Consider the following 456512-nt stretch of genomic DNA (forward strand, 5'->3'; position numbering starts at 1 on the left):
AATCACGCGCATGACCCTTGTGGATGTAACGCCTCCGCCGGTGCCCGCCGACATCTCCGTGCCGGCGGAAGCGCTGGCGGCCGATATTTCCGAAAGCGACGCAGCGGCAGCACTTGCGGCGGGTCGGGCCGATGTGATCTTCCATCTCGCCGCGATCGTTTCCGGCGAAGCCGAGCGCAATTTCGACCTCGGCTATCGGGTCAATCTCGACGGCACCCGAGCCTTGCTGGAAGCGATCCGCCGGGAAGGCAGTCGCCAAGCCTATGTCCCCCGTTTCGTCTTCTCCTCGTCGATCGCGGTCTATGGCGCGCCGTTTCCCGATCCCATTCCCGACGATTACGTGCTGGCGCCCCTCACCAGCTACGGAGTCCAGAAAGCGATATCGGAGCTTCTGCTTGCCGACTATTCGCGCCGCGGCTTCGTGGACGGCATCGGAATTCGGTTGCCGACCATCGTCATCCGCCCCGGCGCGCCGAACGCCGCCGCATCGGGCTTCTTTTCCGGAATCCTGCGGGAACCGCTCGCAGGCCAGCGTGCCGTTCTGCCGGTCGAAGAAACGGTCAAGCACTGGCTGGCGAGCCCGCGTTCGGCCGTCAGCTTCCTGATCCATGCCGCCACGCTCGATACAGCGTCGCTCGGTGTCCGGCGCACGCTCACCATGCCAGGGGTTGCCGCCACCGTTGCCGACCAGATTGATGCGCTGCGCCGTGCCGCCGGCCCCGAAGCGGCGGATTTGATCGATCGGCGCCGCGACGAGGTCATTGAGGAGATCGTCGCCGGGTGGCCGAAATCCTTTACGCCGCAACGCGCGGCGCAACTCGGATTTACCGCCGAAAGCAGCGTCGACGAGCTGATCGAGGTCTACCTCGCCGAAGATGCTCCGGGTGCATCCCGATGAGGTTGGGGACACGGCGCGAGCCGGATCATGAGGCAGGGGCCTGACCAGGCACCCCCACAGATGCGGGATTGCCGTGCTTGAAGAACTTGAGAGAGAAGATTGCGGCCGCCGGCAAGACATAACGACAATACGAATACATAGCACGTAGCGCTCGATATCTGGGAGGAGAGAGTATGGCAGGCGTTCAATTCGCGGATGTGCGGAAATCATTCGGTGCATTTCCGGTCATCAAAGGCGTGGATATCGATATCGCCGACGGTGAGTTCGTGATCCTGGTCGGCCCGTCGGGTTGCGGCAAATCCACCCTGCTGCGGATGCTGGCCGGACTTGAGAACATTTCCGGCGGCGAGATCAAGATCGGCGGGCGCGTGGTCAATACGCTGCCGCCCAAGGATCGCGACATCGCCATGGTGTTCCAGAACTATGCGCTCTATCCGCATATGACGGTGCAGCAAAACATGGGCTTCTCGCTGATGCTGAACAAGGCGCCGAAGGCGGAAGCCGAGAAGCGGGTGAAATATGCCGCCGGCATCCTCGGCCTCGACAAATTGCTCGACCGTTATCCGCGCCAGCTTTCCGGCGGCCAGCGCCAGCGTGTCGCCATGGGGCGGGCGATCGTGCGCGATCCGGAAGTCTTCCTGTTCGACGAACCGCTCTCCAATCTCGACGCCAAGCTGCGCGTCGCCATGCGCGCCGAGATCAAGGAGCTGCACCAGCGGCTGAAAACGACGACAGTCTACGTCACCCACGACCAGATCGAAGCGATGACCATGGCCGACAAGATCGTCGTCATGCATGACGGCGTCGTAGAGCAGGTCGGCACGCCGCTCGAGCTCTATGACAAACCGGCCAATCTCTTCGTTGGCGGCTTCATCGGCTCGCCGGCGATGAACATGATCAAGGGCCGGCTCGATCCGGAGAACCCGACACGATTCAGGGCACCCGACGGCACCGCGCTGCCGGTCGCCAATCCGCCCGCCGACGCCATCGGCCGCGATCTCGTCTATGGGCTTCGCCCGGAATACATCCTGCTCGATGCCAATGGCCTGCCCGGTGAAATCGTGGTGATCGAGCCGACCGGCTACGAGACGCATCTTATCCTCAAGCTCGGCGGCAGCGACCTCAGCTGCGTCTTCCGCGAACGCGTCAACGCGCGACCGGGCGAAACCCTGCGCGTTGCGATCGACGCCGCGCATGTTCATCTCTTCGATGCCGAGAGCGGCCGGAGATTGACCGGCTGAGGCCGGCCGGCGGCGGCGCGGGGCGGAGGAGCCCTCTCGTTGCCTGCAGGCAGGCACACATCCCCTCTCAGGGATGCAATGAGCGGCGTTCACCAAGCGGGGAGGTGAGTGCCGGCAAGTTCGTACCCGCTTTTTTTGATGAGGAGGAATCTCATGAGGATCAGAAGACGTGACTTTCTTGCCGCCTCGGCTGCCGTCGCCGGCGCCGCCGGCCTCGGCATCCGGCCATCCCTGGCGCAGGCCGAGCCGACTTACACGCCGGAAAGCGGCGCCAGCCTTCGCCTGCTGCGCTGGACACCGTTCGTCAAGGGCGACGAGGAGGCATGGCTTGCCAACACCAAGAAATTCACCGAAGCGACCGGCGTCGAGGTGCGCATCGACAAGGAAAGCTGGGAGGACATCCGCCCGAAGGCCGCCGTCGCCGCCAATGTCGGCTCCGGCCCCGATCTCATCATGTGCTGGTTCGATGACGCCCACCAATATCCCGACAAGCTGGTCGATCTGACCGAACTCGGCAATTATCTCGGCAACAAGTATGAGGGTTGGTACGACGGCGTGAAGGGTTATGCCACACGCGGCGACACCTTCATCGCCATGCCGCTGACGGCCATCGGCAATGCCGTCGTCTATCGCGACAGCCACGTGAAGGCTGCCGGTTTCAACGAATTCCCCAATGATACCGCAGGCTTCCTCGAGCTTTGCAAGGCGATGAAGGCAAAGGGCACGCCGGCCGGCTTCCCGCACGGCAAGGCAGTCGGCGACGGCAACAACTATGCCCATTGGCTGCTGTGGAGCCATAACGGCATGATGGTCGACGAAAGCGGCAAGGTAACGATCAACAGCCCGGAAACGCTGGCGTCGATCAACTATGCCAAGGAGCTCTATGCGACCTTCATCCCCGGCACCGAAAGCTGGCAGGACGTCAACAACAACCGCGCCTTCCTCGCCGGCCAGGTTTCGCTGATCGCCAACGGCGTCTCGGTCTATTACACCGCCAAGAACGACCCGAAGCTCGCCGAGATCGCCAAGGACATCCGCACGACGAACTTCCCGATTGGTCCTGTCGGCAAGAGCGTGGAACTTTGCCAGACGAGTTCGCTGCTTCTCTTCAAGCACAGCAAATATCCGGAAGCGGCCAAGGCCTACATCAAGTTCATGATGGAAGCCGACCAGATGAATGCGTGGATCCAGGGCTCCAGCGCCTATTGCTGCCAGCCGCTCAAGGCTTTCGCCAAGAACCCGATCTGGACAGCCGATCCGGTCCACGCGCCCTATGCGCGCGCCTCGGAAAAGCTGCGTCCGAACGGCTATGCCGGCCCGCTCGGTTATGCCTCGGCGGCAACCATGGCCGACTACGTTCTGGTCGACATGTATGCGGCGGCCGTTACCGGCCAGATGTCGCCGGAAGATGCGATGAAGGAAGCCGAACGCCGGGCAAACCGCTACTATCGCGTCTGAGCCACACCTCGAACAAGCGGCATGCCGGCCTTCGGCATGCCGCAAGATCTGGGGGTTCAAAAGGCGATCTGGGAGATAAGCAATGTCGATGGCAAATTCGGGGGATAGACGTGGGCCGGTCTCTTCGCTCCTGCAGAACAACAATGTGCTCGGCTTCCTGTTCATGCTGCCGGCGGCAGTATTCCTCGTCTGCTTTCTGACCTATCCGCTGGGGCTCGGCGTCTGGCTCGGCTTCACCGATACGAGGATCGGTCGCGACGGCATCTTCATCGGACTGGAGAACTACCAGTTCCTGATGGACGACAGCGTCTTCTGGCTGTCGGTCTTCAACACCGTTCTCTATACCTTCGTCGCCTCCGTGCTGAAATTCGCGCTCGGCCTCTGGCTGGCGATGCTGCTCAACCAGCACCTGCCGTTCAAATCCTTCTTCCGGGCAATCGTATTGCTTCCCTGGGTGGTGCCGACGGTGCTTTCGGCGCTCGCCTTCTGGTGGATCTACGATTCCCAGTTTTCGATCATCTCCTGGTCGCTGATGCAGCTCGGGCTGATCAGCGGACCGATCAACTTCCTCGGCGACCCGATCAATGCGCGCATCTCCGTTATCGTCGCGAATGTCTGGCGCGGCATTCCCTTCGTGGCGATCTCGCTGCTTGCCGGCCTGCAGACCATTCCAGCATCGCTGCAGGAGGCTGCCTCGCTCGACGGCGCCACCAGCTGGCAGCGTTTCCGCTATGTGACGCTGCCCATGCTGACGCCGATCATCGCCGTCGTCATGACCTTCTCGGTGCTTTTCACCTTTACCGATTTCCAGCTCATCTACGTGCTGACCAAGGGCGGGCCGGTCAACGCTACGCATCTGATGGCGACGCTGTCGTTCCAACGCGGCATTCCCGGCGGCCAACTCGGCGAGGGGGCGGCCATCGCGGTCGCCATGGTGCCCTTCCTGCTCGGCGCGATCATGTTCAGCTTCTTCGGCCTGCAACGGCGCAAATGGCAGCAGGGCGGCCAGGATTAGGAGCCAAGATTAGGAGAATATCGATGTCGACACATTCCAACACCGCCGATCAGGCCCTGACCGATAATGCCGAAGGCATGAGCTATCTGAACCGCCTGCCACGGCGGATCGTGATGCTCTACTTGCCGATGGCCATCTTCGTCTTCGTGCTGCTCTTCCCGTTCTACTGGATGGCGATCACTGCGGTGAAGCCGAACGAGCAGCTGACCGACTATACCAATTACAGCCCGTTCTGGGTGGTGGGAGCAACGCTCGCGCATATCAAATATCTGTTCCTCGAAACCTCCTATCCGGGCTGGCTGTGGAACACGATGCTGGTGGCGGTCTGCTCCACCTTCCTCTCGCTGGTGGCCTCAGTCTTGGGCGCCTATGCCATCGAGCGCGTCCGCTTCACCGGCTCCCGATCGGTCGGCCTGGTGATCTTCCTCGCCTATCTCGTGCCGCCGTCGATCCTCTTCATCCCGCTTGCCTTCATCGTCTTCAAGCTCGGGATCTACGACTCGCGGCTGGCGCTGATCTTTACCTATCCGACCTTCCTCATTCCCTTCTGCACCTGGCTGCTGATGGGCTATTTCCGCTCGATCCCCTTCGAGCTGGAGGAAAGCGCACTGGTGGATGGCGCCAACAGGTGGCAGATCCTCACCAAGATCATCCTGCCGCTGGCCGTCCCCGGGCTGATTTCGGCCGGCATCTTCGCCTTCACGCTGTCCTGGAACGAATTCATCTATGCGCTCACCTTCATCCAGTCATCGGAAAACAAAACCATTCCGGTCGGCGTCCTGACCGAACTGGTGCGCGGCGACGTGTTCGAATGGGGAGCGCTGATGGCCGGTGCACTGTTCGGCTCGCTGCCGGTGGTCATCCTCTATTCGTTCTTCGTGGACTACTATGTCTCCTCGATGACCGGTGCAGTGAAGGAATAGCAATCCGCTGGATTTCGCTGCGTGGCAACGATGCGCAAACTGCGCGCTCGCAGTGAAACCAGCGTCCCGGGGTGGTTGTTCGATAATACTTGCTACGCCGCTAATTCGTGTAGGGGCTATTTAGAGATGCGACAGTCTCGTCTCTCGACGTTCTGATCAAGGTCAACGTTGAGCGCAAGGATGACGACCTCCAGCCCGGTCGAGACCATAAGGGGTCGGAATCTTGATGCCCTGTTTGACCACCATGTCGCATAAAGAATTGCATCGCCTCGAAGTTTATTCAGACGATCCGTGATCAGCGCCTGAGCGTCGTCCAGGCCGCTGAGCTGCTTGGGCTCAACCGAAGTCAGGTGCACAGGCTGTTGCAGGCCTGTACATCGATCCTCTGTGTCGCCTCGCCGTAGAAGAACGTTCGCAGTGTCTTCTGCGAGAGCGGCGGAAGCAGCTTGTCGCGGAGGAGCTTCAGGTTGGCGCGGCCAACTCCCGCTCCGCCCTTGCGACGACCGGGCTTTTTCGGCAAGACCGCCAGGACGCAAAGGGAGCATCCGCTTGAAGCATATCCAAATCATCGGCATCGGCACGGGCAACCCGGAGCACCTCACCATACAGGCGATCAACGCCATGAACGCGGCCGACGTGGTCTTCCTGCCGGTCAAGGGCGCCGGCAAGGAAGAACTTGCCGATATCCGCCGCGAGATCTGCCAACGCTATATCACGCGGCCAGCTGCCCGAATTTCGGAGTTCGCTGTGCCGCAACGGCAGACGGCAGAGAGGAGCTATGCGCAAAGCGTCGATGCCTGGCATGGCGAAATCGCCGGTATCTATGGAGAGCTGATCGCTAGTCTGCCGGATGAGGGCAGCGGCGCCTTTCTCGTCTGGGGCGATCCCAGTCTCTACGACAGCACGATCCGCATCATCGAACGCGTGCGACGGGAAAGCGGCCTGGATTTCGATTACACCGTCATTCCCGGCATCACCAGCATCCAGGCCCTGGCTGCCAGCCACAGGATCCCGATCAACCTCGTCGGCAAGCCGATCGAGATCACCACGGGGCGCCGGCTGGCGCAGGACGGGCTTCGGAGCGACAGCACCATCGTGATGCTCGACGGCGAACAGGCTTTTGCCAAGATCGACGATCCCGATGCCGAGATCTTCTGGGGCGCCTATCTCGGCACCCAGGATGAAATCGTCAGATCGGGCCGGCTTGGCGATATCGCCGCCGACATCGTGACGCTGAGGGCCGAGGCCAGGCAGCGGCACGGCTGGATCATGGACATCTATCTCCTGCGCAAGGGATGCGATTTCGAGGAATAGCCGTTCCGACCCGTTTCTCTCATGCTTTGCCGGCCCGGCCGCGATCATGTAAGAAATGCTCAGAGGATTGAGAATGAGTGTTGAGGCCGCAAGGGCAAACAACAGGACAGGCGAGTCGGATCTGCACGATCACCTGGCAGCAAAAATGCGCGCACGCGGCGCCTGCCCCGCCCTGTCAGCGCCGATGCCGACCGGCGACGGCCTGCTGGTGCGGCTGCGGCCAGCCGGCGGCGCGTTGACGCTGCCGCAATTTGCAAGCCTTGCCCGCTTAGCCGCAGTTCATGGAAACGGCATTCTGGAAATCACCGCACGCGGCAATCTGCAGATCCGCGGGCTCAGCGCCGAGACGGTCGGACCGCTCGCTGCCGATATCGATGCCGCCGGCATTGTTGTGCCGGAGGGGCCGGCGATCGAGATCTCGCCGCTGCACGGCATCGATCCGGAAGAAATAAACGATCCGGCCGCAATGGAAACGGCATTGCGCCGCACGCTCCGCGATCAGCTTCGCTCGCCACGGCTCGCGCCAAAACTATCGCTCGTCGTCGACGGCGGGGGAGCCTTCGGCTTGGCGGCGCTTTCCGCTGATATCCGTATTGTCGCGCAATCCCCCGCAGATTGGCTTGTGGCGATCAATGGCGACGGTGAAAGCGCAACGCCGGTCGCGATCGGTTCTGCGCAGGCGGCGATATCGGCCGTCGGCGACATTCTGAGCCTGTTGGCAGATCTCGGGCAGGGCAAGCGGGCACGCGATATCGATCCGGCGCTGCTGCGGGTTCGTTTTCCCACTATGGATGGTATTCAGTTCTTTCCGTCCCGCGCGGCAGGGGTGCCGCTTTCCGGCCCGCACAGGCTTGCCGACGGCAAAACCCTGCTCGGCGTCAGGCCGGAATTCGGACAGATGCGGACGTCCGATCTCTCCGCCCTGCTCGATCTCGCAGAGACCCAGGGCGCGACAGCCATCCGGCTTGCGCCCGGTCGCGGTTTCTTCTTGATCGGACTTCCGGCTGATACAGTGCCGGCTATGCAGATTGCCGCGGCCAGACTTGGCTTCAGCGCCCAACCCGGCGACAACAGCGAGCATATCGCCGCCTGCGCCGGCGCCGGCGCCTGCGGCTCCGCCTTCTACGAGACGAGAACTCTGGCGCGCCGCATCATCGCTGCGGCACCTGCCCTCTTCGACGGTTCGCTGACGCTGCATCTGTCCGGCTGCGCCAAGGGCTGCGCCCATGCGCGGCCGGCGCTGACCCTGACGGGCTCGCCGGAGGGTTATGACCTCATCCTCAATGGGCTTGCTGCGGATCGGCCGGACGAACGGATCGCTGGCGGTCGGATCGATTTCGCTATAGAGAGGCTCGCCCGCTCCATCGAAGACAACCGAGGCGCTGGCGAATCGGCCGCGGCCTGCCTTAAACGGCTTGGCACAACCGGCGTTTCAAAGGCGCTGCGACAGGAATAGGAATGCCAGACTACGATTATATCCGCAGCGGCGACGCGATTTACGAGCGTTCCTTTGCGATCATCCGCGCCGAGGCCGATCTTTCGCGCTTTACCGAAGATCAAGCCGAAATCGCCGTGCGCATGATCCATGCCTGCGGGCTCGTCGAGGCGGCGGAGCATTTCCTGTTCTCCGCCGATGTCGTCGGCGCGGCGCGCGATGCGCTGAAAGGCGGGGCGCCGATCTTCTGCGACGCGGAAATGGTATCCCATGGTGTCACCCGGGCGCGGCTGCCCGCGCTGAACGAGGTGATCTGTACGCTGCGTGATCCCGCGACACCGGAGCTTGCACGCGAGACCGGCAATACCCGCTCGGCCGCCGCCATGCATCTCTGGCTCGATCGGCTCGGCGGAAGCGTTGTCGCCATCGGCAATGCGCCGACCGCCCTCTTCCATCTGCTCGAACTCCTACGCGACGGCGCCCCGAAACCCGCGGCGATCCTCGGCATGCCTGTGGGCTTCGTCGGTGCCGCCGAATCCAAGGATGCGCTGGCGGAGAATTCCTACGGCGTCCCCTTCGCCATCGTCCGCGGCCGGCTCGGCGGCAGCGCCATGACGGCAGCCGCCATCAATGCACTGGCGAGGCCCGGCCTATGACCACAAGCGGCCGTCTCATCGGCGTCGGGACGGGTCCCGGCGACCCGGAGCTCCTCACCCTCAAAGCCGTGCGTGCCATCGAAGCCGCTGACGTCATCGCCTATTTCGCCAAACAGGGCAGGGGCGGCAACGGCAAGGCGATCGTCGAACCGCTGCTGAAATCCGGGGTGACGCTGCTGCCGCTCTATTATCCGGTGACCACCGAGATCGACAAGAACGACGAACGCTACCAGAGGCTGATCACTGAATTCTACGATCAGTCCGCCAAGTCGGTGGCCGACCATCTCGATGCCGGGCTGACAGTCGCCGTTCTCAGTGAAGGCGATCCGCTCTTCTATGGCTCCTATATGCATCTGCATGTCAGACTTTCCCAGCGCTACCCGACGGAAGTGATCCCGGGCATCAGCGCCATGTCGGGCTGCTGGTCGCTGGCCGGCATGCCGATCGTCCAGGGTGACGATGTGCTTTCCGTACTGCCGGGTACGATGGCGGAAACCGAGCTGACACGTCGTCTTGCCGACACGCAAGCCGCCGTCATCATGAAGGTCGGCCGCAATCTGCCGAAGATCCGCCGGGCCTTGGCGGCAGCCGGCCGGCTTGCGGAAGCCGTCTATGTCGAGCGCGGCACCATGGCCAATGCCGCGATGGAAAAGCTTGCCGACAGGAGCGATGGCGATGCGCCGTATTTTTCGCTCGTGCTGGTGCCTGGCTGGGAGGCGAGCCGATGAGCGGCAGGCTTTTCGTGATCGGCACCGGCCCCGGCAATCCCGAGCAGATGACGCCGGAGGCTTTGGCCGTCGTCGACCAGGCAACGGATTTCTTCGGCTACGGACCCTATCTCGACAGGCTGCAACTCCGCGACGATCAGCTGCGCCATGCCTCGGACAATCGCGAGGAACTCGACCGGGCGGGGGCAGCCCTGGCCATGGCGGCTGACGGCGCGAAAGTCTGCGTCGTCTCCGGCGGCGACCCCGGCGTCTTTGCCATGGCCGCCGCCGTCTGCGAGGCGATTGAGAACGGGCCGGCCGCCTGGCGCTCGGTTGATCTCACCATTCTGCCCGGCATCACTGCAATGCTGGCCGTGGCGGCAAGAGCCGGCGCCCCGCTTGGCCACGATTTCTGCGCCATATCGCTGTCTGATAATCTAAAGCCTTGGAATATAATAGAAACCCGCCTTGAGCTGGCGGCGAAAGCGGGTTTCGTCATCGCGCTCTACAATCCGATCAGCCGGGCGCGGCCGTGGCAACTCGGCGATGCCTTCAAGCTGTTGCGCAACCATCTGCCGGCAACAACGCCGGTTATTTTCGGGCGCGCCGCCGGGCGCCCGGACGAACGCATCGCATTACAGCAGCTGTCGCAAGCGGACGCGTCGATTGCCGATATGGCGACCTGCATCATCATCGGCTCCGCCGAGACACGCGTCGTCGCGCGGCCGGGCAGGCTGGACCTCGTCTATACCCCGCGTTTCATGGCGGGAGGAAATAGGTGATCGATCGCTGCCAGCGCCGCTTCGACAGTGTCGACCGCCGTGACCGCGGATGCCGGGGCACGCGCGACCATCAACACCTCGATGCCGAGCAGGCGGGCTGCCTCGATCTTCGCATAGGTGGCGGCACCGCCGCTGTTTTTGGCGACGATGACGTCGATTTGGTGCTGCCTCAGGAGATCGCATTCGCCTTCCAGCGTGAACGGACCGCGATCAAGCAGATAATCGACATGATCAAGCGCAAGCGGCGGCTCGACAGGATCGACGCTGCGGACGAGATAGTGATGTTGCGGCGCGGCTTCCGCATGATGCGCGCCCTGCCGGCCCGTCGCCAGGAAGACATGGCGGGGGGAAGGGCCGAGCGCTTCGATAGCCGCCGGAATGCTCTGAACCTCCCGCCAGCGATCGCCGGCTTCGCGTTGCCATTCGGGACGGCGCAGAGCGATCGCTGCGATATCGGTGACCTCAGCGGCAAAAGCGGCATTGGCCGAAATCCGTTCGGCAAAAGGATGCGTGGCGTCGATCAGCAGATGATATCCGCCGGCCGTCAGGAAATCGGCGAGTGCGGCAGCGCCGCCGAAACCGCCGATGCGGACCGGAACAGGCTGTACGGCCGGTTTCTCGGTGCGTCCGGCAAGCGACAGCATAACATCGCAATCGTCGCGCGACGCGAGCGCCGCGGCCAACAAGCGCGCCTCGCTGGTGCCGCCCAGGATCAGGATGCGGGGTCTTCCCATGTCTGATGTCTCTCCTGCGTCCGGCCAGCGCTGGCTGACTATTATCGGCATCGGCGAAGATGGTCCAGAAGGGTTGGGTGAGGAGGCGAAGAGGCTGATCGCGGCAGCACGTGCGGTCTTCGGCGGTGCGCGCCATCATGCACTCGCGGCCTCCTTGATATCAGGCCAAAAGCTTTCCTGGCAGAGCCCATTCGAACGCTCGGTCGACGCCATTCTTGAAAGGCGCGGCACGCCTGTTGTCGTGCTCGCCTCCGGCGACCCCTTCCTCTACGGCGTCGGCGCGACGCTCTCCCGCCACGCGGCGGCGGACGAGATGCGCATCATTCCGGCGCCCTCGGCATTCAGCCTTGCTGCCTCCCGCCTTGGCTGGCCGCTGCAGGCGGTCGCGACGGTCTCGCTGCATGGCCGGCCGATCGACCTGATCCGGCCGCATCTGCATCCCGGGCGGCGCATCCTCGCGCTCACCTCGGACGAAAAGGGGCCAGGCGATCTGGCTGCCCTGCTTGCCGCGACCGGCTTCGGTCAGTCGCAGCTTACCGTGCTCGAGGCGCTTGGCGGCGCGCGGGAGCGGCAAAGACGTGCTGTGGCGGCGGATTTCGATCTCGTGGACATCGATCCTCTGAATGTCTGCGCCGTCGATGTTGCGGCAGGCGAGGGGGCTCGCATCCTGCCTTATGCTGCAGGGATCGAGGACGAGCTGTTCGAGCATGACGGACAAATCACCAAGCGTGAAATCCGGGCGATGACGCTTTCGGCGCTCGCGCCGCGTCACGGCGAACTGCTCTGGGATATCGGCGCCGGCGCGGGCTCGATCGGCATCGAATGGATGCTCGCCGATCCCAGTCTGAAGGCAATCGCTGTCGAGCAATCGCCGGAGCGGGCCGCACGGGTCGCCCGCAATGCAACCGCCTTCGGCGTGCCGCATCTTGCCGTTGTCGAAGGGACAGCGCCCCTCGCGCTGAAGGGCCTGCCGGAACCGGATGTGATTTTCCTCGGGGGCGGCGGCAGCGAACCGGGTGTTATCGAGACTGCGATCGCCGCGCTGAAGCGGGGAGGGCGGCTCGTTGCCAATGCCGTGACGCTGGAGATGGAAGCCGCGCTGCTCGGCGAACATGCCAAACGCGGCGGCTCCCTCACGCGGATCGAAATATCGCGCGCCCAGCCCGTCGGCGGCATGAGCGGCTGGCGGCCGGCGATGCCGGTGACGCAGTGGCGCTGGACGAAAGGATGACGAGATGACGGTGCATTTCATCGGCGCTGGCCCAGGTGCTGCGGATCTGATCACGGTGCGCGGCCGCGATCTCATCACCCAATGCCCGGTCTGTCTCTATGCCGGCTCGATCGTCTCGCCCGAACTGCTGCAATATTGTCCGCCGGGCGCACGCATCGTCGATACGGCGCCGATGTCGCTTGACGAGATCGAGGCGGAATATCTTCGCGCTGCCGCGGCCGGCCAGGATGTCGCCCGGCTGCATTCTGGCGATCTCTCCGTCTGGAGTGCGGTGGCCGAACAGGTGCGCCGGCTGCAAAAACACGGCATCGACTATACGATGACGCCAGGTGTTCCAGCCTTTGCCGCCGCCGCCTCGACGCTTGGGCGCGAGCTGACGATCCCGGCAGTGGCGCAGAGCCTGGTGCTGACCCGCGTTTCCGGCCGCGCATCACCGATGCCGAACGACGAGACGCTGGCAAAATTCGGCGCGACGGGCGCCACGCTGGCGATCCATCTGGCCATCCATGCGCTGAGCCAAGTGGTGGAGGAATTGACCCCGCTTTACGGCGTCGACTGCCCGGTCGCCATTGTCGTCAAGGCCTCCTGGCCGGACGAGCGCATCCTGCGCGGCACGCTTGCCGATATCGAAGCAAAGGTTGCGGTCGAACCGATCGAACGCACGGCGATCATCTTCGTCGGCCCTTCGCTCGCGGCCGAGGATTTCCGCGAGAGTTCACTTTATGATCCGGCCTATCAACGCCGGTTCAGAGGCAGGGAATAACTTCAAGCGATTGGCCGCGCCAGCGTATCGTGACAATCGTTCCCCCGCCGTCCTGACACCAAAAACAGTATCAGGCGACGTTTCACTCAGGTCTCAAACCCGCGCGCTGAGATAGTCCATGCTGGTGCGAAGCGCCCCGGCCGGGTCCTTGACCGCATGAACTTCCGCTGCAAAGGGCTCAAAAGAGAACGGACCCTTATAGCCAGCCTGCAGCAGCGCTCTGATCTGCCCGGCATTATCGAGCCGGTCGTCGCCGTCCACGAGCACGCGATGGGAATCGCGCATCTCGGCAACGGAAACTGTGGGATCACTGACGCTGGAGATGTGCACGAGGCCGGCCAGCTCAGGGAAGGTCGCCGCTTCGCCGGCAAGGTGATGGTGGAAGGTGTCGTGGACAAGCCTGAAGGTCGATTCCGCGCCGAGCTCCCTGATTGCCTCGGCCGCCTCGGTCTTCGAGCGAAGCGAGCAGATCTCGAAACCGAGCGGCTCGACGAGACCGATGATGCCGGCCTTCTCGAGCATCGGCTTCAGCGCCGCCAGAGACCGGCGCAGATTGGCCTGCCGTTCGCCATCGGCGCAGCCGGTGCCGTCGTTCTTCGGAACGAGGACGAGCGCCTTGGCGCCCGACGCGCTGGCATAGTCGATCAGTTCCTGCGCTTCGGCAGCCCTGGTCGCGTTCCACTCGTTGAAGCGCTGCAGGGCGTTGATCGAGATGATCGTCAGCCCATGGCGGGCAGCCGCGTCCTTGATCGTTTCGGGTTTGGTGCCGTCAAGGATGGCATTGCCGGAAAGGTCGTTGCGGATCTCGACGGCATCGATGCCGAGCGATTGGGCCAGCGCGAAAAAATCGTCGATGGCAAGCGACGGGGCGGCCATGTGGTTGAGCGCAAAACGGATCGTAGTCATGACTGGTTCTCCTCCTGATCTCCGCGTCACGGCGGAGCGGTCCTCGTGAATGGGTCAGCGAATCTCTATCGGAATTCGCGTCGCAATCCATCCGTCATTGCCGGCGGCCGCTTTCATTGCTGAGAGAATTTCCAACGAAATGATGGAATTCCATCATTGTTTAGATGTTCTCCGAGATGTGAATGTCGAAAGGCAGGAAGAGTTGTCCGGGAACCGCCGTTTCGCCGTTTTCGATGGCGCTCGTCATCAGCACCATCAGCTCCTTGCAGAGGGCAGGCAGGGGCGTGCCGATCGCCATGGCGACGATATCGTCGGCAAGACCGGCTTTGCTGTCGGGGGTCAGCTCGTTGACCACGAGAACGACCTTGCCGCCGACGCTTTCTTCGCGAAACGCCGAGATTGCCCCCTCCATGCCGCCGCCGCAGACATAGAGGCCGACGAGATCGGGATGTTTCTGCAGCAACGTCAAGGTTGCCTCATGGGTGATTTCGGCGGTCTCGAGATTGATCAGCGTGTCGACGACATCGAACTCCGGTGCATTCTCGCGAAAATAGGAGCGGAAGCCGATTTCCCGCAACTCATGGCCGTGAAAACGGTGGCTGCCGACGAAACAGGCGACCTTGCCGGGCTGGCGCGCCGTGCGCGCGATCGTCCAGGCGGCGGTGCGCCCGACCTTGCGGTTATTGACCCCGACATAGGCGTCGCGCACGCCCGTGGCGAGATCGGAGAGCAGCGAGAAGACAGGAATGCCGCGCTCCTTCAGTTCTTCCACCGCCGTCGTCACCGCCGGATAGTCCGGGCCGACGAGGGCAACGGCCTGGTTGCGGGCGCCGAGCGTCTTGATCTTTTCGACGATCGCAGCCGGTGTCGCGGCGGAGGGAAATTCGATCTGCGTCTGGATGCGCGCCGTCGTCAGCGCCCGCGCTGCCGTTTCGATCTCGCGCGCGAAGCTCTGATAGAAGGACTGCGTTGGTTTCTGCAGCAGGAAGGCGAGCTTGTATTGCGGCAGATCCTCGAAGACGCGCTGCTTGATCAGGCCGACGGCGTGATAGCCGATCGACTGCGCCGCATCATAGACCCGCCGCGCTGTTTCCTCGCGCACCCGGTGGCGCGCGTTGAGAACACGGTCGACGGTGGCGACGCTGACGCCGGAGGCGCGGGCAAGGTCGGATATGGTTGGACGGCGCATGAGCGTTCCTGATGGATTCAATCATGAATGCAAGCCATTCATGATGGCTTTTGATAGAATATATCAAGCCTGCATTGAGCGCCTGCCAAAGTCAACCTATTCTCCCAGGCGAAGGGCATAACGGGAGGCGGATAATGGCGACCCAGACAAAGAAACGTGACTACGACCTGCTCGGCGAAAGCGGCCGCACGGCCGTCGAGACGGGGCTGGCGGCAGCCGAATGGTATCACACCGACATTCCGCGCAAGGAGATGAAGGCGCTGATGCAGCGCTCCGATGCGCCGGCAATCCGCGACACGGTCATCTGGCTCGGCAGCATGGCGGTCTTGGCCGGGCTCGTCATCTATTTCTGGGGCTCGTGGATCGCGCTGCCCATCTTCCTTGCCTATGGCGTGCTCTACGGTTCGGCCTCCGACAGCCGCTGGCATGAATGCGGTCATGGCACCGCCTTCAAGACGCGCTGGATGAACGATGCCGTCTATCAGATTGCCTGCTTCATGATCATGCGCAATCCGGTGACCTGGCGCTGGAGTCATGCGCGCCATCACACCGATACGGTGATCGTCGGCCGCGATCCAGAGATCGCCGTCATGCGGCCGCCGGATCTCTTGCGGCTGGTGCTCAATTTCTTCGGCATCCTCGACGCCTGGCATGCGGTCGTCGACATGCTGCGCAATGCCTTCGGCGGCGTCAGCGCGGCGGAAAAAACCTTCATTCCCGAGATGGAGCAGCCGAAGGCGATCCGTTTCGCCCGCATCTGGCTGGCGATCTATGTCGCGACGATCGCCGCGGCGATCGCCACGGGCTCGATCCTGCCGCTGATGCTGATCGGCCTGCCGCGCCTTTACGGCGCCTGGCACCATGTGCTGACCGGACTGCTGCAGCATGGCGGCCTTGCCGACAATGTGATCGACCACAGGCTGAACAGCCGTACGGTCTACATGAACCCGATCAGCCGCTTCATCTACTGGAACATGAACTACCACGTCGAACATCACATGTTTCCGATGGTGCCCTACCACGCGCTGCCGCAGCTGCATGCGATGATCAAGCACGACCTGCCGGCGCCGAACCCGTCGATCTTGTCGGGTTATCGCGAGATGATCCCGGCCTTCCTGCGCCAGCTGCGCAACGAGGACTATTTCCTGAAGCGCGAATTGCCGGCCACCGCGCGGCCCTATCGCGAGGAATTCCACAACGAGCTGGCTCCGGCCGCGCAATAACGACAATCGAGGGAGGATAAGATGAGCGGAAACTGGATTGAGGTTTGCGGTAAGGACGAGATCGACGAGGAGGATGTCATCCGCTTCGATCACGACGGGCGCACCTTCGCGGTCTATCGCAGCCCGGATGACGAATTCTTCGCCACCGACGGGCTCTGCACCCATGAACATATCCATCTCGCCGACGGGCTTGTCATGGATGAAATCATTGAATGTCCGAAACATAACGGCCGCTTTAACTACAAGACGGGCGAAGCCAAGGGTGCGCCGGTCTGCGTCAATCTCAAGACCTATCCGGTCAAGATCGAAGACGGCGCCGTCTTCATCTCGCTCTGAGGGAGGCCGGCATGGCTCATTACGTCATCCTGGGCGCGGGCGAATGCGGTGCGCGCGCTGCCTTCGCCTTGCGGGAAAAGGGCTTTGCCGGCGAGATAACGCTAGTCGGCGCCGAGCCGCTTCCGCCCTATGAACGGCCGCCGCTCTCGAAGGCCGGCTCCACCGATGCGAGCGAGCCGAAATTCATCGCAGCGGCGGAAAAATATGTCGAAAACGGCATCCGGCTGCTGACCGGCCTCGCGGCAAGCGATCTCGACACCGCGTCCAGGACCGTCACGCTTTCGGACGCTACCGTGCTTTCCTACGACAAGCTTCTGCTTGCCACGGGTGCCGCTGCACGCTCCTTCCCCGGCGCGCCGCAGGGCAGCCCGCATATTCGCGCGCTGAGGACGCATCACGATGCAGCGGCGCTGCGTGATGTCATGAAGCCGGGACGGCATGTCGCCATCATCGGTGGCGGGTTCATCGGACTGGAACTTGCGGCAACGGCGCGGCTGCTCGGCGCCGAGGTCACGGTTATCGAAGGGCTGGAACGCGTGCTGAAGCGCGGCGTGCCGGAGGAGATCGCCCATCTCATCACCGAGCGCCACCGCGCCGAGGGCGTCGATATCCGCTGCGGTGTCTCCATCGAGGCGCTGACTGCGGAAAACGGCAAAGCCCAGATAAGATTGTCGAGCGGTGAGGCGATCGAAGCCGATCTCGCCCTTGTCGGCATCGGTGCCCGGCCGAATGTCGAGATCGCCGAAAGAGCGGGGCTTACTATCGAAAACGGCATTGCCGTCGATATTCATCTGCAGACCTCGGCGCCGGATGTCTTTGCCGCCGGCGACTGCTGCTCCTTTCCGCTTTCGATCTATGGCGGCCGGCGGGTGCGGCTCGAATCCTGGCGCAACGCCCAGGAGCAGGGCACATTGGCTGCGGCCAACATGCTCGGCCTCGACGAGGCCGTATCGGCCGTGCCGTGGTTCTGGTCGGATCAATACGACATGACGCTGCAGATTGCGGGCCTTGCCGAAGGAGCCGCCACGCATCAGCGCCGCGATCTCGGCGCAGGCGCCTTCATTCTTTTCCATCTCGACGCCACCGGCCGATTGATCGCCGCAAGCGGCATCGGACCGGGCAATGCCGTGGCGCGTGACATCAGGCTCGCCGAAATGTTGATCGCAGCGCGCGCCCATCCGGACCCGGCAGCGCTCGCAGCCAGCGACATCAAGCTGAAATCCCTGCTGGCCGCGTGAGCTGGCGGATATTTTCACCCGCTTTTTTTAAAGGAATTTGACGATGAAGAAACATAGACGCGCAACCGTCGCCGATCTGCTTGCGGAAAAAGGCAAGCGCCAGCTCACCATGCTGCGCGTCACCACGCTGGAGGAGGCGGAAGCCGCCGAAAAAGCGGGCATCGATATCGTCTCGGTGCCGCCCTCGCTGCTCGGGCCGGTCTTTCGCGAGGCCGCGCCCACTCCCTTTGCCATTCCGGGGCTCGAATATGGCGACCATGTCTCGGCGGAGGATTATCTGCGCGCGGCTTTCGCGGCGCTGAAGGCCGGTGGCGATGCGGTCTATTGCGCCGCAAGCCTGCAGACGATCCGGCGCCTGCGGGACGAGGGCATCCCCGTCTGCGGCCATCTCGGGCTGATCCCTTCGAAGGCGACCTGGACCGGCGGCTTTCGCGCCGTCGGCAAGACCGCGGCGAGTGCGGCCGAGATCTGGCGGCAGACCAAGGCGCTGGAAGAGGCCGGCGCCTTCGCCGCCGAAATCGAAGTCGTGCCGGGGGATGTCGCTGCCGCCATCAGCAGCAACACCTCGATGCTGATGATCTCCATGGGGGCCGGCAGCGGCTGCGACGCCCAATATCTCTTCGCCGACGACGTGCTTGGCGCCAATCGCGATCACTATCCGCGCCATGCCAAGGTCTATCGCAACTTCGCCGCCGAACATGACCGGCTACAGCGCGAACGCATCGCCGCCTTCACCGAGTTCGCCGAGGATGTCAGGACCGGCGCCTATCCGGAAAAGCGCCATCTCGTCAGCGTCGACGACGCGGAGCTGAAGGTTTTCCTGGACCGGCTGCGGAGTGAGACGGGCAATAGCTAGGGGCAAACCCGCTCTCTTATCTCGATGATGTGGGAAGCGCCGCAAAGGCGCTTCCTTTCCATTGGCTTCCGTCCCGGCCTGTGTCAGGAATGATCCGTTCGACCCATTCGGAACGGAGTATTCGGTCCCCTGTGACGATCGGCTTTGCGCATGCGGAATTGATTGCGGTGCTCGTCGCGGTGACGGGGGACGAGCCGCGCGTGATGACCATCCGCTCCGGCAATGCGCTGCCGTCAGGCCCCTTCGAAATGGGGCATCGCACGCTGCAATCGGGGCTGCGCGAGTGGGTGCAGGAGCAGACGGAACATCCCGTCGGCTATCTCGAACAGCTCTATACCTTCGCCGACCGCGACCGGAACAACGACATCCCAGGCGGACGGACGATCTCGATCAGCTATCTCGGCCTCGTCAACGAGCAGTCGGGCGCCGGCCGGCCGGGATGGCACGGCTGGTACGAATATTTCCCCTGGGAAGACCATCGCCAGGGGCGCCCAGCAGTGCTCAATGAAATCATGACGCGTCTGAAGATCTGGGCCGATGCCGATCCGGCAAGGCGCGACCATCGCCATCGCCGGGCGGATTTCACCTTCGGCCTCGACGGCGGCGGCTGGAACGAAGATCTGGCGCTGCAGCGCTACGAATTACTCTACGAGGCGGGGCTCGTCTCGGAGGCCGGATGCGGGGTGGAGGCCAATCTCGGCCGGGCGATGTTTGCCGATCACCGCCGCATTCTTGCGACCGGGATCGCCCGGCTGCGAGCCAAGATCAAATACCGTCCCGTCGTCTTCGAGCTGATGCCGGAGAGCTTTACCCTGCTGAGACTGCAGCGCACCATCGAGGCCTTGGCCGGGCTGACGCTGCACAAGCAGAACTTCCGCCGGCTCATCGAACAGCAGGAATTGGTCGAGGAAACCGGCGGAACCGAAAGCGAAACCGGCGGCCGGCCGGCGAAGCTCTTCCGCTTCCGCCACACGGTGCTCGAAGAACGGGCGCTTGCCGGAACGAAATTACCGCTCTCCCGCAATTGACATATGCTCACTGTGAGAATATCTCTTTGCCTATGATATGCTCAAAGAGAGCATAATTAGGAGCCGGTCATGAATTATCCTGTTTCCGCATCCTCGCTCTATGAGCGCGTCAGCCGCGTCATTCCCAAAGCCGAATGGATGACGTTCGAAAATGACGTCGACGCGATCCTCGAGCTCAAGCGCCGCCGCAACGCCGTCATTCTCGCGCACAATTACCAGACGCCGGAGATCTTCCACGGCGTGGCCGATATCGTCGGCGACAGTCTGGCGCTCGCCCGCAAGGCGATCGAGGTTGATGCCGATGTCATCGTGCTGGCCGGCGTACATTTTATGGCCGAGACCGCCAAGCTGCTGAACCCCGAAAAAACCGTGCTGATCCCCGATCTCGGCGCCGGCTGTTCGCTGGCGGACTCGATCACGCCCGAGGATATTGCGCTGCTGCGCCAGGCCCATCCCGGCGTGCCCATCATCACCTATGTCAACACATCGGCCGCGGTGAAGGCCGCCTCCGACATCTGCTGCACATCCGGCAACGCCAAACAGGTCGTGGAATCGCTCGGCGTGCCGAAGGTGCTGATGATCCCGGACGAATATCTGGCGCGCAACGTCGCCCGCGAGACGGATGTCGAGATCATCGCCTGGCATGGCCATTGCGAGGTGCATGAACTCTTCACCGCCGAGGACGTGCGCCAGCTGCGTGAAAACCATCCCGGCGTAACGGTGCTCGCCCATCCGGAATGCCCGCCCGACGTCGTGGCCGAAGCCGATTTCGCCGGCTCCACCGCCGTCATGTCGGACTATGTCGGCAGGCAGAAGCCGGCGCGTGTCGTGCTGCTCACCGAATGCTCGATGAGCGACAATGTCGCTGTGCACCATCCCGATGTCGAGTTCATTCGCCCCTGCAATCTCTGCCCGCATATGAAGCGGATCACGCTTGCCAATATCCGCGCCGCCCTTGAGGAAAACCGCCACGAGGTGACGGTCGATCCGGCAATTGCCGTGGCTGCGCGCCGCGCCGTCGAGAGAATGCTGGCTATATGACCGAGGTCCTCGAGCATCTGGCCGGACGCACGGTGATCGTCGGCAGCGGCCTTGCGGGGCTGATGACCGCACTGACGTTGGCGCCCGAACCCTCGGTGATCGTCACCCGCGCCGCCCTTGGCGCGGAGACGTCGAGCGCCTGGGCGCAGGGCGGCATCGCCGCCAGCATGGGCGCCGACGACAGCGCGGCGCTGCACCTTGCCGATACGCTTGCCGCCGGTGACGGGCTCTGCGATCCCGTGACCACCGCCGGCATCATTGCCGAAGCACCAGCTGCAATTGCCGCGCTGGAGCGAGCCGGTGTGCGTTTCGACCGGAATGCCGCCGGCCAACTGTCGCTCGGGCTGGAGGCGGCCCATAACCGCCGCCGCATCGTCCATGCCGAAGGCGACGGGTCGGGTGCTGCGATCATCGCCGCGCTGATCGAGGCGGTGATGAAAACACCTGTGATAACAGTCCTCGAAGGCTTCGAGGCGCGGCGGATTCTGATGGAAGGCGAAAAGGTCGCCGGCCTGCTCTGCGCGACCGCGAACGGGGCTGCCATTCTGCCGACATCGAAGGTGGTGCTCGCCACCGGCGGCATTGGCGGGCTCTACGACGCCACCACCAATCCGATGGGCAATTTCGGCCAGGGGATCGCGCTTGCGGCAAGGGCGGGCGCTGATCTCGCCGATATGGAATTCGTCCAGTTCCATCCGACAGCACTCGATTCCCGCCGCAGGCCGCTGGCGCTCATCAGCGAGGCGGTGCGCGGCGAGGGGGCCTTGCTCGTCAACGAACGAGGCGACCGTTTCATGGCCCGCACTCCAGGCGCCGAGCTTGCGCCGCGCGACGTGGTGGCGCGGGCGATCAGCGCCGAAATTGCCCGCGGCGGCAAAGTCTTCCTCGATGCCCGCATTGCTCTCGGCCACCGCTTTGCCACGCGCTTTCCCGTCATCGCCGCCCTTTGCGGCGAGGCCGGCATCGATCCGGCAAAAGACCTCATCCCGGTACGCCCGGCAGTTCACTATCACATGGGCGGCGTGGCCACGGTTGCAAATGGCCGCAGCTCGGTGCCCGGTCTCTGGGTCGCAGGCGAAGCGGCTTCGACCGGCCTGCACGGCGCCAACCGGCTTGCCAGCAATTCGCTGCTGGAGGCGGCTGTGATGGGCATGCGGGCGGCACGCGACATATCGGGCATGCCCGCAAGTGCTGCCGGAAGCGCCTTCACCGAGAGCCTGCCGGTGCCTGCCGATGCATCGCTCGTCCGGTCGATCGTCTCGCGCCATCTCGGCGTGCTGCGCAATGCCGGCGCCATTCATGGCGCCATCGCCGCCCTGCTGCCGCTTGCCGAAGGGAACAGCCCTGCCGCCGATCCGGCCATCGTCGCGCTCTCGATCGCGGTTTTCGCCAGCTTGCGGACGGAATCACGCGGCGCCCATGCCCGCACCGATTTTCCGCTGAAGCTCGGCGATGCAAACCGCCGCCGGATGCGCCTTTCCCAAGTGCTGGAGATCGCCCGCGCGACCCCGCCCTATTCCCTTGCAAGGAGTGCCTGATGAGCCTCGTTCCCCTTCCGCGCCTGATCGTCGAACCCTTGGTCAGGCAAGCGCTGCTCGAAGATCTCGGTCTTGCCGGCGACATCACCTCGGCCTCGGTCATCCCTGCAGATCACCGCTCGACGGTGGTGATGGCCGCCCGGCAGCCGGGCGTGATCGCCGGCCTCGATGCCGCGGAACTGGCCTTTTCCCTCGTCGATCCGGAGATCGTCATGCGCCGCCATCTCCAGGACGGCGATGCGGCCAAGCCGGGTGACGTGATCGCCACCATCGAAGGCCCGTCGCGCGGTCTGCTGAGCGCCGAGCGCACCGCGCTGAATTTTCTCGGCCATCTCTCGGGCATTGCGACGGTGACGGCCGGGATTGCCACCGCCATCAGGGGCACCAAGGCTTCCGTCGCCTGCACGCGCAAGACGACGCCGGGGTTGAGGGCGCTGGAGAAATATGCGGTGCGGGCCGGCGGCGGCATGAACCACCGTTTCGCCCTTTACGACGCGGTGCTGATCAAGGACAATCACGTCGCCATCGCCGGCGGCGTCGCCGAGGCGATCCGCCGGGCGCGGGCCGGCGTCGGCCATATGGTGAAGATCGAGGTCGAAGTGGACACCCTCGATCAGCTGCGTGAAGCGATGGAGACCGGCGTCGACGCCGTCCTGCTCGACAATATGACGCCGGATCAGCTGCGTGAGGCGGTCGCCATCGTCGCCGGCCGGGCCATCACCGAGGCATCCGGCCGCGTCACGCCGGCAACGGCCGCCGCGATCGCGGCCTCCGGCGTCGATCTCATTTCCGTTGGATGGCTGACGCACAGCGCGCCGGTACTGGATATCGGGCTCGATTTCGTCGCGGCCGCGTCCACAGCGGTAGCAGGCCCGAAACGGATTGCACAGGTCCTGTGACCCGTCAGGCGTGTTTCGGCTGGGCTTCCTTGTCGCTGTCGAATTCCAGCAACTCGATCATCACGCCGAGATCGGGCACCGTGTCATAATAGGCATACCGCCCGTGGCCGCCATCGAATTCACCACTCTGGAGCAGGCGGCGCGGGCTTCGTGAACGAACGATCGCAAGGCAATTCTAGACTGGCCGCGCCTCGACGGTTCATGGCGGAGCATATTTACGCCTGCCCTTGAAGCAGCTCAATCGTAAACGTTACGGCCTCGAAGCCCTTCTCGACTACGGCTGAAACGCCAATTCATGGTCGTCTGGGCGATCGCCTGCATACGAAGGAGGCAATGGAAACTGTCCAGATGCGGGTCGCTCACAAGAAAAATGCGCCGGAAAACGCAGATGCCAGCTGAAGGTGCGGCAAGAAAATTACGAGCTAAGCGCTCTAAATATTAGAACGCTTATTTTTCAGCCGCCGGACCGCTCGATTACAGAGAAATTGTTTCTGTTATTTCAATCACATAATTGACGATCCTGCCCACTTCGATCTCAATGCCGTGGACTTCGCCTGTTTTTTCAGCACAAGAATTGAAGCGTTTAAAATCTTGCAGAACGCCGGATATTCATGAGATAAACGACCTGCGAGTAGAAGCGGTCTGAGCCTCGGTTCTGGACATTGCTCGACGGGTAAACCTGTCGAGAGGATGTCCTAATGCAGGGAAAAACCAGTGATCTCGCCCCGAAATCCGCAGAGATCGACGCTGGACCTGATCATCTTCGCGCGCAGCGTTGTTTTGTATGCCTGGCCAGCAAGCGCCCTGAAAAACGCGATTGCGCAATTGCCGGGCTCGTCGCAGATGGCTTCGATCCGGAGCGCGTCGCCGATCACTATCCGTCCTTAAAAATCGAACACCAATTGCGAAAGGTCGACCCATGTCCCGCACCAAGCTTGCCTTTTATGCACTTGCCGCAATCCTTTCTGCCGGCGCCGCCTCCGCCGCCGACAAGGTGATCTTTCAGCTCGATTGGCTGCCGGGTGGCGACAAGGCGCCGATCTACGTCTGTATCCAGGAAGGTTTCTGTTCGGACGCCGGCCTTGAGGTGGAGATCGCCTCCGGTCGCGGCTCGACCGACGCCATATCGCGCCTTGCCTCGGCGTCCTCCGACATCGGTATTTCCGATATCGGCGCCCTGATGGCCGCGCGCGCCAATGAGGGCGTCAAGGTAACCGCCGTCATGTCGCTGTTCAACAAGGGGCCGCATGCCTTCTACGTCGCCAAGGGCGGTTCGATCGCAAGCGTCGCTGACGTCAAGGGCAAGACGATCGCGACGTCGCCCTTCACATCGTCGAATGTCTACCTGCCGCTGGTGCTCAAGGATGCCGGCATCGACATGGCGGATATCAAGCTCATCAAAGCCGATCCCGGCGCACTTGGCCCGATGCTGATGACCGGCAATGCCGATGGCATCATCGCCTGGATGACCGACCTGACGCGCTACAGCAACCAAGGCAAGGAAGCTGGCAAGGAGATCGTTGCCCTGCCATGGTCGGCAGCCGGGCTCGAGCTCTATTCCGCATCCCTCATCGCCAGCGACGATTTCCTCGCCAAGCGTCCGCAGGTCGCCGCCCGCTTTATCGCCGCCTACAAGAAATCGGTCGAATTCGCCAAGGACAATCCGGAGAAGGCTGCCGCCGCTGTCACCACCATGGTACCGGAACTCGGCTCGGAGGACGTCCAGGGTTCGCTCAAGGACACGCTGCCGTTGATCTTCAACGAGGTGACGGAGAAGGACGGCCTCGGCGGCTTCGAAGCCGCCCGTCTCGCCGAAACCTGGCGCCGTGTCTCTGAAGCGCAGGATATCGATCCGGCCAAGCTCGATCCGGAAACCATGGTCAACCGCACCTTCGCCGTAACGGAGTAACCTCGATGGCGATGCCCGCTATCCGCTTCGACAGGCTGGGACAAGTTTTCGAAACTCGGTCCGGGCGCACGGAAGCCCTGCGAGACGTCAGTTTCGATGTGGCCCGGCATGAATTTGTCTCGATCCTCGGCCCTTCGGGCTGCGGGAAATCGACCCTGCTGCGCATGATCGCCGGCCTGTTGAAGCCGACATCCGGCTCGGTAGACGTCTTCGGTCTGCCGGTGACGGCCCCGCGTGACGACATCGGGATCGTCTTCCAGAAGCCGACGCTGCTTCCCTGGGCGACTGTCGAAGACAATGTCGTATTTCCCGCCCGCCACAAGACCGGCCGGGTAACGGCAGACGAGCGCGGGCGGGCGGGTGAATTGCTGAGCATGGTCGGGCTTGCCGGCTTCGAGAAACGCCTGCCGGACGAACTGTCCGGCGGCATGCAGCAGCGTGTCGGCATCGCCCGCGCGCTGCTCATGGATCCGGATATCCTGCTGATGGACGAACCCTTTTCGGCGCTGGATGCCCTGACACGCGAGGTGATGGGCTTCGATCTGCTGCGCATCTTTTCCCAACGCCCGAAGACCGTGGTCTTCATCACCCACTCCGTCAGTGAGGCGGCGCTTCTGTCCGACCGCGTTTTGGTGATGACCGGACGTCCGGGCTCGATCCTGACCGAAGTCACCGTCCCCGTCGGCCGGCCACGCGGCCCTGAAACTGCAAAGGACAAGGCGATCCATGACCTCTCCAATTACCTCCGCGATCTCCTCCTCACCCGTCAGGCGGCGTGAGGCCATGCGGAGCCGCACACCGGTTGCTCTCCTCAAGCAGGTGCTGGCGTTGCCGGGCATTGCGACCGCCGCGGCCCTGATCGGCACGGTGCTGCTGTGGGAAGCGGTCGCGCGGCTCCTGTCGATCCCGACCTATCTGCTGCCGCCGCCAAGCGCGATCCTCGGCTCGTTCTCCTCCATCGGCTTCGAGCGCTGGATCGGGCACATCGCCGCGACGTTGCGGGTGGCGCTGATCGGTTATGCGATGTCCATCTTTATCGCCATTCCGCTCGCGGTGGTCATGATGCGCTCGCCATTCCTGTCGCTAACGCTCTATCCGCTGCTCGTCGTAGTGCAGTCGACGCCGGTGGTGGCGATTGCGCCGATCATGATCGTCGTGCTCGGAGCCGGCGATGCGCCACGTATCGTTATCACCTGTCTCATCACCTTTTTTCCGCTCGTCGTCTCGACCGCAACGGGCCTTGCGGCAACCCCGCCGGATCTGATCGAGCTGTCGCGAAGCCTGCGCGCCTCGGGCTTCCGCGAGATCACCCAGATACGCTTGCCGTTTGCGGTGCCCTACATCTTCTCGGCGCTGAAAATCTCGATCACGCTTGCCGTCATCGGCGCCGTGGTTGCGGAGTTCTGCGCATCCGAAGCCGGCGTCGGCTATTTCATCCAACTGTCGACCTCCCTGTTCAAGCTGCCACAGGCCTGGGCCGGCTTGCTGCTGCTCGCCGCCATGTCGCTCTTGCTATTTCAGGCCGTGGTCCTGACGCAGAAGCTCCTCTTTCCCTGGAGCCTGCCGAAAAACGGCTGAAATCCATCCGGAGTAGAAGCAGTCGGGCCCTGCCCGGACATTGCTCCTCAACCGCCGGTTCGCCGGCACTCACGTAAGGAGAATAATATGAATATCCAGACAGACACCCTCGCGGAACTCGCCAAGGAAGCGACCATCGGCGGCATGGGCACGACCGTTGACCGGGAAATCCCCGTCATCGACCTTTCTGACTTCGACCACCGCAAGCACGAGATCGCCGATGAACTCTGGCAGGCCTCGGTCGATATCGGTTTCTTCCAGGTCTACAATCACGGCATCGCTCAGGACGATATTGACGCGGCCTTCGACACGGCCTGGACATTCTTCGAACTGCCGGTGGAGGTTAAGGCGAAAACCCCGATGCCGAAGGGCATCAATGCCGGCTGGGAGTTCAGGGCGCAGGTCCGTCCCTCCACCGGTACGCCGGATAACAAGGAGAGCTTCCAGCTCACCCTGCCGGACATGATCCGCCTCAATCTGTGGCCGAGCGAAGACGATCTTCCGGGCTTCCGCGAAAAGATGCTCCGCTTCGAGCGACAGAACTGGGAACTCGGCATGCGCATCCTCTCCTGCTTCGCGCTGAAGATGGGCTTTGCCGAGGATTTCTTCACCAAGGCGCATGACCCGTCTTCGGACCAATATCAATCGACGCTGCGCCTCATCCACTACATGTCGATGGAAGGCGCCAAGCCGGAAGACTTCACGTCGTGGCGTGCCGGCGCGCATTCGGACTTCGATTGCTTGACCATTCTTCACCAGAAGGAGGGCGAAGGCGGGCTCCAGGTGTGCCCGGGCAAGGATGCAGCCCTGAAGGAATGGACGGACGTTCCGCCGCGCAAGGGCTATATCACCTGCAACATCGGCGACATGCTGATGCGCTGGTCGGACGACCAGTTGCAGTCGACGCTGCACCGGGTGCGTATGCCGCGCGAGAATGAATACATGGGCCGCCGACTGTCCCTGCCCTTCTTCTGCCAGGCAAACCGCGATGCCGTCATTGAGGGTCCGCTCGGCAAATACGAGGCGATCACCGCCGGCGAATACCTGACCCGGCGCATCAACGCCAATTTCGCCAAGAAGTGACGTTGAAGATGGGCCGTTGCGGTGACATCGTGGAACGGTCAATCCGACTCCCGTCAGGCAACGGACCCATCATGCTTCATGGACGCGCGCTGCGTTATATAGACGAGGTGGCCCGACAGGGCTCCATCCGCAAGGCGGCAAGGACATTGCATGTCGCCGCCTCCGCGGTGAACCGCTATATCCTGGAGCTTGAGGAAGAGCTGCAGGCACCCATTTTCGAGCGCCTGCCGCGCGGCCTGAAGCTCACGAGTTCCGGCGAAATCCTCATCCAGCACATTCGCGAGACACTGCAGGCGCATCAGCGGATGCGGTCGCAGATCCAGTCCCTCAAGGGGCTCAATCGCGGCGAGGTGGCGCTGGCGACCATGGCAACGCTCGCTGCGGGTCGGATTGCCGAAATCGTTGCCGCTTACCGAGAAGAACATCCGCAGGTCAGCCTGCGCATCATGGTCGGCGACCGGACGACTGTTGCGGAGATGGTTGCACTCGGCCAGGCCGATATCGCCATTGCCTACAACCTGCCGGACGATACTCGGCTGCAACGCGCCGCCGAATTCCACCATGCGCTGGGAGCCGTCGTGGCGCCCGCCCATCCCCTCGCAAACCGCAGGACCGTGCGCATGTCCGATTGCCTGCTCTATCCGCTGGTTCTGGCGGATCGATCGCTGTCGCTGCGCGAGGTCGTCGAGGCGACTGCCCCGGCGCGTGCCACCCTTGTTCCCGTCGTCGAGACCAATTCGATGGAACTGATGAAGCGCCTTGCCCGGACAACGCCTCACATCACCTTCCTCAACCGGCTCGATGTCGACCGCGAAATGGCGACCGGCGACCTGGTCTTCATTCCGCTGACGGGAACCGGCTCGCTGCAACGGCTGAATATCCTCCACCGCGCCCGCGGCTCGCTTTCGCCCGCAGGCAGCCATTTCATGCAATTCGCGCAGGAGCGTCTGCTCGCCTCGTTTGACGAGAACTGACCGCTCGGTAACCCATCCAATCGAGACTCACCATGAACGATCTTTCGCTGTTTCCCAGCTTTGCCGCCCGTCTGGCGAGACCGGAGCGCATTCGTCTTGCGAAGGCGCGCGTTCCGGTCGCGCTGCTTGCAAATGACGTGCCTGGTGCTGCGGAGGTGGATCGGGACGGCTCCGCCCTCGTCGATATTCTGGTCGAGAACGGCAAGATCGCCGCGATAACGCCGGCCCTTGCCGATGGTGGCGAAGATGCAGTCGCGCTCGACGGCCGCCACGTCTGGCCGCTTCTGATCGACGCGCACGCCCATCTCGACAAGGGTCACACCATGGGACGTGCGCCCGATTCCGGCGGCACGCATCCCGGCGCGCGCGCCGCGACGACGGCGGACCGGCTTGCCCACTGGAATGCCGACGATCTCCTGCGACGGATGGAATTCGGTCTTGCAACGGCCGACGCCCATGGCGTGGCCGCTATCCGCACCCATCTCGACAGCCACGAGGGGCAGGCGGAAATCACCTGGAGCGCATTTGCCGAAATGCGCGAACGTTGGAAAGGCCGCATCACCTTGCAGGCTGCCGGCCTCGTGCCGCTCGATGCCTATCGCGGCGACTATGGCGCCCGCCTTGCCGATATCGTTGCCGCCCACGGCGGCTTGCTCGGCGGCGTCACCCGCGCCTCCGGGGGCACCCATGGGGCAGGCCTCGACGATATCGATCTGCTGCTCGACCGGTTGTTTGCGCTGGCCAAGGAACGGGGACTGGATGTCGATCTCCATGTCGACGAGGCGGCACAGGCGGATTCCCTGCCGCATGTGGCACGTGCCGCCATCCGCCACGGTTACGAGGGGCGCGTGACATGCGGCCACTGCTGTTCGCTTGCGCTTCTGGGCGAGCAAGAATTGCGGGACACGATCGCGCTGATCGCCGATGCCGGCCTCTCGATCATCACGCTGCCAACCGTCAACATGTATCTCCAGGATCGCGAAGACGGCCGCACGCCGCGCTGGCGCGGGGTCACGCCCGTGCAGGAATTGCAGGCGGCTGGCATTCCGGTCGCCGCGGCCGGCGACAATTGCCGCGATCCGTTCTTTGCCTATGGCGATCACGACATGCTGGACACCTGGCGGCAAGCGGTGCGCATCCTTCATCTCGACCACCCTTACGCGGATGCGCCCGCTCTTGCCGGCCCGGCACCTGCTGGCGTCATGGGCATCGACGTCGGTACGATCGGCGCCGGTCGGCCGGCAGACCTGATGATCCTCGAAGCCTGGAGCCTCGACCAGGTTATCGCCCGTCCGCACTCCGACCGCGTCCTCCTCCGCAAGGGGATCTTCGCCAACAGGACATTGCCCTCCTACAGCATGCTCACAGATTTCCCGACCCCTTGAGCCGCTCCCTGGGAGACAAAAAACGGACCGGCGAAGCCCACATCAAGACGCTTGGCCTGTAGCGCGGCGCCGATTTTGTCGGGGACAGCCCGTAATACGGGCCGTCGTTTGCTCAATAACCTGCCGCCAGGGAACGCAAGCCGCATCCTCACGGAAGTGTTGGCAAAGCATCTTCTCGGCGAGCGACATGCGAAAATGCAAATAATCGATGAAATTTCTTCTTTTTTATAGCAAAGCCGCTATGCGCGGCGGCTTTATAGCTTTAACATGATGTCTTGACCGCCGGTGCGTTTGCGCGCCTTGGCTTTCGGGGGTGAGAACCGAGATGCAACGGACATCCGGGCAAATGTCGACGAACAGGCTGTGCCTGCTCGGAAGACCGCGATTGCTGGCGGCGGGGAAGGAACTCCCCTTGCCGGAGAAGTCTTATTTTCTTCTCGCCATGCTCGCTGCCGAAGCCGATCTCGAACTCGACCGCGAAACCGTCAGGCGGCAACTCTGGCAATCGGAGCTGCCGGAAAAGCGGGCAGGTAGTCTGCGCCAGCTCCTGGCGCGCATCGAACAGAGCATTCCCGCCGACCTTCCGCCGCTGCTGGCCGCGACCCGAACCCATATCGGCCTTGCCGCCGGCTGGGAGGTCGATGTTCATATCCTGAAACAGAAAGGGCCGCTCGCACCCGAAGACGGCGGCCTCCTGAACGGCGAATTGCTCGAAGGCGTCAAATCGCCGACGCAGGGCGCCGAGGACTGGCTGACCTTCGAGCGCCAGCGCATCGACGAATTGCGCTCCACCCATCTCGCCCGGCTGGTCGAAACATCAGACGATAGATCTGATGAAGAGCAGGTCACGCTTGCCAGGCGCCTGCTGGAACTCGATCCTGCCAGTGAGACTGCTTATCGTGCCCTGATGCGCACCTATGTCAGGATGAACGATCCGGCAGCGGCGCGTCAGGCCTATCTGAAGTGCAAAAGCCAGCTGAAGGACGACTTCGACACCGAGCCGGAGGAAAGCACCACCGCTCTTGCCCGCGAACTGAACCTGGTGCCGGCGGCACAAGCGGCTTCAGGTCATTCTCAGCCGGGGCCGAACCTCGCGATCACTCTGCTCGGTCAGCCGCGCATCATCATCCTGCCGCCGGAAAGCATTTTTACCGATCCGCTGATGGAGCGCGTCGGCAGGGCGCTTCTCGAAGACGTCACCATCGGCCTCAGTCAGCAGCGCGGCTTCAAGGTGATCGCGGCGCATACGAGTCTGGAAATCCTCAGCCGTTCGATCGATCCGTCGCGCGCCGTGTCCGGTCCGCTCGACCTCAGCTTCGACTATGCGGTCTACGTCACCATCCAGGGTCGCGACGAGGATGTCTTTGCGACCTGCCGCCTGACACGGACGACGACATCGGAGGTGATCTGGGCCATCGAGTTGCCGCTGGTCATGCAGAAGATCAGCGAATCCTTCGCGCATCTGACGCGGCGCATCGTTTCCTCGCTCGCCGACACGATCGAGCGCCACGAACTGGCGATGCCGATCGGCGAGGCGCCGCCGTCCGCCTATCGTCTCTATCTGGAAGGCAAGCGGCTGATCGCCCAGACCGATCTGCAGCATCTGCGCCAGGCGCGCAAATGGTTCAAATCCTCGCTCAATCGTTATGAGCATTTCTCGGCTGCGCATGCCGGCGTGTCGCGCGCGCTCGGTATGGAATGGCTGATTCGCGGCATGCGCGACAAGGAACTGCTCGATGAGGCGAACGGCGCTGCCCGGCAGGCGCAGCAGTCCGACCCGAACAGCGGCCGGGCCTACCGCGAGCTCGGATTCGTGGCGCTCTATCGCCGCCGCTTCGACGAAAGCCTGGAATATTTCCAGCAGGCCCAGGATCTCAATCCCAATGATGCCGACATCCTCGCCGATTTCGCCGACGCGCTTTCCCATGATGGCGATTTCGATCGGGCGCTGGAGCTCAGCCGCGCGGCCTTCAAACTCAATCCGCTGCCGCCGGACTATTATTACTGGAACCTCGGCGGCATCCATTTCATGCGCGAAGAGTATGAAATGGCGATCGAGGCGCTGGAACCGGTGAAGGCCAAGCAGGCAACCGCCCGCCTGCTCGCCGCCTCGCATGCTATGGCGGGCGATACGGCCAAGGCCAGGAATTATGCCAGGGTGGTGCTGGAAAACTTCCCCGATTTCCGCAGCGAGGATATCCGCCATTTCGTCCCCGATCGCGATCCCGCCTATACCGAACCGCTGATACAGGGCCTGCATCTTGCCGGTCTTCCCTGATTGCGCGGCCTTTTAACGAAGCCTGTAACGCTTAAATGACGCAGGTAATGTTTCCCTCTGATGGTTAACGGCAGCAAGGCGCTGCCCAACCAATCGGAGATGGAACATGAAGACGAATGCTGAAAGCACTGCAGTTCAGACACCGTCGCTGCGCTTCTCTGCAGCTGCCAGAGCAGCCATGAAGCAGGATGAACTCAACGTTTCCGCCAATGCGCTCGAGAGCCTGACGCATGCGCTGAGGTTCCGCTAAGGAACAAATCGGTATGTCCGCTTTCACCGACCTTGAAACGCTTGCCGGTGACCTCAAACGATCATCGGCAGGCGTCAGCGATTATCATGACCGCGCCGTCACGCCGGCGCAGACCTTCGCGGCCATCAGGCCGCATCTGCGCGATTTCGGCATCACCCGCGTCGGTCTGTTGACCGCGCTCGACGTCCTGAACATCCCCGTCGCCTTCGCAACGAGGCCGAACAGTCATACGCTCTCGGTCTTTCAGGGCAAGGGCATCGACAACGAGGCCGCCATGACCTCGGCGGCGATGGAGGCGGTCGAGACGCGGATCGCCGAAATTGCCCCCGCCGACCTGACGCAGGCGACCGTCGAAAGCATGCGGGCGGAGCGTGCCGCCATGATCGACCTCGACAATGTCGCACGCTGCGCGCCCGACGAGATCGGCAGCCGTCCCATTCCCTGGTGCTCCGGGCTCGACATCCTGTCCGGCAGCAGCGTCTTCGTACCCTGGTGGCTTGTCGGTCTCGACCATCGCGGCGAGAGGCCGCCGGGCTTCGAGCAGTCGAGCGATGGGCTGGCCTCCGGCAACACGCCGTCCGAGGCGGTCCTGCATGGGCTTTGCGAGCTGGTGGAGCGCGACGCCTGGGCCCTGACCCAGCTGAAATCGCCGGAGCGCCTGAAGGAAAGCCGCATCGACCCGGCCTCCTTCGGCGATGCGGTGATCGACGTCATGACCGACCGGATCACCCGCGCCGGCATGAAACTGCTGTTGCTCGACATGACAACGGATATCGGTATTCCCGCCTTTCTGGCCGTCATCATGCCTGGCAATCTTTCCGACCGTGTCGACGCACGCTGGTCGCATGTCTGCGGCGGTTGCGGCTGCCACCCCGATCCCGTGCGCGCCGCGCTGCGCGCCATCACCGAAGCGGCGCAGAGCCGGCTGACTGCGATTGCCGGCAGCCGCGACGATTTCTCGCCGCGCATCTATCAGCGGCTCGACAGGAGTGCGGCGATGCAGCAGGTGGTCGAACTGTGCGAGGGCGACGGCCGGATGCGCCCGTTCCAGCCCCGTCATCATCGCAAGGCGACGATCCAGGAGACCATCGGCCATATTGCCGACCGGCTGGTGGCCACCGGCATCGAGCAGATCGTGGTCGTGCCGTTTCCGCACCCGGCCCTGCCGGTCTCCGTCGTCAGAGTGATCGTGCCCGGCCTGGAGGTCGATATCTCAGGCCAGTACATCCAGCTCGGCATGCGCGCTGTCAACACCATAAGGGGAGCCGAATCATGAAGGTGCTGTTCGTCGGCCCGAGCCTGGGCAGCGATCTTGCCGCGGCAAGGGCGATGTCTTCCTGCATCGACTTCCGGCCGCCGGCCGCTGCCGGCGACATTCTGAAAGCGGTTGAGGACGGCGCCACCGCGATCGGCCTCGTCGACGGCTATTTCGGCGATCTGCCTTCGGTCTGGCACAAGGAAATTCTGTACGCGCTCGAACACGACGTCGCCGTTGCCGGCGGCGCCAGCATGGGCGCGTTGCGGGCAGCCGAATGCGCCCCCTTCGGCATGGTCGGGCTCGGCTCGATCTTCGAGGATTATGAGTCCGGGCGGCTGCTCGACGACGAGGCCGTCGCGCTGGTGCATGCGCCGCAGGAACTTGGCTGGCTGCCGCTTTCCGTGCCCTGGGTCGATTTCGAGCCGACGATCGATGCGCTTTACGCCAGCGGCGAGATTTCACCCGGCGAGCGCAAGAAGCTTCTGCTTGCCGGCCGTTTCCTGCATTTTTCCGAGCGCACCTATGCGAAGGTGGCCGACGAGTGCCATTTCCGTAAACCGCGCCGCGACCTTATCCTCGCCGCCATTCGCGGCAACCGCGTCGAGCGCAAGCGCAACGACGCGCGGCTGGTATTGGAATGGCTGCGCAGGGACAAATTCCTTCCCGTCAACCGTGACTGGCACTTTGCCGCAACCTCGCACTGGGAGCTCCTGCACGCCGAAGTCACGCGCAATGCGGTTGCTGTAACGCTTGAATAACGGTCGCGGCACAAAGATGCAGTAGTGGATGGAATCGTAGGGTTTCACGGCCAACGAAGGCGGGAACGATGTTTGAACAACACAACGAAGGTACAGGCAGCGAATACGCAAGGATCTTCCGGCTGCTGTCGGCAGCCAAGGAGGAGGCTGAAAAGCTTCAGCTGCGTAATCTGATGCACCTGACGAACATGGCGCTGCTGCAGGTCGTTATCGATTGGGACGGCATAGATCCCGACAGGGAGCTTGACGTCAATCTCGAGAAGCTGCTCGGCAGCAAAGCCAAGATCGCAATGAAGGATGCCAGCGAGAATCTAATTCTGATCGATCGCCATTGACCCTCATGCGGCCCGTTGGATTGCGTGAAGGACCGGTTTATTCGGCCGCGTCAGCGTCCAACTGTTCGGTGTTGGCGATCGCCTGGACGAGCTTCAGAATCTTCTTGCGAAGAGCTTCGTTCTTGATCGAAAAGAACGCCGCATTGAGAAGGACGCCTTCGCGCGAAATAACGAATTCCTCGCTTGGAGCAGGGTTGTCGTTGGCCGTAGCAGGGGTCGACAGGTCGTCGAAAAACGTCCTGACATCGACCTTCAGCGCGCCGGCGATTTCGACCAGCATGCTGGCGGAAACGCGGTTGGAACCCTTTTCGTATTTCTGGATCTGCTGGAACGTTACGCCGACACGATCTCCCAGTTCCGTCTGAGAAACTTTCCTCAACAGACGCTGGATGCGGATCGTCTTTCCGACGTGAACATCTACTGAGTGCGGTTCTTCTTTCATTTATTTCCCTCCTGATACAGCGGAGATCTGGCCATTTGCCATATCTCCGCCTGACAACTTTTACCCGAGATGAATAAAGCTAGCAATTGCTCGGTTGTAAGTCGTCCCAAACCGATACAACGCGTCTGCGTCATTATCTCACCACACATCACCAGCAAAAAACATGCCAAAGTAGCACTTTTGCCGGGCACGTCATTATTTTCGTGATGTTGACGCCTGTCGGCGGGGCGTGTGCAGCGAATCCGGGGGTGATATGCATAAAAACAATGAGCGAAGAGCGTTGCTTCACCCGGTCCATGCAAATGCGCTTTAAGTCTTTGATAACCACTGCGCTCTTTTGGGGCGGTGCTTTTTAGAACGCCCAGAGACGCTGCGCATTGGCGAAAAGCAGCTTCGAGCGCTCGGCCTCACCAACGCCGGAAAGCATCGCATGGGTCGCCGCGACCCAGGTGGAGAGGCCGCCGCCGAGCGTGCAGACCGGCCAGTCGCTGCCCCAGACGACACGATCCCAGCCGAAACTTGCGATCACATGTTCGATATAGGGCCGCAGCGTTTGCGCGGTCCAGGTCTCGGCATCCGCATAGGCAACGACGCCCGAGACCTTGCAGACGACGTTCGGCCGCCGGGCAATCTCGGATATGCCGGCCTTCCAGGGCTCAAAGGCATTCGAGCGGATATCGGGCACGCCGCAATGGTCGAGCACGAACTGCACATCGGGCGCGAGATCGACGAGGGCCGCCACTCGGCCCGCCTGATGCGGCAAGGTGCAGAGGTCGAAGGTCAGGCCGCTGCCGCCGATGCGCCGGATGTTTTCGCGGAACAGGGCGCCTTCGGAGACATCGTCAGGCACGACATGCAGCACGCGGCGGAACCCCTTGACGAAAGGATCGGCCTTCTGTCGCTCGAGATAGGCGGCAAAACCTTGCTCCTCCGGTCGGCAGGAGGCGATGGCGCCGGCAAGCAGACTGCCTTCCTTTTTGGCGATGTCGGCAACGTGATCGGTCTCGGCCTGCATGGCGGCGGGATCGACGTCGACCTCCATATGCAGCGCCGTGGTGATGCCGCAGCGCCGGGCCTCAGTCGCATAGGTCTCGTAGAGGAAATCACGATCGAGAGCGGGCGCCTGGGAAAGCCAGGGATAGGGCAGCGCCGACCGATCGATGATGTGCAGATGGGTGTCGATGAACACGCTCTCTCCTCCAAGAGTGGTTTTGCGGCAACCTATCCCTGGTGAATGGATTGTTCAAATAGAAATTCCCGGCGGTTAAAAATTCCAACTTTTGTTGGATTTCCGCGACAGCTTATAGGCTGGCCGTGTCTTCCCGAACCGATAGAATACGGTCGACCCCATTCCAATGCTTCTTCCGCCGTCATGAAGCGGTCGCGATCCATCCCGCGCTCGAAGTCTTCATAGGAGCGTCCGCAATGCTCCGCATAGAGCCGCGTCATGCGCTGCTTGGTCTTGAGGATTTCTTCGGCGTGAATCGGCATGTCCGAAGCCTGCCCTTGGAAGCCACCGGAGGGCTGGTGAATGAGGATACTGGCGTTGGGCAATGCAGCTCTTTCGCCGGCCTCGCCTGCCATCAGCAGGAACGATCCCATTGACCGGGCTGTCCCCATGCAAAGCGTATGAACCGGCGCGCGGATAAAGCGCATGGTGTCATACATGGCGAGGCCGCTGGTCACGGCACCGCCCGGCGAATTGATGTAAAGATTGATCGGCTTCTTTGGATTCTCGGCCTCAAGAAACAGCAATTGCGCGCAGACCAGAGCGGAAACGGTGTCGTTAACCTCGCCGTTGAGGAAAATGATGCGTTCGCGCAGAAGACGGGAGTAAATGTCAAAAGATCTCTCTCCTCTGCTGGATTGTTCTATGACCATAGGGACGAGTTGCATCGCTTCGCGCATCGGCGAACTCCAATCTTCCAGAATTTAACGGGGCTTGCCGCGTCAGGCGGCGAGCATGACGGGCGGACTGTTGCTGTTCGCGGCCGCTTTCGCCATCCGGTCGAGCCTCGCGTCGGTCAGTTCGTGGATAATGCGCAGGCGGGTGCCGCCGGTCGCGTTCGGGACGATCGTGAACGTCACCGAGCTTTCAAGGAAAGGTGGAGCGTTGTCGCGCAGGCTATAACGGACTTCCTCGCCAGGTGTGACAGTGGCCGGTTCGGGATCGGCCAAAGCGTCTTTTGGCAACCAGTTTTCCCGAAATTCGGGGATGCTGATTGCACGCCAGACTTTGTGCGGCGGTTCATCCAGATCGAATTCCAGTTCGATGCCGTCTTTATGCTCGGTGGCCTTTCCGTCGTTCATTGGTCCATATCCTTCAGCAAGACCTTGAGAGCTTCGATGCGGGCAGGCCAGTAGGCACGATATTTCGCTAACCATTGCGCGATGAGAGCCAGTCCCTCCGGATCGACTTCGTAATTCACGAAACGCCCCTGCCGTTCTTCCCTCACGAGCTTTGCGTTCCGCAAAACCGAGAGATGTTGCGACATTGCCGGTTGACTGATCTCCATGCCCGCGCGCAAGGCGCTGGCGTTCATGCCGCCCGCCGCCAGCTTCTCGAAGATCGCGCGGCGGGTTGGGTCGGCCAAGGCTCGGAAAATGTCGTTCTCGATCATGTCGACACATAAGCACGAACTTATGCGATTCGCAAGTCTGCTTCGCGACGGGCTTTTCCGAGGGGACCCGTCAGCCGGAATGGCCGACATCGGCGCCGGCGAGCAGCGAAAGCTGCGCGGCGGTCTTCTGCACCAGCATGATCGTCTGGGTGATATCGGGCGCGGACGGCGCATTAACGAGCGCGATGAAGGGGCAGGTGAGGGCGGCGATGCAGCGTCGGTCCGGCCCGAGCACCGGGGCGGAAAGGTTGTAGACGCCCGCCGTCTGGGCGCTTGCCATCATCTCGTAGCCGCGCTCGCGGATCTGCTCGAGGCGGTCGTAGAAATCGGGCCCGAGTTCGATGTCGGCGCGGCTGCGCACATGTTCCGAGATCATCATCTCCCGCTCCTCCTCGCTGCGGAAGGCGAGCAGCACATGCCCCGAACCGGTGTCGAAGAGGCTGATATGGGCGCCGATGCGGATCGAGAACCCCCAATAGTCAGGCGCCTCCTGTTGAGCGATGACAACCGCCGCACCGCGATCGAAGACGGCAAGGTGATTGGCCTGGCGCGTCCGCTGGGCGAGATCGCGCATCAGCGGCGTGGCATAGGAGGCGAGCCGGCGCACCGGCGCGTGCAACTGGGCAAGACCGAAGAGCTTCAATGTCAGCGAATAGCGATCGCCGTCCAGCCGGGTGACGTAACCGCGGCGCACCAGGCGATCGAGCATGCGGTAGAATTCATTGGGGCTGCGGTCGAGCCGCTTGGCGATATCGGCCTGGGTGAGGCCGGTATCGACACCGGCGAGCAGTTCCAGGATATCGAGGCCCTTGTCGAGGGCAGGAGCGCGGTAGCGGTCTGACTCGTCGGTCTCCATTCCTTCCTCCTGTGAATACCATTCTGCATATACGCAGAACTGCAGCCGGAAAAGGAAAACTTCACGCTTGACCCTTGGCCAATCGTCTGTTTGTCTATAAACAGACAAATCATGACTGAAGACGTCGCCCGATATCAGGTGAAACCGCGTGGCCTTCCCGGCACCAGGACTGGGCGGCAAGCCGCCAACAATATCTTGCCGGACGACCGTCGAAGCGCGCAAAATGAGAAAAGGCCCGAGCCTCGCCCCCGAGCCTCATCAAGACAAACCGCATTCCGTCGTCCAGCATAGACAATTCCAGAAAAGGCCCGTGATATGACAAACAGACTTTCCGGCAAGACCGTTCTCATCACCGCCGCCGGCCAGGGCATCGGCCGGGCGACGGCGACAGCCTTTGCCGCGGTCGGCGCCAAGGTCCACGCGACCGACATCAACACCGAGGCGCTGGCGACGCTGGCCGCCGAAACCGGCGTTTCCACCCACAGACTGAACGTGCTCGAAGACGATGCGGTCACGGCCCTCGTCGCCGAGATCGGCGCTGTCGACGTGCTGTTCAACTGCGCCGGCTTCGTTCATGCCGGCTCTATCCTCGAGATGAAGGATTCCGATCTCGAATTCGCCTTCGACCTCAACGTCAAGGCGATGATCCGCACCATCCGGGCCGTGCTGCCGGGCATGATCGAACGCAAGGACGGGTCCATCGTCAACATGGCCTCTGTCGCCTCCAGCATCAAGGGCGTGCCGAACCGCTTCGCTTATGGCGTCACGAAGGCGGCGGTAATCGGGCTCACCAAATCCGTCGCCGCCGATTACGTCGGCCAGGGCATTCGCTGCAACGCCATCTGCCCCGGCACGGTTGAAAGCCCGTCGCTGCAGGACCGCATGCGCGCCCAGGGCGATTACGATGCGGCGCGCGCCGCCTTCATCGCCCGCCAGCCGATGGGCCGGCTGGGCTCGCCGGAAGAGATCGCCGATCTCGCCGTCTATCTCGCCGGCGCGACCTATACGTCGGGCCAGGCGATCGCCATCGACGGCGGCTGGACGATCTGATTGAGAGCAGTTCCAGGGGAAATGCGCAGCGGTTTTCCCAGGCAAAGCGCGAAGCGGTTTTGCCGGGAATTGCGTAAAACAAAGACCTAAAGCGTGAGAAGCGAATCTGAAAGATCGCAACGCGCTTTAGCCGATCACGCGGCCGGCGGCACCGCCGGCCGATCCGGCCGCCGCCATCGGCCCCATACAATTATAATCGGGAGGAACAATCATGACCCGCATCACCGATCTTCGCGTCTTCGATCTTCGCTTTCCCACGTCGCAAAGCCTGGACGGATCCGATGCGATGAACCCCGATCCGGACTATTCGGCCGCCTATGTCATTCTCGATACGGACGCGCCTGATCTTGCCGGCCATGGCCTGACCTTCACCATCGGCCGTGGCAACGACATCTGCTGCATGGCGATCAAGGCGATGCGCCACCTCGTCGTCGGCGCCGATCTTGCCGAGATTCTTGCCCATCCCGGCCGGTTCTGGCGGCATCTGACCAGCGATAGCCAGCTGCGCTGGATCGGCCCGGACAAGGGCGCCATTCATCTGGCGACCGGCGCGGTCGTCAATGCCGTCTGGGATCTGCTGGCCAAACAGGCCGGCAAGCCGGTCTGGCGGCTCGTCGCCGAAATGTCGCCGGAAGAGATCGCCGATATCGTCGATTACCGCTATCTCACCGATGTGCTGACCCGCGACGAAGCGGTCGAGATCCTGAAGCGCGCCGAGGCGGACAAGGCCGAACGCATCGCCATCCTCGAAAAAGACGGCTATGCCTGCTACACGACTTCGGCCGGCTGGCTCGGCTATGGCGACGAAAAGCTCCGCCGCCTCTGCCAGGAGGCGATCGACGCCGGCTTCGACCATATCAAGATGAAGGTCGGCCGCGACCTGGAAGACGATATCCGCCGCCTCAGGATCGCTCGCGAGGTGATCGGTCCCGATCGTTACCTGATGATCGACGCCAACCAGGTCTGGGATGTCGGCCAGGCGATCGACTGGGTCAAGGCGCTCTCCTTCGCCAAGCCTTTCTTCATCGAGGAACCCACGAGCCCCGATGATGTCGCGGGCCACCGCAAGATCCGCCAGGCGATCAGCCCGGTGAAGGTCGCGACCGGCGAGATGTGCCAGAACCGCATCATGTTCAAGCAGTTCATCGCCGAGGGCGCGATCGACATCGTGCAAATCGATTCCTGCCGCATGGGCGGGCTGAACGAGGTCCTCTCGGTGCTGCTGATCGCCGCCAAATTCGGTCTGCCGGTCTGGCCGCATGCCGGCGGCGTCGGCCTCTGCGAATATGTGCAGCATCTGTCGATGATCGACTATGTCGCCGTGTCCGGCACCAAGGACGGCCGGGTCATCGAATATGTCGACCATCTGCACGAACACTTCCTCGAACCCTGCCGGATCGAGAACGCCGCCTATATGCCGCCCACCTTGCCGGGCTTCTCTATCGAGATGAAACCGGCCTCGATCAGCAACTATACGTTTCGAGGTTAAGGAAACTTCGCCGCCGCATGTTAAATTCCTGATTTCGACAGTCTTTCTTGTGGATGACGGGCTTCCAATCTGACGGGACTGCTCCAATTCACTTGGAGGCGGCGAAGCTTGCTTTTTGAAGCGCCGAGGAATATTTTCAAACTGTGAATGCGGAGGGGGCCCAGCACCAGCAGGCCAGCAAATTTTATTGAACTCTGGACAATAGATGTTTGCGATCGAGCCATGCCCAAGTTTCACCACGTCAGGAGACTGTGCACTTATTTGCTGATCGTCGCGGCAATGCTGCTGTCGATCGGCACCGTACATGCCGCCATCACGGAAGAGAGCGGGCGCCGCGTCGCCCTGGTCATCGGCAACTCGGTCTACAAGACGCTGCCTTCGCTTCCCAATCCCGCCAATGATGTCGAAGAGGTCGCCAGCACGTTGCGCGCGGCCGGTTTCGACGTGACGATCGGCGTCAATGTCGACCGCATCGGGCTTGAGGATACGGTGCGCCGTTTCCTGCGTTCGACCAGCAATGCCGAGGCCGGCCTGATCTATTATTCGGGCCACGGCATCCAGGTCGGCGGGCAGAATTTCATCGTGCCGGTCGATGCGACACTGGAGACGCCCTATGACGTCGAGACGCAGACCATGCCGCTCGACCTGATCCTCAACCATCTCAAGCAGAATTCGCGGGTGCAGCTGATCTTCCTCGACGCCTGCCGCAACAATCCCTTCAACGCCCAGAAATTCTGGATGGCCGAAAAGCTGGAACCGGTCGGCGCCACGCGCGGACTGGCGCGCATCGACAGCGATCTCGGCAGCCTGATCGCCTTCTCCACCGAACCGGGCCAGGTGGCGCTCGACGGCACAGGTGCTCTCAGCCCCTATTCCGAATCCTTCATCAAGCGCGCCAGCGAACCCAACAAGGAAATCCGCCAGGTCCTCACCGATGTGCGCCGCGATGTGATCGCCATGACCGGCGGCAAGCAGGTTCCCTGGGAAAACTCCTCGCTGACCGACAGCTTCTATTTCATTCCTGCGCCACCGCCGCCGAGCGTCGAACCGATGCAGCAGGTGAGCGTGCCGGAGGGAGCCGCTGCCACCAAACTGCCGATCGCCCCGCCGCATGACGAGACCGGCTCGGCGTTGCTCGTCACCCTCAACCAGCTTCCGAAGACCGGCAAACTCAGCTTCGACGGCAAGCCCGTGGAGCAGGGCGCGAAGATACCGGCCGCAGCCCTGACGGCGCTGACCTATGATTCATCCGGCGTTGCCGCCGGCACCGTCGGCCTGATCGGCTATACCGTCAGCGACCCCTATGGCCAGGCGACGCAGGGCGTGGTGGCGATCACCGTCTCGGCGGATGCCGGCGCCAAGCTCGCCCAGCTGGAACAGCAAAAACAGGTGCGGCTTGCCGATGTCGATGCCTATTTGAAGACCTTGCCGCGCGACGTCAGCGCAACGATCGGCGTCGGCCCCGTCGAAGCCGGCCTGCCTGCCGTCCCGGCATCGGCCACCGAAATGACCTTCAAGGTCGCGGCCCTGCCCGACAAGGGCACACTGCGCGCCGGTGACCGGGTGATCGGGCTTGGCCACGTGCTGGAGGCCGCCGATATTCCGACCCTTTCCTACGAGCCGCAGATCGGCACCGAAAACCAGCCTTTCGCCCTGACGGTGCAGGCCGCCAATGACGACCTAGCGCCGGCCACCATCACCTTCAAACCGGCGCTCGACGCCTGCGACACCGCGGCCGCGGCACCCCTCGACCTGCAGGGCGTGACCGCCGGAAAACTGCCGAACGAGATCGACCCCGCCTCCGCACTGCCGGCCTGCGCGGAGGCGGTCAAGGCCTATCCCAAGGTGGCGCGCTTCGTCTATCAACTCGGTCGCGCCCAGCTTGCCAACCGCGATACGAAGACGGCTTTTGCCACGATCACGAAGGCGATGGATGCCGGGCATGTCCGGGCGATCTATGAACTGTCGAGCCTTTACGAATTCGGTGCTTCCGTCCCGCGTGACGCAGCCAAGGCAAGCGAGATCGCCAAGGGTGGTGCGGCCAAGGGCGATCCCTTCGCCCTGCACAGCTACGGCAAAGCCCTCTACTACGGCCGTGGCACCAAGGCCGATCAGCAACTGGGGTTACGCCTGATGCTCCAGGCCGCAGATCTCGGCCATACCTACGCGATGAACGAGCTCGGCTATATCTTCCTCAACGGCGTCAACGTTCCAGCCGATCCGGAGCGGGCTATCCGCTTCTACGAGGCTGGCGTCCAGCGCAACGACATCTATTCGTTGAACAATCTTGCGCTCGTCTACCGCTTCGGAAAGGGCGCACCGGAGGATCTTCCCAAAGCGATCGAGCTATTCACGCGGGCGGCAGAGGGCGGTCAGCCCTATGCCCCGACAAACCTCGGACGCATGTACCGCGACGGTGTCGGCGTTGCCGCCGACAAGGCGGAAGCGGTGAAGTGGCTCGAGATGGGCGCAGAACGCGGCGACTATTGGGGTGCACTCGACCGCGCCATTCTGGCGAAAGAAGCAGGCACGGACGCTGACAGCCTTGCAACGGCGGCACGTTATTTCGCGCTGGCCACCGCCATCAACATGCCGGGCAGCGGCGACCCGAAGAACCAGGCAAAGGCGGAACTCAAGACCTTGCCCAATGCTGCAAAGAAGAAAGCGGAAAAAACCTTCGTCGCTGAGTTGACCACTCAGGAGCAAAAGGCGCTTCCGAAGACCAAGTCGCTCGACGACAGGCTCGTTCAGCTCGCTAAGGCGACATGGGTAAAGCGAAATCCGAGGTACGATCTCTTCTAAACCGGCGATCTGGGGGCGCCCTTCATGACAAGAAAGCTCATCATCCGTGTTCTGCTTTGCTCGACATTCATCGCAGGCTCAGGCGCGATCTTGCAGAGCTGCATCTTCGACCCTGGCGCCAGGACACTGTTCGCCAGTGAAGAGCCGGCTAGGAACGCCACGCCGGCCAGGAATCCCACTTCCACCGTCAGAAAAGTGCCCACAACGATCAATCAACCGGCTTTCGCCCGCTCTGAGAACCGTTCCGGTGGGAATGCCGGCTCTGGCTCCAGCGGCTCCTCTAGCTCTAGCGGTTCCTCTGGTTCCAGCGGTTCCTCTGGCTCTAGCGGTTCCTCTGGCTCTAGCGGTTCTTCTGGTTCAAGCAGTTCTTCTGGTTCGAGCAGTTCATCGAGCTCCAGCGGTTCATCGAGCTCCAGCGGAGGCTGGTCCGATCGCCGCTTGAAGACTGATATCCGTAGGCTCGGCACCTCGGCTGAGGGCATACCGGTCTATGCTTTCCGGTACATCTGGGGCGGCCCGATGTTCGTCGGCACGATGGCCCAGGATCTTCTGGCAATCAGGCCTGAGGCCGTCATCGCCACCGGATCGGGTTACTATATGGTCGACTATGACAAGCTCGACATTGCGATGATCTCGCTGCCGGAGGATGCGCCTCGGCTAACGGATGAAGCAACCATGATGCTTGCGGCGCAGGCGTCGCGGATACGCTCTCCGGTCTCCGTTCGACAACCTTCCATGCAGCCGGCAATGTAGTCGAGAAAGCCAAGCGCGTGCCGATCCCCCAGGACAGGGATACCGTTACCGGGAGCCCTCTCGTCAGCCAGGCTGGGACCCTTGTCGGCGTTCTCATCGGCATTGCGCTCTCGGCCTATCTGCAGCTTGAGCCCGGCAAGGCGATGGCGCTTGTCGTGTTCTGCCTTCTCCTGGCATGGATTCTCGTCGAAGGTACGCCAGCCGCTCGTCGGGCTTGGGCGTCGCGAGAAAGACGGAACGAGGCTTCCGCCATCTTCTGGCGCCGCATCGGAACCAAGCTTGTCGGCCTCGCAGCACTTTTGGGTGTGGTTGTCATCGCCTGTTCGGTCTTTCCGTTTTTCACAGAGTCGGCGGCGGTCCGATGGTTCATCGAGGCCGGCCATACGACCATCCCCATTTCCGTCGCGCTGGCTGCTGCTACCATCCTCTACATCGTAGCCACCGATCAGATCGCCGAAGAGCCCGACGATTACCTCCATCAGGTCGGGCGCGCGGTGCTGATCCAGGATTTTCGTGAGGAGGACGTGCTGTTCGCATTGCGCCTGCTCGCAATCAAATGCTTCTTTCTCGTGCTGATGTTCTCGGGCGGCATGACCGCTCTTGCCGATCTCGCCGACAAGCCGGCTTGGGCTTATTCGCCGCTCTCGGCGGCATGGTTCGAAGGTCTCATGCGGCTTGTCTTTCTCCTCGACGTCGTGCTTGCCGCCGGTGGTTATATTGCCACCTTCAAGCTTTTCGGCTGGCATGTCAGGGCGACGGAGACGACGGCGCTCGGCTGGCTGGTCTGCCTCATCTGTTATGAGCCGTTCTTCCCGGCGATTTCGCATGCTTTCGTGCCCTATGGCGACGGGCCGGGCTGGGAGACGGTGATCCAGGAGGGGTCGGCCATCTTCATCCTCTGGAGCGTCGCGACGCTGGCCTGCACCGTGATCTACGTTTGGGCGACTGTCGCTTTCGGGCCGCGATTTTCCAACCTCACTCATCGCGGCATCATCACCTCAGGTCCCTATCGTTTCATCAAACACCCAGCCTACGTCTCGAAGAACATCTCCTGGTGGCTGTTTGCATTTCCCAGCTTCATTACCAGCGGCCTTGCGGAAGGACTTGCCCGGGCCGGCATGCTGGCGATCGTCAGCCTTATCTACGTCATGCGCGCCCGCGCCGAAGAGCGCATGCTGAGCCGGGATCCCGCCTATCGGGACTATGCCGAGAGCGTTGCCGCGCATGGCCTTCTGGCGATGGCGAAGCGCCGATTGGCGTCAAAGCCGGCAGCCTGACGCTGCCTTTCATTCAACCATCCAGCCCCCTGAAGCGCACCGGCTGGTAGCCGCGCATCAACAGGCTGCCGAGCGAATAGGTGTTGCGGCAGACGCGGCCCTTGCAGGCATTCGGCGAGGCCTCCATCACCTCCACCTTGCGGTCGTCGGTGAACCGCATGAACAGCAGCACATGCGACCCCGGCTTGTTCAGCGCGTCGCCCGGCCGCATCGACCAGGGGTCGGAAAGGCGCTTGGTGATGCCGGGGATGGCGCGCGTCGTCACATGCATCTTCAGGCCCCAGGCGTCGCTGACGAAGCCGGAGCAGTCGACACCGAGGATGTTGGATTGCGGCGCGCTCTTGGTGCAGACATTGCCGGCAGTCTGGCCCTTTTCCACCCCGCCGATGAAATTCTCGAGCGGCGTCTTGCAGCCCCAGCAATAGGGAACACCCTTGACCGTCTGGCCGCGCTTGCCGATCAGGTAGGTCGGGCGGCGCAGCCGGTTCATGTTGATGCAGCCCGGACCCGGATCCTTGCCATAGGCCGTCGGCGTCACCAGCCAGTTCAGCGTCTCGAAGCCGATGGCCCGCTCGATGACGTCGCTGCGCGATTTCGGCACGATCGCCACCTTCGGCGTCTTGCCGGGTTTGCCGGCATTCGGCTGCTTGGCGGGGCTGGCGACGGCAAGCTTGCGGCCGGGCTCCCGGCCATCGAGCCGCAGCACCTGCGCCCGGCTCTCCAGCGATCTTAAATAGAGCACGTCGCCACGCGGGCCGATCGCCACGAAACGCCTGGAGAATACCGTACCCGGTTCGATCGGCAGGTCGTAGACCCGGTCGATTGCCCCGTTCGGCGTGAATCGCACCACCAGCATGCCGGTGCGTTCGGGCCGGTCGGCCGGCACCAGCTCGACCAGCGCATAGGGCCTGCCTGTTGTGTCGATGTCGAGCAGTTCGACGGTGCCGATCCGCCCTTCGGAGGTCAGCTGCAGCGACAGGAAATTCTCCTCCGAGCTGCTGCGCCGCAGCAGGATCTCCGCCTTGTCGTTGGCAGCCGAGACTTCGGCGACGATATCGCCGAGCCCGCGGCTCGGCACATATTGCTTGACCGGCGGGCGGACCTCGGGCCGGCTCACGCTGCGGCCGATCTCGTCGATGATGCTGTTCAGCGGCCCGGGCGATACCGAGCCCATCGAGGCGAAGACCGAGCGGGTGTAGTCGTCGGCATCGCCGCCGCCGTCGACGGCGCGCAGCGTCTGCGACCGACCGTCGGCATCGGTGGCGCGCTCGAGCGGCACGACGCCATCGGACCAGAGGTAGAGTTCGTTGTGGACGACGGCGAGATCCTCCGGCGTGGCATTCTCCGGCAGCGGCAGGATCTCCGGATCGGCCTGCGAACGTTCGGCGTCGACGGCGAGCACGCGGCCGTTGTTCTGGTCGAGAATGTAGATGGTGCCGTCGTCACCGACGGTGATCGCCGCAGGCCCGGAGGCCTCCACTTCCTCGTTGGACGAGATGATGCCGACCGAACGCGCGCCGCCGCCGCTGCGAAGCTCTATGATTGTCGTGTCTTTGGCAAAACCTGGCGAGGCGACTGCAAGTGCCGCGGCAAACAGAATATGCGACCCCAAACCACGCATTGCCTCGACCCTCGAAAAGACTGCCAAGCCATTCAAAATGGTAAGATAGATGCGCCCCATCAGCAAGCTGTTGCTTTCCAAACGATTTGGAGATCTGCGCCTGGAATAGTACAAGATCATCGTCTCGAAGATTTGCTGGCAGGAAATGCTTATGCTGGAATGGAACGGTGACGAACTGGCGCTCGACATCAGCCTGCTGGAGCAGGTGCGCGCCGCACGGATAGGTTTTTCTGATCGCGTCTGCGCGGCATCTGCCAGCAAGGACGACAAGCATCTGGCGCAGCTGCGCTCCGAGCCGACTTATCTGATGGCCGAGTTCCTCTATTCGATGAAGGTCTTCGGCATCAACACGGCCGAGGATATCGAACGCTTCGCCGATCTGCACAATGACTACGTGGTTTCACTGACCCGCGATCCGGCCAAGCTGCAGCGCCTGGGGCTGTCGCAGGATCGGGCGCTCGCCTCGATGTTCACCGCCGACACCAAGCCGCGGCTGATCCAGAACTGGGCGGAAAAATCAGGCGCGATCGACCAGTCCAATCTCGCCCGTTTCCTGGTCGCGGTGATGTCGAGCGAGACCTGCCGCAAGACGCTGATCGATTTCGAGACGGCGGGCTTCATGCAGCGCAAGCGCTCGCCCTACGGCACCATGGTCGTCTGGTCGACGGGGATGATCGAGGAGATCTTCGGCGAGATGCTGCGCGACCTGCGCCTCAGTCTGCAGCAATTGAAGATCCTCTAATGCATGTCGCCCGGAAGTGTGCAGCGGTTCCGGGGCAACGACATGCATAAAACAAAGAGCGAAAGCGCCTCTGCCAGTCGATTTCAACCCTCCCAATCGATTGGCGCCAAGCGCCGTTGCCATCCTCCCAGCCTCTCCCTATTGTCGGGGCGCTTGTCGCGTAATGGCGCCCATAAGACGGATGTGACGACGATGACGAAATCCTGGCTCATAACCCTGTCGATCGGCCTGCTGCTGGCGCTGCAAATGCCTGAGCTTAGTCAGGCCGGCCCGGTCGAGGATGCGCTGGCGGCGCGCAACCCCGCGCTGGCAGCGTTGCGCCAGCAGGACGAAAAGGCCTTTGCTGCGGCGACCGCCATCATCGCCGAACATGAGCGCGCCGAGGGGCTGGCGCCCGGCGAAGGCAAGCTGCCCGATGCGACCTCGCCCGGCCGCGACATGGGCTCCGGCCCCGGCAAGGAATTCGCGATCGACAATCCGGATATTCTCTGGCTCTACAATTCCTCGCCCGAGGGAATGAGCGACCTGATCTCGATTTTGAAATCAGCCGGGCAGAAACCCAAGAACTAACCGCATCCCAGCCATCCGAACGGACTATAATAGCCGCCGGATATTGCCGAGCATGAGTCTTGCTTACCTCTTTGCCTTGATGGATTCTTTCGGGCTCCAAATAATTTGTAACCCTCCCTCAAGCAAGACGGGTGAAACCATCCCAATTTCGCCGGTCAGTGCTATTCTCATCTTCAACACAGTGTGAGATTGTTCGAAGAGGAGGTTTTCCAATGCTGAACCGTAAAGCCATCCTAGCAGCAGCCACCTTTCTTTCATTCTTTTCGGTGGTTCCCGCCGTCGAGGCGCAGAACGAACGCACACTGACCGAAGCGCCGGCCCAGACCGGCCCCGTCAGCATCACCTTCGATCGCGCCGAGGCCAAATACGCCATCGGCGAAGTGGTCGGCCTCTTCATCCAGTCGAGCGAAAACGCCTATGTCACGGTGCTGAACGTTTCGCCGAACGGCGCGGTGGTGAAGCTTTTCCCAAACAAGTACCAGACCGATGCGCTCATCGGCGCCGGCAAGCGTGTGCAGGTGCCGGATCCGGCAAGCGGCGCCCGGCTGCAGGTTTCAGGTCCGGTCGGCCAGGAGCAGATCAAGGTCTTTTATTCCTCCAAGCCGCTGACCATCTTCGCCGATCTCGGCGGCAGCGGCAGCGGCATGTTCCGCTCAATCGACGGCGGCATGGATGCCGTGTCCCGCAGCCTTGAGGAAGCCCGCAGCCTCGGCACCAAGATCAGCAGCAAGACGCTGATGCTAACGACGGTCGATAGTCTGTCCGCGGCTCCTCCCGTCGCAACTGCCCCTGCCGCAAAACCCGCACCGGTCGAGCAGGCTGCAAAGCCGCCCGTTGCACCGAAACCGGCAGCCGCGCCGAAGCCGGTGACGAAACAGGAAGTTGCCAAGAAGCCGGAAACGGCGGTGGAAAAACCGAAGCCCGCTGCGCCGAAAAAGGTGGCGCCGAAACCCGTCGAGCAGGCCACCACACAGCCGCCGAAGAAATACAAGATCGTCACCAATCTGGCGCCCGGCCAGGAACTTGCCGCCGACGAACTGGAACTGATCGGCCCTGCCGACACCACGTCGTCCACCCGGCCGACCCAATATAAGCAGCCGACGCAGTACAAGCAGCCGGCCCAGTCTTCTCAGACCAAGATGCCGAAACTGCCGATGCCGCAGATCAAGATGCCGCAATTCAAGCTGCCCGGCGGCTTCAGCATCAAGATGCCGCAGCTGAACCTCGGCCGCTCGGCCGAACCGGATCAGGCCGGCGAGGAGATCGAGGTCGCCAACGCCGATACGCCGGTTTGCACCGCGCTTCTCGACAAGCTGAACACGGCCGTTGCCGCCAAGGATATCACCGCTGCCGCTTCCGAGGCCGATGCGATCGCCGTCAGCGCCGATTGCGGCCAGTTCCAGGTGAATGCCCAGCGCCGCGTCGCAGCCCTCAGGCTTTCCGCCGCGCAGGAGATGATGGCCGCCGATAGACCGGTCGCCGATTACGAACCGCTGCTTGTCGCTGCCGACAGTCCGCAGGTGCTGTGGCAGGCTTCCGCCACGCTCGGCGAGATCTATTTCTCCGCTCGCCGCTTCGCCGATGCCGCCGCCGATTACCAGCAGGCGATCGAGATCATCAAGAACGAGACCCGCACGCCGAAGGCGCCGCCGGCCGAAACGATTTCCGATCTCATCCAGCGCGCCGCCCAGGCCCGCATCCTTGCCGCGAATCCTTCGAGCGACAATCCGCAAGGCAGCTTCGTGCCGGCCGAGAAGGATCACCGCAGCGGCGTGCTCGGCGGCATCTATTCCGAGAATGTGCGCGGCATCGTGCCGGTCTCCATTCCGGTGCCGATCACCTTCGATTTCGACAAGTCGAGCTTCACCTCGATCGGCACCGAGGCCGCCGAGGAATTGCTGGAAGCGCTGAAGGAGCAGAAGCCCGGCCGCATCATCCTCGTCGGCCATACCGACCGGCGCGGCGCTGACGATTATAATCAGAAGCTGTCCGAGCGCCGCGCCCAGGCCGTCGCCGATTTCCTGAAGAGCCACGGCATCGACGCGACGATCGATGCCGAGGGCCGCGGCGCCTCCGAGCCGGTCGACGTGACCGCAACCGCAAACCTCACCGAAGACGATGTCGATGCGTTGAACCGGCGCGTCGAATGGCGCCGTGAATAGCGGGGGCGAGGGGAGTTTGGCCATGTCCGCATCCGTTTCCATGGCCGCCGCATTAGCCCTCCTCATCCTGGCGGCCACCGACAGCCTGGCAAGGACGATCGAGGCGCCCGAGCGCGGCGCGGTCCGGGCGGTGCTGGTCGGCATCGATCTCTATCGCAATGTCCCGCCGCTGCATGGCGCCGTCGCCGATGCCGAGGACCTTTCCCTGTCGCTGCGCTCGGTCGGCGTCGAAGACATGACGCTCCTGAAGAATGGCGCAGCCGATCGCGAGGGCATTTTTCAAGCGATCGGGGCCGTGACGGAGCGGGCAGGGCCTGGCGACCTCGTCGTGCTCGGCATTGCCGGTCACGGGTCGAGCGAGCCGGAACGCGTCAAGGGCTCGAAACCGAGCGGCCGCGACGAGGTCTATGTGCTGGCCGGCTTCGACACCCGGCTGCCCGGATCGCGCGAGCGCATCTTCGGCGACGAGTTCAAGGTGCTGATCCGCAACCTCGAGGCCAAGGGCGCCGATGTCGTCTTCATCGCCGATACCTGCCATGCCGGCGGCATGACCCGCGACGTCGATCCGCGCGGCGCCGAGATCACCTGGCGTCAGGCGCCGTCCTATACGATCGAGGAGGATGACCTCGCGCCGATCTCGACGACGGCGGATGCGTTGTCCACCGGCTTCGATTTCGAGCGGCTGACCTTCCTTGCCGCCGTCGACGAGAACACCAAGTCGCCCGAGATCACGATCCCCGGCATTCCGCAGAAGCGCGGCGCGCTGAGTTATGCCACCGCCCGCGCCTTCGAGGGGGCTGCGGACCGCAACGGCGACGGCGCCGTCAGCCGCCGCGAACTCTTCGAATATGTGCGCCAGGCGGTCTATCAGTTCACCGACCAGCGGCAGAACATCTTTACCGAAAGCCCGCCCGGAACCGATCTCGACCGTGTGGTCGTCTATGCCTACGAAGGGGCGGGGGCGCAGGCGGTGGCGGAGAAATCAAACACTCCGCTGCCCACCGAGCCTGCGCCGATCAGCGTCGCCGCCCTGGGGTCCGAACCGGTTCTGCAGGGGATCGACGCAGCCGTCACGCCATTCAAGGTGACCGAGGGTGCCGATGCCGAACTCGTCTTCGATCCGGAAAATCGCGAGGCGATTGCCGGCGGCGATGTCGTCGCCTCCGGCGTCGGCGCCGGCGACATGCCTTTTGTCGTTGACCGGATGGCCGCGCTCGACACGCTGAAGCGGCTGTCGGAGACAAACCCGCAAACCGTGCGCGTGACGCCCTCCGACACCGTCCATGGCGAAGGCGAGCGCGTCGGCGTCACGGTTTCGGATCTATCGGGCCGCAAGCTCGTGCTCTTCGACGTCACCGGCGATGGCACCGTGCAGTTCCTCTATCCCAACGAGAAGGAGGCCGATGCCGAGATGTCTCAGACCTTCGACCTCGATCTTTCGGTCGTCGCGCCGTTTGGCACCGACCTGCTCGTCGCCGTCACCTCTGAAACCCCGATGCCGCAGCTTGTGGAGTTCCTGAAGCAAAACGACAGGCGCCGCACCGCCGGCAATATCGCCAGGCGCCTCGGCGAATTCCTCCCCGAGGGCGCCCGCGTCGGATTTACGGTCCTCTATACCTCCGCCGGAGCCAAGCTATGAGCACGTCGATCAGCAGGGTCCTCACGATTGCCTCCGTCATGCTGCTTCTGACCTCTCCAGCTCTTGCGCAGCAGGATACCGATTTTGCCGGCGAGGATGGCGGGCGCGTCATCGGCGGCCAGGCGGCGAGAAAAGGCGAATGGCCCTGGCAGGTGAAGATCCTGGCGCCCGACCCCGAACAGCGCGGCCGCTTCGGCGGCCATTGCGGCGGCTCGCTGATCGCGCCGCGCTGGATCTTGACGGCCGCCCATTGCGTCACCAGCGGCCGCTCCGGCAAGCAGGATCTCTTCGCCCGGGATCTGCTGATCGTCGAGGGCAAGTCGAAGATCGACAAGGTGATCGCGGTCGACGGGCCCGACAAGCCCGGCCTTGCCGTTGATGACGTTGTTATCCACGAGGATTTCGACCGCAAGGTCTTCGCCAACGACATTGCCCTCATCAAGCTCGCCGAGCCCGCCAAATCGAAGCCGGCGATCCTTGCCTCGGCCTCGGATGAGGCGGTGGAGGCCGCCGGCCACCCCGCCGTCGTCACCGGCTGGGGTTACACTAAGGCCGATCACGGCTGGGATGACAAATATCTGCCGACCGAACTGCAGGAAGTCGAACTGCCGATCGTGCCGCGCGAGGACTGCCGCGCCGCCTATCGTGACAGCTCGATGCGGATGAACCCGATCGACGAGCGCAATGTCTGCGCCGGTTATGCCGAAGGCGGCAAGGATGCCTGCCAGGGCGACAGCGGCGGACCGCTCGTCGCCCAGCGTCCCAACAAAACCTGGATCCAGCTCGGCATCGTCAGCTGGGGCGCCGGCTGCGCCGAGGCCGAACATTACGGCGTCTATACCCGCGTCGCTGCCTTCCGCGGCTGGATCGCCGCAAAGACCGACGGCGACGTGCCTGATGTCGAAGGATCGGCGACAGGCGATCAGGTCGCGTCCACCACCACCGGCGCCGGAACGAAGCAGCAAAAATCCGGGCAGGAAGAGGCCAACCTCACCATCACGTCGCCGCCCGCCGGCGATACCCCGCCCGCCGGCAATAGCGCGCCTGCCGGCACGACTGAAACGCCAAGCCCCGACATGCCCGCGGACAAACCCGTCACCGGGCCTGCAGACGCCGAACCCGACGTCCAATCCCCGACCGTCCAGACGCCAGTGATCCAAGGCTCCCCCGGCGATCGCGCGCTGCTGATAGGCATCGACGATTACGAGATGCGCGAGGCCAAATTGACCGGCTCCGCCAGCGACGTGAAGGCGATGCAGGTCTTCCTCGCCAAGACGCTCGCCTACCGCCCGGAACAGATCCACACATTGACCAACCGCAAGGCGACCCGCGAGGCGATCCTGGCCGAGATCGACGACTGGCTGGTGCGCCAGTCGACGCCGGGAAGCCGTGTCTTCCTCTATTTCAGCGGCCAGGGCTCGGAGGAAATGGGCGCCGAGGAAACGACGAGCCCGACGCTGGTGGCAGCCGATGCGAAACTGGTGCGCGAGGGTGGCAAGGTGACGGTCACCAACCAGATCCGCGAAACCGAGATCGCCGCACGGCTGAACAGCCTCAAGGACCGCCGCGTCACCCTGCTGATCGACGCCTGCCATGTCGGCCCCGGCAGCCGCAGCGCGGTCGCAGCACCCTCCGGCACCGTGCGCTGCCTCGGCCCGGCACTGGCAGCCATCGAACCGCCGAACAAGTCAGGCAAGGAAGCGAAATTCTCCTTCGGTGGCGAAAGCGCCATGGTCTGGTCGGCCGTCAATGCAGGGCAGTGGGCGCTCGTCGATCGCGAGGCCAAGCCGGCGCTCGGTGTTTTCACCCGCCACTTCATCGAAGGCGTGCAGGATGGCGTGGCACGCGCCGCCGACAAGCCGAATGTCAGCAATGCCGCCCTTCTCGATTATGTCCGGCGCAAATCCGACGAATATTGCCGGACGCATGCCGAGGATTGCCGCTTCACGCCGGTCCCGCAATTCTACGGCCTGCCGGATGCGCTAGGCCGCGACGTGATCACCGGCGAGGAGGCGAAGACGCCGGTCGCCGCCGTCGAAAATACGCTGAAGAGCGACAATGAGGCCGGTGTTGCCGTCGACATGCTGCCCGGCACCGCCGTCAGCATCGGCGACAAGGTGGCGATGCGCGTCTCTACCAAGAAGTCCGGTTACCTGATCCTGATCGATATCGACGCCGCCGGCAAGCTGACGCAGCTCTACCCGAACAAGCGCTCGATGGGCCTGAAGCCGACGGCCAAGAGCGGCGACAACCGGCTCGATCCGGCCCGGCCGGTCGTCGTGCCCGATGCGCGCAATCCCTATATCGGCTTCGAATATCAGGTCGAGGGTCCGGCCGGCGTCGGTATGGTCGTCGCCATCCTCAGCGACAAGCCGATCGAAGTGCTCGACCTGCCGGATGTGCCGACACCGCTGGTCGGCCAGCGCGCCGCCTTCAACTATGTCTACGATCTCGCCCGAAGCCTCAGGATCGTCGGCGACGACGAGACCGGCGCCCAGGGCAAATGGTCGTTCGATTCCAAATTCTATCGCATCCGCTGAAGAGGAGCGAACCATGCCGAAATCCACTCTGCTGGCCGGTCTTGCCGCTTCCCTGATGGCGTTTGCCCCAGTCCATGCCGGCGAGACCGGCGACAGCAAGGCGGTGCTTGCCGCCCAGGCGGGGCTTGCCGCCGAGCTCATCGACCGCACCCTGGCAAAGGAAGGGGCGGCCAATATCATGGTGTCGCCGGCAAGCCTTGCGGCCGCCCTCGGTCTCGCAAGCCTCGGCGCCTCCGATGAGGGCAAGGCGGCAATCGCCAAGAGCCTCGGCTTCGCCGGCGAAGTGAAGGGACCGGAAAAGGTGCTTGCCGCCATGACGGGGGAAAAGCCGGCCGCGGCCGATGCGCCTTTGGCGACGGCGGTTGCGATCGTCTTCGACGACAGACTGGTGCTCGTTGCCGATGCGCTTCCCATGCTCGCCGGTCACCGGGTCAAACCTTCGATGGAGGATCTCGACGGGCCGAAATCGGTCGAGAACATCAACGGCTGGGTGAAGAACGCCACGCGGGGCGCCATTCCGTCGATCCTCGACGCACCGCCCGGCGGCGGCTTCGTCAGCCTCGGCGCACTCTCCTTCAAGGCGCGCTGGAAGACCTCCTTCGAGAAGGAGAGCCCGGCAAGCCCATTTCAGCGCCCGGATGGCTCGACGATTTCGGTGCCGATGATGCATCTTGCCAGCGACGGGCAGAGGTTTCGCTCCGATGAAAAATTCACCGCCGTCGATCTTGCCTATGCCGGCGAGAGCTACAGCATGGTCGTGGTGGCGGCGCGCTCCGGCAAGGGTGTCGGCGGCACGGATCTGAAGGCGCTCGCTTCCTGGCTTCAGGGCGAGAAATTCGAGGCCGCCAAGGGCGAAATCTTCCTGCCCCGCTTTTCCCTGAACGACGGGCGTGATTTGATGCCGGTACTGAATGCGATGGGCGTGGCGCCCGAGAAGGCCAAGGATGCGGGTTTTCCGGGTTTCACCAAGGAAAACATCCGCTTGTCCCATGTCCTGCAGAAGACCATGATCAAGGTTGACGAAAACGGCACGGAGGCGGCGGCAGCCACGGCTGTCATCACGGAACGCAGCATCGAGCCGACACTTGTTCGCGTCGTCGCCGATGCCCGTTTTGCCTTCGCGCTTCGCGATACGAAGACCGGCCTGCTGCTCGCCGCAGGCCTGATCGGTGACCCGCTTCTGGCGGGTGAATAGAATTCGGTTTCATGAATGAATGCAGGGGGACACGTGCATGAGAAGTGATCTGATCGCCCGCTACACGATCGGCGAGCCGATCTATGAAAACGAGTTCATCGTCTATCCCGCTGAGGACAAGCGGATGGACCATGCGGTCTTCATCGTCACGCCCGATATAGCGCTAAAATTGGACAAGGCGCGTTTCGAGCGCGTCTGGACCTCGATCAACGAGGCCAAATCGCTGACGGCGCGGCGCTTCGTCGAAATCGAGGACCTTATTCCGCCGTCGCCGGAAGACGACAATTTCTATATCGTCGAGAAGCGGCCGTCGAAGACGCTGCACCAGTATCTCGACGAAACGGAGATGGTGGCCTACGAGCGCGCCGTCGAGATCGGCCGCCACATCCTCGAGGGCCTGGCGACGCTGCACGGCGCCGGTTACGCCCACAATGCCCTGACCGACCAGTGCATCTATGTCTCCGAGGATTATTCCGGCCTGTCGGTGCGGATCGGCAACCTGCACCTGATCTCGAAGATCGGCGAGCATATCATACCGCCCTATGTGCCGGAATTCGGGGCGCCGGAGATCTATGCCAGCGGCACCTTCTCCGCCTCGCCGGCGCTCGATATCTACGCCATGGGCATGATCGCCTACAAGCTCTTCCTGCCGCGGCAGACCTATGCCAGCGTCTTCGACAGCGTCATGGTCTGGGAAGACGAGCACCAGCGCGAGCAGAGCTGGAAGAACATCCATCTCGATCCGTCCAACGTCTTTCCCCGCCTTGATGTGCTGACCCCCGGTTTTCCCGAGGGTCTGGCAAGCCTTGTGGAAAGGATGCTGAGCCGCGACCCGGCCGCGCGACCGCGCACAGGCGCCGATGCGCTGGGCGAATATGCCCGGGTGACCACAGGCATCCAGCCGATGTCATGGGATCCGCGCGGCGGCATGCAGCAGCCGGAACCGCCGAAGCCGAAAAAATGGACGCTGGCCAAGCTCTCCATGATCGGAGCGCTGCTCCTGATCTGCATCGGCGTCGGTGTCGTCACCATCCCCAAACTGCTGCGCCCGGATCCGAAGCTCGTCGCCGATGTCGACACCTGGAAGAAGGAGGCCGAAAGCCGCAAACAGAAGGCGATCGCCGCCAAGGCGCCGGAGCGCCCTTCCGGTGACCAGGCGAAACTCGCCTATGACACCGGTTCTGCGGCGCTGACCTCGGCCGATGCGCTGCTCAAGGACGAAGACTACGACAAGGCCCTTCCGGGCTATCAGACGGCTGCCATCAATCTCGGCAATGCGCTGATAGCCATCTCCAAGGAGAATGCCGAGACGGCAAAAGCTGCCGCCTCTGCCGCAGGCGGCGACAAGGCGCCGGGTTTTGCCGAGGCCGATACCAAGATGAAGACTGCCGCCGAGGCCGCCGCCGCCAAACAGATGCACGCTGCCGTCGGCGCCTATCACGAGTCGAAAACGACGTTTGACGATCTCGCCAAGGCGCTCACCGCGCTCACCGCAGCCGAAAAGGACGCGGCGGCCAAACGCGAAACCGTCAACCGCATCGGCGCCGGCGATAGCCCCGACGTCGCCAAGGCGAGCGGGCTGATGACCGAAGCCAAGGCCAAGGCCGAGCAATGGCAGACGCCGGCGGCGACCTCAGGCTATGGCGACGCCGCCAAACTGTTCGACGCCGTCATCGCCGATGTCATGGCGGCGAAGGACGAGGCCACCGCGCTGAAGCAGAAGGTCACCGATCTCAACGCTTCGATCGCCACTCGCGCCGGTGCGGCCGATCCGACGCTAGCAGCCCTCGCGCCGAAGATCGGCGAGGCCGACGACCGCTACACCGCCGAGGCCTACAAGCTCGCGATCATTGCCTACCAGCCGATCCTCGCCGATCTCGAGGCGCTGTCGGCGCGCGGCTTCTGCCCGGTTTCGCCGACCCTTGCCTTCGAAACCGTGCCGGCCGGAAGTTATTCGCTGGAGAATGTCCGGCTGATGACCTCCTCGATGAAGGAACTCGGCGGCATGCTCGGCGTTGCCAATGGCGCAGTGAAGATCGACAAGTCTTTCTGCATGCAGACGAAGGCCGTCAGCCGCGCCGAAATGGCGGAATATTACACCGCCATCTCAGATCAGACCGCCGCCCAGGCCTATGCCGACAATCCGCAGCAGCCGGCCGACGACGTGCCGCTTGCCGTGGCGCAGAACTATACCGCCTGGCTGTCGAAACAGCTGAACGCCCCCGTCCACCTGCCGTCGGCAACCGAATGGATGGCAAGTGCGGCGAAGATCCCGCCGGAAAAACTGCCCGATAACGGCGACATCATCCTGCAATGGAGCGCCACCCCCTGCGAAGCCGGCGGCAACGTCGCCTTCATGGCGCAGGAGGGCTCCACCTTCGTCGTCTGCTCGGATGCTTCGGCCGGCGGGATTTTCCGGGTTACTGCAGAATTGCGGTGAGGATCGGAAGGGTGGAGATTGAAGGGGGAAAGCTGGGTGCCGCTGACTATCGGCTGCGCGGGATGATGCGCCCGCCCGACCGCGATGGGACAATGTCGATTATCGGCAATGTCCCGTTCGGGCCGCGTCGCGGTCAGCCAGGCTGATGGCGATCAAATCCCGAACGGCGTGCAAGTCCGTCAAGACGCAAGCGCCGAGGCCAAGAAAAAATAGAGAATTCTAGCCCCGGCAAACGCCGCCAGCGTCTCTCCCGCCATCCGATAGCGGATCCATTCCTTCTGCGGCTCCGCGCCGATCGCCTCATAGACGCGGATCGAAGGTTCGTTCCAGTCGAGCACACTCCATTCAAAGCGGCCGCAGTTCTTTTCCAGCGCGATCTGTGCCAGGCGCCGCAACAGCGCCTTGCCGGCTCCCGAGCCGCGCGCCTCCGGTGTTACGTAGAGATCTTCCAGATAAAGGCCGTTCTTCGCCTGCCAAGTCGAATAGCTGAAGAAATAGACCGCCATGCCGATCGCTTGGCCTTCGCGTTCGCAGATCAGCGCATGCGTGACCGAACCGTCGCCGAAGATCGCCGCACGCGTGCTCTCCTCGGTCGCCTCGACCTCGTGGATCGCCTTTTCATAGTCGGCCAATTCGCGGACGAATCGCAGGATCGTTGCCGCATCTGAAGGCGTCGCGGGGCGTATGTTAAGGGTCATGTGAGAGGCTCCTGATCTGGCGCTCCAGATGAAAGAACCGTCCCGACCTGTCAACTGCATGACGTGCGGAGTGCATCTGTTTAGGCTTGCAGTTTTGTTCCCTCACGGCTCCACGGCGGCTCCCGCCATCGAGATGGCGATCAAATCCCGAACGGCGTGAAGATCCGCCAAGATGCAAGCGCAGCGGCCAGGAATATCCGGAGCCGGCTGAACCAGATCAGGCACCATGATGGTCATCGTTCCGGCGCCTGATGCGGAGAGAACTCCATTTCGGGAGTCTTCCAGGGCAACGCATTCCGATATGGGCAGGTTGAGCCGCTCGGCGTCCAGCAGGTATGGAGCGGGATCCGGTTTTCCCACCGTGTAATCGCCATAGGCAATAATGGTTTGGAACCGGCGGCCTTGCAGCCCGGCGGCCGAAAGATGCGCCTCGACGGCCGTCCGATCCGATGAGGTGACGATGGCCGAAGGGATCCGCGCCGCTTCGAGGAAGGATAGGATTTCCGGCAAGCCTGCCTTCGTTCGTAAATCCGTTTGCACCATCTGCGTGAAGAGTTCCGAAGCCTGCCTCCAGAGATCCTCCAGAGGGGCATCCTTGCCGAACCGGGCCAACAGGAGTTCGCGCACACGGGAAGCCGGCAAACCGATGGTTTCAAGATAGGCCGAGAGAGGCAATTCGAAACCCGCATTCCGTGCAGCCGTGATCGTCGCATCCCGATACAGCGCCTCGGTATCGAACATCAAACCGTCCATGTCGAACAGAACGGCTTTGGGGGCACGGGGCAGGCGCTGCATGTATGGCTTTCGACAAAGGGGATTCGCTTGAGTGTATACTGGCTTGCCTTGACTGCACCATGGCCTATGGGTCGTCACCGTCATGACGAATAGAGGGAGGGGTTCCGGCAGATCGACAAATATGCTACTGAGTAGCAAATTCGGCTCAATGGAGATAAACCGATGAGTGTCAAATCGTCGATCTCGCTGACCGACCAGCAGGACGCCTTTGCCCGTTCGCTGGTGGAAAGCGGCCGGTATTCCAGCATGAGTTCCGTTCTTCAGCAGGGCTTGGAACTCCTCCGCCAAAAGACGGAGGCAGAGGCCGTTGAAACGGCAGCGCTTCGCGAATTGGTCCAGCGGCGTCTGAAAGGCCCGATGATTTCCACGACGGAAATGGAAAGCCGCGTCGAGGCGATGATCGAGCGGAAGCGGCGGGCTGTTCGTGTGGAGCCTTGAATATTCCGAGGATGCCGAACGCGATTTTGAGCTGATTTTCGATCATCTCTTCGAGTCCCACGTCGAACTCGGAGACTTGGCCGACGAGGCGTTGGAGCGTACCGCTGAACGAATCCGCAAGTTGCGTGTCGAAATCGATCGTCTCGTCGATACGCCTTATACCGGCACATTACGGGCCGACATTGACCCTGGAATCCGGTTTCTTCGGCGGGATAAGGCGGCTATCTGGTTCGTGCCGGTGGAAAGTCGTCGCACGATCACTATCGCTGCAATTTTCTACGGCGCGCAGGACCATATCAGACATATGCTCGCACGTATGCTGGATGGATAAGGTCCCTACTGGTGGCAGTTGCTACGCTTCGTCGGAAAGCATGGTTCAAAAACGCCTTCCATGATTTCCGATCATGTGGACGGCCTTTCCGCCCCAGGGATGTCACCTGTCGACGCAACGCAGGGCGCTCCGAGATAAAGCCATGGGCGCCATTTTTCCTGATTCCACAGCCTCGCGTTCAAGCGGTGCCTCTCGACAGTTTTCAATTCCAAATTTCAAAATACGCGCGTATATTGATCGCGGGGACTGTAGTACCCGTGCCTTGAGGGGTCGAGGACAATGTGCTGGAATACATCATCAGCATTTACGCCGGTCGGATTCGCTTTGCGAGGACCGGCATCTCGCAAGATCGTATGGACGCTGGGCGACGCGGCGCGTCTCCTGATCAACGACTGGCCTTGCGATGACGGCGAGGAATATGTGGCTGCCGTGAAAGCCTGCGTCGACGCATTGAGCGGGAAGATTGCCCCGGAACAATTCCGGGAAGCGCTTCTGCGTGCGGCCGATGAGGCGGGGATCGCGGCTCTATCGCTCGTCCCGCGGGGACTGGGAGAGCGGCGGCCGGACCTTCCTCCGATGATGCTAACCTAGGCCGTATTTCCAGGGGCTACCTGCCTATCGACGTCAGGCTTGCGCCGGGAGCGGCCGTCGCTGATGCATGTCGCCCGGAAGTGTGCAGCGGTTCCGGAGGTACGACATGCATAAAAACAAAGAGCTAAAGCACGTCGCTTGAACCACGTTTCATGCGACGCGCTTTAGAGCAATTCCAGGAAAAGTGCGAAGCGGGTTTCCCAGGCAAAGCGCGAAGCGCTTTTGCCGGGAATTGCGTAAAAACAAAAGAATAGAGCGGTTCTGCGCTTCCGTTAAAAGCTGAACCGCTCTAGACCGCTCGAACTTCGGCAAGTCGCTGTTTCGCGTATTCGTCATCCCAACAGACGGCGGCTTCCCATGCGGCCGATGCTTGCGCGGCGATGTCATACGCCCCGGCTTCCAGATCGGCAGCATTATGGGGCAAGACGAGGTCAAGGTCGGGGACGTCGATATGCGACTCATCCCAGTCGATCAGTGCGACGCGGTCCGTGGTCATGCGGATGTTGGCAGGGTTGTTGGGATTACCGTGGACGACGCGTGTCTCACGTCCGACAAGCCGTGCCCACGCCGCGCGGCATCGAGCGACGCCATCTGGCGGCATCGCGGCAAGGTCGATCCTCGTCCCCGTCTCGGCATGCAGGAGGTCCGTCGAGGATCGCCACCCTGGGCGCTGCGGCCAGCCTTGCGTCAAACGATGCAGTTCGCGGAGGGTCTCGGCGACACGACGCCAGTCGCCCTCGGTCTCGGGTGGTCCGCCATGCATGTATGTCATAACCATCAGGCCATCCGCGAATAGCCGGCCGTCGTCTGCCGGGATCGGCACCGGCACGCTCAGACCTTCACGGTCAAGGTGCCGGAGGAGTTCAACCTCCCACGCCAGATCAGCATTGCTCCTGGTACCCAGACGACCGACTGCAATTTGCCCGTGGATGTGCACGCTCCAGACGTCATTGGCGACCCCGCCAGCCAGCGGTTTGATGCGAACCGCGTCCTTGCCCCACAGCTCCAGTGCTTCCCATCCCACTCGCAGCACCCTCGATCAACCCGATTGAGACTTGGGTAAACCAAGCGCAGGATCGGGACAACACCCGATAACATTGCGCCCCATATTGGTCATGGAATCACCTGTTTCCTTTTTCCGAAAGCGGACATGGCACAGGTTTGAGAAGCGGTCATTGGGAAAGCCATTGCGTTCGTACTCAGGCTTTGGTCGCCTCCGCTCTGGTCGTTGGCTTCAGCAAGATGATGAGAAGCAAGCCGGCGACGATGAGTGCCGCGCCTTCGAGATGATAGCGTTGCAACTGTTCGCCGAGGAACAGGTAGGCGAGCACGGCGATAAAGATCGTCTGGATGTAAAGCAGCACGCCCGCCCGCGCCGCACCCAGGGCCTCGATGCTGCGATTGAAGAGATAATACATAACCGCGCCACCCGGGATCGCGACATAGCCGAGCGCGATAAGGCCGCTGGCATTCAGCGTCGAGCGCTCGTCGGAGACAAGCTCAAACAGGTAGAAGGGCAGCGCCGTCAGCACCGCTGCACCGAGGAGCAGCACCAGGAGCGCAAGGCGATTCACATCGAATTTCGCCCGGCGGAGCAGGACGGTATAGAGGCTGAAACAGAACGCGCCAGCGACGATCCACAACTCCCCGGGATTGAGGTCGAGACGCAAGAGCGCAGCCGGGCTGCCCTTGACGATGATGACCACGATCCCGAAAAAGGCGAGGATCGATCCGATCACCTGCCAGCGTCCCATCGGCTCAGCCAGAATGAAACGGGCAAGAATCATGGTGATGATCGGGATCAGGGCGATGATGATGCCGGCGGTCGTGGCATCGGCATGTTCTAGGCCGACAAAAATCAGGCCCTGGCAGATCGCAAGCCCCACACCGCCGATGGCGAGCAGCTCGAGGGCGCGAGCCCGCACCAGCGCGACCATGGCGCCGAAATGCCGGTACACGATGGGCATCAGGATCGCCCAGGCGATCAGCACGCGCCAGAAGCAAAGCGCCCAGGGCGGCATCTCCGAAGAGACCCATTTCGCGGCGATATAGACGCCGGCCGACAGCAGCCAGCAGAAAACCCCCACGGAATAGGCGGCTGCAAGCGAACCGCCCGCCGCCTGTTCCGTCCCGACCGTGTCGCGATGGACCGCCAAGACATGTATCGCCATGGCCCAGTTATGCCACAATTCCCGTGCGCTGCACAGATGAAGGCGGCGGTATCCCTGGTTGCGAAGCCGCCGTCTGCTGGCGGGACGAGTATGCAGTCAAGCGGCTTGCCGAAGTTCGCCCGGTCTGAGCAGTTGCGGCGGGAAATCGGCCCTCCTGAAGAGGCGGCACGGCCGTCTGCGTGAATCCCATCCCGATGAAGCAGCGATGATCGCTTCGAAGCGTTGCACACGCATCGCGGCCCCTGCGATTCTGCACCGTTTCATGATCCGGGTGATGCGGATCGAGAGGCTGGCTCTCATTTTCCCCGGCTACCGACCAGGGCGCGTGGCCGGTAAATTTTATCCATTCGATCAAGCATTTCGCTTGACTGCCAAACGGCATACTCGGCGTCGCGGAGACCAGGGCTCGGTGACGCAACGTCAAAAGGGGTGAGCATATGGACAGACTTTTCTATGTTGGCGTGTCGGCCGCTCTCTTTGCGGCCTTTGCCTTTTCGCTCAATTTCGTCGTGCCCTTCATCATCGGTGACTATTCCACCTTTGATTTTGCCCTCATCCGTCACGTCGTCTCGGCACTCGTCGGGCTTTACATTCTGTTTTCCGAGAAGGGTGTCATGCGCCACCTCACGCTTCGAAACTGCCTGCAAGCCATCTGGCTCGCCTTCGTCGGCTATGTCGGCTACTTCCTGACAGTGACCGGAGCGGCCCTCTTTGCCGGCCCAGTCATCGCTCCGGCCTTTCTCGGGCTGGTGCCAATCGTATTGATGGTCATTGGCAATCAGCGTCAGGCATCATTGCCATGGCGATCCCTCATGGTGCCTCTGGCACTGGTGCTGGTCGGTCTTGTTCTCGTCAATGGCACGGCATTCACGGCCGAAGGACTGGACTCTGTGCAATCATTGTGGATTGGCGTGCCGCTGGCGCTTGCTGCCGTGGGCCTTTGGGTCTGGTTCGCGCTTTCCAATCAGGCGGCACTCGCCGCACGGCCGGACATGCCCTCCGGCGTGTGGTCGGCGCTGATACTGGTGGGCGGCGGCGTCTTGATGCTGGCCTTCTATCCCATCGGTGCCGCAATGGACCTCTTCCGGCTTCCTATATTGGGATTCGGCTGGAGCGCTGCCAGCAACCTCTATGTCTGGGGCACAACTCTCGCGCTGCTGGCCACCGTGGGCGGCGTCTGGGCCTGGAATATCGCCTCCCGCAGCCTGCCGGTTGCCTTGGCCGCGCAATTGATCGTCTCAGAGACTGCCTTCGGCGTGATCGGCGGACTTGTCGTGCATGCCCGCTGGCCAACTCCGATCGAAGTCGCTGGGGTTGTCGTGCTGATCGCCGGCGTCGTTCTGTCGGTTCGGATTTTCTATGATCGCCAATTTGCATCTGGAAAGAACGTGCTTGCGAACGAGTGACCCGCTGGACACAGGGCCTAAAACAGGCGCAGGCATCAGAGATGCAACCACGTTCAACGTAAAATCCGCTTTTGACGCAAACATGCCGCCTCGCCACTCCGATGTGTTGTCCGCTTTCAAGTCACCGCTTGGTTCTACGACTGATATGAGGACGCCAAGCAGCCTTCGCCTTCAACACCGAAATGTCCGCTTAGGACCGAACTCCGCCATGGCTCAGATGCACCAAAAGCAAACTCCCCGGTGAGGTCGGCTGTCCAAAGGCTTGCGTGCGGTGGAGTGGCAAAATCACCGGCCGCCCTTCACATTCAGCAGGGAGCCGAGGGCCGGCTCCCCGTCCTATACCATGGCGGCGGCGGGCCCGCAGCTCGAGCCTTCGGCATAGCGGGTCGTCTGTCAGGCCTCGGATTTCAGCTTGCCGCCGACCGCCCAGGAATCCTTGGCGATCTCCGTTATCAGGATTTCCAGCGATTCCGGCGGGCACGCCAGGGTTTCGACGGCGGCCTTGGTTGCTTCGCGCGCGAAGGCGCGTTTCTGATCGTCGGTGCGGCCGGGATGCATCTGCAGGTGAAGAATGGGCATGGTCTCTTCCTTGGTCAGGTTGGTGATGTCCGTCGTCTTGGCGCGGGCATGATGACTATGTTGTAAATTCGTCGGTTGATAAATAAGCTGTTGGTATCGTCATTCGAAACCAACAGGTAGGCAATCGTGGACAAGCTGGCCGGCATGGCGATGTTCGTCAGGGTCATCGACAATGGCAGTTTCGCGGCGGCCGCGGAGATCGCGCAAGTGTCGCCTGCCATGGTTGCCAAGCACATCAAGACGATCGAGACCCGGCTCGGGGCGAAGCTGATCCATCGCACCACGCGGCGCCATCAACTGACAGAGGTCGGCCAGCTCTATTACGAGCGCTGCAAACGCGCGCTTTCCGAAGTGGCGCTGGCCGAGGCTTCGGCGAACGAGCTGCAATCGGCGCCGCGCGGCCGGCTTCGGTTGGTGGCGCCGGTCAGCTTCGGCACGCAAGTCCTGGTGCCGGCGCTAATCGATTACCAGAACGCCTATCCCGACGTCAGCATCGAACTGTCGCTCGACAACAATGTCCATGATCTCGTCGGCGAGGGGTTCGAGCTCGGTATCCACATCGGCCCGCTCGCCGACAGCGGCCTGGTCGCCCGCCCGCTCACGCCCTACCGGCGGATTCTCGCTGCCTCGCCGGACTATCTTGCCCGCCATGGCCGGCCGGCCTCGCCGGAGGCTCTGGCGAACCACCTCTGCCTCGGCCACTCCTATTGGCGCATGCAGGATCGCTGGCACCTGGTCGGGCCGGGCGGCGAACTGCGCGATGTGTTGATCTCCGGAAAATTCTCGACCAACCAGGGAGCGGCGCTGCGCATGGCAGCACTCAGCGGCGCGGGAATTGCGCTTCAGCCGGAACTGCTGCTCGCCGCCGATATCACTGAAGGACGGCTTGAACGGGTACTGCCGGAATGGTCCTACAAGCCCGTCCCGATGCACCTCGTCTATGCGCCGAACCGGCGGCCGACAGCGATGTTGCGGACGGTGATCGATTTCCTGGTGGAACGGTTTGGCTGACGACGCTCGGCCAAGGCCGATGTCGCTCGTAAGGTTTAGCCTTGAACTCTGTCCCCGGCTCCGGACTTACGCCTGGGGATAATCATTGAAGGCGACTATTTGCCGCGCCGCTTTAAAGCCTATGGACGTCGAAGTTTCCGCATCTAGATGATGATCGGTTGTGGATAGCGTTTGATCAACTGCCTGTCTCCCAGCGGAGCAACTCAATGCAAATCACAAAGCTTGTTTTCGGACTTTTGCTCATCGCTATCGTGCAGCCTGACCCTTCGGCTCACGCCGACGAGTTGGTGCGATTCGACAGCGCAGTCGTAAAGCCAAGTCCATTCCTGGAACGCAAGGCAAGGGAACAAGGTGTCAGTCTCCCGCAGGCCCAAGTCACGCACTTGCTGGGATATCTAAGCCGACCACAGGGAGATGGTCCCTTTCCGGCTATCGTCGTCATGCACGGTTGTGGCGGTATCCATGAGAACGTCAAGACTTACTGGCCGCAGCGGTTGACCTCATGGGGATATGTCGTGCTGGTGGTCGACAGCTTCACGACCCGCAACATCGACAACACCTGTGAGAGCTATCTTCCTGACCGGGTATTCGATGCCTACGGGGCTCTCGATTTCCTATCAACATGCACCTTCGTTGATGCCCGACATGTGGGGCTGATGGGCTTTTCCGCTGGTGGCATCGCGACGCTGGAAGCCACGAAAACCGAGGGCAACGAACAGTTCATGGATCGGAAGTTCGAGGCTGCAGTCGGGTACTATCCGGTTTGCGCTCCCCACGAGGGCGATGCGACGGTGCCAACTTTGATCCTCATTGGCGACGTGGACGATTGGAGCTCAGCCGAAAGGTGTCGGCAGAGGGTTTCTCACATCAGTGGCAAAGGTCCGCCGATCGAACTCGATATCTATCCAGGTGCGTACCATGCCTTCGATGCTCCAGACGTCACAGTGGCAAAGACGGCATTCGGTCATCGGGAAGAATATAACGCGCCTGCTGCTGAGCAGTCCTTCATCAGAGTGAAGGCATTCCTGCACGAGTATCTCTCGAACTGAACGAACTGGCGGCAATTTGGCGGCGACGCGGGCTCGATGATGCGTCAGTCAGGTTCGCTTGCCGGCGATCAGCGGTGCTGATCGTTCTCGCCTTCCAGTCAGGCAAGCTTCGGGGCTGAGACCACTCAACTCGGATTCGATGCAATAAAGTTCACCGATCGGCTTCACGTTTGAAGCCCATCAGCAATCTACCCTCATTGAAGCAGGACAAGAGATGGACAGAATATTCATCGTAGGCAATGGCGGAAGTGGCAAGTCCTGGCTGGCCGGGCAACTAGCCCATAAATTGCAAATCCCAGCAGTTCATCTCGACGATCTTCATTGGCTACCGAATTTTGCCGGAGAGCGTCCGCGTGATGAGCGCGACCGACTGGTGACCCAGGCTGCGGGCAACAGCTCTTGGGTGATGGAGGGTATTTACGGTTCGATCCTCAGGCAGGTGATGACGCGTGTGACAACTCTGATTTGGCTCGACGTCTCTGACGATGAGTGTATTTCAAACCTTCTGCAACGAGGCCAAACCGGCGGCGGGACCGTGGAACAGTTCGAGGAATTGCTGGAATACACGCGTGGTTACCGTCTTCGGAAGAACCACATGAATTCCTTCGACGCACATCAATGTTTTTTCGAGGAGCATCCGTTGCAAAAGGTAAGGCTGTCCAGCCGCTCGGATGTTGCAACCTTCCTGTCGGCAATCTGAAGCCGAAGCTACGTGCCGCCTTAGTGATAGGTCACGATGGGATGGTACATCCTTTTCAGGAAGGGGCGGAGAGCTTCCTGCACGTGGCTCCTTGGAATTTGATGCCCACACTCAAACACGTGAAGCGTCACCGGGACGCCTGCATTGGATAGAGCTTTTGAGAACAGTTCAGCATGAGCAACCGACGCACGGTCGTCATGCTTTCCATGCAGCAACAGCGTCTCCGACCGAACTTCGGGCGCGTAATGCAGCGCAGAGCGAGCCAGAAAGGCCTCTCTCGACAGGCCCGCCTCCTTCTCGATAGCCCACCGCAAACCGTCTGAACTCGCGTGATAAGCGACTTCAAGATCGTAGACGCCGCCCGAGAGAATGACTCCCCGCAGATCAGAAATCTGGGTGGCAACCATTGCCGATGCAACGGCGCCACGACTGTTTCCATAGAGGACCATTCGGCTAGGGTCGACGGAAGGCTGTTCCCTCAGGAAGCCGAGAGCCGCAATGATCGCCTGCTGAGTTTTGGGACCGCAGAAATCTGGAGGCCCATCTGACGCCCCAAAACCGGGCTGCGAGACTGCCGCCGCAGTGATATTCAAACCAGAACAGAACCGAAGCAACGCGCCGCTATCGACCGCCTCTATCCCTCCAAGCAGACGGCCACCCTGGTTGCCGTGGACAAACAGGATTGCGCCTGCGGGCGTTTCGCTTGCGGCCTGAGCTTGAAAGAGCTCGACCGTGGCTCCGTCACCCCGGTCAATGAGATGTCGAGTTACTACCGGCATAACCACCATCAGGTTTTCTCGTGCGGGACAGACAGTAGTACAACTTTTGGTATTGGCAACATTCGGTGATCGCCTTCTGCATACGGCGATTGCGGAATATCCAGGCCGCACTGCGTGTGGAGTTCTCGAATCCCCCGTCCGTGGGCTGAAACATGCCCAATTCATCCCGAGGACCGGTCGAGATGCCTGTCCCACGACAGACAGTTACAAGCCCGCCTTGCGAAAGTAGACAGGTTGAAGCTGTTTGGGAAAGCTTGCTTAGCAGTTTTCCGCTAGACATAGCTTTCACAACGAACGCGGATAGGAAGTAAGCGTCCGGTGGTGACGGCTATGCGATTGTGAGGATAAGAACGGCGACCACAACCACCCACGGGATCAGTCCGATCCATCCTGCCATAGGAGCTTGGCAGATCAGTGAGCCATCGGGGACGCGTTTGGAGCCCACCCAGTTAAATCCCGTCTCGGTCGAGGATATGGCTTGCACGCGCACCTTCCCGCCGGTGATCAGCGGCAACACGAGCCTGGCGGTAGTGTAGCCAATCACCTCAAAAATAACGTCGATAATGATCAAATCAGGGCTCCGGTGTGATGTTTCACGGCAACAAGGCGTCAATTCGGTTGATCGGATAATCGGCGAGTAAGCGTCCGGTTAACTGGTTTTCCAAGTGCATGATGGCGTTTCCTGAGGCTGTAATGCTACGATAACAGCTTCCGGCGTGAAGAGGTTGAGCTTGTGGTGCGTGCGATTGTTTTGCTTTTGATCGGGACTCTGGCAACGCCGAGTTACGGCCAGGGTCCGGCGGAGCTTGGACCGAATACAAACGAGCATCCTTTCCAGTGTGGAGCGGCCTTTGCGATCATGGCTAAGGTCTATCAGGAAGCCGGAGATGCCAACAAAGCCGGAGATTACCAAACAAAATTCGATAAGCTAGCTGTCCAGGCTGAAGGCATTTTCGAACAGTCTCGTCGACCTAAAAGCGATGCAGAAGCCTACATGCAGAAGCATGTAGATTCCTTGTCCGCTATTGCTGAGAAAGACGCCGCGCTCGTAATCAATTTTGCCCGACGTTGCGACCAGCGCTTTCCTGGTTAGATTCGATTAGCTGCGGTGTTCCATGGCAATAGCTCACCGATTGTGTAGATGGGATGATCGGCGATGCGGGTAAGGATGTCTCGCAGATAGGCCTCTGGATCGAGACCATTGAGCTTTACGGTTTCGATCAGTGACAGGATGGCGGCGGCCCGTTCTCCGCCTTTTTCTGATCCGGCGAACAGAGAAGGTGCCAAATGCTGCTTGGGATGTTGCCGCTTACGATCCAGACTGAAGAAGTAGCAGGCTGCCGGTGGTGTCGTGTCACAGTGGGGACGACCGTCGCGAACATAGGTCCACAGTCGGCCAGTCTTGGTCTTGTCCCTTCCAGGCTCCAGCACAGGAACACTGTATCATCGCCATGAAGTCGATGACCTGCGAATACATGCTCTTGAAGCTTCACCAGCAGCGGCTCCAGCAATGTACTGGCCTTGCCGATCCAGTCTGGCATAGTTGAACGGCTCAGATCGACGCCTTCCCGAGCATAAATCTCTGACTGGCGATAGAGTGGGAGGTGATCATAGTATTTGGCGATCAGCACATCGAGGGGATGGTTGGGATGACGGCAGTCATCGTGAGCACTTAAAAAAACCGGATTGTGGCCGTTGCCGCTGGCCCAACTGCATGGCCGTCAGGTAGGCCAGCGGATCGATGGCCGGATTGACAGATGTAGGCACCACCATGCGACGGGCAGAACTCTCGTATCCGGCTGCAGTCAAGGGATACACTCTTGGCAGAAGCAATCATATAGGGCATTCTTGATTCATGATGACCTTCGCGAGCAAAGCAGCACGCGTGCGTATTCTCGGCGCACGACTTACCAACCCGGCCTCCTGACTGGAGCCGGGTCAATCCTGCTATTTGCCTTTCATTTCATCTGCCTGGGTCGTCATCATGGACGTTGGAACGTCTTCCTCGCCTCATCATTCAATCACCGTCGAAGCGCGGCTGCGGCTGGCGAACTCGCATGCATGTCGACTTAGCGGCGGCTGCCGGAAATCATCGCAGTACCGGCAGCCGTAGCTGCTCCTGACATCCTTAAAAGCGAGCCACATTCAAAAGACGCCACCAATGAGTTGGTCGGCGCGAGGAGCGGCGCATGCCCTACGATCCACGGGCCATTGAGCCCAAATGGCAGGCCTATTGGGCCGAGCACGATATCTTTCGAGCGGAGTTCGAGCCGACCAAGCCGAAATTCTATGCACTCGATATGTTTCCGTATCCGTCAGGCGCTGGGCTGCATGTCGGCCATCCCCTGGGTTATACGGCGACTGACATCCTGTGCCGCTACAAGCGCATGTGCGGATTCAGTGTGTTGCACCCGATGGGATGGGATAGCTTCGGCCTGCCAGCGGAGCGCCATGCGATGCGCACAGGCGTTCATCCGGCTATCACGACCAAGCGCAATATCGAGACGTTTCGCGGCCAGGTGCAACGACTGGGTTTTTCCTACGACTGGAGCCGCGAATTCGCCACCACCGATCCCAACTATGTCAGGTGGACGCAGTGGATTTTCCTGAAGCTGTTCGAGCGGGGTCTTGCGTGCCAGGCCGAGGTGGCGGTCAATTGGTGTCCGGCTCAGAATGCCGTGCTCGCCGACGAGGAAGTCAAAGACGGGCGCTACGTCGAGACCGGCGATCCGGTGGTCCGCCGTCAGATGCGTCAATGGATGCTGCGCATCACGGCCTATGCTGACCGGCTGCTGCAGGGACTGGACGGCCTCGATTGGCCAGAAAGCCTGAAGGCGATGCAGCGCAATTGGATCGGTCGTTCGGAAGGAGCCGAGATTGCCTTTACTGTCGATCCTGGCGGCACGGAGATCGTGACCTTCACAACACGACCCGAAACCCTGTTTGGTGTGAGCTATATCGTCGTCGCGCCGGAGCATCCGTTGCTGCCTGCTATCGTGACGGGGGAGGCCCGAGCTGCGGTGGAAAGCTATGTTGAGCAGTCTGCAGTCCTAGATGAGACGTCGCGCGCCGATGCAGGACGCGAAAAGACCGGCGTTTTCACGGGTGCTTACGCAGTCAATCCGGCAACAGGGATCCGGCTGCCGATCTGGGTGGCAGATTATGGCACTGGTGCCCTCATGGCGGTTCCAGCCCATGATGCGCGTGATCATGCTTTTGCTGTTGCTCACGGCCTGCCGATCACGCGCGTGATCGAGAGCGACCAGGACGTCGAGCGCGTGGCCTACGAGGGCAATGGGCGGATGGTCGGTTCCGGTTTTCTGGATGGCCTGGACGCGCCCGCAGCCAGGCAGACGATGGTTGCCTGGCTGCAGGCCAACGGGGCAGGTAAAGCGAAGGTCACCTATCGCCTGCGGGACTGGCTTTTCTCACGTCAGCGCTATTGGGGTGAGCCGATTCCGGTGCTGCATCTGGCCGACGGTTCGGTGGTGCCTTTGCCTGAAGAATGCCTGCCGCTGCTGCCGCCGGAATTGGATGACTATGCACCGACGGCTGACGGAGAACCGCCACTCGCCCGGGCGGAGGACTGGGTGCAAACGACGGTGCCTGGCACCGACCTCCCGGCAAGGCGGGAGACCAACACGATGCCGCAATGGGCCGGCTCATGCTGGTACTATTTGCGGTTCCTCGATCCCCACAATAAGCGTGAACTGGTGGGGCATGAGGCCGAACGCTACTGGATGCCCGTCGATATTTACGTCGGCGGGGCGGAGCATGCCGTCTTGCACCTGCTCTACGCTCGCTTCTGGCACAAGGTGCTTTACGATATCGGGGTCGTATCGACCGAAGAACCATTTCAGCGCCTGTTCAATCAGGGCATGATCCTCGCCCACTCCTATCGGGATGTGGCTGGCCGATATTACGAGCCGTCTTCCGTAACCGAAAAGGGCGGACGATGGTTTGCGGGCTCGGTCGAGGTCCATCGCGCCGTCGAGAAGATGTCCAAGTCGCGTTTGAACGTCGTCAACCCTGATGACGTCGTCGACGAATATGGGGCTGATGCGCTGCGGCTTTACGAGATGTTCATGGGGCCAATGGACGGAACCAAACCCTGGCAGACGGAGGGTGTGAAGGGTGTGCGCCGGTTCCTGGATCGAGCATGGCGCATGGTCTGTGATGAGGCTGATGGACTGCATCCCGCCGTGCGGGACGCCATCCCTGGTTCGGAACTGCTGCGCTTGCGCCATCAGACGGTGAAGTTCGTCACCGAAGATATAGAAGCCATGCGCTTCAACACGGCCATCGCCCGTCTGATGGAATTGTCTAACGCCCTTGTGGCAGCGACCGAGCGGCCGCGCGAGGTCGTCGAGACATTGATTTTATTGTTGTCCCCGTTCGCTCCTCACATTGCCGAGGAGTTGTGGAGCAAGCTTGGTCATGAAGGGACACTGGCTTTCGTTCCATGGCCAAGTTTCGATCCTGAATTGGCGGAGGAGGAGATGCGCGAGTACGTGGTGCAGATCAACGGGAAGGTTCGTCACCGTTTCCGAGCGGCGTCCGATCTGGGGGAGGGTTTGCTGGCGGCAGCTCGATCAGAGCCTGAGGTGGTGACTTTGCTTGCCGGCAGGACCGTTGTGAAGGAAATAGCGGTCCCGGGTCGATTGGTGAACTATGTCACAAAAGGGTAAGGTTTTCTTCAAGGAGCAACGATGGCTGTAACCAGCAAAATCTCAATTTATGACAGCCGCTGGCCGTCTATGTTTCCTGCTGAGAAACAACGGATCGCGGGCTGCTTCGAGGGTGATGTCCCATTGTTTCACCAGCGCCCGAACACGACGCTTGGCGTTTAACTCAGGCATCGTAGCCAAAATTAACAACGTCACGCATCGAGCGCACCTCGTTTGGCAATCGAGATCAGCTCTTTGAAGTGAGTCACAATTCTACCTTCACGGCTGGCGTCCTCCGCTTCCCAACCGAACTTCCACGCGTCGTGACGCGCAAGCCAATCCCCCAGAGCAGCGCTATCACCGGTCGGCATCCTATGGGCCGCGAGGTATGGGTTCTCGTGAGCCTTCAGTCCGAGCACCCGCGCCCTCGAGCCTGCTTCCTGTAAATCGATCAGCTCTTCAATTGTCATACGCGATCCCCCACGATGGCGTCGACGGTAGCATCGAAGTCCGCGCATGCAAGCGAATGCTAAATTATGGGTTAATTTGGGACAGTTTCGATTGGAGAGCGCCTCTGGTCGGTCGGGCGTTGCACCGGAGTGTCAATGCTTCCTGTGCTTCATACTTGCCCCGCCGCCAATTGATCGCAGGAGCAGCAAATAAATCAGACGTACTGCCTAATTTCAGCACACCTCCTGACGAATTTATGCGCAACCATAAGTGTTGATTCTAGAATTTTTTACACGTAATAATGCGCCCGCTGAGCGCTACAAGCAGATAGGAGCGGAGTACTTTCAAGGCGGATATTGCAAGTTCGACGAGTTAACGGAGCAAAGGAGCGCATGATGGACCTACAAACAGTTCTGACGTTTAGCTTGGCTTTCTTCGTATTCGCAGCAAGCCCTGGCCCTGACAACCTGACGATCCTGTCGAAGACCGTGTCCAGCGGCCCGGCGCACGGCGTCGCCTATGGGGTCGGCGTCGTTTGCAGCATCTTCCTGTTCGTCATCTTCGCGGCTATCGGTTTCAACGCCATTGCTCAATACATGAACGAAAATCTGCGTTTGATCCAATATGTCGGCGCTATCTACCTGATTTACACAGGGGTCACGATGTGGCGTTCGAAGCCGAACATCAAACCTCGTGTGATGAGGGGCGGCCTGATCCGCCTCTTCATTACGGGTTTTCTTCTCAATATCTCCAATCCCAAAATGCCGATTTTCTATCTGGCGCTACTGCCGGGCGTCTTGGGCATCCGGCCACTGACCATCCCCGACACCGTGGAACTGCTGGCGGTCATAGCCCTGATAGAGGTGGTCGTAGTCGGAGGACATGTTCTCATCGGCTATAAAGCGAAAACGGCACTGGCCGATCCGAAAAAGATCGGCATCCTCAACCGTGGCGCTGGAGCTTTGATGGTCGGGGCAGGGGTGCTTGTCGCCAGCAGATGATGCCGCCTCGAAGGCGTAGCCCCGAATAGTGACGCGATGACGGAAGCCCACGATGCGATAAGAGAACGTGCGGGGATGGCTGACTGGCATCAACGGCTTGTCGGCCCCGAAAGGTCAGAGGACTTCGAACGTCCGCTTCGGGCCGAGAGCGGAAGACCGGCCTCGGCTGGAATGCGCCAATAGCGAACGTTGTGCGCGTTGCGGAACTTCCTATTATGCCGACGGACAGATCCAGCGGATCACTTTGGCGGAGAGGCTCATGATCGAAATTCCAATCCGTTGTTTTGCTGTATCGGTCGTCGTCATCCGCAAAAGAACTGCTCGACATGAGGTGCTGCTTTTACGCAGAAATCACACGTTGATTGGTGAGTGGTGCCAGGTAGCCGGCGGCATCGAGGACGGCGAGAAAGCTTGGGAAACTGCGCTACGAGAGGTCCGTGAAGAGACGGGCCTGATCTGCGACTTTCTCTATTCCGCAGATATCTGCGAGCAATTCTATGAGGCTGATCGCAATGCCATCAGTATGCTGCCCGTCTTCGTCGGCATTGTGGATGCCGAGCAGCCAGTTTTTCTCAACGACGAACACAGCGAATTTCAGTGGGTATCATTCGCGGAGGCGATGGAAATGGTGCCATTCGCAGGGCAGCGCCATGTTCTAAAACATGTAGAGGCAGAATTTGTGAATCGGGAGCCTATTCGGCATCTTCTCATCCATGAGGTGTCGCGGAAAATTTAAATTTCTGCGACGCCCAATGACCGCTTCGGGGCCGGTGGCGGACAGCCAGCAGCTAGAACACCCCGACACGAAAACGGACATGCAAGCGACCTGCCCGACGTCTAGGATCGGCTCGAAGCGGACATAGCAGCACCCCTACCATCATACAGAGGAAAACAAGGGCCCGCCCGGTTCGAAGTCACCCAGTAGATTAGGTCACATTGAGGCCACCACGCAATGGTGAGCGAAGAACCCGCTAGGCTCTTCGCTTCGCCTCCCAACTAGTCGCGAAGCAGTCCAAGCCGGATGAGGCTCTCGGCACACGAAACGATTGCCTCTTCTCTTGATCGGGGAGCCCAACCTAAGAGGTGTTCGGCTTTTTTGCCGGTCGAATTCATATTGTATCCAAGCAGTGGCACGATCCCCTTAAGCTGCTCGTTCGTTTCACCAGCGGTGCGGACTTGGTCGTCGGTCAAAACTTGTGTCGATACTTTCGCGGCGGCTTTCCCCAATCGTCGCCGCAGCAGTTCTGCGACTTCGATCATCCACATGCTTTCGCCAACGGTGGCGAGAAACCGCTCTCCCTTGGCAGCGGGATTGGTCATGGCGCGAAGATGCAAGTCTGCGACATCGCGGACGTCTACGCAGCAGGAGTTGACATTCAGGCATCCCGGCTGTCCACTCATCATGTTGGCGATCAGCCTAATCGAATGGGAATAGTCAGCCCCCAAAACCGGTCCGTAGACAGCGACCGGATTAACCGCTGCAAGTTCCAGCCCATTTCCTTCCCGCGCAACGAAATCCCATGCAGCGCGCTCAGCGAGGGTTTTCGACTTCTGATAGGGCGCAACGTTGCCGTTCAGGTCACTCCAGTCGGTTTCGTCGAATGGTCGCCGATAGCCGGGCTTGTGGCCGACGCCGATCGCGCCAAATGCCGATGTCAGCACAACACGCCTGACCCCAGCATCACGCGACGCTCGCAGCACCCTGAGGTTTCCATTGACAGCGGGCTTGATCCAATCCTCCTCGCGGGTCTGATCGCCGGACGGGGTTGGCGAAGCGCCGTGGATCACGTAGGCGCACCCCGCCACAGCTTCCGGCCATCCATGATCGGCATTGAGATCGGTGAAGACAAACGACAAACGTTCACCTGCATCCACGCCGCCAGACCTCAGATGCTCACGCACCTCCGCTTGCCGTTGGGGCGAACGAATTGTCGTTCGCACACGGTAGCCATTATTCAATAGAGACAGCATGCAATATTGCGCAATGAAGCCGGTGCCTCCGGTCACAAGTACAAGTTCGCCAGTCATATCGTTCCTCACAGGATCCAGATCGCGCCGCATTTGATTGCAGAACGCGTGGTGGGTGGAAGCTATGAGCAGCCGCCTGTACTGTGAATGCTTGAAGATACGGATTACTTGCGCGAGAGTACGAAATGATCACTGACCCATTTTCCGACCTACTAAAGCTCACGAATGCGGAAGCAGTTGTAACGGGTGGCTTCACCGCTGGCGGCCCGTGGGCGATCCGTTTTCCAGGACGTGACAAGATCAAGTTCTTTGCCGTGGTCAAGGGAAGTTGCTGGGTTACACTCGAGGGCGAAGCGGAGCCTAAGCATTTTGAAACGGGCGACGTCGGTCTTCTGGCAAGACGTCGGAGCTTCGTTCTCGCTAGTGACCTGAGTATTGAGCCTGTCGACGCGATGGATCTCTTCTCCGGCAGCGGCAGGACGATGGCGACGCTCGGCGATGGTGGAGACTTTGCGCATATCGGCGGCCATGTGCTGCTCGATCCGATCCGCGGCGGTCTGTTGGCAGACATACTGCCCTTATGGATTCACACGCGGGCGTCATCGCCGCACGCGGCAATATTCCGGTGGCTTCTTGATCGGCTGATTGAAGAAAGGGACATCGGGCAGCCGGGTGCTCAGCTCGCGTCGGCACAGTTGACGCAACTGCTCTTCATCGAGATCCTTCGCTCTCATCTCAACACGTCGAACCTCATACCTGCCGGTTGGTTGCGCGCACTGGCTGATCCACGAATTGCGCCTGCATTGCGCCTGATGCATGGTGACCCAGCTCGTGCCTGGCATCTGGAAGATCTCGCAAAGGCATGCGCGATGTCGCGGACATCATTCGCCTTCCACTTCAGAACAGCAGCGGGTGTCGCACCAATTGGCTATCTTACAGAGTGGCGGATGCGCCTCGCTGAACGCGCCTTGCGCGAGGATAAGACGCCCGTAGCGATCGTGGCCCGCTCCCTTGGATATACGTCCGAGAGCGCCTTCAGCAACGCATTCAAACGCGCGAGCGGCAGCTCTCCGACAGCCTATAGAGGTTCTCTGCATGCTTCGGATGGGAGTGATGGAGAGCCGTTGTCAAACCAGGTCTCGAACGCCGTCTCGGAAAGCTGACCAAACTCGCATAGAGCAAGATCGATTGGTCGGCAGAAGTCTGCTTACGGCGCAAACATGTCGCTTCCCGGATTTGAAAGAAATGGGATCGGCTCGATCCTGCTGGCCGAAGCCTGTGCCTGTCTCAAGTCTGCAGGAATCGGACGCGCTTGGCTCACCACCGATCGAAACACCCGAGCCGAGAGATTTTATCGCGCGGCTGGTTGGGAACACGTCGGCGAAAAGGACAATGAGCTTCTTTTCGAACGATCACTGTGAATTAGATCACAAACGCTCCAAAAGCAGGCCTCCCGCCAAGGCATGAAAGGCCTCGACCGCCTTCGGCTGCACGCTCTGCGGGTTTTCGCTGGCGGCGACCCAGAGGGCAGCGTTGAGAGCCGCGCCGCTCTCCCTGATCTCCATCTTCGACGGTCCCGTCTGATCAACACTTCGTCATCCACGACCATTCCTCAGGAGCCGCTCGCCCGCGTCACGGGCATTTGCCAAGCCCAGGCTCGACGCTCGAACCTCGTGATCGCTGGTGGCCAAGACGTGAGACAATTTGCCCACTTAACTATGACCTAAAAGTAATTCATCCTCCAATTGACTCTTCAGAATCGCGGTTGTAATTGCTGTTTGAGTTTTGAAAATACAAGTTGAGTATATGCATCACCTCGGCGAAGTTGTAATACGACGACAAAAAGAAAAGTTGATTGAAATAGTAAGGAAATTTGTAAGCCGGGGACAGCCTTACGTTTTAATAAACTTTCCATCAAATAAAGATCCTGGCCATCACGCGAGTTGGCTTGGATTGGCGATAGTATTGCGCGAAGTAACGGGGCGCCTCCCGGTGCTGACGGGCAGCGCAACGCAAAGTATAGATGAGATAAAAACAACACCAGGCGACGCCCCAATATTCATTTGCGGTGGGGCCGACCTTGGCGACGCGCAGGCGGGCAGGGATGATGTTCGCTACCGTTTGATGTGGAAATATCCGGATCGAACGATCATCCAGATGCCGCAAACGATCCATTTCGCAAACGAGTCCCTCAAGGAATATGCGAAACGTACGATCGGAAGGCATCGCAATTTTTTTTGCATGACGCGCGATCGTCAGAGTTTCGAGCTGGCGAAAGCCAACTTCGATTGTGATGTCGAGGCCGGCCCGGACACGGCATTCGGCATGGGAGCGCTGAAACCGTTCGAAGCCGATCCTCTCCGGGTATTATATGTCATGCAGCCTCTCGGAGAGGACGAGGTCGATATAGCGAAAGCGCGAGCGATCGTTGACGGACCTCTTACCAATTGGATCAACGGTCCGAACAGTTTGTCGCGCATGCGCAAGTCGAGCGTCGTCAAGTCGGCGTTGCGGCATGGCTTTAGCCGCACAGAGATGATCGCCCAGCATCGTCAGGATGTCGCGGCTCGATATGTCGATTACGGCGTGAAGATCCTCTCCGGCGCACAACGGATCATCACCAACCATCTGCACGGTCATATTCTCTGTCTTTTGCTGAATAAGCCGCATATCGCGGTTGCGAGGGACGGAAGCAATCTGCACGACGTCATCGGTAGCCAGACTGGCGATAGCCCTCTGGTGGAGAAGGCGACAAATGCCGGTGAGCTTTTGGCAGCAATGTCTCGCCTGCCGTATGAGCTGGGAGGAACTTGGTACAAGTCGAGTAAACCCATGCATCCAAGTCCCGCTGTTCCGGCCCCAGATCTAATACCTCAACCCTCCATAGTCTGATTCCCGGTAGGAGTTCACTTTGTCGGTTTTACGAGACGACGATATTCTGTTCAGCCATGTCAGTGAGAACCGATCCGCCGCAGCCGTTACGGGTGCTTTCTGGTCGGCGCTGAGCACGCTTATTCCGACAGTCCTGACCTTCGCAGTCTTTGTGGTGACGTCTCGCGTTCTCCAGCCTCAGGATTTCGGCCTTGTTGCGCTGGCCTTCAGCATCGTGTCGTTTGCCGGCAGCTTTGGACCGACGGCATTTGGCGAAGCGATCATCCAAAAAGCCGAAATCAGGCGCAGCCATCTGGATACGATATTCCTGCTTTCGCTCGCTTTTTCATTTTTGATCTATGGTGCTTTGTGCATTGCCGCTTCGCCAATCGCGGCCTATGTGGGGCATGAGCAAATCACACCCCTGATTTACATCATGGGATTGAAGGTTTTCTTCGACTTCACGGCCGTCGTTCCGAATGCAATTGTCAATCGGAAGATGTCGTTTCATCTGGTAGCCGTCCGCACTGTGATTGCGACGATCACTTCTGCCTGCATTTGCCTTGTTTTGGTTCTCGCGGGTTTCGGCTTGTGGGGGCTCGCGATTGCGCAGATCGCGGCCACAGCGGCATCATGCGGCGCCGCTTTCTGGGGCGCCGGGTGGCGGCCCGGGCTTCACCTGAAAAGAGCAAGCCTCAACGAGCTCCTTCACTATGGGTTTTTTGCATCCGGCACTCGGTTTTTACAGACAATGAGCTTGGACAACCTGCTCATCGGGGTGCTCTTGAGCCCATCAGCGCTCGGGATCTATAATTTTTCCAAGCGTTTGTTCGATATGATCAACAACGTCATCGCCGGGGGCTTAACATCCGTCACGCACGTCTTGCTTTCTTCATTGCGGGCCGATCCGAAGAAAGTGCGAGAAGCATTTCTCATGGCGACGTTTGGCTGCGCTCTGGTTTCCTACCCCGTCTTCATAGGCCTTGCTGCCGTCGCCGATGATGCGATCACGACAATTTTCGGTGCACATTGGATCGCGGCCGTTTGGCCGGTTCGGTTCTACTGCGTCATAGGATTGATGGCCGGGATCGGCTACGTGCAGGCATCCTTGATCAAGAGCCAAGGAGAGATGGATTGGTGGTTTTACTACCAGCTGGCACGAAACCTCCTCACACTCCTGACGATCGCAATTCTCTATCCCTACGGCGTCACGACAATCGTTTTCGCCATCATGATCGAAGTTCTGTTGTTTTGGCCGATCACCAGCTGGAAGGTTTCGCAGCATATAGAGCTGAGTATCCCGGCATATCTGGCGCAATTCCTGCGGCCTACCATGGCCTCTGCAGGAATGGTTGCAGTCATTTTCCTCCTCCATGAATTGCTCATTCATTGGTCCCCGTATCCACGCTTGGCCGTGGAAATCCTGGCAGGCGGCATGGCTTACTGCGGTCTGATATTCGTTCTGTGCAGAGCTCGTTTAAATGTCTTGATCGGCAGTATAAAGCAGGCACGGCAGCGCAAGAGTAACAGGGGTGCGGTTGCCAACCCTGCATGATTTCCAGGCCATACCCGCATAGACCTGTGTCGCGATTTGAGGGATCTGGTGCTCAAGCCGTCATCTGAAATTATCAGAACGTCGCTTTGGTGACGTTCTCATCCACCGCATCCGAACGCCCCTCAGACGCAACGCGCAATAGGATAATCCATAAGATGACTAGCCTCGACCGCGGTTATTCGCCATCGGCGATGGACGACGTAGGAGTCTCGATTGCCGAGCGCAGCCGTTACTACACGCTCGATGCCATGCGCGGATTTGCCGCTATCTGTGTTGTCGCTACACATTTCCGGGAGAGCTATGCGCCTTCGGCCTATCTGGCAGTCGATTTTTTCTTCGTTCTCAGCGGATTTATTATCGCGGATATTTATGGAAAACGGCTCTCGCGCGGTCTGCTGTTCCAGTCGTTTATGGCGGCCCGCATCAAGCGCCTTTATCCGCTCTATTTCATCGGAATTGTGGTCGGCCTCGTCCAGATCATTCTGCTAACAAACTGGGGGCTGAGAAATCAAAGTGTCATCGACCTGCTGGTGTCGACGACTGCGAACACGTTCTTTCTGCCGAGCCCGATGTATTTCCTTCAAGCGAACCCGATGCAAGGAATGTTCCCCATCAACGGCCCGGCATGGTCGATGTTCTGGGAGCTGCTGGTGAATATAGTCTTCGCCCTGTGGCTTTTTCGGCTCTCCGTCCGCGCGCTCTGCGGAGTTGCATTGGTCTCGGCTGCATGTTTGGTTTTTGTCGGCCTTAAATACGGCATGTTGAATATTGGCTGGGAGTGGCCCTCAGCGGTCGGTGGACTGCCAAGGGTGATGTTTTCGTTTACGGCAGGGGTGGTGATAAGCCGCCTCTTCGGCGGCATGCCCGCCTGGAGGAAGGGTTGGGTCGCCATTGTGCCATGCCTTCTTCTGATGATTTGCATTGCGGCGCCGGTTCCTGTCGTGTTGCGGCCTTACTACGACTTGATGTTCGCGATGGCCTTGGCCCCGCTCATCGTGATGCTCGGCCTCTTTCTGGAGATGCCCGCAAAAGCCGAGACATTGGCGACGTGGATTGGCTATATTTCCTATCCTGTCTACATCTTGCACCGCGGTGCGATCGGCGTCTTCAAGCCGGTTGCGGCGTCGATTGGATTGAACGGCCCTCTCGCATTCTTAGTATTTCTCAGCGTGGTCCTGTGTTTCGCTTATCTGACCGCTCGTCTCGTTGACAAAACGATGGCCACACGGACTCGTCGCGCTCGATAAGTTTTGCGTCCGTTATGCCGTGGGCTTTCTGTTTGGCGAGAGAACCTTTCACGACGATCACGAACGCTCCAAAAGCAGACCTGCCGCCAAGGCATGAAAGGCCTCGACCGCCTTCGGCAACACGGTCTTCGGGTTTTCGCTGGCGGCGATCCAGAGAGCGGCATTGAGAGCCGCGCCGCTCAGCAATCGGGCCGCCGCCTCGGCGTCGAGCGGCTTGAGGATGCCTTGGGCGGTCAGGCGCTCCACCGTGCTCTTGGTCACCTGTAGACAGTTGTTCTGGCTGGGCCATTGCGAGGGATCACCCAGCACCGCTGGTCCGTCGAGCAGAACGATGCGCTGGACTTCCGGATTGAGCGCCATCTCGATATAGGCCGCGCCCTCGGCGAGTAGGCCCTGCCAGTCGTCACCCGCCCGAGACCCGATCTGTTGAGCGCGCGCCGCCATCTCCGTGTCGATCTGATCGACGACCGCCGCCAGCAGCCCGCGCTTGTCTCCGAAGTTGTGGTAAAGCGCGCCGCGTGTCAGGCCGGCGTCAGCCGTCAGCTCGTCCATCGACGCTGCAGCGTAGCCCTTTTCGGCGAAAGCCTTTCGCGCCGCCGCGATCAGCTTGGCGCGGTTTTCCTGCATCGTTTCATTGCGTGTTTTCGCCATTCGACCCCTCAATTCACATACGAAGCGTATATTAACTTGACATACGATGCGTATGCCAGTTATTTCACATACGTACCGTATATCAAATCGAGCACGCTTGTGAAGCATTCCCCGCGCTCACCGGTCTTTGCCAACATCAAGAGAGATCAGAATGACCCAACGCGAAGCAATCTTTCCTGCCGAAAGGCACGCTCTTTACGAGGAGCACGGCTATTCCGCCGCCATCCGATCCGGTGATCTGCTGTTTGTATCAGGGCAGGTCGGCAGCCGTTCGGATGGAACAGCCGAACCCGATTTCGAACGTCAGGTGCGGCTGGCCTTTGAAAACCTGAAGGCGACGCTGAGCGCCGCCGGCTGCACGCTGGATGACATCGTTGACGTCACCACCTTCCACACCGACCCGGAGAACCAGTTCGGAACGATCATGGCGGTCAAGCAGGAGATCTTCAGCAAGCTACCCTATCCGAATTGGACGGCGCTCGGGGTGAACTGGCTCGCCGGTTTCGATTTCGAGATCAAGGTCATCGCCCGCATTCCGGCAAGTCCTTGATATCGTCCCCCGGCTTGAACGTCAGCAAACAGCGCTGCGGGACCGCTGTCAGCGGCGGGCGACCGGCTTCGTGGCGGCGCGGCGCTGCAGCGCGAAACGTGCAGCCGAGCAGTTGACGTCGGGCACGAGATCGTAGGTCTGCTGGTAGAGGCTCTGCGCCAGCGTATTGTTGCCGCGGGTTTCCGAGGCAAGGGCTGCGAGCGCCGTGCGCTTGTAGGCCTCGACGATCGGTTCGGCGGCCTTTGCCAGCGCCGCATCGTCGGATGGTTCGGCGCTCAGGGAAAGGGCGGCATAGGTTGCGTCGCCATCCCTGCCGACGCGGCCGCCGACGGCGCCGTTGAAGCTTTGCTCGGAAACCTGGCGCATGCGCCGGGCATTCTTGATGCATGTGGGGATGCGGGCGGCTTCCGCGTTGATGCGTTCCGCCGTCGGGCCGCCGTCCGCGCTGCCGCTGTCGGATAGGATGACGTAGCCGATGATGCCGACGATGGCGAGATAGGCGACCCCCATGCCGGCGAGGAAGGCCGGCTGCTTGAGCAACGGCTTCTTCGGCTTGTCGTCACCGGCCTTGGAGGCCTCCTTCTTCGGCGCCTCCTTGGCGGCGGCTTTGACGACGAACTGGAATTCGACGTCCTTGCCGAGACGGAAGCTGTCACCGGCTTTCAGCGAGGCCGTCTGCAGCAGCGCTTCGCCGCGCAGCATGATCGGGTTCAGACCCATGCGGCGAATGATGAAGCCGCCGTCGCTCTGGCGCTCGATGCGCGCATGGATCGGCGCCAGGAACGGATCGTCGACGACGATATCGGCGTTGGAAGCTCGACCGATCGACATTTCCGGCCGGTCGAGGACATGGCTGCGGCTCTGGCCGCCGGGCCCGGTCTGCAGCAGGCTTGGTTTGTTTCCGCGAAAAAAGGAAAAGGCCATGATCAGAACATCCCACTCGACATCATCTCGACGATTGCCGGCGCCAGCACCAGAAGAAGGATCGACACGACGATCATCATCGCCGGCATGACGATCTTGGCTTTCAGCTTTTCACTGGCCCTGTCGGCCTTTTCCCAGCGGCGGAAGCGCAGGTCGCGCGCATGTTCGCGCAGCAGCTCGACGCGGTTGCTGCCCTCGACTTCGCCCTGAATCACGGCGCGAATGACGCGCACGACCTCCTCGGCGGTCATGCGACGCTCCAGCCGCTGCAGCGCCTCGACCATGCCGGTGCCGAGCGCGACGTCCTTCAGCGTCTGTTCGATCTCCTCGCTCATGACGGTGCCGGGTGCGGCCTCGGCATAAAGCCTCAGGCTTTCCGGCAGTGTCGCCTGCGCCTGCTGCGTCATGACGACGAGATCGAGGAAATAGGGAAATTCGCGCGAGATGCGCTCCTTGCGGTCCTGCATCTTGTCGTCGGCGACGACCCAGAAATAGATCGCGGGAATCAGGCCGAGGATCAGCCCGGCCACCAGCCCGCCGATCACGCTGCCGCTGGCGATGCCGAACAGCACGCCGAGCAGGATGAAGCCGAACAGGCTGAGGACGACGAGAAGGGCGATATATTCCCGCCCCGTCACGCCGCCGAAGGGCCGGCCGCCATAGATCAGCTTCTGCTCGAGCTGGGCGCCGTAATCGGCCAGCAGCGGCTCGAAATGGGTCAGCACGAATTCGACAGGCGTGCGCATGCCGATGCTGTCGACGATATTCGGCGGCGGGCCATCGCCGCCCGCGGACCGGCGCACCACCTGGATGCTGCCGAGCAGATCGCCAATCCACCAGACGAAGAGGGCGGCGGTGATGCCGGCAAAGACGACGGCGATCGGGGCGAGGGGTATTTGAGACATCATACCGACACCTTCATCATCGAGCGCATCCAGAAGAAGCCGGTGGCGTAGAGAATGGCGCCGACGATCGCGATGACGATGCCGATGGCGTTGCCGAACACCTTGTCGATCAGTTCCGGCTGGCCGAAAAAGATCATCAGGATCATGAACAGCGCGCCGCCGTTGACGACGCGGAAATTCATGCGCGCCTGCGACGACGAGGTGGTAATCTTCTGGTCGAGCTTCCAGATCTCCTTGAAGGATTTCGACATTTCCGTCAGCGGCTCGGAAATGTCGCCGCCCTGGCGGGCAAAGAGGCCGAGGGCCGCATCGACCATCTTGAAGTGCAGGCTCGGCACGTTGCGGCCGTGGCGGTCGAGCGCCTCGACCAAGCCGATGCCGAGCTTCTGTTCGCGGGCGATGCGCTCGAACTCGCGTGAGGCCGGCATCTGGCCGGTATCGGCCACCGCATTGACGGCGATGGCAAGCGGCTTGCCGGTGCGCACTGCCGAGACGATCTGGTCGACGGCATAGGGAAGCTGCGATTCGATCTGCAGCCAGCGGCGCTGCAGGAAATAGCGGATGATCGCCTTGGGCAAGAAGAAGGCGACCGGGATGGCGATGACGATGCCGGCGATCGGCCCGAAGATCAGCGAGACCACCACGAAGACGAGGATTGCCGTGATGCCGTAGGCGAGGATCATCGTATAGGGCGGAACGGCATCGCGCCCGAAGACCTGGGCCGCCTCGCTGGCGAGCGCGATGTCGCGTTCGGTGGCGCGCAACAGCGGCGCCGGCCAGCGCACCGGCGCGCCCCAGACGAGCAGTCCCGCCGTCACTGCGCCGAGGGCGACCGTAAAGATCTGCAGAATGCTGATATTCATGGTTTCCCCCTCAAACGAACATGTCCAATTTTTCGATTTCGCCGTCGTCGTTGAACTCGACGAGCTCGGCGACGAAGCTCGGCAGGTAACCGGTGAAGGCATGCACTGCCTGGCCGCCGGCGCGGCCGACGAGATGGAAGATCGGCTCGACGATGACAAGACCGGTATCCGGATCGATGCCGATCACCTCGGATATCTCGGTGACGGCGCGCCGGCCGCTCTCCAGACGGTTGAGCTGCACGACGAGCTCGACGGCGGCGACGATCTGCTGGCGGATCGCCATGACCGGCAGCGAGCTCTGGCCCTGCAGCACCATCACCTCCAGCCGGGTCATCATGTCCTGCGGCGTATTGGCATGCGCCGTCGTCATCGAGCCAGCATGGCCGGTGTTCATCGCCTGCAGCATGTCGATTGCCTCGGCACCGCGGCACTCGCCGACGATGATGCGGTCGGGCCGCATGCGCAGCGCGTTGCGCACCAGGTCGCGGATGGTGACGCTGGTCTCGGATTCCGCCGTCTTCGGCCGCGATTGCAGGTAAACGACATGGATGCCGTCGAGCTGCAGTTCCGACGTGTCCTCGACCGCCACGACGCGCTCGCCGACCGGGATGAACTGCGACAGGCTGTTCAACAGCGTCGTCTTGCCGGAGCCGGTGCCGCCCGAGACGACGATGTTCTTGCGGGCGCGGACGGCCGCCTCGAGGAAGGCGCGCATCGGCTCGCTGAGCGCACCTGCCGTGACCAGCTTGCTAATGTCGAGCCGCGACTTGCCGCCGAATTTGCGGATGGTCAGGCAGGCGCCCTTGACCGCAAGCGGCGGAATGACGGCGTTGACGCGCGAACCGTCCGGCATGCGGAAGTCGGCCATCGCCTCGCTCTCGTTGATCGAGCGGTTGGAATCGACGGCGATGCGCTCGATCACCTTCATCAGCTGCCGCTCATTGGCAAAGGCGAAGGGGTAGCGCTCCAGCAGGCCGAATTTTTCGACATAGATCTCGTCGTAGCGCGTCACCATGATTTCCGAGATGACGTCGAGATCCATCAGCTCCGAGATCGTCCCCCAGCGATACATCAGCTCCTCGATATTGGAGCGCAGGTGCATATGGGCGATCTCGTAGCGGTCGCCGGCATTGAAAAGCGCCTGCCGGGCCTGGAAGGCGGCGCTGAAACGGGTATCGAGCTGGGCGAAGTCCGCGCGGGTGGATTCGAAGTTCAGCTTCAGCTGCAGCGCCGAGATCAGCGCCTTGCCGACGTCGAACAGGCGGCGGTTGTCCTGTTCCTCGCGCGCCAGGCTTGCGGCATTCGACGAGGCGTCGCGCCGGCCGGTCCGGGCGATGCGTTTTGCCAGCCATCGATAGACGGCGTTCTTGATGACGAGGATGACAAGATCCTGCGGCGCGCTGTCGAGCGCCTCCTTGATGAACATGTCGAGACGCTCGCGGATGCGGCCGCGCGTCTCCTCGCGGCCGAAATCGGAAGATTTCACCAGCCGGTCATACTGCGTGTCTTTTAGCAGTCGCTCATGTATCTCCATCTGCAGCGCCAGCACCCGTTCCTGGTCCGGAAACTGCGTGACCGCCTCAGGCGCTGCCACCGGCTCGACGAGTTCGATCGTGACGTTCGGCACCCAGATCGACATGCCGGCCGAGACCGCGACCGGCGTGCCGGCCCGAAGCGGCTGGTCGTCGACGCGCGTCGGGTTGCGCCCATGATGCTGCACCGACCAGCCCTGGCCCGATTTCCGCAGCACGAATTGCGGCGAGGAGACATGGCTGCCGCGCAACCGCACGACGCCCGCACCGGCCGGCAGCGTCAGCGTGCTGCTTTCGCCGACAAAATAGGTCTCATTCGCCGAGAGCGGGATCACCTCCCGACCGCTGCCGTCCTCATAGGAAATTTTCAACAGCATGGCTCATTCCCCCGCGACGGTCACATGCGCGTCCAGTTGATGCTCGGCAGGTCCTCGACGGTATTGTCGGTCGGATTGCGCAGCACGAGATTGAGGCTGCCGTTCGACTGGCCCATGGCGAAGATCAGCATCTCGGCTTCCGACGGCGTCACTTCGACGGTCACATTGTTGTAAGTGCTGTTGGCCTTGGTCACCGCACCCTCCGGGGTCGTCGCCGCACCGACGGCCAGAACCTTGACGTTCTGCAGGAAGGTGCGGGTGACGACGCGGGTGCGTGAGCTGATGCCGAGTTTATAATCCTGCGCCTGCTTCCGGTAGGCGTTGACATCGTTCTCGTCGGCGCCCGGATACTGGGTGAGGTAGTTCTTCAGCATCTGCTCGACCGGCGACGGCGGCTGGGCCGGAGCCGGCGGTTGCCCAGTCGCGGCAGGCTGCTGGCCCGGAACGGCAGGCGTCTGGCCAGGTGTTCCGGGCTGGGTCGCGGCGGCGGGCGCCACCGGCTCGACCGGTTCGTCGACCGTGCCGAGGATATCGACATAGCTGCCCGGCTCGACGAAATGGCCGACGGCCGCGGCAGCGTTGACGGGAAGGGTCAGCGCCCGCTTGCCGGGCGCAATCATCGTCGTCAGGCGCCCGCCATCGGTATCGTCGAAATACTGGAAGAGCAGCACCGAGCCGGCCGGAATGTCGCTCGCAGCCGTCCTGTCCTTCAGCCATTCCTGGTAGGCGCTGGCAGCGGGAACCGCGAGTTTGGCAAGCGCCCCGAAACTTTCCGGCAGCATCACCGGTTCGGCGAGCATATCGGGCGTGATCGCCTGGCCTCGCGTCACCTTCCGGTCTGGCTGGAGCCGCATGAAGGCATAGGCCACCTGCTCGTTCTTGACGCTCTCGGTCCAGAAGTAGAGCAGAACGCCGGTGATGAGCCCGACGATGACGGCCGCAATGAGCTTCCAGTTCATGGTGTTATTCCTTCGACGAAGGGTTGCCGGATTTGAATGACCTCGACGGTCCTGCCGTCGGTTTTGCTGCGCGTGTACAAGACATTGGCCTCGACGCTGCCGCGCCGGCCGTAAAGGGCGGTGACCCCGCCGCGCTCAGCCGGCGGCGTCTCGATGGTGAAGCCGTCGCGGGCAAGAAGATCGGCGCGCTGATCCGACCAGCGCGAGGCCGAAATGGTGCCTTTCGACACGACCGTGCGCGAGGTGTGGCCCTTGTCGCGATCGCCGATATCGCTCAGCACCTCGACGCCGGCCGGCGGACGCAGCGACATCGGCAGCTTGCTGACATCGGCAGGCGCCGCAAAGGCCGGCAGCGTCGAGGCGACATCCTCGAAGCGGCTCATCAGCACCTCGGTCATCGGCGCATCGGCGGGACGGCGGATCATGATCGAGACGCCCGGGATCGGCGCTCTTGCCGAAGGATTGGCCGGATCCTGCCGCCTGAGATAATCGAGGGCGGCCTCGCCGTCGCCGTCGAAGAAGCGCACCACCACGGCGAGGTCATCGCGGATGCGGCTTACCTTCGGGACGATCAGCATGTTGGCGGCGATGACGGCGGTCAGCTCTTGCCTGTCATTGCTCTTCGGCAGGGCAGGTCTTGTATTGACGGCCAGCACCCGCAGCCACTCGTCGGTGATATCGGAAATGCTGCGGTCGCTCTGGTAGGGCGTGAATTCTAGCGGCTGGCCGTTGATGGCGAGATCGCGCGGCGAACGTTCCGGCGCGCCGAGAATGCCGGCCAACATCGAATTCAGCGTCACCCTGAAATCCTTGTAGATCTCGGCACGGCCCGGCGTGGCCACCACGGTGGCGAGGCTGATGACCAGCGCCAAACTCGTGAGATGGCCGGCAAAACGGAAGGAGATGCGCGAGCCCTGTCCCATCTCATTTCGCTCCCGGAAAGACGCCGTCGAAGAGATCGCCGGAATCGTCGGCCACATCGCGGATTTCCCGGCGCAGCGTCGGATCGTAGCCGCGGCGCGTGGTATCGTTGTTGTGCGAGGCAAACAGCGTCGAGTCATCCACCGTGAACGCATCCTTCCAGTGGATGCTCCTGATCGTATCGAGATCGTCGGAATCCCTGAACTTGTAGACCCGGTCGGCGGTCGCGGTGACCAGCTGCGGCTTTTCATTGGCGAGGTCGCCGACCATATCGCCGAAGTCGCGACCGTCGCTCTTCAGGGTATTTTGCACGTCGTCCCAGACAAAGGTGCGTTGCGGTTCGCCGTCGCCTTCATGCGACGGGGTGCGCGAGCAGTTCATGGCGTCGCGGCCGGGCAGGGCCGGCAAGGCCGGGATCGGGAAGACGTTCGAGAAGTCGGAGGTGCAGGTGAGCCCATTCGCCTCGGCGAAGGCGGAGTTGCGCATGGCGAGCATGGTCCCGACCTTCTTGGTGGAAATCCTGTTCGCGTGGATCACGAAAATCACGATCAGCAGGATGACCGGCGCGGCGAGCACGAATTCAATCGAGGCAAGCCCGCGACTGTCGCGGTGCAGCCGCATCAGCAGCCCGCGGCCCGGAGGACCGCCCATTGGCTCAGTGTGTGTTGACGGCAGCCCAGGCATTGGCTCCTCCCTGATCGAAGACGCGCGTCAGGCCGGTGAAACTGTCGGCGGCCGGGCTCTGCTTGATGGTGTTCGAGACCTCGCCCATATCGTCGGCAAGCGTGGCGGGAGCCAGCGATGCGAGCCAGTCCTGGGTATAGAGGTCGAAGGCCGTGTAATTGTGGACCCAGCTCTGCGCCAAGGCATAGGCGGATGGCGTCTTGTCCTTGAAGATGCGGACCTGCAGCCGGGCGCGCGGTGCGCGCGAAACGACCGCCAGCGTCTGGTAGTCGGTGAGCTGGTCGCCCCCGAAGGGCGTGAAGTTGAAGGGTATGCGTCCCTTCAGCCAATAGGGCTTCGGGAAGGAGACGACGGGCAGACTAGCGCCCGCCACGGAGATCGCACCGCCCGCCGGGCCGCAGACCTGGTTCCAGATCATGTCGAACTTGCGGGTGAAGTCGTTCTCGTCCTTTGTCTGCGCATCCGAATAACGCGGCGGCACGTCGATCGGCAGCTGGAAGGGGTTGGTGATGCCGAAGCCGACGCCGAAGACCTTGTCTGCCAGCCAGAAACTGACATCGAGCGCCAATTCTTCCCAAAAGCCGAGGTCGCCGGCATATTGCTCGACAATCGCCTTGAACGGAACCTTGCTCAGGTAAGCCGGGCCGAAGGCTTCATAAAAGATGTAGAATTCCACCAGTTGATCGTCGATGCCGCTCTCGTGGTTGACCCAGTCGCGAATATGGCTGCCGTCGACCCCGCCTGCCGTCAGCGGACCCTTGCCGTTGGGGAAGCCACGATTGGCGAACTCGCCGCGCATGAGGAGCGGATCCTGTCCCTGAGTCCCATAGGACATGGCAAGGCACATTTCGGTATAGGCCGCGGCGGGATTGACGCCATCACGGTCCACCGGCAGGTTGCCGCCGGCACCTTCTCCGGCCTGGCCGCAGGATTCGCACGGGGGATGGAAGACGACGTGATCCGACTTGTTGAGGCGCACGAGGTGCAGGGCTTCGTTGCCGACGCGCTGCGGAAAGCTTTCGACGAGGTAGTCGTTCAGATCGTTCATCGCATCGATGATGTCACTGGACTTGTTGATAAGACCCCAGGGATCGTATTTGACTTGCGCCGCCACCGTATAGGCAATCGCCTTGGTGGCTTCCGTCGCCCGGAATCCCTGGAACGCCAGGCAAGCGCCGTAGATGATGCCGCCGACGATCGGTACCTTTTGCCAGCCGGGGCAATAGGGCATCGGCGGAAGCGGCGGCAGCAGGGATGCCGGCCCAAAGCCTTCCGTGAAGGAATATTCGGCGAGTTTCGCCAGAATGACACCCGAGCGCAGGGCCAGTTCCGCCGTCGTAAGTTGGAAGGCGACCGAGGTCGCCATGACGACGGTTGCTTGCGAAGAAGCGACGTTGTTCATCGCCATGATGTTGAGATAACGCGCTTCCCAATCGGCATGGACGAGCGCGGCGGCGTCGGCCGTATCCTGCGTGCGCTGCTTGTCGTAGATCATCTGTCCGGTGTTCAGGATCCAGACGATCATCAATGCGAGCGCGATCGTCATGTAGAGTATGATCGGCGAGAGGAAGCCGCGTTCGTCGCGGTGCAGACGTTTGATGAAGGTCGGTGTCATAGCAAGTTCACCTCCGCCGTCGAAATCGTGTAGTAGCGGCCGTCCTTCCTTTGGCCGCGGGCAAAGACCCAGCCGGCATATTCGAGCAGCAGGAAACGCGCTTCCACCTTGGCGGTCACAGGCACGTGCGGCGAGCGGTTGATGGCGGCATAAAGCGCCATCGGCGCACGGTCGACAGTCACGGTGACGTTCTGCGGATCGAACATATAACGGGCCTGGTTGCGCATGGCGCGCCAGTTCTTGGAAAGGCCCGAGGCATCGGCAAGGCTTTTCAGTGCGTCTTCCGGCGGCTGGCAGGCACCGACGCATTTCAACTGGTCGTAGGGAGCGGCCGGAATCAGCGCCAGGCGGGCGGCAAGATCGGCCTTGCCGGCGGCGGCATCGTCGTCACAAGTCTTGGCGTCGATCAAGCTCCGGATGGTGATCGGCAGGGCCGGGCAGAAATAGACGCGGGCGCTGCGCGCCGCCGCATAGGCGGCGTAATGGGTGAAGAGGTGGTTTTTAGCCAGGATCGTGAACTGGAAGACCACGAACATGAAGAAGACGAAGACCGGCGTGACGAGCACGAAATCCATCATTGTCGTGCTGCCTGATGTATCGCCGTGCAGCTCGGATATCCGGCGCCGGCGGGCGGAAAGCCGCGGCAGCAGCAGCATCGAGGCAAGCAAGATCATGGCGATCGCGAAGGTGCCGAAGAGCGCGCCGTGATCCTCAGGGATCCAGAAGGTCCGTGAGTGCAGGATCGAACTCCAGAAAGCACCGTCGAAGATGGGGCGTTCGAGTTCCGCGCGCATTGCCGTTACCTCACGAGTGAGAGAGGGGTGAAATCGGGCATGAAAAGGCACCAGAGAAGTCCGAGCGCAGCGGCAACGCCGAAGCGGACGGTTTGATGGGTTTCGCGCGGCTTCAGCACTGAAGCGGCATCGCGGAAACCGGCGGGCAGGAGCAGCGCAAACAGTCCGACAGTTCGGGCCAGCACGCTCCACTGAACACGCCGCGCCATCGAGAAAACGGCGATCACGCCGCCGATCATAAGCGATGCGAGGGTCACGTCGATGGCGGGCCACAGGCCGAGAATGGCGCCGAGCGCCGCCATCAGCTTGACATCGCCGCCGCCGCAGCTTCCGGCTGCGAAGGCGATGAAAAAGATCAGGCCGGCTGCGAGGAGCCCGGCAAAGGCCAGGCCGATCCCGGTCAGACCGCCACTGAGCGCTGCCAGCATGAACCCGCCAAGCAGGCAGGGATAGGTGACGGCGTTCGGGATATGACCGTGGCGATGGTCGAGCACCGCCGCGGTCATGGTGCAGGCGACGGCAAGAGCCGCCGCTGCAGGCATCAGGGTCAGATCGTAGGTCATGTCCATGACACTGATCCGCTTATTGACCCGGCTCGGGAATTCTCTCAGCGTCGGAGAGAGCCGTGTTCTTTTCGTTGAACCATTCGCCGATCTGTTTGCCGAATGCGAGCAAAAGCAGCATCAGCGGAATGACGATCAAAGCGACGGCCAGGACGATCTGGGCCATGTCGCCGCGCTCGTCCTTGTGAAGTGCAATTGCGATAGTCTTGAGTTTTCCAAACATCTGCGTATTCCTCGTTCCTAGGTTTGTTTCGGATCGAAGACCTTGGCGAAGATGAAGCAAGCATACGCTATCGATCCGAACCAGCACGTTGCTCGTTCCAATGATATTTTCTGCTTCAGCTTATCTTCCCCAGCGGCCAACGCTTGTTGAGCAACACCATTAAGACCCAAGAGTGCGCCCAAGGCCAGCCCTCCGTCAAGCAAACGAAACGAAGGGTTCCAATTGACTTGGAGACGTCGCCGGCAAAGCCGCAGTTGACGGCAGAGTTTTTCAACTAACCGTTTGAACCGTCTGCGGTTTTACCTGCCGAGACGAAGTTTTTGGCGCTGTTGCGGCACCTCGTCTACTGCTCCATAATTGGTCAATTCTTTCAAAGCGATAGAAGAAGTGGCGCGCTTCACTCATAATGGCCGTCTTCGTCGAGCCCAACCATGGTGTTATTTGAGGATCTGGATTAAGCTTTCCTCAAATGGTGGACATGGTCCGCCAGTCGATCCGGAGAGAAAACGATGGAAACGATGAGCAGCATCTTGATACTTGGATTGGTCCTCATTCCACTGATGATGTTCTTTCCGACCGCCGTTCAGATGATGGCGACACTCTTCGGCATGAGCACGGTTCTGGTCGGGATGCCGCTCTGATGAAAGCCGTTTCCGACGACGCTGCCGAACAGGCAACCTTCCAGGTTCTGACCCGGGCGCTGGACAAGCTGCTCGGGCCGATCCGTTTTCTCCTCGAGGATCCGAGCGTTTCCGAAATCCTGATCAACGGGACATCCGACATCTTCGTCGAAAGGCGAGGCAAGCTCGAACGCGCCGATACGCGTTTCGCCAGTCGCGAGGACCTGGAATCGGCCGCGCGCAGCATCGCGCAATTCTCCGGCAAGCGGCTGACGCCGGAGGAGCCGAGCGTGGAGGCCCGCCTGCCGGATGGTTCACGCGTCCAGATGATCCAGCCGCCGGCGGCCCGCACCGGGCTCTGCATCTCCATCCGCCGCTTTCTGAAAGAACATCGCAGCATCCGCGATCTCGTCACACAGGGCAGCCTGACCGAGGAGTCGCTGTCGCTGCTGCAGGCCGCCGTCGGGCTGCAGAAGAACGTCATCATCTCCGGCGGCACCGGCACCGGCAAGACGACGATGCTGAACGCGCTGTCGGAAGCCTTTGCCGACCACGAACGCATCATCGTCATCGAGGACACGTCGGAACTGCAGATCCGCAAGGAGCACGTGGTCTATCTCGAAGTGACGAAGCCTGACCGTTTCGGCCGCGGCGGCGCCAGCATCCGCGACCTGTTCCGCTCGTCGCTGCGCATGCGGCCCGACCGCATCATCGTCGGCGAGTGCCGCGGCGGCGAGGCGCTCGATATGATCCAGGCAATGACCTCGGGCCATAGCGGCAGCCTTTCGACGGTGCATGCGAACACGCCCTACGATGCCCTGCACCGGCTGGAAACGCTGGCGCTGATGTCCGACATCGACATGCCGCTGCGGCCACTGCGCGCCCAGATCGCCTCGGCAGTCGACGTCGTCGTGCAGATCGCCCGCTTCAAGCGCACCGGAAGACGGCGGGTGATCGAGATTTCCGAGATCAAGGGCCTGAACAATGACGGCCAGTATATCGTCGAAAGCATCTACAAGCTTGAGGGCGACGGCCACTCCAATTCCGATGGCGCATTGCTATGGACCGGCGTCGTGCCCAGCTTCGCCACCGATGCGATGGAAGAACTGCAAGGCGCAGAGCGCGCGGAGTGGATGACGGCCGAAGCCACCGCGCGGGCAACGGCTTGAAATCTGTTGGCGGACGCTACTTGGGAACTGTCTGCCCGACTTTCGACGCTTGGTAAAAGGCCCGGAGATCGCGCCGAGCGTCGATAGCATGCACCGGCCGCGCAGATTTTTCTGCGGAAATCGAATCGCCATTAATGCCGGGCCGATACTCTTGTTCGCTATCCCCTACAATTTAAAGGGTTCACAAAACTGTCATAATCCGCAATCATGGGTAGATTGATTGTTTTATTTCAATGTGAGCCGATGTTCCGATATAGCACGCCCCCAATGTTCGACTGTGCAACGGCCTTGGCGGCATCTGTTGTGTCGTACTTTGACCCCGAGTCCAAAGCAATCAGCCCTCCTCGTTGGGAGAAAGAACGGGAACTCCATAAGTCGACAGTCGAATTTGTGCGGCGGGGATTGGAAATCGAGGTAGCCGAAGCGTGGTCTATCTCTCCTTCGGTGCCTTCTTTTTTTAGGGGTGTTTTGTCGAGCATCAAAGATGCCCTTGAACGGCCCGGCATGCCGGTCAACCAGGCAACTATTGTAGCGAGTCGTGTCCTTTCTGAAACGAGGCTGCTTTTTGCCATGCAAAATTTTGACGCAAATTCGGCGTCTCCGAGCAAGCGGCGATCAGATCACCCCGGTAAAGTCAGCGTTATAATTCCTTTTCGAGCAACCGTCCCTCATGACGGCCGGCTGCGAAACCTGCTTTCGTGTTTGAGGGTACTTACCCGACAGAGCGCTGGAGCAGTATCCATCGTCGTTGTCGAAGATGATGAGATTCCCCGCAACAGGGGGGCACTGGAGCACTACGACATCCAATATCATCATCGGCTGAACACCGGCAAATTCAACAAATCAGCAGCGATTAATTTCGGCTCATCAATTTGCAGATCGGATGATGGGATTCTCTGCATTCTCGACGGTGATGCCTACCTAGATGAAACATTTGTCGATCAGTCGATAGGTTGCCTCATTGAGTCGGGCTGCAAGGTACTCTTTCCCTACACGGACATGTACTTCATTCAGCCGGAAGATACGGGCCGAATATACGAAAAGGGATTTCGGTCTGCCTGCCCAATCTTCGGGTACGTTTCGAAGAATGCACCAGGAGGCTGTGTCTGGTTATTTCAAGAAACATTCGACGCCGTTGGCGGATTCGACGCAGGCTTTGTCGGCTGGGGAGGAGAAGACCGTGACTTCTTCAGCCGGGTTGAAGCGATTGAGAAAATCGCCCGCCTTCCCGGCATTTTTGCCCATCTCTATCACGAACGAGCCCCAGAAATAAAAATATCGATGAATTCAGGAAAGCCATGGGAAAATGACTATAGAGCCTCTGCCACCTAAAGTATAAGTGAAGGAAATTTATAGTGCAAAATGCGATATCCGAATATATAACGGATTTTAATAGCGCTTTGGCGTCAGTGCATTTAAATTCGATTGCCTCTTTCGTTGATCTGATCGATGACGCTTGGCAGCGGGATAAGCAAATCATAGTTTGCGGCAATGGCGGCAGTGCTTTGACGGCGCTCCATTACGTTACTGACTGGAACAAATCGCTCCCACTCGCGACAGGGAGGCGGTTTCGTGGTCGGTCCGTTCTTGACAATATTGGTTTGCTGACTGCCCACGCGAACGACCAATCCTATCCAGAAAGTTTTGCCGAGCAGATCCGCAATGTAGTCGATCCCGGCGACGTTGTTCTGCTGATTTCCGGTAGTGGCAACTCCGCCAACGTCGTCCAAGGGGCGAAAGTCGCAAAGTCCCTTGGCGCAACGGTCGCCTCGATCGTCGGGTTTGATGGCGGAGCACTGGTATCGTTGTCCGACCGGATTCTTCACGTTTCGCGTTCCGACATGCAAATATGTGAAGACATTCACATGATGGTCGGACACATGATCCTGCGCACACTGATCAAGCGGCACACTCCCCCTATTGCTGCTGCATGAGCCATCTCAAATCGCCTGACGTACCGCCCGACTTAATAGTTTCAAAAACCCCATTGAGGGTGAGCTTCCTGGGTGGAGGAAGTGATGTGCCAAGCTTCTATAAGAAAATGAATGGCGGCGTCGTGAGCACCGCCATCGACAAGTTTGTGTTCGTGACCGCCAAATGGCGACGCGATAGCAAAATCAGGTTGGTTACTCATTCGGAACAGCTATTCTCAACCTGGCATAAGATAAGCGATCCGATCCTACGATCGGTTTTCCAGTCTCTCAACTGGCGAGGGGGAGTTGACGTTTCGATCATGTCGGACGTCACATCAAGCGGAAGCGGCCTTGGAGCATCCAGTGCCGTTGCCGTTGGCCTGTTCAATGCACTTGTGCAACTCGCCGGTCATTTTCTCGAACCGAATGAGCTAGCAGCGCGCGCTGCGCACGCCGAAATGATAATTGCTGGCCGCGAGATCGGGAAGCAGGATGCCTACCCTCCGGCCTTTGGCGGTCTTCGACATTATCGGTTTTTGTCTAACGAAACGGTCGAATGCCGTGGCCTCGACCTTTCGCCTGATGTGCAAGCAGAATTGTCAAGCTGGCTTATGCTGCTCGACAGCGGTTATCGCCGGGACGCGTCGAAAACATTGGCAACACAAAGGGTTCTTGTGTCGCCCGTTGCACGCGACGAGGTTCTGGCAAGGATGGTCCACCTTGCTGAAGACTTGGCATTGGACTTGGAACGTTCGGATCTATCGAACGTCGGAAATTACTTCGACGAGGCGTGGCATCTCAAAGAGCGCCTTGGCGCTTTAGATGGCAAACCTGAGCTGGCGGAGATTTACAATCGAGCCAAGCGTTGCGGGGCTTTAGGTGCGAAAATTCTGGGAGCCGGCGGAGGAGGATATTTCCTGTTTCTAGCGCCCCCTAGCGCACATGCTCAGCTCCAGGATGCCTTTCACAGCAAAGCCTTGCACAAGGTTTCCATCCATAGCGAAGGCTCTCGTGCCGACAAGATTGACTACTCTGGCGTGGGAGCGTCTTAATGGAAGGTGCAGATCACTTTGATGTTTTGGTCGTGGGAGCTGGCTGCGCAGGGCTCACAACTGCCGACGTTCTAAGCGAACTTGGCGCAAAAGTCCTCCTCATCGAGCAAGGAGATAAAATCGCTCCTGGTCCAAGCACTCGGAACGGGGGCTATGTTCACGGTGGCGGTTTTCATGCCGCTGTGATCGATGATCCGATACGGGCGGCCCGCACTGCGCAACGATGCAGGGAAGGGTGCGAATTTTACCGCACGCATCATTGGACGGCGATCCATCACAACGCAGCGCCGGTTCGCCTTCTTGTCCGCGACAAGGTTCTCGCAGACCGAGCCCTGGAAAGATGGGCCTCTTTTCAGATAGAAGCGATCCCTCTTTCTTCTGCCCAATTGGCCAACCCTGAATTTGAATTCCGCGGAAACGCCACGGTTGCTGCATACGTGAAGGACCTGCCGATCAACTACGCAATGGTCTACCAGAAGCTCCTATCCCGGATGCTTCATAGAGGCGTCACCACGTGGGTGGGACATCGCCTGTCTTCATACGTCGATGGCATTGCAACAATCACGGTCGCGGGTGAGACCAAGCGCGTGAGGGTAAAGCAGGTCGTCTATTGCGCAGGTTTCGAAACAAAAGGCTTGTTGGAGCGAAACAGAGACCGGTGGAGTTCACTCGGGGATACGACTGTTAAACTATGGAAAAGTCATGTTGTTTTGACGAAGCGTTTCACGAAATTTGGATACATGATCGTCGATCCCGGTGACGTTTCGGTGATGCCCCAAGGCGACTACTGCGTTGTATGTCAGAGCCAGGAGGATTTGGAAATCGAAGCGCCCAACTATGACCAGGTGCCCTCCACTGTTGCCGGCATCAAAGACCGGCTGAATACAACCTATAACGTCCCGCATTTCGCAGCTTATCAGTCCAATGCCTGCCTGAAGCCGAGCATTCATGTCAGCAGCGCCGGCCCACGATCAGTTGACGTGCATGTCATAGAGCTTTCTGAAAATGAGATCCTCGCCCTTCCAGGCAAAGCAACGGAAGCTCCCCTCATGGCAGCAGAGGTAGCCGCCAAATTACAAGCCATGCTCACGTATTCAATAACGAAACGGCCGGGAGACACATATTCATGGTGAAACACAGATTCCCGGAAGAGACCCATCTTTCAGTGGTAGCTCGAAATGTCCGCTGCAAGCTCGCTGGTAGTTTCGAGTTCGATGACGCAGGTCGATCGGAACAGTTCCGCATTTGGTCAGATTTCACACGGACTCGGCCGAGCGCGTTCGATGGCGCACTTCTCAGGCTCAAATCTTTTGCGAGCGCAAAGGGCATCGCGGCAATCGAGGCAGAGCGGACATCCTTCTCCGCTTACATCACATCACGCCAGCCGTCGTTTTCTGATGAGTTTCCAGCGTCAGGAAGAGCAGACCCCCTGGGCTTGACTGTTCTTCTTGTCAGCCGCGATAACCACCTTGTCCTCACTCAGCGGAGCCTAACAGCCGAGCAAAACCCGGGTGGTCTCTATTTCGTCGGCGGATATGCCGAGCCGACCGCGCGCGATGGAGAGATCAATCTATTCGAAGAAGCCACGCGCGAAGTGAAAGAAGAACTTGGGGTTCTGGATGTTGATCCAGACCGATCATGGCTGATCGGCCTAGCGTATGATCCTGTCTACTGCCATCCGGAGCTGTTCTTCGTTATGAGGGCCGGTCACACTGCGGCGGAGATTGTGAGCCTCAGCCGGGATGCGGATGATCGGAATGAGGCAAACAGCATCTTTACGCATCCATTTGATGCCGTTCTATCAGAGGATGTGAAGCAACTGGCGACTTTTCCGAGGACGTGGAGCTATATCAGAGGCATTAACTTCGCGAGACGCCATGTTGAAACCACTGGCCGGTTATAAGCGGCAGGAATACGAGAAATTCCATTCTCGCATATACTGGCGACGCGAACGACAAAGCCGACCGCGGCAGGAAATTCTATTCTTGGACCGGGATGGCGTCCTCAACGTCGATAGCGGATATGTGGGGAGTATTCGGCAAGTTGAACTCCTGCCCGGGGTGATCAATGCGATCCAATTTTGTCGCCGGTCAGGAATCTTCGTCGCTCTCGTGACAAATCAAAGCGGCATTGGAAGAAAGTATTACTCCTGGGCTGATTTCGAGTTGGTGTGCCATCACATAGAGCAATCGATCTCAAAAGATGCTCCAATGTTCGAAGCTATTGCAGCCTGCGCTCAGGTTCCAAATCCGGACTTAGTGGAGGAGTTCGAATGGAGGAAGCCAGGCCCGGGCATGATACAGGCAATTTGTGACCGGTTGGAGTTACGCGCGGACCGGTGTTGGCTTGTCGGAGATCGGCTCTCTGATGTTGAAGCAGCTGCGCGAGCCGGACTTGCCGGTGCAGTTCAAATATCGGACCCGCGATCGAAGCGAGCGAGCCCTGCTTCCACGGGATTTTCCCATCTTTATGCAGATGAAGCCGCTGACGCCATTGCGCTGGCCGCATCATCAATCCTTCGACAAAGAGATTTAAGGGATCGCAATGTCTATGAGTGACGCCGAGACCACGTCAACTCGGTGGAATAATGTCGCCTATGCTCTGTCCATCGGCCTGCTAACGGCGTCAGTAAATCCCAATCTTTCCTTGTATCTGTATGAGAGATTTCGCGTCGACCCCACCACGCTAAGCTGGCTTTTGGGTCTGAACAGTATTGCCGGCTTGGTTTTCACATTGATTATACCGGCGATCTCCGATCGCGTTTCAGACCTCCGAAGAATGCTTTCCACGGTGAATTGCGTTGCATTTTTCGGGTTGGCTAGCATTCCTTTCGTGTCAGACCCGCACACGCTTGGCCTGCTGTTTGTTCTGTTGCTGGGACCATACAGCGCGTTATCGAGCCTCTTTTTCGCATACATTCGACGGACGCATTCCAACCCATCGCTCGTTGTGAAATTACGGAGCCTGTTTTCTGTCGCATGGGTCGTGGGACCAGCAGCAGCCACCACAGCGATGACCAGTTTCGGTCTATCAAGCATATTTTGGATTGCCGCGACTCTTTGTTTAGCCAACAGCATGTTTATTTGGTGGATGCCGTCATCCAACCCACCGTTTCCCCGAGCTAAGAGGGACAACGGTCAAAACGGAAAAATTACTGTTATCTTGATGTTCGCTGGTTTTGTGCTCCTTCTGGGCACCAACTATATCACGGGCAACGTGGTCTCCTTGTTGCTAAGGGATGAGTTTCACTCAACTCTGTTTCAGATCGGCCTCGTCGCAAGCTTGGCCGCCGCGTTTGAGATACCGCTGTTCTTTTTATTGCCAATTGTCGCAGAAAGACGTGGACGCGCATTCGTGTTTAAAATTGGCTGTCTAGCAGGGCTCCTTTACTGCATCGGCCTTTCAGCCTCACAAAACTACCTGCAAGTTCTGCTCTTACAGGCTCTTAACGCCGTATTCGTTGCATCCGTGATAGGAATGGGGCTTGCCTGGTTCCAGGAAATTCACCCGGCGAAGATTGGATTCATGACGGGACTTTTTTCCAACGCTTCGCGTCTAAGCGCATTGGTCGCGGCACCAGTTATCGGCACGTCAACACTTTATTTTGCAAGCTATCGAGGTCCCATCCTAGTTGCAGCCATCATGGTCCTGGCGGGCGGGCTGATTCTGCTCCCGATCGCCGCCGACAGGAAACAGCACGCTCGGTAGCTTCCATGCGACGTGCAGGAAATCGCACCTGCCATATTTTTCATCCGACCACTCGATCACCGTCGTTAGAGTGTCATTCGCCCCCAGCCGGAACCGCTCTCTCTCAACCAATTCCACCGGCCCTTGGTCGGTGTCCGGATGGGTCTCGTAGAGGATTACATAGGGAGCCTCAACGAGCATGCGCGCCGAGGGACTGATATCCCGTTGGCGTGAGCCGAGACGCGGCTGGTCGATCAAAAGCATCGCCTTCTCTCGGAAACGGCGGAAATATCGCTCCGCCGCCTGAGGCTGTTCCCGGGCGATGTCAGCGTAGATTTTTTTCACGCCGGCGCGGGCGGCGACAGTCCAGACGAGCGGGCATGCTGGGCGGCGAGCTTGGCTTCCTGGCGTGCCTCGTCGAGCAGCCGATCGAAATCTACGGGCTCAATGCCGCCGCTTGCCTTGCCTTCGGCCCAGAATGCGCGCAAGCGCTCAATGTCGCCCTTACGGGATTCCCATTTTGCAGACCAGTCGCGGATAGCTTCACGGATTACTTCGCTGCTGCTGGCGTATGCGCCGCTTTCCACGGCATCGCGCAGCAAATCCGCCTGCTGTGGCGTCATCGAGACACTAATCTTTTCGACGTTGGGCACAAGCAGCTCCATTTCCCCGCGGTGGTAAAGATTACCACCGCCTCGACCTCCTGCCAAGTATCCTGGAAATGGCGCCATTGCCGACACGGATGGCCCCTATGCGTCGTCCTTTTCGGCGCTCGCCGCCATATGGGTGAGTTCGTCCCAGAGGCTTTCGGCAAAGCTGCGCAGGACCGTGAGTTCGAAGCTGTCATCGCCGGTGCGGACGATCTGCACGGAGAGATGACCAACCATGGTCATGGCCGAATGGCCTTCCGGGAAGACGCCGGGATCGAGATTGACGGCGGTGCCCTTTGAGAGAAGCGCCCGCGAAGAGCGGCCGGAAACGCCGATGCGCACACGCCCGTGGCTCTGGTCCATGACGTAGGCCTTTCCGGCAAGTGCTGCTGCGAGAGCATCGAGGCTGGCCGGGGTGAGCGGCTCGTCGCCGGCGACGAACCATTGGCGGAAGCCGGCCTTGCGGATCGAACTTTTGGCCAAGCCCGCCTTTGCCAATTCCGCAGCGAGCGTGGATGGCTCGATCGCACCGAACACATGCAGGAGATGGCCTTCCGGTAAGGCTTGCAGCCGGATGCCTGCTTCCGAGATACCACTATAAGCCGTTCCGGCCAGAACCGGTTTGTGTTGCGGAAGATCAGGCATGGAGCTTCTCGTTTTCGGGATCGATGAAGACGGGATGGCAGAGCACCGCATCGGTGAATTCGTTGCGCAGGCCGTTCCAGACCGTCACCTTTTCACCGACGCGCTCCGGCCCGCGCTTGACGAGCGCCAGGCCGATCGTATGGCCGAGCCCCGGCGAAAAGGCGCTCGATGTGACGTAGCCCTGATCGTTTTCGAGCGTCGCCGCAGCGCCCTCGGCAAGGATATGCGAGCCGGTGCGGAAGCCGCTTGTCGGATTGAGCGGTTTGACGCCGACGAGGCGCGGGCGCTCGGGATCCTGCAGGCCGTCGCGGGCAAGCATGGCCTTGCCGATGAAATCCGGCTTGGTTGATGAAACCATGCGGCCGAAACCGAGATCGCCTGGGGTGACCGTGCCGTTGATCTCGGCATGGGTGACGTGGCCCTTCTCGATGCGCATGACGCCGAGCGCTTCGGCGCCATAGGCTGAGATGCCATGTTTCTCACCGGCTGCCATGATCGCGTCGGCAACGCCTTCGCCGTAGCCGGCCGGTACTGCCAGCTCGTAGGCGAGTTCGCCGGAGAAGGAGATCCGGAAGAGCCGGCCTTCGAGCCCGCCGCCGAAGAGCGAGACCTTGCGGGCGCTCATGAAGGGGAAGGCCGCATCCGACAGATCCTCGTCGACGATCTCGGAGAGGATGTCGCGCGACTTCGGCCCGGCAACGGCCATCTGCGCCCATTGATCGGTGGAGGAGGCGAAGCAGACGTCGAGCTCCGGCCAGAGCGTCTGGGCGCAGAATTCGAGATGGGTGAGCACGCCGGCGGCAAGTGCGGTCGTCGTCGTCATGAAGAAATGATCGTCGCTGAACCGGCTGGTGGTGCCGTCGTCATAGATGAAGCCATCCTCGCGCAGCATGATGCCGTAACGCGCCTTGCCGACGGCAAGCTTGGCGAAGCCGTTGCAATAGATGCGATCGAGGAAGGTCGCGGCATCCCTGCCGAAGATTTCGATCTTGCCGAGGGTCGAGACGTCGCAGAGGCCGGCATTTTTGCGGATGTTCAATACTTCGCGGTCGACGCTTTCGCGCCACGTCGTTTCGCCCACGCGCGGGAACCAGGAAGAACGATACCAGAGGCCGGTTTCGACGAAGACCGCGCCGTTTTTCTCGGCCCAGCCATGCAGCGGCGATTTGCGCGCCGGCTGGAAATGTTTGCCGCGCGATGCCCCGGTCAAAGCGCCGAAGGAGACCGGCGTATAGAAGGGCCGGAAGGTCGTCGTTCCCACCTCGGCGGGCGACACGCCACGCGTCTCGGCGAGAATGCCGATGGCGTTGATGTTGGAAAGCTTGCCCTGGTCGGTCGCCATGCCGCTGGTGGTATAACGCTTGGCGAGCTCGACATGGCCGTAGCCTTCGCGCACGGCCAGCCCAAGGTCCTTGAGATGCACGTCGTTCTGATAGTCGACGAAGGCCTTGCCCTTTGAACCTTTGACCGACCAGAGCGGCTTTGCGTGCTGAGCCGTCTCGGTGGCGGAAGCAAAGGCCGGTTCCGCGGCGAGGCCGATTGCCTGCAATGCGGCGGCGGCCTTTGCGGCGCCATCGCCGAGGCAGGCTGTGGTCTGCGCAAGGCCGTCTGCGGCGCCCGCAACCGCGAGGCCTTCCTGTGCAGTCGGCGCCAGAAACCCCGAAGTCTCCTCCGACCATCGCGGCTTGCCGCCGCGATGGCAGGCAAGATGAATGACCGGGCTCCAGCCACCCGACATCGCGAGCGCATCCGCGTCGATCCGGCGAAGGCCGCCTGCGGTTTCGACGCCGACGCTGTGCAGGCGCTTGCCGCCGAACGCATCGATCACCCGGGCGCCCCGCAGAACCTCGGCACGGCCCTGCCAGCTCTTGCCGCCATCGGCGCGACTGTCGATGATCGCCGCAACTCGAAGGCCGGAGGCTTCAAGGTCGGCGGCGGTGTCATATCCGGCATCATTGGTGGTGAAGATCACCGTGCTTTGGCCCGGCGCCACCGCCTGCCGGTTGAGATAGCTGCGCATGGCGCCTGCAATCATCACACCGGGAATATCGTTGCCGCCAAAGACGAGCGGCCGCTCTTCGGCGCCGGTCGCCAGGATCGCCTGGCGGGCGACGATGCGCCACAACCGTTCGACCGGACGATCCGGATCGGGCATCGCTACATGCTTCTGCACCCGCTCGACGGCGCCGAAGACATTGTCGTCGTACCAGCCGAACACCGTCATGCGCGGCATGCGGCGCACGTTCTCCAGGCCCTCCAGCTCGGCAAGCAGCTCGTTGAGAACAGTGCCCGCCGGCTTGCCGTCGACGGTGCCGGTCTCGGAAAGCAGGCTACCGCCGAGTTCCGGCCCCTCGTCGGCGAGGATGACGCGTGCGCCGGCCCGGCCGGCGGTCAGCGCTGCGGCAAGGCCGGCAGGGCCGGCGCCGATCACCAGCAGATCGCAATGCGCCCAGCATTTCTCGTAGGAATCAGGATCGGCTTCGTAGGAGGCTCTGCCGAGGCCCGCCGCCTTGCGGATCACCGGCTCGTAGAGCTTTTCCCAGAGGGCCGCCGGCCACATGAAGGTCTTGTAATAGAAGCCGGCGCTGAGGAAGGGCGACAGCAGCCCGTTGACCGCGCCGATATCGAAGCCGAGAGAGGGCCAGCGGTTCTGGCTCTTTGCCGTCAACCCCTGATAAAGCTCGATCATCGTCGCGCGTGTATTCGGTTCGGTGCGCCCGCCGCTGCCTGTCGTCACCAGCGCGTTCGGTTCGGCGGCCCCCGCCGTCAGAATGCCGCGCGGGCGGTGATATTTGAAGCTGCGGCCGACGAGCTGGACGCCGTTGGCGAGCAGCGCCGAGGCGAGCGTGTCGCCCGGATGGCCTTCGAGCGGCCTGCCGTCGAAGGTGAAGCCGAGCGTTGTGGCGCGGTCGATCCGGCCGCCGGAGGAGAGACGGAAACTCGTCATGCCGGTTCTCCGCCGAGCTTGGAAAGGGCGGCATCCCTGACGCGGTGGACCGCATGGGTGACGGTGTCGCGCTCGACGATCAGCCAGCGGCGGCATCCGGAGGTGTGATGCCAGTATTCGCTGTGCCGGCCGCGCGGATTGTCACGGAGATAGACATAGTCGAACCAGGCATCCGCGCCGGCATCCGGCGCCGGCCTGGCAAGGCTGGCATCGCCGCGGATCGAAAATTCCTCCTTGGGCCGGGCACCGCAATGGGGACATGAAATCAGGCTTGCCATGGTCGAATGTCCTTAGTGCAGATTGGGCTGGGCGCCGACGCCCTTTTCGTCGATCGGATAACCGCGCGCGAAACGGTCGAGCCGGAAGGCGCGGGCGGTCTGATGCGGCGTGTTGCGGGCGATCAGATGGGCGTAGCAGAAGCCGGAGGCGGGTGTCGCCTTGAAGCCGCCGTAACACCAGCCGGTATTGAGGTAGAGATTGTCGATATGGGTGCGGTCGATGATCGGCGAGCCGTCCATGCTCATATCCATGACGCCGCCCCAGGAGCGCAGATAGCGCACGCGCGAAAGCGACGGGATCATCGCCAGCCCGGCCTCGGCGACATGTTCGACCGAAGCGAGATTGCCGCGCTGGGCATAGGAATTATAGCCGTCGATATCGCCGCCGAAGACGAGGCCGCCCTTATCGGACTGGGAGACATAGAAATGCCCGGCGCCGAAGGTGACGACCGTGTCGATGAAGGGTTTCAGGCCTTCGGAGACGAAGGCCTGCAGCACATGGCTTTCAATCGGCAGCCGCAGGCCGGCCATATCGGCGACGACGGTGGAGTTGCCGGCGGCTGCGAGCGCCAGCTTGCCGCAGCCGATGAAGCCCTTGCTGGTCTCGACGCCGGTCACCTGACCATTTTCGCGGCGGATACCGGTCACCTCGCACTGGGTGATGATGTCGACGCCGCGGCTGTCTGCGCCGCGCGCATAACCCCAGGCGACCGCATCGTGACGCACCGTGCCGCCGCGCGGGTGGAACAGGCCGCCCATAATGGGGAAACGGGCATTGTCGAAATCGAGGAAGGGCAATTTCCGGCGCACTGCCTGCCGGTCGAGAAGCTCGGCGTCGACGCCGTGCAGCCGCATGGCGTTGCCGCGGCGCGTATAGGCGTCACGCTGCGCATCGGAATGGAAGAGGTTGAGCACGCCGCGCTGCGAGACCATGGCGTTGAAGTTGAAGTCCTGCTCCAGCCCTTCCCAAAGCTTCATCGACAGCTCGTAGAAGGGATTGTTGCCTGATAGCAGGTAGTTCGAACGGATGATCGTCGTGTTCCTGCCGATATTGCCGGAGCCGAGATAGCCCTTTTCGAGGACGGCGACATTGGTGACGCCGAACTCCTTGGCGAGATAATAGGCGGTGGCAAGACCATGGCCGCCGCCGCCGACGATGATGACGTCGTAATGCGGCTTCGGCGCCGGATCGCGCCAGGCAGGCGCCCAGCCCTTGTTGCCGCGAAGGCCGTTCAGAAAAATCGAAAGAGCGGAATAGCGCATGGGTCACCCGGAAAGAACAGGAGCATGATGCCAGAAAGAGACGCATGTACTTGCACGATAAGGACATAAATCGCTAAGAAAGAGACATGTCTTCATTTGATAGCAAAAATGTCCAGACAATCGGCTTCATCCTCATCCCGGGATTTGCGCTGATGTCCTATGCCTCGGCCACAGAGCCGCTCAGGGCGGCAAATCTTCTGGCCGGGCGCGAGATCTATCGGCTGCGGATCTTCTCGCCGGATGGTGCAGCGGCGCTTTCCTCCTCGGGCACCAGCGTTCCCGCCGAACCTCTGCCGGTCAGAGGCTCGGGACTTGGAACAGCCTTTGTCTGCGCCGGCGGGTCACCGCGCGACTGGCGATATCCCGGTGTGCTTGCCTGCTTGCGGCAGCTGTCGCGCGAAGGTGTAAGGATCGGCGGCATTTCGGGCGGTCCCTATCTGATGGCCGCCGCCGGACTGCTGGGCGGCCGCGACTTCACCATCCACTGGGAGCATGCCGCCGCCCTTCTCGAAGCCTTCCCGGACCTCACGCCGCGCCAGGCGCGCTTCATGATCGACGGCAACCGGATCACCTGCGGCGGCGGCATCGCGCCCCTCGACATGATGCATGTGCTGATCGCCGAGCGCATGGGACCGGATTTCGCCCGCCGGGTCAGCGACTGGTATCTTCATACCGAGGTCAACGAGCCGGCAGCCCCGCAGCGCGCCTCGCTGGCCGAACGTTACGGGGTCCATCATCCCGGCCTGCTCAGTGTTCTCGAACGGATGGAGGAGACGATCGAGATGCCGCTCGAACGTGCCGCCATGGCGCGCATCGCCGGCGTCACCGCACGCCATCTCGACCGGCTCTTTGCCACCCATCTCGGCACCACCTTCCTCGATCAGTATCGCAGGATCAGGTTGCAGCATGCTCATCGCCTGCTGAAACAGAGCCCGCTTTCGGTCTCGGAAATCGCGGTCGCCACCGGTTTTTCCAGTCTGAGCCATTTTTCCCGGATGTTCCGCGCCGTCTACGGCATCGCTCCGCGCGCGGCGCGGCGGGAATAGGTTTTCTTCACGGTTGAGGAATTTTCACTATGGCGATAGGGTTGCCTTCAGACCAAAGAGAAGGCGGCGGTGGAAAATCCATGAAATCCAAGCGTGAAGCGGCAGAGCAATCGGAACAGGCGCATGGCGGACGCGCGCCCTTTTCCCAGGATCCGCACGCCGTCCGGGAGCCGAAGGAGAACAACCTCGAAATGGCGATCGGCCACGAGGTGCGCGCCTACCGCAAGAAACTCGGCATCACGGTCACCGATCTGGCGGCCGCGACCGGCATTTCGCTCGGCATGCTGTCGAAGATCGAGAACGGCAACATCTCGCCGTCGCTGACGACGCTGCAATCGCTGTCGCGGGCGCTCGGCGTGCCGCTGACCGCCTTTTTCCGCCGCTTCGAGGAACCGCGCAATGCCGTCTTCGTCAAGGCGGGGCAGGGCATCGAGCTCGAGCGGCGCGGCACGCGCGCCGGCCATCAATATAATCTGCTCGGCCATATCGACAACAATACCAGCGGCGTCATCGTCGAGCCCTATCTGATCACGCTGACGGCCGATTCCGATATTTTCCCGACCTTCCAGCACGAGGGCATGGAGTTTCTCTACATGCTCGAAGGCGAGGTGATCTATCGCCACGGCGACCAGCTTTTCCAGATGCAGCCGGGCGACAGCCTGTTCTTCGACGCCGACGCGCCCCATGGGCCGGAGCAGTTGATGAAGCTGCCGAGCAAGTACCTCTCGATCATCAGTTATCCCCAGCAGAACTCCAAGAGCTGACTTGCCTTAGAAGAAAAGTTTATTCCTCCCAGTTGATGTCCTGATGTAGACCTGCTAGTCCTTTCTCAACATGAAAGGAGGCACACCTATGTGCGGCATCGTTGGACTGTTCCTCAAGGACAAGAGCCTTGAGCCTCAGCTGGGAAATCTGCTCTCGGATATGCTGATAACCATGACCGATCGCGGTCCGGACTCGGCCGGCATCGCCATCTATGGCGGCTCCGCCGAAGGCAGGGCAAAAATCACCATCCAGTCGGCCAATCCCGGCGCGGATTTCGACGGCCTCGCCGGCGACCTTGAGAAGGCCGGCATCAAAGCCGACGTCTCGATCAAGAGTACGCATGCGGTCATCGAGCTGGACGCGTCCAAGCTTGGCAATGTGCGCAAGGCGCTTGAAGAGATCCGCCCGGCGGTCCGTCTGATGGGATCGGGCGAAAGCGTCGAAATCTACAAGGAGATCGGCCTTCCGAAAGAGGTCGTGGCGCGCTTCGGCGTCCGGGCGATGAGCGGAACCCACGGCATCGGCCATACCCGTATGGCAACGGAATCCGCGGTCACCACGCTCGGCGCGCATCCGTTCTCGACCGGCGCCGACCAGTGCCTTGTGCACAATGGCTCGCTCTCCAACCACAACAACCTGCGCCGCGAACTGGTGCGCGAAGGCATGACCTTCGAGACGCAGAACGATTCCGAAGTCGCCGCCGCCTATCTCACCGCCGAAATGGCCAAGGGCAAGGATCTCGGCCAGGCGCTGACGGGCGCGCTCGACGATCTCGACGGCTTCTTCACCTTCGTCGTCGGCACCAAGTCCGGCTTCGGCGTGGTGCGCGACCCGATCGCCTGCAAGCCCGCCGTCATGGCCGAGACGGATCAGTATGTCGCCTTCGGCTCGGAATACCGCGCGCTGGTCAACCTTCCCGGCATCGAGAATGCCCGTGTCTGGGAGCCGGAGCCGGCAACCGTTTACTTCTGGGATCACGACAAGGCCGCCTGAAGGACGCCTGAAAAGCAGGAGCCGGCTCAAACCGTCTCGGACCAACGAGGAATAAATGCCCACATTCGATCTTTCCAACACGCCTCTTCGCGAATTGAACAGCGCGCTGCACGCCCTTTCCCAGGGTGCGAACGACACTGAATTCGAAGTCATCAACCCGCGCGGCAGTCATGCCGTCGCCGTTGGCATCGACAGCCCCGTCACGGTCGCTGTCAGAGGATCGGTTGGCTATTACTGCGCCGGCATGAATGACGGCGGCAGGGTGACTGTTCATGGTTCGGCCGGTCCGGGCGTTGCCGAAAACATGATGTCCGGTACCGTCGTCATAGAGGGCGACGCCAGCCAATATGCCGGCGCCACCGGCCGAGGCGGCCTGCTCGTCATCAAGGGCAACGCGGCGTCGCGCTGCGGCATTTCGATGAAGGGCATCGACATCGTCGTTCATGGCAGCATCGGCCACATGTCGGCCTTCATGGGTCAATCCGGCCATCTGGTCGTGCTGGGCGACGCCGGCGATGCGTTGGGGGATTCGCTCTACGAAGCCAAGCTGTTCGTCCGCGGCGAGGTCAAAAGCCTCGGCTCCGACTGCATCGAGAAAGAGATGCGGCCGGAGCATCTGGACAAGCTTGCCGAACTGCTCGATCGCGCCGGGGTCACGGACGTCAGGCCCGAAGAGTTCAAGCGCTACGGCTCCGCCCGCAAGCTTTACAATTTCAACATCGACAACGCCGACGCGTATTAAGGCGAGGGACCCCCATGAGCTATCACAACCCCTATACCCCGCCGCGCAAGTCCGCGACATTCGACGACTATACGCTTGCCGAAATCCGCCGCGCGGCCGCGACCGGTATCTATGACATCCGCGGCGCCGGCACCAAACGCAAGGTTCCGCATTTCGACGACCTGCTGTTTCTCGGCGCCTCCATCTCGCGCTATCCGCTCGAAGGCTACCGCGAGAAATGCGACACGACTGTGGTGCTCGGCTCACGTTTCGCCAAGAAGCCGATCACGCTGAAGACGCCGATCACCATTGCCGGCATGAGCTTCGGCGCGCTGTCCGGCAATGCCAAGGAAGCGCTCGGCCGCGGCGCGACGATCGCCGGGACCTCCACGACGACAGGCGACGGCGGCATGACCGATGAAGAGCGCGGCCATTCGCAAACGCTGGTCTACCAATACCTGCCGTCGCGCTACGGCATGAACCCGAAGGACCTGCGCCGCGCCGACGCGATCGAAGTCGTGGTCGGCCAGGGCGCCAAGCCCGGCGGCGGCGGCATGCTGCTCGGCCAGAAGATCTCCGACCGCGTCGCCAATATGCGCAACCTGCCCAAGGGCATCGACCAGCGCTCGGCCTGCCGCCATCCGGACTGGACCGGCCCCGACGATCTGGAAATCAAGATCATGGAGCTGCGCGAGATCACCGACTGGGAAAAGCCGATCTACGTCAAGGTCGGCGGCGCGCGTCCGTACTACGACACCGCTCTTGCGGTGAAGGCCGGCGCCGACGTCGTCGTGCTCGACGGCATGCAGGGCGGCACGGCGGCGACCCAGGACGTCTTCATCGAGAATGTCGGCATGCCGACGCTCGCCTGCATTCGTCCGGCTGTCCAGGCGCTGCAGGATCTCGGCATGCACCGCAAGGTGCAACTGATCGTTTCGGGCGGTATCCGCTCGGGCGCCGACGTTGCCAAGGCGCTGGCGCTGGGCGCCGACGCGGTCGCGATCGGCACGGCGGCGCTCGTCGCGATCGGCGACAACGATCCGCATTGGGAAGAGGAATATCAAAAGCTCGGCACGACGGCCGGCGCCTATGACGATTGGCATGAAGGCAAGGATCCGGCCGGCATCACCACCCAGGACCCGGAGCTTGCCAAACGCCTCGACCCGGTTGCGGCCGGCCGCCGCCTCGCCAACTACCTCAAGGTCATGACGCTCGAGGCCCAGACGATCGCGCGTGCCTGCGGCAAGAACCACCTGCACAACCTCGAGCCGGAAGACCTCGTCGCACTGACGATCGAGGCATCGGCCATGGCGCAGGTGCCGCTCGCCGGCACCAACTGGATCCCCGGCAAGACCGGTTTCTAAAAACGCCGGCCGGGCGCGTTTGGGAGGATGCGGCCGGCTTCATTATCAAGTGTCTAAGATCATTACATAAGGTCAATACAAGGGGACAAACGTGACACTGGACCTCTCGCAATACGCCTCCGAAAAAGGCATCAAATATTTCATGATCAGCTACACCGACCTGTTCGGCGGCCAACGCGCCAAGCTGGTCCCCGCCGAAGCCATCGCCGACATGCAGAAAGATGGCGCCGGCTTTGCGGGCTTTGCAACCTGGCTCGATCTGACGCCTGCCCATCCCGACCTGTTCGCGGTTCCCGATGCTTCCTCCGTCATCCAGCTGCCCTGGAAGAAGGACGTCGCTTGGGTTGCCGCCGACTGCGTCATGGACGATCAGCCTGTCGAACAGGCCCCGCGCGTTCTGCTGAAAAAGCTGGTCGCCGAGGCTGCGAAAGAGGGGCTGCGGGTAAAAACCGGCGTGGAGCCCGAGTTCTTTCTCATCTCTGCCGATGGCTCGGTGATTTCAGACCAGTTCGATACCGCCGAGAAGCCCTGCTATGATCAGCAGGCCGTGATGCGTCGCTATGATGTCATCGCCGAGATTTGCGACTACATGCTCGAGCTCGGCTGGAAGCCCTATCAGAACGATCACGAGGACGCGAACGGCCAGTTCGAGATGAACTGGGAATATGACGACGCGCTTCAGACGGCGGACAAGCACTCCTTCTTCAAGTTCATGGTCAAGTCGGTCGCCGAAAAGCACGGCCTTCGCGCCACCTTCATGCCGAAGCCCTTCAAGGGCCTGACCGGAAACGGGTGCCATGCCCACATCTCGGTCTGGGACATCGATGGCAAGGTCAACGCCTTCGCGGACAAGGAAATGGCCTTCGGGCTCTCCGCTCAGGGTAAAACCTTCCTCGGCGGCATCATGAAGCACGCCTCGGCGCTCGCCGCGATCACCAATCCGACGGTCAATTCCTACAAGCGCATCAACGCGCCGCGCACGACATCGGGCGCCACTTGGTCGCCGAACACCGTGACCTGGACGGGCAACAACCGCACCCACATGGTGCGTGTGCCGGGACCCGGACGTTTCGAGCTGCGCCTGCCGGACGGGGCAGTCAACCCGTACCTCTTGCAGGCGATCATCATCGCCGCCGGCCTCGACGGCATCCGCAGCCAGGCCGATCCCGGTCGGCATTACGATATCGACATGTATGCCGAGGGGCATCTGGTGAAGGACGCACCGCGCCTGCCGCTCAACCTGCTCGACGCGCTGCGGGCCTATGATGCCGACGAGGGCTTGAAGGCGGCCATCGGGGCTGAGTTTTCCGCCGCCTACCTCAAGCTCAAGCATCGGGAATGGAATGCCTACTGCTCGCATTTCACCCAGTGGGAACGCGACAACACGCTCGACATCTGAGGAGCGGGCAGACCTGCAATAGGCACGCCGGACGGAAAAGCGCCGGCGCGCCCAGGTTCTCTGCGCTTGAAACGGCGAAGGAAAAGACCGCATGAAGAACTTCGTACTCACCGTATCCTGCAAATCGACGCGCGGCATCGTTGCGGCGATTTCGAGCTATCTGGCGGAGAAGGGCTGCAACATCATCGACAGCTCGCAGTTCGACGATCTCGATACCGGCAAGTTCTTCATGCGCGTCAGCTTCATTTCGGAAGAAGGGCTTTCGGGTGTCGAGATCGGCGCCGGTTTTACAGCCGTCGCCGCGCCCTTCGAGATGGATTACGAGTTTCACGACAGCGAGAAGCGCATGAAGGTGCTGCTGATGGTGTCGCGCTTCGGCCATTGTCTCAACGACCTGCTCTACCGCTGGAAGATCGGCGCGCTGCCGATCGACATCGTCGGCGTCGTCTCCAACCATTTCGACTACCAGAAGGTCGTGGTCAACCACGACATCCCCTTCCACCATATTCCGGTCACCAAGGCCAACAAGGTGCAGGCCGAGGCGCGGATCATGGAGGTGGCCGAGCAGACCGGCACCGAACTGATCGTGCTCGCCCGCTACATGCAGATCCTGTCGGACGAGATGTGCCAGAAAATGTCCGGCCGGATCATCAACATCCATCATTCCTTCCTGCCGAGCTTCAAGGGCGCCAATCCCTACAAGCAGGCCTATGGCCGCGGCGTCAAGCTGATCGGGGCGACGGCGCATTACGTCACCGCCGATCTCGACGAAGGCCCGATCATCGAGCAGGACACGGCGCGCATCACCCATGCGCAGTCGCCCGACGATTATGTCTCGATCGGCCGCGACGTCGAAAGTCAGGTGCTGGCGCGCGCCATCCACGCCCATATCCATCACCGCACCTTCATCAACGGCAACCGCACCGTGGTCTTCCCGGCAAGCCCCGGCAGCTACGCCTCCGAACGCATGGGTTGAGAGAGACGGCCATCGACGGCAGCACGCAGTCGCATCGGTCATGCAGGACGTTAAAGCTGCGGCGAGTGCCGCCGAAAGTTTGGGAAATGCATGCCGGGCGGGCTTGCCACGGCGCGAAAGACTTATATAGTCAGGAAATAAATATTCCGTAGAGGAAATAAGAGGGAACGGAAATGGCTTTATCATGGCGTTTCTCCGTCTTGGCGGATCGGCATCGCGCTCTGGGATCGAAGCTCGAGGACTGGAGCGGCATGGGAACCGCCTGGACCTACGACAAGGACATGTCGGAAGAACATGTCGCCGTTCGCACCAAGGCCGGCATCATGGATGTCTCGGGCCTGAAGAAAGTGCACCTGGTCGGCCCGCACGCCATCGCCGTGCTCGACTACATCACCACCCGCGACCTGACGAAGATCTATCCCGGCCGCTCGGTCTATGCGACCATGCTGAACGAGCGCGGCCACTTCACCGACGACTGCATCGTCTATCGCACCGGCCCGAATTCCTGGATGCTGGTGCATGGCTCCGGCTCCGGCCACGAGGAAGTCGTCCGCCAGGCGGCAGGCCGCAATTGCGCCGTGCTCTTCGACGACGACCTGCATGACCTGTCGCTGCAGGGTCCGCTCGCGGTCGACTATCTCGCCAAATACGTGCCCGGCATCCGCGACCTCAAATATTTCCACCACATGCAGACGACGCTATTCGGCGCGCCGGTGATGATCTCCCGCACCGGCTATACCGGCGAGCGCGGCTACGAGATCTTCGTGCGCGGTCAGGACGCCGTGATGGTCTGGGACCGGATTGTCGAGGAAGGCAAGGAGATGGGCATCATCCCCTGCTGCTTCTCGGTTCTCGACATGCTGCGTGTCGAAAGCTACCTGCTCTTCTACCCCTACGACAATTCGCAGATGTATCCCTTCGCCGATCAGCCGCCCGGCGACAGCCTCTGGGAACTCGGCCTCGACTTTACCGTCAGCCCCGGCAAGACGGGCTTTCGCGGCGCCGAGGAACATGCCCGCCTCAAGGGTAGGGAACGCTTCAAGATCTTCGGCATGCTGATCGATGCCGACGGACCGGCCGATCTCGGCGACGAGGTCTTTGCCGACGGCAAGAAGGTCGGCGTCATCACCTGCCCGAGCTATTCGTCGCTGACGAAGAAATCCATGGCGATTGCCCGTCTCGACGTTGACAAGGCGGTGCATGGGACGAAACTCGAAGTCCGCGGCAAGACCCTCAAGGCAGGCGCCACCGCCCATACGCTTCCCTTCGACGATCCGGAGAAGAAGAAGAGGACTGCCGTAGGTTAAGGAGCACGCGAATGCTCGTTGCAGGCATCAAGAGCCGACCAGTCTACACGGGACTGACCATCCAGCCCAACGCCCGGCGGCACATTTTCGCGCTCGAAGGGGAGGGCGCCAAGGCTCTCCTCGATCAGCAGCCGGCGCTTGACGAAACGGCGCTTTCCCGCAGCGAAATCCTCTATGTCGCCCGCGGCTCGCAAGGGTCCGGCCTGGACGAGGCGCTGCGCCGCCTCGGCGCCGACATGTTCTTCACCGCTCCGACCATCGCAACGCTGCTCTTCCGGTTGAAAGGCTCGCTCGCCACCGCCCATATGGGCACGCGGCTTTATATCTCGGGCACCGAAGGCTTCATCGGTCAGGCGATGCTCTTGGCGCTCGAATACGGCATGGACCATGCCTCCGTCATCACCGAGCATCGCGGCTCGCTGGCCCGACGCGTGCAATGCGTCCATTGCAAGGGCATCACCGACGACGTCACCACCAGCCCCTTTGCCTGCAGCCATTGCGGGCTCCCGCTTCTGGTGCGCGACCATTATTCACGTCGGCTCGCGGCCTTCCAGGGCGTCAATATCGATGCCGAAGAGCCCGGCAGCGCGCCTGATCCGGAGGAGTTGTTCCTTTGAGCGGTGGTACTGAAATTCCTGTCCGCGTGGCGCGGATCACGCCGATCGCCGATCGCGTCAAGCGCTTTCGCTTCGAGCGCCTGGACGGCAAGCCGATGCCCTATTTCTCCGGCGGCGCGCATGTCATCGTCTCGATGAACGATGGCGGCCACATGCGCCGCAACGCCTATTCGCTGATGTCGCCGCCGCATGACTGCACGGCCTATGAGATCAGCGTGCTGCATGTCGAGGATTCACGCGGCGGCTCCACCTTCATGCATGAGAAGGTCAGTGAAGGCGACGAGCTGAAGGTCAGCTACCCCGTCAACCTGTTCCAGCCGGACTGGCGCGGGCGCAAGCATCTTCTGATCGCCGGCGGCATCGGCATCACCCCCTTCATCGCGATGATGGAGCAATTTGCCCGCGAAGGCGCCAATTTCGAGCTGCACTACGCCATCCGCTCGCGCGACCGCGGCGCCTATTGGCGGGAACTGCTGGAGCGCTACGGCGGGCATCGCATCAAGATCTATTGCGACGCCGAAGGTGGCGCCATCCCGTTGACGCGCCTGCTCGACAGCCAGCCGCTCGGCACGCATCTCTATGTCTGCGGCCCATCCGGGATGATCGACGGTGTGCTGAAAACAGGCCTCAATGCCGGCTGGCCGGAACAGAACCTGCATTCGGAACGGTTCCTGTCGTCGCTGCCCGGCAAACCCTTCACGATGGAACTGATCCGCTCCGGCAAGACCGTGAAGGTCGGCCATCATGAAAGCATGCTGGAGGCGATCGAGGCGGCGGGCGTCGACGCGCCCTTCCTCTGTCGCGGCGGCGCCTGCGGTCAATGCGAGACGGGTGTCGTCACCTGCGACGGCAAGCTGCTGCACCATGACGTCTATCTGACGAACGAAGAAAAGGCATCCGGCCGCAAGGTGATGATCTGCGTGTCCCGCTTCGAGGGAAACACGCTGCATCTCGATCTCTAGCGGCATCTGATAAAGCGGGACAAGGAGACCGAACATGGCAATCGCCTTCAAGCAGGAAACCTTCCGGAACGACTTCAGCTACCGCAACAGCCCCGAAAACATCCGGCGTTTCCCGTTTCCCTTCGACCGCGACGAATACATGTATTCCGTCAACATGGAGCCGCATGTGCGCGGCCGGGCGGGCACCGTCTACGAAAACCTGATCGACGTCGACGAGCATTACGTCGCCGAAATGCACGACCGGGCGTTGGTTCTGAAGGAAGATCCGCTGCGCTACCAGGCGCTGCCGCACATGATGAGCGCGCAATGGGATACGCTCGAACTTTTGATGGAAGAGCAGGCGGCGGGTTATCCCGAGCATTTCACGCTGATCCGCAACGGCGACCAATGGCGCTGGATCAACCGCCCGCTCGGCATCGACGACAGCTTCACCTTCGGCGATGCCTCGACGCTGCCCTGCGAGCCCTTCGAATATATCACCCGCCAGGCCCAGGGCGACTTCTGCATCGTTGATCAGCGCGACGGCAATCTCTGGATGGACGCCGGCATGGTGACGACGCAGGCCGACTGGTCGCTCGATTTCGATATCGGCATGAATTTCATGGAATGGCACGGGCCGGTGCCGCTCGCCCACCAGATCGGCGTCTTCGACCGGGCGCTGAAATTCCTGTTGAACCTGCAGCAGGGCAAACCGACACGGCGCTTCAACTGGACGATGACGATCAATCCTCGGCTCGACACCAGCCCGGAGAACTACCACAAATGGGGTCCCGATCGCACCACCGTGACGCCTGACAATGTCGGCGAGAAGGTGCATCTGCGCGTCGAGCTGCAGAGCCTCTGGCGCCTGCCGCGCTCGAATGCCATCCTCTTCGTCATCCGCTGCTACCTGATGAACATGGAGGAGCTCGCCACCGTGCCGAAATGGGCGCGCCGCTTTCCGCGCGTGCTGAAGACGCTGCCGCCGGAGCTCATCGACTACAAGGGCCTCACCCGTTTCCGCGAGACGACGATCGACTGGCTTTCCAAATATGACGACGGAGCTCCCACCAGCCCCGGCATCTATCCCGACTGACGCGCAGCGGTGCGCACCAGCGCCGCGTGTGGTTTCAGACGCGCAAAACAGGCAATGACATATAATCAAGAGGGGAATGCTTCATGACAAGAGTAGCCGTCATCGGTGCCGGTCCTTCCGGGCTTGCGCAGCTGCGCGCCTTTCAATCGGCCGCCCAGAAGGGCGCCGAGATCCCGGAGATCGTCTGCTTCGAAAAACAGTCGGATTGGGGCGGGCTCTGGAACTATACCTGGCGCACCGGCCTCGACGAATATGGCGAGCCGGTCCATGGCAGCATGTATCGATACCTCTGGTCGAACGGCCCGAAGGAATGCCTGGAATTCGCCGATTATTCCTTCGAGGAGCATTTCGGCAAGCCGATCGCCTCCTATCCGCCGCGCGCCGTGCTCTGGGATTACATCAAGGGCCGCGTCGAGAAGGCGAATGTCCGCCACTGGGTGCGCTTCAGCACGCCGGTGCGCATGGTCCGCTTCGACGATCAGACGAAGAAATTCACGGTGACGGCGCATAACCGCATCGAGGACCGGATGTATGACGAGGAATTCGATTATGTCGTCGTCGCAAGCGGCCATTTCTCGACGCCGAACGTGCCCTATTTCGAGGGTGTGAAGACCTTCAACGGCCGCGTGCTGCATGCCCATGATTTCCGCGACGCGCTGGAGTTCAAGGGCAAGGATATCCTGATCGTCGGCCGCAGCTATTCGGCCGAAGACATCGGTTCGCAATGCTGGAAATACGGCGCGAAATCGGTGACGACGAGCTACCGTTCAAAACCGATGGGCTTCAAATGGCCGGAGAATTTCGAGGAACGGCCGCTGTTGACCAAGCTCGAAAACCGCACGGCGCATTTCCTCGACGGCTCGAGCAAGGAGGTCGATGCTGTGATCCTCTGCACCGGATACCAGCACCACTTCCCCTTCCTGCCCGACGATCTCCGGCTGAAGACCGCCAACCGCCTCTGGGCCGACAGCCTCTACAAGGGGGTGATCTTCGACAAGAACCCGCAGCTTTTCTATATCGGCATGCAGGACCAGTTCTACACCTTCAACATGTTCGACGTGCAGGCCTGGTGGGCGCGCGACGTAATGATGGGGCGCATCACCCTGCCGTCGGAAGAGGCGCTGAAGGCCAATTTCGACATGTGGCGCGCCCGCGAGGAAACGCTTGAAGATGCCGAGCAGATGATCTGGTATCAGGGCGACTATGTGAAGGAACTGCTTGATGAAACCGACTATCCCTCCTTCGACATCGAGGGCACCAACCGGACCTTCATGGAGTGGGAACATCACAAGGCCCACAATATCATGGGCTTCCGCGATCATGCCTACCGGTCGCTGATGACCGGCAACATGTCGCCGACGCATCACACGCCCTGGGTCGAGGCGCTCGACGATTCCATGGAAGAATATCTGCGCAACTGATGAGGCAGGCCTGCATTGCCGGAGGAGGGTGGTCGTGCATTCTCTTCCGGCGCATGCGCCGTATTAAATGAGACGACATAAATCCATCTGTAACTCTTCTCTTCGGATGTGGCCTTCATGGATTTTCAAACGAGCATTCTCGGGCGCATGAACGGTTTTCTCTACCGCTGCCGCGCCGACGAAAACTACACCATGCTTGAAATGACCGACGGCATCGAGCGCATCTTCGGTTATCCCACCGACGAGATCATCGGCAATCGCACGCGGACCTTCACCTCGATCATGTACGAGGAAGACGTGCCTCTGATGGACGAGATCGTCGGTCGGGCGCTGGAGAAGCGCACGGACTGGACGATGGAATACCGCATCCGTCACGCCATGGGTCATCTCATCTGGGTCACCGAGACCGGCGGCGGCATCTGGGACGAGAGGGGCGAGCTTCTTTATCTCGAAGGCAGCATCATCAACATCGAATCACTCTATCAGCGAATCGATGAGCAGACCGCCGACATGCGCGTCACCGCCTCGAAGACCAATGAAATCCTGCAATCGCTGCGTTACCTGAAGCTGCTTGCCGTCAATGCCGGCATCGAGGCCGCCCGCGCCGGCACGGCCGGATCGGGCTTTGCCGTGCTGGCCGCCGAGATGCGCACGCTCGCCAACTCCTCGGAAGAGGCCGCACGCGCCATTTCCAATGCACAACGCAAGGCGGAAGGCTGAGCGTCACCCGGCGCAGCGGCAGATTTGCGGCTGACGTCGAAAGCCGCATTATTAACCGTGCGGTGCAGCTGGAGAACATAAAGCGTTTCCAATGGCTTGCCGCAATCTCGCCCTCGAAAAACCTCACGTCATTATGGGTAATGTTAAGGTCGCGTTAACTTTTTGTTAACCATAGCAGCGCTAGACATGGTCAACGATTTCTTCACATAGATGACCAAAGTGCTAACAGACGCTCGCTCTATCCGCATCAAGGGCCGCTCTTTCCTCGCGGTCATGCTGTCCCCGGATCTTCCCATCGATGATTGGTTGATCAGGCTGGACGATCTGGCCGCGCGTTCGGCCGGGTTTTTCCTCGGCCGGCCTGTCGTGCTCGATCTGACGGACCTGCAGATCGACCGGCCGCAGCTGAAGGACCTGATTGCCGAACTTGCCAAGCGCAATGTCAGCATCATGGGCATCGAAGGCGCGCGGCCTTCGATCCTCGGCTCCGGGATGCCGCCGGCGCTCAAAGGCGGCCGGTCGGTTTCCGATATCGAGGTTCCGGCCAAAGAGAGCGTCGATACGCCGGTCAAACCGGCAGCGGCGGAGACGCGCCCGGCCATGCAATCGATCGTCATTCGGGAGCCGGTGCGCTCCGGACAATCGGTGATATTCCCGGAAGGTGACGTCACCGTCATCGGATCGGTCGCCTCGGGTGCCGAGGTCATCGCCGGAGGGTCCGTGCATATCTATGGCGCCCTGCGTGGCCGAGCCATGGCGGGGTCCATCGGAAACGCATCGGCGCGGATCTTTTGTCGCAAGCTCGAGGCCGAGCTGGTTGCAATCGACGGCATCTACAAAATGGCGGAAGACATGGCCCCCAATCTTCGCGGACAGGCTGTTCAGCTCTGGCTCGAAGAGGACGCGATCATGGCAGAGAAACTGATCTGACGGCAGCGGTGCGCGTCTCTTCGAGAGCCGCAAAGGACGCTGTAACACTTTGAATTACTGGGGCCACGGCAAAGGAGAGACAATGATGGGGAAAGTGATCGTCGTCACGTCAGGCAAGGGCGGGGTTGGCAAGACCACCTCGACCGCCGCATTGGGAGCGGCGCTGGCGCAACGCAATGAAAAAGTCGTCGTCGTCGATTTCGACGTGGGCTTGCGCAATCTCGACCTCGTGATGGGCGCCGAACGCCGGGTCGTCTACGACCTGATCAACGTGATCCAGGGCGACGCCAAGCTTACCCAGGCGCTGATCCGCGACAAGCGTTTGGAAACGCTGTTCCTGCTGCCGGCCTCGCAGACGCGCGACAAGGACAATCTGACGGCCGAGGGCGTCGAGCGCGTCATCAACGACCTGAAGCGCTATTTCGACTGGATCATCTGCGACAGCCCCGCAGGGATCGAACGCGGCGCGACGCTTGCCATGCGCCACGCCGATGTTGCCGTGGTCGTCACCAATCCGGAAGTCTCGTCGGTGCGCGATTCCGATCGCATCATCGGCCTGCTGGATGCCAAGACCGCCAAGGCCGAACGCGGCGAACGGATGGAAAAGCACCTGCTGCTCACCCGCTACGACGCCAACCGCGCCGAACGCGGCGACATGCTCAAGGTCGACGACGTCCTGGAAATCCTTTCCATCCCGCTGCTCGGCATCATACCCGAAAGCATGGATGTCCTGCGTGCCTCCAACATCGGCGCGCCGGTCACGCTGGCAGACAGCCGCAGCGCGGCTGCTATGGCCTATTTCGATGCCGCTCGCCGGCTCGCCGGCGAGACGGTGCCGATCGCGATCCCAGAGGAAAAGAGGAATATTTTCGGCAAGATCTTCGGACGGAGGGCAGCATGAATATTTTCCGTCTTTTCAACAAGCAGAGAACAGCACCGGCCGCCCGCGAACGGCTGCAGGTCCTTCTCGCCCATGAACGTTCCTCGGCGGGGTCGGACCTGGTCTCGCTGCTGCGTGAGGAAATCCTGGCGGTGATCGCAAAACACGTGCAGCTCGACCATGACAAGGTGCAGGTGACGATCGATCGCAACGAGTACGTCTCGACGCTGGAAATCGACGTCGAAATCCCGCTGAATGCAGCCGTGCAGGCGGCTTGAAAGATAGCGCTGCCTGTCGTGTCGACAGGCGGCGCCGACAGTCAGGACTTTCTGGCTTTGCGATTGGCGTAGCGCAGGTCGCGTTCGGCCTTTCGGGCCGCTTCATCGGCAATCACGCGGGCGATCCGGTCTTTGTCAGCCGCTTCGCGCGCGTCGGCCTCGGCGCGTGCGGCGGCCTCGGCGGCAGCCTGACGCTCGGCTTCTGCGGCCTGAGCCCGCTCCAGTTCCTCGAGCTTGACCCGTTCGCGCGCAGCACGCCGTTCTTCCCTGGCCGCGGCAATGGCCTGGCGCTCCGCCTGCTTGGCGAGCCGGGTGGGTTCAGCCGTATCCTTGGCGGTACGATACGCATTGAGGAGAGCGGCCTTGGCTTCGGCAGCGGCGCTGCGGCGATCGGCAAGCTCGTTGTTTCTGGCGTTTTTCAAATCTGTTTCCTGACTGTTGGATGTCTGGCCCGAAGGTCAGATTTTCTTTTTCTTTGCGGCAAGAGCGGTAACCGCTGTCAAGCGATCCTGCAACTCCTTGGCCTCGCGGGCTTCGCGTAACCGCAAGGTCTTTTCTTCGCGGGCCCGCACCGTCTGATCGACTTCCTCAACCGCACGGCTTCGCGCCAGGAATTGCGATTGCGCGTTTCCAAAGGCAATCTCCGCCTGCTTGCGTGATTTGCTATGTGACTCTGTCATATCCGTCCTGGATTCATGCGCCGCTCAGCGAACGCAACAAAAAGGCCAGGCAAATTGCCTGACCTTGATAGTATCATGCTTTCGGCAGTGCCGGTACATCCGCGGTCAAAGGAAAGCAGATTTCAGCTCAGGCAGCCTGGAGATTGCAAGCGGACATTTTGCCCGACTTGTTATCGCGCTCAAGCTCGTAGCCGATCTTCTGGCCCTCGACGATTTCGCGCATTCCGGCGCGCTCGACGGCAGAGATGTGAACGAAGGCGTCAGCGCCGCCGTCATCAGGCTGAATGAAGCCGAAGCCCTTGGTGGAATTGAACCATTTAACTGTGCCAGTGGTCATAACAAACCCTTTCATAGCAATTGACAGACCGCACGTGCGCAAGCACGGCGGATGATGATCTCGATTTTGAAGAGGGAAGTTCGTCCAGGGCACGTTGCTAGCGTGCGATAACAAAAGTCAAACAAGCAATATCGACAACCGGAATATAGTCATCCAAGCCGAGTTTGTCAACTTTTAGTTTTTTGGAATAGCGAAATCTCCATTAGGTTGTATATCGACCGCCTTGCATGCCGAAAATCCGATCACCGCCTCAGACCTCAAAGAGCACGGGTTATGAGCGCGGCCGCGACTTCTGCGGGTCGTAGTGCGAAAGCGGCACGATCGTCGCCGGCAGGCGCTTCTGGTGGCCGTCGAGCCTGCCGATTTCGACCTCGGTGCCGGGGCTTGCATGCATCACGTCGATGCGGGCGAGCGCGATGGTCTTGCCGAGAACAGGCGAGCGGGTGGCACTGGTGACGACGCCGACTTGGGCCCGGCCGATATGGACGCAATCACCATGGCCGACGGCCTCGTTGGCCTTGATGTCGAGGCCGACGAGCAGGTGGCGCGGATGCTCCTTGCGCCGGATCAGCGCCTCACGGCCGATAAAATCATCCTGCTTGGATTTCAGCGGCACGGTGAAACCGATGCCGGCCTCGAACGGGTCCGTCTGGTCGGTGAATTCGTGATGGGCGAAAATCAGGCCCGCCTCGATGCGGACCATGTCGAGCGCCTCCAGCCCCATCGGCTTCAACCCATGCGGCTGGCCTGCCTCCCAGACGGCGTCGAACACCGTCAGCGCATCCTTCGGATGACAGAAGATCTCATAGCCTAGCTCGCCGGTATAGCCCGTGCGCGAGACGACGACAGGGGCGCCCTCGAAGCCGCCGATGCGACCGACGGTGAAGCGGAACCATTCGAGCTCGCCGATTTCAGGCTGGCGCGGCGCCGTCCAGATGATCTGCTTGAGGATATCGCGGCTCTTCGGCCCCTGGAGGGCGATATTGTGCATCTGGTCGGTCGAGGAGCGGACCCAGGCCTTGAAGCCCTTCTTCTCGGCCTGTTGACGCAGCCATATGCCGCTGAAATCATCGCCGCCGATCCAGCGGAAATTCTTGTCGCCGAGCCTAAACAGCGTGCCGTCATCGATCATGCCGCCGTTTTCGTAGCACATGGCGGAATAGACGACCTGGCCGGTCGACAGTTTGCGCACGTCGCGCGTCAGGCAATATTGCAGCAGTTCCTCGGCATCCGGCCCCGTCACCTCGAACTTCCGCAAGGGCGAGAGATCGATGACGGCGGCGCGCTCGCGGCAGGCCCAATATTCCTCGACCGGCCCTTCGCTGGAAAAGCGGTTCGGCAGCCAGTAGCCGCGATATTCGGCGTAGTCCCGCGTCAAGGCGGAGAGGCGAGGATGAAAGGCGGTTTCGCGCGTCAGTTCGGCGTCGGCATCTGGGGTCATGCGATAGGCTACCGCTCGTGAGAATTTCTCTTTTCCGGAAAAGGTGCGGACGTGGATATCCGTCGGATCCCAGCCGTTCGCCGCGTCGATATCGTCGGGACAGGACGAGGAGACGCAGACGAGATCGGTCAGCGCCCGCATCAGCACGTAATCGCCGGGACGCGACCATGGCTCGTCGAGATAGAGCTGGTTGTTGTGGTCGATATTGGTGTTGTAGAAATAATTCAGCGCTTCCCAGCCCTTGCGGCCGGCAATGCCGTAGGGCGCCAGCGCCGCGTTGAAATTATCCGTGCAGTTGACGTGGCCGGGATAGCCCATGTCGTCGTAATAACGCGCATTGCAGGCGGTCGCGAAAGCGTCGTGACGGCCGACCGTATCCTGGACGATCTCGACCAGCGGCTCGAAGTCGCGGTCGAAGGCCTTGGAGGGCAGGCCAGGCATGGGATAGCTGCGGCCGAGCAGCGTGCGGGTGACGGTGGAATCAAGCGCGAGATCGAGGCCTTTGTCGACCTTGCGGGCGGCAAACGCCTGGAAATCGGTGCACTGGCGTCCATAGACGTCGATGATCTGGATGAATTCGCCGGCACGTACGAAATAGGCAGCGGCGGTCGCCGCCCGGATGCGGATATCCTCGACCGGATCGGCGACCGGTTCCGGCAGGGCCGAGGCGTAATCGCGGATCAACAGGCTGCGCTTGATCCTGATCTCGATCGGCGTCGCCGTATCCTGCGCCTCCGGCGACATGGCCGCGGCGGGTGCCGCGACGATCAGCAGGCCCTTCATGGCAATCGTGAAATCCGCCTGGCTGCCCGGGGTCGATCCTGCCCCGAAAATGCGAAGCGCCCCGGCCGAAGCCAGATCGGCGCCGCGGCGCAGAAGCGCTACGCGCGTGCGGGCGGCGCTCTCATGCTCTGCCTGAAGAATGGCCTTCAAACCCTCGGCTGAATTGCTGAATGCCGCACCAAGACCGGCTGCCCGGAACCGTCCCTTTTCGTCGAGGAAAGAGATCTCGCAGACCTGCCCGCCCTCGCTGTCGATGACGCTGACGCGGTCGCCCGGCGCGACGCGCATGACGACCGATCCGCCGCCCTTTGCCCGGTAGCGCTCGGTTCCCTCCGGCAGGGTGGGAATGCCGGGATAATGCACGAGGCTCGCAGTCGCCGGGCGCAGGCCGTTCATAGCAGGATGAAGTTCTCGCATGCTGCCCTCATGGGGGATCGGCGTACCCTGGGGCACACCCATACAGGTTACAAAATGCCTCGGGAAAGTAAAGTCATGTTGACTAAAAAGAAAATATCTTCACTATGTATAAAGAGTTGAGACTCGGGGAATCCGTCGGGAACACGGATCGCCAAAATCATCCGGGCCGGCTTGAGACTGTCAGGGAGACACGTTCAGGGAGACGTACAAAGATACGTCCGGAACAAATCGAATGGGGAATTTCACCGATGACAGATGTTGTGGAGGCCGGAATTGCATCCGGCACCGAGGGTAAGCTTGTACGCGCGCTCGATTGGAAGGGCGCATTCTGGGTGGCTGCGGGCGTGCCGCCGCTCGTTCTTTTCTCCATCGGCGGTATCGCGGGCACGACGGGCAAGCTCGCCTTCGTCGTCTGGATCATCTCGATGGTGATGGGTTTCCTGCAATCCTTCACCTATGCCGAAATCGCCGGCATGTTCGGCAACAAATCCGGCGGCGCCTCGGTCTATGGCGCCACCGCCTGGCTGCGTTATTCGAAATTCATCGCGCCGCTGTCGGTCTGGTGCAACTGGTTTGCCTGGTCGCCGGTGCTGTCGCTCGGCTGCGCCATCGCCGCCGGCTACATCCTCAATGCCTTCTACCCGATTCCGGCGGCGGATTCGCAAATGGTCCTCGACTGGATAGCCGCCCATGCCGCTTCCATCACGGCCGATAGCCCCCGCGTCGCCGAATATATCGCCGCCCATGCCGGCACCACCCCCGATGACGCCGTCAAGGCATTGCTCAGCACCGACGGTGTCGCGGCGCTCACGCCGGCGATCCGCAACTGGTCGCTCGTCACCTTCAACATCCCCTTCCTTGCCACCGCCAATATCAATGCCACCTTCTTCATCGGCGGCATCCTGATGCTGATCATCTTCGCGATCCAGCATCGCGGCATCTCGGAAACGGCCAGCGTACAGAAGTGGCTGGCCATCATCGTGCTGGTGCCGCTGCTGATCATCGGTCTTTACCCGATCGTCAGCGGCCAGATCCTTGCCACCAACGTCACCGGCCTCGTGCCGCCGACGGCAGCCTATGCCGCCGCCGACGGCACCTGGAGCAACGGCGGCTGGACGCTCTTCCTCGGCGGCCTCTATATCGCCGCCTGGTCGACCTACGGCTTCGAGACGGCGGTCTGCTACACCCGCGAACTGAAGAACCCGAAGACCGACACCTTCAAGGCGATCTTCTATTCCGGCCTTGCCTGCTGCCTGTTCTTCTTCCTCGTCCCCTTCGCCTTCCAGGGCGTTCTCGGCCATACAGGCATGCTCGCCCCCGGCATCGTCGACGGCACCGGCGTTGCCGAAGCGCTCGGCGGCCTGATCGGCGCCGGCCGGGTCGTCACCCAACTGCTCGTCGTGTTGATGATCATGGCGCTCTTCCTCGCCATCATGACGGCGATGGCCGGCTCTTCGCGAACGCTCTACCAGGGCTCGAAGGACGGCTGGCTGCCGAAATACCTCGACCACGTCAATGAGAATGGCGCGCCGACGCGGGCGATGTGGACCGATTTCGCCTTCAATCTCTTCCTGCTGGCAATCGCCTCGGATGTCGGCGGCTATTTCTTCGTGCTCGCCGTCTCGAATGTCGGCTACATCATCTTCAACTTCCTGAACCTCAACTCCGGCTGGATCCACCGGGTGGATTCCGGCCATATCGAACGCCCCTGGAAGGCGCCGACGTGGCTGATCGGCCTCAACACCGTGCTCGCCTTCGTCAACGCCCTCTTCCTCGGCGCCGGCGCCAAGGTCTGGGGTTACTCCAATGCGCTCTGGGTCGGCTTCATCTTCGCCGCCCTGATCCTGCCGGTCTTCGCCTATCGCCACTATGTGCGCGACGGCGGCAAGTTCCCGGCCGGCGCGATGGAGGATCTCGGTCTCGTCGGCCAGGATCTCGGCGTCAAGAAAGCCGGCATCCTGCCCTATCTCGCGCTCGCCGGCGGCTTGGCGATCGTCCTGATCGCTAACGTGATCTTCCAGCTTCCGGCCTAAAATCGCCTCCCAAGCAGCAAGGCCGAAAAGCCGCCATGGAAACATGGCGGCTTTCTTCGTTGGTGTTGCAGACCGGGCGAGACGACTCATCCGGTTATGGGCGGAGACTCAGCGGCCGCCCTCGATCTTGCGGTGGCGCTGGTTGATGCCGCCCTTGCCGTAGGGATAGTCGAACGGCTGAGGGGCGCTCACCTCGTTCAATCTTGCCATGTCATCATCGGAGAGCTTGAGCTTCATGGCGCCGAGATTGTCGGCGAGCTGTTCGGGCGTGCGGGCGCCGAGGATGACCGAGGTGATCGCCGGCTGTGCCGCCGTCCAGGCGAGCGCCACCTGCGCCATGCTGACGCCATGCCCCTTGGCGATCTCTTCGACAACAGCGATGATCGCCCAGGTTCGCTCCAGCGCGTTGCGCGGCGCATAGGATTCGCCGCCGCGATTGGGGTTTTCACCGAGGCGGGTAGCACCCGTCGGCATCTCGTCGCGCTTGTACTTGCCGGTCAGCCAGCCGCCGCCGAGCGGCGACCACGGCAGCAGGCCCATGCCGGCATCCTGGCAGGCCGCGACAATCTCAAGTTCGATGTCGCGCACCAGCAGGTTATATTGCGGCTGCAGCGTCACCGGGCGGGTATAACCGCGTGCCTTGGCGATTTCCGAGGCCTTGGCGATGTGCCAGCCGACATAATTGGAGAAGCCGTAATAGGCGATCTTGCCGGAGGAAACCGCATCGTCGAGAAAGCGCAGCGTCTCTTCGATCGGCGTCAGCGCATCCCAGGCATGCATCTGATAGAGATCGATCTGCTCAAGGCCGAGGCGGCGCAGAGAATCGTCGAGCGCCTGGCCGAGATGCCGGCGCGACAGGCCGATATCGTTGGGTCCGTTGCCCATCGGGAAACGCCCCTTGGTGGCGACGATCGCCTGGCGGGCCTCGGTCGGGCGCGCTTTCAGCCAGCCTCCGATGATCTCTTCCGACTTGCCGGCGCTGTAGACATCGGCGGTATCGATGAAATTGCCGCCCCAGGCGAAATAATCGTCGAGCAGTTTATGCGAGGCGGCCTCGTCAGCCTCCGCGCCGAACGTCATGGTGCCGAGGCAATAGGCGGTGACGACGGTCCCGCTGGGACCGAGCTTGCGATAGTCCATTTCTTCCTCCTCATGCGGATACCCGCAGCCGACGCGCAAACGGTCGGGGTAGAAGCCGGGGCTCCTGCAATCAATGACAATATTGAGCTTGAGGCGGCCGCTTGCCGCCGGATGACGTACCGCGCCCTGAGCTCGCAGCGCAGGGGCGAGGGGGAGCATAGCCAATCCCGCCCTCGCGACAAGTGAGAAAAAAATTTTCCCGCCTGCCGTCGCAGCCGGCGACGGTTACGGATTTTGCGAAAACGAGCCGGCGATCAGATCGGCCGCAGCAACCCCGGTCTCGTAGGCGCCGTGCGCCGTTGAATAGCGCGACGTCGAACAGGCTTCGCCGGCAAAGAAGATCCGCCCGTCATGCGGCGCGGCGAGACGGCCGCGCAAATTGGACGCGCCGGGTTCGGCATAGGAATAGGAGCCGCCGATATGGGGCACAGCGGCCCAGGCCGACAGTGCGGCGACCGACAATTGCTTGCGAATGTCAGCGCCGAAATGCGCTGCCAATTCGTTGCACGCGAAGGAAAAGGCGGCCTCGCTGCCTTGCCCTTCCAGATCATGCGCGAGGTCGCCGGCGAAATAGGCCTCGACGACAGGCGCGCCGAACGGCCGGAGCTGATAGGTGCCGGTCGCGCCACGACTGGTGGAACCGAGCATATGCGTATCCGCCGGCAGCGCCTCCGGATTTGCGAGCCTCAGGAAGAGCTTGTCGGCGAGGCCGAGCGGCAAACGGGCTGCCGCCTCGATCTTGTCCGGCAGAGGCGGGTCGAAGGCGATCCTGCCGGCGGCAAGCACATTCGTCGACACGGTCACCAGCACGGCGCGGGCACGGAGCACACCCTGGTTCGTCTCGATGCCGATACGGCCGGCATGACGGTGGTCGATGCGCGTCACCTCGGTGCCGAGCCTTGCCGGAACCGGCTTGCCGTAACGCGAGACCAGCGTTCCATAACCCTCGCGCACCCGCCAGTCGGGACCGGGGCCGGGATCATATCTGTTGTAATCGACGATTGACGACCGCTCCAGCTCGGCGCCGGTGATATAAGTGCCGATCGCACGGATCTGGCCGTTCCAGGGATTGCCGGGCTCGAGCAATTCGGCCATGGCGGCGTCATTCCCCTCATGGCTCTCGAGACGCTCGAAATAGGCGCCGATCGCCTGCCTTGCGGCACGCGCTTCCGCGCCATCACGCTGAAGCTGGCGTCCGCCGTCGTTCCAGGGCGCCGGCGTGCGGTCGACCGTCAGTCCGACCTCGCCGGCGATCGCAGTCTAGGCATTGGTCCGCGCGCCATGCAGCCAGCCGCAGCCGAGATCGAGCGCAATATCGGCGTCAGGCAGTCCAACCGTCCAGGCGCGCCCGCCGAGACGATCGCCGGCTTCAAGCAGGAGGATGGACAGATCCGGGCGGAGCGCCTGCAGGCGACGGGCGGCGGCAATACCGGCAGCTCCACCGCCGATGATGACTACATCCGCGTCGGCACCCTTGCTATCGTCACCAGGCATCTATTTTCCTTCGGTCGTGCGACGGTTAAGTGGAAAGGGGCAAGGCAGTGCCGCTTCGCTATTGCAACTGTGCCAGCAGCCGCCGGAGCGCTGTCCGCAGATCGTCCATTTGCTGCTGGCTGGTCAAGGCGGCCCAGCTTTCATCGACGCGCCGGCCCGCCGCCATCGCTATCGGCCTGACTCCTTGGCCTTTTTCCGTCAGAAACACCAGCCGGCCGCGCCGATCGTTCGGATCGGGCCGGCGCTCGACATAACCCAAGCGCTCGAGTTCTTCCACGGCCTGGGTCATCGTCTGCTTGCGAACACGGGCGAGCTTGGTCAGCTCGCTGACCTGAATGCCCTCGGGTCGCGCGAAGGTGAAGACGTTGGCGTGCGGCGGGCGGATATCTCCGTAGCCGGCCTCATCGAGTGCCGCTTCGACAGCCTGTGTCCAATGCTGATGGACCAGACGCAACAACAGGCCAAGGGACGAAGACGCCATGAAACCCCCGCGGCAATATAGACAGCTACCTGTCTATATGATAAATGGACAGTTGCCTGCCTATATAGCACGAAAGCGCGGAGCTCCATATGCCGACCATCGATATTCTCACCTCGTTCATCTCCTACGAGGAACTGGGGGAGGGCGACCCGATTGTCTTCCTCCACGGCAATCCCACTTCATCGCATCTCTGGCGGAACATCATGCCAGGCGTCGGGCCAGGCCGTTGCCTGGCGCCCGATCTGATCGGCATGGGACGCTCCGGCAAACCCGATATCGACTATCGCTATGGCGATCACATCGCCTATCTCGACGCCTGGTTCGAGGCGCTTGACCTCGACGACGTCGTGCTCGTCGGCCACGACTGGGGCGGTGCGCTGGCATTCGACTGGGCTTCGCGCCACGCCGAACGTGTGCGCGGCATCGCCTTCATGGAAACCATCCTGCGGCCGATGAGTTGGGAGGATCTGCCAGGCGGCGGAAAGGCGCGTTATGAACTGTTGCGGGGCGCCGGAACAGGCGAGGCCAAGGTCCTCGATGAAAATTTCTTCATTGAGCAGGCCTTGCGTGCAACCACGCTGAAAGGGCTTAGCGATGCCGACTGGGATGTCTACCGCGCTCCCTATCCGGACCGTAACAGCCGGCGCCCGCTGCTGGAATGGCCGCGCGCCATGCCCATCAACGGCGAGCCGGCCGATGTGGTCGCCAGGATCGAGAACTATGACCGCTGGCTTTCCGCCAGTCCTCAGACTCCCAAGCTGCTGCTGACCTTCGACGGGCCTGCCGAAACGCTGTTGATCGGCAGCGAGATGATTTCGTGGTGCCGCGACAACATCGCAGGCCTGGAGACCAGGGGGTGCGGGCCTTCGCGCCACATTGCCCCTGAGGACCAGCCCGAGGCGATTGCCGCCGAAATCAAAAGCTGGATCGACAGCAGGGGTCTCAGGGCAGCGCAGCCGAAGGTCGAGTCTCAGGTATAAAATCTGCGTCTGCGTCACCGTGACTGCGCCATGACAGACTGTTGCAATGTTGAGCCGGTTCATGGGCGGGATCAATCAGCCGCTGTGAAGGTCCAATGCCCCGTTTCGATCGACGACGCTTTCTTCTCGCCTGGCTTCGCGCGCCGCTGCGCATCGCTTCGATCACACCATCAGGCCCCCGCCTTGCGGGCCTGATGACCAAGGAAATTTCTGCGCTCACCGGGCCGGTTCTCGAACTCGGTCCGGGCACCGGCGTTTTCACCGCGGCCCTTTTGCAACGCGGCATTGCCGAGCGGGATCTGACGCTGGTGGAATACGAGCGTGATTTCGCCACGCTGTTGCAGGACCGCTTTCCCGATGCCAGGGTGCTGCAGGTGGACGTGCGGCAGATGTGGAAGACGTCGCTTCCGGAAGTTTCTTCGGCGGCGTCGTCAGCGGGCTTCCGCTTCTTGCCATGCGGCCGGACGACGTGCAGGCGCTGCTCGAGGACTGCTTTGCCAACCTCAGGCCGCACGGCGCCTTCTATCAATTCACCTACGGGCCGAAATGCCCGGTGCCTGCCGAAATCCTCGACGCCCTCGGCCTTGTCTCAAAAAAGATCGGCTGGACGTTGCGCAATATTCCGCCGGCCGCGGTCTATCGCAACAGCCGCCGCTACCAGCCAATGGCCCTGATCGAGCAGCGCCGCGCTTGATGACGGATACGATCCTTTGCGACGAAGCGGCGCTCTTGCATTCGATACGCCACGGGCACCGCAGACTTGCTTGAGGGTGATATGGTTTCCACCTATGGATCGACGGCCCCGACAAGCCCCCATAGGCCCTGCGACAGGAATGTGAGATGCGCATATTACTGATCGAGGATGAACCTCAAATGGCCGCAGCACTCCGAGGGGCGCTCACCAGGCACGACATGGTGATGGACCACGTTTCGAGCTTGGGCGACGCCGAACTGGTGATCGGCGACGGCGCCTATGACGCCGTCCTCCTGGATCGGCAGCTGCCAGACGGCGACGGTCTTGAGCTTATTCCGAAGATCCGCAAAAGGGGATTGACGCTACCGGTCATCGTCATCACCGCCAAGGGAGAGGTTCCAGACAGGATCGCCGGCCTGGAGACCGGCGCCGACGATTACCTCGCCAAGCCCTTCGTCTTCGACGAACTTCTGGCGCGGCTGCGTGCCGTCATGCGCCGCTCCGAAACCTTGCGCCCCGCGCTGATCTCGATCGGCCGGCTTTCATTCGATCCGACCTATTGCGAGATCATCGTCTCCGGCCGGCGTCTGGAAATGCCGCGCCGGGAAGCGCTGGTGCTCGAATGCCTCGTGCGCCGGGCCGGCCGCATGGTGCCGCGACCGGCCTTGATGGAAGCGGTTTTCGGCTTCGACGACGAGATCCAGTCGAACGCGCTCGATTCCCACATATCGCGGCTGCGGCGCAAGCTGGCAGCGTCGCAGGCGGGCGTGGTCATCAACGTTATCCGGGGCGTGGGTTATCTCCTGCGTGAGGCATCATGAGCAAACATTGCTCCTATTCGCTGCACAAGCGGCTGTTCTGGCGGCTTCTTGCCGTCCAGTCGGTCGTGCTCATCCTGGTGATGATCGTGCTGATCTCGGTGGCCAAGATATGGGATTACCGGTCGACGGAAGGTACGATCGAGATTCTGCGCCAGGCCGTCTTCCGCCAGCCCACCGGAGCGTTGGGCCTGAGGGAGACCGAGGATATCAGGCAGTTGCGGAAAGATGCGCCCGATCTCTGGTACACCATTCGCGACATGCAGGGGCATGTTTTGACCGAGGGCCGGATTCCGGAAGAATATGCCAGCATCGGCAATACGCTCGATCATGTCGGCCAGGCGCGCTTCGGCGAGAATCTCGGCGACCACGACCGTCCGGCGGCAAGGATGAAGTGGATTGCGATGGATGGGGGACAGGTGCAGTTCCTGACCGGCACCGACGGCCCCAACCCGCTCGCCCCTTTCCTGTTCGGCGTTTCGCTGATCCTTGCGAAAATGGTGATTCCCATCGTTGCGGTGATGGCGTTGGGAGCGCTGATCGCAACGCCGCTCGTCGTGCGAAGGTCGCTGGTCGGGATCGACCAGGCCGCGTTGCAGGCCGATACGATCGATATCGACCAGCGCGGCGGCCGGCTCTCGGCAGACGATATTCCCGACGAGATCGCGCCGCTGGTGCGTGCCGTCAACCGCGCGCTCGGCCGTCTCGACGAGGGGTATGAGCGGCAGGAGCGGTTCCTGACCGACGCTGCTCATGAACTGCGCACGCCAATCGCCATTCTGAATACGAGAATTGGATCCCTGCCGCACAGTTCGATCAAGACCGACCTTCTGGAAGATGCCGCAAGGCTCGCCGTCCTCACCGAGCAGATGCTCGATCTTCAGCGGCTGAAACAGGGCAAGGTCCAGTTCAGCAAGGTCGATTTGGGGCAGCTGGCGCGCAAGGTCATCATCGAGATGGCGCCGCTGGCCTTTGCCGCCGGTTATACGGTGCAGTTCGAGGTCGACGGCGCCGGAGAGATCGACGGCGATCCTCTGGCGCTGCAGCGCGCCCTGATGAACATCCTGCAGAACGCGATCAACCACGGCGGCAGGAAAGGCATCATCTCGCTGACGTCAGGCTGCAACTGGATCGAGGTCAGCGACGAGGGACCAGGCATTCCCGCCGATGTCCGGGATCGGATATTCGAGCCCTTCTTCAAGCGCCATCATGACGGACGCGGCGCCGGCCTCGGCCTCAATCTGGTTCGCGACATCATCCGTTTGCATGGCGGCGAGGTGACGATCGACAACCGCAATCCCGGCGCGGTCTGCCGGCTGAGCTTCCCGCTGGAGAGGGCCGCAGGTGGGGACACTCCACAGCGGCTGGCGCGAGTGATGGATTCAATCGCCTCTCCGTGACATATAGATTCGATGAGCGTGCATAGAGATTCGCAACTCGACATGTTTGCCAAGGCATCGCCCGCGATCGCCAAGGCGCGCGGTCCATCGCGCCGGCCGCCGTCGCAGCCGGCCGGCTCTTCCCAAGAAGACATGGCGCGGACGCTGGAAGAGAGCGGCAATTATCGCATCCTGAGAAAACTGGCCGCCCGGCCGATTGCGCCCGTCAGACGGCCGGGATTTTCGCGGCTCGGCGTCGTTCTCGACACCGAGACGACAGGTCTCAACCACCGCAACGACGAGATCATCGAAATCGGCGCCGTCGCCTTCACCTTCAACGATGACGGCGCGATCGGCGACATCGTCGGCATTTATGGCGGCCTGCAACAACCGTCCCGGCCGATCCCGCCCGAGATCACCCGGCTGACCGGCATCACCGATGCGATGGTCGAAGGACAGGTCATCGATATCCAGGCGTTGCAGTCCCTGATCGAGCCGGCGGATCTGATCATTGCCCACAATGCCGGTTTCGACCGGCCGTTCTGCGAGGCCTTCTCGACAATTTTCGCCGGCAAGGCCTGGGCATGCTCGGTGTCGGAGATCGACTGGAGCGCCCGCGGTTTCGAGGGCACGAAGCTCGGCTATCTCGTCGGCCAGGCCGGATATTTCCATGACGGCCATCGCGCGGTGGACGATTGCCACGCGCTGCTGGAAATTCTCGATCGAGAGCAGGGCGAGAGTGAAAGCCCGTTCACCGAGCTTTATCGCGCCAGCCAGCGTTCGCGCATCCGTATCTTTGCCGAACACAGCCCGTTCGAGATGAAGGACCACCTGAAGGCGAGGGGCTATCGCTGGTCGGATGGAAGCGATGGCCGGCTGAAGTCGTGGTGGATCGAGGTCGACGAAGACGGCCTCGGCGACGAGCTTTCCTATCTGCGCGCGGAGATTTACCGGTGGAAAGAAGCAGAACCACCGCTCGTGCGGCTGACGGCCTTCGATCGCTTCAAATCCTGATCGCGAAGCGGTTCCGATCGTGACCGCGAAATCGCCAATAGATAGCGACCCATGCAGGCACCGCATAGGTGCAGTGATGCATTGGCGCTGCAACAATCGAAGGTCTCGTACTATATAGAACTCATCGAAGCGAACGAAGCGCCAAGGACTGGCAGCTAGGCTTCGAAAGCCCACGGAAAGGGGATCATCATGAACGTAGCACGCTCTTTTAACAACTGGCGCAAGTACCGTCAGACGGTCGCTGAACTGGGTCGCATGTCCGCACGCGAACTGGACGACCTCGGCATCGGCCGCAGCGAAATCCGCAATGTCGCCCGCGCAGCCATCGCCCGCTAACGGCAACTAAGACTACGCATTTTCGAGACTGTGCCCAGCGCCTGCTTCCTCCCGAGCGGGCGCTTTGCTTTTGTGTTTCCGGTGGACGGATCACGGGCAGTCGAGCCGCCCGCTTTTCGCATAACGCATAGCTGCCTTGCAAAGAAATGCCTATCAACTGGGCAAGAAATAAGTATGATTATTTCTATCGAAGCGATGCACCTCCTCCCGCATCCCTTCGATATACAGGCGCCCCATCCTCCTCCCAGGGTCGTCTGTGGAACGGCAGCACTCCTCCTCCCAGCTGTCGTTCGGTTCTTTTCGAAAGCCTGCCGCACCTCCTCCCGCGGCAGGCTTTTTCGTTTTGGCCGACATAAATTCGAGCGGGGCTGAGAAACGAGCACCTGCGATCCATCGCTCGGAGATGACAGTTTTCCCGCTTGTGCTTGATTTTATTCCGGATTTCCCGAGGCCGCTTGCTGCCGCGAGCGAGCCTGCAGAAACATATTGACTTCGAACTTGTCGTACAACTATGTAACCGTATGGTTCATTGCCGAGCGGAACGGACGGTCGAACCGAGCCGGCTTTCGCGACAGCAACAACGCTTGACGACAACGAAAACTGAGGAAATTCGACATGCAGATCGACGTCAGACATGCCTCCCATCCCGAGGCTGTGCGCAATTTCGACACCGAAACGCTGCGGCGTCACTTTCTGGTCGAGACCATCTTCGAAGGCGGCGAGATCCGGCTCACCTATTCCCATTACGACCGCATGGTCATCGGCGGCGCCACACCGCTCGATACCGGGCTGACACTGACGGCGCCGACGGCGATCGGACAGGAAACCTTCCTCGCCGAGCGTGAACTCGGCGCGCTGAACATCGGCGGCGCCGGCCGTATCGTCGTCGACGGTACCAGCTACGATCTCGCCAAGTATGATTGCCTCTATGCTGGCAAGGGTGCCAAGGATATCCGGTTCGAGAGCGCCGATGCCGCCAATCCGGCAAAGTTCTATCTGGTCTCGACTCCGGCCCATCAAACGCACCCGACCGTGTTGCTCACCCGCGAAAAGGCCCGTCACCTGACGCCCGGTGAAGCCGCGACGGCCAACAAGCGGTCGATCTACCAGTTCATCCATCCGGACGTCTGCCAGTCCTGCCAGCTCACGCTCGGCTTCACCATGATCGAGCCGGGCAGCGTCTGGAACACCATGCCGGCCCATACGCATGACCGCCGCATGGAAGCCTATCTCTATTTCGATCTCGAAGCCGAGCAGCGCGTCTTCCACTTCATGGGCGAGCCGCAACAGACCCGGCATATGCTCGTCGCCAACGAGCAGGCGGTCATCTCGCCGCCCTGGTCGATCCATTCGGGCGCCGGCACCAAGAACTACAGCTTCATCTGGGCGATGGCCGGCGACAATAAGAGCTTCACCGACATGGACCATATCGCCATTGCGGATCTGAGGTGAGCGCCGTGGCCAATCCCTTCGACCTGTCCGGCAGGACTGCCGTCGTTACCGGCGCCAATACCGGCCTCGGCCAGGCGATCGCGGCGGCGCTGGCCGAGGCCGGCGCGTCGATCGTCGCCGTCGGCCGCTCCTCGATGGACGAAACCGAGGCGCTGGTGAAGCAAGCGGGAAGCCGCTTCCATGTCATCAAGGCCGATCTCGCCAGCATCGAACCGGTAAAGGGGATCGTCGCCGAGACCATCCAGACTTTCGGCGGCCTCGACATCCTCGTCAACAATGCCGGCATCATCCGCCGTGCCGATGCGCTCGACTTCACCGAGGAGGACTGGGATGCGGTGATCGACGTCAATCTGAAGACCGCCTTCTTCCTGTCGCAGGCGGCCGGCCGCCATATGGTTGAGAAGGGCAGGGGCAAGATCATCAACATCGCCTCGCTGCTTTCCTTCCAGGGCGGCATCCGGATCCCGTCCTATACCGCCTCGAAAAGCGGGCTTGCCGGACTGACCAAGCTGCTGGCCTGCGAATGGGCCGGCAAGGGCGTCAACGTCAACGCCATCGCCCCCGGCTACTTCGTGACCAACAACACCACGGCGCTGCGCGAGGATGCCGACCGCAATGCCGCCATCCTTGCCCGCATCCCGGCCGGGCGCTGGGGAACGCCGTCCGAACTCGGCGGTGCTGCCGTATTCCTGGCATCGTCGGCGTCCGACTACGTGCATGGAACGGTGCTACCCGTCGATGGCGGTTGGCTGGCGCGGTGATCCGCCCATTGAACGACGACTGCATAGTTCAAAGTGCGACAGCGCCGCGCGTCTGAGAAGATACGCGGCGCTGTCGGCATCAGGCTGCCGTGACCGGCGTCATTTTGCCTTTCCCGCCGGCATGCGCTAGCAAAAGGATATGAGGCCGGCGCAGCCGCATCGACAGGCAGGATTCAATAGGGATGACGGACAGGGACAAGGTGGTCTTCAACACCATGCGGCAGCCGGTCAATAACCTGCGCAGCGGCCTTGCGGATACGTTGACGGCGCAGATCGAGTCCGGCGACCTGAAACCCGGCCAGCGTCTGCCGACCGAACAGGCGATCATGCAGGCGACCGGCGTCAGCCGGACGATCGTTCGCGAAGCGCTCGCCGCGCTGCGCGCGAAAGGCCTGATCACCACGCGGCAAGGCCTTGGGGCTTTCGTCGCGAACGATCCGACGACCCGATCCTTCTCCATCATTCCCAACGACCTGCAATCGATCGACGAGGTTCTGCGCGTGCTGGAGCTGCGCATGGGGATCGAATACGAAGCCGCTGGCCTTGCCGCATTGAGACGCACGCAGGACGATATCGACCGCATGCAGGATCGTCTCGATGCCCTCGACAAGGCGCTCGAGGAGGGCGGTTACGGCGCGCAGGAGGATTACGCCTTCCACAGGTCCATTCTGGTCGCGACGCAGAACTCCTATTACAGCCGCCTCTTCGATACGTTCGGGGACATCATGGTGCCGCGGCAATGGGCGCGCCTGGACAAGATGACGGCAGTCGAGCGCAAGCGCCATGCGGCACGCATGCGCCGGGAACACCACGCGATATTCGCGGCGATCCGTGACCGCGAGGAGGCCGCCGCACGCCGTGCCATCCGGACCCACCTGTCGAAAAGTGCGGCGCGCTTCGAAGTGTTGCGCGACGCTACGGTATAATCCTTTTTACAGCTCAGGCTTCGGCCTCATCAGCCGCCGCCAGGCGGCGTGGTCGGTGTGCAGATCGACGGAAGCGTGGATCGCGGGAAGAAGCGGTTTGCGTTTGCGCCGGCCGAAGCGCCGTTTGAAGCCCAGGATGTTTTCGACGAAGCTCCTGGTGTAGAGGCCGGGGCCGCTCGAATAGATGCGCCATCCGCCGTCGACAGCGATCTCTCCCGCCTTGACGCGCTCCCATTCGGCCGCCGCCTGGTAGCGGTCATGGAAAGCCGCATCGCTGCTGCTGAAATAGGTATTGCGCTGGCGCAGCGACGCATGCGGCAGCGCTGACGTGATCGAAATCGGATTGACGACGGCGATCGCCTTCCAGAGCTTTTCCGCCTCGGCCTCCAGCGCCAGCGTTTCGCAATAGCGCAGATGCGCATGTACATACATCAAGCCGATCTCGCGGCCGAAGAAGGAGGAGGATTCGGCCCGGCGAAACAGCGTCTCGGGTCCGCCGGCATAGGTCGCCGGCTTCTCCATCAGCCGCACGCCGTCGGGGAAGAGCAGATGCTCTTTAATCAGCTTCATATGATCGCGTCTCTGCGCCGGCGTGAACAGGCCGCCGAGCATTGCCTGCGTCATCGAGATCAGCGAGAAGTGCAGGCCGGTGCGCCGGTCGCTCGGGTGCAGCAGCAATTCGACGCCGTCATGGGCGGGATCGAAGATACCGTAGCCGGCAACGACGCCGTCACGCACGAGATGGTGGTTGAAATCCCGGCGCATCGCGGTTGCGATCTTCCGCAGTCCCTTGGCCTTGTTGCCATGGCCGAGGCGGCGCAGGATCGCGGAATAACGGACGATCTGCTCATAGAGCAGGGCGACGGTCCAACTGCTGACCATCCAGTCGCGCAGATGCGGATCGGCCGGCTGCAGCGAATCGTTCCAGTCTCCCTCGCCATAGCGGATCAGATGCGTTCCCGGGATGAACGCTTCACGGACGGTATCGAGCAGCTTCTCGACATGGATCGCGATGGTATCGGCTTCCCTCGCCCTGGCCATCGTCTTCTCATCGCGCCAGGAGACTTTCTCGTCGAGGAAGGCGAGATCGCCGGTCGCCTCGATATAGTCGCAGAGCGCCTTCAGCGGCCAGACGACGATATCGCCGTGGCTATCGCCCGCCCGGATATTGGCATAGGGCTCCAGCATGAACCATTGCGGCCAGTCGCCTTTCTCCAGATATTGTTCGCTGAAGACGGTCTTCAACACCTCTTTGGCTTCGCGGTCATGCTCATAGGCGAGCAGGAATTCGATCGGACCCTGGCAGGCGTCGCGTGTACCCCAGGCAGCGCCGGTATATTGTTCGAGGCCATGCGGCACGCTCAAATGCACGATGGCGTCATGCGCGAGCCAGGGTAGCAGGGCCGTCTGCGCCGCAAGATCGGGCGAGGTGCTGCCGATCGTTACGCCGCGGACGGCGTTGCGCCAGAATTTTGATGCCGGCGCAAGCATGGCCTCGTCGGCGACGCCGGCCTCATAGCGCTGCGCCAGGCGCTCGGCTTCCGCCGCATCGGTCATCGAACCGACGACGGCGAAGGAAATCACCCGCGTCGGTCGGGATCGGAGCGCGACGAAGGCGCCGTTGCGCGCCACCCCATCGCTATAAAGCAGTTCGTCGCCGCCGATCTCCTCGATGGCATCGGGTGTCGAACTCACCAGCCAATAGCCGGCATCGGGATAACGCTCGCCCCAGAGCCAGGCCGGGTCCGGCCGGAAAAGGATGCGTTTGCCCGAGGTGTCGAATTCGATCTGGCCGCCCGCATCATATTCGCGCTCGCCGAGCACGACATGGCCGAACACCAGGAAGCGGCACGGCGTGCCCTCGACGGAAATGGTCCACTGCATCGCCGCATCCTCGCCGGAGGCGACCGCCGAAACGATGATCGTGCGTTCGGGGAGGCGATAGATCCAGCGGCAATCGCTGAGACCCATTTCGAAAGCCGACGGTACCGCCAGCAGCTGCCAGCCGGCGCCAAGATCCGCCATGATGCGCAGCCCGCTGGCGCGCGTCAGATTGTAGGGGTCGCGGGACACGGAAAAGAGTTTGTGAAAGGAGGTATTGCCGATCGTCAGCTGCGCGGCGAAAATGCCCTGCATCCAGCAGGTCGCGGCAAGCGTCCCATCGTCGAGCAGCATATTCTGGCCGCTACGAACGATCGCGCCGTGGCGGCGGGCCACCATGAGTTCCTTGTCGCGCAGCACGACATGGCGGTTCAAAACGCCGTCGGAGACAAAAAACGACAACAGCTTTCCGCCGACCCGCTCTTCGAGGCTGCGCTGGGGGTAAAGCTGGCTGATCGCCTTTTTGTCCAGCGTTTCGGCCTTCAGCAGGGCGGCATCCTGCAGCAGGCTGCGCACCGGCGCCGCCTCTGCGATATCGGCGGCCGTATTGTCCGTCGTCGCCAGCCCATCGAGCCGCGAAAGGTCGGCATCGCTCGACGCCTCGGGATGGTCGGCGGCGAAGACGGCAAAGAAGGTCGCGGTCGCCCCACTTGCCGGCACGGAGAGCGATTTCGACTGGATGGCGGGACATGCCGTCTCCTGCTGGCGCCGCTTGCTCGGCAGGCTGGTGCCGAAGGGGCCGACCAGCAGATCGTCGAGACGGTTCTTCGCCTGCACCAGCTGGATCGCATCCGTGGCATAGGCAGCCGCGCCATCGACGCAGCCCTGCGCGAGCCAGGGATTGCGGGCGCCCGACTGCTTGAGATTTTGCCGGTTCATCACCACAGGGCCGAATGTCTGATGATCGGCAATATGGTGATCGACATATTGCGAGGCATAGGCTTCGCTGTTCATCAGGAAGCCGCGATCGCCGAGACCGACGTCCTGGATCAGCACCAGATCCGCCGGCAGCGTCCCATCCTTCCGATGCCGGATGGAGACGCGCCAGAACCAGGCCGTTTCGGAAGGATGCAGCTCAAGACGGACGGCGTAGCCGATATCGCCTGTTTCGCCGCTCCAGGAAAGGCTCGTCGCATCGTGCCCGAAGCCGCCATTGGCGCGGGGCCCGACAATCTCGACGACCTCAGGCGCCGCGCCGCCGATGCGCAGATAAAGGCGACTGACGCCGCCAAACAGCGGCGATCCCTGGATCTGGTTGATCTGCACCGTTCCCTTGTCGTCGGCATATTCGATGGCAAACAGCGTGCCGTTCGGCAGGGCCGATACCGACAGGCCGGACCCGTTGCTGATCGTGACGAGGCCAAGCTCCTCGCGTCGAGGCATTTGAAAACTGCGCGTGAGGTTCGGGGCCATTGAGATCTCGTCGATTGGCTTCAGAGGGGAACTGGAGGATGACGCAAAATGATTGAGAGAAATCTTACCGGCGATCGGAAGATCGGCAACTTATCACCTTGGTTTTCACGTTGACGCCGGCCGCCTGGCGAAGGGGACTGAGAGCAGGGCGCAGCCGGTCAGGACGGCGATGACCAGCCAGGCTTCGTTGATCGCCTGGACGCTTGCCGCGGTCTGGACCAGCGGATCGAGCACCGCCGTCGTGTCCGCATCGAAGCTGCCGCTATGTCCCGATATGGCCTGGAGAGGTGCGCCGACAAATGTCGCAGCCTCGATATCGCCGGTTTGAAGACGGGTCCAGAGGCTTTGTCCCAGCGGTTCCGAGCGCGTGTAGATGATGGTGTCGATCAGCGCGATGCCGATCGCCCCGCCGAGATTGCGCATCAGATTGAAAAGACCGCTCGCATCGGGGATGCGATCCGGCGGAAGCGTGCCGAGCGCCAGCCGCGTCGGCGGCAGCAGGCAGAACATGATGGCGACGCCGCGCACGACCTGCGGCCAGAACATCGCGTCATAATCGGAGCGGGGATCCTGAAACGCGCTCATTCCGACACCGATCGCAAACAGGGCGAAACCGGCGGCCGACAGCAGCCGCGCATCCATGCGCTTCTCCAGCGCCACCGCGATCGGCGCGGTGATCAGTTGCGCAATGCCGGTGACCAGCATCGTCATGCCGATTGCGAGCGCGTCATGTCCCCTGATGAAAGCGAGAAAGACCGGCATGAGATAAACCGAGCCGAAGAGGCCGATGCCGAGCACGAAGCTCAGCACCGAGCCGACGAGAAAGTTCCGGTCGCCGAAATTGCCGAGATCGACGATCGGCCGGCTTCGGTAGAGCGTTCGCCCTATGAACGCGCCTCCCGACGCAAGACAGAGGGCCAGCAGGCCGAGCACATAGGCCGAGGTCCAGCCGCTGGTCGGCGCCTCTTTCAGGCTGAGTTCCAGGCTCGTCAACGCGGTCGCCATCAAGAGAAGCGACAGAACGTCGAGATGCCCAAGCTCGGACGGATCGGCCGCCTGCCGCGGCAGGAAGCGCGCCGCCAGAATTGCCGAGACGATGCCGGGGATGATGTTGATCAGGAACAGCCAATGCCAGGAATAGGTCTGCGTCAACCATCCGCCGACGATCGGCCCGACGGTCGGCGCCAGCACCGCCAGCACGCCGGCGATGGTCGTCGCCAGCGCCTGTCGCTCGTTCGGAAAGAGGATGAACACGGCTGAAAATACCGAGGGGATCAGGGTTCCACCGGAAAAACCCTGCAGCACCCGCCAGGCGACCAGCTCACCGAAACTGCCGCTGGCCGCGCAGCCGGCGGAGGCGGCGACGAACAGGCTGATGGCGGTGACGAACAGCCACCGCATCGTCAGAAGCCGCGTCAACAGGCCGGTGAGCGGGATCGCCACCACTTCGGCGATGAGATAGGCCGTCTGTATCCAGCTCATCTGATCCGGATCGATGCCGAGCGCCGACTGAATGGTCGGCAGCGATGTCGCCACCACCTGGACGTCGAGGATCGCCATGAACATGCCGACGCACATCGCCAGAAAGCCGAGCCAGACGATGGCGGGCGTTTCACCAGAACGGGCAGATTCAAGTCGTTCCGACATGCGATGATCCCGCGCACTGCATTCTTCGCTCCCGACTGCGAAAGCCAAGGCTGATCGCGTTTACGATCGAGACGACCGACGGCATGGTTCAAGCAAAGAAATGGACCGCGATTCCGCCAATCGCGACACCATAGTTCGGATGAGGACGGAAGCGATAGAGCCTGCCCACACAAATACGTCACCAACGCAATCGAGCCTGACCGGGAAGGCCAGGCTCGATGTTCGATCGGCGAATGCGGTCCGGGCGTTCTATGCGCCCGGCTCCTTTTGCGGCCAGGACGATTAGCCGCGGAAGAGCGACAGGATGTTCTGCGACGACGAATTCGCGATCGACAGCGACTGGATCGCCAGCTGCTGTTGTGTTTGCAAGGCGGAGAGTTTGCTCGACTCCTCCTCCATATCGGCATCGACCAGCCGGCCCACGCCCGAGTCGATCGAATCGGAAAGCGCACCGACGAAGTCTTCCTGCAGGTCGATGCGCGTCGAGATCGAACCCAGTTGCGCACCGGCAGAGGTCATTGCCGATAGCGCGGATTCGATGGTCGACAGGGCCGACTGGATCTGACCGGTGGTGAAGTTCGTGATATCGAGCGAATAGACGGAATTGCCATATGCATCAGCCGTTCCGAGAATCCCCGTGGAGGTTTCGATCGACCCGCCGCTCATGCCGAACAACACATTGCCCACGGAGCTGGTATCCAGGGTGTATTCCGTCATTTTAACGGAAACGGCGCCGGAACCGTCGCGAACGAAGGAGGATACGACACTTTTCGTGCCATCCGCGCCCGCAACCCAGTTCTCGCCCGAGAACGACGCCGACTGGGCAATGCTCGCCAGCTGTTCCTGCAACTGGCTGATTTCTTCCTGGACCTTGGACTTGTCGACACCGTCCTCGGTTGCTGCGACGAGCTTGGATTTGATCTCGTCGACGACGTCAATCGCATTGTCCATGGCCGTATAGGCCGTATCGACCTTTGCTGCGCCGAGGCCGAGCGCGTCGGACACGGCGGAGAGCGCCTTGTTGTCGGACCGCATCGTGGTTGCGATCGACCAGTAAGCGGCGTTGTCGGATGCGGTGTCGACCCGGTAACCGGTGGAAACACTGTTCTGTGTCGTTTCGAGATTGGAGTTGATGCTGCGCAGCGTCTGAAGGGCAGACATCGCTGAATTGTTCGTATTGATGCTCGTCATGGGAAATTCGCCTGCTTCGGAGGTTGAATGTGTTGCATCCCGGGGAACATCCCGGCCGTGGCGAGCAGCCTCATGCTTATCGATCCGTGTTTCCGATCAATTCGCCACCGTTGGGTTAATTATCGTACTTAAAAGTACCTTAATGGTTAACGCGGCGCGCATGGCCCGATATTTTTCTCGAAACGGGACGTGAAACCTCGGAAGACCCTGATCCGCCGGCCATCTCACGGGCGAATCCTGCATTGATTTCTGCCGAAGAGCTGAGCCGAAAGGTCGCTGCAGAAATTTGAGATCGGCAATTGACGGGTCGGCGGGAAACTGACTATCAATATTAAATCAATTTGATTGACTCCAAAAATAAAGCACAAGGGGAACGTTGGAATGAGATCGAGCAAGAGGGCAATCCGCAATATTTCCGTGTGTGCCGGCTGGGCAGTAGCAACCGCCCTGACGGCATTCGTCGTTTTTGGAGCGGGGGGTGCAGCCGCTGAATCGGTGCTGACGATGCACATCGAAGAGCAGACCAGCTGGGTGCAGAACTTCAATCCCTTCGACCTGGCCGGCCGCCGGCAGAGCACGATGGATTTCATCTACGAGCCCCTGGTCATCTTCAATGCCGAGGATGGCGGCAAGCCAGTGTTTCGCCTGGCGACTGATTATAAATTCTCCGAGGATATGAAATCGGTGACCTATACGCTGCGGTCAGGCGTGAAGTGGTCAGACGGCCAACCGCTGACGTCGGCCGACGTGAAATACACGATCGATCTGATGCTGAAGAACGCCGCCCTCGACACTGTCGGCGTCGGCGAGAGCGTTGCCTCCGTCGAAACGCCGTCGCCGACCGAGGTCAGGATCGATCTCAAGGCGGTGAATTCCGATTTCCCGGAATCGCTTGCGGATCTGGCCGTCGTTCCCGAGCATATCTGGAAGGACGTTTCCGATCCGGTCGCCTTCAAAAACGAGAAGCCTGTGGGCTCCGGCCCGATGACGGAGCTGCGCCGCTTCACGCCGCAGGTCTACGAGCAGTGCCGCAACCCGAATTACTGGGATGCTGCCTCGCTGCACGTCGACTGCCTCCGGCTGCCGCAGATCTCCGGCAACGACCAGATGCTTGCCATCCTGCCGGAGGGCAATATGGACTGGATCGGCTCCTTCATTCCGCAGATCGACAAGACCTTCGTCGCGCTCGATGCCGATCACAACGGCTATTGGCAGCCGCCGGCCGAAACCGTCGCCTTCCAGATGAACTTCAAGAGCGGCAATGAAGGCAACCTCGAGGCCTATAAGGACCTGAATTTCCGTCACGCCTTCAGCCTTGCCATGGACCGCACGTCGATGGTCGATATTGCCGGCTTCGGCTATCCCGTCGTCAACGAACATGCGACCGGCCTGCCGCCACGATTCGAGACCTGGCGCAACAAGGGCGCGGAAGGCGACAAGGACGCCTTCATGGGCTTCGATACCGAGAAGGCCAACAAGATCCTCGACGATGCCGGCTACAAGAAGGGCGCCGACGGCTTCCGCACGACGCCAGGCGGCAAGCCGATCGCCTTCCCGATCATCGTTCCGAACGGCTGGACGGACTGGATCGACGCCGTGCAGATCGCGGTCGAAGGACTGCGCGCCGCCGGCATCAACGCGTCGGTTGCCACGCCGGAATACGAACAATGGCGCAAGCAGATCATCGACGGCAGCTTCGAGGTCGTCATGAACTCCCGCGCCGACGGCGCAACCCCGTTCCGCGGCTATTATCAGAGCCTGTCGACCGCCTATGGCGGGCGCATCACCGGCGCGCCCTCGCGCTATTCGAACCCGAAGCTGGACGCCCTTTTCGATCAATATCTGAAGGCAACGTCGGAGGATGATCACAAGAAGATCTTCAACGACATCCAGCTGCTGATTGCCGACGACTTCCCCGTCGTGCCGGTGTTCAACGGGCCGACCTGGTATCAGTTCTCCAGCAAACGCTTCACCGGCTGGGTCACCGACAAGGATCCCGTCATGAATCCGGAGGATCATGACAATAACCGCATGCGCCTGATGCATCTGCTGCGCCTCAAGCCGGTCAGCTGAGCCTCGCGAAGGAGCGGAAATGCGCGTTTCGAGCCGGCGCCTCGGCGTCTATGCGGTCGCCCTGGCGTTCGCTATCGTCATGAACTTCATCCTTCCCCGGCTCATGCCGGGGAGTCCGGTCGATGCCATGGTCGCCCAGCTCGGCCCGCGGGCGACACCCGCGGCCGTTGAGGCGATCAAGGCGCGCTTCGGCGCGGTCGACCAGCCGATGCTCTGGCAGTTCGTCGATTACGTGAAGGGGCTTGCGACCTTCGATCTCGGCGTCTCGGTCAAATATTATCCCCAGACCGTCGTCCAGGTCCTTGGCCGCTCGACGCTCTGGACGGTCTTTCTCGTGACGACCGCGGTCATCTTTTCGCTCTGCGTCGGTGTCGTGCTTGGCGCGATCTCGGCCTGGCGCCGCGGCGGGCGCTTCGACACGATCGTCTCGCCGCTCTCCGTGATCATGATTTCGGTGCCGCCTGTCATCGTGGCGCTGACGACGCTGTTCGTCTTCGCGGTCTCGCTGCGCTGGTTTCCTGTCGGCTATGCCTATGATCCGAACCTCGATCCTGCCTTCGATTTCACCTTCGTCGGCAGCGTCTTCGCCCATGCGATCCTGCCGGTGCTGACGCTGTCACCGTTCCTGATCGGCGAATTCCAGACGACGATGCGCTCGTCGATGATCTCGGTGCTCGGCGAGGATTATGTGACTATGGGGCGTGCCAAGGGCCTCAGCCACCTCACGGTCATGTTCGGTTACGGCGCGCGCAATGCCATGCTTCCGGTGCTGACCAACCTGGCGCTGATGCTCGGCGCCGTCTTCGGCGGCTCGATCGTTACCGAGATCGTCTTCAACTATCCCGGCTTGGGACTGACGCTCTATACTGCGAGCATCGCCCGCGATTACCCGGTCATCCAGGGACAGCTACTGCTGATGACGCTCGCGACGCTCGGCGCCAATTTCCTCGTCGACCTCATTTATGGGCTCGTCGATCCCAGATTGCGGGAGGCCGTATAATGGGCTTCGGACTCCGGCCTATTCTCAGGCAGAAGAAGGCGCTGGCCGGCCTCGTCATCATTGTTGCCCTGTGGCTGATGGCGCTTTTTGCGCCGATCGTCGCGCCCGGCGAGCCGGGAGCGCGTGTCGGGCGCTCGCACCAGCCGCCATCGATCGAACATGTCATGGGCACCACGAAGATGGGGCGGGACGTCTATCGCCAGTTCGTCTGGGGCGCCCGCAGTTCTCTCTCCGTCGGCTTTGCCACGGGGATTGCCATCACCGTTCTCGGCACGGCCATCGGCCTCGTCGCCGGTTATGCCGGCGGCAGGACCGATGCGGTGCTCGACCTTGCGACCAACGCCGTGCTTGTCGTGCCGAACATGCCGCTCTTAATCCTGCTCGCCTCCTTCGCCGGCACGGTGGGGCCGATGACGATCATGGCGATCATCGCGCTGACCTCCTGGCCCTGGGGCGCCCGCATGACGCGCTCGCAGACGATGGCGCTTCGCAACCGTGATTTCGTCACGGCCTCCAAGATGATCGGAGAGCCGGCCTGGCGCATCATCTTCGTGGAAATCCTGCCGAACCTGACGACGCTGATCGGCATCAACCTCGTCGGCAGCATCATCTACGCCATCGTTGCCCAGACGACGCTCGAATATCTCGGCTTTGGCGATCCCTTGAAGGTCTCCTGGGGCACGATGCTCTACAATGCCCAGAATTCCTCGGCGATCATGGTCGGCGCATGGTGGGACATCGGCGTGCCGGCAGCAGGCATCGCACTGACGGGGCTTGGCCTTGCGCTTTTGAATTTCACCTTCGACGAGATCGCCAATCCGCAGCTGCGCTCCGGCCCGGCGCTGACACGTTGGTTCCGCCTCACCCGCGCCCGCAACCGGGAACTGGAGCTTGGCCGATGAGCGACAATCTGCTGGAAATCGACAAGCTCAATGTCGACTACCTCGTCGACAAGGGAGAGTTTCGCGCCGTCAAGGACGTCTCCTTCACTATCGGCCGCGGCGAGATCTTCGGGCTGGCCGGTGAATCCGGCTGCGGCAAGAGCACGATCGCCTATGCCATCACCCGTCTTTCCAAGGCGCCGGCCTGGATTAGCGGCGGCAGCATCCGGCTCACCGGACAGGATCTCCTGAGGTTGCCGGAACGCGAGCTGCAACGTATCCGCTGGAAGCGCATCGGCATGGTCTTTCAGAGCGCGATGAATTCGCTCAATCCACTGATGCGGGTCGAGGCGCAGTTCCACGACGTTCTCTCCCGGCACACCGGTTGTTCGCGCGAGGAATCAAGAGCTCGGGCCGAGGAGATGTTCCGCCTTGTCGGCATTCCCACCCATCGCATCGGCGATTACCCGCACCAGTTCTCCGGCGGCATGCGTCAGCGCATCGTCATTGCGATCTGCCTGGCGCTGAGGCCCGAACTCATCATCATGGACGAGCCGACGACCGCGCTCGACGTCGTCGTGCAGCGGGAGATCCTCGAGCAGGTCGTCGATCTGCAGCGGAGCTATGGTTTCTCGGTGCTCTTCATCACCCATGACCTGCATCTGATGGCGCAGCTCTGCCAGCGCATCGGCGTCATGCTGAAGGGCGAACTCGTTGAAGTGGGCGACGTGCGGCAGGTCGCCCAGGCGCCGCTGCACGCCTATACCCGCAAGCTCTGGAATGCCATTCCACAGCTTCCGGGCAATCCGCATCTCTCGGGGGTCCTGGCATGAAAGCGGAGACTGATGCTGTTGTCACGGATGCCGTGATCCGGCTCGAAGACATCAAGCGCAATTTCGGCCCGGTCCAGGCGCTGAAAAGTGTGTCCTTCTCGCTCTTTCCCGGCCGGGCATTGGCGCTGGTCGGCGAATCCGGCTGCGGCAAGACGACCTGCGCCCGCATCATCGCGCGTCTGGACAAGCCGACCGGCGGCAGGCTGTTTTTCCGCGGACAGGATCTGACCGCCCGCGGCGAGGCCAAGGATGAGCATCGCTACCGCCGAGAGGTGCAGATGGTCTTCCAGGATCCGTTCTCGTCGCTCAACCCGGCCTTCACCGTCAGCCATCATCTGGCGCGGCCGCTGCAATTGCACCGGCAGAACGGCGCGAGGGCGGATCTTGCCGAAGAGATTGCCAGCCTGCTGGCAAGCGTGGGGCTGGAACCCGATTTGACCCGGCAAAAATTCCCGCATGAGCTTTCGGGCGGGCAGCGGCAGCGCGTCAACATCGCCCGCGCGCTGGCGGTCGCGCCGAGCGTGTTGGTCGCCGATGAGCCGACCTCGATGCTCGATGTCTCCATCCGCAAGGACATTCTCGATCTGCTCGCCACAGTGAAGCGTGAAAACGACTTGGCCATGCTCTATATCACCCACGACATCGCGACGGCCGCACATGTGGCCGAGGAGATCGTCGTGATGTTCGCCGGTCAAATGGTCGAATGGGGCGATACCGATGCCGTCCTCTCCGATCCCCGCCATCCCTATACGCGGTTGCTGCTTTCAGCCGTTCCGGATGGCAGCCGGCCGTTCGTGACGGGCGGAAGCGCGCGTTTCCTCGAACAGGCGGAAAAGGTGCGCTCGCTCAGCCGTCCTGAGTCCACCGTCGTCGAGCAGGTCGGCCCCAATCATTTCATGCGCGCGCTTGGCGGCTCGAATGCCGGAATGCTCGAGAGCTGATTTTCAAAAGGCCAATTCTCAAAAGGCCAATCCTCAAAAGGAAAGAGTGACCATGTCCACATCACGACCGAAAGCCCTGCGGCTTGAAACCCTTTGGAACCCGCCTGCCGACGGCAAGGAGTTTTCCTACGTCCTGCGCCTCAAGAACCTCGGCACCGAGCGGCTTTCGAATTTCTCGCTTTGCGTCAGCGGCCCGGGTCGTGTCGATCCGGCAGGTCGTGTCGAAGGCGCCACGGTTTCGCAGCGGCTCTCGAATTTCACCGAATTCCAGCCGCCGGCCAATTTCGTTCTCGGCGCCGGCGAGACGTGGACGATCTCGGTCTATGCGCTGAGCTGGCAGTTCCGCCACTGGACGGACGGCGCGACGAGCGGCTATCTCGCGCTTTCCGACGGCAGCACGATCGTGCTCACCATAGAGCCGACGCGATCTTCGGTCAGCAACGCGCCGCTGAAGCGTGGCGCCGAGATCTATCCGGTTCCCGTCAACGCGCCGGTTCAGGTGTCAATCATCCCCTGGCCGAACCATGTGGCCGTCACTGCCCGCCGGCCGCTGCCGGCCGGTTTTGCGCCGCAGGCGCAAAGCGCTGAAGGGGAGGCGGCAGCACGCAGCTTCGCAGCGCTGGTCGAGCATCTCTTCGCCGTTGAAGGCATCGTGCGGAGCGAGGCGGAAGGCGCGGTTCCGGTTGTCCTGAAGGAGGCCACCGGGTTCGGACCAGAGGCTTACCGGCTGAGTTTCGAAGGTGAGACGATCACCATCGAGGCAAGCCGCCAGAGCGGCTTCTTCTACGGTCTCGTCACGCTCGGCCAGATCTGGCGCGGCGCAAGGCTGCATCCCCAAGTCTTCCAGTTTCCGGCCGCAGGCGAGATCGTCGACGAACCGTCGATGGGCTGGCGCGGGCTGCATCTCGATGTCGCCCGCCAGTTCTACGGTGCTGCCGAGGTCAAGAAGCTCGTGGCGGTGCTGGCCTGGAACAAGCTCAACCGCTTCCACTGGCACCTTTCCGACGACGAGGCCTGGCGCGTCGAGATCGACGCCTATCCCGCCCTGACCGCGGTCGGCGCCTGGCGCGGCCATGGCCTGGCCGTTCCGCCGCTGCTCGGTTCGAGCCCTGCCCGCACCGGCGGTTATTACACCAAGGCTGCGATCCGCGAGATCGTCGCCCAGGCTAAGAGCTTCGGCGTCGAGATCGTGCCGGAGATCGATGTCCCCGGCCATTGCTACGCCATGCTGCAGGCGATACCGGAGCTGCGCGACCCGGCCGAGGTCGGCAGCTACTATTCGGTTCAGGGCTTTCCCGACAATTGCATCAACCCGGCCCGCGAGAAGACCTACGAGATCATCGAGACGATCCTCTCGGAACTCATCGAGCTCTTTCCGTTCAAGACCATCCATCTCGGCGCCGACGAAGTTCCGCTCGGCGCGTGGTCCGGCTCGCCGGAAGCGCTCGAGCGCCTGCGCACCGTGGCGGGCGACGAGGTGGCCGATGCGCATGCCAAGCGGCTGAACGTCGTGACCAATACCCATGGCGCCGACGACATCCACGGCTCGGGCGCCGCCATCCTGCAGGCGGAGTTCCTGAATCGTGTCCAGCGCTTCCTTGCGAGCAAGGGCTGCATCACCGGCGGCTGGGAAGAGGCCGCCCACGGCGATGTCATCGACAAATCGAAGAGCTATCTCTGCAGCTGGCGCAACGTCGAGGTCTCGGCCGAACTTGCTGAACGCGGCTATCAAATGGTGGTCTGCCCCGGGCAGGTCTATTACCTCGACATGGCGCTCAGGCCCGATTGGGACGAGCCCGGCGCCAGCTGGGCGGGGACTTCGGATGCGGAAAAGCTCTACAATTTCGACCCCATCGGCGGCTGGACGACAGCACAGAAACAGAAGCTCCTCGGCATCCAGGCCTGCATCTGGTCCGAGCCGATGACGGATCGCGCCGTTTTCGACCGCCTCGTCTTCCCGCGCCTTTCCGCCCTTGCCGAAACGGGCTGGACGAAGCCTTCATCCAAATCGTGGGAGCGTTTCAGGGCGCTCGCAGGACTGATGCCGCTGCTCTACGGGCTGCAGCAGTCGTAGCGCCCGGATAGGCCACGGGTTTTGATTTGCGGACTACCCTTGCCATCGCCGGAGGCGGTGATGGCGGGGGATACTGACATTGCTTTCAAAGGGAATTGTCCGGTGCCGCTTCATCTGCCGCGGGCGGCTGACATTCGGCTGCGGCGATACGAATCGGACGTGTTCCAATCGGCGCGCCGGTCGCGCGGTCGATGGTGACGGGATCGATCTCGGTTCCGGTCTCGGCGTCGAAGAAGCGGGTGACGTCACCGCCGCCGCGATGCTTGCGGCCCCAGGCACCGATCGCAAACAGCACCGGCAGAAAGTCGCGGCCAGCCTCCGTCAGCACATATTCATCGCGCGGCGGGCGCTCGGAATAGCGGCGTTTTTCCAAGAGTCCTTCCTCGGTCAACGATGACAGCCGCCCCGTCAGCATCGTCGGGACGATGCCGAGGCTTTTGCGAAATTCATCGAAGCGGGTCAGCCCCGCATGGGCGTCGCGCATGATCAGCATGCTCCACGCATCGCCGACGAGCGCCAGGCTACGGGCGATCAGACAGGGTTGATTCGAAAGATTCTTCATGTCGATATCTTTTTAGTAGTGACTTACTATCAATTTGATAGTAACAGGTTGCGCATAGATGTTCCATGACAAAAACGAAGGCAGACATTGATGAGCAAGAGAGAACGCGGCGTTGCCCTGGTCACCGGGGCTTCCTCCGGCATCGGGCTGGTGACGGCGAAAGCGCTGCGGCACGACGGTTACCATGTGTTCGGCACCAGCCGGAAGCCGATGTCTGATACCGCCGATGGCATCACCATGCTGGTCTGCGACGTCATCGACGATCAATCCGTGCAGGGCGTCGTCGACGAGGTTCTGAAACGCGCGGGACGGATCGATCTGCTCGTCAACAATGCCGGGATCGGCCTGCTCGGCGGTGCCGAGGAGTCGACGACGGCGCAGGCCAAAGCCGTCTTCGACGTCAACGTCTTCGGCACGATGCGCATGACCAATGCAGTGCTGCCGGTGATGCGGCGGCAGCGTAGCGGCCGGATCATCAACCTGAGCTCGATCCTCGGGCTGATCCCGGCGCCCTTCAACGCGCTCTACGCAGCAACCAAACACGCGATCGAAGGCTATTCGGAATCCCTCGACCATGAGGTGCGAACGCAGGGCATCCGCGTCGTGCTCGTCGAACCGGGCGTCACTCGCACCTCTTTCGAGGAGAACATCACCCGGCCGGACAAGCCGCTTGCCGTCTATGATGCGGTGCGTGCCGATGCAGAGAAGCTGATGCGCGAGATCGTCTCGAAGGGCGATGCGCCCGAAGTGGTCGCCGCAACCGTCGTCCGGGCTGCCAATGCGCCATCGCCCAAGAGACGTTACACGGCCGGGAAAGCAGCAGGACAGGTGCGTTTCATCCGCCGCTTCCTGCCCGAGTCCTTCGTCGACAAGAGCCTGCGGAAATTCAACAAACTTCCCGATTGATCCTGGCTTGCCGCGCATTGTCGGCTCATCACAAACACGAAAGTTCGCCTTCATGAAAGCATTCCTGATCGATCGCTACAAGAAAGGCGGCGCCCTCAGGCTCGGCCAGAGCCCTGAACCGCAGCTGCGCGAGAATGACGTCATGGTCGAGATCCATGCCGCTAGCGTGAACCCGCTGGATGCCAAGATCCGGGACGGAGAGTTCAAGCTGATCCTGCCTTACCGGCTTCCGTTGGTGCCCGGCAATGATGTCGCTGGTGTCGTGGTCCGGGTGGGCGCCAATGTCCGGCAATTCAAGCCCGGCGACGAGGTCTATGCGCGCCCCGGCAAGGATCGCATCGGCACCTTCGCCGAGTATATCGCCATCGACGCTGCCGATATCGCCCTGAAGCCCGCCAATCTCAGCATGGAAGAGGCCGCATCCATTCCGCTTGTGGCGCTGACCGCATGGCAGGCGCTGGTCGAGCGCGCCAAGCTGCAGAAGGGGCAGCGGGTGCTGATCCATGCGGGCTCGGGCGGCGTCGGCACCATCGCGATCCAGCTTGCCAAACATCTCGGCGCCCATGTGGCGACGACCGTGAGCACGGCAAATGTCGATCTGGTGAAAAGCCTCGGCGCCGATTTCGTGGTCGATTACAAGAAGGACGACTTCGAAAAGGTGCTGAAGGGCTATGACGTGGTGCTGAACAGCCTCGGCAAGGATACGCTGGAGAAATCGCTCGCCGTCCTCAAGCCGGGCGGCAAGCTGATCTCGATATCAGGTCCGCCTGATCCCGACTTCGGCAGGGAAAACGGCTTCGGCTGGCTGCTGCAGCAGGTCATGCGCTTCTTGAGCTTCGGCATCAGGCGGAAATCGAAAGGCCTGGGGATAGGCTATTCCTTCCTCTTCATGACGGCAAACGGCGCGCAACTCGGCAAGATCACCGCGCTGATCGAGGCGGGCGCCATCCGCCCCGTCATCGACCGGGCCTTCCCGTTCGAGAAGACCAACGAGGCGCTGGACTATGTGGAAACGGGACGCGCGAAGGGTAAGGTCGTCATCGCGGTGAAGTGAGGTCTTTAGCCGAGGGGCTTTTGCAGGACATCAAGCGCGGATTGGTTTCGGAAAAGACAAGTGCGGTCGAGCGAAGGACTTCACTGTCGTTGCCGGTAGGCAGAGGGTGTGACGCCTGTGCCCAACTTGAATGCCCGTGTCATATGGCTCTGGCTGCTGAAACCGCAGGCCGAAGCGATCTGCGCGATCGGGTCCATGCCGCACAACATCGATTTGGCGCGCTCGACACGCCGATGGGCCACCCACCCATGCGGGGAAACACCATAGCTTGCCCGGAACATCCGCTGAAAATGAAAGGCGCTGAGCTGCCCGATCGTCGCCAGATCCTGTAGGCGGATCGTCTCACCGAGATGGGCCTCGATATACTCGAGAATACGGCGTCGCACATGAGGAGCGAGCCCGCCGCTGATTGCGCAGGGACGCATCCCGCCAAAACGCGGATCAACGAAAAGATCGTTGATCGCCTGCGTCATTGCTTCTTCAGCCAACAGATGACCGCCCGCCAACATCGCTTTCGTCATCTGCCGCAGCGTGTGCGCCAAGGCGGGTGCCTCTGCGAAGGTCACTTCGGGAAGAGCCATGAGCCGAGCATCGCGGTCAAACGTCTCGGAAAACATCCGGCGCATTTGATCGTCGGGAACATACAGATGCACGAATTCGAAGAAGTCGGTGATTTCCCATTCGGACGAGTGCCCCTGTGGCATGATGCACAGGACCCCTGGACGGCCGCGCACGGGGCTGCCGTCCAGACGACGCGTTCCGGCGCCGCCTCTGAGATAAAGACTGAACGTATGACCGTTCGGCCGCTCATAGCTCATCCTGTCGTGTGCATTGTTCCAGATGGCCGCTGATCGCCCAAAACCCAAATCGATGGATTGTGACATCCGCGCATTGGGAGATGCGGACAAAAACCTGAAAACCGAGAGACGGCTATCTTTCACCAATACTTCCCCATGCCTGGCCACGCCTTGCGAACAATACTGGTCGACGACCCGCATGGCGAGCAGGAAGTCCGGGCAAAGCGATTTCATAGCAAGAATGTGCAAGAGCCCTGCGCGCGGTTCGCCTATTGGTCGCGAAAACGAGGATCACTCCATGGCAAATGCCGCTCTCTTCATCGCGACCGTCCTCATATGGGGGACGACCTGGATCGCCATTGCGATGCAGGTCGGTCCCGTGCCGGTCCTGGTCTCGGTCTTTTACAGATTTGCAGTCGCAGCAGTGATACTCGTCGCCATCCTGGCTGTCATGCGGCGGCTCAAGCTCCCTGCCTTGCGCGATCAACCTTTCATCCTTGCGCAAGCGCTCTGCCTGTTCAGCCTCAATTTCATCTGTTTCTACAGCGCCGCCGCCTCCATCCCGTCCGGGCTGATCTCCGTGATCTTTTCGCTCGCAACGATCTACAACGCCGTCAATGCGCGCCTGTTCTTCGGCGACCGCATTACGGGCCGCACGCTTCTCGCAGCGGCGCTCGGAGCAACCGGGCTCCTCCTGCTTTTCGGCGAGGAGGTTGTCGTCGATTTCGATACGGGCACGTTGAAAGGGATCGGGCTCGCAGCGCTTGGCACGCTCTTCTTCTCGCTGGGCAATATGGCATCGCGTCGAAACAGCGCGGTCGGAATCTCACCGCTGACCGCCAATGCATGGGGCATGGCCTATGGCGCGATCATCCTCCTCTTCCTGATTGCCGTGACGCAAACGCCGATCGTGGCGCCGCCCAACATCACTTATATTGCCGCCCTGTTCTATCTCGCGGCAATCGGATCGGTGATCGGTTTCACCACCTACCTGATGCTGGTGTCCCGCATCGGTTCCTCACGCGCTGCCTATGCCACCGTCCTGTTCCCGATCGTTGCCCTGTCATTGTCGACGGTCTTTGAAGGCTACCACTGGAGCGGTCTGGGCCTGATCGGCCTGGCGCTGACGCTTCTCGGGAACGTGGTCATCTTTGCGCGACCTCTCGCCCGTCGCCCGCTGCAAGCAGATGCGAGGCAGCCGGCCGGCGGATGAGGCCGGCATCGGCAACCTCCCGGGCGCTCTAGCACTTTGAATCTACGCATCGCGCTTTCCGAAAATCGATTCCGATTTTCGGGCCGATGCGCTAGCCGAGCGGTTTTTGCAGGACGTCGAAGCGCGGATTGGTTTCGGAAAAGATCGGCAGCGCGGCGGCGCCGAGGATGGCCGTATCCTTGCCGGTCATGCCGATCATGACGCGAGGCGCGGTGCGCTTCTGGCTGGGGTCGATCGGGGTGTACAGCGGCTCCAGCCGCTCTGCCAGCCGAAGCATCAGCGATGTCGATATGCTGCCGCCGAGCACGATGGTCTGCGGATCGAAGGCCAGTTCCAGAAAATCGACAGTCTGCCGCAGCGGCTGGACGGCCTGATCGAGCCAGGCATCGAGACCCTCACCGCCCCTGGCGATCAGTGCGTCGAGATCGTCAGGCGAAAGCTCCTCGGCATTGGCAATGCCCATGAATTCGTAGGCAACGGTCGGCGAGATGTAGCGATCCAGACAACCGCGCTTGCCGCAGCTGCAGAGCTTGCCATGCGGTTCGACGATGATATGCCCGATCTCGCCGGCATTGTTGCGGCTGCCCTTGTAGAGGTGGCCGTCGAGGAACATTCCCGCACCGATGCCGCCGCCGCCGGCGAGGAAGAGATAGACGAAGCTGCCCAAACCGCGGGCGACGCCGTGAAGACGCTCGCCGATCGCCGCTGCCGTCGCATCGTTCTCGACGAGCACCGGCACCTTCACCCGCTGTTCCAGCTCATGCCCGACAGGAAAGTCCTGCCAGCCGGGCAGGCTCTGCGGGCTGAGAGAGGTTGTGCCGCCATCGGCATAACGGCCGGGCAGGGCCATGCCGACGCCGAGCAGCCGGTTCCGGTCGAATGCGAAGGCCTGCTGAAGATCCTCGACGATTGTCTGGAGAGCCGGCATGGCCCTTTGCGGATCGGGGTGTTCGACATGGCGCTCGATGCGTGCGCAAACGGCGCCGGACAGATCCGTCAGAACGCCGCTTGCGCGCTGGCGGCCGAGTTCGAGGCCAATCGAATAGGCACCGCGTGGATTGATGGTGTAGGGGATGATCGGCTGGCCGCGCGCCAGCTTCTGCGCCTCGGACGGGACGAGAAGGTGCGATCTCTCCAGTTCCTCGACGATATTCGAGACGGTCTGGGCGGTCAGCGCCGTCATCCGGGCGATCGCCGCGCGCGACAAGGGGCCGTGCGTGCGGACAGCCTCGATCACCACACGCCGGTTGTGAGACTTGGCCTGCTCGAGATTCGTGCCAGAGATCGCCTTCATGTCGCCTTCAAAGGAAATGGTGCGTCACCCTTGTCACAAGACGAACAGCGATGAAAGCTCCATTCTTCGCAACGTCTTATTTGCTCAACGGGCTCTGCGTCCTTGCAGGAAGCCGAGGAGCGCTATGCCGGATAATCCGGTGACGGCGCTCAGGATGGCGGTTCCCGAATAGCCTGTCATGAATGTGCCGGCGGCAAAGACCAGCGCGCCGATCCCGGCGCTGGCAAAGATGTTGACGGAGATCAGTGCGCTGCCGAGCCCCGGCCGGTCGGCGATGAGATCCTGCAGATAGGTGATCGGAAAGCTGATGATCGCGGCCGCTCCGATGCCTGCGAGCAAGGTGAGCCCATAGAGGTGCCACGGCTGCGAGGCAAAGCCGAGAAGGCTGAGAAATACGGCATAGATGACGGTGCCGGCGGCAAGCGCCGTCATCTGGCCGGTCTTCCGGGCAATCCGCGACCAGATGATGATGAAGACGACCTCCAGCAATGCGACGATGCCGACAAGAATGCCGACGTCGCTGAGCCTGCCATGCGCAGCACCGGTGGCGATCAACGGCAGAAGGGCGTCATTGAGATGCAGCGTGCTGGTAATCAGCGCCACCCCGCAAATATGCGCGGAGATGCGCGGCGAAACCACCTGGCGCAGCGCGCCGAGATAGCTGAGATGATGGACCGCGGCCATCTCCGTTGCCGACCGCTTGGGCAGGGCGAAGATGATGATTGCCTGGCAGAGCAGACATGAGATGGCGGCAAAGAGATAGGCCGGCAGCATGCTCGATGCGCCGGACAGCATGAGGCCTGTTATCCCCGGGATCAGCACCCAGGACAGCGAGATCATGGCGCGCACACCGGAGTTGGCCGTCACCATGTCGCTTCGGTTCATGCCGTGCATCGCCGCGCGCGCATTGGCAAACAGCAGCGAGTTCAGCGCCCCGTAAATCGGCAGCGGCAGCAAGCCGCTGATGACGAAGACGGCGGCTGTGGGAAAAGCGTAGACCATGCCGTAGCCGGCGATGCCGAACAGGCAGGCGCCGATCATCGTCGACCTGTACTCGCCCAGCCGATCGGCGAGATTGCCGAGCAGGATGCTGATGACGACGTTCACCGCCGCCGAGACAAAACTCAGGAAGGAATAGAGGCCGTCGCTCAAGCCCAATTCGCGGATACCGACGATCGAACGGTAGGGTGCGGTCATCGCCCCCGCCATCCCGAAGGTAAAAATGGCGATCATGCTGGCGCGGATCGCCGGATTGCGGAAGACATCGGGAAAAAGGCGGCTCATGCGGTCATCGATCCGAAGTAAGCCGGCTTCACAACCTGCTCCTCTCGTATTCCTCTAGAGCAATTCCAGGAAAAGTGCGAAGCGGTTTTTCGTCCGGAATTGCGTAAAAACAAAAAGTTAGAGCGGTTCGGCGCTTCCATGAAAAGATGAACCGCTCTGGATTTCAATAATGTTCCGATTGCGAGAAGGTCCGCGCCAGTTCGGCTTGGCCAGCCGTGAGGCCGCAATCGACTGGCAGGCAGACGCCTGTGATCGCTGCGGCAAGAGGACCGGCAAGGAAGGCCACGGCATTGGCGACGTCTTTCGGATCGACGACGCGCTGCAGCGGATACCAGCGGCGAGCTTCCTCGAAAACATTTGGATTGGCGCTTGCGCGTGCTTCCCAGGCCTGCGTCTTCACCGTGCCGGGTGCGACGGCATTGGAGCGGATGCCGAACTTGCCGTATTCCACGGCAACCAACCGGGTAAAATGCAGAAGGCCTGCCTTGGCGGCGCTATAGGCAGGGTGTCCGAAGACATGCAGGCCGTTGACCGAGGCGATGTTGACGACGGAGCCCTTCGAGGCCTTCAGCATGGGCTCGCATGCGCGGAAACATAAGAATGCCGCTTCGAGATTGAGCGCAACGTCCGCCCGCCAGATCTCCGGCGTCGTCTCGTGCAGGTTGGTGGCGCGGGCCGCACCGGCATTGTTGACGAGGGTCCGAACCACACCGATCTCCGCCGCACGCCTTGCCAATTCGGCAATGCTCGTCTCGTTGGTCACGTCGCATCCGACGGCCACGAAACGATTGCCCGGCCCGAGTTTTGACGCCACGGCAGCCGCAGCGGCAGCATCGATGTCGGCGAGCAGCACGACGTCGTGGTCATCGGCGAGCCGTGCGGCGATCGCCGCGCCGATATCGCCTGCAGCGCCGGTCACGATGGCTATCGACTGCGTCATTTCCTGTCGCTCCCGTTCATGAACCTCAATCTCCAAGCAATTGCCGGTCGTCGCCGTCGCGGTGAATGACCAGCTGCTGCTTGATGCGCCGAAGCGTGGTCGTCGCCTTTGGCTGAACGGCGTAGGCGACCAGGCTCGACAGAATATCGACCGTCGCGATGTAGGCGATGCGCGTGGAGGTCGGGCGATAGATATTGCTGCCTTCGGGAAGGTCGATCGGCACGACGATCTCGGCAGCCTTGGCAACCGGGCTTGCCGTCTGGGTCAGAGCGATCGTCTTCACCTTGGCCTGGCGGGCAAGCTCGAAGGCCCGCACCAGCTCCGTATTGCGTCCCGAGAAGGAGGAGCCGATCAACACGTCGCCGGGCCTTGCCGCGGCAGCCATCATCAGCTGCATGCTGTGGTCGGAACTTGCCGTGATGCGCAACCCGAGACGGAAGAGGCGATTCTGGAGTTCGTCCGCGATCATCGACGAATTGCCGCCCGAGCCGAAGGCGTAAATCATATCGGCCTTGGCGATATGCGAAACGGCGGCTTCGATCGCGGCGAGATCAAGCGACCGGTGCAGGAGAAACAACGCGTTCTGGGCCTTGGTGATGATATCCTGGGCCACATCGGCCGGGTCGGTGCTTTTCGATTCCGGTTTCAGATAACGCACGCCGATATGGGCGGTTCGGGCGAGCTGCACCTTGAAGTCGGAGAAACTTTCGCAACCCAGCCGACGGCAAAAACGGGTGACGGTCGGCGGCGATACCTCGGCCCGTTCCGCCAGCTCGATGATCGAGGCGTTCACGGCAAACTCGAAGTCGTTGACGATGATTTCCGCGATGCGGCTCTCGGAGGGGGAGAGCCGGCTCTTGTCTTCCTGCAATGTCGAAAAGATATCCAAACCCGTCCCCCCGATGGCGCGCTATCCATCCTTCTTCTTATAGGCCACGCAGTCGATCTCAACCTTGCAATCGACCATCATCGACGATTGCACACAGGCGCGTGCCGGCGGATGTTCGCCGAAATACTCCTGATAGATTTTATTGAAGGTCCAGAAGTCGCGCGGATCGTCGAGCCAGACGCCGACGCGCACGACGTCCTCGACCCCGTACCCGGCCTCATCGAGGATCGCCAGCACATTGGCGATCGTCTTGTGGGTCTGGGCAATGATGTTACCGTCGATGATTTCGCCATCTTCCATCGCAACCTGCCCGGAAACATACAGCCATCCGTCGGCTTCGACCGCACGTGCGAAAGGCAGCGCCTTGCCGCCGGCGCCGGTTTGAACAGTGCCATAGCGCTTGATGGGCATGCTGAAGTCCTTGCAAATTATTTTCTTGATAAGTTGACAAATGACCATAGAAAGCGGAATTTGACCAGTGAAAAACGCGATTTATGAAAAGAATTTCAATCCGGGGCAAACATGCGCGATCCTTTCCTAAATCCTTTCCCGTCCGACAGTGCCCGGTCTGCGATCTGGGAAATGCTCGTTCCGCGCGATATCGATGCCTTTCTGGCCGCCGACTGGTCGATGGTCGAGCATGACTTCGTCGAAGAGGGCTTCATCGGCATCGACGGTCAGAAGGCCGTCAGCCCCGACAAGTGGCGCCTCGCATTTCCGACGCTGTCGGCCTATCGCGAGGAATGGCTGAGGCAGGCCAGGGATTTCGCCGCACAGAGTTTCGCGGAAGATGCGCGCACGGCGATCTTCACCACGACGACGCTTGAGGATATCGAGATCGAAGGCGACATGGCGCTTGTCCGCAAGAAATTCGACGGCGGCATTTCCAAGCCTGACGGCACCCGCGATATCATGCAATGGCAGACGCTTTATTATTGCAGGCTTCACCAAGGACGCTGGAAAATCTCAGGTTTCACCGGCTACCTGCCGAACCCGATGGGTTGACGCGGGGACGACAACACGAAGGCCACTTTCTTGCGCATTTTCACCGCAGCACTGGCGACCGAGACCAACACCTTTTCCCCGATCTGCGTGGATCGCCGCGCATTCGAAGCCTCGCTTTATGCCCCGCCGGGCCAACATCCGGAAACGCCGACGCTCTGCACCGCGCCGATCACCGTCGGAAGGCGCGTCACCCGAGAAAAAGGTTGGGAGCTGATCGAGGGAACCGCCACCTGGGCCGATCCCGCCGGTCTCGTCAACCGGGCGACCTACGAAGAATTGCGTGACGAAATCCTCGATCAACTCCGCGCGGCAATGCCGGTCGACGCTGTCGTGATGGGCCTGCATGGCGCCATGGTGGCCGCCGGATACGAGGACACGGAAGGCGATCTTCTCGCGCGCATGCGCGAGATGGTCGGGCCCGACGTGCTAATCTGCGCCGAACTCGATCCGCACAGCCATCTCACGGCAAAACGCGTCGCGGCACTCGATTTCGCCGTCTATTTCAAGGAATTTCCGCATACGGATTTCGTCGATCGCGCCGAGGATCTCTGGCGCATCGCCGTGGAAACACTGGAAGGCCGGGTCAAGCCTGATATGTCGGTATTCGACTGCAAGATGATCGACGTCTTCCCGACATCGCGCGAGCCGATGCGCTCCTTCGTCGACAAGATCATGCGGATCGAGAAGGATGATCCGGACATCCTGTCGATCTCGGTGATCCACGGTTTCATGGTGGGCGACGTTCCCGAAATGGGAACGAAGCTGCTTGTCGTCACCGACGACAAGCCGGAAAAGGGCGCGGCTCTGGCGCGCGAACTCGGCCTGGAGCTGTTTTCCAAGCGCGGCACCTTCATGGTCCCGCAGATCGACGAGAAGGAAGCCGTGTCGCGGGCGATGGCCGCCACCGCATGGCCCGTCGTCATTGCCGACGTCTGGGACAATCCGGGCGGCGGCACGGCAGGGGATGCCACTGTCGTCCTGGGCGAACTCCTGGCCCGCGGCGTCACCAGCGCCGCGATCGGCACGATCTGGGATCCGGTGGCCGTGCAGATCTGTTTTGCGGCGGGCGAGGGGGCGGAGATTCCGCTGCGCTTCGGCGCCAAGTCGGCACCCGGCACCGGCAATCCCATCGACGGTACCGTGAAGATCGTCAAGCTCTTGAAGAATGCCGAGATGCAGTTCGGCGAGAGCCTCGCACCTTTCGGCGATGCCGCCCATATCGTGCTTGACGGCATCGACATCATCCTCAATTCCACCCGCGCCCAAAGCTTCGATCCGAGCCTTTTTTCGGTGATGGGCATCGATCCCACCAGGCAGAAGATCCTGGTGATCAAATCCACCAACCACTTCTTCGCCTCCTTCTCGAAGATCGCAGCGGAAATCCTTTACTGCTCCGCCGGAACGCCCTATCCCAATAATCCGGCAACGACGCCATACCAGCGGGCACCGAAGACCATCTGGCCGATCGTCGCCGATCCACATGGGATAGAACGCGGAGCCGCCTAGATGCCTGACACCCCGTTTGCCGTCGTCGCCAAGGCGGGCGACAGGATCGCCGATCTCTCGACGCCGCGTCCCGTGATCGACGAAGACAGGCTGGCGGCAAACATCGCCCGCGTTCAATCCTATATGGATCAGCACGGGCTGAACTTCCGGCCGCATATCAAGACGCACAAGATCCCGGCCCTGGCCGTCGCGCAGACTGCCGCGGGCGCCAAGGGCATCAATTGCCAGAAGGTGACGGAAGCCGAAGTCTTCGCCGCAGCCGGCTTCGAGGACATCCTCATCACCTTCAACATCCTCGGACCGCAGAAAATCGAGCGGCTGGCCAGGCTGAACGACAGGATTTCAGCGCTGAAGGTCGTCGCCGACAGCGAAGTGACGGTAGACGGCCTGGCAGCACATTTCTCCGGCCACAAGCCGCTGAACGTCCTGGTCGAATGCGATACCGGCGGCGGCCGCTGCGGCGTACAGACGCCGGGGGAGGCGGCCTCGCTCGCCAAGCGCATCGCCGCCGCCGACGGACTGACCTTCGGCGGCATCGTGACCTATCCGAAGCCGCAATCGGCGGCCGCCGTGGAAGCCTTCATCGCTGAAACGCTGGCACAGCTGAAAGCCGAAGGCATAACCTGCCAGATCGTCAGCAATGGCGGCACACCCAGCCTCTTCGAGGCCCATCTCGTCAAATCGGCCACCGAACACCGCGCCGGCACCTATATCTACAACGACCGCCAGATGGTGCGCATGGGCCATTGCACCGAGGACGATTGCGCCATGCATGTGCTGGCGACCGTGGTGTCACGGCCAAATGCCGACCGCGCCGTCATCGATGCCGGCTCAAAGGCGCTGACCTCGGATCTCCAGGGCTTCAGCGACTACGGCCTGATCGTCGGTTATCCCCAAGCGCGGATCACCAGCCTCTCGGAAGAACACGGCGTCATCGACCTCGCGAATTGCACCGGCCCCCGCCCGCAGATCGGCGAGAAGCTCTTCATCATCCCGAACCACACCTGCGTGGTCTCCAACCTGTTCGATACGATGGTCTTCCATCGCGGCGGCATCGTCACCCGCGTCGAGGAAGTCGCGGCCCGCGGTCTCGTCTGGTAGGGGTCCGTTCAGGTCAGGGGAGTGACGCAAAGCTCGCGCATGGGACATTTGCGCGCCGACCGACCTTGCTCGGGGCTAGCATGAAGGGCGCGATCAACGCCACTCCTCATCCGTACGGTCACTTTCATAGCGCAGGTGCCTGCGGTCATGGTGCTCCCGAGTGGTTTCAGTCCCGGCCATCTCGATCCTCCGTAGTCTTCGCAAACCACAGAGAATCACAAATTACTGAAATCACTCAACTTAATTTGCGGCTGGCTCTTACATTCGGGCTGGTAGGGGTTGTCCAGCCCGACCGCGAACTCCTGTCGAAAGCTTCTCTTGCTACGGCGACCTCCGGCAGTTTCACCAACGTCCACTTGTGGAGTTCTTGGAGGGGTTCACGTAACGTCTGGCCAAGTGGCGTCAGCTGATATTGTACAGCCACTGGCGACAGTGAAATTACCTCTCTCGCTATGAGACCGTTCCGTTCAAGGCGACGGAGGCACTGAGTGAGAGCCTTCTGAGTCACGCCTTGCAAGCGGCGGCGAATGGCATTGAAGCGCTGCGGTCCGTCATCAAGAACCGCGATCACCATCATCGACCACTTGTCAGCAATCTGATCGAATAGAGCTCGGCTCGGACATTCAGAAGAAAAGCAGAGCGGTTCCAGTTCAAGCATGATGGTTTCCTTCGATATACCTAGGCGACTTCAAGTGCCTGATTGACGCTAGGTTTACTTCATATACCTGTAGCTTCGTTCAACGCAACGGAGTTCTACTGATGCCCAGTCCCAATACAAGCAGCCTGTTTCGACCCTTCACGATCCGGTCGCTTGAACTCAAAAATCGCATCGTCATGGCGCCCATGACCCGCCTTTTTGCGTCTGAAGGCGTGCCGGGGTCGGCGAGCGCTGATTACTATCGGCGCCGGGCAGAAGGTCGCGCCGGACTGATCTTATCTGAAGGCACCGTGGTCAATCGCCCTGCCTCCCGCAACGACAGCGGAATCCCGTTCTTTCATGGCGATGCGGCACTGCAGGGGTGGAAGAATGTGATTGACGCTGTCCATGGTGCTGGAGGTCGTATGGGGCCACAGATCTGGCACACGGGAGCGACGCGCTACATCAATAATTGGGAGCCCGATGCCCCGGTGGAAAGTCCGTCCGGTCTCGACGCACCCGGTGACGCGCGCGGCGTGGCGATGACCGAAGAGGACATCGCAGATACTATCGCAGCCTTCACCAAAGCCGCGGCAGACGCCAAGCGGCTTGGTTTCGACACCATCGAGATCCACGGCGCGCACGGCTATCTGATCGATCAATTCTTCTGGGCGGGCACCAATCTGCGGACGGACCGGTACGGCGGACCAACGATTAAGGAACGCTCGCGCTTTGCGGTCGAGATCGTCAGCGCCATGCGTGAAGCGGTAGGCCCCGACTTCCCGATCATCATGCGCGTCAGTCAATGGAAGCAACAAGATTTCAGCGTGCGCCTCGCAGAAACGCCAGCAGAAATGGAGACCTGGCTATTACCGTTGGTCGAGGCGGGAGTCGATGTCCTTCACATGTCGCAACGCCGCTTCTGGGAACCGGAATTCCCGGAGATTGACGGCGAGAATGGTCTCAATGGCGCAGGCTGGGCAAAGAAAGTGACGGGTGCCGCAACAATCGCGGTCGGATCGGTGGGCCTTGACAACGACGTTACTGCCAGCGCCTTCGTCGGCAAGGGATCAACCACAGCTAGCCTCGATCGCTTAATCGAGCGAATGGATCGGAATGAGTTCGACCTGATTGCGGTGGGTCGCGCGCTGCTCACTGATCCGAATTGGGTCGCCAAAGTTGAAGACGGCGGTTTTTCGGGATTGAAAGGGTTCGACCCAACTTCCTTATCCGAGTTGGTCTGACGCAAAGGGGTGGGCGCATGGGCCATTTGCACGGCCGACCGGCCTTGCTCGGAGCTGACATGAAGGGCGCGATCAACGCCCACTCCTCACATACAATGGCTTGCATAGCGCCGGTGCCTGCGGTCAACAAGCGTGTTGACCGAACGAGAGGGCCCAGCAATCAAGTGACCTTTGGCAGTCTCGCTTTGATCTTTCGTCCTCGCGATGCGTCTGGATCTGTTGGGAACGAGCTGGCCTGCGTAAGTCATCAAGTCCACCAATGCCTTCCTCTGTACAGCATCGATTATGCCCCCAACGCTTGCCGAGATCGCGCTCGCCGACACCGAGCCGGCTCAAGCGGCCGTCGGATTGATCAGGTTCATATCGATTTCGGTCAGTTCCACGCGCCGCTCGAAGGCAATGCCCGCCTCGTCGAAGAGGTGGCAGTCCGCAGCATTGATGCCGGTTGCGACAGGCGCATCCGCGCGGATGCCGACGCTGCCGGGCAGCATGGCGCAGAAATTCTCGGCTTCGCCGTTCAGCGAGGCGTAAGCGACCGTATTTGCCCCGAGGCGCTCGATGACCGTCGGCGTCACGGTAAAGACGATATCGCCGCCGCCGAGCTGGATATGCTCCGGCCGGATGCCGAGCGTCAATGCCTTGCCGGCCATGCCGTCACGCGGCGTCACGGGCAGAACGGCTGTCTGGCCTTGATAATCAACCTCGACGCCATTGGCGCTGACGCCCTTGCAGGTCACGGGAAGAAAATTCATTTTCGGATTGCCGATGAAGCCGGCGACAAACTGGTTTGCCGGCTTGTGATAAAGCTCCAGCGGCGCCCCCGTCTGCGAGATATCGCCGGAATCGAGCACCACGATACGATCGGCCATGGTCATCGCCTCGACCTGATCGTGCGTCACATAGATCATCGTCGCCTTCAACTGCCTGTGCAGCTTGGCAAGCTCGATGCGCATGTCGGCGCGCAGTGCTGCGTCGAGGTTGGAAAGCGGCTCGTCGAACAGGAAGATCTTCGGTTCGCGCACGATGGCGCGGCCGATCGCGACGCGCTGGCGCTGGCCACCGGAGAGCATGCCGGGTTTCTGCTGCAGCCGCTGTTCGAGGTGAAGGATGCGGGCGGCATTTTCCACCTTGGCCTTGAGCTTTTCCTCTTCCATCCTTTCGACGCGAAGCGGGAAGGCAATGTTTTCGAAAACAGTCATGTGCGGATAGAGCGCGTAGGACTGGAACACCATGGCGATGCCGCGCTTGACCGGCGGCAGGTCATTGACCCTGATACCATCGATAACGATATCGCCCGCGCTCGTCGCGTCGAGACCGGCAATCATGCGCAGCAGGGTGGATTTGCCGCAGCCTGACGGGCCGACGAAGACGACGAACTCGCCGTTCCTCACCTCGAGCTGCACGCCCTTCAGAACTTCGTAGTCGCCATAGAACTTCTGAACTTTGTTGAGAAGGAGCTGTCCCAAAAATCTGTCTCCACCGGCGGCCTTGTCGCACATTCGATCGGGGAGGGATCGCGGGCTGTGCACCCGCGATCCCAAAGAGTCCAAAGCGGTTTACTTGAACGCTTCGATTTCGCCGGCAGCCTTCTTCAGCGCAGCTTCCGGTTCGGCCTTGCCCGTCACCACCGACTGAATCATCTCGATGATCGAGTTCTGGAAGCCCTTGTAGTCGGTGAAGAGCGGTTCGGGACCACCATAGTTGATACCCTCGATGAGCGGCTTCCAGTAAGGATCCTTGGCGACGAACTCGTCGACCTTTGCCGACGGGCGCAGCGGGGTCAGGCCGGCACCGCCCTGCAGCTCGTATTCCGACTGGACGTCGGGCGAGGTGATGAACTTGGCGAATTCCGTCGCCTTCTCCTCGACCCCCGAACCCTTGAAGATCGCCAGGCTGTCGGTGATCAGCAGCGTGCCGGGCCCCTTGGCGTCGGGACCCAGCGGCAGCGTCGCAATGCCCCAGGCAATCTTCGTCTCCTTCAGCCTGGAGGCGGCGCCCGATCCTGCCTGGATCATGGCGACCTTGCCGTCGAGGAAGATGGCGCGGACTTCGTTCTGCTCATAGGCCGTCGGGCCTTCCTCGGAGTAGGGGACGATATCCTTGTAGGCCTTCAGTGCGGCGAGAATCTGTGGGCTGTCGAGCGTGACCTTGCCTTCGGCATCCGTCACCGCGCCGTTGTTGGTGTAAACCCAATGCATGAACTGGTGCATCGTGTTGTCGAAGGTCTTGGCGGAGAGACCGAAGCCCGGAATGCCGGTCTTTTCCTTGATGGTCTTGGCCATCTCGATTTCCTCAGCCCAGGTCTTCGGCGGCTTCTCGGGATCGAGGCCGGCCTGCTTGAAGAGGTCCTTGTTCCAGTAAAGCGCCTTGGTGGAGAAAGCGATCGGGACGCCCCACTGGGTATCCTCGAAGGTCACCGTGTCGACGATGTGCGGATAGTAGCTCTTCTTTTCGTCATCGGTCATCGGCACCGGGACGATCAAGTCGTTCTGCGCGAATTCCTTCAGCGTGCGCGAGCCGACATAGGCCATGGCAACGGGCGTGCCGGCGGCGGCGAGCGTCGTTGCCTTGTCCTGGCACTGCGCCCAGCCGACAACTTCGGGCGTGACCTTCCAACCTGCGTTCTTTTCTTCCCACTGCTTGATGTATTTGGTATGGACCGGGTCGATCGTGTCGCCGCAATAGATCCAGCTGATTTCCTTGTCGGCCGCCTGGGCAGTGACTGCGGTCAATGCCGTCGAACCGAGCAAGGCGAGGGCCATCAGGCCTGTCTTGATGGTAATGCTCACGTCGTGACTCCCATTCTTGTGTTAGCTGTTCACTCGTTTTTTGGTCTTATTGTTTCACCGCACCGGCGGTCAGCCCGCCGACAAGGTAGCGCTGAAGGAAGAAGATGACGACCATCGCCGGCGCGATACCGACGAAGGAAGCCGCCATCAGTTCGTTCCAGATGACCTCCTGCTTGCCGAAGTAAGCAAAGAGCCCCACCGGCAAGGGCATGTATTCGCTCTTCGAGTTGAACGTCAGCGCGAAGATGAATTGCTGGGCGTAAGCGCCGATGAAGGTGGTTATGGCGACGACGATAATCCCCGGCATCGCAATGGGCAGGATGACACGGCGCAGCGTGTAGAAATGGCTGGCGCCATCCATGTAGGCCGCTTCGTTGAGCTCCTGTGGAATGCGGATCATATAGGTGCGCAACAGCCAGATCGCCGACGGGATCAGGAAGGCGACGCCCGGCACGATCATGGCGAGATAGGTGTTGAGCACGCCCATGCTGCGCATCAGCCGGAAGAGCGGGATCAACAGCACGGCGCCGGAGAACATGTTCACCGTCAGGAACGCGCCGAGCAGGATCCCCATGCCCTTGAATTCGAACTTCGCGAAGGCGTAAGCCGCCGGAATGACGAGGCAGAGCACGATCAGCGTGACGATGATCGAGATGAAGAACGAGTTGAAGATATAGCGCCCGAAGCCCGGCACGCTGATCCACATTGTCCGGTAGGCTTCGAACGAGCCGTTCTCCGGCCAGAAGCGGTAGGGCGAGGAAAAGAGCTGGGCGAGCGGCTTCAGCGACACCAGGAAGCCCTCGACGAAGGGCGACAGCACGAAGAACAGAAACATTGCGATGCCGCAATAGATCAGGATGATTTCCCACCAGCGGTAACGGTCGATCATGGAGGCACTGCTCATGCGCGCTTCTCCGGATTGAGACGGCGGGTGACGCGGAAATAGGCGAAGCAGAAGAGCGACAGGAAGATGCAGATCAACACAGCGCGCGCTGCACCTTCCCCGTATTTCTTCGAACCGATCGCCGTCTGATAGGTATCGATGATCATCGTCGTCGTCTCGCCGCTCGGTCCGCCCTGCGTCAGGATCCAGATGATGTCGAACGAGTTGAAGGTGGCGATCAGCGACAGCATCGACATGGTGATGATCGCCGGAACCATCAGCGGCAGGGTGATGCGGCGGAAGCGGTACCAGCGGCCGGCGCCGTCGGTCCAGGCAGCCTCGTAGAGATCCTTCGGAATGGATTGGATCGCCGCCAGGAAGTAGATCGTCACCAGCGGCACACCAATCCACACATCGGTGATGATCGTTGCCCAGAAGGCGGTACTGCCATAGGCGAGGAAGGCGACCGGGCCGTCGACGAGACCGAAGCGCTGCAACAGGCCTGATATCATTCCGAACTGGCCGTTATACATCCAGCCCCACATGAAGATGCCAATGGCCATCGGCACGATCCATGGCGGCATGGTCAAAAGCCGGAATAATGAGCGCCCCGGCACCGCCGCATTCAGCATGCATGCGCCGAAGGTGCCGATCACCATTTTCAGGGCGACCGAGAAGAACGTCCAGATGAAGGTCCGGAAGATGACTTCCGCAAACCGCTCATTGAAGATCTTCTCGTAGTTGATCCAGCCCACCCAATTGGTGGTCTTCCTCAGCGATGCATCGGTGAAGGAGAGAATGAACGTATCGACCAGCGGATAGGCGACGATCGCCAGAACATAGAGGACAGCCGGGAGAAGAAGGATCCAGGCGAAGATGACCGTGCTTCTTTGAACACTCATCTTGCCGCTCTCCTCAAGCCGCTCTTGCGTGAAGGGCTTCGTCGAAACGGTCCCAGATCGGTCTGAGATCGACGACCGTTTTCTTCATCCTCGCCTCGTCCATCGCCAGAGCCAGAATGCCGGCTTCGAGCGCATTCAGCGTGGAAACGGGAAGTTCGAGCCCGGTGCGCACGCTTTCAAGCAGGTCGCTCGCCATCTGTTCATCGGCGCCGTAATGCTGGGAGAGCTCGGTGGCGGCATATTTGTTTTCGACCACCTTGTTGCCGGTCAGCTGTTCGTGAACGTCGAGATAGCCGCGCACGAAATCGCCTTCGGCCATGCCGCGCGACCCCATGATGGCGAAACGGCGGAACTGGTCGGGCACGTTCAGATTGGTGTGAAAGTTCATGCCGACGCCATTGGCATATTCGACGATCGCCACCTGATAGTCGATGATATCGGCATCGCTGTCGAAGACCTTGTCCGAGCCCATCCATCCGCTCGGCTTGCGGTGAAAAAGTTCGAGGTCGTTGATGCCCTCGCGCGCCGGATCGTTGGCCGGAGTAAAGCTCTTGCGGCCGCCGAAACTGGCGACGCGTTCCGGCCGTGCGCCGACGACGCCATTGTAAAGATCAAGGTCATGGCAGCATTTCTCCAGCATGAAGCTGCCGGAGTAACGCTCATAGCGGCGCCAGTCGCGCATGAAGAAGGCGCCGTGATAAGGCTCGATATGTTCGGAGGCCTCGATCGACACGATCTGACCGAGCTTGCCCTCGGCCTGGATGGCGCGGAGATCCTTATAAAGAGGGGAATAACGCAGCACGAGACCGACCATCAGCCGCTCGTGGCCGAATTTTGCCATCAGATGGGCAAGCTCGATGCTTTCTGCGATGGTCGTGACGATCGGCTTTTCACAGAAGACCTTGAGACCGGCCTGAAGGCCGAGCCTGATATGGTCGAGATGGAGGTGATTGGGGGAGCCGATCATCAGCAGATCGAGCTTTTCGGAAGCGAGGAGTTCTTCCGGCGAACCATAGGCCTTGCCGACTGAAATGCCCTTTTCCGTCAATCCGGGAAGTCCGGCGGGTTCCGGATCCACATAGCCGACAATGTCGAAGCTGCTATCGATTGCCTTGAAAACATAGCCGAGATAGCCGAGCCGGAATCCTAGCCCAATGATTCCCACTTTCATGCCGATCAAGTTCCCATTTAGTAATTTATTTTCTTTAAGTTGGGACAAAAATCGAGAGGCGTCAATAGAAAACGGGCCTCAAAGCGCGAGTATGAAATTAATTTTCATAGATCGATAGCCGGCGGCCCATTGCTTGCAACAACTGGGCGGACGCGGTTCGCCAGATGGACGTTGGCGCGCATCCTCCCGAAGCCAAGTCAGTCATCCAGCGCCGGTTGCCCCAGCCGACAAGCTCACGCGAAACTCGCGAAATGTTGAAAAGAGTCGCGAGCTTACCTGTGTAGGATGGTGCGAGAACAAGGAGGCAGGAGGAGCCATCATGACGCGTATGACAGCCAAGGATTTCCCTCAGGAACTTCTCGAACTCTACGATTATTACGCCCACGGGAGAATTACCAAGCGTGAGTTTCTCGACCGGGCCGGCAAATTCGCCGTCGGCGGCGTGACGGCCGCCGCCATTCTTGCGTCGCTGAGCCCTGACTATGCGCTGGCGACCCAGGTCGAGTTCACCGATCCCGATATATCAGCCGAATACATCACCTATCCCTCGCCAAAGGGAAATGGAGATGTGCGCGCCTATCTCGTCCGCCCGAAAAACGTGACCGGCAAAGTTGCGGCCGTGGTGGTCGTTCACGAGAACAGGGGCCTGAACCCCTATATCGAGGATGTGGCGCGCCGCGTGGCAAAGGCGGGTTTCGTAGCACTTGCCCCGGATGGCCTGACGTCGGTCGGAGGCTACCCCGGCAATGACGAAAAGGGGCGGGAGCTTCAGCAGAAGGTCGACCCGGAAAAGCTGATGAACGACTTCTTCGCGGCGGTCGAATTTTTGATGCATAACGATCTCACCACCGGCAAGGTCGGCATCACCGGCTTCTGCTATGGCGGCGGCGTCGCCAACGCCGCGGCGGTGGCCTATCCGGAACTTGCCGCAGCCGTGCCCTTTTACGGCAGGCAGCCGCGCGCCGAGGACGTGCCGAAGATCAAGGCGCCCTTGCTTCTCCATTATGCCGGGCTGGACAAGGGGATCAACGAAGGCTGGCCGGCCTATGAAGCTGCGCTGAAGGCATCGGGAAAAACATTCGAGGGCTACATCTATCCCGACGTCAATCACGGCTTTCACAATGATTCCACCCCCCGCTACGACGAAGCGGCAGCCAAGCTCGCCTGGCAGCGAACGGTCGACTGGTTTACGAAATACCTCGCCTAGAAGTCCGCGGCCTGAACGTTGATGTTGGCGGGGAGATTTTCCCCGCCGCCGATCCGCCGCCGTGGCTTGTCAAGGCGACTGATGGTCGGTGATCAGTCTCCAGACGGCATCGTCGCCGGACAGGTTTTCAAAATCGGCAAGCTTGCGAAGCTGCAGGAAAGAGGCCTCGGACACATTCCGATTTCCCCAGCGCAAGCAGTCCATGAACTTGACTTCGCGTTCATGCACACTCATCGGCGCTTCGAGCGATCCCTTTGCATGCAAGCGAGACTTGCTCAAGATGCCCCCATCGCGCGTCGTGACGGTGACGACGTGCGGGAGGCGCTCCACGCCTTTTTCCTCTTCGGCCGAATAGGACTGCATTTCGATGCACGGCATGAGTTCCCGGATTTCCGGCCGCCCAATCTCCTGCCGCGTAAAATCCGAAAGGCTAAGGGAGCCTTTGAGGAAAGCTGTCGCCAGGCAATATTGCATCGAGAAGCGGGCCTGCATCTCATCGATGGGGTCGGGATAAGCGAGGTTGCGGGCAGCGGATATGCCGACTTTTGTCTCGATCCGGGCAATGTCGCCAGCCAGAAGCCCACGCTCCTGCTTCAGATCCAGAAGCGCGTCGATGGCGCGATGGGTCGAGGCGCAACAGGGATGGCGCTTGGTCACCACGCCTCGGCTTTCGATGACATGTTCCTCCTCGAAGGTCAGGCCCTGCCAGCCCTTGGCATCATTGCCCCCGAAGAGATCGAGGAAACCTTGCGGCCGCTCGAGGATATCCGGCCGCCCGCTCATGCCGGCCAGCGCCATGCGCGCCGCGTCCACGGCATGGCGCGCGGCAATGCCGGCGTGAAGCGGTTTGGCGGTCGTGCCGAATTGCCCTTTCGGGCCGCAGGCGAAGCTCGTCGCCAGGCTCATCGCCGCGACGAGTCTCTCTTCGTCGGCGCCGAGAAGCCGTGCCACGCCAGCCGCAGCCCCGATGCTGCCGACCGTCGCTGTCGCGTGCCAGCCCCTGTTGTAGTGAGAGGGATTGACGCCAAAGCCGACCGCCGCCTGCGCTTCCAGCCCGGCGAGGTAGGCCTCGAGAAACCGTCTTCCGCTCGTCACCTTGCCGCTGGTCAGAACCGCCAGCAGCGCCGGCACCAGCACCGCGGAAGCATGCGCCCTCGCCGGATGGAAATTGTCATCGAAATCCAGCGCATGCGCCGCGGTTGCGTTGATGAGTGCGGCGAAAGAGGGCGAGGCGGAGCCGCCGGTGACGAGCCGCGCTTCGCCGCCTCCGGCGATTTCCCCGTCGAAGGCGCGAATGAGTGCCGCAATGCTCTCATCGCCCCGGCCGGCAATCATGCAGCCGATGGTGTCCACCGCAGCATCTCTTGCCCGCTCCATGGCGACGTCTGAGAACGTTGTTCGCGACAGGACCTGTTCCGCGATCTTCCGGAGAATGGTGGCCATTGACGAAAGTCTTTCCGTGAGTTTGGTTCTCGGCGGAAAATGTTCAACTTTCCGCAGCTCCGCAATCTTATGCGGATCGCGGGTAGGGCTATCGACATTGGAGATAGAATGGCGCGAGACACGAGTGCGGCGATCAGCCTGAAGCATATCGAGGCCTATGACGCCATCGCCGCGACGGGCTCGACGATCGCCGCTTCCGTCGAGCTCGGGATCTCGCAATCGAACGCCAGCCGCTTGCTGCAGCAACTCGAAGACTATCTCGGCGTCCGGCTTTTCGAACGGGAAAAGAACCGGCTTCAACCGACCCGCGAGGGGCTGCAGCTCGGCCCGGAAATCCGGGCCATTTCCGACCGGCTGCGCGCCTTGAAAACCGCGGCGATGGAGCTCGAGAGCGGTCGGTCGCGCGAGATCATGCTGCGGCTCGCCTTTCCCTCCAGCCTTTCCTCGACGCGCATTCCGAAGCTGGTGAAGAATTTTCTCGCCGCCAATGGTCCGATGCGCGTCGAAGTCGCGTCCGGCAGCTATCTGGCAATCGAACGGATGGTGGCCGACGGCGAAGCCGATCTCGGTTTCGCGCGGCTGCCACTGATGAGCCCGGGGTTGAAACAGGAGAAGATCCTGTCGTCGCGGATTGTTTGCGTCCTGCATAATGATCATCCCAAGGCCGGCAGCCGCCTATTGTCGGTCGGCGAGCTGAAGGGGCAGGATCTGATCATGCTGAACAGGGAGCGGCCGGTTCGCCATGAGCTGGAGGCGTTGTTCTACAACGCCGGCATCCGCCAACGCCCCCTGCTCGAGGCGCATTCGGTGGCGAGTGCCTGCGCTCTGGCCGCCCAAGGGCTCGGCATTGCGCTGGTCGGTGAGATCATCGCCCGCGAATATGCGACGCTGCCGCTGCAGTTCATCCCGCTCGAACCGGAACTGCCGGTTGCCTACGCGCTGATCAGCGGCGAGAAATTTCCGATGCCCAAGGCCGCCAGCCTCTTCCTTCAAAGCATTTCGGACTGGGCATGATGACGGTGCTTGGACTGTCCCGGGGGATCGCAAACGCATGAATATCAAGCAACTGGAAGTCCTGCGCACGCTTCTGGCGACGGGGTCGACGATTGCCACGGCAAAGACGATGGGTCTCAGCCAGTCCGGTGTCAGCCGCCTCCTCCAGCAGCTCGAGGCGGATCTTTCGATGTCGCTTTTTGTGCGCGACAAAGGCCGTCTCATTCCCACGCCCGAGGCCCTGCTTCTTGCCCGCGATGCCGAGAACATCTTGCTGGCGGTCGATCGGATGTCGGGTCATGCGGAGGACCTAAGAAGCGGCGCCGCCGGTCCGGAGATCGTCCGCATCGGCCTGCCGAGCAGCATGTGGGAGCATTTCGCGCCGGCCATGCTGGTCGATTATATCAGGGATTTCCCCGGTGTGCGGATCGAGACCTTCTTCGAGACGACGACTGCGATCAACAAGCTTGTCGAGCAGAGGGTGATCGATTTCGGCTTTCTGCGCATGGAGGGCGAGAGCGGACCGGGCATCGAGGTCGAGCGCGTCGCCACCGGCGAAAGCGTCTGCGTCGTTCCGAAGGATCATCCTCTTGCGAAACTGGAGGAAATCACGGTCAAGAATTTGCGCGACGTTCCTCTCATTCTGATCGGGCGCCAACGGCCGAATCGCATGGCGCTCGACCAGACCTTCCGGCGAGCCGGCATCAAGCAGATCGTCAAGATCGAGACACATACCAACAGTTCCGCCTGTTCCTATGTCGCGCATGGCCTTGGGGTCACGATCATCAGCAGCTTTTATGCCAATCTCTATCGCCACCTGCCGGTGGTTCACCGTCCTTTCGTGCCACGCGCGACCCAAGAATTCGGATTGGCGAGGGCGGTCGGGACGCCACTCTCGATTGCTGCCCACGCTCTGAGCGACGCCTTGAAGCGACAGATCCGGCTTTCGCAAAAAGACGTTTGAAATTAAGCTATTAGCCTGAAGCCTTGCGCGAACGCAGTCGCTTTGGTTGCGGTCGTATTCCGCATAGACTTATGACGGAATCGCATAATATTGCGGATATTTCTTCATTCGATCATAGTCTGCGGCAACGAAACCGATGGCGCCGGGCACAGTCCGTCGCCCATCGCGGGGAACAAAAATGCTGAAATTCGTTCTAAACCGCCTGCTGATGGCATTGCCGACGATCGTCCTCGTTTCGGTGACTGTCTTCACCCTGATCCGCTTCATACCCGGCGATCCGGCGGCACTGATGCTGGGGGATATGGCTGAGCCGGATCAGATCGCGGCAATGCGCTCGGAACTCGGCCTCGACAAATCGCTGCCTGAGCAGTTCCTGATCTGGACCGCCAATGTCGTGCAGGGTGACTTCGGCCGCTCGATCGTCAATGACGAGGCGGTGCTGCCGCTCGTCGCTTCACGTTTTCTGGTCAGCGCCGAAGTCGTCGTCGTCGCCGTGCTTCTGGCAAGCCTCATCGCCGTGCCGGCCGGCGTCATCGCCGCCTGGCGGCAAAACAGTTTGACGGACCTTGCGCTGGTCGGCACGGCCACGATCCTGCTGTCGATCCCGACATTCTGGCTCGGCCTCCTGCTTCTGCTTTTCTTCGGCTTGAAACTCAGCTGGCTGCCGGTGCTCGGCTATGTCTCGATCGGCAGCAACCTCACCGGCGGCCTGCTCTATCTCGTGCTGCCGATCATGACTCTGGTCATTCACGAGATGGGTGTGTTGATCCGCATGGCACGCGCCTCGACGCTGGAAGTGCTGCGTCTCGACTATATCACCCACGCCCGGGCCAAGGGGCTTTCCGAAAGCGCCGTCCTCTGGCGGCACGCCTTCAAGAATGCCTTCGGCCCGACCTGGACAGTCATCGGTCTGATCCTCGGCAATCTGCTCGGCGGCATTGCCGTCATCGAGACGGTCTTCACCATTCCGGGACTCGGGCGACTGATGGTCGACAGTATTTTTGCCCGCGATTACCCGGTGATCCAGGGGTGTCTGCTGTTCGTCTCGCTTTCCTATGTGCTGGTCAATTTGGTCGTCGACCTGCTCTATCCCTTGTTCGATCCGCGGGTAGTCGCCGAATGAAAAACGTCACGTTCAACGGCTTCATCGGCAGCATTCTGATTGCCGCATTGCTCATCTCCGCTGCGATAGGCCTTTTCTGGACCCCCTATGATCCGATGAAGCTCGGCTTCACCGCGCGGCTGGCGGCGCCAAGCAGCGCCCACTGGCTCGGAACCGACGAATTCGGCCGCGACGTACTCAGCCGCCTGATCGTCGGCGCCCGGGCGAGCGTCTGGATCGGCACCTTGACGGTCACATTCGCGACGGTCTGCGGCACGCTGATCGGTCTCGTCAGCGGTTACGCCCGCGGTTGGATCGATGCAGTCATCATGGCCGTCAACAATGCGCTTCTCGCCTTTCCGGGCATTTTGCTGGCGCTCGGTTTGCTCGCCGTCTTCGGCGCCAACCAATATGGCATCATCTTCGCGCTGGGCATTGCCTATTCGCCCTCGATGGCCCGGGTTGTCCGGGGTGCCGTTCTGTCGCTGCGCGAGCGGGAGTTCATCGAGGCTTCCAAGGTGATGGGCAATGGCGAGCTCTACACCATGTTCCGCCATATCCTCCCCAATTGCATCGCCCCGATCACCGTGCTTGCGACCTCGATGTTCGGCTGGGCGATCCTTTCGGAAAGCGCGCTCAGCTTTCTCGGCCTCGGCGTGCCGCCACCGGCGCCCACCTGGGGCAACATGCTGGCCGCCGGCCGGCCATTCATCGAGCAGGCGGTCTGGCTGGGTCTCTTCCCGGGCCTGGCGATCGCCCTGACGCTCCTCGGCATCAATCTTCTGGGCGACGCTCTTCGAGACAAGCTTGATCCGCGGATGAGGGGACTGAAATGACCAAGGAAACGCTTTTGAATGTCCGCAACCTGTCGCTTCAGGTCGCCGGCACCGGTGTGCAGGTCGTCAAGAACGTGAGCTTCGACATCGCGCCAGGCGAGATCTTCGGCATCGTCGGGGAAAGCGGATCGGGCAAGACGCTGGCAACACGCGCCCTGATCTCGCTGCTGCCGGCGCCGATCAAGGTGATCGGCGGCTCCGTTGCCTATAAGGGACGCGACGTGCTTGCGATGAGCGCTGCGCAATTGCGCCAATTGCGCGGTGCGGAAATCGGTGTCGTCTTCCAGGAACCGATGACCTCGCTCAATCCCTCGATGACCGTCGGCCGCCAACTCGAAGAAGGGTTGCAGCTGCATACGAAATTTTCGCAGGAAGAGCGGCGCAGCCGGATCCTTGACGTGCTGAACCGGGTCGGGATCCGCGATCCCGCCGGGGCGCTCACTTCCTATCCGCATGAATTCTCGGGCGGCATGCGCCAGCGCATCATGCTGGCATCGGTCATGCTGCTGAAACCGGCGCTGTTGATCGCCGACGAGCCGACGACGGCGCTCGATGCCGTGATCCAGCGCGATGTCATGGAATTGATGGTGGAACTGACGCAGGCGGAAGGCACCGCCGTGCTGCTGATCAGTCACGACCTGCCGATGGTTGCCCGCTACACCAACCGCATCGTTGTCATGGAAAAGGGCGTGATCGTCGAAGAAGGACGCACCGCCGATCTGCTCGACGCACCACAGCGTGCCTATACGAAGAAACTGCTTTGCTCCCTGCCGTTCCGCGGAGAGACCCGGACGATCGACAAGACCAAGGCGCCGATGGTCTCGGCACGGGATATCGTCGTCGATTATCCGGGCCGGCGGTCGCTGATGAAGAAGGCAACGCCAAAGCGGGCGCTGCATGGCGTCAGCATCGATATCCACGAGGGCGAAGTCGTGGCACTGGTCGGCGGTTCGGGTTCCGGCAAGACCACGCTCGGCCGCACCATTGCCGGACTGGTCCGGGAGAGCGAAGGCGATATCCGGTTCAGGGGACGCAGCCGCGACGACAACTGGATGGACTATCGGCTGAATTGCCAGATGGTGTTCCAGGATCCTTATTCCTCGCTCGATCCGCGCATGACCATCGTCGCGCTTGTGGAAGAAGCGCTGCGGCTCGTTCCCGATCTCGACGCTGCGGCAAAGCGCAAGCGCGCCCTGGAGACGCTGGAGGAAGTCGGGCTTGGGGCCGACTACGCCGGGCGCTACCCGCATGAGCTTTCGGGCGGCCAGCGTCAGCGCGTGGCGATTGCCCGGGCCATTGCGCGCCGGCCGAAATTCCTGATCGCCGACGAACCGGTATCGGCCCTCGACGTGACGGTCAGGGCGCAGGTGCTCGAACTCCTGTCCGATCTGCAAAAACGCTACGGCTTTTCCTGCCTGTTCATCAGCCACGATCTCGGCGTGGTCGAACAGGTGGCCGATCGTGTCGTCGTCATGCAGGACGGCCGGATCATCGAGCAGGGCGACCGCGATACGGTTTTCGACAGCCCGAAGGAGGCCTACACACAACGGCTTCTCTCGGCCATCCCCGCTCTGGACCACAATGCTCAGGGCGGCGTGATCCTCAAATGGCGCCTGGAGAACTGACATGACGACGATGATTGAATCCGCAAAGCTTGCGGAGCGATTGAATGCGATCTGCGATGCCCAGCCTTTCGTGACACGCTTCATGGTGCGTGCGCTCGGCAGCGGAGAAACGATCGGCAGAGGCGCGGACGAGGAAACGCCCTCCGCCAGCACCCGAAAGACCTCGATCATGATGGCAGCCTTGAAGGCCGCGCATGAAGGCCGCCTGGATCTGGACGAACGGATTACCTACGAAAAGCGTTTCGCCGAGGAAGTGGCAAGCGGGATGTTCCGCTATCTCAGCCCCGGAATCGTCCTATCGCTGCGCGATGCCATCACCGGCATGATGGTGCTGAGCGACAATGTCTGCACCAAGATGGTCTTCGAAAGGCTGACGCTCGAAGAGGTCGACAATTATTGCAAGTCGATCGGCATGACAGGCACCAACCATCGCTTCCTCATCCCTCCCTTGGCGCTGTCGCCCGATCATTCCTTGAAGGCCGTCACCACGACGACGGCGCGGGATCAGGTCTATCTGCTGCAGACCATCCTGGATGCGCAGGATTCGCGGGACGCTGCGGACCGGCTCGGCTGCTCGCAGGCGCTGTGCGCTTACGCGCTTCAAACCCTGAAGAACCAGATCCTGCGCTATGCCATTCCTTCCCGGCTGCCGTTCGGGGTGCTCGTCGCCCACAAGGGCGGCACGGGAAAGCGCGGCCGCATGAATGCCGGCATCGTCTATCGCGACGGGACCCCCTTCTACATCATCGCCGCCTATACCGACGACGTGCCGCAGGAAATGCCGGACGGCACACCTGGCTATACGGTCGCGCTCGAAACCATCGGCAGGCTTTCACGCGCCTGCTGGGATGAACTCCGATCCTAACAATCCATAAAAGAGGGTAGAACAATGCATAAGCTTCTTCTCGCAGGCACCATGTTGATGGCGATGGCCGGCGTGGTCGATGCCCGCGATATCGTCGTGGCGCAAAGTTCCGATTTGCGCAGCGCCAATCCAGGCGTCAATCGCGACGGCAATACCGATGGCGTCATCCTGCATATTGTCGAAGGGCTCGTCGGCTATGCCAACAACGGCGAGGTCAAGCCGCTGCTGGCAAAGAGCTTCGAAGTCTCGGCGGATGGGCTGAGCTACAGCTTCAAACTGCGTGACGACGTCAAATTCCACAACGGCAAGAAATTGACCGCCGATGACGTCGTGTGGAACTGGAACCGCTATCTCAAGCCCGAAACGAAATGGACCTGCCTTCCTGACTTCGACGGCAGCGGCAGCGTGCATGTTACCGGGGTCAAGGCAGTCGATACTTCGACCGTCACCATCACGCTGGAAAAGCCATCCGCGGTCTTTCTTGGCCTGATGTCGCGCCCCGAATGCGGTTACACCGGGATCATCTCCCCGGAATCGGTCGGTGCGGACGGAAGCTTCATCAAGCCGATCGGCACCGGTCCCTTCAAATGGGATGAATGGAAGAAGGGCGAATATATCCATCTCGCCAAGTTCGACGATTATGTCTCGCCCCAGAACGACGGCAAACCCGACGGCATGGTCGGCTCGAAACGCCCTCTCGTCGATGGCATCAAGTTCATGGTCATTCCCGACGCTTCGACCGTAAAGGCCGGCCTTCAGTCCGGCGTGCTCGATACCGCGGAGATTTCACCGGATCTCATTCCCGAATTCAAGACGAGCGACACGATGCAACTGATCGTGGCGCGCAACAACGGCAAAAACCTCTTCTACATCCAGACGCGCGACAAGGTTCTGAGCAATCCCGGCGTGCGCCGCGCGATGGCGATGGCACTCGATCTCGACCAGCTCGTCGAGGCAGCCTCCAATGGCACCGGCACCGCCAACGGTTCGATGGTTTCGCAAGACTCGCTCTATTTCGACGATGTCCAGAAGGAACGCCTGCCCTACGACATCGAGGCGGCAAAGAAGGAGCTTGCGGCCGCCGGCTACAAGAGCGAGCCGATTACCATCATCGCCAACAAGCGCAGCAACGTGCCAAGCTTCCCGGCCGCGGTGATGGCGCAGGCCATGATGCAGCAGGCAGGTCTCAACGTGCAGATCGAGGTGCTCGACTATGCGACGCAGGTCGATCGTCGCCGCTCCGGCAACTACCAGATCATCTCGCAATCGGTCGCGCCGCGGCTCGATCCGGCGCTGATGTACGGCTTCTATGTCGGCAACAAGGACAAGAACGCTTCCTTGATGTGGGATGACCCGAAGGCGGTCGAGTTGATGAAGGCGGCCTATGGGGAGCCCGACCAGACGAAGCGTCAGGCGATCTTCGACGAGTTTCACACGCTGATGCTCAAGGAAATGCCGGGCATCTTCCTCTATGACATGGTCGATGTCTGGGGCGCGACCAAGAAGCTGAAGGGCCAGCCCGTCTGGCAATCGAATGCCCGTCTTTGGGAAGTTTCGCTCGACAATTGAGCCTGAACGGCCGCGCCCGGTGGGTCGGGCGCCGCGATCCCGTTTCGACAGTGAACAGGAGAGCCGGCAGGCAGCCCTGCCGGGTCCGGTGAAACACATCCCTGTGGCGGCAGGACAGACAGCGAGGAAATGCCATGAATCTTGACGCGATCAGCTCCATTGCCGCGACGATCGAAAAGATGAAACCGGATTATATCACCCTCAGCGACGGTATCTGGGATTTCGCGGAGCTGAAGTTCGAGGAGCGGCGCTCGTCGCAATTGCTGGCCAGGGCACTCGAGGAAAACGGCTTTGCCGTGCGCCGCGGCGTCGCAGGCATGGAAACGGCCTTCATCGGCGAATCCGGCAGCGGCAAGCCGGTGATTGCTTTCCTCGGCGAATTCGATGCCCTGGCCGGAATGAGCCAGACCGCCGACGTGGCTGAGCCTCTTCCCCAGGCGGCGGGAGCAACCGGTCACGGCTGCGGGCATAATCTGCTTGGTGTCGGGTCGTTGATGGCGGCGGTTGCGCTTGCCCGTCACCTCAAGGAGAACAATCTGCCCGGGACGGTGCGCTATTACGGCTGCCCGGGAGAGGAGGGCGGTTCCGGCAAGACCTTCATGGTTGGCGCCGGCGCATTCGATGATGTCGATGCCGCCCTGACCTGGCATCCGGCTCCGTTCAACGGTGTTCGTTCGACGAACAATCTTGCCGTTCTCGAATATTACTATCGCTTCAGGGGTGTCGCGGCGCATGCCGCCAACAGCGCCCATCTCGGCCGTTCGGCGCTCGATGCAGTCGAACTCATGAATGTCGGCGTCAATTTCCTGCGGGAACACATGCCGCAGGATTGCCGCGTTCACTACGCGATCACCGACACCGGCGGCAGGGCGGCCAATGTCGTGCAGGCCAGCGCCGAGGTTCTCTATCTGATCAGGGCGCCCGACATGCCGCAGGCGCTTGAGCTTGCCGGGCGCGTCGAGAAAGTTGCACGAGGTGCGGCGACGATGACCGAAACCGAGGTCGAGATCGTGTTCGACACCGCCTCGACGAACCTTCTTCCCAACATCACGCTGGAAACGGCAATGCACGAGAACATGGTCGCGCTCGGGCCGATAGCCTTCGACGAGGCCGACATCGCCTTCGCCAGGAAAATCCAGGATACCTTCACTGAGGAAGCAATCAGGAGCAGCATCCGCCTCTATCAGATCAAGGGTGATGTGTTCTCCAATGCCAAGGTCGATGGCTCGACGCCCTTGCACACCGGTCTGCGCGATTTCGAAGGACAATCGCATTTCCGGGCCGGATCGACCGATGTCGGCGACGTCAGCTGGGTGACGCCGACCGCGCAATGCTGGGCGCCAGCCTGGGCGATCGGCACCAATCCCCATACCTGGCAGGTCGTCGCACAGGGAAAAAGCCCGGCCGCGCACAAGGCCATGGCACATGCGGCCAAGACGCTTGCGACAACGGGGCTCGCATTGATGTCGTCACCCGACCTCCTGGCAGCCGCGACGGACGAGTGGCGAGAAAAGACCAGCGGCAAAGCCTATACATGTCCGATCCCCGACAATGTGATGCCCGCAACGGTTCATGGCCGGTAGTTCCCGTCTCCGTCTGCTGTGACAACGACCTGCATCGCACCCGCTTGCAGGATCCCATGAAAAAGCACTAAGGGTATGGAAGTCGAAAGCGCGGAACTGAGGCATTCACCGCTTTCGAACCTCCAACACGTCGGAAAAGGCAAAGATGACAAGCTCCGAATGGCGGGTGGGAGTGCTGTTTTCCAGAAGCGGAATTAGCGAAATTACGGAAACCGAGCACTTTCTTGGCACCGCACTTGCGATCGAGGAAGTCAATGCGGCGGGGGGCGTGCTTGGCAAGCCCATCGTTCCGATCGCCTATGATCCGGGCGGGGACCAAACCGCCTATCGCAATCTGGCCCGGCGCCTGCTCGCCGATGACGACGTCAATATCATTTTCGGTGCCTCGATGTCGGCCAGCCGAAAGGCGGTGCTGCAGATCGTCGAACGGCACAACGGACTGCTGTTTTATCCGTCGATGTACGAAGGTTTCGAATATTCGGAGAATGTGGTCTATACCGGCGCCACCCTCAATCAGAACACCTTCGCGCTTGCGGAATACCTTCTGCGCCACCATGGACGCCGGATCTACTTCGTCGGCGCGGATTATATTTATCCGCGCGAATCCAATCGGGTCATGCGGGATGTGGTCGAGGCAAAGGGCGGTGAAGTCGTCAGCGAGCGATATCTTCCTCTTCATGCCGACGAACAGACCTTGCGTTCGGTGATTTCCGATATCGTCCGTCTCAAGCCCGATGCCATCTTCTCGACGATCATCGGCCGGCCGGCGCAGCGTTTCTACCGCATGTATGCCGAGGCCGGAATCGATCGGACGCGGGTTCCGATTGCCAGCCTGACCATGGCCGAGAGTGAGATTCGCGAGATCGGAGCCGACGCCTGCACCGGCCATATTCTTTCGGCGACCTATTTCCAGACGGTCGAGAACGAGGCGAACGAGCGCTTCGTGGGGGCATTCAAAGCCCGTTTCGGCCAGGACTTCACCACGAGCGTCTGGTCGCAGCCGGCCTATGCGCAGGTTCACCTTTTCGCCCGCGCACTTGCCCGGGCCGGCTCGCTCGAGACCCATCGTATTTCCGAAGAAATCCTTCTGGAAGATTATCTTGCTCCAGAGGGCCGGATCAACTTCGACGCCGATACCCGCCACCTCTGGTTGCATCCCCGCATCGGCGTGGCGCGCGCCGATGGGCTTTTCGACATTGCCTGGCAGGCGCCTGGCCCGATCCGGCCGGACCCGTATCTGACGGCGTCGAGGTTCGAAGACGTCTGGCTGGAGGCCTGAGATGGCGGGACCGAGCAGGATCGTTCAGGATCTGCGGCGCGCACGCGTTCTGGTTGTCCATCCGCGTGACGAGGACGGCAACGTGCTGATCGCTCACCTCAAGCGCCTTGGCTGCGAGGTCCGGGCCACCTGGCCGCTTCCGCCAGCCTTGCCTCCCGACGTGGACACCGTCTTCCTGCATGTCGAGGATGTGCATGTCGAGCACGCGCTTGAGATCATCGACCTCCAGCAGACGGCGATCATCGCCATCGTGACCTATGAGAGCCCGACAGCCCTCCAGGCGATCATCGATCTCAACGCCCACGGCGTTATCAGCAAACCGTTGCGGCCGCTCGGCATCCTGACGCAATTTGCGCTTGCACGCTATCGGCAGAGCTACGAAAAGCGGCTCGCCGGCAAGGTGCAGAAACTCGAGGAAACCTTGAAAAGTCGCCGGCTGGTCGAAAAAGCCGTTTCAGCGCTGCGGGCCATGAATGGTCTCGACGAGGCCGCGGCCTATAAGCTCTTGCGCGATCAGGCGACGTCAAAGCGCGTTCCGATGGCGACGATCGCCGAATCCATCATTGCCGCGCAAGACACCATGAAAAGCCTCGGACTTTCCATCGGCGCAAAAACTCAACCTTAAGTTGCCAGCACTTGCGTCGCTGAAAATGCCTGCTGACGCGGCTTGACGGTCACATTCTTTCGTGCAAGCCTAAAGACAACGAGCAGGTTTGCTCAGCGGCAGGGCTGCCGCATTCACATCATGGCTATGTAGCCTCTGGTTCACGGATTGAATTCCGTGCCAGAGGTTTTTTGCGTTTGGAGACAAGATTGAGTGTCAAGACCTCAACCGCACGGGCGGTAACCGTCGCAACCGTCCAGTTCGAACCGATCATCGGTGATCGCGCCGGTAATCTCGCGGCTATCGAGCGGCTGGCGAAGGCGGCGAAGACCCAAGGCGCGGAGATCGTCGTTCTGCCGGAACTGGCCGATAGCGGCTACACCTTCCGTGACGGCGAGGAGGTTGCCGCATTGGCCGGCCCGGTACCCGGCGGCCCGAGTGCCGAGACGCTCCGCCGCCTTGCCGAGGAGTTTGGCCTTTACATCGTCAGCGGCATTGCCGAGCAGGATGGCGACCGGTTTTACAACAGTGCTCTTCTTTGCGGCCCCGAGGGATATATCGGCAAATACCGCAAGCTCCATCTGTGGAACAACGAAAACCGTCTTTTCAGAAAAGGCGATCTCGGACTGCCGATATTCGACCTGCCTTTTGGCCGTATCGGCATTGCCATCTGCTACGATGGCTGGTTTCCGGAAACGTTTCGTCAGTTGGCCCTGGCCGGCGCCGAGCTGGTCTGCGTGCCCACCAACTGGGTCCCGATGGCCGGTGCCGAAGGCGTTCCCGAGCCGATGGCCAATATCCTCCATAAGGCGGCCGCCCACACCAATGGCCTTTACATCGCCTGCGCCGACCGGATCGGCATCGAGCGCGGCCAGTCCTTCATCGGCCGCAGCCTGATCGTCGGCCCGCAGGGTTGGCCGATCTCCGGTCCGGCCAGTGCCGATCGCGAGGAAATCCTCCTTGCGCAAATCGATCTGTCGAGCGTGACGGAAACCCGCACGCTCAACAGCTTCAATCATCTGCTCGGCGACCGCCGAGCCGATGTCTACGGGTAATGTCAATCCACTCAAGAAAGGGGAACAAAATGCAAATGAAAACCATAATCCTTACACTGGCATCTGCGGCATTCGCCACCGCAGCTTTCGCCGAGGATCCGATCAAGATCGGCGTGCCGGTCGGGCTTTCAGGCGCAAACAGCGTGGTTGCGCCGTCCGTCGTCCAAGCTGCGGAGCTCGCCGTCGAAGAAATCAATGCCAAAGGCGGCGTGCTCGGGCGGCCATTGGAGCTTGAGATCGCCGACGATGCATCAGGGGCGGCCGGCGCGCAAAAGGCCTTCGATTCCCTGGTTTTCCAGAAGGAGGTGAACGTCATCATCTCCATGGAGACGAGTGCTGCGCGCAATGCCGGCCTGCCGATCGTTTCCAAGGGTGAGGTGCCATACATCTACACGTCCTTCTACGAAGGCAAATCCTGCAACGCCAATCTTTTCGTCGATGCCTGGGTTCCAGAACAGCAGGTGCCGCCTGTCGTCGACAATTTCATCAGCAAACAGGGCGCAAAGAAGTTCTTCCTGATCGGTTCGGACTATGCCTTCGGACGCGGCATGCTGACCTTCGCCAAGGGCTATATCGAAAAAGCCGGTGCTCAGATCGTCGGCGAGGAATATCTGCCGATCGACGGCAGCGATTGGACGGCCATCATCTCCAAGGTCCGCTCCTCCGGCGCCGATGCGATCATCACCTCGACGGCCAGCGGCGCACCGAACGTGACCTTGACCAAGCAGTTGCGTTCGTCTGGCGTCACCCTGCCTTACGGCAATCTCGCGGTCGACGAAGGCACCGCCAAGAGCATGGGCGCGGATGCCAAGGACATCTTCCTTTCGGCCTCCTACGTCACCGGCATCGACAGCCCGGAAAACAAGGCTTTTCTCTCGGCCATGGACAAGAAGTTCGGCAAGGAACTGCGCACGCCGAACGATCTCTCCGTGCCGCAATATGAAGCGATCTACCTTTACAAGGCAGCCGTCGAAAAGGCCGGCAGCACGGATACGGCGGACGTGCTCAAAGCCCTTCCTGACGTCTCCTTCACCGGTCCGCGCGGCAAGATCTCCATGAACAAGCAGCACCACGCGCCGCTGACGATGTATCTTGGCCAGGTCAAGGACGACGGCAGCGTTGCAGTCGTCGATAGCTTCAAGGACGTCGATCCCGGCGATCAGTGCCCGAATCTCTGAAACCAGCGTGGCGGGGCAGGGCGCCCCGCCTCCAGCATCGGAGTTCTAGAAATGACGCTCTTTCTCGATATCGTCAGCACTGCGGCCATTCTCTTCATCGTTGCCGCCGGGCTGCTTGCGATCTTCGGCGTGCTGAAGATCATCAATTTCGCGCATGGCGCATGGCTGACCATCGGGGCTTACTGCGCTGTTGTCGTCAGCGGGTTCGGTCTCAATCCATGGCTTGCCATCCCCTTTGCGTTTCTGATCGGCGCGATCCTCGGCGGTGTTGCCGAACGGTTCATCGTACGGCCTCTCTATCGCCGCCCGCTCGACGCCATTCTTGCAACCTGGGGCCTTGGCATCGTCATCGGCCAGCTGATCACGCTGTGGTTTGGCCGCGACGTGCAGTTCACGCCGGCGCTGCTGCCGGGCACCTTCGATCTCTTTGGCACCGGCTACTCGGCCTACCGTCTTTTCGCCATTGTCGCCGCCATCTGTCTGGGTCTCGGCTTCACCTTGCTGCTCGATGGGACAAGGCTTGGTCTCTCCGCCCGGGCAGTCATCATGAACGAAACCCTGGCGCGCGGGCTCGGTATCGATACCGAAAAGGTGCGGCTCGCGACCTTCATGATCGGCACCGGCCTTGCGGCCCTTGCCGGCGTGCTGCTCGCGCCGCTGACCAGCGTCGATCCCAATATGGGCGTCGCCTGGCTGACAGGCGCCTTCATGCTGGTGATGGTCGCAGGCTCTTCTCTCACTGCGCTTGCTGCCGCCTGCCTCATCTTCGGGGCCGCCCAAGTGCTCGTCAGCACCTATTTCAGCCCAATCCTCGGCGGCATCACCGTGGCCGTCCTCTGCGCGATCACACTGCGCATACGTCCGAAGGGATTTGCCCGTGCCTAATAGACAAAAACTCCGGCTTGTCCTTCTTCTGACGCTGGCGCTCGCGGCTCTCCTGCTGATCGTCTTCGGACCGATGTTTCTCGGCCGCTTCAGCCTCAACGTGCTGACGCGTTCGATGATCTACGCCATGCTGGCGATTACCGTCGACTTGCTCTGGGGCTATACGGGTGTTCTCACCTTCGGGCAGGCGGCATTCTTTGGCGTGGGCGCCTATGCCACCGCCATGGTTCTCACCCATATCGGCGCAAGCCCGGCGCTTTTCGTCGTCGCCCTTGTCGCTGCCGTGCTCGTTCCGCTCGTGCTTGGCCTCGCCGTCGGCTGGCTGTCGTTCTATCACGGATCGACACCGCTCTATGCCACCGTGATCTCGCTCGTGGTGCCGATCGTCGTCACCCAACTCATCTTTTCCGGCGGCACCTGGACCGGTTCGTCGAGCGGCCTTGTTGGTTACGAAACCCTCCCGCTCGGGCTTCCTGGCTATTTTCGCCTGTCGGGCGCGTGCCTGCTGGTCTTGGCCGTTCTTGCCATCATCTTCGTCCGGTCGGACGCCGGCCGTCTGCTCGTTGCAATTCGCGACAACGAAGCCCGCATCGCCTATCTCGGCATGAACCCCGCTCGGCTGAAGATCGTCCTGACGGCCGTTCTGGCTGGCGTATGCGGCCTGGCCGGCTTCCTTTATGCCAACGCATCCGGTGTCGTCGCACCCGAGAATACCGGCTTCGTATTCGGAACCGAACTCGTCGTCTGGACGGCGCTCGGTGGCCGGGGAACGATCATCGGACCCTTGTTCGGCGCAATCGGCATCGATTATCTGAGCGCCAGCCTTTCGGGCGATCTGCCCTTCCTGTGGCAATTGATCATCGGTGCGCTCTTCGTCGCCATGATCATCCTTTTGCCGGGCGGCCTCGCTTCCCTGGTGACGCGATTCCTGCTGTCGACGAACTCCAGCAGCACTCTGACGTCCTTGCCGACGCGCATCGTCGCCGAGGACGGTCCGTTGGCAGGCAAAAGCCTTCTGTCGATCCGCGGTCTCGGCAAGTCCTATGGCAGCCTCTCCGTCCTCAAGGGCATCGACCTTGAAATCGGCGCCGGAGAACTCGTCAGCCTGGTCGGCCCCAATGGCGCCGGCAAGACCACGCTGATGCGTTGCCTGTCGGACGGTACCCAGCAGATCGAAGGTCAAGTGGATATCATCGGCACGAATATCGCCGGTCATGCACCGGAACGGATCGTCGCCCTCGGCGTCGGCCGCAAATTCCAGGTTGCCAGCATCTTCGACAGCATGACCATCGGCGAATGCCTCAAGATGGCGCGTTTCAGCCGCGAGACACCCAGTCCGATGCGATCGCTCGCCAAGATCATGCTGCCGGCCGCCGCAGCTGAGATCCTGACGCTCACCGGCATGGCCGACATGTTGGACAAGCCGGTCTTGCTGCTGTCGCATGGTCAAAGGCAGGCTCTCGAACTGGCGATGGTCGTCGCTCTAGAACCACGCATCATTCTTCTCGACGAACCGACGGCGGGTCTTACCAAGACCGAGCGCATGACCATCGGAGCCATCCTCAAGAAACTGACGGACGAGGTGGGTTTCGCCGCCATCCTGGTCGAACACGATCTGGATTTCGTGCGCGACATATCGAGTCGCATCGTGGTTCTCCACCAGGGCAAGCTCGTTCTCGACGGCACGGTGAATGACGTGGTCAATTCCGAAACGGTTCGCACCATCTACGCAGGAGGCGCCCATGGCTGACGCGTTCAAACTCAAACTCAGCGGCGTATCGAGCGGATATGGCGCGGTGGATGTCGTCAATGGCGTGTCGCTTGCCATCCGGCCCGGCGAAATCTTCGCCCTCATGGGCAAGAACGGCATGGGCAAAACGACGCTGCTGAAGACAATCCTTGGCTTCCTGCGCGTCGGCAAGGGCAAGATCGAGGTCGATGGCGCTGCCATCACCGACAGGAAGCCCGCCGAGTTGATCGCTTCCGGCATCGGCTACGCCCCTCAGGAATTGCCGTTGTTTCAGGACCTCTCCATCCGCGACAATCTGCGCCTCGCGCTCAAAGGCGATCGGGATCTGGCATCTGCCCTGGAGCGGGTCTACGCCTATTTCCCGTTCCTGAGGGATCGGCTGGCACAGAAAGCCGGCACGCTGTCGGGCGGGGAGCAGAAAATGCTGATCCTCGCGCGGGCGCTGATGCTGCGTCCGAAACTGCTGCTGATCGACGAAATCTCCGAAGGTCTGCAGCCCTCCGTTGTTCAGAACATCGCCAAGGCATTGAGGGACGACCGCGAAAAGCGCGGCACGACCATCCTGCTGGTCGAACAGAATCTGGATTTTGCCCTTTCGGTGGCGGACCGCTGGGCCATTCTCAAACTCGGGGCGATCGAAGACGAAAGCCTCAATGGTCCGGAGAGCCGCGCCCGTGTCCTGCAACATCTGAAGATCTAGGGGCCGGCGCAAGTGCGAGACCCATGGAGCGCTTTTATACCCTATCCGGATGCAGATGTCGGGCACGCGGCCATCGGCCCGCTTTCCGGCCTTCGACTGGCGGTCAAAGACCTTTTCGACGTTGCCGGCTATCCCACAGCGGCCGGCAACGCCACGGTACTCGCTGCCTCCGGCATCAAGACATCGACGGCGCCTCTGGTCCGGACGCTGCTCGATGCCGGCGCCTGCTTCGTCGGCAAAACCAATACGGATGAGCTCGCCTATTCCCTGATCGGCGGCAACATCCATTTCGGCATGCCGATCAATCCGCGCGATCCCAATCTCATCCCCGGCGGGTCGTCGTCGGGCTCGGCCGTCGCGGTTGCCGCGGGCCTTGCGGATATCGGGCTTGGAACAGACACGTCCGGCTCCATCCGGCTGCCGGCCGCCGTCAACGGCCTCATCGGCTGGCGCCCGACACATGGAAGCCTCGACAACCAGGCACTGCGTCCGCTGGCGCCAAGCTTTGACGTGCCGGGTTTCATGACGAGAAGCCTGGAACCAATGGCTGCGGTGATGAGCGCCGTCGGCATGCCCGCGGCAGATGACCGACCATCATCTATCCTCATTTCCGCGGATATCTTCGCAACCATCGACGACGCGGTTGCCGACGAGATGATCGCCGGCCTTCGATCGGCGGCCATACCTGTCCGCAGGATAGATGCGATCTCCTCGTTCAGCCTCGCCGACCTTGCTTCGGCGTTCATCACCATCCTGCAAAGGGAAGCCTGGGACAGCAACAAAACACTCTTCGAGCGGAGCCCGGAAGCCATTGCTCCCGATATTGCTGCGCGCCTTCTGTCAGGATCTCGTCTGGATGACGAGGAGGTGCGTGAGGCACGTGCGATCGCCAAGCTCTTTTCCGCGGAGATCGACCGATTGCTGTGCGAAGATGTGATTGTCGCTCTTCCGACCTTGGCCATGAGCCCGCCAGCGCGCGATGCCGGCGCAGAAAGCTTCGCTAGATTCCGTTCCGCCTGCATCGAGCTTCTGTGTCTTTCGGGCCTTAGTGGCTGTCCGCAACTGGCTTTTCCAATTGCCGGTTACCTGGGGAAAGTTTCGCTTTCCTTGTTAGGCGCAAGGAGCGCCGACAGGATGCTTATGAATGTGGCCGGGCGATTAAGGGCTGAGTGAAAGAGCAAATGCGGCCGGGAGGCCTTCCCGCCGTCCATCCGTCCCCGTGACTTGCGACCGGCCGATGAAATTGCCGCAGCAATGGCACCGGAATCGCGGCATGGCGCTTGGCTATTGCGTGCTGCCGCCTTCGCGCCGCCCGACCATCTGGCCACCGATGATCAGCAGAGCCGAATTGACCGCACCTATGCGGGCAATCGCCCAACTGCCCGCCGCCACAAACTGCGGAAACACTGCGTCCCGCAGTTGACGCGAAACGCTTTTTGACGATACGGCAAGGCGAAAACGCAAATGGCGGATGGTCGTCGGTGGGGCGGAAGAGCTGCGGAGCATGGGTTTGAAACGGGCGGTGGATTTTTTCCTGGCTTTGCTTGCATCGGTGGTCCTGCTCGTTCCGATCCTGATCGTCGCTCTTTGTGTTCGCTTAACCTCGCCAGGACCGGTTCTCTACTGGTCAAAACGGATCGGTCGTTTCAACCAGATCTTCCTGATGCCGAAATTCCGGAGCATGCGTGTCGACACGCCGACGGTTGCCACGCATCTGCTCGACAATCCGGATCGGTTTCTGACACCCATCGGCTCGTTTCTGCGCAAATCCAGCCTCGACGAACTGCCGCAGCTTTGGTGCATTCTCGAGGGGAAGATGAGCTTCGTCGGTCCGCGGCCGGCGCTCTACAACCAATATGATCTGATGGAGTTGCGCACGGCGCACGGTGTCGACAAGCTCCTGCCTGGATTGACGGGATGGGCGCAGATCAACGGGCGCGACGAATTGCCGATCCCGGAGAAGGTGAAATTCGATGTCGAATATCTCGAGCGGCGCTCATTCGGCTTCGATATGCGCATCCTGTTCTTGACCGCCGAGAAGGTCATTCGCCGCAAGGGTATCAGGCATTAAGTTACCTACTTCTGATAGACTAGCGGTGCAGAAGGCCTTGATTTCCGATTATTTCAGTTGCGCTCGTTGGAGAAAGTGACAAGAAGGTGGTTGTCTGATTGATCTGCGAGACGCTGGTAAGCAATGCCTGAAAATACCCCCGCTGGGACGCCGCGCTCAGGATGGTTGTTACTGCCGATGCAAGCGCTCGTCGCTCCTCTCCTGGCGATGCCGCGTGTTGCCAAACGCGCACTGGCTTTGCTGGTGGATTCCTGCTTTTGCATTCTGACGATCTGGCTCGCCTATTGCTTCCGCCTGAACGAATGGACGGTGCTGACCGGCGTGCAGTGGTTGCCGGTCTTTGTTTCGTTGTGCATGGCACTTCCGATCTTCATCGTCATGGGCATGTATCGGGCGATCTTCCGTTATGCCGGCCTGGCGGCTTTCATCGCAGTTCTGAAGGCCATTGCCATCTACGGCGTCGCCTTCATGACGATATTTACGGCGCTCAGCGTCCCGGGCGTTCCGAGAACCGTCGGCATTCTCCAGCCCTTCCTGCTGCTGATCGGGATCGGCCTGTCGAGGTTGGGTATCCGTTACTGGCTCGGGGATGCCTACCAGCGCATCCTTAACAAGAATACGGTCGCCAAGGTGCTGATCTACGGGGCAGGGAGTGCCGGGCGGCAGCTGGCGGGTGCCCTGACGAACAGTGCCGAACTCAATGTTGTCGGCTATCTCGACGATGATCCGCGCCTCAAGGGCGGTATCATGGGCGGCCTGCCGATCTACGATCCCTCGGATCTTCCGGTGATCGCCGAAACGCTTGGCGTGCACAATGTGCTTCTTGCTCTTCCATCGGCATCGCGGCAGCGCCGCAACGAAATCCTGGAGCATATTCGCACAGCCAGGGTGAACGTTCGCACATTGCCGGATCTTACGGCCCTGGCTCAGGGGCGTATCGCCGTCTCCGACATCCGTGAACTGGAGATCGAAGATCTGCTCGGAAGAGAAGCGGTTGCGCCGCGGCAGGCCTTGCTCGACAAGGCGATGCGCAACAAGGTTGTGATGGTCACGGGTGCTGGCGGCTCGATCGGCGGCGAATTATGCCGTCAGATTTTGCGTAATAGCCCTTCCAGCCTGATCCTCGTCGATCAGAATGAGTTTGCGCTTTATAATATCCATGCCGAGCTGCAGAAGCTGGCCGAACTGTACAAGCATGAAAATCTGCAGATTGTCCCGATTCTCTGTTCCGTCCGTGATCAGGATCGCATCGAGCATATCATGCAGAGCTGGCGACCTCAGACGCTTTATCATGCCGCCGCCTACAAGCATGTGCCTCTTGTCGAACATAATGCCGTGGAAGGCATCAAGAACAACGTCATGGGGACGCTGGTCACGGCACGCGCGGCGAACAAGAACGGCGTCTCGAATTTCGTGCTGATCAGCACCGACAAGGCCGTGCGTCCGACAAATGTGATGGGCGCCAGCAAGCGGCTGGCGGAGATGGTTCTGCAGGCGCTCGCAGCAGAGTCGACGACTGACAGACTGCAAACGAATTTCTCCATGGTGCGTTTCGGAAACGTCCTTGGCTCCTCCGGTTCGGTCGTGCCGCTTTTCAGGCAGCAGATCAAGGAAGGCGGTCCCGTGACGCTGACACACCCTGATATAACCCGCTATTTCATGACCATTTCGGAAGCCTCGCAACTCGTTATCCAGGCTGGCGCGATGGCCGAGGGCGGAGATGTTTTCCTGCTCGACATGGGTGAGCCCGTTCGCATCGCAGATCTCGCCCGCAAGATGGTGGAGCTTTCCGGGCTGACGGTTCGCGACGAGGACAATGCCGAAGGGGACATCGAGCTTTCCGTCACCGGCCTCAGGCCCGGCGAGAAACTCTATGAAGAACTGTTGATCGGGGATAATCCAGAAACGACCGAACATCCCCGGATCATGAAGGCGCGCGAGGATTTCCTCTTCTGGCCGGAGCTTTCGAAAAAGCTCACCTCACTCAATGTCGTCTTGGATCGGAACGATATGACCGCAGCGCGGTCGATGTTGGCGGAGCTCGTCTCTGGCTATTCATCAACGGGCGAGGTCTCGGATCTCGCGTTCACCGGTGCCGAAACCACTACGGCCGCCTGAGACATCCGGCAGCTCGTCCGGCTGCCAGACGCTCAGCCGCGAACGCCGGTGTTGTTCCCACGGTCGGAAAGCCGTTGTGGACAGCCGAGTGGGCTAGCTGAAGAGCCAATGCATGTGCTTCATCGACCTGTCCGTTATTATCGCCAGTATGCGCGAGTCGAACTTTCCGCCGATGATCGACCGAGGAGGTAACCGAGGCCGAATGCCAGCATGCCGGTGGCGAGCAACAATGCGCTTGCTGCTTGCGGGTGATCCCTCGCGCCGGAGGCGACGGCATAGACCTCGCGCTTCACCTCGTTGGCGGCCGACTTCGCGACCTTGGTCAATCCCTCCGGCTGCTCGGTGGGCGTGCCGGTGAATCCGGCGTTCAAGTTCTGTTTGTCGGCCATGTCGAGGACCTTTCCTGAGAGTGGCGCGAAGCAGAAAATTCAATCCTGCTCGCGTGTGCCGGGGGAGGCTTCGCGTTGATCCGCGTCTTCGAGATCCGTCTTGACGAGGAATGCATCCGTATGTTCGCGTGAGGCCTCTCGCAATGCTGCAAGGCTTGGAGGATTGTCAGCCTCGCCCTGCTGTGCATCGAGTTCATGTTCAGCCAGGCTCCAGTGATGCTGATGTTTGCCGTCCGGCCTTCCTTCCTTCTCCCACAGAGAATGGGCCCTTTTTCGGATCTCCTCCTCGCGGGTGGCTGCCGGCGACGCGACGCTCTGCTTGTTGATATCGGTTGCGGCTCGCCGAGCCATCTTCCGTCCGCTTGTTTTCGTCGCGGACGGAACTTCCGGCCGGTCACCGTCGGTCGCGCTTTCGCGTATCTTGCGTCGTGCTGGGTTTTTCATGAGCGCCTCCTTGGATTTCTCAACCAACTCGACCGACCTAAGTTCCAAACAAAGTTTGCTTCTGATTTCGTCAGGTTCATGCCGTCACTCGACCGCAGTGAGTCTTGGCATGGGGATAAAACTAATATACTAGTATGCCAGATAGGTTCAGCGTCCCGGTATCGTTATGCGGCAGGCATCAGAAACCGAAGTTTTGGTCGTCCCGGCCCCGCAAGAGGTTGCCGGCAGATTGCGCCGTATCACCGCGGCCGGCGCAATCTACGAGCGCCTGCATGCCGACATCGTGTCATTGCGAATGCCGCCCGGCATGCTGCTGCAGGAAAAGCGGATCGCCGATGATTTCGGCGTCAGCCGCACGCCGGTCCGTGAGGCGCTGCTCCGGCTTTCCGAAGGCGGACTGGTCGATATCTATCCGCAGTCGAGCACCGTCGTGTCGCGGGTGCCGGTTTCGGCGATCCCCGAGGCGGTCGTCGTACGCAAGGCGCTCGAAGGCGCGACTGTCGAGACCGCGGCCCTTACCGCCACCGCCGCAGACATTGCCCGTCTCGACGCCATCATCGCGCGGCAGCAGACCCATGCTGCGGCCGGCAATGCCTCGAATTTCCATGAGGACGATGAGGCCTTTCACGAGGCAATCGCACAGATCTCCGGTTATCCCGGCATCTGGGCGACCCTGAAAACGGTCAAGGTGCAGCTCGACCGAGCACGACGGCTGACGCTGCCGGTTCTCGGGCGCATGGACAATGTGGTGCACGAACATATGATCATCCGCGATGCGCTCGCCGCCCATGATGCGGTGGCGGCACGCAGCGCGATGACCCATCACCTGAGCGCCGTCATTCCCGATGTCGACGAACTGCGCGCACGTTACCCCGATTATTTCTGCTGACGGCAGGCCAACATGAAACGAAAAGGCGAGGGAAGGAAGAAGGATGCGACAGGGTTGGAGATGGTTCGGACCGGAAGCGCCGGTGACGCTGGATGACGTCCGACAGACGGGTGCGACGAATATTGTCTCTTCGCTGCATCAGGTGCCGATCGGCAGGGCCTGGACGGAAACGGAAGTGCGCGAGCGCCAGTCTCTGATCGAGACGACGCCTGGCGACCGTTCGCCGCTCGTCTGGTCGGTCGTCGAAAGCATCCCGATCCCCGACGCGGTCAAACGCAAGGGCGGGGAGGCCAAAGCCGAAATCGAGGCGTGGATCGCCAGCCTCGAAGCGGTGGCCGCCTGCGGCATTCCGATTGTCTGCTATAATTTCATGCCGGTGGTGGACTGGACCCGCACCGAACTCGATTTCGTGACGCCGACGGGTGCCACCGCCATGCGCTTCGACCACGAGCGCTTCGCGGCCTTCGATCTCTTCATTCTGGAACGGCCGGATGCGGCGCAGCACTATTCCGCGGAGGACCGCGAACGGGCGCGTATCGTCTTCGAGGCGATGTCGGACGACGAGATCGCCGACATCACCCGTATCATCACCTCGGCTCTGCCTGGCTCGACCACCGAACCTCTGACCATTCCGGCCTTCCGCGAAAAGCTGGTCGCCTATAGCGGTATCGATGCCGCCAGGCTGCGCCGGCATCTGATCGAATTCCTGGAGGCGGTGACGCCGGCTGCCGAAGCGCGCGGTGTCAAGCTGACGCTGCATCCCGATGATCCGCCGCGTTCGCTGTTCGGCCTGCCGCGCATCGCCTCGACGGCCGATGACTATGCCGCTCTTTTCGATGCGGTGCCATCATCGGCGAACGGCATGTGTTATTGCACCGGCAGTCTCGGCGTGCGCGCCGAAAACGATCTGCCGGCGATCGCCCGGCGTTTTGCTTCGCGCATTCATTTTGCCCATCTGCGCGCCACGACGCGCGAAGGCGACGGCCGGACGTTCCATGAAAGCGCGCATTTGGAAGGCGACGTCGATATGGTCGCGGTCCTCCGGGAACTGGTGGCGGAAGACCGCCGCCGCGGCGCGCAGGACACCATTGTCTTCCGCTCGGACCATGGCCACCGCATGCTCGACGATCTCGACAAGGTCGTCACACCAGGCTACCCCGCCATCGGCCGCATGCGCGGCCTTGCCGAGCTGCGCGGCATCCTGCATGCGCTGGGCGCCCCGCCGAACTGAGGGCGTCCCCTGTTCGCGCAGCGCCCTTCGGCGGAAATTATCGCGCTCTGAAGCCCGAAGGACGCTTCAGAGCGCGCAACCCTTCAAGAAAAGATCGGCGCACATCTTTGCCCGCGCCTGGATCGCCTCGATCTTGGGCGGCGGTTCCTGGCGCAGGATCGCCGCACGCTGCGGCTCCATGGCCATCATGCCGCGCAGCATGCCGCAGGCCAAATGCGGATCGTCGAGCGCAATGAGGCCGCGCTCGACCTGGCGGCGCAGCCAGTCCTCCATCAGCTCATTGGTGCGCAGGATCGCCTGTTCGTAGAAGGACGTGGCGATCTCCGGAAAGCGGTCCGATTCGCCGATCACGAGGCGCATGATGGTGACCGTCTCGTCCGAGAGCGACAGCATGCCATAGGCCATCAGCATGCGCTCCAGCCCGTCCCTCAGGTCTGCAGTGGCGAGCGTTGCGGGATCGAGCGCAAGCAGGAAACCGACGATACGCTCGGAGATCATGCTGGCGAAGAGATCGGCCTTGGTCGGAAACAGCCGGTAGAGGGTCTTTGTGGAAACACCGGCCTCCTGGGCGATCGTGGCGATGCTTGCCGCCGCGTAGCCATTCTCGTGAAACTGGGTGTTTGCTGCCTTGATGATCAGACCCTTGGTGTCGTCGTCACAGCGTATCTGCGGCCTGCCGCGCGGCCTCTTCTCGATTTGTTGATTTTGGACCATCGCAATTTTCCAAATTCTTGTTGACATCGATTTTATAGAGCATATTTTGGAAAATATCAAGTTTCCTAATTAGGATTCCACCTGACTTCAGAGGCCGCAGCCCAAGAGACGGCGACCGTCATCCGGAGAAAGACAATGACCATCAAGACGCTGCATGCCCTCAACAACAACGCTGCTCCCGAAACCGTCGCCGAAGCCGCCCCGGCCAGCCTGGACGCGGGCCAGCGGCCGCGCATCGCCGAAGCCGCCGCTCCGATTGCCGAGGAAAAGCCCGCCCGCAAGCGCGGCGGCCGCTCGCTGCTACTTGGCGCCACCGCACTGGTGTTGATCGCCGCCGGCGCCTATTACGGCCATGATTACTGGACGGTCGGCCGCTTCCATATCTCGACCGACGATGCCTATGTGAAGGCCGACAACAGCACGATTGCCCCGAAGGTTTCCGGCTATCTCGCCGAGGTCCTCGTCATGGACAACGAGACCGTCAAGGCAGGCCAGCCGCTTGCCCGCATCGACGATCGCGACTTCAAGGCGGCCCTCGATCAGGCCAAGGCCGATGTCGCTGCCGCGGAAGCTACCGTCAGCGCCAAGCAGGCGTCGCTCGAGATTCAGCAGTCGACGATCGCTGCGGCCCGCGCGACCGTCGACGTCGATCGCGCCAACGAGACCTTCGCCGAGCAGAACAACAAGCGTTATTCGAACCTTGCCACCAGCGGTTATGCCCCGGTCCAGACCGCCCAGCAGGCCGCCTCGCAGATCGCCGCCGCTCAGGCCACCATCGTGCGCGACAGCGCCTCGCTCGATGCCGCCGTCAAGCAGGTCGATCTTCTCAATGCCGAGCTTGCCCAGGCGAGGGCCTCTCTTGCGCGCAGCCAGGCCGTCCAGCGCCAGGCCGAGCTCAGCCTTTCCTATGCGACGATAACAGCCCCGGTCGACGGCACCGTCGGCAATCGGACGCTGCGCGTCGGACAATATGTCCAGGCCGGCACTCAGCTGATGTCGGTCGTGCCGACGACGGCTGCCTATGTCATCGCCAACTACAAGGAAACGCAGTTGACCGACGTCCGGGCCGGTCAGCCGGTCGAGATCGAGGTCGATATGTTCCCCGGCCGCACCTATCACGGCCATGTCGACAGCCTCGCTCCGGCAAGCGGCCAGGAATTCGCGCTGCTGCCGCCCGATAACGCCACCGGCAACTTCACCAAGGTCGTTCAGCGCATTCCGGTGAAGATCCTGCTCGACGGCGATGCCGCCGCAAACGGCGATCTGCGCCCCGGCATGTCCGTTCAGCCTGATATCAATACCAAGAACGATCGCAGCTAGGCCAGCGGCGAGGAGTTTGTGTCATGTCCACCATCACAGCAACAGCCATCGCCGTTCCGCAACAAAGGACCGGGGCTAGCACCCGGGACTGGATCGCCGTTCTCGCAGGCATGATCGGCGCCTTCATGGCGATCCTCAACATTCAGATCACCAATGCCTCGCTTCTCGACATCGAGGGCGGGATCGGAACAGGCGTCGACAACGGCGCCTGGATTTCCACCTCCTATCTGATCGGCGAGATCGTCGTCATTCCGCTGACGGCCTATTTCAGCAACGTCTTCTCGTTCCGCCGCTATATCCTGGTGAATTCGATCCTCTTCCCGCTGTTTTCGATCGCCTGCGCCTTCGCCCATGATCTCGGCACGATGATCCTGCTGCGCGGTCTGCAGGGTTTTGCCGGCGGCGTGCTGATCCCGATGGCCTTCACCATGGTGCTGACCAAGCTGCCGAAGAACCAGCAGCCGCTCGGCTTGGCGATCTTCGCGCTTTCGGTCACTTTCGCGCCGGCAATCGGCCCGACCATCGGCGGTTATCTCACCGAAAATTACGGCTGGCAGACGATCTTCTTTATCAACGCCATCCCGAGTGCCATCATGGCAGTCGCCCTTGCCCTGACGCTCGACAAGCAGCCGATGCAGCTCGGCCTGCTGAGGGAAGGCGATTGGCCGGGCATCGTCACGATGGCAATCGGTTTGTCGGCATTGCAGACGGTGCTTGAAGAAGGCAACAAGGAGGACTGGTTCTCCTCGCCCTTTATCGTCAAGCTCAGCATCCTCGCCGTCGTCTTCCTCGTCGCCTTCATCTGGATCGAGCTCACCGTGAAGAAGCCGCTGGTCAAGCTCAGCCTGCTGAAGCAGCGCAATTTCGGCATCGGCGTTGCGGTCAACGTGCTGGTCGGCGTCGCCCTTTTCGGCACCGTCTATATCCTGCCGCAATATCTCGGCCAGGTGCAGCGCTACAATGCCGAGCAGATCGGCAACGTGCTGGCCTGGACCGGCCTGCCGCAGCTGCTGTTGATCCCGCTCGTGCCGATGATGATGAAGCGCTTCGATGCCCGCTCCATCGGCTTCCTCGGCATTTCGATCTTTGCGATCAGCTGCTTCATGAACATCATGCTTTCGGCCGATACCGCGGGCGATCAGTTCTGGATCCCCAACATTGTCCGCGCCATCGGCCAGGCTCTGGTGCTGACCCCGATCACCGCCATCACCACTGCCGGCATTGCACCTGCAGATGCCGCCGCCGCTTCCGGCCTGACCAACATGCTGCGCAATCTCGGCGGCGCCGTAGGCACGGCGACACTCGGCACGGTGCTGACCAAACGCGAGCAGTTCCATTCCAACATCATCGGCCAGTCGGTGACGCTCGGCCGCGACGAAGTCCGCAATCGCCTCGACCAGATGACAGGCTACTTCCTGTCGCACGGCGTCTCCGACCATGCCGTCGCAGCCCAGAAGGCCGTCGTGGCGCTGGGTCAGGTCGTCAAACGCCAGGCTCTGATCATGGGTTTCAGCGATACCTTCGCCGTTATCGGCGTGGTTCTTGCCATCGCAGCCGTCGCCCTGCTGCTCACCCAAAAACCGCGTGCCGGTGGTGGCGCCGGCGCTCACTGAAACGACAGCGCTCGCCCGCCTTCCCGGCGAGCGCTCTCACTATTGCGGAATTTCGACCGTAAAGGCGAAGCGGGCCACAGCGCCCGGCGCCAGTATCGTGGTGGACGGCCTCGCCGAAAGCTCGCGCGATGCTCCAGCTTCCGCGGCCGTTCCATGCCAGGGCTCGATGCAGAGGAAAGGCGCACCCGGCTTGGTCCAGAGCGCGAGATTGGGCAGGTTTTCGAAATGGAACTGCATGGCCGGCCCGCCTTCGGCGCCATAACTCAAGCCTTCGCCAGCCCCACTCGGAAAGATCATCGCATCCTGCTCGAACATCGCGTGATCCAGCACCAGCCGGCCGGCATCAAACGGCGAGGGCAGAGGCGCAGGGTTGATCAGGCCACCCGCCAGCCGCACAAGACCCGGCTCCCCCTTATTGTCGAGCGTCACGATATGGTTGCGCCCGGCAGCACCGGGCAGCGGCCAGGCGAAAGCCGAATGGAACCCGAGGCCGAACGGCATTGGCTTCTGATCGCGATTGGTGACCTCCGTCGTCACCGTCAACGCCCGGCCCTCCACCGCATGCACCAGAGCCAGCTGAAAATCGAAGGGATAAACCGCCCGCGTCGCCTCCGAGGCGATGAGTTCGTAGCGGCACATCGTTGCGGTGGATGCCGCAAGCGCAAATTCGCTGCGGCGGGCAAAGCCATGCTGGGACATCGGATAGACCGCGCCGTCGATCGCTATCTTGTCGTCCGGCGCCTTGCCGACGATCGGAAACAGGATCGGCGACCGCCCGGTCCAGAAGGCCGCATCGCCGGTCCATAACCACGAGCGTCCGTCGCTTGTCGTCAGCGCCTGCATCTCGGCGCCGAGCGAGGAGACTTCGACGGCGAGATCTTGATTCCCGATCCGGATTGAGCTTGGCATCGCGGCTCCCTTTCGCATTGGTGCGGCACCAAGCCATACCCTTCCGCACCGGGTATTTCCACCCCATAGAGAGAGGCGGGACGGCAGCCACGATGACAATAGAAGTGCCGTCGCGGTGCTTATTTCCGCACCGCGCCTAATCTCGCGATCACTTCATTCGGAATGCCGTAGCGCTGAATAGCGTCACGGTTGTTCCGCAACCCGCATATCTCACGCTGGATGAAGAATGCCCAGACGGCGTCGGATGCTTCATTGAGAAGCCTCTCGCGTTCCTCAGCGGTCTGGTGATCGGGAGCCCAGGCCTTCAGGGCGGCAAGTGTCGCCTCCACCTTCAGCCCGTGACGTCCGAGCGAATCCGCGCGTTCCGACATCAGCTCGTATTCGAGGACGTTGAAGCCGCTTTTATCGTGCTGGGATTGTCGGAAGGACTGCGGCGGACGAACGCTCATTGGCACAGGTCTCCGTTGGCGTGAGTTCCGATAATATCCAATCCTGTACCAAATTAAAGAAGGTGAGCAAGATGCCGTCCGAAATCCGCTCTCGCTTTTCGGCGTCGTACTCTTGATCGAGAGGACAGGAAACAGGGCTATCCTGCGGTTTCCTTGCATGGCATAAGCGCGCCAAAATCTCCTTCTCCAGGCGCCGCGCAAATCATGATCCGTATCGAAAATATCAGCAAGCAGCTCAGCCACCGTATCCTCTTCATCGAGGCGTCCGCGGCCCTCAATCGAGGCGAGAAGATCGGCCTGGTTGGTCCGAACGGCGCCGGCAAGACGACCGTCTTCCGGATGATCAACGGCGAGGAGCAGCCCGATGAGGGGCAGGTCTCCGTCGAGAGGGGCGTCACCATCGGCTACTTTAACCAGGATGTCGGCGAGATGGCCGGCCACAGCGCCGTTGCCGAGGTGATGAATGGCGCAGGTCCCGTCAGCATCGTTGCCGGCGAATTGCGCGAGCTCGAAGCCGCCATGGCCGATCCCGAACAGGCCGACAATATGGAGGAGATCATCGAGCGCTACGGCGAGGTGCAGGCGCGCTACGAGGAACTGGACGGTTATGCGCTCGAGGGCCGCGCCCGCGAAGTGCTTGCGGGCCTGAGCTTCAGCCAGGAGATGATGGACGGCGATGTCGGCGCGCTATCGGGCGGCTGGAAGATGCGCGTGGCGCTCGCCCGCATCCTGCTGATGCGTCCTGACGTCATGCTGCTCGACGAGCCGAGCAACCATCTGGATCTGGAAAGCCTGATCTGGCTGGAGGAGTTCCTGAAAGGTTACGAGGGCGCGCTGCTGATGACCTCGCATGACCGCGAATTCATGAACCGCATCGTCACCAAGATCATCGAGATCGACGGCGGCACGTTGACGGCCTATTCCGGCGATTATGAATTCTACGAGCAGCAGCGGGCGCAGAACGAGAAGCAGCAGCAGGCTCAGTTCGAGCGCCAGCAGGCAATGCTCGCCAAGGAAATCAAGTTCATCGAGCGCTTCAAGGCCCGCGCCTCGCATGCCTCGCAGGTGCAGAGCCGCGTCAAGAAGCTGGAGAAGATCGACCGGGTGGAGCCGCCCAAGCGCCGCCAGGCCGTCTCTTTCGAGTTCCAGCCGGCGCCGCGATCCGGTGAGGACGTGGTCAACCTGAAGAACGTGCATAAGAAATACGGCAGTCGAAGCATCTATGAGGGGCTGGATTTCATGGTGCGGCGGCGGGAACGTTGGTGCATCATGGGCATCAACGGCGCCGGCAAATCGACGCTGCTGAAGCTGGTGACGGGCACCGCCGAGCCTGACCAAGGCAGTGTGGCTCTCGGCGCCAGCGTCAAGATGGGCTATTTCGCCCAGCACGCCATGGATATTCTCGACGGCGAGCATACCGTCTTCCAAGCGCTGGAAGACCGGTTTCCTCAGGCGGGGCAGGGGCCCTTGCGCGCGCTGGCCGGGTGTTTCGGCTTCTCCGGCGACGATGTCGAGAAGCGGTGCCGCGTGCTGTCAGGTGGTGAGAAGGCGCGCCTCGTCATGGCGATGATGCTGTTCGACCCGCCGAACCTGCTCGTGCTCGACGAACCGACCAACCATCTCGACCTCGACACCAAGGAAATGCTCATCAAGGCGCTGTCGCAATATGAGGGCACGATGCTGTTCGTATCGCACGACCGGCATTTCCTGGCCGCGCTCTCCAACCGGGTGCTGGAGCTGACGCCCGACGGCATCCATCAATATGGCGGCGGCTATACCGAATATGTGGCGCGCACCGGCCAGGAGGCGCCCGGCCTGCGAAGCTGACCGGTATTTTTGCCCCGGCATGTCGAAACCGTCGGCGTCGAAACGACCAGTGAAGAGCTGGCCAGCGATATCGTTGGCCGCTTGGAGCAACGGAGGAGAAATGCCTATGCAGCTGGATCGGATCGAAGTCGTCACCCTGTTCGTCGATGATATCGACGAGGCCAACTCTTTCTACCAAAAGGTCTTTGCACCTGATGTCGTCTATCAGGACGCAGTATCCTGCGTGCTGAAATTCTCGGGAACGATGATCAACTTGCTCGATGCTGCGCAAGCGCCTCAGCTGGTCGAGCCATCCGCCGTGTCGCCCCCCGGTTCGGGGGCACGCGTACTGCTGACGATCAAGGTCGATGATGTCGATGCAGTTTGCGCAGAACTGCGCAAACTCGGGGTAACGCTGCTCAATGGTCCCGTCGATCGTCCATGGGGCCGCCGGACGGCGGCCTTTGCGGATCCGTCGGGCCATGTCTGGGAGGTCGCGCAGGAGTTGCGCTAAGCTGGTGTCGCCGCGTTCCGAGGTCGCCTTCAGATTTTGCGACTGTGATGCGTCTCGGCAAGTTTCGTTCACGCGAAGAACAGATTCGGCGGCTATCGCCACGATGATGACCAAATTCCGTGGTGTTCGGAGCCCTCTTCATGCAATCGGGGACGGGCGCATCGGCATGGACTGGATCAATCGCTATATCGATCAGCCGCTACTGCACGGCGCGGCGGGCTTGCTGCGGAGTTGGCATCTGCGCACGCGGCAACCGCCGGAGCTGCTGGAGCCGACATGGAATCTCGTCGTGCTCTCCTTTCTGCTGATCGCGAGCGGGCAGGTCGTGTCCGGCAAGCCTTTCGCGCTCAGCATTGCCGCACTGGTCATGCTGGCGCTGCCCTCCGTGCGAAAGCTGCTTTCGGCGGTAAAGGCAGGGGGAGGCGGTTACGGCGCACGGGAATACAAGTCGCTGAGAGCGCGCGCCATCGCCAAACGCGAGGCGGAGTGGTCGGTGCGCATCATCGTGTTGTTCGCATCCGCCTGCCTTCCGTTCATCGCCCGCATCGACGATCCGGTGGGAGCCTATTTCATGCTCGGAGCAAGCATCTGGTTCGTATTGACCGGCCCGCTCAAGGCCTATCTCGATGCGGCCGAACCTCCCGAACCGAATGAAGGTGATCGGACATATAACGGCGTCTTTCATCTCGGCTGAATGGGGTCGGCGCGACGGTGCATCTACCCGCGGCAAGGCCGACGGGAACCAAATGGGGCGGCCTCCGTTATCTCCGCAGCAACGTAAAAGGAGATTGCGATGCTTTATTACGCTCTGGTGTTTCTCGTTGTGGCTTTGATTGCCGGCGTCCTCGGATTTGGCGGCATCGCAGGGGCCTCAGCTTCCATTGCCCAGGTTCTGTTCTTCATTTTCCTGGTGCTGTTCGTCGTATCGATCGTCATGCGCCTAATGCGAAAAGTATAACGCGGACAGATCAAGTAGAAAAACCCGGCGAAACTCATCGCCGGGTTTTTCTTTTACTGGTGCCGGGATGCGGGCAGTTAAAAATTCTGCGCTAAGGCAGAATGAAACATGACCACGGATTGCCCAGGCCATCATGCGCGTCAGGAACGAGCTTCGCAATGCGTCTGGTTGCCGTTTTGCGATAAATGGCACCTAGCCAAGGATTGGGATATGAGGGGCTGCCGTCCTTGGCAGCACGCCGTTCAGTCTTGGGTCATCCGTCACTTCGACCATGAAAGCATATGGCTTGAAGCCGGACCGCTGATAGAACGGCAATGCATTCGGATGATCGAAATGGCAGGTGTGGACCCAAAGCCGTTCGATGGGATGCGCCCAGGCAATCGATAACGTCTTGTCCATGAGATAGCGCCCCGCGCCGGTTCCGATCGAACTTTTGGCAACTCCAAAGAAAACCAGTTCACACTGACCATGTTGCCGGAAATCAAGCTCCAGCATGCCGGACGGCCTTCCTTCCGCCAGCAGCACGTATATTTCCACCAGCGGGTCTTGGAGAATGGCCGTCAGTCTGTCATCGGGCATGACCAAGCGTGAAACCCACATCCAGTCCTCTCCGACCAGCCGGAAAAGCTGCCGATATGCCACAAGATCGGGAGCTTTCATCCGCTCGAGAGAGATCCCAGGAATAAGGTTGGCTTCCCTGGAGGCCGGCTTCTCCGTCATCTCCAGACAGGTGACGGCATTTGCAAGTTTACCCTTGGGGACCAAAGAATATCCCACGGGCAAATGTGGATTGGAATTATTCGATTTTTCAACAGTTTCCATAGCCATCACCCAATTGCGATCCGCTGCCCTCCCGTCGATTTCTTGCATCGCATGAACCGCTGACCTGCGCGAGGAATTTATCGTTACAGATGGTGTGACAACTCGCGCGTGAGAAAGTCATGCAGGCATTGCGTTGCGGCTTGCGTCGGTGCGGGACTGCGCAATACTCCGAGCGATAAATATCTGAAAGGCCGATTGATTTTGCCATCCATATTTTCACCTGTTTCACTGTCCGACGACGCAGACTCACCAAGCGGATGGTGGGTCGTCGGTGGAGCGCATGCGCTGACAGCTGTAACCTTCGGATCAGCCTACGCCTTCTCCGCTGTGTTTCCCGGTCTTTCCGAGGAATTCGCGGCATCGCGTGGCCAGATCGCGCTTGTCTTCTCCATCTCGGCTTTGGTGTTCTATTCGCTGGGCGCAATCGCCGGCCCGCTTGCCGATCGCTGGTCGTCCCGCGCCGTCATAGCGACGGGTTTGGTGGCAATGATCATCGGTTACGCCGGAGCCAGCCAGGCACAGTCACTGACCTCGCTCTACGTTTGGTACGGAGCCGGAGTGGGGCTTGGAATCGGCCTCTCTTATGTTCCGGCGATTGGAGCTGTGCAGTCTTGGTTTATCCTCAAGCGGAGCCGCGCGTCAGGCATTGCTACGGCCGGCCTCGGCCTCGGCACGCTGTTGCTGCCGTTTACGATCGGCCGGCTTGTCTCCGGGCTTGGTTGGCGTGGATGTTTCATCGGTTTGGCGGCCGTCATAGCCGCAATCGGTCTGCCGGCGGCAATGCTCGTGCGTAGACGCCAAGACAACAGCATTCCTGCAGAACTGCGATCCAGCGACCGGCCCAGCCCTTTCACCGTATGGCGCGATGGCCGTTTCAGCCTGTTCTACGTCATGCTGCTCTTGGTGTCGTTCTGCACATTCATTCCCTATGTGCATATCGTCCCGGCAGCGCATGACATGGGTCTGTCGCTTGAAAGCGGTACAATCCTTATAGCGCTCATCGGCGTCGGAAACATCTTTGGGCGTCTCGTGCTGGCCGGTTTGGGCGACCGCATCGGTTCCTTGCGCCTTTTGACAATTCTTACCTTTGCTGTTGCCGGCTCATTCGTCCTGTGGTCCGCTGCCAACGGCATGGCCATGATGGTGCTTTTCGCCCTGTTGTTCGGGGCGAGTTATGGTGGCTGCGTCGGCCTTTATCCGGCCGTCGCCGCCAATCTCTTCGGCACCCGTCATATCGGAACGATACTGGGCTATCTCTATACGGCCGTGGGTGTGGCTGCTTTGCTGGGGCCAACAATGGCGGGGCTCGTATTCGATAAAACCGGTAGCTATCTGGGCCCCATACTGTTCAGCGCGGCTGCCGCTGTCGTTGCCGGTTTCCTGACACTCTGGCTTCGGCAGAAATAGTAGCGCCGCAAATGAACAGAGGCGGCCGGACCGAGCCTTGTGGTCACCGTCCGCTCAGCCGGATGTCACCGGTTGGAGATCGATGTGCCTTTCTGGCAACCATTCCGGATAAGATCATGAAATAATCGAATGCCGCGAAAAGGTGCCTTCGAAATGTCCCAATGGGGGCTGAACCGTAGGCTTGTTTGTCGCTTGCGCCTTCCCATGCGCTTTGACATGCGATGCGTAAATGATGCCGGTTCGGGATCGTTTTGCGGTTCCGTCCGTTATCTGTTGCCGAATCTGGTGGCGAGTAGCCGGGTATGCTCCCGTCACGATTTGAGAAGGAGAGACTTATGAACAAAATTCTTGCGACGGCCTTTGCCGCGGTATCGTTGACCTTTGTCGGAGCGGGGGTGGCCAATGCCGCCGACCTCGCCACCAGGACATATGAAGAGCCGGACCTGCGCAATGGCGTGAAGATCGGTTATCTCACCTGCGATATCGGCGGCGGCACGGGTTATGTGCTCGGTTCATCCAAGGAAGCCGATTGCATCTTCCAGTCGACCGTCGGCAACGAGCTTTCGGATCGTTATACCGGCGAAGTGAGAAAACTTGGCATCGACCTTGGTTTCACCACGCGCAGCCGCCTGATCTGGGCCGTGTTTGCGCCGACCGCCGGCTATCACCGCGGCTCGCTCGCCGGCCTCTATGTCGGCGCTAGCGCCGAAGCCACGCTCGGCGCCGGTGTGGGCGCCAATCTCCTGGTCGGCGGTACCTCCGGCTCGATCCATCTGCAGACGGTCAGCCTGACCGGCCAGCTCGGCCTCAACGTTGCGGCAGGCAGCGCCTCGATGACGCTAACGGCAGCGAATTGATGTTCTTTTTTGGCGCCTCCTGCCCATGGCGGTGGGGAGGCGCCAACTCTTCTGAGGAGCGATTTCGCGCCCTCGCATGCCCAAGCCGGATCACGACATGATGGATATTCGAATGGCAACGCCCGACGAGGACGAGGTCCTGGTGGGGCACTATCTGAAGATCTGGGACAGCTACGGCACACCACCGGAACACTACAGCTCCGATGCGGCGGCGCGGATCTTGTCTTTCATCAGAAGCGGTCGCGAAGAGCGCCGCCTGACCTCGTTCCTTGCGATCGTCGACGGTGAAATCGCCGGTTCTGCATCCTGCCAGCTGCACCAATCGCCGTTTCCGGAGGTCATCCGTCCGGAACAGCGGCTGTTCGGTTATATCTGGTCCGTCTATGTCGCCGACGCCTTCCGTCGGCGCGGCATCGCATTGGCGCTGACCAACAAGGCCGTCGATTATCTGAAATCGATCGGCTGCACGACGGTCGTCATCCATGCCTCGGATGCCGGCGAACCCGTTTATAGGGCTGCCGGTTTCGAACTGGCGAAGGAAATGCGCCTGAGGTTCCCGGAGGAATAACGACCCGGATGCGGCCGGTGCCGCATCTTCCGCTTACGTCTTTGGCCGGCCGGGTGCGATAAAGGCGGCGATCGTCGCCGCGTCTTGGCCGGCCTCACGCAGGAAGCGGCTGGCAAATTCGATGGCGGGGCTTCGAAGCGCATCGTCCGGGCGGATCAGGTGAAAGGCCACGTGATAATCGAGCGTCCGTTCCGAGACAGTGACGACGCGCCCGGCCGCCAGCGCCGCATCCGACAGCGGCGGTCGCGCCAGCGCGATGCCGAGCCCCTGCGCACAGGCGTCGATCACCAGATTATAGTCTTCGAAGCGCCGGTCATGGCCGCGCGGCGTATAGTCGACACCCTCGCGGGCGAGCCAGCGGCGCCAGCCTTCGATGTTCGAATCGTGCAGGATCGGCAGTTCGAGCAGCGACAAGGCATCTGAGCGCTGTCCGAGCCGGTCCGCCAGCGCAGGGGCAGCGATCGGACACGATTTCTCCTGCCAGAGCGGTAGGGCGCGCACGCCCGCCCACGGCCCCTTTCCGCAGCGGATGGCAAGATCCGTGCCTTCGCCGAAATCCGCCAGCCGGTGTTCGAGCGTCAACTCGACATGCAACTCGTTTCCCTCAAGCTTCGGCAGGCGCTGAAACAGCCATAGCGAGGCGACGGAGGGTGTTACCGAGAGGCGCACTACCGCCTTGTTGCGGCGGGGCAGCCAGCGCTCGCCACTATTGCCGAGCAGCGCCAGCGCTTCCTCCGCCCGCGCGAAAAACCGCATACCTTCCGGCGTCAGGCGCACACCTCGGGCTTCGCGGGCAAACAGCCGCACGCCCATCCAGCGCTCCAGGCGCGAGACCTGCCGCGACACCGCGCCATGGGTGATGCCGCTTTCCTCGGCCGCGGCCGAAAACGATCCGAGCCGGGCGGCGCGGGCAAAGGTCTCGAGCGTGTCGAGGGGCGGAAGCACGGGCGAGCTGTGAACCATACGCACATTTGATCATCGATTGCGATGCTTTTCAAGCACGGATCGAAGGCCTAATCCATTTCACAGAAACAGATGGAGGCGAAAATGAGCATGGCGGCAAGCGCACCGGTTACGGCGAAACAGCAAGGCGGGTTCGATATGGTGGCCTTTGCGGCGATCCTCGTTACCATCCTCTTCTGGGCGTCCTCCTTCGTGGTGATCCGCATCTGTCTCGGACCGCTGACGCCGATCGAACTGGCGACGGCGCGTTATGTGGCAGCCGGCGCCATCGCCCTCGTCTACCTCGCCATCTACCGGCCGATGCCGGAAAGGCGCGATTTCCTCCGCCTCTCCATTGCCGCCGTGCTCTTCATCGCCGCCTATGCGGTTTTGTTGAACACCGGCGCGCAGACGGTTGCGGCAGGGCCGGCGAGCTTCATCATCAACACCATGCCCGTCTTCACTGCCCTGATTGCCACATTCGCGCTCGGCGAGCGCTTTGGCCGCTGGGGCTGGGCGGGTACCGCGGTTTCCTTCGGCGGCGTAGCGCTGATTGCAGTCGCCTCCGACGACGGTTTCAAGCTCGATCCAAATGCGGTCATGATCCTTGGTGCAGCGCTCTGCTCGGCGATCGCCAGCGTGCTGCAGAAGCCGCTGCTTGGACGGCTGCCGGCGCTTGCCGTCACCGCCTGGATCCTGCTCATCGGTTCCGTGCCGCTGTTTCCGGCCGTCCCGGCGACAATCCAGGCGCTCGCGGCCGCACCGGCCGAAGTGAACTGGGGCGTTGCCTATCTCGTCATCTTCCCCACTGTGATCGGCTATCTCACCTGGGCGATCGCGTTGAAGCGGCTGACGGCCGCCCGCGCTTCGAATTTCCTCTACGGCGTTCCGCCGGTCGCCACGCTAATCGGTTTTGTCTGGCTGGGCGAAACGCCAACGGTGCTCGGTGCGGTCGGTGGCGTCATGGCAATCCTCGGTGTGCTCATCGTCAACGTGATGCGGAAGCGATAGCGTGAGATTCGAGCCGCGAGGGCGAACTGGTAACAGATAGGCATTGCGCTGCCCTTCGCTTTCTTTAAAACGAAAGCAGATACGAAAGGTATGCGCCCATGTTCTTGACCGACCGGCAAACCGAAATCGTGGCGATTGCGAAATCGAGCGGCAGGGTTCTGGTCGAGGAACTTGCCTCTCGCTTTTCCGTGACGCGGCAGACGATTCGCAAGGATCTGAACGATCTCTGCGACGCACAGGTGCTGACACGTATTCATGGCGGTGCCACATTCCCGAGCGGCACCGAGAACGTCAAATACGAGGCGCGCCGCCAGATCGCCGCTTCCGAGAAGCAGGCGATCGGCATTGCCGCGGTCGAGCTGATCCCGAGCGGCGCCTCGCTCTTCATCAATATCGGAACGACGACCGAGGCGGTGGGCGAGGCGCTCGCCAATCACCACGAGTTGATGGTGATCACCAATAATATCAACGTTGCCAATAGGTTGCGTTCCTTTCCGGCGATCGAAGTGGTGATCGCCGGCGGGGTCGTGCGTGGTTCGGACGGCGGGATCGTCGGTGAAGCGGCCGTCGATTTCATCCGTCAGTTCAAGGTCGATTACGCCGTGATCGGCGCGTCGGCGATCGACGTGGACGGCGCGCTTCTCGACTACGATTTTCGCGAGGTGAAGGTGGCTCAAGCGATCATCGCCAATGCCAGGCATGTCATCCTGGTTGCCGATTCGACGAAGTTCGAACGCACTGCACCGGTCAGGATCGGCCAGCTTTCGCAGGTCCATACCTTCATCACCGACCACTGTCCGGTGGCGTCGATCCGCAATCTCTGCCTCGAAAACAATGTGAAGCTGATCGAAACGAACGGCAGATCGCGCTAGCGGATAGGGCTGAAAAGCGTCAGCGCCTTTCGAAAGCGCACGATGCTCTATGCCTTTGATTCAGATGACAATTCTCATTTTATCCTGATCCGGCCTAAAAATCGTCCAGATCAAGGTGGTGATCTCCGAAACATTCGTTTGACATTCGTATTTCTTTCGTTTTAACTGGTGTCACTTTCGCAATTGCGCAAGTTTTGTGCGATGCGAAATCTGCAGCGGGGCTCGGAGGGGATATTGGGCCGGGAGATTCACGACATATTCGTCATCGGTGGCGGCATCAACGGCTGCGGCATTGCGCGCGATGCTGTTGGGCGCGGCTATTCGGTGGCGCTGGCGGAGATGAACGATTTCGCCTCGGGCACTTCGTCGGGCGCCACCAAGCTGATCCATGGCGGCCTGCGTTATCTCGAGCATTACGAATTCCGCCTGGTGCGCGAATCGCTGATGGAGCGCGAAATCCTCTGGGCGATGGCGCCGCACATCATCTGGCCGCTGCGCTTCGTGCTGCCCTATCACAAGGGCGGCATCCGTCCGGCCTGGCTGATCCGGCTCGGCCTCTTCCTCTACGACCACCTTGGCGGCCGCAAGCTGCTGCCGCCGACCTCGGTGCTCGACATGCGCCGCGATCCGGCCGGCAAGCCGCTGAAGGCGCTGTTTGCCAAGGCCTTCGAATATTCCGACGGCTGGGTCGACGATGCCCGCATGGTGGTGCTGAACGCCCGCGACGCCGCCGACAAGGGGGCGACCATCATGCCGCGCACCAAAGTCGTGTCGGCAAGGCGCGAGAAGGGCCTGTGGCATATCGAGACCACCGATACGGTCACCGGCCGCAATGACAGCCATCAGGCCCGCATGCTGGTCAATGCCGCCGGTCCCTGGGTCGACCATGTCATTCGTTCCGCCTTCGGCCAGAACGAAGCCCATCATGTCCGCCTCGTCCAAGGCAGCCATATCGTCGTGAAAAAGAAGTTCGACGATGTGAGAGCCTATTTCTTTCAGAACCCCGACAACCGCATCATCTTCGCCATCCCCTACGAGGGCGACTTCACGCTGATCGGCACCACCGACCGCGACTATACCGCCGATCCCAAGGATGTCAGGATCTCCGAGGAGGAGACCGTCTATCTCTGCAATGCGGCGTCGGAATATTTCAAAGAGCCGGTCAAGCCGGAAGATATCGTCTGGACCTATTCGGCGGTCAGGCCGCTTTATGACGACGGTGCCTCGAAGGCACAGGAGGCGACGCGCGACTATGTGCTGAAGCTGGAAGGCGAAGGTGCCGCACCGTTGCTCAACGTCTTCGGCGGCAAGCTCACCACCTATCGCCGGCTTTCCGAACATGCGCTGGAGAAGATCGGTGCTGCGATCGGCGTCAAGGGCGCCCCGTGGACGGCCAAAAGCCATCTGCCGGGCGGCGACTTCCCGGTCCGCGGCTATGAGGCACAAGTTGACAAGCTGAAACGGCGTTATCAGTTCCTCGCCGATCAGCATGCCCGCCGCCTGGTGCGCCGCTATGGCACCAGGGCCGAGGTGCTGCTCGGCGATGCCCGCGGCATCGACGATCTCGGACGGTTGTTCGGCGGTGATCTCTACGAGGCGGAGGTCACCTATCTCGTTAAACAGGAATGGGCCCGGCACGCCGAAGACGTGCTGTGGAGGAGAACAAAGGATGGCCTGCGCCTTTCGAAGGAGCAGGCTCAGTCACTGGAGGAGTACATGGCTGCCATGCCGGCGATGGCCGGATAGGAGCCCTGTGGTCCCCGCTGCGTGGAGGCACGGGAATCGGAATGCTGGAACTGCGGAACGCCGCCAAGATGGTGGGCGCGGACTATCACATTTATCCGACCGATCTGGTCCTCGAGCGAGGCACGCTGAACGTCCTGCTCGGGCCGACGCTGTCGGGCAAGACGTCGCTGATGCGGCTGATGGCCGGCCTCGACCGGCCGACGGGCGGCTCCGTCCATTTCGACGGCGTCGATGTCACCGGCATGCCGGTGCAGAAGCGCAACGTTGCCATGGTCTACCAGCAATTCATCAACTATCCGGCGCTGACCGTCTACGAGAACATCGCCTCGCCGATGCGCATATCAGGCAAGGATGCCGCCACGATCGACCGCGACGTGCGCAAGGCGGCCGAGCTCCTGAAGCTCACGCCCTATCTCGACCGCACGCCGCTCAATCTGTCGGGCGGCCAGCAGCAGCGCACGGCGCTGGCGCGCGCCCTCGTCAAGAATGCCAGCCTGGTGCTGATGGACGAGCCGCTCGCCAATCTCGATTACAAGCTGCGTGAAGAGCTGCGGCAGGAATTGCCGCGCATCTTCGCCCAGTCCGGCGCGATCTTCGTTTATGCCACGACGGAACCCTCCGAAGCCTTGTTGCTGGGTGGCAATACGGCAGCGCTCAACGAGGGCCGGATCACGCAGTTCGGCCCGACGATCGAGGTCTATCGCAATCCGCTCGATCTGACGACGGCGAAAACCTTTGCCGACCCGCCGCTGAATTTTATTGATCTGGTCAAATCGGAAGGCAATTTCCTGCGCGATGGCGCCGTGATTTTTGCCGTGCCGCCGCATCTTCAGAACGTGCCGGACGGGCCGGCAACGATCGCGTTTCACCCGCATCATCTTGCACCAACCGCCCAGACGGCTGATTCGGCGCAGCTGATAGCACGGACACAGATTTCGGAGATCACGGGATCGGAAAGTTTCGTGCATCTACAATTTGCCGGCACCCGCTGGGTGATGCTTGCGCACGGCATCCACAATATCGATCCGGACACGGACCTCTCCGTTTTCATCGATACGCGCCACCTGATGGCGTTCGGCGCGGACGGCCGGGCGATCACCATTGCCGGGCAGAGGGGCTAGGAGAAGATCATGGCACGTATCACCCTCGATCATATTCGACATGCCTATGGGCCGAACCCGAAGAGCGAGAAGGACTACGCTCTCAAGGAAGTGCACCACGAGTGGAACGACGGCGGTGCCTATGCGCTGCTCGGACCTTCAGGCTGCGGAAAGACCTCGCTGCTCAATATCATTTCCGGCCTTATTCAACCGTCCGAAGGGCGAATTCTCTTCGACGGACAGGATGTTACGAACCTGCCGACGCAGCAGCGAAATATTGCGCAGGTATTCCAGTTTCCGGTGATCTACGACACGATGACCGTCTATGACAATCTGGCTTTCCCCTTGCGCAACCGCGGAGTCGCGGAGCCTGATGTTGATCGTCGTGTCCGCGAAATACTGGAGATGATTGATCTTTCAGACTGGGCCAAGCGGCGCGCGCGCGGTTTGACGGCGGACCAAAAGCAGAAGATTTCGCTCGGCCGCGGCCTTGTGCGCTCGGATGTGAACGCGATTCTCTTCGATGAGCCGCTCACCGTTATCGATCCGCATATGAAGTGGGTGCTGCGGTCGCAGCTGAAGCGGCTGCATAAGCAGTTCGGCTTTACGATGGTCTATGTCACGCATGACCAGACGGAGGCGCTGACATTCGCCGACAAAGTCGTGGTGATGTACGATGGCGAGATCGTGCAGATCGGCACGCCGGCCGAGCTCTTCGAGCGTCCGAGCCATACCTTCGTCGGCTACTTCATCGGTTCTCCAGGCATGAACTTCATGCCAGCCAAGGTGGAAGGCCGCACGGTTCGGGTCGGCGAGCACGCGCTGACGCTCGACTATGCGCCAAAGACTGCGGCAGCGGCCAAGGTAGAGCTTGGAATCCGGCCCGAGTTTATCAGGGTCGGCCGCGAGGGCATGCCTGTAACCGTCAGCAAGGTGGAAGATATCGGCCGGCAGAAGATCGTCCGCGCCCAGTTTGCCGGCCAGCCGATCGCGATCGTCGTCCCTGAAGACGGGGAAATTCCGGCTGATCCCCGGGTGACCTTCGAACCGTCGGGTATCAGTATCTATGCCGACTCTTGGCGCGCCGGACCGGAGGCTTGATCATGGAAAAAACCTGGAACAACAAAGCGTGGTTTCTGGTCCTGCCGGTCCTCGTGCTGGTGGCATTCTCGGCCGTCATTCCCTTGATGACGGTTGTGAACTATTCCGTTCAGGACACTTTCGGAAACAACCAGTTCTTCTGGAACGGAACGGACTGGTTTACCCAAATCCTGCATTCCGACCGTTTCTGGGCCGCCCTGCAGCGAAATCTGGTTTTTTCGTTGATCATTCTCGCTCTTGAGATCCCGCTCGGTATCTTCATTGCGCTCAACATGCCGAAATCGGGCATCGGCGTGCCGGTGTGCCTGGTTCTGATGGCGCTGCCACTACTGATCCCGTGGAACGTTGTCGGCACGATCTGGCAGGTGTTCGGCCGCAACGACATTGGTTTGTTCGGCTATTCCCTCAATGCCATCGGCATCGATTACAACTATGTGCAGGATCCGCTCGACGCCTGGGTGACGATCATCATCATGGATGTCTGGCACTGGACGAGCCTGGTCGTTTTGCTCTGCTATGCCGGCCTCGTTTCCATTCCGGATGCTTTCTATCAGGCAGCCAAGATCGACGGTGCGTCTCGTTGGGCGGTATTCCGCTATATCCAGCTGCCAAAGATGAAACGCGTTCTTCTGATCGCCGTGCTGCTGCGTTTCATGGATAGTTTCATGATCTACACCGAGCCTTTTGTCGTCACGGGCGGCGGTCCCGGCAACGCGACCACTTTCCTGTCGATCGATCTGGTCAAGACCGCCCTCGGACAGTTTGACCTCGGTCCGGCCGCTGCTATGTCGCTGATCTATTTCCTGATCATCCTGCTGCTTTCGTGGGTGTTCTACACCGTCATGACAAGCCACGACGCGGAGAATTGAAATGAGCGCCTCCAACGAAACGACAGCGAGCCGAAAAATCTCAGGCGTTACCAGTGTCGCAAGCGGTCTCTCCTCCGATGAAGTAAGCCGTCTGATGCGCCGGCGCGGCGAGGAATCGCGCTGGTGGTGGCTGGTTCCGACGATCTATATCATCGTGCTCCTGCTGCCGATCTATTGGCTCGTCAATATGAGCTTCAAGACCAATGCGGAAATCGTCAATTCTCTGACGCTTTATCCTCATAACCCGACGATCGCCAATTACGTGACGATCTTCACGGAGAAGGCGTGGTATTCCGGCTACATCAATTCAATCACCTATGTCGTGATCAACATGGTGATCTCGGTGGCAGCTGCGCTGCCGGCGGCCTATGCCTTTTCCCGTTATCGGTTCCTTGGTGACAAGCATCTTTTCTTCTGGTTGCTGACGAACCGGATGGCGCCGCCGGCGGTTTTTGCCCTGCCGTTCTTCCAGCTCTACTCAGCCTTTGGACTGATCGATACGCACATCGCCGTGGCATTGGCGCATTGCCTCTTCAACGTGCCGCTTGCGGTCTGGATCCTTGAAGGCTTCATGTCCGGCGTGCCGAAGGAAATCGACGAAACGGCCTATATTGATGGCTATTCGTTCCCGCGGTTTTTCCTGAAGATCTTCACGCCGCTGATTGCGAGCGGCATAGGTGTCGCCTGCTTCTTCTGCTTCATGTTCTCTTGGGTCGAGTTGCTGATCGCACGAACGTTGACGACTACCGACGCGAAGCCGATCGCTGCCACCATGACCCGTACCGTCTCCGCATCCGGCATGGATTGGGGCTTGCTCGCCGCCGCGGGTGTTCTGACCTTGATCCCAGGGGCGCTGGTGATCTGGTTTGTGCGCAATTACATCGCCAAGGGCTTCGCCCTGGGGAGGGTTTGATGGGCTTTTCACTTCCCGATTTTTCATGGATGGCATGGACCTGGCCGACGGCCGCGTTCTTCATCGTTATCGCATTGCTGCTGATCGGCATGGGGGTCTGGGAGTATGCCGTGCCGGGCGGCAACCCGCGGATCGGAATCCTGCGCTTCGAGACGACGCGCGGTGACCGGCTTTTCCTTTCGCTGCTCGGCAGCGCCTTTATCCATCTTGCCTGGCTTGGTCTCGCGGGATCAAGCCTCTGGTGGGCTCTCGCTCTCTCCGTTGTCTACGCCGTCGGCGTATTCCGTTACGTGTGAGGCAAACTGATGCAGATGGCCGGGGTTTTTCTGGCCGCCTGAGACGTGAAGACTGCAATCGCAAAACCCTGGGAGGATATCATGCGAAGGCATTTATTGACGACGACAGCAGCGGTACTGCTGGCCATGACCGGGTCGGCCTATGCCGGCATGGACGAGGCAAAGACTTTCCTGGACAAAGAGATCGGCGACGTGTCGACGCTCTCTCGTGCCGACCAGGAAAAGGAAATGCAATGGTTCGTCGATGCGGCGAAGCCTTTCCAGGGTATGGACATCAAGGTTGTTTCGGAAACCTTGACCACTCACAAGTATGAGTCCGAGGTTCTGGCTCCGGCCTTCACTGCGATCACCGGCATCAAGGTCACGCACGACGTCATTCAAGAGGGTGACGTTGTCGAGAAGATCCAGACGCAGATGCAGACCGGGCAGAACCTGTATGATGGCTGGGTCAACGACTCCGACTTGATCGGTACGCACTGGCGTTATCAGCAGGTCCGCAATCTGACCGACTGGATGGCCGGCGAAGGCAAGGACGTTACCAACCCCGGCCTCGATATCGACGACTTCATCGGCACCAAGTTCACGACCGCGCCGGACAAGAAGCTCTACCAGCTTCCCGACCAGCAGTTCGCCAACCTCTATTGGTTCCGCTACGACTGGTTCAACGACGAGAAGAACAAGGCCGATTTCAAGGCGAAATACGGCTACGATCTCGGCGTTCCGGTCAACTGGTCGGCCTATGAAGACATTGCCGAATTCTTTACCGGCCGTGACGTCAACGGCAAGAAGGTCTTCGGCCATATGGACTACGGCAAGAAGGACCCGTCGCTCGGCTGGCGCTTCACCGACGCCTGGCTGTCGATGGCCGGCAACGGCGACAAGGGCCTGCCGAACGGTCTTCCGGTCGACGAATGGGGCATCAAGGTCGACGAGAATTCGCGTCCAGTCGGTTCGTGCGTCGCGCGTGGCGGCGATACTAACGGCCCGGCATCGGTCTATTCGATCCAGAAGTATCTCGATTGGTTGAAGGCGTACGCACCGCCGGAAGCTCAGGGCATGACCTTCTCGGAATCCGGTCCGGTGCCGGCACAGGGTAACGTCGCGCAGCAGATCTTCTGGTACACGGCGTTTACCGCAGACATGGTCAAGCCTGGCCTGCCTGTTATGAATGAGGACGGAACGCCGAAATGGCGCATGGCACCGAGCCCGCATGGCGTTTACTGGAAAGACGGCATGAAGCTTGGTTATCAGGACGTCGGCTCGTGGACGTTGATGAAGTCGACCCCGACGGACCGCGCGAAAGCTGCCTGGCTCTATGCACAGTTCGTGACCTCCAAGACTGTTGACGTGAAGAAGAGCCAGCTCGGTCTCACCTTCATCCGCGAATCGACCATTCGCGACAAGAGCTTTACGGAGCGCGCTCCGAAGCTCGGCGGTCTGATTGAGTTCTATCGTTCGCCGGCCCGTGTTCAATGGTCGCCAACCGGCACCAACGTTCCCGACTATCCGAAGCTGGCTCAGCTTTGGTGGCAGGCCATCGGTGACGCCGCTGCCGGCGCCAAGACACCGCAGGAAGCCATGGACTCTCTTTGCGGCGAGCAGGAGAAGGTCATGGGCCGTATCGAGAAATCGGGTGTCCAGGGCGATATCGGCCCGAAACTCGCCGAAGAGCATGACCTCGCTTACTGGAACGCGGATGCGGTGAAGAAGGGCAACCTTGCACCGCAGCTGAAGATCGAGAATGAGAAGGAAAAGCCGGTCACTGTCAACTACGACGAACTCGTCAAGAGCTGGCAGTCGAAGTAAGGCGGACCTCGGCCGGAGGCGACAAAGCTTCCGGCCATCACTTCCTGCCACCGGCTACGGCCGGTGGCACCCACAATCTTTCTCTCATGAAACCTCCGCGTCTGCCCTCCTTGCCGGGCGGAGCGGTTTCGTGCGAGCCGGAGACGGATATGAGCGGCTATATTCTTTCAATCGACCAGGGCACGACGTCCTCACGCGCGATCATCTTCGACGGCGACATGAAAATGGCCGGCTCCGCGCAGGCGGAGATCACCCAATACTATCCGCAGCCCGGATGGGTGGAACATGACGCCACGGAGATCTGGCTGTCCGTGATCGACACGGTGCGCAAGGCGATTGCAGATGCCGGCATACAGGCCGGCGACATTGCCGCGATCGGCATCACCAACCAACGCGAGACGGCGGTCGTTTGGGATCGCAAGTCCGGAACACCGCTTCATCGCGCGATCGTCTGGCAGGACAGGCGCACGGCTGAAATGTGCGAGAGCCTGAAGGCCGACGGGTACGAGAAGCTGTTCAGCGCCAAGACCGGGCTGTTGCTCGACCCCTATTTCTCCGGAACGAAGCTGCGCTGGCTGCTCGACAATGTCGACGGTCTGCGTGAGAAGGCGGAGGCAGGCGATGTCTGCTTCGGCACGATCGACAGCTGGTTGATCTACAATCTGACGGGCGGCCGTGTGCATACCACCGATGCGACCAATGCATCGAGAACGCTGCTCTACAATATCGATGACGGTGCCTGGGACGAGGAGCTTCTCGGCATTCTCGGTATTCCCCCTGCGGTGCTTCCCGAGGTCAGGGAATGCGCCGATGATTTCGGCCGCGTCGACAAGGCGCTGCTCGGTGCGGAGCTTCCGATCCTCGGCGTTGCCGGCGACCAGCAGGCGGCGGCGATGGGCAATGCCTGCTTCGAGCCCGGCATGATGAAATCCACCTATGGCACCGGCTGCTTTGCCCTGCTGAACACCGGCCGGGATCGTGTTTCCTCCTCCAACCGGATGCTGACGACGATCGCCTACCGGCTCGACGGCGAGACGACCTATGCGCTCGAAGGCTCGATCTTCATCGCCGGCGCCGCCGTGCAATGGCTGCGCGATGGTCTCGGCATCATCGGTCAGGCGTCGGAGGCGGGGGTGCTTGCGGCCAAGGCCGATCCCGGACAGCAGGTCTATATCGTTCCGGCCTTCACCGGCCTCGGCGCCCCCTATTGGGATCCGGCCGCGCGCGGCGCGATCTTCGGCCTGACCCGAAACAGCGGGCCGGCGGAATTTGCCCGCGCCGTGCTCGAATCCGTCGCCTACCAGACACTCGATCTGCTGGTGGCGATGAAGAAGGACTGGGGGGTCAACCAGCTGGAAACGGTGCTGCGTGTCGATGGCGGTATGGCGGCTTCGGATTGGACCATGCAGTGCCTCGCCGACATGACGGGGAACCCCGTCGACCGCTCGGCGATCCGCGAGACGACGGCGCTGGGTGCTGCCTGGCTTGCCGGCTCGAAAGCCGGCATCTGGCCCGGCAGGCGGGAGTTTGCGCAGGCCTGGGCCTGCGACCGCCGCTTCAGCCCTTCGATGGAGGAGACCGAGCGGCAGACCAAGATCATCGGCTGGAAGAATGCCGTCTCCAGAATGATTTCGGACGCCTCGGCGGGATAGAACCGCTTCCGGCTCTTACGCACCGCCGGCAGCCTTTCTGTTGATGAAGCTCAGGGCCAGCACGGCAAAGATCAGCGTTCCCGTGCCGACCTGCTGCCAATAGAAGTTCAGGTCTGTCAGCAGCAGCCCGTTGGCGACGACGCTGAGCAGCAGCGCGCCGAGGACGGTCCCGCCGACATTCGGCCGCCCGAGCGGGCTGAGCGTCGTGCCGATGAAGGTGGCGCCGATGGCATTGAGCAGGAAGGCATTGCCGGAGGATGGAATGTAGGTGGTGACGGTTGCCGTCAGGATCAGGCCGGCGATGGCCGCGATCAACCCGACCAGGATGAAGGTCACCGTTACATGGGCCGGCGCTGCGATGCCGGAATAGCGCACGACGCCCGGCTGGATGCCGATCGACAGAATGACACGGCCGAAACGCGTGCGGGCAAAAACCACCGCTGCGGCTGCGATGACGATGATGGCCGCGGCCAGCGGCACCGGAAAGCCGGCGACCGTGCCGTGGCCGAGGAAGCGGAAGGCCTCCGGCACGCCGTTCGGCGGCAGATAGACCGGATTGCCGCCATTGGTCAGCAGTTGTTGAACGCTGCGGCCGATGAACAGCGTGCCGAGCGTGGCGAGGAACGGCGACACCCCGATCCCGGAGATCAAGAGCGCGTTGAAGACGCCGACGACCGCTCCGGCTGCCAGTCCCGCCAGCGCGGCGAGTGCCACCGGCTGCCCGGCGAGAACCAGCGAAACGAAAGCGAAGCTGGCGAAATCCATTGCCGTTCCCACGGAAAGATCGATGCCGCCCGAGGCGACGGCGAAGGTCATGGCGATGGAGACGATGGCAAGCAGCGTGAAATTGTTGACCAGTATGCTCTGCAGGTTCGCCAGCGTTGTGAATGTCGGCGTTGTCAGGGAAAAGGCGGCGAATACCGCAACCAGGGCGAGGATCAGCCCATAACGCACCAGGCCGCCGGCGATCAGACGCGGCAAGCCTGTCGTGGCGGGGGTAGGGATATGGAGCGACATGGTCAGGCCTCCTGCCGGCGCAGCAGTGTCGTCGCGGAAACGACGATGAGAATGAGCACGCCCTGGACGCCGCTGACCAGGGTGCTCGAAATATTCAGCAACTGGAAACCGTTGACCAGGAAGCCGACCAAAAGGGCCGAAAGCAGCGTCCCGGTGACTGTCGGAACCAGCCGGCGCGAAAAGACCGAGCCGAGCAGGGCGGTGACGACGACGGGCAGCAGCATCTCGCCGGCGCCGGTCGTGCTGCCGCTCAGATAGGAAACGGACAGGATGCCGGCGATGCCGCCGGAAACGCCGCTGGCGACGAAGGCACCTGATAGTAGCCGGCGAAGCGGCAGACCGGCGGCACGCGCCGCATCCGGAAACTCACCGACAGCGTAGAGACGCAGGCCGAGCGGGGTATATTGCACGACCGCCGTCGCGATCGCCGTAAAGCCGAGGAGCACATAGGCGAGAACCGGTATGCCGAAAGGATCCGAGGCCGAAAGCGCCGAGAGGAAAGGTGTCGAGGCCGGCAGGACGGTATTGCCGGTCAGCACCAATTCCAGGCCGGCGACGACGTTCATGACGGCAAGCGTGGCGAGCAGCGGCACGATGCCGGCATAAACGACGGCAATGGCATTCACCGTGCCGATCAGCGCCCCGGTCAAGATCGCCGCGGCAATCGCCGTCGCATCGCCGTAGCCGAGCTGCGTCAGGCTCGCATAGACGGCGGCGCTGAGACCCATATTGGCAGCGAGCGACAGGTCGATGCCGCCGGTGACGACATTGGAGCCGCCGGCGATCAGCACGATCGTCAGACCGATGGCAAGCACGCCTGAGATGGCCGATTGGCCAAGCACATTACCGATATTGCCGATGCTGAGGAAATAGGGTGCAGTCAGCGAGAAGACGATCAGGATGGCGGCGAAGGCGATCAACGATCCGAAGCGTAGCGCGGCCGCTGCAATATTGCCGGCCGGCCGGGGAGGCGGTTCCGCAGCAGAAAAACCGGAAGGCGCGAATTCCACTTCAGCCGACATGACGATGTCCCTCGGATGATCCCGTCGATTGAGCCAGCACGGCATCCGCCGTGGCCTCCGACGATATGAATTCCCGCACCACGCGGCCGCGGAAAAGCACAAGGATGCGATCGGTGATGCCAACGAGTTCGGGCAGATCCGAAGACAGCACGATCACACCGGCGCCGCGCGCCGCGAGTTCGCCGATCAGCGTATAGATCTCGACCTTGGAGCCGATATCGACGCCGACCGTCGGCTCGTCGAGGAGATAGACCTCGGAGCGGCGGCTCAGCCATTTGGCGATGGCGATCTTCTGCTGGTTGCCGCCTGAAAGCGTGCGCAGCAAGGCATCGCGCCCATTGGCTTTCACCTGCAGCCGACTAATCAGGGCATCGGCTTCGTCCCGTTCGCGTTTGCGATCGAGAAAGCCGAAACGGGTGAAACGGCCAAGGCTGGAAAGGCTGATATTTTCCGCGACGCTGAGGTCGAGCGCGATGCCGTGGCGTCGCCGGTCTTCCGGCACCAGCGCGATCTCGCGCCCTGTCGCCTGCGTTGGATTGGTGAAACGGGCAGCCTTGCCGCTGACCTCGATACGGCCGGACGCCGCTGTCTCCAGACCGAAGAGGGTGCGGACCAGCTCCTTGGCGCCGGAGCCGAGCAGGCCGGTGAGGCCGAGCACCTCGCCGCGGCGAAGCGTGAAACTGACGTCGCTATATTTCCCCGGCGCCGACAGTTGCTCGACCTTGAGGATTTCTTCACCCGGCGTCACCTGTGGCTTCGGGAACATCTCCTTGATGTCGCGCTCGACCATCAGCCGCGCAATCGCACCGGCCGAGGTGTCCCCGATCGGCAGGGAGGCGACATCAAGTCCATTGCGCAGCACGGTGACGTGGTCGCAGAGCTCTTCGATTTCGTTCAGGTAATGCGAGATATAGATGATGGTGACGCCCTCGTCGCGCAGACGACGGATCAGCCGGAAGAGGATATCGGCCTCGCGGCGCACCAAGGCGGCGGTCGGCTCGTCGAAGACGAGCACTTTCGGCTGATTGAGGAGGGCGCGGGTGATCTGTACGATCTGCTTTTCGGCGGTCGACAATTCGCCGATCAGCGCGCTGTTCGACAAGCGGATACCGAAATAGTCGTTGAGAATGTCGGATGCGCGCCGCTGCATCAGTCGCCGGTCGAGGAAGGGCGTACCTGATATGCGCGGTTCCCGGCCGAGGAACAAGGCTTCGCCGACAGTGAAAGTCGGAACCAGCAGCCGGTCCTGGTGAATGAAGTGGATGCCGAGCTCTTCGGCAAGATGCGGCGTCAGCCTGTCGAAAGTTTGCCCTTCGATCTCGATCCGGCCGCCATCCGGCTGGTGAAGACCTGCCAGCAGCTTGATCAATGTCGACTTACCAGCGCCGTTCTGACCGACGAGACCGTGGATGGTACCGCGCCTGACGATCAGCGACGCGCCGGCAAGCGCCTGCGCCCCGCCGAAGTGCTTGACGATGCCTTCGAAGCGGAGGATGTCGTTGCGTGCCGTCACCGGCTGCTTCAACGAAATGGCCGTCATGTCGATCTCTCCGGGCAAATTCCGAGCGATCCGGTCATGGCCGGCTCGCTCGTGTTCAGTGTCAGCCGATGCCGAGCTTCTTGGTGACTTCGCCGACATTGGTCTTGTTGGCGAGCAGCGCCGGAACATAAGTCTCGCGCGGCAGGGTCTGGCCGGCGAGCAGCTTGGCGACGTTGCGGATGGCGGTGCGGCCGATTTCCGCCGGCTGCTGGGCGACATCGGCGCCGGCCGGCGAATTCGGATCGGCGATGAGCTGCAAGACTTCCGGGCTGCCGTCGACGCCGTAGGTGCGGATCTCGGTCCGCCCGGCGGCCGTCAGAGCCTGGGTCGCGCCAAGCTGCGGAATGTCCCAGGCCGACCAGATCGCCTTGATCGAACCCTTTTCCGGATATTTGTTGAGGATGGCCGTGATCTGCGTGAAGGCGTCCTGCACGGTGTTCGGGATGACGTCGCGCAGTTCCGGCTGCAGGATTTTCACCTTCGGGAAATATTTGACGACATTGACCAGCTGGTCGTAGCGGATCGCGCAGGGGGTCACGCCGTAGAAGCCGTTGAAGACGACGATATTGCCTTCGCCGCCGATATCTGAGACGAGCTGCAGCGCTAGGTCCTTGCCGATGCCCCAATTGTCGGAAGTCGTGTTGTTGATCGAGGTCGAGCCGACGTCGACGGTCAGGACCGGGATCCCGGCATCGCGCGCCTTCTTCAGCCAGGGATCGATGACGCTGAGCGTGCCGAGGATCTGGACGATCGCATCCGGCTTCTGGGCGATCAGCGTCTGCAATTGCGAAACCAGCTTGCCGTCATTGCGCCCGGCATCGACGGCGATCGGCTCGCCGCCGAGGCGCTTTACCTCTTCGATCTGGGCATTATAGGCCTGCAGGTCGAAGAAGTGATCGGTCCCGGTGGCGCTGATGGCGATGCGCTTGCCTTTCAGCGACAGCTCTTCGGCTGCAAAAACCGGCTTCTGCCCGATGAGCGAGGCACCGGCGACGGCAACCCCGGCCGCGGCCGACAGTTTCAACAGGTCTCGTCTTCCGAGACCGCTTCCGGATTTTTCGATGCTCATTGCCATTCTCTCCAATTAATTATGTCTATAGATTAAATGGATTAATGCGGATGAGGAGGAACGAATTTCCAAAAGAACGATCTCCGGGGAAAAGAGTGGAGGGAACGAAAGCTGATCCCTGGCTGCGGTTTCCCATGACCGGGAATGATTTCGGATGTCTCGGCGGTTTTGGGAGCGATCAGATGAGTCGACAGTCCACAGCCACCGATCAGGAAGAAACACGCACTGCATAATTCTTGCGCATGCGACCAGATTTGCCGAGGGTGAACGCCTGCCAGGCCGTGGTGCCGTGTGGCGCGACAGCAGTCATAAAATCACGATTTACATGGGCGCGGTCGGGTTTTATCCCACGACGTTGATATCCAGCGCGAAGCTTGGCTTCCATTTGGCGCGCAACTTGCCTCTCTCCCTGTCAGGGAGAATGAAACAATGCCCGATATCGATCCGCAGATTTTCTCAATAAGCCGGCCATCCCTCGGAGGCTACAAGGCCTTCGTTCAACGCGACATGATCGTCGAGACCTATCGCAGTGCCGCGGGGCAAATGGTTTCAAGGGGCTCGCTTCATAGAATTTCGATCAACCGTACGGCGCACGGCAAATATGCCTATCGGTTTGGAAGCGGGGCATTCTGCGAAGTTGAGAGGCCGCCCTTCACTCTGGGATTTCAACCGGCTGCCACGGTCCTTGAGGTCGAGGGCGATGCGGCGGATTATATCTCGATCTTCCAGTCACCGGCGCTCTACAGCGGCATCGGGGGTTCTCGCTTCGATCCCGAGCATTGGGATAGTGATGCGCTGAGCGCGACGACGGATCCGACAACGCTGCAGGTTGCGCTTTCTCTTGCATTTGCCGCCGAGAAGACCGGGCGCGACGACCCGCTTTTGATGCAGCATCTGGGAATGGCGCTCGCCTGTTGTGTTGTAAAACTGCTGGGCGCCAAACCTGAAGCCGGCGATCGTCCGCTGACATCGGAGAATCTCCGGCGCGTGATCGATTACATCGAGGACCTGCTTGGCAAATCCGATTTGAGTGTTGAGGAGCTGGCCGGTGTGGCCCATATGAGCCCCTTTCACTTCAGTCGGGAATTCAAACGGGCGGCGGGCATGGCGCCGCATCGCTTCGTCCTCGAACGCAGGATCGAGCGGGCGCGACTTTACCTTGCCGATGGCAAGGAGACGCTTGCAAACATCGCTTATACCACAGGCTTTTCCAGCCAGGCGCATTTCTCCAGCGTCTTTCGGCGTCTGATGGGGGCGACACCGAAGGAATACCAGCGTTCGGTCCGTCTTTGAGCCGGCGCCCGCCGATGGCAAATCAGCAATTTTGCGAAAGATAATCGCACGAATTTGAAATCTCTTGAGGCTGCGGTCTGCGAGGCTTTTCCCATCAGGAGGCCCGTATGACCGCTTTTGCCCAAACCAATCCGATTACCGACATCTGTTTTTTGGTCGAGGATGTCGAAAGAGCATCTGCCTTCTATGTCGAGCGGCTTGGCTTCAAGCCGCGCCGCCGCGCTCCCGGCTTTGCCGATTTCAAAGGCGCGGGCGTGACGCTGGCGCTCTGGGAGATCGCGCATATCGCCGAGAATACCGGTGTCTCAAACCGCCGGGCGCCTCCGGGCGTGCACAAGGCCTGCGCGGCCATCGAGCTTGCCTCGCCACAGCAGGTCGATGCTGCCTATGCGGAGCTGAAGGCCGCGGGCGTGCTCTTCCACGCGCCGCCGCAGAATTACGTCTGGAATGCGCGATGCTGCTATTTCGCCGATCCCGACGACAATCTCTGGGAGATCTATGCGTGGTCCGAAGGCGGCCCGATCGGCGACATCGACCCGCAGTAACGAGCATAAGCGGCCCAGCCAGCCGTCCGACAAACCAACAAGGGGAAGGCAAGCAAATGAACGGGGATGACAAACAAATCGCGGTCGGCAGGCGTACCGTCCTGAAGGGCGGAGCCTTTGCTCTCGCCGCGGCGACGGCGGGGATCAGCGTATTCGTACCGCGTCATTCGAACGCCGCCGCATCCAAAGTCGTCATCAAATATGATTGGCTGATGAGCAACGGACAGATCGGCGATATCGTTGCCGTCAAGCAAGGCCTGTTTGAGGCCGAGGGTCTCGACGTCGAGTTTTCCCCTGGCGGTCCCAATTCGGCAACGGTGCCGCCTGTGATCACCGGTGATGCGCAGCTCGGCCAATTCTCGGATTCGGCACAGCTTCTTCTTGCCAGGTCATCCGGCGTGCCGATCAAGATCTTCGCCTGCGGTTTCCGCATGGCGCCTTTCGCCTTCTACTCGCTGCCTAAAGCGCCGATCCGCACCGTCAGGGATATGGTCGGCAAGCGCATCGGCATCCAGCCGACGGCCCGTTATGTGCTCGATGCCATCCTGCTGAAGAACAATATGGATCCCTCGAGCCTGACCATCACCAATATCGGCTTCGACATGACGCCGCTGATGACCGGTCAGGTCGATGCGGTCACCGGATGGATCACCAACACGCAGGCCCTTTCCGTCATCGGCCCCGACCGCATCGATCTGATGATGAAGGACACGGGCCTGCCATCCTATGCCAATGTCTATTTCGCCACCGACGATGCCGTGAGCGGCCATGCCGAGACACTGGCAAAGGTGCTGCGTGCCGTCGCCAAGGGTTGGGCCTGGACGCATGAACATCCCGAAAAGGCGGTGAAGTTGACAGTCGAGGCCTATCCGCAGCTCGATCTTGCCGTAGAGCTGAAGACGGTGCCGCGTATATTGTCGCTGAGCTTCGACGCTGCGACCGGCAAGGATGGCTGGGGCAGCTTCGATCCGGCCGCGCTTGCCGAGCAGATTTCCGTCTATGACAAGATCGGTCAGTTCAAGAGCGGCGCTCCGAAGCTGGAGGATTGCTATACGACTGAGATACTGGACATGACGGCGGGCGACCGCCCGAAGATTGCGTGAGAGCGGATTTGCCTGAAGCAGCGGCCATCGAAACCAAGGACTTGGCTGTCGGCTATGCCGGCGCTGTCGAGACGACCCGCATTCTGTCCGGCGTCGACCTCAGCGTCGGCAGGGGTGAGTTTCTGACCATTCTCGGCCCTTCCGGTTGCGGCAAGTCGACCTTCCTGCGTGCGGTGGCGGATCTTCTTCCGCCGCTTGACGGGCGGCTGTCGGTGCTCGGCAGGACAGCTTCGGAGGCGCGCCGGCGGCGCGAGGTCGCCTTCGTCTTTCAGGACGCAACGCTGTTACCCTGGCGGACCGTGAGGGAGAATGTCGCGCTGCCGCTCCAGGTGGGGAAGAAGAGCGTCTCGCGCTTGGTCGATCCGCGGCCCGACCATTGGATCGAGCTGGTCGGCCTGTCGCATCTGGCCGACCGCTATCCGCATCAATTGTCCGGCGGACAGCGCCAGCGCGTCGCCATAGCGCGTGCGCTTCAATGCGAGCCGGATATCCTGCTCATGGACGAGCCCTTCGGTGCGCTCGACGAGATCACCCGCGAACGACTGAACGACGAGCTTCTGGACGTCTGGCGCCGGACCGGCACGACCATCCTGTTCGTCACTCACAGCGTCATCGAGGCGATCTATCTCGGCGGACGCGTGCTGGTCCTGGCCGCCAATCCGGGCCGCGTCCAGGCGCTGATCGACCTTGCGCCGATGAAAGACGAGCGCGGCCTCTGTCGGCGTGAGAGCCTCGATGTTCAGGAGACCGCCGCCCGTCTGCGCCAATTGCTGCAGGAGGGGAGTTCGGCTGCATGACGCACCGTCCGTTATCCATCATCGAGGCGATCGGCCTTCCTGTTATCGGTGCCCTCTCATTGCTTCTCGCCTGGCAATGGCTGGTGCCGGCTCTCGGTATTCCCAGTTATATCGTTCCCACGCCGCTGGCGATCCTGCGCACGCTTGGCATCGAATGGCGCTTCCTGCTGTCGAATGCCGTTCCGACATGGGGGGAGGCGGGTCTCGGCTTCCTCCTGGGCAACGGTCTCGCCGTGATCATGGCGATTGCCTTTGTCTATAATCCGCGGTTCCAGGCCGCCTATTTTCCCGTCGTCCTGCTCTTCAACACCATCCCGGTGCTGGCGCTCGCGCCGATCATCATCCTCATCTTCGGCCTCGGCATGCTTCCGAAGATCATCATCGCCGCTCTCATCTGCTTCTTCCCAACCCTGGTGAATACCGCCCGGGGCCTCAATCTGGCGACTGCGAGCGAGCTTGACCTGATGCATGTGCTTTCGGCGAGCGGATGGGAAACGTTCTGGCGCCTGCGCGCACCACGGTCCGCCCCCTTGCTCTTTGCATCATTGCGCATTTCGGCAACCACCTGTGTGATCGGCGCGATCGTCGGGGAGTGGATCGGCTCGAACCAGGGGCTGGGTGCTGTCATCATCCAGTCGACATTCAACTATCAGGCGGAAAGGCTCTTTGCCGCCGTCGTGCTCGCTTCTCTCTCCGGCATCGTCTTTTTCGCCGTCGTTGCCCAGATCGAGCGGATTTTCCGTCGGCTGCATCAGGGGCAAAGCTGAAGCCCCGGTACGAACGAACCACCAGTCCGAACTCCTGCCCAGATGCCGATCACGCAGACGCAGATATTTGGCAGCTATCGAAGATAAGCCGGATCGGCGCTATTGAACATTGTATCACTTGAGACTAAATATAACCTCAAGTGAAAAGGATCCATGATCATGATGGGATTTGCGCTCATCGCCGATGTTCTCGGATTGCCTGCCAGGGAACCGGCATCGCGTTCGGCCTTCGGTCTGCTCTCCAGCATCGAAGAAGGCTTGCCGGTCAAGGCGCTCGATCGCATGGCGATGCTTCTGGCGCCCGATGATGTCCAGTTCAAATACCGCCTCGTTCCGAAGGCCACCTACGAGCGGCGCAAGTCCAAGCATCGGCTCTCTTCCGACGAGGGCATAAAGCTCGCCCGTCTTGCCCGTGTCTGGGGCCTGGCACTCGATGTCTGGCAGAGCGAGGCTGAGGCGCGCGACTTCCTGTTTCGCCCGCATGCAATGTTGGAGGACAGGCGGCCGATCGACGTGGTCATCCAGAGCGAGATCGGCGGCGAGCTGGTACTCGATATCCTCGGAAGCCTGAAATACGGCAGCGCTGCGTGAGCGCAAAGCATCTCGACCGGACGTTGACATCCGTCCGCATCGGCGATCCCGCCGGAACCTATCCGATCTTCGACGCCACCGGCTCGACCATCGCGCCGGGACGGTGGAACACATCGGGCAGCCCGATCATCTACACCAGCGAGCAATATTCGACGGCGCTGCTCGAAAAGCTCGTCCACGGCAGCGGGCGGCTGCCGCCCAACCAGCACTATGTGACGATCACAATACCGCGTGGGTTAAGCTACGAGGTCTTCTCCGAGCCCGCGCTGCCCGGCTGGGACAGCATGCCGGCTGTTGTCAGCAAGGCTTTAGGCGAAAAATGGTGCCAGGAAAAACGCAGCGTCATCCTGCTGGTGCCAAGCGTCGTCGCCCGCGTCGACCGCAACATATTGATCAACCCGGCCCACCCGGAATTCCCCTCGATCACCGCGAGCCTCCACCAACCCGTCTTCTGGGATCGCCGTCTGTTCGGCATCTGATGGGTTGAGGGTGCAATCAACGTTTCGGTGACGACCGGCGCAGCATTTCTCCCGGATTGCCGCAATCACACCTCCCGCCGCGGCGAGCGGGCCATCAGCCTGGCATAGGCGATGGCCGACAGCATGTTGACATGGTTGGCCTTGCCGGTGCCGGCAATGTCGAAGGCGGTGCCGTGGTCGACGGAGACGCGGTCGATCGGCAGGCCGAGGGAGACGTTGACCGCAGTCTCGAAGGCGACGAGCTTGATCGGGATATGGCCCTGGTCGTGATACTGGGCGATGACGAGATCGAAGGCGCCGTTATAGGCGCGGGCGAACACCGTATCGGCCGAGATCGGCCCGACGACGTCGATGCCTTTTGCCTGCGCCTGCTCGACGGCGGGCGCGAGAAACTCCATGTCTTCGGTGCCGAACAGGCCGTTTTCGCCGCAATGCGGATTGAGGCCGGCGACGGCGATGCGCGCCTTGCGGCCGAGCCGCAGGAAGTGCCTGTGGCCCGCTTCGATGGTCGCCAGCACCCGCTCGGTCTTGGCGCGCTCGATCGCCCCCTTCAGCGAGATATGGGTGGAGACGTGGATGGTGTTCAGCCGTTCGGAGGCAAGCAGCATGAAGGAACTTTTCGAGCCGGTGAGATGCGAGAGAAGCCCGGTGTGGCCGTCATGGTGATGGCCGGCAAGGTTCATCGCTTCCTTGTTGATCGGCGCGGTGACGATGACATCGGCTTGGCCCGACATGGCGAGATCGACGGCGCGGGTGATATAACGCACCGAGGCATCGCCGGCGACGGGGCTGATCTTGCCGATTTCGGGCAGGGCCGCGCCGAGCGGCACCTCGTCGACGGCGATCCTGTCGTTGCCGGCGGCATCTGCAGGGCCGAATTTCAGTCCGGCGCCGGTGACGCGGTCGGCGCGTTCCAGTGCTTCGACATTGCCGACAATGACGAAATCGCGGCGCTCCTCCCTCGGAAGGGCTGCCAAGGCCTTAACGATCACTTCGGGGCCGACGCCGGCCGGATCGCCCAGCGTCACGGCGACTTTCGCATTCCTGTCCATCGAGCGGGTCCCTTCTGAAAACTTTGCCGCCTAAAAAGCGGCGGCGTAAATCGAGCGAATGTCGGCGCGCGAGAGGTCGCGCGGATTGTTATCGAGCAGGCGGCGAATGGCAAAGGCGTCGTCGGCCATGGCGTCGAGATCGCTCTCCGGCACGCCAAGGCCGGAGAGCTTCATCTCGATGCCGAGCTCGGCGCAGAAAGCGTAAGCCGCATCGAAGACGGATGCTATATTCTCCGAGGTCTCGTAACCGAGCGCTTCCATCACCGCCTTCGTTTTTTCCGGGGCAGCCGGCGTGTTGAAGGCGAGCACATGCGGGAAGATCAGCGCATTGGCCGCGCCATGGGCCACGTGCCAGCGGGTGCCGAGGGGATAGGCGAGCGCATGGCCGCCGGCGGTGTTGACCGGGCCCAGGCAGAAGCCGCCGTAAAGCGAGGCGAGCGACAGGCCGGCGCGCGCCTCGGCGTCGTTGCCGTCCTTGACGGCGCGGGCGAGATATTTGCCGACGAGGCGCGCTCCCTCGATCGCATAGATATCGACCATCGGATGGGCTTTGCGGTTGGTGAAGGCCTCGACGCAATGGGCCATCGCGTCGACGCCGGTGGCGGCCGTCGTGCGGGCAGGCACGCTGAAGGTCAAGGCCGGATCGATGACGGCGATATCGGCCAGCATGTGCAGGCTTTCCACCGCAAGCTTTGCCATCGTGGCGGGATCGGTGACCAGCGCGCGGATGCCGGCCTCGCTGCCGGTGCCCGATGTCGTCGGCACCTGGGCGAGAGCGACCTTGCGCGGCCCATGCACCCTGTTCGGGCCGACGACCTCATGCAGCGTCTGCGTGGAGCCGGCAAGCACGGCCGCCAGTTTTGCCAGATCCATGGCGCTGCCGCCGCCGAAGCCGACGACCAGCTCGGCATTGGCGGCGTTTGCCGCCGCCAGGACCTTTTCGAGATTGGCCGTATCCGGTTCAGGCATCACATCGGAGAAGACTGCCACCTCACCCTTCAGCTCCAGCACGTCGATGCGCGAGGCGTTGAAGGCATCGGAGATGACAAGTGTGCGCCGATAGCCCTTATCGGCGGCCCATTTGCCGAGCTTTCCCGCCGTGCCGACGCCGAATTCGATCAGATGCGGCCGAACGATCGTGATTGGCGAACCCAAGCTGGCCATGAACCAGTCCTCCCTGCAATATCGTCGCTCTCTTTAATGTAAAGTTGTAAGATCAAAGTCAAGCCGGCATTCCAAAGGGTGGAGATTTTTATCGGCAGATATGGGCTTGCCGCGCCTTGAGACGGGGGTTCCGTGTCAGTATCAATAAATATATCAGTGGGTTATGGATTCCATATCGATGGCGACTGCAGTTCGGCGCAAAGGGCCGGCCGCCACGCCGACGGCGGTGAATAATCCGATCCTGTTGTCAACTACCATCCCGCTGCCGATCGGCGGCCGTTGTATCCTGTATCTTTCGCGTGCGATTGGATGCAGGTTTACAATTTTCCGGCTGCCGCTTTGCTCACGGCAGGGATTGCGGGGCGAGGCTGACATATTTGATGGCGCGCCGGTAGTAGGTGTAGGCGATATGGAGCGTGCCGTTGTGACCCTGGAGGACCGAGGGATAGGAGAATTCGCGGTTCAGCGAATCCTTCGAATTGTTGCTGAGGCAGAAGCCGTCGCCGGTATCGAGGTCGATGTGGTGTGGAAAGCTCTTGCCGCCATCCCGCGATATCGCCAGGCTCAGCGGCGCCCGCGGAACACCCCAAATGGCTTTGCGGCCGCCATCGGCTGCAACGACGGTCTCGCCGGCAGCGCCACCCTCGATTTCATCATAGAGCGACTGGCGCCGCGCATCCGACATGCCGGCATTCGAATGGTTGTAAACCATTGCGATTGCTCCATAATTCAGGATCGTGGCCTGGATCGAGGAGTTGTTGTTCGGCAGGTCGGTGGCTTCGGGCGCACTCCAGGTCTCGCCACCATCGGAAGATCGGCTCGACAGGATGTTTACGGCGAAACGGTTACGATAGAAGGCGATCATCTCGTCGCCGCCGAGCGGCAGGATGTTCATATGTACAGCGCCGACACTGTCCGGAATGTCCCGCATCTGCCAGCTCGCGCCGCCATCGCGCGACGTCAGCACGGCAGCCGTGTCGGCATCGCCGCTCCAGCGCTGGCCGTTCAGGCCGACGCAGCGGAATACCGGAAGCAGCCAGTCGCCCCTGCCATTGACGACGATCTGCTGGCGAACGAAGGTGCCGGGGCTGTCACAGAGGATTCGGACAGCGCCGAAGCTCCGGCCGCCATCACTTGAAATCCGGCATTTGACAATCGAACCGTCCTGATTGCCCGAGGTCTGCGAGGTATAGAGCAGCCAGATCTTTCCGTCCGGAGCATTGAAAATCAACGGATTTTGCTCGGATTTCTGCGGATCGTCGCTCATCTTTTCCGGTGCGGACCAGCACTCGGAGCCGGGCGCCAGCCGCGACATGTAAATCGAGATGTCACCCATGCCCTCCATGGTGCCGCCGAACCAGACGCAGGTCAGCGTGCCGTCTGGCAGAAAGGCAAGATTGGCCGCATGGTTCTGGATGCAAGGGGAGGGCAGGTAGGCCTCGGCGCGGCCCTCGATCGTGGGGTGAGGGGCGATGGCCCCTGTCATCAGGGCAGGAACGGCTTCCGGAGGCAGGCCGGTAAAACGCATGACGGATCTCCTCAAGGCAGCTTGGCGTAGCTATCGGCGAGTGCGGCATAGTCGGCATCGCCGAGCGGCATCAGCGGCGCGCGCGTGCGCCTCCAGGCGGGATTGCCGGTTTTCAGCCCCACCATTGCCTTGATGGTGGGGATCTGGACGTAGGAATTGGACAGCGTGCGATAGGCGTTGATGCGGGCCTGCGCCGCCTCGACATCGCCAGCACGCGTCTCGTCATGGACATGGTCGTAGACAGTGCGCAGCGAATTCGCCACGAGATTGGAGGTGGCGGTGATGCAGCCGGCCCCGCCCGCCTTCAAGAGCGGCAGCAGCAGCGGATCGGCGCCCGCCAGCACCGAAAAACTGGGATGGGCGGCGATGATTGCCTGCATGTTGTTGAAATCACCCGCAGATTCTTTGATGCCGACGACCGTTTCCGGGAAGGCGGCAATCAGCCGGCCGATCAGCGGAAGGGAGAGCGGCACGCCGGAGACCTGCGGGATATGATAGAGGATGACCTGCAGGCGGGTATCGGCGACTTTTTCCAGCACCTGCGAATAGGCGGCGAAGAGCCCATCGTCGGTGACGCCCTTGTAGTAGAAGGGCGGCAGCATCACCACCTTGGTCACGCCAAGCGACAGCGCGTGCCGGGTCAGCTCCACGGTCTCGGGGATGGCGACGACACCGGTGCCCGGCAAAAGCCTGTCGGCCGGAATGCCGGCCTTCAATGCCGCTTCCAGAATCGTGCGGCGCTCGGCTGCGGAGAAGGAATTGGCCTCGCCCGTCGTGCCGAGCAGCGCCACGCCATGACATCCCTCGGCCAGCAACTGCCGGCAATGATCGGTGAAAAGGGCGAGATCAGGTGTATTGTCTGCCGTCAGCGGCGTTGCCGATGCGCTGAAAACGCCTGTAATCCTGTGATGGCTCATTTCGCCCTCCTCGGCGCGTCCTGTCTGGGGGCGATGAACCGCCCGATGGCGCATGGAAATGTCATTCATCTGTCGTGATGGAGTGCAAAGAACTTTTCCATTGCGGCCATTTTGTCAAGAAGACAAAGTGCTGCGGTGCAGATTAGAAAACTTATCTATCTGTTATTGTTTATATATTTTTACAACGAAATTTTGTTCGGATCAAAATAACGATTTTTTGTTGACATATTTACAATAACGAGAGAACGATACGGGACGGATTGTGCTGCGCCTGGCAGGTGCAGGGAGAGCGCTGCCGAATTCACCGTGGGAGGGAATGCCATGTCTTTTGACCAAACGGATAAAACCAATCTATCGCGTCGCAACGCGCTGAAGCTCGGCCTTGCGGCCGGCGTCGGCCTGACCGTGTTCGGGATGAATGCCCGCATCGTGATGGCCGATGAAGGCCAGGTGCTGAAGGTCGCGCATCCGGCCTTCGACCAGGACTGGTCGCCGCTGCGCGGCGGCGGCAGGACGTTCCGCTGGAATTCGATCTGGTGGGCCTCGCCGATGTATTTCGACAGCCAAGGCAATATCAAGCCTTACGTCTTCACCAGCTGGGAATCGGCCGACAACACCGTCTGGACCTTCAAGATCGAACCCAAGGCCGTCTTCTCCGACGGCAGCAAGATCACCGCGGCCGACGTCAAGGGATCGTGGGAAGTCGCCTCGATGCCGAACACCAAGAACCAGCGCGCCGACCAGGTGCTGAGCAAGGTCAAGGGTTACGCCGAAATCGCTGCCGGCTCCGGCAACGAGCTGACGGGTGTCGCGACCCCCGACGAGGGAACGGTCGTCGTGACGCTGGCTGCCGCCGATCCGATCTTTTTCATGCGGCTCGCAAACCACATCGCGCCGATCACCAAGGCATCGCAGTCGCGCGGCAGCGACGGCGAGGAGATCATCGACTGGTACAAGCCGGATAGTAAGCCGGTCTTCTCCGGCCCCTTCAAGCTCACGAGCCTCGATATCGACGCCGGCAAGCTTTCTTTCGAGCCGAACGAGAATTTCTTCGGGCCGAAGCCGAAGCTTGCACGCATCGACATCACCTCGATCGAAGACAATGTCAGCGCGACGTCGCTGATCAAGTCGGGAGAGTTCAACGCCCATACCGAACTCATCACCTCGACCATCATCCAGGATCTCGGCCCGGAATTCTCGGCAGGACCACTGATTCCGACGAGCCAGCACTTCTGGTTCAACATCTCCCGTGCGCCGATGGACGATCCGAAGGTCCGCCAGGCGCTGATCATGGCGGTTGATCGCGACGGGCTGTTCAAGGCGTCCTATCCCGATGGGCCGCACAAGAAGGCCGACCAGATCCTCAATTCGGTTCCGGGCGCTGACAATTCCGGCTTCGAGCCCTATCCCTATGATCCGGAAGGCGCAAAAAAGCTGCTTGCGGAATCGACCTATGGCGGGCCGGAGCGCCTGCCGAAGATCCTGTTCGTCGGCATCTCGGGGCCGGCCATTCAAGCGGCCGCCCAGTTCATTGCCGAGCAGTGGCGCCAGAATCTCGGCATCACGGCCGTCGACATGAAGCCGCAGCAGGACTCCTATGCCGGTCCGGACCAGAACTCGGTCCAGATCTTCCGCGACGACGTCGGCACCCGCGTGCCCGATGCGGTCTCTTATCTCGCGGGTTCCATCGCCTCGACCTCATCGAACGCACAGAACAAGCTCGGCGGGTACAAGAACGACAAGGTCGACAGCGCCCTTGCCGAAGCGACGACCAAGGCTGCGGATGATCCGCAGCGCATCGCTCTCGCCCAGCAAGCCCAGAAGGCGTTCCGCGACGATTGGGCCTTCATCCCGTGGTATTCTCAGGCGATGTCGCGCTGGGCCACCAAGGACGTCAAGGGCCTGGAAAAGAACCTCGACTGGCAGGTGGTCGAACCCTGGAACATTTCCATCGGTTGATCGGCGGAAACCGTCCCTGTCGGCACTAACCCGCGCGAAGGCTGCAAGGCCTTCGCGCAAGTTTCAAGAAGAAGAGATGCGATCGCAGCCAAAAGCGGGAACGCATCGAACAACAGGTGGGAGGTGGCCTTGCTGCGCTACGTGCTAACCCGGTTTGCCATCTGGATTCCGTCGGTTCTGGTGGTGATGCTGGCCGTCTATGCGCTGGCCTTCTATGGCGCCGGCGATCCGATCAAGCTGATCTTCCTGCGCGCGCCCGGTGATGTCGCCTATAATCCGCAGCGCATCGAAGCCATTCGCGAAAGTGCCGGCCTCAACAAGCCCTTCATCGAACAGTTCGGCCTTTACATCTGGAACCTGCTGCACGGCCAGTTCGGCAATTCGCTGACCTCGGGCCGCTCCGTCTGGGCAATGGTTTCGGCGGCTGCACCCGTCTCCTTCCAGCTGGCTCTCTGTTCGATCATCCTGACAGCCGTCGTTGCGATTCCGCTCGGCATGATCGCGGCGCTGAACCAGAATTCGCGCATCGACTATGCCATTCTGGGCTCGGCGCTCTTCCTCTGGGCGATCCCGGCCTATGTCGCCGGTCCGCTGCTGATGGTCGGCCTCATCGTGCTGCTGCCGGGTGCAAGCGTGCCCTACGGCTGGGGCGGCATATTCGATGTCCGGATACTGCTGCCGCTGCTCGTCCTGTCCTTCCAGCCGATCGCGTTGATCGTGCGCCAGACGCGCGCCGCCGTCATCGAGGTGCTGTCTGAGGATTTCGTCCGGACCGCCCGCGCCAAGGGCGTGCCCGAGATCGTCGTGGCACTGCGCCATATCCTGCGGCCGGTGCTCACACCCGTCGTCACCCAGCTCGGCCTGATCATGATCACCATCGTCAACGGCGCGATCTTCGTCGAACTCGTTTTCGGCCTGCCGGGCCTTGGCCGCTTGACCGTGCAGGCGCTGATCAATTCCGATTATCCGGTCATTCTGGCCATCACGCTGATCGGATCGTTCCTGGTGATGGTGTCGAACCTGCTGGTGGATGTGCTCTACCCGCTGCTCGATCCACGCGCCAATGATTCAAGAAGGAGCCGCTGACCATGTCCGCCGTCCCTCTTTCCACCGCTGAAACCATCGAGGAGCCGCCGGTCAGCCTCTGGCGCGACGCTTGGTACCGGCTGAAGCGCAACAAGCTTGCCATCTTCGGCCTCGTCGTCGTCCTGATCCTCGCCTTCACGGCGATCTTTGGGCCCTATCTCACGCCCTACGACTATCTGAGCCAGGACCTCAACGCCCGCAACGCACTGCCGTCGATGAGTCATCTCTTCGGCACCGACGATCTCGGCCGCGACGTCTTCAGCCGTGTGGTCTTCGGCACGCGCACCGCTTTCCTCGTCGCCGTCATCGTCACCTTTTTCGCGGTGGTGATCGGCCTCACGCTCGGCGCGGTGGCCGGTTTCTTCGGCAATCCCTTCGATCGCGCCATCATGTGGCTGACCGATGTGACGATGTCGGTTCCCAACCTGCTGCTCGTCGTCGTCATCAACGCCTCGCTGAAATCGCCGATCAGCAAATGGATGGAGGCGCGCTACCTCGAGACCCTCAATCCCTTCTACCGCCAGACGATATGGGTGGATTTCATCCTCGTCTTCGGGTCGATGGCGTTGATCTCCTGGCCGCCCTATGCCCGTCTCGTCCGCGCCCAGGTGCTGTCGATCCGCAGCCGGCCCTATATCACCGCGGCCCAGGCGCTCGGCCTGTCGAACTGGATCATCATCAAGCGTTATGTCATTCCGAATGCGCTGGGGCCGTTGATCGTCTCGGTCAGCGCCGGTCTCGGCACGGCGATGGTGCTGGAAAGCGCCTTCAGCTTCCTCGGCGTGGGTGTCAATCCGCCGACGCCCAGCTGGGGCAACATGATCTCGGACGGGCTTCGCGTCTGGCAGCATTATCCGCATCTTCTCGCCGCTCCGGCGGCCGTGCTTGGCCTTGCCTCGGTTGCCTTCAGCTTCCTCGGCGACGGCCTCAACGACGCGCTCAATCCGCGGGGCAGCAAATGATGGACACCAAAAGCACCGACCGCCTGCTCGATGTCAGAGGCCTTACCGTCGAAATCGACGGCCGTAACGGCCCGGCCGTCGTCGTCGACGGCATCGATCTCCATGTCGACAAGGGCGAGACCCTCGGCGTCGTCGGCGAATCCGGCTGCGGCAAGAGCCTGACCATGTTGAGCCTGATGCGCCTGCTGCCGAACAAGATCAAGGTCACCAGGGGATCGGCGACGTTCGACGGGCGCGACCTGCAGACAATGTCCAATCGAGAGCTGCGCAAGGTGCGCGGCGGCGATATCGGCTTCGTTTTTCAGGATCCGATGACCTCGCTCAATCCCGTCATGCGCGTCGGCGACCAGATCTGCGAGCCGCTGATCTACCACCGCGGCATGAAAAAGGCCGAAGCCCGCACGCGCGCTGTCGAGCTTCTGCGCCTGGTCGGCATTCCCGGCCCGGAGGAGCGCCTGCAGGCCTATCCGCACGAACTTTCCGGCGGCATGCGCCAGCGGGTGATGATCGCGATCGGCCTTGCCTGCAACCCGAAACTTCTGATCGCCGATGAGCCGACGACGGCGCTTGACGTCACCATCCAGGCCCAGATCGTTGATCTGGTGAAGGAACTGCGCGCCAAGCTCGGCATGTCGGTGGTCTGGATCACCCATGACCTGGCGCTGATCGCCGGCCTCGTCGATCGCGTCGCCGTGCTCTATGCCGGCACCGTGGTCGAGGACGCGCCGGTCGACGAACTCTATGCCCGCCCGAGCCATCCCTATACGCGCGGTCTGCTGTCCTCGATCCCGAAACTGTCAGACCCGCCGGCAAGCCGGTTGAGCTCGATCGGCGGCACGCCGCCGGAGCCTGGCCGCCGGCCGAAGGGCTGCCCGTTTGCGCCGCGTTGTCCGCTTGTGGAAAACATCTGTCACGAGAAGGTGCCGCAACTCGAACCGCTGAGCGGCAGCAGCAATCATCGCGCCGCCTGTTTCGTCGTCCAGAGAATGCAGGAGGCCGCATGATGGGTGCCGAACCGCTGCTCAAGGTCGAAAACCTGGTCAAGCATTTCCACGTCAAGCTCGGCGCCTTCGGGGAGCGTTCGGCGACCGTTTATGCGCTCGACAATGTCAACCTCGACATCATGGAAGGCGAGACGCTGAGCCTTGTCGGTGAATCCGGCTGCGGCAAGTCCACGACCGGTTTCACCATCCTCAACCTCTACAAGGCGACCAGCGGCAAGGTCGTCTACAAGGGTCAGGATCTCGCGACGCTCGACGAAAAGCAGATGCGGCCCTTCCGCCGCGACCTGCAGATCGTCTTCCAGGATCCGTATTCGACGCTCAATCCGCGGATGACGGTGGGCGAAGCGATCGGCGAGCCGATCCTCTTCCACAAGCTCTGCACCAAGGCGGAGCTGAAGGAGAGGGTGGCGACGCTGCTCACCGATGTCGGCCTGCCTAAGCGATTTGCCCAACGTTACCCGCACGAGCTTTCCGGCGGCCAGCGCCAGCGCGTCGTCATCGCCCGCGCGCTCGCCTGCCAGCCGAAATTCATCGTCTGCGACGAGGCGATCTCGGCGCTCGACGTGTCGATCCAGGCACAGATCATCAATCTGCTGCTGGATCTGCAGGAGAAATATGGGCTGACCTATCTCTTCATCGCCCATGACCTCGCCGTGGTGCGCCACATCAGCACCCGCGTCGGCGTCATGTATCTTGGGCGGCTGGCCGAACTTGCCACCCGCGAGGAACTCTTCGACAATCCGCTGCACCCCTATACCAAAGCGCTGCTGTCGGCCGTTCCGGATACCGATCCGGAGCATGAGCGCACGCGTCAGCGCCAGATCCTGCAGGGCGACGTGCCGAGCCCGCTGAACCCGCCGTCGGGCTGCCGTTTCCACACGCGCTGCCCGATCGCCATGGATGTCTGCAGCAATATCATTCCCGCGTGGAAGGAGGCGAAACCCGGCCATCTCGTCGCCTGCCACGCCGTCAACACCGGACAGACCGCATGACGCTGAAGGCCGTTATCATCGCCGATGATCTGACGGGTGCGCTCGATACCGGCACGCCCTTCGTCGAAGCCGGCCTCTCGGTTTCGGTCGCCGTCGATGTCGAGGCTGCTCAGGATGCGGTCGCCACCGGTTGTGATGTCGTCGTCGTCAATACTGCATCGCGCGCCATTGGCGAGCGCGAAGCTGCCGAGAGGGTGCGCCACGCGACTGGGGCGCTTCGCGGCGCAAAGCCTGATATCGTCATGAAGAAGATCGACTCCCGGTTGAAGGGTAATGTCGCGGCGGAAAGCCTGGCGCTGGCGGAGGTGCTCGGCCTGGAGACCATCCTCGTGGCGCCCGCCATTCCCGATCAGGAGCGCGTGACCTACCGGGGCTGCGTCGTCGGCCGCGGCGTCGACGGGCCGCTGCCGATCGCCGATCTGTTCAAGGGCCGCGCGGGCAATGTTGCCGTTGCCGATGCGGAGGACGATATGGATCTCGACCAGATCGTTGCCGATCATGACTGGCGGCTGACACTTGCGGTGGGCGCCCGGGGTCTCGGCGCCGCACTTGCCCGCCGGCTTGGCGAAGAGGAGCGACAGCCAATGCCGGAATTTGCAGCGACCCAAGGTACGCTATTTGCCTTCGGCTCGCGCGACCCGATTACCATAGCCCAGATGGACCGGCTCGAAGCTTCGGGCGTCCTGCGCATGGTGGTGGACGCGCCGATGGGGGAGATCGAAGGCGGGGAGGGCATGGCGCTGCCGGCGCTACTGCGCTGCTCCGGCGATATGGCAGCCGATGCAGCACTGGTCGCCCACCGTTTTGCGGCAGGCGTCAAAACGGTTATCGACGATACCGGGCCTGACATGCTGATGCTCGGGGGTGGCGACACGGCGCTTGCCGTTTTCCATGCGCTCGGGGTCAGGGTGCTCGCCCCGAAGGGCGAGATCGAAGCCGGCGTGCCATGGTTCGATGTCACGGCCGCCGATGGTCGGCATTTTCGGTGCGCCGTGAAGTCCGGGGGCTTCGGCAAGCCCGATAGTTTGCTAAGACTGGTTCGTTGGAATCGGGCGGCATAGAACAGGATGAGAGCATGATGTCGTCCGAAAACGGCTCACGCTTTTCGGCATCATGCTCTAGTAAGATACCGCCGGGGAGAATGACGTGGCTGAAGTGAATGGCGAATCTTTGAACGCGGAAGCCGGCCCGCCGGGCAAGCCGGAACGCGGCAAGGCCGTCAAGTTGGTCGATCGCGTCTTCGACCAGTTGCTCGAGCGTATCCGCGGCGGAAACTATCCGCCGGATTCACGCCTTCCCGGCGAGCATGAGCTTGCCTCGATGCTGGGTGTGTCGCGGCCGATCGTCCGCGATGCGCTGGCGCGCCTGCGCGATCAGGGCATGGTCTATGCCCGGCAGGGCGCCGGCACTTTCGTCAGCGCGCATGGATCGCCGACGACGCAGCTTGCCTATTCGCCAGTCAAGACGATCGCCGATATTCAGCGCTGTTACGAATTCCGCCTGACGATCGAGCCGGCGGCGGCCTATTTCGCTGCCAAGCGCCGCAATGAGCAGGCGATCCAGAAGATCGCCAGCGCGCTTGCGGATCTGCGTGAAGCGACCAGCCATCAGCTTCACCGCACCGACGCCGATTTCATGTTCCATCGTGCCGTCACCGAAGCCGCCAACAATCATTATTACACGGCCTCGATCGATGCGCTGAAGGCCCATATCGCCGTCGGCATGCATCTCCACGGCCTCTCCCTGCTCGGCCCGCGCCAGGGGCTGGAACAGGTCTATGAAGAGCACAACGCCATCTACAAGGCGATCGCCGATGGCCGGCCTGACGATGCGCAGAGGCTGATGAAGGCGCATCTCGAAGGCTCCCGGGACCGCCTGTTCGAGGGCAGGGTGCTTGACCTGTCCTTCTGAAGCGCATTCCCAGGCGGCTATCCGCTCGAAATGAGTCAGCCGGATTTCTGCTTCTTGATGATGCTGATGTTGCCGCTCACTTCGAGGATGGCAGATTTTATCTCCGTCACGCTCTCGATACCTTCCTGGCTTCGCGCTGCCTGCATGACATCTTCCTTCTGCAGCCGGGCTCCTTTGAGCGCGCGTTCGTCGTAGACGCCATCCGTCACCAGAACGGTCGGAACGCCATCGATGATATGAGCTGCGCGAGGCCACCACCTCTTGACGTAGGACAGGCCGATGTCGGTCGTAAAGAGTGTCAGCGCGGACGCAAAAGTTCCCGGTGATGACGGGGCCGTTGCCGTGTACATCGGATGCGTAGCAGTCCAGGCGCCTTCGCCGATCAAGGGAACGAAGCGCACCCCGCCGAGATCCTCTTCCTCGAAGGCGTTGGCCCCGGTACGGGTGAGGCGTTTCAGGCGCTGCGCTTCACTACGTCCGACCGGAATGATCAGCCGCCCTCCGAGGGTCAACTGTTCTTTCAAGGCGCTTGGCACCTCGGGTGCGCTCGCAGAAACGATAATGGCATCGAACGGAGCGGCTTCCGCCCAGCCCTTGCTGCCATCGCCGACGCGAACGTCAATGTTGTCGTATTCCAGCTTCTCGAACCGTTCCTTGGCCTGAAGCGCCAGGCTTTCATGGCGCTCGATGGAATAGACGTGGCCTGCTATCCGGCTGATGAGGGCTGAAGCGTATCCGGAGCCCGTTCCGACCTCGAGCACTTTGTCGCCGGCATCCAGATCGGCCTTTTCGAGCATGAGAGCCACGATGAACGGCTGCGAAATTGTCTGGCCCTCGCCAATCGACAGCGGCGCATCCTCATAGGCGAATTCCTCGAAGCCTGGAGCGACGAATTTTTCGCGCGGCACCAGGCGCATTGCCCTGGTGACGTTTTGATCGCGAATACCACGACCTGACACCTGGTGCTCCACCATGCGTTCTCGGATGCGCGTCATGTCCACGGATCAGCTCCACTGTCGCCGATTGCACCTTGGGCAAACGTCCGGGTGGTGCAGACTGTAAAACAAATGGGCGACGAGGGAGTTCCTGCGCGGAGCAGATTTTGGCAAGCGGCGAGGGCGCGGGTGAAGCGACACCCGATGGGTCGCACTTCATCCTTGAACCCACCCCCGCTACATGAAAAAGTTGCATAATGCATGTTATGGAACTAAAATATATTTTAAATTACAATAGCTTGTATTAAATCGCGCGCGTCCGCCCCGCGTTCCAAGACGCTCCCCGTCACAACATATCGCAACAATAAAGCGCAAACCGCAACACCGAACCGCAGCATAATGCATCGCTCCCAGCCGACTTGCCGGTTTGCTGACGCCCTTTCCAATCATCGAAATGACGAGGCACTTTAATGTACACAAAGATAATCACGCTGGCCGCCGTGGCTTTCTCGGCCGTGCCGGCTTTTGCCGCCGATGCCGTGGTTCAAGATCCCGCTTACATCCAGCAGGCACAGACCCAGTCGGCCTTCGACTGGTCGGGATTTTATCTCGGGCTTCAAGGCGGATACACCTCGACACATGCGAGCTATCTCAACGGTTCCGAGCAGGATCTGGATGGAGGTTCGACGGGTATCTATGGTGGATATAATTTCCAGCACGGTCCCTTCGTCTTCGGTATCGAGAATGACTTCAACTACAACTGGAAGGACGGGAGCGACGTTTCCCTCAAATGGGACGGCTCGGCGCGCGGGCGCGTGGGATATGCCTTGGACCGTACGCTGATCTACGGAACCGGAGGTTTGGCCGCGGCCGGTGGAGAAGTCGACGTGCCCGGCGTTGGCAAGAAGGACGACATTCTGATCGGCTGGACAGCCGGCGGCGGCGTGGAACATGCCCTGACCGACAATATAGTGATGCGCGCCGAATATCGTTATGACGACTTCGGACGCAAGGATTTCGGCTCGGCGCTTGGCGATTTCGAGGTCAATCAGCAAAAGGTCACGGTCGGCACCAGCTTCAAATTCTGAACGTCGATCCGATTACGCCTCGACATCGGTTGAGGCGTGATCATCTCCTGGTGTGCGAATATTGGCATTGCAGGCAATCTCTGATCTAGTCTCGAACTCTCTCCGCCGGGCAGTCCAGCCGCAGGCTCCTGATATTCGAAACGAGCGAGAGCTGTATTCTCATGACCACGCACCGCTTCATTCCGACAAGCTTTCACAATGTCATCGGCTCTCTTCAGCCGGCCCTGCATATCGCCGACGGCGATACCGTCATTACCGAGACGCTTGATGCCGCCGGGCATGACAAGGCTGGCATCAAGCAGGCATCTGGCGGCAATCCGATGAACGGCCCGATCTTCGTCGAAGGGGCTGAGCCCGGAGATGCCCTGAAGGTCGAGATCATCAGCATGACCCCGACCAGGGATACGGGTTTTACCGGCAGCGTCGTCGCGGCCAATGTCGTCGATCCCGAGGCGGTTCGCGACCTGCCGCCGCGCGATGTCGCCATCTGGGCCATCGACCGCGAGGCCTTGACCGTCCGGCTTTCCGAGCCCGTCTCCGGCCTCGAAAATTTCGTTCTGCCTCTCGCCCCGATGATCGGCTGTTTCGGCGTGGCGCCCAGCCTCGGCCAGGCGATATCGACTGCGACCAGCGGCGAATATGGCGGCAACATGGATTATCGGCTGTTCGGCCCGGGCACCACGGTCCGCTTCCCGGTAGCGGCGCCCGGCGCCTTGTTCTTTTTGGGCGACTGCCATGCCGTACAGGGGGATGGCGAGATCGTCGGAACCGGCGTCGAGACGACGTTCGAAGTCACGGTGCGGCTGACGGTGGAGAAGAAAGCCGGCCTGGTCTGGCCGCGCGGGGAAACCGCCGACGACATCTTCACCATCGGCAACGCCCGGCCCCTCGATCAGGCGCTCCAGCATGCGACCAGCGAAATGCTGGCCTGGCTGGCATCGGACTATGGCCTGGACAGGACGGCGGCCAGCCATCTGCTCGGCCAGGTGGTGCGTTACGATGTCGGCAATGTCTTCGATCCGGCCTATACGATGGCCTGCCGTGTCGCCAAGAAATGGCTGGTCGGCTGATAGAGATCATCGGAACCTACCATCCCTGGTTGGACTCCTCTCCACGCCTGACATGATCGACTACCTCAGCCCGCGGAGCATTGGGAAGAAACAGTTCAAAAGCAGCGGAAAGGTCCGTGCGGCCGCGGCGGATTTCGCCGACGCCGGCTTCCACTCCGATCAGGCCTCTATTGTGCACATCGGCGAGCCTGACGATCAGATCGGCGTAATTGTGCGAAAGTCCTGCGCGCGTCAGCGTTGCCGGCCAATCGGCACGCGGCAGTTCGCGTGCGACGACGCTCCGGGTCATTAACCGCCCCAAGGCCGCAGCGATCTCGAGCGCCGTGTATTCGCGCGGCCCCTCGCCATGGACGATACGCGGCGAATGTCCATGTTCCTCGCCGGCCAGCAGAAGGTCGGCTGCCATACCGCCAATATCGGCGGCGGAGACTGTCGGGAAAGGCCGCGATAGCGGCTGGTGCATGCTCGGCATTATGCCGGTCTCGCCAGCGATCTTCAGGTAGCGTGCCCAGTTTTCCATATGTTCGGCCGAGCGCAGAAAGACCATCTCGGTAGCGCATTGCCGGAACCGTTCCTCCATCGCACGGAACAGGCTGGTAATGCCGGTATCGATCGTCAGATGTGCGCCGTAATCCGAGATCGCCAGGACGCGCGGCGGCCTGGCGGCGTCGATCGCGTCCGCCATCCGCTCGATTGATCGCAGCATCTGGCGTCTGGCATCGGCAGCATGCGGATTGATTGGGCAGATGAGCTGGACGGCCGTCGCATTCCTCATCGCGCCGGCCATGGCATCGGCATCGCCAATCTCGGCAATGGCGATCTCGCATCCGAGTGCTGCAAATGGTGCAGCCTTGCCGGGATCACGGAGCACCGCCCTGACGGGTGCGCCCTCGGCCGAAAGCTTTGTTATCGTTGCCTTGCCGACCTTGCCGGTGGCGCCGAAGATGACAAACATGGTTCTCTCCTTCGCTTGTTCGCTATCGAAAGAGGATGCCTTGATGTCGTGGATCTGGCCTGCGCATTCGGCCGATCCGTTGCAGGATCGGCCATTTTTCGTCAATTGACCAAGCGGGCGATAGTGCCTGGGCTGATGCCGAGCAGCCGCTTCATGCTGTTTGCCATATGGCTTTGATGCGCAAAGCCTGCCGCCAGCGCGATCTGGCTCAGCGGCAGGCCGGAGGTCCGAATCAATGCCTCGGCGCGCGAGACCCGGCGTTGCATCACATATTGATGCGGCGGTATGCCGAAACTATTTCGAAATTGCGTCTTCAGGTGCGAGAGGCTGAGTCCGGCAAGACCGGCAAGTTCGGCAAGCGAAAGCAGCGCGTCGAGATTGTCCTCGATGTAGTCGGTAAGTATCCGCTTCTGCCGGGGCGAGAGCGCTCTACCGGCATCCGCCGGGCGAGAACTGCCGCTGCCGGCCTCGACCAGACGGAGCGCCAAGGCTGTTGCCAGCGTATCGGCATAGAGATGGTCGGACGGCTCGTCCGCTTCGAGCTCCGCTTTCAAGGCCCAGGCGATTGCCTCGAGTCGCTGATCGCGGAGCTGAAATTTCGGCGCCATCGCTTCCGCGGGATCGCGTCCGAGGTCGATGGCAGCCTGATTGAAGAGATCCTTGTTGATCTTCAGCCGCAGGATCATGCATTCGCCGTCGTCCTCCCAGAAGCCATCCAGGCCGGCTGGCACCACATCGATATCGCCATGCTTCTGCAGCCGGCGATGCTCCCGCCCGTCACAGCGGCATTGCGCTCGCACAGGTCGGCCGACGTGGATTCCGAGGCGATGATAGGGTGTCCCTGCAATATGGGTGCGGCCGGGCGGAATGCGCAGCAGCTCGGCCTCCAAGCCGCGCCAGCCACGCCCCCTGCTCGTTGCAAGGATGGTCGCGCTTCCTGCTTGCGGATGATCGTTCATTGGTCCGTCCCATTCGCTTTCGAATGGGACGGAGACTATCCCAAGCGTCATTTCCGCGGCAAGAAGCGGATTGGGTGAGTTCTCAATCGTGCCGTGACAGGAAAGTGGAAACGGTCGTCAGGCAAAGCTGCTTTTCCTCGACATGCGGCATATGGCTGGAATTTTCGAAGAGCACCCATTCGCAGCCGGGAACGTGTTCGAGATAGGGCCTTACCACCAGGGGTGTCGCCTCGTCGTATTTTCCCGAGATCAGCAGCGTCGGGGCCTCGATGCGGTCGAGCCTGGTTTCGATCGTCCAGTCCTTCATCGTGCCGATGACGTGAAACTCGGTCGGGCCGTTCATGTTGCGGTAGACGGTATTGTCCTCGTCCATGATCGCGAAGGTGCGCGCCACTTCAGGCGGCCACGGCACCACGCGGCAGACATGGCGGTCATAGAAGACGCGCGAGGCGGCGATATAGTCCGGATCGGCGAGGCTTCCCGCCAGCTCATGCTTCAGCAGCGTGTCCTGCACCTCCTGTGGCAGTTCCTGCCTTAGCCGGTTCGCCTCCGAAACCCAGGTGTGCATGTTGGCCGGCGAATTGGCGATAACAAGCGCCTTCAGGCCTTCAGGCCGGCGCACCGCATGTTCGGCGCCGAGCATGCCGCCCCAGGACTGGCCGAGAAAGGCATAACGATCCTGAATGCCGAGATGGGAAAGCAGCGCATCCAGTTCTTCGAGGAACAGGCCGACCGTCCAGAAATCCGGACCCTTTTCCGGAAGGCGGGTGGAATTGCCATTGCCGAGCTGGTCGTAATGGATGACCGGGCGGCCGTCGAGAGCGGCGATATCCTTGAAGGAATCGACATAATCATGGGTGCAGCCGGGTCCGCCATGGGCGACGACGAGCGGCAGCTTGCCACTGACAAGCGAACCGGTGACGCGATACCAGGTGCGATAGTCGCGAAAGGGCAAATAGGCTTCTTTGGTCGTGACTTCGCCCACGGGCGTCTCCATCTCTTGGCCGTATGAAAAAAGCATAACGCGGCGGCAACGGTGAAGGCAGCTATCACAAGTTATAGGGTGGCCAATGATGAGTCGGCCGGTCTTCGAGCAGGCGGTAATGGGTGGCGCGCACCACGGCCTGGGTGCGGTTGCGGGCGCCGAGTTTCTTGGCCGCGGCGTTCAGATGCATGACGACGGTCGGCACGGAACGATCGATGATGCGGGAAATTTCCTTGGCGGAATAACCTTCCGCCGAATGGCGCAGGCATTCGCGTTCCCGCTCGGTCAGCCGGATCGTGCCGACGCTTTTCGCCCGCGTGTCGAAAAGCGTATAGGCGCTCTCATGGAAGACGTGGGCCAGCAGGTTGAAGTCGGCGATATAACGCAGGGCGTGCCGTTCGAACTCGTCGTTACCGCCGAAGCGGATGCCGGTGACCGTCGCATAGTCGCCGCGTGGCATATGGACCGGGACGGTGACGCCGGTCGACATGTCGCGTTCGCTCAAATAGCGCGTCACCGGCGCCGTGTCCTCGTTGATGAAACCCCTGATCAGCGTGTCGGCGTCCGGGTCGTAGTTCCAGAAGAAGGGTGCGGAGGTGCGCAGCGCCACCTGTTGCACCGGATCGATACGGAAATAGCCCTGATTGAACCAGTAGTCGTGCATGTCGTCGGAAATGTTCCTGAGCTTCAGCAGCGACGGTATCATGATCGCGCCGTCGAGATCGTAGGGCACCGGCGTGTAGTCGTAGATCAGCGCCTCGAAGCCGATCTGCTTCATCGCCTCGAAGGCCTGATCGATCCGGCCGTCCAGCGTTTCATGCGCTGTGAACTGCGCTCTGATCGTTCCGATATCGTCAAGCACGGGCTGCTCCAGTTTCGACGTGGCGCCCTACCCTATCACTTCTTATAGCTGGCACGGAACGCGATTTACGATAAAAAAATAACCACGCCCAAATATTGAGCAAGTGAAACCTTCTGCCGGAGCGATCAATGTGGCGTGAAATACAGCCGGACGAGCGATTCGAGATCGATGTCGATGGTTATCGCATCGTTGCTTACAGTTTCGGAGCCGGCAGTGAGACGGTTTTCTGCCTGAACGGCGGGCCGGGTCTGCCCTGCGATTACCTGCGCGAGGCGCATTCCTGTCTCGTCGACAAGGGCTATCGTGTCGTCGCTTTCGATCAGCTCGGCACCGGCGCTTCCGACCGGCCGGACGATCTCTCGCTCTGGACAATCGGCCGTTATGTCGAGGAGACGGAAACGGTGCGCAAGGCGCTGGGGCTCGGTAAGGTCCACATGCTCGGCCATTCCTGGGGCGGGTGGCTGGCGATCGAATATGCGCTGACTTACGCTCAGAACCTGAAGACGCTGATTCTCGAGGATACCGTCGCCGACATGCCGCATCTGATCTCGGAGCTGCAACGGCTGCGTGCAGCACTCGGTCCCGAAACCGTATCGATGATGCAGAAACACGAGGCGCAGGGCACCTACAATCATCCGGAATATCTCGCCGCCGTCACCATCCTCAACTACCGCCACGTCTGCCGTCTGCCGGAATGGCCAGCGCCGGTGCGCCGCTCGCTCGACGATTGGAACATGGCGCCCTACGAGACGATGCAGGGACCGAACGAGTTTCTCTATATCGGCAACCTCAAGGACTGGAACCGCATCCCCGATCTGCCGCGGCTGACGCTGCCGGTGCTCATCACGACGGGAGAGCATGACGAGTTGACGCCGGCCTGTGCGCTCAGGATGAAGCTTGCGCTGCCGAATGCCGAGCTGAAGGTATTTGCCAATGCCAGCCATATGCCGTTCTATGAGAACCCGCAGGATTATTATCCGGCGCTTCTCGATTTTCTCGCCCGGCACGAGGCACACTGATGCAGCACAAAGCGGAGCGAAGCCGACGAAAACAGAGAGGCGATCGCCGTCATGCATCGCTATAAATTCGTTCTGACGCGACCGCTGCAGTTCCTGCCCGTCATTTTCGGCATCAGCATCATCACTTTCATTCTGGTCCGGCTGATCCCCGGAGACCCGGCGCGCAACATCCTCGGCACGCGCGCCACGCCGGCGGCCCTTGCCAGCATCCGCGCCCAATACGGCCTCGATCAGCCGATGTGGCTGCAATATGTCTATTTCCTCAAGAACCTCGCCAATGGCGAGATGGGCAAGTCGATCCTCTACAAGATCGACGTGCTGAAGCTGATCGTTACCCGCATCGAGCCGACGCTTGCGCTCGTCGCCGCGAGCGTCGTGCTGTCGGTGCTGATCGCGGTGCCGATGGCGGCGATCGCTGCGCGCAATGCCGGCCGGGCGCCGGACCATGCGGTGCGCATCGTCTCGACCTTCGGCATCGGCTTTCCGCCCTTCTGGCTGGGACTGATGCTGATCATCCTCTTCAGCGTCGAACTCGGCGTGCTGCCGGTTTCGGGCTACGGCGCGACGATTGGCGAAAAGCTGTCGCATCTCGTGCTGCCGAGCCTGACGGTGGCGCTGTCGCTTTCGACCGTGCTGACGCGCAGCCTGCGGGCGGCGATGATCGAGCAGCTGAAATCGGATGTCGCGACGGCGGCGCGCGCCCGTGGCATGCCCGAAGGCATCGTCTTCTGGCGACATGTGCTGCCGAATTCGTTGGTACCGACGATCAACCTGCTTGCCGTCAACATCGGCTGGCTGATCGGCGGCACGGTGGTGGTCGAGAGCGTCTTTGCGCTGCCCGGCATGGGACAGCTGCTCGTCAGGGCGATCTTCTCGCGCGACTATATGGTGGTCCAGGGTGTCGCCATGGTCTTTGCCTGCGCCACCGTGCTCATCAACTTCATCGCCGACATCGTCACCGTCGCCGTCGATCCGAGGGTGAAGCTATGAGCATCGAGGCGATTGCTCCCGCATCTCTCGGCTGGCGCCGGTTCTTCGGCCGGCGGCTGATGCTTGCCGTCGGTGCCGGCCTGCTGTTGTTCTTCGTCCTGCTGGCGATCGGCGCGCCCATTGTCGCACCCTACGATCCGATCATGCAGAATGCCGATGTGCGGCTGCAGGCGCCCTCGCTGTTGCATCCCTTCGGCACCGACAATTTCGGCCGCGATATCCTCTCTCGCGTTATCTGGGGCGCGCGCCTCGACCTGCAGATGGCGCTGATCGGCGTCATTTTTCCCTTCCTGATCGGCACGACGGTCGGCACGATTGCCGGCTTCTTCGGTGGGATCGTCGATGCGCTGTTCATGCGTCTTGTCGATATCATTCTTGCCTTCCCCTTCCTGGTGCTGATGCTGTCGATCATCGCAATTCTCGGCCCTGGCCTCGGCAGCTTCTATATCGCCATGGCGCTGGTCGGCTGGGTCTCCTATGCGCGGCTGATCCGGGCGCAGATGCTGGTGCTGAAAAGCAGCGACTATGCCGTCGCCGCCGTCAGCCTCGGCTTCAGCCGCACGCGCATCATGTTTCGCCATCTGCTGCCGAACGCGATCGCCGGCTCGATCGTCTTTTCGATGTCGGATGCGACGCTGGTGCTGCTTAGCGGCGCCGCCGTCAGCTATCTCGGCCTCGGCGTCCAGCCGCCGATCGCCGAATGGGGCGTCATGGTCGCGGAAGGACAGAGTTTCATCACCACGGCCTGGTGGATCACGCTGTTTCCCGGCCTTTCCATCGTCTGTCTCGCCTTCGGCTTCAGCATGCTGGGCGATGCGCTCGGCGAGCTGTTGGGGGTGCACGAATGAGCGGCTCCGTACTCTCCGTCCGTGATCTTACCGTCAGGGCGCATGTCGATTCCGGCCCGCGCACGCTGCTCGATGCCGTCTCGCTCGATCTCGGCAAAGGCGAGATCCTCGGTCTCGTCGGCGAAAGCGGCTCGGGCAAGAGCCTGTTCTGCCGCTCCCTGGTGCGCCTGCTGCCCTCTTCGCTGCTGAAGATCGAGAGCGGGAGCGTGCTGCTCGAAGGGCGCGACCTCATGCGGGTCGATGATGGCGAGATGTTGAAAGTGCGCGGCGGCGAGATTGGCATGATCTTCCAGAACCCGACCAGCCATCTCGACCCGGTGATGCGGATCGGCGATCAGATCGCCGAAGGCATCCGCTATCATCAGGGCCTCGGCGCCCGCGAGGCCCGCGCCGCAGCGACGGACATCCTGGCGCAGGTCGGCTTCCCCGATCCCGCGCGCCAGTACGACAGCTATCCGCATGAATTTTCCGGCGGCATGCGGCAGCGGGCGATGATCGGCGTGGCGCTGTCCTGCAATCCGAAGATACTGATCGCCGACGAGCCGACGACGGCGCTCGACGTGACCATCCAGGCGCAGATCCTGCGGTTGTTGATCGACATTCGCGACCGGCGCGGCCTGTCGATTATTCTGATCACCCACGATCTCGGCATCGTCGCCCAGACCTGCGACCGCATCGCCGTGCTGCGCGGCGGCAAACTGCTCGAAGAGGGGCCGAAGCGGACGATCCTGGCGCGGCCGCAGCATCCCTATACGATCAACCTGATCAACAGCCACCCTTCCCTGCCGGGCGAGACAGCGGCGCCGCTGCCCGAAATTGCCGAGGCCGGCCAGCCGGCGAGGCCCTTGCTCGAAATCGATGATCTCCACGTACGTTTCAGAGCCGGTGGCGCCCTGCTTAAGGGCGGCGCCAAGACGGTGAGCGCCGTTGCCGGCGTCAGCCTGCAGATCATGCCGGGCGAGACGGTCGGCATCGTCGGCGAATCCGGCAGCGGCAAGAGCACGCTTGCCCGCGCCGTGCTCGGCCTCACACCGCTTTCCTCAGGCCACGTCACTTTCGACGGCGTCGATCTGGCGCTGCAGAAGAGCGCGGGCCTCGCAAAGCTGAGACGCGAGACGGCGATGGTCTTCCAGGACCCCTATAACGCGCTCAATCCGCGCCTGACCATCGGGCAGATGCTGGCCGAGGTCCTGAAGGTGCAGGGCAAGGTCGCCAAAGCCGATATCCCGGCGCGGATCAATGCTCTGCTCGACCTCGTCGGCCTCGAACGCGAATTTGCCGGCCGCAAGCCGCGCAGCATGAGCGGTGGCCAGTGCCAACGCGCCGGCATCGCCCGCGCGCTGGCCGTCGACCCGAAACTGATCATCGCCGACGAGTGCGTCGCCGCCCTCGACGTTACCATCCAGGCGCAGATCATCGAGCTCTTTCGCGAGCTCACGGCGAAGATGAACCTCACGCTGATGTTTATCGCCCACGATCTCGCGATCGTCCGCAATCTCTGCGAACGCGTGGTTGTGATGTATCGCGGCGAGATCGTTGAGGAAGGCCGTTCCGAAGAGGTGTTCGCGCGGCCGAAGCATCCTTATACGGCGGCGCTGATCGCCGCCATTCCCGACATCGATCCTGACAAACCGCTGCTGCAAGGCGCCGGTGGCAAGGACGATCCGCAATCGATACCGATCCAGCCCATCAAACGCATGCCATAACAACGAAGGGAACGAATTCATGACAAACAGGTGGAAATCAATCGGGCTTGCAGCCTTGCTCGCCGGCCTGACGCTCAGTGCAAGTTATGCCGAAGCCGCCGGTGTGCTGACCATCGGCCGCCGCGAGGATTCGACGACATTCGATCCGATCAAAACCGCGCAGAACATCGACAACTGGGTATTCTCCAACGTCTACGACGTGCTGATCCGCGTCGACAAGACAGGCACGAAACTGGAGCCGGGCCTTGCCGAAAGCTGGACCGCTTCGGATGACGGGTTGACCTACACGTTCAAGATCCGCGACGCGAAATTCTCCGACGGTTCGCCGCTGACCGCGGAAGATGCCGCCTACAGCCTGCTGCGCATCCGCGACGACCCCGCCTCGCTCTGGAGCGATTCCTACAAGGTGATCGATACGGCGGTCGCGACCGACGCGCACACGCTGACGATCAAGCTCAAGAACCCGTCTGCGCCGTTCCTTTCGACGCTGGCGCTGCCGAATGCCTCCGTCATCTCCAAGAAGGGCATGGAAACGCTGGGTGCCGATGCCTACGGCGAGAAGCCGATCGCATCCGGCGCCTTCGTGGTCGAGGAATGGCGGCGCGGCGACCGCGTCATTCTGAAGAAGAACCCGAACTTCTGGCAGGCCGACCGCGTCAAGCTCGACGGCGTCGAGTGGATCTCGGTGCCCGACGACAACACCCGCATGCTGAACGTTCAGGCCGGCGAGCTGGACACGGCGATCTTCGTTCCCTTCTCCCGCGTCGAGGAGCTGAAGAAGGACCCGAACCTCAACGTCGATATCGATGCCTCGACCCGCGAGGATCATCTTCTGATCAACCATGCGCATGGCGCGCTCGGCAAGAAGGAAGTCCGCCAGGCGCTGGATCTTGCGATCGACAAGAAGGCGATCGTCGATACCGTCACCTTCGGCCAGGGCACGGTCGCCAATTCCTACGTTCCGAAGGGCGCGCTCTATTACTATGCCGACAATCTGCAGCGGCCTTATGATCCCGAAAAGGCAAAGGAGATGCTGGCTGCTGCCGGCGCCTCCGACCTGACGCTGAACTATCTGGTGCGCGCCGGCGACGAAGTCGACGAACAGACGGCCGTGCTCGTCCAGCAGCAGCTGCAGAAGGCCGGCATCACCGCCAATCTGCAGAAGGTCGACCCGAGCCAGGAATGGGACATGATCGTTGCCGGCGACTACGACGTCTCTGTCAACTACTGGACCAACGACATTCTCGATCCGGACCAGAAGACCACCTTCGTCCTCGGCCACGATTCCAACAACAACTACTCGACCAATTACAAGAACGAGGCGGTGAAAGAACTGGTGGCCAAGGCTCGTCTCGAGCTCGACCCGAAGAAGCGCGAACAGATGTATGTCGAATTGCAGAAGATGGCGAAGGACGACGTCAACTGGATCGACCTCTATTACAGCCCCTATATCAACGTCTCGCGCAAGAATATCGAGAACTTCTACCAGAACCCGCTCGGCCGTTTTTTCCTGGAAGATACGGTCAAGAACTGAGTTCGGGCAGCATGCAAATGCTCCGCCGCCGTAAAGGCGGCGGAGCCTCATTTATTGCTGCGACACGTGGATGAGGCCGCTTGCTACTCGGCGGCCGCGAGCTTGTCCTGCGTCCTGGTGTCGAAGTCGCTGGCGTCGTGGCGCTCGTGCAACTGGCTTGCGGGCTCGCCGGAGAGGCGGTTGACCATCCGGCCGCGTTGCACGGCCGGCCTGCTATGAATGGCGTCGGCCCAGCGCAGCACGTTCTTATAGTCCTCGACCTGCAGAAACTCGGCCGCGCCGTAGGTCCAGCCCTTCACCAAGCCGCCATACCAGGGCCAGACGGCAATATCGGCGATCGTATATTGGCTGCCCGCCAGATACTCGCTTTCGGCAAGGCGACGATCGAGCACGTCGAGCTGCCGCTTCACCTCCATGGCGAAGCGGTCGATCGCATATTCGATCTTGACAGGCGCATAGGCGTAGAAATGGCCGAAGCCGCCGCCGAGATAGGGGGCGCTTCCCATCTGCCAGAACAGCCAGGACAGGCATTCGGCGCGGTCGGCTGGCTCGGTCGGCAGGAAGGCGCCGAACTTCTCGGCGAGATAGGTCAGGATGGCGCCGGATTCGAAGACACGGATCGGCTTCGGACCACTGCGGTCCATCAGCGCCGGGATCTTGGAATTGGGGTTGACCGCGACGAAGCCGCTGCCGAACTGGTCGCCATCGCCGATCTTGATCAGCCAGGCGTCATATTCGGCGCCGCTGTGGCCGAGCGCCAGCAGTTCCTCGAGCATGATGGTGACCTTCTGGCCGTTCGGGGTGCCGAGCGAATAGAGCTGCAGCGGATGACGGCCGATCGGCAGTTCCTTGTCATGCGTCGCTCCCGCGATCGGGCGGTTGATGCTGGCGAACTGGCCGCCATTCGCCTTGTTCCAGGTCCAGACCTTCGGGGGTGTATAATCGGAAGAACCGCTCATCTTTCAAACTCCTGGGATTGGTCAGACAGAGTGCGGCGCAGGTTGGGTTGCCGCATTTTTCCTGACATAGCAGAGGCGATGAGGTTTTGTCACAGGTGTCGGCGCGGTTTCACGCAATCGTCAGAGTCTTGGCAAAGCTGAAGAAAACCGCTGCTTCAGGCATCCGCGTCGGGAAGACGCCTGCCTGTTGCCGCTGAAAACAGATGTTCGCTGGCAGACCGCAAGGCGAAGCGGATCGCGTCGCCCGGCCTTACGGCGATGCGCTCGCGAAACAACATATTGACGTTTTCTTCCCCGATCCGGGCCCCCTCGATCCGGGCAACGACCTGCGTTTCCGCGCCTGTGGGCTCGACGACCACGACCTTCGCCGGTGTTCCATCATCGGCGATGACGAACTGTTCCGGCCTGATGCCATAGATGAGTTCTTCGCCGGGATCGGCCGTCCCGGGACGCAGCGACAGCGGCATGGCGACGCCGCTTTCGGTGCGAAAGATCGAAGGCGCGTCGGCCTGGATGCGGCCCTTGAGCAGGTTCATCGCCGGCATGCCGATGAAGCCGGCGACGAAGGTGGTTGCGGGGCGATCATAGATTTCCAGCGGGGTTCCGATCTGTTCGACAATGCCGTCGCGCATCACGACGATGCGGTCGGCCATGGTCATCGCCTCGGTCTGGTCATGGGTGACATAGACGGTGGTGATCTTCAGCCGCTGGTGAAGCTCCTTGATCTCGGCGCGCATCGCCACGCGCAGCTTGGCGTCGAGATTGGAAAGCGGTTCGTCGAAGAGGAACACTTTCGGATCGCGCACGATCGCGCGGCCCATGGCGACGCGCTGGCGCTGGCCGCCCGAGAGATGACGCGGAAGGCGGTCGAGATAGGGTTCCAGCGCCAGGATCTTTGCGGCGGACTGCACTCGGTGGCCGATCTCGTCCTTGGCCGTGCCGCGCAGCTTCAGGGAAAAGCCCATATTCTCGGCCACCGTCAGATGCGGATAGAGCGCATAGCTTTGGAACACCATGGCAATGTCGCGCTCCTTCGACGGCAGGTCGTTGACCATGCGGTTGCCGATTGAAAGCCGGCCGCCCGAGATCGTTTCCAGGCCGGCGATCATGCGCAGCAGCGTGGACTTGCCGCAGCCGGACGGTCCGACGAGCACGATGAATTCACCATCCTCGATATCGACGTCGACGCCGTGAATGACCGGCAGGTTGCCGTAGGACTTGCGGATGTTGTGAAGCGCAATCGACGCCATGATATTCCCTCCCCCACGAGAACAGGATGATTTCAGGCCGCGCCCTCGCCCTCATGATTGACCGCCGTGCGAGTGCCGGAGGAGAACATGATCAAGGCGAAGAGCGGTTCGGTACCGAGCGCGCGCGCCCAGTGCCTGATATTGCGGGGAATCCGGATGGCGTCGCCGGCTTCGAGCCGGTAGAGCGCATCGCCGAGCTTGTGCTCGCAATGGCCGGAAACGACGTAGAGGATTTCCTCGCAATCGGGATGCGAGTGCAGCTGGTTGCGCTCGCCGGGATTGATCCGGCAGGTGCCGAAGGTCATCTCGGCGCCGGGCGTGCCGTCACCAGTGATCTTCCAGTTGAGTTCGCCCCAGCTGGTCGGCATGAATTCGCCGCCGGCTTTCCTGAATATGACATCGGTATCGGTCAAGGCTGTCGCTCCCCTGTCAGAGATTGGTGGTGACGCCGGCATCCGCGCATCTGTAGAATTCGAAGAGCCTCATGATCTCGCGGGCGATTTCGAGCGTGCCCCTTGTTATCGGCGTGCCGGAGAGGATCGCATCCGTCAGATGCAGGATTTCGGGCACATAACCGAGATAAAACAGGTTGTTGTTGTAGAGCTGGCCGAGCGAATGCTCCGGCTCGTAGAACAGCGCCGCATTCTCGTCCGGCTGGATGAAGCTCGCGGCACGGCCATAGGACGGCAAGTCGGCCTTGCGGAAGTAGGTCAGCCGGCTGCCGTTTTCGACGATGGCGTTGGCGCCTTCGCCGATGATTTCGACCCGCTCGAAGATGCTGCCGCCCGACTGGCCGGCGGCAAGATGCAACGTGCCGATTGCCCCGGAGCGGAAGCGCAGGCTGGTGACGGTCGCGCCCGTCGACGCTTCCCATTCATAACCAGCCCGTTCGATCTCGCCGCCGAGGAAGTTGAGGATCGCGCCCGGATGGTAGATATGGTCGAGAAAGCTCTGCATCTTGACGAGATCGGCGCGGTCTTCCTGGCTCGGCAGGCTCTGGGGATAGCGGACATTGATCGAGGTCAGCCGGCCGAAACCCGGCGAGCCGATCAGATCCTTGAGCTTTTCGATTGTGGGGAAAAAGGTCTTCTTCAGGCCGGTCATCACCATGCGGCCGGCCGCGCTACTTGCCGCCTGCAGCCTTTCGATGTCCGCAAGGCTTGCCGCCGTCGGCTTTTCCATCCAGACGTGAGCGCCTGATGCAAGCCCGTCGAACGCCAGGTCGGTCGCCTGCACCCGGCCGTCGGGATGATAGGCGGTGACGAGAAAGACCAGCTCCGGGTTTTCCCGTTCGAGCATCTCGCGATGGTCGGTATAGGCTTTTCCGGCGCCGAAGAGTTTTGCGAATTTCTCGGCGCGGCCGAGATCGAGATCGCAGATGCCGGCAAGCTCGACCGGCGCGTAACGCAGCGCCGGATAGACATTGCGATAGGCATGACCGCCGGCGCCGATGAAGCAAGCCTTGATGCGGTGATCGAATTCGAAATTGTAGCGGATTTCCCGCTGGACATGATGCGACATGGTCAGCCCTTGATTGCCCCCTGCGTTAGCCCCTCGGTGAAGCGGCGCTGCATCAGGATGTAGAGAAGAATGATCGGCAGGAATGAAATGACGGTCCCGGAAAAAACCAGGCGGTAATCGGAAGCATAGGTGCTGGCGAAGCGGACGAGCCCGAGCGGCAGCGTCTGCACCTCGGGACTGATCAGCACGATCAGCGGCAGGAAGAAATCGTTCCAGGTGGAGAGCGCGCTGATGATGACGAGCGCCTGCACCGCCGGCGTCGAGATCGGCAGAAAGACCTTGGTGAGGATCTGCAGATGCGAGGCGCCGTCGATCTTGGCGGCCTCGATCAGATCATCAGGCACGCCGATGAAGAAGCTCCGCATCAGGAATATGCCGAAGGGAATGCCGTTGCTGACCTGCACCAGCACGATACCAGCAAGCGTGTTGACGAGGTTCAGCCCGAAAAGCACCTGATAGAGCGGGATGACGATCGCCTGGACGGGCACGGTCAAGCCGAGGATGAAGGCGTAGAACAGCCATTCCCGGCCGGGAAAACGGATCTTGGCAAGCGCATAGCCGGCCGGCGCACAGGTGATCAGCGACAGGGCGACGACGCCGATGAGATTGATGAGGCTGTTGCCGACGAGTTCGCCGAACCCGCCGATCTGCCATGCATCCAGATAGTTCCGCCACATCAGGTCGGCGGGCCAGGTGAAGGGGTCGGCCTGGCCGATCTCGGCCTCGGTCTTGAAACTCGAGACCACCAGCCAGACGAAGGGGGCTAGGATCAGGATCAGTGCCGGGGTCAGGGCCAGCGCCACCGGCCATTCGCGATGACGGACGCTCATTGCGAAAGCCTCGCACGCCAGCGGTTGAAGACGATGGTGATGGTGATCGCAAGCAGGCTGAGCAGGATGCAGAGTACCGCCGCAAGCCCGTGATCCTGGGACTGGAAGGCAAGCCGGTAGATATAGGTGGTGATCAGCTCGCTCTGGTAGAACGGCCCGCCATTGGTCATGACGAAGACCGTGGCGAAGCCCTTCAGCCCGTTGATCATTGCCAGCGAGACGACGAAGGTCGTCACCTCACGAAGCCCCGGCAGCGTCACGTAGATCAGTTTCTGGAAGGCGTTGGCGCCGTCCACTTCGGCCGCGTCGTAGAGCGAGCGGTCGATGTTCTGCAGGCCGGCGATGAAGAGCAGCATGTAGAGGCCGAAGCCCTGCCACGAGCTTGCGATATTGACGGAAAAGAGCACCAAAGCGGGATCGGACAGCCAGCCTTGGGTGAAGGCGCCGAGCCCGATCCGCGTCAGCGCGGTATTCAGCAGGCCGAAGAACGGATCGTAGATATTGGCCCAGATGACGCCGACCACCGCCAGCGACACCAGATGCGGCAGGAAGAAGGCGGTGCGGAAGAAGACCTGGGTGATCCGCAGCCTGCTGACGGCAAGCGCCAGCAGAAGACCGAGCCCGCCTGCCATCACCACATGATAGGCCAGCCAGAGGAAGGTATGGACGAGGCTCTTCCAGACGATCGGATCGTGTGCGGCCTTGGCGTAATTGTCGAAGCCGACGAAACTGGCGGAGGTATTGAAGCCGGCTGAACTGTTGAAGCTCAGCCAGAAGGTGGCGGCGATCGGCAGCAGGGTGAAGACGGCATAAAGGCCGAGCGCCGGCGCCATCAGCCACAATGCGGTGCGGGCATCGCCAGCGGATGAGTCAGATGTGGCAGCCCCCGTCGTCCGGCGTTTGGACATACGGACGGACAGGCCGCCCGTATGTCCCGCCACGGCAGGCGCATCCCTGAGAGGAGCCACGACCTTGCTTCCGGGCGTTTCTGGAATGACCACTATTTCGCCTCTGCCATCTTTGCCTGGATCTGCTTCATGCCGTCCTCGCCGCCGATCTGGCCGGAGATCAGGCCCTGGATGACCTGGAAGTAGGTGTCGAGTACCGGGCCGGGCAGATAGACGCTCGGATTGTAGCCGACGCCGCCGGCGGCAGCCGCGAAGATGTCCTTCAGCACGGGCGTCGGCGGCTCGACGCCCGGGATTTCGCGCGGATAGATCATCGTGCTTGCCGGATCCTGCGCGCGCTTCTTCATCACCGCATCGGACAGCATGAAGTCGATCCATTTCATCGCGAGTTCCGGCTGTCTGGAGTTGACCGGCACCAGCCAGCTCCAGCCGACGCCGCCGGTCGGTATCGCCGCACCCTTGATGTCGGAAGGCATGGGCGCGTAACCGGCATTGGCGAGGTCATAGCCGGCCTTGCGGGCATTGGCGGTGAACCACGGGCCGGCAACGAACATCGCCGCGCGCTTGTTGAACCAGAGGCGGGAGGCGCCATCGAGATCGAGGCCGGCCATTTCCTTCCTGATGTCGCCCGCCTCGACCAGCTTCTGTAGCCGGACGGCGCCGGCGGCGACCGAAGGATCGTCCCAGGCGATTTCGCGGCGTAGCGCCTTGCCGATCACCTCTTTACCGCTCGCCGATTGTAGCAGATTGCCGAAGAGGTGGCCGGCACTGCCGGTGGTGCGCGGGCCGATGGCGATCGGCTGCAGACCGGTCTCACCGATCGATTTCAACAGTGCTTCGAACTCGGTCCAGGTCGCCGGAATCTTCCAGCCGGCCTGCTCAAAAATATCCTTGTGATACCAGATGCCAAGCGCATCGAGGCCATCGGGAACCTCATAGATTTCGCCGCCGAACTGGCCCTTCAGCTCGGTGTAGAGCCAGGGATAGATCTGGTCCTTCCAGCCGCGTTTTTCATATTGCTCGGTGAGCGGCATGACCTGCTTGGCGTTCTTGACGACGCTGATGCGGCCGATGCCGGAGTTGGTGAGGATCACGTCGGGGCCGGCGTCCGACTGGATGGCCGCCTGCACCGCGCCGTTGCTGATCGTCCCGGTCGGCGGCATGAATTCGACGGTCACGCCGAGATTGGCCTTTTCGAAATCGGCCTTGATGCCGTTCCATAGCTGGGCCACCAGCGGTTCGGTGATCTGTTCCGGACCCCACATTTTCAGGGTTTCGGCATGCGCCAGCGAACTTGCGGCGATCATCGCCGCCAGTGCCGTGCTGCGGGCAAGAAATTTCAGCATTGCTCCCTCCTCCGGCCGCTCCACGGCCACGTTTTTCACTTGTCGAAAAGGAGACCTCCCTCTCCTTCGCTCCACTGGCATTTCATCCGGCTAACGCGCTGGATTTTCCCTCTGAAACCGAGCCATGACGGCCTGCTGGACGTCGCTGATATGAGCGTGCATCAGGGTCTTTGCGCGGGTAATGTCGCGTGCCCGGAACGCCTGCAGGATCTGATCGCGCTCCTCGGCCGCCCTCTCGGCCAGATCGCGGCTCTCGTTGGCGATCGAGCGGCAAATCTGGATCTGCAGCGCGAGCCGCGCCAGCGTTTCGATCAACGGCGCGCTTCCCGAAAGCTCGGCGATGGTCTCGTGAAACTCCTTGTCGCGAATGCCGTAGGTCTCCATGTCGCCGCGGCGAAGTGCCGCCACCGCCTCATCGAGGATGCGCTCGAAACCGGCGATGTGCCGGTCGCTCATCTGTGGAACGGCGAGCTCGACGGCGAAGCATTCAAGCGTCTTGCGTAGATCGTAGAGATCGTCGATCTCCTTCGGCGTGAAGCTGCGCACGAAGAAGCCGCGATACGGCTTGATCTCGATCAGCCCTTCCTTGGCGAGCGTGCCGATCGCTTCGCGAAACGGTGTGCGGCTGACCTGCAGGCGCTCCGTCAGTTCCTTTTCATCGATCGAGACGCCGCTCGGCAGCTCGCCGGAGACGATCAGGCGAACGATTTCCTCGTAAATCCGCTCGCGAAGGGTGAGGTGGCGCGGTGCGTTCACGGTCTCCATTTCCGTCTGGCATTCGTGATTTGAGTATGCAATATACGAAAGAATATACAATATGGAAAATACAAAATCGGGAATTTTATCTAGAGAATGTCGGAGATCGATCAAAAAGGGAGGAAAACCAATGGGAAAGGTCTATATCGTCGGCACTTGCGACACCAAGGGTGCTGAACTGAGCTACGCCAGGGAGGTGGTTCTTTCGGCCGGAACCGAGGCTGTTCTGGTCGATGTCGGCACGCTTAGGGAAGGCACCGGCGCCGATGTCCAGGCGCGTGACGTCGCCGCATTTCATCCTGAGGGCGCTGCGGCCGTGCTCGGGCAGACCGATCGGGGAGCGGCGGTTTCGGCCATGGCCAAAGCGCTGACGGCATTCCTGAAATCGCGCAACGACATCGGCGCCGTGCTCGGCCTTGGCGGCACCGGCAATACCGCGCTGGTGACGGAGGCGATGCGAACGCTTCCGATCGGCCTGCCGAAACTGATGGTCTCGACGGTCGCCTCGGGCAATGTGGCGCCCTATGTCGGCCCGAATGATCTCACCATGATGTATTCGGTCGTCGACATCGCCGGCTTGAACGCCATCTCGCGCAAGGTAATCGGCAATGCGGCAAATGCGGCGGCCGGCATGGCCCGCAACCCCATCCCCGTCTCCAGCGATGATCGGCCGGGCATCGGCATGACCATGTTCGGCGTCACCACCTCCTGCGTCACCCAGCTCCGCGAAATGCTCGGCAAGACGCATGAAATCTACGTCTTCCATGCGACCGGCGTCGGTGGCCAGTCGATGGAGAAGCTTGCCGATTCCGGTCTGTTGCAGGGCGTAATCGATGTGACGACGACGGAGGTGCCCGACCTTCTCATCGGTGGCGTCTTTCCGGCGACCGAGGATCGCTTCGGCGCCATTATCCGCACCGGCCTGCCCTATATCGGCTCGGTCGGCGCCGTCGATATGGTGAATTTCGGCGCGCGGGACACCGTGCCGGCGCCCTTCCGCGACCGCAGGCTGCACGTCCACAATGCACAGGTGACCCTGATGCGCACCACCCCGGAGGAAAACCGCAGGATCGGCGCTTTCATCGTCGAGCGGCTCAACCAGATGCAGGGTCCGGTCCGCTTCCTGCTGCCGCTTCAGGGCGTTTCAGCGATCGACGCCGCCGGTCAGCCATTCCATGATCCCGAAGCCGACGAGGCGCTGTTTTCTGCCATTCGTGGCGGCTGGCGCGAGGCGCCGAACAGGCGCCTCGTCGAGATAGACGCCCATGTCAACAGTCCGGAATTCGCCACGGCACTCGTTGCCGGCTTCCATGAGATCCATGCCTGAGGAGAGAGTTTTGACCCGCATCGACAGAAACGACATTCTGAGCGAGCTTCGCCGCAAGATCGCCGAAGGCCTGCCGATCATCGGCGGTGGCGCCGGCACCGGCCTTTCCGCCAAGAGCGAAGAGGCCGGCGGCATCGATCTGATCGTGATCTATAATTCCGGCCGCTACCGCATGGCCGGCCGCGGCTCGCTTGCCGGCCTGCTCGCCTATGGCAATGCCAACGAGATCGTCAAGGAGATGGGCCGCGAGGTCCTGCCGGTCGTGCGCCACACGCCGGTGCTTGCCGGCGTCAACGGCACCGATCCTTTCATGCTGCCCGATCACTTCCTCGACGAGCTGAAGGCAATGGGTTTTGCCGGCATCCAGAACTTCCCGACCGTCGGGCTGATCGACGGCACGTTTCGCGCCAATCTCGAAGAGACCGGCATGGGCTTCGATCTGGAAATCGATATTATCGCCCGCGCCAACGCCAAGGACATGCTGACGACACCCTATGTCTTCAGCAGCGAGGACGCGATCGCGATGACCAAAGCCGGCGCCGACATCGTCGTCTGCCATCTCGGCCTGACCACAGGCGGCGCGATCGGCGCTGAAACGGCGCTGACCCTCGATGGATGCGTGGAGAAGATCAACGAATGGTCGGATGCCGCAAGGTCGATCCGCGACGACGTCATCGTGCTCTGCCATGGCGGGCCGATCGCCATGCCCGCGGACGCGGCCTATGTGCTTGCACGCTGCAAGGGTTGCAACGGCTTTTACGGCGCGAGTTCGATGGAGCGTTTGCCGACCGAGGTCGCGATCAGGGCGCAGGTCGAGGACTTCGTGAAGATATAGGCGCGGCTTGGACCGGCCGTACACCAGCTGCCGGTGCCTCCATTGCCAGCGCCGGCAGCGACATTATGGCATGACCATCGCGTCGCGGGTTTCCCTGGAGCCAAGGATCTCGTCCAGCTGACCGACAAGAACACGGCTGCCCTCCACGTCGGAAGCCATCCTGGAGAAGAGGTCCGCCATGCCGCGGAAGATGGTCGCCGCCGGATCATCTTCTCCCAGGAAATCGGCAATCTCCTGCATTTCGGCGACCCATCGATAGGCTTTCGGGTACATGTCGGGAATGGATTTCGACAGCTTGCGGTCGACGTCGGGAAGGCTTTCGGAGAGTTCGGCTTTCAGGCTTTCGGCAGCACCCGAACGCGATGCGGCAAGCAGCATGGCAGTGCCGAGGCCGATAAATCCCTTGTTGATGCCGGCATAACACATCTTCAGTGCCGAGGCGGCGCCGAGCGGTCCGTCGAGCCTGCGGATCCTGAGGCCGCAATCCTCAAGCAGCCGGCTCCGCTCGGCACGATCGCCGCTGATATAGATGGTCGGACCTGATTTGCCGGGAACCGGCGGCCCGCCGATGATCGCGCCATCGAGCACCTCCACGCCGCTGCCGTCGAACCGTGCCGCCAAAGCCTGCATGGTTTTTGGCGCAATCGCGTTGAGGTCGATGAAGGGCGGCGGCGCCGGCATCCTCGACGATATGTCCGCGACGAATTCGGCGACCTTGATCGCCTGCGCCGGCGGAACGATCGACAGGATCAGCTCGGCCTTTGTCAGCTCCTGGCGTCCGACCGGCACCATGCCGGCTGCCATTGCCCGCGCAATCGTCTGCTCGCTTCTGCCCTCGAGATGGGTCAGCACCGTGGCGCCGCGGTCGATCAGCCGTTTGGCGACAGCGCTTCCCATCGCACCCGATCCGATAATCGCAAAATGCGGCATGTGAACCTCAATAAGTGACGACATCGGGTTAGAACTGTTGCTGATGGCCATATCGTCAACTGCGACGATTCAGCCGGAGGTCCCGTTCTAAGCAAATGGCGGTTTTGTGAGGGCTACCGTTGCGAGGCCTTTCCTTGACATTCGTCAATGCCGCGAAGGTTGAGACCGGTATGATCGGCGCTATCATTCGCATTCGAGGATATGGATTTCAATGTATCGAACAATCATCTGCGGCATCGGCACGGGTTCGAGGCAAACGGCAATCCGGCTTTTGCGCCGGGCTGCGGCATTGGCGGATGAAGGCGGAAGCATCGTCGTCATGCATGTCATCGAGAATATCCCGCGCCGTCACCTGACGGAGCTTCCCGAGGCATTCGAAACGACCGCCATCGTCGACGCCGAAAAGAAACTTGCATCGCTCTGCAAGGAAATGGGGATTTTGGCGACGATCGAGGTTCGCATCGGCATTGCCGCTTCCCAGCTCGTTTCCGTCGCAAGGGAGAAGTCGGCCGATCTCATCCTGCTGTCGTCGCATGTGACCGATATCACCGACTACGTCTTCTCCTCGATTGTCGACAAAGTCGTGCGCCACGCCGGGTGCTCGGTTCTCATCGATCGGCGTTTAGATCACGCATATGAGGGCGCGGCGTCTCAAGCCGAAGACGTGGCATTGTTCTAATCTCCACTGCGCTGGCGTGACCGCAGTGGCTTTGTCGCGCTGATATCGTCCGGCGACCAATTTACCCTCCCCGGCGGCGGCCCGGCAACCTATATCATCCCCAAGCCAACCAGCAGTATACGCTGCCCTCAGGAGATATGTATGAGCCAGGATCCCTATGAGCTTCTGGGCGTGAAACGGGATGCGACGCAAAAGGATATTCAAAGCGCGTTCCGCAAGCTCGCCAAGAAACTTCACCCCGACCTCAACCCCGGCGACAAAAAGGCAGAGGAGCGGTTCAAGGAAATTTCAACCGCTTATGAGATCTTGAGCGACGAGGAAAAACGCGGGCGTTTCGACCGCGGCGAGATCGATATTTCAGGCGCCGAGCGGGCGCAGCGCAATTATTACCGCGACTATGCCTCGAAGAGCGGCCCTGGCGATCCCTACCACAACAGTGCCGGATTTGCCGATTTCGGCGATGCCGACGATGTCTTTGCCAACTTCTTTTCACGCCGGGCCGGAGGCGGCCAGAGCCGTGGTCGTGGCCGGGACCGCCAGTTCTCGATGGAGGTCGATTTTCTCGAGGCCGTCAACGGCACCAGGACCGAGGTCAAGCTTCCTGGCGGCCCAGCGCTTGACGTGCAGATCCCGCCGGGAACGCGCGATGGCCAGACCTTGCGGCTGCGCGGCAAGGGCGAGCCGGGCATCGGAGGCGGTCCGGCGGGTGATGCCCTGATCGAAATCCGTGTAGGCCCGCACCGCTTCTTCACGCGAGACGGCGACGATATCCGCCTGGAACTGCCGATCTCGCTCAATGAGGCCGTGCTCGGCGGCAAGGTTCGTGTGCCGACGCCGTCTGGGCCGGTCAATCTGACGCTGCCGCCGCATTCGAACACCGGCAAGGTCCTGCGCCTCAAGGGCAAGGGTGTTGCAAAACGCAGCGGCGGACATGGCGACGTTTATGTCTCCCTGAAGATCGTGCTGCCTGACAATCCCAACGAGCGGCTGACGGATCTGGTGAAGGAATGGGCGACGGCAAACTCGTATGATCCGAGAAAGAACATGGAGGCTTGATCATGGATGATCTCGAATTCCGTCTTTACTTGAAAATCGACATCGACCAGCTCGACCTCTGGATCGAACAGGGTTGGTTGATCCCCGAGACCTCAGGCGGCCAACGGCAATTTCGCGACGCCGACGTCGCGCGAGCGCGGCTGATCCTGGACCTCATGGGAAACATGGGCGTCAACGAAGCCGGCGTCGATATCGTCATGGAGCTGGTCGACGAGTTGCACGGCCTGCGGGGAACGATGGGCAAGTTGATGACCGCCATCGGCAGGCAGGAGCGGGATGTTCAGCGCCGGCTGTTCGACAGCCTCGAGGAGGTCGACCGGGTCTAGAGTTACTTGCGTGCAGGCGTTTTCTTACGACGCTCCATGACGGCGACAATGCGAGCCTGCTGCCTGCGAGAGGAGGCAGCAGGCTAGTGGAATGCAAGTCATCTGGTCATGGATGACTGGGCATGGTATCGTCCGCGCCTGGGGGCCTGTCATGTCTGAATTGCTTCAAAAAGCATCGGGGCAGAGCGATCCGCGCGCGAAGCGCCGGGCGGAAGTGCTGGCTTTCCTTATCCTTGCATTCGGAATATGGCCTCTGGTCGCCGTGGGTGTCGTCGGCGGCTACGGTTTCCTCGTATGGATGTTTCAAATCGTGTTCGGCCCTCCGGGGCCGCCGGCGGGGCATTGAGCCATGTCCCAAGTGCCGATGTCTCGACGTCAATTCCTCTCAGTCCGGCCGGCAACGACCGATCACAGGATTTGTCCGCCAGGAGCATCGATGCAAAGCCTTGCCGCGGCATGCACGGGGTGCGGACGATGCGAGGAGCGATGTCCCACCAAGATAATCCGTCTGGTGGACGGACTGCCGTTGCTCGACTTTATGCGAGGCGAATGCACGTTTTGCGGTGAATGCGCGGCATTGTGCCCGCAACCCGTTTTCACCACAGAGCGGATCGATCGTTTTGCCCATGTCGCCGCGGTTGGTGATACCTGCCTGGCGAAGCGCGGCATCACCTGTCAGTCCTGCGGAGAAGCTTGCCCTCAGCAGGCGATCCGTTTCCGGCCCCGCGTCGGCGGCCCGTTTCTTCCGGAACTTCGCACCGACATTTGCAATGGATGCGGAGGGTGCATCGCCGGATGTCCCGTCAACGCCATCGTGTTGCAGCCGAGCGGGATGGAGGCGGCCGATGCCTGAGCGGGGTCTGCGCTATCACATATCGAGTGCCGTGATCGCGACCATGCCGGCCCGCACCGGGGCTGTGCTGGCGGCCATCGCCGAGATGCGGAATGTGGAAGTCCACGCTCACGCCAACGGAAAGATCGTCGTCACTATCGAGGGAACGAGCACGGGCATGCTCGGCGATCGTCTATCGCAAATCTCGCTCCTGGACGGCGTGATTGCGGCAAACATGGTGTTCGAGCATGTCGAGGAGGAGATGCAAGGCCATGACGGGAGAATTGAACAGGCGTGAGCTTCTGAAGGCCCAGGCCGCCGCCATCGCCGCGGCCGCTGCCGGAATAGCGATGCCGGCTGTCGCGCAGCCGGTGCCCGGCGGCGTCGGTGCATTGGAAATCAAATGGTCGAAGGCCCCCTGCCGCTTCTGCGGCACCGGTTGCGGCGTCATGGTGGGCGTCAAGCAAGGTCAGGTCGTTGCAACGCATGGAGACATGCAGGCGGAGGTCAATCGCGGCCTTAACTGCATCAAGGGCTATTTTCTCTCCAAGATCATGTATGGCGAGGACAGGCTTCAGACCCCTCTGCTGCGAAAGCGGGACGGCCGCTACGCCAAGGACGGCGAGTTCGAACCGGTGAGCTGGGACGAGGCCTTCGACGTGATGGCCGAGCAGTGCAAGAAAGTGCTCGAGGACAAAGGCCCGACGGCTGTCGGCATGTTCGGCTCCGGCCAGTGGACGATCTTTGAAGGATATGCCGCGACAAAGCTGATGCGGGCCGGCTTTCGTTCCAACAATCTGGACCCCAATGCCAGACACTGCATGGCCTCGGCCGCTTACGGGTTCATGCGGACCTTCGGCATGGACGAGCCGATGGGCTGTTACGACGATTTCGAAAACGCGGACGCCTTCGTGCTCTGGGGCTCGAACATGGCGGAGATGCATCCGATCCTCTGGACACGCCTCGCCGACCGCCGGCTTGGGCAACCGCATGTGCGCGTCGCGGTGCTTTCGACCTTTACGCACAGGAGCATGGATCTCGCCGATATTCCCATCGTTTTCAAACCGGGAACAGATCTGGCGATTCTGAATTTCATTGCCAACCACATCATTCAAACAGGACGTGTGAACGAGGACTTCGTCCGCGACCACACGAAGTTTGCAAAAGGCGTCACCGATATCGGCTACGGCCTGCGCCCGGACAATCCGGTTGAAATCGCAGCGGCCAACGCCAGCGATCCCGGCAAGACCGAACCGATGGATTTCGACGCCTTCAAGGCGTTCGTTAGCGAGTACACGCTGAAGAAGACGTCCGAACTCACCGGGGTCGATCCCGAATTCCTGGAGCAGCTTGCGGAACTCTATGCCGATCCTGACCGCAAGGTGATGTCGCTTTGGACGATGGGATTCAATCAGCATGTCCGCGGCGTTTGGGCGAACCAGATGGTCTACAACCTGCATTTGCTCACCGGGAAGATCTCCGAACCGGGCAACAGCCCGTTCTCCCTCACCGGTCAGCCCTCGGCCTGCGGGACGGCCCGTGAAGTGGGAACCTTCGCGCATCGCCTTCCCGCCGACATGACGGTGACGAACCCCGAGCACCGCAAACATGCCGAAGAAATCTGGCGTGTCCCGCAGGGGATCATTCCGGAGAAGCCAGGATATCATGCAGTCCAGCAGGACCGCATGCTGAAGGACGGCAAGCTGAATTTCTATTGGGTGCAGGTCAACAACAACGTCCAGGCCGGACCGAATACGAGCAACGAAACCTGGCAGGGTTATCGCAACCCCGAGAATTTCGTCGTGGTTTCGGATGCCTATCCGACCATAACGGCGATGAGCGCAGACCTGATCCTTCCTGCGGCGATGTGGGTCGAGAAGGAAGGCGCCTATGGAAACGCCGAACGGCGCACCCATGTCTGGCATCAACTCGTTCAGGCCAAGGGCGAGGCGCGATCCGACCTCTGGCAGATCGTCGAATTCTCGAAGCGATTTACCACCGATGAGGTCTGGTCGAAGGAAATCCTCGATGCCAATCCGGCGTATCGAGGAAAAACGCTTTTCGACGTGCTCTTTCGCAATGGCGAGGTCGACCGGTTTCCGCTTGATGAGATCAGCGCCGAATACGACAATGCCGAGGCCAAGGCGTTCGGATTCTACATCCAGAAAGGCTTGTTCGAGGAGTATGCCTCCTTCGGGCGCGGGCACGGACACGATCTGGCGCCCTATGACCTCTATCATGAGGTCCGTGGACTGCGCTGGCCGGTGGTCAACGGCCAGGAGACGCGCTGGCGATACCGGGAAGGTTACGACCCCTATGTGAAGCCCGGCGAGGGCGTGAAATTTTATGGTCAGAAGGACGGCAGGGCCGTCATTCTGGCCGTGCCCTACGAGCCGCCGGCCGAATCTCCCGACGACGAATTCGATTTTTGGCTGGTTACCGGCCGTGTGCTCGAACACTGGCACTCGGGATCGATGACCATGAGGGTGCCGGAGCTTTACCGGGCATTTCCCGGCGCGCGATGTTTCATGAATGCCGAGGATGCCCGCAAGCGCGGCATCAATCAGGGGGCGGAGGTGCGGATCGTTTCCCGCCGCGGCGAGATCCGCTCGCGCATCGATATCAGGGGCAGGAATCGAATGCCGCCCGGCGTCATCTTCGTCCCCTGGTTCGACGCCAGCCAGTTGATCAACAAGGTCACGCTCGACGCCACCGATCCCATCTCCAAGCAGACGGATTTCAAGAAATGCGCGGTCAAGATTCTCCCCGCCGTTTAAGGCGACCGGAATGGCAGGCAATCGCAGCCGGCGTCGTCGTTTTCCTCGCGACGGCCGCCTTCGGTCAGGTGATGCAGCAAACCGTCCCCCAGCTGGAGGGCCCGACGCCCTCGATGGAAACAGGGGCCGCCAAGCCGCTGCCGAAATGGATCGTCGACGACAAGCGCAGGATGCGCGCCTATCCCGACCAGCCGCCGATCATTCCGCATTCGATCGAAGGTTACGAACTGTCGGTCAACGCCAACCGCTGCCTCTCCTGCCACAAGCGGGAGTTCACGCAGGATAGCGGCGCGCCGATGATCAGCGTCACCCACTATATGACGCGCGACGGCCAGATGCTCGCCGACGTCTCCCCTCGCCGCTACTTCTGTACGGCGTGCCATGTGCCGCAGGCGGACACCCAGCCACTCGTCCCCAATGCGTTCAAGGACATGAGCGAGCTCGGTTTCAAGCCGGCCGGAAGCGAGTGACCGTCATGATCGCATTTATCAGGAAAGCGGTTCTGTGGGCGTGGTCGATCCTGACGACGCCGGCGGCAACGATCGGGCTCGGCGTCCTGACGCTGGGCGGCTTCGTTGGTGGCGTTCTCTTCTGGGGCGCGTTTAATACCGCGCTGGAACTGACCAATACCGAAAACTTCTGCACCTCCTGTCATGAAATGCACGACAACGTCTATCAGGAGCTTTCGCGCACCATCCATTTTTCCAACCGATCGGGGGTGCGGGCGACATGCCCGGACTGCCACGTGCCGCATCAATGGACCGACAAGATCGCCCGCAAGATGCAGGCCTCCAAGGAGGTCTGGGGCAAGATATTCGGCACGATCAACACCCGGCCGAAGTTTCTGGAAAAGCGGCTGGAACTTGCGCAGCATGAATGGGCGCGCATGAAGGCCAATGACAGTCTGGAATGCCGCAACTGCCATTCGTCGGTGGCGATGGATCTGCAGAAGCAGACACAACGCGCCGCCGAGATCCATACCCGATATCTGCTTTCCGGCCAGGCGACCTGCATCGACTGCCACAAGGGTATCGCTCACGAATTGCCGAACATGGAAGGCATCGATCCCGGCTGGAAAATGCCGAAGGAACTCGAGGGCAGGAAGATGGTGAATGCGACGCCTATCGCCGACCTTCAGGAGGCCATGGCGAGGGCTCACGCGTCATCCATGGAGGATGCGAGATAGGCTTTCGCGGATGAATTGTCAGACGGTGTACCAGTAGCGGACGATGTGGAAGAACAGCGGCGCTGCGAAGGTGATGGAATCCAGCCGGTCGAGCACGCCGCCGTGACCCTCGATCACATAGCCCCAGTCCTTGGCGTTCAGATCGCGTTTGATGGCCGAGAGCACGAAGCCGCCGAAGAAGCCCGCGACGACGATGACCGTGCTGATGGCCGCCGCCTGCAGCGGCGAGAACGGCGTCAGGCGATAGAGCAGCGTTCCCACAAGGATGGCCGAGGCGCCGCCACCGAAGAGGCCTTCGAGCGTCTTCGATGGGCTGATGTTCGGCGAGAAGCGATGCTTTCCCAGGAGCTTGCCCCAGACATACTGGAAGACGTCGCTGAGTTGCACCACGATGACGAGATAGACGAGAAGCAGGGCGGATGGCGTACCGGTCTGCAGCATCAGAAGTGCGGGAGCATGGCTGATCGAATAGACCGTCAGCATCAATCCCCATTGCACCCTGGCGGTCCGGGCCAGGAATTCGTTGACGTCGCCCGTCAAGGTCGCCACCGCCGGCAGGATCAGGAAGGCATAGACCGGGATGAAGATCGCAAATAGGCCGTACCACGCCGTTCCGAGCAACAGGTAATGAAGTGGCAGGACGACGAAGAAGGACAGGAACAGCGCCAGGTGATCGCCGCGCCGCGATGGCGTCAGCGTCCAGAATTCGCGAAGCGCCATGAAGGACAGGAATGCGAACAGGACGACCACCGCGGTATCGCCGAGCAGAATCGCGCCGCCGAATATCGCGACCATGATCCACCATGAGCGAATTCGGGCATTGAGATTGTGGACGGTAGCGACGGATCCGGGCTCGGTCGCCCGCCGCTGAAGGGTGAAGCCAATGGCCGAGGCGACGGCCAACAGGCCGAGGATCGCGGCAAGCACGATGGAGAAATGGCTGGTCATGCGATGCGTTCTCCGTCTGCTAGCTCGATGACCGCGGCACGGGCGCGGGCCAGGAACGCGTCTTTTCCTTCGCCCGGTTCGACGCGGAGCGGCTTGCCGAAGCGCGCCGTGCAGGTGATCGGGACGATCAGCCAGCTTCCCTTGGGCAGGATGCGCTGAAGATTGTCGAGATGGATCGGCACGAGATCGACATCGGGGAAACGGCATGCAAGGCGATAGATGCCGCTGCGGAAGGGGGCGATCTCATCGCTGGCGCTTCTCGTGCCTTCCGGGAAGATCAGGACCGAGCGCCCCTCCTCGAGCAGGCGCTCGATCGGCTCCAGCGGGTTGCTGTCGGGCAGAGGCTTGCGGTCAATCAGGACGGCGCGCAGGCCTTTCTCGGCGATGAAACGGCGAAAGGCGGTCGTTCCCCAATAATCGCGCGCCGCAACCGGATGGGTCAGCCGTCGCACCGGCCACGGCAGGGCGGCCATGACGGCGACGGTGTCGACATGGCTGTTGTGATTGGCAAAATAGATGCGGCGGCGGGGGTCGGGCGTGCAGCCCCGCCACTCGCTGCGGGCGCCGACCACGATGCGGACGAAAAGCACGAGAAGGCGACGGATGAGTGCGATCATAATCTCTCCAGCGAGCGGGCAAGTCTTATCGTCCGCGTGGTGCAGGTGACGAGGCTTCCCGCCGCGATGATGACGGAGGCAAGGAGCAGCGACCAATGGCTGGCCGATATCAGCGTCTCCACGCTCTGGGCGACGAGGCCCGCCGTCAGTACCGCCATGCGGCGCTGCTTGGCCATGATGCCGCTGAAGTCCTGGGGAAGACCGACCGCTCCTCCGAAGACCCTGATATAGGCGGTGAGTGCGGCGAGCAGCGCAGCCAGCCAGCCGAGCCAGGCAAAGCCGCAGGCATAACCGGCTGCGACGAGAAGCAGGCTGTCGGCGATCCGGTCGGGGAATTCATTGTAGAGCGGCCCGCTCTTGGTTTTCTTGCCGCCTTCGATCGCGACCATGCCGTCCAGCAGATTGCAGACGAGCCGCATCTGCACCGAGATCGCGGCGCAAACCATGGCGATCGGATGGGCCGTGAAGAGGATGAGCGCCGCGCCGAGGCTGGCAAACAGGATCGAGAAAAGCGAAATGCCGTTTGGCGTGACACCGGTGCGTGCCAGCCACGCACTCAGGCCGATCGCCCAGGACGACGACCGGCTCGCGATCGGCCGCCGCGAGGCGTCTTCTTCATCACCCATTTCAATTTCCCCAACCCGATAGTTCTATGCATATCCTGCCGGAGTCGTCGCGCCAAGCCCCTGTAGATCCTGCCCGGCAAGCACGGTGGCGCCGAGCGTGCAGCCTGCCATGCCTCGTTTTTTCAGTCAGGTCGCGGTGGCCGATCAGCCTGATTTTTAAGCCCATTCGCGGCTTGACACATTTTTAGGCGCTACTATGATTTTTGAACCAAATGGTAAAAAAGGGGAACAATCAATGACCAAAGATATCCTGATTTCACGCCGGGCAGTGATCGCATCCGGCATTGCGCTTGGGGTCAGCGGCTTTGCCCCGCTGGCAAGAGCGGCCGCGCCGCTGAAAGTTGCCGGCATTCATGCCTCGCCGGTTGAAAATGCCTGGAACTCCTGTCTGCACAAGGCCCTGCAGGACGCGGCCAAGGAAGGCGTTATCAAATATGTCTTCTCCGAAGGTGTTTCCGGCACCGATTATCCCCGCGCCATGCGCGAATATGCCGAACAGGGCAACAAGCTGATTATCGGCGAGGCCTATGCGGTGGAGAAAGAGGCCCGGCAGGTCGCGGCCGACTATCCCGATACCGCCTTCGTGCTGGGTTCGAGCGGCGAGCAGGCCGGCGATAATTTCGGTGTCTTCGGCACCTGGAACCATGACGGCGCCTATCTTGCCGGCATGCTGGCGGGCAAGATGACCAAGTCGAATATCGTCGGTTCGGTCGGCGCTATTCCGATCCCCGAGGTCAACATGCTGATCAACGCGTTCGCGGCCGGCGTCAAGGCCGTCAACCCGGAGGCAAAACACCTCGTCTCCTTCATCGGCACCTTCTTCGATCCGCCGAAGGCCCGCGAAGCCGGTCTTGCCCAGATCGACGCCGGCGCCGACATCCTGTTCGGCGAACGTATCGGTACCGCCGATGCCGCCAAGGAACGCGGCATCAAATCGGTCGGCTCGCTGATCGACTATACGCCGCGCTACCCTAACACTGTGTTTGCCAACGCCATGTGGTATTTCCGCCCGATCCTCAACGCTGCGATCGCCGATGTCGCGGCCGGAAAACCGGTCGGTCGGAACTACACCTCCTACGGCCTGATGAAGGAAGGCGGCAGCGATATCGTCTTTGTGAAGGGCGTGGCGCCCGCCGATGCGGAGGCTGCGATGGAAGCCAAGCGGGCGGAGATCAAGGCCGGCACCTTCGAGGTTCCGAAGATGATGGACGAGCCGAAGTAATTCGACTCATGCAAAGCGATGCGACCGACCTGGCGGCAGCGATCCGGCATGGCAAGCTGAGCGCTGCCGAGGCGATGCAGGCTTCTCTTGAGGCCGCTGCGCGGCAGGCGGCGCTCGGCGCGCTCGCCTATCTCGATGCCGCCATGGGCCTTGCCTCGGCGGACGACCGCGACCGGGAGCGGCGGAGCGCGCCGGATCGCTTTTCCATCAGGCCCTTTGCCGGTGTGCCGAGTTTGGCGAAAGATCTTGGCGGCCCCTTCGCCGGGCTGCCGGTCACCGCCGGTTCCCGTCTCTTCGAAAGAAAGGGCGGCGAAGCGGATTCCGATCTGGCTGCTCGTTTCCGCGACGCCGGCTTCTGCCTGTTCGGCCTGACGACGAGCCCGGAATTTGGGCTGTCGCTTGCCAGCGAACCGGCGATCGGGCCTCTCTGCCGCAACCCGCTCGATCCGGCCCGAACCGCGGGCGGCTCCTCCGGCGGTGCGGCGGCTGCGGTTGCCGCCGGGATCGTTGCGATCGCACATGCCACCGACGCGGGCGGCTCGATCCGTGTGCCCGCCGCCTGCTGCGGCCTCGTCGGAATGAAGCCGACGCGCGGCGCCATCCCGGGCGGCCCCTCCTTTGGCAACCACCTCGCCGGTATCGCCAGCGAACTCGCGGTCTGCCGTTCGGTGCGGGATACGGCGCTGATATTCGACGGGTTGGCCGGCGATTCACGAGGACCTTTTCCGGACCCCTCCTCTGTCGACAGCAACGACGGTCGTTTGCGAGCCGGCCTGCTGGTTGATACTGGGCCGGTCTATCCGACGGAGGGTGATCGGCTCGCAGCCGTCGAGGATGCGGCTCGTGCGCTCGAGAATGACGGACACCTGATCGTTCCGTTGAGCTGGGCCGCGTTCGAAGGAAGCGTCACGTCAAGCGGCCGCGCCTTCGCCGATATCGTCTCCGCCAACCTTGCGGCGCTCATCGAGGCGGCGGCTCTGGATGAAAGCAGGGCCGAGCCTCTGACGCAGGCTTTTGCTGCGCGCGGACGAGGGCTTTCGGTCACATCGCTCTGGAACACGCTGAACGAGGCCGTTCTGGTGAGCCATAAGCTCTGGACGCTGTTCGACAAGGTCGATTGCATTCTCACGCCGATGCTTTCGTCTGCGCCTCTTGCGATCGGCTCCTTTCCGTCCGATCATACCGACACGGATCTGCATCTCGAGCGGATGACGGCCTTTGCGCCGCTTGCCTGCCTCGCCAATATTTCGGGTTTTCCTGCTTTGACGCTGCCTTTCGGACAGGATGAGCACGCCCTGCCGCTGCCGGTGCAGATCATGGCGCCGATGGGTCACGAACCGCGCCTCCTGTCGCTTGCCGCACGCTTGGAGTCCGAGGGGCGGTGGCAGCATCGGTTTCCCGTCGCGGGACTGCCGTCATGACCGGGCCGGTGCTGGAGATCACAGGCGTCAGCAAGCGTTTCGGCGCCAATCTCGCCAATGACGATATTTCCATGACTCTTGCCAAGGGTGAGGTCGTGGCGCTGCTTGGCGAGAACGGTGCGGGCAAGACCACGCTGATGAGCATCCTTTTCGGCCATTACATGCCGGATGCCGGCCGAATTCTGATCGAAGGCAGGGAGGTGCCGCAGGGCAAGCCGCGCGCGGCGATCCAGGCCGGCGTCGGCATGGTGCATCAGCATTTCTCGCTCGCGCCCAATCTGACCGTTCTCGAAAATGTCATGACCGGCACGGAAAGACTGTGGTCCTGGCGCTCGGGAACTTCCGCGGCGCGCAAGAAGCTGCTTGATATATCCGAGCGCTTCGGCCTCAAGGTCGATCCGGATGCGCGCCTTGGCGACCTGTCGGTCGGTGAGCAGCAACGCGTCGAGATCCTCAAGGCGCTCTATAACGATGCCCGCATCCTGATCCTCGACGAGCCGACGGCGGTGCTGACCAATATCGAGGCCGAACGACTGTTCACGACGCTGAGGGAAATGGCCCGCCAGGGCCTTTCGTTGATCTTCATCTCGCACAAGCTCGACGAGGTGATGGCAGCGGCCGACCGCATCGTGGTCTTACGCGGCGGCAAGATGGTCGCCGAACGCAAGACGTCGGACACCAGCAAAGAGGAACTCGCCGAACTGATGGTCGGGCACCGTGTGACGCGGCCCGTGCGCGAGCCGTCGACAGCCGGCGCCATTGCCCTCGAAGCGGCCGATGTGACGGTGCGCAGCGGCGGCGTCGATCGGCTGAAGTCGATCAGCTTCCGGCTGCATGCGGGAGAAATCCTCGGCATCATCGGTGTTTCGGGCAATGGTCAGGCGACATTGGCGCATCTTCTCTCCGGCATGCTGGCGCGCAGCGCCGGCGACCTTCTGCTGTTCGGGGAAGCCGTCGGCAATCTCGGTGTCGCCGATGTCGTCGACGCCGGCATCGGCCGCATTCCCGAGGATCGCAACGAGGAAGGCGTGATCGGCGAAATGGCGATCTGGGAAAACGCCGTGCTGGAGCGCATCGCCTCATCGGCCTTTTCGCGCCGTGGTCTCGTCAATCGCAAAGCGGGCATGGCCTTCGCCAGGGAGATCATCGACGGATTCGATGTCCGCGGCGGCGGCCCGGCCATTCGCACCCGGCTGCTCTCCGGCGGCAATATGCAAAAGCTCATTCTCGGCCGCAACCTGCATCGGCGGCCGCGGATCCTGATTGCGGCGCAGCCTGCGCGCGGTCTCGATGAAGGGGCGGTGGCAGCCGTGCACGCCCGCTTGCTCGAAGCCCGCAGGCAAGGGACCGCCGTGCTGCTGATCTCCGAAGACCTCGACGAGGTGATCGCGCTTGCCGATCGCATACAGGCGATCGTCGGCGGCCGGCTGTCGCCGCCCGTCGAGGCTGAAGACGCCGATGCGCGCAGGCTGGGGCTGATGATGGCCGGCGAATGGCAGCAAAACCCAGAGGCCGGCCATGCGATTTGAGCGCCGCGAACACCGTCCGCTTTCCCTGCTGATCGTCACGCCCGTCATCGCGGTGATCGCAGCCCTGGCGCTTTCGGGCATCCTGATATCAATTGCCGGCGCGCCCGTGCTCGATGCCTATTGGCGCATCCTGACCGGTGCTTTCGGCTCGCGGCTGTCGTCAACCGAAACGCTGACGCGGGCAACGCCGCTGATGCTGACCGGGCTTGCCGCGGCCGTCGCCTTCCGGGCACGACTCTGGAATATCGGCGCCGAGGGCCAGTTCTATCTCGGCGCCATCGCCGTTGCGGCGGCAAGCTCGAAACTGCTCGGCAATCTTCCCGCCCCCATTCTCATTCCATTGCTACTGCTGATCGGCGCCATTGCCGGCATGGTGCTGATCCTGATCCCGCTCTGGCTCAGGCTGCGCTTCTCGGTCGATGAAGTCGTCACCAGCCTGCTGTTGAACTTCATCGCCGTGCTCTTCGTCTCGATGCTGATCGATGGCGTTCTCAAGGATCCGCTCGCCTTCGGCTGGCCGCAGTCGCAATCGGTCAGCGATCACGCCATGCTGCCGAAGCTGATCGCCCGTTCGCGCCTGCATATCGGCTTTGCGATCGCAATCGCGCTGGCGATCCTCGTCCATTTCATCCAGTCGCGCACCGTGTTCGGCATGCAGTCGCGCGCGGCCGGCCTCAATCCGGGCGGCGCTGTTTTTGCGGGCGTGCCCCTCGGCAGAACGCTGGTGAAGGTCGCCTGCCTCTCCGGCGGGCTTGCAGGGTTGGCAGGAGCGATCGAGGTGATGGGGGTCAAGGGTTACGTGACGACCGACCTGTCGCCCGGTTTCGGCTATGCCGGTATCGTCGTCGCCATGCTCGCCAACCTCAATCCACTCGGCGTCGTCTTTGCCGCCATTTTCACCGCCACCATGTTCGTGGGCGCCGATGGCATGAGCCGAGGCCTCGGGATCCCGACCTATATCGCCGACGTCACCGTGGCGCTGTCGCTGCTGACGATGCTGATCGCATTGTTCTTCACCCAATACAGGATCCGGCGATGATGCAGCTCTTCGACATCATCGCCTCCGCTGGGCTCTGGGCGGCAATCCTGCGGATCGCCACACCGCTGATTTTCGGCACGATCGGCGCCCTGCTCTGCGAACGGGCCGGCGTACTCAATCTCGGCATCGAGGGCATCATGACCTTCGGCGCGATGATCGGCTGGCTTTCCGTCTATCACGGCGCCGATCTCTGGACGGGCCTGCTGATTGCCGCCATTGCCGGCGGCGTCTTCGGCCTGCTGCATGCGGGCCTGACAGTGACGCTCGGCCTCTCCCAGCATGTCGCTGGTCTCGGCGTCACCCTCTTTGCCTCCAGCTTCAGCTATTATGTCTTCCGGCTGATCGTGCCGCTTGCCAATACGCCGCCCACCATCGTGCCGTTCCAGCCGATCGCCATTCCGGGTCTTTCGACTCTGCCTTTCATCGGGCCAGCCTTCTTCACGCAGACGGCGCCGACCTATCTCGCGATCGCCATCGCCCTACTGATGGCCTACATCATCTTCCGCACGCCCGTTGGGCTTGCGATCCGCATGACCGGCGAAAACCCGCATGCGGCGGAAGCTCAGGGCGTCAATCCGATGAAGGTGCGCTATGGCGCGGTGATTGCCGGAAGCGCACTGATGGGAATGGGCGGCGCCTTCCTGACCCTGTCGGCGTTCAACAGCTTTTTCCCGACCATGGTGCAGGGGCGCGGCTGGATCTGCATCGCGCTCGTCGTCTTCGCTTCCTGGCGGCCCGGTCGCGCGCTGTTCGGCGCCCTGCTCTTCGCTTTCTTCGATGCCTTCCAGCTCCGGCTGCAAACCGCGCTGAGCGGGCTTGTACCCTATCAGCTCTTTTTGATGACGCCCTATATCCTTTCCATTGCCGCCCTTGCCGTCATGGCCCGCCGCGCCCGCGTACCGCAGGCACTGATGCAGCCCTATCGTCGCGGCGAACGCTGAACCACTTCTGTCCAATGAGGCTCCGATGTTCGATCTGATCGTCAGAAATGCAAATCTCCCTGATGGCCGAAAGGGCGTCGATATCGGCATCCAGGGCGGCAAGATCATCGCGGTCGAGCCCAATCTCCAGGCGCAGCCGAGGGAAGAAATCGACGCGTCAGGCCGGCTGGTCAGCCCGCCCTTCGTCGATCCGCATTTCCATATGGACGCGACCCTGTCGCTCGGCCTGCCGCGCATGAACCTATCCGGCACCCTGCTCGAGGGCATCGCGCTCTGGGGAGAGTTGCGCCCGATCGTGACGAAGGAGGAACTGGTCGATCGTGCACTGCGCTATTGCGATCTGGCGGTCACGCAGGGCCTGCTCTTCATCCGCAGCCATGTCGACACCAGTGATCCGAGGCTTGTGACCGTCGAGGCGATGATCGAGGTGCGCGAGAAGGTCGCGCCCTATATCGATCTGCAGCTGGTCGCCTTCCCCCAGGACGGTTATTACCGCTCGCCGGGGGCGATCGACGCGCTCAACCGCGCCCTCGACATGGGCGTTGATATCGTCGGCGGCATTCCGCATTTCGAACGGACGATGGGTGAAGGCACGGCGTCGGTCGAGGCGCTCTGCCGCATCGCCGCCGATCGCGGCCTGCCGGTCGATATGCATTGCGACGAAACCGACGATCCGCTCTCGCGCCATATCGAGACGCTGGCTGCGGAAACCATCCGCTTCGGCTTACAGGGACGCGTCGCCGGCTCGCATCTGACCTCGATGCACTCGATGGACAATTATTATGTCTCCAAGCTCATTCCGCTGATGGCGGAGGCCGAGATCAACGTCATCCCCAATCCGCTGATCAACATCATGCTGCAGGGCCGGCACGACACCTATCCGAAACGCCGCGGCATGACCCGCGTGCGGGAGCTGATGGATGCCGGGCTCAATGTTTCCTTCGGGCACGACTGTGTCATGGACCCCTGGTATTCGATGGGATCGGGCGACATGCTGGAGGTCGGCCATATGGCAATCCATGTCGCACAGATGGCCGGCATCGACGACAAGAAGAGGATCTTCGACGCGCTGACCGTCAATTCGGCGAAGACGATGGGGCTTGAAGGCTACGGCCTGGAAAAGGGATGCAAGGCCGACCTGGTCATCCTTCAGGCGAGCGACACGCTGGAAGCGCTGCGGCTGAAGCCGAACCGGCTGGCGGTGATCCGTCGCGGCAAGGTCATCGCCCGCTCGGCGCCGCGCATCGGCGAGCTTTTCCTGGAAGGGCGCCCAGCCCGGATCGACGGCGGTCTGGATTACGTGCCTCGTTATTGAGGTGTCGTGGAGGTACCGGCTTACCGGAGCAGCTTCCATCTGCGCCAAAACAAAAAGGGCCGCGCGCCTGACCGTCGCATCACATCGGGTTTTGCGACATCGCAAATATCATTCGCAAAACCATCGCTTCAATCGGGATTATCGCAACAGCTTGACGAATCAGCATCTGCTCGACAATTTTATTTCGGCGTGGCCTGCGCCTAACCTCCCAGACCTTCCCCAGCATGGTCTTGAACGGAGGCAAAGGGACTTTCGTCTCAGTCCGTTGTCTTGGTCCGATCGTTTCGGGCGGGTTGCTGGGGAACTGCGTCCGAGGCGTGAAAGGCCTGACAATGACGCAAAACGGAAATCTCAAACGCCTTGTACGTGCTCGCGCAGCCAAAACCGGCGAATCTTACACCGCAGCTCTTCAACATATCCGCCAACGACCGGACGAAGCCGTGATCCGTTCGATACGGATCGCTGTCGCCCAAACATCGCTGTTCAACGATCCTCGTGATATTTCGGCGCTCCGTGCCAGCGGAGTGGAAATGCGCCGCCTTATGGAGGAAGCGCATAAGACAGGCGCTCGCCTCATACACTTCCCCGAGGGAGCGACCTGTTCGCCAAACAAACGCATCATGTCTGAGAATGGGCCTCGGGAAATTGGCCCGTCCAATTGGACGCGCTGCGAATGGAGTATTTTGCGGGAGGAACTGGAGGCAACCAGAAAATTTGCGAGCGAACTTAAGCTATGGACGATATTCGGCTCCGTCCATCAGCTCACTTCGCCACATCGACCGCATAACAGTCTCTACGTGATATCCGATCGTGGAGAACTGGTGACACGCTACGACGAGCGTCTGCTATCGAATACGAAAATCTCTTTTATGTACTCGCCGGGAAAAAATCCGGTGACCTTTGAGGTGGATGGTCTCCGTTTCGGCTGCTCGATGGGCATGGAACTGCATTATCCGGAAATTTTCACAGAATATGAGCGGCATGATGTCGATTGCGTCCTCTTCTCCACCACAGGCGAGGCGCCTTCAGCGCCTTCACTGGCTTTCGCCGCGGAGGCATTGGGACACGCTGCAAGCAATTCCTACTGGATCAGTTTTTCAGCTCATGCGCCGCAGAGCGTCACGGTCCCTTCCGGAATAGCTGCGCCTGATGGGCAATGGGCGGTACAATGCCCCACAAGTGGGGAAGCTGCGATCGCTGTTACGACCATCAGAAATGATCCGGAGTCTCCCGCAAGACCTTGGCGGCGAAACGCCCGTGCCAACCTTTACACGCCACACCAGATAGATGGTGATCCGAGGAGTGACGGTCGCAACCTATTCTGACGAATAGGTATTGGTCAGCGGGGTGGTTTACCCGCTGACCTCCCGGTGCGCGGCAAGGAACTTTTCTGCCTTGTCGCGAAGATCCTGACTTTCGAACGCGGCAAAAGCCGGGACTTTTGCAGCACACGGGTAGCGGCACAGATGGGGGGAAGCGGAAACGGCTTTTGGACGAGCTCGTGACAGAGCTGACGTTGATACGATTGCTGATGTGTGGCCGGCCGTGTCGGCCCGACAGATTCGGTTGCCTAACAGCAAAAAGCGGGTACCGGGGCTTGGCAATAGCGTAAATGCGCCTACTGGCTAGTCCTTGACGTCACGGCCACCCGCAGGATGCGCATGAATAGTTTCGTGTCGTCCGCAAGGCTGGAGCCGTCAACTCGCGCGTGTTTGATCCCATCCATTGCAGCCACAATGATATCGGCCAGTTGCGCGGGCGGGGCCTGCAGCGGTTCAAGTTCGATCTCATCGCTCTCCACGGCGGCTATCAAGGTCTGTGTCAGCATGCTTAATAGCTTAGTCCGCGCCTCGAGCGTGATATCCGCAGCCAAGGCCATATTGGCAGCAAACAGTTCTTCCGGATCGGCACTACCGCCAAAGGGGGCGATCAACTCCCGCTGAAAGACCGATATGGCCATTTCTATTCGATCAATTGCCCTCCCCTTGCCCTCCAGAACTGCTGCCACTTCATTCAGTGTCCGGGTATGCGCTCGCATTGAGCCGGCCCGAAACAACTCTTCTTTGCTGCTGAAGCTCAGGTAGAGCGAGGCGCGCGAGATTCTCGCAGCGCGCGCAATGTCCGCCATCGAGGTTTTTCGAAAGCCAAAGCGCACAAACACCGGCAAGGCGGCGTCCAAAATCTGCGTTATTTTTTGCTCGGCTTGCATCATGTGGGCATATTGACACTTTTGGTCCATGCTGTCAAAAGGACGATTAGACAAATATAGTATATGTGTCTAATTTGGTTGAGCCGCCCAGACGTGGTCACAAGGAGCTTCGATGAACACAGCGACGGACGACCCCACAACTGTAACGGTCTTGGTGACGGGCATTGGAGGGTTCCTCGCCGGGCACATCGGCTTGCAGTTGCTTGATCAAGGATATCGGGTTCGAGGCAGCCTTCGTCGCCTTGACAAGAGCGATGCCGTACAAAGCCAGTTTCGCGCGCAAATTCACAAGGATGCTCTTGAGCGCCTCAGCTTCGTTCAGGCTGATCTTGACAGCGACGATGGCTGGACTGCGGCTGTCGAAGGATGCAGCTATGTCATTCATACGGCGTCACCTTTCCCCCCGGGGTTTCCTGAAAATGAGGATGCGCTTATCCAGACAGCCCGTGACGGTGCGTTGCGGGTACTCCATGCGGCGCACCGCGCGCGCGTTAAGCGTGTGGTACTCACCTCCTCCATAGCCGCCACCAACCATGGCGACGGGAAGGCGCCTTTCACCGAAAAAAACTGGACAGACCCGGAAGGCCAACGGGCGACGCCCTACTACAAGTCGAAGACCCTGACCGAGCGGGCTGCCTGGATTTTTGCGCATGAGGTTGGCCTCGATCTGGCGGTCATCAACCCGAGCATGATTCTTGGGCCGTTACTCAGCGCGAATTTCGGGACGTCCGTGGGCCTGATCCATCATCTGATGACGGGACAATTCGAGGGCATTCCACGCTTCGGCTTCTCTGTAGTGGATGTGCGCGATGTCGCAGACGCTCACATTCGAGCGATGACCCATCCCGTGACCAAGAGCCAACGTTTCATCGTCGGGGGCCGATTTTTCTGGCTCAGAGATTTGGTGGCCGTTCTTGCGGCTTCTTTCCCTGAGTACGCCGCCCGGCTGCCGTCAGGCGAAGTTCCCGATGAGGTCGTCAAGGCCATGGCGCAGTCGGACCCCAATGCCCGAATTATCGTTCACGAACTCAATCGAGATCTGAGTGTTAGCGCAGAAAAAGCCCAGCGTGTCCTGAACTGGCGCTCGCGCCCGGAGGAGGATGCCATACGCGCCAGCGCCCAAAGCCTCATCGACCTGGGATTGGTCCGCCGTCGGGGGGAACCGGCAATGTGATCACTATGCTCTGAAGCATTTCTACCGCGCATAGCGGTCGCCCGGTGAGGGATCGAGCGATCTCTCGTTTTCAAATGGAGAACACGCATGACAGTCTCGTTCGCCGACGCCCTTTCCACAACCAATGACGCCGACCTTCTCCGCGAAACTGAACGCGCCAGACTGCGCGCACTCGTTAGCGCGGATATTGTTCGGGCAAGACAGCTTCATGCTCCAGACTTTCAATTGATAACGCCGATCGGCGCAGCGCTTTCAAAAGACGAATACCTGGGTGCGATTGCCTCCGGACAAATCAGGTATTTGACGTGGGAGCCCGCCGAGATCGATGTGCGCCTATACGGCAGTGGGGCGGTCATTCGATATCGCGCCCAACTGGAAGTTATCTTCAGCGGCCACAAAGTCCCCCTCCATGATTATTGGCACACCGATGTCTATGAGCGTCGCGACGGGCAATGGATGGTCGTCTGGTCACAGGCGACCACCGTCAGATAGCGGGAAGTCTTGCTGGCTGTGGCGAACGCTTTCCATGGATCGAGGCACAACTGTTCAAAGGACACCAACGGTGCTGGCGGGCCGGCTCTCAATAGAGGATGCCAACCGACGGCGGCCGAGGTGCCGCCATCAGTAAAAGAGGTCCGTCCAGGCACCACCTACAAAGACCGTTGATGTTGGCAGCCGATCGTTGGCAGGGGGCATTGCTGCAACTGTCCCAAGTCTGTGAATGACCGCTTCTGAATGTGGGGCGATCATTCCTGGACGTCTTACTTAGGTAGGAGCCGGCCACTCAAATGTCGCAAAAATCCCAGGCTTCGCGATAAAGTTGCCACCGTCTTGGCCCGGAGCCTATTTCTTCGAGGCCTCGTAGAGCGCCTTGGTTTCGGCGTTCATCGGATAGAGGCCGGGCAGCGGCACGCCTTCATCGATCCTGGTCATGATCCAGGCTTCCATCCGCTCCTGTTCCGGCGCTTCATCAAGCACGGTGTCGAGCATATCGGCCGGGATTAGCACCGCGCCGTCCTGGTCGACGACGATGATGTCGTCGGGAAAGACCGCCACGCCGCCGCAGCCGATCGGCTGCTGCCAGGCGACGAAGGTCAGACCGGCGACCGAAGGGGGGGCTGCGACGCCGCGGCACCAGACCGGCAGGCCGGTGTCGAGCACGCCGGCAAGGTCGCGCACCACGCCGTCGGTGACGAGTGCGGCAACGCCTCTCTTCTGCATGCGGGCGCAGAGGATATCGCCGAAGATGCCGGCCTCGGTGACTCCCATCGCATCGACGATGGCGACGCAGCCTTCCGGCATCGCCTCGATCGCAGCGCGCGTCGAAATCGGCGAGGCCCAGGATGCCGGCGTCGCGAGATCCTCGCGGGCCGGTACGAAGCGTAGCGTAAAGGCCGGACCGACGATGCGCGGCTGGCCGGGCTTCAAGGGAGTGGCGCCGCGGATCCAGACGTTTCGCAGGCCCTTCTTCAGAAGAACGGTCGTCAGTGTCGCGGTCGAAACGGTCTTGAGGGTTGCTATCGCTTCAGCGCTAAGGGCCATCGGTTGTCAGTTCCAATTGGGTTTCTGTCAGACACTCTGGATCATGCCGCCATCGACGCGGATCACCGATCCGGTGAGATAGGAAGCAGGCTCGCTCGCCAGGAAGGTGACGACATTGCCATATTCTTCCGGCCGGCCATAGCGGCCGAGCGGAATGTTGCCGGTGCTCTCAGTGACGATGTCGTCGATGGAACGGTTTTCGCGTTTGGCCTTCTGCTCGTCGAGGAAGGTGATGCGGCCGGTGGCGATCCGGCCCGGCAGGACGATATTGACGGTGATGCCGTCGCGCCCGACCTCGCGCGCCAGTGTTTTCGACCAGCCGACCAAAGACAGGCGCAATGCATTCGAGATGCCGAGATTGGGAATCGGCGCGACCACGCCCGACGAGGTCGAGGTGACGATGCGCCCCCATTTGCGCGCCCGCATCTGCGGCAACACGCGATCGGTAATGGCGATGACGGAGAGCACCATGCTCTGGAAATACTGGTTCCAGAGCATGGGATCCTGGCCGGAGACGGTGGTCGGCGGTGGGCCGCCGGTATTGTTGACGAGGACATCGACCGGTCCGAACTGGCGCTCGATTTCAGCGACATGCGCATCGATCGAACCGAGATCGGAAAGGTTCCATTGCAGCGCCAGCGCCTTGCCACCTTCGGATTCGATCGCAGCCGTGGTCTTCTCAGCGGCGGCGAGATCGATATCCGCCGCGGCAATTCTGGCGCCTTCACGCGCAAGCTTGACGGCAATCGCGCTGCCCAGTCCGCCGCCGGCGCCAAGCACCAGGGCCGTCTTGTCCTTCAGGCCGAAATCCATTTCATCTCCTCATGTGGTCGGGCCATCTTTCGGAGCAATGGATCGTAAATAAAATATGGCTTCTGCTTCGTTCAAGAGATAGAAAAACTATCGATGGACACACGCTTTCTCGAAACCTTCATTATCGTTGCCGAGCGGCACTCGCTGGCGGAGGCGGCGCAGCGGCTGAACCTCACGCCTGCGGCCGTCGCCCAGCGCATCCGCGCATTGGAGGCCGAGCTCGGGGTGCGGCTGCTGGTGCGTTCCGGTCGCGTCATGCGGCCGACGGAGGCGGGTTTTGCCATTCTCGAACGTTGCAGGGAGCTGGTGCGCGATACACGCGATCTGAAGGCGATGGCCGGCACCGCGACGATTTCGGGCGAGATGCGGATCGGGGCGATCAATACGGCGCTGACCGGTCTCGTTCCCGACATTCTCCACCGCCTCGCCCAGGATTACCCGCTGATCGAGATCTTCCTCAAGCCGGGCTCTTCGATGGACCTCTATGCCGAGGTTCTGAACGGCGCGCTGGACGCGGCCTTCATCATCGAACCGCGATTTCCGATGCAGAAGACGCTGACCTTCAACAAGCTGCGCCAGGAACCCCTGGTGCTGATCGCTCCGCCGGACTGTAAGGGGGTGGATCCGCTCGAACTGTTGAAGACCCTGCCCTTCATCCGCTACGACCGCAACCAATGGGGTGGTCACATCGCCGATGAATATCTGCGCGAGATCGGCATCCATCCCGTCGAGCGTTACGAACTCGACGCGCTGGAGGCGATCGCGGTGATGGTAGACCGCGGTCTCGGGATCTCGATCGTGCCGGATTGGGCGCCGCCCTGGCCGGCTGGCCTTGATATCCTCAAGCTGCCCCTGCCCCGCTCGTCCGCTATGCGCACCGTCGGCATCGTGGCGACGCGATCCTCGCCACGGGCAAATCTCGTCGCCGCGCTTCTGGAAACCAGCCGCGCGGCGATGGGAGCCTGATCAATTTCAGGCGATCTTCTGACGAACCGGCAGTTTCCAGCCGGGCCGGACGAAATGGCAGGTATAGCCGTTCGGAATCCGCTCCAGATAATCCTGATGCTCGGGTTCGGCCTCCCAGAAATCGCTGACCGGCACGACTTCGGTGACGACCTTGCCGGGCCACAGGCCTGAGGCGTCGACATCGGCGATCGTATCCTTGGCGACGCGCTCCTGCTCGGGGGTGACGTAGAAGATCGCCGAGCGGTAGCTCAAGCCAACATCGTTGCCCTGGCGGTTGCGCGTGCTCGGGTCGTGGATCTGGAAGAAGAATTCGAGGATTTCCCGATAGCTGATCCTTGAGGGGTCGAAGATGATCTCGATCGCCTCAGCATGGGTTCCGTGGTTGCGGTAGGTGGCATTCGGCACATCGCCGCCGGTATAGCCGACGCGGGTTGAAATCACGCCCTTGTATCGGCGGATCAGGTCCTGCATGCCCCAGAAGCAACCGCCGGCGAGGACTGCACGTTCTTCGGTCATTGGATATCTCCTTGTTTGCCGAGAGATAGTGTTTCCCGCCGAAGATTTCCATACGGCGGAATTCAGCACAGCTGTGCAATTTCCCTCAGATACGCCCGATCTGTCATGTCGATGTTACGCGCCGGCGCTAGCAAGGCCTTGAACATTCCTGCGGAGGCTGAGCCTCGACACCTGATGGAGACGGGTTATGAATAGACGCGAATTTCTGATCACATCATCAGCTGCAGCCGGTCTGCTGGCTCTTCCGCGTTTCGCATCGGCCGCGGCCGGCACGATCGATCTCTACAGCGGTTCGGATGCCAATATCGTCGACCTCTGGAACAACACCATCCGCCCCGCCTTCGAAAAGGCGCATCCAGGCGTTGCCCTGAAGGTGACCGATGCCGGCGACAATAACGGTTTGCGCGCCATCGCCGACCGTGCGCTCGCCGCACTGAAGACGAAGACCGATCCGCAGGCCGACCTGTTCGAGGTGTTCGATCCGCGCCTGCCGTCCGGCGGCATCGATGCCGGCCTCTGGGTCAAGTTCTCCGCCGAGAATATCGAAGCCTACGACCATATCAATCCGCTTGCCTTCGATACCCCTTACTCGCTTCCCTACCGCGGTTCGCAGGTGCTTCTCGCCTACGACACCACCAAGCTCGATCCGAAGGATGCACCGAAGAGCTGGGAGCAGCTCACCGCATGGATCAAGGCCAATCCCGGCCAGTTCATCTACAACCGTCCGGACAAGGGCGGCTCGGGCGGCAACTTCGTCCGCCGGGCGATCCATGAGGCCAATGGCCGCGATCCGAAGAAGTTCAAGATCGACAATTTCACCGCCGACTTCGCCACGGAAGCGCTGACGCCGGCCTGGAAGATCCTCAACGACCTCGAGCCCGCGCTCTACGACAAGGGCGCCTATACCGCCGGCAACACCCAGTCGATCCAGTTGCTCGCCCAGGGCGTCGTCACCATGGTCCCGGTCTGGTCGGACCAGGTGCTGCAGGCGATCTCCCAGGGCGTGCTGCCGGAGACGACCGGCCTCGTGCAGCTTACTGATCTCGCCCTTTGCGGCGGCTTTTCCGGCATCACGGTGTTCTCGAACGGCGCCAACAAGGATGCGGCGCTGAAGCTGGCCGCCTTCATGCTGACGAAGGAAATGCAGGAAGCGATCATCACTCAGATCGGCGGCTTCCCCGGCATCTCCTGGGACCATATCTCCGACGATCTCCGCAAGAAATATGCCGACGTCATTCCATCGACCATCCCGACCTTCCCGGGCGGCGACTGGGAAAAGGCAATCGCCGACGGCTGGTACCGCAACGTCGCTCCGGGCATCAGCCGAACCTGATGTCCACCGAAACTGCGCCGGCGGTTTCCAGCCGTCACCCGTCCATCACCAGGGGGAGCTCCATCGGGCTCCTCCTCGTCGCCCTACCGGTCTTCCTGCTCGCATGGCTGATCATCTTTCCGATCTTTTCGGCGGTCGTCGGCACCATCTTCGTTCGCGGTCCTGACGGAGCGAAAGAAGTCTCGCTTGCCTCCTATCGCTTCTTCTTCACTGACGGCTACAGCCTCGGCAATCTCTGGCTGACGCTTTGGACGACCGCCGTCTGCGGCATCCTGCTTCTGGCGATCGGCCTTCCGATCGCGCTTTACCTTCGCTTCTCGCAGGGGCGTCTTGCCGCCTATGTGCAGGCTCTTGCGATCTTCCCGATGTTCGTGCCGTCGATCATCCTCGCCTATGCGCTGATCCGGACGATCGGGCCGAACGGCACCGTCGACCTGTTGCTGAATTCAGTCGGCCTGCCCAAGCTGCGCACGCCCTATCTGACGCCGTGGGGACCGGTCATCGGCCTCGTCTGGGACAATCTTCCGCTGACGGTGCTGATGCTGACGGCCGGGCTCTCCTCCATCTCGAACAGCGCCGTCGAGGCCGCCCGCGATGTCGGCGCAAGGCCGTTTCGGGTCTTCATCTCGATCATCCTGCCGCGCATGGGCAATTCGCTGCTGGTGACGGCGTCCTTTGCGGTGCTTGGCATCTTTTCCGCCTTCACCCTACCCTATGTGCTCGGCTCGGCATCGCCGGAGATGATGGGGCCGTTCATGCAGCGCACCTTCGCTGATATGAACGACCCGCTTGATGCCATGACCCAGGCCGTCATCACATTCGCCTTCTGCCTGGTTTTCGGCATTTTCTACATCCGGTCGATCGCCCGCAACCGCGAGGCCCAGCTATGACGACCGGCAGATCGAGCATGGATCTTCGCTTCGACTGGATCGGCTTGCTCTTCGCGTGCCTGCTGACACTGTTCATCGCGCTGCCGTTGATCGTGGTCGGCACATGGGCCTTCACCGAAGTCTGGCGTTATCCCTCGGTCATCCCGCAGCAGTTCGGCCTGCGTTTCTGGGGGCAGACGCTGGCGCGGGGGGATGTCTGGGACGCGCTCTTCCTCAGCCTGCGGCTGACGACGACGGTGACCATTCTCTCCGCCGTCATCTGCCTTCCCGCGGCCTACGCCTTCGCGCGCATGCGTTTTCCCGGCAGGAACATTCTGTTTCTGTCGTTCCTCGCATCGCATGCCTTTCCAAAATTCGGCCTGCTCGTCGCTATTGCCGGCATCTTCCTGCAGTTCGGCCTGATCAGCACCTTCTGGGGCGTCGTGCTGATCCAACTCGTCGGCACGCTGATGCTGATGATCTGGATCCCAGTCGCTGCCTTCCAGAATGTCGACCGGCGCATGGAAGAGGCGGCGCGCGATGCCGGCGCCACACCGCTGCGCGTCTTCTGGTCGATCACCCTGCCGCAGGCGGCACCGACGATATCAGCGGCGCTGCTTTTGACCTTCGTCGGCACCTTCTACGAGACCGAAGGCGCCTGGTTGATCGGCGCGCCGGAGATTCGCACCATGCCGGTGCTGATGATCAGCTTCATCAACAACCAGATCGTCGTGCAATACGGCGCCGTGCTCTCGGTCATGCTGTGGGTGCCGTCCTTCATCGCGCTGATGTTTGCACGCCGCGTGATCGGCACCGGCGCCCTTGCGAGAGGTTTCGGCGCATGAAATACCACGCGTCAGTCCAGGGAAGGGTTTGAGAATGGCACATCTGGCGATCGAGGGCGTTTCGAAACTGTTCGGGACCAGTTTTGCCGTTCGCGACTTCTCGCTCGAAGTCGGCGACGGCGAACTCGTCTGCCTGCTCGGCCCATCCGGCTCCGGCAAGTCGACGCTGCTCAGAATGATCGGCGGCTTCGAGCGCCCAAGCGGCGGGACGATCCGCATCGACGCGAAGGATGTGACGACGCTGCCGCCCGAGCGGCGCCCGACCGGCATGGTGTTCCAGAGCCATGCGCTCTGGACGCACATGGATGTCTTCAACAATATCGCCTTCGGCCTGAAGCTGCGCCGGCTGCCGAAGGCGGAAATCCGCGAGCGTGTCGAGAGCGCATTGGCGCTGGTCGGCCTTGCCGATTACAGCAGGCGGATGACGACGCAATTGTCCGGCGGCCAGCAGCAGCGTGTCGCCCTTGCCCGCTCGCTGGTGCTCGAGCCGAAGATCCTGCTGCTCGACGAGCCCTTCGCCAGCCTTGACCAGCACTTACGCGAAAGGCTGCGGGAGGAGGTGCGCGATATCCAGCAGCGCCTCGGCATCACCACGCTCTTCGTCACCCACGGCCAGGATGAAGCCTTGGCGCTCGCCGACCGCATCGTCGTCATGCGCGATGGGCGCACCGAACAGATTGCGCCGCCGAGCACCATCTACCGGCAGCCCCAGACCGCTTTCGTCGCCGGCTTCATCGGCTCGATGAATTTCGTCCAGGGGCGCACCAGAAATGGGGTCTGCGAACATCCGCTCTTCCCGCTTGCAATCCCCATCGAGGATGGGCCGGTGACGCTGGCCGCCCGCCCGGAAGCGCTGACGATCCGTCCCTCGGATCGGGCGGAGGCCGCGACTGTCCATCGCATCGTCGATTTCGGCACCCACAAGATGGTCGATGTCGATCTTGCCGACGGCACCCGCCTGAAGGCGATGGTGGCGCCGGACGATCGGATCCGGGCCGGGATGAGGGTCGAACCGCGCCTCGCCAGCTTTTTTGTCTTCCGCGACAATGAACTTGCCCATCAGTCGATGCCGGCCGCCGCCAAAGCCGAGATCGAGGCGCTCCAGCGGGTTTAAACCGCTGGAATACGCAGGTTCACGCCTTGCTCTGGAAACCTTCCAGTAGCCAGGGGTGCAGCGCCTTGCTGGCAGCCAGTATATCGCCTCGCCCGTCGATTTCGGTCCCGGAAAACCGGGTGACGATGCCGCCCGCCTCTTCGACCAGCAGCGCTGACGCGCCGAAATCATGGATCGCGAGCCCGTCTTCGAAGAACCCGTCCAGACGGCCGCAGGCGACATAGGCGATCGACAGCGCCGCCGAGCCGAGGCGGCGCACGCCTGCCGTGTTGGCCATCAGGCGTTTGATGGCGTCGAAATAGGTGTCTTCGGCAACCGCCTTGACCTGGCCGGGGATCGGCAGGCCGGCGCCGACAAGCACGTTCTCGATGTCGCCGACATTGGCGCAGCGGATGCGTTCGCCGTTGAGATAGGCGCCGCCGCCGATTTCGGCGCTGAAGAGTTCGTCCTGCATGGCGTCATAGACGACGCCGATGACCAGCCTGCCGTTTTCGACGATCGAGATCGTCATGCCGAAATGCGGAATGCCCCAGGCGTAATTGGTGGTGCCGTCGATCGGGTCGATATAGATGATCGGCGTCTCCGGAGCGGCCGTGCGGTTGCCGACGGCTTCCTCGCCCTGGATGGCATAGTCCGGGAAGGCTATCGTCATCTCGTCGACGATGATCCGCTCGACGGCCACATCGATTTCAGTCTGATAGTCGCGCGGCGCCTTGGCGAGCATTTCCTGGGATGTCCGCCGCCGCAACGAGCCGCGGGCGGTTTCGCCCGCCTTCAATGCCGTTTCGGCAAGCACGACGAGGCGGGACGAGGCAGTCGGGGAAAGACGCGCGGAAATTGAGAGTGATGTCATGGGGAATGTCCGGATGTAACGGAGGGAATCGCGAGAAGCCCATCCCTTCGCAGAGGCTGATGATGGTTTTATGAAGCTGCCCGCCATAGCGGGGCGGTTATCTCAGGATCGCTTCAAGCTCGGAAATGGTCGGAAACGCCTTTCTCGTTCCATGCCTTGAGACGGTGATGGCTGCGGCTGCGGCCGCGTGCTCGATGGCCAGCCTGTCCAGCCGCTGATCGCGCAACGCGCAGGATGCCAGGGCTGCGGCCATGAAGGTATCGCCCGCACCCGTCGTATCCACAACATCGCAGGCGCGGGCCGGCACGTCGATGCTGCCGTTCCGGTTCACGAGCGTCGCGCCGTCTCCGCCCAGCGTCAGGACGATTTCACGCAGACCCCGGCCGAGCAGATATTGGGCAGCATCCTCACTTGTCGTTCCCGTCAAAGCCTGTGCCTCACCCTTGTTGAGGAAGGCGATGTCGATGAGGTGCCAGAGATCGGAGAAATAGGAACGCACCGGCGAGGGATTGAAGGCGGTGACCATGCCGATCGCTCTTGCATGTTCGAGGATGTCGCGGGTCGTCTGGTCGGACAGATTGCCCTGCAGCATCATCAGATCGCCGGGACGGGCCGTCGACAGGATCCGCCTGACATGGGAGAGGGACAGGCTCTGCGCCGATTCCGTCGTCGTGACGATGGCATTTTCACCGCCAGGCAGTCGGAAGATGATCGAGACATCACTCGATGCCCCATCCATTTCGATCAGTTCACTCCGAAGCGGCTCGTCGGCGAGGTAACGGCGGATACTATCGGCCCGCCCATCCCTGCCAATAGGCGCCACCAGCGTTGTCGGAACACCGCAGCGGGCCATGACAACAGCCTGGTTCGTGCCCTTGCCGCCAAGATCGCTGCCACCGGCATTGCCAAGGATGGAGGCACCGATGACGGGAAGTTCGGAAACGGCGATGGTTTCGTCGATGGCGACGTTACCGACTATGTAGGCGCGCATGCATCTGCTTTCGCAAGGTGAAGCTAAAGGTAAGGCGCATCGTGAAAATCGATCTCGAGCTGCATCGCCCGGCCGAAGATCGCGCTGAGCCGCGCTTTTTCATCCTCTTCCAGCGTTTCTCCTGCCATGTCGAGTTCATTCTTCAGCCATTGCGCCTGGGCGGCGAAATTCGGATCGACATGCAGGTCGACCCATTCCTTCAGCAGCGGATCGCCGATCGGGCAATTGGCGGCTTCCTTCGACCAGGTCCAGTACATCCACTCGGCTGCAAACATCGCCGCGACGGTGTCGAGGAAGCCGCCTCGGCGGGCGATCTCCAACATGCCGGCGCGAAAGGCCTCGACCTCGGCGATGCCGGTGTCGAAGGACGAGGGATCGATGCCGCGGCTGGCGAAGGTGCGTTCGAAATAGCTGATCTGCTCGTTGGCAAGCGCATCGAGAACCGCGATCAGCCAGCGCTTCTGCGCCATCGTCCTGGCGGTCGCCGCCGCATAGGCAAAGATCGAGATGGCGCTGTCGACAAAAGCGCCTTCATAGACGAGGTACCGTTCGAAAGCCTCCCTGCTCAACGTGCCGCTTTTGACGTCCTCGACGAAGCGGTGGCTCAGCATCGCGCGGAAGACGGCATCGTTCTCGCGCAGGATGCGGGCCGAAAGGCTCTCTGCCGCCATGCTCAGCCCTCCAGTCCCGGCTCGGCTGCTGCCCGGAAGGCCCGCACGCGTTCGATATCGACAGGGTTCCACCAGACGCCGCCGTGCTTCAGCGAGGAGGCGACGATGACGCCATTGGTGCGGCTCAGAATATCGACGATATTGTCCTTGTTGACGCCGGAGCCGACGAGCAGCGGCAGATGCGTGGCGGCGCCGATCTCCTCGATCTCCCCCATCGTCGCCGAATGGCCGGTTCGCTGGCCGGTGGCGATGACGCCATCGGCATCGAAGAAGGCGAGGTCGCGCGTCAGTTCCTGGATCGAGCGGTCGGCGACGATGGCGTGGCTGCCATGCTTGACGTGGCTGTCGGCGAAGACCTTGATATGCTCGGCCCTGAGCAGCGAGCGGTAGCGCATGGCTTCGGCCGCCCTGCCCTCCATGAAACCTTCATTGGCGACATAGGCATTGGCCCATTGATTGACGCGGATGAATTTGGCCCCGCCGGCCATGGCGATGGCGAAAGCCGAGATCGGCGCGTTGGCAAGCACGTTGATACCAAGCGGGATGCCGGCTGCGCGGGCGATCCGGTCGGTGACGACGGACATGAAACCCGTCGTCTCGGGGCCGATATCTTCGGGCTTCGAGAACGGCACGTCGCCATGATTTTCGATGATCAGCCCATGCAGGCCGCCTTCCATGCAGGCTTCGGCGTCGCGCATGCACGCGTCGTAGATCGCGTCCATTGCCGCACCCCTGTAGCGGGGGGCGCCCGGAAAGGCCGGGCAATGGATCATGCCGATCAGAACCTTGTCCCTGCCGAAGATGTCCCGGATGGCGTTGGACGGCCTGTCTGAAATTTCCTGCATGTCATTCCCTTTCCAATTCCCGCCGCGTTGAGACATCACGCCTGCTTTTCGGTGAGCCAGCCGAGGATGTTTTTCCAGAGCCGGCCATAACCTTCCCATTCGCAGAAAGCAGGCGACAGCCAGTGCGGGCCGATATCCGAGGTCCAGGCCGCCGTCCGGCCGGTGCCATGCGTGCCGAGGACGAGCAGCGGATGGCCGCCCTGATCGTCAGGCAGGCGTGCAACGATCTCGACATCGGCCCGGTCGCGCACTTCGACCTCGTTGACGCCGAGAAGCACCGGCCAGGCGCCTTCGAGACCCCGCATCGTCGGATGCTCAGGCTTCACCACTTCGGCGACGGTTCCCTCGGGGATTTCGACGCGGTCGTCGTAAGGCAGGCAAGTGACGGGCAGCGTGTCTTCGACCGGGGTACGCCGCCAGCGTGCCTTGCCGTCGATGCCCTGGAAGGAGAAATAGCCGCCGACCATCAGCAGGCCGCCGCCCTTCTCCACCCAGGCCTTCAGAAGTTTCAGCCGGTTCGGCACGGTGCGTGAGTGCAGCCACACGTCCGGCGGCAGCAGCAGCGAATTGGCGCCGATATCGGAGAGGATGATGGCGTCATAGGCGTCGAGCCCGGTCATCTCGAAAGGGAATTTCTCCACCGCCTCGTGCGCCGGCATATAGGTGAGCTCGAAGGCGCTGCCGGCGAGTGCCTTGACCAGCGGTTCGGCGCCCAGATGGAAGGTGACGCTGCCGAACTGATCGAAGCCTTTGTAGTGCGTGGCGGAGCTGACCCAGCTCTCGCCGACAAGGAGGATTTTTTTTGTCATGGTCTGCCGTACCTGTGATCGATTGAATTGGTGGAGCTAGGCTCCGGCACAAAAGACGCGGCGCGGATTGCTGCGCATCATCTCGTCGAGAACCGTCCTGTCGATGCCGTGGCGCTGAAGACGGGGAAGGAAGTGGCGAAGGATGTAGGCGTAGCCGTTGCCGCCGTAATGCGTCAGCATCATCTTCAGAAAGACGTCGTGCGACAGCAGAATCCGGTCGAGATAACCAGCCTCGATGAGACGCACGATCGCGCGCGCCGCCTGCTCGTCGCTCGGGCATTGCACCTGCTGGTCGGCATAGAAGAAATCCATGCCGATCATGTCGTATTCGATGAAGGCGCCGCGCTCCGCCAGCTCGCTCTGATAGGCAATGTCGTCATGCGACGGGTTCATGTGGCAAAGCACGGTGTGGCGGAGATTTGCCCCTTCTTCGGCGACCACGTCGAGAACGCGATGGCCGAGACGGAACCAGCCCGGCAGATGCACCATCAGGGGAAGTCCGGTCAGCACCTGCGCCCGCGCCGCGCCGCGCAGCGATTTCTCTTCCTCGGCGGTGAAATCCGAGGAGACGCCGATCTCGCCGATCAGGCCGATCCTGACGCCGGTGCCGTCGACGCCCTCCCGTGCCTCGCGGACAATTTCCGATGCGATGTCATCGACGCCCATTGCCGCGACGCCTTCCGGATGCGAGGAACCGAGGTAATAACCCGCCCCCATCACGATGTTCAGACCGGATGCTTTCGAGATGCGCTGCAGCGCCAGCGGATTGCGGCCGATGCCCTTGCAGGTCGGCTCCACCACCGTGCGGCCGCCGGCTGTTGCGAAATCCTGGAGTTCGGAGATCGCCAGATGTTCGTCGTCGAGCGTGATATTGTGCTTGTTGACGAAGGGATCTTGCCGGAGTTCGCCTAGGATCTCCATGCAGACGAAGCTTTCGGCGAGATATTGACGCTCCGGGGTCTTCGGCGCATGCCACCAGCAGCGGCAGTCGTTGAGGATATGCTCGTGCATCAGTGTCACGCCGAGCGCATCGGCCGAAACGGGGCCGGTGACGGTCATCACCTTGCCGGATCGGATATGCGCTTCGGAGAGGCTCTCAGCTGTCTGCTCGCTCATCGCCTCATCCTTTCCTGCGCATTCCGAAATGGAAATTGGCCGTGAAGATGCGCGTGTTCAGCCAGATGGCGACGAGGATGATGGCACCGGTAACGATCTGGGTGAAGAACGGCGATATGTGCATCAGGATCAGGCCGTTGCCGATGACGGCGATGGTCAGCGTGCCGAGTACGGTGCCGAGGATGGTGCCGCGTCCGCCCATCAGTGACGTTCCGCCGAGCACCACGGCAGCGATCACCTGCAGCTCGAAACCGACAGCGGCATTGGACGATCCGGAACCGAGCCGGGCGGCAATCAGCAGGCCGGCGACCGCGCAGGCGACGCCGGAGATGATATAGACCGAGGCGATGATCCATTTGGCGGGCATGCCGACACGCCGCGCCGCCTCCATGTTGGAACCGACCGCCACGACCTGCCGGCCGTATTTGGTCGCGGTGATGACGACATAGCCGAGAATGGCGATGATGACGGCGATGATGGCCGGGATCGGGAAGCTGAGGATTTCGCCCCGGCCGAGCGCGAAGAAGCCCGGCGCGTCCTTGATCGGGATGGAATAGCCCTGGGTCAGATAGAGCGCCAGGCCGCGCAGGATCGAGAGGCCAGCGAGCGTCACGATGAAGGCTGGAATGCCCTGATAGGCGGTGAACCAGCCCTGGACCAATCCCATGAAGGCGCCGAGCATGAGCATGCCGATGACGACGGATGGCCAGGGTATCCCCATCGCCATGACGATCGCCGCGACCGCATTGACGAGGGCGACCTGCGAGCCGACCGAGAGATCGATGCCGCCGGTGATGATGACGAAGGTCATGGCGATGGCGACGATCAGGATGGGTGCCGCCTGCCGGACGATGTTCAGGATGTTGCCGAGCGTGAAGAAGGTTTCACTGCCGATCGAGAAGAAGATCATGCAGGCCAGGAAGAAGATGGCGATCGACAGGACCTGAGCATGTTCGCCGAAGAAATCGGCGACGCGCGAACCATGGCCGCGTTCCGTATAAGCCGTCATTGCCTGGCTCCTTCACCGACGATCAAATGAACGAGATCCTCAAGGTTGGTGCTGCCGATCTGCCGTTCGGCCACCTTCGTGCCCTCGTACATCACCGCAATGCGGTCGCAGACCCGGAAGAGGTCCTGCAGCCGGTGGGTGATGAGGATCACCGAGACCCCGTTCGCCTTGACGCGGTTGATCAGGGCCAGAACCGCCTCGACCTCGGCGACGGCAAGCGCTGACGTCGGCTCGTCCATGATCAGCACCTTCGGCTTGAAGGAGGCGGCGCGTGCGATGGCGATCGCCTGACGCTGTCCGCCGGAGAGCTGGGCGACCTTGCCGGTCAGTCTCGGGATACGGATCTCAAGCGAATCCAGCATCTTGCGGGCTTCCGACAGCATCGTCCTGGTGTCGAGAAACGGCCCGCGGCTGAGTTCGCGGCCGAGGAAGAGATTGCCGACGACATCGATATGGTCGCAGAGGCTGAGATCCTGGAACACCATTTCGATGTTTCTGCCGCGCGCATCCGCGGGACCGGAGAAGCGAACCTCTTCGCCTTCCATGGTGATGGTGCCGGCATCGGGAATATAGGTTCCCGAGATGATTTTCGTCAGCGTCGACTTGCCGGCGGCGTTATCGCCGACAAGCCCCAGGCATTCGCCGGGGAAGATATCGAGATCGACGCCGCGCAGGGCCTGGTGCGAGCCGAAGGACTTGCGGATGCCGCGCAGCGAGATGCGCGGGTCGGATCGGGGGCCGCCGGATGTTCCGGTTCCGGAGGATGCGACCCCTCCGGAACCGGCGGCAGCGATGTCACGCTGTCCGCTTTCGATCATTTGAAGACGGCCCGATACGGCTCGACATTCTCCTTGGTCACGATGGTGATCGGCACAGAGATCGTCTTGGTGACGGCTTCGCCGGCCGAAGCCTTGACGAGCGCGTCGACGGCGGCACCGCCCATTGCGGCCGGATCCTGCTGGACGACCGCGACGACGAAGCCGGCATCGATGCCGGCAATGGCTTCGGCAGTCAGATCCCAGCCGAATACCTTGATCTTGTCCTGCTTGCCCTGGCTCTGGACGGCGGCGATCGCTCCCATCAGGGCCGGTTCGCCAGTGGCGTAGATCGCGGTCAGGTCAGGATTGGCAGTGATCAGGTTTTCGGCCGCCGCAAGAGCGTTGTCCTGGATGTTCTGGCCGTCGACGACGCCGGCCATTTCGATGCCGTCGACGCCTTTCAGGGTCTTCTCGAAGCCCTCCTGGCGGATGTTCTGAATGAACGAGTTCAGCGCGCCGACGACGCCGAGCTTGGCCTTGCCGCCCATGTTCGCCTTGACGTAGTCGAGGAAGTATTTGCCCATGTCGGCGCCGGCTGCGGCATTGTCCACACCGATCTGCGCCTTCTGCGGACCATCAGGCAGGATCGCGTCGATGGCGACGACCGGAATGCCAGCATCGGCGGCCTGCTTGACCGCCGGCATGATGCCGTTGACGTCGATCGCCACGACGGCAAGGCCGGAGACCTTTTCCTGGACGTAGGTTTCGATGGCGCTGTTCTGCGCTGTTGTCTCGTTATTGGCGTTGAAGATCACCAGTTTGACGCCGGCGGCGTCGGCCGCCTTCTGGGCGCCCTCATTCATCTGATTGAAGAAAAGCGCCTGCTGGTTGATCTGCACCAATGCGATGGTCTTCTTTTCCTGTGCCGCGGCGCTGGACAGGCCGATAAAGGTCAATGCCGTGAAGCCGGCGGCTGCGATCATCGTTCGTCTCGTCAAATTCAATGTCATGTTCTCATCCTCTTTTGGTTTTTTGACGTTGCTGATCGTTATTTCGCAGGCGGCGCAACGGAGTTCCGCACCACGATTTCGACAGGCACCAGTTCCTCCGAAGCGGATGGTTTCCACTCGTGCCAATTGGTTTCCAGAAGCAGCTCCAGCGACCGCCGGCCGATCTGGCGCACCGGTTGGCGGATGGCCGTCAGCGGTGGCGCAAAGAGATGAAGCGGGCCGACATCGTCGAAGCCGATGACCGAGATGTCATCAGGGATCGAGACGCCCTGGCTTCTGAAGACCTCGACCAGCCCGATGGCGATCTCGTCGGAGCTGGCGAAGATCGCCGTCGCTTTTCGGTCTCCGGCGAGATAGTCGACCGCCGCCGCCCGGCCGTATTCGATCGTATATTCGCCGGCATAGCGGTCGGCCCGGGCCTCGCCGCCATGCCGCTCCTTGAGCGCCTTCAGCAGGCCGCCATAACGCCTGCGGGCGCTGATCATGCGCTCGTCGCCGCCAATGAAGAGGACATGGCGATGACCCTGCTCGGCCAGATGCAGGCCAGCGAGATAACCGCCCTGCTCGTTGTCGCAGAACAGCTTCGGCGCCTTCGAATCGGGAATGTCCTCGTCGACGATGATGACCTTGCCGGTGCCGTTGATGAGGGCGGCCAGCGCACCGTCATCCGGATGGTTGGTGATGAAGATCAAGCCGTCGACGTGATTGCGCTCGATCAGCTGCAGATATTCGATTTCGCGCCCCGGCCGATTGAGGGTGGCATGCAGCGAGACGGCGAGTTTCCTTTCATCGGCCGCCTGCTCTACAGCGGCGACAAGGGTCGAGAAGAAGGGATTGGCGATATCGGGCACGACAAGGCCGATCGTGTCGGAGCGGCCCCTGCTTAAGCGGCGCGCATGCGGGTTCGGCTGGTAGTTCAGCGTCTGGATCGCATCCTCGATGCGCTTCTTCGTCTGAAAGGGAAGATCGAGGCTTCCGTTGACGAAACGGGACACCGTGGTGACCGACACGCCGGCGGCGGCCGCAACATCCTTCAAGCTTGGGGTCGTTCCCTTGGCCATTGACTGGACCTATTGTAAAGCGGTTTAGTAAAACGCTTTACAAGACAATATCGAATGTTCGCTGTTGTCAACAGCAATGACTGTGCGGGATCTGTTTTCTTATAAACCGATGGAAGCTCGACCGGCGATCCTCGTTGGCAATCGTCGGGTCGAGCTTGTCGCGCAACCGGGCGCCGGTGGTGCCCGGTTCGATTTTATGACAATTACAGCCGACAGGCCGTTGCCCTTATATGGCACGGTCCGTCGAGGCGTCGAAGAGATGGATCTGATCCGGATCGACCGACACGCCGATCGTGTCTCCCGCCTTGACCCTGTCGCGCCGCGTTTCGACGATCGTCAGCTCCGGCTGGGTCTCCGCGACGATGAAGGTCGAGGAGCCTGTCGATTCGACGAAGGCGATCGGTATATCGAAACTGCCCTGCCCGGGCGCGGCGACGCCGATATGCTCCGGGCGGATGCCGGCGATGAGCTTGCGGCCAGGTTCGATGGCGCGGGATATCGCAAGCTTTTGCTTCACCGCGCCAAAATCCAGGATCAGGTTCCTGCCGTCTTCTGCAGCGATCGCGGGAATGAAATTCATCGCCGGCGAACCGATGAAACCGGCGACGAAGCGGTTCGCCGGCCGGTCGTAGAGATCGAGCGGCGCGCCCTGCTGTTCGATGATGCCGTCGCGCATCACCACCACATGGTCGGCCATCGTCATCGCTTCGACCTGGTCGTGCGTGACGTAGACAAAGGTTGCGTGCAGCCGGTCGTGCAGCGACCGGATTTCCTTGCGCATGTGGACGCGCAGCGCAGCATCGAGGTTGGACAGCGGCTCGTCGAACAGGAAGGCCTTGGGATGGCGGATGATGGCCCGGCTCATGGCAACACGCTGGCGCTGACCGCCGGAAAGCTCACGCGGATAGCGCTTCAGCAGATGTGAAAGACCTGTCGTCGCCGCCACGTCCTCGGCGGCTTTCTTGGCCTCTGCCTTGGCGATGCCGCGGATGCGCAGACTGTAGGTCAGGTTCTCCTCGACCGTCATATGCGGATAGAGCGCATAGGACTGGAAGACCATGGCGACATCGCGCTTGCGCGGCGGCACGCCGTTCATCAACTCGCCGGCGATCCTCAGATCGCCCGTCGAAATGCTTTCGAGGCCCGCAAGCGAGCGCAGCAGCGTGGACTTGCCGCAGCCCGACGGGCCGACGAGCGCGACGAAGGTGCCCTTGGCGATCGAAAGGTCGATATTCTTCAGGGCATGGAAGGCGCCGTAATATTTGTTGACGCCTCTGAGCTCGATCTGCGTGGTCATTTGAGGGCTCCAGAGGTGAGGCCGGATACGATGCGGCGCTGCAAGAGAACGAAGATGGCGAGGATCGGCGTCACATACATCGTGGCGTAGGCCATGATGTTGTTCCACTCGTTGGTGTTCGGCCCCATGAAGGAATTGAGGCCGACGCTTGCCGGCTGAAGCTCGACCGCCTGGATCATCGACTTCGAATAGACGAATTCGCCGAAGGCCTGCATGAAGATCAGGATGGCGCTGACCAGGATGCCGTTGCGGGCAAGCGGCAGGACGATGTTGAAGAAAGCGCCGACACGTGAATTGCCGTCGACGAGGGCCGCCTCCTCGAGCTCCTGGGGAACGCTCATGAAGGTGGCGCGCACCAGGATGACGAAGAAGGGCATGCTCTTTGCCGCGACCGCGATGATGACGGCAAGCCTTGGATAGTCCAGCATGCCGATCTGCGAAAAGCCGACGAAGATCGGCGTGATCATCAGCGAGGCCGGCAAGACCTGCAGCATGAGGATGAGGAACAGGCCGATATCCACCCAGACATTGCGGTATCTGGCGAGCACATAGGCGCAGCCGACCCCGAGCAGGGTGATGAGCGCCATGGAGCCGAGTGCGATCACCAGGGAATTCCAGAGATAGCGGCCCATGTCACGGCTTTCCCAGACATAGGCATAGGTGGCCCATTGCGGAGCGGCCGGCCAGAAGCTCGGCGGCGTCGCGAACATCTCCGAGCCGCTTTTCAGCGCGGTGATGTACATCCAGTAGAGCGGGAAGAGATAGATCGCCGCCATGACGACCGATATGGCGAGCATCAGGCGGTCGCGGTTGGTCGTATTCATCCGCGCACCTCGTGGCGTGTGGACCGGACATAGACGACGGAGGCGAACATGACGAAGACAATCATGATGACGGAGATCGTCGCACCCTTGGCGAAGTCGTATTGTCGGAAGGAGAGATCCCAGGCCCAGTATTGTGTGACGTTCGAAGAGTTGTTCGGCCCGCCCGAGGTGATCGCGGCGAAGAGATCGAACTGCTGCAGGGTGAAGATCAGACCGAGCGCGATGATCGCGCCGATGGTCGAGCGCATCATCGGCAGCGTGATCGTCCAGAAGCGCTGCCAGATATTGGCGCCGTCGAGTTCGGCCGCTTCGTAGAGATCGGCGGGAATGCCGGCGAGACCGACGGACAACAGGATCATGTTGAAGGAGGTGCCGAGCCAGATATTGGCGATGATGACGGCATAGAGCGAATAATGCGGGTCCGAGCGCCAGAAGATGTTGCCGGAGATGATGCCGCTTTCCCTGAGGATGAAGTTCAGCACGCCGAAATCGCCCGAGAGAATCCAGTTCCAGATGGCGCCGACGACGAGGCCGGGCATCACCCAGGAGACAAGGAACAGTCCGCGCATCCATGAGGCGCCGGGGAAATTGACCCAGAAGAACAGCGCCAGCCCGAAGCCGATCAGGAACTGGCCGGCGATGGAGCCGGTGACGAAGATGACGGTGTTGTAGAGGATCGGCAGCGTTTCCGGTTGCGCGAAGAGGTCAGTATAGTTCTTGAAGCCGACGAAAGGACGCGAGAAGGTCCCGAGGCTGAACATGTCGACCTCCTGGAAGCTCATCACGACATTGTAGATCAGCGGCAGCCCCGCCATCAGGAACAGAAAGCCGAGCGGGAAAGCGACCAGCACGATATCGAAACCGCGACCGTCCCTGACGCTCATCAGGATCCTTTTCATGGGTCCTCCGATACTCCGAACGGGGCCGCCTGGCGCATGATGCGGAAGACGGCCCCTGCCGGGAGGAAATGATGAGATGAACCGAGGCTCATCCGGTTAAAAGACGCGTTGCTTCCGGTCCCTCTTCTCCCCGCCGGGGAGAAGAGGGAGCAAGCGGCTCGCTCGCAGCCAATGATCAGCCTAGTACTGCCTTGATCTTGTCGGCGGCCTGGTCGAGGGCGTCCTTCGGGCTCATCTGGCCGGTCAATGCCGCCTGGATGGCGTCCTGGATCGCCTTGGAGATCTTCGGCCATTGCGGATGCGGACCGCGCGGCTTGGCGTATTTCAGCTGTTCGAGGAAAACCTTGAGGGCCGCATCCTTCAGCGGTTGGCCGCTTTCGGGGATCGAGATGTCGGACCGGGCCGGAAGCTGGCCGAAGTTCTTGAACATCTTGTCGTCCTGCGAGGCGAAATATTCGAGCGCCTTGAAGGCTTCGGCCGGATGTTTGCTGGTGGCAAAGATCGCCCAGTTGAAATCGCCCATGGCCGAAGAGCGTTCGGCCCCTTCCTTCGGAACCGGAAGCAGGGTGACGCCCCAATCGAATTTCGCTTCCTGCGTCATGCGGTCGAGCTCCCACGGACCGGAGATCGCCATGGCCGCATTGCCTGAATTGAAGGTTCCGGTCGAATCCCACTGACCGCGCGTCAGCGTATCGGGAGAAGCGAGCTTCTCGTCCATGATCGTCTTCCAGATCTCCAGCGCCTTCACCGCGCCGTCGGCATTGATGTGCTCATAGCTGCCGCCGCCCATCTGGGCCCAGGGAAGGAACTGGAAGGTGCCCTCCTCGTTGGCCTTGGCCGAGAAGGCGAGACCGTAGACGTTCTTGGCGGGGTCGGTCAGCTTGCGCGCATCCTCGACCAGCTCGTCCCAGGTCTGCGGCGGCTTCGCCGGATCGAGGCCCTTCGCCTTGAACATATCCTTATTGTAGTAAAGCGCGATCGTGTTGGTCGCCTTCGGCACGCCAAAATACTTGCCGTCCCACTCGACCGATTTCAGCGGTCCGGGGAAATAATTCTCCGGCTTGATGACGGTCGACTTCGCGATCATGTCGGTAAGATCGAGGAAGGCGCCGCGCGACGAGAACAGCGCATGCTCGGGATTGTCGACGGCGATGATATCGGGCGCCTGGCCGGTGGCATAGGCGCGCATCGCCTCGGTGACGACGTCGTCGAACTGGATCAGCCGGTATTCGATCTTGATGCCGTTGTTCTGGGCGTTGAACTCCTTGACGAGGTTCGGCGCCGGCTGGGTGTCCTTGTCAAGCGACCAGAGCGTCAGCGTGACGTCTTCGGCCTTGGCCGAAAGACCGAACAGCGAGACGCCTGCAAGGGCAAGCGCTGCCAGAATTGCATATTTGCGGATAGCCATGGTTCTCCTCCTTTGTGGTTATCCCCGTGTCCGGCAATTCCTCCTTGCCGGAAACGATATCATCAGGCCGGATCGACGACGAATTCGCCGCCCCGGGCATGCTTGAGGTGGTTGAGCGCATAGACCTGGCCGGTCATTTCAAGCGCGTCGCGATAGACAGGGTCGTGCCAGCCCTCGATGTCGATCGAGCCCGACCAGCCGGCCAGGCGCAGCTCGGAAATGATGTCGGTCCAGTTGCTGTCGCCGAAGCCCGGCGTGCGCATGAAGACGAACTTCTCCTTGCCGAAGATGCCGTGTTCCTTGATGACCTCCCAGCGGATGGTCGCGTCCTTGCCGTGGACATGGAAGAACTTGTGCGCCCATTTGCGGATCTGCGGCAAGGGGTCGATCAGATAGACCATCTGATGGCACGGTTCCCATTCCAGGCCGATATTATCATCAGGGGTCTCGTTGAAGATCAGTTCCCACGCATCGGGATTGTGGGCGATGTTCCAGTCGCCGGTCGCCCAATTGCCGTCCATGGCGCAGTTTTCGAAGGCGATCTTGATGCCCTTGTCGGCGGCGCGCTTGGCAAGCTCGCTCCAGATCTGCTTGTAGCGCGGCAGGCTGTCGGTCAGCGGTTTGCCGCGGATGCGGCCGGTGAAGCCGGCAACGCAGGTGGCGCCGAAGTGATGGGCATTGTCGATGCAATCCTTCCAGCCCTGCAGCGTTTCGAGGTCGATTTCGGTTTCCTCAAGCGGATTGCCGAACATGCCGAGCGTCGAGATGGTGATGTCGCGGTCGCCGATCGCATCGAGGCAACGCTTGCCGAGTTCGGCAAGGTCCTGGCCCTTGGTCGTTTGCCAGAAGAAGGGTTCGAAGCTTTCGAAGCCCATATCGGCGATATCGCCGATGCGGCTTGCGGCATCGCCCTTGTTGCCGCTGACCATGGTGCCGATGCGAATGGATTTTGCAGGGTTGCTCACGTCATGTCATCCTATGCTGAAATTTCGACGCGCTTGCCGGTCTTGGCGCTTTCGATTGCGCCGAAGACCATGGCAAGGCTTCTGATATTGTCGGAATTGACCGTCTCGGGCTGCTTGCCGGTGCTGATCGCCGCGATGAAATCGGCGATGACGCTGGCGTGGCCATGGGTTTCTTCATCGTGTTCCGGACCGGGAACGTTTACGGCTGCAAAGCCATGCAGAAGGCCGGGCTCTTCGCCGGCAACGGCCGCCTTGAAATTCTCTTCGCCATCCCAGGTGAGCATTCCCTTCGAGCCGACGAGGCGCCACTGGCTTTCCCAGCTGGTTCGCTCGCCCTCGGCGCACCAGGAGCCGCGATAGGTGAAGACGATGTCGTCGGAAAATTCGAAAATGGCGTTGGCCGAGGCGCCGTGCCGATACCACGAACCCTTTGGATTGCGCTCGACGCAATAGACGGCGAGCGGCTTCCTATCGGCGACGTAGCGCGCCGCATCGAAAGTGTGGATCGCCATGTCGAGAAGCAGGACGTTGTCCATCTCTTCGCGAAAGCCGCCGAAATGCGGCGCGATGAAGAAGTCGCAATGGATGCCGGTAAGGTCGCCGATCGCGCCGCTGTCGACGAAACGGCGAAGACGCCGGACCCCCGATATGAAGCGGCGGTTCTGGATGACAGCGTGGATGCGCCCGGTCTCGGCGGCAAGATCGATCAGCGCAGCGCCCTCGGCAAGCGAAGCGGCCATCGGCTTTTCGCTGAGCACATGGCAGCCGGCCTTCAGCGCCGTCGAGACGACGTCGTATCGAGCCGACGGAATGACGATGTCGAAGACCAGATCGGCCTTGGTGGCGGCGATGACGTCAGCCAGGTCCGAACCGATGACGGCGTCCTCGAGGCCGAACTCCGCGGCAAGCGTTTCCGCCGTCTTCCGGTTCAGGTCGACGAGGCCGACAATGGTGATGGCATCGGCCAGCAGAGGGTTGGAAGCGATCGCACGCAACCAACCTTTGGACATAGCTCCGCACCCGCACAGAATGGCACTGAATTTCACGATTTCCTCCGAGGGAATGGCGCCAACTCCTAGTGACACGCACTCCGTAAACGTTTACGACTGTATGCGGAAACTTTTTGCCGTGTCAATAGAGGTCAGATGCCAAATTGATCCGGATGATTTTAGGCCGGGTCGGCCTAAAATCTGAATCCTGATCTAAACCAAAGAAACAGAGCATGATGTCGTCCGAAAACCGCGCACACTTTTCGGCATCATGCTCTGGGGAAAATCGCCACCGATGAAAGGGATTCGCCAGCTCGCCGACCACCTGGATATTTCGATCGGCACGGTCTCGCGCGCCCTGAACGGCAAGCCCGATGTCAACGAGGAAACCCGCCGGCGCGTGCTGGCTGCGGCCGAGGAACTCGGCTATGTCGCCAACCAGTCTGGGCGGAGCCTGCGTCAGGGAGAGACGAAGGTCATCGGGTTGATGATCGAATCCAGCAAGGAGACGGTCGAGAATGCCGACAACTTCTTCCTTGGCGTCACCAGCGGCCTGCAGAGCGTCTTTGCCCGCCACAAGCTCGACCTCGTGATGCTGCCCTGCCCGAGCGACGAGGACCCGCACGAATATCTGAAGCGGATGGTGGCACGGCGCATCGTCGATGCGATGATCATCGCGGACACGCAGCGCGTCGACCGGCGCATCGACTTTCTGTCGCGGGCGAAGATCCCCTTCGTGGCGCTCGGCCGCAGCCTTTCGGCCGGCGATTTTCCATGGATCGATCTCGATTTCGAGGGCGTGGCCGACCATGCCGTCGAGCGGCTGGTCGCGCTGGGGCATCGTCGGATCGCGATCACCGCGCCGTCGAGCGAAGCCAATCTCGGTTATCTCTTTGTCGAAAGTTATCGCCGCGCACTCGAACGACACGGTATCGCATTCAACCCGGCACTCGTCATCCGCGTCAAGTCGAGCGAACGGGGTGGTTACCAGGCGGCCCATGAACTGCTGCTGCTCGAAGAACGGCCGACGGCGGTGATCCTGATCTATGAGCTGATGGCGATCGGCCTTTACCGCCGCCTGATGGAATCAGGTGTCATGCCCGGCCGCGATCTTGCGGTGATCGGCTTCCGCGACGCTCCTCGTGCACGGTTCTTGCAGCCGTCGCTCAGTTGCTTCCGTATCTCGCTCTACGATCTCGGCGTCGCGCTCGGCCGGATGCTTCTCGCCAACATGCAGGCCTATAGGGAATTCTATCCGAACGAGAGCCGCAACATCGTCTGGCCCCTCGAACTGATAATGGGTGAGAGCGATGCGTTTCAGGTCGGGGTCATGGCCTGAGCGCTATCGGCTCGCTTCCGGAAAGCGGAAGCGAGGTTCGTCCATTCCAGCGGCGGCGACGCCTCATGTGCCAGCAGGGAAGAACCGGTTTTCCGGCCGCGGCAATCCGAGATGTTCGCGCAGTGTCGTGCCTTCGTATTCGCTGCGGAACAGACCGCGGCGCTGCAGCTCGGGAACCAGCCGTTCGGTGACGTCGAGGAGACCCTGCGGCAGATAGGGGAAGACGACGTTGAAGCCGTCCGAACCTTGCTCGTCGAGCCAGCGTTCCATCTCGTCGGCGATACCGGCCGGGGTGCCGACGAAGGCAAGGCCGGCATAGCCGCCATAGCGCTGCGCCAGCTGACGCACGGTCAGATTTTCCTCCGCCGCAAGCTTCAGCACCTGAGCGCGGCCGGTCTTGCTGGCATTGGTGTCGGGAATATCGGTCGGCAGCGGCGCATCGGGATCGAAGCCCGAAGCGTCGTGACCGAGCGCGATCGAAAGCGAGGCGATGGCGCTGTCGTAATGCACCAGACTGTCGAGCGTGGCGCGTTTGGCGCGCGCCTCCTCGATGCTGTCGCCGACGATGACGAAGGCGGCGGGCAGGATCTTCAGATGGTCGCGCTTGCGGCCGATGGCTTCCATGCGGGACTTGATGTCGGCATAGAGCGCCTTGCCGGCGGCAAGATCGCGCGGCGAACAGAAGACCATCTCGGCGGTCTCGGCGGCAAGCTGGCGGCCGGGATCGGACTGGCCGGCCTGGACGATGACGGGCCAGCCCTGCGGCGGCCGGGCGATATTGAGCGGCCCGCGGACGCTGAGTTCCTCGCCTTTGTGGGCGAGCACATGCATCTTTTCCGGATCGAAGAACTGGCCGCTCTCCCGGTCGCGGATGAAGGCATCGTCGGCGAAACTGTCCCACAGCCCGGTCACGACATCGTAGAATTCCCGCGCACGGTGATAACGTTCGCCATGCTCCACATGTTCGTCCAGGCCGAAATTGAGCGCGGCGTCGGGGTTGGACGTCGTGACGATATTCCAGCCGGCGCGGCCGCCACTGATATGGTCGAGCGAGGCGAAGCGACGAGCGATGTGATAGGGCTCGTCGAAAGTGGTGGAAGCGGTGGCGACAAGGCCGATACGCTCCGTCACCGCCGCCAGCGCCGATAGCAGCGTGAAGGGCTCGAAGGAGGTCACGGTGTGGCTGCGCCTCAGCGCCTCCACAGGCATGTTGAGCACGGCAAGGTGATCGGCCATGAAGAAGGCGTCGAATTTCGCCCGTTCCAGCGCCTGCGCGAAGGACTTCAGATGGGCGAAATTGAAATTGGCGTCGGGATAGGAACCGGGATAGCGCCACGCGCCGGTGTGCAGGCTGACGGGACGCATGAAGGCGCCGAGGCGCAACTGCCGTGGGGTCATGACTTTCCTCATGGATCGGGCAAGGCGGTCGCCTGCCCCGCATTGGGCGTTCTTTCTGCAACCGTCGCGGCGACGCAGCGGGATATCGGTTACGTAGGAAGTCGCCGAAATCAAATCGAGACCGGAAGCGGCAATTCCGGGTGGGAATTTTATCGCTTGCCAAGCTACCTTGGCCGCGCCGGTGCAGAACGCAAACCCTAATCGCGGCGGTTGGAGACTGATAAGCAAACACTTTTCATTTTCGATGGCTTCTATAGAATTTGTGCTCTTATCTCGACGCTCGATTTCTTTCACCGATAGGCTCGTCAGAATTGGAGACATCGATGAACACAGTGCTGAGGTCAACAGATCAGATCCGGCCCGTGGCCGCCCGTATCGGCAGCGACGAGGAAGCGATCGCCACCGCCCGCAGACTGGCGGCGCAATTTGCCGCGCGCGCCGCCGAGCGCGATGCCGACCGGATCCTGCCGTTTACCGAACTCGATCTTCTCGCCCAGTCCGGTCTGCTCGCGATCACCGTGCCTGCGCAATATGGCGGGCTCGACGTCTCCAACGCCGTGCTTGCCGAGATCACTGCGATCCTGTCGGAGGCGGATGGTTCGATCGGCCAGATCCCGCAGAACCATTTCTATATTCTTGAGGCGCTTAGAACCGATGGCGGTGAGGAGCAGCAGCGCTATTTCTTCGGCCGTGTGCTGGCCGGCGATCGTTTCGGCAATGCGCTTTCCGAGCGCGGCACCAAGACGGTCGGCCATTACAACACGCGCATCACCCGCGATGGTCCGGGCTACCGGATCAACGGCCGCAAATTCTATTCGACCGGCGTTCTCTTCGCCGACTGGGTCACCGTTTTCGCGCTCGATCCGGAGGATCGTCTGACCATGGCCTTCGTGCCGAAGGGCACCGAAGGCGTCGAGATCGTCGACGACTGGGACGGCTTCGGCCAGCGCACCACCGGCAGCGGCACGACGATCCTCGACAATGTCTATGTCAGCGCCGATTCCGTGGTCTTCCATCACAAGGGTTTCGAGCGGCCGACGACGATCGGTTCCGTCGGCCAGATCATCCATGCCGGTGTCGATCTCGGGATCGCGCGGGCGGCCTTTGCCGAAACGCTTGATTTCGTCAGGACGAAATCCCGCCCGTGGATGGATAGCGGCCTCGATCGCGCTTCCGACGACCCGCTGACGATCGCCAAGGTCGGCCAGATCGCCATCCGGCTGGAAGCCGCAACCGCTCTTGTCGAGCGCGCTGGCCACAAGGTCGATGCCGCGCAGGTCGAGACGACCGAGGAAAAGGTGGTTGAGGCCACACTTGCGGTTGCCGCCGCCAAGGTGCTGACAACAGAGGTGGCGATCGAGGCGGCGAATACGCTCTTCGAGCTTGCCGGAACCTCGTCGGTACAAACAGGTCTCAATCTCGACCGCCATTGGCGCAATGCCCGCACCCATACGCTGCACGATCCCGTGCGCTGGAAATACCATGTCGTCGGCAACTACCATCTGAACGGCGTGACGCCGCCGAAGAACGGTGCGCTCTGAAGCCTTCGTCGCTTTCAAACTAAAACCCCACCGCCGCTGCCGCCAGTGGGGTTTTTCATTGTCGATGAAGCCGTGGCCGCCTCAGCTATAGAGGCTGACCTCCGGTATCCGGTCGTTCAGCACGAATTCACCGACTTCTTTCGCCTTGTAGAAGACCGGGTCGTGCAGCGTGTGGGTACGGACATTGCGCCAGAACCGGTCGAAACGGTATTTGTCTGCCGTCGAGCGGGCGCCGGTCAGCTCGAAGACGCGCGAGGTGATGTCGAGCGCGACATGGGTGGCGTGCACCTTGGCGGTATAAGCTTCCGCCGCCGCCTCGCCGCGCTCGCGCGCCGTCACGTCGCTGCCACGGGCAAGACCCGCCTGCACGGCTGACGCCGCATGGTCGGCAAGGGCTGCCGAGGCCTTCAGCGCCGCGGTGAATTCGCCGACGCGTTCGAGGATATAGGGATCGTCGGCCGCCCGCTCGACGCCTGACGTGATCCACGGCCGGGTGGTGGTTCTGACGTAATCGACGGCCGCCTGCAGCGCGCCTTCGGCGGTGCCGAGATAAAAGTTGACGAAGACCAGCTGGATGAACGGCGTGTTGAAGGTCGACAATACAGGCGGCGCTGCGTCGGGGGCAGCCGGCGCACCGACGAAATCCTCCTCGTAGACCGGGAAGTCGCGGAACTCGACGCTGCCGCTGTCGGACAGGCGCTGGCCGATATTGTCCCAGTCGTCATTGGCGACATAGCCGGGGCGATTGGTCGGCACGGCGAAGCCGGCGATCTTGTCGTCGAGCGTGGCATTGGCGTTGATGTAGTCGGAGACCCGTGCCGCCGTGGAGAAGGATTTGCGTCCGTTCAGCACATAGCCGTTGCCACGACGAGTCAGCACCAGCCCGGGATCGCGCGGATTGACCGCCGCACCCCAATAGAGGTTCCTGGCGACGGTATCGCTGCCCAGCGCATGGGCACGGGCGGCATCGAGGGCCCAATAGATATACTGGCTGTTGACATAGTGGTAGCCGAGCAGCTGACCGATCGAGCTTTCGCCGCGGGCGAGAATGCGCACCAGCCTCAGTCCATCGACCCAGTCGAGGCCGCCGCCACCGATTTGGGTGGGATGCAACGCATTGAGCAGCCCGGCATTCTTCAATTTGACGATCTCGGCGAGCGGCGGACGGCCTTCACGGTCGAGGTCTGCGGCGCGCCGGGAAAGGTCGGCAGAGATCTCCTCGGCACGGGCAAAGAGGTCTTCTCGCGTCGGATTGCGGTTCACCGCGAAGACGACATTGGACTGGCTCATGGGCGGGACTCCAATTCTCCAAAAAGATGATCCGGCGGGAGCGTCAAGCTCCCGCCGGAAGGATCGAGGGTGACCTCCTCAGAAAAGCTTGTCCGGAATCCAGCTCGCGGTTGCCGCATCGCTCGTGCTGAAGGCCGGGACCTTCGCAGCCAGTTCCTCGATCGTCTTGACGCCGGCCGCCCGCAGGCTCTCCTGCGTCAGAAGCGTCGGCTTCACGGTAATCTGATGGGGAACCGTCTGACCGGCGATCTCGAGTGCAGCGGCACGGATGGAGACGGCGCCGACGACGGCCGGATTGGTCGCGACGGTCGCAACCCAGGGGCTGCCTTCCTCGGTGATTTCCTGGATATCGGCGGTCGAGACGTCGGCCGAATAGATCTTCAGCTTAGCTGAAATGCCGAGATCGTTGGCGGCGAGCTTCACACCGCGGGCGAATTCATCATAGGGGGCAAAAACGACCGATATATCGGGATTGGCGGTGAGCGCGGCCTTCGCCTGGTCGGCGGTCGAGGTCGCCGTCGTGTCGCTGACATTGCCGAAACGGGCCTTTTCGACCACGCCCTTATTCTCCGACTTGAACTTGTCCCAGACCTCATTGCGGCGGTCGAGCGGCGCAAAACCCGCGACATAGACATAACCGGCGTTGAAGTCTTTGCCGTTGTCCTTCACCACCTGTTCGAGCGCCAGCGAGGCGAGCTCGTGATCGCTCTGTTCCACCTGCGGGATGTTGGGGTTGTTGAGGTTGACGTCGAAGGCCACGACCTTGATGCCCTTGTCGAGCGCCTGCTGCACGACGTCGCCGAGCGATTCCGGAAGGCCGTGGTCGATGACGATGCCGGAGACGCCGAGATTGATCGCCTGCAGGATCTGCTCGCGCTGCTCGGCGGCGTCCTGCCGGCCGGGGAAGACGCGCAGGTCGATATCCAGCGCCTTGGCCTGGGCTTCCGCACCGGCCTGGTAGGCCTGGAAGAAATCGCCGGCCGAGATGTAGCTGATCAAAGCCACCTTGACCCCGCCCTTATCAAAGGGGGCCGGAGCGCCGGACAGGCCGTCGGCTTTTGCGCCTTGAATGAAAATGAACGGAATGACGGCGGCAGACAGTGCGAGCCGTGCGAGGGATTTCATCGTCGCGTTCCTTCTAGCAATCGGAAGCGTCGTCTGACGGGTTCGGAGCCCCGCGACGCATCGGATTATTTAGATATAATCTCTATGTTTTTAGTAGAGTAAATGATCCGATTTTCCGGGCTGGGGGAGATTCTTTGTTTCCCGAGGACAGTTTGTGAGGGAAAGGCGTGCCTGGAGTTCGACCACCCGGACGGGGCACACTCCTGATACAAATGCAGTCCCGGACATGATCGATGCCGCTTCTTCACATTGAAAACATCACCCGCAGTTTCGGGTCGACGCGGGCACTTGCCGGTGCTGATCTGTCGATGGAGCGCGGTGAGATCGTGGCGCTGATGGGTGCCAACGGTGCGGGCAAATCGACGCTGGTAAAGATCCTCTCCGGCGTCCTTCCGGCCGATGGCGGCACGGTCAGTTTCGATGGCCGCCCCTTTGCGCCGCGCAGCCCGGCCGACGCGGCAAAGGCCGGCGTCGTCACGGTGCATCAATCGACTGATCTCGTCGGCGCGGCTGGCCTGAGCGTTGCCGATGCCCTGCTGCTCAACCGGTTCGCCGATCGCAGCACACCCTTCTTCGTCTCGCGCGCCGGCATCCGCCGCGCCGCGCAGGCAATGCTCGATGCCGCCGGCATCAGCCTGCCGCTCGATCGTGATTTCGGCGACCTCGGCAGCGCCGACCGGCAACTGGTGGCGATCGCCCGGGCGCTTGCCAACCGCGCCGATCTGCTCATCCTCGACGAGCCGACGGCGAGCCTTTCCGGAGAGGAAAGCCGCCGCCTCTTCGATATTCTTCTCAGCCTGCGCAAGCGCGGCCTGGCGATCCTTTATATCTCGCACCGCACCGCCGATCTCGAAGCCATCGCCGACCGTGCGCTCGTCATGCGCGGCGGTCGCGTCGTCGGCACCTTCTCGCGGCCGATCGATTTTTCGAGCGCCATCGAGACGATGATCGGCCGCCGACTGGATGCGGCCCGGCCGGATGCGCGGCCTGCGACCGGTCCGGCGATTTTCGAGATGCGCGACATCAGCCTGCTCCCCGAAGCTGAGCCCTTCGATCTGTCCTTGCATGAGGGCGAGGTGGTGGCGATTACCGGCGTGCTCGGCGCCGGCAAGAGCCGGTTGCTCCAGGCGATCTTCGGCGTGACGGCGCTTGAGCGCGGCGCGATGTTCCTCGACGGCCGGCCTTACCGGCCGAAAAGCCCGGCCGAAGCGATCGCCGCCGGTGTGGCGATGGCGGCCGAAGACCGGCACCGTTCATCGCTGATGCCGCCGGCGTGGCCCGGCCATTCGCTGTCGGCGACGATCAGCCTGCCGCATCTTGGCAAATGGTATCCGCGCGGTTTCCTGGTCGGTGGCCGTGAACGACGCGAGGCCGAGCAGGCGATCGTCCGTCTCGGCATCAAGGCCGCCGGTCCCCTCGCCTCGATCTGGTCGCTCTCCGGCGGCAACCAGCAGAAGGCGGTGATCGCCCGCTGGGAGGCTGAACCGAGCCGGCTGCTACTGCTCGACGAACCCTTCCAGGGTGTCGACGTCGGCGCCCGTCATGACATCATCCGGGCAATCCGCGCCCGCACCGACCGGGCGACGCTGATCGCGACCTCCGACCCGGAGGAGGCCTATGAAGTGGCCGACCGCATCCTCGTCATCGACCGCCACGTGTTGAGGCCCGCGGCACACGGGGCCGCTTTTGCCTCCGTAATCCAGGGAATATCCGCATGACGACGATCGACGACGACACTCTTCCGCAGGCAAGCGCCCGGCCGAAGGCATCACCGCAAGCCGATAATGGTCGTCTTGCCGCCTTCGGGGCGTTCCTCCGGGCGGGTGCGGTGTTCATCCTGCTTACGGCTCTCGTCATCGGCTTCACCATCGCCGAGCCCGCCTTCATCAATATCGCCAATCTGATGAGTATTCTGCAGGCAGTGTCCGTCGTCGCCATTCTCGGCGCCGGCGTCACCGTGACGCTGGCCGTCGGCGGTTTCGACCTGTCGATCGGCGCGGTCTCCGCATCGAGCGTGATGGCGGCGAGTTATGCGATGATCGTCTGGCATCTCGATGCCTATGTGACGGTACCGCTGGTGCTCGCCTTCGGCGCCCTGATCGGTCTCGTCAACGCCTTCCTGATCGTGCGCCTGAAGGTGCCGGATCTCCTGGCGACGCTGGCGATGATGTTCCTGCTTTCCGGTCTGCAACTGATCCCGACCGCCGGCCGGTCGATTTCGGCGGGCCTCACCCTGCCCGACGGTTCGAAGGCGACCGGCGCCTACGACCCGGCCTTTCTTCTGATCGGCCGCTACAGCATCCTCGGCACCCTGCCGGTTGCCGTGGTACTGATGGCGGTGGTCGCCGTCGCGCTTTTCATTCTCACCGAACGCACCCGCATCGGCCGGCTGCTGTTTGCGACCGGTGGCAACGAGGTCGCGACCCGGCTTGCCGGCGCGTCCACAGTCCGGCTGAAGACGCTCGCCTATGTGATTTCGGGCACGCTGGCGGCGCTGGGCGGCATCGTCATCGCCGCCCGCGTCGGGCGTGGCGATGTCTCCTCCGGCGGCTCGTTGCTGATGGATTCCGTCGCCGCCGCGCTGATCGGTTTTGCCGTCCTCAATCTGCGCCGCCCGAACGTGCTCGGCACCATTGCCGGCGCCGTCTTCGTCGGGGTGCTGCTGAACGGTCTCACCATGCTGAACGCCCCTTATTACACCCAGGATTTCGTCAAGGGCGCCGTGCTCGTCGGAGCCTTAGCGCTGACCTACGGCCTTGGCCGCAGCAATCCCTAATTCCAAGGAAGAAAGACATGACCCGCGAAATCAGGCTCAACGCCTTCGACATGAATTGCGTCGGACACCAGTCGCCGGGGCTCTGGCGCCATCCGCGCGACAAGTCCTGGACCTACAAGGATCTCGACTACTGGGTGCATCTGGCCAAGACGCTGGAACGCGGCAAGTTCGACGGGCTGTTCATCGCCGACGTGCTCGGCGTCTATGATGTGCTGAACGGCAATGTCGATGCCGCCCTTCGCCATTCGGCGCAGGTGCCGGTCAACGACCCGTTGCAGCTCATCCCGACTATGGCCTACGCGACCGAACATCTCGGCTTCGGCCTGACGGCGTCGCTCTCCTTCGAGCATCCCTACACCTTCGCCCGCCGCATCTCGACGCTCGACCACCTGACCAAGGGGCGCGTCGGCTGGAATATCGTCACCTCCTACCTCAACAGCGGCGCGCTCAATATCGGCCAGCCGGCGCAGACGAAGCACGATGACCGCTACGATCTTGCCGAGGAATATCTGGAAGTCTGCTACAAGCTCTGGGAGGGAAGCTGGGAGGATGGCGCTGTCGTGCGCGACCGCGAAACCGGCATCTTCACCCATCCGGACAAGGTCCACCCGATCCGCCATTCCGGCAGGCATTTCAACGTGCCCGGCATTCACTTGAGCGAACCCTCGCCACAGCGCACACCGGTGCTCTACCAGGCCGGCGCCTCCAGCCGCGGCAAGGATTTCGCCGGCGCCCATGCCGAATGCATCTTCGTCGCTTCACCGTCGAAGGCGGTGCTGAAGCGCTATGTCGCCAATGTCCGCGAGGCGGCCGAACGCGTCGGCCGCAACCCGCGCGAAATCCTTGCTTTCAACCTGCAGACCGTGATCCTCGGTGAAACGGATGCGGAGGCACAGCGGAAATTCAACGAATACCGCAAATATGCCTCCTTCGAGGGCGCGCTAACGCTAATCTCCGGCTGGACCGGCATCGATTTCGGCCAGTTCGGGCCGGACGAAGTGTTGCGGCACCGCCATACCAATGCGGTGCAATCGGCTGTCGAGACCTTCACCACCATCGATCCCACCAAGGAATGGACGGTGCGCGAAATGGCCGATTGGGTCGGCGTCGGCGGTTTCGGCCCGGTCTTCGTCGGCTCGCCGCAGACGGTTGCCGATCTGATGCAGGAATGGGTCGAGGACACCGATGTCGACGGCTTCAACCTCGCCTATGCCGTGACACCCGAGAGTTTCGAGGATGCCGTCGATCTGCTGGTGCCGGAACTGCAAAAGCGCCGCGTCTACAAGACCGACTATGCCAAGGGAACGCTGCGGGAAAAACTCGGGGGAGCGGGGCCGCGGCTCGTTGCGCCGCATCCCGGGGCTGCCTATCGCAATCTCTTCGGCGAGCCCACCCGCGTCGCCGCCAGTGGCTGAGTGAATAATGGCGGGGTGACAAAAAATGTCTCGCGGTGTCCGAGGTTTAGAATTTAACCTCTATGACAATCGGCGTTTCACCCTGAATATGGGCGCTTGAAATTCGATCGATCAGGAGGGGTCATGACCGTACCATCTATCTCGCGGCGCACACTGATGAAGGGCACCGCCCTGCTCCTCGCTTCGACGACGCTCGCTCGCCAGGCGCTGGCGCAGGCGGCGCCTGCCGGTGGCCGGCTGATCGTTGCGGCCGATTCCGAACCGAAGAACCTCAATCCGGCGATCGTCGCCTCCAACGGCGTCTTCTTCGTTGCGAGCAAGGTGATCGAGCCGCTTGCCGAAGCCTCGTTCGACGGCAAGGACGGGCTTGCGCCGCGTCTCGCCACCTCCTGGGAGGGGTCGGCCGACGGCCTCTCCGTCACCTTCAAGCTGCGCGACGGCGTGACCTGGCACGACGGCAAGCCGTTCACCTCGGTCGATGTCGCCTTCTCGGCGCTCAACATCTGGAAGCCGCTGCAGAATCTCGGCCGCCTGGTCTTCGCCAATCTCGAAGCCGTCGATACGCCCGATGACTACACCGCCATCTTCCGCTTCTCCAAGCCGACGCCGTTCCAGCTCATCCGCAACGCCCTGCCTGTCGTCACCAGCGTCGTCGCCAAACACATCTTCGACGGTACCGATATTGCCACCAATCCGGCTAACACCACGCTTGTCGGTACCGGGCCGTTCAAGTTCGCCGAACACAAATCCGGCGAATATTACCGGCTGGTGCGCAATGAGAGTTACTGGGACAAGGAGCAGCCGAAACTCGACGAGATCGTCTTCCGCGTGCTGCCCGATCGCGAGGCTGCGGGTGCCGCACTCGAGGCTGACGAAATCCAGCTTGCCGCCTTTTCGGCGGTGCCGCTTGCCGATCTCGACCGCATCTCCAAGGTCGAGGGCATCAAGGTGATCTCCAAAGGCTACGAGGCTTTGACCTACCAGCTCGTCGTCGAGATCAATCACCGCCGCAAGGAACTGGCCGATCTCCGGGTCCGTCAGGCGATCGCCCAGGCGATCGACAAGAAATTCGTGGTCGACACCATCTTCCTCGGTTACGCCGCCGCTGCGACCGGCCCGGTGCCGAAGAATGCGCCGGAATTCTATACATCCGATGTCGCGACCTATGCGTTCGACCCCGCCGCCGCCAACGATATTCTCGACAAGGCGGGTTACAAACAAGGGCCTGATGGTAACCGTTTCTCGCTGAAGCTGCGCCCCGCACCCTATTTCAACGAGACCCGCCAGTTCGGCGATTACCTTCGCCAAGCGCTCGCCGTCATCGGCATCGATGCCGAGATCGTTAATGCCGATGCGGCCGCGCACCAGAAGGCTGTTTATACCGATCACGACTTCGACCTTGCCGTCGGCCCGCCGGTCTTCCGCGGCGATCCGGCGATCTCCACCACGATTCTCGTTCAGTCCGGGACGCCAGCCGGCGTGCCCTTCTCCAACCAGGGCGGCTACGTCAATCCGGAGCTCGACAAGATCATCAAACAGGCCTCCGAGACGGTCGACACGGCGGCGCGCACGGATCTCTACCGCAAGTTTCAGCAGCTCGTCGTCGCCGATCTGCCGCTGATCAACGTGGTGGAATGGGGGTTCATCACCGTCGCGCGCGACACCGTGCTCAATGTTGCGGACAATCCGCGCTGGGCGGTCTCGAACTGGGGCGATACCGCGCTGCAATCGTGATAGGATCGGCAGCAATTCTCTTCCAGAGGCCCTGTCCGGCGTGAAACGAGCCATCATCCTCCTGAGGCGCAGGGCAATCAGCAGCATTCCGGTGCTGCTGATCGTGGTGATCTTCACCTTTTTCCTGCTCGAATCCGCCTCGGGCGATGCCGTCGACGCCTATCTCGGTTCGATCGGCGGCGGCGATGCCGCACTGAGGCAGTCGCTGCGCGAGAGCTACGGCCTCGACCAGTCGATGTTTGCGCGCCTCTGGCTCTACCTTTCCTCGCTGGCGCGGTTCGATCTCGGCTGGTCGGTCGCCTTCAACCGGCCAGTCGGCGTGCTCATCACAGAGCGCCTGCCCAATACGCTGCTGCTGATGGGCAGCGCGACGGCACTCTCCTTTGGTATCGGCTCGGCGCTCGGCATCCTTGCCGGGGCGCGGCCGGGTAGCGTGCGAGATCGGATGCTGTCGATCGGCTCACTGATCGTCTATGCCATTCCGAGTTTCTGGCTCGGCCTGGTTCTCAGTATCGTTTTCTCGGTGAAGCTGCGTTGGTTTCCGATCGCCGGCGTGGAAACAATCGCTTCCGGCAAGACGGGATTTGCCCGCGCGCTCGACATTGCTGATCATTTGGTTCTGCCGGTGGGCGCGCTCGCGCTGATCTATCTCGCCTTGTTCCTGCGGGTGATGCGCAGCGGTATGGCCGAGGCCTGGAAGCTCGATTTCGTGCTCTTCGCCCGCGCCAAGGGCCTGTCGCGCAGCCGTATCGTGCTGCGTCACGTGGCGCGCAATGCGCTGCTGCCGCTCGTCACCATGCTCGGGCTGCAATCGGCGGCCATGCTCGGCGGCAGCGTGGTGATCGAGAGTGTCTTTGCGATCCCCGGTTTCGGCCGGCTGGCGCAGGAGGCGGTCAACGGCCGCGACGCGCCGCTGTTGATGGGCATCGTCGTCACCAGTGCCGTCCTCGTCATATCGGTCAATTTCCTCGTCGATCTCGTCTATGCCGCGCTCGATCCGCGCATCGGCGCATCGGAGGGCGGCGTATGAACTGGCTGCGGCGCCTGCTGCGCACACCGGAAGGTGCGGCCGGACTGGCGATCCTTCTCATCCTCCTTTTGGCCGGGCTGCTCGCTCCCGTCGTTTCGCCGGGCGATCCGCTGAGGATCGCCGGCCGCGCGTTGCTGGCGCCGTTCACCGATCCGGCTTTTCCGCTCGGCACCGACCGTCTCGGTCGCGACGTCCTGGCGGGGCTGCTCTATGGCGCGCGGACGTCGCTTGCCGTCGGCCTGGCGGCGGCGTTTTCAGCCATGGTGCTGGGGCTCTGTGTCGGCATGGTAGCCGGTTTTGCCGGCGGGCTCATTGACGAGGCGCTGATGCGGGTGGTCGACGCCTTCCAGATCGTGCCGGCTTTTCTCCTCGCCCTTGCCTTCGTCAGCACCATCGGGGTGTCGACGCCCATTATCGTCCTTGCCATCGCACTCGGGACGTGGGCCGATCCGGCACGGCTGACGCGAGCGCAGGTGCTTGCGATCCGCGAGCAGGATTATGTCGCCTCGGCAAGGGTGATCGGCATGCATCCGGCCGAAATCGCCTTTCGGGAAATCCTGCCGAACGCGCTGCCGCCGGTGCTGGCGCTTTCCGCCACCATCGTCGCCGGTGCTGTTCTCACCGAGGCAGCGCTGTCCTTCCTTGGCCTCGGCAATCCCAATATCGCCACCTGGGGTTCGATGATTGCCGAGGGCCGCAGCGTACTGCGTTCGGCATCCTATCTCTCGATCATACCGGGCGCTGCCCTCGCCGTGACCGTGCTCGGCGTCCATCTCTTTAGCGAGGGTCTCGGCCAGGCGCTCGGCGATAATGACGTGGGGGCGGCATGAGCGGTATTTTCTGCAGCCTGCGACAGCTTTCGGTCACCTATGGGCGCGGTGTCGCGGCCGCGCTCGACGGTATCGATCTCGATATCGTCGCCGGCGAAAGACTGGCAATCATCGGCGAAAGCGGCTCCGGCAAGAGCACACTCGCCCGCGCGCTAGCCGGCCTGCTGCCGGAGGGTGCGAGGGTCGGCGGCGAGATGCTCTGGCCCGGACTAGGCCATGCGCCCCGCCCGGGACGCGATTTCGGTGTCGTCTTCCAGGATCCCGGCTCCAGTCTCAATCCCGTGCTGACGATCGGAGAGCAGGTCGCCGAGGGCGCCAGGCGCCATCTCGGTCTCAGCTGGAAACAAGCCTATGTCAGAGCTGAGGAATTGCTCGGACGGGTGCGGATACCGCAGCCTGAAAAGACCATGCGGGCCTTTCCGCATCAGCTTTCCGGCGGCCAGCGCCAGCGCGTGGCGATCGCCGCAGCCATCGCTGCGAGGCCTGCGCTGCTGATCGCCGACGAGGCGACCAGCGCGCTCGACGTGGTCGTCCAGGCCGAGATTGTCCGTCTGCTCGACGGGTTGGTGCGCGAGGACGGCATGACGCTGCTGTTCATCACCCACGACATCGCGCTTGCCTCCGGTTTCGTCGACCGCATCGCCGTCTTCCGCAATGCGAGGCTGGTCGAGGCTGGCCCCGTCCGTTCCGTGCTTTCGGCGCCGAAAAGCGACTACACCGCCGCCCTGATCGCCAGCCATCGCGACCTCGCGACGCCGCCGCTGATCACGGAGGTGCAGCCATGAACGATGTGCTGCTTTCCGTCGAAAACCTGTCGAAAGGGTTTTCTTCCGGCGCGCGCCAAGTTGCCGCCCTCGACAATGTGTCGCTGACGATCGCGCCTGGGGAAACGCTCGGTCTCGTCGGGGCCTCCGGCAGTGGGAAATCGACGCTGTCGCGCATCCTGCTGCGGCTTCTCAGCGCCGATGCCGGGTCGATCCGCTTCGAGGGGGTGGATTGGCTTGCCCTGAACGGTGCGTCGTTGCGCCGCCGGCGGGCGCGCATGCAGATTGTGTTCCAGGACCCGCTCGCAGTCTTCAATCCGCTGGCGAGCGTTGGCGCCGTGCTCGACGATCCGCTTCGCATCCACGGCGTCGTCGCGAAAGACCGGCGCCCCGGCGAGATCGCCATGCTTCTCGAGCGTGTCGGCCTGCCCGCCGACTATGCCGGCCGGCCGGTCCGCGCGCTGTCCGGTGGCCAGCGGCAGCGCGTGGCGATCGCCCGGGCGATTGCGGCACGGCCCTCGCTGCTGGTGCTGGACGAAGCCGTATCGGCCCTCGACGTCACCGTGCGCGGCAGGATCCTGGAACTTCTGGTCGATCTGCAGAAAGAACAGGGCATTGCCTGTCTGTTCATTTCACACGATCTTGCCGTGGTCCGCGCCGTTTCCCACCGCATCGCCGTCATGGATGGCGGGCGGATCGTCGAGACCGGTCCGGCCGCGGCGCTCGTTGCCGCGCCGCAATCCGATGCCGCTCGCGCGCTCGTTGCCGCCGTGCCCCGTCTCGCGACCGATCCCTGCTGAAGGAAGTATCCATGTCCGATCTTGGTTGGAATCCCCTGCATGGCGTACCCTCCTATCCCGCGGAACGCTACGCAGCCCTTGCCGACAGGATCGGCCGCCTATTGCGCAGCCGTGGCGACATATTGCTTGTGCAGGCAGAGGCAGTGGTGGCGCTGGAGGCGGCAGCGGTCAGCCTTGCGCGCCCCGGCCTTGCCGCACTCAACATCGTCACCAGCCTCTATGGCGGTTGGTTCGGGCAATGGCTGCGGCGGGGCGGTGCAACGGTTGCCGATATCGTCGCCGAACCAGGCCTGCCGATCGAGATCGATGCCGTCGCCAAAGCACTCGACGCCGGTTCTCGCATCGATGTGCTCGCTCTGGTTCATGCCGAATCCGCCAGCGGCATTCTCAATCCCCTGCCCGAGATACTGGCGCTTGCGCGTGATCACGGCATCGTCACCGTCGTCGATGCGGTCGCCTCGGTCGGCGGTCACGAATTCGATGTCGACGATCTCGGCATCGACATCGCGGTGATCGGCCCGCAGAAGGCACTCGGCGGTCCGGCTGGTGTCTCCGCGCTCTCGGTCAGCCGCCGTGCCTGGGATTTCATTCTCCGAGATGGCGCACCGCGCGATTCGATCTTGTCTTTGGCGGACATGAAGAGCTGGGTCGATAGCGGCCGGTTCGGCCTGCCGGGAACGCCGGCGCCGCTGGAATTCTTCGCGCTGGAAACGTCGCTCGACCGCATCGAAGCCGAAGGCCTGGAGAATGTGGTCGCCCGCCATGCGCTTGCCGCATCGGCAACACGGGCGGGGCTTGCGGCACTCGGAACTCCGGTCTGGGTGCCGGCAGCAAAGGCGTCGAACCTGGTGACGGCGGTGCCGGTGCCGGAGGCGCTGGCACCTGCCGTGCTGATCACTGCCGCCGGACGACTGGGGGTCGAGCTGACCGAAGGTGTCGGAACCGCGCCGGCCCGTCTCGTGCGGCTGAACCACACAGGTCCGCGCGCCACATTCCAGACGGTGCTGTCGAATGTCGTGGCCTATGGCGCGGCCCTCAGGCAGGCCGGTCATCTCGCGGATATATCAGCCGCTTCGGAGGCGATTTCGTCGGCCTATAGCCGCTGAGAGATGTTCCCGGAACCGGGACGGCATGTCGATGACCACAAGGCCGCCGCCCGGCTTACGCTTGGCCCGGCAAAAACCCTCCGGCATCCCGATAAAGCCGTATTCAGTCCTTGATAATCGTCGCTCGCCAAGGCAGGAGAGAGGCATCGTGGAGACTTGGTGCAGATGACGAGATTGCTGGATGCGCAGGGCCTGGAGATTTCGCATGAGGGGCACCGCACCCGCCTGAAATGGCATAGGTTGCGCAAACGGTTTGCCGATCCGCTGTTCTCAGCCGAGGTTATGGCGGAAGGATTTGCCGCCGGCGCTTCGATGGAGCTCGATCTGCGCGTGCGCGCCGATAGCGGTTTCGTCGTGCTGCACGACGAGGACCTCGAAGGCGAAACGACCGGGCATGGACCGATCGCCGAAAAAAGCCTTGGTGACCTCGGCGATATCAGGATGCAGGAGGGCGACCGGCCGCTGATCCTCAGCGAAGATCTCGCTGCCATGCTGCAATCCGCCCATCCGGCCGCGCTGCTGCAATTCGACATGAAGGACGACTACGAGGCGATCGGCGCCAGGGGCATTGAGCATCTTGCCGCGCATTTCCGCCATATCGCCGCCTCGGTGATCGTTAGCGGCGGCAGTCTCGATCTCATCGTCGCGGTCAAGGAGAAGCTTCCGCATCTGCTGCGCGGGATCGACCCCACCGACAAGCTCTACGATATCAGCAAGGCTCGCGGCTGGAAGGCTGTCGAGGCGGAATTGCGCGCCGACCTGCGCGGCCCGACCGAACCGGACACGATTTATTTGCAGTGGTCACTGATCCTGGACGCCGCCAGGGACGGTCTCGACATGATCGCGCTCTGCCAGGATCAAGGCAAACGCGTCGATGCCTGGACCTTCACCCTGAAGGATCCGGAGGCTGGTTTCAGCGAAGAGGAATGGTTGAATTTCTCGGCGCTGATGGCCCTGAAGCCGGATCAGATCACCACCGACGAGGCACCGGCGACCGAACGCGCCTGGCGCCGCCGCATGGCAGTCTAACGACAAGCATCGGAGTATCATTTCGAAAGGTGTGAGCCGCTGTCGGGACTCTATTTCTCGGCCTGTCGCATGTTTTGCGTAATTTGCATCATTTTAAACTTCTGATGCTATCCATATCCAGCAGACAAATGTTGGTGTTCGATATGCAAGTTGTTGATACTAAAGCAATTGCGCAACAAGCAAATTCCAGCTTGCAGGAAGCGTGGCATCTTGGGTGCACAGGCCGCTCCGTCGAGGCACTCACACTGGCCGGCCAGATCCTTGCGGATGCCACGGCGCGGGGCGACGATCGGCTCGCAGCTCAATGCGACACCGACATTGGCTGGTACTGTTTTCAGATCGGCAAGGCCGAACTTGGCCTGACGCATGTCCGCCGGGCGGTAGACTTCTGGAAAACGAACGGGGAGCCCAGGCAGGAAGCCTATGCCCGGGCCTATTTCGGATGGCTGCTGCTGGAATTGGGCCTGCCGGAGGAAGCGATCGAAGAAGCCACGCACGCGTTGGATCTGGCCGACAAGACAGCAGACCCGAAAGCGCAAAGCCTGGCCACCAACGTCATTGGAATTATCTTCTGGTACAACAAGCAGCCCGACCGGGCCATCCTGATGAGCGAGAGGTCTGTCGAACTCGCCAGATCGATCGGCGACAAGACCTATGAATGCTGGTGGCTCATCAATCTCGGCGGCGCTCATTCGGAAGCCGGATATATCGCGCAGGCGCTCGATCAGCCGGAGCAAGGCCACCAGATGCTGGTGAGAGCGCTGGAACTGACCGAACAGGCGCTCGACATCGCAACCGAGACTGGCGATCGCTGGGCTGCCCGCATCTGTCTCGGCAACAAAGCCGAGTTCCACAGCCACCTGGGCGAGCATGACAAGGCGCTCCAGTGCATGGTCCGCTACCGGCTGTTGCAGGAGAACAGCTATGTCAGGGACAGGCAGCAATATCTCTACACCTTGGGCCAGATCTACAACAATTCCGGCAAATTCGCGGAAGCTCTAGCGCCGCTGCTCGAGGCGGTGGAGCTGATAGACGATGGCGGCAGTTTCGATTCCTATATCCAGATCTATCTTCATCTGTCGCAAGCCTATGAGGGGCTGGGACAGTTCGATCCGGCGCTGGCGGCCCATAAAAAATATCACCAAGCCTATTTGCGCAATAGCGCCGAGAGAACCCAGCAGCGCGCCCGCCTTGCCGAAATCTACTATGAAACCAAGCGGTTCAAGGAAGTTGCCGAAACGGAGACGAAGCGCGCAGAAACGCTGGAGGCCTCCTATCAGAAGCTGCAGGAGCAAACCGATATCCTTGCCAGTGCCGTCTATGTGGACCCGCTGACCGGCCTCTATAACCGCAAATATCTTGACAGCCGTTTCAAAGAGCTGACGTCCGAGAAGCGCCCATATTCCATCGCTATGCTGGATGTCGATCACTTCAAGTCGGTCAACGACAACTTCTCTCACATGATCGGCGACCAGGTCCTCAGTGCCATTGGCGCCATATTGCGCGGCCAACTGCGCATTACCGATCAGGCAATTCGCTTTGGCGGCGAGGAATTCGTCGTCCTGCTCGCCGGCGCTCCCCGGGGCGCCGCCGATGTCTGCGAGCGGCTGCGTTTGGCCGTTGAACAGTGGGCCTGGTCCGAGATCTGCAACGGGTTGCACATTACGATCAGCATCGGTGTCGCCGGCACCCTGTCTGCCACTTCTCCGAACGAGATCCTGGCGATCGCCGATCAGAATCTCTATGCGGCGAAAAAGAGCGGCCGCAATCGCGTTGTTTCGTAACCGGCGTTTCCGCAGCTTTCGGGTCAACGTCGCAGTTACGCCAAATCGGGCGGGTCGCCTCTTTGAGAATGGTCTATTTATAGCCCTTCAATGTCGAGGATGAAGGCGAATTCGCCGGCAAGCCCCGGCGCGTGGGCTATGACAGGCCCGCCTTGCGCAAGCAGCCTGTCGACCGGCGGCATCGCCACCACAGCGCCGGCCTCTTCGGCGATCAGCGCGCCGGCGAGCATGTCCCAGGCATTGAGGTGGCGTTCGTAATAGAGATCGGCAGCGCCCTCGGCGACGCGGACGAGGTCGATCGCGGCCGCGCCCATGCGGCGATAATCCATGCCGCGTTCGTGGAGCCGCCGCGAAAGCGCGAGATGGTCTTCAAAGCTCGTCTTGCGGGAATGGCCGAGAATGACGAGCGCATTGGCCGGATCGACGGTCGCAGCCGCATGCACCGGAAGCCCGTCCTTGAAGGCGCCACCGCCGCGCACGGCATGAACGACCTTGTCGGCGGCGGCGTCATAGACCACGCCGATCTCAACCTTTCCCGATGCGACGAAGGCGATCGAGACGCCCCAGTGCCGGAAACCCCTGATATAGTTGGTGGTGCCGTCGATCGGATCGACGACCCAGGTGCCGCCCTCGCCCGATCGTCCGCCGCTCTCTTCGCCCATGAATGTATCGTCCGGAAAGCGCGACAACAGCCCGTCGCGGATTGCCTGCTCGGCCTTTCTGTCGGCGATGGTGACGAAATCCTGCAATCCCTTGTTCTCGACGGCGAGGCTACCGGGGACGGAGTCCCACCGAAAGCGGGCCGTTTCCCGTCCGACCTCGAGGGCAACTGACATGGCGACCTCCGCCCGTGCGCGGATGGCGGCGGCATCGAATGCGGAATTCATCAGGCAGTCCTTCTTCTGATCAATGTCACCGGCGTGAATTCGACACGCGCCGTCAGGTCCGGCTCGGCCATCCGGCTCATCAGCAGGTCGACCGTCTTTTCGGCCTGGACGTCGCAGGGCTGGCGGATGGTCGTGAGATCGTAAGCGGTCCAGCTCGCTTGCGGAATGTCGTCATGGCCGATGATGCGGAGCGGCGGCGCGTCATCGCGGCCGCGGCCCTGCATGACGCGGTCGATCACGCCGCAGGCCATGTAGTCGTTGGCGCAGAACAGTCCGTCGATGCCGGATGCGGCAAGTTCGGCTGCCGCATCATAACCGCTCCGGTAGTTGTTGATCCTTACCTGCAGGAATTGCGCCTCGACGCCGAGCTGCCTGCAACGCGCGATGAAGGCCTCGCTGCGCCGCCGCGCCGTATAGGATACGGCAGGTGCGGCCATCACGGCGGGCTTTCGCACGCCGCTGTCGATCAGCTGGGTGGCGGCGAGATGGCCGGCCATCCGGTCGTCGGAAATGATGCGGTCGACGAAGGGGATGTCGTTGCCCTTGTTGATCAGCACGATCGGCACGCCTTCGGCCGCGCACTGCTCGCAGATTTCGGTCGGCGGTGCGTCCGAAGTGACGATGACGCCTGACACGGCGTAATGCAGCAGCTGGCCGATGACCGTCGAAGTATCGGCCTCCGGCGAGGTCGGCAGCAGGATGGGACGGAAATTACGGGCGAGCAGCACTCTTGCGAGATTCTCGATCTGTAGCGTGCGGAACGGGTTGTCGAGGCCGGCAGCGACGACGCCGACGAGATCGGAGCGTTTGTTGGTCAGGCTTCGGGCAAGATAGTTCACCCGGTAGCCGAGTTCCTTGGCCGCCTGGTAGACCTTCTCGCGCGTCTTCGGCGAGACGCTGGCATCCGGCGTGAAGGCGCGCGACACGGCGGCGCGCGAGACGCCGGCCACACGCGCCACATCGAAGGAGGTTACCTTGCGCGGTCCCTTATCCCTGTCTGCCAACTGCTTTTTCCTTAACCGCAGGCGACCGCATCAGATCGGGCAGATCCGTGCAGATGCCGAGAACGGGAAGCTTCATGATGTCGTCGAGAATGGCCGGTCGCTCCTCGTGCCAGAGCACGATCTCGCGGCCCGCCTCGAAGGCGCGGTTCATCAGCGCCTCGGTGACCAGATCCTGCGGACGCTCGCCTGCCCTCTCCCAACAGAGATGCAGGATATCGGCGCCGGCCTCGTCGCCGAGTACATGCGGATCGTGGCCGACGCGGATCAGCACCGAGAGAGGAAAATCGCAGGCCGCGTCACGGAGTTCGCGCACCTGCGCCGTGTCGAAGGAGCCGAGACAGGCGAAACGCTGGTTCATCTCGGCAAGATGCCGCCAGCAGCGCATGCCGGTCCCAGGCGCTTTCAGCTCGACATAGAGACCGGTCCCGGTCTCGCGGCCGAGGGCGGCGACCTCCGAAAAACTCGGCACATCGACACCGTCGAGCCCGGCAAGCTCCGCTGCCGTCATTTCGGAAATGCGGCGGTCGATGCCGAAGACGCGCTCGAGATGGTCGTCATGCGAGACGACGACCACGCCGTCGCTGGTCAGCTGCGTGTCGAGCTCCCACATCTCAGCGCCGAGTTCGGCGGCGCGGCGAAAAGCGGCCAACGTGTTCTCGGGTTCATGGCCGCTGGCGCCACGATGGCCGATGCAAAAGGGAAGCCGGCCCTTGGTCGCTGGCCAGCCGTAACGCTCGAAAAATCCCGAAAAATCGCGGGTCATCAGAGCCTCCTGCCATTTTCATCGAAGACGAATATGCCGCGGCTGTCGATTGCCCACCGGACGTCGTCGCCGACATGGATATCGCTGCGCACCGGCTGGATCGAACGCAGCAGCGGCCCGCCGGCAAGAGCCACGTCGTAGAGATTCTCGCGGCCTTGCGTTTCGGCGAAGGTGATCTTGCCGGGCACGGGGATGTCGCCCGCCGGCGTGAAATGCTCCGGCCGGACGCCGAGCATCAGCTTCGTGCCCTCGGCGGCGCCGATGGTATCGGGCAGCGGCACGCGGATCTCGCTTTCCGGGATCGTAAAGGCGCCCTTGTCGACGACGCCGCGCAGGAAGGTGATCGGCGGGTTGCCGAGAAAGCCGGCGACGAAGGCGGTCTTCGGATCGTTGTACATTTGGGCCGGCGTGGCGATCTGAACGATCTCGCCTTCCTTCATGATGGCGATGCGGTCGCACATGCTCATCGCCTCCACCTGGTCATGGGTGACGAGAATGGCGGTGATGCCGGTCTCGCGCTGCAGGCGGCGGATTTCCGAGCGCATTTCGAGGCGCAGCTTGGCGTCGAGATTGGCGAGCGGTTCGTCGAGCAGCAGTACATCAGGCTTGCGGATCAGCGCGCGGGCGAGCGCCACGCGCTGCTGCTGGCCGCCGGAAAGCTGGGCCGGCCGGCGCCCCATCAGGTTGCCGATCTGCACGAGGGCTGCGATCTGGTCGACCTCCTTTCGGATTTCGGCGGCGGACACGCCCTTCACCTTCAGGGGAAAGCCGATGTTTTCGGCAACCGTCATGTGTGGGTAGAGCGCATAGGATTGGAAGACGACGCCGACATTGCGGGCCTGGCTCGGCAGATCGGTGACGTCGCGGTCACCGAAGAGGATGCGTCCGCCGGTCGGCCGGTGAATGCCGCAGACCGCAAAAAGCGTCGTCGATTTGCCGCAGCCGGAAGGCCCGAGCAGCGCCAGCATCTCGCCGTCGCCGACTTCGAGCCGCATGTTCTCGATGACCTTGGTGGAGCCGAAGCTCTTCGAAAAATTGTCGAGGAGGATGCGCATCAGCCTTTGCTCCCGCCGCCGTAGATGTTCATGAGATATTTGTTGAAGAGTGCATAGGCGATCAGAACCGGGAGGAAGTAGAAGATGCCGACCGCTTTGAACATGTTGAAATCGTAATTATTGTCGTCGACGAGGAAGCCGGCGAGATAGACCGACAGCACCTGCACCTGATTGCCAGGCGCCAGCACCTGCGGCAGGATGAATTCACCCCAGCCAGAGAGGAAGGAGAACAAGCCGAGCGCCATGATGCCGGGCTTGACTTGCGGCAGCACAAGGCTGCGCCAGACGCGGAAACGCGAGGCGCCGTCGACGACACCGGCCATCTCGATTTCCCACGGCACGGTGTCGTAGAAGCCTTTCATCAGCCAGATGCCGAGCGGCAGGTCGATCGCCGCCTTTACCAGGATGACGCCGATCAGCGAATTGTAGAGGCCGATCATCTGCAGCACGATGAAGATGGCGATGATCAGCGTCACCGAGGGGAAGGCATGCAGCACCATGACGCCGGCAAGGAAGAAGCCGCGCGCCGGGACGTTCAGCCGCGATAGCACATAGCCCGCCATCGACGAGACGATGAGCACGACGCTGGTGGTGCAGGCTGCAAAGAGCAGCGTATTCACCGTCACTTGCCAGATGTTCGCCTTGCCCGCCGTCGTCTGCCACAGGAAACGCCAGTGCTCGAGCGTCAAGGCGGAGGGCAGCAAGGCATCCGGCTGCCTTACCGTCACGGTGTCGAGGAAGAGATAGGCATACATCAGGAGCAGCGGCAGGCTGACGATTGTCAGTGCCGATATGACGGGCCAGCTGCGGTAATTTGCCGAAGGCTGCGATTGTTCGGCCATGGTCAATCCTCGATCAGGGGCTTGGCGACAAGCGTGCCGTAGTTGAAGACTCGCAGATAGAGGAGCGACAGCACCACGCCGATGACGACGAGCACCAGCGCCATGGCGGCACCCAGCCCATATTCGAGATTGCCGGCATAATTCCTGAGCGCGGTGTGATAGGCGGCGAGCGCCCAGACCTCGGTCGAGTTGCCCGGTCCGCCATTGGTGGCAAGCAGGATTTCATTGAAGGAGGCGAGCAGCGACAGCGTCTGATAGCAGGTGACGAAGAGGATCGGCCAGCGCATCTGCGGCAGAATGATGTAGCGGATCTGCTGCCAGCGTGAGGCGCCGTCGACCTCGCTCGCATAGAACTGGCTCTTCGGAATGGCTTTCATCGCCGAGGAGAAGACCAGCATGCCCATCGAGGCGCCGATGAAGCCGTTGATCAGCACAACGAAGATCCAGGCATTATAGGCGTTGTCGAGCAGGTAGTTCTTCGGGGGATAGCCGAACTTGCCCATCAGGATGGAAATGAAGCCGGTATCCCAGGCAAGCCATTTCCACAGCATCACATAGATGACGACGGGGGTGATGCGTGGCAGGAGCCAGATGCCGCGGAAGATTGAGGCTGGCGTCGGCGGCATGTAATGCGTCCAGATCGCCAGTAGCAGCGCATAGCCGACATTGAAAAGCGTCAGCACCAGCGCGACATAGAGCACGGTATTCAAGAGCACGCGCGCCATGTCGGGTGAAGTGACCAGGCGCGAGAAATTGTCGGTCGTCCAGATCCAGCCGGTATAGGTGGCCGTCGCGACGGTTTCCTTCTGTTCCGGGGTCAGCTTGAAACCCAGAGAATCCAGCGCCGAAAAGAGCTGCCCCTTGCTATCGAAGCGAGTGTTGAGGACGGAGCGGTTGAACTGTTCGGAGATCTGCTTGACTTCGCGCGTCGAAGGCCGCTCGGCGAGATCCTTGAGCATGCGCTCGACGTCCCGGCGCGCTGGAAAGACCTCGCCCATATGTTTGGCACGCAATTCCGCCGCGATCCCAGGCGCAAGTCCGAGGCCCTCGACGGCCTTGAGGCCAGCTTCGTCGACCGTGTAACGCGGTTCGGCCATCTCGGCGGCGATGTCGGGCAGCGCCGATTTCAGCGCGATCAGGGAATTGGGCGCGATCTGGTAGACACCGCCTGATATGCCGGTCGCCGTCGTCATGCTGGTCATCGAGAAGACTGCCGTCAGAACGACCGGCATCAGGAAGAACAGGACGATCATGATCGCCGCAGGCGCGATCATCACCAGTCCGAGCGTTCTGGACGATTTCATGGAAGCCCCTCATCGCGAACCGACCGGGCGGCGGGTGCCGCCGCCCCGAGCTTCGATCTTAGCGGATGACGATCTTGTCGCCGAGCGTGCTCTTCAGCTCGCTCTCGGCATCACCAATGGCGGCGTCGACGGTCTTGGCGCCGGTCCAGGATGCTTCGAGGTTCTTCCACATGATGTTCCAATATTTGCCGAAATCGGAATTGTTCGGCATGGCATTGGCATGCGGCAGCAGGCGCTCGGTGGCTTCGCGGGTCCAGCGGTCGGCCGAGTAGAAATCGACTTGCGATTCCGCCTCGGAAATGCCGAGATGGGCCGATTTGACCGCATGCAGCGCGTTGATGCGCGGCTCGGAGGCGATCGTGATCAGCTGGGCGGCGATATCGGTGTCTTCCTTGTCGTGACCCGCTGTCAGCAGGTAGACGAGCGGGTGAGTCAGCGTGTTGGCCTTTCCGCCTTCGCCGGCCGGGATCAGCGTGAAGATCACGTTGCCGAAGAAATCCTTGAGACCTTCCTGGTTGACAAGGCGGGCATAGTGCCAGGTGCCGCCGTCCCAGATGCCGGCCTTGCCGGTGGCGACTTCCTTCCACCACTGGTCGCCCGGCATGCCGATGTGGTTCTTCTTGGTGACGCCTGATTTAACGGCATCGGCGAAGAACTGGTAGGTGCGGGTCATTGCCGCCTTGTCGAAAACGAGCTTGCCGCCTTCTTCCATCGTGCCGCCGAAGCTGGTGTAGAACTGCCAGTAGTCGGGCCCGTTGCTGGCGCGCGGATAGAAACCGTAGCCGGCCTGGACCAGGCCTTTGTCCTGCATCTTCTTGGCGTCTTCGAGCAGGTTCTTCATGGTGTACTTGCCGGCCTGGACGCTCTGCGGCAACGCATCCAGATCGGCGTCGCTGTAGCCGATCGCCTTCATGTAAGGCTTCCAGAAGAACATCGGCCGAGACTCGGCATCCTGCGGAATGCCGTAGACGGTGCCGTTGTAGGAGGCTATCTGCAGCAGATTTTCATAGATGCCGTTGAGCGGCCAGGAGTCGAGATCGACGTAATCCTCGATCGGAACGATAAGGCCGGCCTGCGACCAGGGCGCGATGTCTTCATGGCCGCTGACGACGATGTTCGGCGCGGTCTTGGCTTCCGCGGCAAGGGTCAGCGCCTGCTTGAAGTCCTCCCAGGCGGAGTAGGATTTCTTGTCGACGGTGATCTTCAGGTCTTCGCCCTTGAGGGCGGCCTGGCGCTGCAACTGCTGGGCCGCGATCTCGATGGCGTCGAGGCGATAGACGTCGTTCGGGCCGGTACCGCCGGCCCAGACGCTGATGGTAACGTCCTTGGCAAAGGCGAAAGCGGAGGTCGAGGCCAGAATGGTGGCCGCGATCGTGAGGGATTTCAAGCTCGGCAGAATAGTCATCTTCTTCGTCTCCCTAGAAGAGCAGTGTGAAGCCTCTTGACGGGTCAGCACTGCTGATGATGGCCGCTCCGAAACCCCACGAAAACGTGACAATGTCCGCTTTATGGACTGAACGTAACGGCCGAATGACAAAATTGAGCACGTGTGCAAATTTATTATGACGATGTCCGGACGACTTGCAAGCGGCGGTTTTCGACGGGCGTCTTTTACGCTTCAAATTGCGCTTTTCCTGCGTTAACTTCCCGCCATGAGCCTCGAATCCGTCCGCGCCTTTCTCAGCGTCCACGCACCCGATATCGAAATCATCGAAACCGCCGAGAACTCCTCGACGGTGGCGCTTGCCGCCGAAGCCCACGGTGTCGAGCCGGCCCAGATCGCCAAGACGATCTGCCTGCGCGTCGGCGAGCAGATGATGCTGGTCGTTGCCGGCGGCACGGCAAGGCTCGACAATCGCAAGTTCAAGGACACCTTCGGAGCCAAGGGGCGCATGCTCGACGCCGAAGAGGTGGTGGCGGTCACCAGCCATCCGGTCGGCGGCGTCTGCCCTTTCGGCCTGCCCTCGCCGCTGCCCATTTATTGCGATATCTCGCTGAAACGTTTCGAGGAAGTCGTGCCGGCGGCCGGCTCGACGAATTCGGCCGTGCGCATCGAAACCGGACGGCTGGCCGAGCTGACCGGCGCCAGCTGGGTCGATGTCTGCCAGTAAAACTGGCCGAAGAACTTCACACCGGGGAAAGACTACCTATATTACCTCTCGACATGCCGTCATTGTGCATGACAGGAGATCAGGAATGCCGAGTGCCGTTTCGCGTTTTGCCAAGATCGCGGCAATTGCCGCACTGACGAGCGCTACCGTTTTTGCTTCCCTCGACGATGCCGAGGCGCGCCGCGCCGGTAGCGGCGGTTTCGGAAGTCGCGGCACGCGCACCTTCCAGGCTCCGCCCGTCACCAGCACCGCGCCCGGGACTGCGGCACCGATCGAAAGATCGATGACGCCGCGTCCACCGACCACGGCACCGGCGACCGCGCAGCAACCTTTCGGCACCCAGCGCCCTGGTCTCTTCGGCGGCTTCGGCCGTTCGATGATCGGCGGCCTGATTGCCGGCGGCCTTCTCGGCATGCTGCTCGGTCACGGTTTCGGCGGCGGCTTCGGTTTTCTCGGCATGCTGCTGCAGATCGCGCTGATCGGCGGCGCCGTCATGCTCGCCATGCGTTATTTCGCCAATCGCCGCCAGCCTTCCTACGGCGTCGGCGGCCAGAGCCGATCCTCGCCACAGTCCTATGGCCAGCAATCCTATAGCATGTCGCCTGCCGGCAATTCGTCCTTCCACATCCCGGCGATCGGTTCGGGCGCCGGTTCAGCTTCGTCTTCGCGCGGCAACCGCCCGAGCGACGAGATCGGACTGGCGCAGGCCGATCTCGATCAGTTCGAGGAACTGTTGACCAGCGTTCAGACCGCCTATGGCGCTGAAGATTACGGCACGTTGCGGCGCCTGACGACGCCCGAGGCCATGTCCTATCTTGCCGAGGAACTCGGCGAAAACGCCACCAACGGCGTGCGCAACCGCGTTTCCGACGTCAAGCTGCTGCAGGGAGACATTGCCGAAGCCTGGCGCGAGGACGGGCAGGAATTTGCCACGCTCGCCATGCGCTACTCCTCGATCGACGCCATGATCGAACGCGACAGCGGCCGTGTCGTTTCCGGCGACGACCGCCGCCCGAGCGAAAGCGTCGAGGTCTGGACCTTCGTGCGCAAGCCGGGCGCCGACTGGAAGCTCGCCGCGATCCAGGGCACGGAGCAACGCGCCGCGTGATGCGGCGCGCAAAGCCGATACTCTCTTTAATTCACTGCGACCGGTTTGGAACGCATGCGGGAAACCGTCTCGCGTTCCGCCCGCTTGCAGCGCATCGGCGGCAGGCCGCGATCCATCAGGTCCATGTCTTCGAGCACCATCTCGCCCATCTTCTTGAAGGCGCTGTCGAGTGCGCCGGCGCGATGCGCCGAGCGGATGAAGCCCTTCAGGCTCCGCACCGGATGATCGGCCGGCAACGGCTCTTCAGGGTAGACGTCGCTCGCCGCGACGATATGGCCTGACGAGACGGCCGCCATCAGCGCATCGAAATCGACGACATCGGCGCGGCTGAGCAGGATGAAGGCGGCGCCCTTGCGCATGCTGGCGAAGGCCTCGGCGCCGAGAAATCCCCTGTTCTCGCTGGTGACGGCGGCGACGACGAAGATGAAATCGCTCTTCGTCATAACGTCCTCCAGGCTTGCCGGCTCGACGCCGTTTTCCTCAAGGATCGATTGCGGCAGCCAGGGATCGAACACCCGGATGCGGGCTCTGAAGCCGGACAGCACTCGTCGCAGCACCTTGCCGAGATCGCCGAAGCCGACAATGCCGATCTCGGAGCCGGCGAGCAGCCGCGCACTCGAATTGCCCTCCCCGCCCCAGAGTTCGCTGCCCTGGCGGAAGGCGACATCCGCATCGACGATGCCGCGCGCCAAGGCCAGCGCGAAACCGAGACCGATTTCGGCGACCGGCTCGGCAAAGACCTGGCCTGTGGTCACGACATGGATGCCGCGCTCGAACAGCACCTCATAGGGCATGTTGTTGAGAAGATTGCTTTCGACATTGAGGATCGAGCGCAGGGCCGGCATCCGTCCCAGCGTTTCCGCCGAAAGCGGCGGCTGGCCGATGATGTAGCGCGCCTTGCCGAGGATCTCGTCGCCGAGGGCCGCGATATACTCGGGGTCGGCCTCGATGACCTCGTATTTTGCATGCAGTTCGGCGCGCGCCTTGTTACTGAAGATCAGGTCGAGCGTGCGCGGCTCGGGGGCGCTGATCGCCAGCGGCCGTTCGGTGTTCGTCATGGGCATCTCCTCCACCGCGGCGGCTTGCGCCATCTCCGCCGGACGATTGATAGCCGCTGTGCGCGATCGTTTCCAGTTCGCGGAAAAGAACTTTAGAAAACGAGGGCGCTCGGCGCCGAGAGACGCTATCGAAAGCGGCATCTGCCTATCAGATAAGCAATTGAATCGGCTTGGTATTTCGCGGCATTTTCGTTGACGGCGGGAATTCTTTGAACTAGCGTGATGCACGCGACTTGGAACCATGCCTGTGTTCGGCGGCCGCAGGATATTCGAAAACTCACGAGGGAATGAGCAATGAAATCAGCACTCAAGAGCGGTCTGCTTGCCTTGGCTGCCGCAGCGCTTCCAGCCGCCGCCTACGCCCATCCCGCCATCGGCGAAGCCGCCGGCTTCAGCCATGGCTTTGTCCATCCGATCTCTGGCCTCGATCATGTCCTCGCCATGGTGATGGTCGGTGTTTTCGCATTTCAGCTGGGCGGCCGCGCCACCTGGCTCGTGCCGACGACCTTCGTCTTGGTGATGGCACTTGGTGGTGTCCTCGGCGCTACCGGCGTCAATATTCCCTTCGTTGAAACCGGCATCGCGCTTTCCGTCGTCGTCCTCGGCGCCATCGTCGCGCTCAATGTCAAGGCGCCGCTCGCCGCAACACTCGGTATCATCGGCCTCTTCGCCATCTTCCACGGTCATGCACATGGTGCCGAAATGCCGGAAAATGCCGCCGGTGCTGCCTATGCTGCCGGCTTCATGATCGCGACCGCACTGCTGCATGCCGCCGGCCTCACGCTTGGTTACCTCATCGGCCGCGCCGGTGAACGTCAGGGGCTTTTTGTGACGCGTACGGCAGGCGGCATTGCCGCCATATCGGGCGTCGGTATCCTGGCCGGCTTGATCTGAGCCTGGCATTTCTGAACAAATACGAGGCGGCGTCCTAGACATCTCAATCCGACAGAACGCCCGGCATGCCTAGCGCATCGCCGGGCGTTTCTGCGTCATCGCTGCAAAGGGCTCCGGATTTGACCCAAGTCAAATTCAGCGGCGTTGCGCCCGGCTATAGATAGCCAACGATCAACGACGGGACACCCAAATTGACGCAGGCCTCCCTTGCCGATTGCCGGCGAGACGCGAAAGTTAGTATATTAATTTCAGAAATTTCTGAAATCACAGACGCAACGGAAATGATCATGAACCTTCCGCCTCTCGTCCAGTCCTTTGTTCTCCATTTCGGCGAAATGGGATCCCGCTGGGGAATCAACCGCACAGTCGGCCAGATCTACGCCCTGCTCTTCGTTTCTCCGGCGCCGCTCTGCGCCGAGGAGATTGCCGAGTCGCTCGGTATCTCGCGCTCCAATGTGTCGATGAGCCTGCGCGAACTGCAAGCCTGGAACCTCGTTCTTCTCAAACACAGGCCGGATGATCGCCGCGATTTCTTCACGACGCCAGATGATGTCTGGCACATATTGAGGACGCTTGCCGAGGAGAGAAAGAAGCGGGAAGTCGATCCGACGCTGTCCGTTCTGCGCGAAATCCTGATGCAGCGGCCGGCGAGCGACGCCGAGCGCCATGCGCAGCAGCGGATGAGCGAGATGCACACGCTGATCGAGCAGCTGACGCATTGGTATGACGACGTAAAACAACTTGAAACGGAAAGGCTCGCAACGCTACTCTCGCTGGGTGCGAAAGTGACCAAGCTTCTGGAGGCCAAGGACCGGGTCGTTTCGCTCGGCCGCAGCCGCCGGCCAAATCCTGCGAACAAGAGTTAGCGCCATGGGCACTGCTTTCTTCGACGCGAAGGACAGACAAGAGGCCGAGCCGATGCCGGAGGGCGATCCTGTCTCGCCTGTCACAGGTCCCAATGGTGCGAAAGGCGGGCTGCGCAGAGCGGCAATGCTGCAGGCGCTGGGCGCCGCCATCTGGATCCCGCAGGCCGGGTTGCTGGCCGTCTCGGTCGGCCGCATCGCCGATGGCGGCGGATGGCATGACGCTCTATGGCTAGCCCTCGGCATCCTTGTCCTCGGGTTTGCAAGAAGCTGTCTCGACGCGGCCGGCGGCCGCCTGGCCTTTCATGCCGCGCGCGGCGAGCTCAGCCGCAGGCGGAAGATCGCCGCCGCGGCACTTTCCATGTCGTCGCCGATCGATCGCAGCCGGCCGGCCTCCGGCAAAGCCGCAAGTGTGCTTGGCGAACAGGCCGAACTCATCGTGCCTTACCTCGCCCGTTTTCAGCCGGCGCGCATGAAGGCGAGCCTCGTGCCGCTCATCATCCTTGCCTTCATCCTTCCGGTCTCCTGGATCGCCGCGCTGGTTTTGCTGTTCGCCGCGCCGCTGATCCCGATCTTCATGGCGTTGATCGGCTGGCGTGCCCAGGCGGCCAGCGAAAGACAGCTGGTTGCGACCGGCGGCCTCAACGGCTTCCTGCTCGATCGGCTGCGTGGACTGGCGACGATCCGCGCGCTCGACGCGGTGGATGCAACCGCCCTGCGGCTGCGTTCGGAAGCGGAATCGCTGCGAGTGCGCACCATGGCGGTTCTGAAGATCGCCTTTCTGTCCTCGGCCGTGCTTGAGCTTTTCGCAGCCCTCGGCGTGGCGATGATAGCCGTCTACGTCGGCTTCAGCCTGCTCGGCGAAATCCGCTTCGGCACTTGGTCAGGCCGGCTCGACCTGACGGAGGGATTGTTCATCCTGCTGCTGGCGCCGGCCTTCTTCGAACCGTTGCGTGAACTTTCGGCCGTCTGGCACGATCGGGCGGCGGGCGAAGCGGCGCTGAAAGCCATGGACGCCATCGCTGCCGACGGCCTGTCCATCCAAGGAGCAGTCGAAGTCGCGCCGGCGGTACCTGCCGTCGCCAAAACGCCTGATATCCACCTTGAAAATCTCGCCTTTCGCTACGCCGCCGACGAACCGTTGGTGCTCGACGATTTCAACCTCGATATCGTAGCCGGCGAACATCTGGCGCTTCTCGGCGCCAGCGGTTCCGGTAAATCGACGCTTCTTTCGTTGATTTCAGGACTGGCGCCCTGCACCGATGGCCGGATCGTCATCGGTGGCATCGAGCTTGCGGACGATACCGCCGCCGTCCTGCGCGGCAGCATGGCGTGGATCGGCCAGAGACCGCATATTTTTGCCGGTACCATCGCTAGCAATATCGCGCTCGGCAGGCCCGGCATGCTGCGCGGCGATCTGACGGATGCGCTCGATGCCGCGAGACTGCGAAAGGTTGCCGAGGCCTATGGCAGCCGGCCGCTCGGCGAGGGCGGAATCGGACTTTCCGGCGGCGAGGCGCTGCGGCTGGCGATCGCGCGGGCCGCCTGCAATCCGCATCTTAGGATCATCCTTGCCGACGAGCCGACTGCGCATCTCGACGCCGCCACCGCCGCCGAGGTGACCGAGAGCCTGCTTTCGCTCGCCAGGGACCGTATCTTGATCGTTGCGACCCACGATCCGCTGCTTGCCGCCCGCATGCATCGCATCATGCGCATCGACACTGACCTCGTCATGAGGGAGGCCGCCGAATGAGCACATTTGCTACAAACCTCAAGCCGATCCTGCGACTCTTCTTTGCCGAACGCCGGCGTGCGCTGCTGCTGGGCGCAGCACTTTCGGCGGCGACGGTGACGGCCGGCATCGCCCTGCTCGGCCTGTCCGGCTGGTTCATCACCGCCACCTCGCTCGCCGGTCTTTCCGTCGCCGCCATCACCTTCGACGTCTTTGCGCCGTCGGCCGGCATCCGCCTGCTCGCCATCGTCCGGACGGCCGCGCGCTACGGCGAGAGGCTTGCGACGCATGATGCAACGCTCGGCGTGCTCGCCGCCCTGCGCGAAAGGCTGTTTCGCGGCTTTGCCGAACCGAGTGCGGCTCGCACCCTGCTCTATCGTCCCGCAAGGCTGCTCTTCCGGCTGACGGCCGATATCGATGCACTCGATTCCCTCTATTTGCGCATTCTCGTGCCGGCTGCGGTGGCGATCGGCGCAGCGCTGGCAGCAAGCCTCGCACTGGGGCTGATGCATCCCGTGTTCGGTCTGTGTTTCGGCCTTTTTCTCGCCGGCGCCGGGCTCGGCCTGCCTCTGATCGCCGGCCTGGCGGCGCGCAAACATGCCCGCAGGCGCGCCCATGGTATCGAGGGTTTGCGGTCGCGGACGATCGATCTCGTCGCCGGCCAGACCGATCTCCTGATGGCTGGTCGGCTTGCCGCGCAGAGACATGCGATCATGGCAGCCGACAGCTATGCCGCCCACGCCGACGACCGGCTGAACCGTGTCGAAACCGGCCTGACATTCGGCTTCGGCCTCGTTTCGACGCTGCTGTTGACGGCATCGCTGCTTGCCGTCGCAGCGCTTGCGGAAGCCAAGGTGATTACCGCTCCCGTCGCCGCGCTCGGCCTGCTCGTCGCCTTTGCCGCGGTCGAACCCTTTGCAGCACTACGCCGCGGCGCCCTGGAACTCGGCAGAACGCTGCTCGCGGCAGCGCGGATCGCGCCGCGGTTTGCCGCCGCGACAGAACCCGAACCATTGGCAGCGCCTTTGCCGGGATATGCTTTCTCACTGGCTGATGTGTCAGCCTTCCATGAAAACTCCGCCGCGCCGGCGCTTGAGGGTATCGAACTCACGCTTCAACAGGGCGAACGTCTCGCCGTCATCGGCAGCAGCGGCGCCGGCAAGTCGAGCCTGCTTGCTCTCCTTTCCGGCGAGTTGCCGGCCCGGACGGGAAGTGTTGCCGTGACAACGGCGACCCTGCTGACGCAACGGACGGAACTCTTCGAGGACAGCCTGCGCGGCAACCTCTGTCTTGCGAACCCGGATGCCAGCGAGGGCCGTCTTCTTGAGGTGCTCGCCGCCGCCGGCCTGCTTGCCGATATCGAGGCCATGCCGCGGGGGATCGATACGCCGCTCGGCGAAGGCGGGATCGGTCTTTCCGGCGGCCAGTCGCGCCGGCTGGCGCTTGCCCGGCTCTTCCTGCGCGACACGCCGCTCTGGCTGCTCGATGAACCGACAGAGGGTCTCGACGGCGCCACCGCCCGTGACGTGATCGGCCGGCTGTCGAGCATGGCGGCAGGCCGGTCGCTGGTGATCGCCACGCATATCCGTCGCGAGGCTGATATCGCCGACCGCATCGCCGTCATCGAAGGCGGCCGCATCTCAGAGATTTCGCGCCGCGGAGAGGCGGCGTTCGAAAAGGCGCTTAACCGGCTTCGGCCGGATTGAGCAAACATGCCCTCACGCGCCGGCCGGCGCGGAGGAACGCTTTGTATCCCGTGGGACCGTGGGAGAAAGATAATGGAACTAGATATCGTCGCGCTATCGCGCTTCCAATTCGCGCTGACGGCGCTTTACCACTTCCTGTTTGTGCCCTTGACGCTCGGCCTGTCCGTGCTCCTGGCGATCATGGAAACCGTCTATGTCATGACCGGTCGCCAGATCTGGCGGCAGATGACGAAATTCTGGGGCACGCTGTTCGGCATCAACTTCGTAATCGGCGTCGCTACCGGCATCGTCATGGAATTCCAGTTCGGCATGAACTGGAGCTATTACAGCTATTATGTCGGCGACATCTTCGGGGCGCCGCTGGCGATCGAAGGCCTCATGGCCTTCTTCCTCGAGGCGACCTTCGTCGGGCTGTTCTTCTTCGGCTGGGACAAGCTGTCGAAGGTCGGGCATCTCGTTGCCACCTGGGCGGTGGCGCTCGGCTCGAATTTTTCGGCACTCTGGATCCTCATCGCCAATGGCTGGATGCAGAACCCGGTGGGATCGGCGCTCAACCCGCAGACGATGCGTATGGAGATCACCAGCTTTTTCGACGTGGTCTTCAATCCGGTGGCCCAGGCGAAATTCGTCCACACGGTGTCGGCGGGTTACGTCTGCGCCTCGATCTTCGTGCTCGGCGTCTCGGCCTGGTATGTGTTGAAGGGCCGGCATATCGAGCTTGCCAAGCGCTCGATGACGGTGGCCGCCTCCTTCGGCCTCGCCTCGGCACTTTCCGTCGTCGTGCTCGGCGATGAGAGCGGGTATCTCGCCACCGAAAACCAGAAGATGAAGCTCGCCGCGATCGAGGGTATGTGGAAGACGGAGCCCGCTCCGGCAGCCTTCACCGCCTTCGGGTTCCCCGATCAGGAGGCGCGCGAGACGCATTTTGCCGTGCATATTCCCTGGGTCATGGGCCTGATCGGCACACGGTCGCTGACGACCGAGATCCCCGGCATCGACAAGCTCGAACAGCAAGCCGAAACCCGCATCCGCGACGGCATCAAGGCTTACGACGCGCTGATGCAGATCCGTTCGGCACCGGCACAGGATCAGGTTGCGCAGGAAGTGCGCAGCTCCTTCGAGGATCTCGGCCATGATCTCGGTTATGCCCTTCTTCTGAAGCGCTACGTCGACGATCCTCGCCAGGCGACCGACGAGCAGATCGTCCAGGCCGCGCGTGATACGATCCCGCACGTGCCGACGCTGTTCTGGTCGTTCCGCATCATGGTCGGCCTCGGGATCTTCTTCATCCTGCTGACCGCCACCTTCTTCTGGCTGTCGGCGCGCCGCCATCTCGACAAATATCCGCTGCTTCTGAAGATTGCCGTGCTGGCGATCCCCCTGCCCTGGGTCGCCATCGAACTCGGCTGGGTCGTCGCCGAGTTCGGCCGCCAGCCCTGGGTGATCGAAGGCGTTCTGCCGACGGCTGCCGCCGTCTCCAGTCTCGGCGCCAGCACGGTGCTTCTGACCATCATCGGTTTTGGCGCACTTTATACGGTGCTGATCGTCATCGAGATGAGCCTGATGATCAAGGCGATTCGCCAAGGACCGGAGCCGGACGACGAGCCGGAAGCCGTTCTGATTTCCGAAACCCTCGTCCCGGCCGCGGAGTGACTGTCATGATCCTTCACGAACTCATCGATTATGAAAGCCTGCGTCTCATCTGGTGGCTGCTGCTCGGCGTATTGCTGATCGCCTTTGCAACGACGGGCGGCTTCGACCTCGGCGTCGGCACGCTTCTGCCTTTCGTCGCCAGGACCGACACGGAACGGCGCGTGGCGATCAACACCATCGGCGCCACCTGGGAGGGCAACCAGGTCTGGCTGATCCTCGGCGGCGGCGCCATTTTCGCAGCCTGGCCGCCGCTCTATGCGGTTTCCTTCTCGGGCTTTTACCTGGCGATGTTTGCGATCCTCTTCGCGCTCATCCTGCGCCCGGTCGGTTTTAAATACCGGTCGAAGCGGGAAAGCGCCACTTGGCGGAGCGGCTGGGACTGGGCGCTCTTCATCGGCGGTTTCGTGCCGTCGCTGATCTTCGGCGTTGCCGTCGGCAATGTGCTGCAGGGCGTGCCCTTCCGCTTTGCCGACGATATGCGGATCTTCTACGAAGGTTCGTTCTTCGCCCTGCTCAACCCCTATGCGCTGCTCTGCGGCCTGCTTTCCCTAGCCATGTTGACGATGCATGGAGCGGCATGGCTGGTGTTGAAGGCAAGCGGCCCGGTGGCCGAACGTGCCAGACGCTATGGCAGCATCGCCGCTCTTGCCGTCATCGTGCTTTTCGCACTCGGCGGCCTCGTCCTGTGGATCGGTGTCGGCGGCTATCGCATCACCAGCGATATCAGCCCGATCGGTCCCTCCAACCCGCTGCTGAAGACCGTGGCGCTGGAGAAAGGCGCGTGGCTGACCAACTACGCTGCCCATGCGTGGATGATCATCGCGCCCGTGCTCGGCTTCGTCGGCGCGGCACTGGCCTTCATTGCCATGCGGGCAAAACGCGAGGTGATGACGCTGCTGTTCAGCAAGGTGGCGATCCTTGGCATCATCTCCACGGTCGGCCTGTCGATGTTCCCGTTCATCCTGCCCTCCTCACTCGATCCGCGATCGAGCCTGACGGTCTGGGATGCATCCTCCAGCCACATGACGCTGTTCATCATGCTGGTGGTGACGGTGATCTTCCTGCCGATCATCTTCGCCTACACGGTCTGGGTCTACAAGGTTCTGTGGGGCAAGGTCGATGAGAAGTCCATCACCGACAAAAATAGCCACGCTTACTAGAGCGGCTCAGTAGAACCGCTCTAACCTTTTGTTTTTACGCAATTCCCGGCAAAAGCGCTTCACGCTTTGCCTGGAATTGCTCTGAAGGAGACGAAACGATGTGGTATTTTGCATGGATGCTCGGCCTGCCGCTGGCCGCCGCCTTCGCCGTCCTCAACGCCATGTGGTATGAGCTGATGGACGATGCCGCCCGGAAGAGGGCTTCCGAGTCACGCAAGTAGAATGGAAAGGGCGCGACGTGAACCGCGCCCTTTCCTATTGGTCAGCCTTCCAGCCACTTCACCTGATCGGGCGTCAGCTTGATGTCGAGCGCCGAGAGACTGTCTTCCAGCTCGGCGACGGTGCGCGGCCCGATCAGCGGAATGACCGGGAAAGGCTGGGCGATCACATAGGCGAGCGCGATATGGATCGGATTGCGGCCGAGCTTGTTGGCCAGCTCGATGGCGCGGTCGCGGCGTCCGAAGTTGCGCTCGGAATACCAGACCCGCACGATCTCCTCATCGTCTCGCTTGTCGCGGCCGGCACGGTCGGTGAAGAAGCCGCGGCCCTGGCTCGACCAGGCAAAGTTCGGGATCTGCTTCTCGTTCAGCCACTTCTTCCAGTCGTCGTCGGAAGCGGCGACGCAACCGGCCCAGATCGGATCGAGCATTTCGGCGAGCGAGAAGTTGTTGGAGAGTGCTGCCGGCGCCGCCTTGCCGGTCTTTTCGGCATAAGCGATCGCCTCGTCGAAACGCGCCCTTGTCCAGTTCGAGCCACCGAAGATGCCGCGAATGCGGCCACGCTTGACCTCGGCATCCATGGCATCGACGAACTCGCTGACGGGCACGTCGGTGTTGTCGCGATGCATGAAATAGATGTCGACATAATCGGTCTTCAGCCGGGAAAGCGACTGGTCGAGCTGCTTTGCGATCATATCGGGATAGCAGAGCGGCGAATGCGCACCCTTGCCGATCAGCACGATCTCTTCGCGCGGCACCTTTCGGCTCGTGTGCCAGTCGCCGAAGATCGCTTCCGTCTTGCCGCCGCCATAGACATAGGCCGTGTCGAAGGCATTGCCGCCGGCTTCGTAGAAGGCGTCGAGCGTCAGCGAGGCAGAGGCGAAGTTCGGGAAGAACTCGAAGCCGAGCGTGACGACCGAGGCCGGCTTGGAAATGCCGGGGATCTGACGCTGCGGAATGCTGTTGCCACGCGCGACCGTGCCGCCTGATATGTTTGTCGTGCGCTTGCTGGCTTTCTCAACGCCGTATTCCAGACCGACCGAGGCACGCCATTGGTCGAGCACGCGCAGGTTTCCGATCGAATCCGCCCAGCTCATGCCGGGAGAGCTGAATTCCGTCTTACCGGCGCGGATGGCGTCACCCGCCGCATCGGCCTCGAAGGAGTAAAGCCAGCGGTCTTCCCTGAGCTCGACGGTTTCCCGGCTGCCGCCCTTGAAGATCTCGATCTTGCCGACGCCGCCCTTGTGGCCGGAGGCGAACCAGAAGTCCTGGACCTCGATCCGGCCTTCCGAGCCGATGATGCGCAGCACATTGTCCTGATTCGCCATGATCGAGCAGGAGACTTCGGCGATGATCTCGTTCGGGAACTTCAGCACGGCAGAGGCCCATTCATCGACGCCGCTCTCTCCGAGATGGGCGACGCCCGAGACCTTCTCGGGTTCGAGGAAGGCCTTGCCCTGCGCCGCGCCGGCAATCAGCCGGGCCATCGAAACCGGATAACCGCCAACATCGAGAATGCCGCCGCCGGCGGTATCATTGGCGAAAAGCCGGTGTTCCGGCCTATAGCTGCCCATGTTGAAGCCGAAGCTCGAACGGATGATGCGGACGGTGCCGATGACGCCGCTTTTGACGAGCTCGACCAGCTTCTCCGTCTGCGGATGCACGCGGTACATGAAGGCCTCGCCGGCAAAGACGCCGGCCTTTTTCGCCTCGTAGTAAACGGCTTCGGCATCATAGGCCGACAGCGCGATCGGCTTTTCCACCAGGATGTGCTTGCCGGCGCGGGCGGCCTTGATCGCCCATTCGGCATGGCCGGTATGGGGCACGGAGATATAGACGGCATCAACCTCAGGGTCGGAAAGCAGCGCCTCGTAGCCATTGACGATGCGGGCGCCGGGGAAATTTTCGGCAAGGCCGGGTTTTGCAGGATTGCGGGTGGCGATCGCCACCAGCTTTCCCGTGCGAGAATGGGCGACGCCGTCGGCAAAGGTGCGGGCGATGGTGCCGGGGCCGATGATGCCCCAGCGGATCGGTTGATCTGAACTCATGGAAAATCCTCTTTCGTCTTTCGGTCTTGGGATAGGTTAGCGAAGCCGCCTGCCGGCGCCGTCGAAAAGGAATGTGCGGTTGGCGGGAAGGCCGACCGTCAGCGTCTCGCGATTGCCGGCGACGCGGGATTCCGGCCGCTCGATGATCAGTTGCTCGGGGCCGATGGTGGCGTAGATGTAGCTGGTATTGCCGAGGTGTTCGGCGACGTCGATGGTGACGGTGAGGTCGGCATCGCCCATGCCCGCATCGACGAAATGTTCGGGACGAATGCCGAGCGTCACCTTCGCGCCGGCTTCGATCGGATCGGCGACGGGCAGCGACAGCCGTGTATTGGTATCACTTTCCAGCGCGATCACCGCCCTGCCCGGCTGCGTCTCGATCACCACGGCCTTCAGAAAATTCATCTTTGGCGAGCCGACGAAACCGGCGACGAACTGGTTGGCGGGGTCGTCGTAAAGGTCGAGCGGCGCGCCGATCTGCTCGATATTGCCGGCGCGCAACACGACGATCCTGTCGGCGAGCGTCATCGCCTCAGTCTGGTCGTGGGTGACATAAATCATCGTCGTGCCGAGCTGCTTGTGCAGCCGGGAGATTTCGACGCGCATCTGCACGCGCAGTTCCGCATCGAGGTTCGACAAGGGTTCGTCGAACAGGAAGACCTGGGGTTCGCGGACGATGGCGCGGCCGATGGCGACGCGCTGGCGCTGACCGCCGGAAAGCTGCTTCGGCCGCCGCTTCATCAACTCGGTGATCTGCAGGATCTCGGCGACATGGCGCACGCGCCGTTCAGTGTCGGCTTTCGGATTGCCGTTCATGCGCAGCCCGAAGCTCAGATTTTCCTCGACGGTCAGGTGCGGATAGAGCGCATAGGACTGGAACACCATGGCGATGCCGCGATCGGCCGGCTCGACATCATTGACGACCCTGCCGCCGATCTGAAGCTCGCCCGAGGTGATGTCCTCGAGGCCGGCGATCATCCTGAGCAGCGTGGACTTGCCGCAGCCGGAGGGGCCGACGAAGACGACGAATTCGCCGTCCTTCACCTCCAGATTGGCGCCGTGGATGATCTCAAAGCCGCCGAAGCGCTTGACGATGTTGCTGAGTGAAAGCTCTGCCATGCGGCCTCCCTATTGTTCGATTATTTGATTGCGCCGGCCGCGATGCCGGCGATGAAATGGCGCTGGAGAGCCACGAAGACGACGAGGATCGGCGCCGTCAGCAGCACCGCGCCGGCCATGATGCCGCCCCAAGAGACCTTGGTGAGGCCGATCAGCGTTCCCAATGCCACCGGCGCCGTCATCATTCCCGGTTTGGAATTGATCAGAAGCGGCCAGAGGTAGTTGTTCCACGAGGCCAGGAACAGGATGATCGCCAGTGCGGCCATGGTCGGACGCGCCAGCGGCAGCGCGATGCGCAGGAAGATCTGCCATTCCTTGACGCCTTCGACCCGGGCCGCATCAAAGAGTTCGCCCGGCATCATCGAGAAGGATTGCCGCATGAACAGCACGCCGAGTGAATTGAACAACGGTGGCACGATCAGCGCCACCCAGGTGTTTGCCAGCTTGAATTCGCGTGCCACCATGATGAATTGCGGGATGACGACCACCGAAAACGGCAGCGTGATCGTGCCGAGGATGATGGCGATGACGATGGAGCGGCCGACGAAACGGTAACGCGCCAGCGCCCAGCCCGCCATCGAGGTCAGCAGTACCGACAGGACGGTATAGATGAGCGCGACGCCGACGGAGATCACCATGGCGCCGATGAAATCGGTATCGGCCTGCAGGTTCTTGAAATTCTCGACGAAATTGGTCGATGGCCAGAGCACGATATCAGGGCTGAAGATGCCGTTGTCGGGCATGGTCGAGAAGACGAACATCATCCAGAGCGGAAACAGCCAGATTACCGCAAGCGGCGCCAGTGCGGCATGCAACGCGATCTGGCGCAGCAGAAGGGATTGCGATTTGGACTTCATTTCGGATCCCTCCCGACCCAGAGATTGAGAAGCGAGATCGCCACGGCAAGGGCAGCCATCGTATAGGCGATCGCCGAGGCATAGCCGAAGTTCAGCGAAGTGAAGCCCTGGCGGTAGAGCAGCAGGCCGAGGGTCTCGGTGCCGCCGCCGGGACCGCCGCGATTGGTGATCAGGAAGGGCTCGGTGAAGAGCTGCATGGTGCCGATCACCGAAAGAACCACGCAGAAGAGGATGATCGGCTTCAGAAGTGGCAGGGTGATATGAAAGAATTGCTGGATCTTGCTCACCCGGTCGAGAGTCGCCGCCTCGTAGACATCGTCGGGAATCGACTGCAGCCCGGCGAGAATGATGATGGCGTTGTAGCCCGCCCAGCGCCATGTGACGGCGAGGATGATCAGCGCCATGGCGGCATTCGCGTTGTCGAACCAGGAGACCGGGCTGAGACCGACGCAGGAAATCAGCTTGTTGATGATCCCGAAATCGAGGCTGAACATCAGCCGGAAGACGGCAGCATAGGCGACCTCGCCGACGACGACAGGCGCAAAGAAGGCGAAGCGGAAAAGCGGCCGCGCTTTCAGCAGCGGCGAATTGAGCATTACGGCCATGACCGTCGCAAGCGCGATCATCACCGGCACCTGAATCAGCAGGATGATCAGCGTGTTGTAAAGAGCATTGTAGAAGGCCGGGTCGTAGAAGAGCCGGCCCCAATTGGCCTGGAAACTGTATTTCCACGGGTTGATGCGGGTGTTCTGAAAGGAAATCAGGAACGAATTGATGATTGGCCAGACCCAGAAGGTGGCAAAGACCAGCAGATAGGGGGCAAGGAACGCATAGGCGCTCCGGGTTCTGAACGGCATCAAGCCTCCTCCTCACGAACGAATGACCGGCCGCTTTGCAAGCCGGGGGAAAGCCGGGCGCCTGAAGCGCCCGGCATCGTCATTCATTGCGCGATCGGAAGGCCGGTCGCTGAAGCGATCTGCTTGGCGGCATCGTCGAGAGCGGCCTTCGCATCGGGATAGCCGCCGGCAAAGAACTTCGCCTGCGTCGCCTTGAAGATGGCTTCGGCATCACTTTGGAAGGCGGTACCGCGGCTCGGCACGATCTTCGGCAGTGTCGCCAGGATATCAGCCCAGACCTTCTGGCCGCCCCAATAGGGTTGCGGCTCATTGACGAAGGGATCCTTCTCGGCCGAAAGCAGCGACGGAACCAGACCGAACTCCTTCAGCATGGTGATCTGACCCTCATCCGTGCCGAGAGCGTAGTTGACGAATTTCCAGGCGGCTTCCTTATTCGCGGACGTCGCCGAAATGGCGAGCGACGAACCGCCGAGATTGGCCGCATGCGGGCCATCAGCCGTCAGGCTCGGCATTCTGTAGACGCCCCACTTGCCCTTGAGATCGGGAGAGGTCGAGCGCACGGTGCCCTCATACCAACCGCCATACAACTGGCTTGCGGCCTTGCCGGCGGTATTGGCCTGGATCTTTTCGTCCCAGTTGGCCGCCGTCAGCGTGCCGGCGTCCTTCATTTCCTTCACTTTTTGCAGCGAAGCGACGCAGGCCGGCTGGTTGATGGTGATGTTCTGGCCGTCGGTCGAGTAATAGCCGCAGCCCTGTTCATTGGCGATCATGCGGAACCATTCGCTGTCGCCATTGAAGTCTGCCTGCGCCATGACCACGCCGGGATTGGCGGCGGAAATCTTCTTGCCGGCGGCAATGAAATCGTCCCAGGTGCTGATGGTGCTCGGATCGACGCCGGCCTTTTCGTAGAGGTCGCGGCGGTAGAAGACGGCGACAGGGCCGGAATCCCACGGCATGGCGTAAGCGACATCGCCGACCTCGAGCTCAGTGCGCTTGAAGTCAGGGAATTTTGCCTGGATCTCGGGCGTATAGCCGAGCTCTCTCAGATTGGCAAAACAATCCGGGAATCGGCTCCAGAAGATTTCAGCCTCGAAATTCTCGATGCTGACGATGTCAGGCAAGCCGTCGCCGCCGGCGGCGCAGGCAGCGAGCGTCTTGTCGAAGACCTGGCTGTTGCCGAGGTCCTCAACGGTGATTTTGATATCGGGAAACTGCTTGTTGAAGCCTGGAAGCGTGGACTTCAATGCCGATGCGGCGACATTCCAGCTCCAGATGGTGAGATTGGCCGACTGCGCGAATGCGGAGCCGGAAGCAAGCAATGCAACAGCTGCGGTCGCAGCGAGAAGTTTGAAGCGCATTGAAAATCCTCCCTTTTCAATTGCCGATCTTTCACGAACGCGGTTAGACTATCTGTAAGGGAGCGGGTGTCTCCTAAAAAGGGAACATGAATTTGGCGGAAAGTAAGGTCGGCACACGTGCAATCTACCAGCCCGGCGCGAGCAGCATCGAGGGTTTGCCGACCGCGCTGCAGATGTTTCATGCCCATCCGCCTGTTATGGCGATGCCGCACTGGCATGCGCAGGTCGAGGTCAACTACGTGATGCGCGGAACCGTTCACTACCGGATGAGCGACCACGAATTCCGGCTGAACGCCGGCGAAATGTGCCTGTTTTGGGGTGGTCAGCCGCATCAGATGGACGAATCTTCGGATGATTCGCTCTATGCCGGCGCCCATCTGCCGCTCGTCTATTTCTTCCGGCTGCGCTTGCCGATCAGCGTTTCCAGCCGACTGATGAAGGGCGAGACGCTGCTGACTTCGGCAACGGATGCCGCCGACAGCGAGAACTTCACCCGCTGGTTCCGCTATGCCAACTCAGGCGATCCCGCCAAGGCCCAGCACGCCGTCGACGAGCTGCTGCTGCGCATCGAGCGGATCGCGCTCGAACCCTATTCGATGACGTCGCAGGCGGCCATCAATCTCGACGGCGATCACCCCTATCCGCATTCCTCGCGCAGCGTCGCGCGCATGTGCGATTTCATCGCCGCCAATTTCCTGCAGGACATCGATTCGGTCGATATCGCCCGCGCCGCCGATCTGCATCCGAAATATGCGATGAACCTGTTCAAGCGATCGACTGGCATGACGCTCAGCAAATACGTGACGCTGCTGCGGCTGTCGCGCGCTCAGGCGATGCTGATGAGCGAGGGCGCCAACGTGCTGCAGGTGGCGATGGACAGCGGCTTCGGCTCGATCAGCGCCTTCAACAAATCCTTCCGCCACATCGCCGGCATGTCGCCGTCGGACTTCCGCCGTGACATCCGGCTGGTGACGACGGTCCCGGCCGGCGCTTTCCGGAACTAACTCAGGGCAGCCGCAATTCGGCGTTCTGTGCGTTCTGCCTGGGCCCTTGTTTTCCGCTGGGCAAAAAAGAACCAGCGCCTAAGCTGGCGGCAGAATACGCACATTTTCTGTGCAAGTGCATGCACTATTGCATTTTCTGGGGAATTGGCGCCATCGACCTCTCAATAAAATCAACGGTTTATAATTTGGCACGCACTTTGCTTCGATAGTTGCAGAGTTGGTGGCTAGGGTTCCGGCGTCGCAAGGCGTGGCTGGTCCGAGAGCTACCACCGGCAGGGGAGACATCCCGCCGGGTGCACGGCGGGACAAAAGCCCGGGAGACCTCGTAAGCCAAGGGATTGGCGGCACGATGGTCATTGCCGATCCCTTTTGAAGAAAAGCAAAAGGGGAATTTCAATGCAGACTTTTTCGAAGATCCTATCGATCACCGCCCTGACGGCGTCCCTGGCGCTCGGGCTCGGCTCCATCGCCAAGGCCGAACAGAAGGCCGATTTCAAGGTCGCCTGGTCGATCTATGTCGGCTGGATGCCCTGGGGTTATGCTGCTGATCACGGCATCGTCAAGAAATGGGCCGACAAATACGGCATCAAGATCGAGGTCACCCAGTTCAACGACTATGTCGAATCGATGAACCAATATACCGCAGGCGCCTTCGACGCCGTGACGTTGACCAATATGGACGGCCTGTCGATCCCGGCCGCCGGCGGCGTTGATACGACAGCGGTCATCGTCGGCGATTTCTCGAACGGCAATGATGCCGTTATCCTCAAGGACAAGGCAAGCCTTGCCGACATCAAGGGACAGAACGTCAATCTCGTCGAATTTTCCGTTTCGCACTATCTGCTGGCCCGCGCGCTCGAAAGCATCAAGCTGACCGAGCGCGACGTCAAGGTGGTCAACACCTCCGATGCCGACATGGTCGCCGCCTATAAGACGGCTGACGTGACCGCAGTTGTCACCTGGAACCCGCTGGTCTCGACCATCCTCGAGGATCCCACCGCCAAGAAGGTGTTCGACAGCTCGCAGGTGCCGGGCGAGATCATCGACCTGATGGTCGCCAATTCAGGCGTGCTGAAGGACAATCCAAATTTCGGCAAGGCACTCGCCGGCATCTGGTATGAAACCGCTGCACTGCTGACTGCCGACAGTGCCGACGGCAAGGCTGCGCGCGAAGCGATGGGCCAGGCATCGGGCACCGATCTCAAGGGTTTCGAATCCCAGCTTGCCGCCACCAAGCTGTTTGCCAAGCCGGCCGATGCCGTTGCCTTCACTGCCTCAGGCAGCCTGCCGAAGACAATGGATCTTGTCCGCAACTTCCTGTTCGAAAAAGGCTTGCTCGGCAATGGCGCGCCATCGGCCGACGTCATCGGCATCGAAATGCCGGATGGCAAGATCCTCGGCGACAGTGGCAACGTCAAGTTGCGCTTCACCGACACTTACATGAAGGCGGCGGCCGACGGTTCGCTCTGAGCGATGTCCAAGCAGCGGTGCGGTCTTGACCGCGCCGCCCAATCTTCATCAGCGGAGCTTTCCTCATGCGCTGGATCAACACGAGGCCGAGCCGGGGCGCGCAGCTTGCCTTGACGCTGCTGCCCTTCGTGCTGCTGATCGTTGCCTACACGATGGGCTCGGCGGCACGGCTGGCGGAAAACGCCAATGACAAGCTGTTGCCCGGTCTTGCCGGGTTTGCCGATGCGATCGATCGCCTGGCCTTCGTCGCCGATCCGCGCACCGGCGAATATCTGCTCTGGTCCGATACGGGGGCGAGCCTGATCCGCCTGCTTGCAGGTCTCGGCATCTCCACGATCACCGCGCTCGTCATCGGCATGCTGATCGGCATGCTGCCATATCTCCGGGCGCTGCTCTCCCCCTTCGTCGCCGTCATCTCGATGGTGCCGCCGCTGGCGCTGCTGCCGATCCTGTTCATTGCCATGGGGCTCGGCGAAGCCTCGAAGATCGCGCTCATTGTCATCGGCGTTGCGCCGACGATGATCCGCGACCTTGCGCTGAAGGCGCTGGAGCTGCCGCGTGAGCAGATCGTCAAAGCTGAAACGCTCGGCGGCTCCTCCTGGCAGATCGGCCTCCGTGTCGTGCTGCCGCAGATCCTGCCCCGGCTGATCACCTGCCTCCGGCTTCAGCTCGGCCCCGCCTGGCTGTTCCTGATTGCGGCCGAGGCGATCTCGTCGGATTCCGGCCTCGGTTACCGCATCTTCCTCGTGCGCCGCTACCTCTCGATGGACGTCATCTTTCCCTATGTCGTCTGGATCACGCTGCTCGCCGTGGTCATGAATTACATTCTCGATCGCATCCGCATTGCCGTCTTCCCCTGGTCGGAACTGGAGAAGCAGGCATGAGCGAGTTGGTGATCGAAAAGGTCTGGAAGGAATACGGCGACCAGATCGTCCTGGAAGATGTGTCGCTGACTGTCGCCTCGCGCGCCTTCGTCGCCCTCGTCGGTCCCTCCGGCTGCGGCAAGTCGACGTTCCTGCGCATGCTGCTCGGCCAGGAACGGCCAACGCGCGGCACGATCCTGCTGGACGGCGAAGCTCTGCCGCAGGAGCCAGGTCCGGATCGGGGCGTCGTCTTCCAGCGCTATTCGGTTTTCCCGCATCTGACTGTGCTCGGCAATGTGCTGCTGGGGCGGGAACTCTCGGGGTCTCGCTATAAGGCCAAGCTTTTCGGCGCTGCCCGTCGCAACGCCATTGACGAAGCCCGGCGGCTGATCGGTGAAGTCGGCCTTTCCGGCGCCGAGGACAAATATCCGGCGCAACTGTCAGGCGGCATGCAGCAGCGCCTGGCGCTGGCGCAGGCGCTGATCATGAAACCGAAGGTGTTGCTGCTCGATGAGCCCTTCGGCGCGCTCGACCCCGGCATCCGCGCCGAGATCCACACCTTGATGAAGCGGCTCTGGCACGAAACGCAGATGACCGTCGTCATGGTAACGCACGACATGCGCGAGGCCTTCACGCTGGCGACGCGCGTCGTCGCCTTCGAGCGTCGGCGTGACCGCCCGGAGGAAAAGGAGCGCTACGGCGCGACGATCACCAAGGACATTTCGATCTGGCCGCCCAGGCTTGCCGGCGCGCCCTCCGTCTTCAGCCCCGACCGGGACGGCCCGGTCATTTCTCTGGGCCCTCGCCGGGACGACCCGGCTTCCAGTCCGTCAGGAGAATAACCATGATGCATGTCAGACGTTCGCCCGAAGAGATCGCCGCCAACCGGCAGCGTTACGAAGAACATCAGAAGAAGGGGCTGGAATTTGCGCCGAAGGCCCTGCCGGCGCCGAGCCCCCTGCCCGCCCCCGCAATCGATGCGGCTGCGATCATCCATCAGGAAACCATCCCCGGCGGCTGGTATTGGTCGACTGCGGTCAAGCGCGGCGAAGCGCTCCGCATCGACCAGGGCGAAGGCGGATCGACCGTGGCGCTGGTTGCCTGGAACGCCGCTGACACCAGCGAACGGCTCAATCTCGTCGATACGGTCAAGGTGCAGTGGACAACCGCCCTCGGCAAGGGCCGCGTCATCTTCTCGGATATGGGCCGAGTGATGTTTTCGCTGATCGAGGACAGTTCGGGCGCCCATGACTGCCTGATGGGCGGATCGACGGCAGCTTCGAATGCCACAAAATATCCTCACGTCAGGACCCGCAACACCCGCGACAATCTCGTGCTCGTCGCCGGCAAGCTTGGTCTTGCCAGGCGTGACATCCCGGGGATTCTCAATCTCTTTGCGCCTGTCCGCGTCGACGACGCCGGCGGCTTCCACTGGCGCGGCAAGCTCTCCAACAGCGGCGATTATGCCGAGCTGCGCGCCGAAATGGACATGATCGTCGGCTTCTCGAATTGCCCGCATCCGCTCGATCCCGACCCGGTCTACGCGCCGAAGCCGGTGATCGTCACGCGCTATCGCGCGCCTTCGCCCGCAGCCGACGATCTCTCGCGCACGGCGACCGCTGAAGCCCTTCGCGGCTTTGAGAACAATGCCGCGATGCTGGCCTGAGGGAGGATTGTAATGACCGATTTCATCAAGACTTCAGCTTCGCGCAGCCTCGAAAACGCCGTGCAGGATCATTTCATTCCGGCCGAGGCGCCATGGTCCGGTATCATCCGCAAGGGCCAGACCATCCGCATCGAGGACAGCTACGGCCAGCAGGCGATCGACACGCTGTTTTATCGCGCCGACGATTTTGCCGAGCGTTATTCCAACCAGGATACGATGCGGGCGCAGGGTGGCGCCTATATCGGCACCGGCACGAAGATCATCTCGAACGAAGGCAACGTCATGTTGGTCATGACCGCCGACAGCTGCGGCCGCCATGACACATCAGCCGGCGCCTGCTCCTGCGAGAGCAACACCGTGCGCTTCGGCCACGGCACGAAATACCTGCATGCCTGCCGCGACAATTTCGTGCTCGAGGTGACCAAACACGGCATGAGCAAGCGCGACATCGTGCCGAACATCAATTTCTTCATGAACGTACCGATCAAGCCGAATGGCGAGATGACCATCGTCGACGGCATCTCGGCACCGGGTGACTATGTTGAGCTGGTGGCGGAAATGGACGTGCTCTGCGTCATCTCCAATTGCCCGCAAATCAACAATCCCTGCAACGGCTTCGATCCGACGCCGATCCGGGTGCTGATCTGGGACGGCGAGGACTGACCGATGTTCACCAAGGTCCTTATCGCCAATCGCGGCGAAATCGCCGTTCGAGTCATTCGCACATTGAAGCAGATGGGCATCGCCTCGGTCGCCGTCTATTCCGATGCCGACCGGTTCTCAAAGCCGGCGCTGACCGCCGACGAGGCCGTCCGCCTCGGCCCGGCGCCTGCCGGGGAAAGCTATCTGAACGTCGATGCCGTCATCGCCGCCTGCAAGGCGACGGGCGCTGAGGCCGTGCATCCGGGCTATGGGTTCCTGTCGGAGAATATCGGCTTTGCCGAGAGGCTCGCCGCCGAAGGTATCGCCTTCATCGGCCCGCGGCCGGAGCATTTGTCGGCCTTCGGCCTGAAGCACACGGCGCGCGAATTGGCGAAAGCGAGCGGCGTGCCGCTGCTGCCCGGCACCGATCTCTTGCAGAGCGTCGAAGAGGCGCTTTCGTCTGCCGAGACCGTCGGTTATCCCGTCATGCTGAAAAGCACGGCGGGCGGCGGCGGTATCGGCATGCAGCTCTGCACCGATGCGGCCGGCCTCAAGGCCTCTTTCGAAAGCGTGCAGCGGACCGCGCGCGCCAGCTTCGGCGACGCGCGGGTCTATATCGAGCGTTTCGTTGCCGAAGCGCGCCATGTCGAGGTGCAGATTTTCGGCGACGGCAAGGGCGGAGTGATTGCGCTCGGCGAACGCGACTGCTCGCTGCAGCGGCGGAACCAGAAGGTCGTCGAGGAGACGCCTGCGCCTGGCCTTTCCGCGGAGACAAGGGCGCGACTGCACAAGGCGGCGGTCGACTTGGGACGCTCGGTGTCCTACGAATCGGCCGGCACTGTCGAATTCATCTACGATCCCCAGCGCGAGGAATTCTATTTCCTCGAGGTCAATACCCGCCTGCAGGTCGAGCATCCCGTCACCGAAGCCGTCTTCGGCATCGACCTCGTCGAATGGATGATCCGTCAGGCGGCGGGCGAGGATGTGCTCTCGGCTGCTCGGGCCCTGACGCCGAAGGGTGCGGCGATCGAGATGCGGATCTATGCGGAGATGCCGCATGCCGATTTCCGCCCGAGCGCCGGCCTGCTGACCGAAGTCGTTTTCCCCAACAATGCCCGCGTCGACGGTTGGATCGAGACGGGAACCGAGGTCACGCCCTTCTATGACCCGATGCTCGCCAAGCTGATCGTGGCGGCGGAAGACCGGCCGGCGGCGATCGCGAAGCTGAAGGCAGCCCTCGCCGAAACATCGATATCCGGCATCGAGACCAATCTCGCCTATCTCAGGGCGATCGCCGCTTCCGAACTGCTTGCCGGCGCCAAGGTGGCGACGACGGCGCTGCGCGACTTCGCTTTCGTTCCCGATGTCGTCGAGGTTCTCGCGCCCGGCGCGCAATCGAGCATTCAGGAACTGCCGGGCCGGCTCGGCCTCTGGCATGTCGGCGTGCCGCCGAGCGGACCGATGGACGAGCGCTCCTTCCGCCATGCCAACCGCCTCGTCGGCAATGCCGATGTGACGGCTTCGCTGGAGTTGACGGTGTCCGGCCCGACACTGCGGTTTTATGCCGACCAGACGATCGCCCTTGCCGGCGCGCGGATGCCAATGACATGCGACGGCGTAAAATTGCCACATGACGCCCCGGTGACAATCCGGGCGGGTGAGGTTCTGTCGATCGGCTCTATCGAAGGACCGGGACAACGCGCCTATCTCGCCGTCGCCGGTGGTTTTGCCGCTCCCGTTGTGCTCGGCTCCCGCGCGACCTTCGGCCTCGGCCAGTTCGGCGGCAACGCCACTGGTACGCTGAAGACAGGGCATGTGCTGCATTTTGCGCGCCAGGCACCGGTCGAACCGGTAAGCCCTGCGACGGAGCCCGCCGCCTTGACGCGCGAATGGGATGTCGGCGTCGTCTATGGCCCGCATGGTGCGCCCGATTTCTTCGAGAACAGCGATATCGAGACGCTGTTCTCGACGGCCTATGAAGTGCATTTCAACAGCGCCCGCACCGGTGTGCGCCTCATCGGCCCGGCCCCGCTTTGGGCGCGCCGTGATGGCGGCGAAGCGGGTCTGCATCCCTCCAACCTGCACGACAATGCCTATGCGATCGGGGCGATCGATTTCACCGGCGACATGCCGATCATTCTTGGCCCTGATGGTCCAAGCCTTGGCGGCTTCGTTTGCCCGGCGGTGATTGCCCGCGACGAGCAGTGGAAGATGGGCCAGTTCAAGCCCGGCGACCGTATCCGTTTTCATGCCGCAGCGCGGCCGGAAGATCCGATCGCCGGTCCAGCGGTGCGGCGGGTCGCGGAAGAGATGGGTTCGCCGATCGTCGGCGCCAGCGAGGATGGCCCGGTTTCGGTCGTCTATCGCCGTCAGGGCGACGACAATCTGCTCGTCGAATACGGGCCAATGACGCTCGATATCGCGCTGCGGCTGCGGGTGCACCTATTGATGCAGGCGGTCGTGGAGGCCCGCCTCCCCGGCGTCATCGACCTCACCCCCGGTATCCGGTCGCTGCAGATCCATTATGACGGCACGCAGTTGACGCGCCGGCGCCTGCTCGGGCTGCTCTCCGAGATCGAGGCGACGCTTCCGGCGGCCCAGGAGGTCACGGTGCCGAGCCGCATCGTGCATCTGCCGCTTTCCTGGAACGATCCGGATGCGAAGCTTGCCATGAGCAAATATCAGGAGCTCGTGCGCCCGAATGCGCCCTGGTGCCCCTCGAATATCGAGTTCATCCGCCGCATCAATGGCCTTGCCGATGAACAGGCCGTTCGCGATATCGTCTTTGATGCCAGCTACTTGGTGCTGGGTCTCGGCGACGTCTATCTCGGCGCGCCGGTTGCGACCCCGACGGATCCGCGCCACCGCCTCGTGACGACGAAATATAATCCCGCCCGCACCTGGACGCCGGAAAATTCCGTCGGCATCGGCGGCGCCTATATGTGCATCTACGGCATGGAAGGACCGGGCGGCTACCAGCTCTTTGGCCGCACCATCCAGGTCTGGAACACGTGGCGGGAGACACCGGCTTTTGCCAGGGGCAAACCTTGGTTGCTGAATTTCTTCGACCAGATCCGTTTCTTCCCCGTGAGCAATCAGGAGCTGACGGAGGCGCGCGCCGCCTTCCCGCATGGCGGTTATCCGATCCGGATCGAGGAGACGGAATTCTCCTATGCCGCCTATGAGAAGGAATTGCAGGCGAATGCGGCGTCGATCGGCCGCTTCAAGGCAACGCAGCAGGCCGCCTTCGAGGCCGAACGCCAGCGCTGGAAGGACGCCGGTCTCGACAGCTTCGTCACCGATGAAGGCACAGGCGAAAGCCCAGATGGGGATATTCCCGACGGCTGCTTCGGAGTTGCCAGCGCCGTGCCCGGCAATATCTGGAAATTGCTGGTCGAGCCGGGCGCCCCGGTTGCGGCCGGCGATACACTCGCCATCATCGAATCGATGAAAATGGAAATCAACGTCACCGCCCATGCGGCAGGCCGCGTCCGCGACCTGCGCGCCGGGCCGGGAAGAAACGTCAAAGCGGGCGATATCATCGTCGTTCTGGAGGAATGCTGACATGCTGCCGACCATTCTCGATCTCTCAAGCCTTCGCGCCGCCTATCAATCCGGCCTGACGCCGCTCGACGCCATCGAAGAGGTGATTGCGCGGCGTGCCGCCTCGAAAGATCCGGCAATCTTCATCACCCCGGTGCCCGACGAAGAGCTGCGCGCCGCCGCCAAAGCCTTGATGGCACGTGCGCCCGAGGCAAACAGCCTGCCGCTCTGGGGCGTGCCCTTCGCGGTGAAAGACAATATCGATGCCGCCGGCCTGCCGACGACTGCTGCCTGCCCGGCCTATGCGTATCGGCCGGAGGCGGACTCCACCGTCGTTGCACGGTTGAAGGCCGCCGGCGCGCTCGTCATCGGCAAGACCAATCTCGACCAGTTCGCGACCGGCCTCAACGGCACGCGCTCGCCCTATGGCGCGCCGCGTTCGGTCTTCGATGCGGCCTATATCTCAGGCGGTTCGAGTTCCGGATCGGCGGTCACCGTGGCCTCCGGCCTCGCGGCCTTTGCGCTCGGCACCGATACGGCCGGCTCCGGCCGTGTGCCGGCTGCCTTCAACAATCTGGTCGGCATCAAGCCGACCCCGGGTCTCTTGCCGAATACCGGCGCCATACCGGCCTGCAAGAGCGTCGACTGCATCACGATCTTTGCCGCGACCGTCGGCGACGGTGTTGCGATCCGCAAGGTCGCCGAAGGCTTCGATGCCGCCGATGCTTTTTCCCGCCACGCCAAGCCGGCGAACCTGCCGGTATCGGGGTTGCGCATCGGCGTCCTTGCTGGCGCCGAGCGGGAATTCTTCGGCGACAAGGAGGTGGAGGCGCTCTACGATCAGGCGATCGAGCGGGCCAGAGCGCTCGGCGCGACCATCGTGCCGTTCGATTACGCGCCGTTCCGCGAGGCGGCTGCCCTTCTCTATGACGGGCCGTGGGTCGCCGAACGCCTGGCGGCGGTCGAGGCCTTCCTCGCCACGAACGCGGCCGATTTCGATCCGACGGTGCGCGGGATTATCGAAGGCGCCAGAGGCAAGACCGCGGTCGAGGCCTTCAACGGCCGATACCGGCTGGAAGAATTGCGCCGCAAGACCGAAGCCGAATGGGAAAAGGCCGATGTGCTTCTGCTGCCGACCGCACCGACCACCTATACGGTTGCCGACATGCAGGCCAATCCCGTCGTGCTCAACGGCCGCCTCGGCCGCTATACCAATTTCGTCAACCTGCTCGATTGCGCTGCGATCGCCGTTCCGGCCGGTTTCGGAAAGGGTGGCCTGCCAGGTGGGGTGACGGTGATCGCCCCCGCCTTCACCGACGATGCGCTGGCGCCGCTTGCCGATGCGCTGCACCGTGCCGCAGGTTTCGGCATGGGCATCGACCGGCAGGCGGCGATCCCCGAAGCCAGTCGTGTTGCGCCTGGCGATGACGGTTTCATCGAAATCGCGGTCGTCGGGGCGCATCTGACCGGCATGCCGCTCAATCACGAACTGGCCGGCGGGCGTCTGGTCAAGACCTGCCGCACATCAGGCGATTATCGCCTCTTCGTTCTGCCCAACACCACGCCGCCGAAACCGGGGCTGCTGCGCGAACCCGGCCATAAGGGTCAGGGGCTGGAGGTCGAGGTCTGGGCACTGCCGGCCGATGCTTTCGGCAGGTTCGTACAGAAGATTCCGGCACCCCTCGGCATCGGCAAGCTGGTGCTCGAAGATGGCTCCAGCGTCTCCGGTTTCGTCTGCGAAGCGCATGCGGTGAAGGGTGCCGAGGAAATCACCGCGCTTGGCGGCTGGCGCAACTATATCCGCGCCAAATTGGCGAGCTGAGGGGAGCCTTTCATGGCGGCAAAGCTCATCCGGCGCCTGATCGATCTGCTGCGGGACGGTCTGGCCGCCCGCAGCGAAGCGATCGGCAGCACCTGCGTCAACCCTGGCGGCTCTGGGAGCGTTCGGCAAGCTCGACGATGATGCCGTCGGGGTCGCGAACGAAGGCGATCTTGTTCAGCATCTCGGAGTGGACGGCGAAGCGCGGCCGCTCCTTGATCTCGACGCCCGCCTGTTCAAGGCGGGCGAAGGTCTCCTCGACATTGTCGAAATGGAAGGTGAGGTGCCGGACGCCGGCCGTATCTTCAGGCACGTCGACCGCCCGCGAAGCGCCGCCGGGCGGCGCGAAGATCTCCAGCATGCCGCCGCCTGCATCGAGGAACGCCACCTGCATGCCATTCGCCATCGTCTTGCGCAGCACGAGGCTGAGGCCAAGCAGGCCGCAGTAAAAATCGATAGCGCGGTCCATATCGCCGACCGTCATGCCGACATGCTCGAAGGATTTCAGCATGAGAGAGCCCTTCCCGATTCAGACCGTAGCGGCGCTGCGCCACTCCCCCGCCGGAAGCCAGGAGCGATAGAGCGGATGATCGGCGGCGATCGGCATCGGCGTCGGCCGGCCGGTGCGCTGCGAGAAATAGGCGGCTGTCACCAGCTCCAGCGAATTGCGGGCATCCTGCAGCGTCACCGGCGGCTCCTTGTCCTCAACGATCGCCTTATGAAAGAGCTCGAACTGACGGGTGTAGCCATCTTCGCCTGGCACATAGCCAGCGAGCGCCGCGTCGATCCGCGCCTGATGCTCCTCCGTTCCGGCGACGAACGTCCACGGATCACGGCCCATCGTATAGGGTTCGATGATGCTTTCGGCGACGAGGTCGTTGAAGCAGAAGCGCAGCCGCGAGATCTCCTTGCGCGAACCCAGCGTCATCGACAGCGTCGCCAGCGAGCCGTTCTGCATCTTCACCGAAAGGGCTGCCGTGTCCTCGACCTCGATCGGATTGACCAGTGTCGCGCCATAGGAAAACACTTCGGCGCAAGGGCCATGGACATAATTCAGCATGTCATGCGCGTGGATGGCGTGACCAAGAAGACCGCCACCGAGTTCGCTTGCCCATTTGCCGCGCCATGGCACGGCATAATAATCCGGGCCGCGCCACCAATGGGTTTCGATCGTCGTCAGGAACGGTTTGCCGGCAAGACCGCGCTCGATCAGCAGCTTCAGCTTCTGCAGGCCGGAGCCGTAGCGGTACTGGAAGATCGGCATCAGCTTCCTGCCGGGGAAACGAGCAAGGATGCGGCCCATCTCGTCGACCTCGGCAATCGAGCCGAAGAGCGGCTTCTCGCAGATCACGTGCTTGCCGGATTCGATGCCCTTGCGGCAGAGTTCGAAATGCGAGCTCGGCGGCGTCGAAATGTCGATGATGTCGAGATCGTCACGGGCAAACAGCGAATCGGCATCCTGGGTGTATTCGGCTATGCCGTACTCCTCGCACAGCGCCCTGCCGCGCTCCTCGTCGAGCGAGCAGAGCACGGGAACCTCGAAAAGCTCCTTGTTCCAGCCGAAGCCGGCCAGATGCCGCGCAGCGATGCCTGCGCCGATGACACCGACGCGCAATTTCCTGGTCATGATATCCTCCTCAGCGAGCGCCGATGCGCGCGGCTTTCGTCTGGGCTTCGAGCGAAAGACGGCAGACTTCGAAAACGTGATCCTGCGTCATCGCCGTCTGCGTGCGGTTGCCGACGTCGGTGGTGAAAGCGTCGAAATAATCGAGCTTTTCGCCGCTGCAATCGATATGGGTCATTTCCTTGCCGTTGACCAGGAAGAGATGATCCTTGCCCGGCCGGCCGGCAATATCGATATATTTGCGCAGCTCGATATAGCCTTCAGTGCCGAGAATGGTCAGGCGCCCGTCACCCCAGGTCGGCAGCGCCTCCGGCGTGAACCAGTCGACGCGGACATAACCCGCCGCCTTGTCGGAACGCAGAAGCACCTCGCCGAAATCCTCGAAGGCCGGCTTGTCGGGCATGCCGAAATTGCCGATCGAGCTGGCGATGACCTCGCCCGTGGTCGAGCCTGTATAGAACAGGAACTGGTCGACCTGGTGTGACGCGATATCGACGATGATGCCGCCGAAGGCTTCCGGATCGAAGAACCAGTTCGGCCGCGTCGGCAGTTGCAGCCGGTGGGGACCGACACCGAGCGTCTGGATGACCTTGCCGATCGCACCGTCGGCGACGAGCTTGCCGGCCTTGACGGCGGAGCGCACGCAATGGCGCTCGGAAAAGCAGATCGAGAAGATCTTGCCGGTCTCGGCGACGGTGCGCTTGATGTCCTCAAGCTGGGCGAAGGTCGTCACACCAGGCTTGTCGGTCATCACGTCCTTGCCCGATCTCATCGCGCGGATGGCAAGCCCGGCACGATCGCGCGGGATCGCTGAAATGCAGATGACATCGATCGACGGATCGTCGAACAGCTTTTCCCGGTCGATCTGCGGCGCATCGGGATAGGTCTTCTCGAAGGCCTCGCGCAATGCCGGCACCGAAGTCTGCGGGCAATAGCCGACGAACTCGCCGCCAGAGGCAAGCAATCCCTTCACATGATCGAACGTATGCCCATGGTCGATTCCGACGACGGCAAATCTCAACATCGCTGTAATATCCTCCCGGGATTCTCTGAGCGCCGGCTGACGCCAGCAGCCTCCATGTCGGGCAAAACAGATAACGAAAGCCGGCTCCTGTCAAGGCGAGATGAGGGGAAAAATCGCCGCACCATGTATTTAACTATTTGAAATAAAAGATGTATTTTGTATCTAAATAGTTATTTTGCGGGCTTTTGCGATTGGATTTACGGGAAAGACCACCGCTTGAGCCGATCGGGCAAAAGTCTTTTTCCCCAGTGCATCTTGCCCCGCCTTCATGAATGTGATCGATTTCGGCGGTCGCCGGGTCGGAGGGCGGCAACACCCCGCAATTCTCAAAAGAGCGCTTCTCGCTCACCTTGACGGAAGATCACCATGTCTCAAGCTCTTCTCGATGTCGCCGCTTCGGATGGTCTTTTCGTCGGCCGCGTCTGGAATCCCGACGTTGCCGGACCGAGCATTGTGACATCACGCGAGGGCGTGCTGGTCGACATCACCTCGCGCGAGGCGCCGACACTGAGCGCTCTCTTCGAGCGGCAGGACGCCGCCGGCTTCGTCCGCGCCGCAAGTGGCAAGGCGGTCGGTTCAGTGGAGCAGATCGTCGCCAACAGCACCGGCAAGCCGGACGAAGCGCGTCCCTATCTCCTGGCGCCCGTCGACCTGCAGGCCGTCAAGGCCTGCGGCGTCACCTTCGCCCAGTCGATGATCGAGCGCGTCATCGAGGAGAAGGCTGCCGGCAATCCGGAACGTGCCGCCGCCATCCGCGAACGTGTCAGCACGCTGATCGGCGGCAGCCTCACCAATCTGAAGGCGGGTTCGCCGGAGGCTGCCAAGGTCAAGCAGGCGCTGATCGACGAGGGCATGTGGTCGCAATATCTCGAAGTCGGCATCGGGCCGGATGCCGAAGTCTTCACCAAGGCCCCGGTGCTTTCCTCGGTCGGCTGGGGTGCGGATGTCGGCCTGCATCCGATCTCGACCTGGAACAATCCGGAGCCGGAAATCGTGCTCGCGGTCAATAGCCGCGGCGAAATCAAGGGCGCGACGCTCGGCAACGACGTCAATCTGCGCGACGTCGAGGGCCGCTCGGCACTGTTGCTCGGTAAAGCCAAGGACAACAATGCCTCCTGCTCGATCGGTCCTTTCATCCGCCTGTTCGATGCCGGCTACAGCCTGGATGATGTTCGCAAGGCCGAACTCGATCTGAAGGTCACCGGCCGGGACGGCTTCGTGCTGCGCGGCAAGAGTTCGATGTCGCAGATCAGCCGCGATCCGACCGATCTCGTTAAACAGACGGTCGGCGCGCATCACCAATATCCTGACGGCTTCATGCTTTTCCTCGGCACGCTGTTTGCGCCGACGCAGGATCGCGACGCGCCGAAGCAGGGCTTCACCCACAAGATCGGCGATGTCGTCGAGATTTCCTCGGCAGGGCTCGGCGCGCTTGTCAACACCGTTCGGCTCTCCACCGAATGCCCGCCCTGGACCTTCGGCATTTCGGCGCTGATGAGTAACCTCGCAAAGCGTGGATTGCTGTAAGCTACTGGTTTCGCCGCTTGCCCTCTAACAGGTCGAGAACGGAGTTTGCCGCCTCGAGAACGTTCGTGCCGGGCCCGAACACGGCTGCAACGCCGTGTTCGTGCAGGAAGTCATAGTCCTGCCGCGGGATGACACCGCCGCAGACGACGATGATATCGCCACCGCCCTTTTCCCTCAGCCTGTCGATCAGCTGCGGCAGCAGGGTCCTGTGGCCGGCCGCCAATGACGAGACGCCGACGACATTGACCTTTTCGCTGAGTGCGACGCCGGCGGCTTCGTCAGGGGTCTGGAACAGGGGACCGGCGAGCACATCGAAGCCGATGTCGCCGAAGGCCGAGGCGATCACCTTGGCGCCCCGATCGTGCCCGTCCTGGCCGAGCTTGGCGACCATGATTTTCGGCCGGCGGCCCATCGCTTCCGTCACCTCAGTCATGCGGGTCCGCAAGACGGCGAGTTCCGGTTCGTCGCTATAGGCCTCGCCGTAGACGCCTTTGATGACATTAGGGATCGCGGCATGATCGCCGAAGGCATCGCGCATCGCGTCCGATATCTCGCCGACCGTGGCACGAGCCCGGGCCGCCTCGATGGCGGCTTCCAGCAGGTTGCCCTTGCCGGTCCGGGCGATCTCCGCCAGGGCGGCCAGCGTCTCGCGCACGGCCCCGCCATCGCGGCGCCGTTTGGTTTCCTCGATCCGTTTGATCTGCGCGATCCGCACCGCACTGTTGTCGATCTCCAGAATGTCGATCGGCTGTTCGTTGTCGAGCCTGTAGCGGTTGACGCCGACGATGACCTCTTCGCCCTTGTCGACGGCCGCCTGGCGGCGCGCGGCCGCTTCCTCGATCAGCCGTTTCGGCAGGCCGTCATTGACGGCCTTGGTCATGCCGCCGAGCGCCTCCACCTCCTCGATCAGCGCCCAGGCCTTGTCGGCAAGCTCCTTCGTCAGGCTTTCGACGTAATAGGAGCCGGCGAGCGGATCGACCACCTTGGTGACGCCGGTCTCATGCTGGAGGATGAGCTGCGTGTTGCGGGCGATGCGGGCGGAAAATTCCGTCGGCAGCGCGATCGCCTCGTCGAAGGAATTGGTGTGCAGCGACTGCGTGCCGCCAAGCACGGCCGACATCGCCTCGAAGGCGGTGCGAATGATGTTGTTATAGGGGTCCTGTTCCTGCAGCGAGACGCCCGACGTCTGGCAATGGGTGCGCAGCATCAGCGAGGAAGTCTTCTTCGGCTGGAACTCTTCCATGATGCGGGTCCAGAGCAGCCGGGCGGCGCGAAGTTTGGCCGCCTCCATGAAGAAATTCATGCCGATCGCAAAGAAGAAGGAGAGCCTTCCGGCGAAATCGTCGACATTGAGACCCTTGGCGATCGCCGCCCTGACATATTCGCGGCCATCGGCAAGCGTGAAGGCGAGTTCCTGCACCAGCGTCGCGCCGGCCTCCTGCATGTGATAGCCGGAGATCGAGATCGAATTGAACTTCGGCATCTCCCTTGCGGTATATTCGATGATGTCGGCAACGATCCGCATGGAGGGTTCTGGCGGATAGATATAGGTGTTGCGGACCATGAACTCCTTGAGGATGTCGTTCTGAATGGTGCCGGAGAGCTCGGCCCGCGGCACCCCCTGCTCTTCGCCGGCCACGATGAAGGAGGCGAGGATCGGAATGACGGCGCCGTTCATGGTCATCGACACCGACATTTCTCCGAGCGGAATGCCGTCGAACAGGATTTTCATGTCCTCGACGCTGTCGATTGCCACACCTGCCTTGCCGACATCGCCTTCGACGCGGGGATGGTCGCTGTCGTAACCGCGATGGGTGGCAAGATCGAAGGCGACCGACAGGCCCTTCTGGCCGGCTGTCAGATTGCGGCGATAGAAGGCGTTCGATTCTTCTGCCGTCGAGAAGCCGGCATATTGGCGGATCGTCCAGGGCCGGCCGGCATACATCGTCGCGCGTGGGCCGCGGGTGAAAGGCGAAAAACCGGGAAGCGAGCCGAGATGCTCGGCACCGTCCAGATCCTCGGACGTATAGAGCGGCTTGACGGCGATGCCTTCCGGCGTCTGCCAGGTCAGCGTTTCAGGTGAAGCGCGCAGATCCTTTTGCGCAAGCTCCGCCCAATCCGACAGCGTCTTCTTCGTCATGCGTTTCCTCCGGCTTTTTTCATCCCAACCCTACCATTTCACAGGCTCTTCGTGCGATAGAGCCCGAACAGGATGATTTTGGGCCGAGCCGGCCTAAAATCTGAATCCTGTTCTACATTATATAGTTAGAGCATGATGTCGTGCGAAAACCGCACGCACTTTTCGGCATCATGCTCTAGGATAATTAATGCGGCAAATCCTTGATTTCTATTGCCGGTTTTGGGACCCGCCTCATGAAGACCATGCAGATCTATGCCTTTGACATGAACTGCGTCGGGCATATCAACCACGGCCTGTGGACGCATCCGCGCGACGGCTCAGCGCATTATACCGATCTCGACTATTGGACGGAGTTTGCCAAGACCGCCGAACGCGGCAAGCTGGACGGCATCTTCCTTGCCGATATTGTCGGCGTCTATGACATCTTCAGAGGAAGCCCGGCGCCGGTGATCACGACGGCGGCGCAGATCCCGGTCAATGATCCGCTCATTCCGATTTCGGCGATGGCCTATGTCACCAAACATCTGGGTTTTGGCGTCACCGTCAACACCACCTATGAGCCACCCTTCCTGCTGGCGCGGCGCATGTCGACGCTCGATCATCTGACCAAGGGACGGATCGGCTGGAACATCGTCACCGGTTATCTCGATAGTGCTGCCCGCAGCATGGGTTTCGACAGGCTGCCGGAACATGACGCGCGTTACGACGCAGCCGAGGAATATCTCGAGATCGTTTACAAGCTCTGGGAAGGCAGCTGGGATGACGATGCGGTGCTGCGCGACAAGGTGGGCGGCATCTATGCCGATCCCTCCAAAGTGCGCACTGTCCGTCATGACGGTCAATATTACCGGATGGAGGGCATCCATCTCTCCGAACCTTCTCCACAGCGCACGCCCCTGCTCTTCCAGGCCGGCGCCTCCGCACGCGGCCAGGACTTTGCCGCCCGGCACGCCGAATGCGTCTTCCTCGCCGGCTCAAACCCCAGGGCGATGCGGCCGACGGTGGATGCGCTGCGGGCGAAGGCCGAGGAATTCGGCCGCGGCGCCGACGCACTGAAGATCCTGAGCCTGATCACTGTTGTCGTCGGGCGGACGGAGAAGGAAGCACGGGACAGGCTGGAGGAGTATCGCCGCCATGCGAGCGTCGAGGCCTCGCTTGCGCATTACTCCGCCTCCGTAGGCATCGATTTTTCGAAATATGGGCTCGATGACGTCATCGATCAAAGCTCGACGAACGCCAATCAGTCGGCGCTTGCGGCCATCACGAAACAGGCGGCGAAGCCGGTGACGCTGCGCGACATCATCGACCAGATGATACTCGGCAGCCGGATGAAGCCGGTGGTGGGTTCGCCCGAGCAAATCGCCGATCATCTCGAGGCATGGATCGAGGAGGGCGGCATAGACGGCTTCAATCTGGCGCGGACCGTGGCGCCGGAAAGCCTGCGCGATTTCGTCGACCTGGTGGTGCCGGTGCTGCAGGAGCGCGGTCTCTTCAAGGCGGACTACGTGGAAGGACCTTTGCGGCAGAAGCTTTTCGGCGGCGGGGACGGCAGGTTGCCCGCCGCGCATCCCGCAGCCCAGTTCCGGCACTGACTATCGATGGTCCAGCTTGGCGACCAGCCGGTCGCCAAGCCACTGAATGCCGCAGACGAGGACGATGAGGACGGCCACCACCGCGATCATCACATTGGTTTCGAAGCGCTGATAGCCATAGCGGATGGCGAGATCGCCGAGACCGCCGGCGCCGATCGCGCCCGCCATCGCCGAGGCGCCGATCAGCGTCACCAGCGTGACGGTGAAGCCGGCGACGATGCCCGGCAAAGCTTCGGGCACCAGCACCTCACGGATGATCGTCCAGCGATTGCCGCCCATGGCGCGGACGGCATCGATCAGCCCGCGGTCGACCTCGCGCAACGACACTTCGGCGATGCGAGCGTAATAGGGCGTTGCGGCGATGGCGAGCGGCACGATGGCCGCCCAGGTGCCGAGCGCCGTGCCGACGATCAGCCGCGTCAGCGGGATCAGCGCCACCAGCAGGATGATGAAGGGCACCGAGCGGAAGCCGTTGATGATCCCACCGAGCACGCGATTGATCCACAGATTTTCGGCGATGCCGCCGCGCGCCGTCGCCACCAGGGCAAGGCCGAGCGGCAGGCCGGCGACGAGCGAGATCATTCCCGAGGCGACGGTCATCAGGACCGTCTCCCAAAGGGAGCGAAGAAGCAGTTCAAGCATGATCGGTGTCATAACCAAGCACCTCCACCCGGGCGGACCGGGCCGTCAGGAATTGTTCGACCTTTCCGGCAAGCGCGGGGTCGCGCATGGGAACGGCGATGAAGAACCGCGCCACCGGCTGGTTCTGGATGTGGTCGATGCCACCATGGACGAGGCGGAAGGAATGCGGCAGCGCCGCCGAGAGTTCGGCAAACAGCGCGCCCTGCGCCTGCGGCCCGGCGAGATCAACGCTGAGGATCGCCTCGCTCCCCGTCGTTGCCGACAGCCGACCGGCGATGTGATCCGGAAGCTGCGGGCGGATACCGCCGAGCAGGCTCCCGGTGATGTCAGCCTGCGGATTGGCGAAGACCGACCAGACCTGCCCTTCCTCCACGATCCGCCCGGCGTCGATGACTGCGACGCGATCGGCAATGCCGCGCACCACTTCCATCTCATGCGTGATCAGCAGAATGGTCAGCCCGAGCTTACGGTTGATATCCCTCAACAGCGCCAGGATCGACCGGGTCGTTTCCGGATCGAGTGCCGACGTCGCCTCGTCGGACAAAAGCAGTGCCGGGCGGGCCGCAAGCGCCCGAGCGATGCCGACGCGTTGTTTCTGCCCGCCGGAGAGCGATGAGGGATAGGCTTTCGCCTTGTCGGCAAGCCCGACCAGATCGAGCAGCTCATGCGCCCGTTTCAAGCGCTCGTTCTTTGCAACACCCTCGATCTTCAGCGGCAGCGCGACATTTTCCTCGACGGTCTTGGCGGAAAGCAGGTTGAAATGCTGGAAGATCATGCCGATGCGGCGGCGCAGCGGCTGCAGTTCCTGTTCTGAAAGTCCGGTGATTTCTCGGCCTTCGATGAGAATCTCGCCGCTATCGGCGCGCTCCAGGCCGTTGAGGCAACGGATCAGCGTCGATTTGCCGGCGCCGCTGCGGCCGATGATGCCGAGGATCTCACCTCTCTTCACCGTCAGCGAAATACCGTCGAGTGCTGCCGTGGTTCCGAACCGCCGCTTCACATTGGCAAGCCTCACCACGTCTTCGGCCGCCGCTTGCGGCTGTGTCTCGATCGCCGTGGTAGAAACAAAGGAATTCATGTGCTTTTCCTTACAAACACTGAAGGCGGCCCGGGCAAGGAACGCCTGGACCGCCTCTCGGCAGGGCTTAACCCCCCGCCCCGCTTCGGATCAATAGGCGCTGAGACCCGTTCCCTTGTAAACCTTGTCGAACTCGGCCTTGACGGTCTCGTTCTGATAGGAAGAGACAAGCGTCTTGACCCACTCGGCATCCTTATTGTCGGCCTTGACGGCAATGAAGTTGCGATATGGATTGTCGGCAATCGGCTCCTGCGCAATGCGCTCGGCCGGCGAAAGGCCGCTCTTCAGCGCCCAGTCGGTATTGACGACACCGGCATCCAGATCGTCGATCGAGCGGCCGACGATACCCGCGTCGAGTTCCTTGATTTCGATCTTCTTCGGATTGTCGGTGACGTCGGCGACAGTTGCGAGAATGCCGGTGCCGTCCTTCAGCTTGATCAGGCCTTCGTTCTGGAGAACGCGCAAAGCGCGGCCTTCGTTGGAGGGATCGTTCGGCACGCCGATGACGGCACCTTCCGGGATCTCGGCGACGGACTTGTACTTCTTGGTGTAGAGGCCGATCGGCCAGACGCCGGTATAACCGACGCGAGCGATGTGGTAGCCGTGCTGCTTGATCTGGTTGTCGAGATAGGGCTGGTGCTGGAAGGCGTTGGCGTCGATTTCGCCGCGCTCCAGTGCTTCATTCGGCTGCGTATAATCGTTGAAGGTGATCGTCTCGATCTTCAGGCCTTTCTTGGCCGCCTCGCTGGTGACGACGCGCCAGACGTCTTCATCCTCGCCGGCCATGATGCCGACCTTGATCGACTTGTCCTCGGCAAAGGAAGGAGCTGGTGCTGCAAAGGTGAAGAGCGCGGCAGCGGAAACGGCGACAAGAGCCGCCCGGCGCGAAAGGTGGAAGTCGTGAAGATTTTTATTCTTGGTCATTTTATATCCCGTCTGACTGAGTGAGGCCATGCGCCCCGACCAGGCCGATCATGGCAAATGCGCGCATCGGTAGCGAAGCACGATTGTCCGATGTGGAGGAAAGGTCGGAAAAACTCTTGCCCTGCCATTGGTATCGGCAGGATAAATTTCCATCAAATTTGTGGATTATGACGACGTGAGAAGGGTGGTCCAAAAACGAAAACGGCGCCTCCGCGGCGCCGTTTCAAGCCTATCCCTAACTCTTCATTCGGCGGCGATAAGCGCCTGATTCCGGCTGGGAAAGAAGGCCGAGAGCTCACCGATAACCTCCCCGATCCGCTTGGAAAGCGGTTCGGATGAGACACGGTAATCGGTGAAGTCACGGTCGGACGCGTAAACGGCGGTCGGCAGCGTGTGAGACATGAAGAAACCGAAGAGCGGACGGAGCTGGTGCTCGACCATCAGCGCATGCCGGTCGCCGCCGCCGGTCGCAGTGATGATGATCGGCTTGGCGCGCAGCTCATGCGGGTCGATCAGGTCGATCAGATGCTTGAAGAGGCCGGGATAGCTGCCCTTGTACGTTGGCGCTCCGATGACCAGCACGTCGGCATTGACGATGTCGTCTATGACCTCCTTGGCACGGCTGTCGAGATCGTCACGCCGCAGCGCCTGGCCAAGTGAGGGGCCGACATCGGTCAGGTCGTAGATGGTGTTGTCGAAGCCGTATTTCTCGCCGGCGAGGCCGGCAACGTTTTCGACGAGCGCGAAGGTCTTCGAGGGGCGGTTGAAGCTACCCGCAAGGCCGACCAGTTTGTGAGCAGACATGCCATTTCCTTCCAATATCGTGCCGAAACCGATGTCATTCTCCAACGAATATTATCTATAAAAATAGTGGATTAAAGGAATGGTGATCCCTCTTCCCCATATGAGGAGAAAAATACGTTCGTGCCTGTCGCGATAGCGACGTGTGAACCGCATGATGCGTCGAGCCGGAATACTCTAGGCCGATTTCTGCTTGGGTATGCGCGGAAGGAAGACCGTCAGGAGACCGAGCAGCGGCAGGTAGGAGCAGATCCGGTAGACGAAATCGATGCCGTGGGTATCGGCGAAATCGCCGAGCAGCGCAGCACCAAGCCCCCCCGCCCCGAAGGCGAAGCCGAAGAAGACGCCGGCAATCAGCCCGACGCGCCCGGGCACCAGTTCCTGCGCGAAGACGACGATCGCCGAGAAGGCCGAAGCGAAGATCAGGCCGATGACGATGCTGAGCACGCCCGTCCAGAGGAGATTCGCATAAGGAAGCAGGAGCGCGAAGGGAATGACGCCCAGGATCGAGAACCAGATGACGAACCGCGCACCGAAGCGATCGCCGATCGGCCCACCGAGGAATGTGCCGACGGCGACCGAGCCGAGGAACAGGAAGAGCATCAGCTGTGCCTGCTGCACGCTGAGCTCGAACTTGTCGATGACATAGAAGGTAAAGTAGCTCGACACGCTCGCCATGTAGACATTCTTCGTCGCCGTCAGCAGCACGAGGATCAGCAGCGCCCAGACGACCCTGTTCTGCGGCAGCGGCAGGGCCCGGCTCACCGCCGGTTTGCTGGCATTCTGACGTCGGTGGCTCATGTACCAGGTGCCCACCCAGCTCAGCACGACCATGCCGACCATGGCGATGGCGGCAAACCAGGAGACGCTGTGTTGCCCGAGCGGCAGCACGATGAAGGCGGCGAGCAGTGGACCGATCGCCTGGCCGGCATTGCCGCCGACCTGGAAGAAGGACTGCGCGAAACCGTGGCGACCGCCGGAGGCCAGACGGGCGACGCGCGAGGATTCCGGATGGAAGACGGCTGAGCCAAACCCGATCAGGCTTGCGGCAACCAGCAGCAGCGCGAAACTGCCGGCGTTGCCGAGCAGGATGAGGCCGCAGAAGGTGCTCGCCATGCCGACCGGCAGCGAATAGGGCATCGGCCAGCGGTCGGTGACAATGCCGACCAGCGGCTGCAACAGCGAAGCGGTGACCTGGAACGTCATGGTGAGGAGGCCGATCTGCACAAAATCGAGATCGTAATTCGCCTTGAACAGCGGATAGAGCGAGGCGAGCAGCGATTGCATGATGTCGTTCAGCATGTGGCAGAAGCTGACCGCCATGAGGATAGACATCGTTGTTTTTTCGAAACGGGGCGCGCCTTCGGCAACCGTTGCCATCAATATTCCTCCTGCACAGGCCGGTCGGTGCCGTGCCGCGTCTTTTTTCGATGGATTTTAGGCGATCGGGGCTGGGAAGACTATCGAGCGGCGGTCGCTGAATTGCATTTAGCGTAAGCTGGGCGGCAATCACAGCCCAGTTTTATCGGGATTGGTACGGCTTTTGTTTGATTTGCCCTTTTGTCGACCGATTCCAGCGTGGCTTTATGTCTTTCCGGACGGGGGCTTTCATATCACAGTCAGTCGCGATCATCGCATATTGGGTACGCTATATGAAAACAACCATGGAAAACCGAAGCGGGGAATACTACAGCTGCGCCGATTGAAAATGCGATCGAGGCTGAAAACACGCGATGAATGTCAAGACACCGAATGCAATAGACAGCTATGTCGGAGCGCGCATAAGAATGCGTCGGCAGTTGCTCGGGATGAGCCAGGAACGGCTTGCCGAGCAGATCGGCGTAACCTTTCAGCAGGTTCAGAAATACGAGAAGGGCATCAACCGCATCGGCGCGAGCCGCCTGCAGCGGATCGCCGATGTGCTCCACACCTCGGTAAGTTTCTTTTTCGAACAGGAGAATTCCGAGCCGTTGACGCTGCAAGGGCTGGATCTGTCGGCGAATTCCGATCCGGTCGCCGAATTCCTGCGAACGAAGGAAGGATTGGTGCTGAATCGCGCCTTTCTGAAGATCGCCGACCGCAATATCCGCGAAACGGTCATCGCATTGGTGAAGGCGATGGCGCAGGCAGAAAGTCACGGTGTGACATTGGGCGCCTCCATAGCGGACGTCACTCTTCCGCTCGGAGAATAGCTGGGCATATCGGCAGGCAATAACCGCATGAAGCGCTTGGTTATTGCGAGCCGTCGCCTTTGCGTCGCCTCCGGCTGACCATCATGCCGCCGACGATGAGGACGATTCCGGTCGCGTTCGCCCAAAACGACGTTGGAACGGCGCTGATATAATCAAGCGCCACCCCTGTCACCATCTGGCCACCGATGATCAGCAGAGCCGAATTGACCGCGCCTATGCGCGCAATCGCCCAACTGCCCGCCGCCACAAAAACAACACCGATGGAGCCGCCCAGATAGGCATACCAAGGCGCCTCGGCGGCGCCTGCAGGAAGCAGGCCCCCGACGAAGAGACCGAGGCATGTGAGAACGGCAAAGCCTATGGCATGATTCCAGAAGGATGCGATCAGCGGCGTGGTGGATATGCTCAACCGCCCATTGAGCTGGCGGCTGAGACCGACGAGCGCGCCGCCGAGGCACGCCAGGAGAATGAATAGTGTCACGCCGCACCTCGTCCAAACAGGATGATGAGCGCACCCCCGGTGACGACCAGGCCGAGTGCTACGATGTCTCGCATATCTGGACGCCGCTTCGGCAGACCGAACAGTCCCCAACTGTCGGCCGCAACGCTGAAGGCGACCTGGCCTGCCAAACCCAAGGCCAAGGTGCCGGAGAGCCCGAGCGGCGAGTTGACCGCGGTCGAGGTCAGAATGACCGTTGCCGCGCCGGATATCCCACCGAAGTAAGCCCACCAAGGCGCGTTGGGGGCTTTTCCCACCGTCGGCCTGCGCCGGCGGTGGACCAGCAAGAGAAGAATGACGGCTGCGATGATGCCTGTGCCATGAGCGGTCCAGGAGGAGAACAGGGGATTGCCATAATGGGCCAATTCCCCGTTGAAGTGCACCATGAACGTCAGGAGCCCACCCGTGGCAAAAGCACCGATGAAATAGATGGGATGCGAATTACGCGCTGCTTCGGTGGTCATTGCGGATCCTGTCAAAGAATCGATTGCGCCCGATATTTTTCAAATTGCCACTAAGGCCATTCATCGGCATTTTCAGCAAGATGATTAGCACCGTGTGTCTCTCGGATCGGCCCTCCTTGATGGCGCTGATGAAGCTCGTTTCGATCGACGCGACCCATTTAATCCGAACAATGGTTTTACAATGCCAGATGCCACGTCCGAGGACCTCGATGGTCCAGACGACCCTGCAATACCACGGACCGGATTGTCGGAAATCCTCGCGCCCGGCCTTTCCGTGGTTTTCTGCGGATTGAATCCGGCTCTGTCCGCAGTTCGCGACGGACATAATTTCTCGAACCCGAGCAACCGTTTTTGGCGGGTCTTGCATCTGGCTGGATTTACGCCGCGCTTGCTGCGAGCAGATGAAGAGCGCGCGTTGCTGCAATATGGCTGTGGCCTGACGTCCGCGGTTTCACGCCCGACGAAAAGCGCAGGCGAGCTTAAGAAGCAGGATTACCTCAGCGCAGCACCTGCTCTGGAAAGCAAGATACGAACGTTTGCGCCGGCCAATCTGGCCTTTCTTGGAAAGGCTGCATATGCGGCAATCAGTCTTCGAGCCAATGTCGAATGGGGTCGGCAAGCCGAGGAATTTGCCGGCGCCGTCGTCTGGTTGTTGCCAAATCCGAGTGGCCTCAACAGAGCCTTCACCTTGACGACATTGACCGAACGCTATCTCGAGCTGAGAGCGACGCTCAAGCCATCATAATGCCTGGACGAATGCGCTGACGCGCCCTTCCAGCAGATGGCTAATGGCCTAGTGTCATCATTGCCTTGCATGGAGGATGAGATGCTGCTCAAGGGCGAACGAACCTTCGTGGTGCGGGATGCGGGAGGTTTCGTCGCGCACGTCAACATGCCGGGCTGGTTGACGCCGAAGCCGACCGATCACGGCCATGGCCCCCTCGCCATGATCGTAGAATCCATCCTCGATCCCGGTCGCCTGATCGCGATGCATGAGCATAGAAATGACGAGATCATTTCCTGGGTGCCCGAAGGCGTCATGCGTCACGACGACAAGGCTGCAGGCCGACTGGTGATCGACCGCGACCATCTCATGGTGATGAATGCCGGAGCAAGCTTTTGGCATTCCGAAGAAACGCTGGCATCCGATCCGCCTCTGCGGATGCTGCAAATCCTCATTCGCCTCGCGCCATCGACCTCGAACCGAAGGTCCAACACGGACCGGTGCCAGTTGCCGCGGCAAACACCTGGCGACACCTGGTCGGGCCGGAAGCGGAGGGCGCGCCCTTCTATGTCCGCAGCACGATCGACGTCTTCGATATGCGGCTGGACGCGGGCGCAAGGGTGGAATTTCCGCGCAAGCAAGGCCGAGACCTCTATTTCTATGTCTTCAGCGGTTGTGTCGTCGCCGATAAGCAGACATTCGCCGAAGGCGAGCAGGGGCTGCATTTATTGGATGACAAGCTCGAAGTAGAGGCGCAGAGTGCAAGCATGTTGGTCGCGTTTCTGCTCGATCCGAACGCAGCGATCACCAGGCAGGGAACTGTCGGCGACCACAAGAAGATCCCACCGGCAATCCTCATTCGCGCGTTCCTGCGATGGAGGAAATTCCGCCAGATGTGGCGTCGTCATCTTTCGCATCGCCGCTCGAACACCGAAAAGGCGATATAAATGGAACAAGGATGCCCCTAACGGGTTTCGAACCTTAGCGTTCAATAGGAGGAGCATTTCATGCCTACGGTTGCCGCGACACCCATCACCCCGCCTGACCAGCATGTTGTCACAGCGCGCGAAGCCATCGAGCCGCTTTATGAGAAGCTCGAGCTGCAAACCGAATCGCTGGTCCTCGCTGCGGCGCTGGAAGCGGGCTGGCCTCCCGAGGAGGCAACCGAGGCACTGGCAGCACTCAGGCTACAGGACGCACTTTCCACCCTTGGACGAACGACTTAGCCGATAAGCCCATTATTCAAAGCGGATCGGCGAGAAAGTTTCTGCAGTGATCCCCTCCTGACGCAGGGCTGCCGGAATCGGGGTTTCCAGAAGCAGCGACGACGCGAGCGCAGCGACCGCTGGCGAACTTTGAATACCGAACCCGCCGAGCCCGGCCAGCCAAAAGAAGCCCGGCGCCCGCTTTGAGGCACCGATGACCGGCAGCCGGTCCGGTGCGAAGGTGCGCAGGCCCGCCCAACTATGGGAGATCCGATGGATTTCGAGCTTGGTGCAGTCGCTCAGATACTGCGCCGCCTGGGCGATATCCAATTCTTCCGGCCAGGCGTCATGCGGGGTGACCGGCGTCTCATCCGCCGGACTAACCAGGAGGCGGCCCGCATCCGGTTTGAAGTAGAAATCCTCGTCGATTTCGTTGATTTCGGGCATGGCCGAAACATCGTAACCCTCAACTGGCACGGTGATGGCGGTTCGGCGATAAGGCACCAGGCCGAGAGGCGTCGCGCCGAAATGGAGCGCCACGGGATCGGCCCAGCCGCCCGCCGCGTTCACCACTGTCGTGGCCAGCAGATCGGCGCCGTTCGTCTCCAGCCGCCATGCCGATCCTTCCATTCGGGCGCCCGTCACCTCGGCGTTGCGGCGCAGGTCGGCCCCGGCGTGTCGCGCCGATTTCAGATAGGACTGCAGCAGGCTGTCGACCTCGATGTCCCAGCAATCCGGGTCATAGAGCGCAGCCGCGACCCAGTCGGGGTCGAGAAACGGGACCAGCGCCAGCGCATCGGCAACCGTGAGCAATTGAAGCGGCCGGGCCATGGGCGCGCTTTTGTTGCGCTCGGCTTCGAAGATGTGATGGAGATGCCCGGCCTTCTCGGCCTGGGCAATGCAGAGGTTTCCGCGCGGCCGGATGAGCGGCAGGTCGCAGAACCCATCCGGAGGCGTCTGGAGAAATCCGGCGCTCGCCCGGATCAGCCGCCCCGCGCCTTCGGACTGGAAGCGCAGCGAGAATTCCGCCGCCGAGCGGCCGGTGGAATGATAGCCCCATGCCTCCTCCCGCTCCAGCAGCACGACCGAACGGCGATTGCCGATGGTATGTGCCAGTGCGGCGCCGACGATGCCGCCGCCGATGATGGCAATGTCAAAATGTTCAGCCATTGATTGGATCCAGTGGAAAAATTGGGCGTCGAATATTGCGGTAGTTGCGGCGGGTGAGATCCGGCGAGCATAATCCGCCGGCATCGGTCACCAGGATCTCACTTGCGAGCGGGGCGAAGGCGCCGCGGAAATGATGCATGGATTTCACCGCCAGGACCGCCTTCGCCGTCGGTTCGATGCCGAGCGCGCGGAAGATGTTGGCGTCGAGCATCTGTTGGTTTTCAGATGCGATCAGCACCTCTATCCCGCCGACCCGGAAAGAAACGGAGCGGCCGATCGTGCCGGGAAGGCCGGTGAACATCGGTCCTTCAAAAGTAAAGGCCCCATCGGAGACGGCCGCAACAGTGCCAGTGACTTCGATCGGCCCACCGCCCATGCTCGGATCCGTCTTGCCGCCGAGCAATACCGTGCATTCTGCGTCGACACCTGCGGATGCCAGCAGGTCAGCCGCCTCCGGGTCGTAGAGCACACCGAGAGCAATATTGCCCAGCCCTGCGTCAAGCAGTGCAGACAACAATGTCGTGCTGTCGCCATAGCCGCCTGAGCCCGGGTTGTCGGAGAAGTCGGCCACCACGACCGGCTTGTCGGTGGATTTGTGCGCCTTCAGCCGGGCGATACACTCCCAGAGAGGGATCGGCCGGGCCCAGTCGTCGCGGAAGTCCCATATCCGCGCGCAGATCCTGTCGGCAGTTGCTTGAGCCGTGACGGCGGAGACGATCTTTGCGTCGTAATTTACGAGAACGCTCGGGCCTGCCGCCCAGACATCGGCATCGGTGAAACCGGCGTTGACGGAGACGTTGAGGATGCCCGGCGTCATCATTTCCAGCGCTGCATCTTCCAGCAGCCGGCACATCGGCCCGTCCTGCGTCGTTCGTCCGTCGTCACAGCCGACCAGCATCGCCGGCCGGGCGATGAGCAGGCGCGGCGCCGTCTCGCCTGCCATTGCCGCATGAAGCAGCGTGCAGGCCTCGCGTCCGCGCTCACGCATGTCGACATGAGGGTAGGTCCTGAAGCTTACCGCGATATCGGCAAGCCCTGCCATTGCATCGAAGATATTGGCATGCAGATCGAGCGTCACCGCAATCGGGAGATCGGCCCCTACCACCGAACGGATGGCGGCGAGAAACTGGCTCTCTCCATCCTCGGATGTCTCGGTGACCATCGCGCCGTGGAGTGCGACGAAAATCCCGTCGATCGGCCCGGCCGTTTCAAGGCCGTGAACGACATCTGCGGTAATCGTGCGGCGCGCGGCTTCGGTGACCGTGCCGCCCGGCTGAGCATGAGCGGCAAGAATCGGCACAACCTCCCAACCCCTCGCCTCGGCCAGATCGAGGGCGCCGCCAATCTCGGAATTGGTGCCGCGCATCTTCGTGACAATCTCGACACCTTGGAAATAGCGACTGGCATGGAAGGCCTCGATCGGGGTCGAGCGAATGGTGAAGGTGTTTCCTTCGTGAGAGAATTCGATCAGAGCGACGCGAAAGCCCATCTTATACTCCTTGCCGGCCTGCCGCGCGGGCGCAGATATATTCCAGGATCAGCGAGGCGCCCAGGAGCGCTGTCACGCCGGTCGGATCATAGGGTGGCGCCACCTCGACGAGGTCCATGCCGACGAAATTGACATCCGTCGTCCGGCGCAGGATCGAAAGGATCTCGTGCGGCGCCAGTCCGTCGACGACCGGGGTGCCTGTGCCGGGAGCAAAGGCAGGATCGAGGCAGTCGATGTCGATGCTCAGATAGGTGGGCCTGTCACCCACCACTTCGCGCAGGCGAGCAAGGGCACCCTGCCAACCATGTTCGTGCAGCCAGTCACGGTAGAGCACGGTGATCGAGTCGGTATGGTCGTAATGGGTGCGGATACCGATTTGGATTGCGTGAGCGGGGTCGATCAATCCATCGCACATTGCATGATGCACGAATGTGCCATGGTCGAATTCCTTGCTCGCCTGCGTGTCACGGTGGGCGTCGAACTGGACATAGGCGAGCTTCCCGTGCCGCTCGGCATGGGCCTTCAAGGCGGTGAAAGTGGTGCTGTGATCGCCGCCCAGCATGACCGTTCCGGCCCCCTCCTCGACGATCCGGCGGGCGAATTCCACCGCGTTTTCCAGCATCTTTTGTGGCTGCCCGCGCCGGAACGGCACGTCGCCAGCGTCCACCACCGAGAGCCGGTCGAAGGGGTCGAAACCCCAGGGCCAGACCTCGCCCCAGGCCAACTGGGTCGAGGCTTCGCGTAGCGCGGACGGGCCGAAGCGTGCACCCGAGCGGCCGGAGGTCGCCAGATCGAAGGGAATGCCATAGACGACAAGATCGACGCCGGTGAAATCCAGGCTGGGACGGCGCCGAAGGAAGGTGCGGATGCCGGAATAAGGCATTTCCACATAGGTCCCGTCCGGACCGGGCGCGGTCTGGAACACACCTTCATGGCCGAAGATGCTCTGATTGGATTGTATTTTCATTTCAAACTGTTCCTGCGAAATGTAGCCATCGGTTGCGACCCTCGAGGCGGCGCCAGAGCGCTTCGATCAGGAGGACGACGGCCAGATAGTTAAGCGCCGCCACGTAGAAGACGGTGAGGTCGAAGCTCTGGGCGTAAAGGGATCGCGCCTGGCCCATGATATCGGGCACGGTGATCACGCTGACGATGGCCGAGGCCTTGAGCAGCAGCACCAGTTCATTGCCGATGGTCGGCAGCATCCGTGCCGTGGCGATCGGCAGCACGATCTTGCGGAAAATCTGCACGGTCGAAAGGCCGAGCACCCGCCCTGCCTCGATCGTCCCTCGCGGCACGGCCTGGATACCGCCGCGCAAAATTTCCGCCTGATAGGCCGCGGAATTGAGCGCGAAGGCGAGGAGGCCGCAATAGAACGCATCGCGAAAGAACCACCAAAGGCCAATATCCCGCAGTTCGCGGCTGAAGGAGCCAAGGCCATAATAGATCAGAAAAACCTGAACCAGCAGCGGCGTGCCGCGCATGAGGTAGATATATCCATAGGCCATGCCGGAGATTGTCCGGTTGCGACTGAGCCGGGCCAGTGCGAGTGGCAGCGCCAAGCTGAAGCCCATGAGCGCGCTCAGCAATGTAAGCGTAACCGTATTCTGAAGCCCTTGCGCCCATAGGGCGAGATTGTCGGTGAGAAGCGTCAGCATCTTCTAACGCCCCCTACCGCGAGGAGCCGTGCGTCGTTCCAACAGCGCCTGACCGATGCCCGAGAGCAAAGCAAGCGCGACGTAGATCAGGGCGAGCACGGTATAGAAGAAGAACGGCTTCTTGGTCGTCGAGATCGCCATATTGGTGTAACGGACGAGGTCGTTCACCGCTATGATCGAAACCAGCGACGTATCCTTCAGAAGGATCAGCCACAGATTGCCGAAAGCGGGAATGCAATGCCGCCACATCTGGGGGAGGACGACCAGGAAGAAGGCCTGTCTCCGGTGCAGGCCCAGCGATGCCGCCGCCTCTGCCTGTCCCCTGCCGACCGCCTGATAGGCGGCACGGACGACTTCGCTGCCGAGTGCGCTGAAAACGAGCGTCAGCGCCACCACGCCAGCCGCAAAGGCATTGAGTGAAATGCTGGCGTTCGGGAAAGCGAGATGCACCACCCAGTCAATGAGCACTTGGAGCTGGTAGTAGATGATGACGAGGGTCAACAGCTCGGGCAGACTGCGAAAGACTGTCGTGCTGGCGAACGCCAACCAGCGGGCTATCGGGCTGCGGGCGTTTTTGCCCCAAGCCAGCAGGAAGGATAGGACCAGGGCCAGCGGAGCGGTGGCGAAGGCGAGTGCGAGTGTTACACTCAGGCCTCGCAGCAACTCGTCTCCCCAGCCCTCGTCGCTGAATAACAGCAGTGAGATGAACTCCATCGCGAATTATCTTCCGATTGCTTGGCGGGCTGGCTGGACGCTGACTGTGTGGCGTCCAACCTGGTTGCGGACTACCTGAAGATTTCGCCGGCGAGCTTCGGTTGTGTCATGATGTCGAATTTGAAGTAGCGCGCGCGAATCTTGCCATAGGTGCCGTTGGCCTGGATCTCGGCCAGCGCGTCGTTCAGCCGCTTCAGCAGCGCCTCATCGTCCTTGCGGACGGCAATCCCGGTGCCCTTCATGCCGTCATCGCCGAAGGCCTCTCCGACGAAATCACAGCAGGCGCCGCTGTCCTTGGCGAGCCAATCCGCCAGCACGAACTGGCTGGCCAGGACCAGATCAAGCCTTTGATTGTCGAGGTCGAGCAGAGCGTCATCGAGCTTGGGATAAAGCTTCACCTCTGCTTCGGGGAAATATTGCTTGAGGATCGCGACCTCGGTCGTGCCTGATTGGGTGCCGACCACCAGCCCTTTCAAATCGGCTGGCAGCGCGTTCTTCAGTCCCGAATCCTTGGAGGCGACGAAGCGGTCGGGGTTGAAATAGTAGGGAGCAGTGAAACTGATTACCTTCGCGCGTTCAGTGGTGATCGCCATCGAGGAGAGGATGGCGTCGAATTTCTTGGCATTCAGCGCCGGGATGATCCCATCCCAATCGGTGGACACCCATTCGCACTTCACCTTCATCGCCTCGCACAGCGCGTTGCCGATGTCGATATCGAAGCCGTTCAGATTGCCGGCGCTGTCAAAATACTCGAACGGTGGGTAATAGCCCTCAGTTCCCATTCGGACGACACCGTCTTCCGCCGCCGCATTGGTCGCGGCGGCAGCGGCAATCAGGGCGAGGATTCTAAGATATCGCATGGCGGTCTCCTGTTGATGGGTGCGGGCTTTGCTCCGAGGGCGGTTCAGGATTCCGGAAGATGGTGAATATTGAAAATTCTTATTTCTTCTTCTAGAAATAAATTTCGCTTATGGAGACATGCCAGATGGTCGACTTCGTCCGGCAACTTGACTGGAACCTGCTGCACACTTTCATGATCGTGGCGCAGGAACGGAGCATGACGCGGGCCGCCGACGTGATGCACCGCACCCAGCCGGCGATCAGCCAGGGGATCAAGCGGCTTGAGGAAACGGCCGGCACTAAGCTTCTGGAACGCAGTCGTACCGGCCTGATACCAACGCCCGCGGGCGAAATGCTGCTCGAACAGGTCCGATCGATTTTCGCTACGATTTCCCGCTTGCCGGTCGGTTTCGAAGCGGCGCCGGCGGCGTTGTCCGGCAGGTTGAAGATCGCCATGATCGACCAAGTGGTGAACGAGACCTTGGATCGTGCGCTGACGTCTTTCTTCGCACGGTATCCAGGCGTGGATCTGGAAATCACAGTGAGCACCACGGCGGCCATCATCCGTGCCGTAGAACTCGGCCATTGTACCTTCGGTATCTCGGACGGGGTGATTCCGGATTTCCTGGCTTCCCGCGAGTTGATGCGAGAGAGGTTCGGCCTGTTTTGCGGCGCAATCCACCGGCTGGCTGGCCGCAGGGACCTGACCGTCGCACAACTGCGTGCCGAACCATTTATCGGCTTCACCGCAGATGTGCTCGGCGGCACGCACATGGGCGATGTCACCGCCTACCGCGCCAGCGCCTCGATCGGTCAACGGGTACGGGGTCAGTCGAGCTATGTCAGCGAGATACGGCGGATGATCGAATGCGGCCTCGGAATAGGCTTCCTGCCGCTGCATCTCGCCGAACCGTATGTCGACCAGGGAAAGTTGTGGCGCCTGCCGCCCTATCGGGACGAGCCCTGCGCATCGGCCTATGTCGTCACCAATCCGCAAATCGGGCTCTCGGTGCCCGAGACGTTGTTCCTGAAGGAGCTTTCGAAGATCGATTTCGGACTCTGAGCTATGCTTTGCAATATATCGTTACAGCCATGAATTGATCATGAATTATCGTGCTCCATGGTTGCCGCGCCGTCGTGCCGGCACGAGCCCTGATATCCGCTTTCAAATACCGTTTGGTGATCGCAGTTCGTAGAGCACGTGAGGGCGCAACGGATGCCCTTCGGCCAAATTGGGATGATCGAAGTCACCGATCCGGTTCATTCCCAATCGCCTCATCAAACCCCAGGAACTGCTGTTTGCGGGCACCGTGAAGCTGACGATGCGGTCAAGTTTCAGATCGTTGAAGGCAAAATCCAGAGACCGTTCCGCGGCCTCGCGCGCGTATCCGGCGCCGTGCCGCGACGCTGAAAGCCGCCAGCCGATTTCGACTGCCGGGGCAAACGGCAAAGCCGGCGAAACATTGTTGAGGCCGCAGAGGCCGATCAATGCGCCGCCTGCCTTCTCCTCCAGCGCCCAGAACCCCCAGCCATGATCCTCGAAGTGACGGTCGATGCGGTCGAGCATCGCATCCGACTGTTCATCTGTCAGAGGATTGAGATATCGGACGACGTCGGGTTCGGCGTTGATCGCAGCAAAGGGTTTGCGATCCTCCTGCCGCCAGGGTCTCAAGATCAGTCGTTCGCTTTCGAGCCTCATCGTCCCTCCGCGACAGCTCCTACCAGAGCGTCATATGACGGTTGACGTCCTTGTAGAGCAGGTAGCGGAACCGGCCGGGCCCACCGGCGTAACATGCCTGCGGGCAGAAGGAGCGCAACCACATGAAGTCGCCGGCCTCGACCTCGACCCAATCCTGGTTCAAGCGATAGACCGCCTTGCCTTCCAGCACATAGAGACCATGCTCCATGACATGGGTTTCCATGAAGGGGATCACGGCCCCCGGCTCCAACGTCACGATATTCACGTGCATGTCGTAGCGGACATCGGCCGGATCGATGAACCGGGTCGTCCCCCAGCGGCCATCGGTGTCGGGCATTGCCGAGATGGCGTGCTCGTCCTCATGCGTGAAGATCGCCGGCGGCGGTTCCAGCCCGTCGACCGCCTGAAAGGCCTTTCGAATCCAGTGGAATTTTGCCGCGGTCGAACCGTCGTTTTTCAGGCGCCAGACTGAACCTGCCGGAAGATAGGCGAACGAGCCGCTGCGAAGTGCATGGCTGACGCCGTCGAGTTCCACCGTGATGTCGCCCTCGACGACGAACAGAACCGCTTCGGCCCGCTTGTCGGGCTCCGGCCGATCGCTTCCGCCGCCCGGCTGGACCTCCATCACATATTGCGAAAAGGTCTCGGAGAAGCCGGAGAGCGGCCGGGAGAGAACCCATGCCCGCGTCCCCGTCCAATGGGGAAGGACGCTGGTGACGATGTCGGTCATGACGCTGCGCGGAATGACTGCATAGGCTGTGGTGAAGACGGCCTTGCTGGAAAGCAGCTCGGTTTGCGGCGGCAGTCCGCCGAGTTTGGAATAATAATCTCTGTTCATCGGTCCAGGCTTCGCGGCTTTTGATTGTGCATCTGCTTTATGCGCCGTTGCCGCGTTAGGCAACTCCCAATGGGTCGAGCGGCGCCCTCCGAGCTCGGGGCTCGAAAAGCGCGGGTGCTATAACCTACCGATCGGCCATCACCAGATGTCCCGGTCCGACCTCGCGATAGGAGGCGTTCGCCGGCTGATAGTCGACCGGGCGCATCGGGCTCTTGATCTCGTCATTCGCCACCATCCGCTTTTCATGGCGGCGGTCGGGATCGGGCACGGGCACCGCCGCAATGAGCTTTTTCGTATATGGATGCTGCGGATTTTCAAAGACCGCAGCCCGTGGGCCGATCTCGACGATCTCGCCGAGATACATCACCGCCACCCGGTGGCTGACGCGTTCGACGACCGCCATGTCGTGCGAGATGAACAGGAAGGCGAGGTTCAGGCTCTGCTGCAAATCGAGCATCAGGTTGATGACCTGCGCCTTGATCGAGACGTCGAGCGCCGAGACGCTTTCGTCGGCGACGATGACCTTCGGCCGCAAGGCGAGCGCGCGGGCGATGCAGATGCGCTGGCGTTGGCCGCCGGAAAACTCATGCGGATAACGCGCGGCCATATCCGCCGACAGACCGACCTTCATCAGCAGATCAGCGACGACGTCCTTTGCCTGTTTCGCATTGCCCATCTTATGTTCGAGGTAGGGTTCGGCGATCGCAGCACCGACTGTCATGCGCGGATTGAGGCTGGCAAAGGGATCCTGGAAGATCATCTGCACGGATTTGCGCATCTCGCGCAGATCCTTTTTGTCGAGGCCGAGCACCTCCCTGCCCTCGACGAGAACGGAACCGGCCTGCGGTTCGATGAGACGCATGATGGCGCGGCCGGTCGTCGATTTGCCGCAGCCGGATTCGCCGACGAGCGACAGCGTCTCGCCGGCATGAAGATCGAAGGAGACGTTTTCGACCGCGTGCACCCGGCTGGTCAACCGGCCGAACAGGCCGGTATGAATGTCGAAGCGCTTGGTGAGGTTCTTCACCTCAAGGACCGGCATTGCAGCGACGGTATCGGCGGCCTCGGCGGGAACGTCCGATTCTCCCGTTGCCGTGTTGACCACCGGAAAGCGCAGGGGCCTTTGCCTGCCTTGCATCGAGCCAAGCACCGGCACGGCGGATAGCAGCGCCCGGGTATAGGGGTGTTTGCCGCGGTGGAAGATATCGGCGGTGGCGCCGCTTTCGACTTGCTCGCCGCGATACATCACCACCGTCCTGTCGGCGATTTCGGCGACGACGCCCATGTCATGGGTGATGAACAGAACCGAGGTCCCCTCCTCGTCCTGCAGCATCTTGATGAGATCGAGGATCTGGCCCTGGATCGTCACGTCGAGCGCCGTCGTCGGCTCGTCGGCGATCAACAGTTTCGGCCGGCTGGCGAGCGCCATGGCGATCATCACCCGCTGGCGCATGCCGCCGGAGAAACGATGCGGATATTCGCCGAAGCGCGAGGCGGCCGAGGGAATGCGGACCTTTTCCAGCAGCCGGATGGTCTCGGCTTTGGCGTCCGCCTTGCTCATATCGGAATGGCAGAGCAGCGCCTCGGAAATCTGATCGCCGATGGTGAAAAGCGGATTGAGCGATGTCATCGGCTCCTGGAAGATCATCGCCACCTCATTGCCGCGCACCTGCCGCATGGCATTTTCCGGCAATGCCAGCAGGTCACGTCCGCCGAGCATGACCCGGCCCTCGACGCGGCTCGTCTCCGCCTGCAGCAGCCGCATGATCGAGAGCGAGGTGACGCTCTTGCCCGAGCCGGATTCGCCGACGATCGCCACCGTCTCACCCGGCGCCACGGTGAAGGAGACGTCGCGCACGACCGGTTTCCAGACGCCATCCACCAGAAAGGACGTCGTCAGCCTGTCGACGGCAAGAACGTCGGTCGTCGTCTGGATCGGTTGCGCTTGGACGTTGGCCATGTCTGCTCCTCTACGGTTCAATCCGGCCAGCGCAGCAGCCCGTCGAAGCGGTGCTTGCTGCGGTTTTCGATCGGCGTTGCGATGATCTCGTTGGAGGCGCGCGCCTTGTCGAGTTCCTGCGCCAGGCGCTCGGCGACGATCTTCTCCTCGCCCGGATGCAGATTGCACGGATCGAGGTAGAAATAGCGGTGCTCCACTTCGTGATCGCGCACGATGATCGGCGGGCTGCCCTTGGCAAGCGCATCGGCCAGATCCCAGGCAGTGATATGCGCCTGCTCGGGATCGATGATCAGGCGCAGCCGATCGAGCGGATTGTTGGTCGGGTCGGGTTCGATCAGCGTGGTGAGGCCAGGGCGGCCGTCGAGCGTGCGCTTCCACAGGTTGAGATAGCTGGTTTCGCGCTCCCGGATGCCGGCATGGTCGCGGTTCTCCCAGGCTTCGAGTGCCGCCATGACGCCGAAAATGCTCTCCTTGCCGACCTTCATGCCGCGGCCGATGCCCATGTTCTGCAGGAAGGCATGACGCACCAGCTCCTTCTTGCCGGCAACGATGCCCGTAGTCGGACCGCCGAGGAATTTGTGGCCGGAGTAAAGGGCGATATCGGCGCCCTGCTTCAGGAAAATCTTCAGATCATATTCCGAAGCCGCATCGACGATGACGGGCACGCCCTTGGCATGGGCGATCTCGACGAATTCCTTCAGGTTCAAAAGTCCGTAATCGACGACATGGTGCGAGACGACGTAGACGGCGGCTGCGGTCTTGTCGGTGATGGCGTTTTCCATGTGGAAACGATGTGTCGAGGTCGCCTGGCCGACAAGCACGACCTTGCCGCCGGCCAGCCGGATCGCCTGGTCGACGGGTGCGCCATAGCTGACCACATGGCCCATCTGCACCAGCACTTCGTTCTTCTCCGGTACGACATCCGGCAGCCTCTCGATCGCCAGCAGATTGTTGCCGGTGATTGCCCCGGCAACAGCCAGCGAAATGCCGGCCGAGCAGGAAGCGGTGACGAAGCCCGCCTCGCCGCCGGTCAGCCGGGCGATGACGCCGCTTGCCTTGCGCTGCAGGTCGTTGATCTCGACGAAGTGCGGCAGGATCGATGCCATCGCCTCGATCGCTTCCGGCACGACGATCGAGGCGCCGAGGCTCGTCATCGTGCCGGATACGTTGATGACAGGGCGAAGACCGATTGATGGTCTCATATCAGTGGACATGAAGTTCTCCAGAATTCTGGGGCGGGTAGCGGGATAAGATGGGACGCTACTCCAAATATGAAAGTTCTCGTCAGCCGTGCAAGGCGACGATCGCCTCGATCTCGACGGTGATGTTGCCGGGCAGCGAGCCGAAGCCGACGGCCGAGCGGGCATGTTCGCCGGCCGGCCCGAAGACTGCGATCAACAGATCCGAGCAGCCGTTGATGACGCTCGGATGATCCTCGAACTCGGGCACGGCATTGACCATGCCGAGCAGTTTGACCACCCGCTTGACACGGGAGAGATCACCCAGCGCCTCCTGCATGACGGCAAGCAGATTGATGCCGGTCAGCCGCGCATGGCCATAGGCCTCGTCGACACTGATGCCGCCGCCGACCTTGCCGGCATGCAGGAAACCGTCAGCCTCGCGCGGTCCCTGACCGGAGAGATAAAGCATATTACCTTCGAGCACATGCGTGACGAAATTGGCGATCGGCGGCGGTGGCGGCGGAAGCGTTATGCCGAGGGCGGCAAGCCGCTCGTAAGGCGAGTTCTCGACCTTGCCGGCGGCGGTGGGAAACTGATTCACGCAAACTCCTGTCATGCAATTTTCGATTTGGCGAATTGGAATAGGCCGACCCACGGTCGGCGGATTAGAGATCCTTGCGAAGTCTTGGATCGAGCATGTCCCTCAGGCCATCGCCAACCATCTGCAGCGACAGCACCGAGAGGATGATGGCGATGCCGGGAAACAGCGTCATCCAATCGGCCTGGCCGATATATTGCCGGCCGGCGGCGATCATCGTTCCCCAGGTCGGGATCTCAGGGCTGACGCCGAGGCCGAGGAAAGACAGGCCGGCTTCGGCAAGCATGGCGCTGGCGAAGAGGAATGTGGCCTGCACGAGGATCGGCGACAGCAGATTGCGCAGCACATGCCGCGTCATGATATGGAAGGTCGAAATGCCAAGCGCCCTCGCCGCCTCGACATAGGGCAGTTCGCGAATAACCAGCGTCGACGCGCGGACGATGCGGGCAAGGCGCGGCGCATAGACGATCGACAGCGCGATGATCACGGTTGTCAGAGAGGGACCGAGGGCTGCGACGAGCGCGATCGCCAGCAGAATATCCGGAAACGCCATCATCGCGTCGATCAGCCGGGCGATCGGTGTGTCGAGCTTCTGGAAGAAACCGGCCAGTAGCCCGAGCGTCACGCCGATCACGGCCGAGAGCGTCACGACCGCAACACCGACGAGCAGCGACAGGCGGCCGGCGAAGATCGTGCGCGAAAAGACATCGCGGCCGAACTCGTCCGTGCCGAAGAAGAACATGCCGCTCGGCGGCTTCAGCCGGTTGACGATGGAAAGCTTCGACGGCGAATAGGGCGCGACGACAGGTGCGAAGACCGCCAGAAGCACGAAGATCGTCAGGATCAAGAGGCCGCAGGCGACCGTCTTGCGTTTCAGCAGGCGCCGGAGGAATTTGCTGCGCTCGCCCTCGACGGCTGATTTGATTGCGATATCGGCCATCAGTAGCGCACCCTCGGATCGATCAGCAGATAGAGCATGTCGATCGCAAAATTGATCAGCACGTAGAGCGCGGCGATGACGAGCAGCGCGCCCTGGATGACCGGATAATCGCGGCGCAGCACCGCCGAGACGACGAGATTGCCGACACCCGGCAGGCCGAACACGGTCTCGGTGACGACGGCGCCCGAAATCAGCACCGCCGCCGTCAGGCCGATCACCGTCAGGATCGGGATCAGCGCATTTTTCAGCGCGTGCTTGAGGATCACCCGACGCTCGATCAGCCCCTTGGCGCGCGCCGTGCGGATATAATCGTCGCCGAGCACATCGAGCATCGAGGCGCGGGTGAAGCGCAGGATCAGCGCCGAGGAGACAATGCCGAGCGCGAAGGCCGGCAGCGTCAGATGATACATGCGGTCGAAGAAGGTCGAGCCGGGACCGCCATAACCTGAAACCGGGAAGAGGTTGAGCCGGACGGCGAAAAACTGCATCAGGATGAGGCCGAGCCAGAAGCTTGGAATGCTGGCGGCAAACATGGCGAGTGTCGTTGCCGCCTGGTCGACGAAGGAGCCGCGACGATAGGCGGCATAGATGCCGATCGGAAGGGCGATGACGCTGGCGATGGCAAGCGAGAACAGCGTCAGGAAGAAGGTCGGCTCGGCGCGGTCGAGCAGGGCCGAGGTGACAGGCATGTTGAGGAAGATCGACTGGCCGAGATCGCCCTTCAGCAGCTGGCCGATATAATAGACATATTGCAGGCCGAGCGATTGATCGAGGCCGAGCCGGGATCGGAGGTCGGCAATATCCTGCGGCGTTGCATCCGGCCCGAGCATGACGGCGGCCGGATCTCCCGGCGTCACGCGCACGATGACGAAGACGATCGTGACGACGAGAAACATCACGACGATCATGCCGAACAGGCGCTGGAGGATGTAGCGTATCATGAATGCCTGGCCTTAAGCCTTTGCGGATGCGGCAGAAAAGACGATCGGTACCGGCCGCGGAAGGCCGGTACCGGTGGCGATGTTTACTTCTTGATCGAAGCATTCCAGAAATACGGCCACGGCGCCGGATCGACGCCTTCGAGCTTGGTCGACTCGGCCGAGACGGCGTTGAAGTCGCCGATCTTCATGAAGGGTGCGTCGGCATAGACGGCTTTCTGGACATCGGCCCAGAGCGCCACGCGCTTCTTCGGATCGACTTCCGAGGTGAAGGCATCGACGGCGGCCTTGCGGGCCGGCGTATCCCACCAGCCGGGCGAGCTGGTCGAGAGCGAGCCGATGAGGGCCGGCTCCGGCAGGAAGGGGCTATGGGTGATGTAGATATCCCAGAGCTTCGGATCGGCGCGGCGCTGCGTCAGCGTCGCCCAGTCCACCACCTGCATATCGACGGTGAAGCCGGCAAGCTTCAGATATTCGGCGGCGACCTGCGCCATCTTGTAGTGGAACTCGTACTGGCGGCTGGTCAGGATGCGGATCGGTTCGCCATTGTAGCCGGCCTTCTTGGCGGCAGCCGCCGCCCCTTCCGGATCGGCGACGTTATAGGCGCCCTCGACGCCGGCATCCGTCGACCAGGCAAAGGTCTTCGGATAGATGGCGCCGTCGAGCGCGTAGAAATCCGTGCTGCCGAAAGCCGCGGCCAGCATGTCTTCCATGCTGAGCGCCTGGCGGATGGCCTTGCGCACTTCGACGTTCTTGTTGATGCCCTCGGCCGTGTTGAAGACGAAGACGGGATAACCGAAGGGCTTCAGGATGATCGGCTGCGAGGCGGTGGAGGCCTTCAGCTTGTCGTAGGATTCGACAGGGATCGAGTCGACATAATCATACTGGCCGGAAACGGCGGCCTCGACGCGGGTGTTCGGATCCGGCACCGGCACGAAGCGGATCTCATCGAGATATTGATGGCGGGCGCCGCCGTAACCATTGCTGTCGCCTTCGCGGGACTTGTAACCGTCGAAGCGGACGAGCTGGATATACTGGTCGGCCTTGCGCTCCTTCAGCATATAGGGACCGGTGCCGATGAATTCCTTCATCGGTTCGTCCTGCTTTTCGGCGGGGATGATGATCGCGGCCGAATTGTTGAAGGCGAGCAGCGAGGTCAGCGGCGCATAGGGCTGCTTCAGCGTGATCGTGACCGTCGCCGGATCGACGGCGGTGATCTTGTCGATGAAACCGGCCACCTGCTTGCCGCGCGAGGCGATCTTCATCCAGCGGCCAAGCGAGGCGACGACATCGTCCGAGGTCATGTCGCTATTGTCGTGGAACTTGATGCCGGTCCTGAGCTTGATCGTATAGGTTTTGCCGTCGGCGCTGATCTCGGGCAGGCTTTCGGCCAGCAGCGGCGTGACGTTCCAGCTCTTGTCGAACGTATAGAGCGTTTCGAAAATATGCTGCGTGACGATGCCGACCAGATCGGCCGTCGACGACATCGGATCGAGCGTCGGCGGCTCGCCGATCGTCGCGACGTTGATGACGCCGCCCTTTTCCTGAGCAAGGAGCGTCGAAGGCAGGGCGACGAGCGCAGTGCCGAGCAGGAATGCGACCAGTGTTTTCATGCGAGATCTCCCGATTTAGTTCCACAATTATGTAATTCATATTTTTGTAAGAGAATAAGAGATGCATCGATCCTGTCAAGCACGCGCGACGGATTATGCCCTCGCGGGTAGCACGACGCCGGAAAAACACCATCTTCGGCTGCGGCGCGCCCTCTGCACGACGGCCGGGCATTATGCCAAGGTAAGGCGATCGCCCTGCGGCAAGGCTTCAACGGAACGGGAGAACAGGATGAGCATCGATTTCAACGCCGGAAAATGGCTGAACGAGCCGGCCAACTGGCGGGCAGACGAAGCCGCCCTCACCCTGACGACCGATGAGAAAACCGATTTCTGGCGAGAGACCCATTACGGTTTCATCCGCGACAGCGGCCATTTCCTCGCCTTTCCGAGGGCCGACGGCTTCACCGCACAAATCCGCGTCCAGGGCGAATTCCGCACCCTCTACGACCAGGCCGGCCTGATGGTGCGCATCGATGAAAAACGCTGGGTGAAAACCGGCGTCGAATTCACCGACGGCGAAGCCTTCCTCAGCACCGTCGTCACCGACGGCAAATCCGACTGGTCGGTGGCGCAGCCCTTCAAGGAATTGGAGGATTTCCGCATCCGCGTGACCGTCAAAAACGGCGCGATGCGCATCCAGGCTTCACGTGATGGCAGCTTCTGGCCGCTGCTGCGGTTAGCGCCCTTTCCGGCAGCCATGCACTACGAGGTCGGACCGACCGCCTGCACGCCGGAGCGCAGCGGGTTGAGGGTGCGGTTTTCGGAGTTTTCGATTGGGGCGGCGATTACGACGGGGCTGCATGATTTGAGCTAGGAGGCAACTTCAGAAAATAGCGCGTGGGAAATGCCTATTTATACAAAACGTTGCGCAAGCGCTCCTGCAAATCACGAGTGGAATCGTCGGTAAAGCTGGTTTCAGAGACGATGATACGGACCACATCATCTGTTACCTGCTTGATCTTGGCTCCTGAAAACCCGGCCAGCCGCTCCTTGTGATCGACACCGACATAGCGCCAAAATAGTTCACTTAGCCACATGACTGCCCCTACCGCTTCCATATACCCCGAGCGAAATTGCCGACGACCAGGGTTCTGCGAGATGTCGATCACCATCTGTTCAAGCGGCGGTGGCAATCCATTAGAGCGCATGGGCAAGGAGGAGTAATCCCGCTTCTCGGCCTTGTAGAGGAGTGTGTCCTCAGCATTTTGCCATTCGTTATATTCAACGTCAGCAACCCATCCCTGAACGAAGTAAGGCGACACGACAAACGGCGACGTCCATCGCTCCCAATCGATTGACGCGCCTGGGACTTTCTCTGTTACTATGATGTGGCAAAGCTCAGCGTTTGCCACGGCGCCGTAATTAAAAATGAGCGTTGAAGTTTCGATTTCTCCGAGTCGACCAGTATTTCTAGCTGACGTTAGGAGTTTTTTGAGTTGCAGAGAGGCCCCGTGAGCTTGGAATTTTTCGTCGAGTTGAAGCGCACGCAGCACCGAGAGAATAGTCTCCAGCGCTTCAACCGCCGTTAGCGCGCCACGTCGCCGTTCACCCACTTCAATTCTCGGCTTTTCTGCGATGACGGTCGTTCGCCCACTATCGGGAAATAGGGTGAAAATCAGCTCTAATCGCTCTCGCCTAGTGCGTTCCACTATTGAAACTCCTTAATTATCACTGTAACGCCTTTATCTGTGCCGTACCGGACAAGGGCCTTCGCAGCGTCCGCGCCGCCTGGCTGAACTCGTATATCGAGCACTTTGGTCGCTAGGCTGCCATCGACCGTTATGGCGGCCTCATCAAGTTGGTCAATCGTATTTTTCATCCTGGCCATCCATGCCGATCCCGTAGTGTCGATGGTCTTCAGGCTGACTACCGTACTCCCCTTCTGGAAATCGATCAGCGGAAAATATCCATTATTCTCGGCACCGATATTGAACCAGCCATTCGTATTGCTGTACTCGGTTCGTGCGAGCGATGACTCGATTGATTTACCCCTGTCAATCGGATTGAGCGACCAAACACTCGACTGCGGATTTGTGGCGCCCAGAGTTGAAGATCCGAAGATCTTGAGCTTGGTCGCCAACGCGACAACTTGAGCCATGGCAGCAGGATCGCCATTGTTTGCCTGCTGGATCATGTACGGGATACCCAAAACGCCGGCGGGATCTGTGACCAAGAGCCCGTAAATCGCTGGAAGGTCGCGCTTCTGTTCGGCCGTCAGATTCTCGACGCCATTGGGCGCGAGAATTTTCAGGATTTGATCAACCCCACCGGTGTTATTTAGCAGTTGCTTGGCGGCTTCCTGATCGTTTTGTGACGCCCAAAAAGAAATTGTACCTGCGTAGCTCGACAGCGATGCAACCACGTCACTCAAGACCGCAACGCATCCGGAACCACTGTAGCCGTTTGCTCGGCAAGCGACATAGGCGGCCTGCTGCTGTGTGTCTTTCTGTTCGAGTCGCGTTTGCTCTCCACAGTCTTTAGGATCACCCTTGCCCCCGTCACATGCGGCTTTCGCGGCGGCAAGAGCGTCGTTGTCGGCATGATTGAGATAGTTGTTTTGGTAGTTTGCGGCGCCGTAGGCCGCCCCTTCCCCGCCGCCAGCTACACCGCCGACAGCAGCGCTAAGGCTTGCGCCAATTAGCTTTGCGAGAGCGGCGCCTTCTTCTGTTCCTTCGTACTTGGTGCCTTTGAGCATGCCGTTGACAAGCCGCTCGATCGCCGGACCGAACAGCGTGGAGGCGGCGCCCCCGAGAGCGGCCTTAACAGCCCCTTCCCAGCCATTGACTCCACCGAGGATGCCGCCGCCGATCGCATGTAGGGCTGCGCGACCAAGACCGCCTTCACTCCAATAATCCATGCCTGCTTGATCGTGGTTGATGACGGCTTGTTTATACAATTCGGATGCAATGTCCCCGACCAATCCCGCCATGGTCTTCTGCGCCGCCTGAAGATCGGCTTGGGTCTTGTATTGATCCATTAGGATGTTCTGCAGGTCCGGCAGACCAGGCAGCGAGGTGTTGGTGTTATTTGTGTCGCGACGGATCGTGCCGAGATCCTGCGTCTGGTGCTCCGGATCGGTGATGATGATGCCAATGTTCGGACCGATGACCGAATAAGCCTTGCCGGTCTCGGTCTCCCCGGCCTTGACCGGCGGCGCGAGCGAAAGACCGCTCGTGCCGATCGAGCCGCCATAGGTGTCGGCCTTCCAGGTCGAATGCGTATCGATATCGGCGACCGTCAGCGTACCGGTGGAGAAGCTATTGCGCCCCTCAACCGCTTCGCTGGTGATCAAGCCGCCAACCAGCGAGGTCTGACCGCTCACGTCAATGGAAAGACCGCCGGTGCCGGCATGAATGCCGGATTGCTCCGAGACGACTATGGCATCGCCTTTAGCGCTCTGCGTGACGCCCGAGATGCCGGTGGAACCGAAACCGATCTGGCCCGAAAGGCTGAGCTGATCGGCATTGGCTGTGGCGCTATCAACCAGGCTCTCGATTGTCAGATTCCTGACGTTGGCCACGACGGAATTGCCCGTAACGGTCGCCCCTTTTAGGGCAAGGTCGTTAGTAAGAATGGTAACATCGCCGGTGCCGTTGAGATGGGTGTTGGTGTGGGTGACGGCGGTGGTGTCGGAGCCGCCTTTGCCGTAAGAGCCGCTGGCGCCGACACTGGCATCGCAGCCGATCTTCGTGTTGCAGCCAAAATTAACGCCGACGCCGGCGCTCCATGAGCTGTTCGAACTCGTCGAATCCGACGCGCCGGTGGCGGCATTGAGATTGATGTTGCCATTCCTCGCCGATAGGATGATGTCGCCGGCCAACGGATCGTCGGAGATGGTCGGCAGACCGAACTTGTCATAGCCAGCCGCTATCTGGGCGCCGTCGCTCGTAATGGAGCCGTTCTGCGCATCCATGGTGATGGAGCGGCCGGCGCGGATATCCGTGACGACAGGCGTAGACGTCGTCGTCGAGGACGCGCTCTGCTGATGGTTGACACCTGCGTTCAGGCCGATGCTAAAGGACAGGCCCTTACCGCTGACGAGGTCGTCGGAGACGCCCTTAAGGCCCTTGAGTCCCTCATAGAAGCCAAGCCCGGCAATCGCAGTGTTGGTCAGCGCATTGACGCCGCCCGGATCCGACAGCCGCTCCGCCGAGTTCACGATGCTCTGGGCGGCACTTCCGACCTGGCTGGAGACGCTGAGCGTCACGCCAGCGAACGTCCTCTCGTGCACCTCCTGATAATTGGTGACGTCATTGGCCGACAGAAGATTGATGTCTTTGGTGGCGAACAGGTTGACATCGCGCTCGGCCGAGGCCTGGGCGGCCTGCAGGTTGACATTGTTGCCGGCGGAGATGTTGAGGTCGCGGCCGGCCGAGAGCATGGACGTGGCGTTGGTGTCGGATTGCTGCGCCGAGCTGTCCTTGCTCGTCTGCGCGCCGATGCCGACCGAGAAGCCGCCATTGCCAGCGGAGAAGGACAGGCCGAAGCCGGACTTCTTCTCCTCTTCCGACTGCGAGAAGCTTTCCGCCCCTGGTGTGATGTTGACGTCGCGCGCGGCCGACAGATTGATGTCGCGCTCGGCATCGACCGAAGAGCCCATGATGTTCAGGTCGGTTGCCCGCGCCGTCAGGTTGACGTCCTCGCCGGCGGAAAGCGCCGAGCCGACATTCAGCGTCGAGGCCTGTGCGCCCTTGTTCTGCTGACTGCCGTAGATCGAAATAAACCCGCCGCCGGAACCGACGCCGATGCCGGATTTCTTGTGCTGCTCCTCGAGCTCGTGCGTCTCCTGCGCCCCGATGATAGAGACACTGTCGGCCGCGACGTTGATCGAGCCGTCGGCATCGACCTTTGAACCGGCGATTACAGCTGCCTTGCCCGCGTCAAGATTGACATCGCCGCTGGCGCTCAGCTGCGAGCCGACCGTCGTCTCGTCGTAGCTCTTGTGGCTGGATGAGCCTTTCGACAGGAAGCCGCTACGCGAGCCCTTGTCGTCCTTGGCGCTGGTATCCATTCCGGAGGCGATGATCAGGTCACCGCCGGCGTTGATGTTGAGGTCCGCCGGGTCGGTGCCGTCGTCCTTGCCGGCTTCGATCTTCGAGGCGGAAATGACCATGTCCTTGCCCGACTGAAGATCTACGCCTGCGCCGCCGCTAATCGACGAGCCGACGGCCGTCGTCGTTTCCAGATGCGTGGTCGTCTTCTCGCTCTTGCCGAGGAAACCGCCCTTGGTGCTAAGCTTGGTGTCGAGGGTCGCGGTGTCGGTGGCTTCGGCGATCGTCACGTCGCCGTCGGCATCGAGAGCGAGCTTGCCGTCGGCGGCGAGTTTGCTGCCAACGATGTTGAGGTCGTGATCGCCGCTGCCGTTGCCTGCGGTCACCGAGAGGTCGCCCCCGGCTGATATCTCCGAGCCGACATGGGTGATCGACGAGGAGGACTTCTTGCCGAAGGTGGATGCGGAATGCTCCTGCGCGGCGGTGATATCGATGTCGTCGTCGGCGCTGAGCGCGACATTGCCGCCGGCCTTGACGGAGGAGCCGGAGAGCAGGATGTCGTCGCCTGATTTGATCGTCGCATTCGTGCCGGCGGATAGCTGCGATTGCTGCTGGTCGGTGGAGAGGGTCCTGGTGTAGCCGGATTGGTTGTTGCGGGCGACATCGGTCGCCACCACGGCCACCGAGCCCTTGTCGGCGGTCACATCGAGCGTCGTGCCCGCTTTGGCGGAGCTGCCGATGACGTTGACGTTGTCGGTTGCCTTGATCGTCAGGGCTGCGCCGCTGGCAACTTGGCTGCCGGTGGCATTCTGCTGGCCTGAATTATCGACCTTGGCTGCAGCCAGCGTGACATTGTTGCCGGTGAGCGAGGCGTTGCCTGTGGCATTGACCTTGACGCCCTTCAGCGCCAGATCGCCGCTGCCGCCGGCGAGCTGCAGATTGCCGCCTGCCGTCACACCGGCATTGGTGTTGACGACGTTCTGGCCGCCGATCGTCATCGTCTGGGCGGCCAGCGTGATGCCGTTGGTGGCATTGAGCGCCGTGTCGCCGCGCGACAGGAAAGTGCCGCTGCCCTGGATGGAGCTGCCGGAGACGGTCAGGCCGCCAGCGGATGCGATCAGGCCGGAATTGTCGAGATTGCCGACATTCATATCGACCGAGCCGCCCGCCATGACGGCGCCGGCGCCGGTCAGCTTCTGCCGGTCGGCAGCGGCGACGTAGACGACGGGCGCGAGCACCTGCACGCCCTCGACGGTCTGCCACTGGTAAAGGACAATCGACTTGGTGAGGGCTGCCGCCTGCTCAGGCGTGAGCCCTTGGCCGATGGCCAGGCCGTGCTCCTTGGCATAGTTGGCACCCTCGTCGAGCAGCGTCTTCATCTGCTGGATGGCGTCATTGCCGGCGATAAAGGTGCTTCTGCCGAGGCCTTCGCCGACAAGCTGCCGCAACTGCGTGTCGATCAGTTGGTTCTCGAAATAGGCATCACCCAGGAACGGAACCGTCGTCTCCGGCACGTAGCCGATTTTGTTCATGAAATAGCCGGAGCCGTAGAACTTGCCGACGTCGAGGAATTCGGCGCGGGTTTCGAACAGGAAGATCTGTCCGCGTATGGTGCCGCCGAAGCCGCCCGATTGCGGCTTGGCGGCGGCCGCAAGGGCTGCGCCGTCGACGCGGATGCGCTCGGCAATATTGCCGAGCCCGGCAAGCAGGCTGCCGCCGTTGGCGGTGACGCCGCCGAGCGCCGCGTTGACGTTGAACAACGCGCCGCCGGCCGTCAGACCGGTGAGCGCCGAAAGCGGATCACCGGGGTTGCTTGTCGCCGCCACGCTGGCGCCGCCGGCCATCGAGCCGGCTGCGGACGTGTTGTTGACGCTGCCGAAATCGACGGAAAGCGCACCACCGGCCTTGATGTTGGCCGAGACGCCGCCGATCGCCTGGACGGAGCTGACGATCGTCGAGCCGTTGGCGATGTTCTTCGAGGGATTGGCGTTGCCATTGGCATCATAGGCCGTGCACGCGCCCTGCGCGTTGCAGGTCGTCGTCGTCGTGCGAAAGAGCGTGACGCCCGTATTGTTGAGTGTCGAGCCCTTCAGCGTCGCGTTGCCGCCGGCCTCGATCGAGCTGTAGGCATTGGTCAGATTCGTGGCGTCGATCGAAAGGTTGCGGCCCGCCCGGATCGTCGCTTCCGGGCTGAGCGTGCCGACCAAGCGGTCCTCATAGACCGACTGGCTGAGATTGGACGACCAATCCCAGGTATAGGTGGTGCTTTCGTCCGAGCCGCTGAAATTTACCTCGTCGACGATGAAATAACGCGACGGATTGTTGGGATCGACAACGGGATTGCCGTTCGCGTCCGTCGGCACCCGGTCCCTGATCCAGTCGATGATCGGCCCGACCTTTTCGGGTCCATCGGCCGAAATCCAGGTCCATGCATGATAGGTCGTGCCGTCGGCAAGCGTCGCCTTCGACCAGAGCAGCGGCTCATAATCCTGCCACAGCGCCGGATCGACGCCGGCGTAGAGTTGGTACATGTTCTGGTCTGCGGTCTCGAGATAGCCGAAAGGCAGGCCGGCGGCGACGGGATTCAGCGTGAAGCCGCTGACGACGCCTGAAGACACCAGCGTCCCGGTGGTCCATTGCGGTGTGGCGGCCCGCTGGTTGGTCAGGTTGCTGGTCAGGATCGACATGTCGTTTCCGGCCTGGATCATGCCGGAAATATTGGTGACGCCCGTGTTTCTCAGCCCGGCCGCCGCTCCGGCGATCTGAAGGTCGTGGTTGGCGAGGATGGCGCCTTGATTGTTGGTGAGCACGCCGCCGACGAAGAGGGTGGCGTCGTTGCCGGCATAGGCGAGGCCCGTGGCATTGTTGGTGAAGTTGCTGGAAATGTTGAATGTGAGATCGTTGCGGGCTGCCAATTGTCCGGCATTGGTCAGCGACGGCAGTGTCAACGTCAGGTCGTTGGCGGCGAGCAGCGCGGTGCCGGCCGTCGTGGTAAGACCGCCCGCCTTGATGGCGATATCGCCCGAACCGCCGGCACTGGTGACGGCATTGACCCGGGCGCCGCTGAGATCGGCCGTGCCGGAGAGATTGAGAGCCAGTCCGCCGAGAGTGAGGCTGCTGTTGGCAAGGTTGGCGCTCGCCGCATTGAGCGTCAGCGTACCGCCGGCGGCGAGGTTGCTCGCCCGGCCATTGGAGAGATCGATATTGGTCGTGCTGAGCGTCAGGTTGCCGGCAGTGCGGGTGGGATTGCCGTAGCTGATCTGGCCGCCCGACGCCGTGAGCGCAGCGCTGGCGAGGCTCTGGAGCTTGTTATAGGCAATATTCTGGCTGGCGCTGGCCGAAAGAGCGCCGCTGCTCAGCAGGGCGTTGCCGGCGGTGATCGAACCGCTTGTTGCGGCAAGGTTCATGCTGCCGGTCTGCTGGAGCTTCAGCGTGCCGGCGGATGCGGCGGTGGCGGCGAAGTCGAGGCCGGAAACGAGAGTATCGACGGTGATGTCCCGCGCCGAGAGGCTGGCGTTGCCGGCGGCAAGCGACTGGCCGGTAAGGTCGATCGTGCCGCCGGCAACGATCGTCATATCCTGATGGGCGACAACATTGGCGCTGACATCACCCGCTGCTCCGGCATCGACGCTTCCGGCGGCAAGCAGGTTGCCGGCGCTGATGTCGGTGCCCGTCGCCTCGAGCGTGAGATCGCCGGCCTGCCCCAGCGCGATGTCGCCATTGGCCGACTGGGCGGTGGCGGCAAAATCGACGCCGGAGACGATGGCGCCGGCCTGAATGGCGGGACCCGTGACCGAGACGTCGCCGGCGCCAAGGATCTGGCCGGTGACCGATGTATCGGCGTTGATGGCAACGGCACCGTGACCGCTGACATTGTCGGCCTGGAAACGGCCGGCATCGACGAGGAGCGCGCCTGCGGCAAGCAGCGTGTCGATATCGACGCTCCCGCTGCTACCGGCATCAAGCGTCAAGTCGCCGGCCGAGCCGACGGCGATGGCGCCACTCGGCGAGGCGGCGGTGGCGGCAAAGTCCATGCCGGCGACGATCGTGCCCGCCGCAATCGAGCCGCCGCTGATCGATATATCGCCGGCGCCAAGGAGCTGGCCGGTGACGTCGGTGTTGCCGGAAAGCGTGATCGCGCCATGACTGGTGATAGCAGCGGCACTGAGGTTGGCGGCGGAAGCCGAGAGATTGCCGGCCGCAAGCAGGGTGCCGGCATCGATGTCGCCGCTGGCGACAAGGGAGAGATCGCCGCTCTGCGTCAGCACGATATTACCGCCGGCCGCTTCCGTTCCCGCAAAGTCGATGCCGGCGATGATGGCGTCGGCCGAGATGGCCGAGCCGGTGATGTCGATGTTGCCGGCACTGAGGATCTGACCGCTTACATCTGTGGCCGCGTTGATCGCAATGGCGCCATGCGCGATGACGCTCTGGGCCGTCAGCACCGCTGATGTGACCGACGTATCGCCGGCCGACAGGAGTGCCTCGACATCGACGGCGCCGCCGCTGGCGGCAAGCTGGATGTCACCCGCGCCTGATAGAACCGTGCTGCCGTTTGCCGCATTGGTCGCAGCGATGTCGAGGCCGGAAACGACCGTATCGGCCGAGATCGAGCGGCCTGACGCCGTGACGTTGCCCTGCGCCAGAATATCGCCGGAGACGCCGATATCGGCGCCGGCGGAAAGCGCGATATTGTTGCTGCTGACGAGCGAGGCAGCCGAGATCGCGCCTGATGTGGCGGTGATGGAGAGCGCGCCGGTGCCCTTGACCGCACCGACAACCTGGATGTCGCCCGACGTAGCGGACAAAGAGAGCGCATTGCCGGCGGTAATGCTGCCGGCGGCAATGCCGGCCGCCGACGACATCAGCACGTTGGCGGCGCTGTTCACCTCGCCGCCGACACTCAACAGCCCGCTGCCGCTTGACAGCACGATGTCGCCATCGGCGGCGACCGTATCCAGCGTGATGCCCTGCCCCGCCTGAGCTGCGACCTTGGCTTTAGAGGCCACCTTGGCGGCCGTCACCTTCGCCTTCGAGGAGATCGAAACGCCCTGCTGGCCGGAGACGTTGCCGAGCGAGATCTTGCCGTCGGCCGACAGTGACAGCTCGTTGGTGTTGGCGGCAAGATTGCCGCTCATGCGCACACCGGCACCCTTTTCGGTGACGACGATCTTGATGCGGTCGGCCTGCATGGCGCCGAGTGCTGTGCCGTCGATCGCATATTCCGGCGTGCCTGATGTCGCGGCAAGTGCCGTGGCGTTGCCGGTGGCATAATCGAATTGATTGCGGCCAGCCGTGACGCGAAGATCCTTGCCATAGACAGGACCGTTGACGTGGACCGCCCGAGAAACGATGTCGAAGAGGTCGACGGCGCCAGACCCGGCGGAGAAATTGCCGCCGTTCGGCCCGATGGTGACGTCGCCGCCATTGACGGTAAAGCCGTTGAGCTTGCCATCGGCGCCGATTTGAGGCGCGCCCGTGGTCAGTGTCGCATGCGGCGTGTTGATGAAGCCGCAGCCGTCGCAGGTGATGCCGTTCGGATTGGCGATGACGACATCCGCCCGGCCGCCGAACACCTCGATCGGGCCGTTCAATCCCGAGCGGTTGCCGCTGGTGACCTCGTTGAGGATGACCGATGCGGGACCTGATGTGTTGAGATTGGGATTGCCCGGCGTCAAGCCGCCGAGATTGGAGGTGCCGACCTCGCCCTTGTAGTTGTTGAGGATGAGACCCGGTGTGCCGACGTTGAAATTGTCGTATTTGTTATGCGACAGGCCGCTCGCATTCGGGGTGACGATGTCGATGAGCGGCACGCCGTTCGGGGCGGTGCCGACGCCCGGCTGGTTGGCGACGGGCGCCGTGGTGCTCGCAGAAACCGATTGGGCATTGGCCAGCATCGGCTGAAAGACCAAGAGTGCGCTGAGCACGACGGCAAGCGAGCGATTGGCAAATCTGCCGAGCCGGCAGCCAAGACCCCTTGCTTCAGAACCAGGACCGGTTTTCTCACGCATCGTTTTGTCTTCCCAAACGCACAACTGGTTTTGTGTCTCGATATCAATCGTCGCTCGGCGCCGCCGCCACTGCGGCGGCACTGAGCCTCATCGCAGGCCTATTTCTGGGTGAGCCAGGTCTTCACATTGCGGGTAAAGGACTTGGACAGGCGCTGCGCCATAATGTCAGGCGCCCCTGACGTCGTTGCCGCGTTGATCGCGACAGCGACGATCACGCCGTAGCCGCTCCCGCGCATGGAGAGGTCTTCGCCATGAATGTTTTGCGCTTCGGCGATCAGTTGCCCTGTTTCGGCGTTCTCCAGCCGCACGGTCCCATCGATCATGCTGTCATGGCCGCCGATGATCCGGGCCTGCTTGGTGGTGACATCGAAGACGTGCAGCGTCACGACCAGCCTGCCGCGCGTGGGGCCGCCGGGCACGCCGATCAATTCCTTCGCCATCGTCGCCTGAAGCGTGCGAACCGCCTCCGGCACCTGCTGGTCCGCCTTGTCGCCGAAACCGAATGTCTTGACGTCGGGCGCCAACTCAACCCGGATTTCGCGCACAGAGGTTCGTTGGAGAGCCGCAATCAGCCGGGGATCGGTTGTCGTGACGCAGGACGCAAGCGTCGCCGCCAGAAGCAGAAGGGTTAGAAAACGCACGATACGCATACAGAAGCTCCGGGATTCAGGCATAAGGTTCGAATGTCAGCGAATTCAGTTCCTGTTGTCCGACGACGATGCAGGCTTGGCCTTGGCGTCGAGATGCTTGTAGAGCTCGGTCAACTGGGACTTGGGCGCGGGGCACCCTTTCGATTTGGCAATGCTGGTCAGGACATTGTTCCTGTTGCGCAATGCGTCGATCTCGACCTTCTCAGGCGATTTCGGATCCATGAAAAACAGCGCCGGCAGAAACAGGAGCACACCGGTCGCCCCAAGAACGATGTTCTTGCCTTGCGCATCGGTCCGCTCCTTCACCGTCGAGGTGATCTGCCGCTCGTTCGCCTCGAATTCACGGGTGATGCCGGCGCAATCGAAGGCGCTGTCGGTCGGGTTGGTCGAAGCGACCGGCCGCGCCTCCCGTCCGGCACAGCCGGCAAGCGCCATCGAAAAAGCAAGGATCAGCGCCGTCGATCTTGAAAGGGTTTTGACGGACTTGTTCGTCGAGATGCTGCGGATGATCATTTTCCTGCTTTCGTTACCAATGAGCCGATGCGCTGAAATAAAAGAGCCCGCCGTCGACCCCGTCGAGGCTGCTTGCAACAATGTCGGAATAGCCGAGGTCGGCGCTGAGATTGCCGCCGACGGTCCTGATGCCGGCCGTCCAGCTGGCGAGATCGCCGCCTGATATATCGAGGCGCTGTTGCGCGTAGATGTGGCCGTAATCGAAGCCGAGATAGGGGCGCAGCTCGCCGAATGCCTTCGCAGCCGCGCCGCCACCCTGGTTGGACCCCGTTCTCCAGACGATCTCGTTGTGGCTGAACATGCCGTTATTGCCGAAGAGCACGCTTTCGCGGGTGCCGCGGACATTGCTGTAGCTGCCAAGCGAGATCTGCTCGGCGCCGAGGAGATTGTCGGGGGAATATTGACCGCTGACCAGCGATGTCAGTTCGAACTGCCGGCCGGCGGCCTGGAATGGCTGCGTCACGCTGACCGTCGCGTTGAATTTGGAAAAACGTGGGTCTGCATTTCCGGCACCCGGATCTCCGGGGTCCACGGCATCGAAGAGACCGAGCCCTTTGTCATAGCTGACGTCGAACACCCAAATGCCGCCGAACATACGGCGGGAGTGGGAAATGCCGATATCGCCGACCGTATAGCGGCGGCTGCCGACCTCGATCAGATTGCCGAGCAGAAAGTTGTTGGTCTGCTTGTAGGTCAGGCTGCTGCGGACCGTCGTGATCGAATCCTTGTCGCGAAAGACGACGCGATCGAGGCCGAGGCCTGCCTGCCCTGAATTGCCCGAGGTATCGAGCGATGAGAAATTTCCTTCGACCGTGCTTTCATACTGGTACCAGGAGCCGTTCAGCGAAACCGTGGAATAGCCGTAGGGGACGCTGACATTGCCGGAATAGCTGTTGCCATATCCGTTTCCGTCGTTGCTCCACGGATAGTCCGGACCGCTATGCTCGTAGGAGAACGACCACTGATCGTTGATATCAAGCAGATCGTCGAAGCCGAGCGATGCCGAACTTCTGGAAAAGCCGGTGCTTTCCTGGCCCATATTGTTGTTGCCCAAGGAGACATGCCAGGGGCGGCGCGGGTGGTTTTCGATGTTCAGGATGGAGGTTCCGTCCTTGGGGCCGGGCAGCATGGCCGACTTGGCGTCGTTGGCCTGCAGCCGGTTCATCTGGTCGAGGCCCTGCTCGATATCGCGGATATTGACGACCCGGCCGATCAGCCCGGGAAAGGCTGTCGCCAGCGAACCGTTGCCGGTCACTTTCTGGCCATTGAGATAGATGTCGGAAAGCGTGCCCTCGACGACGAGCAGACGGAGGACCCTGGTCTTGGCGATATCCTGCTGCGGCACGTAGGCACGCGAGGTCACATAGCCATGATCGATATAGAGGTGCGTCACATCCCTGAGAACGGCATTGATCTCCGCCAGGCCGACGCATCGGTTGCCGTAAGGCGCCGTCACCTTGCCGATCTCCTGCGCCGATAGCAGATTTGCCCCATCGATCTCGACGCGAGTGATGTCGAAACAGGCCGCATTTGCCTGGCTGGCCGGCAAAGAGCCGTCTTCCGTATCCGCACCGCCACCCGGTGTGGCGCGGCGCAGGGCATCCAGCCGCTGCGTCTGCGACTGCTGCTCCTGGCGGCGGTTGAAATCATCGGCAGGCGACTGCGCGTAAGCGGGTGCGACACCCATCGCCAGGACGGCGCCAGCGACCAAGGAGTATCGAATTTCAGTGGTCATTTTGAAATTCGGCTACTTCGCGGCGATGGATTGAAGTTCGTCGAGGGCCGGTTGCAGCCCTTTCAGCGAGAAACGGATATTGACGTCCTGGCCGTTCATCAGCCGCACCAACCCTTCGGCGGTCGAGCCCTTCTTGAGCGCCGTCGCCGTCTTCGTATCCAGCGCCAGCTGCGCCCAGCATCCGGCCTGGTTGCAATTGCGGTAGTCAAGTTTCGCAACGGGCTTGCCGTCGGCCTTGATCGACAGGCCCGAGGGCAGGAAGACGTTGAGCGGCAGCAGAGCGGTCAGCGTCAGCCCCGGCTTGCCTTTCTCGCCCTTGCCCTTCTCGCCCCTGCCCTTCTCGCCCTTGCCTTGGGACCCGGCCGGCGCAGCTGCGATCGCCAGCGTCAGCACATTGACGTTCTCGCCATCTTTGGCGACTTGCGCGATCTGGGCGACTTCGCAGGCCTCGGTGCCTTCAGAACCCGAGCAGCGATAATACCAGTCGTCGAATTTCTGGGATTTTATCGCCGGCGCCTGCACCTGCCCCGCTTCCTGATCGGCAGGAACAGCAGTTTGCGAAAAGGAAGGATTCGCCCAGGCGATAAATATCAGAACGGAGGCGACAGTCTGGAGGCCACACTTCGTATCGGCTTTCAAAAATTTTCTCATTGAAAATACAACTTCAGGAAGATTTTATTGGCGTGTAAAGTCATATCGCTACAATCCATCGTTTGGTCAACCTAAGCGTGTCAGCACGGTAAAGTTTCCGTTAGATATTTACTTCGCGTTCTGGGAGTTTGATTCCACGCCCTGGGAGAGGCTTACCGCAACGAAATCGCCACCAAATTTCGACAGCCGGAATAAAACTGAATGGCGAGGCGATGAGACGACACGCAACTTACGCGAAGCTGTTCTCGTGCTCGGCTACATTGAAAAATTCCATCGATGAACGGATAGGGTGAATAACTTCGCGCTATTCCAAATGCAGAAAAGTCTTGGGAAGATGAACTTCATTCTTTCAAAGAAAAGACTGCTTTCCCGCATCAGCACCCTCACCAATGCTGGCAGCCAACCCCTCACAAATACGAAGATGTATTTTAGAAATTGATTGCACCCACGGTTGCTGCGGTTATTCCTTTTGAAAAAGGAGAGGATAGCCGCATGGCGAAAAGGCAAGGACCCGGCCAACCCGGAAGAGAACCGGCAGACGACTTTCGGGAAAACCTGGTCAAGACCCGAATCGGCGGCGATCTCTCGTCCTTCATGAAAGGCGATCCCGACCCATAAATCATCCATAGCCATCGCGCGCCGCGTCGGTCGCATGATTGTCATTTTCGAGGTGACATCAGCCCCGTTCTCTGCGAAAAGAAACGCGATGAGAGACAGGGGCGTTCGTCGACAGACGGGCTGAGAAGCACCCTTCGAACCTGAACCGGATAATGCCGGCGGAGGGAGTCGCTCGGGGTCGCGGCATCGCCCGCACGAACCGCCCCGTGGCCGCCCCCGCCTGAAAGGGGCCATATGCAGACCAAGACCACACCCGGAGCGATGCTGAAGGCGATGCGCGAGAAGCCGCCGCTCGTTCAGTGCATCACCAATTACGTCGCCATGAACATCGCCGCAAATGTTCTGCTTGCCGCGGGCGCCTCGCCCGCCATGGTGCATGCCGCGGAAGAAGCCGGCGAATTCGCCGGGATCGCCAGTGCGCTGACCATCAATATCGGTACGCTGTCGACGCAATGGATCGACGGCATGCAGGCGGCGGCGAAGGCGGCGGCTTCAGCCGCCAAGCCCTGGGTGCTCGACCCGGTCGCTCATTATGCAACGGCCTTCCGCCGCAACGCCGTCGCCGATCTCCTGGCGCTGCATCCGACCATCATCCGCGGCAACGCTTCCGAAATCATCGCGCTGGCCGGCGGAGAGAGCCGCGGCCAGGGCGTCGACAGCCGCGACCCAGTCGAGCAGGCGGAAGGTTCGGCGCGATGGCTCGCCGAGCGTCAGCGGGCGGTCGTCGCCGTGACCGGCGCCATGGATTTCGTCACCGACGGCGAGCGAGCCGTGCGCATCGAAGGCGGATCGGCCTTGATGCCGCAAGTCACCGCGCTCGGCTGCTCGCTCACCTGCCTCGTCGGCGCCTTTGCGGCAACGGCGCCCGAGGACATTTTCGGCGCCACGGTCGCCGCCCTTTCGACCTTCGCCATCGCCGGCGAAGACGCGGCACTCGGCGCCGCCGGCCCCGGCTCCTTCTCCTGGCGCTTCCTCGATGCGCTGGCAGCGCTCGACGCCGAAACGCTTGACGCCAGGGCAAGGATATCGGCGGCATGAAGGCTTTCGACCTTTCGCTCTATCTCGTCCTCGACCCCGATCTCTGCGCGGGGATCGGCATGGTGGAAACGGCGCGCCTTGCCGTTGCCGGCGGCGCGACGATGGTGCAGTTGCGTGACAAACATGCCGGCACCGTCGGGATGATCGAGACCGGCCGCGCCTTGAAACAGGCGCTTGTCGGGACCGGCGCCCTGTTCATCGTCAACGACGATGTCGAGGCGGCAATCGCCATCGGCGCCGACGGTCTGCATATCGGCCAGGAGGATTTGGATGCGCGCACGGCGCGGACGATGATCGGCCCTGCCATGATCCTTGGCCTCTCGGTCGAGACCGCGGCGCTTGCCGCCGCCGTCGATCCGGATCTGGTCGATTATACCGGCGTCGGGCCGGTGTTTGCGACGCCGACCAAGGCCGATCACAAGCAGCCGATCGGTTTTGACGGTCTTGCCATGCTGGTAAAGGCCTCGCCGGTGCCGTCGGTTGCGATCGGCGGCCTCAAGGCGGATCATGTCGCCCAAGTATTTGCTGCGGGCGCCAAGGGCCTTGCCGTCGTCTCCGCCATCTGCGGTACGCCGGATCCCGAAGCGGCCACGCGCCGCATCGCCGCAGAAATTCGAAAGGCCCGCGCATGATCCGCAACGTTCTCTCCATCGCCGGCTCCGATCCCTCGGGCGGCGCCGGCATCCAGGCCGATCTCAAGGCCTTTTCCGCCCGCGGCGTCTACGGCATGGCGGTGCTGACCGCGCTGACGGCGCAGAACACCCAAGGCGTCAGCGGCGTGCATCTGGTGCCGCCGCAATTCGTCGCCGACCAAATCAATGCCGTCTTTGCCGATGTGCGCGTCGATGCCGTCAAGATCGGCATGATCGCCAATGCCGGCATCGCCGATGCCGTTGCCGGTGCACTGACTGACCACCGCGACATTCCGATCGTCATCGACCCGGTGATGATCGCCAAGGGTGGCGCCGCCTTGCTCGCGCCTGAGGCGGTCGACGTGCTGACCCGCCGGCTGCTGCCGCTTGCGACACTCCTGACCCCGAACTTGCCGGAAGCCGCCGCACTGCTGCACCAGCCGGTGGCGACAAACCGAGCCGAGATGGCGGCGCAGGCCGAACAGCTGCGGGCGTTTGGCCCGGCCGCAGTGCTGGTCAAGGGCGGCCATCTCGATAGCGACGAAAGTCCTGACGTCCTTGCCACCGCCGCTGGCCTGCACTGGTTCGAAGCCATGCGCGTGCCGACCAAGAACACGCACGGCACCGGCTGCACGCTCTCCAGCGCGCTGGCCGCCGAACTTGCCAAGGGCGCCTCGGCGCGGGAGGCGGTCGCCATCGCAAAGCAATATCTCGCCGGCGCGGTCGCGGCAGCCGGAAGCCTCACCGTCGGCTCCGGCCACGGCCCGGTGCAGCATTTTCATGCGCTGTGGAAAGACGGCGAATAAGCGCTCGCTCGGCATAGATGCAGCCAATCGAAACGGCCCGGCCCTCCCGGCCGTTTTTTCGTTCGGCAGCTACTTTGCGTTGAAACCGCAGTTGCAGTGCGGGCAGTCCCTTTGACCTTCTGAAAAACCTTGTTGACAAGCCCGGTCAGATGGCCAAATCTATAACACTAAAAGGGGATACATTCCGCAATAACGGAATAACTGGAGGAGTGACAGGTGCCAGACCTGCTTGTGAGCTTGTATTCCGCTGAGCTCGCCGACCTGAAACGGAAAGCCGATGATGTCGGCATCTCCATCCGTCCGGCCCTCCCCCCGGAACTGCATCTCATCGCCACTTGGGTTCGCGAACAGTTCACCGAGAACTGGGCAAGCGAAGTCACCGTCGCCTTCTCCCGCCAGCCGGTTGCCTGCCTGATCGCCGTCGACGACGGCAAGCTGCTGGGCTTTGCCTGCTACGACACGACGGCGCGCGGCTTCTTCGGCCCGACCGGCGTCGACCCGGAAGCGCGCGGCAAAGGTATCGGGCTCGCCCTCTTCTCCGCCTGCCTGCAGACGATGAAGACGCTCGGCCACGCCTATGCCTTCATCGGCGATGCCGGGCCGGTCGATTTCTACGCCAAGACCGCAGGCGCAACCATCATCCCCGCCCCCGACAAGGGCATCTACGAAGGCATGCTGAGAAGCACGCCGAAATGACCATCTGATCCCGGAGCTACAGAATTGTCCTCGACCCCGCTCGCCCTTTTCGTCGGCCTTCCCACTCCCACGATTTCGGATGATGAATTCGCCCTTTTTCGCGACACCAATCCGCTCGGCCTGTTCGTCGGCCGGCGCAATCAGCGCGAGCCGGAGCAGACCAAGCGGCTGATCGCCCGCTTCCGCGAAGCCGTCGGCCGCGACGACGCACCTGTCTTCACCGACCAGGAAGGCGGCCGCGTTCAGCATCTCGATGCCGGCCCCTGGCCGCTCTTCCGCAGCTTCGGCCAGTTTGCCGAACTTGCGCGCCGCGATTTCGATCTCGGCAAAAAAGCACTGCGCCTTTCCTCCCAGGCCATGGGCGCGATGATGACGGAACTCGGCCTTTCCAGCGGCTGCTCGCCCGTTCTCGACCTCGTCTTCGAGACGACGAGCGCGGTCATCGGCGCCCGCTCCTTCGGCCCTGATCCCGATTTCATCGCTGCCCTCGGCCGCGAGGTGGTCGATGGCCTGCTCGAGACCGGCAACATGCCCGTCATCAAGCACATTCCCGGCCATGGCCGTGCGACACTCGACTCCCACAAGGAGCGTCCGGTGGTCGACGCCAGCCGCGAGACGCTCACCGCGACCGATTTCAAACCCTTCGTCGCGCTGAAGGATACGCCTTGGGCGATGGTCGCCCATGTCGTCTACTCGGCCTATGACGCGGAGCTGCCGGCGTCCGTCTCGCCCATCATGCACGACGTGATCCGCAAGGACATGGGCTATGAGGGCGTGCTGATATCAGACTGCATCTTCATGGAGTCGCTCTCCGGTACCTTGCCGGAACGCGTCAAACAGGTGCTCGACGCAGGCTTCGACATCGCGCTCCACAGCCACGGCGACATTCCGGAAAGCGAAGCTGCCGCCAAGGCCGCCCGTCCGCTGACGGAAGCCGCCCTCAAGCGGATCGTCGCCGGCAAGGCGCGCCTCGGCAATCTCAAAGTCGATGTCCGCGCCGCCCACGCAGAAGTCGAAGACATGTTTGCCAGCGCGCTGGTCTCCTGACCGGCCCGTCAACTCTCACCGCATAAGAAAAGGGGAATAAAACATGAAAAAATATCTTCTTGCCGCCGCCGCGCTGACGCTGCTTTCGGGATCGGCCATGGCGCAGACGATTCTGACGGCGAATATCGAACCTGCGACGACCTGGGTTCGCAACTTCAACCCGTTCAACCAGACCTCATCGCGCCAGTCGACGCTCGACTTCATCTACGAGCCGCTGGTTATTTTCAACCGCTTCGACAGCAACAAGCCGGTCTATCGTCTAGCCGAAAGCTTCAAGCTCTCCGACGATCTGAAGAGCATCGAGTTCAAGCTGCGCCCGAACCTGAAATGGTCTGACGGTAAGCCGCTGACCGCAGCCGACGTCAAGTTCACCTATGATTACCTGAAGAAGTTCCCGGCGCTCGACTTCGTCAGCATCTGGACCTTCATCACCGATGTGCAGGCGGTCGACGCCCAGACGATGCGCTTCACGCTCGCCAATCCGAGCTCGCTCGCCGCCGAGCAGATCTCGCAATTGCCGATCGTCCCGGAACATGTCTGGAAGGATGTCGCCGATCCCGTCACCTTCGCCAACGAAACCCCGGTCGGCAGTGGCCCGCTGACGGAAGTGCCGCGCTTTACCGGCCAGACCTACGACCAGTGCCGCAACCCAAACTACTGGGACAACGAGCACCTGAAGGTCGATTGCATGCGCTTCCCGCAGCTTGCCGACAACAACCAGATGCTGACCGCGACAGCCGACGGCACGCTTGACTGGGGTGTCTCCTTCATTCCCGATATCGACAATGTCTATGTATCCAAGGATCCGGCGCATTTCCACTATTGGTATTCGCCGAGCAGCATGGTCGCCTTCCTCTTCAACTTGGAAACGGCGAACGAGAACAACAAGAAGGCCTTCAACGATCTGAAGTTCCGCCGGGCTGTCAGCATGGCGCTCGACCGCAAGACGATGATCGACGTCGCCGGCTACGGCTATCCGACGCTGAACGAAGATCCTGGCTTGATGGGCGAGCTTTACAAGAGCTGGGCGGACCCGTCCGTCAAGGCCGACTTCGGCAAGTTCGCAACCTATGATGCCGATGCCGCCAAGGCCCTGCTCGACGAGGCGGGCTACAAGGATAAGGACGGCGACGGTTTCCGCGACAATCCCGACGGCACGAAGATTTCCTTCTCGATCATCGTCCCCAGCGCCTGGACCGACTGGATCGACACCGTCAACCTCGCCGTCGAGGGCATGCAGGCGGTCGGCATCGACGCCAAGATCGAAACGCCTGAGGAAGCCGTCTGGACCGGCAACCTCATCAACGGCACCTTCGATGCGGCGATCAACAGCCTGCCGGCATCGGCCTCGCCCTACTATCCTTACAAGCGTGCCTTCAGCGCTTCGGACAAGGGCAAGACCCGCTTCACCGCGCAGCGCTGGTTCAATCCGGAGGTCGAGAAACTCGTCACCGAGTTCACCCAGACCGCCGACCTTGCCAAGCAGAAGGAAGCGATGAACAAGGCGCAGCGCATCGTCGCCGAAAACATGCCGATGATTCCGGTGTTCAACAATCCGAACTGGTATCAGTACAACACCAAGCGCTTCACCGGGTGGTCGACCAAGGAAAACCCCTTCGTCAATCCGTCGATCTCGCGGACCAATCCGGCACGCCTCTTGAACCTGCTCGCTCTCGAGCCGGTCAAGTAAGCATCATGATCTCCGGAAGCGGCGTAGAAAACGCCGCTTCCGCGACGACGGAGTTCCCATGGTTTTCCTGCTTCGCCGCCTCGTCTTCTACATGGCAGCCTTCATCGCGGCAGCGACGATCAATTTCTTCCTGCCCCGGCTGATGCCGGGCGATCCCGTGCAGATCATGTTCTCGAGCGCCGGTACCGAATTGCCGCCGGAAAGCCTGCAGGCGCTGAAGCTCACTTTCGGCTTCGTCGACGGTCCGCTCTGGCAGCAGTACCTCACCTATCTCGGCAGCATCTTCACCGGCGATCTCGGCCGTTCGATCAAATATTTCCCGCTGCCGGTGACGTCGGTGCTCGGCCATGCCCTCCTCTGGACCGTCGGCCTGATGGGAACGGCGACGATTTTCAGCTTCGCGCTCGGCACCTTGCTCGGCATCGTCGCCGCCTGGCGGCGCGGCAGCAGGTTCGATGTCGTCGTCTCGGTAGGCGCGATCTTCGCCACCTCGGTACCGGCCGTCGTCACCTCGCTGATCGTGCTCTTCATTTTCGGCTTCACGCTCGGCTGGTTTCCGAACGGTTATGCCGCCGATCCCTCGCTCGATCCGGCCTTCAGCTTGCAATATATCGGCAGCGTCGCCTATCACGGCATCCTGCCGATGGTGACGCTCTGCACCGTGCTGATCGGCGGCTTCACCGTCACCATGCGCAACAACATGATCAACCTGCTCGGTGAGGACTATATCGTCATGGCCCGCGCCAAGGGTCTTTCCGACCGGCATGTGATGCTCTGGTACGCGGCGCGCAACGCCCTGCTGCCGACCGTCTCCAGCCTTGCCATCGCGATCGGCACCATCCTCGGCGGCTCGCTGGTAACGGAGGTCGTCTACAACTATCCCGGCCTCGGCAACATTCTCTACCAGGCGATCCTCGCCCGCGATTATCCCGTCATCCAGGGCCAGCTTCTGATCATGACCGCGACCATGCTGATTGCCAATTTCATCGTCGACGTCAGCTATATCTTGCTCGACCCGCGGCTAAAGGGAGCGTGAGATGAAGACCCTGCTTCGAAACCGCAAGGCGCTGGTTGGCCTCGTCATCATCTCCCTCATCGTCATCGTCGCGATCGCCGCGCCCCTGCTCACGCAATACGATCCGGCCGCACGCACCGGCCGGCCGCATCAGCCGCCGTCGCTCGACCACATCCTCGGCACGACCCGCATCGGCCAGGATGTCTTCGCCCGGCTGATCTACGGCGCCCGCACCTCGCTTGCCGTCGGCTTCGGCGCCGGCCTGCTGATCACCCTCGTCGGCACCGCGCTCGGCATCATCTCCGGCTATCGCGGCGGCAGGACCGACGAGATCATCAGCTTCTTCACCAACATGGTGCTGGTCGTTCCCAACCTACCGCTGCTCTTGGTGCTCGCCGCCTTCATCGGCCAGGCAAGCCCCCTCGTCATCGCCCTCATCCTCGGCGCCACCTCCTGGGCCTGGGGAGCCCGCGTCACCCGCGCCGAAACGCTCTCCGTCAAGCAGAAGGATTTCGTCAAATCGGCCGAGATGATGGGTGAGCCGCAATGGCGCATCATGACATTCGAGATCTTCCCCAACGTGATTTCAATCGTCGGCATCAATTTCATCGGCAGCGTCATCTTCGCAATCATCACCGAGGCGACACTGGAGTTCCTCGGCCTCGGCGATCCCCGAGCCATCTCCTGGGGCACCATGCTCTATAATGCGCAGAAGGCTTCAGCCCTTTCGGTCGGCGCCTGGTGGGATATTCTCACCCCCTGCTTCGCGCTCGCCTTCCTTGGCATCGGCATGTCGCTGTTGAACTTCGCCGTCGACGAGATCGCCAATCCGCGACTACGCACCGGCAATCACCTGAAGCGCTGGTCCCTGCTCGTTCGTTCCGGGGAGGGCCGCCTGTGACGCAGCCGCTGCTTTCGGTGAGGAACCTCACCATCGACTATATCGGCGAGGAGAAGGATTTCCGCGCCGTCAATGATGTCAGCTTCGACGTCGCGCCCGGCGAGGTCTTCGGCCTTGCCGGCGAATCCGGCTGCGGCAAGAGCACCATCGCTTTTGCCATCAGCCGCCTGCACAAGCCGCCGGCGCTGATCCGCAAGGAAAGCCGCATCCTGCTTGACGGCCGCGATGTGCTCGGCCTCGACCGGCAGGCGCTCAGCGCCTTCCGCTGGCGCGATGTCGCCATGGTCTTCCAGAGCGCCATGAACTCGCTGAACCCGGTGCTGCGCATCGAGGCGCAGTTCTACGACATGCTGCGCACCCACAAAGGCATGAGCCGTGCAGCGGCCCGCGAGCGTACCGCCGAGATGCTGACGCTCGTCGACATCGCGCCGGACCGCATGCGCGACTATCCGCACCAATTCTCCGGCGGCATGCGCCAGCGCATCGTCATCGCCATCTGCATGGCGCTCGATCCGAAACTCGTCGTCATGGACGAGCCGACGACGGCGCTCGACGTCGTCGTCCAACGCGAAATCCTGCAGCGCATCAACGAACTGCGCCGTCGCTTCGGTTTTTCCGTGCTGTTCATCACCCACGATCTCGGGCTGATGGTGCAGTTCTGCGACCGCATCGGCATCATGCTGTCAGGCCGGCTGGTGGAGCAGAACACGGCCGAGGCGATCTACAGGACGCCCAGGCATGACTACACGAAAAAGCTCTGGGCCTCCTTCCCGTCGCTGCATGGAGGAGTGCTGCTATGACAGACGCCATTCTCGCACTCGATCAGGTGAGCAAGACCTTCGGCCATGGCTCCGGGGCCGTGCATGCGGCACGCGCCATCTCGTTTTCCCTGCATGCCGGCCGCGCATTGGCACTCGTCGGCGAATCCGGCAGCGGCAAGACCACCTGCGCCCGCATGGCGATGCGCGAATATCTGCCGACATCCGGCCGGATCCTCTACAAGGGCCGGCCGGTCGAGGCGGCGAAATCCGCCGAGATCGCCCGCTACCGCCGTTCGGTGCAGATGATCTTCCAGGACCCCTTCGCCTCGCTGAACCCAGCCCATACCATCGCGCATCATCTCCGGCGGCCGCTGAAGCTGCATCGTCCTGACATCAAGGGAACTGAGATCGACGCGACAGTCCGCGAGTTGCTGCAGCGCGTCAGGCTCGATCCCGATCTCGTCGCGCCGAAATATCCGCACGAGCTTTCCGGCGGCCAGCGCCAGCGGGTCAACATCGCCCGCGCGCTCGCCGTCAAGCCGGAGGTCATCGTCGCCGACGAGCCGACCTCGATGCTCGACGTCTCCGTGCGCCTCGGCGTGCTGAACCTGTTGAACGAGATGAAGCAGGAGATGAAACTCGGCCTGCTCTACATCACCCATGATATCGCCACCGCCCGTTATGTCGCCGAGGACATCGCCGTAATGTATGCCGGCCAGATCGTCGAATGGGGCAGCGTCGCCAAGGTGATCGACAATCCGCTGCATCCCTATACGCGGCTGCTGCTCTCGGCCGTGCCCGATCCCGACGTCCGCTTCGAGGACCCGAAAGCCCGGCTGAGGCCCGACGAAGTGGAGGATATCCGCCGCCGTTCGGCCGTGCCGCAGGACGAGACCGTCGAAGTGGAGCAGGGACATTTCATGCGGATGATCTAAGGCCAGCTTGCTGGCCTCACTCCTCGGCCTATGCTAGGGGGACGGTTCCTTTCATATGAGGCGAAGCCGTCATGCTGCCCTGGATCCAGCTCGATTCCGCGACCATTCCCGGCGAAGGCGGGGAACTCAGGCTGAAACAGCGCGGCAGCGAGTTCTCGATCATGCTCGGCGCCAACGAGCTGATGAACAGCCGCCTCAGCGGCTCGGAGGAAGCGCTGGCAACGCTTTCCTGGGAACGGATCAAGACGCACCCGAAGCCGAGGATTTTGATCGGCGGGCTCGGCATGGGTTTCACCCTGCGCGCCGCCCTCGCCGTCCTGCCTGAAGATGCCGGTGTCACCGTCGCCGAACTGGTACCGGCCGTCGTCGCCTGGGCACGCGGGCCGATGGCGGAGGTCTTCCAGGGCTGCCTCGACGATCCGCGCGTCGACATCCATCGGGGCGATGTCGGCGAGGCGATCCGCGCCGGCAAGGCTGCCTATGATGGGATCCTGCTCGATGTCGACAACGGCCCCGATGGCCTGACCCGCAAATCCAACGACCGGCTCTATGATTTCCCCGGCCTTCGCGCCGCCCGCGATGCGCTTCGCCCCGGCGGCGTGCTCGCCGTCTGGTCGTCCGGCCCCGACCCGGATTTCACGCGGCGTCTCAAGGACAGCGGTTTTTCCGTCGATGCGGTCAGCACCCGCGCCAACGGCAAACGCGGCGGCGCCCGCCACGTCATCTGGCTGGCCGTCAAGCCGGCAAAATGACGCTCAAGCAGAAGCAATCCGGCGGGCGGCATTGATGGCCCGGCGGGCGCCGGAGCGCAATTGCGTGGTCTCCGCACCGGCAATGACCAGATCGAAGCCGAATTTCAGGAGTTCGCCGGCTCGTTCGCCGTCGCCGGCATAGGCGCAGGCGAATTTGCCGTGAGCGCGGCAGCGCGAAACCGCATGCTGCATGGCGCTGTCGATCTCGGCGGCGTTCGGCGCCACCTGGTCGCCATTCGACAGTGCGATCGAAAGATCGGACGGACCGACGAAAATGCCGTCGATGCCGGCAACACCCAGGATACCGTCGATCGCGTCGAGCGCCGCCCGGGTCTCGACCATGGCGATGGCGACGGTGAGCGCGTTGGCGTTCTTCAGATAATCATCACCCGACAGGCCGGTATAATTCAGCGCCAGCGACGGTCCCCAGCTGCGTTCGCCGGCGGGCGGGTATTTCGTGGTCCGCACCAGGGCTTGCGCGTCTTCGACCGAATTGATCATCGGCGCGATGATGCCGGAGGCGCCGGCATCGAGCAGGCGCGAGGCGGAAGCAAAATCGCCGACCGGAATGCGCGCCAGCGCCGGCTTGCCGGCAAGCCGCACCTGACCGACGGCGTTCGCCGCCGATGGCATGTCCCACATGCCATGCTGCATATCCAGCACGACGGCATCGAAGGCCTCCTGCGCCAGATGATTGACGAGCGTGGCGTCGGGAATGCCGACCCAGGCGGAGATCATGCCGCCCCGGTGGCTCCTGATCCGCTCCGCAAAGCCGTCGATTTCAGCTGCGCTCATGCCATCCTCCTTACTTCGACAGGCCGTCAGCGGCCAGATATTTCACCTCGAGGAGCTCTTCGGTGTCGAATTTCCTCGAAGCCATGCATGTTCTGCCGGCTCATCCTCTCCGGCGCAGCCGTGAAACGATGATTGTCACGGCAAGCCCAGCTGCAGCCGTGATGCTTCCCCAGAGAATCCAGATGCTCTGGTTGATCATGAAGCTGGATGACGGATAGGGAAAATAGCCGCTTCCCTGGGCGACCCAGATCAGCCCCGAGAGGATCATCAGCAATCCCACGACATATCCGATTGTGCGCCACATGCTTCGGCAACCCTTCTTATGAATCAGTGTCACAATGTCGACCGGCATCGTTGATGACAAGGCTTCTCTCCCAAACGCGACGATATTCCCGAATGTCATGTCCTGCCGACTTCATCCACCAGCCAGGTGCTGAGCCTTTCGCTATGAATATTTGCCGATTGCGGCGGTATCAGCCAGTAACCGCGGTCGGGCGCCTCGAGCGGCGGCCCGGCTTCCACCAGCATATGCGCGGAGAGAAGCGTGTCGACCAGCCCCATCCAGCCGATCGCCACGCCCTGCTCGCTGAGAGCAGCCTGGACGACCAGCGAATAGGTGTTGAAGCTGATATCCCCGCGGCCGGCATGGAGATCGCGCGTGACGGAGAATTCGGCAAGATAGCTTCGCCAATCGAACCAGGGTGGCGGCATCGGCGAATCGAGGTGGATCAGGATCGTCCTGGCAAGCTGCTGCGGATCGTCGAACGGGCCGTTGCGATCGAGAAATCCTCGTGTGCAGACGGGCACGACCTTTTCCTGCAACAGCAGCGATCCGAAGGCGCCGAATTCCGCCCGCGTCCCGAAAACCACCACTACATCTGCGTCGTCACGAAAGCCGGGCTCGAGCCGCTGGGTCGCGACGATCTGTATATCCGTTTCCGGATGAAGCTGGCGAAAGCCATGCATGCGCGGGATCAGCCAAAGGGCTGAAAAAGCATAGTCTGTTCTCAGCCTGACGACCGGTCTTTGAGCCTCGGTGCGGAAGCTTCGCGCCAGCGCATCGATGTCACCGACGGTCTTGGCAGCGACCTGGAAAAGCCGCTCGCCCTCCGCGGTCAGCTCGACGCCGCGATGCTGGCGGCGCAACAGGCCGACCCCGAACTGCTCTTCCAGCCGCCGCATCTGATAGCTGACGGCCGGTTGCGTAAGCCCGAGACGTGCTGCCGCCGACGAAAAGCTCCCGAGTGTCGCGACCTCGACGAAGATGCGCATCCAGCCAAGCTCGGGCGGGCGGTCTGACATAAAAAATCCTTTAGTCACCCATCGAAAAAAGCTGTCTTTACAGCCGCAACAATAAGCGATTGAATAAATTTCTCAAATAGCAAAAGAGGAATTCCATGCCGCGTCCGAATATCCTCATCCTGATGGTGGACCAGCTGAACGGGACCTTCTTTCCGGATGGCCCCGCGGATTTCCTTCATGCGCCGCATCTGAGATCATTGGCAGAGCGCTCCGTGCGTTTCACCAACGCCTATACGGCAAGCCCGCTCTGCGCGCCGGCGCGAGCCTCCTTCATGTCCGGACAATTGCCGAGCCGGACGCGCGTCTATGACAATGCGGCGGAATTCGCCTCCGACATCCCGACTTACGCGCATCATCTGCGCGCTGCCGGATACCAGACGGCGCTATCAGGCAAGATGCATTTCGTCGGCCCCGACCAGCTGCATGGCTTCGAGGAGCGCCTGACGACGGACATCTACCCGGCCGATTTCGGCTGGACACCCGACTATAGCAAGCCCGGCGAACGCATAGACTGGTGGTATCATAATCTCGGTTCGGTGACCGGCGCCGGTGTTGCCGAAATCACCAACCAGATGGAGTATGACGACGAGGTCGCCTACCATGCCGCCCGCAAGCTGTTCGATCTCTCGCGTGGCCACGACGGACGCCCCTGGTGCCTGACCGTCAGCTTCACCCATCCGCACGACCCGTACGTCGCACGCCGCAAATTCTGGGACCTTTATGAGGATTGCCCGGCCCTTGATCCAGCAGTTGCGCCGATCGCCTTCGAGCGGCAAGACCCGCATTCGCAGCGCCTGATGAAAGCCTGTGACCACGATGCCTTCGACATCAGCGATGAGCAAATCAGGCGGGCAAGGCGGGGCTACTTCGCCAATATCTCCTATGTCGATGACAAGATCGGCGAGATTCTCGGCGTCCTGGAACGGACCCGCATGGCGGAAAATACGATCATTCTCTTCGCCTCGGACCATGGCGACATGCTCGGCGATCGCGGCCTCTGGTTCAAGATGAACTTCTTCGAAGGATCGGCCCGCGTTCCGCTGATGATCGCAGCCCCCGGCTGGAAGCCCAAACGCATCGATCAGCCCGTCTCCACGCTCGACGTGACGCCGACGCTCGCCGGTCTCGCCGGGATCGATATCGCTTCGTTGAAACCATGGACCGAGGGCGAGGATCTGGCATCGCTTGCCGAAGGCACCGGCAATCGCAGCCCGGTGCCGATGGAATATGCCGCGGAGGGTTCCGAAGCACCGCTCGTCTGCATCCGGGATGGACGATACAAGCTCTCGCTCTGCGAGAAGGACCCGCCGATGCTGTTCGATCTCGAGGCCGATCCCCAAGAACTCGACAATCTGGCGGCCGACCCGGCGCACGCCGACATTTTGGCAAGGCTTGCCGAACAGGCCGGGCGCCGCTGGAATCTTGTCGCTTTCGACGCGGCCGTGCGCGAAAGCCAGGCGCGCCGCTGGGTGGTCTATGCAGCGCTGCGCAACGGCGCCTATTATCCATGGGACTATCAGCCGCTGCAGAAAGCCTCGGAGCGCTATATGCGCAACCACATGGATCTCAACGTGCTGGAGGAAAACCAGAGGTTCCCGCGCCAGGAATGAGCGAAACGCCTCTGATTAAGCCGTCCTGCGCGCCGGCGCCTCGCGCAGGAAATCCTCGATGAACGCCTTTTGCAGCAGAATGCCGTCCCATTCATCGGGGAAGAAGGGCGAGTCGTAGATCAGCGTGAAGGGACCGTCATAGCCGGCCCGCTCGCACATCTCCAGGCACTTGCGATAATCGTCGGCATCGAGGCCGGTGACGCCATAATCGGCCTTGGCGTGGCAAATTTCCGCCCGGCCCATGATGTCGGCCAGGCCTTCATATTTCGCCGGCGCCGCCCAGTTGCCGAGGTCGCCGTTGAGGCCGACCTTGCCGTCCAGCCGGTGCAGCAGCCAGTTCATCTCGATGGGCGACGGCAGCAGGTCGAACCAATTCTCGACGACGACGCGCACGCCGCTGCCTTCTGCCTTTCCGCCCAGCCAGCTCAGATGACGGGCGGCGCGGGCAAGGTTTTCCTCCGTCGGTTTCTGCTTGCCGGCGATGACGCGCATCCTTTGCGCTCCAAAGGCCGCGGCGATATCGATCCACTCCGCCATCCATTTGACGTCGCGTTCGGCCGTCTCGGGATGGCTCGGATCGCCGTCCTCGACGAGCAGCGTCTGGAACAACACGTTCGAGACCGCCATCGCATCGCGCAACTCGCTTATATAGGCAGCATCGAGGCTCGGCAGATGGAAGGAGCAGATCTCCAGCCGGTTGATGCCGCGCGCCGAGAGTGCCGCCGGCACGTCGATCAGCGCTGCGACGCCGGGGCCATAGGGTTCCTTCGGCGCGGCACTTTTATCAGGATCGGGGCTATAGGCATGCACGGCGCCGAGCAGCCGATGCAGCGACCATGTCGAAACCGCGAAACGTCCGTTTTGCAAAACCTGCACGTGTCTTCCTCCAGGATCTCCCCCTGCCATCAATGGCAATAAAAGCCCGGCGGTTCAATTGCAATTCAGGCGAAATCGCCGCGGATGACCGCCTCGGCGGCAAGGGCAATCCCCAGCAGCGCCTCATCGCGATGGCGGGTCGCCGACAGCAGCAGGCCGACCGGCATACCGGCCTCTCCCGTGCCGCAGGGAACGGAAACGCCGCACCAGTCGAGGAAATTGCCGAGTGCGGTGTTGCGCAGCGTCTTGTTGTTCGTTGCGAAGAACAGCTCGTCATCCTGCTCCAGCGGTCCGATCGGCGGCGCGACATGGGCAACGGTGGGAAAGGCAATCAGCCGGTCGCCGACAAGCCGCTCGACATCGGCGATCAGGCGGCTGCGCGCCTCGAGAATTCGGAGGTAATCGGGCAGCGTCGTCTTGCTTCCGAGCCGCGTGCGCATGACGACACGGTGATCCATTCTGTCCGCATCCGGTCCGTCCAAGCGTTCGCGGTGAAGTGCAAAAGCCTCCGCCGTCACCAGCGGACCGTATCTCGTCATCAGATCGAAGATCTCGTTGAAGGCGGGGATGACAGTGCGGGCGACATGGGCGCCGGCCTTTTGGAGACGTTCCAGAGCCGCCTCGAACGCAGCGACGACGCCGGGTTCGGCTCCGTCGAAGACGACATTCTCAGGCACGATCAGTTCCAGCCCCTGCAAGGGGCGTTCAATGACCGCCGGCGCCGTCAATCCACGCATCGCCGCATCGATCCAGACCGCATCCCTGACGCTGCGGCAGAGCGGCCCCAGCGAATCCAGGCTCTTTGCCAGCGGATAGACGCCTGCCATCGCATGGCGGCCGCGTGTCGCCTTGTAGCCGACGATACCGTTGAAGGCGGCGGGGATGCGCACCGAGCCGCCGGTATCGGTGCCCATGGCGACCGGCACCAACCCGGCCGCGACGGCGACGCCGGCGCCGGAGGAGGAGCCGCCGGGAATGCGCGGGAGATCGGTGCCACGCGGATTAACCGGCGTGCCGTAATGCGGATTGATTCCGAGGCCGGAAAAGGCAAATTCGCTCATATTGGTGCGCCCAACGGCGACCATGCCCGCGTGCCTGAGCAAACCGACGACGGCCGCATCGCGCTTGGCGGGCGCGTCCGCCGCCAGGACGACGGAACCGGCTGTCGTCGGCACGCCCTCCATGTCGAAAAGATCTTTCCAGGCGATCGGAATTCCGTCCAACAATCCCAGCGAGCGCCCTTCCCGCAGACGGTTCGAGGCGGCGCGCGCCTCCTCCATCGCCCGGCTTTCGGTAAGCGCGGTGAAGACAGCCTTGTCGGCATAATGCGCGATGGAATCGAAGACCGTCTCGGCCACTTCAAGCGGATCGGCCGCACCGCCTTGAATGAGGAGAGAAAGCTGGGCGACCGACATCGCGCCGAAGGATTTGCTCATGAGACGATCCAGAAAAAAGATGATCCTCTGACCTACCCCGGATCATTCCGACGGGCCAGAGCTTCACGATATTTTGCGTTTATTAGTGCGATTTTTTGAACACTGAGTTTGCATATCGCCCCTTCAATTGCCACGATCGAAGACACACATGCTGCACGCATGCGAAGCCGCTTCGGCATGAGGGTGAGAGCTTACTCTTGAGAGGCCGGCTCCGCATGTGTTGCAGGAGTAATTAAAATGACAGATTGTGAAACTTTGAGCCGTCGCCAGGATATGGTGACCCTCTATGCGAAAGAGGATGAAACCACCGGCTTGGGCGAGCGCGACTATGTAGACCATGTCAGCGCCCAGAAACTTTCGCCCTTCGAGCGCATCGTCGTGGTCGGAGCCTTGGTTCTCTTGAGCTTTGCGGGCTTCGCCGCATATTCTTCCGGTGGTACGGACCCGATGACGACATCGGCCATTGCCGCCACATCAGATGATAACACGCCGCATCATCCGGCTTACGGCCATTGCCGTGACAGCAGCCCCTACGCTGAAAGGGTCTGCTAACAGGAAAGCTAGCTCGCCGGGCATGGAGACCTTGGCCCAGGCTGCGTTGACAGCAGGAAAAGGGACCATGGCCGGTGACATCGACTACGACTTCGACCGCTTCATCGATGCCCAGAACGGCGTCTATGAACAGGCGCTGTCGGAACTGAAGGCCGGGCGCAAGACCTCCCATTGGATGTGGTTTATTTTTCCGCAGATCGCCGGTCTCGGCACCTCTGCAATGGCCGAAAAATATGCGATCCGTTCGGCTGCGGAAGCTGCCGCCTATCTCGCCGATCCCATTCTCTCAAGCCGGCTGTTGCGCTGTGTCGAGGCGATCTTGTCGGTTGACGGCCGATCAGCGCATGAAATCCTGGGCTCGCCCGACGACCTCAAGCTGCGCTCCTCGATGACCCTGTTTGCCGCCATCAGCGACCATGGGTCGCCCTTCCACCGGGTGATCGAGCATTTCTATCAGGGAAAATTCGACGAGCGGACGACGGAGATCCTTGGCGCGGATTAGCCGCCCGGCCTGCTCTCCAGCGTCGCAATTTCCTCAGAGATCTCGCTCAACCGCTGACGCAGATCGCTGTCGGTGCCATCATCGACTTCTTCCTCGCCGAAACAATAGCGCGCATCATGAAGCTCCAGCTTGGCTTCGAGCTCGGCGCGTTTGGCATATAGGCGCTTGAGATAGACGTAGTTCATCTCCCTGCCTCCACATTGCCCTCCGGTGATGGAAAAACGACACGGAAGCGGTAAGGTTCCCCGACTGCATGGTTCAAAATGCTACGGTGTCCTTCGCGCGTCTGAAAAGACGCGCGGCGCTTTAGAGTGGCGGTCAGGCGAAAGAGGCAATCGCTGCGTTGCAGGCCTTGGCGAAATGACCGCAGCAGTTGGCAGTGCCCATGGCTTGGCGCGTGACGCGCGCACCCTCGAGCAGCAGTGTCAACGTATCGGCAAGAAGCTCGGGTTCGCGCGCACCGGCCGCCGAACAGAGCGCGGCCAGGCGATCACGCTGTTCGGCCTTGTGCCGCTCGATCATCTCGTGGGCGGGATGGCCCTCGCCCTTCAGCTCGATGGCAGCATTGGCGAGATCGCAGCCGGCAGGCTCGCCGTTCAGACATTGCGCCCGCGTCTCCACCCAGGCGTAGAGCTGGGCGCGCGGATTGCCGGGATAGGCCACTTCCAGATCGTGCCAGATGGCGCCGGCCTTTTCGGAGGCGCGGCGCAGCGTTTCGCAGACGAGCTCGTCCTTTGAGCCGAAATGCCGGTAGAGCGTCATCTTGTTGGTGAGCGCCGCGTCGGCGATGGCATCGACGCCGATGCCGCGAATGCCGCGCTCGCGGAAAAGCTCCGAGGCGGTCGAGACGATACGCTCCCGCGGCGGGATGCGATCTTCTGAAACGACTGCGGAGATTTCATTCGAAGTTTCTGATTTTTTTGCGGACGTAGTCCTTGACATCAATGTGACCGATCGGTAACAAATGCATTGTTACTTACCGGTAACACCACGAACTGCGAAAGTCAATGCCGAGGGTATGGCAGCGGCAAGTGGAACACGGGCGACCGCCCACGAAAGGAGGACAACCATGAGAAAGACCAGAGACGACCTGACGATATCCGAAGCTCTTCGCGACCCCCTGATCGCCATGGTGTTGCGCGCCGACGGCGTGAAGCTTGAAGACTTCAAGCAACTCCTGGAGACGGCCGCCGGCAAACGCGAACCGCGGCCGACTTCGGTGGGCAAGGTGATCGGAGCGCTTGCAAACCGCGCCAATCTGCCGGCCATGCCCTGCTTCGGCTGAACAACCTGTTCTAAATTAAAGAGCTGGGGATCTCTCCCTGCCCCCGTCAAGGGCTGCCGTCAGAAAGAGGCGGCGGCCCTTGCCGCTTGATCGTAATGGCCCGACAGCGCCCGGAGTGTCGCCGCCACCGCCGATGTCGCCGCGGCGTCGAGACCCAGCCCCTTGACCGATTCCACCAGCAGCGCCTCCCGCACCGCCCGGTATCTCAGGCAGGTTTCAACGCCCTTTTCGGTAGCGGCAACCAGCTTCTCCTTGCCCGCCCGGGTGCTTGTTACCAGGCCGCGCTTTTCCAGTTTCTTGATTGCATAAATCACCAGATGCGTATCCTCGACACCGAGCACGCTGCAGAGATCGCCGAGCCGCTTCGGCCGCTGCCGGTGAGCCACCGAATGCAGCACCAGCACGTCGATCGCGGCGCATCCGGGCTCGCCCGCGGCCGTCATGCAGCGTACCATCCAGCGGTCGAAGGCGTTGCCGGCGAGGATAAGGCCGAACTCGAGCTCCGAAAGGGCCGGAAGCGCGCCATCGGCGAGATGGGCTGAGGAGACGATCGGTCCGATTTCCCGTCGTCCGTGTCCATCCGACATGCGCATCCCTCCATGATTCAAGAGGGAGAACGTTGACATTTTATCGATAAATCGTCAATAAAATTTCAGCTTAACAGGAGACCGGACGATGGGCAGGCAATGGGATTTCTGGGTCGATCGCGGCGGCACGTTCACCGATATCGTCGCACGCCGTCCGGACAGTTCGCTCATCGCCCACAAGCTGCTCTCAGAAAATCCGGAAGCCTATCGCGACCCGGCCGTGCACGGCATCCGTGAATTGCTTGGCCTTGATCCGGGCGAACCGATCCCTTCCGACCTCATCGGCGCGGTGAAGATGGGAACGACGGTCGCCACCAACGCCCTCCTGGAACGCAAGGGCGATCCAACCCTCTTGGTGACGACGAAGGGGTTTCGCGATGCGCTGGAGATCGGCTACCAGGCCCGCGCCGATATCTTCGCCAAGAAGATCGTCAAGCCGGAACTGCTTTATGCCGATGTCATCGAGGCCGACGAGCGGGTGTTGGCGGACGGCACAGTGGAACGTGCCCTTAACGAGCATGACCTGCGACAAGCGCTTGAAACCGCCTATGCCAGCGGCCTGCGCGCCGTCGCCATCGTCTTCATGCATGCCTACCGCTATCCCGAGCATGAGCAGCAGGCCGCCGCCATCGCCAGCGCAATCGGTTTCACGCAGATCTCGCCCTCGCATGTCGTTTCACCGCTGATCAAGCTCGTCGGGCGCGGCGACACCGCCGTCGTCGATGCCTATCTGTCTCCGGTTCTCCGGCGTTATGTTGATCAGGTTGCCGCCGAGCTCGGCACCGGCGACGCAGAGGGCCCGAAGCTGATGTTCATGCAGTCTTCCGGCGGACTGACCGACGCGCATCTCTTCCAGGGCAAGGATGCGATCCTGTCCGGCCCCGCCGGCGGCGTGGTCGGCGCGGTCGAGGTCTCGCGCATCGCCGGCTTTGACCGAATGATCGGCTTCGACATGGGCGGCACTTCGACCGATGTCTCGCATTACGACGGTGAATTGGAACGCGCTTTCGAGACCGAGGTCGCCGGTGTGCGCATGCGCGCGCCGATGATGAAGATCCACACCGTTGCTGCCGGCGGCGGCTCGATCCTGAGTTATGACGGTTCGCGCTTCCGCGTCGGTCCCGATTCAGCCGGGGCGACGCCCGGTCCGAAATCCTACCGCCGCGGCGGTCCGCTTGCCGTCACCGACGCCAACATCATGACCGGCAAGCTGCTGCCGGATTTCTTCCCTGAAATCTTCGGGCCGGGGCAGGACCAGCCGCTCGATGCCGAGGCGGTGCGCAGCGCCTTTGCCGAGATGGCGCAGACGATCGGCGGCGGGCGGACGGCGGAAGACGTCGCCGACGGTTTTCTCGCCATCGCCGTCGAGAACATGGCCAATGCCATCAAGAAAATCTCCGTGCAGCGCGGCTATGACGTTTCGGACTATGCGCTCACCTGCTTCGGCGGCGCCGGCGGCCAGCATGCCTGCCTCGTGGCCGACAGCCTCGGCATGAAGACCGTGCTGATCCACCCCTTCTCCGGCATCCTTTCGGCCTATGGCATGGGTCTCGCCGATATCCGCGCCACGCGCCAGCGCGCCGTCCTGACCGAACTCGACACGGCCTTGACGACGATCGGCGCCGTCAGGGCCGAGCTGGAAGAGGAGGTGCGTGGGGAAATGACGCTGCAAGGCGTCGAGGCGGCCGATCTGGAGATCGTCACCCGACTGCACCTGCAATATAAGGGCACCGACACGGCCCTGCCCGTTGCCTTCGGGCAGCAGGAGGAGATGGCGCAAGCCTTTGCCGTCGCCCACAAGAAGCAGTTCGGCTTCATCTTCGACGACCGGCCTGTTGTCGTCGATTCCATCGAAGTCGAGGGCATCGGCGGCGGCGCCGACATCGAGGAGGCGGACATTCAGGCGGACGCCTCGGTGCCGGAAGCGCTGCGCACCACCCGCTTCTATTCCGGTGGAACATGGCACGAGGCCGGCATCTTCAAGCGCGAGGCGCTAAAGCCGGGCGCCGTCCTCAAAGGCCCCGCGCTGATCATCGAACCGCATCAGACGATCGTCGTCGAGGCGGGCTGGCAGGCAAGGCTCACCGGCCGCAACCATATCGTCCTCATCCGCGAGATCCCGCTGTCGCGCAATGCGGCGATCGGCACCAGCGCCGACCCCGTGATGCTCGAAGTCTTCAACAACCTGTTCATGGCGATCGCCGAGCAGATGGGCGTGACGCTGCAGAACACGGCCCATTCGGTCAATATCAAGGAGCGGCTCGATTTCTCCTGCGCCGTCTTCGACCGCACCGGCGCGCTCGTCGCCAACGCACCGCACATGCCGGTGCATCTAGGCTCCATGGACCGTTCGGTCGAAACGATCATCCGCCTCAACCAAGGCAACATCCGCCCGGGCGACGTCTTCGCGCTCAACGCACCGTATAATGGCGGCACGCATCTGCCCGACATCACCGTCGTCACGCCTGTTTTCGACGATGCCGGAGAGGTCATCCTCTTCTATGTCGCCTCGCGCGGCCATCATGCCGATATCGGCGGCAAGGCGCCGGGCTCGATGACCCCGCGGGCGACGAAGGTCGATGAGGAAGGCGTGCTGATCGACAATTTCCTGCTGGTCGATAAGGGGCGTTTTCGTGAGGCCGACTTCGCGGCGATGTTGACGGACCACCCCTACCCCGCCCGCAATCCTGCCCAGAATGTCGCCGACGTGAAGGCGCAGATCGCCGCCAACGAAAAGGGCGTGCACGAATTGCGCAAGATGGTCGCCCATTTCGGGCTCGACGTCGTCGAAGCCTATATGGGCCATGTCCAGGACAATGCCGAAGAAAGCGTGCGCCGGGTCATCGCCCGGCTGAGCGACAGCGAATTCACCTACCCCACCGACCAGGGCGCCGTTATCAAGGTGAAGATCACCGTCGACAGGAAAGCGCGCGAGGCAACGGTCGACTTCACCGGCACGAGCGCACAGCAGCCGACCAATTTCAATGCGCCGGAACCGGTGACACGCGCCGCCGTGCTCTATGTCTTCCGTGTCATGGTCGAGCAGCCGATCCCGATGAATGCCGGTTGCCTCCGGCCGATCCGCATCATCGTGCCCGACGGCTCGATGCTGCGCCCGACCTATCCGGCTGCCGTCGTCGCCGGCAATGTCGAAACCAGCCAGCATGTGACCAATGCGCTGTTCGGAGCGCTCGGAACACTGGCGGCAGCCCAGGGCTCGATGAACAACCTGACTTTCGGCAACGCCACCTATCAATATTACGAGACGATCTGCGCCGGCGGCCCCGCCGGCGTGCTCAATGACGGCACCGGCTTCAGCGGCGCCGACGGCGTGCACAGCCACATGACCAATTCGCGGCTGACCGATCCCGAGGTGCTGGAATTCCGTTTTCCCGTCGTGCTGGAAGATTTCCACATCCGCCGCGGTTCCGGCGGCAAGGGGCAATATAGTTCCGGCGGCGGTACCGAGCGCACCATCCGCTTCCTGGAGACGATGGATTGCAGCATCCTCTCCTCGCACCGTACCATCCGGCCTTTCGGCCTGTTCGGCGGGGAAAACGGGCAGTTGGGGAAAACCGAGATCCGCCGCGGCGACGGCCAAGTCGAAAAGCTGGAAGGCTGCGATCAGGCGATACTCGCAGCCGGTGACGCCGTGATCATCACGACGCCGACCGGGGGTGGCTACGGCAAGCCGGTTTAGCTCCTATCCAGGAACCGCTGAACACTTCCGGGCGACATGCATTAGAGAATGGGCTTGCCGCCGGTGACCGCGATTGTCGCGCCGGAGACATAGCTCGACAAGGGATCGGCCAGCATCACATAGGCTGTGGCAAGCTCGGCCGGCTGGCCCGGCCTCTTCATCGGCACCTGCTTGCCGAAATTGCTGACGCTTTCTTCCGGCAGCGTCGAAGGGATGAGCGGCGTCCAGATCGGGCCCGGCGCCACCGCATTGGCGCGAATGCCTTTTTCGGCCAGAAGCTGGGCAAGGCCGGCAGTGAAATTCTGGATCGCGCCCTTGGTCGTCGCATAGGCAAGCAGTGTCGGGTTCGGATTGTCCGAATTGATCGAGGCCGTATTGATGATGGCGCTGCCGGGCTTCATATGGGCGACGGCTGCCTTGGTCAGGTAGAACATCGCATGGATGTTGACCTTGAAAGTCAGTTCCCACTCCTCGTCGCTGATCTCGTCGATACTCTTGAAGCTCGCCTGATGCGCGGCGTTGTTGACGAGAATGTCGATACCGCCCAGTTCCTTGACCGCCGTCTCGACGATCTGCCTGCAGTGGGCGGGATCCTGGATGTCGCCGCTGACGAGCACAGCCTTGCGCCCGGCCTGCTCGACGAGCCGTTTCGTCTCATCGGCATCCTCATCCTCGTCGAGATAGGAGATCAGCAGATCGGCGCCTTCACGGGCATAGGCAATCGCCACGGCCCGACCGATGCCGCTATCGCCGCCGGTGATGATCGCCCGCTTGCCCTTTAGTCGTTCGGATCCCCGATAGCTCTTCTCACCGTGATCGGGAATAGGGTCCATCTGCGCAGTAAAACCCGGCATCGGTTGTTTCTGGGATGGGAACGGTGGTGTTGGATAATTCGTCATCATGACCTCCTGGGTTTAACGGCAAACTCAGGCTGCGGTTGGTTGTTCCAACGTCATTCCCCCTCCGCCACATCCGCCCAGACGATCAACCTACAAGATGTTGCGATTTGCCACGGCGACAGCTATGCCATAGTAATGTAACATGATCGCAGTTTTCATGAGGTGCGTGGAATTGGACGGAAAGACATCATCCGCAGTTTACTCCGAAGATGAGGGCGTTGCTGGCGAGGCAGGCGGCAAGGGCGCGCGGCGGGCGCGCGTCAGCGGTATCGATCGCGCGCTTCAGGTGATCGATCATCTCTATGAGACCGGATCGCCGGCCGGCGTCTATGCCATCGCCAAGGCGGTCAAGGCGCCGCTGTCGACCGTCTACGTCATCGTCGACGATCTCGTCGAGAAGAACATGCTGACGCGGCAGGCGGACGGCTCGATCTGGCTCGGCGCGCGGCTCTATCATTACGGCCTTGCCTATGCGCGATCGCTGGATTTCATGAGCATCGCCACCCATGAAATGCACGATCTCTGCCGCCAGGCCGGCGAAACCGTGCAGGTCTGCGGCCGCGACGGCGATTATATGCTGGTGCTGGCCATGGCCGACGGCCCGAGCCATTTCCAGGTGGCGTCGCGCGTCGGCACCCGTGTGCCGCTGAACTGGACGGCCTCCGGCCGCCTGCTCGTCGGCCACCTGCCCGAGGAGGAGCGCATCGAACTGTTCAAGCGCTGCGCCCGCTCCTCACCGACCGGCCGCGCCGAGATCGACCCGGGCACACTGTCGGAAGCCGCCGGCAAGGCCTTCGAGTCGCGCCTGTCGATCCAGGCGGGGGAATCGGATTATGCGGTTGCCTGCATCGCCTCGCCGATCTGCGATCGCGACGGCCAGTGCGTCGCCACCATTTCCATCGTGCTGCCGGAGCAGAAGGCCTTTTCCGACGAGAACCACTACACCGCGCATGTGCGCAGTTCGGCGGAACGGATCGAAAAGCTGATGGGCTGGCGTAACCGCTGATCCTCGCCCTCTTCAGCCAATCCTACCTGTAGGAATAGCCGTGGCTGTGGCGCACCAGCTTGCGTGCCCGCGGCACGTAGCGGCTGGCGGCGAAGGCATCGGCGCCCATCACTGCGTAGCGCGGCTCGAACAGCTTGTTGAGAACCGAGACGTCGCCATTGGAATCCGTCGCTTCGAGGTCGGAATCGACCAGGTCGAAAATCGTGAATTCGGCTTTAGAGCCGACCGAAAGCCGATTTTCCATCGACAGCTTGATGACGGATGCCGGCGCATGGGTGACGGCTTCCACCACCTTGTCGAAGGGCATGCCGACGCTCAGCAGCTTCGACATCGTCGTCGCCAGGTCCCAGACCGGGAAATTCATCGAATGGCCGTGCAGGTCGGTCGAGATCGAGAATGGCAGCAGCCCGCGCGCGATTGCCGCTTCGGCGACCTTGAAGGAGAAGGAGGCGCCGCCATGGCCGATGTCGAGACGGATGCCCTCGGAGGCGCAGCGCTCGGCGAGAGTGAAGAGGTCCTCGTCCTCCATGATGCTCGAACCGGCCTTGCCGTTGAAGCAATGGGTGACGACGTCGCCGGGGCCGAGGATCTCCAGCACCTCATCATAGAGCGCCGGCGGCTCGCCGACATGCACCATCATCGGCACTTTCAAAATCTTGGCGATCTTCTTGCCGAGCTTGACCGGCGTCACGCCCCAAGAGCCGGTGATGACATGGCTGGCGCGCACCTTGATGCCGACGATATGCTCGCTGTTTTCGGCATAGACTTCGAGGATGCGGTCGAGATCGATATCTCTTATATCCCTGAGTTCGGCGACGCGATTGCAGGCGACGAGGCCGATCGAGCCCAGATTCAGGAAGGCCTTGATGCGTTCGCGCGAGGGCTCGATGATATATTCGCGGAAGCCATGGAAATTCGCCTCACCGGCCGAACCGGCATCGACCAGCGTGGTGACGCCGCGCTCGACACCGCATTCGGAGGGGCGGATGGAGATGTCGGTGCCGCCGTGCCAGATATGCACGTGCAGGTCGACCCAGCCGGGTGAGATGAAGGCGCCTTTGCCGTCGATGCGCGTCACATCCTGCGAGACCGCAAGCGACGGACCAATCTCGGCGATCCTGCCGTCGGCATTGACGAGAATGTCGATCATCCCCTCGGATGTGCCCGCACCGAAAGCCATCGGTCTGACATTGGTGAGGAGGAGCGGCTTCTTCGCCTGATCGCCGGACATGATATGCATTCCTTTCGAAGTCTCGGACCGGGATCACTCTCGGTCATCTCTTGTCATCATGGAAAAGGTGGGGGGCTGGAGATGATGCCGCAGCGCATACCCATCATAATTCCATAATTATGCTATATAAATCTTTATAATAGAATAAAGCCGGACACACCGCTGTCAAGGAAAATGACACGGCCCTCGCCACTGAGGAAACGCCAGCGGGCACGCTCCTTTCGAAGCGCGCCTGTTTCGAAGATCCGGAAAATTGACGTTTGTTTTCAATCTCGAAGGATCGAATAGTCGAGCCGTTCCAGGTGATCCGGATCGGCGATGGCGTCGATCGCGGCGATCCTGCCATCGTCGATCGTCAGCGACACCACGACGCGCAGCTGGCCCGCGATCTGCACGACGAATCCGAGCTCGCCGTCGACGATGGCGATTTCGGCTGCCTGGGCCCGGCCCTTGAAGGCTTCGGCCACCTGAGCTGCGCCGCGCATCTCGCCAATGGTGCCGAAGCGGGCGGCCGTCGCATCCGGCCGGAAGACGACGTCAGGAGCAAGCACCGCGATCAAGCCTTCCAGATCGCCGTTCCGCGACGCCGTCAGAAAGGCCTCGGCGATCGTCCGCTTGCGACCGAGATCGACATCAGGCGCTTCGTCCAAGCCCTGCACCCGGCGGCGGGCGCGGCTTGCGAGCTGGCGGGTGGCGGCCGACGAACGGCCGATGATCGGGGCGATCTCGTCGAAGGGCAGATCGAACATGTCGTGCAGCACGAAGGCGACACGTTCGGCGGGCGCCAATGTCTGCAGCACCACGAGCAGCGCCATGCCGACCGAATCGGCAAAGGCGGCCTCACGCTCCGGATCCTTCGCCGGATCGGCGATCCCGGCATGGAGCGGCGCCTCCAGCGGCTCCTCGCGCCGGCTCTTGCGGGCGCGCAGCATGTCGAGGCAGATGCGCGCCACCACCGTCGTCAGCCAGCCGCCGAGATTGCCGACCCCTGTCGTGTCCGTGCGGTTGAGCCGCAGCCAGGCCTCCTGAACGGCATCATCTGCCTCGCTGCGCGAGCCGAGCATGCGATAAGCGGCAGCCCCCAGATGCGCCCTGTTCGCCTCGAATTCATCGGCCAGCCATTTTTTCTCGTCCATGTGTCACATTCCTCCGCTGCGTTCCGTCAGAGCCATGACGCATGAAACCCGGCCGATGTGACAGCGCCGGCGGATCGTCAAACGACAAACGCATCAAGGAGACATATCATGCAGGAAAAATTGGTCATGCAGGAGAGAATGGGAAATCCAGCCCTTGTCCTTCCCGCGGCCATGCAGGCGCTCAATGCGCTCAGCAAGGTGCCGACAGAAACCGGTCTTTCGCCAAAGCTGCTCGAACTGGTCAATCTGCGCGCCAGCCAGATCAACGGCTGCAGCGTATGCATCGATGGTCATTGGCGCATTGCCCGCAAACACGGCGAGACCGACGAGCGGCTCTTTGCCGTCGCCGGCTGGCGCGACGCCCCCTATTATAGCAATGCCGAACGCGCCGCGCTTGCGCTCACCGAGGCGATCACCCGCCTCAGCGATCGGGCGGATCCGGTGCCGGATGATATCTGGGATGAAGCGACCCGGCACTACGATGGCAAAAGCCTTGCGGCCCTCGTCGTCGCCATCGCCAATATCAATGTCTGGAACCGGCTGAACGTCGCCACCCGACAGGTCGCGGGGCAATGGAAGCCGTAAAACGGCGAGCCGCCGGCGGTGCATCACCTCTTCGCTGCCGGCGGCCGCTTTTTGTTGGCATGACCTCAGATCATGCGAGACGATTGACGCTCAGATGATACCGCCGCCGCCGGCAGCGGAAGCCGGACGCTCGGCCGCCACTTGTCTGCGGTAACCGCTGGCGCGGTAGACGGCGATCGGGTCGATCGCGCCGCCGGCCCTGCGGCGCGCTTCGGCGAGGATCGGCTCGACATCGGCGCGATAGGCGCGCTTCAGCGTTTCCGACGCCATCAGCGCGTCATTGTCGTCCTGGTAACCGGAGAGTGCCTTGCGGTCGACGATCAGCGCCTGCGCATAGGCGCGGCGGATTTCGTTGGCGCTGTTGATCAGGCTTTCGATCGGATCGGTGACATTGTGCGACTGGTCGATCATATGGGCCGGGTTGAAATCGTTGACGCCGCGCTGCTCGGCATCGACCAGCTCGTTGAACACCAGGAACAGCCGGTAAGGATCGATCGCGCCGGCATCGAGATCGTCGTCGCCATATTTCGAATCGTTGAAGTGGAAACCGCCGAGCTTGCCGAACTGGATCAGGCGGGCGACGATCATCTCGATATTGGTGTTCGGCGCATGGTGGCCGAGGTCGACGAGGCAGTAGGCCTTGGGGCCGAGCGTCTGGGCGATCAGGTAGTTGGTGCCCCAATCTTGCACGATGGTGGAATAGAAGGCCGGCTCGTACATCTTGTGCTCGGAGAACAGCTTCCAATCATCGGGCAGCGCCTTGTAAATGTCAGCCATCGAGGCGAGGTAACGCTCGAAAGCCTTGGTGAAATGGCTCTGGCCGGGGAAGTTCGAGCCGTCGCCGATCCAGACCGTCAATGCCTTGGAGCCGAGCGCCTTGCCGATCTCGATGCATTCCAGATTGTGCTCGACTGCCTGCGCCCGCGTTGCCGCGTCGGTATGGCTGAGCGAACCGTATTTGTAGGAATGGGCCTGGCCGGGCGCATCGGAAAAGGTGTTGGAGTTCATCGCATCGAAGCCGAGGCCGAGCGCGTCGCCCTTGGCCTTCAACTCCCGTGCATCCGCCTTGTCCCAGGGGATATGCAGGGAGACATTCGGCGTCGCTTGCGTCAGCTGGTTGATGACGGCGCAATCGTCGAGCTTGTCGAAAATCCCGCGCGGCTCGCCGGTGCCGGGGAAACGGGCAAACCGCGTGCCGCCGGTGCCCACACCCCAGGAGGGAACGGCGACGAAGAATTCGGCAACCCTGCGGGTGACCGCCTCGATATCGACGCCGCGGCGGGCAAGCGCTGCGCCCAGCGCCTCGTAATCGGCTTTCAGCGCGGTTGCCCGTTTGTCGTTATCCGTTGCGACCAGATCCTGCGCGATCCTGAATTCGGCCATGTCTTCCTCCCGGTTATGCATTTTAAACATTGGGACTTTGCCGTAGCGGCAGCCCCTCATCCGCCTGCGGGCACCTTCTCCCCGTTCAGACGGGGAGAAGGGAATTTGCCGCGCCGTCTCCGTCCCGCTCCAACGCTTCGTCAGGCAAGTCCCCTCTCCCCGTCATGACGGGCAGAGGGTTAGGGTGAGGGGCCGACGCATCCGCCGTCAATCAAAATCAGCGCGTAAAGCTCTGCACGTTGCCGGCATCGACGTTGATGATGTTGCCGGTCGATTTTGCCGAGAGGTCCGAAGCGAGGAAATAGATCGCCTCGGCGATATCTTCCGGAAACACGTTGAGTTTCAGCATCGAACGCTTGCGGTAATGTTCCTCGAGATCGTCCACCTCGATCTTCGACGAGGCGGCGCGCTGCTCGCGCCATTCGCCGCTCCAGATCTTCGAGCCGCGCAGGACGGCATCCGGGTTGACCGTGTTGACGCGGATGCCGGCATCGGCACCTTCCAGCGCCAGGCAGCGGGCGAGATGGATTTCGGCAGCCTTGGCGGTGCAATAGGCAGACGCGTTCGGCGAGGCGGCAAGACCGTTTTTCGAGGCGACGAAGATGACGTTGCCGCCGAGCGCCTGACGGCGGAACAGGCGGAACGCTTCACGCGAGACGAGGAAATAACCGGTCGCCAGAATATCGATATTGCGGTTCCAGGTCGACAGCTCGGTTGTTTCGATCGGCGCGGAGGAGGCAATGCCGGCATTCGAGACGAGAATATCGACGCCGCCGAATTCGACGCAGGCTTCCACGAAGGCGGCGATCACCGCATGTTCCTGGGTGACGTCGAGCCGGACGCTGCGGACGGCGTCGGCGCCATATTTCTTGACGAAATCAGCTTCGGTGCCCTCGAGCGCCGCCTGGTCGATATCGGCAAGCACCACGCAGGCGCCCTCGCCGACGAGGCGCGCCGCCGTCGCCCGGCCGATGCCGCCGGCGCCGCCGGTGACGAAGGCGACGCGGCCGGCGAGGCTCTTCGGCTTCGGCATGCGCTGGAGCTTGGCCTCTTCAAGCAGCCAGTATTCGATATCAAAGGCTTCCTGCTCCGGCAGGCCCTGATATTCCGAGACCGTCGACGCCCCGCGCATGACATTGATGGCGTTGACGTAGAATTCGCTGGCGATGCGGGCCGTCGCCTTGTCGCGAGCAAAGGACAGCATGCCGACGCCGGGGACGAGGAAGATGACCGGATTGGCGTCGCGCATGGCCGGCGAATTGTCATGCTTGCAGTCGTTGTAATAGCGGGCGTAATCGGCGCGGTAGTCCTCCAGCGCCTGGTCGAGACCGGCGACGATCGCGTCGACATCCGGCTTGGCCGGATCGAAATCGACGATCAGCGGGCGAATCTTGGTGCGCAGGAAATGATCCGGGCAGCTGGTGCCGAGCGCGCCGAGCGGGCGCAAATCCTTGGAATTGACGAATTCGAGCACGGCGTCCTGATCGTCGAAATGGCCGAGCTTGCGCTCCTGCTTGCCGATGCGGCCGCGGATTTCCGGCATCAGCCGGGCAGCGATGGCGCGGCGCTCGGCAACGGCCAGGCTCTGCGTGACGGCGCCGCCGAAAATCGTCTTTCCCTCGGTCTTTCCGGCAAACCAGACGATCGCCTTGTTGATGATATCGAGCGTCAGCTCATAGCAGGCCTTGGCGTCGTCAGCCCAGGTGAAGAGGCCATGGCTTTCGAGCACGACGCCCTTGGCATTCGGATTGGCGGCGACGAAAGCGCCGAGGTCGAGGCCGAGCTGGAAGCCCGGGCGACGCCAGGGCAGCCAGCCGATCTCGTCGCCGAAGATCTGCTGCGTCAGCTCCCTGGAATTCTTCGATGCGGCGATCGCGATGATCGCATCGGGATGCATGTGGTCGACATGGGTGAAAGGCACGAAACCGTGCAGCGGCGTATCGATCGAGGCGGCGCGGGCGTTCAGGTTGAAGGTGCAGTGCGGCAGGAAGCCGACCATGCGGTCCTCATCCTCGACGCCCTTGTAGATGCCCTTCAGCGATTCCAGCTTGTCCTGGTAGAGTGTCGCGAAACCGTCGAGCTTGATCGTGCCGACATCGCCGCCCGAACCCTTGACCCAGAGCACCTTGACTTTGCCGCCGGTCAACGGATCGGTTTCCATTACCTTCGCCGAGGTGTTGCCGCCGCCGTAATTGGTGATGCGCTTGTCGGCGCCGAGCAGGTTGGAGCGATAAAGCAGCTTGCCGGGCTCGTCGAGACCTGCCGCGTAACCATCATCCCACCGGTTTTCCAGAAGCCGGACGTTCGCCGCCATGTCATCCTCCCATATGAAATCGTCATCGGGGCGCGAGGGTTCGCGCCCCTTTTCGTTGACGGTATCGCTCATCAAAACGCAGCTTGTCAATCGAAAACGATCAAATTCGATTATTGTGCAGCGCAATATGAAAATTTATGATCGTTTTTGATTGACACATTGTCATATGTGGGAAATAAACGATTGAAGGAGGAGCCCCATGCACGAACGCGAACGCCATCGCATTATTCTGAGCGCCGTTCAGGAAAAGTCCGTCGTGACGGTTCAGGATATTTCCGAACTGACCGAGGCTTCCGAGGCGACGATCCGGCGCGACATCGCGGCTCTTCATGTCCAGGGCAAGATCCGGCGTGTGCGCGGCGGCGCCGAGGCGGTGCATCCACCGCAGCTCGGCAATCTTGCCGGGCGCCCTTTCCGTGTTTCGGAATCGGTCAACATCGACAAGAAACGCGCAATCGCCCGCCAGGCGGTCGAGCTTTGCGATCCGGGTGACGCGATCATCATCAATGGCGGCACGACCACCTTCCAGATGGTGCATTTCATGGCGGCGCACCGCCTGCAGGTGATGACCAACTCCTTCGCGATCGCCGAACATCTGGTCAAGCATTCGAAGAACACGGTGACAGTGCCGGGCGGCGCGATCTATCGCGAACAGAGCCTGATCCTCTCCCCCTTCGACAATGACGCGATCCGCAATTTCTACGCCCGCCGTTTCTTCATCGGCGCGCAGGGTATCGGCCCGCTCGGCATCATGGAAGCCGACGCGCTGATCATCCAGAGCGAACAGAAGCTGATGCATCAGGCCGACGAATTGGTCGTCATGGCCGATTCCAGCAAGTTCCATCGCCGCTCGAGCCTCATTCTTTGCCCGCTCGAGCGTGTGTCGACTGTGATCACCGATGACGGCATTCCGGAGGAAGCCGCCAGGATGATCGAGAATGCCGGCATCAGGCTCATTGTCGCGAGCCCGGTCGCCCAGGCAATCAAGGAGGATTCCTCGTCGGTCGCATGAGGCGCCGGCCAGGTGTGAAGAGTGTCAATCAAGTGGGAGGATGAAAGCATGAAACTCGCAAAGAAACTCGCAATCGGCGTGGCATTTGCCGTCGCCATGATGGCGGGAACGGCCAGCGCCGCCGACATCAAGATCGGCCTCGTCGTCAAGTCGCTCGGCAACGGCTTCTTCGATGCCGCCAACAAGGGCGCGCAGGAAGCTGCCAAGGAACTCGGCGGCGTCGAGGTCATCTATACCGGTCCGACGTCGACGACGGCCGAAGGCCAGATCGAAGTCATCAATTCGCTGATCGCCCAGGGCGTCAACGCCATCGCCGTTTCGGCCAATGATCCTGACGCGCTCGTTCCGGCGCTGAAGAAGGCGGCGCAACGCGGCATCAAGGTGATCTCCTGGGATTCGGGCGTCGCGCCTGAAGGCCGTATCCTGCAGCTCAACCCGTCGTCCAACGAGCTGATCGGCAAGATGTGCCTGACGCTCGCCAAGGACCATCTCGACGGCGGCAAGGGCGACTTCGCCATCCTGTCGGCAACGACCACCTCGACCAACCAGAACATCTGGATCGACCAGATGAAGAAGCAGCTCAAGGATTTCCCGGGCCTGAACCTCGTCACGACAGTTTATGGCGACGACCTCTCGGACAAGTCCTATCGTGAAGCCGAAGGCCTGTTGAAGTCGAACCCGAACGTCAAGGTCATCGTCGCTCCGACGACCGTCGGCGTTCTCGCTGCTTCGAAGGTCGTCGAAGACAAGGGCCTTGTCGGCAAGGTCTACGTCACCGGCCTCGGCCTGCCGTCCGAAATGGCCGGCGCGATCAAGTCGGGCGCCACGAAGGAATTCGCCATCTGGAACCCGATCGACCTCGGCTACTCCGCAACGCAGATCGCGTATCGCCTCGTCAAGGGCGAAACCGACGGCAAGCCGGGCAGCGAGATCGAAGTCGGCCGCATGGGCAAGATCAAGGTCGGCGACAACGGCGAAGCCGCCATGGCCGATCCCTTCGTCTACAATGCTTCGAACATCGACCAGTTCTCCAAGGTCTTCTGATCCGGAGCGACGCATAAAAGCCCGGCGGCTCGACGGCCGCCGGGATTCTCATTCGACACTGGTAGAAGCTTGATGAACGCCGCCTTTCAACAAACCGCCACGGACAGCAAAACCGGTGATGCGCCAGCCATTCTGGAAATGCGCGGCATCTCCCAGATCTTCCCGGGCGTGAAGGCGCTCGACAATGTCAGCATCGCGCTGCATCCCGGCACGGTGACGGCGCTGATCGGCGAAAACGGTGCCGGCAAATCGACGCTCGTCAAGATCCTGACCGGAATCTACCGGCCGAATGAAGGCGAGATCCTCGTCGACGGCCGGCCGGTAACCTTTGCCAGCGCCCAGGCCGCGATCGATGCCGGCGTCACCGCCATCCATCAGGAAACCGTGCTGTTCGACGAGCTGACGGTTGCCGAAAACATCTTCCTCGGCCATGCGCCGCGCACACGTTGGCGCACCATCGATTGGCAGACGATGAACAGCCGCGCAAAGGCGCTGCTGACCGCGCTCGAAAGCAATATCGATCCGACGATCCGGCTGAAGGACCTCTCGATCGCGCAGCGCCATCTGGTGGCGATTGCGCGCGCACTGTCGATCGAGGCCCGCATCGTCATCATGGACGAACCGACGGCAGCCCTTTCCCGCAAGGAGATCGACGATCTCTTCCGCATCGTCCGGGGCCTGAAGGAACAGGGCAAGGCGATCCTGTTCATCAGCCACAAGTTCGACGAGGTTTACGAGATCGCCGACGACTTCGTCGTCTTCCGCGACGGCCGCGCCGTCGGCCAGGGTCGGCTCAAGGACACGCCGCAGGACGAGATCGTCCGCATGATGGTCGGCCGCGACGTCGAAAACGCCTTTCCGAAGATCGATGTCGCCATTGGCGGCCCGGTTCTGGAGATCAGCCATTACAGCCACCGCACCGAATTCCGCGACATCTCCTTCACCCTGCGCCAGGGCGAGATTCTCGGCATATACGGCCTGATCGGCGCCGGCCGCTCGGAACTGTCGCAATCGCTCTTCGGCATCACCAGGCCGCTCTCCGGCAAGATGATGCTCGAAGGCCGCGAGATCACCATCCATTCGCCGGAGGATGCGATCCGCGCCGGCATCGTCTATGTGCCGGAGGAACGCGGCCGCCATGGACTGGCGCTGCCGATGCCGATCTTCCAGAACATGACGCTGCCGTCACTTGCCCGCACCTCGCGCCGGGGTTTCCTCAGGGCGGCAGAAGAATTCGCGCTCGCCCGCAAATATGCCGAGCGGCTGGATTTGCGCGCGGCGGCCCTTTCCGTGCCGGTCGGCACGCTGTCGGGCGGCAACCAGCAGAAGGTCGTCATCGGCAAATGGCTGGCGACCGCGCCGAAGGTCATCATCCTCGACGAACCCACCAAGGGCATCGATATCGGCTCGAAGGCGGCCGTGCACGGCTTCATCAGCGAACTCGCCGCCGAGGGCCTGTCGATCATCATGGTCTCATCCGAACTGCCCGAAATCATCGGCATGTCGGACCGCGTGCTGGTGATGAAGGAAGGCCTGTCTGCCGGAATTTTCGAACGCGCCGAACTGTCACCGGAAGCGCTGGTGCGCGCCGCCACCGGCAATGCATGAGGTAGACACATGGCAAGACTGATCAGAAAACGCGAAACCCTGCTCTTCGCCATCATCGTCGTGATGATCGCGATCTTTTCGACGCGCGCTGCCGATTTCGCAACGCCGGAGAATCTCGCCGGCATTTTCAACGATACCTCCATCCTGATCATCCTGGCGCTGGCGCAGATGACGGTCATCCTGACAAAATCGATCGACCTGTCGGTTGCCGCCAACCTCGCCTTCACCGGCATGGCGATCGCGATGATGAATGCCGCCTATCCCGACCTGCCGCTCGTCCTGCTCATCCTTGCCGCGATCGTCATTGGCGCCTGCCTCGGCGCCATCAACGGCTTTCTTGTCTGGGCGCTCGAAATTCCGCCGATCGTCGTCACGCTTGGCACGCTCACCATCTATCGCGGCATGGCCTTCGTGCTGTCGGGTGGGGCTTGGGTCAACGCCCATCAGATGACGCCGGTCTTCCTGTCGGTGCCGCGCACGCCGATCCTCGGCCTGCCCGTCCTCGGCTGGGTGGGGATCGTTATCGTGCTCCTGATGTATGTCCTGCTCCGATATACCCAGTTTGGCCGCTCGGCCTATGCGACCGGCGGCAATCCGACCGCGGCCGTCTATGCCGGCATCGATACGGGCTGGACGAAATTCCTCGCCTTCGTCCTGTCGGGCGCGCTCGCCGGCCTGGCGAGCTATCTCTGGGTATCGCGTTACGCCGTCGCCTATGTCGATATCGCCAACGGCTTCGAACTCGACAGCGTCGCGGCCTGCGTCATCGGCGGCATCTCGATTGCCGGCGGTGTCGGGTCGGTCGCCGGCACCGTGCTCGGCGCACTTTTCCTCGGCGTCATCAAGAATGCGCTGCCGGTGATCGGCATTTCACCCTTCACGCAGATGGCGATCTCCGGAACCGTCATCATTCTCGCCGTCGCCTTCAATGCCCGGCGCGAGCGCAACCGCGGCCGCATCATCCTGCGCGACCGCGCGGCAGCCGAGGTCAGAACGGAGGCAGCAGCATGAGCACCGTGTCCACACATGAAAAGCGGGTCATTCCCGACCGCCTCGGCACACCCTTCCGCCGCATCCTTGCAAGCTGGGAAGTGCTGCTCTTTGCGGTCGCCGTCCTGATCTTCATCTTCAATTCCTTGGCCTCGCCCTATTTCCTCGATGCCTGGAACCTTTCGGACGCCACCTTCAACTTTACCGAAAAGGCGATGATCGCCTTCGCCATGGCACTGCTGGTCATCGCTGGCGAAATCGACCTCTCGGTCGCCGCGATCATCGCGCTCGCCTCGACGGCGATGGGCGCGGCGGCGCAAGTCGGCATCGGCACGCCGGGCCTGGTCGCGATCGGCATCGGCACCGGTCTTGCCTGCGGCACCTTCAACGGCGTGCTGGTCTCGGTGCTGAAACTGCCGTCGATCGTCGTCACCATCGGCACGATGAGCCTGTTCCGCGGCATTTCCTATATCGTGCTCGGCGACCAGGCCTATGGCAAAT

General features: G+C 61.7%; 429 protein-coding genes, 9 pseudogenes and 2 riboswitches (2 of these 440 running past the window's edge). Of the genes and pseudogenes, 256 read left to right on the forward strand and 182 right to left on the reverse strand.

What is annotated here, in order from left to right:
• The 11 genes and pseudogenes from denD to FHT79_RS01685 all read left to right on the forward strand — a co-directional run.
• On the forward strand, positions 1–898 hold the 3' portion of the coding sequence (denD, locus tag FHT79_RS01635) for a D-erythronate dehydrogenase (RefSeq protein ID WP_183902899.1). The gene continues 89 nt to the left of window position 1, outside the view; the window shows 898 of its 987 coding nt (coding positions 90–987); its start codon lies beyond the left edge, outside the window; its stop codon occupies positions 896–898.
• Between the two features lie 173 nt (positions 899–1071).
• Positions 1072–2139: a sn-glycerol-3-phosphate ABC transporter ATP-binding protein UgpC gene (ugpC, locus tag FHT79_RS01640; protein ID WP_183902900.1), complete on the forward strand. Its 1068-nt coding sequence runs from the start codon at positions 1072–1074 to the stop codon at positions 2137–2139.
• Positions 2140–2292: 153 nt separating this feature from the next.
• Entirely contained in the window at positions 2293–3597 is a 1305-nt protein-coding gene (locus tag FHT79_RS01645) for an ABC transporter substrate-binding protein (RefSeq protein ID WP_025570636.1), read from the forward strand.
• A gap of 82 nt (positions 3598–3679) precedes the next feature.
• Entirely contained in the window at positions 3680–4612 is a 933-nt protein-coding gene (locus FHT79_RS01650; protein ID WP_028758286.1) for a sugar ABC transporter permease, read from the forward strand.
• Between the two features lie 23 nt (positions 4613–4635).
• Positions 4636–5535, forward strand: coding sequence for a carbohydrate ABC transporter permease (locus FHT79_RS01655; protein WP_097622424.1), 900 nt, complete (start codon positions 4636–4638; stop codon positions 5533–5535).
• Between the two features lie 226 nt (positions 5536–5761).
• Positions 5762–5906 (forward strand): annotated as a pseudogene (locus FHT79_RS01660) (helix-turn-helix domain-containing protein); the annotation flags it as partial.
• Between the two features lie 178 nt (positions 5907–6084).
• Entirely contained in the window at positions 6085–6849 is a 765-nt protein-coding gene (cobF, locus tag FHT79_RS01665) for a precorrin-6A synthase (deacetylating) (protein ID WP_097622423.1), read from the forward strand.
• Positions 6850–6922: 73 nt separating this feature from the next.
• Complete coding sequence (gene cobG, locus FHT79_RS01670; RefSeq protein ID WP_183902901.1) at positions 6923–8305, forward strand: precorrin-3B synthase; 1383 nt, start codon at positions 6923–6925, stop codon at positions 8303–8305.
• 2 nt (positions 8306–8307) lie between these two features.
• A complete protein-coding gene (locus FHT79_RS01675; protein WP_025570630.1) occupies positions 8308–8940 on the forward strand; it encodes a precorrin-8X methylmutase in 633 nt (210 codons plus the stop codon).
• Positions 8937–9668, forward strand: coding sequence for a precorrin-2 C(20)-methyltransferase (locus tag FHT79_RS01680; protein WP_028758288.1), 732 nt, complete (start codon positions 8937–8939; stop codon positions 9666–9668). Before FHT79_RS01675 ends, FHT79_RS01680 begins: the two co-directional genes overlap by 4 nt.
• Positions 9665–10429 (forward strand): precorrin-3B C(17)-methyltransferase, encoded by a 765-nt coding sequence (locus FHT79_RS01685; protein ID WP_047611991.1) that lies wholly within the window; start codon positions 9665–9667, stop codon positions 10427–10429. Before FHT79_RS01680 ends, FHT79_RS01685 begins: the two co-directional genes overlap by 4 nt.
• Here the strand turns inward: FHT79_RS01685 and FHT79_RS01690 are convergent.
• On the reverse strand, positions 10393–11163 hold the full coding sequence (locus tag FHT79_RS01690; protein WP_183902902.1) for a cobalt-precorrin-6A reductase: 771 nt from the start codon (positions 11161–11163) through the stop codon (positions 10393–10395). The two genes, FHT79_RS01685 and FHT79_RS01690, sit on opposite strands and share 37 nt — an antisense overlap.
• Between FHT79_RS01690 and cbiE the strand changes: the two genes are divergently transcribed.
• Both cbiE and cobM read left to right on the forward strand, forming a co-directional pair.
• Entirely contained in the window at positions 11162–12394 is a 1233-nt protein-coding gene (cbiE, locus tag FHT79_RS01695) for a precorrin-6y C5,15-methyltransferase (decarboxylating) subunit CbiE (RefSeq protein WP_183902903.1), read from the forward strand. The genes FHT79_RS01690 and cbiE overlap by 2 nt on opposite strands.
• Positions 12395–12398: 4 nt before the next feature.
• Positions 12399–13157, forward strand: a complete 759-nt coding sequence (gene cobM / locus FHT79_RS01700) for a precorrin-4 C(11)-methyltransferase (RefSeq protein ID WP_028758292.1) — start codon at positions 12399–12401, stop codon at positions 13155–13157.
• A 93-nt stretch (positions 13158–13250) separates the two neighbouring features.
• On the opposite strand, the gene FHT79_RS01705 is transcribed toward cobM, so the two are convergent.
• Positions 13251–14063 (reverse strand): TIM barrel protein, encoded by an 813-nt coding sequence (locus FHT79_RS01705; protein ID WP_097622418.1) that lies wholly within the window; start codon positions 14061–14063, stop codon positions 13251–13253.
• 160 nt (positions 14064–14223) lie between these two features.
• Positions 14224–15252: a LacI family DNA-binding transcriptional regulator gene (locus FHT79_RS01710; protein WP_097622417.1), complete on the reverse strand. Its 1029-nt coding sequence runs from the start codon at positions 15250–15252 to the stop codon at positions 14224–14226.
• Between the two features lie 134 nt (positions 15253–15386).
• Between FHT79_RS01710 and FHT79_RS01715 the strand changes: the two genes are divergently transcribed.
• From FHT79_RS01715 to nadC, 8 genes are all read left to right on the forward strand, one after another.
• Positions 15387–16475, forward strand: coding sequence for a fatty acid desaturase family protein (locus tag FHT79_RS01715; RefSeq protein WP_183902904.1), 1089 nt, complete (start codon positions 15387–15389; stop codon positions 16473–16475).
• Positions 16476–16496: 21 nt separating this feature from the next.
• On the forward strand, positions 16497–16811 hold the full coding sequence (locus tag FHT79_RS01720; protein ID WP_047611977.1) for a MocE family 2Fe-2S type ferredoxin: 315 nt from the start codon (positions 16497–16499) through the stop codon (positions 16809–16811).
• An 11-nt stretch (positions 16812–16822) separates the two neighbouring features.
• A complete protein-coding gene (locus tag FHT79_RS01725; protein ID WP_183902905.1) occupies positions 16823–18049 on the forward strand; it encodes an FAD-dependent oxidoreductase in 1227 nt (408 codons plus the stop codon).
• 43 nt (positions 18050–18092) lie between these two features.
• Complete coding sequence (locus FHT79_RS01730; RefSeq protein WP_097542595.1) at positions 18093–18905, forward strand: 3-methyl-2-oxobutanoate hydroxymethyltransferase; 813 nt, start codon at positions 18093–18095, stop codon at positions 18903–18905.
• Between the two features lie 29 nt (positions 18906–18934).
• Complete coding sequence (locus FHT79_RS01735; protein WP_174824420.1) at positions 18935–19933, forward strand: hypothetical protein; 999 nt, start codon at positions 18935–18937, stop codon at positions 19931–19933.
• Positions 19934–20002: 69 nt separating this feature from the next.
• A complete protein-coding gene (nadA, locus tag FHT79_RS01740; protein WP_097542597.1) occupies positions 20003–20974 on the forward strand; it encodes a quinolinate synthase NadA in 972 nt (323 codons plus the stop codon).
• Entirely contained in the window at positions 20971–22512 is a 1542-nt protein-coding gene (locus FHT79_RS01745) for an L-aspartate oxidase (RefSeq protein WP_097596049.1), read from the forward strand. Before nadA ends, FHT79_RS01745 begins: the two co-directional genes overlap by 4 nt.
• The gene (gene nadC, locus FHT79_RS01750; protein WP_097596048.1) at positions 22512–23411 is read left to right on the forward strand and encodes a carboxylating nicotinate-nucleotide diphosphorylase; all 900 of its coding nucleotides are present in this window, start codon (positions 22512–22514) and stop codon (positions 23409–23411) included. The genes FHT79_RS01745 and nadC overlap by 1 nt, the downstream gene beginning before the upstream one ends.
• Positions 23412–24106: 695 nt before the next feature.
• On the opposite strand, the gene FHT79_RS01755 is transcribed toward nadC, so the two are convergent.
• Positions 24107–24286: a hypothetical protein gene (locus FHT79_RS01755; RefSeq protein ID WP_063475724.1), complete on the reverse strand. Its 180-nt coding sequence runs from the start codon at positions 24284–24286 to the stop codon at positions 24107–24109.
• Positions 24287–24330: 44 nt separating this feature from the next.
• On the opposite strand from FHT79_RS01755, the gene FHT79_RS01760 reads away from it, so the two are divergent.
• The 11 genes from FHT79_RS01760 to FHT79_RS01810 all read left to right on the forward strand — a co-directional run bounded on the left by FHT79_RS01760 (position 24331) and on the right by FHT79_RS01810 (position 35219).
• The gene (locus FHT79_RS01760) at positions 24331–25320 is read left to right on the forward strand and encodes an ABC transporter substrate-binding protein (RefSeq protein ID WP_063475723.1); all 990 of its coding nucleotides are present in this window, start codon (positions 24331–24333) and stop codon (positions 25318–25320) included.
• A 5-nt stretch (positions 25321–25325) separates the two neighbouring features.
• Positions 25326–26099: an ABC transporter ATP-binding protein gene (locus tag FHT79_RS01765; protein ID WP_183902906.1), complete on the forward strand. Its 774-nt coding sequence runs from the start codon at positions 25326–25328 to the stop codon at positions 26097–26099.
• 4 nt (positions 26100–26103) lie between these two features.
• Positions 26104–26898 carry an ABC transporter permease gene (locus FHT79_RS01770; protein ID WP_183903017.1) on the forward strand — a complete coding sequence of 265 codons (795 nt, stop codon included), beginning with the start codon at positions 26104–26106 and terminating at the stop codon, positions 26896–26898.
• 87 nt (positions 26899–26985) lie between these two features.
• Positions 26986–27981 carry a 2-oxoglutarate and iron-dependent oxygenase domain-containing protein gene (locus tag FHT79_RS01775; protein ID WP_063475720.1) on the forward strand — a complete coding sequence of 332 codons (996 nt, stop codon included), beginning with the start codon at positions 26986–26988 and terminating at the stop codon, positions 27979–27981.
• 2 nt (positions 27982–27983) lie between these two features.
• Positions 27984–28955 (forward strand): LysR family transcriptional regulator, encoded by a 972-nt coding sequence (locus tag FHT79_RS01780; protein WP_097630175.1) that lies wholly within the window; start codon positions 27984–27986, stop codon positions 28953–28955.
• Between the two features lie 32 nt (positions 28956–28987).
• Positions 28988–30340: a cytosine deaminase gene (locus FHT79_RS01785; RefSeq protein ID WP_063475718.1), complete on the forward strand. Its 1353-nt coding sequence runs from the start codon at positions 28988–28990 to the stop codon at positions 30338–30340.
• Between the two features lie 325 nt (positions 30341–30665).
• Positions 30666–32618, forward strand: coding sequence for a BTAD domain-containing putative transcriptional regulator (locus FHT79_RS01790; protein ID WP_047611942.1), 1953 nt, complete (start codon positions 30666–30668; stop codon positions 32616–32618).
• Positions 32619–32724: 106 nt separating this feature from the next.
• The gene (locus tag FHT79_RS01795; protein WP_164735880.1) at positions 32725–32868 is read left to right on the forward strand and encodes a hypothetical protein; all 144 of its coding nucleotides are present in this window, start codon (positions 32725–32727) and stop codon (positions 32866–32868) included.
• 13 nt (positions 32869–32881) lie between these two features.
• Positions 32882–34144 carry a YcaO-like family protein gene (locus FHT79_RS01800; protein WP_183902907.1) on the forward strand — a complete coding sequence of 421 codons (1263 nt, stop codon included), beginning with the start codon at positions 32882–32884 and terminating at the stop codon, positions 34142–34144.
• Positions 34141–34884, forward strand: coding sequence for a TfuA-like protein (locus FHT79_RS01805; protein ID WP_063475716.1), 744 nt, complete (start codon positions 34141–34143; stop codon positions 34882–34884). Before FHT79_RS01800 ends, FHT79_RS01805 begins: the two co-directional genes overlap by 4 nt.
• A 68-nt stretch (positions 34885–34952) precedes the next feature.
• The gene (locus FHT79_RS01810) at positions 34953–35219 is read left to right on the forward strand and encodes a hypothetical protein (protein ID WP_004668299.1); all 267 of its coding nucleotides are present in this window, start codon (positions 34953–34955) and stop codon (positions 35217–35219) included.
• Positions 35220–35256: 37 nt separating this feature from the next.
• Here the strand turns inward: FHT79_RS01810 and FHT79_RS01815 are convergent, their stop codons facing one another.
• The 6 genes and pseudogenes from FHT79_RS01815 to FHT79_RS01840 all read right to left on the reverse strand — a co-directional run bounded on the left by FHT79_RS01815 (position 35257) and on the right by FHT79_RS01840 (position 39138).
• Positions 35257–35661, reverse strand: a complete 405-nt coding sequence (locus FHT79_RS01815) for a helix-turn-helix transcriptional regulator (RefSeq protein ID WP_028759063.1) — start codon at positions 35659–35661, stop codon at positions 35257–35259.
• A gap of 352 nt (positions 35662–36013) precedes the next feature.
• Complete coding sequence (locus tag FHT79_RS01820; protein ID WP_183902908.1) at positions 36014–36850, reverse strand: amidohydrolase; 837 nt, start codon at positions 36848–36850, stop codon at positions 36014–36016.
• Positions 36851–36962: 112 nt separating this feature from the next.
• Positions 36963–37569: pseudogene (locus FHT79_RS01825) on the reverse strand (ATP-dependent Clp protease proteolytic subunit).
• Between the two features lie 42 nt (positions 37570–37611).
• The gene (locus tag FHT79_RS01830; protein WP_183845157.1) at positions 37612–37971 is read right to left on the reverse strand and encodes a hypothetical protein; all 360 of its coding nucleotides are present in this window, start codon (positions 37969–37971) and stop codon (positions 37612–37614) included.
• Positions 37968–38282: a metalloregulator ArsR/SmtB family transcription factor gene (locus FHT79_RS01835; protein ID WP_097630172.1), complete on the reverse strand. Its 315-nt coding sequence runs from the start codon at positions 38280–38282 to the stop codon at positions 37968–37970. The genes FHT79_RS01830 and FHT79_RS01835 overlap by 4 nt, the downstream gene beginning before the upstream one ends.
• A gap of 70 nt (positions 38283–38352) precedes the next feature.
• The gene (locus FHT79_RS01840; protein WP_097542612.1) at positions 38353–39138 is read right to left on the reverse strand and encodes an IclR family transcriptional regulator; all 786 of its coding nucleotides are present in this window, start codon (positions 39136–39138) and stop codon (positions 38353–38355) included.
• Positions 39139–39453: 315 nt separating this feature from the next.
• Between FHT79_RS01840 and FHT79_RS01845 the strand changes: the two genes are divergently transcribed.
• The 5 genes from FHT79_RS01845 to FHT79_RS01865 all read left to right on the forward strand — a co-directional run bounded on the left by FHT79_RS01845 (position 39454) and on the right by FHT79_RS01865 (position 46509).
• Positions 39454–40188 carry an SDR family oxidoreductase gene (locus FHT79_RS01845; protein ID WP_047611919.1) on the forward strand — a complete coding sequence of 245 codons (735 nt, stop codon included), beginning with the start codon at positions 39454–39456 and terminating at the stop codon, positions 40186–40188.
• Positions 40189–40399: 211 nt separating this feature from the next.
• Entirely contained in the window at positions 40400–41677 is a 1278-nt protein-coding gene (locus FHT79_RS01850) for an L-fuconate dehydratase (RefSeq protein WP_097630171.1), read from the forward strand.
• 222 nt (positions 41678–41899) lie between these two features.
• On the forward strand, positions 41900–44479 hold the full coding sequence (locus FHT79_RS01855) for a caspase family protein (RefSeq protein WP_183902909.1): 2580 nt from the start codon (positions 41900–41902) through the stop codon (positions 44477–44479).
• Between the two features lie 438 nt (positions 44480–44917).
• Complete coding sequence (locus tag FHT79_RS01860; RefSeq protein WP_063475710.1) at positions 44918–45232, forward strand: hypothetical protein; 315 nt, start codon at positions 44918–44920, stop codon at positions 45230–45232.
• Positions 45233–45249: 17 nt separating this feature from the next.
• Entirely contained in the window at positions 45250–46509 is a 1260-nt protein-coding gene (locus FHT79_RS01865; RefSeq protein WP_097630169.1) for an isoprenylcysteine carboxylmethyltransferase family protein, read from the forward strand.
• Between the two features lie 13 nt (positions 46510–46522).
• Here FHT79_RS01865 and FHT79_RS01870 read toward each other — a convergent pair whose 3' ends face one another.
• On the reverse strand, positions 46523–48130 hold the full coding sequence (locus FHT79_RS01870; RefSeq protein ID WP_183902910.1) for a hypothetical protein: 1608 nt from the start codon (positions 48128–48130) through the stop codon (positions 46523–46525).
• Between the two features lie 151 nt (positions 48131–48281).
• Between FHT79_RS01870 and FHT79_RS01875 the strand changes: the two genes are divergently transcribed.
• From FHT79_RS01875 to FHT79_RS01905, 7 genes are all read left to right on the forward strand, one after another.
• Complete coding sequence (locus FHT79_RS01875; RefSeq protein ID WP_047613358.1) at positions 48282–48872, forward strand: hypothetical protein; 591 nt, start codon at positions 48282–48284, stop codon at positions 48870–48872.
• 192 nt (positions 48873–49064) lie between these two features.
• Positions 49065–49442 carry a hypothetical protein gene (locus tag FHT79_RS01880; RefSeq protein ID WP_097630168.1) on the forward strand — a complete coding sequence of 126 codons (378 nt, stop codon included), beginning with the start codon at positions 49065–49067 and terminating at the stop codon, positions 49440–49442.
• Positions 49443–49654: 212 nt separating this feature from the next.
• Positions 49655–51604, forward strand: coding sequence for a DUF4384 domain-containing protein (locus FHT79_RS01885; protein WP_183902911.1), 1950 nt, complete (start codon positions 49655–49657; stop codon positions 51602–51604).
• 22 nt (positions 51605–51626) lie between these two features.
• The gene (locus FHT79_RS01890; protein ID WP_097630166.1) at positions 51627–53243 is read left to right on the forward strand and encodes a caspase family protein; all 1617 of its coding nucleotides are present in this window, start codon (positions 51627–51629) and stop codon (positions 53241–53243) included.
• Positions 53240–55783: a trypsin-like serine protease gene (locus tag FHT79_RS01895; protein WP_183902912.1), complete on the forward strand. Its 2544-nt coding sequence runs from the start codon at positions 53240–53242 to the stop codon at positions 55781–55783. Before FHT79_RS01890 ends, FHT79_RS01895 begins: the two co-directional genes overlap by 4 nt.
• A 13-nt stretch (positions 55784–55796) precedes the next feature.
• Entirely contained in the window at positions 55797–56978 is a 1182-nt protein-coding gene (locus FHT79_RS01900; RefSeq protein ID WP_183902913.1) for a serpin family protein, read from the forward strand.
• A gap of 37 nt (positions 56979–57015) precedes the next feature.
• On the forward strand, positions 57016–59418 hold the full coding sequence (locus tag FHT79_RS01905; protein WP_183902914.1) for a serine/threonine protein kinase: 2403 nt from the start codon (positions 57016–57018) through the stop codon (positions 59416–59418).
• Positions 59419–59597: 179 nt separating this feature from the next.
• Here the strand turns inward: FHT79_RS01905 and FHT79_RS01910 are convergent, their stop codons facing one another.
• Both FHT79_RS01910 and FHT79_RS01915 read right to left on the reverse strand, forming a co-directional pair.
• Positions 59598–60116 carry a GNAT family N-acetyltransferase gene (locus tag FHT79_RS01910; protein WP_183902915.1) on the reverse strand — a complete coding sequence of 173 codons (519 nt, stop codon included), beginning with the start codon at positions 60114–60116 and terminating at the stop codon, positions 59598–59600.
• A gap of 102 nt (positions 60117–60218) precedes the next feature.
• The gene (locus tag FHT79_RS01915) at positions 60219–60911 is read right to left on the reverse strand and encodes an HAD family phosphatase (RefSeq protein WP_183902916.1); all 693 of its coding nucleotides are present in this window, start codon (positions 60909–60911) and stop codon (positions 60219–60221) included.
• Positions 60912–61073: 162 nt separating this feature from the next.
• On the opposite strand from FHT79_RS01915, the gene FHT79_RS01920 reads away from it, so the two are divergent.
• From FHT79_RS01920 to FHT79_RS01930, 3 genes are all read left to right on the forward strand, one after another.
• A complete protein-coding gene (locus tag FHT79_RS01920) occupies positions 61074–61349 on the forward strand; it encodes a type II toxin-antitoxin system ParD family antitoxin (RefSeq protein ID WP_029868331.1) in 276 nt (91 codons plus the stop codon).
• On the forward strand, positions 61330–61680 hold the full coding sequence (locus FHT79_RS01925) for a type II toxin-antitoxin system RelE/ParE family toxin (RefSeq protein WP_183903019.1): 351 nt from the start codon (positions 61330–61332) through the stop codon (positions 61678–61680). The genes FHT79_RS01920 and FHT79_RS01925 overlap by 20 nt, the downstream gene beginning before the upstream one ends.
• A 279-nt stretch (positions 61681–61959) precedes the next feature.
• Positions 61960–62271, forward strand: coding sequence for a DUF982 domain-containing protein (locus tag FHT79_RS01930; RefSeq protein WP_029868329.1), 312 nt, complete (start codon positions 61960–61962; stop codon positions 62269–62271).
• A 289-nt stretch (positions 62272–62560) separates the two neighbouring features.
• On the opposite strand, the gene FHT79_RS01935 is transcribed toward FHT79_RS01930, so the two are convergent.
• On the reverse strand, positions 62561–63295 hold the full coding sequence (locus tag FHT79_RS01935; RefSeq protein ID WP_183902917.1) for a phosphotransferase: 735 nt from the start codon (positions 63293–63295) through the stop codon (positions 62561–62563).
• 175 nt (positions 63296–63470) lie between these two features.
• Positions 63471–64442 carry a DMT family transporter gene (locus FHT79_RS01940; protein ID WP_183902918.1) on the reverse strand — a complete coding sequence of 324 codons (972 nt, stop codon included), beginning with the start codon at positions 64440–64442 and terminating at the stop codon, positions 63471–63473.
• A 437-nt stretch (positions 64443–64879) separates the two neighbouring features.
• Between FHT79_RS01940 and FHT79_RS01945 the strand changes: the two genes are divergently transcribed.
• Entirely contained in the window at positions 64880–65848 is a 969-nt protein-coding gene (locus FHT79_RS01945) for a DMT family transporter (RefSeq protein WP_183902919.1), read from the forward strand.
• A gap of 393 nt (positions 65849–66241) precedes the next feature.
• Here FHT79_RS01945 and FHT79_RS01950 read toward each other — a convergent pair whose 3' ends face one another.
• Positions 66242–66511 carry a 4-oxalocrotonate tautomerase gene (locus tag FHT79_RS01950; RefSeq protein WP_183903020.1) on the reverse strand — a complete coding sequence of 90 codons (270 nt, stop codon included), beginning with the start codon at positions 66509–66511 and terminating at the stop codon, positions 66242–66244.
• A 42-nt stretch (positions 66512–66553) separates the two neighbouring features.
• Between FHT79_RS01950 and FHT79_RS01955 the strand changes: the two genes are divergently transcribed.
• The 3 genes from FHT79_RS01955 (at position 66554) to FHT79_RS01965 (ending at position 69187) form a co-directional block, all read left to right on the forward strand.
• Positions 66554–67438: a LysR family transcriptional regulator gene (locus tag FHT79_RS01955; RefSeq protein WP_183902920.1), complete on the forward strand. Its 885-nt coding sequence runs from the start codon at positions 66554–66556 to the stop codon at positions 67436–67438.
• Positions 67439–67644: 206 nt separating this feature from the next.
• Positions 67645–68487 carry a dienelactone hydrolase family protein gene (locus FHT79_RS01960; protein ID WP_183902921.1) on the forward strand — a complete coding sequence of 281 codons (843 nt, stop codon included), beginning with the start codon at positions 67645–67647 and terminating at the stop codon, positions 68485–68487.
• A gap of 214 nt (positions 68488–68701) precedes the next feature.
• Positions 68702–69187 carry an AAA family ATPase gene (locus FHT79_RS01965; protein WP_097596030.1) on the forward strand — a complete coding sequence of 162 codons (486 nt, stop codon included), beginning with the start codon at positions 68702–68704 and terminating at the stop codon, positions 69185–69187.
• Positions 69188–69207: 20 nt separating this feature from the next.
• On the opposite strand, the gene FHT79_RS01970 is transcribed toward FHT79_RS01965, so the two are convergent.
• Both FHT79_RS01970 and FHT79_RS01975 read right to left on the reverse strand, forming a co-directional pair.
• Positions 69208–69975 (reverse strand): prolyl oligopeptidase family serine peptidase, encoded by a 768-nt coding sequence (locus FHT79_RS01970; protein ID WP_183902922.1) that lies wholly within the window; start codon positions 69973–69975, stop codon positions 69208–69210.
• A gap of 319 nt (positions 69976–70294) precedes the next feature.
• The gene (locus tag FHT79_RS01975) at positions 70295–70537 is read right to left on the reverse strand and encodes a hypothetical protein (RefSeq protein WP_047611881.1); all 243 of its coding nucleotides are present in this window, start codon (positions 70535–70537) and stop codon (positions 70295–70297) included.
• A 162-nt stretch (positions 70538–70699) separates the two neighbouring features.
• On the opposite strand from FHT79_RS01975, the gene FHT79_RS01980 reads away from it, so the two are divergent.
• Positions 70700–71059 (forward strand): hypothetical protein, encoded by a 360-nt coding sequence (locus tag FHT79_RS01980; RefSeq protein WP_156148404.1) that lies wholly within the window; start codon positions 70700–70702, stop codon positions 71057–71059.
• Here the strand turns inward: FHT79_RS01980 and FHT79_RS01985 are convergent.
• Positions 71056–71597: pseudogene (locus FHT79_RS01985) on the reverse strand (transposase); the annotation flags it as partial. The gene FHT79_RS01980 and the pseudogene FHT79_RS01985 overlap by 4 nt on opposite strands.
• Positions 71598–72155: 558 nt before the next feature.
• Between FHT79_RS01985 and leuS the strand changes: the two are divergent.
• Entirely contained in the window at positions 72156–74654 is a 2499-nt protein-coding gene (leuS, locus tag FHT79_RS01990) for a leucine--tRNA ligase (RefSeq protein WP_183902923.1), read from the forward strand.
• Between the two features lie 191 nt (positions 74655–74845).
• On the opposite strand, the gene FHT79_RS01995 is transcribed toward leuS, so the two are convergent.
• The gene (locus tag FHT79_RS01995) at positions 74846–75103 is read right to left on the reverse strand and encodes a CrpP-related protein (RefSeq protein ID WP_028758724.1); all 258 of its coding nucleotides are present in this window, start codon (positions 75101–75103) and stop codon (positions 74846–74848) included.
• Between the two features lie 375 nt (positions 75104–75478).
• Between FHT79_RS01995 and FHT79_RS02000 the strand changes: the two genes are divergently transcribed.
• Together FHT79_RS02000 and FHT79_RS02005 are read left to right on the forward strand one after the other, a co-directional pair.
• Positions 75479–76084 (forward strand): LysE family translocator, encoded by a 606-nt coding sequence (locus FHT79_RS02000; RefSeq protein WP_183902924.1) that lies wholly within the window; start codon positions 75479–75481, stop codon positions 76082–76084.
• A gap of 259 nt (positions 76085–76343) precedes the next feature.
• A complete protein-coding gene (locus FHT79_RS02005; protein ID WP_029733135.1) occupies positions 76344–76820 on the forward strand; it encodes an NUDIX domain-containing protein in 477 nt (158 codons plus the stop codon).
• Positions 76821–77080: 260 nt separating this feature from the next.
• Here the strand turns inward: FHT79_RS02005 and FHT79_RS02010 are convergent, their stop codons facing one another.
• Positions 77081–78112, reverse strand: a complete 1032-nt coding sequence (locus FHT79_RS02010) for an aldehyde reductase (protein ID WP_183902925.1) — start codon at positions 78110–78112, stop codon at positions 77081–77083.
• A gap of 125 nt (positions 78113–78237) precedes the next feature.
• Between FHT79_RS02010 and FHT79_RS02015 the strand changes: the two genes are divergently transcribed.
• Together FHT79_RS02015 and FHT79_RS02020 are read left to right on the forward strand one after the other, a co-directional pair.
• Entirely contained in the window at positions 78238–79215 is a 978-nt protein-coding gene (locus FHT79_RS02015) for an AraC family transcriptional regulator (RefSeq protein WP_183902926.1), read from the forward strand.
• A gap of 57 nt (positions 79216–79272) precedes the next feature.
• Complete coding sequence (locus tag FHT79_RS02020; RefSeq protein ID WP_246713890.1) at positions 79273–79473, forward strand: GNAT family N-acetyltransferase; 201 nt, start codon at positions 79273–79275, stop codon at positions 79471–79473.
• A gap of 6 nt (positions 79474–79479) precedes the next feature.
• On the opposite strand, the pseudogene FHT79_RS02025 reads toward FHT79_RS02020, so the two are convergent.
• Positions 79480–79602: pseudogene (locus tag FHT79_RS02025) on the reverse strand (TetR/AcrR family transcriptional regulator); the annotation flags it as partial.
• Between the two features lie 256 nt (positions 79603–79858).
• Here FHT79_RS02025 and FHT79_RS02030 point away from each other — a divergent pair.
• The 3 genes from FHT79_RS02030 (at position 79859) to FHT79_RS02040 (ending at position 83725) form a co-directional block, all read left to right on the forward strand.
• Entirely contained in the window at positions 79859–80944 is a 1086-nt protein-coding gene (locus FHT79_RS02030; RefSeq protein ID WP_097542627.1) for a polysaccharide pyruvyl transferase family protein, read from the forward strand.
• A gap of 19 nt (positions 80945–80963) precedes the next feature.
• Entirely contained in the window at positions 80964–82478 is a 1515-nt protein-coding gene (locus FHT79_RS02035; RefSeq protein ID WP_028758729.1) for a lipopolysaccharide biosynthesis protein, read from the forward strand.
• 155 nt (positions 82479–82633) lie between these two features.
• Positions 82634–83725 carry an acyltransferase gene (locus FHT79_RS02040; RefSeq protein WP_183902927.1) on the forward strand — a complete coding sequence of 364 codons (1092 nt, stop codon included), beginning with the start codon at positions 82634–82636 and terminating at the stop codon, positions 83723–83725.
• A gap of 57 nt (positions 83726–83782) precedes the next feature.
• Here the strand turns inward: FHT79_RS02040 and FHT79_RS02045 are convergent, their stop codons facing one another.
• On the reverse strand, positions 83783–84376 hold the full coding sequence (locus FHT79_RS02045; protein ID WP_183902928.1) for a TetR/AcrR family transcriptional regulator: 594 nt from the start codon (positions 84374–84376) through the stop codon (positions 83783–83785).
• 151 nt (positions 84377–84527) lie between these two features.
• Between FHT79_RS02045 and FHT79_RS02050 the strand changes: the two genes are divergently transcribed.
• On the forward strand, positions 84528–84926 hold the full coding sequence (locus FHT79_RS02050) for a RidA family protein (protein WP_183902929.1): 399 nt from the start codon (positions 84528–84530) through the stop codon (positions 84924–84926).
• 48 nt (positions 84927–84974) lie between these two features.
• Here FHT79_RS02050 and FHT79_RS02055 read toward each other — a convergent pair whose 3' ends face one another.
• From FHT79_RS02055 to FHT79_RS02105, 11 genes are read right to left on the reverse strand one after another with little or no spacing between them, the layout of a single operon-like run.
• Positions 84975–85850 (reverse strand): FHA domain-containing protein, encoded by an 876-nt coding sequence (locus tag FHT79_RS02055; protein WP_183902930.1) that lies wholly within the window; start codon positions 85848–85850, stop codon positions 84975–84977.
• Positions 85851–85852: 2 nt separating this feature from the next.
• Positions 85853–86758, reverse strand: a complete 906-nt coding sequence (locus tag FHT79_RS02060; protein WP_097542631.1) for a type II secretion system F family protein — start codon at positions 86756–86758, stop codon at positions 85853–85855.
• Positions 86755–87618 carry a type II secretion system F family protein gene (locus FHT79_RS02065; RefSeq protein ID WP_029868316.1) on the reverse strand — a complete coding sequence of 288 codons (864 nt, stop codon included), beginning with the start codon at positions 87616–87618 and terminating at the stop codon, positions 86755–86757. Before FHT79_RS02065 ends, FHT79_RS02060 begins: the two co-directional genes overlap by 4 nt.
• A 10-nt stretch (positions 87619–87628) precedes the next feature.
• Positions 87629–89527, reverse strand: coding sequence for an ATPase, T2SS/T4P/T4SS family (locus FHT79_RS02070; RefSeq protein ID WP_029868317.1), 1899 nt, complete (start codon positions 89525–89527; stop codon positions 87629–87631).
• A gap of 20 nt (positions 89528–89547) precedes the next feature.
• Positions 89548–90486 (reverse strand): RcpC/CpaB family pilus assembly protein, encoded by a 939-nt coding sequence (locus tag FHT79_RS02075; RefSeq protein ID WP_097630154.1) that lies wholly within the window; start codon positions 90484–90486, stop codon positions 89548–89550.
• Positions 90483–91409, reverse strand: a complete 927-nt coding sequence (locus FHT79_RS02080) for a hypothetical protein (protein WP_097542633.1) — start codon at positions 91407–91409, stop codon at positions 90483–90485. Before FHT79_RS02080 ends, FHT79_RS02075 begins: the two co-directional genes overlap by 4 nt.
• 1 nt (position 91410) lies before the next feature.
• Positions 91411–92091, reverse strand: a complete 681-nt coding sequence (locus FHT79_RS02085; protein ID WP_097594693.1) for a TadE family protein — start codon at positions 92089–92091, stop codon at positions 91411–91413.
• Positions 92063–93706 (reverse strand): Tad domain-containing protein, encoded by a 1644-nt coding sequence (locus FHT79_RS02090; protein WP_097622405.1) that lies wholly within the window; start codon positions 93704–93706, stop codon positions 92063–92065. The genes FHT79_RS02085 and FHT79_RS02090 overlap by 29 nt, the downstream gene beginning before the upstream one ends.
• Positions 93703–94500 (reverse strand): TadE/TadG family type IV pilus assembly protein, encoded by a 798-nt coding sequence (locus FHT79_RS02095; RefSeq protein ID WP_063475689.1) that lies wholly within the window; start codon positions 94498–94500, stop codon positions 93703–93705. Before FHT79_RS02095 ends, FHT79_RS02090 begins: the two co-directional genes overlap by 4 nt.
• Before the next feature lie 5 nt (positions 94501–94505).
• The gene (locus tag FHT79_RS02100) at positions 94506–95069 is read right to left on the reverse strand and encodes an A24 family peptidase (protein WP_183902931.1); all 564 of its coding nucleotides are present in this window, start codon (positions 95067–95069) and stop codon (positions 94506–94508) included.
• A 13-nt stretch (positions 95070–95082) separates the two neighbouring features.
• The gene (locus FHT79_RS02105) at positions 95083–95286 is read right to left on the reverse strand and encodes a hypothetical protein (RefSeq protein WP_047611854.1); all 204 of its coding nucleotides are present in this window, start codon (positions 95284–95286) and stop codon (positions 95083–95085) included.
• A 469-nt stretch (positions 95287–95755) separates the two neighbouring features.
• Between FHT79_RS02105 and FHT79_RS02110 the strand changes: the two genes are divergently transcribed.
• From FHT79_RS02110 to FHT79_RS02145, 8 genes are all read left to right on the forward strand, one after another.
• Positions 95756–97075, forward strand: a complete 1320-nt coding sequence (locus tag FHT79_RS02110) for an ATPase, T2SS/T4P/T4SS family (RefSeq protein WP_244604739.1) — start codon at positions 95756–95758, stop codon at positions 97073–97075.
• Positions 97076–97282: 207 nt separating this feature from the next.
• Positions 97283–98407 carry a galactosyltransferase-related protein gene (locus FHT79_RS02115; RefSeq protein WP_183902932.1) on the forward strand — a complete coding sequence of 375 codons (1125 nt, stop codon included), beginning with the start codon at positions 97283–97285 and terminating at the stop codon, positions 98405–98407.
• A gap of 23 nt (positions 98408–98430) precedes the next feature.
• Positions 98431–99009, forward strand: a complete 579-nt coding sequence (locus FHT79_RS02120; RefSeq protein ID WP_206114689.1) for an SIS domain-containing protein — start codon at positions 98431–98433, stop codon at positions 99007–99009.
• A gap of 86 nt (positions 99010–99095) precedes the next feature.
• Positions 99096–100040 (forward strand): hypothetical protein, encoded by a 945-nt coding sequence (locus FHT79_RS02125; protein ID WP_164735877.1) that lies wholly within the window; start codon positions 99096–99098, stop codon positions 100038–100040.
• A complete protein-coding gene (locus tag FHT79_RS02130) occupies positions 100040–101173 on the forward strand; it encodes an FAD-dependent oxidoreductase (RefSeq protein ID WP_097542640.1) in 1134 nt (377 codons plus the stop codon). Before FHT79_RS02125 ends, FHT79_RS02130 begins: the two co-directional genes overlap by 1 nt.
• On the forward strand, positions 101167–101943 hold the full coding sequence (locus FHT79_RS02135; protein ID WP_097622403.1) for an NUDIX hydrolase: 777 nt from the start codon (positions 101167–101169) through the stop codon (positions 101941–101943). Before FHT79_RS02130 ends, FHT79_RS02135 begins: the two co-directional genes overlap by 7 nt.
• The gene (locus FHT79_RS02140; RefSeq protein ID WP_097622402.1) at positions 101918–102598 is read left to right on the forward strand and encodes an HAD-IIIA family hydrolase; all 681 of its coding nucleotides are present in this window, start codon (positions 101918–101920) and stop codon (positions 102596–102598) included. Before FHT79_RS02135 ends, FHT79_RS02140 begins: the two co-directional genes overlap by 26 nt.
• The gene (locus FHT79_RS02145; protein ID WP_097542643.1) at positions 102591–103748 is read left to right on the forward strand and encodes an MFS transporter; all 1158 of its coding nucleotides are present in this window, start codon (positions 102591–102593) and stop codon (positions 103746–103748) included. Before FHT79_RS02140 ends, FHT79_RS02145 begins: the two co-directional genes overlap by 8 nt.
• On the opposite strand, the gene FHT79_RS32480 is transcribed toward FHT79_RS02145, so the two are convergent.
• The 6 genes from FHT79_RS32480 to FHT79_RS02175 form a co-directional block, all read right to left on the reverse strand.
• Positions 103668–104072: a type II toxin-antitoxin system RelE/ParE family toxin gene (locus FHT79_RS32480; RefSeq protein ID WP_097622400.1), complete on the reverse strand. Its 405-nt coding sequence runs from the start codon at positions 104070–104072 to the stop codon at positions 103668–103670. The genes FHT79_RS02145 and FHT79_RS32480 overlap by 81 nt on opposite strands.
• Positions 104069–104380, reverse strand: a complete 312-nt coding sequence (locus FHT79_RS02155) for a type II toxin-antitoxin system ParD family antitoxin (RefSeq protein WP_097622649.1) — start codon at positions 104378–104380, stop codon at positions 104069–104071. Before FHT79_RS02155 ends, FHT79_RS32480 begins: the two co-directional genes overlap by 4 nt.
• Positions 104381–104476: 96 nt before the next feature.
• Positions 104477–105022, reverse strand: coding sequence for a sarcosine oxidase subunit gamma family protein (locus FHT79_RS02160; protein WP_183902933.1), 546 nt, complete (start codon positions 105020–105022; stop codon positions 104477–104479).
• On the reverse strand, positions 105015–107969 hold the full coding sequence (locus tag FHT79_RS02165) for a sarcosine oxidase subunit alpha family protein (protein ID WP_183902934.1): 2955 nt from the start codon (positions 107967–107969) through the stop codon (positions 105015–105017). Before FHT79_RS02165 ends, FHT79_RS02160 begins: the two co-directional genes overlap by 8 nt.
• Entirely contained in the window at positions 107966–108247 is a 282-nt protein-coding gene (locus FHT79_RS02170; protein WP_047611841.1) for a sarcosine oxidase subunit delta, read from the reverse strand. Before FHT79_RS02170 ends, FHT79_RS02165 begins: the two co-directional genes overlap by 4 nt.
• 12 nt (positions 108248–108259) lie before the next feature.
• Positions 108260–109510: a sarcosine oxidase subunit beta family protein gene (locus FHT79_RS02175; RefSeq protein ID WP_097542647.1), complete on the reverse strand. Its 1251-nt coding sequence runs from the start codon at positions 109508–109510 to the stop codon at positions 108260–108262.
• Positions 109511–109596: 86 nt separating this feature from the next.
• Between FHT79_RS02175 and FHT79_RS02180 the strand changes: the two genes are divergently transcribed.
• From FHT79_RS02180 to minE, 16 genes are all read left to right on the forward strand, one after another.
• Positions 109597–110556, forward strand: coding sequence for a GlxA family transcriptional regulator (locus FHT79_RS02180; protein ID WP_183902935.1), 960 nt, complete (start codon positions 109597–109599; stop codon positions 110554–110556).
• A gap of 80 nt (positions 110557–110636) precedes the next feature.
• Complete coding sequence (locus FHT79_RS02185) at positions 110637–111320, forward strand: helix-turn-helix domain-containing protein (protein WP_183902936.1); 684 nt, start codon at positions 110637–110639, stop codon at positions 111318–111320.
• A gap of 88 nt (positions 111321–111408) precedes the next feature.
• Positions 111409–112314 (forward strand): glutamine amidotransferase family protein, encoded by a 906-nt coding sequence (locus tag FHT79_RS02190; RefSeq protein ID WP_097542650.1) that lies wholly within the window; start codon positions 111409–111411, stop codon positions 112312–112314.
• 55 nt (positions 112315–112369) lie between these two features.
• The gene (locus FHT79_RS02195; RefSeq protein WP_047611831.1) at positions 112370–113056 is read left to right on the forward strand and encodes a GXGXG domain-containing protein; all 687 of its coding nucleotides are present in this window, start codon (positions 112370–112372) and stop codon (positions 113054–113056) included.
• Positions 113057–113070: 14 nt separating this feature from the next.
• On the forward strand, positions 113071–114399 hold the full coding sequence (locus tag FHT79_RS02200) for an FMN-binding glutamate synthase family protein (RefSeq protein ID WP_003594873.1): 1329 nt from the start codon (positions 113071–113073) through the stop codon (positions 114397–114399).
• Between the two features lie 91 nt (positions 114400–114490).
• Positions 114491–115798 carry a type III glutamate--ammonia ligase gene (gene glnT, locus FHT79_RS02205; RefSeq protein ID WP_063475679.1) on the forward strand — a complete coding sequence of 436 codons (1308 nt, stop codon included), beginning with the start codon at positions 114491–114493 and terminating at the stop codon, positions 115796–115798.
• Between the two features lie 91 nt (positions 115799–115889).
• Positions 115890–116774: a formyltetrahydrofolate deformylase gene (purU, locus tag FHT79_RS02210; RefSeq protein WP_183902937.1), complete on the forward strand. Its 885-nt coding sequence runs from the start codon at positions 115890–115892 to the stop codon at positions 116772–116774.
• A gap of 173 nt (positions 116775–116947) precedes the next feature.
• Complete coding sequence (locus tag FHT79_RS02215; RefSeq protein WP_063476232.1) at positions 116948–118081, forward strand: aminomethyltransferase family protein; 1134 nt, start codon at positions 116948–116950, stop codon at positions 118079–118081.
• 11 nt (positions 118082–118092) lie between these two features.
• Positions 118093–118698, forward strand: a complete 606-nt coding sequence (locus FHT79_RS02220; RefSeq protein ID WP_183902938.1) for a dimethylamine monooxygenase subunit DmmA family protein — start codon at positions 118093–118095, stop codon at positions 118696–118698.
• Positions 118695–119660, forward strand: a complete 966-nt coding sequence (locus FHT79_RS02225) for a PDR/VanB family oxidoreductase (protein ID WP_183902939.1) — start codon at positions 118695–118697, stop codon at positions 119658–119660. Before FHT79_RS02220 ends, FHT79_RS02225 begins: the two co-directional genes overlap by 4 nt.
• Positions 119661–119694: 34 nt before the next feature.
• Positions 119695–120735, forward strand: coding sequence for a DUF3445 domain-containing protein (locus FHT79_RS02230; protein WP_097622835.1), 1041 nt, complete (start codon positions 119695–119697; stop codon positions 120733–120735).
• Positions 120736–120818: 83 nt separating this feature from the next.
• Positions 120819–122156 carry an NAD(P)/FAD-dependent oxidoreductase gene (locus FHT79_RS02235; protein WP_097544638.1) on the forward strand — a complete coding sequence of 446 codons (1338 nt, stop codon included), beginning with the start codon at positions 120819–120821 and terminating at the stop codon, positions 122154–122156.
• A gap of 117 nt (positions 122157–122273) precedes the next feature.
• Positions 122274–122876 carry a PAS domain-containing protein gene (locus tag FHT79_RS32360; RefSeq protein WP_047613341.1) on the forward strand — a complete coding sequence of 201 codons (603 nt, stop codon included), beginning with the start codon at positions 122274–122276 and terminating at the stop codon, positions 122874–122876.
• A gap of 210 nt (positions 122877–123086) precedes the next feature.
• Positions 123087–123806, forward strand: a complete 720-nt coding sequence (gene minC / locus FHT79_RS02245; protein ID WP_047613339.1) for a septum site-determining protein MinC — start codon at positions 123087–123089, stop codon at positions 123804–123806.
• An 85-nt stretch (positions 123807–123891) separates the two neighbouring features.
• The gene (gene minD, locus FHT79_RS02250) at positions 123892–124707 is read left to right on the forward strand and encodes a septum site-determining protein MinD (RefSeq protein ID WP_018448670.1); all 816 of its coding nucleotides are present in this window, start codon (positions 123892–123894) and stop codon (positions 124705–124707) included.
• Positions 124704–124964, forward strand: coding sequence for a cell division topological specificity factor MinE (gene minE / locus FHT79_RS02255; protein ID WP_003574994.1), 261 nt, complete (start codon positions 124704–124706; stop codon positions 124962–124964). The genes minD and minE overlap by 4 nt, the downstream gene beginning before the upstream one ends.
• 41 nt (positions 124965–125005) lie before the next feature.
• Here the strand turns inward: minE and FHT79_RS02260 are convergent, their stop codons facing one another.
• The 4 genes from FHT79_RS02260 to FHT79_RS02270 all read right to left on the reverse strand — a co-directional run bounded on the left by FHT79_RS02260 (position 125006) and on the right by FHT79_RS02270 (position 128622).
• Positions 125006–125386, reverse strand: coding sequence for a DUF6481 family protein (locus tag FHT79_RS02260; protein ID WP_047613336.1), 381 nt, complete (start codon positions 125384–125386; stop codon positions 125006–125008).
• Positions 125387–125422: 36 nt separating this feature from the next.
• On the reverse strand, positions 125423–125644 hold the full coding sequence (locus FHT79_RS32025; protein ID WP_047613334.1) for a hypothetical protein: 222 nt from the start codon (positions 125642–125644) through the stop codon (positions 125423–125425).
• A gap of 127 nt (positions 125645–125771) precedes the next feature.
• Positions 125772–125981 (reverse strand): cold-shock protein, encoded by a 210-nt coding sequence (locus FHT79_RS02265; RefSeq protein ID WP_003548109.1) that lies wholly within the window; start codon positions 125979–125981, stop codon positions 125772–125774.
• Positions 125982–126252: 271 nt separating this feature from the next.
• Complete coding sequence (locus FHT79_RS02270) at positions 126253–128622, reverse strand: DUF1989 domain-containing protein (protein ID WP_183902940.1); 2370 nt, start codon at positions 128620–128622, stop codon at positions 126253–126255.
• 248 nt (positions 128623–128870) lie between these two features.
• On the opposite strand from FHT79_RS02270, the gene FHT79_RS02275 reads away from it, so the two are divergent.
• Complete coding sequence (locus tag FHT79_RS02275; protein WP_183902941.1) at positions 128871–130655, forward strand: APC family permease; 1785 nt, start codon at positions 128871–128873, stop codon at positions 130653–130655.
• Between the two features lie 108 nt (positions 130656–130763).
• Here the strand turns inward: FHT79_RS02275 and FHT79_RS02280 are convergent, their stop codons facing one another.
• From FHT79_RS02280 to FHT79_RS02290, 3 genes and pseudogenes are all read right to left on the reverse strand, one after another.
• Positions 130764–131795, reverse strand: a complete 1032-nt coding sequence (locus FHT79_RS02280; protein WP_097622832.1) for an aldo/keto reductase — start codon at positions 131793–131795, stop codon at positions 130764–130766.
• A gap of 225 nt (positions 131796–132020) precedes the next feature.
• Positions 132021–133289 (reverse strand): annotated as a pseudogene (locus tag FHT79_RS02285) (NAD(P)/FAD-dependent oxidoreductase).
• Positions 133290–133347: 58 nt separating this feature from the next.
• Positions 133348–133770 carry a MarR family transcriptional regulator gene (locus tag FHT79_RS02290; RefSeq protein WP_097622830.1) on the reverse strand — a complete coding sequence of 141 codons (423 nt, stop codon included), beginning with the start codon at positions 133768–133770 and terminating at the stop codon, positions 133348–133350.
• 89 nt (positions 133771–133859) lie between these two features.
• Here FHT79_RS02290 and FHT79_RS02295 point away from each other — a divergent pair, with 89 nt between their 5' ends.
• From FHT79_RS02295 to FHT79_RS02320, 6 genes and pseudogenes are all read left to right on the forward strand, one after another.
• Positions 133860–134750 carry a haloalkane dehalogenase gene (locus tag FHT79_RS02295; RefSeq protein WP_183902942.1) on the forward strand — a complete coding sequence of 297 codons (891 nt, stop codon included), beginning with the start codon at positions 133860–133862 and terminating at the stop codon, positions 134748–134750.
• A gap of 95 nt (positions 134751–134845) precedes the next feature.
• A pseudogene (locus tag FHT79_RS02300) lies at positions 134846–135444 on the forward strand (methyltransferase domain-containing protein).
• A gap of 146 nt (positions 135445–135590) precedes the next feature.
• Positions 135591–136265 (forward strand): response regulator transcription factor, encoded by a 675-nt coding sequence (locus tag FHT79_RS02305; RefSeq protein ID WP_183902943.1) that lies wholly within the window; start codon positions 135591–135593, stop codon positions 136263–136265.
• Positions 136262–137662, forward strand: a complete 1401-nt coding sequence (locus FHT79_RS02310; RefSeq protein ID WP_063476221.1) for a HAMP domain-containing sensor histidine kinase — start codon at positions 136262–136264, stop codon at positions 137660–137662. Before FHT79_RS02305 ends, FHT79_RS02310 begins: the two co-directional genes overlap by 4 nt.
• Positions 137663–137674: 12 nt before the next feature.
• A complete protein-coding gene (locus FHT79_RS02315; protein ID WP_097594705.1) occupies positions 137675–138655 on the forward strand; it encodes a 3'-5' exonuclease in 981 nt (326 codons plus the stop codon).
• A 189-nt stretch (positions 138656–138844) separates the two neighbouring features.
• Positions 138845–138991: a DUF1127 domain-containing protein gene (locus FHT79_RS02320; RefSeq protein WP_003548073.1), complete on the forward strand. Its 147-nt coding sequence runs from the start codon at positions 138845–138847 to the stop codon at positions 138989–138991.
• Between the two features lie 153 nt (positions 138992–139144).
• Here FHT79_RS02320 and FHT79_RS02325 read toward each other — a convergent pair whose 3' ends face one another.
• Positions 139145–139627, reverse strand: coding sequence for a hypothetical protein (locus tag FHT79_RS02325; protein WP_132573343.1), 483 nt, complete (start codon positions 139625–139627; stop codon positions 139145–139147).
• Between FHT79_RS02325 and kduI the strand changes: the two genes are divergently transcribed.
• The 3 genes from kduI (at position 139607) to FHT79_RS02340 (ending at position 142130) form a co-directional block, all read left to right on the forward strand.
• Positions 139607–140443 carry a 5-dehydro-4-deoxy-D-glucuronate isomerase gene (gene kduI / locus FHT79_RS02330; protein ID WP_097630896.1) on the forward strand — a complete coding sequence of 279 codons (837 nt, stop codon included), beginning with the start codon at positions 139607–139609 and terminating at the stop codon, positions 140441–140443. The genes FHT79_RS02325 and kduI overlap by 21 nt on opposite strands.
• Positions 140440–141204 (forward strand): 2-dehydro-3-deoxy-D-gluconate 5-dehydrogenase KduD, encoded by a 765-nt coding sequence (gene kduD, locus FHT79_RS02335; RefSeq protein ID WP_280178053.1) that lies wholly within the window; start codon positions 140440–140442, stop codon positions 141202–141204. The genes kduI and kduD overlap by 4 nt, the downstream gene beginning before the upstream one ends.
• A gap of 182 nt (positions 141205–141386) precedes the next feature.
• Positions 141387–142130, forward strand: a complete 744-nt coding sequence (locus FHT79_RS02340; RefSeq protein ID WP_097630897.1) for a FadR/GntR family transcriptional regulator — start codon at positions 141387–141389, stop codon at positions 142128–142130.
• A gap of 6 nt (positions 142131–142136) precedes the next feature.
• Here the strand turns inward: FHT79_RS02340 and FHT79_RS02345 are convergent, their stop codons facing one another.
• The 3 genes from FHT79_RS02345 to FHT79_RS02355 all read right to left on the reverse strand — a co-directional run bounded on the left by FHT79_RS02345 (position 142137) and on the right by FHT79_RS02355 (position 148262).
• A complete protein-coding gene (locus FHT79_RS02345; RefSeq protein ID WP_097630898.1) occupies positions 142137–145424 on the reverse strand; it encodes a cellobiose phosphorylase in 3288 nt (1095 codons plus the stop codon).
• A gap of 105 nt (positions 145425–145529) precedes the next feature.
• Positions 145530–147071, reverse strand: a complete 1542-nt coding sequence (locus FHT79_RS02350) for a DHA2 family efflux MFS transporter permease subunit (protein ID WP_097544649.1) — start codon at positions 147069–147071, stop codon at positions 145530–145532.
• Positions 147072–147353: 282 nt separating this feature from the next.
• On the reverse strand, positions 147354–148262 hold the full coding sequence (locus FHT79_RS02355; protein ID WP_063476216.1) for a flagellin: 909 nt from the start codon (positions 148260–148262) through the stop codon (positions 147354–147356).
• 381 nt (positions 148263–148643) lie between these two features.
• Between FHT79_RS02355 and FHT79_RS02360 the strand changes: the two genes are divergently transcribed.
• Genes FHT79_RS02360 through FHT79_RS02385 form a run of 6 tightly spaced genes read left to right on the forward strand, consistent with a single transcriptional unit; the run spans position 148644 to position 156064 of the window.
• Positions 148644–150335, forward strand: a complete 1692-nt coding sequence (locus FHT79_RS02360) for an ABC transporter substrate-binding protein (protein WP_132573341.1) — start codon at positions 148644–148646, stop codon at positions 150333–150335.
• Between the two features lie 19 nt (positions 150336–150354).
• Complete coding sequence (locus tag FHT79_RS02365) at positions 150355–151335, forward strand: ABC transporter permease (RefSeq protein WP_097544651.1); 981 nt, start codon at positions 150355–150357, stop codon at positions 151333–151335.
• Positions 151335–152237, forward strand: coding sequence for an ABC transporter permease (locus FHT79_RS02370; protein ID WP_063476213.1), 903 nt, complete (start codon positions 151335–151337; stop codon positions 152235–152237). Before FHT79_RS02365 ends, FHT79_RS02370 begins: the two co-directional genes overlap by 1 nt.
• Positions 152234–153049 carry an ABC transporter ATP-binding protein gene (locus tag FHT79_RS02375; RefSeq protein ID WP_097544652.1) on the forward strand — a complete coding sequence of 272 codons (816 nt, stop codon included), beginning with the start codon at positions 152234–152236 and terminating at the stop codon, positions 153047–153049. The genes FHT79_RS02370 and FHT79_RS02375 overlap by 4 nt, the downstream gene beginning before the upstream one ends.
• Positions 153046–153990 (forward strand): ABC transporter ATP-binding protein, encoded by a 945-nt coding sequence (locus tag FHT79_RS02380; RefSeq protein WP_097630900.1) that lies wholly within the window; start codon positions 153046–153048, stop codon positions 153988–153990. The genes FHT79_RS02375 and FHT79_RS02380 overlap by 4 nt, the downstream gene beginning before the upstream one ends.
• A 52-nt stretch (positions 153991–154042) precedes the next feature.
• The gene (locus FHT79_RS02385; protein WP_097630901.1) at positions 154043–156064 is read left to right on the forward strand and encodes a beta-N-acetylhexosaminidase; all 2022 of its coding nucleotides are present in this window, start codon (positions 154043–154045) and stop codon (positions 156062–156064) included.
• Positions 156065–156149: 85 nt separating this feature from the next.
• On the opposite strand, the gene FHT79_RS02390 is transcribed toward FHT79_RS02385, so the two are convergent.
• Positions 156150–156626 carry a helix-turn-helix domain-containing protein gene (locus tag FHT79_RS02390; protein ID WP_097630902.1) on the reverse strand — a complete coding sequence of 159 codons (477 nt, stop codon included), beginning with the start codon at positions 156624–156626 and terminating at the stop codon, positions 156150–156152.
• Positions 156627–156716: 90 nt separating this feature from the next.
• On the opposite strand from FHT79_RS02390, the gene FHT79_RS02395 reads away from it, so the two are divergent.
• On the forward strand, positions 156717–157532 hold the full coding sequence (locus FHT79_RS02395) for an oxidoreductase (protein WP_183902944.1): 816 nt from the start codon (positions 156717–156719) through the stop codon (positions 157530–157532).
• Positions 157533–157584: 52 nt separating this feature from the next.
• Complete coding sequence (locus FHT79_RS02400) at positions 157585–158586, forward strand: NADP-dependent oxidoreductase (protein WP_097630904.1); 1002 nt, start codon at positions 157585–157587, stop codon at positions 158584–158586.
• Positions 158587–158666: 80 nt separating this feature from the next.
• Here the strand turns inward: FHT79_RS02400 and FHT79_RS02405 are convergent, their stop codons facing one another.
• Positions 158667–159404 (reverse strand): AraC family transcriptional regulator, encoded by a 738-nt coding sequence (locus FHT79_RS02405; RefSeq protein ID WP_097630905.1) that lies wholly within the window; start codon positions 159402–159404, stop codon positions 158667–158669.
• 277 nt (positions 159405–159681) lie between these two features.
• Here FHT79_RS02405 and FHT79_RS02410 point away from each other — a divergent pair, with 277 nt between their 5' ends.
• Positions 159682–160596, forward strand: coding sequence for a DMT family transporter (locus FHT79_RS02410; protein ID WP_097630906.1), 915 nt, complete (start codon positions 159682–159684; stop codon positions 160594–160596).
• Positions 160597–160687: 91 nt separating this feature from the next.
• Here FHT79_RS02410 and FHT79_RS02415 read toward each other — a convergent pair whose 3' ends face one another.
• The 5 genes from FHT79_RS02415 to FHT79_RS02435 all read right to left on the reverse strand — a co-directional run bounded on the left by FHT79_RS02415 (position 160688) and on the right by FHT79_RS02435 (position 165414).
• Positions 160688–161890 (reverse strand): ROK family transcriptional regulator, encoded by a 1203-nt coding sequence (locus FHT79_RS02415; RefSeq protein WP_097594720.1) that lies wholly within the window; start codon positions 161888–161890, stop codon positions 160688–160690.
• An 84-nt stretch (positions 161891–161974) separates the two neighbouring features.
• A complete protein-coding gene (locus tag FHT79_RS02420; RefSeq protein ID WP_097630907.1) occupies positions 161975–163174 on the reverse strand; it encodes an MFS transporter in 1200 nt (399 codons plus the stop codon).
• Between the two features lie 163 nt (positions 163175–163337).
• Positions 163338–164114 (reverse strand): SDR family oxidoreductase, encoded by a 777-nt coding sequence (locus tag FHT79_RS02425; RefSeq protein ID WP_047613294.1) that lies wholly within the window; start codon positions 164112–164114, stop codon positions 163338–163340.
• Between the two features lie 25 nt (positions 164115–164139).
• The gene (locus FHT79_RS02430) at positions 164140–165003 is read right to left on the reverse strand and encodes a MurR/RpiR family transcriptional regulator (RefSeq protein ID WP_047613292.1); all 864 of its coding nucleotides are present in this window, start codon (positions 165001–165003) and stop codon (positions 164140–164142) included.
• A 21-nt stretch (positions 165004–165024) separates the two neighbouring features.
• On the reverse strand, positions 165025–165414 hold the full coding sequence (locus FHT79_RS02435; RefSeq protein WP_012555064.1) for a RidA family protein: 390 nt from the start codon (positions 165412–165414) through the stop codon (positions 165025–165027).
• Between the two features lie 111 nt (positions 165415–165525).
• On the opposite strand from FHT79_RS02435, the gene FHT79_RS02440 reads away from it, so the two are divergent.
• Genes FHT79_RS02440 through FHT79_RS02450 form a run of 3 tightly spaced genes read left to right on the forward strand, consistent with a single transcriptional unit; the run spans position 165526 to position 168615 of the window.
• The gene (locus FHT79_RS02440) at positions 165526–166008 is read left to right on the forward strand and encodes a hypothetical protein (protein ID WP_047613290.1); all 483 of its coding nucleotides are present in this window, start codon (positions 165526–165528) and stop codon (positions 166006–166008) included.
• A 30-nt stretch (positions 166009–166038) separates the two neighbouring features.
• A complete protein-coding gene (locus FHT79_RS02445; RefSeq protein WP_097630908.1) occupies positions 166039–167514 on the forward strand; it encodes a M81 family metallopeptidase in 1476 nt (491 codons plus the stop codon).
• On the forward strand, positions 167515–168615 hold the full coding sequence (locus FHT79_RS02450; RefSeq protein ID WP_097630909.1) for a D-TA family PLP-dependent enzyme: 1101 nt from the start codon (positions 167515–167517) through the stop codon (positions 168613–168615).
• Between the two features lie 235 nt (positions 168616–168850).
• Here the strand turns inward: FHT79_RS02450 and FHT79_RS02455 are convergent, their stop codons facing one another.
• A complete protein-coding gene (locus tag FHT79_RS02455; RefSeq protein ID WP_097630910.1) occupies positions 168851–169273 on the reverse strand; it encodes a helix-turn-helix domain-containing protein in 423 nt (140 codons plus the stop codon).
• Between the two features lie 101 nt (positions 169274–169374).
• Between FHT79_RS02455 and FHT79_RS02460 the strand changes: the two genes are divergently transcribed.
• Entirely contained in the window at positions 169375–170496 is a 1122-nt protein-coding gene (locus tag FHT79_RS02460; RefSeq protein WP_132573337.1) for an NADH:flavin oxidoreductase, read from the forward strand.
• A gap of 332 nt (positions 170497–170828) precedes the next feature.
• Here FHT79_RS02460 and ugpC (FHT79_RS02465) read toward each other — a convergent pair whose 3' ends face one another.
• The 5 genes from ugpC (FHT79_RS02465) to FHT79_RS02485 all read right to left on the reverse strand — a co-directional run bounded on the left by ugpC (FHT79_RS02465) (position 170829) and on the right by FHT79_RS02485 (position 176241).
• Positions 170829–171962, reverse strand: a complete 1134-nt coding sequence (ugpC, locus tag FHT79_RS02465; RefSeq protein WP_097630912.1) for a sn-glycerol-3-phosphate ABC transporter ATP-binding protein UgpC — start codon at positions 171960–171962, stop codon at positions 170829–170831.
• A 90-nt stretch (positions 171963–172052) separates the two neighbouring features.
• Positions 172053–173258: an ABC transporter substrate-binding protein gene (locus FHT79_RS02470; RefSeq protein ID WP_047613511.1), complete on the reverse strand. Its 1206-nt coding sequence runs from the start codon at positions 173256–173258 to the stop codon at positions 172053–172055.
• Positions 173259–173331: 73 nt separating this feature from the next.
• Positions 173332–174189 (reverse strand): carbohydrate ABC transporter permease, encoded by an 858-nt coding sequence (locus FHT79_RS02475; RefSeq protein ID WP_097630913.1) that lies wholly within the window; start codon positions 174187–174189, stop codon positions 173332–173334.
• Positions 174186–175070 (reverse strand): sugar ABC transporter permease, encoded by an 885-nt coding sequence (locus tag FHT79_RS02480; protein ID WP_047613282.1) that lies wholly within the window; start codon positions 175068–175070, stop codon positions 174186–174188. The genes FHT79_RS02475 and FHT79_RS02480 overlap by 4 nt, the downstream gene beginning before the upstream one ends.
• A gap of 13 nt (positions 175071–175083) precedes the next feature.
• A complete protein-coding gene (locus FHT79_RS02485) occupies positions 175084–176241 on the reverse strand; it encodes a Gfo/Idh/MocA family oxidoreductase (protein WP_097544667.1) in 1158 nt (385 codons plus the stop codon).
• Between the two features lie 319 nt (positions 176242–176560).
• Between FHT79_RS02485 and yghX the strand changes: the two genes are divergently transcribed.
• Positions 176561–177448 (forward strand): YghX family hydrolase, encoded by an 888-nt coding sequence (gene yghX / locus FHT79_RS02490; RefSeq protein WP_028756487.1) that lies wholly within the window; start codon positions 176561–176563, stop codon positions 177446–177448.
• A 69-nt stretch (positions 177449–177517) separates the two neighbouring features.
• Here yghX and FHT79_RS02495 read toward each other — a convergent pair whose 3' ends face one another.
• Positions 177518–178891, reverse strand: a complete 1374-nt coding sequence (locus FHT79_RS02495; RefSeq protein WP_183902945.1) for an MmgE/PrpD family protein — start codon at positions 178889–178891, stop codon at positions 177518–177520.
• Positions 178892–178930: 39 nt separating this feature from the next.
• Between FHT79_RS02495 and FHT79_RS02500 the strand changes: the two genes are divergently transcribed.
• The 16 genes from FHT79_RS02500 (at position 178931) to FHT79_RS02575 (ending at position 197052) form a co-directional block, all read left to right on the forward strand.
• Positions 178931–179905: a LysR family transcriptional regulator gene (locus tag FHT79_RS02500; RefSeq protein ID WP_183902946.1), complete on the forward strand. Its 975-nt coding sequence runs from the start codon at positions 178931–178933 to the stop codon at positions 179903–179905.
• A gap of 37 nt (positions 179906–179942) precedes the next feature.
• Positions 179943–180848, forward strand: a complete 906-nt coding sequence (locus tag FHT79_RS02505) for a LysR family transcriptional regulator (RefSeq protein ID WP_028756484.1) — start codon at positions 179943–179945, stop codon at positions 180846–180848.
• Positions 180849–181026: 178 nt separating this feature from the next.
• On the forward strand, positions 181027–181971 hold the full coding sequence (locus FHT79_RS02510; protein ID WP_047615028.1) for an ABC transporter permease: 945 nt from the start codon (positions 181027–181029) through the stop codon (positions 181969–181971).
• Complete coding sequence (locus FHT79_RS02515) at positions 181968–182786, forward strand: ABC transporter permease (protein WP_017992060.1); 819 nt, start codon at positions 181968–181970, stop codon at positions 182784–182786. Before FHT79_RS02510 ends, FHT79_RS02515 begins: the two co-directional genes overlap by 4 nt.
• Positions 182783–184411 carry an ABC transporter ATP-binding protein gene (locus FHT79_RS02520; protein WP_028756482.1) on the forward strand — a complete coding sequence of 543 codons (1629 nt, stop codon included), beginning with the start codon at positions 182783–182785 and terminating at the stop codon, positions 184409–184411. Before FHT79_RS02515 ends, FHT79_RS02520 begins: the two co-directional genes overlap by 4 nt.
• A 1-nt stretch (position 184412) precedes the next feature.
• Positions 184413–185276 carry a serine hydrolase gene (locus FHT79_RS02525; RefSeq protein WP_028756481.1) on the forward strand — a complete coding sequence of 288 codons (864 nt, stop codon included), beginning with the start codon at positions 184413–184415 and terminating at the stop codon, positions 185274–185276.
• A gap of 24 nt (positions 185277–185300) precedes the next feature.
• A complete protein-coding gene (locus FHT79_RS02530; RefSeq protein WP_028756480.1) occupies positions 185301–186845 on the forward strand; it encodes an ABC transporter substrate-binding protein in 1545 nt (514 codons plus the stop codon).
• 134 nt (positions 186846–186979) lie between these two features.
• Positions 186980–188428: a M20 family metallopeptidase gene (locus FHT79_RS02535; protein ID WP_183902947.1), complete on the forward strand. Its 1449-nt coding sequence runs from the start codon at positions 186980–186982 to the stop codon at positions 188426–188428.
• A 145-nt stretch (positions 188429–188573) separates the two neighbouring features.
• On the forward strand, positions 188574–189707 hold the full coding sequence (locus FHT79_RS02540; protein WP_028756478.1) for a transporter substrate-binding domain-containing protein: 1134 nt from the start codon (positions 188574–188576) through the stop codon (positions 189705–189707).
• A 1-nt stretch (position 189708) separates the two neighbouring features.
• Entirely contained in the window at positions 189709–190332 is a 624-nt protein-coding gene (locus FHT79_RS02545; protein WP_028756477.1) for an ANTAR domain-containing protein, read from the forward strand.
• A 188-nt stretch (positions 190333–190520) separates the two neighbouring features.
• On the forward strand, positions 190521–191366 hold the full coding sequence (locus FHT79_RS02550) for a nitrilase family protein (RefSeq protein ID WP_028756476.1): 846 nt from the start codon (positions 190521–190523) through the stop codon (positions 191364–191366).
• 29 nt (positions 191367–191395) lie between these two features.
• On the forward strand, positions 191396–192544 hold the full coding sequence (locus FHT79_RS02555; protein ID WP_183902948.1) for a substrate-binding protein: 1149 nt from the start codon (positions 191396–191398) through the stop codon (positions 192542–192544).
• 51 nt (positions 192545–192595) lie between these two features.
• Positions 192596–193429, forward strand: coding sequence for a branched-chain amino acid ABC transporter permease (locus tag FHT79_RS02560; protein WP_183902949.1), 834 nt, complete (start codon positions 192596–192598; stop codon positions 193427–193429).
• Positions 193422–195179, forward strand: a complete 1758-nt coding sequence (locus tag FHT79_RS02565) for an ATP-binding cassette domain-containing protein (protein WP_312865531.1) — start codon at positions 193422–193424, stop codon at positions 195177–195179. The genes FHT79_RS02560 and FHT79_RS02565 overlap by 8 nt, the downstream gene beginning before the upstream one ends.
• The gene (locus FHT79_RS02570; RefSeq protein ID WP_097630923.1) at positions 195172–195879 is read left to right on the forward strand and encodes an ABC transporter ATP-binding protein; all 708 of its coding nucleotides are present in this window, start codon (positions 195172–195174) and stop codon (positions 195877–195879) included. Before FHT79_RS02565 ends, FHT79_RS02570 begins: the two co-directional genes overlap by 8 nt.
• 12 nt (positions 195880–195891) lie before the next feature.
• Positions 195892–197052, forward strand: coding sequence for an amidase family protein (locus FHT79_RS02575; RefSeq protein ID WP_183902951.1), 1161 nt, complete (start codon positions 195892–195894; stop codon positions 197050–197052).
• Between the two features lie 141 nt (positions 197053–197193).
• Here FHT79_RS02575 and FHT79_RS02580 read toward each other — a convergent pair.
• A pseudogene (locus FHT79_RS02580) lies at positions 197194–197274 on the reverse strand (EamA-like transporter family protein); the annotation flags it as partial.
• A 109-nt stretch (positions 197275–197383) separates the two neighbouring features.
• Between FHT79_RS02580 and FHT79_RS02585 the strand changes: the two are divergent.
• Both FHT79_RS02585 and FHT79_RS02590 read left to right on the forward strand, forming a co-directional pair.
• On the forward strand, positions 197384–197950 hold the full coding sequence (locus FHT79_RS02585; RefSeq protein ID WP_028756496.1) for a sugar transferase: 567 nt from the start codon (positions 197384–197386) through the stop codon (positions 197948–197950).
• Positions 197951–198073: 123 nt separating this feature from the next.
• A complete protein-coding gene (locus tag FHT79_RS02590) occupies positions 198074–200068 on the forward strand; it encodes a nucleoside-diphosphate sugar epimerase/dehydratase (RefSeq protein WP_028756497.1) in 1995 nt (664 codons plus the stop codon).
• Between the two features lie 137 nt (positions 200069–200205).
• Here the strand turns inward: FHT79_RS02590 and FHT79_RS02595 are convergent, their stop codons facing one another.
• Both FHT79_RS02595 and FHT79_RS02600 read right to left on the reverse strand, forming a co-directional pair.
• Positions 200206–200457 carry a hypothetical protein gene (locus FHT79_RS02595; RefSeq protein ID WP_028756498.1) on the reverse strand — a complete coding sequence of 84 codons (252 nt, stop codon included), beginning with the start codon at positions 200455–200457 and terminating at the stop codon, positions 200206–200208.
• A 39-nt stretch (positions 200458–200496) separates the two neighbouring features.
• Positions 200497–200901, reverse strand: a complete 405-nt coding sequence (locus tag FHT79_RS02600; RefSeq protein ID WP_028756499.1) for a DUF2934 domain-containing protein — start codon at positions 200899–200901, stop codon at positions 200497–200499.
• Between the two features lie 166 nt (positions 200902–201067).
• Here FHT79_RS02600 and FHT79_RS02605 point away from each other — a divergent pair, with 166 nt between their 5' ends.
• A complete protein-coding gene (locus FHT79_RS02605) occupies positions 201068–201790 on the forward strand; it encodes a GntR family transcriptional regulator (protein ID WP_028756500.1) in 723 nt (240 codons plus the stop codon).
• Positions 201791–201833: 43 nt separating this feature from the next.
• Positions 201834–203021, forward strand: coding sequence for a mannonate dehydratase (uxuA, locus tag FHT79_RS02610; RefSeq protein WP_183902952.1), 1188 nt, complete (start codon positions 201834–201836; stop codon positions 203019–203021).
• A 66-nt stretch (positions 203022–203087) separates the two neighbouring features.
• Here uxuA and FHT79_RS02615 read toward each other — a convergent pair whose 3' ends face one another.
• The gene (locus FHT79_RS02615; protein WP_047613259.1) at positions 203088–203735 is read right to left on the reverse strand and encodes a TetR/AcrR family transcriptional regulator; all 648 of its coding nucleotides are present in this window, start codon (positions 203733–203735) and stop codon (positions 203088–203090) included.
• 135 nt (positions 203736–203870) lie between these two features.
• On the opposite strand from FHT79_RS02615, the gene FHT79_RS02620 reads away from it, so the two are divergent.
• Together FHT79_RS02620 and FHT79_RS02625 are read left to right on the forward strand one after the other, a co-directional pair.
• Positions 203871–205055: an HlyD family secretion protein gene (locus FHT79_RS02620; RefSeq protein WP_097544679.1), complete on the forward strand. Its 1185-nt coding sequence runs from the start codon at positions 203871–203873 to the stop codon at positions 205053–205055.
• 23 nt (positions 205056–205078) lie between these two features.
• Positions 205079–206668 carry a DHA2 family efflux MFS transporter permease subunit gene (locus FHT79_RS02625; RefSeq protein ID WP_183902953.1) on the forward strand — a complete coding sequence of 530 codons (1590 nt, stop codon included), beginning with the start codon at positions 205079–205081 and terminating at the stop codon, positions 206666–206668.
• A gap of 39 nt (positions 206669–206707) precedes the next feature.
• On the opposite strand, the gene FHT79_RS02630 is transcribed toward FHT79_RS02625, so the two are convergent.
• Together FHT79_RS02630 and FHT79_RS02635 are read right to left on the reverse strand one after the other, a co-directional pair.
• A complete protein-coding gene (locus FHT79_RS02630; protein WP_097630930.1) occupies positions 206708–207577 on the reverse strand; it encodes an aldose 1-epimerase family protein in 870 nt (289 codons plus the stop codon).
• Between the two features lie 119 nt (positions 207578–207696).
• The gene (locus FHT79_RS02635; protein WP_049813404.1) at positions 207697–208026 is read right to left on the reverse strand and encodes a DUF6665 family protein; all 330 of its coding nucleotides are present in this window, start codon (positions 208024–208026) and stop codon (positions 207697–207699) included.
• Positions 208027–208230: 204 nt separating this feature from the next.
• Here FHT79_RS02635 and FHT79_RS02640 point away from each other — a divergent pair, with 204 nt between their 5' ends.
• The 4 genes from FHT79_RS02640 to FHT79_RS02655 all read left to right on the forward strand — a co-directional run bounded on the left by FHT79_RS02640 (position 208231) and on the right by FHT79_RS02655 (position 211304).
• Complete coding sequence (locus tag FHT79_RS02640) at positions 208231–209853, forward strand: ABC-F family ATP-binding cassette domain-containing protein (protein WP_127430110.1); 1623 nt, start codon at positions 208231–208233, stop codon at positions 209851–209853.
• A 100-nt stretch (positions 209854–209953) separates the two neighbouring features.
• Positions 209954–210346 carry a VOC family protein gene (locus tag FHT79_RS02645; protein WP_097630932.1) on the forward strand — a complete coding sequence of 131 codons (393 nt, stop codon included), beginning with the start codon at positions 209954–209956 and terminating at the stop codon, positions 210344–210346.
• A gap of 103 nt (positions 210347–210449) precedes the next feature.
• Positions 210450–211040 (forward strand): hypothetical protein, encoded by a 591-nt coding sequence (locus FHT79_RS02650; protein ID WP_028756509.1) that lies wholly within the window; start codon positions 210450–210452, stop codon positions 211038–211040.
• 99 nt (positions 211041–211139) lie between these two features.
• Positions 211140–211304, forward strand: a complete 165-nt coding sequence (locus FHT79_RS02655; RefSeq protein WP_028756510.1) for a DUF1328 domain-containing protein — start codon at positions 211140–211142, stop codon at positions 211302–211304.
• Positions 211305–211496: 192 nt separating this feature from the next.
• On the opposite strand, the gene FHT79_RS02660 is transcribed toward FHT79_RS02655, so the two are convergent.
• Complete coding sequence (locus tag FHT79_RS02660; protein ID WP_097630933.1) at positions 211497–212126, reverse strand: GNAT family N-acetyltransferase; 630 nt, start codon at positions 212124–212126, stop codon at positions 211497–211499.
• A 195-nt stretch (positions 212127–212321) separates the two neighbouring features.
• On the opposite strand from FHT79_RS02660, the gene FHT79_RS02665 reads away from it, so the two are divergent.
• From FHT79_RS02665 to FHT79_RS02675, 3 genes are all read left to right on the forward strand, one after another.
• Positions 212322–213533 carry an MFS transporter gene (locus tag FHT79_RS02665; RefSeq protein ID WP_097630934.1) on the forward strand — a complete coding sequence of 404 codons (1212 nt, stop codon included), beginning with the start codon at positions 212322–212324 and terminating at the stop codon, positions 213531–213533.
• Between the two features lie 335 nt (positions 213534–213868).
• Positions 213869–214390: a DUF992 domain-containing protein gene (locus tag FHT79_RS02670; RefSeq protein ID WP_028756513.1), complete on the forward strand. Its 522-nt coding sequence runs from the start codon at positions 213869–213871 to the stop codon at positions 214388–214390.
• Positions 214391–214490: 100 nt separating this feature from the next.
• Entirely contained in the window at positions 214491–214958 is a 468-nt protein-coding gene (locus FHT79_RS02675) for a GNAT family N-acetyltransferase (RefSeq protein WP_244604770.1), read from the forward strand.
• Between the two features lie 33 nt (positions 214959–214991).
• Here FHT79_RS02675 and FHT79_RS02680 read toward each other — a convergent pair whose 3' ends face one another.
• Complete coding sequence (locus tag FHT79_RS02680; protein ID WP_097630936.1) at positions 214992–215921, reverse strand: LysR family transcriptional regulator; 930 nt, start codon at positions 215919–215921, stop codon at positions 214992–214994.
• 72 nt (positions 215922–215993) lie between these two features.
• On the opposite strand from FHT79_RS02680, the gene FHT79_RS02685 reads away from it, so the two are divergent.
• The 10 genes from FHT79_RS02685 (at position 215994) to glpK (ending at position 227266) form a co-directional block, all read left to right on the forward strand.
• Positions 215994–216911 (forward strand): DMT family transporter, encoded by a 918-nt coding sequence (locus tag FHT79_RS02685; protein WP_183902954.1) that lies wholly within the window; start codon positions 215994–215996, stop codon positions 216909–216911.
• A gap of 98 nt (positions 216912–217009) precedes the next feature.
• Positions 217010–217783 (forward strand): DeoR/GlpR family DNA-binding transcription regulator, encoded by a 774-nt coding sequence (locus tag FHT79_RS02690; RefSeq protein WP_063476188.1) that lies wholly within the window; start codon positions 217010–217012, stop codon positions 217781–217783.
• 234 nt (positions 217784–218017) lie between these two features.
• Positions 218018–219529, forward strand: coding sequence for a glycerol-3-phosphate dehydrogenase (glpD, locus tag FHT79_RS02695; protein ID WP_097630938.1), 1512 nt, complete (start codon positions 218018–218020; stop codon positions 219527–219529).
• Between the two features lie 41 nt (positions 219530–219570).
• A complete protein-coding gene (locus FHT79_RS02700; RefSeq protein ID WP_047613245.1) occupies positions 219571–220650 on the forward strand; it encodes an ABC transporter ATP-binding protein in 1080 nt (359 codons plus the stop codon).
• 9 nt (positions 220651–220659) lie between these two features.
• Complete coding sequence (locus FHT79_RS02705) at positions 220660–221730, forward strand: ABC transporter ATP-binding protein (protein ID WP_047613243.1); 1071 nt, start codon at positions 220660–220662, stop codon at positions 221728–221730.
• Positions 221731–221732: 2 nt separating this feature from the next.
• Positions 221733–222599, forward strand: coding sequence for a sugar ABC transporter permease (locus FHT79_RS02710; RefSeq protein ID WP_047613241.1), 867 nt, complete (start codon positions 221733–221735; stop codon positions 222597–222599).
• Between the two features lies 1 nt (position 222600).
• Positions 222601–223512, forward strand: a complete 912-nt coding sequence (locus FHT79_RS02715; protein WP_003552208.1) for a carbohydrate ABC transporter permease — start codon at positions 222601–222603, stop codon at positions 223510–223512.
• Positions 223512–223808 (forward strand): DUF2160 domain-containing protein, encoded by a 297-nt coding sequence (locus FHT79_RS02720; RefSeq protein ID WP_018246653.1) that lies wholly within the window; start codon positions 223512–223514, stop codon positions 223806–223808. Before FHT79_RS02715 ends, FHT79_RS02720 begins: the two co-directional genes overlap by 1 nt.
• Before the next feature lie 81 nt (positions 223809–223889).
• Entirely contained in the window at positions 223890–225614 is a 1725-nt protein-coding gene (locus tag FHT79_RS02725) for an ABC transporter substrate-binding protein (RefSeq protein WP_097544686.1), read from the forward strand.
• A 149-nt stretch (positions 225615–225763) separates the two neighbouring features.
• On the forward strand, positions 225764–227266 hold the full coding sequence (gene glpK, locus FHT79_RS02730) for a glycerol kinase GlpK (RefSeq protein WP_097622813.1): 1503 nt from the start codon (positions 225764–225766) through the stop codon (positions 227264–227266).
• A 15-nt stretch (positions 227267–227281) separates the two neighbouring features.
• On the opposite strand, the gene FHT79_RS02735 is transcribed toward glpK, so the two are convergent.
• The 5 genes from FHT79_RS02735 to FHT79_RS02755 form a co-directional block, all read right to left on the reverse strand.
• Positions 227282–228283 carry an ABC transporter permease gene (locus FHT79_RS02735; protein WP_097630939.1) on the reverse strand — a complete coding sequence of 334 codons (1002 nt, stop codon included), beginning with the start codon at positions 228281–228283 and terminating at the stop codon, positions 227282–227284.
• Positions 228284–228285: 2 nt separating this feature from the next.
• Positions 228286–229305, reverse strand: a complete 1020-nt coding sequence (locus FHT79_RS02740) for an ABC transporter permease (protein WP_028757424.1) — start codon at positions 229303–229305, stop codon at positions 228286–228288.
• A complete protein-coding gene (locus FHT79_RS02745) occupies positions 229295–230845 on the reverse strand; it encodes a sugar ABC transporter ATP-binding protein (RefSeq protein ID WP_028757423.1) in 1551 nt (516 codons plus the stop codon). Before FHT79_RS02745 ends, FHT79_RS02740 begins: the two co-directional genes overlap by 11 nt.
• A 61-nt stretch (positions 230846–230906) precedes the next feature.
• On the reverse strand, positions 230907–231914 hold the full coding sequence (locus FHT79_RS02750) for a sugar ABC transporter substrate-binding protein (RefSeq protein ID WP_183902955.1): 1008 nt from the start codon (positions 231912–231914) through the stop codon (positions 230907–230909).
• A gap of 208 nt (positions 231915–232122) precedes the next feature.
• Complete coding sequence (locus tag FHT79_RS02755) at positions 232123–232299, reverse strand: hypothetical protein (RefSeq protein ID WP_155295713.1); 177 nt, start codon at positions 232297–232299, stop codon at positions 232123–232125.
• 44 nt (positions 232300–232343) lie between these two features.
• On the opposite strand from FHT79_RS02755, the gene FHT79_RS02760 reads away from it, so the two are divergent.
• From FHT79_RS02760 to FHT79_RS02790, 7 genes are all read left to right on the forward strand, one after another.
• On the forward strand, positions 232344–233207 hold the full coding sequence (locus tag FHT79_RS02760) for an AraC family transcriptional regulator (protein ID WP_097630940.1): 864 nt from the start codon (positions 232344–232346) through the stop codon (positions 233205–233207).
• Between the two features lie 107 nt (positions 233208–233314).
• Positions 233315–233752 (forward strand): VOC family protein, encoded by a 438-nt coding sequence (locus FHT79_RS02765; protein ID WP_097630941.1) that lies wholly within the window; start codon positions 233315–233317, stop codon positions 233750–233752.
• A gap of 56 nt (positions 233753–233808) precedes the next feature.
• Positions 233809–234855, forward strand: a complete 1047-nt coding sequence (locus tag FHT79_RS02770; RefSeq protein ID WP_028757629.1) for an ABC transporter substrate-binding protein — start codon at positions 233809–233811, stop codon at positions 234853–234855.
• Positions 234856–234863: 8 nt separating this feature from the next.
• Positions 234864–235652, forward strand: a complete 789-nt coding sequence (locus FHT79_RS02775) for an ABC transporter ATP-binding protein (RefSeq protein WP_028757630.1) — start codon at positions 234864–234866, stop codon at positions 235650–235652.
• Entirely contained in the window at positions 235649–236419 is a 771-nt protein-coding gene (locus FHT79_RS02780) for an ABC transporter permease (protein WP_047613228.1), read from the forward strand. The genes FHT79_RS02775 and FHT79_RS02780 overlap by 4 nt, the downstream gene beginning before the upstream one ends.
• A 159-nt stretch (positions 236420–236578) precedes the next feature.
• Entirely contained in the window at positions 236579–237010 is a 432-nt protein-coding gene (locus tag FHT79_RS02785; protein ID WP_097630965.1) for an antitoxin Xre/MbcA/ParS toxin-binding domain-containing protein, read from the forward strand.
• A complete protein-coding gene (locus tag FHT79_RS02790; protein WP_097630942.1) occupies positions 237007–237489 on the forward strand; it encodes an RES family NAD+ phosphorylase in 483 nt (160 codons plus the stop codon). The genes FHT79_RS02785 and FHT79_RS02790 overlap by 4 nt, the downstream gene beginning before the upstream one ends.
• 65 nt (positions 237490–237554) lie before the next feature.
• On the opposite strand, the gene pdxA is transcribed toward FHT79_RS02790, so the two are convergent.
• The 4 genes from pdxA to FHT79_RS02810 all read right to left on the reverse strand — a co-directional run bounded on the left by pdxA (position 237555) and on the right by FHT79_RS02810 (position 242150).
• Complete coding sequence (gene pdxA / locus FHT79_RS02795; RefSeq protein ID WP_097630943.1) at positions 237555–238541, reverse strand: 4-hydroxythreonine-4-phosphate dehydrogenase PdxA; 987 nt, start codon at positions 238539–238541, stop codon at positions 237555–237557.
• A gap of 30 nt (positions 238542–238571) precedes the next feature.
• On the reverse strand, positions 238572–239705 hold the full coding sequence (locus tag FHT79_RS02800) for an iron-containing alcohol dehydrogenase (protein WP_097594748.1): 1134 nt from the start codon (positions 239703–239705) through the stop codon (positions 238572–238574).
• 343 nt (positions 239706–240048) lie between these two features.
• Positions 240049–241233: an exo-alpha-sialidase gene (locus FHT79_RS02805; RefSeq protein WP_097594749.1), complete on the reverse strand. Its 1185-nt coding sequence runs from the start codon at positions 241231–241233 to the stop codon at positions 240049–240051.
• Positions 241234–241244: 11 nt separating this feature from the next.
• The gene (locus FHT79_RS02810; RefSeq protein WP_028757420.1) at positions 241245–242150 is read right to left on the reverse strand and encodes a dihydrodipicolinate synthase family protein; all 906 of its coding nucleotides are present in this window, start codon (positions 242148–242150) and stop codon (positions 241245–241247) included.
• 321 nt (positions 242151–242471) lie between these two features.
• Here FHT79_RS02810 and FHT79_RS02815 point away from each other — a divergent pair, with 321 nt between their 5' ends.
• The 7 genes from FHT79_RS02815 (at position 242472) to FHT79_RS02845 (ending at position 250064) form a co-directional block, all read left to right on the forward strand.
• The gene (locus tag FHT79_RS02815; protein WP_097594750.1) at positions 242472–244109 is read left to right on the forward strand and encodes an ABC transporter substrate-binding protein; all 1638 of its coding nucleotides are present in this window, start codon (positions 242472–242474) and stop codon (positions 244107–244109) included.
• 129 nt (positions 244110–244238) lie between these two features.
• A complete protein-coding gene (locus FHT79_RS02820) occupies positions 244239–245195 on the forward strand; it encodes an ABC transporter permease (RefSeq protein ID WP_047613496.1) in 957 nt (318 codons plus the stop codon).
• 2 nt (positions 245196–245197) lie between these two features.
• Positions 245198–246157: an ABC transporter permease gene (locus FHT79_RS02825; RefSeq protein WP_047613218.1), complete on the forward strand. Its 960-nt coding sequence runs from the start codon at positions 245198–245200 to the stop codon at positions 246155–246157.
• On the forward strand, positions 246154–247161 hold the full coding sequence (locus FHT79_RS02830) for an ABC transporter ATP-binding protein (RefSeq protein WP_097594751.1): 1008 nt from the start codon (positions 246154–246156) through the stop codon (positions 247159–247161). Before FHT79_RS02825 ends, FHT79_RS02830 begins: the two co-directional genes overlap by 4 nt.
• The gene (locus FHT79_RS02835) at positions 247161–248153 is read left to right on the forward strand and encodes an oligopeptide/dipeptide ABC transporter ATP-binding protein (RefSeq protein WP_047613214.1); all 993 of its coding nucleotides are present in this window, start codon (positions 247161–247163) and stop codon (positions 248151–248153) included. The genes FHT79_RS02830 and FHT79_RS02835 overlap by 1 nt, the downstream gene beginning before the upstream one ends.
• The gene (locus FHT79_RS02840) at positions 248150–249214 is read left to right on the forward strand and encodes a four-carbon acid sugar kinase family protein (RefSeq protein ID WP_047613213.1); all 1065 of its coding nucleotides are present in this window, start codon (positions 248150–248152) and stop codon (positions 249212–249214) included. Before FHT79_RS02835 ends, FHT79_RS02840 begins: the two co-directional genes overlap by 4 nt.
• 85 nt (positions 249215–249299) lie before the next feature.
• Positions 249300–250064, forward strand: a complete 765-nt coding sequence (locus tag FHT79_RS02845) for a FadR/GntR family transcriptional regulator (RefSeq protein WP_047613211.1) — start codon at positions 249300–249302, stop codon at positions 250062–250064.
• Positions 250065–250099: 35 nt separating this feature from the next.
• On the opposite strand, the gene FHT79_RS32485 is transcribed toward FHT79_RS02845, so the two are convergent.
• A complete protein-coding gene (locus tag FHT79_RS32485; protein ID WP_342588695.1) occupies positions 250100–250273 on the reverse strand; it encodes a YetF domain-containing protein in 174 nt (57 codons plus the stop codon).
• Positions 250274–250302: 29 nt separating this feature from the next.
• Positions 250303–251065: pseudogene (locus FHT79_RS02850) on the reverse strand (protein-L-isoaspartate(D-aspartate) O-methyltransferase); the annotation flags it as partial.
• 404 nt (positions 251066–251469) lie between these two features.
• On the opposite strand from FHT79_RS02850, the gene FHT79_RS02855 reads away from it, so the two are divergent.
• Both FHT79_RS02855 and FHT79_RS02860 read left to right on the forward strand, forming a co-directional pair.
• Positions 251470–252087 (forward strand): outer membrane protein, encoded by a 618-nt coding sequence (locus tag FHT79_RS02855; RefSeq protein ID WP_047613209.1) that lies wholly within the window; start codon positions 251470–251472, stop codon positions 252085–252087.
• A 161-nt stretch (positions 252088–252248) separates the two neighbouring features.
• Positions 252249–253157: an acetamidase/formamidase family protein gene (locus FHT79_RS02860; protein ID WP_063476161.1), complete on the forward strand. Its 909-nt coding sequence runs from the start codon at positions 252249–252251 to the stop codon at positions 253155–253157.
• 16 nt (positions 253158–253173) lie between these two features.
• Here FHT79_RS02860 and FHT79_RS02865 read toward each other — a convergent pair whose 3' ends face one another.
• From FHT79_RS02865 to FHT79_RS02880, 4 genes are all read right to left on the reverse strand, one after another.
• Entirely contained in the window at positions 253174–254112 is a 939-nt protein-coding gene (locus tag FHT79_RS02865) for an NAD(P)H-binding protein (protein WP_063476160.1), read from the reverse strand.
• A gap of 101 nt (positions 254113–254213) precedes the next feature.
• Positions 254214–255071 (reverse strand): AraC family transcriptional regulator, encoded by an 858-nt coding sequence (locus FHT79_RS02870; protein WP_097544071.1) that lies wholly within the window; start codon positions 255069–255071, stop codon positions 254214–254216.
• Positions 255072–255153: 82 nt separating this feature from the next.
• Positions 255154–256056, reverse strand: coding sequence for a proline iminopeptidase-family hydrolase (locus tag FHT79_RS02875; protein WP_097544072.1), 903 nt, complete (start codon positions 256054–256056; stop codon positions 255154–255156).
• Positions 256057–256120: 64 nt separating this feature from the next.
• Entirely contained in the window at positions 256121–256918 is a 798-nt protein-coding gene (locus FHT79_RS02880) for a LuxR family transcriptional regulator (protein ID WP_047613206.1), read from the reverse strand.
• A gap of 128 nt (positions 256919–257046) precedes the next feature.
• On the opposite strand from FHT79_RS02880, the gene FHT79_RS02885 reads away from it, so the two are divergent.
• Genes FHT79_RS02885 through FHT79_RS02905 form a run of 5 tightly spaced genes read left to right on the forward strand, consistent with a single transcriptional unit; the run spans position 257047 to position 263015 of the window.
• Complete coding sequence (locus FHT79_RS02885; RefSeq protein ID WP_183902956.1) at positions 257047–257937, forward strand: proline iminopeptidase-family hydrolase; 891 nt, start codon at positions 257047–257049, stop codon at positions 257935–257937.
• A gap of 51 nt (positions 257938–257988) precedes the next feature.
• The gene (locus tag FHT79_RS02890; protein WP_047613202.1) at positions 257989–258927 is read left to right on the forward strand and encodes an ABC transporter permease; all 939 of its coding nucleotides are present in this window, start codon (positions 257989–257991) and stop codon (positions 258925–258927) included.
• Positions 258924–259775, forward strand: a complete 852-nt coding sequence (locus FHT79_RS02895) for an ABC transporter permease (protein ID WP_047613200.1) — start codon at positions 258924–258926, stop codon at positions 259773–259775. The genes FHT79_RS02890 and FHT79_RS02895 overlap by 4 nt, the downstream gene beginning before the upstream one ends.
• Positions 259772–261481: an ABC transporter ATP-binding protein gene (locus tag FHT79_RS02900; RefSeq protein ID WP_097543972.1), complete on the forward strand. Its 1710-nt coding sequence runs from the start codon at positions 259772–259774 to the stop codon at positions 261479–261481. Before FHT79_RS02895 ends, FHT79_RS02900 begins: the two co-directional genes overlap by 4 nt.
• A 19-nt stretch (positions 261482–261500) precedes the next feature.
• On the forward strand, positions 261501–263015 hold the full coding sequence (locus tag FHT79_RS02905; protein ID WP_047613196.1) for an ABC transporter substrate-binding protein: 1515 nt from the start codon (positions 261501–261503) through the stop codon (positions 263013–263015).
• Positions 263016–263098: 83 nt separating this feature from the next.
• Here the strand turns inward: FHT79_RS02905 and yghU are convergent, their stop codons facing one another.
• The 8 genes from yghU to FHT79_RS02945 form a co-directional block, all read right to left on the reverse strand.
• Complete coding sequence (gene yghU / locus FHT79_RS02910; protein WP_063476155.1) at positions 263099–263974, reverse strand: glutathione-dependent disulfide-bond oxidoreductase; 876 nt, start codon at positions 263972–263974, stop codon at positions 263099–263101.
• Between the two features lie 155 nt (positions 263975–264129).
• Complete coding sequence (gene ugpC, locus FHT79_RS02915; protein ID WP_132573459.1) at positions 264130–265224, reverse strand: sn-glycerol-3-phosphate ABC transporter ATP-binding protein UgpC; 1095 nt, start codon at positions 265222–265224, stop codon at positions 264130–264132.
• Positions 265225–265256: 32 nt separating this feature from the next.
• Entirely contained in the window at positions 265257–265637 is a 381-nt protein-coding gene (locus FHT79_RS02920; RefSeq protein WP_097543975.1) for a cupin domain-containing protein, read from the reverse strand.
• Positions 265638–265653: 16 nt separating this feature from the next.
• Entirely contained in the window at positions 265654–266745 is a 1092-nt protein-coding gene (locus FHT79_RS02925) for a Gfo/Idh/MocA family oxidoreductase (RefSeq protein WP_097543976.1), read from the reverse strand.
• Positions 266746–266747: 2 nt separating this feature from the next.
• On the reverse strand, positions 266748–267575 hold the full coding sequence (locus tag FHT79_RS02930; protein ID WP_063476153.1) for a carbohydrate ABC transporter permease: 828 nt from the start codon (positions 267573–267575) through the stop codon (positions 266748–266750).
• The gene (locus FHT79_RS02935) at positions 267572–268576 is read right to left on the reverse strand and encodes a sugar ABC transporter permease (protein ID WP_245294600.1); all 1005 of its coding nucleotides are present in this window, start codon (positions 268574–268576) and stop codon (positions 267572–267574) included. The genes FHT79_RS02930 and FHT79_RS02935 overlap by 4 nt, the downstream gene beginning before the upstream one ends.
• The gene (locus FHT79_RS02940) at positions 268576–269829 is read right to left on the reverse strand and encodes an extracellular solute-binding protein (protein WP_097543977.1); all 1254 of its coding nucleotides are present in this window, start codon (positions 269827–269829) and stop codon (positions 268576–268578) included. The genes FHT79_RS02935 and FHT79_RS02940 overlap by 1 nt, the downstream gene beginning before the upstream one ends.
• A gap of 90 nt (positions 269830–269919) precedes the next feature.
• Entirely contained in the window at positions 269920–270585 is a 666-nt protein-coding gene (locus FHT79_RS02945; RefSeq protein ID WP_063476151.1) for a GntR family transcriptional regulator, read from the reverse strand.
• Between the two features lie 130 nt (positions 270586–270715).
• Between FHT79_RS02945 and FHT79_RS02950 the strand changes: the two genes are divergently transcribed.
• Positions 270716–271912: a Tm-1-like ATP-binding domain-containing protein gene (locus tag FHT79_RS02950; protein WP_097543978.1), complete on the forward strand. Its 1197-nt coding sequence runs from the start codon at positions 270716–270718 to the stop codon at positions 271910–271912.
• A gap of 10 nt (positions 271913–271922) precedes the next feature.
• Positions 271923–272747 (forward strand): phosphoenolpyruvate hydrolase family protein, encoded by an 825-nt coding sequence (locus FHT79_RS02955; protein ID WP_206114557.1) that lies wholly within the window; start codon positions 271923–271925, stop codon positions 272745–272747.
• A 63-nt stretch (positions 272748–272810) separates the two neighbouring features.
• On the opposite strand, the gene FHT79_RS02960 is transcribed toward FHT79_RS02955, so the two are convergent.
• Positions 272811–273728, reverse strand: a complete 918-nt coding sequence (locus FHT79_RS02960) for an NAD(P)-dependent oxidoreductase (protein WP_097543980.1) — start codon at positions 273726–273728, stop codon at positions 272811–272813.
• Positions 273729–273888: 160 nt separating this feature from the next.
• On the opposite strand from FHT79_RS02960, the gene FHT79_RS02965 reads away from it, so the two are divergent.
• The 9 genes from FHT79_RS02965 (at position 273889) to FHT79_RS03005 (ending at position 280533) form a co-directional block, all read left to right on the forward strand.
• Positions 273889–274356 (forward strand): universal stress protein, encoded by a 468-nt coding sequence (locus FHT79_RS02965; RefSeq protein ID WP_097543981.1) that lies wholly within the window; start codon positions 273889–273891, stop codon positions 274354–274356.
• 141 nt (positions 274357–274497) lie between these two features.
• Positions 274498–275412: a J domain-containing protein gene (locus tag FHT79_RS02970; protein WP_097543982.1), complete on the forward strand. Its 915-nt coding sequence runs from the start codon at positions 274498–274500 to the stop codon at positions 275410–275412.
• Positions 275413–275414: 2 nt separating this feature from the next.
• Complete coding sequence (locus tag FHT79_RS02975; protein ID WP_097594764.1) at positions 275415–275738, forward strand: chaperone modulator CbpM; 324 nt, start codon at positions 275415–275417, stop codon at positions 275736–275738.
• Between the two features lie 151 nt (positions 275739–275889).
• Complete coding sequence (gene napE / locus FHT79_RS02980) at positions 275890–276084, forward strand: periplasmic nitrate reductase, NapE protein (protein WP_097544073.1); 195 nt, start codon at positions 275890–275892, stop codon at positions 276082–276084.
• 3 nt (positions 276085–276087) lie between these two features.
• Positions 276088–276591 carry a ferredoxin-type protein NapF gene (locus FHT79_RS02985; RefSeq protein ID WP_132573463.1) on the forward strand — a complete coding sequence of 168 codons (504 nt, stop codon included), beginning with the start codon at positions 276088–276090 and terminating at the stop codon, positions 276589–276591.
• A complete protein-coding gene (locus FHT79_RS02990) occupies positions 276584–276868 on the forward strand; it encodes a chaperone NapD (RefSeq protein WP_097543985.1) in 285 nt (94 codons plus the stop codon). Before FHT79_RS02985 ends, FHT79_RS02990 begins: the two co-directional genes overlap by 8 nt.
• Positions 276843–279347, forward strand: a complete 2505-nt coding sequence (gene napA, locus FHT79_RS02995) for a periplasmic nitrate reductase subunit alpha (protein ID WP_097543986.1) — start codon at positions 276843–276845, stop codon at positions 279345–279347. Before FHT79_RS02990 ends, napA begins: the two co-directional genes overlap by 26 nt.
• Positions 279317–279817: a nitrate reductase cytochrome c-type subunit gene (locus tag FHT79_RS03000; protein WP_097622801.1), complete on the forward strand. Its 501-nt coding sequence runs from the start codon at positions 279317–279319 to the stop codon at positions 279815–279817. The genes napA and FHT79_RS03000 overlap by 31 nt, the downstream gene beginning before the upstream one ends.
• Before the next feature lie 8 nt (positions 279818–279825).
• On the forward strand, positions 279826–280533 hold the full coding sequence (locus tag FHT79_RS03005; protein ID WP_097544074.1) for a NapC/NirT family cytochrome c: 708 nt from the start codon (positions 279826–279828) through the stop codon (positions 280531–280533).
• An 18-nt stretch (positions 280534–280551) separates the two neighbouring features.
• Here FHT79_RS03005 and FHT79_RS03010 read toward each other — a convergent pair whose 3' ends face one another.
• The 3 genes from FHT79_RS03010 to FHT79_RS03020 are packed head-to-tail and all read right to left on the reverse strand — an operon-like array spanning position 280552 to position 282724.
• Positions 280552–281481 carry a phosphatidate cytidylyltransferase gene (locus FHT79_RS03010; RefSeq protein WP_097543988.1) on the reverse strand — a complete coding sequence of 310 codons (930 nt, stop codon included), beginning with the start codon at positions 281479–281481 and terminating at the stop codon, positions 280552–280554.
• Positions 281478–282098: a lysophospholipid acyltransferase family protein gene (locus FHT79_RS03015; protein WP_097543989.1), complete on the reverse strand. Its 621-nt coding sequence runs from the start codon at positions 282096–282098 to the stop codon at positions 281478–281480. The genes FHT79_RS03010 and FHT79_RS03015 overlap by 4 nt, the downstream gene beginning before the upstream one ends.
• A complete protein-coding gene (locus FHT79_RS03020; RefSeq protein WP_132573465.1) occupies positions 282095–282724 on the reverse strand; it encodes a CDP-alcohol phosphatidyltransferase family protein in 630 nt (209 codons plus the stop codon). The genes FHT79_RS03015 and FHT79_RS03020 overlap by 4 nt, the downstream gene beginning before the upstream one ends.
• Before the next feature lie 235 nt (positions 282725–282959).
• Here FHT79_RS03020 and FHT79_RS03025 point away from each other — a divergent pair, with 235 nt between their 5' ends.
• The 7 genes from FHT79_RS03025 to FHT79_RS03055 all read left to right on the forward strand — a co-directional run bounded on the left by FHT79_RS03025 (position 282960) and on the right by FHT79_RS03055 (position 291516).
• Positions 282960–283946: a BMP family protein gene (locus FHT79_RS03025; protein WP_183902957.1), complete on the forward strand. Its 987-nt coding sequence runs from the start codon at positions 282960–282962 to the stop codon at positions 283944–283946.
• Positions 283947–283954: 8 nt separating this feature from the next.
• Positions 283955–285367: an amidase gene (locus FHT79_RS03030; RefSeq protein WP_097594768.1), complete on the forward strand. Its 1413-nt coding sequence runs from the start codon at positions 283955–283957 to the stop codon at positions 285365–285367.
• On the forward strand, positions 285364–286896 hold the full coding sequence (locus FHT79_RS03035) for an ABC transporter ATP-binding protein (RefSeq protein ID WP_063476140.1): 1533 nt from the start codon (positions 285364–285366) through the stop codon (positions 286894–286896). Before FHT79_RS03030 ends, FHT79_RS03035 begins: the two co-directional genes overlap by 4 nt.
• Positions 286886–287935 carry an ABC transporter permease gene (locus tag FHT79_RS03040; protein WP_097594769.1) on the forward strand — a complete coding sequence of 350 codons (1050 nt, stop codon included), beginning with the start codon at positions 286886–286888 and terminating at the stop codon, positions 287933–287935. Before FHT79_RS03035 ends, FHT79_RS03040 begins: the two co-directional genes overlap by 11 nt.
• Positions 287932–288876 (forward strand): ABC transporter permease, encoded by a 945-nt coding sequence (locus FHT79_RS03045; protein ID WP_063476138.1) that lies wholly within the window; start codon positions 287932–287934, stop codon positions 288874–288876. The genes FHT79_RS03040 and FHT79_RS03045 overlap by 4 nt, the downstream gene beginning before the upstream one ends.
• A gap of 25 nt (positions 288877–288901) precedes the next feature.
• Positions 288902–290191, forward strand: coding sequence for an amidohydrolase family protein (locus FHT79_RS03050; protein ID WP_097594770.1), 1290 nt, complete (start codon positions 288902–288904; stop codon positions 290189–290191).
• Positions 290192–290523: 332 nt separating this feature from the next.
• Positions 290524–291516, forward strand: coding sequence for a carbon-nitrogen hydrolase family protein (locus tag FHT79_RS03055; RefSeq protein ID WP_097594771.1), 993 nt, complete (start codon positions 290524–290526; stop codon positions 291514–291516).
• 293 nt (positions 291517–291809) lie between these two features.
• On the opposite strand, the gene FHT79_RS03060 is transcribed toward FHT79_RS03055, so the two are convergent.
• Positions 291810–292403 (reverse strand): TetR/AcrR family transcriptional regulator, encoded by a 594-nt coding sequence (locus FHT79_RS03060; protein ID WP_132573469.1) that lies wholly within the window; start codon positions 292401–292403, stop codon positions 291810–291812.
• A 109-nt stretch (positions 292404–292512) separates the two neighbouring features.
• On the opposite strand from FHT79_RS03060, the gene FHT79_RS03065 reads away from it, so the two are divergent.
• Positions 292513–293574, forward strand: coding sequence for an aldehyde reductase (locus FHT79_RS03065; RefSeq protein WP_183902958.1), 1062 nt, complete (start codon positions 292513–292515; stop codon positions 293572–293574).
• An 87-nt stretch (positions 293575–293661) separates the two neighbouring features.
• The gene (locus FHT79_RS03070) at positions 293662–294066 is read left to right on the forward strand and encodes a nuclear transport factor 2 family protein (protein ID WP_132573471.1); all 405 of its coding nucleotides are present in this window, start codon (positions 293662–293664) and stop codon (positions 294064–294066) included.
• A 351-nt stretch (positions 294067–294417) separates the two neighbouring features.
• Here FHT79_RS03070 and FHT79_RS03075 read toward each other — a convergent pair whose 3' ends face one another.
• Both FHT79_RS03075 and FHT79_RS03080 read right to left on the reverse strand, forming a co-directional pair.
• The gene (locus FHT79_RS03075; protein WP_132573473.1) at positions 294418–295116 is read right to left on the reverse strand and encodes a ribonuclease activity regulator RraA; all 699 of its coding nucleotides are present in this window, start codon (positions 295114–295116) and stop codon (positions 294418–294420) included.
• 27 nt (positions 295117–295143) lie between these two features.
• Entirely contained in the window at positions 295144–295929 is a 786-nt protein-coding gene (locus FHT79_RS03080) for an SDR family oxidoreductase (RefSeq protein WP_132573475.1), read from the reverse strand.
• 93 nt (positions 295930–296022) lie between these two features.
• Here FHT79_RS03080 and FHT79_RS03085 point away from each other — a divergent pair, with 93 nt between their 5' ends.
• A complete protein-coding gene (locus FHT79_RS03085; protein WP_063476130.1) occupies positions 296023–296895 on the forward strand; it encodes a LysR family transcriptional regulator in 873 nt (290 codons plus the stop codon).
• 6 nt (positions 296896–296901) lie between these two features.
• Here the strand turns inward: FHT79_RS03085 and msrA are convergent, their stop codons facing one another.
• A complete protein-coding gene (msrA, locus tag FHT79_RS03090) occupies positions 296902–297411 on the reverse strand; it encodes a peptide-methionine (S)-S-oxide reductase MsrA (RefSeq protein WP_018448987.1) in 510 nt (169 codons plus the stop codon).
• Between the two features lie 187 nt (positions 297412–297598).
• On the opposite strand from msrA, the gene FHT79_RS03095 reads away from it, so the two are divergent.
• The 4 genes from FHT79_RS03095 to FHT79_RS03110 are packed head-to-tail and all read left to right on the forward strand — an operon-like array spanning position 297599 to position 301572.
• A complete protein-coding gene (locus tag FHT79_RS03095; RefSeq protein WP_183902959.1) occupies positions 297599–298744 on the forward strand; it encodes an extracellular solute-binding protein in 1146 nt (381 codons plus the stop codon).
• Positions 298744–299634, forward strand: coding sequence for an ABC transporter permease subunit (locus FHT79_RS03100; RefSeq protein WP_183902960.1), 891 nt, complete (start codon positions 298744–298746; stop codon positions 299632–299634). The genes FHT79_RS03095 and FHT79_RS03100 overlap by 1 nt, the downstream gene beginning before the upstream one ends.
• Positions 299631–300458, forward strand: a complete 828-nt coding sequence (locus FHT79_RS03105; RefSeq protein ID WP_132573481.1) for an ABC transporter permease subunit — start codon at positions 299631–299633, stop codon at positions 300456–300458. Before FHT79_RS03100 ends, FHT79_RS03105 begins: the two co-directional genes overlap by 4 nt.
• Positions 300459–300492: 34 nt before the next feature.
• Positions 300493–301572 carry an ABC transporter ATP-binding protein gene (locus FHT79_RS03110; RefSeq protein WP_063476125.1) on the forward strand — a complete coding sequence of 360 codons (1080 nt, stop codon included), beginning with the start codon at positions 300493–300495 and terminating at the stop codon, positions 301570–301572.
• 19 nt (positions 301573–301591) lie between these two features.
• Here the strand turns inward: FHT79_RS03110 and FHT79_RS03115 are convergent, their stop codons facing one another.
• The 16 genes from FHT79_RS03115 to FHT79_RS03190 all read right to left on the reverse strand — a co-directional run bounded on the left by FHT79_RS03115 (position 301592) and on the right by FHT79_RS03190 (position 317134).
• Positions 301592–302425: an inositol monophosphatase family protein gene (locus FHT79_RS03115; RefSeq protein ID WP_132573483.1), complete on the reverse strand. Its 834-nt coding sequence runs from the start codon at positions 302423–302425 to the stop codon at positions 301592–301594.
• Positions 302426–302522: 97 nt separating this feature from the next.
• The gene (locus FHT79_RS03120) at positions 302523–303416 is read right to left on the reverse strand and encodes a ribokinase (RefSeq protein WP_132573484.1); all 894 of its coding nucleotides are present in this window, start codon (positions 303414–303416) and stop codon (positions 302523–302525) included.
• Between the two features lie 23 nt (positions 303417–303439).
• Complete coding sequence (locus FHT79_RS03125; protein ID WP_047613150.1) at positions 303440–304087, reverse strand: TenA family protein; 648 nt, start codon at positions 304085–304087, stop codon at positions 303440–303442.
• A gap of 2 nt (positions 304088–304089) precedes the next feature.
• Complete coding sequence (locus tag FHT79_RS03130) at positions 304090–304932, reverse strand: BtpA/SgcQ family protein (RefSeq protein WP_132573486.1); 843 nt, start codon at positions 304930–304932, stop codon at positions 304090–304092.
• A 35-nt stretch (positions 304933–304967) separates the two neighbouring features.
• On the reverse strand, positions 304968–305741 hold the full coding sequence (locus FHT79_RS03135; RefSeq protein WP_127430081.1) for a glutamine amidotransferase: 774 nt from the start codon (positions 305739–305741) through the stop codon (positions 304968–304970).
• 36 nt (positions 305742–305777) lie between these two features.
• Positions 305778–306857: a phosphotriesterase gene (locus FHT79_RS03140; RefSeq protein ID WP_132573488.1), complete on the reverse strand. Its 1080-nt coding sequence runs from the start codon at positions 306855–306857 to the stop codon at positions 305778–305780.
• Between the two features lie 4 nt (positions 306858–306861).
• Entirely contained in the window at positions 306862–307866 is a 1005-nt protein-coding gene (locus FHT79_RS03145; protein WP_132573490.1) for an ABC transporter permease, read from the reverse strand.
• Positions 307863–308684, reverse strand: coding sequence for an ATP-binding cassette domain-containing protein (locus FHT79_RS03150; protein ID WP_047613142.1), 822 nt, complete (start codon positions 308682–308684; stop codon positions 307863–307865). Before FHT79_RS03150 ends, FHT79_RS03145 begins: the two co-directional genes overlap by 4 nt.
• Positions 308681–309634, reverse strand: coding sequence for a substrate-binding domain-containing protein (locus tag FHT79_RS03155; RefSeq protein WP_097544007.1), 954 nt, complete (start codon positions 309632–309634; stop codon positions 308681–308683). Before FHT79_RS03155 ends, FHT79_RS03150 begins: the two co-directional genes overlap by 4 nt.
• A gap of 38 nt (positions 309635–309672) precedes the next feature.
• Positions 309673–310695 (reverse strand): LacI family DNA-binding transcriptional regulator, encoded by a 1023-nt coding sequence (locus FHT79_RS03160; RefSeq protein ID WP_183902961.1) that lies wholly within the window; start codon positions 310693–310695, stop codon positions 309673–309675.
• A 226-nt stretch (positions 310696–310921) separates the two neighbouring features.
• The gene (locus tag FHT79_RS03165) at positions 310922–311992 is read right to left on the reverse strand and encodes an ABC transporter ATP-binding protein (RefSeq protein ID WP_183902962.1); all 1071 of its coding nucleotides are present in this window, start codon (positions 311990–311992) and stop codon (positions 310922–310924) included.
• Complete coding sequence (locus FHT79_RS03170) at positions 311989–312816, reverse strand: carbohydrate ABC transporter permease (RefSeq protein WP_047613138.1); 828 nt, start codon at positions 312814–312816, stop codon at positions 311989–311991. The genes FHT79_RS03165 and FHT79_RS03170 overlap by 4 nt, the downstream gene beginning before the upstream one ends.
• Entirely contained in the window at positions 312813–313715 is a 903-nt protein-coding gene (locus tag FHT79_RS03175) for a sugar ABC transporter permease (RefSeq protein ID WP_047613136.1), read from the reverse strand. Before FHT79_RS03175 ends, FHT79_RS03170 begins: the two co-directional genes overlap by 4 nt.
• Before the next feature lie 175 nt (positions 313716–313890).
• Positions 313891–315123: a sugar ABC transporter substrate-binding protein gene (locus tag FHT79_RS03180; protein WP_168332401.1), complete on the reverse strand. Its 1233-nt coding sequence runs from the start codon at positions 315121–315123 to the stop codon at positions 313891–313893.
• Between the two features lie 62 nt (positions 315124–315185).
• Complete coding sequence (locus FHT79_RS03185; RefSeq protein WP_047613133.1) at positions 315186–316088, reverse strand: sugar phosphate isomerase/epimerase; 903 nt, start codon at positions 316086–316088, stop codon at positions 315186–315188.
• An 11-nt stretch (positions 316089–316099) separates the two neighbouring features.
• Positions 316100–317134, reverse strand: coding sequence for a Gfo/Idh/MocA family oxidoreductase (locus tag FHT79_RS03190; RefSeq protein WP_097594786.1), 1035 nt, complete (start codon positions 317132–317134; stop codon positions 316100–316102).
• A gap of 238 nt (positions 317135–317372) precedes the next feature.
• Here FHT79_RS03190 and FHT79_RS03195 point away from each other — a divergent pair, with 238 nt between their 5' ends.
• On the forward strand, positions 317373–318416 hold the full coding sequence (locus FHT79_RS03195) for a substrate-binding domain-containing protein (protein WP_127430075.1): 1044 nt from the start codon (positions 317373–317375) through the stop codon (positions 318414–318416).
• 63 nt (positions 318417–318479) lie between these two features.
• Here the strand turns inward: FHT79_RS03195 and FHT79_RS03200 are convergent, their stop codons facing one another.
• Positions 318480–319814, reverse strand: a complete 1335-nt coding sequence (locus FHT79_RS03200) for an LLM class flavin-dependent oxidoreductase (protein ID WP_132573496.1) — start codon at positions 319812–319814, stop codon at positions 318480–318482.
• 323 nt (positions 319815–320137) lie between these two features.
• Between FHT79_RS03200 and FHT79_RS03205 the strand changes: the two genes are divergently transcribed.
• A complete protein-coding gene (locus FHT79_RS03205; RefSeq protein ID WP_097622796.1) occupies positions 320138–321355 on the forward strand; it encodes an SfnB family sulfur acquisition oxidoreductase in 1218 nt (405 codons plus the stop codon).
• Between the two features lie 81 nt (positions 321356–321436).
• Here FHT79_RS03205 and FHT79_RS03210 read toward each other — a convergent pair whose 3' ends face one another.
• Together FHT79_RS03210 and FHT79_RS03215 are read right to left on the reverse strand one after the other, a co-directional pair.
• Entirely contained in the window at positions 321437–322645 is a 1209-nt protein-coding gene (locus FHT79_RS03210) for an acyl-CoA dehydrogenase family protein (RefSeq protein ID WP_132573498.1), read from the reverse strand.
• A 78-nt stretch (positions 322646–322723) separates the two neighbouring features.
• Positions 322724–323770 (reverse strand): substrate-binding domain-containing protein, encoded by a 1047-nt coding sequence (locus FHT79_RS03215; protein WP_132573500.1) that lies wholly within the window; start codon positions 323768–323770, stop codon positions 322724–322726.
• A 233-nt stretch (positions 323771–324003) separates the two neighbouring features.
• Here FHT79_RS03215 and FHT79_RS03220 point away from each other — a divergent pair, with 233 nt between their 5' ends.
• The 11 genes from FHT79_RS03220 to FHT79_RS03270 all read left to right on the forward strand — a co-directional run bounded on the left by FHT79_RS03220 (position 324004) and on the right by FHT79_RS03270 (position 337038).
• Entirely contained in the window at positions 324004–325488 is a 1485-nt protein-coding gene (locus FHT79_RS03220) for a sugar ABC transporter ATP-binding protein (protein WP_132573502.1), read from the forward strand.
• Positions 325485–326546, forward strand: coding sequence for an ABC transporter permease (locus tag FHT79_RS03225; protein ID WP_183902963.1), 1062 nt, complete (start codon positions 325485–325487; stop codon positions 326544–326546). Before FHT79_RS03220 ends, FHT79_RS03225 begins: the two co-directional genes overlap by 4 nt.
• 17 nt (positions 326547–326563) lie before the next feature.
• Positions 326564–327961, forward strand: coding sequence for an LLM class flavin-dependent oxidoreductase (locus tag FHT79_RS03230; RefSeq protein ID WP_132573503.1), 1398 nt, complete (start codon positions 326564–326566; stop codon positions 327959–327961).
• Positions 327962–328084: 123 nt separating this feature from the next.
• Positions 328085–329695, forward strand: coding sequence for an ABC transporter substrate-binding protein (locus tag FHT79_RS03235; protein ID WP_097622795.1), 1611 nt, complete (start codon positions 328085–328087; stop codon positions 329693–329695).
• Positions 329696–329735: 40 nt separating this feature from the next.
• Positions 329736–330725: an ABC transporter permease gene (locus tag FHT79_RS03240; RefSeq protein ID WP_132573505.1), complete on the forward strand. Its 990-nt coding sequence runs from the start codon at positions 329736–329738 to the stop codon at positions 330723–330725.
• Positions 330722–331555: an ABC transporter permease gene (locus tag FHT79_RS03245; protein ID WP_097622793.1), complete on the forward strand. Its 834-nt coding sequence runs from the start codon at positions 330722–330724 to the stop codon at positions 331553–331555. The genes FHT79_RS03240 and FHT79_RS03245 overlap by 4 nt, the downstream gene beginning before the upstream one ends.
• Positions 331552–332340 carry an ABC transporter ATP-binding protein gene (locus tag FHT79_RS03250; RefSeq protein WP_097622792.1) on the forward strand — a complete coding sequence of 263 codons (789 nt, stop codon included), beginning with the start codon at positions 331552–331554 and terminating at the stop codon, positions 332338–332340. Before FHT79_RS03245 ends, FHT79_RS03250 begins: the two co-directional genes overlap by 4 nt.
• Positions 332337–333119 carry a dipeptide/oligopeptide/nickel ABC transporter ATP-binding protein gene (locus tag FHT79_RS03255; protein WP_097622791.1) on the forward strand — a complete coding sequence of 261 codons (783 nt, stop codon included), beginning with the start codon at positions 332337–332339 and terminating at the stop codon, positions 333117–333119. Before FHT79_RS03250 ends, FHT79_RS03255 begins: the two co-directional genes overlap by 4 nt.
• 11 nt (positions 333120–333130) lie before the next feature.
• A complete protein-coding gene (locus tag FHT79_RS03260; protein ID WP_097630948.1) occupies positions 333131–334225 on the forward strand; it encodes an aminotransferase class V-fold PLP-dependent enzyme in 1095 nt (364 codons plus the stop codon).
• Positions 334226–334390: 165 nt separating this feature from the next.
• Positions 334391–335254: a glycerophosphodiester phosphodiesterase family protein gene (locus tag FHT79_RS03265; protein ID WP_179867839.1), complete on the forward strand. Its 864-nt coding sequence runs from the start codon at positions 334391–334393 to the stop codon at positions 335252–335254.
• 128 nt (positions 335255–335382) lie between these two features.
• On the forward strand, positions 335383–337038 hold the full coding sequence (locus FHT79_RS03270) for a tetratricopeptide repeat-containing diguanylate cyclase (protein WP_132573507.1): 1656 nt from the start codon (positions 335383–335385) through the stop codon (positions 337036–337038).
• Positions 337039–337115: 77 nt separating this feature from the next.
• On the opposite strand, the gene FHT79_RS03275 is transcribed toward FHT79_RS03270, so the two are convergent.
• The 7 genes from FHT79_RS03275 to FHT79_RS03305 are packed head-to-tail and all read right to left on the reverse strand — an operon-like array spanning position 337116 to position 344298.
• Positions 337116–337925, reverse strand: coding sequence for an inositol monophosphatase family protein (locus FHT79_RS03275; protein ID WP_132573509.1), 810 nt, complete (start codon positions 337923–337925; stop codon positions 337116–337118).
• Positions 337925–338929, reverse strand: coding sequence for a LacI family DNA-binding transcriptional regulator (locus FHT79_RS03280; RefSeq protein ID WP_047613100.1), 1005 nt, complete (start codon positions 338927–338929; stop codon positions 337925–337927). The genes FHT79_RS03275 and FHT79_RS03280 overlap by 1 nt, the downstream gene beginning before the upstream one ends.
• Positions 338913–339692: a glycerophosphodiester phosphodiesterase gene (locus FHT79_RS03285; protein WP_132573511.1), complete on the reverse strand. Its 780-nt coding sequence runs from the start codon at positions 339690–339692 to the stop codon at positions 338913–338915. The genes FHT79_RS03280 and FHT79_RS03285 overlap by 17 nt, the downstream gene beginning before the upstream one ends.
• The gene (locus FHT79_RS03290) at positions 339692–340747 is read right to left on the reverse strand and encodes an ABC transporter ATP-binding protein (RefSeq protein ID WP_097544030.1); all 1056 of its coding nucleotides are present in this window, start codon (positions 340745–340747) and stop codon (positions 339692–339694) included. Before FHT79_RS03290 ends, FHT79_RS03285 begins: the two co-directional genes overlap by 1 nt.
• Complete coding sequence (locus FHT79_RS03295) at positions 340747–341589, reverse strand: carbohydrate ABC transporter permease (RefSeq protein ID WP_097544031.1); 843 nt, start codon at positions 341587–341589, stop codon at positions 340747–340749. Before FHT79_RS03295 ends, FHT79_RS03290 begins: the two co-directional genes overlap by 1 nt.
• A 2-nt stretch (positions 341590–341591) precedes the next feature.
• The gene (locus FHT79_RS03300) at positions 341592–342893 is read right to left on the reverse strand and encodes a sugar ABC transporter permease (protein WP_097544032.1); all 1302 of its coding nucleotides are present in this window, start codon (positions 342891–342893) and stop codon (positions 341592–341594) included.
• Positions 342894–342951: 58 nt separating this feature from the next.
• On the reverse strand, positions 342952–344298 hold the full coding sequence (locus tag FHT79_RS03305; protein WP_132573513.1) for an extracellular solute-binding protein: 1347 nt from the start codon (positions 344296–344298) through the stop codon (positions 342952–342954).
• Between the two features lie 247 nt (positions 344299–344545).
• On the opposite strand from FHT79_RS03305, the gene FHT79_RS03310 reads away from it, so the two are divergent.
• Positions 344546–345004, forward strand: a complete 459-nt coding sequence (locus tag FHT79_RS03310; RefSeq protein ID WP_097544034.1) for a YbaK/EbsC family protein — start codon at positions 344546–344548, stop codon at positions 345002–345004.
• Positions 345005–345089: 85 nt separating this feature from the next.
• Positions 345090–346112 carry a Tim44 domain-containing protein gene (locus FHT79_RS03315; protein WP_063476090.1) on the forward strand — a complete coding sequence of 341 codons (1023 nt, stop codon included), beginning with the start codon at positions 345090–345092 and terminating at the stop codon, positions 346110–346112.
• 26 nt (positions 346113–346138) lie between these two features.
• Here FHT79_RS03315 and FHT79_RS03320 read toward each other — a convergent pair whose 3' ends face one another.
• The gene (locus FHT79_RS03320; RefSeq protein WP_132573515.1) at positions 346139–347170 is read right to left on the reverse strand and encodes a hydroxyacid dehydrogenase; all 1032 of its coding nucleotides are present in this window, start codon (positions 347168–347170) and stop codon (positions 346139–346141) included.
• Between FHT79_RS03320 and FHT79_RS03325 the strand changes: the two genes are divergently transcribed.
• The 8 genes from FHT79_RS03325 (at position 347169) to cydX (ending at position 355399) form a co-directional block, all read left to right on the forward strand.
• Positions 347169–347366: a hypothetical protein gene (locus FHT79_RS03325; protein ID WP_132573517.1), complete on the forward strand. Its 198-nt coding sequence runs from the start codon at positions 347169–347171 to the stop codon at positions 347364–347366. The two genes, FHT79_RS03320 and FHT79_RS03325, sit on opposite strands and share 2 nt — an antisense overlap.
• A gap of 98 nt (positions 347367–347464) precedes the next feature.
• Positions 347465–348064: a HupE/UreJ family protein gene (locus tag FHT79_RS03330; protein WP_132573519.1), complete on the forward strand. Its 600-nt coding sequence runs from the start codon at positions 347465–347467 to the stop codon at positions 348062–348064.
• 287 nt (positions 348065–348351) lie between these two features.
• Positions 348352–348930: a GbsR/MarR family transcriptional regulator gene (locus FHT79_RS03335; protein WP_047613087.1), complete on the forward strand. Its 579-nt coding sequence runs from the start codon at positions 348352–348354 to the stop codon at positions 348928–348930.
• Between the two features lie 4 nt (positions 348931–348934).
• Complete coding sequence (gene cydD / locus FHT79_RS03340) at positions 348935–350680, forward strand: thiol reductant ABC exporter subunit CydD (RefSeq protein ID WP_097544036.1); 1746 nt, start codon at positions 348935–348937, stop codon at positions 350678–350680.
• On the forward strand, positions 350677–352365 hold the full coding sequence (locus tag FHT79_RS03345) for an amino acid ABC transporter ATP-binding/permease protein (protein ID WP_132573521.1): 1689 nt from the start codon (positions 350677–350679) through the stop codon (positions 352363–352365). Before cydD ends, FHT79_RS03345 begins: the two co-directional genes overlap by 4 nt.
• Before the next feature lie 72 nt (positions 352366–352437).
• Positions 352438–354018: a cytochrome ubiquinol oxidase subunit I gene (locus tag FHT79_RS03350; protein WP_047613082.1), complete on the forward strand. Its 1581-nt coding sequence runs from the start codon at positions 352438–352440 to the stop codon at positions 354016–354018.
• Positions 354019–354023: 5 nt separating this feature from the next.
• The gene (gene cydB / locus FHT79_RS03355) at positions 354024–355178 is read left to right on the forward strand and encodes a cytochrome d ubiquinol oxidase subunit II (protein ID WP_132573523.1); all 1155 of its coding nucleotides are present in this window, start codon (positions 354024–354026) and stop codon (positions 355176–355178) included.
• 98 nt (positions 355179–355276) lie between these two features.
• Positions 355277–355399, forward strand: coding sequence for a cytochrome bd-I oxidase subunit CydX (gene cydX, locus FHT79_RS03360; RefSeq protein ID WP_047613080.1), 123 nt, complete (start codon positions 355277–355279; stop codon positions 355397–355399).
• Between the two features lie 41 nt (positions 355400–355440).
• On the opposite strand, the gene FHT79_RS03365 is transcribed toward cydX, so the two are convergent.
• The 5 genes from FHT79_RS03365 to FHT79_RS03385 form a co-directional block, all read right to left on the reverse strand.
• Positions 355441–357444 (reverse strand): aldo/keto reductase, encoded by a 2004-nt coding sequence (locus FHT79_RS03365; RefSeq protein WP_132573525.1) that lies wholly within the window; start codon positions 357442–357444, stop codon positions 355441–355443.
• 36 nt (positions 357445–357480) lie between these two features.
• Positions 357481–358563: a sn-glycerol-3-phosphate ABC transporter ATP-binding protein UgpC gene (gene ugpC / locus FHT79_RS03370; protein ID WP_047613076.1), complete on the reverse strand. Its 1083-nt coding sequence runs from the start codon at positions 358561–358563 to the stop codon at positions 357481–357483.
• 20 nt (positions 358564–358583) lie between these two features.
• Positions 358584–359420: a carbohydrate ABC transporter permease gene (locus tag FHT79_RS03375; protein ID WP_028757497.1), complete on the reverse strand. Its 837-nt coding sequence runs from the start codon at positions 359418–359420 to the stop codon at positions 358584–358586.
• On the reverse strand, positions 359417–360277 hold the full coding sequence (locus FHT79_RS03380) for a sugar ABC transporter permease (RefSeq protein ID WP_183902964.1): 861 nt from the start codon (positions 360275–360277) through the stop codon (positions 359417–359419). The genes FHT79_RS03375 and FHT79_RS03380 overlap by 4 nt, the downstream gene beginning before the upstream one ends.
• A gap of 83 nt (positions 360278–360360) precedes the next feature.
• Positions 360361–361635 (reverse strand): extracellular solute-binding protein, encoded by a 1275-nt coding sequence (locus tag FHT79_RS03385; protein WP_028757495.1) that lies wholly within the window; start codon positions 361633–361635, stop codon positions 360361–360363.
• 86 nt (positions 361636–361721) lie between these two features.
• Between FHT79_RS03385 and FHT79_RS03390 the strand changes: the two genes are divergently transcribed.
• The 8 genes from FHT79_RS03390 to atzF all read left to right on the forward strand — a co-directional run bounded on the left by FHT79_RS03390 (position 361722) and on the right by atzF (position 372645).
• Entirely contained in the window at positions 361722–362639 is a 918-nt protein-coding gene (locus FHT79_RS03390) for a helix-turn-helix domain-containing protein (RefSeq protein WP_028757494.1), read from the forward strand.
• 213 nt (positions 362640–362852) lie between these two features.
• Positions 362853–362961, forward strand: a riboswitch (guanidine-I (ykkC/yxkD leader).
• A 74-nt stretch (positions 362962–363035) separates the two neighbouring features.
• Positions 363036–364109, forward strand: a complete 1074-nt coding sequence (locus tag FHT79_RS03395; RefSeq protein ID WP_028757493.1) for a putative urea ABC transporter substrate-binding protein — start codon at positions 363036–363038, stop codon at positions 364107–364109.
• A gap of 65 nt (positions 364110–364174) precedes the next feature.
• Entirely contained in the window at positions 364175–364993 is an 819-nt protein-coding gene (locus FHT79_RS03400; protein WP_097544042.1) for an ABC transporter permease, read from the forward strand.
• A complete protein-coding gene (locus FHT79_RS03405) occupies positions 364990–365814 on the forward strand; it encodes an ABC transporter ATP-binding protein (RefSeq protein WP_097594811.1) in 825 nt (274 codons plus the stop codon). Before FHT79_RS03400 ends, FHT79_RS03405 begins: the two co-directional genes overlap by 4 nt.
• A gap of 2 nt (positions 365815–365816) precedes the next feature.
• On the forward strand, positions 365817–366638 hold the full coding sequence (locus FHT79_RS03410; RefSeq protein ID WP_097594812.1) for an urea amidolyase associated protein UAAP1: 822 nt from the start codon (positions 365817–365819) through the stop codon (positions 366636–366638).
• 12 nt (positions 366639–366650) lie between these two features.
• Positions 366651–367301, forward strand: coding sequence for an urea amidolyase associated protein UAAP2 (locus FHT79_RS03415; protein ID WP_063476078.1), 651 nt, complete (start codon positions 366651–366653; stop codon positions 367299–367301).
• A gap of 3 nt (positions 367302–367304) precedes the next feature.
• Positions 367305–370844: an urea carboxylase gene (gene uca / locus FHT79_RS03420; protein WP_097594813.1), complete on the forward strand. Its 3540-nt coding sequence runs from the start codon at positions 367305–367307 to the stop codon at positions 370842–370844.
• Position 370845: 1 nt separating this feature from the next.
• Entirely contained in the window at positions 370846–372645 is a 1800-nt protein-coding gene (atzF, locus tag FHT79_RS03425; protein ID WP_097594814.1) for an allophanate hydrolase, read from the forward strand.
• 97 nt (positions 372646–372742) lie between these two features.
• Here the strand turns inward: atzF and FHT79_RS03430 are convergent, their stop codons facing one another.
• The 4 genes from FHT79_RS03430 to FHT79_RS03445 form a co-directional block, all read right to left on the reverse strand.
• Positions 372743–373153, reverse strand: coding sequence for a VOC family protein (locus FHT79_RS03430; RefSeq protein ID WP_047613059.1), 411 nt, complete (start codon positions 373151–373153; stop codon positions 372743–372745).
• 18 nt (positions 373154–373171) lie between these two features.
• On the reverse strand, positions 373172–374269 hold the full coding sequence (locus tag FHT79_RS03435) for a Gfo/Idh/MocA family oxidoreductase (RefSeq protein WP_047613058.1): 1098 nt from the start codon (positions 374267–374269) through the stop codon (positions 373172–373174).
• Positions 374270–374279: 10 nt separating this feature from the next.
• Positions 374280–375290 carry a Gfo/Idh/MocA family oxidoreductase gene (locus tag FHT79_RS03440; protein WP_097594815.1) on the reverse strand — a complete coding sequence of 337 codons (1011 nt, stop codon included), beginning with the start codon at positions 375288–375290 and terminating at the stop codon, positions 374280–374282.
• A gap of 133 nt (positions 375291–375423) precedes the next feature.
• Positions 375424–375639, reverse strand: coding sequence for a hypothetical protein (locus FHT79_RS03445; RefSeq protein ID WP_127430059.1), 216 nt, complete (start codon positions 375637–375639; stop codon positions 375424–375426).
• A gap of 17 nt (positions 375640–375656) precedes the next feature.
• Here FHT79_RS03445 and FHT79_RS03450 point away from each other — a divergent pair, with 17 nt between their 5' ends.
• Entirely contained in the window at positions 375657–376817 is a 1161-nt protein-coding gene (locus FHT79_RS03450; RefSeq protein ID WP_097594816.1) for a fumarylacetoacetate hydrolase family protein, read from the forward strand.
• A gap of 1 nt (position 376818) precedes the next feature.
• On the opposite strand, the gene scpA is transcribed toward FHT79_RS03450, so the two are convergent.
• Positions 376819–378957: a methylmalonyl-CoA mutase gene (scpA, locus tag FHT79_RS03455; RefSeq protein WP_097594817.1), complete on the reverse strand. Its 2139-nt coding sequence runs from the start codon at positions 378955–378957 to the stop codon at positions 376819–376821.
• 233 nt (positions 378958–379190) lie between these two features.
• On the opposite strand from scpA, the gene FHT79_RS03460 reads away from it, so the two are divergent.
• Entirely contained in the window at positions 379191–380549 is a 1359-nt protein-coding gene (locus tag FHT79_RS03460; protein WP_097594818.1) for an LLM class flavin-dependent oxidoreductase, read from the forward strand.
• On the opposite strand, the gene FHT79_RS03465 is transcribed toward FHT79_RS03460, so the two are convergent.
• The 5 genes from FHT79_RS03465 to FHT79_RS03485 form a co-directional block, all read right to left on the reverse strand.
• Positions 380550–381203, reverse strand: coding sequence for a methionine ABC transporter permease (locus FHT79_RS03465; RefSeq protein ID WP_097594819.1), 654 nt, complete (start codon positions 381201–381203; stop codon positions 380550–380552).
• Positions 381184–382269 carry a methionine ABC transporter ATP-binding protein gene (locus FHT79_RS03470; protein ID WP_097594820.1) on the reverse strand — a complete coding sequence of 362 codons (1086 nt, stop codon included), beginning with the start codon at positions 382267–382269 and terminating at the stop codon, positions 381184–381186. The genes FHT79_RS03465 and FHT79_RS03470 overlap by 20 nt, the downstream gene beginning before the upstream one ends.
• A gap of 90 nt (positions 382270–382359) precedes the next feature.
• Positions 382360–383193, reverse strand: a complete 834-nt coding sequence (locus FHT79_RS03475; RefSeq protein ID WP_047613490.1) for a MetQ/NlpA family lipoprotein — start codon at positions 383191–383193, stop codon at positions 382360–382362.
• A 243-nt stretch (positions 383194–383436) separates the two neighbouring features.
• Positions 383437–383997 (reverse strand): FMN reductase, encoded by a 561-nt coding sequence (gene msuE / locus FHT79_RS03480; protein WP_047613488.1) that lies wholly within the window; start codon positions 383995–383997, stop codon positions 383437–383439.
• Between the two features lie 174 nt (positions 383998–384171).
• Entirely contained in the window at positions 384172–385374 is a 1203-nt protein-coding gene (locus FHT79_RS03485; RefSeq protein ID WP_047614933.1) for an MFS transporter, read from the reverse strand.
• Positions 385375–385727: 353 nt separating this feature from the next.
• Here FHT79_RS03485 and FHT79_RS03490 point away from each other — a divergent pair, with 353 nt between their 5' ends.
• A complete protein-coding gene (locus FHT79_RS03490; protein ID WP_047613041.1) occupies positions 385728–386186 on the forward strand; it encodes a helix-turn-helix domain-containing protein in 459 nt (152 codons plus the stop codon).
• A gap of 40 nt (positions 386187–386226) precedes the next feature.
• Here FHT79_RS03490 and FHT79_RS03495 read toward each other — a convergent pair whose 3' ends face one another.
• Together FHT79_RS03495 and FHT79_RS03500 are read right to left on the reverse strand one after the other, a co-directional pair.
• The gene (locus FHT79_RS03495; protein ID WP_047613040.1) at positions 386227–386667 is read right to left on the reverse strand and encodes a DMT family transporter; all 441 of its coding nucleotides are present in this window, start codon (positions 386665–386667) and stop codon (positions 386227–386229) included.
• A complete protein-coding gene (locus FHT79_RS03500) occupies positions 386664–387149 on the reverse strand; it encodes a DMT family transporter (RefSeq protein WP_063476070.1) in 486 nt (161 codons plus the stop codon). Before FHT79_RS03500 ends, FHT79_RS03495 begins: the two co-directional genes overlap by 4 nt.
• A gap of 181 nt (positions 387150–387330) precedes the next feature.
• On the opposite strand from FHT79_RS03500, the gene mug reads away from it, so the two are divergent.
• The 3 genes and pseudogenes from mug (at position 387331) to FHT79_RS03515 (ending at position 389099) form a co-directional block, all read left to right on the forward strand.
• The gene (gene mug / locus FHT79_RS03505; protein WP_047613036.1) at positions 387331–387894 is read left to right on the forward strand and encodes a G/U mismatch-specific DNA glycosylase; all 564 of its coding nucleotides are present in this window, start codon (positions 387331–387333) and stop codon (positions 387892–387894) included.
• A gap of 81 nt (positions 387895–387975) precedes the next feature.
• Positions 387976–388820 (forward strand): annotated as a pseudogene (locus tag FHT79_RS03510) (pirin family protein).
• A gap of 60 nt (positions 388821–388880) precedes the next feature.
• Positions 388881–389099, forward strand: coding sequence for a hypothetical protein (locus tag FHT79_RS03515; protein ID WP_047613034.1), 219 nt, complete (start codon positions 388881–388883; stop codon positions 389097–389099).
• A 12-nt stretch (positions 389100–389111) separates the two neighbouring features.
• Here the strand turns inward: FHT79_RS03515 and FHT79_RS03520 are convergent, their stop codons facing one another.
• The 6 genes from FHT79_RS03520 to FHT79_RS03545 all read right to left on the reverse strand — a co-directional run bounded on the left by FHT79_RS03520 (position 389112) and on the right by FHT79_RS03545 (position 394969).
• Positions 389112–390248 carry an FAD-binding oxidoreductase gene (locus FHT79_RS03520; protein ID WP_097594822.1) on the reverse strand — a complete coding sequence of 379 codons (1137 nt, stop codon included), beginning with the start codon at positions 390246–390248 and terminating at the stop codon, positions 389112–389114.
• Entirely contained in the window at positions 390241–391737 is a 1497-nt protein-coding gene (locus FHT79_RS03525; RefSeq protein WP_097594823.1) for a M81 family metallopeptidase, read from the reverse strand. Before FHT79_RS03525 ends, FHT79_RS03520 begins: the two co-directional genes overlap by 8 nt.
• 1 nt (position 391738) lies before the next feature.
• Complete coding sequence (gene speB / locus FHT79_RS03530; RefSeq protein WP_097594824.1) at positions 391739–392704, reverse strand: agmatinase; 966 nt, start codon at positions 392702–392704, stop codon at positions 391739–391741.
• A 1-nt stretch (position 392705) separates the two neighbouring features.
• The gene (locus FHT79_RS03535; protein WP_047613028.1) at positions 392706–393395 is read right to left on the reverse strand and encodes an ABC transporter permease subunit; all 690 of its coding nucleotides are present in this window, start codon (positions 393393–393395) and stop codon (positions 392706–392708) included.
• Between the two features lie 3 nt (positions 393396–393398).
• Complete coding sequence (locus FHT79_RS03540; protein ID WP_047613026.1) at positions 393399–394109, reverse strand: ABC transporter permease subunit; 711 nt, start codon at positions 394107–394109, stop codon at positions 393399–393401.
• A 71-nt stretch (positions 394110–394180) separates the two neighbouring features.
• Positions 394181–394969: a transporter substrate-binding domain-containing protein gene (locus FHT79_RS03545; RefSeq protein ID WP_047613024.1), complete on the reverse strand. Its 789-nt coding sequence runs from the start codon at positions 394967–394969 to the stop codon at positions 394181–394183.
• A 125-nt stretch (positions 394970–395094) separates the two neighbouring features.
• Here FHT79_RS03545 and FHT79_RS03550 point away from each other — a divergent pair, with 125 nt between their 5' ends.
• Positions 395095–396012: a LysR family transcriptional regulator gene (locus FHT79_RS03550; RefSeq protein ID WP_049809800.1), complete on the forward strand. Its 918-nt coding sequence runs from the start codon at positions 395095–395097 to the stop codon at positions 396010–396012.
• 102 nt (positions 396013–396114) lie between these two features.
• Here the strand turns inward: FHT79_RS03550 and FHT79_RS03555 are convergent, their stop codons facing one another.
• The 8 genes from FHT79_RS03555 to FHT79_RS03590 form a co-directional block, all read right to left on the reverse strand.
• Positions 396115–396648 (reverse strand): GNAT family N-acetyltransferase, encoded by a 534-nt coding sequence (locus tag FHT79_RS03555; protein WP_025554435.1) that lies wholly within the window; start codon positions 396646–396648, stop codon positions 396115–396117.
• A 19-nt stretch (positions 396649–396667) separates the two neighbouring features.
• A complete protein-coding gene (locus tag FHT79_RS03560; RefSeq protein ID WP_025554437.1) occupies positions 396668–397486 on the reverse strand; it encodes a bifunctional allantoicase/(S)-ureidoglycine aminohydrolase in 819 nt (272 codons plus the stop codon).
• A 124-nt stretch (positions 397487–397610) separates the two neighbouring features.
• On the reverse strand, positions 397611–399446 hold the full coding sequence (locus FHT79_RS03565) for an ABC transporter ATP-binding protein (protein ID WP_025554438.1): 1836 nt from the start codon (positions 399444–399446) through the stop codon (positions 397611–397613).
• Positions 399447–399463: 17 nt separating this feature from the next.
• Entirely contained in the window at positions 399464–400660 is a 1197-nt protein-coding gene (locus tag FHT79_RS03570; protein ID WP_025554439.1) for an aminotransferase class V-fold PLP-dependent enzyme, read from the reverse strand.
• A 70-nt stretch (positions 400661–400730) separates the two neighbouring features.
• Positions 400731–401243: a RidA family protein gene (locus tag FHT79_RS03575; protein WP_029723068.1), complete on the reverse strand. Its 513-nt coding sequence runs from the start codon at positions 401241–401243 to the stop codon at positions 400731–400733.
• Between the two features lie 49 nt (positions 401244–401292).
• Positions 401293–402165 carry an ABC transporter permease gene (locus tag FHT79_RS03580; protein ID WP_025554443.1) on the reverse strand — a complete coding sequence of 291 codons (873 nt, stop codon included), beginning with the start codon at positions 402163–402165 and terminating at the stop codon, positions 401293–401295.
• Positions 402165–403106, reverse strand: a complete 942-nt coding sequence (locus FHT79_RS03585) for an ABC transporter permease (RefSeq protein WP_025554445.1) — start codon at positions 403104–403106, stop codon at positions 402165–402167. The genes FHT79_RS03580 and FHT79_RS03585 overlap by 1 nt, the downstream gene beginning before the upstream one ends.
• Positions 403107–403189: 83 nt before the next feature.
• Positions 403190–404716, reverse strand: coding sequence for an ABC transporter substrate-binding protein (locus FHT79_RS03590; protein ID WP_025554447.1), 1527 nt, complete (start codon positions 404714–404716; stop codon positions 403190–403192).
• A 229-nt stretch (positions 404717–404945) separates the two neighbouring features.
• On the opposite strand from FHT79_RS03590, the gene FHT79_RS03595 reads away from it, so the two are divergent.
• Positions 404946–405530, forward strand: coding sequence for a DUF1349 domain-containing protein (locus tag FHT79_RS03595; RefSeq protein ID WP_025554449.1), 585 nt, complete (start codon positions 404946–404948; stop codon positions 405528–405530).
• A gap of 34 nt (positions 405531–405564) precedes the next feature.
• Here the strand turns inward: FHT79_RS03595 and FHT79_RS03600 are convergent, their stop codons facing one another.
• The 7 genes from FHT79_RS03600 to FHT79_RS03630 form a co-directional block, all read right to left on the reverse strand.
• Entirely contained in the window at positions 405565–406365 is an 801-nt protein-coding gene (locus FHT79_RS03600; RefSeq protein WP_025554451.1) for a hypothetical protein, read from the reverse strand.
• Positions 406365–415718, reverse strand: a complete 9354-nt coding sequence (locus FHT79_RS03605) for a hemagglutinin repeat-containing protein (protein WP_246713897.1) — start codon at positions 415716–415718, stop codon at positions 406365–406367. The genes FHT79_RS03600 and FHT79_RS03605 overlap by 1 nt, the downstream gene beginning before the upstream one ends.
• Before the next feature lie 98 nt (positions 415719–415816).
• The gene (locus FHT79_RS03610) at positions 415817–416368 is read right to left on the reverse strand and encodes a hypothetical protein (RefSeq protein ID WP_063476049.1); all 552 of its coding nucleotides are present in this window, start codon (positions 416366–416368) and stop codon (positions 415817–415819) included.
• Between the two features lie 45 nt (positions 416369–416413).
• Positions 416414–416881: a hypothetical protein gene (locus FHT79_RS03615; RefSeq protein ID WP_029868271.1), complete on the reverse strand. Its 468-nt coding sequence runs from the start codon at positions 416879–416881 to the stop codon at positions 416414–416416.
• Positions 416882–416894: 13 nt separating this feature from the next.
• Positions 416895–418616 (reverse strand): ShlB/FhaC/HecB family hemolysin secretion/activation protein, encoded by a 1722-nt coding sequence (locus tag FHT79_RS03620; protein WP_097594827.1) that lies wholly within the window; start codon positions 418614–418616, stop codon positions 416895–416897.
• Between the two features lie 12 nt (positions 418617–418628).
• Entirely contained in the window at positions 418629–419267 is a 639-nt protein-coding gene (locus FHT79_RS03625; protein ID WP_097594828.1) for an invasion associated locus B family protein, read from the reverse strand.
• A 255-nt stretch (positions 419268–419522) separates the two neighbouring features.
• Positions 419523–419900, reverse strand: a complete 378-nt coding sequence (locus tag FHT79_RS03630) for a hypothetical protein (RefSeq protein WP_164735900.1) — start codon at positions 419898–419900, stop codon at positions 419523–419525.
• Between the two features lie 72 nt (positions 419901–419972).
• Positions 419973–420069: riboswitch (TPP riboswitch) on the forward strand.
• A gap of 50 nt (positions 420070–420119) precedes the next feature.
• Here FHT79_RS03630 and thiM point away from each other — a divergent pair.
• From thiM to FHT79_RS03685, 11 genes are all read left to right on the forward strand, one after another.
• The gene (gene thiM / locus FHT79_RS03635) at positions 420120–420923 is read left to right on the forward strand and encodes a hydroxyethylthiazole kinase (RefSeq protein WP_029868275.1); all 804 of its coding nucleotides are present in this window, start codon (positions 420120–420122) and stop codon (positions 420921–420923) included.
• Entirely contained in the window at positions 420920–421555 is a 636-nt protein-coding gene (gene thiE, locus FHT79_RS03640) for a thiamine phosphate synthase (protein ID WP_029868276.1), read from the forward strand. The genes thiM and thiE overlap by 4 nt, the downstream gene beginning before the upstream one ends.
• The gene (gene thiD / locus FHT79_RS03645; RefSeq protein WP_029868277.1) at positions 421552–422361 is read left to right on the forward strand and encodes a bifunctional hydroxymethylpyrimidine kinase/phosphomethylpyrimidine kinase; all 810 of its coding nucleotides are present in this window, start codon (positions 421552–421554) and stop codon (positions 422359–422361) included. The genes thiE and thiD overlap by 4 nt, the downstream gene beginning before the upstream one ends.
• Positions 422362–422577: 216 nt before the next feature.
• Positions 422578–423057, forward strand: a complete 480-nt coding sequence (locus FHT79_RS03650) for a GNAT family N-acetyltransferase (protein WP_132573527.1) — start codon at positions 422578–422580, stop codon at positions 423055–423057.
• A gap of 24 nt (positions 423058–423081) precedes the next feature.
• Positions 423082–424104, forward strand: coding sequence for a glycoside hydrolase family 3 N-terminal domain-containing protein (locus FHT79_RS03655; RefSeq protein WP_029868279.1), 1023 nt, complete (start codon positions 423082–423084; stop codon positions 424102–424104).
• Between the two features lie 43 nt (positions 424105–424147).
• Complete coding sequence (locus FHT79_RS03660; RefSeq protein WP_183902965.1) at positions 424148–425794, forward strand: ABC transporter substrate-binding protein; 1647 nt, start codon at positions 424148–424150, stop codon at positions 425792–425794.
• Between the two features lie 58 nt (positions 425795–425852).
• Positions 425853–426830, forward strand: a complete 978-nt coding sequence (locus tag FHT79_RS03665; protein WP_183902966.1) for an ABC transporter permease — start codon at positions 425853–425855, stop codon at positions 426828–426830.
• Position 426831: 1 nt separating this feature from the next.
• Positions 426832–427710, forward strand: a complete 879-nt coding sequence (locus FHT79_RS03670; protein ID WP_132573529.1) for an ABC transporter permease — start codon at positions 426832–426834, stop codon at positions 427708–427710.
• Positions 427707–428510, forward strand: a complete 804-nt coding sequence (locus FHT79_RS03675) for an ABC transporter ATP-binding protein (protein ID WP_047614920.1) — start codon at positions 427707–427709, stop codon at positions 428508–428510. The genes FHT79_RS03670 and FHT79_RS03675 overlap by 4 nt, the downstream gene beginning before the upstream one ends.
• Positions 428507–429406: an ATP-binding cassette domain-containing protein gene (locus tag FHT79_RS03680; protein WP_047614919.1), complete on the forward strand. Its 900-nt coding sequence runs from the start codon at positions 428507–428509 to the stop codon at positions 429404–429406. Before FHT79_RS03675 ends, FHT79_RS03680 begins: the two co-directional genes overlap by 4 nt.
• A gap of 71 nt (positions 429407–429477) precedes the next feature.
• Positions 429478–430158: a hypothetical protein gene (locus FHT79_RS03685; RefSeq protein WP_063476043.1), complete on the forward strand. Its 681-nt coding sequence runs from the start codon at positions 429478–429480 to the stop codon at positions 430156–430158.
• 3 nt (positions 430159–430161) lie between these two features.
• Here the strand turns inward: FHT79_RS03685 and FHT79_RS03690 are convergent, their stop codons facing one another.
• The 3 genes from FHT79_RS03690 to FHT79_RS03700 form a co-directional block, all read right to left on the reverse strand.
• Complete coding sequence (locus FHT79_RS03690; RefSeq protein WP_047612985.1) at positions 430162–430953, reverse strand: aldolase/citrate lyase family protein; 792 nt, start codon at positions 430951–430953, stop codon at positions 430162–430164.
• 100 nt (positions 430954–431053) lie between these two features.
• Entirely contained in the window at positions 431054–431257 is a 204-nt protein-coding gene (locus tag FHT79_RS03695; protein WP_047613481.1) for a hypothetical protein, read from the reverse strand.
• A gap of 95 nt (positions 431258–431352) precedes the next feature.
• Complete coding sequence (locus FHT79_RS03700) at positions 431353–432255, reverse strand: LysR family transcriptional regulator (RefSeq protein ID WP_097543443.1); 903 nt, start codon at positions 432253–432255, stop codon at positions 431353–431355.
• Between the two features lie 95 nt (positions 432256–432350).
• Here FHT79_RS03700 and betC point away from each other — a divergent pair, with 95 nt between their 5' ends.
• Positions 432351–433865, forward strand: a complete 1515-nt coding sequence (betC, locus tag FHT79_RS03705; protein WP_183902967.1) for a choline-sulfatase — start codon at positions 432351–432353, stop codon at positions 433863–433865.
• A gap of 15 nt (positions 433866–433880) precedes the next feature.
• Here betC and FHT79_RS03710 read toward each other — a convergent pair whose 3' ends face one another.
• Entirely contained in the window at positions 433881–434741 is an 861-nt protein-coding gene (locus tag FHT79_RS03710; protein WP_183902968.1) for a TIM barrel protein, read from the reverse strand.
• 65 nt (positions 434742–434806) lie between these two features.
• Entirely contained in the window at positions 434807–436177 is a 1371-nt protein-coding gene (locus FHT79_RS03715) for an amidase (protein ID WP_183902969.1), read from the reverse strand.
• 273 nt (positions 436178–436450) lie between these two features.
• Between FHT79_RS03715 and FHT79_RS03720 the strand changes: the two genes are divergently transcribed.
• Together FHT79_RS03720 and FHT79_RS03725 are read left to right on the forward strand one after the other, a co-directional pair.
• The gene (locus tag FHT79_RS03720) at positions 436451–436729 is read left to right on the forward strand and encodes a hypothetical protein (protein ID WP_183903021.1); all 279 of its coding nucleotides are present in this window, start codon (positions 436451–436453) and stop codon (positions 436727–436729) included.
• 67 nt (positions 436730–436796) lie between these two features.
• Positions 436797–437231, forward strand: a complete 435-nt coding sequence (locus FHT79_RS03725) for a DUF1810 domain-containing protein (protein WP_097543447.1) — start codon at positions 436797–436799, stop codon at positions 437229–437231.
• Here the strand turns inward: FHT79_RS03725 and FHT79_RS03730 are convergent.
• Together FHT79_RS03730 and FHT79_RS03735 are read right to left on the reverse strand one after the other, a co-directional pair.
• Positions 437228–437416 carry a hypothetical protein gene (locus FHT79_RS03730; protein ID WP_047612978.1) on the reverse strand — a complete coding sequence of 63 codons (189 nt, stop codon included), beginning with the start codon at positions 437414–437416 and terminating at the stop codon, positions 437228–437230. The genes FHT79_RS03725 and FHT79_RS03730 overlap by 4 nt on opposite strands.
• 133 nt (positions 437417–437549) lie before the next feature.
• Complete coding sequence (locus FHT79_RS03735) at positions 437550–438173, reverse strand: TetR/AcrR family transcriptional regulator (protein ID WP_047612977.1); 624 nt, start codon at positions 438171–438173, stop codon at positions 437550–437552.
• A 127-nt stretch (positions 438174–438300) separates the two neighbouring features.
• Here FHT79_RS03735 and FHT79_RS03740 point away from each other — a divergent pair, with 127 nt between their 5' ends.
• Positions 438301–438516, forward strand: coding sequence for a hypothetical protein (locus tag FHT79_RS03740; RefSeq protein ID WP_097543449.1), 216 nt, complete (start codon positions 438301–438303; stop codon positions 438514–438516).
• Between the two features lie 59 nt (positions 438517–438575).
• Here the strand turns inward: FHT79_RS03740 and FHT79_RS03745 are convergent, their stop codons facing one another.
• The gene (locus FHT79_RS03745) at positions 438576–439103 is read right to left on the reverse strand and encodes a winged helix DNA-binding protein (RefSeq protein WP_097543450.1); all 528 of its coding nucleotides are present in this window, start codon (positions 439101–439103) and stop codon (positions 438576–438578) included.
• Positions 439104–439191: 88 nt separating this feature from the next.
• On the opposite strand from FHT79_RS03745, the gene FHT79_RS03750 reads away from it, so the two are divergent.
• Complete coding sequence (locus tag FHT79_RS03750) at positions 439192–442803, forward strand: hydantoinase B/oxoprolinase family protein (protein ID WP_097543451.1); 3612 nt, start codon at positions 439192–439194, stop codon at positions 442801–442803.
• Between the two features lie 41 nt (positions 442804–442844).
• Here the strand turns inward: FHT79_RS03750 and FHT79_RS03755 are convergent, their stop codons facing one another.
• A complete protein-coding gene (locus tag FHT79_RS03755) occupies positions 442845–443702 on the reverse strand; it encodes an SDR family oxidoreductase (protein WP_097543452.1) in 858 nt (285 codons plus the stop codon).
• A 157-nt stretch (positions 443703–443859) separates the two neighbouring features.
• Between FHT79_RS03755 and FHT79_RS03760 the strand changes: the two genes are divergently transcribed.
• On the forward strand, positions 443860–444708 hold the full coding sequence (locus tag FHT79_RS03760) for an IclR family transcriptional regulator (protein WP_097543537.1): 849 nt from the start codon (positions 443860–443862) through the stop codon (positions 444706–444708).
• A 22-nt stretch (positions 444709–444730) separates the two neighbouring features.
• On the opposite strand, the gene FHT79_RS03765 is transcribed toward FHT79_RS03760, so the two are convergent.
• Positions 444731–445939, reverse strand: a complete 1209-nt coding sequence (locus tag FHT79_RS03765) for an amidohydrolase/deacetylase family metallohydrolase (RefSeq protein WP_183902970.1) — start codon at positions 445937–445939, stop codon at positions 444731–444733.
• Positions 445940–446205: 266 nt separating this feature from the next.
• Positions 446206–447075, reverse strand: a complete 870-nt coding sequence (locus FHT79_RS03770; RefSeq protein WP_183902971.1) for a sigma-70 family RNA polymerase sigma factor — start codon at positions 447073–447075, stop codon at positions 446206–446208.
• Positions 447076–447201: 126 nt separating this feature from the next.
• On the opposite strand from FHT79_RS03770, the gene FHT79_RS03775 reads away from it, so the two are divergent.
• A complete protein-coding gene (locus FHT79_RS03775) occupies positions 447202–447660 on the forward strand; it encodes a carboxymuconolactone decarboxylase family protein (protein WP_047613475.1) in 459 nt (152 codons plus the stop codon).
• A 90-nt stretch (positions 447661–447750) separates the two neighbouring features.
• On the opposite strand, the gene rhaI is transcribed toward FHT79_RS03775, so the two are convergent.
• A complete protein-coding gene (gene rhaI / locus FHT79_RS03780; RefSeq protein WP_028755723.1) occupies positions 447751–449043 on the reverse strand; it encodes an L-rhamnose catabolism isomerase in 1293 nt (430 codons plus the stop codon).
• A 217-nt stretch (positions 449044–449260) separates the two neighbouring features.
• Positions 449261–451357, reverse strand: a complete 2097-nt coding sequence (locus FHT79_RS03785) for a bifunctional rhamnulose-1-phosphate aldolase/short-chain dehydrogenase (RefSeq protein ID WP_047612966.1) — start codon at positions 451355–451357, stop codon at positions 449261–449263.
• 199 nt (positions 451358–451556) lie between these two features.
• Here FHT79_RS03785 and FHT79_RS03790 point away from each other — a divergent pair, with 199 nt between their 5' ends.
• The 5 genes from FHT79_RS03790 to FHT79_RS03810 all read left to right on the forward strand — a co-directional run.
• Entirely contained in the window at positions 451557–452369 is an 813-nt protein-coding gene (locus tag FHT79_RS03790) for a DeoR/GlpR family DNA-binding transcription regulator (RefSeq protein ID WP_028755721.1), read from the forward strand.
• A 48-nt stretch (positions 452370–452417) separates the two neighbouring features.
• The gene (rhaS, locus tag FHT79_RS03795; protein WP_028755720.1) at positions 452418–453413 is read left to right on the forward strand and encodes a rhamnose ABC transporter substrate-binding protein; all 996 of its coding nucleotides are present in this window, start codon (positions 452418–452420) and stop codon (positions 453411–453413) included.
• A 72-nt stretch (positions 453414–453485) separates the two neighbouring features.
• Entirely contained in the window at positions 453486–455021 is a 1536-nt protein-coding gene (locus tag FHT79_RS03800; RefSeq protein WP_183902972.1) for a sugar ABC transporter ATP-binding protein, read from the forward strand.
• 9 nt (positions 455022–455030) lie between these two features.
• A complete protein-coding gene (locus FHT79_RS03805) occupies positions 455031–456032 on the forward strand; it encodes an ABC transporter permease (protein ID WP_028755718.1) in 1002 nt (333 codons plus the stop codon).
• Positions 456029–456512: the start of an ABC transporter permease gene (locus FHT79_RS03810; RefSeq protein ID WP_028755717.1), read on the forward strand. 524 nt of this gene lie beyond the right edge of the window; the window shows 484 of its 1008 coding nt (coding positions 1–484); the start codon lies at positions 456029–456031; its stop codon lies beyond the right edge, outside the window. Before FHT79_RS03805 ends, FHT79_RS03810 begins: the two co-directional genes overlap by 4 nt.

The organism is Rhizobium sp. BK212 (assembly GCF_014197475.1).
GTDB lineage: Bacteria > Pseudomonadota > Alphaproteobacteria > Rhizobiales > Rhizobiaceae > Rhizobium > Rhizobium anhuiense.

Excerpts from the sequence above, each read along its gene's own strand:
- ugpC (WP_183902900.1), top strand. The coding sequence starts at position 1,072 with ATGGCAGGCGTTCAATTCGCGGATGTGCGGAAATCATTCGGTGCATTT.
- FHT79_RS01645 (WP_025570636.1), top strand. The coding sequence starts at position 2,293 with ATGAGGATCAGAAGACGTGACTTTCTTGCCGCCTCGGCTGCCGTCGCC.
- FHT79_RS01650 (WP_028758286.1), top strand. The coding sequence starts at position 3,680 with ATGTCGATGGCAAATTCGGGGGATAGACGTGGGCCGGTCTCTTCGCTC.
- FHT79_RS01655 (WP_097622424.1), top strand. The coding sequence starts at position 4,636 with ATGTCGACACATTCCAACACCGCCGATCAGGCCCTGACCGATAATGCC.
- cobG (WP_183902901.1), top strand. The coding sequence starts at position 6,923 with ATGAGTGTTGAGGCCGCAAGGGCAAACAACAGGACAGGCGAGTCGGAT.
- FHT79_RS01675 (WP_025570630.1), top strand. The coding sequence starts at position 8,308 with ATGCCAGACTACGATTATATCCGCAGCGGCGACGCGATTTACGAGCGT.
- FHT79_RS01680 (WP_028758288.1), top strand. The coding sequence starts at position 8,937 with ATGACCACAAGCGGCCGTCTCATCGGCGTCGGGACGGGTCCCGGCGAC.
- FHT79_RS01685 (WP_047611991.1), top strand. The coding sequence starts at position 9,665 with ATGAGCGGCAGGCTTTTCGTGATCGGCACCGGCCCCGGCAATCCCGAG.
- cbiE (WP_183902903.1), top strand. The coding sequence starts at position 11,162 with ATGTCTGATGTCTCTCCTGCGTCCGGCCAGCGCTGGCTGACTATTATC.
- FHT79_RS01690 (WP_183902902.1), bottom strand. The coding sequence starts at position 11,163 with ATGGGAAGACCCCGCATCCTGATCCTGGGCGGCACCAGCGAGGCGCGC.
- cobM (WP_028758292.1), top strand. The coding sequence starts at position 12,399 with ATGACGGTGCATTTCATCGGCGCTGGCCCAGGTGCTGCGGATCTGATC.
- FHT79_RS01705 (WP_097622418.1), bottom strand. The coding sequence starts at position 14,063 with ATGACTACGATCCGTTTTGCGCTCAACCACATGGCCGCCCCGTCGCTT.
- FHT79_RS01710 (WP_097622417.1), bottom strand. The coding sequence starts at position 15,252 with ATGCGCCGTCCAACCATATCCGACCTTGCCCGCGCCTCCGGCGTCAGC.
- FHT79_RS01715 (WP_183902904.1), top strand. The coding sequence starts at position 15,387 with ATGGCGACCCAGACAAAGAAACGTGACTACGACCTGCTCGGCGAAAGC.
- FHT79_RS01720 (WP_047611977.1), top strand. The coding sequence starts at position 16,497 with ATGAGCGGAAACTGGATTGAGGTTTGCGGTAAGGACGAGATCGACGAG.
- FHT79_RS01725 (WP_183902905.1), top strand. The coding sequence starts at position 16,823 with ATGGCTCATTACGTCATCCTGGGCGCGGGCGAATGCGGTGCGCGCGCT.
- FHT79_RS01730 (WP_097542595.1), top strand. The coding sequence starts at position 18,093 with ATGAAGAAACATAGACGCGCAACCGTCGCCGATCTGCTTGCGGAAAAA.
- nadA (WP_097542597.1), top strand. The coding sequence starts at position 20,003 with ATGAATTATCCTGTTTCCGCATCCTCGCTCTATGAGCGCGTCAGCCGC.
- FHT79_RS01745 (WP_097596049.1), top strand. The coding sequence starts at position 20,971 with ATGACCGAGGTCCTCGAGCATCTGGCCGGACGCACGGTGATCGTCGGC.
- nadC (WP_097596048.1), top strand. The coding sequence starts at position 22,512 with ATGAGCCTCGTTCCCCTTCCGCGCCTGATCGTCGAACCCTTGGTCAGG.
- FHT79_RS01760 (WP_063475723.1), top strand. The coding sequence starts at position 24,331 with ATGTCCCGCACCAAGCTTGCCTTTTATGCACTTGCCGCAATCCTTTCT.
- FHT79_RS01765 (WP_183902906.1), top strand. The coding sequence starts at position 25,326 with ATGGCGATGCCCGCTATCCGCTTCGACAGGCTGGGACAAGTTTTCGAA.
- FHT79_RS01770 (WP_183903017.1), top strand. The coding sequence starts at position 26,104 with ATGCGGAGCCGCACACCGGTTGCTCTCCTCAAGCAGGTGCTGGCGTTG.
- FHT79_RS01775 (WP_063475720.1), top strand. The coding sequence starts at position 26,986 with ATGAATATCCAGACAGACACCCTCGCGGAACTCGCCAAGGAAGCGACC.
- FHT79_RS01785 (WP_063475718.1), top strand. The coding sequence starts at position 28,988 with ATGAACGATCTTTCGCTGTTTCCCAGCTTTGCCGCCCGTCTGGCGAGA.
- FHT79_RS01790 (WP_047611942.1), top strand. The coding sequence starts at position 30,666 with ATGCAACGGACATCCGGGCAAATGTCGACGAACAGGCTGTGCCTGCTC.
- FHT79_RS01795 (WP_164735880.1), top strand. The coding sequence starts at position 32,725 with ATGAAGACGAATGCTGAAAGCACTGCAGTTCAGACACCGTCGCTGCGC.
- FHT79_RS01800 (WP_183902907.1), top strand. The coding sequence starts at position 32,882 with ATGTCCGCTTTCACCGACCTTGAAACGCTTGCCGGTGACCTCAAACGA.
- FHT79_RS01805 (WP_063475716.1), top strand. The coding sequence starts at position 34,141 with ATGAAGGTGCTGTTCGTCGGCCCGAGCCTGGGCAGCGATCTTGCCGCG.
- FHT79_RS01810 (WP_004668299.1), top strand. The coding sequence starts at position 34,953 with ATGTTTGAACAACACAACGAAGGTACAGGCAGCGAATACGCAAGGATC.
- FHT79_RS01815 (WP_028759063.1), bottom strand. The coding sequence starts at position 35,661 with ATGAAAGAAGAACCGCACTCAGTAGATGTTCACGTCGGAAAGACGATC.
- FHT79_RS01830 (WP_183845157.1), bottom strand. The coding sequence starts at position 37,971 with ATGAACGACGGAAAGGCCACCGAGCATAAAGACGGCATCGAACTGGAA.
- FHT79_RS01835 (WP_097630172.1), bottom strand. The coding sequence starts at position 38,282 with ATGATCGAGAACGACATTTTCCGAGCCTTGGCCGACCCAACCCGCCGC.
- FHT79_RS01840 (WP_097542612.1), bottom strand. The coding sequence starts at position 39,138 with ATGGAGACCGACGAGTCAGACCGCTACCGCGCTCCTGCCCTCGACAAG.
- FHT79_RS01845 (WP_047611919.1), top strand. The coding sequence starts at position 39,454 with ATGACAAACAGACTTTCCGGCAAGACCGTTCTCATCACCGCCGCCGGC.
- FHT79_RS01850 (WP_097630171.1), top strand. The coding sequence starts at position 40,400 with ATGACCCGCATCACCGATCTTCGCGTCTTCGATCTTCGCTTTCCCACG.
- FHT79_RS01855 (WP_183902909.1), top strand. The coding sequence starts at position 41,900 with ATGCCCAAGTTTCACCACGTCAGGAGACTGTGCACTTATTTGCTGATC.
- FHT79_RS01870 (WP_183902910.1), bottom strand. The coding sequence starts at position 48,130 with ATGCGTGGTTTGGGGTCGCATATTCTGTTTGCCGCGGCACTTGCAGTC.
- FHT79_RS01875 (WP_047613358.1), top strand. The coding sequence starts at position 48,282 with ATGCTGGAATGGAACGGTGACGAACTGGCGCTCGACATCAGCCTGCTG.
- FHT79_RS01880 (WP_097630168.1), top strand. The coding sequence starts at position 49,065 with ATGACGAAATCCTGGCTCATAACCCTGTCGATCGGCCTGCTGCTGGCG.
- FHT79_RS01885 (WP_183902911.1), top strand. The coding sequence starts at position 49,655 with ATGCTGAACCGTAAAGCCATCCTAGCAGCAGCCACCTTTCTTTCATTC.
- FHT79_RS01890 (WP_097630166.1), top strand. The coding sequence starts at position 51,627 with ATGTCCGCATCCGTTTCCATGGCCGCCGCATTAGCCCTCCTCATCCTG.
- FHT79_RS01895 (WP_183902912.1), top strand. The coding sequence starts at position 53,240 with ATGAGCACGTCGATCAGCAGGGTCCTCACGATTGCCTCCGTCATGCTG.
- FHT79_RS01900 (WP_183902913.1), top strand. The coding sequence starts at position 55,797 with ATGCCGAAATCCACTCTGCTGGCCGGTCTTGCCGCTTCCCTGATGGCG.
- FHT79_RS01905 (WP_183902914.1), top strand. The coding sequence starts at position 57,016 with ATGAGAAGTGATCTGATCGCCCGCTACACGATCGGCGAGCCGATCTAT.
- FHT79_RS01910 (WP_183902915.1), bottom strand. The coding sequence starts at position 60,116 with ATGACCCTTAACATACGCCCCGCGACGCCTTCAGATGCGGCAACGATC.
- FHT79_RS01915 (WP_183902916.1), bottom strand. The coding sequence starts at position 60,911 with ATGCAGCGCCTGCCCCGTGCCCCCAAAGCCGTTCTGTTCGACATGGAC.
- FHT79_RS01920 (WP_029868331.1), top strand. The coding sequence starts at position 61,074 with ATGAGTGTCAAATCGTCGATCTCGCTGACCGACCAGCAGGACGCCTTT.
- FHT79_RS01930 (WP_029868329.1), top strand. The coding sequence starts at position 61,960 with ATGTGCTGGAATACATCATCAGCATTTACGCCGGTCGGATTCGCTTTG.
- FHT79_RS01940 (WP_183902918.1), bottom strand. The coding sequence starts at position 64,442 with ATGGCGATACATGTCTTGGCGGTCCATCGCGACACGGTCGGGACGGAA.
- FHT79_RS01945 (WP_183902919.1), top strand. The coding sequence starts at position 64,880 with ATGGACAGACTTTTCTATGTTGGCGTGTCGGCCGCTCTCTTTGCGGCC.
- FHT79_RS01960 (WP_183902921.1), top strand. The coding sequence starts at position 67,645 with ATGCAAATCACAAAGCTTGTTTTCGGACTTTTGCTCATCGCTATCGTG.
- FHT79_RS01965 (WP_097596030.1), top strand. The coding sequence starts at position 68,702 with ATGGACAGAATATTCATCGTAGGCAATGGCGGAAGTGGCAAGTCCTGG.
- FHT79_RS01970 (WP_183902922.1), bottom strand. The coding sequence starts at position 69,975 with ATGGTGGTTATGCCGGTAGTAACTCGACATCTCATTGACCGGGGTGAC.
- leuS (WP_183902923.1), top strand. The coding sequence starts at position 72,156 with ATGCCCTACGATCCACGGGCCATTGAGCCCAAATGGCAGGCCTATTGG.
- FHT79_RS01995 (WP_028758724.1), bottom strand. The coding sequence starts at position 75,103 with ATGACAATTGAAGAGCTGATCGATTTACAGGAAGCAGGCTCGAGGGCG.
- FHT79_RS02000 (WP_183902924.1), top strand. The coding sequence starts at position 75,479 with ATGGACCTACAAACAGTTCTGACGTTTAGCTTGGCTTTCTTCGTATTC.
- FHT79_RS02005 (WP_029733135.1), top strand. The coding sequence starts at position 76,344 with ATGATCGAAATTCCAATCCGTTGTTTTGCTGTATCGGTCGTCGTCATC.
- FHT79_RS02010 (WP_183902925.1), bottom strand. The coding sequence starts at position 78,112 with ATGACTGGCGAACTTGTACTTGTGACCGGAGGCACCGGCTTCATTGCG.
- FHT79_RS02015 (WP_183902926.1), top strand. The coding sequence starts at position 78,238 with ATGATCACTGACCCATTTTCCGACCTACTAAAGCTCACGAATGCGGAA.
- FHT79_RS02020 (WP_246713890.1), top strand. The coding sequence starts at position 79,273 with ATGTCGCTTCCCGGATTTGAAAGAAATGGGATCGGCTCGATCCTGCTG.
- FHT79_RS02030 (WP_097542627.1), top strand. The coding sequence starts at position 79,859 with ATGCATCACCTCGGCGAAGTTGTAATACGACGACAAAAAGAAAAGTTG.
- FHT79_RS02040 (WP_183902927.1), top strand. The coding sequence starts at position 82,634 with ATGACTAGCCTCGACCGCGGTTATTCGCCATCGGCGATGGACGACGTA.
- FHT79_RS02045 (WP_183902928.1), bottom strand. The coding sequence starts at position 84,376 with ATGGCGAAAACACGCAATGAAACGATGCAGGAAAACCGCGCCAAGCTG.
- FHT79_RS02050 (WP_183902929.1), top strand. The coding sequence starts at position 84,528 with ATGACCCAACGCGAAGCAATCTTTCCTGCCGAAAGGCACGCTCTTTAC.
- FHT79_RS02055 (WP_183902930.1), bottom strand. The coding sequence starts at position 85,850 with ATGGCCTTTTCCTTTTTTCGCGGAAACAAACCAAGCCTGCTGCAGACC.
- FHT79_RS02060 (WP_097542631.1), bottom strand. The coding sequence starts at position 86,758 with ATGATGTCTCAAATACCCCTCGCCCCGATCGCCGTCGTCTTTGCCGGC.
- FHT79_RS02065 (WP_029868316.1), bottom strand. The coding sequence starts at position 87,618 with ATGAATATCAGCATTCTGCAGATCTTTACGGTCGCCCTCGGCGCAGTG.
- FHT79_RS02070 (WP_029868317.1), bottom strand. The coding sequence starts at position 89,527 with ATGCTGTTGAAAATTTCCTATGAGGACGGCAGCGGTCGGGAGGTGATC.
- FHT79_RS02075 (WP_097630154.1), bottom strand. The coding sequence starts at position 90,486 with ATGAACTGGAAGCTCATTGCGGCCGTCATCGTCGGGCTCATCACCGGC.
- FHT79_RS02080 (WP_097542633.1), bottom strand. The coding sequence starts at position 91,409 with ATGGGACAGGGCTCGCGCATCTCCTTCCGTTTTGCCGGCCATCTCACG.
- FHT79_RS02085 (WP_097594693.1), bottom strand. The coding sequence starts at position 92,091 with ATGCCTGGGCTGCCGTCAACACACACTGAGCCAATGGGCGGTCCTCCG.
- FHT79_RS02090 (WP_097622405.1), bottom strand. The coding sequence starts at position 93,706 with ATGACACCGACCTTCATCAAACGTCTGCACCGCGACGAACGCGGCTTC.
- FHT79_RS02095 (WP_063475689.1), bottom strand. The coding sequence starts at position 94,500 with ATGCGCGCGGAACTCGAACGCCCCATCTTCGACGGTGCTTTCTGGAGT.
- FHT79_RS02100 (WP_183902931.1), bottom strand. The coding sequence starts at position 95,069 with ATGGACATGACCTACGATCTGACCCTGATGCCTGCAGCGGCGGCTCTT.
- FHT79_RS02105 (WP_047611854.1), bottom strand. The coding sequence starts at position 95,286 with ATGTTTGGAAAACTCAAGACTATCGCAATTGCACTTCACAAGGACGAG.
- FHT79_RS02110 (WP_244604739.1), top strand. The coding sequence starts at position 95,756 with ATGGTGGACATGGTCCGCCAGTCGATCCGGAGAGAAAACGATGGAAAC.
- FHT79_RS02115 (WP_183902932.1), top strand. The coding sequence starts at position 97,283 with ATGGGTAGATTGATTGTTTTATTTCAATGTGAGCCGATGTTCCGATAT.
- FHT79_RS02130 (WP_097542640.1), top strand. The coding sequence starts at position 100,040 with ATGGAAGGTGCAGATCACTTTGATGTTTTGGTCGTGGGAGCTGGCTGC.
- FHT79_RS02135 (WP_097622403.1), top strand. The coding sequence starts at position 101,167 with ATGGTGAAACACAGATTCCCGGAAGAGACCCATCTTTCAGTGGTAGCT.
- FHT79_RS02140 (WP_097622402.1), top strand. The coding sequence starts at position 101,918 with ATGTTGAAACCACTGGCCGGTTATAAGCGGCAGGAATACGAGAAATTC.
- FHT79_RS02145 (WP_097542643.1), top strand. The coding sequence starts at position 102,591 with ATGAGTGACGCCGAGACCACGTCAACTCGGTGGAATAATGTCGCCTAT.
- FHT79_RS02160 (WP_183902933.1), bottom strand. The coding sequence starts at position 105,022 with ATGCCTGATCTTCCGCAACACAAACCGGTTCTGGCCGGAACGGCTTAT.
- FHT79_RS02165 (WP_183902934.1), bottom strand. The coding sequence starts at position 107,969 with ATGACGAGTTTCCGTCTCTCCTCCGGCGGCCGGATCGACCGCGCCACA.
- FHT79_RS02170 (WP_047611841.1), bottom strand. The coding sequence starts at position 108,247 with ATGGCAAGCCTGATTTCATGTCCCCATTGCGGTGCCCGGCCCAAGGAG.
- FHT79_RS02175 (WP_097542647.1), bottom strand. The coding sequence starts at position 109,510 with ATGCGCTATTCCGCTCTTTCGATTTTTCTGAACGGCCTTCGCGGCAAC.
- FHT79_RS02180 (WP_183902935.1), top strand. The coding sequence starts at position 109,597 with ATGTCTTCATTTGATAGCAAAAATGTCCAGACAATCGGCTTCATCCTC.
- FHT79_RS02185 (WP_183902936.1), top strand. The coding sequence starts at position 110,637 with ATGAAATCCAAGCGTGAAGCGGCAGAGCAATCGGAACAGGCGCATGGC.
- FHT79_RS02190 (WP_097542650.1), top strand. The coding sequence starts at position 111,409 with ATGTGCGGCATCGTTGGACTGTTCCTCAAGGACAAGAGCCTTGAGCCT.
- FHT79_RS02195 (WP_047611831.1), top strand. The coding sequence starts at position 112,370 with ATGCCCACATTCGATCTTTCCAACACGCCTCTTCGCGAATTGAACAGC.
- FHT79_RS02200 (WP_003594873.1), top strand. The coding sequence starts at position 113,071 with ATGAGCTATCACAACCCCTATACCCCGCCGCGCAAGTCCGCGACATTC.
- purU (WP_183902937.1), top strand. The coding sequence starts at position 115,890 with ATGAAGAACTTCGTACTCACCGTATCCTGCAAATCGACGCGCGGCATC.
- FHT79_RS02215 (WP_063476232.1), top strand. The coding sequence starts at position 116,948 with ATGGCTTTATCATGGCGTTTCTCCGTCTTGGCGGATCGGCATCGCGCT.
- FHT79_RS02220 (WP_183902938.1), top strand. The coding sequence starts at position 118,093 with ATGCTCGTTGCAGGCATCAAGAGCCGACCAGTCTACACGGGACTGACC.
- FHT79_RS02230 (WP_097622835.1), top strand. The coding sequence starts at position 119,695 with ATGGCAATCGCCTTCAAGCAGGAAACCTTCCGGAACGACTTCAGCTAC.
- FHT79_RS02235 (WP_097544638.1), top strand. The coding sequence starts at position 120,819 with ATGACAAGAGTAGCCGTCATCGGTGCCGGTCCTTCCGGGCTTGCGCAG.
- FHT79_RS32360 (WP_047613341.1), top strand. The coding sequence starts at position 122,274 with ATGGATTTTCAAACGAGCATTCTCGGGCGCATGAACGGTTTTCTCTAC.
- minC (WP_047613339.1), top strand. The coding sequence starts at position 123,087 with ATGACCAAAGTGCTAACAGACGCTCGCTCTATCCGCATCAAGGGCCGC.
- minD (WP_018448670.1), top strand. The coding sequence starts at position 123,892 with ATGGGGAAAGTGATCGTCGTCACGTCAGGCAAGGGCGGGGTTGGCAAG.
- minE (WP_003574994.1), top strand. The coding sequence starts at position 124,704 with ATGAATATTTTCCGTCTTTTCAACAAGCAGAGAACAGCACCGGCCGCC.
- FHT79_RS32025 (WP_047613334.1), bottom strand. The coding sequence starts at position 125,644 with ATGACAGAGTCACATAGCAAATCACGCAAGCAGGCGGAGATTGCCTTT.
- FHT79_RS02265 (WP_003548109.1), bottom strand. The coding sequence starts at position 125,981 with ATGACCACTGGCACAGTTAAATGGTTCAATTCCACCAAGGGCTTCGGC.
- FHT79_RS02270 (WP_183902940.1), bottom strand. The coding sequence starts at position 128,622 with ATGCGAGAACTTCATCCTGCTATGAACGGCCTGCGCCCGGCGACTGCG.
- FHT79_RS02275 (WP_183902941.1), top strand. The coding sequence starts at position 128,871 with ATGACAGATGTTGTGGAGGCCGGAATTGCATCCGGCACCGAGGGTAAG.
- FHT79_RS02280 (WP_097622832.1), bottom strand. The coding sequence starts at position 131,795 with ATGGACTATCGCAAGCTCGGTCCCAGCGGGACCGTCGTCACCGCCTAT.
- FHT79_RS02290 (WP_097622830.1), bottom strand. The coding sequence starts at position 133,770 with ATGGCGTCTTCGTCCCTTGGCCTGTTGTTGCGTCTGGTCCATCAGCAT.
- FHT79_RS02295 (WP_183902942.1), top strand. The coding sequence starts at position 133,860 with ATGCCGACCATCGATATTCTCACCTCGTTCATCTCCTACGAGGAACTG.
- FHT79_RS02305 (WP_183902943.1), top strand. The coding sequence starts at position 135,591 with ATGCGCATATTACTGATCGAGGATGAACCTCAAATGGCCGCAGCACTC.
- FHT79_RS02310 (WP_063476221.1), top strand. The coding sequence starts at position 136,262 with ATGAGCAAACATTGCTCCTATTCGCTGCACAAGCGGCTGTTCTGGCGG.
- FHT79_RS02315 (WP_097594705.1), top strand. The coding sequence starts at position 137,675 with ATGAGCGTGCATAGAGATTCGCAACTCGACATGTTTGCCAAGGCATCG.
- FHT79_RS02320 (WP_003548073.1), top strand. The coding sequence starts at position 138,845 with ATGAACGTAGCACGCTCTTTTAACAACTGGCGCAAGTACCGTCAGACG.
- kduI (WP_097630896.1), top strand. The coding sequence starts at position 139,607 with ATGCAGATCGACGTCAGACATGCCTCCCATCCCGAGGCTGTGCGCAAT.
- FHT79_RS02325 (WP_132573343.1), bottom strand. The coding sequence starts at position 139,627 with ATGTCTGACGTCGATCTGCATGTCGAATTTCCTCAGTTTTCGTTGTCG.
- FHT79_RS02340 (WP_097630897.1), top strand. The coding sequence starts at position 141,387 with ATGACGGACAGGGACAAGGTGGTCTTCAACACCATGCGGCAGCCGGTC.
- FHT79_RS02345 (WP_097630898.1), bottom strand. The coding sequence starts at position 145,424 with ATGGCCCCGAACCTCACGCGCAGTTTTCAAATGCCTCGACGCGAGGAG.
- FHT79_RS02350 (WP_097544649.1), bottom strand. The coding sequence starts at position 147,071 with ATGTCGGAACGACTTGAATCTGCCCGTTCTGGTGAAACGCCCGCCATC.
- FHT79_RS02355 (WP_063476216.1), bottom strand. The coding sequence starts at position 148,262 with ATGACGAGCATCAATACGAACAATTCAGCGATGTCTGCCCTTCAGACG.
- FHT79_RS02360 (WP_132573341.1), top strand. The coding sequence starts at position 148,644 with ATGAGATCGAGCAAGAGGGCAATCCGCAATATTTCCGTGTGTGCCGGC.
- FHT79_RS02365 (WP_097544651.1), top strand. The coding sequence starts at position 150,355 with ATGCGCGTTTCGAGCCGGCGCCTCGGCGTCTATGCGGTCGCCCTGGCG.
- FHT79_RS02370 (WP_063476213.1), top strand. The coding sequence starts at position 151,335 with ATGGGCTTCGGACTCCGGCCTATTCTCAGGCAGAAGAAGGCGCTGGCC.
- FHT79_RS02375 (WP_097544652.1), top strand. The coding sequence starts at position 152,234 with ATGAGCGACAATCTGCTGGAAATCGACAAGCTCAATGTCGACTACCTC.
- FHT79_RS02380 (WP_097630900.1), top strand. The coding sequence starts at position 153,046 with ATGAAAGCGGAGACTGATGCTGTTGTCACGGATGCCGTGATCCGGCTC.
- FHT79_RS02385 (WP_097630901.1), top strand. The coding sequence starts at position 154,043 with ATGTCCACATCACGACCGAAAGCCCTGCGGCTTGAAACCCTTTGGAAC.
- FHT79_RS02390 (WP_097630902.1), bottom strand. The coding sequence starts at position 156,626 with ATGAAGAATCTTTCGAATCAACCCTGTCTGATCGCCCGTAGCCTGGCG.
- FHT79_RS02395 (WP_183902944.1), top strand. The coding sequence starts at position 156,717 with ATGAGCAAGAGAGAACGCGGCGTTGCCCTGGTCACCGGGGCTTCCTCC.
- FHT79_RS02400 (WP_097630904.1), top strand. The coding sequence starts at position 157,585 with ATGAAAGCATTCCTGATCGATCGCTACAAGAAAGGCGGCGCCCTCAGG.
- FHT79_RS02405 (WP_097630905.1), bottom strand. The coding sequence starts at position 159,404 with ATGAGCTATGAGCGGCCGAACGGTCATACGTTCAGTCTTTATCTCAGA.
- FHT79_RS02410 (WP_097630906.1), top strand. The coding sequence starts at position 159,682 with ATGGCAAATGCCGCTCTCTTCATCGCGACCGTCCTCATATGGGGGACG.
- FHT79_RS02415 (WP_097594720.1), bottom strand. The coding sequence starts at position 161,890 with ATGAAGGCGATCTCTGGCACGAATCTCGAGCAGGCCAAGTCTCACAAC.
- FHT79_RS02420 (WP_097630907.1), bottom strand. The coding sequence starts at position 163,174 with ATGAGCCGCCTTTTTCCCGATGTCTTCCGCAATCCGGCGATCCGCGCC.
- FHT79_RS02425 (WP_047613294.1), bottom strand. The coding sequence starts at position 164,114 with ATGACGCAGTCGATAGCCATCGTGACCGGCGCTGCAGGCGATATCGGC.
- FHT79_RS02435 (WP_012555064.1), bottom strand. The coding sequence starts at position 165,414 with ATGCCCATCAAGCGCTATGGCACTGTTCAAACCGGCGCCGGCGGCAAG.
- FHT79_RS02440 (WP_047613290.1), top strand. The coding sequence starts at position 165,526 with ATGCGCGATCCTTTCCTAAATCCTTTCCCGTCCGACAGTGCCCGGTCT.
- FHT79_RS02450 (WP_097630909.1), top strand. The coding sequence starts at position 167,515 with ATGCCTGACACCCCGTTTGCCGTCGTCGCCAAGGCGGGCGACAGGATC.
- FHT79_RS02455 (WP_097630910.1), bottom strand. The coding sequence starts at position 169,273 with ATGCTTGAACTGGAACCGCTCTGCTTTTCTTCTGAATGTCCGAGCCGA.
- FHT79_RS02460 (WP_132573337.1), top strand. The coding sequence starts at position 169,375 with ATGCCCAGTCCCAATACAAGCAGCCTGTTTCGACCCTTCACGATCCGG.
- FHT79_RS02470 (WP_047613511.1), bottom strand. The coding sequence starts at position 173,258 with ATGGCCCTCGCCTTGCTCGGTTCGACGGCATTGACCGCAGTCACTGCC.
- FHT79_RS02475 (WP_097630913.1), bottom strand. The coding sequence starts at position 174,189 with ATGAGCAGTGCCTCCATGATCGACCGTTACCGCTGGTGGGAAATCATC.
- FHT79_RS02480 (WP_047613282.1), bottom strand. The coding sequence starts at position 175,070 with ATGAGTGTTCAAAGAAGCACGGTCATCTTCGCCTGGATCCTTCTTCTC.
- FHT79_RS02485 (WP_097544667.1), bottom strand. The coding sequence starts at position 176,241 with ATGAAAGTGGGAATCATTGGGCTAGGATTCCGGCTCGGCTATCTCGGC.
- yghX (WP_028756487.1), top strand. The coding sequence starts at position 176,561 with ATGACGCGTATGACAGCCAAGGATTTCCCTCAGGAACTTCTCGAACTC.
- FHT79_RS02495 (WP_183902945.1), bottom strand. The coding sequence starts at position 178,891 with ATGGCCACCATTCTCCGGAAGATCGCGGAACAGGTCCTGTCGCGAACA.
- FHT79_RS02500 (WP_183902946.1), top strand. The coding sequence starts at position 178,931 with ATGTTCAACTTTCCGCAGCTCCGCAATCTTATGCGGATCGCGGGTAGG.
- FHT79_RS02505 (WP_028756484.1), top strand. The coding sequence starts at position 179,943 with ATGAATATCAAGCAACTGGAAGTCCTGCGCACGCTTCTGGCGACGGGG.
- FHT79_RS02510 (WP_047615028.1), top strand. The coding sequence starts at position 181,027 with ATGCTGAAATTCGTTCTAAACCGCCTGCTGATGGCATTGCCGACGATC.
- FHT79_RS02515 (WP_017992060.1), top strand. The coding sequence starts at position 181,968 with ATGAAAAACGTCACGTTCAACGGCTTCATCGGCAGCATTCTGATTGCC.
- FHT79_RS02520 (WP_028756482.1), top strand. The coding sequence starts at position 182,783 with ATGACCAAGGAAACGCTTTTGAATGTCCGCAACCTGTCGCTTCAGGTC.
- FHT79_RS02525 (WP_028756481.1), top strand. The coding sequence starts at position 184,413 with ATGACGACGATGATTGAATCCGCAAAGCTTGCGGAGCGATTGAATGCG.
- FHT79_RS02530 (WP_028756480.1), top strand. The coding sequence starts at position 185,301 with ATGCATAAGCTTCTTCTCGCAGGCACCATGTTGATGGCGATGGCCGGC.
- FHT79_RS02535 (WP_183902947.1), top strand. The coding sequence starts at position 186,980 with ATGAATCTTGACGCGATCAGCTCCATTGCCGCGACGATCGAAAAGATG.
- FHT79_RS02540 (WP_028756478.1), top strand. The coding sequence starts at position 188,574 with ATGACAAGCTCCGAATGGCGGGTGGGAGTGCTGTTTTCCAGAAGCGGA.
- FHT79_RS02545 (WP_028756477.1), top strand. The coding sequence starts at position 189,709 with ATGGCGGGACCGAGCAGGATCGTTCAGGATCTGCGGCGCGCACGCGTT.
- FHT79_RS02555 (WP_183902948.1), top strand. The coding sequence starts at position 191,396 with ATGCAAATGAAAACCATAATCCTTACACTGGCATCTGCGGCATTCGCC.
- FHT79_RS02560 (WP_183902949.1), top strand. The coding sequence starts at position 192,596 with ATGACGCTCTTTCTCGATATCGTCAGCACTGCGGCCATTCTCTTCATC.
- FHT79_RS02570 (WP_097630923.1), top strand. The coding sequence starts at position 195,172 with ATGGCTGACGCGTTCAAACTCAAACTCAGCGGCGTATCGAGCGGATAT.
- FHT79_RS02585 (WP_028756496.1), top strand. The coding sequence starts at position 197,384 with ATGGGTTTGAAACGGGCGGTGGATTTTTTCCTGGCTTTGCTTGCATCG.
- FHT79_RS02590 (WP_028756497.1), top strand. The coding sequence starts at position 198,074 with ATGCCTGAAAATACCCCCGCTGGGACGCCGCGCTCAGGATGGTTGTTA.
- FHT79_RS02595 (WP_028756498.1), bottom strand. The coding sequence starts at position 200,457 with ATGGCCGACAAACAGAACTTGAACGCCGGATTCACCGGCACGCCCACC.
- FHT79_RS02600 (WP_028756499.1), bottom strand. The coding sequence starts at position 200,901 with ATGAAAAACCCAGCACGACGCAAGATACGCGAAAGCGCGACCGACGGT.
- FHT79_RS02605 (WP_028756500.1), top strand. The coding sequence starts at position 201,068 with ATGCGGCAGGCATCAGAAACCGAAGTTTTGGTCGTCCCGGCCCCGCAA.
- uxuA (WP_183902952.1), top strand. The coding sequence starts at position 201,834 with ATGCGACAGGGTTGGAGATGGTTCGGACCGGAAGCGCCGGTGACGCTG.
- FHT79_RS02615 (WP_047613259.1), bottom strand. The coding sequence starts at position 203,735 with ATGGTCCAAAATCAACAAATCGAGAAGAGGCCGCGCGGCAGGCCGCAG.
- FHT79_RS02620 (WP_097544679.1), top strand. The coding sequence starts at position 203,871 with ATGACCATCAAGACGCTGCATGCCCTCAACAACAACGCTGCTCCCGAA.
- FHT79_RS02625 (WP_183902953.1), top strand. The coding sequence starts at position 205,079 with ATGTCCACCATCACAGCAACAGCCATCGCCGTTCCGCAACAAAGGACC.
- FHT79_RS02630 (WP_097630930.1), bottom strand. The coding sequence starts at position 207,577 with ATGCCAAGCTCAATCCGGATCGGGAATCAAGATCTCGCCGTCGAAGTC.
- FHT79_RS02635 (WP_049813404.1), bottom strand. The coding sequence starts at position 208,026 with ATGAGCGTTCGTCCGCCGCAGTCCTTCCGACAATCCCAGCACGATAAA.
- FHT79_RS02640 (WP_127430110.1), top strand. The coding sequence starts at position 208,231 with ATGATCCGTATCGAAAATATCAGCAAGCAGCTCAGCCACCGTATCCTC.
- FHT79_RS02645 (WP_097630932.1), top strand. The coding sequence starts at position 209,954 with ATGCCTATGCAGCTGGATCGGATCGAAGTCGTCACCCTGTTCGTCGAT.
- FHT79_RS02650 (WP_028756509.1), top strand. The coding sequence starts at position 210,450 with ATGATGACCAAATTCCGTGGTGTTCGGAGCCCTCTTCATGCAATCGGG.
- FHT79_RS02655 (WP_028756510.1), top strand. The coding sequence starts at position 211,140 with ATGCTTTATTACGCTCTGGTGTTTCTCGTTGTGGCTTTGATTGCCGGC.
- FHT79_RS02660 (WP_097630933.1), bottom strand. The coding sequence starts at position 212,126 with ATGGAAACTGTTGAAAAATCGAATAATTCCAATCCACATTTGCCCGTG.
- FHT79_RS02670 (WP_028756513.1), top strand. The coding sequence starts at position 213,869 with ATGAACAAAATTCTTGCGACGGCCTTTGCCGCGGTATCGTTGACCTTT.
- FHT79_RS02675 (WP_244604770.1), top strand. The coding sequence starts at position 214,491 with ATGGATATTCGAATGGCAACGCCCGACGAGGACGAGGTCCTGGTGGGG.
- FHT79_RS02680 (WP_097630936.1), bottom strand. The coding sequence starts at position 215,921 with ATGGTTCACAGCTCGCCCGTGCTTCCGCCCCTCGACACGCTCGAGACC.
- FHT79_RS02685 (WP_183902954.1), top strand. The coding sequence starts at position 215,994 with ATGGAGGCGAAAATGAGCATGGCGGCAAGCGCACCGGTTACGGCGAAA.
- FHT79_RS02690 (WP_063476188.1), top strand. The coding sequence starts at position 217,010 with ATGTTCTTGACCGACCGGCAAACCGAAATCGTGGCGATTGCGAAATCG.
- FHT79_RS02700 (WP_047613245.1), top strand. The coding sequence starts at position 219,571 with ATGCTGGAACTGCGGAACGCCGCCAAGATGGTGGGCGCGGACTATCAC.
- FHT79_RS02705 (WP_047613243.1), top strand. The coding sequence starts at position 220,660 with ATGGCACGTATCACCCTCGATCATATTCGACATGCCTATGGGCCGAAC.
- FHT79_RS02710 (WP_047613241.1), top strand. The coding sequence starts at position 221,733 with ATGGAAAAAACCTGGAACAACAAAGCGTGGTTTCTGGTCCTGCCGGTC.
- FHT79_RS02715 (WP_003552208.1), top strand. The coding sequence starts at position 222,601 with ATGAGCGCCTCCAACGAAACGACAGCGAGCCGAAAAATCTCAGGCGTT.
- FHT79_RS02720 (WP_018246653.1), top strand. The coding sequence starts at position 223,512 with ATGGGCTTTTCACTTCCCGATTTTTCATGGATGGCATGGACCTGGCCG.
- FHT79_RS02725 (WP_097544686.1), top strand. The coding sequence starts at position 223,890 with ATGCGAAGGCATTTATTGACGACGACAGCAGCGGTACTGCTGGCCATG.
- glpK (WP_097622813.1), top strand. The coding sequence starts at position 225,764 with ATGAGCGGCTATATTCTTTCAATCGACCAGGGCACGACGTCCTCACGC.
- FHT79_RS02735 (WP_097630939.1), bottom strand. The coding sequence starts at position 228,283 with ATGTCGCTCCATATCCCTACCCCCGCCACGACAGGCTTGCCGCGTCTG.
- FHT79_RS02740 (WP_028757424.1), bottom strand. The coding sequence starts at position 229,305 with ATGTCGGCTGAAGTGGAATTCGCGCCTTCCGGTTTTTCTGCTGCGGAA.
- FHT79_RS02745 (WP_028757423.1), bottom strand. The coding sequence starts at position 230,845 with ATGACGGCCATTTCGTTGAAGCAGCCGGTGACGGCACGCAACGACATC.
- FHT79_RS02750 (WP_183902955.1), bottom strand. The coding sequence starts at position 231,914 with ATGAGCATCGAAAAATCCGGAAGCGGTCTCGGAAGACGAGACCTGTTG.
- FHT79_RS02755 (WP_155295713.1), bottom strand. The coding sequence starts at position 232,299 with ATGGAAGCCAAGCTTCGCGCTGGATATCAACGTCGTGGGATAAAACCC.
- FHT79_RS02760 (WP_097630940.1), top strand. The coding sequence starts at position 232,344 with ATGCCCGATATCGATCCGCAGATTTTCTCAATAAGCCGGCCATCCCTC.
- FHT79_RS02765 (WP_097630941.1), top strand. The coding sequence starts at position 233,315 with ATGACCGCTTTTGCCCAAACCAATCCGATTACCGACATCTGTTTTTTG.
- FHT79_RS02770 (WP_028757629.1), top strand. The coding sequence starts at position 233,809 with ATGAACGGGGATGACAAACAAATCGCGGTCGGCAGGCGTACCGTCCTG.
- FHT79_RS02780 (WP_047613228.1), top strand. The coding sequence starts at position 235,649 with ATGACGCACCGTCCGTTATCCATCATCGAGGCGATCGGCCTTCCTGTT.
- FHT79_RS02785 (WP_097630965.1), top strand. The coding sequence starts at position 236,579 with ATGATGGGATTTGCGCTCATCGCCGATGTTCTCGGATTGCCTGCCAGG.
- pdxA (WP_097630943.1), bottom strand. The coding sequence starts at position 238,541 with ATGGACAGGAATGCGAAAGTCGCCGTGACGCTGGGCGATCCGGCCGGC.
- FHT79_RS02800 (WP_097594748.1), bottom strand. The coding sequence starts at position 239,705 with ATGGCCAGCTTGGGTTCGCCAATCACGATCGTTCGGCCGCATCTGATC.
- FHT79_RS02805 (WP_097594749.1), bottom strand. The coding sequence starts at position 241,233 with ATGCGTTTTACCGGCCTGCCTCCGGAAGCCGTTCCTGCCCTGATGACA.
- FHT79_RS02810 (WP_028757420.1), bottom strand. The coding sequence starts at position 242,150 with ATGAGCCATCACAGGATTACAGGCGTTTTCAGCGCATCGGCAACGCCG.
- FHT79_RS02815 (WP_097594750.1), top strand. The coding sequence starts at position 242,472 with ATGTCTTTTGACCAAACGGATAAAACCAATCTATCGCGTCGCAACGCG.
- FHT79_RS02825 (WP_047613218.1), top strand. The coding sequence starts at position 245,198 with ATGTCCGCCGTCCCTCTTTCCACCGCTGAAACCATCGAGGAGCCGCCG.
- FHT79_RS02830 (WP_097594751.1), top strand. The coding sequence starts at position 246,154 with ATGATGGACACCAAAAGCACCGACCGCCTGCTCGATGTCAGAGGCCTT.
- FHT79_RS02835 (WP_047613214.1), top strand. The coding sequence starts at position 247,161 with ATGGGTGCCGAACCGCTGCTCAAGGTCGAAAACCTGGTCAAGCATTTC.
- FHT79_RS02840 (WP_047613213.1), top strand. The coding sequence starts at position 248,150 with ATGACGCTGAAGGCCGTTATCATCGCCGATGATCTGACGGGTGCGCTC.
- FHT79_RS02855 (WP_047613209.1), top strand. The coding sequence starts at position 251,470 with ATGTACACAAAGATAATCACGCTGGCCGCCGTGGCTTTCTCGGCCGTG.
- FHT79_RS02860 (WP_063476161.1), top strand. The coding sequence starts at position 252,249 with ATGACCACGCACCGCTTCATTCCGACAAGCTTTCACAATGTCATCGGC.
- FHT79_RS02865 (WP_063476160.1), bottom strand. The coding sequence starts at position 254,112 with ATGTTTGTCATCTTCGGCGCCACCGGCAAGGTCGGCAAGGCAACGATA.
- FHT79_RS02870 (WP_097544071.1), bottom strand. The coding sequence starts at position 255,071 with ATGAACGATCATCCGCAAGCAGGAAGCGCGACCATCCTTGCAACGAGC.
- FHT79_RS02885 (WP_183902956.1), top strand. The coding sequence starts at position 257,047 with ATGTGGCGTGAAATACAGCCGGACGAGCGATTCGAGATCGATGTCGAT.
- FHT79_RS02890 (WP_047613202.1), top strand. The coding sequence starts at position 257,989 with ATGCATCGCTATAAATTCGTTCTGACGCGACCGCTGCAGTTCCTGCCC.
- FHT79_RS02895 (WP_047613200.1), top strand. The coding sequence starts at position 258,924 with ATGAGCATCGAGGCGATTGCTCCCGCATCTCTCGGCTGGCGCCGGTTC.
- FHT79_RS02900 (WP_097543972.1), top strand. The coding sequence starts at position 259,772 with ATGAGCGGCTCCGTACTCTCCGTCCGTGATCTTACCGTCAGGGCGCAT.
- FHT79_RS02905 (WP_047613196.1), top strand. The coding sequence starts at position 261,501 with ATGACAAACAGGTGGAAATCAATCGGGCTTGCAGCCTTGCTCGCCGGC.
- yghU (WP_063476155.1), bottom strand. The coding sequence starts at position 263,974 with ATGAGCGGTTCTTCCGATTATACACCCCCGAAGGTCTGGACCTGGAAC.
- ugpC (WP_132573459.1), bottom strand. The coding sequence starts at position 265,224 with ATGGCGTCGATTGCGCTTCACAACATCCGCAAGTCCTACGGCAACCTG.
- FHT79_RS02925 (WP_097543976.1), bottom strand. The coding sequence starts at position 266,745 with ATGTCGCATCATGTCCAGCGGGAAATCCGCTACAATTTCGAATTCGAT.
- FHT79_RS02930 (WP_063476153.1), bottom strand. The coding sequence starts at position 267,575 with ATGAGCGTCCGTCATCGCGAATGGCCGGTGGCGCTGGCCCTGACCCCG.
- FHT79_RS02940 (WP_097543977.1), bottom strand. The coding sequence starts at position 269,829 with ATGCTGAAATTTCTTGCCCGCAGCACGGCACTGGCGGCGATGATCGCC.
- FHT79_RS02950 (WP_097543978.1), top strand. The coding sequence starts at position 270,716 with ATGGGAAAGGTCTATATCGTCGGCACTTGCGACACCAAGGGTGCTGAA.
- FHT79_RS02960 (WP_097543980.1), bottom strand. The coding sequence starts at position 273,728 with ATGGCCATCAGCAACAGTTCTAACCCGATGTCGTCACTTATTGAGGTT.
- FHT79_RS02965 (WP_097543981.1), top strand. The coding sequence starts at position 273,889 with ATGTATCGAACAATCATCTGCGGCATCGGCACGGGTTCGAGGCAAACG.
- FHT79_RS02970 (WP_097543982.1), top strand. The coding sequence starts at position 274,498 with ATGAGCCAGGATCCCTATGAGCTTCTGGGCGTGAAACGGGATGCGACG.
- FHT79_RS02975 (WP_097594764.1), top strand. The coding sequence starts at position 275,415 with ATGGATGATCTCGAATTCCGTCTTTACTTGAAAATCGACATCGACCAG.
- napE (WP_097544073.1), top strand. The coding sequence starts at position 275,890 with ATGTCTGAATTGCTTCAAAAAGCATCGGGGCAGAGCGATCCGCGCGCG.
- FHT79_RS02985 (WP_132573463.1), top strand. The coding sequence starts at position 276,088 with ATGTCCCAAGTGCCGATGTCTCGACGTCAATTCCTCTCAGTCCGGCCG.
- FHT79_RS02990 (WP_097543985.1), top strand. The coding sequence starts at position 276,584 with ATGCCTGAGCGGGGTCTGCGCTATCACATATCGAGTGCCGTGATCGCG.
- napA (WP_097543986.1), top strand. The coding sequence starts at position 276,843 with ATGACGGGAGAATTGAACAGGCGTGAGCTTCTGAAGGCCCAGGCCGCC.
- FHT79_RS03000 (WP_097622801.1), top strand. The coding sequence starts at position 279,317 with ATGCGCGGTCAAGATTCTCCCCGCCGTTTAAGGCGACCGGAATGGCAG.
- FHT79_RS03010 (WP_097543988.1), bottom strand. The coding sequence starts at position 281,481 with ATGACCAGCCATTTCTCCATCGTGCTTGCCGCGATCCTCGGCCTGTTG.
- FHT79_RS03015 (WP_097543989.1), bottom strand. The coding sequence starts at position 282,098 with ATGATCGCACTCATCCGTCGCCTTCTCGTGCTTTTCGTCCGCATCGTG.
- FHT79_RS03020 (WP_132573465.1), bottom strand. The coding sequence starts at position 282,724 with ATGGGTGATGAAGAAGACGCCTCGCGGCGGCCGATCGCGAGCCGGTCG.
- FHT79_RS03025 (WP_183902957.1), top strand. The coding sequence starts at position 282,960 with ATGACCAAAGATATCCTGATTTCACGCCGGGCAGTGATCGCATCCGGC.
- FHT79_RS03030 (WP_097594768.1), top strand. The coding sequence starts at position 283,955 with ATGCAAAGCGATGCGACCGACCTGGCGGCAGCGATCCGGCATGGCAAG.
- FHT79_RS03035 (WP_063476140.1), top strand. The coding sequence starts at position 285,364 with ATGACCGGGCCGGTGCTGGAGATCACAGGCGTCAGCAAGCGTTTCGGC.
- FHT79_RS03040 (WP_097594769.1), top strand. The coding sequence starts at position 286,886 with ATGCGATTTGAGCGCCGCGAACACCGTCCGCTTTCCCTGCTGATCGTC.
- FHT79_RS03045 (WP_063476138.1), top strand. The coding sequence starts at position 287,932 with ATGATGCAGCTCTTCGACATCATCGCCTCCGCTGGGCTCTGGGCGGCA.
- FHT79_RS03050 (WP_097594770.1), top strand. The coding sequence starts at position 288,902 with ATGTTCGATCTGATCGTCAGAAATGCAAATCTCCCTGATGGCCGAAAG.
- FHT79_RS03055 (WP_097594771.1), top strand. The coding sequence starts at position 290,524 with ATGACGCAAAACGGAAATCTCAAACGCCTTGTACGTGCTCGCGCAGCC.
- FHT79_RS03060 (WP_132573469.1), bottom strand. The coding sequence starts at position 292,403 with ATGATGCAAGCCGAGCAAAAAATAACGCAGATTTTGGACGCCGCCTTG.
- FHT79_RS03065 (WP_183902958.1), top strand. The coding sequence starts at position 292,513 with ATGAACACAGCGACGGACGACCCCACAACTGTAACGGTCTTGGTGACG.
- FHT79_RS03070 (WP_132573471.1), top strand. The coding sequence starts at position 293,662 with ATGACAGTCTCGTTCGCCGACGCCCTTTCCACAACCAATGACGCCGAC.
- FHT79_RS03075 (WP_132573473.1), bottom strand. The coding sequence starts at position 295,116 with ATGGCCCTTAGCGCTGAAGCGATAGCAACCCTCAAGACCGTTTCGACC.
- FHT79_RS03080 (WP_132573475.1), bottom strand. The coding sequence starts at position 295,929 with ATGGATTTCGGCCTGAAGGACAAGACGGCCCTGGTGCTTGGCGCCGGC.
- FHT79_RS03085 (WP_063476130.1), top strand. The coding sequence starts at position 296,023 with ATGGACACACGCTTTCTCGAAACCTTCATTATCGTTGCCGAGCGGCAC.
- msrA (WP_018448987.1), bottom strand. The coding sequence starts at position 297,411 with ATGACCGAAGAACGTGCAGTCCTCGCCGGCGGTTGCTTCTGGGGCATG.
- FHT79_RS03095 (WP_183902959.1), top strand. The coding sequence starts at position 297,599 with ATGAATAGACGCGAATTTCTGATCACATCATCAGCTGCAGCCGGTCTG.
- FHT79_RS03100 (WP_183902960.1), top strand. The coding sequence starts at position 298,744 with ATGTCCACCGAAACTGCGCCGGCGGTTTCCAGCCGTCACCCGTCCATC.
- FHT79_RS03105 (WP_132573481.1), top strand. The coding sequence starts at position 299,631 with ATGACGACCGGCAGATCGAGCATGGATCTTCGCTTCGACTGGATCGGC.
- FHT79_RS03110 (WP_063476125.1), top strand. The coding sequence starts at position 300,493 with ATGGCACATCTGGCGATCGAGGGCGTTTCGAAACTGTTCGGGACCAGT.
- FHT79_RS03115 (WP_132573483.1), bottom strand. The coding sequence starts at position 302,425 with ATGACATCACTCTCAATTTCCGCGCGTCTTTCCCCGACTGCCTCGTCC.
- FHT79_RS03120 (WP_132573484.1), bottom strand. The coding sequence starts at position 303,416 with ATGCGCGCCTACATAGTCGGTAACGTCGCCATCGACGAAACCATCGCC.
- FHT79_RS03125 (WP_047613150.1), bottom strand. The coding sequence starts at position 304,087 with ATGGCGGCAGAGAGCCTTTCGGCCCGCATCCTGCGCGAGAACGATGCC.
- FHT79_RS03130 (WP_132573486.1), bottom strand. The coding sequence starts at position 304,932 with ATGCAGGAAATTTCAGACAGGCCGTCCAACGCCATCCGGGACATCTTC.
- FHT79_RS03135 (WP_127430081.1), bottom strand. The coding sequence starts at position 305,741 with ATGACAAAAAAAATCCTCCTTGTCGGCGAGAGCTGGGTCAGCTCCGCC.
- FHT79_RS03140 (WP_132573488.1), bottom strand. The coding sequence starts at position 306,857 with ATGAGCGAGCAGACAGCTGAGAGCCTCTCCGAAGCGCATATCCGATCC.
- FHT79_RS03145 (WP_132573490.1), bottom strand. The coding sequence starts at position 307,866 with ATGACGGCTTATACGGAACGCGGCCATGGTTCGCGCGTCGCCGATTTC.
- FHT79_RS03150 (WP_047613142.1), bottom strand. The coding sequence starts at position 308,684 with ATGATCGAAAGCGGACAGCGTGACATCGCTGCCGCCGGTTCCGGAGGG.
- FHT79_RS03155 (WP_097544007.1), bottom strand. The coding sequence starts at position 309,634 with ATGACATTGAATTTGACGAGACGAACGATGATCGCAGCCGCCGGCTTC.
- FHT79_RS03160 (WP_183902961.1), bottom strand. The coding sequence starts at position 310,695 with ATGGCCAAGGGAACGACCCCAAGCTTGAAGGATGTTGCGGCCGCCGCC.
- FHT79_RS03165 (WP_183902962.1), bottom strand. The coding sequence starts at position 311,992 with ATGACCACGCAGATCGAGCTCAGAGGCGTCAACAAATATTACGGCGCC.
- FHT79_RS03170 (WP_047613138.1), bottom strand. The coding sequence starts at position 312,816 with ATGAATACGACCAACCGCGACCGCCTGATGCTCGCCATATCGGTCGTC.
- FHT79_RS03175 (WP_047613136.1), bottom strand. The coding sequence starts at position 313,715 with ATGAAAAGGATCCTGATGAGCGTCAGGGACGGTCGCGGTTTCGATATC.
- FHT79_RS03180 (WP_168332401.1), bottom strand. The coding sequence starts at position 315,123 with ATGGCTATCCGCAAATATGCAATTCTGGCAGCGCTTGCCCTTGCAGGC.
- FHT79_RS03195 (WP_127430075.1), top strand. The coding sequence starts at position 317,373 with ATGAAAGGGATTCGCCAGCTCGCCGACCACCTGGATATTTCGATCGGC.
- FHT79_RS03200 (WP_132573496.1), bottom strand. The coding sequence starts at position 319,814 with ATGACCCCACGGCAGTTGCGCCTCGGCGCCTTCATGCGTCCCGTCAGC.
- FHT79_RS03205 (WP_097622796.1), top strand. The coding sequence starts at position 320,138 with ATGAACACAGTGCTGAGGTCAACAGATCAGATCCGGCCCGTGGCCGCC.
- FHT79_RS03210 (WP_132573498.1), bottom strand. The coding sequence starts at position 322,645 with ATGAGCCAGTCCAATGTCGTCTTCGCGGTGAACCGCAATCCGACGCGA.
- FHT79_RS03215 (WP_132573500.1), bottom strand. The coding sequence starts at position 323,770 with ATGAAATCCCTCGCACGGCTCGCACTGTCTGCCGCCGTCATTCCGTTC.
- FHT79_RS03220 (WP_132573502.1), top strand. The coding sequence starts at position 324,004 with ATGCCGCTTCTTCACATTGAAAACATCACCCGCAGTTTCGGGTCGACG.
- FHT79_RS03225 (WP_183902963.1), top strand. The coding sequence starts at position 325,485 with ATGACGACGATCGACGACGACACTCTTCCGCAGGCAAGCGCCCGGCCG.
- FHT79_RS03230 (WP_132573503.1), top strand. The coding sequence starts at position 326,564 with ATGACCCGCGAAATCAGGCTCAACGCCTTCGACATGAATTGCGTCGGA.
- FHT79_RS03235 (WP_097622795.1), top strand. The coding sequence starts at position 328,085 with ATGACCGTACCATCTATCTCGCGGCGCACACTGATGAAGGGCACCGCC.
- FHT79_RS03245 (WP_097622793.1), top strand. The coding sequence starts at position 330,722 with ATGAACTGGCTGCGGCGCCTGCTGCGCACACCGGAAGGTGCGGCCGGA.
- FHT79_RS03250 (WP_097622792.1), top strand. The coding sequence starts at position 331,552 with ATGAGCGGTATTTTCTGCAGCCTGCGACAGCTTTCGGTCACCTATGGG.
- FHT79_RS03255 (WP_097622791.1), top strand. The coding sequence starts at position 332,337 with ATGAACGATGTGCTGCTTTCCGTCGAAAACCTGTCGAAAGGGTTTTCT.
- FHT79_RS03260 (WP_097630948.1), top strand. The coding sequence starts at position 333,131 with ATGTCCGATCTTGGTTGGAATCCCCTGCATGGCGTACCCTCCTATCCC.
- FHT79_RS03265 (WP_179867839.1), top strand. The coding sequence starts at position 334,391 with ATGACGAGATTGCTGGATGCGCAGGGCCTGGAGATTTCGCATGAGGGG.
- FHT79_RS03270 (WP_132573507.1), top strand. The coding sequence starts at position 335,383 with ATGTTGGTGTTCGATATGCAAGTTGTTGATACTAAAGCAATTGCGCAA.
- FHT79_RS03275 (WP_132573509.1), bottom strand. The coding sequence starts at position 337,925 with ATGAATTCCGCATTCGATGCCGCCGCCATCCGCGCACGGGCGGAGGTC.
- FHT79_RS03285 (WP_132573511.1), bottom strand. The coding sequence starts at position 339,692 with ATGACCCGCGATTTTTCGGGATTTTTCGAGCGTTACGGCTGGCCAGCG.
- FHT79_RS03290 (WP_097544030.1), bottom strand. The coding sequence starts at position 340,747 with ATGCGCATCCTCCTCGACAATTTTTCGAAGAGCTTCGGCTCCACCAAG.
- FHT79_RS03295 (WP_097544031.1), bottom strand. The coding sequence starts at position 341,589 with ATGGCCGAACAATCGCAGCCTTCGGCAAATTACCGCAGCTGGCCCGTC.
- FHT79_RS03300 (WP_097544032.1), bottom strand. The coding sequence starts at position 342,893 with ATGAAATCGTCCAGAACGCTCGGACTGGTGATGATCGCGCCTGCGGCG.
- FHT79_RS03305 (WP_132573513.1), bottom strand. The coding sequence starts at position 344,298 with ATGACTATTCTGCCGAGCTTGAAATCCCTCACGATCGCGGCCACCATT.
- FHT79_RS03310 (WP_097544034.1), top strand. The coding sequence starts at position 344,546 with ATGAGCCTCGAATCCGTCCGCGCCTTTCTCAGCGTCCACGCACCCGAT.
- FHT79_RS03315 (WP_063476090.1), top strand. The coding sequence starts at position 345,090 with ATGCCGAGTGCCGTTTCGCGTTTTGCCAAGATCGCGGCAATTGCCGCA.
- FHT79_RS03325 (WP_132573517.1), top strand. The coding sequence starts at position 347,169 with ATGGGCATCTCCTCCACCGCGGCGGCTTGCGCCATCTCCGCCGGACGA.
- FHT79_RS03320 (WP_132573515.1), bottom strand. The coding sequence starts at position 347,170 with ATGACGAACACCGAACGGCCGCTGGCGATCAGCGCCCCCGAGCCGCGC.
- FHT79_RS03330 (WP_132573519.1), top strand. The coding sequence starts at position 347,465 with ATGAAATCAGCACTCAAGAGCGGTCTGCTTGCCTTGGCTGCCGCAGCG.
- FHT79_RS03335 (WP_047613087.1), top strand. The coding sequence starts at position 348,352 with ATGAACCTTCCGCCTCTCGTCCAGTCCTTTGTTCTCCATTTCGGCGAA.
- cydD (WP_097544036.1), top strand. The coding sequence starts at position 348,935 with ATGGGCACTGCTTTCTTCGACGCGAAGGACAGACAAGAGGCCGAGCCG.
- FHT79_RS03345 (WP_132573521.1), top strand. The coding sequence starts at position 350,677 with ATGAGCACATTTGCTACAAACCTCAAGCCGATCCTGCGACTCTTCTTT.
- FHT79_RS03350 (WP_047613082.1), top strand. The coding sequence starts at position 352,438 with ATGGAACTAGATATCGTCGCGCTATCGCGCTTCCAATTCGCGCTGACG.
- cydB (WP_132573523.1), top strand. The coding sequence starts at position 354,024 with ATGATCCTTCACGAACTCATCGATTATGAAAGCCTGCGTCTCATCTGG.
- cydX (WP_047613080.1), top strand. The coding sequence starts at position 355,277 with ATGTGGTATTTTGCATGGATGCTCGGCCTGCCGCTGGCCGCCGCCTTC.
- FHT79_RS03365 (WP_132573525.1), bottom strand. The coding sequence starts at position 357,444 with ATGAGTTCAGATCAACCGATCCGCTGGGGCATCATCGGCCCCGGCACC.
- ugpC (WP_047613076.1), bottom strand. The coding sequence starts at position 358,563 with ATGGCAGAGCTTTCACTCAGCAACATCGTCAAGCGCTTCGGCGGCTTT.
- FHT79_RS03375 (WP_028757497.1), bottom strand. The coding sequence starts at position 359,420 with ATGAAGTCCAAATCGCAATCCCTTCTGCTGCGCCAGATCGCGTTGCAT.
- FHT79_RS03380 (WP_183902964.1), bottom strand. The coding sequence starts at position 360,277 with ATGCCGTTCAGAACCCGGAGCGCCTATGCGTTCCTTGCCCCCTATCTG.
- FHT79_RS03385 (WP_028757495.1), bottom strand. The coding sequence starts at position 361,635 with ATGCGCTTCAAACTTCTCGCTGCGACCGCAGCTGTTGCATTGCTTGCT.
- FHT79_RS03390 (WP_028757494.1), top strand. The coding sequence starts at position 361,722 with ATGAATTTGGCGGAAAGTAAGGTCGGCACACGTGCAATCTACCAGCCC.
- FHT79_RS03395 (WP_028757493.1), top strand. The coding sequence starts at position 363,036 with ATGCAGACTTTTTCGAAGATCCTATCGATCACCGCCCTGACGGCGTCC.
- FHT79_RS03400 (WP_097544042.1), top strand. The coding sequence starts at position 364,175 with ATGCGCTGGATCAACACGAGGCCGAGCCGGGGCGCGCAGCTTGCCTTG.
- FHT79_RS03405 (WP_097594811.1), top strand. The coding sequence starts at position 364,990 with ATGAGCGAGTTGGTGATCGAAAAGGTCTGGAAGGAATACGGCGACCAG.
- FHT79_RS03410 (WP_097594812.1), top strand. The coding sequence starts at position 365,817 with ATGATGCATGTCAGACGTTCGCCCGAAGAGATCGCCGCCAACCGGCAG.
- FHT79_RS03415 (WP_063476078.1), top strand. The coding sequence starts at position 366,651 with ATGACCGATTTCATCAAGACTTCAGCTTCGCGCAGCCTCGAAAACGCC.
- uca (WP_097594813.1), top strand. The coding sequence starts at position 367,305 with ATGTTCACCAAGGTCCTTATCGCCAATCGCGGCGAAATCGCCGTTCGA.
- atzF (WP_097594814.1), top strand. The coding sequence starts at position 370,846 with ATGCTGCCGACCATTCTCGATCTCTCAAGCCTTCGCGCCGCCTATCAA.
- FHT79_RS03430 (WP_047613059.1), bottom strand. The coding sequence starts at position 373,153 with ATGCTGAAATCCTTCGAGCATGTCGGCATGACGGTCGGCGATATGGAC.
- FHT79_RS03435 (WP_047613058.1), bottom strand. The coding sequence starts at position 374,269 with ATGACCAGGAAATTGCGCGTCGGTGTCATCGGCGCAGGCATCGCTGCG.
- FHT79_RS03440 (WP_097594815.1), bottom strand. The coding sequence starts at position 375,290 with ATGTTGAGATTTGCCGTCGTCGGAATCGACCATGGGCATACGTTCGAT.
- FHT79_RS03450 (WP_097594816.1), top strand. The coding sequence starts at position 375,657 with ATGTCTCAAGCTCTTCTCGATGTCGCCGCTTCGGATGGTCTTTTCGTC.
- scpA (WP_097594817.1), bottom strand. The coding sequence starts at position 378,957 with ATGACGAAGAAGACGCTGTCGGATTGGGCGGAGCTTGCGCAAAAGGAT.
- FHT79_RS03460 (WP_097594818.1), top strand. The coding sequence starts at position 379,191 with ATGAAGACCATGCAGATCTATGCCTTTGACATGAACTGCGTCGGGCAT.
- FHT79_RS03465 (WP_097594819.1), bottom strand. The coding sequence starts at position 381,203 with ATGACACCGATCATGCTTGAACTGCTTCTTCGCTCCCTTTGGGAGACG.
- FHT79_RS03470 (WP_097594820.1), bottom strand. The coding sequence starts at position 382,269 with ATGAATTCCTTTGTTTCTACCACGGCGATCGAGACACAGCCGCAAGCG.
- FHT79_RS03475 (WP_047613490.1), bottom strand. The coding sequence starts at position 383,193 with ATGACCAAGAATAAAAATCTTCACGACTTCCACCTTTCGCGCCGGGCG.
- msuE (WP_047613488.1), bottom strand. The coding sequence starts at position 383,997 with ATGTCTGCTCACAAACTGGTCGGCCTTGCGGGTAGCTTCAACCGCCCC.
- FHT79_RS03485 (WP_047614933.1), bottom strand. The coding sequence starts at position 385,374 with ATGGCAACGGTTGCCGAAGGCGCGCCCCGTTTCGAAAAAACAACGATG.
- FHT79_RS03490 (WP_047613041.1), top strand. The coding sequence starts at position 385,728 with ATGAATGTCAAGACACCGAATGCAATAGACAGCTATGTCGGAGCGCGC.
- FHT79_RS03500 (WP_063476070.1), bottom strand. The coding sequence starts at position 387,149 with ATGACCACCGAAGCAGCGCGTAATTCGCATCCCATCTATTTCATCGGT.
- mug (WP_047613036.1), top strand. The coding sequence starts at position 387,331 with ATGCCAGATGCCACGTCCGAGGACCTCGATGGTCCAGACGACCCTGCA.
- FHT79_RS03515 (WP_047613034.1), top strand. The coding sequence starts at position 388,881 with ATGCCTACGGTTGCCGCGACACCCATCACCCCGCCTGACCAGCATGTT.
- FHT79_RS03520 (WP_097594822.1), bottom strand. The coding sequence starts at position 390,248 with ATGGCTGAACATTTTGACATTGCCATCATCGGCGGCGGCATCGTCGGC.
- FHT79_RS03525 (WP_097594823.1), bottom strand. The coding sequence starts at position 391,737 with ATGGGCTTTCGCGTCGCTCTGATCGAATTCTCTCACGAAGGAAACACC.
- speB (WP_097594824.1), bottom strand. The coding sequence starts at position 392,704 with ATGAAAATACAATCCAATCAGAGCATCTTCGGCCATGAAGGTGTGTTC.
- FHT79_RS03535 (WP_047613028.1), bottom strand. The coding sequence starts at position 393,395 with ATGCTGACGCTTCTCACCGACAATCTCGCCCTATGGGCGCAAGGGCTT.
- FHT79_RS03540 (WP_047613026.1), bottom strand. The coding sequence starts at position 394,109 with ATGGAGTTCATCTCACTGCTGTTATTCAGCGACGAGGGCTGGGGAGAC.
- FHT79_RS03545 (WP_047613024.1), bottom strand. The coding sequence starts at position 394,969 with ATGCGATATCTTAGAATCCTCGCCCTGATTGCCGCTGCCGCCGCGACC.
- FHT79_RS03550 (WP_049809800.1), top strand. The coding sequence starts at position 395,095 with ATGGTCGACTTCGTCCGGCAACTTGACTGGAACCTGCTGCACACTTTC.
- FHT79_RS03555 (WP_025554435.1), bottom strand. The coding sequence starts at position 396,648 with ATGAGGCTCGAAAGCGAACGACTGATCTTGAGACCCTGGCGGCAGGAG.
- FHT79_RS03560 (WP_025554437.1), bottom strand. The coding sequence starts at position 397,486 with ATGAACAGAGATTATTATTCCAAACTCGGCGGACTGCCGCCGCAAACC.
- FHT79_RS03565 (WP_025554438.1), bottom strand. The coding sequence starts at position 399,446 with ATGGCCAACGTCCAAGCGCAACCGATCCAGACGACGACCGACGTTCTT.
- FHT79_RS03570 (WP_025554439.1), bottom strand. The coding sequence starts at position 400,660 with ATGTCCACTGATATGAGACCATCAATCGGTCTTCGCCCTGTCATCAAC.
- FHT79_RS03575 (WP_029723068.1), bottom strand. The coding sequence starts at position 401,243 with ATGACAGGAGTTTGCGTGAATCAGTTTCCCACCGCCGCCGGCAAGGTC.
- FHT79_RS03580 (WP_025554443.1), bottom strand. The coding sequence starts at position 402,165 with ATGGCCGATATCGCAATCAAATCAGCCGTCGAGGGCGAGCGCAGCAAA.
- FHT79_RS03585 (WP_025554445.1), bottom strand. The coding sequence starts at position 403,106 with ATGATACGCTACATCCTCCAGCGCCTGTTCGGCATGATCGTCGTGATG.
- FHT79_RS03590 (WP_025554447.1), bottom strand. The coding sequence starts at position 404,716 with ATGAAAACACTGGTCGCATTCCTGCTCGGCACTGCGCTCGTCGCCCTG.
- FHT79_RS03595 (WP_025554449.1), top strand. The coding sequence starts at position 404,946 with ATGAGCATCGATTTCAACGCCGGAAAATGGCTGAACGAGCCGGCCAAC.
- FHT79_RS03605 (WP_246713897.1), bottom strand. The coding sequence starts at position 415,718 with ATGCGTGAGAAAACCGGTCCTGGTTCTGAAGCAAGGGGTCTTGGCTGC.
- FHT79_RS03610 (WP_063476049.1), bottom strand. The coding sequence starts at position 416,368 with ATGCGTATCGTGCGTTTTCTAACCCTTCTGCTTCTGGCGGCGACGCTT.
- FHT79_RS03615 (WP_029868271.1), bottom strand. The coding sequence starts at position 416,881 with ATGATCATCCGCAGCATCTCGACGAACAAGTCCGTCAAAACCCTTTCA.
- FHT79_RS03620 (WP_097594827.1), bottom strand. The coding sequence starts at position 418,616 with ATGACCACTGAAATTCGATACTCCTTGGTCGCTGGCGCCGTCCTGGCG.
- FHT79_RS03625 (WP_097594828.1), bottom strand. The coding sequence starts at position 419,267 with ATGAGAAAATTTTTGAAAGCCGATACGAAGTGTGGCCTCCAGACTGTC.
- FHT79_RS03630 (WP_164735900.1), bottom strand. The coding sequence starts at position 419,900 with ATGGCTATGGATGATTTATGGGTCGGGATCGCCTTTCATGAAGGACGA.
- thiM (WP_029868275.1), top strand. The coding sequence starts at position 420,120 with ATGCAGACCAAGACCACACCCGGAGCGATGCTGAAGGCGATGCGCGAG.
- thiE (WP_029868276.1), top strand. The coding sequence starts at position 420,920 with ATGAAGGCTTTCGACCTTTCGCTCTATCTCGTCCTCGACCCCGATCTC.
- thiD (WP_029868277.1), top strand. The coding sequence starts at position 421,552 with ATGATCCGCAACGTTCTCTCCATCGCCGGCTCCGATCCCTCGGGCGGC.
- FHT79_RS03660 (WP_183902965.1), top strand. The coding sequence starts at position 424,148 with ATGAAAAAATATCTTCTTGCCGCCGCCGCGCTGACGCTGCTTTCGGGA.
- FHT79_RS03665 (WP_183902966.1), top strand. The coding sequence starts at position 425,853 with ATGGTTTTCCTGCTTCGCCGCCTCGTCTTCTACATGGCAGCCTTCATC.
- FHT79_RS03670 (WP_132573529.1), top strand. The coding sequence starts at position 426,832 with ATGAAGACCCTGCTTCGAAACCGCAAGGCGCTGGTTGGCCTCGTCATC.
- FHT79_RS03680 (WP_047614919.1), top strand. The coding sequence starts at position 428,507 with ATGACAGACGCCATTCTCGCACTCGATCAGGTGAGCAAGACCTTCGGC.
- FHT79_RS03685 (WP_063476043.1), top strand. The coding sequence starts at position 429,478 with ATGCTGCCCTGGATCCAGCTCGATTCCGCGACCATTCCCGGCGAAGGC.
- FHT79_RS03690 (WP_047612985.1), bottom strand. The coding sequence starts at position 430,953 with ATGAGCGCAGCTGAAATCGACGGCTTTGCGGAGCGGATCAGGAGCCAC.
- FHT79_RS03695 (WP_047613481.1), bottom strand. The coding sequence starts at position 431,257 with ATGTGGCGCACAATCGGATATGTCGTGGGATTGCTGATGATCCTCTCG.
- FHT79_RS03700 (WP_097543443.1), bottom strand. The coding sequence starts at position 432,255 with ATGTCAGACCGCCCGCCCGAGCTTGGCTGGATGCGCATCTTCGTCGAG.
- betC (WP_183902967.1), top strand. The coding sequence starts at position 432,351 with ATGCCGCGTCCGAATATCCTCATCCTGATGGTGGACCAGCTGAACGGG.
- FHT79_RS03715 (WP_183902969.1), bottom strand. The coding sequence starts at position 436,177 with ATGAGCAAATCCTTCGGCGCGATGTCGGTCGCCCAGCTTTCTCTCCTC.
- FHT79_RS03720 (WP_183903021.1), top strand. The coding sequence starts at position 436,451 with ATGGTGACCCTCTATGCGAAAGAGGATGAAACCACCGGCTTGGGCGAG.
- FHT79_RS03725 (WP_097543447.1), top strand. The coding sequence starts at position 436,797 with ATGGCCGGTGACATCGACTACGACTTCGACCGCTTCATCGATGCCCAG.
- FHT79_RS03730 (WP_047612978.1), bottom strand. The coding sequence starts at position 437,416 with ATGAACTACGTCTATCTCAAGCGCCTATATGCCAAACGCGCCGAGCTC.
- FHT79_RS03735 (WP_047612977.1), bottom strand. The coding sequence starts at position 438,173 with ATGTCAAGGACTACGTCCGCAAAAAAATCAGAAACTTCGAATGAAATC.
- FHT79_RS03740 (WP_097543449.1), top strand. The coding sequence starts at position 438,301 with ATGAGAAAGACCAGAGACGACCTGACGATATCCGAAGCTCTTCGCGAC.
- FHT79_RS03745 (WP_097543450.1), bottom strand. The coding sequence starts at position 439,103 with ATGTCGGATGGACACGGACGACGGGAAATCGGACCGATCGTCTCCTCA.
- FHT79_RS03750 (WP_097543451.1), top strand. The coding sequence starts at position 439,192 with ATGGGCAGGCAATGGGATTTCTGGGTCGATCGCGGCGGCACGTTCACC.
- FHT79_RS03755 (WP_097543452.1), bottom strand. The coding sequence starts at position 443,702 with ATGACGAATTATCCAACACCACCGTTCCCATCCCAGAAACAACCGATG.
- FHT79_RS03760 (WP_097543537.1), top strand. The coding sequence starts at position 443,860 with ATGAGGTGCGTGGAATTGGACGGAAAGACATCATCCGCAGTTTACTCC.
- FHT79_RS03765 (WP_183902970.1), bottom strand. The coding sequence starts at position 445,939 with ATGTCCGGCGATCAGGCGAAGAAGCCGCTCCTCCTCACCAATGTCAGA.
- FHT79_RS03770 (WP_183902971.1), bottom strand. The coding sequence starts at position 447,075 with ATGGACGAGAAAAAATGGCTGGCCGATGAATTCGAGGCGAACAGGGCG.
- FHT79_RS03775 (WP_047613475.1), top strand. The coding sequence starts at position 447,202 with ATGCAGGAGAGAATGGGAAATCCAGCCCTTGTCCTTCCCGCGGCCATG.
- rhaI (WP_028755723.1), bottom strand. The coding sequence starts at position 449,043 with ATGGCCGAATTCAGGATCGCGCAGGATCTGGTCGCAACGGATAACGAC.
- FHT79_RS03785 (WP_047612966.1), bottom strand. The coding sequence starts at position 451,357 with ATGGCGGCGAACGTCCGGCTTCTGGAAAACCGGTGGGATGATGGTTAC.
- FHT79_RS03790 (WP_028755721.1), top strand. The coding sequence starts at position 451,557 with ATGCACGAACGCGAACGCCATCGCATTATTCTGAGCGCCGTTCAGGAA.
- rhaS (WP_028755720.1), top strand. The coding sequence starts at position 452,418 with ATGAAACTCGCAAAGAAACTCGCAATCGGCGTGGCATTTGCCGTCGCC.
- FHT79_RS03800 (WP_183902972.1), top strand. The coding sequence starts at position 453,486 with ATGAACGCCGCCTTTCAACAAACCGCCACGGACAGCAAAACCGGTGAT.
- FHT79_RS03805 (WP_028755718.1), top strand. The coding sequence starts at position 455,031 with ATGGCAAGACTGATCAGAAAACGCGAAACCCTGCTCTTCGCCATCATC.